424 protein-coding genes, 9 tRNA genes and 2 riboswitches (2 of these 435 only partly in view) are annotated in these 461,373 nt (G+C 58.5%); of the genes, 166 read left to right on the top strand and 267 right to left on the bottom strand.

Features of this window, described 5'->3' with window-relative positions; genetic code table 11:
• Positions 1–824: the 3' portion of a UTP--glucose-1-phosphate uridylyltransferase GalU gene (gene galU, locus Q0931_RS08205; protein WP_299259114.1), read on the top strand. It extends 67 nt beyond the left edge of the window; 824 of the gene's 891 nt are visible here — the last part of the coding sequence; the start codon falls outside the window, past its left edge; its stop codon occupies positions 822–824.
• 2 nt (positions 825–826) lie between these two features.
• On the top strand, positions 827–2,137 hold the full coding sequence (locus tag Q0931_RS08200) for a nucleotide sugar dehydrogenase (RefSeq protein WP_299259112.1): 1,311 nt from the start codon (positions 827–829) through the stop codon (positions 2,135–2,137).
• Positions 2,138–2,219: 82 nt separating this feature from the next.
• On the opposite strand, the gene Q0931_RS08195 is transcribed toward Q0931_RS08200, so the two are convergent.
• Entirely contained in the window at positions 2,220–2,840 is a 621-nt protein-coding gene (locus Q0931_RS08195; protein ID WP_299259110.1) for a superoxide dismutase, read from the bottom strand.
• Positions 2,841–3,011: 171 nt separating this feature from the next.
• Here Q0931_RS08195 and Q0931_RS08190 point away from each other — a divergent pair, with 171 nt between their 5' ends.
• From Q0931_RS08190 to msrA, 4 genes are all read left to right on the top strand, one after another.
• Positions 3,012–3,743 carry a hypothetical protein gene (locus tag Q0931_RS08190; protein WP_299259108.1) on the top strand — a complete coding sequence of 244 codons (732 nt, stop codon included), beginning with the start codon at positions 3,012–3,014 and terminating at the stop codon, positions 3,741–3,743.
• 64 nt (positions 3,744–3,807) lie between these two features.
• Complete coding sequence (locus tag Q0931_RS08185; RefSeq protein ID WP_299259105.1) at positions 3,808–5,688, top strand: autotransporter assembly complex family protein; 1,881 nt, start codon at positions 3,808–3,810, stop codon at positions 5,686–5,688.
• 74 nt (positions 5,689–5,762) lie between these two features.
• A complete protein-coding gene (locus Q0931_RS08180) occupies positions 5,763–9,782 on the top strand; it encodes a translocation/assembly module TamB domain-containing protein (RefSeq protein WP_299259103.1) in 4,020 nt (1,339 codons plus the stop codon).
• Between the two features lie 110 nt (positions 9,783–9,892).
• Positions 9,893–10,525, top strand: a complete 633-nt coding sequence (gene msrA, locus Q0931_RS08175) for a peptide-methionine (S)-S-oxide reductase MsrA (RefSeq protein WP_299259101.1) — start codon at positions 9,893–9,895, stop codon at positions 10,523–10,525.
• Between the two features lie 28 nt (positions 10,526–10,553).
• Here msrA and Q0931_RS08170 read toward each other — a convergent pair whose 3' ends face one another.
• Together Q0931_RS08170 and can are read right to left on the bottom strand one after the other, a co-directional pair.
• Positions 10,554–11,591, bottom strand: coding sequence for a hydrolase (locus Q0931_RS08170; protein ID WP_299259099.1), 1,038 nt, complete (start codon positions 11,589–11,591; stop codon positions 10,554–10,556).
• Between the two features lie 123 nt (positions 11,592–11,714).
• The gene (can, locus tag Q0931_RS08165) at positions 11,715–12,359 is read right to left on the bottom strand and encodes a carbonate dehydratase (protein ID WP_299259097.1); all 645 of its coding nucleotides are present in this window, start codon (positions 12,357–12,359) and stop codon (positions 11,715–11,717) included.
• Positions 12,360–12,520: 161 nt separating this feature from the next.
• Between can and gorA the strand changes: the two genes are divergently transcribed.
• The 4 genes from gorA (at position 12,521) to Q0931_RS08145 (ending at position 16,480) form a co-directional block, all read left to right on the top strand.
• The gene (gene gorA / locus Q0931_RS08160) at positions 12,521–13,882 is read left to right on the top strand and encodes a glutathione-disulfide reductase (RefSeq protein WP_299259095.1); all 1,362 of its coding nucleotides are present in this window, start codon (positions 12,521–12,523) and stop codon (positions 13,880–13,882) included.
• Between the two features lie 221 nt (positions 13,883–14,103).
• Positions 14,104–14,679, top strand: a complete 576-nt coding sequence (gene ectA, locus Q0931_RS08155; protein ID WP_299259093.1) for a diaminobutyrate acetyltransferase — start codon at positions 14,104–14,106, stop codon at positions 14,677–14,679.
• A 55-nt stretch (positions 14,680–14,734) separates the two neighbouring features.
• Positions 14,735–15,997 (top strand): diaminobutyrate--2-oxoglutarate transaminase, encoded by a 1,263-nt coding sequence (gene ectB, locus Q0931_RS08150; protein WP_299259091.1) that lies wholly within the window; start codon positions 14,735–14,737, stop codon positions 15,995–15,997.
• A gap of 87 nt (positions 15,998–16,084) precedes the next feature.
• A complete protein-coding gene (locus tag Q0931_RS08145) occupies positions 16,085–16,480 on the top strand; it encodes an ectoine synthase (protein WP_108843568.1) in 396 nt (131 codons plus the stop codon).
• A gap of 104 nt (positions 16,481–16,584) precedes the next feature.
• On the opposite strand, the gene Q0931_RS08140 is transcribed toward Q0931_RS08145, so the two are convergent.
• Complete coding sequence (locus Q0931_RS08140) at positions 16,585–17,073, bottom strand: DUF1161 domain-containing protein (RefSeq protein WP_299259087.1); 489 nt, start codon at positions 17,071–17,073, stop codon at positions 16,585–16,587.
• A gap of 262 nt (positions 17,074–17,335) precedes the next feature.
• Between Q0931_RS08140 and Q0931_RS08135 the strand changes: the two genes are divergently transcribed.
• The 4 genes from Q0931_RS08135 to yidD are packed head-to-tail and all read left to right on the top strand — an operon-like array spanning position 17,336 to position 19,971.
• Positions 17,336–17,779, top strand: a complete 444-nt coding sequence (locus tag Q0931_RS08135; RefSeq protein ID WP_299259084.1) for a Fur family transcriptional regulator — start codon at positions 17,336–17,338, stop codon at positions 17,777–17,779.
• A 44-nt stretch (positions 17,780–17,823) separates the two neighbouring features.
• Complete coding sequence (locus Q0931_RS08130; RefSeq protein ID WP_299259082.1) at positions 17,824–19,158, top strand: dihydroorotase; 1,335 nt, start codon at positions 17,824–17,826, stop codon at positions 19,156–19,158.
• A gap of 14 nt (positions 19,159–19,172) precedes the next feature.
• Complete coding sequence (hisI, locus tag Q0931_RS08125) at positions 19,173–19,622, top strand: phosphoribosyl-AMP cyclohydrolase (RefSeq protein ID WP_299259080.1); 450 nt, start codon at positions 19,173–19,175, stop codon at positions 19,620–19,622.
• Positions 19,609–19,971 carry a membrane protein insertion efficiency factor YidD gene (gene yidD / locus Q0931_RS08120; protein WP_299259078.1) on the top strand — a complete coding sequence of 121 codons (363 nt, stop codon included), beginning with the start codon at positions 19,609–19,611 and terminating at the stop codon, positions 19,969–19,971. The genes hisI and yidD overlap by 14 nt, the downstream gene beginning before the upstream one ends.
• On the opposite strand, the gene Q0931_RS08115 is transcribed toward yidD, so the two are convergent.
• From Q0931_RS08115 to Q0931_RS08105, 3 genes are read right to left on the bottom strand one after another with little or no spacing between them, the layout of a single operon-like run.
• Positions 19,962–20,360: a DUF2628 domain-containing protein gene (locus tag Q0931_RS08115; RefSeq protein WP_299259076.1), complete on the bottom strand. Its 399-nt coding sequence runs from the start codon at positions 20,358–20,360 to the stop codon at positions 19,962–19,964. The two genes, yidD and Q0931_RS08115, sit on opposite strands and share 10 nt — an antisense overlap.
• Before the next feature lie 48 nt (positions 20,361–20,408).
• Positions 20,409–20,819 carry a SufE family protein gene (locus tag Q0931_RS08110; protein ID WP_299259074.1) on the bottom strand — a complete coding sequence of 137 codons (411 nt, stop codon included), beginning with the start codon at positions 20,817–20,819 and terminating at the stop codon, positions 20,409–20,411.
• A 37-nt stretch (positions 20,820–20,856) separates the two neighbouring features.
• Entirely contained in the window at positions 20,857–22,035 is a 1,179-nt protein-coding gene (locus Q0931_RS08105; RefSeq protein WP_299259072.1) for a site-specific integrase, read from the bottom strand.
• Positions 22,036–22,274: 239 nt separating this feature from the next.
• On the opposite strand from Q0931_RS08105, the gene Q0931_RS08100 reads away from it, so the two are divergent.
• On the top strand, positions 22,275–23,240 hold the full coding sequence (locus Q0931_RS08100) for a DNA-binding protein (protein WP_299259070.1): 966 nt from the start codon (positions 22,275–22,277) through the stop codon (positions 23,238–23,240).
• Positions 23,241–23,342: 102 nt separating this feature from the next.
• On the opposite strand, the gene nfuA is transcribed toward Q0931_RS08100, so the two are convergent.
• Positions 23,343–23,930: a Fe-S biogenesis protein NfuA gene (gene nfuA / locus Q0931_RS08095; RefSeq protein ID WP_299259068.1), complete on the bottom strand. Its 588-nt coding sequence runs from the start codon at positions 23,928–23,930 to the stop codon at positions 23,343–23,345.
• 263 nt (positions 23,931–24,193) lie between these two features.
• On the opposite strand from nfuA, the gene metH reads away from it, so the two are divergent.
• Complete coding sequence (gene metH / locus Q0931_RS08090) at positions 24,194–27,901, top strand: methionine synthase (RefSeq protein ID WP_299259065.1); 3,708 nt, start codon at positions 24,194–24,196, stop codon at positions 27,899–27,901.
• Positions 27,902–28,047: 146 nt separating this feature from the next.
• Here the strand turns inward: metH and smrA are convergent, their stop codons facing one another.
• Entirely contained in the window at positions 28,048–28,647 is a 600-nt protein-coding gene (gene smrA / locus Q0931_RS08085; RefSeq protein ID WP_299259063.1) for a DNA endonuclease SmrA, read from the bottom strand.
• 139 nt (positions 28,648–28,786) lie between these two features.
• Positions 28,787–30,031, bottom strand: coding sequence for a YihY family inner membrane protein (locus Q0931_RS08080; protein ID WP_299259061.1), 1,245 nt, complete (start codon positions 30,029–30,031; stop codon positions 28,787–28,789).
• 172 nt (positions 30,032–30,203) lie between these two features.
• On the opposite strand from Q0931_RS08080, the gene wrbA reads away from it, so the two are divergent.
• The 7 genes from wrbA to glp all read left to right on the top strand — a co-directional run bounded on the left by wrbA (position 30,204) and on the right by glp (position 34,777).
• A complete protein-coding gene (gene wrbA / locus Q0931_RS08075) occupies positions 30,204–30,815 on the top strand; it encodes an NAD(P)H:quinone oxidoreductase (RefSeq protein WP_299259059.1) in 612 nt (203 codons plus the stop codon).
• Between the two features lie 2 nt (positions 30,816–30,817).
• Positions 30,818–31,228 carry a DUF2069 domain-containing protein gene (locus Q0931_RS08070; RefSeq protein ID WP_299259057.1) on the top strand — a complete coding sequence of 137 codons (411 nt, stop codon included), beginning with the start codon at positions 30,818–30,820 and terminating at the stop codon, positions 31,226–31,228.
• Positions 31,229–31,314: 86 nt separating this feature from the next.
• On the top strand, positions 31,315–31,959 hold the full coding sequence (gene pdxH / locus Q0931_RS08065; protein WP_299259055.1) for a pyridoxamine 5'-phosphate oxidase: 645 nt from the start codon (positions 31,315–31,317) through the stop codon (positions 31,957–31,959).
• A gap of 40 nt (positions 31,960–31,999) precedes the next feature.
• On the top strand, positions 32,000–32,635 hold the full coding sequence (locus Q0931_RS08060; RefSeq protein ID WP_299259053.1) for an XRE family transcriptional regulator: 636 nt from the start codon (positions 32,000–32,002) through the stop codon (positions 32,633–32,635).
• Positions 32,636–32,746: 111 nt separating this feature from the next.
• Positions 32,747–33,067, top strand: coding sequence for a DUF1244 domain-containing protein (locus Q0931_RS08055; RefSeq protein ID WP_299259051.1), 321 nt, complete (start codon positions 32,747–32,749; stop codon positions 33,065–33,067).
• Complete coding sequence (gene moaB / locus Q0931_RS08050; protein WP_299259049.1) at positions 33,064–33,585, top strand: molybdenum cofactor biosynthesis protein B; 522 nt, start codon at positions 33,064–33,066, stop codon at positions 33,583–33,585. Before Q0931_RS08055 ends, moaB begins: the two co-directional genes overlap by 4 nt.
• Positions 33,578–34,777: a gephyrin-like molybdotransferase Glp gene (gene glp, locus Q0931_RS08045; protein WP_299259047.1), complete on the top strand. Its 1,200-nt coding sequence runs from the start codon at positions 33,578–33,580 to the stop codon at positions 34,775–34,777. The genes moaB and glp overlap by 8 nt, the downstream gene beginning before the upstream one ends.
• Here glp and Q0931_RS08040 read toward each other — a convergent pair.
• From Q0931_RS08040 to Q0931_RS08015, 6 genes are all read right to left on the bottom strand, one after another.
• On the bottom strand, positions 34,763–35,335 hold the full coding sequence (locus Q0931_RS08040) for an ACP phosphodiesterase (protein WP_299259045.1): 573 nt from the start codon (positions 35,333–35,335) through the stop codon (positions 34,763–34,765). The two genes, glp and Q0931_RS08040, sit on opposite strands and share 15 nt — an antisense overlap.
• Positions 35,336–35,344: 9 nt before the next feature.
• Positions 35,345–35,695: a TusE/DsrC/DsvC family sulfur relay protein gene (locus Q0931_RS08035; RefSeq protein ID WP_299259043.1), complete on the bottom strand. Its 351-nt coding sequence runs from the start codon at positions 35,693–35,695 to the stop codon at positions 35,345–35,347.
• A gap of 64 nt (positions 35,696–35,759) precedes the next feature.
• Positions 35,760–36,044: a sulfurtransferase complex subunit TusB gene (tusB, locus tag Q0931_RS08030; RefSeq protein ID WP_299259041.1), complete on the bottom strand. Its 285-nt coding sequence runs from the start codon at positions 36,042–36,044 to the stop codon at positions 35,760–35,762.
• Positions 36,045–36,075: 31 nt separating this feature from the next.
• Positions 36,076–36,429 carry a sulfurtransferase complex subunit TusC gene (gene tusC, locus Q0931_RS08025; protein WP_299259039.1) on the bottom strand — a complete coding sequence of 118 codons (354 nt, stop codon included), beginning with the start codon at positions 36,427–36,429 and terminating at the stop codon, positions 36,076–36,078.
• Between the two features lie 30 nt (positions 36,430–36,459).
• Positions 36,460–36,852 carry a sulfurtransferase complex subunit TusD gene (gene tusD / locus Q0931_RS08020; RefSeq protein WP_299259192.1) on the bottom strand — a complete coding sequence of 131 codons (393 nt, stop codon included), beginning with the start codon at positions 36,850–36,852 and terminating at the stop codon, positions 36,460–36,462.
• 104 nt (positions 36,853–36,956) lie between these two features.
• Positions 36,957–37,622, bottom strand: a complete 666-nt coding sequence (locus Q0931_RS08015) for a Bax inhibitor-1/YccA family protein (RefSeq protein ID WP_299259037.1) — start codon at positions 37,620–37,622, stop codon at positions 36,957–36,959.
• Positions 37,623–37,769: 147 nt separating this feature from the next.
• On the opposite strand from Q0931_RS08015, the gene Q0931_RS08010 reads away from it, so the two are divergent.
• The 3 genes from Q0931_RS08010 (at position 37,770) to Q0931_RS08000 (ending at position 38,674) form a co-directional block, all read left to right on the top strand.
• A tRNA-Ser gene (locus Q0931_RS08010) sits at positions 37,770–37,859 on the top strand.
• Between the two features lie 209 nt (positions 37,860–38,068).
• On the top strand, positions 38,069–38,320 hold the full coding sequence (locus tag Q0931_RS08005) for a hypothetical protein (RefSeq protein ID WP_299259035.1): 252 nt from the start codon (positions 38,069–38,071) through the stop codon (positions 38,318–38,320).
• 114 nt (positions 38,321–38,434) lie between these two features.
• Entirely contained in the window at positions 38,435–38,674 is a 240-nt protein-coding gene (locus tag Q0931_RS08000) for a hypothetical protein (RefSeq protein ID WP_299259033.1), read from the top strand.
• A 59-nt stretch (positions 38,675–38,733) separates the two neighbouring features.
• On the opposite strand, the gene Q0931_RS07995 is transcribed toward Q0931_RS08000, so the two are convergent.
• Together Q0931_RS07995 and Q0931_RS07990 are read right to left on the bottom strand one after the other, a co-directional pair.
• Entirely contained in the window at positions 38,734–40,443 is a 1,710-nt protein-coding gene (locus tag Q0931_RS07995) for a potassium/proton antiporter (protein ID WP_299259031.1), read from the bottom strand.
• 112 nt (positions 40,444–40,555) lie between these two features.
• Positions 40,556–41,404, bottom strand: a complete 849-nt coding sequence (locus tag Q0931_RS07990; RefSeq protein ID WP_299259029.1) for a hypothetical protein — start codon at positions 41,402–41,404, stop codon at positions 40,556–40,558.
• Between the two features lie 162 nt (positions 41,405–41,566).
• Positions 41,567–41,695: riboswitch (TPP riboswitch) on the top strand.
• An 80-nt stretch (positions 41,696–41,775) separates the two neighbouring features.
• Here Q0931_RS07990 and Q0931_RS07985 point away from each other — a divergent pair.
• The 5 genes from Q0931_RS07985 to Q0931_RS07965 all read left to right on the top strand — a co-directional run bounded on the left by Q0931_RS07985 (position 41,776) and on the right by Q0931_RS07965 (position 46,543).
• The gene (locus Q0931_RS07985) at positions 41,776–42,489 is read left to right on the top strand and encodes an ABC transporter ATP-binding protein (protein ID WP_299259027.1); all 714 of its coding nucleotides are present in this window, start codon (positions 41,776–41,778) and stop codon (positions 42,487–42,489) included.
• Positions 42,486–43,277: an ABC transporter permease gene (locus Q0931_RS07980; RefSeq protein WP_299259023.1), complete on the top strand. Its 792-nt coding sequence runs from the start codon at positions 42,486–42,488 to the stop codon at positions 43,275–43,277. Before Q0931_RS07985 ends, Q0931_RS07980 begins: the two co-directional genes overlap by 4 nt.
• On the top strand, positions 43,274–44,287 hold the full coding sequence (locus Q0931_RS07975; RefSeq protein WP_299259020.1) for an ABC transporter substrate-binding protein: 1,014 nt from the start codon (positions 43,274–43,276) through the stop codon (positions 44,285–44,287). Before Q0931_RS07980 ends, Q0931_RS07975 begins: the two co-directional genes overlap by 4 nt.
• Before the next feature lie 242 nt (positions 44,288–44,529).
• Positions 44,530–44,982, top strand: a complete 453-nt coding sequence (gene mntR, locus Q0931_RS07970) for a manganese-binding transcriptional regulator MntR (RefSeq protein ID WP_299259018.1) — start codon at positions 44,530–44,532, stop codon at positions 44,980–44,982.
• Positions 44,983–45,121: 139 nt separating this feature from the next.
• On the top strand, positions 45,122–46,543 hold the full coding sequence (locus Q0931_RS07965; protein ID WP_299259016.1) for a 3'-5' exonuclease family protein: 1,422 nt from the start codon (positions 45,122–45,124) through the stop codon (positions 46,541–46,543).
• 29 nt (positions 46,544–46,572) lie between these two features.
• Here the strand turns inward: Q0931_RS07965 and Q0931_RS07960 are convergent, their stop codons facing one another.
• Together Q0931_RS07960 and Q0931_RS07955 are read right to left on the bottom strand one after the other, a co-directional pair.
• Positions 46,573–47,370, bottom strand: a complete 798-nt coding sequence (locus Q0931_RS07960) for an alpha/beta fold hydrolase (protein ID WP_299259014.1) — start codon at positions 47,368–47,370, stop codon at positions 46,573–46,575.
• Positions 47,371–47,431: 61 nt separating this feature from the next.
• Entirely contained in the window at positions 47,432–48,112 is a 681-nt protein-coding gene (locus Q0931_RS07955; protein WP_299259012.1) for a 7-cyano-7-deazaguanine/7-aminomethyl-7-deazaguanine transporter, read from the bottom strand.
• A 252-nt stretch (positions 48,113–48,364) separates the two neighbouring features.
• Here Q0931_RS07955 and Q0931_RS07950 point away from each other — a divergent pair, with 252 nt between their 5' ends.
• Positions 48,365–48,637, top strand: coding sequence for a metalloregulator ArsR/SmtB family transcription factor (locus Q0931_RS07950; RefSeq protein ID WP_299259190.1), 273 nt, complete (start codon positions 48,365–48,367; stop codon positions 48,635–48,637).
• An 88-nt stretch (positions 48,638–48,725) separates the two neighbouring features.
• On the opposite strand, the gene sohB is transcribed toward Q0931_RS07950, so the two are convergent.
• Positions 48,726–49,775 (bottom strand): protease SohB, encoded by a 1,050-nt coding sequence (gene sohB, locus Q0931_RS07945; protein ID WP_299259010.1) that lies wholly within the window; start codon positions 49,773–49,775, stop codon positions 48,726–48,728.
• A 133-nt stretch (positions 49,776–49,908) separates the two neighbouring features.
• Between sohB and Q0931_RS07940 the strand changes: the two genes are divergently transcribed.
• Positions 49,909–50,235, top strand: coding sequence for an SCP2 sterol-binding domain-containing protein (locus Q0931_RS07940; protein WP_299259008.1), 327 nt, complete (start codon positions 49,909–49,911; stop codon positions 50,233–50,235).
• Positions 50,236–50,280: 45 nt separating this feature from the next.
• Here the strand turns inward: Q0931_RS07940 and nudC are convergent, their stop codons facing one another.
• The 4 genes from nudC to Q0931_RS07920 form a co-directional block, all read right to left on the bottom strand.
• The gene (nudC, locus tag Q0931_RS07935) at positions 50,281–51,057 is read right to left on the bottom strand and encodes an NAD(+) diphosphatase (protein WP_299259006.1); all 777 of its coding nucleotides are present in this window, start codon (positions 51,055–51,057) and stop codon (positions 50,281–50,283) included.
• A 1-nt stretch (position 51,058) separates the two neighbouring features.
• The gene (dnaQ, locus tag Q0931_RS07930; RefSeq protein WP_299259004.1) at positions 51,059–51,790 is read right to left on the bottom strand and encodes a DNA polymerase III subunit epsilon; all 732 of its coding nucleotides are present in this window, start codon (positions 51,788–51,790) and stop codon (positions 51,059–51,061) included.
• Positions 51,787–52,242, bottom strand: coding sequence for a ribonuclease HI (gene rnhA / locus Q0931_RS07925; protein WP_299259188.1), 456 nt, complete (start codon positions 52,240–52,242; stop codon positions 51,787–51,789). The genes dnaQ and rnhA overlap by 4 nt, the downstream gene beginning before the upstream one ends.
• 61 nt (positions 52,243–52,303) lie before the next feature.
• Entirely contained in the window at positions 52,304–53,170 is an 867-nt protein-coding gene (locus Q0931_RS07920; protein WP_299259002.1) for a methyltransferase domain-containing protein, read from the bottom strand.
• A gap of 130 nt (positions 53,171–53,300) precedes the next feature.
• On the opposite strand from Q0931_RS07920, the gene gloB reads away from it, so the two are divergent.
• The 5 genes from gloB to Q0931_RS07895 are packed head-to-tail and all read left to right on the top strand — an operon-like array spanning position 53,301 to position 59,685.
• Positions 53,301–54,068 (top strand): hydroxyacylglutathione hydrolase, encoded by a 768-nt coding sequence (gene gloB, locus Q0931_RS07915; RefSeq protein ID WP_299259000.1) that lies wholly within the window; start codon positions 53,301–53,303, stop codon positions 54,066–54,068.
• 15 nt (positions 54,069–54,083) lie between these two features.
• Complete coding sequence (locus Q0931_RS07910; protein WP_366941593.1) at positions 54,084–55,931, top strand: extracellular solute-binding protein; 1,848 nt, start codon at positions 54,084–54,086, stop codon at positions 55,929–55,931.
• A gap of 5 nt (positions 55,932–55,936) precedes the next feature.
• A complete protein-coding gene (gene yejB, locus Q0931_RS07905) occupies positions 55,937–57,007 on the top strand; it encodes a microcin C ABC transporter permease YejB (protein WP_299258998.1) in 1,071 nt (356 codons plus the stop codon).
• A 3-nt stretch (positions 57,008–57,010) separates the two neighbouring features.
• Complete coding sequence (locus Q0931_RS07900; RefSeq protein ID WP_299258997.1) at positions 57,011–58,090, top strand: ABC transporter permease; 1,080 nt, start codon at positions 57,011–57,013, stop codon at positions 58,088–58,090.
• Positions 58,087–59,685 carry a dipeptide ABC transporter ATP-binding protein gene (locus tag Q0931_RS07895; protein ID WP_299258995.1) on the top strand — a complete coding sequence of 533 codons (1,599 nt, stop codon included), beginning with the start codon at positions 58,087–58,089 and terminating at the stop codon, positions 59,683–59,685. The genes Q0931_RS07900 and Q0931_RS07895 overlap by 4 nt, the downstream gene beginning before the upstream one ends.
• 126 nt (positions 59,686–59,811) lie before the next feature.
• On the opposite strand, the gene Q0931_RS07890 is transcribed toward Q0931_RS07895, so the two are convergent.
• From Q0931_RS07890 to cobT, 15 genes are all read right to left on the bottom strand, one after another.
• Positions 59,812–60,594, bottom strand: a complete 783-nt coding sequence (locus tag Q0931_RS07890; protein ID WP_299258993.1) for an amidohydrolase — start codon at positions 60,592–60,594, stop codon at positions 59,812–59,814.
• A gap of 289 nt (positions 60,595–60,883) precedes the next feature.
• On the bottom strand, positions 60,884–61,723 hold the full coding sequence (locus Q0931_RS07885) for an alpha/beta hydrolase (RefSeq protein WP_299258991.1): 840 nt from the start codon (positions 61,721–61,723) through the stop codon (positions 60,884–60,886).
• Positions 61,724–62,208: 485 nt separating this feature from the next.
• The gene (locus Q0931_RS07880; RefSeq protein ID WP_299258989.1) at positions 62,209–62,415 is read right to left on the bottom strand and encodes a hypothetical protein; all 207 of its coding nucleotides are present in this window, start codon (positions 62,413–62,415) and stop codon (positions 62,209–62,211) included.
• A gap of 293 nt (positions 62,416–62,708) precedes the next feature.
• Positions 62,709–62,849, bottom strand: coding sequence for a hypothetical protein (locus tag Q0931_RS07875; RefSeq protein WP_299258987.1), 141 nt, complete (start codon positions 62,847–62,849; stop codon positions 62,709–62,711).
• A 164-nt stretch (positions 62,850–63,013) separates the two neighbouring features.
• A tRNA-Pro gene (locus tag Q0931_RS07870) sits at positions 63,014–63,090 on the bottom strand.
• A gap of 80 nt (positions 63,091–63,170) precedes the next feature.
• Positions 63,171–63,833 (bottom strand): metallophosphoesterase, encoded by a 663-nt coding sequence (locus Q0931_RS07865; RefSeq protein ID WP_299258985.1) that lies wholly within the window; start codon positions 63,831–63,833, stop codon positions 63,171–63,173.
• 67 nt (positions 63,834–63,900) lie between these two features.
• Complete coding sequence (locus Q0931_RS07860) at positions 63,901–64,056, bottom strand: YqaE/Pmp3 family membrane protein (protein ID WP_299258983.1); 156 nt, start codon at positions 64,054–64,056, stop codon at positions 63,901–63,903.
• Positions 64,057–64,105: 49 nt separating this feature from the next.
• On the bottom strand, positions 64,106–64,630 hold the full coding sequence (locus tag Q0931_RS07855; RefSeq protein WP_299258981.1) for a hypothetical protein: 525 nt from the start codon (positions 64,628–64,630) through the stop codon (positions 64,106–64,108).
• A gap of 287 nt (positions 64,631–64,917) precedes the next feature.
• Entirely contained in the window at positions 64,918–65,562 is a 645-nt protein-coding gene (gene bluB / locus Q0931_RS07850; protein WP_299258979.1) for a 5,6-dimethylbenzimidazole synthase, read from the bottom strand.
• Positions 65,559–66,674, bottom strand: coding sequence for an aminotransferase class I/II-fold pyridoxal phosphate-dependent enzyme (locus Q0931_RS07845; protein WP_299258977.1), 1,116 nt, complete (start codon positions 66,672–66,674; stop codon positions 65,559–65,561). The genes bluB and Q0931_RS07845 overlap by 4 nt, the downstream gene beginning before the upstream one ends.
• A complete protein-coding gene (cbiB, locus tag Q0931_RS07840; protein ID WP_299258975.1) occupies positions 66,671–67,612 on the bottom strand; it encodes an adenosylcobinamide-phosphate synthase CbiB in 942 nt (313 codons plus the stop codon). The genes Q0931_RS07845 and cbiB overlap by 4 nt, the downstream gene beginning before the upstream one ends.
• Positions 67,613–67,660: 48 nt before the next feature.
• On the bottom strand, positions 67,661–68,320 hold the full coding sequence (locus tag Q0931_RS07835; RefSeq protein WP_299258973.1) for a histidine phosphatase family protein: 660 nt from the start codon (positions 68,318–68,320) through the stop codon (positions 67,661–67,663).
• Entirely contained in the window at positions 68,317–68,838 is a 522-nt protein-coding gene (cobU, locus tag Q0931_RS07830) for a bifunctional adenosylcobinamide kinase/adenosylcobinamide-phosphate guanylyltransferase (protein ID WP_299258971.1), read from the bottom strand. Before cobU ends, Q0931_RS07835 begins: the two co-directional genes overlap by 4 nt.
• Positions 68,831–69,613: an adenosylcobinamide-GDP ribazoletransferase gene (gene cobS / locus Q0931_RS07825; RefSeq protein ID WP_299258969.1), complete on the bottom strand. Its 783-nt coding sequence runs from the start codon at positions 69,611–69,613 to the stop codon at positions 68,831–68,833. The genes cobU and cobS overlap by 8 nt, the downstream gene beginning before the upstream one ends.
• Positions 69,610–70,641 carry a nicotinate-nucleotide--dimethylbenzimidazole phosphoribosyltransferase gene (gene cobT / locus Q0931_RS07820; protein WP_299258967.1) on the bottom strand — a complete coding sequence of 344 codons (1,032 nt, stop codon included), beginning with the start codon at positions 70,639–70,641 and terminating at the stop codon, positions 69,610–69,612. The genes cobS and cobT overlap by 4 nt, the downstream gene beginning before the upstream one ends.
• Positions 70,642–70,774: 133 nt before the next feature.
• Positions 70,775–70,993: riboswitch (cobalamin riboswitch) on the top strand.
• 193 nt (positions 70,994–71,186) lie between these two features.
• On the opposite strand from cobT, the gene Q0931_RS07815 reads away from it, so the two are divergent.
• The 7 genes from Q0931_RS07815 to Q0931_RS07785 are packed head-to-tail and all read left to right on the top strand — an operon-like array spanning position 71,187 to position 82,096.
• The gene (locus tag Q0931_RS07815; protein ID WP_299258964.1) at positions 71,187–73,130 is read left to right on the top strand and encodes an AAA family ATPase; all 1,944 of its coding nucleotides are present in this window, start codon (positions 71,187–71,189) and stop codon (positions 73,128–73,130) included.
• A 59-nt stretch (positions 73,131–73,189) separates the two neighbouring features.
• Positions 73,190–73,756, top strand: coding sequence for a cob(I)yrinic acid a,c-diamide adenosyltransferase (cobO, locus tag Q0931_RS07810; RefSeq protein WP_299259185.1), 567 nt, complete (start codon positions 73,190–73,192; stop codon positions 73,754–73,756).
• Entirely contained in the window at positions 73,756–75,120 is a 1,365-nt protein-coding gene (locus Q0931_RS07805; RefSeq protein WP_299258962.1) for a cobyrinate a,c-diamide synthase, read from the top strand. The genes cobO (Q0931_RS07810) and Q0931_RS07805 overlap by 1 nt, the downstream gene beginning before the upstream one ends.
• Positions 75,110–75,538 (top strand): cobalamin biosynthesis protein, encoded by a 429-nt coding sequence (locus Q0931_RS07800; RefSeq protein ID WP_299258960.1) that lies wholly within the window; start codon positions 75,110–75,112, stop codon positions 75,536–75,538. The genes Q0931_RS07805 and Q0931_RS07800 overlap by 11 nt, the downstream gene beginning before the upstream one ends.
• 22 nt (positions 75,539–75,560) lie before the next feature.
• A complete protein-coding gene (gene cobW / locus Q0931_RS07795) occupies positions 75,561–76,664 on the top strand; it encodes a cobalamin biosynthesis protein CobW (RefSeq protein ID WP_299258958.1) in 1,104 nt (367 codons plus the stop codon).
• A gap of 36 nt (positions 76,665–76,700) precedes the next feature.
• The gene (cobN, locus tag Q0931_RS07790; protein ID WP_299258956.1) at positions 76,701–80,582 is read left to right on the top strand and encodes a cobaltochelatase subunit CobN; all 3,882 of its coding nucleotides are present in this window, start codon (positions 76,701–76,703) and stop codon (positions 80,580–80,582) included.
• On the top strand, positions 80,579–82,096 hold the full coding sequence (locus Q0931_RS07785) for a cobyric acid synthase (RefSeq protein ID WP_299258954.1): 1,518 nt from the start codon (positions 80,579–80,581) through the stop codon (positions 82,094–82,096). The genes cobN and Q0931_RS07785 overlap by 4 nt, the downstream gene beginning before the upstream one ends.
• On the opposite strand, the gene eutC is transcribed toward Q0931_RS07785, so the two are convergent.
• Positions 82,083–82,922, bottom strand: coding sequence for an ethanolamine ammonia-lyase subunit EutC (eutC, locus tag Q0931_RS07780; RefSeq protein WP_299258952.1), 840 nt, complete (start codon positions 82,920–82,922; stop codon positions 82,083–82,085). The genes Q0931_RS07785 and eutC overlap by 14 nt on opposite strands.
• 13 nt (positions 82,923–82,935) lie before the next feature.
• Positions 82,936–84,327 carry an ethanolamine ammonia-lyase subunit EutB gene (locus Q0931_RS07775; RefSeq protein WP_299258950.1) on the bottom strand — a complete coding sequence of 464 codons (1,392 nt, stop codon included), beginning with the start codon at positions 84,325–84,327 and terminating at the stop codon, positions 82,936–82,938.
• Positions 84,328–84,485: 158 nt separating this feature from the next.
• On the opposite strand from Q0931_RS07775, the gene Q0931_RS07770 reads away from it, so the two are divergent.
• Positions 84,486–85,082, top strand: a complete 597-nt coding sequence (locus tag Q0931_RS07770; RefSeq protein ID WP_299258948.1) for a rhomboid family intramembrane serine protease — start codon at positions 84,486–84,488, stop codon at positions 85,080–85,082.
• Positions 85,083–85,171: 89 nt separating this feature from the next.
• On the opposite strand, the gene Q0931_RS07765 is transcribed toward Q0931_RS07770, so the two are convergent.
• Positions 85,172–85,771, bottom strand: coding sequence for a hypothetical protein (locus Q0931_RS07765; protein ID WP_299258946.1), 600 nt, complete (start codon positions 85,769–85,771; stop codon positions 85,172–85,174).
• Positions 85,772–86,007: 236 nt separating this feature from the next.
• Between Q0931_RS07765 and Q0931_RS07760 the strand changes: the two genes are divergently transcribed.
• The 6 genes from Q0931_RS07760 (at position 86,008) to Q0931_RS07735 (ending at position 89,937) form a co-directional block, all read left to right on the top strand.
• On the top strand, positions 86,008–86,508 hold the full coding sequence (locus Q0931_RS07760) for a hypothetical protein (RefSeq protein WP_299258943.1): 501 nt from the start codon (positions 86,008–86,010) through the stop codon (positions 86,506–86,508).
• 71 nt (positions 86,509–86,579) lie between these two features.
• A complete protein-coding gene (locus Q0931_RS07755; RefSeq protein ID WP_299258941.1) occupies positions 86,580–87,197 on the top strand; it encodes a CBS domain-containing protein in 618 nt (205 codons plus the stop codon).
• Positions 87,198–87,444: 247 nt separating this feature from the next.
• A complete protein-coding gene (queC, locus tag Q0931_RS07750; protein WP_299258939.1) occupies positions 87,445–88,143 on the top strand; it encodes a 7-cyano-7-deazaguanine synthase QueC in 699 nt (232 codons plus the stop codon).
• Between the two features lie 2 nt (positions 88,144–88,145).
• Complete coding sequence (gene queE, locus Q0931_RS07745; protein ID WP_299258937.1) at positions 88,146–88,790, top strand: 7-carboxy-7-deazaguanine synthase; 645 nt, start codon at positions 88,146–88,148, stop codon at positions 88,788–88,790.
• Positions 88,790–89,638, top strand: coding sequence for a 6-carboxytetrahydropterin synthase (locus Q0931_RS07740; RefSeq protein ID WP_299258935.1), 849 nt, complete (start codon positions 88,790–88,792; stop codon positions 89,636–89,638). Before queE ends, Q0931_RS07740 begins: the two co-directional genes overlap by 1 nt.
• Positions 89,635–89,937 (top strand): YkgJ family cysteine cluster protein, encoded by a 303-nt coding sequence (locus Q0931_RS07735; RefSeq protein WP_299258934.1) that lies wholly within the window; start codon positions 89,635–89,637, stop codon positions 89,935–89,937. The genes Q0931_RS07740 and Q0931_RS07735 overlap by 4 nt, the downstream gene beginning before the upstream one ends.
• 53 nt (positions 89,938–89,990) lie before the next feature.
• Here Q0931_RS07735 and Q0931_RS07730 read toward each other — a convergent pair whose 3' ends face one another.
• The 10 genes from Q0931_RS07730 to Q0931_RS07685 form a co-directional block, all read right to left on the bottom strand.
• Positions 89,991–90,995 (bottom strand): NADP-dependent oxidoreductase, encoded by a 1,005-nt coding sequence (locus Q0931_RS07730; RefSeq protein WP_299258932.1) that lies wholly within the window; start codon positions 90,993–90,995, stop codon positions 89,991–89,993.
• Positions 90,996–91,103: 108 nt separating this feature from the next.
• The gene (locus Q0931_RS07725) at positions 91,104–92,942 is read right to left on the bottom strand and encodes a SurA N-terminal domain-containing protein (RefSeq protein WP_299258930.1); all 1,839 of its coding nucleotides are present in this window, start codon (positions 92,940–92,942) and stop codon (positions 91,104–91,106) included.
• 213 nt (positions 92,943–93,155) lie between these two features.
• Positions 93,156–93,428, bottom strand: coding sequence for a nucleoid-associated protein HU-beta (hupB, locus tag Q0931_RS07720; protein ID WP_086622767.1), 273 nt, complete (start codon positions 93,426–93,428; stop codon positions 93,156–93,158).
• Between the two features lie 173 nt (positions 93,429–93,601).
• A complete protein-coding gene (gene lon, locus Q0931_RS07715; RefSeq protein WP_299258926.1) occupies positions 93,602–96,019 on the bottom strand; it encodes an endopeptidase La in 2,418 nt (805 codons plus the stop codon).
• 155 nt (positions 96,020–96,174) lie between these two features.
• Positions 96,175–97,464, bottom strand: a complete 1,290-nt coding sequence (gene clpX / locus Q0931_RS07710) for an ATP-dependent Clp protease ATP-binding subunit ClpX (RefSeq protein WP_299258924.1) — start codon at positions 97,462–97,464, stop codon at positions 96,175–96,177.
• A gap of 66 nt (positions 97,465–97,530) precedes the next feature.
• Positions 97,531–98,151, bottom strand: coding sequence for an ATP-dependent Clp endopeptidase proteolytic subunit ClpP (clpP, locus tag Q0931_RS07705; RefSeq protein WP_086899033.1), 621 nt, complete (start codon positions 98,149–98,151; stop codon positions 97,531–97,533).
• Between the two features lie 97 nt (positions 98,152–98,248).
• Positions 98,249–99,595, bottom strand: a complete 1,347-nt coding sequence (gene tig, locus Q0931_RS07700; protein ID WP_299258919.1) for a trigger factor — start codon at positions 99,593–99,595, stop codon at positions 98,249–98,251.
• A 277-nt stretch (positions 99,596–99,872) separates the two neighbouring features.
• A tRNA-His gene (locus Q0931_RS07695) sits at positions 99,873–99,947 on the bottom strand.
• Between the two features lie 33 nt (positions 99,948–99,980).
• A tRNA-Arg gene (locus tag Q0931_RS07690) sits at positions 99,981–100,057 on the bottom strand.
• A 65-nt stretch (positions 100,058–100,122) separates the two neighbouring features.
• Positions 100,123–100,199 (bottom strand) — tRNA-Pro (locus Q0931_RS07685).
• 209 nt (positions 100,200–100,408) lie between these two features.
• On the opposite strand from Q0931_RS07685, the gene folD reads away from it, so the two are divergent.
• Positions 100,409–101,266 (top strand): bifunctional methylenetetrahydrofolate dehydrogenase/methenyltetrahydrofolate cyclohydrolase FolD, encoded by an 858-nt coding sequence (gene folD, locus Q0931_RS07680; protein WP_299258917.1) that lies wholly within the window; start codon positions 100,409–100,411, stop codon positions 101,264–101,266.
• 112 nt (positions 101,267–101,378) lie between these two features.
• Here folD and cysS read toward each other — a convergent pair whose 3' ends face one another.
• Both cysS and Q0931_RS07670 read right to left on the bottom strand, forming a co-directional pair.
• A complete protein-coding gene (gene cysS / locus Q0931_RS07675; RefSeq protein WP_299258915.1) occupies positions 101,379–102,755 on the bottom strand; it encodes a cysteine--tRNA ligase in 1,377 nt (458 codons plus the stop codon).
• Positions 102,756–102,769: 14 nt separating this feature from the next.
• The gene (locus Q0931_RS07670; protein WP_299258913.1) at positions 102,770–104,449 is read right to left on the bottom strand and encodes a glutamine--tRNA ligase/YqeY domain fusion protein; all 1,680 of its coding nucleotides are present in this window, start codon (positions 104,447–104,449) and stop codon (positions 102,770–102,772) included.
• A 206-nt stretch (positions 104,450–104,655) separates the two neighbouring features.
• Here Q0931_RS07670 and Q0931_RS07665 point away from each other — a divergent pair, with 206 nt between their 5' ends.
• The gene (locus Q0931_RS07665; RefSeq protein WP_299258911.1) at positions 104,656–105,153 is read left to right on the top strand and encodes a peptidylprolyl isomerase; all 498 of its coding nucleotides are present in this window, start codon (positions 104,656–104,658) and stop codon (positions 105,151–105,153) included.
• Positions 105,154–105,218: 65 nt separating this feature from the next.
• The gene (locus Q0931_RS07660; protein WP_299258909.1) at positions 105,219–105,974 is read left to right on the top strand and encodes a UDP-2,3-diacylglucosamine diphosphatase; all 756 of its coding nucleotides are present in this window, start codon (positions 105,219–105,221) and stop codon (positions 105,972–105,974) included.
• A 60-nt stretch (positions 105,975–106,034) separates the two neighbouring features.
• On the opposite strand, the gene miaE is transcribed toward Q0931_RS07660, so the two are convergent.
• Positions 106,035–106,652 (bottom strand): tRNA isopentenyl-2-thiomethyl-A-37 hydroxylase MiaE, encoded by a 618-nt coding sequence (gene miaE / locus Q0931_RS07655; RefSeq protein ID WP_299258907.1) that lies wholly within the window; start codon positions 106,650–106,652, stop codon positions 106,035–106,037.
• A 383-nt stretch (positions 106,653–107,035) separates the two neighbouring features.
• On the opposite strand from miaE, the gene Q0931_RS07650 reads away from it, so the two are divergent.
• From Q0931_RS07650 to Q0931_RS07640, 3 genes are all read left to right on the top strand, one after another.
• On the top strand, positions 107,036–107,614 hold the full coding sequence (locus Q0931_RS07650; RefSeq protein WP_299258905.1) for an outer membrane beta-barrel protein: 579 nt from the start codon (positions 107,036–107,038) through the stop codon (positions 107,612–107,614).
• Between the two features lie 445 nt (positions 107,615–108,059).
• A complete protein-coding gene (locus Q0931_RS07645; protein WP_299258903.1) occupies positions 108,060–109,766 on the top strand; it encodes a proline--tRNA ligase in 1,707 nt (568 codons plus the stop codon).
• A 37-nt stretch (positions 109,767–109,803) separates the two neighbouring features.
• Complete coding sequence (locus tag Q0931_RS07640; protein WP_299258901.1) at positions 109,804–110,358, top strand: lytic transglycosylase domain-containing protein; 555 nt, start codon at positions 109,804–109,806, stop codon at positions 110,356–110,358.
• A gap of 24 nt (positions 110,359–110,382) precedes the next feature.
• Here Q0931_RS07640 and rfaH read toward each other — a convergent pair whose 3' ends face one another.
• The gene (gene rfaH, locus Q0931_RS07635; RefSeq protein ID WP_299258899.1) at positions 110,383–110,907 is read right to left on the bottom strand and encodes a transcription/translation regulatory transformer protein RfaH; all 525 of its coding nucleotides are present in this window, start codon (positions 110,905–110,907) and stop codon (positions 110,383–110,385) included.
• Positions 110,908–110,970: 63 nt separating this feature from the next.
• Here rfaH and Q0931_RS07630 point away from each other — a divergent pair, with 63 nt between their 5' ends.
• A complete protein-coding gene (locus Q0931_RS07630) occupies positions 110,971–112,239 on the top strand; it encodes an MFS transporter (protein WP_299258897.1) in 1,269 nt (422 codons plus the stop codon).
• 69 nt (positions 112,240–112,308) lie between these two features.
• Positions 112,309–113,442, top strand: coding sequence for an MltA domain-containing protein (locus Q0931_RS07625; RefSeq protein WP_299258895.1), 1,134 nt, complete (start codon positions 112,309–112,311; stop codon positions 113,440–113,442).
• Positions 113,443–113,483: 41 nt separating this feature from the next.
• Here the strand turns inward: Q0931_RS07625 and Q0931_RS07620 are convergent, their stop codons facing one another.
• Positions 113,484–115,316 carry an SEC-C domain-containing protein gene (locus Q0931_RS07620; RefSeq protein ID WP_299258893.1) on the bottom strand — a complete coding sequence of 611 codons (1,833 nt, stop codon included), beginning with the start codon at positions 115,314–115,316 and terminating at the stop codon, positions 113,484–113,486.
• Positions 115,317–115,488: 172 nt separating this feature from the next.
• Here Q0931_RS07620 and Q0931_RS07615 point away from each other — a divergent pair, with 172 nt between their 5' ends.
• Both Q0931_RS07615 and Q0931_RS07610 read left to right on the top strand, forming a co-directional pair.
• Positions 115,489–117,390, top strand: coding sequence for a hypothetical protein (locus Q0931_RS07615; protein ID WP_299258891.1), 1,902 nt, complete (start codon positions 115,489–115,491; stop codon positions 117,388–117,390).
• Positions 117,391–117,394: 4 nt separating this feature from the next.
• Positions 117,395–119,347 carry a DNA topoisomerase III gene (locus Q0931_RS07610; RefSeq protein WP_299258889.1) on the top strand — a complete coding sequence of 651 codons (1,953 nt, stop codon included), beginning with the start codon at positions 117,395–117,397 and terminating at the stop codon, positions 119,345–119,347.
• A 142-nt stretch (positions 119,348–119,489) separates the two neighbouring features.
• Here Q0931_RS07610 and Q0931_RS07605 read toward each other — a convergent pair whose 3' ends face one another.
• The 16 genes from Q0931_RS07605 to rpoE all read right to left on the bottom strand — a co-directional run bounded on the left by Q0931_RS07605 (position 119,490) and on the right by rpoE (position 139,003).
• Positions 119,490–120,122, bottom strand: a complete 633-nt coding sequence (locus Q0931_RS07605; RefSeq protein ID WP_108843478.1) for a superoxide dismutase — start codon at positions 120,120–120,122, stop codon at positions 119,490–119,492.
• Positions 120,123–120,325: 203 nt separating this feature from the next.
• Complete coding sequence (ppc, locus tag Q0931_RS07600) at positions 120,326–123,049, bottom strand: phosphoenolpyruvate carboxylase (protein ID WP_299258887.1); 2,724 nt, start codon at positions 123,047–123,049, stop codon at positions 120,326–120,328.
• A gap of 113 nt (positions 123,050–123,162) precedes the next feature.
• Positions 123,163–123,993 (bottom strand): nucleoside triphosphate pyrophosphohydrolase, encoded by an 831-nt coding sequence (mazG, locus tag Q0931_RS07595; RefSeq protein WP_299258885.1) that lies wholly within the window; start codon positions 123,991–123,993, stop codon positions 123,163–123,165.
• Between the two features lie 39 nt (positions 123,994–124,032).
• On the bottom strand, positions 124,033–126,303 hold the full coding sequence (gene relA / locus Q0931_RS07590) for a GTP diphosphokinase (RefSeq protein ID WP_299258883.1): 2,271 nt from the start codon (positions 126,301–126,303) through the stop codon (positions 124,033–124,035).
• Between the two features lie 24 nt (positions 126,304–126,327).
• The gene (locus tag Q0931_RS07585) at positions 126,328–127,701 is read right to left on the bottom strand and encodes an rRNA adenine N-6-methyltransferase family protein (RefSeq protein ID WP_299258881.1); all 1,374 of its coding nucleotides are present in this window, start codon (positions 127,699–127,701) and stop codon (positions 126,328–126,330) included.
• Positions 127,702–127,703: 2 nt separating this feature from the next.
• Entirely contained in the window at positions 127,704–128,600 is an 897-nt protein-coding gene (gene cysM, locus Q0931_RS07580) for a cysteine synthase CysM (RefSeq protein WP_299258879.1), read from the bottom strand.
• Between the two features lie 86 nt (positions 128,601–128,686).
• The gene (gene pdxJ, locus Q0931_RS07575; RefSeq protein WP_299259183.1) at positions 128,687–129,445 is read right to left on the bottom strand and encodes a pyridoxine 5'-phosphate synthase; all 759 of its coding nucleotides are present in this window, start codon (positions 129,443–129,445) and stop codon (positions 128,687–128,689) included.
• 32 nt (positions 129,446–129,477) lie between these two features.
• A complete protein-coding gene (recO, locus tag Q0931_RS07570; RefSeq protein ID WP_299258877.1) occupies positions 129,478–130,188 on the bottom strand; it encodes a DNA repair protein RecO in 711 nt (236 codons plus the stop codon).
• A gap of 2 nt (positions 130,189–130,190) precedes the next feature.
• The gene (era, locus tag Q0931_RS07565; protein ID WP_299258875.1) at positions 130,191–131,129 is read right to left on the bottom strand and encodes a GTPase Era; all 939 of its coding nucleotides are present in this window, start codon (positions 131,127–131,129) and stop codon (positions 130,191–130,193) included.
• A 75-nt stretch (positions 131,130–131,204) separates the two neighbouring features.
• Positions 131,205–131,888, bottom strand: coding sequence for a ribonuclease III (rnc, locus tag Q0931_RS07560; protein WP_299258873.1), 684 nt, complete (start codon positions 131,886–131,888; stop codon positions 131,205–131,207).
• 119 nt (positions 131,889–132,007) lie between these two features.
• A complete protein-coding gene (gene lepB / locus Q0931_RS07555) occupies positions 132,008–132,808 on the bottom strand; it encodes a signal peptidase I (RefSeq protein WP_299258871.1) in 801 nt (266 codons plus the stop codon).
• 42 nt (positions 132,809–132,850) lie between these two features.
• Positions 132,851–134,668, bottom strand: a complete 1,818-nt coding sequence (gene lepA / locus Q0931_RS07550) for a translation elongation factor 4 (protein ID WP_299258869.1) — start codon at positions 134,666–134,668, stop codon at positions 132,851–132,853.
• A 207-nt stretch (positions 134,669–134,875) separates the two neighbouring features.
• Entirely contained in the window at positions 134,876–136,264 is a 1,389-nt protein-coding gene (locus Q0931_RS07545; protein ID WP_299259181.1) for a DegQ family serine endoprotease, read from the bottom strand.
• Positions 136,265–136,531: 267 nt separating this feature from the next.
• On the bottom strand, positions 136,532–137,524 hold the full coding sequence (locus tag Q0931_RS07540) for a MucB/RseB C-terminal domain-containing protein (protein WP_299258867.1): 993 nt from the start codon (positions 137,522–137,524) through the stop codon (positions 136,532–136,534).
• 52 nt (positions 137,525–137,576) lie between these two features.
• Positions 137,577–138,263 (bottom strand): sigma-E factor negative regulatory protein, encoded by a 687-nt coding sequence (locus Q0931_RS07535; protein WP_299258865.1) that lies wholly within the window; start codon positions 138,261–138,263, stop codon positions 137,577–137,579.
• Between the two features lie 131 nt (positions 138,264–138,394).
• The gene (gene rpoE / locus Q0931_RS07530) at positions 138,395–139,003 is read right to left on the bottom strand and encodes an RNA polymerase sigma factor RpoE (RefSeq protein ID WP_299258863.1); all 609 of its coding nucleotides are present in this window, start codon (positions 139,001–139,003) and stop codon (positions 138,395–138,397) included.
• Positions 139,004–139,316: 313 nt separating this feature from the next.
• Between rpoE and Q0931_RS07525 the strand changes: the two genes are divergently transcribed.
• A complete protein-coding gene (locus Q0931_RS07525) occupies positions 139,317–140,390 on the top strand; it encodes a 3-deoxy-7-phosphoheptulonate synthase (protein ID WP_299258861.1) in 1,074 nt (357 codons plus the stop codon).
• Between the two features lie 88 nt (positions 140,391–140,478).
• Here the strand turns inward: Q0931_RS07525 and dinG are convergent, their stop codons facing one another.
• Together dinG and Q0931_RS07515 are read right to left on the bottom strand one after the other, a co-directional pair.
• Positions 140,479–142,623 carry an ATP-dependent DNA helicase DinG gene (dinG, locus tag Q0931_RS07520; protein ID WP_299258859.1) on the bottom strand — a complete coding sequence of 715 codons (2,145 nt, stop codon included), beginning with the start codon at positions 142,621–142,623 and terminating at the stop codon, positions 140,479–140,481.
• A 32-nt stretch (positions 142,624–142,655) separates the two neighbouring features.
• Complete coding sequence (locus tag Q0931_RS07515; RefSeq protein WP_299258857.1) at positions 142,656–144,014, bottom strand: DEAD/DEAH box helicase; 1,359 nt, start codon at positions 144,012–144,014, stop codon at positions 142,656–142,658.
• A 171-nt stretch (positions 144,015–144,185) separates the two neighbouring features.
• Between Q0931_RS07515 and Q0931_RS07510 the strand changes: the two genes are divergently transcribed.
• Together Q0931_RS07510 and xthA are read left to right on the top strand one after the other, a co-directional pair.
• The gene (locus Q0931_RS07510) at positions 144,186–144,440 is read left to right on the top strand and encodes a hypothetical protein (protein ID WP_299258855.1); all 255 of its coding nucleotides are present in this window, start codon (positions 144,186–144,188) and stop codon (positions 144,438–144,440) included.
• A gap of 1 nt (position 144,441) precedes the next feature.
• A complete protein-coding gene (xthA, locus tag Q0931_RS07505; protein ID WP_299258853.1) occupies positions 144,442–145,257 on the top strand; it encodes an exodeoxyribonuclease III in 816 nt (271 codons plus the stop codon).
• Positions 145,258–145,340: 83 nt separating this feature from the next.
• Here xthA and Q0931_RS07500 read toward each other — a convergent pair whose 3' ends face one another.
• The 8 genes from Q0931_RS07500 to Q0931_RS07465 all read right to left on the bottom strand — a co-directional run bounded on the left by Q0931_RS07500 (position 145,341) and on the right by Q0931_RS07465 (position 152,432).
• Positions 145,341–146,612: a hypothetical protein gene (locus Q0931_RS07500; RefSeq protein WP_299258851.1), complete on the bottom strand. Its 1,272-nt coding sequence runs from the start codon at positions 146,610–146,612 to the stop codon at positions 145,341–145,343.
• A gap of 4 nt (positions 146,613–146,616) precedes the next feature.
• On the bottom strand, positions 146,617–147,402 hold the full coding sequence (locus tag Q0931_RS07495; protein WP_299258849.1) for an energy transducer TonB: 786 nt from the start codon (positions 147,400–147,402) through the stop codon (positions 146,617–146,619).
• Positions 147,402–147,809: a biopolymer transporter ExbD gene (locus Q0931_RS07490; protein WP_299258847.1), complete on the bottom strand. Its 408-nt coding sequence runs from the start codon at positions 147,807–147,809 to the stop codon at positions 147,402–147,404. The genes Q0931_RS07495 and Q0931_RS07490 overlap by 1 nt, the downstream gene beginning before the upstream one ends.
• On the bottom strand, positions 147,802–148,338 hold the full coding sequence (locus tag Q0931_RS07485) for a MotA/TolQ/ExbB proton channel family protein (protein ID WP_299258845.1): 537 nt from the start codon (positions 148,336–148,338) through the stop codon (positions 147,802–147,804). The genes Q0931_RS07490 and Q0931_RS07485 overlap by 8 nt, the downstream gene beginning before the upstream one ends.
• Positions 148,335–149,732 carry a MotA/TolQ/ExbB proton channel family protein gene (locus Q0931_RS07480; protein ID WP_299258843.1) on the bottom strand — a complete coding sequence of 466 codons (1,398 nt, stop codon included), beginning with the start codon at positions 149,730–149,732 and terminating at the stop codon, positions 148,335–148,337. The genes Q0931_RS07485 and Q0931_RS07480 overlap by 4 nt, the downstream gene beginning before the upstream one ends.
• A complete protein-coding gene (locus Q0931_RS07475; protein WP_299258841.1) occupies positions 149,729–150,478 on the bottom strand; it encodes a DUF3450 domain-containing protein in 750 nt (249 codons plus the stop codon). Before Q0931_RS07475 ends, Q0931_RS07480 begins: the two co-directional genes overlap by 4 nt.
• A 269-nt stretch (positions 150,479–150,747) precedes the next feature.
• The gene (locus Q0931_RS07470) at positions 150,748–151,683 is read right to left on the bottom strand and encodes an FAD-binding protein (RefSeq protein ID WP_299258839.1); all 936 of its coding nucleotides are present in this window, start codon (positions 151,681–151,683) and stop codon (positions 150,748–150,750) included.
• The gene (locus tag Q0931_RS07465; RefSeq protein ID WP_299258837.1) at positions 151,683–152,432 is read right to left on the bottom strand and encodes an electron transfer flavoprotein subunit beta/FixA family protein; all 750 of its coding nucleotides are present in this window, start codon (positions 152,430–152,432) and stop codon (positions 151,683–151,685) included. Before Q0931_RS07465 ends, Q0931_RS07470 begins: the two co-directional genes overlap by 1 nt.
• A gap of 311 nt (positions 152,433–152,743) precedes the next feature.
• Between Q0931_RS07465 and Q0931_RS07460 the strand changes: the two genes are divergently transcribed.
• Positions 152,744–154,390, top strand: a complete 1,647-nt coding sequence (locus tag Q0931_RS07460) for an electron transfer flavoprotein-ubiquinone oxidoreductase (protein WP_299258835.1) — start codon at positions 152,744–152,746, stop codon at positions 154,388–154,390.
• A gap of 82 nt (positions 154,391–154,472) precedes the next feature.
• On the opposite strand, the gene Q0931_RS07455 is transcribed toward Q0931_RS07460, so the two are convergent.
• The 16 genes from Q0931_RS07455 to Q0931_RS07380 all read right to left on the bottom strand — a co-directional run bounded on the left by Q0931_RS07455 (position 154,473) and on the right by Q0931_RS07380 (position 168,513).
• Positions 154,473–155,318 (bottom strand): sulfurtransferase, encoded by an 846-nt coding sequence (locus tag Q0931_RS07455; RefSeq protein WP_299258833.1) that lies wholly within the window; start codon positions 155,316–155,318, stop codon positions 154,473–154,475.
• A gap of 15 nt (positions 155,319–155,333) precedes the next feature.
• Positions 155,334–157,526: an ATP-dependent helicase gene (locus Q0931_RS07450; protein WP_299258831.1), complete on the bottom strand. Its 2,193-nt coding sequence runs from the start codon at positions 157,524–157,526 to the stop codon at positions 155,334–155,336.
• Positions 157,523–158,095 (bottom strand): DUF1285 domain-containing protein, encoded by a 573-nt coding sequence (locus Q0931_RS07445; RefSeq protein ID WP_299258829.1) that lies wholly within the window; start codon positions 158,093–158,095, stop codon positions 157,523–157,525. Before Q0931_RS07445 ends, Q0931_RS07450 begins: the two co-directional genes overlap by 4 nt.
• A 10-nt stretch (positions 158,096–158,105) precedes the next feature.
• Positions 158,106–158,963 carry a TatD family hydrolase gene (locus Q0931_RS07440; RefSeq protein WP_299258827.1) on the bottom strand — a complete coding sequence of 286 codons (858 nt, stop codon included), beginning with the start codon at positions 158,961–158,963 and terminating at the stop codon, positions 158,106–158,108.
• A 163-nt stretch (positions 158,964–159,126) separates the two neighbouring features.
• Positions 159,127–159,423: a PilZ domain-containing protein gene (locus Q0931_RS07435; protein ID WP_299258825.1), complete on the bottom strand. Its 297-nt coding sequence runs from the start codon at positions 159,421–159,423 to the stop codon at positions 159,127–159,129.
• A 67-nt stretch (positions 159,424–159,490) separates the two neighbouring features.
• Positions 159,491–160,474, bottom strand: coding sequence for a DNA polymerase III subunit delta' (locus tag Q0931_RS07430; protein WP_299258823.1), 984 nt, complete (start codon positions 160,472–160,474; stop codon positions 159,491–159,493).
• A complete protein-coding gene (gene tmk / locus Q0931_RS07425; protein ID WP_299258821.1) occupies positions 160,465–161,106 on the bottom strand; it encodes a dTMP kinase in 642 nt (213 codons plus the stop codon). The genes Q0931_RS07430 and tmk overlap by 10 nt, the downstream gene beginning before the upstream one ends.
• Positions 161,107–161,114: 8 nt before the next feature.
• Entirely contained in the window at positions 161,115–162,116 is a 1,002-nt protein-coding gene (gene mltG / locus Q0931_RS07420) for an endolytic transglycosylase MltG (RefSeq protein WP_299258819.1), read from the bottom strand.
• A 14-nt stretch (positions 162,117–162,130) separates the two neighbouring features.
• Positions 162,131–162,970 carry an aminodeoxychorismate lyase gene (gene pabC / locus Q0931_RS07415; RefSeq protein WP_299258817.1) on the bottom strand — a complete coding sequence of 280 codons (840 nt, stop codon included), beginning with the start codon at positions 162,968–162,970 and terminating at the stop codon, positions 162,131–162,133.
• A gap of 17 nt (positions 162,971–162,987) precedes the next feature.
• Positions 162,988–164,226 carry a beta-ketoacyl-ACP synthase II gene (fabF, locus tag Q0931_RS07410; RefSeq protein ID WP_299258815.1) on the bottom strand — a complete coding sequence of 413 codons (1,239 nt, stop codon included), beginning with the start codon at positions 164,224–164,226 and terminating at the stop codon, positions 162,988–162,990.
• Positions 164,227–164,494: 268 nt separating this feature from the next.
• Positions 164,495–164,728 (bottom strand): acyl carrier protein, encoded by a 234-nt coding sequence (gene acpP / locus Q0931_RS07405; RefSeq protein ID WP_019951639.1) that lies wholly within the window; start codon positions 164,726–164,728, stop codon positions 164,495–164,497.
• 93 nt (positions 164,729–164,821) lie between these two features.
• Entirely contained in the window at positions 164,822–165,562 is a 741-nt protein-coding gene (fabG, locus tag Q0931_RS07400) for a 3-oxoacyl-ACP reductase FabG (RefSeq protein ID WP_108843441.1), read from the bottom strand.
• A 49-nt stretch (positions 165,563–165,611) separates the two neighbouring features.
• Positions 165,612–166,568, bottom strand: coding sequence for an ACP S-malonyltransferase (gene fabD, locus Q0931_RS07395; protein WP_299258806.1), 957 nt, complete (start codon positions 166,566–166,568; stop codon positions 165,612–165,614).
• 98 nt (positions 166,569–166,666) lie between these two features.
• The gene (gene plsX / locus Q0931_RS07390) at positions 166,667–167,677 is read right to left on the bottom strand and encodes a phosphate acyltransferase PlsX (protein ID WP_299258804.1); all 1,011 of its coding nucleotides are present in this window, start codon (positions 167,675–167,677) and stop codon (positions 166,667–166,669) included.
• Between the two features lie 12 nt (positions 167,678–167,689).
• Entirely contained in the window at positions 167,690–167,866 is a 177-nt protein-coding gene (rpmF, locus tag Q0931_RS07385) for a 50S ribosomal protein L32 (protein ID WP_086622709.1), read from the bottom strand.
• A 38-nt stretch (positions 167,867–167,904) separates the two neighbouring features.
• Complete coding sequence (locus tag Q0931_RS07380; RefSeq protein ID WP_366941591.1) at positions 167,905–168,513, bottom strand: YceD family protein; 609 nt, start codon at positions 168,511–168,513, stop codon at positions 167,905–167,907.
• Between the two features lie 54 nt (positions 168,514–168,567).
• Between Q0931_RS07380 and Q0931_RS07375 the strand changes: the two genes are divergently transcribed.
• The gene (locus Q0931_RS07375) at positions 168,568–169,152 is read left to right on the top strand and encodes a nucleoside triphosphate pyrophosphatase (protein ID WP_299258795.1); all 585 of its coding nucleotides are present in this window, start codon (positions 168,568–168,570) and stop codon (positions 169,150–169,152) included.
• Positions 169,153–169,188: 36 nt separating this feature from the next.
• Here the strand turns inward: Q0931_RS07375 and sppA are convergent, their stop codons facing one another.
• The 3 genes from sppA to Q0931_RS07360 are packed head-to-tail and all read right to left on the bottom strand — an operon-like array spanning position 169,189 to position 171,873.
• The gene (sppA, locus tag Q0931_RS07370; protein WP_299258793.1) at positions 169,189–170,199 is read right to left on the bottom strand and encodes a signal peptide peptidase SppA; all 1,011 of its coding nucleotides are present in this window, start codon (positions 170,197–170,199) and stop codon (positions 169,189–169,191) included.
• Positions 170,192–170,884: an HAD-IA family hydrolase gene (locus Q0931_RS07365; RefSeq protein WP_299258791.1), complete on the bottom strand. Its 693-nt coding sequence runs from the start codon at positions 170,882–170,884 to the stop codon at positions 170,192–170,194. The genes sppA and Q0931_RS07365 overlap by 8 nt, the downstream gene beginning before the upstream one ends.
• Positions 170,885–170,934: 50 nt before the next feature.
• Positions 170,935–171,873 (bottom strand): RluA family pseudouridine synthase, encoded by a 939-nt coding sequence (locus Q0931_RS07360; RefSeq protein ID WP_299258789.1) that lies wholly within the window; start codon positions 171,871–171,873, stop codon positions 170,935–170,937.
• 561 nt (positions 171,874–172,434) lie between these two features.
• Between Q0931_RS07360 and rne the strand changes: the two genes are divergently transcribed.
• Complete coding sequence (gene rne / locus Q0931_RS07355; protein ID WP_299258787.1) at positions 172,435–176,049, top strand: ribonuclease E; 3,615 nt, start codon at positions 172,435–172,437, stop codon at positions 176,047–176,049.
• 94 nt (positions 176,050–176,143) lie between these two features.
• Here rne and murB read toward each other — a convergent pair whose 3' ends face one another.
• From murB to Q0931_RS07320, 7 genes are all read right to left on the bottom strand, one after another.
• The gene (murB, locus tag Q0931_RS07350) at positions 176,144–177,145 is read right to left on the bottom strand and encodes a UDP-N-acetylmuramate dehydrogenase (protein ID WP_299258785.1); all 1,002 of its coding nucleotides are present in this window, start codon (positions 177,143–177,145) and stop codon (positions 176,144–176,146) included.
• A 2-nt stretch (positions 177,146–177,147) separates the two neighbouring features.
• The gene (locus Q0931_RS07345) at positions 177,148–177,627 is read right to left on the bottom strand and encodes a low molecular weight protein-tyrosine-phosphatase (RefSeq protein WP_366941590.1); all 480 of its coding nucleotides are present in this window, start codon (positions 177,625–177,627) and stop codon (positions 177,148–177,150) included.
• Positions 177,624–178,412, bottom strand: coding sequence for a 3-deoxy-manno-octulosonate cytidylyltransferase (gene kdsB / locus Q0931_RS07340; RefSeq protein WP_299258783.1), 789 nt, complete (start codon positions 178,410–178,412; stop codon positions 177,624–177,626). Before kdsB ends, Q0931_RS07345 begins: the two co-directional genes overlap by 4 nt.
• Positions 178,409–178,618 carry a Trm112 family protein gene (locus Q0931_RS07335; RefSeq protein ID WP_299258781.1) on the bottom strand — a complete coding sequence of 70 codons (210 nt, stop codon included), beginning with the start codon at positions 178,616–178,618 and terminating at the stop codon, positions 178,409–178,411. Before Q0931_RS07335 ends, kdsB begins: the two co-directional genes overlap by 4 nt.
• A gap of 15 nt (positions 178,619–178,633) precedes the next feature.
• On the bottom strand, positions 178,634–179,617 hold the full coding sequence (gene lpxK, locus Q0931_RS07330) for a tetraacyldisaccharide 4'-kinase (RefSeq protein ID WP_299258779.1): 984 nt from the start codon (positions 179,615–179,617) through the stop codon (positions 178,634–178,636).
• A 24-nt stretch (positions 179,618–179,641) separates the two neighbouring features.
• Positions 179,642–181,396, bottom strand: coding sequence for a lipid A export permease/ATP-binding protein MsbA (msbA, locus tag Q0931_RS07325; protein ID WP_299258777.1), 1,755 nt, complete (start codon positions 181,394–181,396; stop codon positions 179,642–179,644).
• Positions 181,397–181,508: 112 nt separating this feature from the next.
• Positions 181,509–183,716, bottom strand: coding sequence for a DNA internalization-related competence protein ComEC/Rec2 (locus tag Q0931_RS07320; RefSeq protein ID WP_299258775.1), 2,208 nt, complete (start codon positions 183,714–183,716; stop codon positions 181,509–181,511).
• 172 nt (positions 183,717–183,888) lie between these two features.
• On the opposite strand from Q0931_RS07320, the gene Q0931_RS07315 reads away from it, so the two are divergent.
• Together Q0931_RS07315 and Q0931_RS07310 are read left to right on the top strand one after the other, a co-directional pair.
• Positions 183,889–184,410: a DUF2062 domain-containing protein gene (locus Q0931_RS07315; RefSeq protein WP_299258773.1), complete on the top strand. Its 522-nt coding sequence runs from the start codon at positions 183,889–183,891 to the stop codon at positions 184,408–184,410.
• A 131-nt stretch (positions 184,411–184,541) separates the two neighbouring features.
• On the top strand, positions 184,542–185,339 hold the full coding sequence (locus Q0931_RS07310; RefSeq protein WP_299258771.1) for an SDR family oxidoreductase: 798 nt from the start codon (positions 184,542–184,544) through the stop codon (positions 185,337–185,339).
• A gap of 86 nt (positions 185,340–185,425) precedes the next feature.
• Here Q0931_RS07310 and Q0931_RS07305 read toward each other — a convergent pair whose 3' ends face one another.
• Together Q0931_RS07305 and Q0931_RS07300 are read right to left on the bottom strand one after the other, a co-directional pair.
• The gene (locus tag Q0931_RS07305) at positions 185,426–186,145 is read right to left on the bottom strand and encodes an ATP-binding cassette domain-containing protein (protein WP_299258769.1); all 720 of its coding nucleotides are present in this window, start codon (positions 186,143–186,145) and stop codon (positions 185,426–185,428) included.
• Positions 186,138–187,379, bottom strand: coding sequence for a lipoprotein-releasing ABC transporter permease subunit (locus Q0931_RS07300; RefSeq protein ID WP_299258767.1), 1,242 nt, complete (start codon positions 187,377–187,379; stop codon positions 186,138–186,140). The genes Q0931_RS07305 and Q0931_RS07300 overlap by 8 nt, the downstream gene beginning before the upstream one ends.
• A 164-nt stretch (positions 187,380–187,543) precedes the next feature.
• Between Q0931_RS07300 and Q0931_RS07295 the strand changes: the two genes are divergently transcribed.
• The 3 genes from Q0931_RS07295 (at position 187,544) to Q0931_RS07285 (ending at position 190,511) form a co-directional block, all read left to right on the top strand.
• The gene (locus Q0931_RS07295; RefSeq protein ID WP_299258765.1) at positions 187,544–188,608 is read left to right on the top strand and encodes an agmatine/peptidylarginine deiminase; all 1,065 of its coding nucleotides are present in this window, start codon (positions 187,544–187,546) and stop codon (positions 188,606–188,608) included.
• Positions 188,609–188,625: 17 nt separating this feature from the next.
• Entirely contained in the window at positions 188,626–189,525 is a 900-nt protein-coding gene (locus tag Q0931_RS07290; protein WP_299258763.1) for a carbon-nitrogen hydrolase, read from the top strand.
• A 125-nt stretch (positions 189,526–189,650) separates the two neighbouring features.
• Positions 189,651–190,511, top strand: coding sequence for a DNA replication terminus site-binding protein (locus Q0931_RS07285; RefSeq protein ID WP_299258762.1), 861 nt, complete (start codon positions 189,651–189,653; stop codon positions 190,509–190,511).
• A 6-nt stretch (positions 190,512–190,517) separates the two neighbouring features.
• Here the strand turns inward: Q0931_RS07285 and Q0931_RS07280 are convergent, their stop codons facing one another.
• From Q0931_RS07280 to Q0931_RS07235, 10 genes are all read right to left on the bottom strand, one after another.
• The gene (locus tag Q0931_RS07280; protein ID WP_299258760.1) at positions 190,518–190,802 is read right to left on the bottom strand and encodes a YrhK family protein; all 285 of its coding nucleotides are present in this window, start codon (positions 190,800–190,802) and stop codon (positions 190,518–190,520) included.
• Between the two features lie 87 nt (positions 190,803–190,889).
• Complete coding sequence (gene sthA / locus Q0931_RS07275) at positions 190,890–192,281, bottom strand: Si-specific NAD(P)(+) transhydrogenase (RefSeq protein WP_299259175.1); 1,392 nt, start codon at positions 192,279–192,281, stop codon at positions 190,890–190,892.
• Between the two features lie 6 nt (positions 192,282–192,287).
• Positions 192,288–192,539: a (Na+)-NQR maturation NqrM gene (nqrM, locus tag Q0931_RS07270; RefSeq protein WP_299259173.1), complete on the bottom strand. Its 252-nt coding sequence runs from the start codon at positions 192,537–192,539 to the stop codon at positions 192,288–192,290.
• A gap of 166 nt (positions 192,540–192,705) precedes the next feature.
• A complete protein-coding gene (nqrF, locus tag Q0931_RS07265; RefSeq protein ID WP_299258758.1) occupies positions 192,706–193,938 on the bottom strand; it encodes an NADH:ubiquinone reductase (Na(+)-transporting) subunit F in 1,233 nt (410 codons plus the stop codon).
• 34 nt (positions 193,939–193,972) lie between these two features.
• Positions 193,973–194,593 carry an NADH:ubiquinone reductase (Na(+)-transporting) subunit E gene (nqrE, locus tag Q0931_RS07260; RefSeq protein ID WP_108842082.1) on the bottom strand — a complete coding sequence of 207 codons (621 nt, stop codon included), beginning with the start codon at positions 194,591–194,593 and terminating at the stop codon, positions 193,973–193,975.
• Complete coding sequence (locus Q0931_RS07255) at positions 194,593–195,273, bottom strand: NADH:ubiquinone reductase (Na(+)-transporting) subunit D (protein ID WP_108842083.1); 681 nt, start codon at positions 195,271–195,273, stop codon at positions 194,593–194,595. Before Q0931_RS07255 ends, nqrE begins: the two co-directional genes overlap by 1 nt.
• A 2-nt stretch (positions 195,274–195,275) precedes the next feature.
• Positions 195,276–196,064: a Na(+)-translocating NADH-quinone reductase subunit C gene (locus tag Q0931_RS07250; protein ID WP_299259171.1), complete on the bottom strand. Its 789-nt coding sequence runs from the start codon at positions 196,062–196,064 to the stop codon at positions 195,276–195,278.
• Positions 196,061–197,290 carry an NADH:ubiquinone reductase (Na(+)-transporting) subunit B gene (locus Q0931_RS07245; RefSeq protein ID WP_299258750.1) on the bottom strand — a complete coding sequence of 410 codons (1,230 nt, stop codon included), beginning with the start codon at positions 197,288–197,290 and terminating at the stop codon, positions 196,061–196,063. Before Q0931_RS07245 ends, Q0931_RS07250 begins: the two co-directional genes overlap by 4 nt.
• Complete coding sequence (locus tag Q0931_RS07240; RefSeq protein WP_299258748.1) at positions 197,290–198,645, bottom strand: Na(+)-translocating NADH-quinone reductase subunit A; 1,356 nt, start codon at positions 198,643–198,645, stop codon at positions 197,290–197,292. The genes Q0931_RS07245 and Q0931_RS07240 overlap by 1 nt, the downstream gene beginning before the upstream one ends.
• A 285-nt stretch (positions 198,646–198,930) precedes the next feature.
• A complete protein-coding gene (locus tag Q0931_RS07235) occupies positions 198,931–200,379 on the bottom strand; it encodes a glyceraldehyde-3-phosphate dehydrogenase (RefSeq protein WP_299258746.1) in 1,449 nt (482 codons plus the stop codon).
• A gap of 396 nt (positions 200,380–200,775) precedes the next feature.
• Between Q0931_RS07235 and mfd the strand changes: the two genes are divergently transcribed.
• A complete protein-coding gene (gene mfd, locus Q0931_RS07230) occupies positions 200,776–204,225 on the top strand; it encodes a transcription-repair coupling factor (RefSeq protein ID WP_299258744.1) in 3,450 nt (1,149 codons plus the stop codon).
• A gap of 153 nt (positions 204,226–204,378) precedes the next feature.
• Here the strand turns inward: mfd and Q0931_RS07225 are convergent, their stop codons facing one another.
• Genes Q0931_RS07225 through Q0931_RS07210 form a run of 4 tightly spaced genes read right to left on the bottom strand, consistent with a single transcriptional unit; the run spans position 204,379 to position 208,059 of the window.
• Complete coding sequence (locus Q0931_RS07225) at positions 204,379–204,966, bottom strand: hypoxanthine-guanine phosphoribosyltransferase (RefSeq protein ID WP_299258742.1); 588 nt, start codon at positions 204,964–204,966, stop codon at positions 204,379–204,381.
• Positions 204,959–206,299: a mechanosensitive ion channel family protein gene (locus Q0931_RS07220; protein ID WP_299258740.1), complete on the bottom strand. Its 1,341-nt coding sequence runs from the start codon at positions 206,297–206,299 to the stop codon at positions 204,959–204,961. The genes Q0931_RS07225 and Q0931_RS07220 overlap by 8 nt, the downstream gene beginning before the upstream one ends.
• 12 nt (positions 206,300–206,311) lie before the next feature.
• Positions 206,312–207,352 carry a beta-N-acetylhexosaminidase gene (nagZ, locus tag Q0931_RS07215; protein WP_299258738.1) on the bottom strand — a complete coding sequence of 347 codons (1,041 nt, stop codon included), beginning with the start codon at positions 207,350–207,352 and terminating at the stop codon, positions 206,312–206,314.
• Positions 207,349–208,059: a TetR/AcrR family transcriptional regulator gene (locus Q0931_RS07210; RefSeq protein WP_299258736.1), complete on the bottom strand. Its 711-nt coding sequence runs from the start codon at positions 208,057–208,059 to the stop codon at positions 207,349–207,351. The genes nagZ and Q0931_RS07210 overlap by 4 nt, the downstream gene beginning before the upstream one ends.
• 165 nt (positions 208,060–208,224) lie before the next feature.
• Between Q0931_RS07210 and lexA the strand changes: the two genes are divergently transcribed.
• On the top strand, positions 208,225–208,869 hold the full coding sequence (gene lexA / locus Q0931_RS07205) for a transcriptional repressor LexA (protein ID WP_299258734.1): 645 nt from the start codon (positions 208,225–208,227) through the stop codon (positions 208,867–208,869).
• Between the two features lie 39 nt (positions 208,870–208,908).
• Here lexA and Q0931_RS07200 read toward each other — a convergent pair whose 3' ends face one another.
• From Q0931_RS07200 to topA, 4 genes are all read right to left on the bottom strand, one after another.
• Entirely contained in the window at positions 208,909–209,610 is a 702-nt protein-coding gene (locus Q0931_RS07200) for a lipopolysaccharide kinase InaA family protein (protein WP_299258732.1), read from the bottom strand.
• 94 nt (positions 209,611–209,704) lie between these two features.
• A complete protein-coding gene (locus Q0931_RS07195) occupies positions 209,705–209,950 on the bottom strand; it encodes a hypothetical protein (RefSeq protein ID WP_299258730.1) in 246 nt (81 codons plus the stop codon).
• A gap of 89 nt (positions 209,951–210,039) precedes the next feature.
• Positions 210,040–210,498: a DUF6586 family protein gene (locus tag Q0931_RS07190; RefSeq protein ID WP_299258728.1), complete on the bottom strand. Its 459-nt coding sequence runs from the start codon at positions 210,496–210,498 to the stop codon at positions 210,040–210,042.
• Positions 210,495–213,164: a type I DNA topoisomerase gene (gene topA, locus Q0931_RS07185; protein WP_299258726.1), complete on the bottom strand. Its 2,670-nt coding sequence runs from the start codon at positions 213,162–213,164 to the stop codon at positions 210,495–210,497. The genes Q0931_RS07190 and topA overlap by 4 nt, the downstream gene beginning before the upstream one ends.
• Before the next feature lie 319 nt (positions 213,165–213,483).
• On the opposite strand from topA, the gene pyk reads away from it, so the two are divergent.
• Positions 213,484–214,953, top strand: a complete 1,470-nt coding sequence (pyk, locus tag Q0931_RS07180; RefSeq protein ID WP_299258724.1) for a pyruvate kinase — start codon at positions 213,484–213,486, stop codon at positions 214,951–214,953.
• Between the two features lie 109 nt (positions 214,954–215,062).
• On the opposite strand, the gene Q0931_RS07175 is transcribed toward pyk, so the two are convergent.
• Positions 215,063–215,989, bottom strand: a complete 927-nt coding sequence (locus Q0931_RS07175) for a hypothetical protein (protein ID WP_299258722.1) — start codon at positions 215,987–215,989, stop codon at positions 215,063–215,065.
• Positions 215,989–216,612 carry an NUDIX hydrolase gene (locus tag Q0931_RS07170; protein ID WP_299258720.1) on the bottom strand — a complete coding sequence of 208 codons (624 nt, stop codon included), beginning with the start codon at positions 216,610–216,612 and terminating at the stop codon, positions 215,989–215,991. The genes Q0931_RS07175 and Q0931_RS07170 overlap by 1 nt, the downstream gene beginning before the upstream one ends.
• A gap of 142 nt (positions 216,613–216,754) precedes the next feature.
• Between Q0931_RS07170 and Q0931_RS07165 the strand changes: the two genes are divergently transcribed.
• Entirely contained in the window at positions 216,755–217,771 is a 1,017-nt protein-coding gene (locus tag Q0931_RS07165) for a zinc-binding alcohol dehydrogenase family protein (protein WP_299258718.1), read from the top strand.
• 56 nt (positions 217,772–217,827) lie between these two features.
• Here the strand turns inward: Q0931_RS07165 and msrQ are convergent, their stop codons facing one another.
• From msrQ to Q0931_RS07095, 14 genes are all read right to left on the bottom strand, one after another.
• Entirely contained in the window at positions 217,828–218,439 is a 612-nt protein-coding gene (gene msrQ / locus Q0931_RS07160) for a protein-methionine-sulfoxide reductase heme-binding subunit MsrQ (RefSeq protein ID WP_299258716.1), read from the bottom strand.
• Positions 218,439–219,449 (bottom strand): protein-methionine-sulfoxide reductase catalytic subunit MsrP, encoded by a 1,011-nt coding sequence (gene msrP / locus Q0931_RS07155; RefSeq protein ID WP_299258714.1) that lies wholly within the window; start codon positions 219,447–219,449, stop codon positions 218,439–218,441. The genes msrQ and msrP overlap by 1 nt, the downstream gene beginning before the upstream one ends.
• 155 nt (positions 219,450–219,604) lie before the next feature.
• On the bottom strand, positions 219,605–220,579 hold the full coding sequence (gene lipA, locus Q0931_RS07150) for a lipoyl synthase (protein WP_299258712.1): 975 nt from the start codon (positions 220,577–220,579) through the stop codon (positions 219,605–219,607).
• The gene (gene lipB, locus Q0931_RS07145) at positions 220,579–221,283 is read right to left on the bottom strand and encodes a lipoyl(octanoyl) transferase LipB (protein WP_299258710.1); all 705 of its coding nucleotides are present in this window, start codon (positions 221,281–221,283) and stop codon (positions 220,579–220,581) included. The genes lipA and lipB overlap by 1 nt, the downstream gene beginning before the upstream one ends.
• 50 nt (positions 221,284–221,333) lie before the next feature.
• Entirely contained in the window at positions 221,334–221,660 is a 327-nt protein-coding gene (locus Q0931_RS07140) for a DUF493 domain-containing protein (RefSeq protein WP_299258708.1), read from the bottom strand.
• A 122-nt stretch (positions 221,661–221,782) separates the two neighbouring features.
• Positions 221,783–222,976 (bottom strand): D-alanyl-D-alanine carboxypeptidase family protein, encoded by a 1,194-nt coding sequence (locus Q0931_RS07135; RefSeq protein ID WP_299258706.1) that lies wholly within the window; start codon positions 222,974–222,976, stop codon positions 221,783–221,785.
• A gap of 25 nt (positions 222,977–223,001) precedes the next feature.
• Positions 223,002–223,931 (bottom strand): septal ring lytic transglycosylase RlpA family protein, encoded by a 930-nt coding sequence (locus Q0931_RS07130; RefSeq protein ID WP_299258704.1) that lies wholly within the window; start codon positions 223,929–223,931, stop codon positions 223,002–223,004.
• A gap of 1 nt (position 223,932) precedes the next feature.
• On the bottom strand, positions 223,933–224,913 hold the full coding sequence (mltB, locus tag Q0931_RS07125) for a lytic murein transglycosylase B (protein ID WP_299258702.1): 981 nt from the start codon (positions 224,911–224,913) through the stop codon (positions 223,933–223,935).
• Between the two features lie 56 nt (positions 224,914–224,969).
• Entirely contained in the window at positions 224,970–226,106 is a 1,137-nt protein-coding gene (rodA, locus tag Q0931_RS07120; RefSeq protein ID WP_299259169.1) for a rod shape-determining protein RodA, read from the bottom strand.
• Positions 226,107–226,111: 5 nt separating this feature from the next.
• Positions 226,112–228,028, bottom strand: a complete 1,917-nt coding sequence (mrdA, locus tag Q0931_RS07115; protein WP_299258700.1) for a penicillin-binding protein 2 — start codon at positions 228,026–228,028, stop codon at positions 226,112–226,114.
• Between the two features lie 73 nt (positions 228,029–228,101).
• On the bottom strand, positions 228,102–228,569 hold the full coding sequence (rlmH, locus tag Q0931_RS07110; protein ID WP_299258698.1) for a 23S rRNA (pseudouridine(1915)-N(3))-methyltransferase RlmH: 468 nt from the start codon (positions 228,567–228,569) through the stop codon (positions 228,102–228,104).
• Positions 228,566–228,931: a ribosome silencing factor gene (gene rsfS, locus Q0931_RS07105; protein ID WP_299258696.1), complete on the bottom strand. Its 366-nt coding sequence runs from the start codon at positions 228,929–228,931 to the stop codon at positions 228,566–228,568. The genes rlmH and rsfS overlap by 4 nt, the downstream gene beginning before the upstream one ends.
• 90 nt (positions 228,932–229,021) lie before the next feature.
• Complete coding sequence (gene nadD / locus Q0931_RS07100) at positions 229,022–229,684, bottom strand: nicotinate-nucleotide adenylyltransferase (RefSeq protein WP_299258694.1); 663 nt, start codon at positions 229,682–229,684, stop codon at positions 229,022–229,024.
• Positions 229,671–230,948, bottom strand: coding sequence for a glutamate-5-semialdehyde dehydrogenase (locus Q0931_RS07095; RefSeq protein ID WP_299258692.1), 1,278 nt, complete (start codon positions 230,946–230,948; stop codon positions 229,671–229,673). Before Q0931_RS07095 ends, nadD begins: the two co-directional genes overlap by 14 nt.
• Positions 230,949–231,155: 207 nt before the next feature.
• On the opposite strand from Q0931_RS07095, the gene Q0931_RS07090 reads away from it, so the two are divergent.
• Positions 231,156–232,574 (top strand): bifunctional DedA family/phosphatase PAP2 family protein, encoded by a 1,419-nt coding sequence (locus Q0931_RS07090; RefSeq protein WP_299258690.1) that lies wholly within the window; start codon positions 231,156–231,158, stop codon positions 232,572–232,574.
• Between the two features lie 72 nt (positions 232,575–232,646).
• On the opposite strand, the gene mpl is transcribed toward Q0931_RS07090, so the two are convergent.
• On the bottom strand, positions 232,647–234,032 hold the full coding sequence (gene mpl, locus Q0931_RS07085) for a UDP-N-acetylmuramate:L-alanyl-gamma-D-glutamyl-meso-diaminopimelate ligase (protein WP_299258688.1): 1,386 nt from the start codon (positions 234,030–234,032) through the stop codon (positions 232,647–232,649).
• A gap of 276 nt (positions 234,033–234,308) precedes the next feature.
• Here mpl and Q0931_RS07080 point away from each other — a divergent pair, with 276 nt between their 5' ends.
• Positions 234,309–235,568: a 6-phosphofructokinase gene (locus tag Q0931_RS07080; RefSeq protein WP_299258686.1), complete on the top strand. Its 1,260-nt coding sequence runs from the start codon at positions 234,309–234,311 to the stop codon at positions 235,566–235,568.
• Positions 235,569–235,687: 119 nt separating this feature from the next.
• On the opposite strand, the gene Q0931_RS07075 is transcribed toward Q0931_RS07080, so the two are convergent.
• The gene (locus tag Q0931_RS07075; protein ID WP_299259167.1) at positions 235,688–237,385 is read right to left on the bottom strand and encodes a bifunctional protein-serine/threonine kinase/phosphatase; all 1,698 of its coding nucleotides are present in this window, start codon (positions 237,383–237,385) and stop codon (positions 235,688–235,690) included.
• A 228-nt stretch (positions 237,386–237,613) separates the two neighbouring features.
• Between Q0931_RS07075 and ppa the strand changes: the two genes are divergently transcribed.
• The 9 genes from ppa (at position 237,614) to Q0931_RS07030 (ending at position 246,780) form a co-directional block, all read left to right on the top strand.
• Positions 237,614–238,150 carry an inorganic diphosphatase gene (gene ppa / locus Q0931_RS07070; protein WP_299258684.1) on the top strand — a complete coding sequence of 179 codons (537 nt, stop codon included), beginning with the start codon at positions 237,614–237,616 and terminating at the stop codon, positions 238,148–238,150.
• Between the two features lie 169 nt (positions 238,151–238,319).
• On the top strand, positions 238,320–240,230 hold the full coding sequence (gene dsbD, locus Q0931_RS07065; RefSeq protein ID WP_299258682.1) for a protein-disulfide reductase DsbD: 1,911 nt from the start codon (positions 238,320–238,322) through the stop codon (positions 240,228–240,230).
• A 229-nt stretch (positions 240,231–240,459) separates the two neighbouring features.
• Complete coding sequence (accB, locus tag Q0931_RS07060) at positions 240,460–240,933, top strand: acetyl-CoA carboxylase biotin carboxyl carrier protein (protein ID WP_299258680.1); 474 nt, start codon at positions 240,460–240,462, stop codon at positions 240,931–240,933.
• Between the two features lie 13 nt (positions 240,934–240,946).
• Positions 240,947–242,290, top strand: a complete 1,344-nt coding sequence (accC, locus tag Q0931_RS07055; RefSeq protein WP_299258678.1) for an acetyl-CoA carboxylase biotin carboxylase subunit — start codon at positions 240,947–240,949, stop codon at positions 242,288–242,290.
• 110 nt (positions 242,291–242,400) lie between these two features.
• Positions 242,401–243,321 carry a 50S ribosomal protein L11 methyltransferase gene (gene prmA, locus Q0931_RS07050; protein WP_299258676.1) on the top strand — a complete coding sequence of 307 codons (921 nt, stop codon included), beginning with the start codon at positions 242,401–242,403 and terminating at the stop codon, positions 243,319–243,321.
• A gap of 94 nt (positions 243,322–243,415) precedes the next feature.
• Positions 243,416–244,429, top strand: a complete 1,014-nt coding sequence (gene dusB, locus Q0931_RS07045; protein ID WP_299258674.1) for a tRNA dihydrouridine synthase DusB — start codon at positions 243,416–243,418, stop codon at positions 244,427–244,429.
• Complete coding sequence (fis, locus tag Q0931_RS07040) at positions 244,426–244,722, top strand: DNA-binding transcriptional regulator Fis (protein ID WP_299258671.1); 297 nt, start codon at positions 244,426–244,428, stop codon at positions 244,720–244,722. Before dusB ends, fis begins: the two co-directional genes overlap by 4 nt.
• 52 nt (positions 244,723–244,774) lie before the next feature.
• On the top strand, positions 244,775–246,388 hold the full coding sequence (gene purH / locus Q0931_RS07035) for a bifunctional phosphoribosylaminoimidazolecarboxamide formyltransferase/IMP cyclohydrolase (protein WP_299258669.1): 1,614 nt from the start codon (positions 244,775–244,777) through the stop codon (positions 246,386–246,388).
• A 242-nt stretch (positions 246,389–246,630) separates the two neighbouring features.
• Positions 246,631–246,780 carry a hypothetical protein gene (locus tag Q0931_RS07030; protein WP_299258667.1) on the top strand — a complete coding sequence of 50 codons (150 nt, stop codon included), beginning with the start codon at positions 246,631–246,633 and terminating at the stop codon, positions 246,778–246,780.
• A gap of 105 nt (positions 246,781–246,885) precedes the next feature.
• On the opposite strand, the gene Q0931_RS07025 is transcribed toward Q0931_RS07030, so the two are convergent.
• The 6 genes from Q0931_RS07025 to Q0931_RS07000 all read right to left on the bottom strand — a co-directional run bounded on the left by Q0931_RS07025 (position 246,886) and on the right by Q0931_RS07000 (position 252,378).
• On the bottom strand, positions 246,886–248,343 hold the full coding sequence (locus Q0931_RS07025; RefSeq protein ID WP_299258665.1) for an NAD-dependent succinate-semialdehyde dehydrogenase: 1,458 nt from the start codon (positions 248,341–248,343) through the stop codon (positions 246,886–246,888).
• Positions 248,344–248,466: 123 nt separating this feature from the next.
• Positions 248,467–249,021 (bottom strand): GTP cyclohydrolase I FolE, encoded by a 555-nt coding sequence (gene folE / locus Q0931_RS07020; RefSeq protein ID WP_299258663.1) that lies wholly within the window; start codon positions 249,019–249,021, stop codon positions 248,467–248,469.
• 94 nt (positions 249,022–249,115) lie between these two features.
• Positions 249,116–250,093 carry a serine/threonine protein kinase gene (locus Q0931_RS07015; protein ID WP_299258661.1) on the bottom strand — a complete coding sequence of 326 codons (978 nt, stop codon included), beginning with the start codon at positions 250,091–250,093 and terminating at the stop codon, positions 249,116–249,118.
• A 33-nt stretch (positions 250,094–250,126) separates the two neighbouring features.
• Positions 250,127–250,612, bottom strand: a complete 486-nt coding sequence (locus Q0931_RS07010) for a ComF family protein (protein ID WP_299258659.1) — start codon at positions 250,610–250,612, stop codon at positions 250,127–250,129.
• 450 nt (positions 250,613–251,062) lie between these two features.
• Positions 251,063–251,497, bottom strand: a complete 435-nt coding sequence (locus Q0931_RS07005; protein WP_299258657.1) for a hypothetical protein — start codon at positions 251,495–251,497, stop codon at positions 251,063–251,065.
• Between the two features lie 796 nt (positions 251,498–252,293).
• Positions 252,294–252,378: transfer RNA gene (locus Q0931_RS07000), tRNA-Leu, on the bottom strand.
• A 415-nt stretch (positions 252,379–252,793) separates the two neighbouring features.
• Here Q0931_RS07000 and Q0931_RS06995 point away from each other — a divergent pair.
• From Q0931_RS06995 to Q0931_RS06980, 4 genes are read left to right on the top strand one after another with little or no spacing between them, the layout of a single operon-like run.
• The gene (locus tag Q0931_RS06995) at positions 252,794–253,006 is read left to right on the top strand and encodes a hypothetical protein (RefSeq protein ID WP_299258655.1); all 213 of its coding nucleotides are present in this window, start codon (positions 252,794–252,796) and stop codon (positions 253,004–253,006) included.
• Positions 253,007–253,047: 41 nt separating this feature from the next.
• On the top strand, positions 253,048–253,410 hold the full coding sequence (locus Q0931_RS06990) for a hypothetical protein (protein ID WP_299258653.1): 363 nt from the start codon (positions 253,048–253,050) through the stop codon (positions 253,408–253,410).
• Positions 253,411–253,453: 43 nt separating this feature from the next.
• Positions 253,454–253,663, top strand: a complete 210-nt coding sequence (locus Q0931_RS06985) for a hypothetical protein (RefSeq protein ID WP_299258651.1) — start codon at positions 253,454–253,456, stop codon at positions 253,661–253,663.
• Positions 253,663–253,914, top strand: a complete 252-nt coding sequence (locus Q0931_RS06980) for a hypothetical protein (protein WP_299258649.1) — start codon at positions 253,663–253,665, stop codon at positions 253,912–253,914. The genes Q0931_RS06985 and Q0931_RS06980 overlap by 1 nt, the downstream gene beginning before the upstream one ends.
• Before the next feature lie 37 nt (positions 253,915–253,951).
• On the opposite strand, the gene cobA is transcribed toward Q0931_RS06980, so the two are convergent.
• Complete coding sequence (gene cobA, locus Q0931_RS06975; protein WP_366941587.1) at positions 253,952–255,127, bottom strand: uroporphyrinogen-III C-methyltransferase; 1,176 nt, start codon at positions 255,125–255,127, stop codon at positions 253,952–253,954.
• 78 nt (positions 255,128–255,205) lie between these two features.
• Positions 255,206–256,486: a serine--tRNA ligase gene (gene serS, locus Q0931_RS06970; protein WP_299258647.1), complete on the bottom strand. Its 1,281-nt coding sequence runs from the start codon at positions 256,484–256,486 to the stop codon at positions 255,206–255,208.
• A 299-nt stretch (positions 256,487–256,785) separates the two neighbouring features.
• Between serS and Q0931_RS06965 the strand changes: the two genes are divergently transcribed.
• Together Q0931_RS06965 and Q0931_RS06960 are read left to right on the top strand one after the other, a co-directional pair.
• The gene (locus Q0931_RS06965) at positions 256,786–259,878 is read left to right on the top strand and encodes an FAD-binding and (Fe-S)-binding domain-containing protein (RefSeq protein WP_299258645.1); all 3,093 of its coding nucleotides are present in this window, start codon (positions 256,786–256,788) and stop codon (positions 259,876–259,878) included.
• Positions 259,879–259,987: 109 nt separating this feature from the next.
• Positions 259,988–261,877: a sodium:proton antiporter gene (locus Q0931_RS06960; RefSeq protein WP_299258643.1), complete on the top strand. Its 1,890-nt coding sequence runs from the start codon at positions 259,988–259,990 to the stop codon at positions 261,875–261,877.
• A 130-nt stretch (positions 261,878–262,007) separates the two neighbouring features.
• Here the strand turns inward: Q0931_RS06960 and Q0931_RS06955 are convergent, their stop codons facing one another.
• Positions 262,008–263,567 carry a BCCT family transporter gene (locus tag Q0931_RS06955; RefSeq protein WP_299258641.1) on the bottom strand — a complete coding sequence of 520 codons (1,560 nt, stop codon included), beginning with the start codon at positions 263,565–263,567 and terminating at the stop codon, positions 262,008–262,010.
• A 257-nt stretch (positions 263,568–263,824) separates the two neighbouring features.
• Between Q0931_RS06955 and Q0931_RS06950 the strand changes: the two genes are divergently transcribed.
• The gene (locus Q0931_RS06950) at positions 263,825–265,045 is read left to right on the top strand and encodes a NupC/NupG family nucleoside CNT transporter (protein ID WP_299258639.1); all 1,221 of its coding nucleotides are present in this window, start codon (positions 263,825–263,827) and stop codon (positions 265,043–265,045) included.
• A 42-nt stretch (positions 265,046–265,087) separates the two neighbouring features.
• Entirely contained in the window at positions 265,088–265,696 is a 609-nt protein-coding gene (cobO, locus tag Q0931_RS06945; RefSeq protein WP_299258637.1) for a cob(I)yrinic acid a,c-diamide adenosyltransferase, read from the top strand.
• A gap of 27 nt (positions 265,697–265,723) precedes the next feature.
• Here the strand turns inward: cobO (Q0931_RS06945) and Q0931_RS06940 are convergent, their stop codons facing one another.
• Positions 265,724–266,824, bottom strand: a complete 1,101-nt coding sequence (locus tag Q0931_RS06940; RefSeq protein WP_299258635.1) for an ABC transporter substrate-binding protein — start codon at positions 266,822–266,824, stop codon at positions 265,724–265,726.
• Between the two features lie 290 nt (positions 266,825–267,114).
• Here Q0931_RS06940 and Q0931_RS06935 point away from each other — a divergent pair, with 290 nt between their 5' ends.
• From Q0931_RS06935 to Q0931_RS06925, 3 genes are all read left to right on the top strand, one after another.
• Positions 267,115–267,882 carry an SIMPL domain-containing protein gene (locus tag Q0931_RS06935; RefSeq protein WP_299258633.1) on the top strand — a complete coding sequence of 256 codons (768 nt, stop codon included), beginning with the start codon at positions 267,115–267,117 and terminating at the stop codon, positions 267,880–267,882.
• Positions 267,883–268,130: 248 nt separating this feature from the next.
• Positions 268,131–269,045, top strand: coding sequence for a LysR family transcriptional regulator ArgP (locus tag Q0931_RS06930; RefSeq protein ID WP_299258631.1), 915 nt, complete (start codon positions 268,131–268,133; stop codon positions 269,043–269,045).
• 2 nt (positions 269,046–269,047) lie between these two features.
• A complete protein-coding gene (locus Q0931_RS06925; RefSeq protein WP_299258629.1) occupies positions 269,048–269,404 on the top strand; it encodes a hypothetical protein in 357 nt (118 codons plus the stop codon).
• Here the strand turns inward: Q0931_RS06925 and Q0931_RS06920 are convergent.
• Positions 269,379–269,717, bottom strand: coding sequence for an MTH1187 family thiamine-binding protein (locus Q0931_RS06920; protein ID WP_299258627.1), 339 nt, complete (start codon positions 269,715–269,717; stop codon positions 269,379–269,381). The two genes, Q0931_RS06925 and Q0931_RS06920, sit on opposite strands and share 26 nt — an antisense overlap.
• 201 nt (positions 269,718–269,918) lie before the next feature.
• On the opposite strand from Q0931_RS06920, the gene cfa reads away from it, so the two are divergent.
• Positions 269,919–271,064 carry a cyclopropane fatty acyl phospholipid synthase gene (gene cfa, locus Q0931_RS06915; protein ID WP_299258625.1) on the top strand — a complete coding sequence of 382 codons (1,146 nt, stop codon included), beginning with the start codon at positions 269,919–269,921 and terminating at the stop codon, positions 271,062–271,064.
• 129 nt (positions 271,065–271,193) lie between these two features.
• Positions 271,194–272,384 (top strand): amino acid aminotransferase, encoded by a 1,191-nt coding sequence (locus Q0931_RS06910; protein ID WP_299259163.1) that lies wholly within the window; start codon positions 271,194–271,196, stop codon positions 272,382–272,384.
• Positions 272,385–272,443: 59 nt separating this feature from the next.
• Here Q0931_RS06910 and Q0931_RS06905 read toward each other — a convergent pair whose 3' ends face one another.
• From Q0931_RS06905 to Q0931_RS06895, 3 genes are all read right to left on the bottom strand, one after another.
• Positions 272,444–272,947 (bottom strand): hypothetical protein, encoded by a 504-nt coding sequence (locus Q0931_RS06905; protein ID WP_299258623.1) that lies wholly within the window; start codon positions 272,945–272,947, stop codon positions 272,444–272,446.
• Positions 272,948–273,010: 63 nt separating this feature from the next.
• Positions 273,011–274,357 carry an MATE family efflux transporter gene (locus Q0931_RS06900; RefSeq protein ID WP_299259161.1) on the bottom strand — a complete coding sequence of 449 codons (1,347 nt, stop codon included), beginning with the start codon at positions 274,355–274,357 and terminating at the stop codon, positions 273,011–273,013.
• Between the two features lie 157 nt (positions 274,358–274,514).
• Positions 274,515–274,985, bottom strand: a complete 471-nt coding sequence (locus Q0931_RS06895) for a hypothetical protein (RefSeq protein ID WP_299258621.1) — start codon at positions 274,983–274,985, stop codon at positions 274,515–274,517.
• A gap of 158 nt (positions 274,986–275,143) precedes the next feature.
• Between Q0931_RS06895 and Q0931_RS06890 the strand changes: the two genes are divergently transcribed.
• The gene (locus Q0931_RS06890; RefSeq protein ID WP_299258619.1) at positions 275,144–276,100 is read left to right on the top strand and encodes a LysR family transcriptional regulator; all 957 of its coding nucleotides are present in this window, start codon (positions 275,144–275,146) and stop codon (positions 276,098–276,100) included.
• Positions 276,101–276,153: 53 nt separating this feature from the next.
• Here the strand turns inward: Q0931_RS06890 and Q0931_RS06885 are convergent, their stop codons facing one another.
• The 15 genes from Q0931_RS06885 to leuC form a co-directional block, all read right to left on the bottom strand.
• Positions 276,154–277,347 (bottom strand): O-succinylhomoserine sulfhydrylase, encoded by a 1,194-nt coding sequence (locus Q0931_RS06885; RefSeq protein WP_299258617.1) that lies wholly within the window; start codon positions 277,345–277,347, stop codon positions 276,154–276,156.
• Between the two features lie 158 nt (positions 277,348–277,505).
• Entirely contained in the window at positions 277,506–279,023 is a 1,518-nt protein-coding gene (gene purF / locus Q0931_RS06880) for an amidophosphoribosyltransferase (protein ID WP_299258615.1), read from the bottom strand.
• Positions 279,024–279,082: 59 nt separating this feature from the next.
• Positions 279,083–279,637 carry a CvpA family protein gene (locus tag Q0931_RS06875; protein WP_299258613.1) on the bottom strand — a complete coding sequence of 185 codons (555 nt, stop codon included), beginning with the start codon at positions 279,635–279,637 and terminating at the stop codon, positions 279,083–279,085.
• The gene (locus tag Q0931_RS06870; protein ID WP_299258611.1) at positions 279,634–280,410 is read right to left on the bottom strand and encodes an SPOR domain-containing protein; all 777 of its coding nucleotides are present in this window, start codon (positions 280,408–280,410) and stop codon (positions 279,634–279,636) included. The genes Q0931_RS06875 and Q0931_RS06870 overlap by 4 nt, the downstream gene beginning before the upstream one ends.
• Positions 280,411–280,425: 15 nt before the next feature.
• The gene (gene folC, locus Q0931_RS06865) at positions 280,426–281,685 is read right to left on the bottom strand and encodes a bifunctional tetrahydrofolate synthase/dihydrofolate synthase (protein WP_299258609.1); all 1,260 of its coding nucleotides are present in this window, start codon (positions 281,683–281,685) and stop codon (positions 280,426–280,428) included.
• 5 nt (positions 281,686–281,690) lie between these two features.
• Positions 281,691–282,623 carry an acetyl-CoA carboxylase, carboxyltransferase subunit beta gene (accD, locus tag Q0931_RS06860; protein ID WP_299258608.1) on the bottom strand — a complete coding sequence of 311 codons (933 nt, stop codon included), beginning with the start codon at positions 282,621–282,623 and terminating at the stop codon, positions 281,691–281,693.
• Between the two features lie 157 nt (positions 282,624–282,780).
• Positions 282,781–283,410 (bottom strand): phosphoribosylanthranilate isomerase, encoded by a 630-nt coding sequence (locus Q0931_RS06855; protein ID WP_299258606.1) that lies wholly within the window; start codon positions 283,408–283,410, stop codon positions 282,781–282,783.
• Positions 283,411–283,428: 18 nt separating this feature from the next.
• Positions 283,429–284,340 (bottom strand): tRNA pseudouridine(38-40) synthase TruA, encoded by a 912-nt coding sequence (gene truA / locus Q0931_RS06850; RefSeq protein ID WP_299258604.1) that lies wholly within the window; start codon positions 284,338–284,340, stop codon positions 283,429–283,431.
• A 101-nt stretch (positions 284,341–284,441) separates the two neighbouring features.
• A complete protein-coding gene (locus Q0931_RS06845) occupies positions 284,442–285,968 on the bottom strand; it encodes a hypothetical protein (protein WP_299258602.1) in 1,527 nt (508 codons plus the stop codon).
• 146 nt (positions 285,969–286,114) lie between these two features.
• Positions 286,115–287,230, bottom strand: a complete 1,116-nt coding sequence (gene asd, locus Q0931_RS06840; protein WP_299258600.1) for an aspartate-semialdehyde dehydrogenase — start codon at positions 287,228–287,230, stop codon at positions 286,115–286,117.
• Positions 287,224–287,844: a GNAT family N-acetyltransferase gene (locus tag Q0931_RS06835; RefSeq protein ID WP_299258598.1), complete on the bottom strand. Its 621-nt coding sequence runs from the start codon at positions 287,842–287,844 to the stop codon at positions 287,224–287,226. Before Q0931_RS06835 ends, asd begins: the two co-directional genes overlap by 7 nt.
• Before the next feature lie 191 nt (positions 287,845–288,035).
• A complete protein-coding gene (leuB, locus tag Q0931_RS06830) occupies positions 288,036–289,121 on the bottom strand; it encodes a 3-isopropylmalate dehydrogenase (protein WP_299258596.1) in 1,086 nt (361 codons plus the stop codon).
• A gap of 9 nt (positions 289,122–289,130) precedes the next feature.
• Positions 289,131–289,901, bottom strand: coding sequence for a class I SAM-dependent methyltransferase (locus Q0931_RS06825; RefSeq protein WP_299258594.1), 771 nt, complete (start codon positions 289,899–289,901; stop codon positions 289,131–289,133).
• A gap of 7 nt (positions 289,902–289,908) precedes the next feature.
• Positions 289,909–290,556, bottom strand: a complete 648-nt coding sequence (leuD, locus tag Q0931_RS06820) for a 3-isopropylmalate dehydratase small subunit (protein WP_299258592.1) — start codon at positions 290,554–290,556, stop codon at positions 289,909–289,911.
• A gap of 33 nt (positions 290,557–290,589) precedes the next feature.
• Positions 290,590–292,047 carry a 3-isopropylmalate dehydratase large subunit gene (gene leuC / locus Q0931_RS06815; protein ID WP_299258590.1) on the bottom strand — a complete coding sequence of 486 codons (1,458 nt, stop codon included), beginning with the start codon at positions 292,045–292,047 and terminating at the stop codon, positions 290,590–290,592.
• A gap of 157 nt (positions 292,048–292,204) precedes the next feature.
• Here leuC and Q0931_RS06810 point away from each other — a divergent pair, with 157 nt between their 5' ends.
• Positions 292,205–293,095, top strand: coding sequence for a LysR family transcriptional regulator (locus Q0931_RS06810; protein ID WP_299258588.1), 891 nt, complete (start codon positions 292,205–292,207; stop codon positions 293,093–293,095).
• A gap of 132 nt (positions 293,096–293,227) precedes the next feature.
• Positions 293,228–294,205, top strand: coding sequence for a nucleoside-specific channel-forming protein Tsx (locus tag Q0931_RS06805; RefSeq protein ID WP_299258586.1), 978 nt, complete (start codon positions 293,228–293,230; stop codon positions 294,203–294,205).
• 71 nt (positions 294,206–294,276) lie between these two features.
• Here Q0931_RS06805 and cysE read toward each other — a convergent pair whose 3' ends face one another.
• Positions 294,277–295,107, bottom strand: coding sequence for a serine O-acetyltransferase (cysE, locus tag Q0931_RS06800; RefSeq protein WP_299258584.1), 831 nt, complete (start codon positions 295,105–295,107; stop codon positions 294,277–294,279).
• 217 nt (positions 295,108–295,324) lie between these two features.
• On the opposite strand from cysE, the gene Q0931_RS06795 reads away from it, so the two are divergent.
• Entirely contained in the window at positions 295,325–296,584 is a 1,260-nt protein-coding gene (locus Q0931_RS06795) for a hypothetical protein (RefSeq protein WP_299258582.1), read from the top strand.
• Positions 296,585–296,596: 12 nt separating this feature from the next.
• Here the strand turns inward: Q0931_RS06795 and aroC are convergent, their stop codons facing one another.
• The gene (aroC, locus tag Q0931_RS06790) at positions 296,597–297,688 is read right to left on the bottom strand and encodes a chorismate synthase (protein WP_299258580.1); all 1,092 of its coding nucleotides are present in this window, start codon (positions 297,686–297,688) and stop codon (positions 296,597–296,599) included.
• Between the two features lie 88 nt (positions 297,689–297,776).
• Positions 297,777–298,745, bottom strand: a complete 969-nt coding sequence (gene prmB / locus Q0931_RS06785; RefSeq protein WP_299258578.1) for a 50S ribosomal protein L3 N(5)-glutamine methyltransferase — start codon at positions 298,743–298,745, stop codon at positions 297,777–297,779.
• A 185-nt stretch (positions 298,746–298,930) separates the two neighbouring features.
• Between prmB and Q0931_RS06780 the strand changes: the two genes are divergently transcribed.
• Positions 298,931–299,515, top strand: coding sequence for a Smr/MutS family protein (locus Q0931_RS06780; RefSeq protein WP_299258576.1), 585 nt, complete (start codon positions 298,931–298,933; stop codon positions 299,513–299,515).
• Here Q0931_RS06780 and Q0931_RS06775 read toward each other — a convergent pair.
• Positions 299,500–300,378 carry an alpha/beta fold hydrolase gene (locus tag Q0931_RS06775; RefSeq protein ID WP_299258574.1) on the bottom strand — a complete coding sequence of 293 codons (879 nt, stop codon included), beginning with the start codon at positions 300,376–300,378 and terminating at the stop codon, positions 299,500–299,502. The two genes, Q0931_RS06780 and Q0931_RS06775, sit on opposite strands and share 16 nt — an antisense overlap.
• A 444-nt stretch (positions 300,379–300,822) precedes the next feature.
• On the opposite strand from Q0931_RS06775, the gene Q0931_RS06770 reads away from it, so the two are divergent.
• Positions 300,823–301,773 carry an AEC family transporter gene (locus tag Q0931_RS06770; RefSeq protein WP_299258572.1) on the top strand — a complete coding sequence of 317 codons (951 nt, stop codon included), beginning with the start codon at positions 300,823–300,825 and terminating at the stop codon, positions 301,771–301,773.
• A 28-nt stretch (positions 301,774–301,801) separates the two neighbouring features.
• Here Q0931_RS06770 and sixA read toward each other — a convergent pair whose 3' ends face one another.
• Both sixA and Q0931_RS06760 read right to left on the bottom strand, forming a co-directional pair.
• A complete protein-coding gene (gene sixA / locus Q0931_RS06765; RefSeq protein ID WP_299258570.1) occupies positions 301,802–302,299 on the bottom strand; it encodes a phosphohistidine phosphatase SixA in 498 nt (165 codons plus the stop codon).
• Entirely contained in the window at positions 302,296–303,402 is a 1,107-nt protein-coding gene (locus tag Q0931_RS06760) for an NAD(P)H-dependent glycerol-3-phosphate dehydrogenase (RefSeq protein ID WP_299258568.1), read from the bottom strand. Before Q0931_RS06760 ends, sixA begins: the two co-directional genes overlap by 4 nt.
• A gap of 313 nt (positions 303,403–303,715) precedes the next feature.
• Here Q0931_RS06760 and Q0931_RS06755 point away from each other — a divergent pair, with 313 nt between their 5' ends.
• Positions 303,716–304,378, top strand: a complete 663-nt coding sequence (locus Q0931_RS06755; protein ID WP_299258566.1) for a response regulator transcription factor — start codon at positions 303,716–303,718, stop codon at positions 304,376–304,378.
• Entirely contained in the window at positions 304,375–305,802 is a 1,428-nt protein-coding gene (locus Q0931_RS06750) for an ATP-binding protein (RefSeq protein ID WP_299258564.1), read from the top strand. The genes Q0931_RS06755 and Q0931_RS06750 overlap by 4 nt, the downstream gene beginning before the upstream one ends.
• Positions 305,803–305,890: 88 nt before the next feature.
• Here Q0931_RS06750 and Q0931_RS06745 read toward each other — a convergent pair whose 3' ends face one another.
• The 3 genes from Q0931_RS06745 to Q0931_RS06735 form a co-directional block, all read right to left on the bottom strand.
• The gene (locus tag Q0931_RS06745; RefSeq protein ID WP_299258562.1) at positions 305,891–306,658 is read right to left on the bottom strand and encodes a protein bax; all 768 of its coding nucleotides are present in this window, start codon (positions 306,656–306,658) and stop codon (positions 305,891–305,893) included.
• 189 nt (positions 306,659–306,847) lie between these two features.
• Positions 306,848–308,731, bottom strand: coding sequence for a molecular chaperone HtpG (gene htpG / locus Q0931_RS06740; RefSeq protein ID WP_299258560.1), 1,884 nt, complete (start codon positions 308,729–308,731; stop codon positions 306,848–306,850).
• 175 nt (positions 308,732–308,906) lie between these two features.
• Complete coding sequence (locus tag Q0931_RS06735) at positions 308,907–309,233, bottom strand: DUF1232 domain-containing protein (protein ID WP_299258558.1); 327 nt, start codon at positions 309,231–309,233, stop codon at positions 308,907–308,909.
• 192 nt (positions 309,234–309,425) lie between these two features.
• Between Q0931_RS06735 and Q0931_RS06730 the strand changes: the two genes are divergently transcribed.
• Positions 309,426–311,360, top strand: a complete 1,935-nt coding sequence (locus Q0931_RS06730; protein ID WP_299258556.1) for a transglycosylase SLT domain-containing protein — start codon at positions 309,426–309,428, stop codon at positions 311,358–311,360.
• 113 nt (positions 311,361–311,473) lie between these two features.
• Here Q0931_RS06730 and Q0931_RS06725 read toward each other — a convergent pair whose 3' ends face one another.
• The 6 genes from Q0931_RS06725 to Q0931_RS06700 form a co-directional block, all read right to left on the bottom strand.
• Complete coding sequence (locus Q0931_RS06725) at positions 311,474–312,043, bottom strand: exopolysaccharide biosynthesis protein (RefSeq protein WP_299258554.1); 570 nt, start codon at positions 312,041–312,043, stop codon at positions 311,474–311,476.
• Positions 312,044–312,152: 109 nt separating this feature from the next.
• Positions 312,153–312,722, bottom strand: coding sequence for an exopolysaccharide biosynthesis protein (locus Q0931_RS06720; protein WP_299258552.1), 570 nt, complete (start codon positions 312,720–312,722; stop codon positions 312,153–312,155).
• Between the two features lie 38 nt (positions 312,723–312,760).
• Positions 312,761–313,699 carry a cation diffusion facilitator family transporter gene (locus Q0931_RS06715; protein WP_299258550.1) on the bottom strand — a complete coding sequence of 313 codons (939 nt, stop codon included), beginning with the start codon at positions 313,697–313,699 and terminating at the stop codon, positions 312,761–312,763.
• A gap of 22 nt (positions 313,700–313,721) precedes the next feature.
• Positions 313,722–314,153 (bottom strand): TM2 domain-containing protein, encoded by a 432-nt coding sequence (locus Q0931_RS06710; protein WP_299258548.1) that lies wholly within the window; start codon positions 314,151–314,153, stop codon positions 313,722–313,724.
• 87 nt (positions 314,154–314,240) lie between these two features.
• Positions 314,241–314,708 (bottom strand): GNAT family N-acetyltransferase, encoded by a 468-nt coding sequence (locus tag Q0931_RS06705; protein ID WP_299258546.1) that lies wholly within the window; start codon positions 314,706–314,708, stop codon positions 314,241–314,243.
• A complete protein-coding gene (locus Q0931_RS06700; RefSeq protein WP_299258544.1) occupies positions 314,705–315,544 on the bottom strand; it encodes a 2OG-Fe(II) oxygenase family protein in 840 nt (279 codons plus the stop codon). Before Q0931_RS06700 ends, Q0931_RS06705 begins: the two co-directional genes overlap by 4 nt.
• A gap of 218 nt (positions 315,545–315,762) precedes the next feature.
• Between Q0931_RS06700 and Q0931_RS06695 the strand changes: the two genes are divergently transcribed.
• Positions 315,763–315,969, top strand: coding sequence for a cold-shock protein (locus Q0931_RS06695; RefSeq protein WP_299259160.1), 207 nt, complete (start codon positions 315,763–315,765; stop codon positions 315,967–315,969).
• Positions 315,970–316,113: 144 nt separating this feature from the next.
• On the opposite strand, the gene Q0931_RS06690 is transcribed toward Q0931_RS06695, so the two are convergent.
• Positions 316,114–316,557 (bottom strand): hypothetical protein, encoded by a 444-nt coding sequence (locus Q0931_RS06690; protein WP_299258542.1) that lies wholly within the window; start codon positions 316,555–316,557, stop codon positions 316,114–316,116.
• Positions 316,558–316,834: 277 nt separating this feature from the next.
• Complete coding sequence (gene yegS / locus Q0931_RS06685; protein ID WP_299258540.1) at positions 316,835–317,764, bottom strand: lipid kinase YegS; 930 nt, start codon at positions 317,762–317,764, stop codon at positions 316,835–316,837.
• A 729-nt stretch (positions 317,765–318,493) separates the two neighbouring features.
• Here yegS and Q0931_RS06680 point away from each other — a divergent pair.
• Entirely contained in the window at positions 318,494–320,302 is a 1,809-nt protein-coding gene (locus Q0931_RS06680; protein ID WP_299258538.1) for an assimilatory sulfite reductase (NADPH) flavoprotein subunit, read from the top strand.
• A 2-nt stretch (positions 320,303–320,304) separates the two neighbouring features.
• A complete protein-coding gene (locus Q0931_RS06675; RefSeq protein WP_299258535.1) occupies positions 320,305–322,047 on the top strand; it encodes an NADPH-dependent assimilatory sulfite reductase hemoprotein subunit in 1,743 nt (580 codons plus the stop codon).
• A gap of 169 nt (positions 322,048–322,216) precedes the next feature.
• Here the strand turns inward: Q0931_RS06675 and mdoH are convergent, their stop codons facing one another.
• The 3 genes from mdoH to Q0931_RS06660 all read right to left on the bottom strand — a co-directional run bounded on the left by mdoH (position 322,217) and on the right by Q0931_RS06660 (position 327,840).
• Entirely contained in the window at positions 322,217–324,712 is a 2,496-nt protein-coding gene (mdoH, locus tag Q0931_RS06670) for a glucans biosynthesis glucosyltransferase MdoH (RefSeq protein ID WP_299258533.1), read from the bottom strand.
• Positions 324,705–326,285, bottom strand: coding sequence for a glucan biosynthesis protein G (locus Q0931_RS06665; RefSeq protein ID WP_299258531.1), 1,581 nt, complete (start codon positions 326,283–326,285; stop codon positions 324,705–324,707). The genes mdoH and Q0931_RS06665 overlap by 8 nt, the downstream gene beginning before the upstream one ends.
• A gap of 361 nt (positions 326,286–326,646) precedes the next feature.
• Positions 326,647–327,840 (bottom strand): multidrug effflux MFS transporter, encoded by a 1,194-nt coding sequence (locus Q0931_RS06660; RefSeq protein ID WP_299258528.1) that lies wholly within the window; start codon positions 327,838–327,840, stop codon positions 326,647–326,649.
• Positions 327,841–327,968: 128 nt separating this feature from the next.
• Here Q0931_RS06660 and Q0931_RS06655 point away from each other — a divergent pair, with 128 nt between their 5' ends.
• The 5 genes from Q0931_RS06655 to Q0931_RS06635 all read left to right on the top strand — a co-directional run bounded on the left by Q0931_RS06655 (position 327,969) and on the right by Q0931_RS06635 (position 331,666).
• Positions 327,969–328,946, top strand: a complete 978-nt coding sequence (locus Q0931_RS06655; RefSeq protein ID WP_299258526.1) for a formate/nitrite transporter family protein — start codon at positions 327,969–327,971, stop codon at positions 328,944–328,946.
• A 169-nt stretch (positions 328,947–329,115) separates the two neighbouring features.
• On the top strand, positions 329,116–329,970 hold the full coding sequence (gene nfo / locus Q0931_RS06650) for a deoxyribonuclease IV (protein WP_299258524.1): 855 nt from the start codon (positions 329,116–329,118) through the stop codon (positions 329,968–329,970).
• Positions 329,971–330,000: 30 nt separating this feature from the next.
• Positions 330,001–330,294: a hypothetical protein gene (locus Q0931_RS06645; RefSeq protein WP_299258522.1), complete on the top strand. Its 294-nt coding sequence runs from the start codon at positions 330,001–330,003 to the stop codon at positions 330,292–330,294.
• Positions 330,295–330,461: 167 nt separating this feature from the next.
• Positions 330,462–331,118 carry a hypothetical protein gene (locus Q0931_RS06640; protein ID WP_299258520.1) on the top strand — a complete coding sequence of 219 codons (657 nt, stop codon included), beginning with the start codon at positions 330,462–330,464 and terminating at the stop codon, positions 331,116–331,118.
• Positions 331,112–331,666 carry a FlgO family outer membrane protein gene (locus Q0931_RS06635; RefSeq protein WP_299258518.1) on the top strand — a complete coding sequence of 185 codons (555 nt, stop codon included), beginning with the start codon at positions 331,112–331,114 and terminating at the stop codon, positions 331,664–331,666. The genes Q0931_RS06640 and Q0931_RS06635 overlap by 7 nt, the downstream gene beginning before the upstream one ends.
• 87 nt (positions 331,667–331,753) lie before the next feature.
• On the opposite strand, the gene Q0931_RS06630 is transcribed toward Q0931_RS06635, so the two are convergent.
• Positions 331,754–333,451, bottom strand: coding sequence for a 2-isopropylmalate synthase (locus Q0931_RS06630; protein ID WP_299258516.1), 1,698 nt, complete (start codon positions 333,449–333,451; stop codon positions 331,754–331,756).
• A gap of 226 nt (positions 333,452–333,677) precedes the next feature.
• On the opposite strand from Q0931_RS06630, the gene Q0931_RS06625 reads away from it, so the two are divergent.
• Together Q0931_RS06625 and Q0931_RS06620 are read left to right on the top strand one after the other, a co-directional pair.
• Positions 333,678–334,175, top strand: a complete 498-nt coding sequence (locus Q0931_RS06625; protein WP_299258514.1) for an Lrp/AsnC family transcriptional regulator — start codon at positions 333,678–333,680, stop codon at positions 334,173–334,175.
• Positions 334,176–334,337: 162 nt separating this feature from the next.
• Positions 334,338–334,868, top strand: coding sequence for an invasion associated locus B family protein (locus tag Q0931_RS06620; RefSeq protein ID WP_299258512.1), 531 nt, complete (start codon positions 334,338–334,340; stop codon positions 334,866–334,868).
• A 100-nt stretch (positions 334,869–334,968) separates the two neighbouring features.
• Here the strand turns inward: Q0931_RS06620 and pepN are convergent, their stop codons facing one another.
• From pepN to Q0931_RS06600, 4 genes are all read right to left on the bottom strand, one after another.
• Entirely contained in the window at positions 334,969–337,599 is a 2,631-nt protein-coding gene (gene pepN, locus Q0931_RS06615; protein WP_299258510.1) for an aminopeptidase N, read from the bottom strand.
• An 88-nt stretch (positions 337,600–337,687) separates the two neighbouring features.
• Complete coding sequence (locus tag Q0931_RS06610) at positions 337,688–338,059, bottom strand: YbaN family protein (protein WP_299258508.1); 372 nt, start codon at positions 338,057–338,059, stop codon at positions 337,688–337,690.
• A gap of 99 nt (positions 338,060–338,158) precedes the next feature.
• On the bottom strand, positions 338,159–338,593 hold the full coding sequence (locus Q0931_RS06605) for a YbaN family protein (protein WP_299258506.1): 435 nt from the start codon (positions 338,591–338,593) through the stop codon (positions 338,159–338,161).
• Positions 338,594–338,685: 92 nt separating this feature from the next.
• Entirely contained in the window at positions 338,686–339,165 is a 480-nt protein-coding gene (locus Q0931_RS06600) for a GNAT family N-acetyltransferase (RefSeq protein WP_299258504.1), read from the bottom strand.
• 157 nt (positions 339,166–339,322) lie between these two features.
• Between Q0931_RS06600 and Q0931_RS06595 the strand changes: the two genes are divergently transcribed.
• A complete protein-coding gene (locus Q0931_RS06595; protein WP_299258502.1) occupies positions 339,323–340,567 on the top strand; it encodes a cation:proton antiporter in 1,245 nt (414 codons plus the stop codon).
• A gap of 75 nt (positions 340,568–340,642) precedes the next feature.
• On the top strand, positions 340,643–342,154 hold the full coding sequence (locus tag Q0931_RS06590) for a RimK family protein (protein ID WP_299258500.1): 1,512 nt from the start codon (positions 340,643–340,645) through the stop codon (positions 342,152–342,154).
• Here Q0931_RS06590 and Q0931_RS06585 read toward each other — a convergent pair.
• The 6 genes from Q0931_RS06585 to Q0931_RS06560 all read right to left on the bottom strand — a co-directional run bounded on the left by Q0931_RS06585 (position 342,149) and on the right by Q0931_RS06560 (position 347,200).
• Positions 342,149–343,045 (bottom strand): DUF2797 domain-containing protein, encoded by an 897-nt coding sequence (locus Q0931_RS06585; RefSeq protein ID WP_366941586.1) that lies wholly within the window; start codon positions 343,043–343,045, stop codon positions 342,149–342,151. The two genes, Q0931_RS06590 and Q0931_RS06585, sit on opposite strands and share 6 nt — an antisense overlap.
• Positions 343,033–343,299 carry a DUF1315 family protein gene (locus Q0931_RS06580; RefSeq protein WP_299258498.1) on the bottom strand — a complete coding sequence of 89 codons (267 nt, stop codon included), beginning with the start codon at positions 343,297–343,299 and terminating at the stop codon, positions 343,033–343,035. Before Q0931_RS06580 ends, Q0931_RS06585 begins: the two co-directional genes overlap by 13 nt.
• 3 nt (positions 343,300–343,302) lie before the next feature.
• Positions 343,303–344,187 carry a rhomboid family intramembrane serine protease gene (locus tag Q0931_RS06575; protein WP_299258496.1) on the bottom strand — a complete coding sequence of 295 codons (885 nt, stop codon included), beginning with the start codon at positions 344,185–344,187 and terminating at the stop codon, positions 343,303–343,305.
• Between the two features lie 212 nt (positions 344,188–344,399).
• Positions 344,400–345,374, bottom strand: a complete 975-nt coding sequence (locus Q0931_RS06570) for a metallophosphoesterase (protein ID WP_299258494.1) — start codon at positions 345,372–345,374, stop codon at positions 344,400–344,402.
• Positions 345,364–346,245, bottom strand: coding sequence for an NAD(+) kinase (locus tag Q0931_RS06565; protein ID WP_299258492.1), 882 nt, complete (start codon positions 346,243–346,245; stop codon positions 345,364–345,366). The genes Q0931_RS06570 and Q0931_RS06565 overlap by 11 nt, the downstream gene beginning before the upstream one ends.
• A 67-nt stretch (positions 346,246–346,312) precedes the next feature.
• Positions 346,313–347,200 (bottom strand): carboxylate/amino acid/amine transporter, encoded by an 888-nt coding sequence (locus Q0931_RS06560; protein WP_299259156.1) that lies wholly within the window; start codon positions 347,198–347,200, stop codon positions 346,313–346,315.
• Between Q0931_RS06560 and Q0931_RS06555 the strand changes: the two genes are divergently transcribed.
• The 4 genes from Q0931_RS06555 (at position 347,201) to Q0931_RS06540 (ending at position 350,494) form a co-directional block, all read left to right on the top strand.
• Complete coding sequence (locus Q0931_RS06555; RefSeq protein ID WP_299258490.1) at positions 347,201–347,680, top strand: DUF6314 family protein; 480 nt, start codon at positions 347,201–347,203, stop codon at positions 347,678–347,680.
• 197 nt (positions 347,681–347,877) lie between these two features.
• The gene (locus Q0931_RS06550) at positions 347,878–348,624 is read left to right on the top strand and encodes a glutathione peroxidase (RefSeq protein WP_299258488.1); all 747 of its coding nucleotides are present in this window, start codon (positions 347,878–347,880) and stop codon (positions 348,622–348,624) included.
• Positions 348,625–348,719: 95 nt separating this feature from the next.
• On the top strand, positions 348,720–350,144 hold the full coding sequence (locus Q0931_RS06545; protein ID WP_299258486.1) for a dihydrolipoyl dehydrogenase: 1,425 nt from the start codon (positions 348,720–348,722) through the stop codon (positions 350,142–350,144).
• Between the two features lie 77 nt (positions 350,145–350,221).
• Positions 350,222–350,494, top strand: a complete 273-nt coding sequence (locus Q0931_RS06540; protein WP_299258484.1) for a hypothetical protein — start codon at positions 350,222–350,224, stop codon at positions 350,492–350,494.
• Positions 350,495–350,575: 81 nt separating this feature from the next.
• On the opposite strand, the gene Q0931_RS06535 is transcribed toward Q0931_RS06540, so the two are convergent.
• Positions 350,576–350,651, bottom strand: a tRNA-Gly gene (locus tag Q0931_RS06535).
• Positions 350,652–351,157: 506 nt separating this feature from the next.
• On the bottom strand, positions 351,158–351,433 hold the full coding sequence (locus tag Q0931_RS06530) for a hypothetical protein (protein ID WP_299258482.1): 276 nt from the start codon (positions 351,431–351,433) through the stop codon (positions 351,158–351,160).
• Between the two features lie 335 nt (positions 351,434–351,768).
• On the opposite strand from Q0931_RS06530, the gene Q0931_RS06525 reads away from it, so the two are divergent.
• The 5 genes from Q0931_RS06525 to putP all read left to right on the top strand — a co-directional run bounded on the left by Q0931_RS06525 (position 351,769) and on the right by putP (position 359,161).
• Positions 351,769–352,821 (top strand): CNNM domain-containing protein, encoded by a 1,053-nt coding sequence (locus Q0931_RS06525; RefSeq protein WP_299258480.1) that lies wholly within the window; start codon positions 351,769–351,771, stop codon positions 352,819–352,821.
• Positions 352,822–352,885: 64 nt separating this feature from the next.
• Positions 352,886–353,254, top strand: coding sequence for a hypothetical protein (locus tag Q0931_RS06520; RefSeq protein WP_299258478.1), 369 nt, complete (start codon positions 352,886–352,888; stop codon positions 353,252–353,254).
• A 41-nt stretch (positions 353,255–353,295) separates the two neighbouring features.
• Positions 353,296–354,069 (top strand): AraC family transcriptional regulator, encoded by a 774-nt coding sequence (locus Q0931_RS06515; protein ID WP_299258476.1) that lies wholly within the window; start codon positions 353,296–353,298, stop codon positions 354,067–354,069.
• A 269-nt stretch (positions 354,070–354,338) separates the two neighbouring features.
• Positions 354,339–357,530: a bifunctional proline dehydrogenase/L-glutamate gamma-semialdehyde dehydrogenase PutA gene (putA, locus tag Q0931_RS06510; protein ID WP_299258474.1), complete on the top strand. Its 3,192-nt coding sequence runs from the start codon at positions 354,339–354,341 to the stop codon at positions 357,528–357,530.
• 140 nt (positions 357,531–357,670) lie between these two features.
• Positions 357,671–359,161 carry a sodium/proline symporter PutP gene (gene putP / locus Q0931_RS06505; RefSeq protein WP_299258472.1) on the top strand — a complete coding sequence of 497 codons (1,491 nt, stop codon included), beginning with the start codon at positions 357,671–357,673 and terminating at the stop codon, positions 359,159–359,161.
• Positions 359,162–359,298: 137 nt separating this feature from the next.
• On the opposite strand, the gene Q0931_RS06500 is transcribed toward putP, so the two are convergent.
• Entirely contained in the window at positions 359,299–359,583 is a 285-nt protein-coding gene (locus Q0931_RS06500) for a hypothetical protein (protein ID WP_299258470.1), read from the bottom strand.
• 288 nt (positions 359,584–359,871) lie between these two features.
• Between Q0931_RS06500 and Q0931_RS06495 the strand changes: the two genes are divergently transcribed.
• Positions 359,872–360,354, top strand: a complete 483-nt coding sequence (locus Q0931_RS06495) for a peptidylprolyl isomerase (RefSeq protein WP_299258468.1) — start codon at positions 359,872–359,874, stop codon at positions 360,352–360,354.
• 47 nt (positions 360,355–360,401) lie between these two features.
• Here the strand turns inward: Q0931_RS06495 and Q0931_RS06490 are convergent, their stop codons facing one another.
• The 7 genes from Q0931_RS06490 to Q0931_RS06460 form a co-directional block, all read right to left on the bottom strand.
• Positions 360,402–360,962 carry a hypothetical protein gene (locus Q0931_RS06490; RefSeq protein WP_299258466.1) on the bottom strand — a complete coding sequence of 187 codons (561 nt, stop codon included), beginning with the start codon at positions 360,960–360,962 and terminating at the stop codon, positions 360,402–360,404.
• A 217-nt stretch (positions 360,963–361,179) separates the two neighbouring features.
• Entirely contained in the window at positions 361,180–361,749 is a 570-nt protein-coding gene (locus Q0931_RS06485; RefSeq protein ID WP_299258464.1) for a hypothetical protein, read from the bottom strand.
• A gap of 410 nt (positions 361,750–362,159) precedes the next feature.
• Positions 362,160–362,537, bottom strand: a complete 378-nt coding sequence (locus Q0931_RS16735) for an NlpC/P60 family protein (RefSeq protein ID WP_366941585.1) — start codon at positions 362,535–362,537, stop codon at positions 362,160–362,162.
• A gap of 441 nt (positions 362,538–362,978) precedes the next feature.
• Positions 362,979–365,252: a DUF1266 domain-containing protein gene (locus tag Q0931_RS06475; protein WP_299258462.1), complete on the bottom strand. Its 2,274-nt coding sequence runs from the start codon at positions 365,250–365,252 to the stop codon at positions 362,979–362,981.
• Positions 365,253–365,330: 78 nt separating this feature from the next.
• Positions 365,331–366,623: an acyltransferase gene (locus Q0931_RS06470; protein WP_299258460.1), complete on the bottom strand. Its 1,293-nt coding sequence runs from the start codon at positions 366,621–366,623 to the stop codon at positions 365,331–365,333.
• A gap of 210 nt (positions 366,624–366,833) precedes the next feature.
• Positions 366,834–368,978: a catalase HPII gene (gene katE, locus Q0931_RS06465; RefSeq protein ID WP_299258458.1), complete on the bottom strand. Its 2,145-nt coding sequence runs from the start codon at positions 368,976–368,978 to the stop codon at positions 366,834–366,836.
• A gap of 486 nt (positions 368,979–369,464) precedes the next feature.
• Positions 369,465–369,722 carry a GlsB/YeaQ/YmgE family stress response membrane protein gene (locus Q0931_RS06460; RefSeq protein WP_090130525.1) on the bottom strand — a complete coding sequence of 86 codons (258 nt, stop codon included), beginning with the start codon at positions 369,720–369,722 and terminating at the stop codon, positions 369,465–369,467.
• 198 nt (positions 369,723–369,920) lie between these two features.
• On the opposite strand from Q0931_RS06460, the gene Q0931_RS06455 reads away from it, so the two are divergent.
• Both Q0931_RS06455 and Q0931_RS06450 read left to right on the top strand, forming a co-directional pair.
• Positions 369,921–371,321, top strand: coding sequence for a YcjX family protein (locus Q0931_RS06455; protein WP_299258451.1), 1,401 nt, complete (start codon positions 369,921–369,923; stop codon positions 371,319–371,321).
• Positions 371,318–372,415: a YcjF family protein gene (locus Q0931_RS06450; RefSeq protein WP_299258449.1), complete on the top strand. Its 1,098-nt coding sequence runs from the start codon at positions 371,318–371,320 to the stop codon at positions 372,413–372,415. The genes Q0931_RS06455 and Q0931_RS06450 overlap by 4 nt, the downstream gene beginning before the upstream one ends.
• A 91-nt stretch (positions 372,416–372,506) precedes the next feature.
• On the opposite strand, the gene Q0931_RS06445 is transcribed toward Q0931_RS06450, so the two are convergent.
• The 6 genes from Q0931_RS06445 to nagA form a co-directional block, all read right to left on the bottom strand.
• The gene (locus tag Q0931_RS06445; protein WP_299258447.1) at positions 372,507–373,304 is read right to left on the bottom strand and encodes an HAD family hydrolase; all 798 of its coding nucleotides are present in this window, start codon (positions 373,302–373,304) and stop codon (positions 372,507–372,509) included.
• Positions 373,305–373,344: 40 nt separating this feature from the next.
• Entirely contained in the window at positions 373,345–374,256 is a 912-nt protein-coding gene (locus tag Q0931_RS06440) for a BadF/BadG/BcrA/BcrD ATPase family protein (protein WP_299258445.1), read from the bottom strand.
• On the bottom strand, positions 374,246–375,952 hold the full coding sequence (nagE, locus tag Q0931_RS06435; RefSeq protein WP_299258443.1) for an N-acetylglucosamine-specific PTS transporter subunit IIBC: 1,707 nt from the start codon (positions 375,950–375,952) through the stop codon (positions 374,246–374,248). Before nagE ends, Q0931_RS06440 begins: the two co-directional genes overlap by 11 nt.
• Entirely contained in the window at positions 375,942–378,560 is a 2,619-nt protein-coding gene (ptsP, locus tag Q0931_RS06430) for a phosphoenolpyruvate--protein phosphotransferase (protein WP_299258441.1), read from the bottom strand. Before ptsP ends, nagE begins: the two co-directional genes overlap by 11 nt.
• A 68-nt stretch (positions 378,561–378,628) precedes the next feature.
• Entirely contained in the window at positions 378,629–379,648 is a 1,020-nt protein-coding gene (locus Q0931_RS06425) for an SIS domain-containing protein (protein ID WP_299258439.1), read from the bottom strand.
• A 49-nt stretch (positions 379,649–379,697) separates the two neighbouring features.
• The gene (nagA, locus tag Q0931_RS06420) at positions 379,698–380,816 is read right to left on the bottom strand and encodes an N-acetylglucosamine-6-phosphate deacetylase (protein ID WP_299258437.1); all 1,119 of its coding nucleotides are present in this window, start codon (positions 380,814–380,816) and stop codon (positions 379,698–379,700) included.
• 171 nt (positions 380,817–380,987) lie between these two features.
• Here nagA and Q0931_RS06415 point away from each other — a divergent pair, with 171 nt between their 5' ends.
• From Q0931_RS06415 to Q0931_RS06395, 5 genes are all read left to right on the top strand, one after another.
• Complete coding sequence (locus Q0931_RS06415) at positions 380,988–381,614, top strand: SDR family oxidoreductase (RefSeq protein WP_299258435.1); 627 nt, start codon at positions 380,988–380,990, stop codon at positions 381,612–381,614.
• A 100-nt stretch (positions 381,615–381,714) separates the two neighbouring features.
• A complete protein-coding gene (locus tag Q0931_RS06410) occupies positions 381,715–383,673 on the top strand; it encodes an exoribonuclease II (RefSeq protein ID WP_299258433.1) in 1,959 nt (652 codons plus the stop codon).
• Positions 383,674–383,852: 179 nt separating this feature from the next.
• The gene (locus Q0931_RS06405) at positions 383,853–384,992 is read left to right on the top strand and encodes a glycosyltransferase family 1 protein (RefSeq protein WP_299258431.1); all 1,140 of its coding nucleotides are present in this window, start codon (positions 383,853–383,855) and stop codon (positions 384,990–384,992) included.
• A complete protein-coding gene (locus Q0931_RS06400; protein ID WP_299258429.1) occupies positions 384,985–385,764 on the top strand; it encodes a polysaccharide deacetylase family protein in 780 nt (259 codons plus the stop codon). The genes Q0931_RS06405 and Q0931_RS06400 overlap by 8 nt, the downstream gene beginning before the upstream one ends.
• Positions 385,765–385,827: 63 nt before the next feature.
• A complete protein-coding gene (locus Q0931_RS06395) occupies positions 385,828–386,844 on the top strand; it encodes a lysylphosphatidylglycerol synthase transmembrane domain-containing protein (protein WP_299258426.1) in 1,017 nt (338 codons plus the stop codon).
• 72 nt (positions 386,845–386,916) lie between these two features.
• On the opposite strand, the gene sucD is transcribed toward Q0931_RS06395, so the two are convergent.
• The 9 genes from sucD to sdhC form a co-directional block, all read right to left on the bottom strand.
• On the bottom strand, positions 386,917–387,789 hold the full coding sequence (sucD, locus tag Q0931_RS06390; protein ID WP_086622520.1) for a succinate--CoA ligase subunit alpha: 873 nt from the start codon (positions 387,787–387,789) through the stop codon (positions 386,917–386,919).
• Positions 387,789–388,955, bottom strand: coding sequence for an ADP-forming succinate--CoA ligase subunit beta (sucC, locus tag Q0931_RS06385; protein WP_299258421.1), 1,167 nt, complete (start codon positions 388,953–388,955; stop codon positions 387,789–387,791). Before sucC ends, sucD begins: the two co-directional genes overlap by 1 nt.
• 119 nt (positions 388,956–389,074) lie before the next feature.
• Entirely contained in the window at positions 389,075–390,511 is a 1,437-nt protein-coding gene (gene lpdA / locus Q0931_RS06380) for a dihydrolipoyl dehydrogenase (protein ID WP_299258419.1), read from the bottom strand.
• Positions 390,512–390,609: 98 nt separating this feature from the next.
• Positions 390,610–392,238: a 2-oxoglutarate dehydrogenase complex dihydrolipoyllysine-residue succinyltransferase gene (gene odhB, locus Q0931_RS06375; protein WP_299258417.1), complete on the bottom strand. Its 1,629-nt coding sequence runs from the start codon at positions 392,236–392,238 to the stop codon at positions 390,610–390,612.
• A gap of 70 nt (positions 392,239–392,308) precedes the next feature.
• The gene (locus Q0931_RS06370; protein WP_299258415.1) at positions 392,309–395,152 is read right to left on the bottom strand and encodes a 2-oxoglutarate dehydrogenase E1 component; all 2,844 of its coding nucleotides are present in this window, start codon (positions 395,150–395,152) and stop codon (positions 392,309–392,311) included.
• Positions 395,153–395,364: 212 nt separating this feature from the next.
• Positions 395,365–396,075: a succinate dehydrogenase iron-sulfur subunit gene (locus Q0931_RS06365; RefSeq protein ID WP_108842786.1), complete on the bottom strand. Its 711-nt coding sequence runs from the start codon at positions 396,073–396,075 to the stop codon at positions 395,365–395,367.
• Positions 396,076–396,091: 16 nt separating this feature from the next.
• Complete coding sequence (gene sdhA / locus Q0931_RS06360) at positions 396,092–397,864, bottom strand: succinate dehydrogenase flavoprotein subunit (RefSeq protein WP_299258410.1); 1,773 nt, start codon at positions 397,862–397,864, stop codon at positions 396,092–396,094.
• 1 nt (position 397,865) lies between these two features.
• The gene (gene sdhD / locus Q0931_RS06355; RefSeq protein ID WP_299258408.1) at positions 397,866–398,213 is read right to left on the bottom strand and encodes a succinate dehydrogenase, hydrophobic membrane anchor protein; all 348 of its coding nucleotides are present in this window, start codon (positions 398,211–398,213) and stop codon (positions 397,866–397,868) included.
• Positions 398,207–398,587, bottom strand: a complete 381-nt coding sequence (sdhC, locus tag Q0931_RS06350) for a succinate dehydrogenase, cytochrome b556 subunit (RefSeq protein WP_299258406.1) — start codon at positions 398,585–398,587, stop codon at positions 398,207–398,209. The genes sdhD and sdhC overlap by 7 nt, the downstream gene beginning before the upstream one ends.
• A 402-nt stretch (positions 398,588–398,989) precedes the next feature.
• Between sdhC and gltA the strand changes: the two genes are divergently transcribed.
• Positions 398,990–400,279 (top strand): citrate synthase, encoded by a 1,290-nt coding sequence (gene gltA, locus Q0931_RS06345; protein WP_299258404.1) that lies wholly within the window; start codon positions 398,990–398,992, stop codon positions 400,277–400,279.
• Positions 400,280–400,729: 450 nt separating this feature from the next.
• On the opposite strand, the gene Q0931_RS06340 is transcribed toward gltA, so the two are convergent.
• The 3 genes from Q0931_RS06340 to gltX all read right to left on the bottom strand — a co-directional run bounded on the left by Q0931_RS06340 (position 400,730) and on the right by gltX (position 402,462).
• A tRNA-Glu gene (locus Q0931_RS06340) sits at positions 400,730–400,805 on the bottom strand.
• A gap of 8 nt (positions 400,806–400,813) precedes the next feature.
• Positions 400,814–400,889, bottom strand: a tRNA-Ala gene (locus tag Q0931_RS06335).
• 79 nt (positions 400,890–400,968) lie between these two features.
• Positions 400,969–402,462 carry a glutamate--tRNA ligase gene (gene gltX, locus Q0931_RS06330; RefSeq protein ID WP_299258402.1) on the bottom strand — a complete coding sequence of 498 codons (1,494 nt, stop codon included), beginning with the start codon at positions 402,460–402,462 and terminating at the stop codon, positions 400,969–400,971.
• 162 nt (positions 402,463–402,624) lie between these two features.
• Here gltX and cydD point away from each other — a divergent pair, with 162 nt between their 5' ends.
• From cydD to Q0931_RS06315, 3 genes are all read left to right on the top strand, one after another.
• The gene (gene cydD, locus Q0931_RS06325) at positions 402,625–404,415 is read left to right on the top strand and encodes a thiol reductant ABC exporter subunit CydD (protein WP_299258400.1); all 1,791 of its coding nucleotides are present in this window, start codon (positions 402,625–402,627) and stop codon (positions 404,413–404,415) included.
• Positions 404,408–406,177, top strand: a complete 1,770-nt coding sequence (cydC, locus tag Q0931_RS06320) for a thiol reductant ABC exporter subunit CydC (protein WP_299258398.1) — start codon at positions 404,408–404,410, stop codon at positions 406,175–406,177. The genes cydD and cydC overlap by 8 nt, the downstream gene beginning before the upstream one ends.
• Positions 406,178–406,253: 76 nt before the next feature.
• On the top strand, positions 406,254–407,018 hold the full coding sequence (locus Q0931_RS06315; protein WP_299258396.1) for an SDR family NAD(P)-dependent oxidoreductase: 765 nt from the start codon (positions 406,254–406,256) through the stop codon (positions 407,016–407,018).
• Positions 407,019–407,089: 71 nt separating this feature from the next.
• On the opposite strand, the gene Q0931_RS06310 is transcribed toward Q0931_RS06315, so the two are convergent.
• Entirely contained in the window at positions 407,090–408,067 is a 978-nt protein-coding gene (locus Q0931_RS06310; RefSeq protein WP_299258394.1) for an NADPH:quinone reductase, read from the bottom strand.
• 198 nt (positions 408,068–408,265) lie between these two features.
• Between Q0931_RS06310 and Q0931_RS06305 the strand changes: the two genes are divergently transcribed.
• The 4 genes from Q0931_RS06305 (at position 408,266) to vsr (ending at position 410,702) form a co-directional block, all read left to right on the top strand.
• Positions 408,266–408,634, top strand: coding sequence for a CidA/LrgA family protein (locus tag Q0931_RS06305; protein ID WP_299258392.1), 369 nt, complete (start codon positions 408,266–408,268; stop codon positions 408,632–408,634).
• Positions 408,631–409,347: an LrgB family protein gene (locus Q0931_RS06300; protein ID WP_299258390.1), complete on the top strand. Its 717-nt coding sequence runs from the start codon at positions 408,631–408,633 to the stop codon at positions 409,345–409,347. Before Q0931_RS06305 ends, Q0931_RS06300 begins: the two co-directional genes overlap by 4 nt.
• A 191-nt stretch (positions 409,348–409,538) precedes the next feature.
• Positions 409,539–410,168, top strand: coding sequence for a transcriptional regulator (locus tag Q0931_RS06295; RefSeq protein ID WP_299258388.1), 630 nt, complete (start codon positions 409,539–409,541; stop codon positions 410,166–410,168).
• A gap of 60 nt (positions 410,169–410,228) precedes the next feature.
• Positions 410,229–410,702 carry a very short patch repair endonuclease gene (vsr, locus tag Q0931_RS06290; RefSeq protein WP_299258386.1) on the top strand — a complete coding sequence of 158 codons (474 nt, stop codon included), beginning with the start codon at positions 410,229–410,231 and terminating at the stop codon, positions 410,700–410,702.
• 18 nt (positions 410,703–410,720) lie between these two features.
• Here vsr and Q0931_RS06285 read toward each other — a convergent pair whose 3' ends face one another.
• Positions 410,721–412,031, bottom strand: coding sequence for a carbohydrate porin (locus tag Q0931_RS06285; RefSeq protein ID WP_299258383.1), 1,311 nt, complete (start codon positions 412,029–412,031; stop codon positions 410,721–410,723).
• Positions 412,032–412,276: 245 nt separating this feature from the next.
• Here Q0931_RS06285 and Q0931_RS06280 point away from each other — a divergent pair, with 245 nt between their 5' ends.
• On the top strand, positions 412,277–412,747 hold the full coding sequence (locus tag Q0931_RS06280) for a copper resistance protein NlpE N-terminal domain-containing protein (RefSeq protein ID WP_299258381.1): 471 nt from the start codon (positions 412,277–412,279) through the stop codon (positions 412,745–412,747).
• A gap of 42 nt (positions 412,748–412,789) precedes the next feature.
• Here the strand turns inward: Q0931_RS06280 and Q0931_RS06275 are convergent, their stop codons facing one another.
• The gene (locus Q0931_RS06275; RefSeq protein ID WP_299258379.1) at positions 412,790–412,984 is read right to left on the bottom strand and encodes a CsbD family protein; all 195 of its coding nucleotides are present in this window, start codon (positions 412,982–412,984) and stop codon (positions 412,790–412,792) included.
• 179 nt (positions 412,985–413,163) lie between these two features.
• On the opposite strand from Q0931_RS06275, the gene Q0931_RS06270 reads away from it, so the two are divergent.
• The 4 genes from Q0931_RS06270 (at position 413,164) to Q0931_RS06255 (ending at position 416,452) form a co-directional block, all read left to right on the top strand.
• Complete coding sequence (locus Q0931_RS06270) at positions 413,164–413,478, top strand: DUF6482 family protein (RefSeq protein ID WP_299258377.1); 315 nt, start codon at positions 413,164–413,166, stop codon at positions 413,476–413,478.
• A 168-nt stretch (positions 413,479–413,646) separates the two neighbouring features.
• Positions 413,647–414,213: a DUF1415 domain-containing protein gene (locus Q0931_RS06265; protein WP_299258375.1), complete on the top strand. Its 567-nt coding sequence runs from the start codon at positions 413,647–413,649 to the stop codon at positions 414,211–414,213.
• Between the two features lie 76 nt (positions 414,214–414,289).
• Entirely contained in the window at positions 414,290–415,327 is a 1,038-nt protein-coding gene (gene dusA / locus Q0931_RS06260) for a tRNA dihydrouridine(20/20a) synthase DusA (protein WP_299258373.1), read from the top strand.
• A gap of 147 nt (positions 415,328–415,474) precedes the next feature.
• Positions 415,475–416,452 carry an aldo/keto reductase gene (locus tag Q0931_RS06255; protein WP_299258371.1) on the top strand — a complete coding sequence of 326 codons (978 nt, stop codon included), beginning with the start codon at positions 415,475–415,477 and terminating at the stop codon, positions 416,450–416,452.
• Positions 416,453–416,501: 49 nt separating this feature from the next.
• Here Q0931_RS06255 and Q0931_RS06250 read toward each other — a convergent pair whose 3' ends face one another.
• Both Q0931_RS06250 and Q0931_RS06245 read right to left on the bottom strand, forming a co-directional pair.
• Positions 416,502–417,509, bottom strand: coding sequence for a succinylglutamate desuccinylase/aspartoacylase family protein (locus tag Q0931_RS06250; RefSeq protein WP_108842316.1), 1,008 nt, complete (start codon positions 417,507–417,509; stop codon positions 416,502–416,504).
• A gap of 48 nt (positions 417,510–417,557) precedes the next feature.
• The gene (locus Q0931_RS06245; RefSeq protein WP_299258369.1) at positions 417,558–418,328 is read right to left on the bottom strand and encodes a CDP-alcohol phosphatidyltransferase family protein; all 771 of its coding nucleotides are present in this window, start codon (positions 418,326–418,328) and stop codon (positions 417,558–417,560) included.
• Positions 418,329–418,616: 288 nt separating this feature from the next.
• On the opposite strand from Q0931_RS06245, the gene Q0931_RS06240 reads away from it, so the two are divergent.
• The 5 genes from Q0931_RS06240 (at position 418,617) to Q0931_RS06220 (ending at position 423,039) form a co-directional block, all read left to right on the top strand.
• Positions 418,617–419,597 carry a zinc-binding alcohol dehydrogenase gene (locus Q0931_RS06240; protein ID WP_299258367.1) on the top strand — a complete coding sequence of 327 codons (981 nt, stop codon included), beginning with the start codon at positions 418,617–418,619 and terminating at the stop codon, positions 419,595–419,597.
• 27 nt (positions 419,598–419,624) lie between these two features.
• Positions 419,625–420,023, top strand: coding sequence for a 6-carboxytetrahydropterin synthase (locus Q0931_RS06235; RefSeq protein WP_299258365.1), 399 nt, complete (start codon positions 419,625–419,627; stop codon positions 420,021–420,023).
• On the top strand, positions 420,020–421,111 hold the full coding sequence (locus tag Q0931_RS06230; protein WP_299258363.1) for a glycosyltransferase family 4 protein: 1,092 nt from the start codon (positions 420,020–420,022) through the stop codon (positions 421,109–421,111). Before Q0931_RS06235 ends, Q0931_RS06230 begins: the two co-directional genes overlap by 4 nt.
• A 15-nt stretch (positions 421,112–421,126) precedes the next feature.
• Positions 421,127–422,038 (top strand): methyltransferase domain-containing protein, encoded by a 912-nt coding sequence (locus Q0931_RS06225; RefSeq protein WP_299258361.1) that lies wholly within the window; start codon positions 421,127–421,129, stop codon positions 422,036–422,038.
• Between the two features lie 77 nt (positions 422,039–422,115).
• Positions 422,116–423,039, top strand: coding sequence for a lysylphosphatidylglycerol synthase transmembrane domain-containing protein (locus tag Q0931_RS06220; protein WP_299258359.1), 924 nt, complete (start codon positions 422,116–422,118; stop codon positions 423,037–423,039).
• A 2-nt stretch (positions 423,040–423,041) separates the two neighbouring features.
• On the opposite strand, the gene Q0931_RS06215 is transcribed toward Q0931_RS06220, so the two are convergent.
• Entirely contained in the window at positions 423,042–423,266 is a 225-nt protein-coding gene (locus tag Q0931_RS06215; RefSeq protein WP_299258356.1) for a hypothetical protein, read from the bottom strand.
• 78 nt (positions 423,267–423,344) lie between these two features.
• The gene (locus tag Q0931_RS06210; protein WP_299258354.1) at positions 423,345–424,121 is read right to left on the bottom strand and encodes a RibD family protein; all 777 of its coding nucleotides are present in this window, start codon (positions 424,119–424,121) and stop codon (positions 423,345–423,347) included.
• Between the two features lie 491 nt (positions 424,122–424,612).
• Here Q0931_RS06210 and Q0931_RS06205 point away from each other — a divergent pair, with 491 nt between their 5' ends.
• Entirely contained in the window at positions 424,613–424,756 is a 144-nt protein-coding gene (locus Q0931_RS06205) for a hypothetical protein (RefSeq protein WP_299258352.1), read from the top strand.
• A gap of 17 nt (positions 424,757–424,773) precedes the next feature.
• Here Q0931_RS06205 and recD read toward each other — a convergent pair whose 3' ends face one another.
• Positions 424,774–426,870, bottom strand: a complete 2,097-nt coding sequence (gene recD, locus Q0931_RS06200; RefSeq protein WP_299258350.1) for an exodeoxyribonuclease V subunit alpha — start codon at positions 426,868–426,870, stop codon at positions 424,774–424,776.
• Positions 426,867–430,709 (bottom strand): exodeoxyribonuclease V subunit beta, encoded by a 3,843-nt coding sequence (gene recB, locus Q0931_RS06195; RefSeq protein WP_299258348.1) that lies wholly within the window; start codon positions 430,707–430,709, stop codon positions 426,867–426,869. The genes recD and recB overlap by 4 nt, the downstream gene beginning before the upstream one ends.
• Here recB and Q0931_RS06190 point away from each other — a divergent pair.
• On the top strand, positions 430,708–430,842 hold the full coding sequence (locus Q0931_RS06190; RefSeq protein ID WP_299258346.1) for a hypothetical protein: 135 nt from the start codon (positions 430,708–430,710) through the stop codon (positions 430,840–430,842). The genes recB and Q0931_RS06190 overlap by 2 nt on opposite strands.
• A 47-nt stretch (positions 430,843–430,889) precedes the next feature.
• Complete coding sequence (locus Q0931_RS06185; protein ID WP_299258344.1) at positions 430,890–431,945, top strand: C45 family peptidase; 1,056 nt, start codon at positions 430,890–430,892, stop codon at positions 431,943–431,945.
• A gap of 134 nt (positions 431,946–432,079) precedes the next feature.
• Here Q0931_RS06185 and Q0931_RS06180 read toward each other — a convergent pair whose 3' ends face one another.
• Positions 432,080–432,772 carry a hypothetical protein gene (locus Q0931_RS06180; RefSeq protein ID WP_299258342.1) on the bottom strand — a complete coding sequence of 231 codons (693 nt, stop codon included), beginning with the start codon at positions 432,770–432,772 and terminating at the stop codon, positions 432,080–432,082.
• Between the two features lie 266 nt (positions 432,773–433,038).
• Between Q0931_RS06180 and Q0931_RS06175 the strand changes: the two genes are divergently transcribed.
• A complete protein-coding gene (locus Q0931_RS06175) occupies positions 433,039–433,197 on the top strand; it encodes a hypothetical protein (RefSeq protein WP_299258340.1) in 159 nt (52 codons plus the stop codon).
• A gap of 132 nt (positions 433,198–433,329) precedes the next feature.
• Here Q0931_RS06175 and Q0931_RS06170 read toward each other — a convergent pair whose 3' ends face one another.
• The 6 genes from Q0931_RS06170 to Q0931_RS06145 all read right to left on the bottom strand — a co-directional run bounded on the left by Q0931_RS06170 (position 433,330) and on the right by Q0931_RS06145 (position 437,979).
• The gene (locus Q0931_RS06170; protein WP_299258338.1) at positions 433,330–434,028 is read right to left on the bottom strand and encodes an alpha/beta hydrolase; all 699 of its coding nucleotides are present in this window, start codon (positions 434,026–434,028) and stop codon (positions 433,330–433,332) included.
• A gap of 119 nt (positions 434,029–434,147) precedes the next feature.
• The gene (locus Q0931_RS06165) at positions 434,148–434,585 is read right to left on the bottom strand and encodes a group 1 truncated hemoglobin (RefSeq protein WP_299258336.1); all 438 of its coding nucleotides are present in this window, start codon (positions 434,583–434,585) and stop codon (positions 434,148–434,150) included.
• Positions 434,586–434,603: 18 nt separating this feature from the next.
• A complete protein-coding gene (locus Q0931_RS06160) occupies positions 434,604–435,455 on the bottom strand; it encodes a DUF3034 family protein (RefSeq protein ID WP_299258334.1) in 852 nt (283 codons plus the stop codon).
• On the bottom strand, positions 435,452–437,365 hold the full coding sequence (locus Q0931_RS06155; protein WP_299258332.1) for a bifunctional diguanylate cyclase/phosphodiesterase: 1,914 nt from the start codon (positions 437,363–437,365) through the stop codon (positions 435,452–435,454). The genes Q0931_RS06160 and Q0931_RS06155 overlap by 4 nt, the downstream gene beginning before the upstream one ends.
• A gap of 6 nt (positions 437,366–437,371) precedes the next feature.
• The gene (locus tag Q0931_RS06150) at positions 437,372–437,800 is read right to left on the bottom strand and encodes a cache domain-containing protein (protein ID WP_299258330.1); all 429 of its coding nucleotides are present in this window, start codon (positions 437,798–437,800) and stop codon (positions 437,372–437,374) included.
• On the bottom strand, positions 437,800–437,979 hold the full coding sequence (locus tag Q0931_RS06145; RefSeq protein WP_299258328.1) for a hypothetical protein: 180 nt from the start codon (positions 437,977–437,979) through the stop codon (positions 437,800–437,802). The genes Q0931_RS06150 and Q0931_RS06145 overlap by 1 nt, the downstream gene beginning before the upstream one ends.
• 841 nt (positions 437,980–438,820) lie before the next feature.
• Between Q0931_RS06145 and Q0931_RS06140 the strand changes: the two genes are divergently transcribed.
• Positions 438,821–440,524, top strand: a complete 1,704-nt coding sequence (locus tag Q0931_RS06140; protein ID WP_299258326.1) for a methyl-accepting chemotaxis protein — start codon at positions 438,821–438,823, stop codon at positions 440,522–440,524.
• 83 nt (positions 440,525–440,607) lie between these two features.
• Here Q0931_RS06140 and Q0931_RS06135 read toward each other — a convergent pair whose 3' ends face one another.
• The 5 genes from Q0931_RS06135 to betC all read right to left on the bottom strand — a co-directional run bounded on the left by Q0931_RS06135 (position 440,608) and on the right by betC (position 446,448).
• Positions 440,608–441,207, bottom strand: coding sequence for a DUF4202 domain-containing protein (locus Q0931_RS06135; RefSeq protein WP_299258324.1), 600 nt, complete (start codon positions 441,205–441,207; stop codon positions 440,608–440,610).
• A gap of 66 nt (positions 441,208–441,273) precedes the next feature.
• Positions 441,274–442,716: an MATE family efflux transporter gene (locus Q0931_RS06130; protein WP_299258322.1), complete on the bottom strand. Its 1,443-nt coding sequence runs from the start codon at positions 442,714–442,716 to the stop codon at positions 441,274–441,276.
• A 139-nt stretch (positions 442,717–442,855) separates the two neighbouring features.
• Positions 442,856–443,968 (bottom strand): cobalamin-independent methionine synthase II family protein, encoded by a 1,113-nt coding sequence (locus Q0931_RS06125; protein ID WP_299258320.1) that lies wholly within the window; start codon positions 443,966–443,968, stop codon positions 442,856–442,858.
• A gap of 164 nt (positions 443,969–444,132) precedes the next feature.
• Entirely contained in the window at positions 444,133–444,741 is a 609-nt protein-coding gene (locus Q0931_RS06120; RefSeq protein ID WP_299258318.1) for a LysE/ArgO family amino acid transporter, read from the bottom strand.
• 192 nt (positions 444,742–444,933) lie between these two features.
• On the bottom strand, positions 444,934–446,448 hold the full coding sequence (gene betC, locus Q0931_RS06115) for a choline-sulfatase (RefSeq protein ID WP_299258316.1): 1,515 nt from the start codon (positions 446,446–446,448) through the stop codon (positions 444,934–444,936).
• Between the two features lie 180 nt (positions 446,449–446,628).
• On the opposite strand from betC, the gene Q0931_RS06110 reads away from it, so the two are divergent.
• On the top strand, positions 446,629–447,654 hold the full coding sequence (locus Q0931_RS06110) for a serine hydrolase (protein ID WP_299258314.1): 1,026 nt from the start codon (positions 446,629–446,631) through the stop codon (positions 447,652–447,654).
• Between the two features lie 91 nt (positions 447,655–447,745).
• On the opposite strand, the gene Q0931_RS06105 is transcribed toward Q0931_RS06110, so the two are convergent.
• Complete coding sequence (locus tag Q0931_RS06105; RefSeq protein ID WP_299258312.1) at positions 447,746–447,940, bottom strand: hypothetical protein; 195 nt, start codon at positions 447,938–447,940, stop codon at positions 447,746–447,748.
• 412 nt (positions 447,941–448,352) lie between these two features.
• Between Q0931_RS06105 and Q0931_RS06100 the strand changes: the two genes are divergently transcribed.
• The gene (locus tag Q0931_RS06100; RefSeq protein ID WP_299258310.1) at positions 448,353–449,141 is read left to right on the top strand and encodes a 5'-nucleotidase, lipoprotein e(P4) family; all 789 of its coding nucleotides are present in this window, start codon (positions 448,353–448,355) and stop codon (positions 449,139–449,141) included.
• 85 nt (positions 449,142–449,226) lie between these two features.
• Here the strand turns inward: Q0931_RS06100 and Q0931_RS06095 are convergent, their stop codons facing one another.
• From Q0931_RS06095 to Q0931_RS06080, 4 genes are all read right to left on the bottom strand, one after another.
• A complete protein-coding gene (locus tag Q0931_RS06095) occupies positions 449,227–450,816 on the bottom strand; it encodes an ABC-F family ATPase (RefSeq protein ID WP_299258308.1) in 1,590 nt (529 codons plus the stop codon).
• Positions 450,817–450,936: 120 nt separating this feature from the next.
• On the bottom strand, positions 450,937–451,467 hold the full coding sequence (locus Q0931_RS06090; protein WP_299258306.1) for an ankyrin repeat domain-containing protein: 531 nt from the start codon (positions 451,465–451,467) through the stop codon (positions 450,937–450,939).
• Positions 451,468–451,602: 135 nt separating this feature from the next.
• Entirely contained in the window at positions 451,603–452,853 is a 1,251-nt protein-coding gene (locus Q0931_RS06085; protein ID WP_299258304.1) for an MFS transporter, read from the bottom strand.
• A gap of 92 nt (positions 452,854–452,945) precedes the next feature.
• Positions 452,946–454,169, bottom strand: coding sequence for a crosslink repair DNA glycosylase YcaQ family protein (locus Q0931_RS06080; protein ID WP_299258302.1), 1,224 nt, complete (start codon positions 454,167–454,169; stop codon positions 452,946–452,948).
• 84 nt (positions 454,170–454,253) lie between these two features.
• On the opposite strand from Q0931_RS06080, the gene Q0931_RS06075 reads away from it, so the two are divergent.
• On the top strand, positions 454,254–454,709 hold the full coding sequence (locus tag Q0931_RS06075; protein WP_299258300.1) for a hypothetical protein: 456 nt from the start codon (positions 454,254–454,256) through the stop codon (positions 454,707–454,709).
• A gap of 16 nt (positions 454,710–454,725) precedes the next feature.
• Here Q0931_RS06075 and Q0931_RS06070 read toward each other — a convergent pair whose 3' ends face one another.
• Genes Q0931_RS06070 through Q0931_RS06060 form a run of 3 tightly spaced genes read right to left on the bottom strand, consistent with a single transcriptional unit; the run spans position 454,726 to position 456,865 of the window.
• Positions 454,726–455,211 carry an NYN domain-containing protein gene (locus Q0931_RS06070; protein ID WP_299258298.1) on the bottom strand — a complete coding sequence of 162 codons (486 nt, stop codon included), beginning with the start codon at positions 455,209–455,211 and terminating at the stop codon, positions 454,726–454,728.
• An 11-nt stretch (positions 455,212–455,222) separates the two neighbouring features.
• The gene (locus Q0931_RS06065; RefSeq protein ID WP_299258297.1) at positions 455,223–455,804 is read right to left on the bottom strand and encodes a nucleotidyltransferase family protein; all 582 of its coding nucleotides are present in this window, start codon (positions 455,802–455,804) and stop codon (positions 455,223–455,225) included.
• Between the two features lie 41 nt (positions 455,805–455,845).
• Positions 455,846–456,865, bottom strand: a complete 1,020-nt coding sequence (locus tag Q0931_RS06060; protein WP_299258295.1) for an XdhC family protein — start codon at positions 456,863–456,865, stop codon at positions 455,846–455,848.
• A gap of 141 nt (positions 456,866–457,006) precedes the next feature.
• Here Q0931_RS06060 and Q0931_RS06055 point away from each other — a divergent pair, with 141 nt between their 5' ends.
• Complete coding sequence (locus Q0931_RS06055) at positions 457,007–457,477, top strand: nuclear transport factor 2 family protein (protein WP_299258294.1); 471 nt, start codon at positions 457,007–457,009, stop codon at positions 457,475–457,477.
• Here the strand turns inward: Q0931_RS06055 and recC are convergent.
• Positions 457,474–460,980, bottom strand: coding sequence for an exodeoxyribonuclease V subunit gamma (gene recC, locus Q0931_RS06050; protein WP_299258292.1), 3,507 nt, complete (start codon positions 460,978–460,980; stop codon positions 457,474–457,476). The two genes, Q0931_RS06055 and recC, sit on opposite strands and share 4 nt — an antisense overlap.
• Before the next feature lie 126 nt (positions 460,981–461,106).
• A protein-coding gene (locus Q0931_RS06045) for an SDR family oxidoreductase (RefSeq protein ID WP_299258290.1) crosses the window boundary here: on the bottom strand, positions 461,107–461,373 show its 3' portion. 537 nt of this gene lie beyond the right edge of the window; 267 of the gene's 804 nt are visible here — the last part of the coding sequence; its start codon lies beyond the right edge, outside the window; its stop codon occupies positions 461,107–461,109.

Genomic DNA, 461,373 nt, shown 5'->3' with positions numbered 1-461,373 from the left:
TCCCCAAGGAAATGATCACCATTGTCGACAAGCCGGTTATCCAGTATGTCGTTCAGGAAGCCGTAAAGGCCGGTATCAAGGAAATTGTACTGGTTACTCACTCTTCGAAATCAGCCATCGAAAACCATTTCGACAAGCATTTCGAGCTCGAAAACCAGCTTGAAGCGAAGGGAAAGAAAGAACTTCTTGAAGAGCTTCGCAATATTATCCCTGACGATGTTTCCATCATCAGCGTACGTCAGCCGGAAGCGCTGGGTCTTGGGCACGCCATTCTCTGCGCTCGCCCGGTCATTGGGGATAATGAACCGTTTGCCGTGCTGCTGCCTGACGTTCTGGTCGATGACGAAGGCATGACGCGCAACGATCTGGGTGGCATGATTGATGCCTATAATCAGACGGGCGCTGCTCAGATCATGGTTCAGAACGTTCCGGCTGAAGTCGCCTATAAATACGGTATCGTAGCCCTTGAAGGCGAGACGCCTGAAGCCGGCAAGAGCGAAAAGATCACGGGCATGGTAGAAAAGCCTGATCCCGGCACTGAGCCTTCTACACTGGCTGTTATTGGTCGTTATCTGCTGCCCGGAAGCATCTTCCCGGTGCTGGCCGAAACGCGTCCTGGTGCAGGTAATGAAATTCAGCTGACTGATGCCATCGATACCTTGCGCAGCAAGCAGGATGTTGCTGCCTATCGTATGGAAGGCGAAACTTTCGACTGCGGTCATCAGCTTGGTTATCTGGAAGCGACACTGTCGTTTGCACGCCGTCATCCCAAGTACGGTGAAGGATTCCGTGAGCTGCTGAAGCGCTATCAAAGCGAGGCATAATCATGCAGGTGGTAGTGCATGGAAGCGAACTGAGTGCAGCAACAGCAGCCGCTGCACTTTCAATGGTGGGTCACCAGGTATACTGGTGGCCGCATCCTGCTCAGCCATGGAATGTACTGGCCGAGACGGACTGGATCAGAAATGAACCAGGGCTTTATCACCAGCTGTCACAGAGCATCGACAATGGCTCCTTGACGCTGTGTGAAAGCTCCAAGTCCCTGCCCAGTGCCAGCGTCTACTGGCTGGCTGTTTCGGCAGACCAGCGCAATGACGCTGACCAGTGGGTTGAGCAGACGCTGGGACGCGAGCCGCACGATTTTGTACTGGTCAATAACAGTACGTTTCCGATCGGCCATACGGAAATACTTGAAAACCTGCTTCGCAAGGAGCGCCAGGTTGCTGTTGCCTTGCCGGACATGCTTGAAGAGGGTCGTGCCATGGCCACCTTCACGCGTCCTGACAGCTGGATCATGGGCAGTGAGGATGGCTGGGCCACTCGCCAGATTGGTGAGCTTCTGCGTGCCTTCAATCGTCGTGAAAACAATGTCCGTCTGATGCCAAGGCGTGCAGCCGAGCTGACCAAACTTGCCGTCATTGGCATGCTGGCGACCCGTGTCAGCTACATGAACGAGCTGGCCAGTCTGGCCGACAGTCTGGATGTGGATATCGAGCTGGTGCGTCAGGCAATGGGGTCTGATCGCCGTATCGGTCGCGAATATCTTTATCCGGGGTGTGGTTTTGGTGGCCCGAGCTTTGCTCGTAACCTTTATCGCCTCTCGAGCATTCGTGCCCGTGAAGGGCAGCATAATGGACTGCTCGAGCAGGTCGTACAGGTCAACGAGCAGAAGCAGGAAGAGCTCTTTCGCAAGCTCTGGCAGTATTACGATGGCGATCTGAAAGGACGTACGGTGGCGATCTGGGGTGCGGCCTTCAAGCCCGGCACCGCACGTATCGCACACGCCCCGGTACTTCGTTTGCTGGACGCTCTCTGGGCGCAGGGCGTGCATGTCAGACTTCACGACCCAGCCGCGCTGCCGGCCATCGAGCATTACTATGGCCAGCATCCGCTTCTGACGCTGGCAGGCACGGCACAGTCAGCCTGTGAAAATGTTGACGCGCTATTGCTGGTGACCGAGTGGAAGGAGTACTGGAATCCGGATTGGCGTCGCTTGTCGACCCTGATGACAACACCGCTGATTCTGGATGGCCGTAACATTTACGATCCGGCCTTCGTGGCGCAACACGGGTTCTGTTACCGCGGTATCGGACGCAGTGCCGATCCTCAGGAGAGAGCAGCAGACGACGACCGCTGACGCTCTAGAGGCGGGCTGGCATCGATATGCTTTCAGTCATATCGAGCCAGCCCGTTTTTTGTTGCCAAAATTCTGGTAATACTCAGGCGTGCAGTCGATTGCGCTTGCCTTCCGCAGTAGCAATGGCATCTTCGAGACACTGCTCAACGAACGGCCAGTTAATAATATCCCAGAGTTTTTGAAGATATTTGCGTCGATCGCTGCCAAAATCGACGTACCAGGCATGCTCCCACATGTCGATGGCCAGCAGTGGCGTAACGCCTTTAAGCAGCGGAGAGCTGGCGTCCACTGCATTATGAATATCCAACCGTCCCTGAGGGGTATACACCAGCCATGTCCAACCGCCCATGAAGTGGGCCATGGCACTGGCCATGAAGGCCTTCTGAAAACCTTCAAGGCTTCCCCATTGTGCCGAAAGCGCCTTCTCAATGGCTTGGCCGGGAGGATGGTACCAGGGCGTCAGGCACTGCCAGAAAAAGGTATGGTTCCATGCCTGGCAGGCGCAGGCCTGAGCCTCACCTCGGCCAGTCCTCATAATGTTTTCAAGTGAGCGTTTTGGCTGATCGTCGCCTTCCAGCAGCGTATTCAGGCGCTTCAAATAGCCTGCATGAACACCTTCGTGATGCATGCGCAGGTTATGTTCGGAAATCACGGGTGCCAATGCATCCGTTGCATAGGGCAAAGAGGGAAGTTCAAGGGGCATGATCAACGTTCCATTCTGGCCAGGGAGCCCCTGGTATTGCCGTTTGTACCTGTCTTCCGGATAGCCTGTACTGGCTTTTCACAGGCCATGCATCGTAGCATGCATGCAGTTTCATGACCTGGCTGAAAGGGTCAGGTTATATTTCCGATTGCTACATTGCTCGAGATTTTCATGCCGCCAAAAGATCATGAAGAGCCCATCATAGGCGCTGATCGCAACGCTGCGTATTCAACCCGAACAGAACCACGATCCCTTCATGCTCGGCGTGGTTCGCGCAGCTCCCCGTGGCCTGTCTATGTGCTTTTGCTGTTGCTTGCCGCTGCGGTGGTGGCCATGGGAGTACAGTACTATCAGGACCGCCGGCACTGGTCTGCCAGGATGTCAGAGCTGACGGAAAAAGCGCAGGACGTTGCAGCCAGTCGTCAGGAAATGTCGACAAACCTTGATCACATTCTTGATGGCATTCGGGGTGAACAGCAAAACCAGCGCACGCAGCTTGAAACGTTGCAACAACGCCTTGAACAACAGGCCGGCGATGATGATCAAAAAGCGCGGTTGAGTCAGCTGGAAGAGTCCGACGCATTGAGGCAGCAAACGCTGGTGTCGTTACAGCAATCCATGGATTCACTCGATGCGATTATCGAAGGTCTTAAAAGCACTTATGATGCACGTTTCAAGGATGTAGATAATACTAACGCCGAGCAGTCGGACCGGTTGCAGACAATAGAAGACAGTCTTCAACAATTGCAGACGCTTGCCGCCAGCGTGGCTGATCAGGAAGAGACCCTGGCTTCGATCAAGGCGCGCGTCGATGAACTGGCAGCCCAAAATAAACGGCTTCAACAGAGTCAGACGAGTCTGCATGCCGCCCAGGAGTCACTTCAGGATCTTTTGAATCCTTGAAGGGTGCCGCCAGCGCCGTTGGCATACGGCGTGATTCATATGATCAAGGAAGATCCTGAACGTTATGCGATTCTTTTTTCGTCACCGCATGATTGCCGGCACACCCGTTCGCAGGTTGCTGCTGCTGACGCTTATGTTGGTCAGCATTTGTCAGTCCTCTGCCGCATTGGCCATCAATGCAGACGTCAAGGGAGTGCGAGGAGAGCTTGCCACCAATATTCGCAACTACCTCCAGTCCCTGAATATTCCTGAAAATTCCGATACGCAAAGCTACAGCGCCGAGGTGACACAAAGGGTGCAGGATGCCCTGAAACCCTTTGGTTACTATGAGCCTGACATTGCAGTCAGCTTTCAAAGTCGTGAACAGGTGATTGTTGATGTTGACCACGGCACGCCTGTCCGTGTTCGTTCTGTAGTGGTTCGTGTCGAGGGTGAGGCAGAAGATGACGAGCCTTTTCAGCAGGCGCTTCAGGCCAGTCCACTGACAGGCATGGAAGGTGAACGCCTTCTTCATGCCCCTTACGATACGCTCAAGTCTCGTTTAACGGCTCTGGCGCTTGAGCGAGGCTATTTTGATGCCCGCTATCGACAAAGCCGTATCGAAGTTCATCCATGGGAACATGCTGCTTACATATCGCTGATATTTGAAAGCGGGGAGCGTTATCGCTTTGGCGACATCTTTGTTACAGGCAGCCAGATTCGCGAAGAGCGCCTGCGCAAAATGGCGCCGTTTGATCCCAATGATCGATATCTGGCCACCGACGTTGCCCGTTACAGCCAGCGTCTTGGCGATTCGGGCTGGTTTCGAAGCATTAGCGTTCGCCCTCGACTCGATGAGCGCTCCCGTCAAAGCGCTTCCCCGATGGTTACCTCTTCACCGGATGCACGCATAGAAGATGAAGGCAGGGATAGCGAGCGCAGGAATTTCCAGAACGCTATCGATGCGCAGGAAAGGCCGCAGCGCGCCACCGTACCTATCGATATCAACGTCACACCGGAAGACCGCCACAAGTTCGAAACCGGTATCGGCTATTCCACGGACGTAGGGCCGCGAATCAATTTTGGCTGGAACATGCCATGGCTCAATGACCGGGGTGATAGCCTCAATAATGATCTGGTTCTTTCAGGCCCCGAACAGACGCTGACTGGCGAATACAATGTACCGCTGGCCAACCCGGCGCGTGATAACTATTACATGCGCTACGGCTTCAAAAATACCGATCGCACTGAAAGTGATACCCGCAGTTTTGAGAGCTCGGTGGCGTTCGGTCGGGAATGGCGTTTCGAGAACGACTGGGTACAAAATGCCTATCTGCGTACCACGTACGAAGACTTCACCCAGGGAGATGAAGAAGACAAGGTGTTGCTGTTCATTCCCGGCATGAGCTGGTCCCGCACGCGTACGGACAATACCCGCTTCCCCATGTGGGGAGACCGGCAGGATATCCTGGTGGAAGGGTCAAACAATGCGTGGGGCTCGGACGCCAACTTCCTGCGTACCCGTCTGGATAGCCAGTGGATCCGAAGCCTTGGAGAAAACAATCGTTTTGTCGGTCGTGCCACGGTCGGGGCCACCAGTACGGATGACTTCAGCCAGGTGCCGCCTTCACTACGCTTTTTCACCGGTGGCGATAGCAGCGTGCGTGGTTATGAGTACGAAACCATTGCGCCTGAAAACAGCGATGGTGATCTTCTGGGGGGCAAACACCTGCTGGTCGGGTCTCTGGAGTATCAGCGCCAGGTGGCCAACAACTGGTGGGGCGCCACCTTCGTGGATACCGGCAACGCCTTCAGTGAATGGTGGCCGGATGAGCTCAAGACAAGCGCAGGCGTGGGCGTCCGATGGATTTCACCCGTTGGGCCGGTTCGTCTGGATATCGCCCATCCCTTTGATAGTGAGGAGGACTCTTGGCGTCTGCACTTCGGCATCGGCCCGGAATTTTGAGGTTATTGCCTCGCGCTGTCCTCTGGATAGTGGTGACGCTTATTGCGCTTGTCCTCCTTGTGGCAGGGGTGGCATTGTCCCCATGGGGGACCGCCAAACTGCTTGAGCAGGCGCAATCACGAGGTTTCATCGCCTACGAATACGTGGAAGGGGCGCTACTGGATGACTTCACGATCCAGGGTTTGCAGCTGGATCTGCCGGCGCTTCGACTGAACGTTGATCGGTTTGCGCTGCACTGGAGCAGTGACTGTCTGCTACGCGGCCGACTGTGCATGGATCAGCTGCAGATCAGCGGGGTTGATGTCGTGTTACGCGGTGGCGACAACGCTACGCCCGAGGCCACGAATGATGAGTCGACCATGGCACGGATCAGTACACCGTTGCCTGTAGAGCTGCGTGATCTGCGCCTGGATGATATTCATGTACGTCTGGCCAATGAAACTGATATCGCGCTGGGACACTTTCACAGCAGCGCGGTTTTTGAAGGCAGTCACCTCACTCTTGGGGAAACGAGGCTGGAAGGTACCCGCGTAATGCTTCCGTCCTCACCGGGACTTGATCAGCCGGATCTTCTTGATTCAAGCATCGACGTACGCACCGCCCAACGTGTGGTGCGCCCGGATATGGTGTCTGCGTCGGCCATTGCTGCTGCCGAGTCGGTCGCAGCGTCGGCACCGCCGGTATTATTCGACAATGATGCCGCTTTTGCGCTGTCGTCCGATGCCGTTGACAGTGCCTTGAAGGCCGTCAATCCTGAGCCGCCCACCGTGCTGGACATGCTGGCCGAACTTGGTCAGAAACCGCTGGCCAACCCTCTGGCAGAGGTCATCGGAAAGACGGATGAGCAGGGTCGCATTGTCATGCCCGACATCACGCTGCCGCTGGATATTGATGCCAAGGATGTCGCTATTAACCGACTAAGGCTTGATGGCGAAACGCCACTGATCGTTCATCAGCTGGCGCTGTCGGTACATACAAAAGACTCGGATGTTGAGCTACAGCAGCTGACGCTTGATTCTTCCATTGCACGTCTTTCCATGAGTGCACAGGCCACGCTCAGCGGCGACTATCCGCTGACACTGTCGATGAGTGCGGACGCGCTGCAGGCCCCTGTTCAGGGAGAGCATGTTGATGTCGACGTGCATGGCGCCCTTTCTGATCTGAATCTTTCCATCAACGCTGACGGGCCCGTCAAGGCTACCCTGAATGCTCATGCCGATATGCTGGCCCCCGAGCTGCCTTTCAAGCTGCAATTGACCAGTCCGCAGTTACGCTGGCCGCTCGAGAATATTTCTGGTGTGACGCCCTGGCTTGCCCGCGATATCAACCTTGACGCCGAAGGCTCGCTCGAAAGCTACCAGCTGGCCCTGGGCAGCCATGTGGAAGGCCCGAATATCGCGCCGCTGGATATCCGGCTGAAAGGTGATGGTGATATCAAGCATTTCAGCTGGGCGCCGCTGACCGTGACCACCGGGAATGGGAAGCTGGAAGCCAGAGGCACAGCGACATGGTCGCCTTCACTGGATGTCGCGTCATCGCTGGACATGAGCAATCTGCCCCTGGAGAACCTGACCAGTGCCGTAACCGGGCGACTCAACGGGAAACTGCGTGCCGGCTTCCAGCAGCAGGGCGACCAATGGCGTGTCGATGTCCCCGAGCTTGCCATCGATGGCACTCTGCAAAAACGTGCGCTTTCCCTGAAAGGCCGTTTGAATGGCAATAGCGACATGCAGTGGCATATCGAGCAGCTGGATCTACGACAGGGCAATAACCGGATATCAGCGGCAGGGGATATCAACGAGCAGCTGTCGCTCAATGCCGATATTTCGGCACCGGCGCTGGGCACGATCCTGCCGGATCTGGGCGGTAGCGCCAGCGGTCAGATCAGACTCAGAGGGACGCTGGACAACCCCAATGGCAATATTGACCTGCAGGGGCAGGGACTGCGTTATCAGGAGAACCGTATCGGTGCGCTTCGCCTGACGGCCAGAACACAGGGGCTTGATAACCCAAGCTTTGATGTGGATCTTGATGCCAGCAGCATCAATGCCGCCGGTCAGCAGGTTCGTCAGGTGACCACCACCCTGAAAGGTACACTGAAACAGCATCGATTGACGCTGGATGTGGCCGGCGGCGATGGCCTGCCCGTCAGTCGAGTGCGCATGGCACTTGATGGCAGTTTCGATCAGCCGGCGCAGCGCTACGCGGGAACGATCACGCCGCTGGAGGTCAGCGCGCATCAGGGAGGAGATATTGCCCTTGAGGGTCCGCTGAAGTTTACGGCGCTGTTGAAGCAATCCAGTGTGACCGCCTCACCGTTTTGTCTTTCCAGACGCCAGGGCGGTCGGCTGTGTTCGGTCGATACACTGCAGGCCAGTGCTGACAGCGGCCGTGCAGCGCTGCGCCTATCGGATATCGATCTGGCACTGGCCAACGATTATCTCCCCCCCCAGTGGCGTCTGGGCGGCGGGCTTGAAGGCGACATCAACGCTCAGTGGTCACAGGCGGGGCGTCGATGGAATGTCGGCACCGATTTGCAGGGTGATGTTGATGTCCGTGGCCAGAATGCCCAGGGCCAGCCTTTCTCATTGCCGCATCTGGGCGTCCGCATGAATGCCGAGGCCACTCCCGACAGGGCACAGGCCCAACTGAGCCTGAATCTGCGCGATGCCGGCAGCCTTCGTCTCAATGCCGATGTGGGTGACCCGCTGGGGCGTCGAACGCTCTCTGGCAGGCTGGTGGTTAATGGCGTCACCCTGTCACCCTATACGCCTCTGGTCGCAGCCCTGAATGAACTGACCGGCCAGCTCAATGGCGATGTATCCCTTTCAGGGACGCTGGTTGAACCACGCCTTGATGGCAACATGGTGCTCAGCGGTGTTCGTGCGCGTGGTCCTCAACTGCCGGTCAGTCTGGATGATGCGCGCATGGCCATGGCCTTTCAGGGCGATCGCGGTACGCTGGATGGCTATCTACAGGTGGGTGACGCTCGCTGGGGCCTTGACGGCAATGCCAATTGGCCGACCACCGAAAACTGGCAGGCCAACATGGCGCTTAACGGCGGCGATTCACCGCTGGAAATTCGCATGCCGGAGTTTGGCCGTTTGCGTGTGGCACCCGATATCCGGGTAGCAGCCAATCCGAAGCGTCTGGATATCAACGGCGATGTCCGCATTCCCTGGGCACGTCTGGAGGTTGGCCAGATTCCGGCATCGGCCGTCAAGCCATCTTCCGATGAAGTCATTGTGACCCGGGAAGAATATGAAGCCCGCCAGCAAAAGCAGGCGACAGTAGAGCCGACAAGTGAAATCGATCGTCAGCTGGCCTGGGCCAATACCCAGGATCTTGAGGCGGCCGGGATGGAGGTCAATGTTGGCGTCAACATCATTGTGGGCAATGATGTTCAGCTGGAAGCCTATGGTCTGAACGCCAATGTGGAAGGACGTCTCAATGTTCGCCAGAGCGCCAGTCAGCTCCAGCTGTTTGGAGATGTTGCGCTCAAGGACGGTCGCTTCCAGGCCTTCGGCCAGGATTTGATCATTCGCCGCGGTCAGGTACTGTTCAGCGGTCCACCGGGACAGCCGTATCTCAATATTGACGCCATCCGTAACCCCGATAGTACGGCCGACAATGTGACGGCCGGGCTGCAGGTGACCGGTCCTGCCGATCAGCCGGAGCTTAATGTGTTCTCCGAGCCTGCCATGAACGAATCGCGAGCGCTCTCCTATCTGCTGCGTGGTCGCGCCCCGGATGCTGATGGCGACAGCGATGGCATGCTGACCTCAGCCTTGATCGGGCTGTCGCTATCCAGAAGTGGCAAGGCCATTGGACAGCTGGGCGAAAGCTTCGGTATTGATGATCTGTCACTGGATACGTCCGGCAGTGGCGATGAAAGTCAGGTGGTGGTCAGTGGCTATCTCTTTGATGATTTTCAGGTCAGCTATGGCGTAGGGCTTTTCTCTTCGATTGCTGAATTGACCCTGCGCTACCGGTTGATTCAGAACCTGTATCTTCAGGCCGTATCGGGGGCCAATCAGGCCGTGGATCTGATTTATACCTTCAGTCTGGGGCGCACGCCCGAGAGAGCGTATTGACGAGGGAAAACCGTTCAGGGGGCGAGGGGGCTTGTGTTTTGCCCCGTCAGCCCCGATAACCTGTAGCCTGTTAACGTTTATCCTGTTTTGAGACCCGTTGAGGAGGCTCCATGTTTGGATACGACAGAACGCGTATGCCCAGTGCAGAAGAAGCATTGGCAGGCCGCGATACGCCCATGCCCATCAGCGGCGTCCATCACGTCAATGACCGTGATATTTCATCGCCACCGCCCGAGGGTTTTGACGACATCGTTCTGGGATTGGGCTGTTTCTGGGGAGCAGAGCGCCTGTTCTGGCAGCTGCCCGGTGTTTGGGTGACGGCAGTGGGCTATGCCGGTGGTTATACGCCCAATCCGACCTATGACGAAGTCTGCACCGGCAAGACCGGGCATGCCGAGGTTGTTCGGGTCGTGTTCAATCCGTCAGACATCAGCCTGGCTGAACTGCTCAAGGTATTCTGGGAAGCGCATGATCCGACCCAGGGCATGCGTCAGGGCAACGATATTGGCAATGAATACCGCTCCGTCATTCTGGTACGCAATAAACATCAGCGTGAAGAGGCGCGCAAAAGCCTTGAAGAGTATCAGCAGGCGTTAAAAGAGGGCGGCAAGGGAGAAATCACTACTCAAATCGATTCTCTCGAAGCCTTTTACTATGCCGAGGAGTATCACCAGCAGTATCTAAGCAAAAACCCCATGGGGTACTGCGGCCTCAAGGGAACCGGGGTCAGCTGCCCGATCTGAGGCTGACCCATATAGCGTTCGGGGCGCTTCAATCCTGTGGCTGATTGCGCCCCAGCGGCCGGGCCTGCAATTGTCGACCGGGTACAAAACGCCAGCTTTCAAGCTGCTGCGCCACACGCCTGGCAAGCCAGGGGCGCAGCAACCCCTGACGATATTCTATAAAGCCAACATGTCCTCCATGTTCGGCCATCTCGATACGTACACTTCTTGACGGTACCGGCAGCCGATCCAGCAGACTCCTGGGCATGAGTGGATCATCTGCCGCGTGCAATATCAGGGTGGGAAGCTCGATGCGATGCAGCATCAGCCCGGATGAGGCCCGTTGATAATAGTCCGTGGCGGAACCGAAGCCGTGCAGGGGGGCTGTGATCTCATTGTCGAAAGCCCAGAAGGTATCAAGCTCTTTGAGCTGCTGCCGATTAATCCGACCCAGACGGCCATCCTCTACATGACGCATCATCTTGCGCTTCATGGACTTCAGGATGTGTCGCTGATAGCAGCGGGCAAAGCCGATATTAATGGCATCTGCTGAAGCTGCCAGATCCAGCGGTGGGCTGATCGCGATGGCGCCGGCCAGATCAAGCCCGTCGCCCCCCTGTTCGGCGGCCAGCTTGAGCAGCACATTGGCCCCCAGTGACACGCCCACGGCAACCTTCAGGGCGTTGGGATATCGCCGGGTCAGCTGTGAGAGCATCCAGTAGGCGTCGGCTGTTTCACCGGCGTGGTAGCTTCGCACATGGCGGTTGGGCACGTGGCCGCAGCCACGGAAATGCATAAGGACCGCACGCCAGCCCATATCGGCCGCTGTTCGCATGAGCATACGGGCATAAGGGGAGTCGACAGATCCCTCCAGCCCGTGGAACAGCACCATGATGGGAGCTCGCGCATCCGTCGGGGAAGGCTGAGCCCAGCTGAGTTCCACGATATCGTTATCGGGCAGCGTTAAAAGCTCTGTCTCAAGACGTAACTTGCGACGAGGCAGAAGCAGGGGCAGCAGGGTCTGGATATGAGGATTGGCCAGCCCACGCGGGGCGCGAAAGCCGGCCTTGTAGATCATGCCCGACATGTTGACTCTTTGTGCCAGCAAACGGTGAGGCTCCGTTATCACCGAGAGCCGATGGCAGGTCAAGCGTTGTTATGTTTATTGCTGTGATGTCTGTCGGGCCAGTCCAATGAGAAGCTGGCGCTGTCAGCAGGAAATCCGGAAGGCTTCGGCCTCATCAAAGGTGGTCACAGTGCAATCCAGATCCTTGACCAGACCATTTTTCAGACTATAGCACCAGCCGTGCACCGTGACTTCCTGATCTCGCTCCCAGGCACGCTGCAGGATCTTGGTCTGACAAAGGTTGGAGACCTGCGCCCTGACGTTGAGTTCGCACATGCGATCAATCTGCTCATCCAGCGACAGGTGCGAGAGGCTTTCCTGATGCTGATGATAAAGATTTCGAACCGTGTTGAGCCAGTAGTCGACAATGCCGTTGTCGCCACCGGTGACGGCGGCCCTGATACCGCCACAGCCATAGTGGCCCACGATCATGATGTGTTTGACCTTGAGTACATCGACCGCGTACTGAATGACGGAGAGGGCGTTCATGTCATTGTGATGCAAAACGTTGGCGACATTACGATGAACGAAGACCTCGCCCGGTGGAAGATTGATGATCTGGTTGGCAGGCACCCGACTGTCTGAGCAGCCTATCCACAAAAAATCAGGATTTTGCTGATCCGACAGGCGCCTGAAAAAGTCAGGGTCGTTTTCCACCATCTGATCGGCCCAGAGCCGGTTCTGCTCGAGAAGCTGCGAGATATCCTGACAATTCTTGTGATCACACATCGTTTTTTACGGCCTTTTCAATGAACAATATAGAGAATGGTAAACACGCCAGAACGGCCATGGCGCACGCTCATGTGATAGCATCATGACCCATTATTCCCAGGGCAGGATTCCAACGGAAGCGCCTTCGTTTCAAATATTTTTCAGCTGGAGCAATAAACGTGTCGCAATATGATGTCGATCTTTTTGTTATCGGTGCAGGATCAGGTGGCGTCAGGGCTGCTCGCACCGCAGCGGGCAGGGGCGTCAGGGTAGCCATCGCCGAGGATCGATACCTGGGCGGCACCTGCGTCAACGTCGGCTGCGTTCCCAAAAAGCTCTATTCCTATGCCGCTCATTTTCATGATGCCTTCGAGGACAGCCAGGGGTTTGGCTGGCACTTCGACAGCGCACCGCGTTTTGAATGGTCAAAGCTTCGGGACAACAAGAAGGCTGAAATCTCGCGTCTTAACGGCATCTACGAAAAGCTGCTGACCAATGCAGGCGTTGAGCTGATTCAGGGGCGTGCCGAAATCGTTGATGAGCACATGATCGCCATCAATGGTCGTCATGTAAGCGCCGAAAAAATCCTGATCGCTACCGGGGGCACGCCCTGGATGCCGGAATTTGAAGGGCGCGAGCATGTGCTGTCTTCAGATCAGATTTTTGACCTGCCCGCGTTTCCTAAACGATTTCTCGTCATGGGAGGCGGCTATATTGCCGTCGAGTTTGCCAGTATCTTCAACGGGCTGGGCGCAGAAACTCATCTGGCCTATCGAGGCCCGCTTTTCCTGCGCGGGTTTGATAATGAGTTGCGCGACTTTATCCGTGACGAGATGCTGAAAAAAGGCGTCAATCTGCATTTCGAGTCCACGATCAGCCGTGTTGAAAAGCGTAATGACGTCTACGACGTGGAACTCAGCAACGGCGAAACTCTGGAAGTGGATGCCATTTTGGGCGCCACCGGGCGACGCCCGCGTTTTGAGGGTCTGGGCCTTGAAAATGTCGAGGTCGAACGCGAGTTCGATGGCAAGCTGAAAATCGACGATCGCTACCAGACCTCCGTTCCGTCGATTCTGGCCCTTGGCGATATTATTGAAGGCCCCGAGCTGACGCCTGTGGCGCTCGAGGAAGCCATGCGGCTGGTAGAGCTTCACTATGGCAGCGGCAGTGCGGACCCCATTGATTACGACAGCGTTGCGACCGCCGTATTCTGCCATCCCAATATGGGCACAGTAGGCCTTACCGAAGAGCAGGCCAGAGAAAAGCATGACAGCATTCGCGTCTACACCACGGATTTCAAGCCCATGCGCCACACGCTGTCGGGCAGTGATGAGCGCTGTCTGATGAAACTGGTGGTCGATGACAGTACCGATCGTGTGCTGGGTGCACACATGGTAGGTGAAGAGGCCGGTGAGTTGATTCAGGGCCTGGCCATCGCAGTACGTGCTGGACTGACCAAGCGTGACTTTGATGCAACGATAGGGGTGCACCCCACCAGCGCCGAAGAGTTTGTCACGCTTCGCAATGTCACAAGAACGTAATGCCTGACGAGCATCATGAATTATCAAGGCCGCCTGCAGGCGGCTTTTTCTTGTCTATAGTTAATTGAGTCGGGCAGTCACCTGCTCCGGCTCCACAGGAAAAATACCCCCTTTCCATAAAAGGGGGTTATGGATTGTTCGATAAATCATAACACCCGGATTTGATGGTTCTATAAGTTATTGTTATTATGCGTGTCTAATTCGCCAACTGCGAAATATCCATGATACCAACCAATCAAACAACGACGGCTGCAAGCGACATCTCTCATCCCGATCTGGCCGAGATGATTATTGAAGGGGAATCCCCCATTCTGGTTCGCCCACCCGGGACGGACGATGGCTGGGGTATTTATGAGCTTATCAAGGCCTGCCCGCCGTTGGATGTCAACTCTGCTTACGCCTATCTGCTCCTTGCCACACAGTTTCGTGACCGCTGCGCCGTAGCCACACTCGGTGATGGCGAAATTGTTGGTTTTGTTTCGGGCTACGTCAAAACCAACGCACCAGACACCTTCTTTTTATGGCAGGTAGCGGTGGGTGAAAAGGCCAGAGGCACAGGGCTTGCCCGCAAACTGGTAGAAACCGTTCTACGACGTGAGCATCAGGCGGGTGTGCGTCACCTTGAGACCACCATCACGCCGGACAATGAAGCATCATGGGGCCTTTTCAGGAGGCTTGCACAGCGCTGGCAGGCACCGCTCAATAGTCGTGAATACTTTTCTGAAGAACAGCTTGGCGGAGAGCACGATCCGGAAAATCTGGTACGAATAGGGCCTTTTGATCCTCAGCAGATCTAACCATGGCAGTCAGGATTTCTGACCCAACCACTACTGACACGGGGGAGTGTTGTAAATGGACACGCAGTATTTCGAACGGATGGAATCCGAAGTTCGCACTTATTCCCGCTCTTTTCCCATCGTTTTTGATCGCGCCTGTGGCGCTCATCTCTGGACCACCGACGGCACGCAGTACATCGACTTTCTCGCCGGTGCCGGAACGCTGAACTACGGGCACAATAACCCGGTGCTGAAAAAGGCATTGATGGACTATATAGAGCGCGATGGCATCGTTCACGGGCTCGATTTCTGGACCCATGGCAAACAGGATTTTTACCAGACGCTTGAAGAGCTGATCCTCAAGCCACGCGGTCTGGATTACAAGATTCAGCTTCCCGGACCGACGGGCACCAACGCTGTTGAAGCCGCTATTCGTTTGGCGCGTCGTATTACGGGCCGGTCCAATATCCTGACGTTCACCAACGGCTTTCATGGGGTCACCATGGGGGCGCTGGCGACCACCGGTAATGCAAAATTCCGCGACGCCCTGGGTGTGCCGGCAATCGGCGCTCAGTTCATGCCCTATGATGGCTACCTGGGTGAAGGCGTGGATACGCTCGATTATGTCGAAAAGGCGCTTGATGACAAATCCAGCGGGCTTGACCGTCCGGCCGCGGCCATCGTTGAGCTGGTGCAGGGCGAGGGCGGTATTAACGCCGCGTCCATCGAATGGATCAAGCGGCTGGCCGATATCTGCAAGCAGCGCGACATCCTGCTGATCGTCGACGACATTCAGGCCGGCTGCGGTCGTACCGGCAAGTTCTTCAGCTTCGAGCACGCCGGTATCAAGCCCGACATGGTGACCAATTCCAAGTCGCTGTCCGGCTATGGCCTGCCGTTTGCCATGTTGATGATGCGTCGTGATCTCGATAAATGGACACCCGGCCAGTATAACGGCACCTTCCGTGGCCATACGCTGGCCATGGTGACCGCAGCCGAGACGCTGCGTCATTACTGGAAGGACGATACCTTTGAAAAGGATGTCCAACGCAAGGGTGAGGTGATTCGCGAGCGCTTTGAAATGCTGGCCGGACTGCTCAGCGATGCTGGCCATCCGGCAAAAGAGCGTGGGCGTGGCATGATGCGCGGCATCGATGTCGGAAGCGGTGAGCTGGCCGACGAGATTACCCACGGCGCTTTTGAGCGCGGTCTTGTGATCGAAACCAGCGGCCAGGCAGGCGAAGTCGTCAAGTGTCTCTGTCCGCTGACCATTACGGATGATGAGCTCGAGCAGGGCCTGACCATTCTTGAAAGAAGCATTCGCAGCCTCATTGAATAACTGTCATTAGAGTGACTTTGGCGGGCGTCTGGCGTCCGCCGCGACAGTGATCCCTGTTCATTGTGACCAGAAAAGGCAGATAGACCGATGATCGTTCGTAACCTTGAAGAGTGCCGCAAGACCGACCGCTTTGTTGAAGCCGAAAATGGCAACTGGGACAGCACACGTCTGATGCTGGCCGAAGACAACTGTGGCTTTTCCTTTAATATCACCCGAATCCGTCCGGGCACGGAAACCCACATTCATTACAAGAACCATATTGAAGCCGTCTTTTGCTATGAGGGCGAAGGCGAGGTAGAAACCATTGCCGACGGCAAAAAGCACACCATCAAGGCCGGCGACATGTATCTGCTGGACCAGCACGATGAGCACTGGCTGCGTGGCAAGGAAAAGGGCATGACCGTTGCCTGTGTGTTCAATCCGCCGCTGACCGGCCGGGAAGTACATCGTGAAGATGGCTCCTATGCGCCGGCAGATGACTGACATACGGCATTGATTGATCCCGGCATCAGTTGATTGCATCAAAAAGCCTGCTCACATGAGCAGGCTTTTTCATTTTAGGCGCAGCGCAGAAAAGTGACCGGCCGTTACCGGGTAGAGCTTTCAGTGCTGACCGGCATATCGGACGTCTCGATCCTGCGTCTGTCTGATGAAGGATCACTGTCGGTCTGGTTTGGTGAGGATGCTTCGGGAGCCTCCACGGGTGCCGGCGAGGTAGCCGATGCTTCGGGTGAAACATTGTCTGTTTCAGGTGAAGAGGCGCCATCAATTTCATCTTCGTCGGAAGACGTGTCTTCCATTGTTTCGGCGCTGCTGGTGCGATAGTGACGCTGATAGACAATCTGGTATCGATTGTTTTCACAGTGACCCACAATCTGACCATCCGCCTGATCGGCATCGGCTGTTGGAATCACCTGGAGTGAGTAGCCCATTGGCTCAACGCCGTTGGATTCAATGTTCTGGGCAATCCGATCGCGAACATTCTGACAGGCGCCAAAAGCAAGTGTAGGGAGGCATAGCGCAGTCAGTGTCAATGCAAGCGTCGAGCAGCCTGTAAACGCACGTGGATACTTCATGGGGCGATCTCCTGAGAAACAACACAGCATCATTCGATTTGATGAATATAAACCATTATGACCCCGGTTATAGGAGGTTGCACTGATTGTGCACAATAACTTCGCATAATATATATTATGTTAAATTGAGTATGCCAGGATTTTACCATTGGCTGGTCAATGACGCCTTGTAGGTTCCTCAAGGTGCGAGCCCTGCCCGATGACGTTACCATAAGCGCATATTTCATATGCTGTCCTGCGCTTTCAACGATGAGAACATTCAATGCCTGATGTATCCAGCCTGCTGCGCATGGCCGAAGCGCGTTGTCATGACAATAACGTGCGGTTTACGCCCATCCGTCGTCGAATCTTTGAAATCATCAGTGCACACTCCAGCGGTCTCAAGGCTTATGAGCTTCTTGATCTGCTTTCCACCGAGCATGCCTCGGCGCGACCGCCCACAGTGTATCGCGCGCTGGATTTCCTGCTCGAACAGGGACTGGTGCATCGCATTGAATCGCTCAATGCCTATGTTGCCTGCCCATGCCCGGATCATGCGCGCGGCTTTCAGCTCATGATCTGCCGTCACTGCGGTCTTGTCGAAGAGATGCATGATCATGACACCATGCAGCGTCTGGAAGAGACGGCTGCCGGCCACGGGTTTGTCATTGAGCGCCAGACCATCGAGCTTTCCGGCGTTTGTCAGAAATGCCAGCCGTCACACTGATCGAGAGTAACTTTCGTTTCACACCATCACACAGGTCCCATGCCATGTTCGATCTGCTGATCGTCAATGCCCGCGTCGTCAACGAAGGCACCATTCGCGAACTGGATGTCGGCATTCTTGATGGGCGCATTGATGCCATCGCTCCCTCTCTGTCACGCGATGCCAAAAAGGTCATCGATGCGCGCGGACGCTATCTGCTCCCCGGCATGATCGATGACCAGGTGCATTTTCGTGAGCCCGGCCTGACGAGCAAGGGGGATATGGCCACTGAATCGGCCGCGGCGGTCGCCGGCGGTATCACGACCTACATGGAAATGCCCAACGTCAAGCCCCCCACGCTGGACAGTCAGGCACTGGAAGCCAAGTATGCGCTGGCGCGCGGGCGTTCCCATGCCAACTATGCCTTTTATCACGGGGCCAGCAACGACAATCTGGAAGCCATCAAGGCACTGGATCCGTCGGCGACCTGTGGCATCAAGATTTTCATGGGTGCCTCTACCGGCAACATGCTGGTCGATGCACCGCAAACGCTCGAAGACATCTTCGCCAGTGCGAAAATTCCGGTGATCACGCACTGCGAAGACACACCGATGATTCAGGAAAGCGAGCGTCAGGCGCGCGAGCGTTTCGGAGAGCAGGTGCCCTTCTCACTGCATGGTGAAATCCGCTCGCGCGAGGCCTGCTATAAAAGCTCCAGCATGGCGATCGATCTGGCGCGCAAGCACGGCACACGCCTGCATGTGCTTCACCTGACCACAGCAGAAGAAATGGCACTGTTTGAATCCGGCCCTGTGGAGGGCAAGTTGATCACCGCGGAAGCCTGTGTACATCATCTGTGGTTCTGCGATGAGGACTACGAGCGGCTGGGGTCATGGATCAAGTGCAATCCGGCCATCAAGACCGCGGCCGATCGTCAGGCCATTCGTGAGGCGGTCAACGACGGGCGAATCGACATCGTGGCCACTGACCACGCACCGCATACGCTGGAAGAAAAGAACAACCGTTATTTCAGTGCCCCTTCCGGTATGCCACTGGTGCAGCACGCCCTCTCCTCCCTGCTGGATCAGGTCAACGCCGGCCACTTCGAGCTGACCACCATCGTTGAGAAAACCAGCCATAACGTGGCACGACGTTTTGAGCTGGCAGACCGTGGCTTTATTCGCGAAGGCTATATGGCGGATCTGGTGCTGGTGGATCTTGAAAAGCGTTTCACCGTGACCCGCGATGAACTGCTCTACAAGTGCGGCTGGAGCCCTTTTGAAAATACGGCGCTGCGTGGCAGCATCGACACCACCATCGTCAATGGCGTGGTTGCCTGGGACGGCGAGAAACTCGCCGGCGCCCCGGCCGGCCAGCGCGTCACCTACCGCCGTCGATAATCCAGGGAGAAGACATGAGCGCATCATCGCCAACTTACAAGGCACTTGAGCAGACCGCCGCCGGCCACGAGGTCGATCTCGATTCGCTTCTGGAAGTGGCCGGCTGGAACGATGAAGGTTTGATGCCGGCCATTGCCCAGCAGTTTGACAGCGGTGAAGTGCTGATGATGGCGTGGATGAACCGGCAAACGCTGGAGGAGACGCTACAGACCAGACGGGTGTGCTACTGGTCACGCTCGCGCCAGAAACCGTGGCGCAAGGGCGAATCCTCCGGGCAGATACAGATGCTGCATCAGGCGTGGCTGGATTGCGACGGCGATACACTATTGCTCAAGGTGGATCAGACGGGCCCTGCCTGCCACACCGGCCGGCGTACCTGCTTTTATCTGGCCCTTGATGACAAAAGCGCGCGAGTGGATACGGCACCGCTGATGTCGGCCGAGGCCCTGTATGGGAATAGCTGATGCGCTGCGTCGGCTAAAGCGTGGGCTGTTAAAGTTACTTCGTGGCGTTTTGATTGGGCTGGTGCGTGTCTATCAATATGGCATCAGCCCACTCATTGGACCGCGATGCCGCTTCTGGCCAACCTGTTCCAACTATGCGATCGAGGCCATTCAGATTCATGGCCCCATTTGCGGCGGGTGGCTCGCGCTCAGGCGAATCCTGCGCTGCCATCCGTTTTGTGCCGGTGGCGTCGACCCGGTGCCCCCTGCAGGAGCGTCATGCCGCCACTGCAGAAATCCTGATTCAGGATCCGGCCGTGACGCCGGGCCGGATGAACAGCTTGATCAGGAGCATCGGGATCAGGCCTGAAAGGTGTGGGAAGCCATGTCAGCGCCCTGAGTCTGTTGTCTTTCAACGTGCCCGGCAATGGCCTGCTTGATACTTTTGGCCTCCAGGGTGCCGGCAGAATGGAACCCGCTGGCCATCAAATGACGCTGTTTCCAGCGATTGCCATTGAGGCCGAAAGCGACATAAAGCCCCAGGCATACAATGTTGAGCATCACATCAAGCAGGCCGCTCTCATCGAGCGCGCCTGCCATCGACACTATAAAGACGCCCACGAAGGTCAGTACGGCAATCTTCCATAGCCGGCAGTACAGTGCCCAGAGAGCACCAAAGAAGAAGGCCGGCCAGTTCCAGCCCTGCTTGACCGCCTCAAGACGACCGTCAGGGTGCTGATAAATCTCGAACTGCTTCATGCGTGCCCTGCCGCGTGCCAGACAATGACAGGTTTGATCGCCTTCATATCAGGCATGAGCATGCGCCGTCGTCCTGATGCGCTCGAGCATGGCGTGCAGCCCATTGCTACGGGTCGGAGACAAATGCTTGTCCAGATCCAGCGCGGCCAGAAAATCGGGCGGCGTATTGAGGATTTCCTGCGGCGTTCTGTCATTGTAAATGCGCAGCAATATGGCGATCAGGCCCGACACAATGGCGGCATCTGACATGGCATGAAAGTGCAGCTTCTCGCCCTGCTTTTCGCCCTGAACCCAGACGTTGGACTGGCAACCCTCAAGGCGCGTATCGTCGTTTTTCCATTCGTCAGGAAAATCGGGCAGCAGCTTGCCCAGATCAATGATGTATTGATAACGATCCATCCAGTTATCAAACATGTCGAACTCTTCGATCAATTCCTGCTGGGCCTCTTGCGGACTCATGCCGGCTCCATGTGCTGGTATAGGTGAAAGGTGGGCATTATAGCGTGTCATCCCCGCTTTCGTCTGGCAGATCGAGGGTGTGCCGATTGATCTGTCCATGCCACTCCTGTGCTTCAGCGTGAAGATAGCGGGCGGTTGTCTCAAGCCTTGAGTGACGTGCCGTGCGCGCCAGATAACGCAGCTCTACGCCCTGCTGGGCCTGATGGGTAATGGCGGTGTGACGAAGCCAGTGCGGCGTCGCCTGACGAAGGCGCTGTGCTTCATGCCGTTCCCCTTCGCCGCCCTGCCGCTCTTTCTCCGTTGCCAGAGATTCAAGGGCCCTTTTGATCATGCGATAGAGCTGGTTATCACCCACACCGCGCCTGCCATCCAGCGCCCTGATCACGGGCGTATCTTCCTCGGGTGATGGCGTTGCCGGCAGCCCGAGCACGGCGCGCCACTGCCTCAAGGCCGTCATTACGGCGTCCGGCACGGGAATGCTGGCCTGTTTGCTGCCCTTGCCCGTGACCTGCCACCACCAATGCCCTTCGCGCCTTTGAAAATCGTTCATGCGCGCTTGGCTCATTTCACTCACCCGGGGTGCCAGCAAATAGGCAAAAGCAAAAATGAATCGCCGCCGTTCAAGCTCGTACCGCATTCTGGGTGGGGCATCGACCGGAGGAGGCGTATTGAGTCGCTGCCAGCACCACTGCCACAACGGGCGCTCCAGATAGCGCTCAACCCCGGCCTGCGTATTATCCAGCCGTCGGCGCTTGTCCCGCATCAATCGAAACGGGTTCTGGCTCAGCCACCCTGCTTCTATCAGCCAGCCAAAGAGCGTTTGCAGGATCACCAGGCTCTGACGACGGCTGGCAGCAGAAAGCCCCTTTCGAAATGGGCGCCACTCTTCGCTGTACCGGGGTCTGGGTGGTCCAATCCAGTCACTGGCAGGGCTTGGATCGGCAAGAAACTGTTCAAACTCATCCAGCGCCCGTCGGTCAATATCCGTAAGGCGTTTGCCCTGCCCTTCAAGCCATAACAGCAACCGCTCGGCCTCCTTGCGGTACTGCCTGAGGGTCTGGGGACTGGCGCGATATTCCTTGAGCCATGCCGCCACAATCTCGCGATCATTAATGGCGTCGACCAATTGACCGGGCAGCGCCTGACGGTCGCGTTCTACCAGTAAGGTGTGAGGCGCCCTTTCGGTATCAGGTTCGATATTTAACGCCTTTTTCATTGTCACCCCATTCAGAGCTTCTGGTGATCCTTGTCGCGCATGATACCCATTAGGATGGGAAAAATCATGATAAGACGCGTAATCATGAATTTGTGCGTCTTATAATAAATAAAATTACGTAACTCATATTTACGTAATACTGCTTTTGACACAATAACCCGCTATAGTGATGGTCATACGCCGCCCATCTTCAATAACAAGCAACTACCGGGCGATTACAGGGAACTCAGGAGGCCGTCATGGCACGAAGTGGCGTGCAATTCGAAGATGTACAAAGGGCGATAGAAACCCTGATACAGCGCGGTGATGTTCCGAGCGTTCAGCGCATCCGTGAAGTGCTGGGCACCGGTAGCTTCACCACGATCAGTGATCACCTGCGAGAGTGGCGGGCAAGGCGTGAGGAAAATCGTGATGTGCCCCTGCCGCAGGCCATTCCGGAGCGCCTGCACGATGCGCTGGCAGGCCTCTGGCAGCAGGCTCAGGAAGAAGCCGGTGAAGCACTGGCCTTCTATCGTCAGCAGTCCGATGAGCAGGTAGAACAGGCGCAAGAGGAAACCCGGCAGGCGCAGCGCCGGGTGGAAGACACCCAGCAGCGTCTGGCCGCCCTGAGCGAGCGACTGGACAGCACGGCCGCCCGGCTTGAGGAAAAGGCCACCAACCTCGCCCGTCTGGAAAGCGAAGCGGCGCATCTGCGCGGACAGCTTGAAGAGCGGGATCAGCGGTTGGCCATGCGTGACCGACAGATCAATACGCTTAGTGAAGAGCGCGACCGTCTTGAGCGTGAGCATCACGAAAGCCTTGAGCAGCTTGATCAAACGCACAAGCGGCGCCTGGCGCAGGAAGAGTCACGCCATGAAAGCGCTGAAAACCGTCTGATGCAGCTGCTCGACAGCGCGCGTCATGAAAAGCAGGAACTCGAGAAGCAGGCGCGACGTCGCCACGAGCAGCTTGAAGAGCGTATCGAGAAGATCACGACCCAGATGGAGCAGCAGCGGCGTACCCTGCAGGAAGAAGAGCGCAAGATGCGCGATTTAAGTCAGCATGCGCGTCACAATGAGCAGCAGCTTCAGGAAAGTCGCGGACGGGAGGATCATCTCTCGGGTCTGCTGGCCGAGCGCGATCAGGAACTGGCACGGCTTCGCACCGAACTCAGGGTGTTGCAGGAGCGACTTTCCAAGGCACCCATGCCGCCGTTCGTTTATTGAAACGTGAACGGTCCGCCCGATAGCGGTGCACAAAAAACCCCGGCATGCCGGGGTTTTGACGTTCAACGTTCGATGCTGCCAGACGAACGCCTTGATCAGCGATCAATAGTAGGCGTTGGTCGTATCAGTGTGGTCCGTCACGTCGCGGATCGCCGTCAGTTCGGGAATGCGCTCGGTCAGCGTCTTCTCGACGCCCTGCTTGAGCGTGACATCCACCGCCGCGCATCCCTGACAGCCGCCGCCGAACTGCAGTACGGCCACATTGTCTTCGGTCAGCTGAATCAGGCGAATCTCGCCCCCGTGTGCGGCAAGCCCCGGGTTGATCTCGCTGTACAGGATATAGTTGACCCGGTCCTCTAGCGGACTGTCGTCGCTGACCTGGGGCATCTTGGCATTGGGTGCCTTGATGGTGAGCTGCCCACCCATGCGATCGGCGTTAAAGTCCACAACGGCATCTTCCAGAAAGGCCACGCTGTGCTTTTCAAGAAAGAGATCAAACTTTTCAAGCGGAATGCGCTCATCACTCTCTTCTTCCTCACCCGGCCTGCAGTAGGCCAGACAGGTTTCAGCGTAGGGCGTGCCCGGCTGAGTAATGAAGACACGCACACCGATGCCTTCGACGTCCTGACGCGACAGCAGGTCGGCGAGATACTCCTGCGCGCTTTCGGTAATTTCGATGCTCTGACTCATTGACGGCCTCGTGCGCAATCGCAATAAAGAAATCTATCGATATTTTATGCCAGCCAGCAGCTCGCGACAAATCCGAGTGCAATACTCGGGTAAATAAAAATGGCTGACCACCTGCTGGTGCCTTACCCGAGGAGGCAAGAATGATTCGGGCTCATGCTGGTCGTGAATGTCTTTCAGGCCACAAAACTGTCCGCCTGATGGGGGTTTGCTAGAATACGCCCTCTTTCATATACGTCTCACTATTTACCCGGAGATCTCCTTCCATGCCTCAAGCTGCCGATTCGACGGTTCTGGAGACGCTGACCCGCCTGATGTCGGATCGCATACTGATCCTTGATGGCGGTATGGGCACCATGATCCAGAACGAGCGATTGACCGAACAGGACTTTCGCGGCGACCGCTTTGCGCACTGGGAAAGTGATCTCAAGGGCAATAACGATCTGCTGGTGCTCAGCCAGCCCGAGGTGATTACGCGTCTGCACCGCGACTATCTGGAAGCCGGTGCCGACATTATTGAAACCAATACCTTTAACAGCACCCGGCTCTCCCAGGCGGATTATCACGCTGAAGAGCTGGTGGTGGAACTCAATTACGAGGCGGCACGCCTGGCGCGGGCCGTATGCGACGAGGTGGCATCCGAGACAGGACTGCCGCGTTTTGTGGCCGGCGTTCTCGGGCCAACCAGCCGCACCGCTTCGATATCGCCGGACGTCAACGACCCATCAAAGCGTAATGTCACCTTCGATGCGCTGGTCGATAACTATGTGGAAGCGGCACGCGCATTGATCGAGGGCGGCAGCGACCTGATTCTGATCGAGACCATTTTCGATACGCTCAATGCCAAGGCGGCCATCTACGCGCTCGATGTGCTGTTCGAAGAGCTTGGCTACCGTGTGCCCATCATGATTTCGGGCACCATCACCGATGCCTCCGGACGGACACTATCGGGACAGACGACCGAGGCGTTCTGGAACTCCGTACGTCATGCCCGCCCGATCAGCGTCGGGCTCAACTGCGCCCTTGGTGCCGAAGATCTGCGGCCCTATCTGGAAGAGCTTTCGCGGCGCGTCAACACCCATGTGTCAGCGCATCCCAACGCCGGTCTGCCCAATGAATTCGGCGAGTACGATCAGGAAGCCGACGAGATGGCCGAGATTGTGCGCACCTTTGGCGAGCAGCGACTGGTCAACATCATGGGCGGTTGCTGTGGGACCACGCCCGAGCATATTGCCGCGATCAAGCGGGTGATGATTGATCTTCCCCCGCGCAAGGTGCCCGATGTGGCCCCGGCCTGTCGTCTCTCGGGCCTTGAGCCGTTCAACATCAACGCGAAGTCGCTGTTCGTCAATGTCGGCGAACGCACCAACGTGACCGGTTCTGCCCGTTTCAAGCGGCTGATCAAGGAAGAGGATTTCAATACCGCGCTGGAAGTGGCGCTTGAGCAGGTTGAAAACGGCGCCCAGGTCATCGACATCAACATGGATGAGGGGATGCTCGATTCGAAGGGGGCAATGGAGCACTTTCTCAAGCTTGTTGCCTCCGAGCCAGATATCTCCCGCGTGCCGATCATGATCGACTCCTCCAAGTGGGAGATTATCGAGGCCGGCCTCAAGTGTGTTCAGGGCAAGGCGGTCGTCAACTCGATCTCGATGAAGGAAGGCGAAGACAGCTTCCGTTACCAGGCACAACAGTGCCGCCGGTTTGGTGCGGCCATCGTCGTCATGGCCTTCGACGAGCAGGGCCAGGCCGATACCATGGCGCGCAAGACCGAGATCTGCGAGCGCGCCTATCGCATTCTGGTCGACGAGATCGGCTTCCCGGCAGAAGACATTATCTTCGATCCCAACATCTTTGCCATCGCCACCGGCATTGAGGAGCATAACAACTACGCGGTCGATTTCATCGAAGCCACGCGCTGGATCAAGCAGCACCTGCCCCATGCCATGATTTCCGGCGGCGTATCCAACGTCTCCTTCTCCTTTCGCGGCAACAACACGGTTCGTGAGGCCATCCATTCGGTCTTTCTCTACCACGCTATCCATGCCGGGCTAACGATGGGCATCGTCAATGCCGGCCAGCTGGCGGTGTATGACGACCTGCCCGAAGAGCTGCGCGACGCCGTGGAAGATGTGGTGCTCAACCGCCGTGAGGATGCCACCGAGCGGCTTCTGGATATCGCCGAGCGCTACAAGGATGACGGCAGCGGCGTCCAGAAAAAGGAGGATCTCGAGTGGCGCAGCTGGGAGGTCGAAAAGCGCATCGAGCATGCGCTGGTCAAGGGCATCACCAGCTACATCGAGGAAGATACCGAGCTGGCACGCCAGCGGGCCGAGCGCCCTATTCAGGTCATCGAAGGCCCGCTCATGGACGGCATGAACGTGGTGGGCGATCTGTTCGGCGCCGGCAAGATGTTCCTGCCGCAGGTGGTGAAATCCGCACGTGTCATGAAACAGGCCGTGGCGTACCTGATTCCGCACATCGAGGCCGAAAAGAGTGACGAGGATCACAGCAAGGGCCGCATCATCATGGCCACGGTCAAGGGCGATGTGCACGATATCGGCAAGAACATCGTGGGCGTGGTGCTGCAGTGCAACAACTACGAGGTCATCGATCTGGGCGTCATGGTGCCCGCCGAGAAGATCTTTGCAGCTGCACGGGAACATAAGGCCCAGATCATCGGGCTTTCCGGCCTGATTACGCCCTCGCTGGATGAAATGGTACACGTGGCGAAGGAGATGGAGCGTCAGGGTTTTGATATCCCACTGCTGATCGGTGGCGCCACCACTTCCAAGGCCCATACGGCGGTCAAGATCGAGCCGGCCTACAGCCATCCCGTGGTCTATGTTACCGATGCTTCGCGTGCCGTAGGTGTGGCCAGCAGACTGCTCTCGCCCGGCCTCAAGGAAGCCTATGTCGGCGAGATCCGCGCCGAATATGAAAAGGTGCGCGAACGTAACAGCAAGCGACGCCCCAAATCAGCCGACCTCAACTACGCCCAGGCCTGCGAGCGGCGCTTTGATGGTGGCTGGGCCGACTATGAGCCGCCGAAGCCGGCCTTCACCGGACTGCGCGTTTTTGACGACATCGACCTGCGTACGCTGGTCAGGTACATCGACTGGACGCCCTTTTTCATGAGCTGGCAGCTGGCGGGCAAGTACCCCCAAATTCTGGAAGACCATGTGGTCGGTGAAGCCGCCCGCAATCTCTATCAGGATGCGACCGCCATGCTCGACAAGCTCATCGACGAGCGTCATCTACAGGCGCGTGGCGTGATCGGCTTCTGGCCGGCCAACACGGTCGATCACGATGTGATTGAAGTCTATGCCGATGAATCGCGCAGTGAAGTGATCCAGAACCTGCATCATATTCGTCAGCAGACCACCAAAAACCGCGATGGCCTCTGCTATAGCCTCGCGGATTTCGTGGCGCCAAGGGAAAGCGGGCGGCCTGACTGGATTGGCGGTTTTGCCGTGACGACGGGCCATGGTGCGGATGAGCTGGCAAGACACTACGAACAAAACGGCGATGACTACAATGCCATCATGGTCAAGGCGCTGGCGGATCGTCTGGCTGAAGCACTGGCCGAAAACATGCATGAACGCGTTCGGCGCGAGCACTGGGGTTATGCACCGGATGAGACGCTGGATAACGACGACCTGATCAGTGAAAAATATCGAGGCGTTCGCCCTGCCCCCGGCTACCCGGCCTGCCCGGATCATACGGAAAAGGCCGCGCTGTTCGAGATGCTGGACGCCACAACCAATACGGGGCTGACACTGACGGAAAGCTTTGCGATGTGGCCGGCGGCTGCGGTTTCCGGGTGGTACTTCTCGCATCCGCAGTCGCGCTATTTCTCGACCGGACGTATCAGTCGCGACCAGATTGATGCGCTTGCCACGCGCAAGGGCATGTCGCGCGACACCATGGAGCGCTGGCTGTCGCCGATTCTCTCCTATAACCCCGATGAATAGTCATGATTCCCTGACCGCGGCATGAACCCGGTAGCGTCAAAATAGCCTTAAAAAAAGGGCCTCTCATCGAGAGGCCCTTTTTGGTCACTGTCTTTTAGCAGCTGTCATTCCGATATGAGCCGTTCGACTGCCGGCCGCACCTGCGCTCAGGGCGCGCGGCGGCGCTGATGCAGTTCACGGTTACGCTGGCGTGCCCGGTGAGTTTTTCTCAACATGACATAGGTGGCTCCGATGCCGCCGTGACGCGGTTGAGCCGTGACATAGGCCTGCACTTCATCAAACTGGCCCAGCCATTTACTCACATAGGAGCGCACCACGTTGGCATGGCTCTCGTCGCTTTTGCCACGGCCGTGGATGATCATCACACAGCGCAGTTCATGGTGATGCGCCTGACGGATGAAGTTGAAAAGTTCTCGACGGCACTCGGTGACCGGTCGCTTGATCAGGTTAAGTTGAGAGTCGACCTGATAGCCGCCATGACGCAATTTCTCGATGACGCCGGTCTGAATACCGTCGCGTCGAAATTCGATCGGATCGTTGGCCGGCAGCAGGTCGACAAACTCATCGGACAGGAAATTGCTCTCCTGCTCGCCATCCTGAGCGCTGGCCCGGCGCGCCAGCTGGGCATCGCTGGGCGTTCGCATGCCGGTGCTTCCAGCATCAGCGCGGTTGCGCCCCTTGTTGAGCGGAATGACATCGGCCATTTCGCTGAAAAAAAGCTGCTCATCGCGTTGATTGGCATTCATCGGGCTACTCCTCGCCTATTGGCAACGTCACCAATAGGCTTGTCGTTCGAACAGGGTTTGCTGTGGTTTACGCAGCATCAATGTCAGAGCGTCGCATGGGGAATAAGATATGAAGTGCCGAGCCTCCCGGCAAATGCCGTCATGGGGTGGTAGGCGTTTTATCGCTGGCCTGGTTGGTCAGGGCTGATGCCATCGAAACATCCAGCGCATCATGATAGCGCTCGTGCGCTGCATGCATTATTTCAGCCACCTTACTATAGCCTTCCGGCGGCCGATATTGCGCCGGCATGGTCCAGGGCAGACCGGCCACGACCTCGCTGAGGGTAAGGGTATCGAGCGACCTGGCCAGTACCCATTCATCTTCATCACTGACCACGATCCAGCCCTGCTCGGACAGCACGTTCAAAAGCTTGTGGTAGCTCCCGCCCAGCCGTTTGCGCACATTGGCGGCGCTCAATGCGCCCTCGCCGCGGATCTGTCTCTCGTGCAGCAGCGTCAGCATGCCCACTGCCTGCCAGAACAGCGGCCAGCGACGCCAGTCGGCGTGCTGGGTTTCGCCCAGCCAGGCAGCCAGCTCTGCGCCCATTAAAATGATAAACCAGCTCAAGAATATCCAGAGCAGAAAAAGTGGCACGGCAGCGAAGGCGCCATACAGAATCTGATAGGAAGGGAAGTTGGTGACATAAATGGAAAAGCCCCACTTGGCCAGCTCCAGCGAGACCGATACCAGTAGCGCCCCGGCAGCAGCATGCTTGAAACGCACGCGCGCGTTGGGCACGGTGATATAAATAAACCAGAACGCCAGAAAGCTCAGAATCGGCGGTAGAAAGTGCAGGATAAAATCGCCGGCGCCCAGCCAGGACGCTGCTGAATTCAATATGCTGATGGAGGCCAGATAGGAAGACAGCAAAAAGCCACTGCCGATTAAAATGGGTCCCAGAGTCAAAACGGCCCAGTAGACCAGAAACCCCATCAGCCCGCGCCGGTTGTGACGCACCCCCCAGATTCGATTGAGCGCGCTTTCCACCGTCATCATCATCAAGATTGAGGTGATCAGCAAAAAGACGCCGCCGACCATGGTCAGCCCTCGGGCCTGCTGGGTAAAGCCACGCAGTGTATCCAGAATGGTCTGCCCGGTCTCGGGCACGAACTGCTGAAACACGAACTGCTGCATGCGATCTCCGGCATCCTGAAACTCGGGAATGGCGGCAAACAGGGCATACACCACGGTGGTCAGCGGGACCACGGCAAACAGCGTGGTGTAGGTCAGCGAGGCTGCCGTCTGCAGGCCATCATGAGCATTAAACCGCTTGACCAGCTTGATGAGCGCCCTGAACGGCATCAGCAACAGCCACAGGGGCTGGGGTATGGAAAAACGTCTCACCTTGTCCTGCTCCCGACGATAACTGTTTGATGACTCTCTGAAACATAGCGACCGCCCGGGGCTCTGACCAATCGAATCTGAAGACGGTGTGGCCTGACAACTTCGGCCTCAATGGGCACAATGGTGGCATTCCTGCCAGAATTGGTCTCTATCGTTCCCACAAGGATATGTCATGACCCGACCCTACGTACTGGTGCTTTATTATTCCCGACAGGGCGCGACACGTGATATTGCCCGCCATATTGCCGCGGGGATTGAATCGGTAGGCGGTATTGAAGCGCGCCTACGTACGGTGCCCGCGGTCTCCAGCGAATGTGAAGCGGTGGCCAGCGATATCCCCGATGAAGGTCCTGTCTATGCCAGTCATGATGATCTTCGTGACTGTGCAGGGCTTGCCATGGGGAGCCCTACGCGCTTTGGTAACATGGCGGCGGCGCTCAAGCACTTTCTGGATGGTACCAGTACGCTCTGGCTCAATGGGGCGCTGGTCGACAAGCCAGCCACGGTCTTTACCTCGACCTCCAGTATTCATGGCGGTCAGGAGAGCACCCTGCTGACAATGATGAATCCCCTTTTGCACCATGGCATGGTCATCGCAGGCATTCCCTATAGCGTGGATGAAATGTTTACCACGCGTACCGGCGGGACACCCTACGGAGCCAGTCACTTTGCCGGGCCGGACAATGATCGCAGCATCGATGAGCATGAGCGCGCGCTGGCGATGGCGCAGGGCAAGCGTCTGGCACGGCTGGCACTGGCACTTGAAACGACGCGAGGACAGTAACCGTGCTGTTTCGCACCTTTGAGCAGCGCTATGGCGCCACCGGCGCCCGGCAACGGGCGCGTCGGGTCGTGGTCATCAGCTGGATCACCCTCATGGCGGTGACACTGATTACGGGGCTGATACTGGCACAGCGAGGCGGCACCGAGACCCTGCTGCCCGTGCTGGTGCGTATCATACCGCTGGCGCTTCTGGGCATTGTGCTGCGCACCGAGCGCCGCCGTGGCTATGGTTGGCTGGCGTTTGTCAGCGTGCTTTATATTATTCAGGGAGCCGTCATGCTGCAATTGCCGGGATTATGGTGGCTGGGTCTGGTCGAGGCACTTTCTGCCCTGACCCTGCTGCTCAGCGCCGGCAGCTATGCGTTGTACATTCATCGCTGGCAGCGCAACGATAATACCCCGGGCACAGGGTGACCCCCTGCCAGGGTCTTGAATCATGCCCGGAACAATATTGTGAGGCAGGCTGAATGATGCCTCCCGAAGCTTCAAGGAAACCGCTCATGAGCACCATTTCTGATCTGCGTCGTGACTATTCCGGAGACGCGCTCGATTGCGACAACACGCCCGAAACCCCCTGGCCCCTTTTTTCCGAGTGGCTCAACGCGGCGGTGACAAGCGAGCACGATGACGCCAACGTGATGACACTGGCCACGGCGGACAATGAAGGTACGCCTCACGCGCGCATCGTTTTGCTCAAGGATTTCGATGAAAACGGCATGGTGTTCTACACCAGCTATCAAAGCCACAAGGGAAGCGAGCTGGGCACCTGCCCTCACGCAGCGCTGGTGTTCTGGTGGCCGACCCTGCAGCGTCAAGTGCGCGTTGAAGGTCACGTCGAGCAGGTGTCAGAAGAGACTTCGGATGCCTATTTCCACTCTCGGCCAAGAGCCAGTCAACTGGGGGCCTGGATCTCCCAGCAGAGCGTGGAAATCCCGAATCGACAATGGCTTGATGAGCGCACCCATCGCTTTGAGCGTGCCTATCAGGATCATGAAATCGAGCGCCCGCCGCACTGGGGCGGCTATCGGGTCGTGCCGATCATGGTCGAGTTCTGGCAGGGGCAGCCCAGCCGTCTTCATGATCGGATTCGCTATCGCTGGCGAACCTCTGATGGTCATTGGCTGAAAAGCCGGCTGGCGCCCTGACATTACAAGCGGTCGGCGCCGACAAGGATATCCGTGCAAGATGACAGATCGTGACGCAAAAGCAGAGGCCGGCATGACGGTTGCCCGCAAGCAAAAACCTTTTGTCGAGCCCCTGCGGCTGGGTGAGCGTTTGCGTGAAATTCGCCGTGCCCAGCAGTTGACACTCGAAGAGGTCAGTCGTCGCACCGGGGTGGCGCGCTCAACGCTTTCCAAGATTGAAAACGATCTGGTATCCCCCAGTTTTGTGGTCGTACAAAAGCTGATGATTGGACTCGAGCTGGATATGCCCCAGCTTTTGAAAAGTCCTCGCAGCGCGCCCTGCAATGCCGGGCGGCGTGATCTGACGCGCAGTGGTCAGGGAGAACAGCACCCAACGCCCACCTATGAGCATGAGCTCTTATCCGCGCAGCTGGCACAAAAACTCATGACGCCTTTCAAGACGATCGTTCGCGCCCGTAGCATCGAGGCATTTCCGGATTGGGTCCGTCATGGCGGTGAAGAGTTCTTATTGGTACTGGAAGGCTCGATCCTGTTGTATAGCGAATTCTATGAACCTCTTCAACTCGAGGCTGGCGACAGCCTCTATTTCGATAGCGACATGGGCCACGCCAAGGTCTCCATCAGTGAAGAGGATGCCCTGGTACTGTCGGTATGCGCCCCGGGTGATCGCGCCTGACACGCGCGTATCGTGGTAACTACTCCGAGCTTTGGTGAGGGCCTACAATATCCCTGCCCTTGCTTTATCATTCTCTTTTTTCGGCATTCAGGACGCTTACAGGAGCTGAACATGGAACAGCTGGACAAGCAGACCCAAACCGAGCTTGAGGCTGCTGCCTTTCGTCGTCTGCTCAAGCATCTCGATAACAATCGTGACGTACAAAACATTGACCTGATGATTCTGGCCGATTTCTGTCGCAACTGCCTTTCCAAGTGGCTGGTGACGGCGGCCGAAGAGCGTCATGTCGAACTGGATCTGGAAAGCGCTCGCGAGCATGTGTATGGCATGCCCTACAGCGAATGGAAGGCGCATCACCAGCCGCCGGCCACCGAGGAGCAGCTCAAGGCGCTTGAGGCACGTCAAAAAGCAAAGGAGAAAACCTCCTCGTGAATGATGATTTCGTGCCGCTTGATGTTGCCGTGTTGACCATCTCTGACACTCGCGATGAAAGCAGTGACCGCTCTGGTGCCTTGCTGATCGAGTCACTTGAGCGCGCCGGGCACCGCTGCGTTTTCCGACAGATCATCCGCGATGAGCTCTATCAGATCCGCGCAGAAGTGGCGCGACTGATTGCCGACCCGCAGGTACAGATTGTGATCACCACCGGTGGCACCGGCTTCACCGGGCGCGACTCCACGCCCGAAGCCGTTGGCGTTTTGTTCGACAGTCATATCGAAGGATTTGGCGAGATGTTTCGTCGGCTCTCGCAGGATGATGTCGGCAGTTCGACCATACAAAGCCGTGCGCTGGCAGGTTTCGCCAACCATACAGCCGTATTCTGCCTGCCCGGCTCGACCGGGGCCTGTCGTACCGGCTGGGACGGCATTCTTGCTGAACAGCTCGATAGCCGACACAAGCCCTGCAATTTTGCCAATCTGGTGATTCCTGGACGGAGGCAGCATGGCTGAAAGCGGTCGGCTGCATACCCCGCAGGAAGCACTCGACTCGCTCTCGAAGGGGCTCGCACCTCTGGCGTGCGAATGGGTAGCGCTCGAATTGGCTGGTAATCGCGTACTGGCACAGACGCTTCATGCTCGACACGATACGCCGCCCTTTGATAACAGCGCGATGGATGGCTATGCCCTGCGTGCCGCGGATAGTGGCAGGGTGCTGCCCGTTAGTCAGCGGATCATGGCCGGCCAGCAGGCCGAGCCACTGGCAGAAGGCTCTTGTGCTCGCATCTTCACCGGTGCGCCCCTGCCCGAAGGCGCCGACAGCGTCATCATGCAGGAGGAGGTGGACGTTCGTGATGACGGCGTTTTTATTCCTGCCGGCCTTGAAGCGGGCAACAGCGTCCGCCTCAAGGGGCGAGAAATCAATAGCGGTATAGAGCTGGTATCTCAGGGCACGCGGCTTAATAGTGCCGCGCTGGGATTTCTGGCAGGCCAGGGGTTTGACCGGGTGCCGGTATATCAAAAACCCAGAGTGGCCCTGCTGTTTACCGGCGATGAGTTGAAGCTGCCGGGGGAGTCGCTGGCACCCGGGCAGATCTATAACGGCAACCGGTTCATGCTGATGGATCTCCTGCCGCGCTTTGGCGCCGAGCTGGCGCTGGTCGAACAGGTGCCGGATACGCTGGAAGCCATGACGCAGGCACTTGAGCGCGCCGCACGTCAGGTGGATGTCATCGTGACAACCGGTGGCGTCTCGGTCGGGGATGCCGACCATGTCCGTTGCGCACTGGAATTGCTGGGCGAGCTGGATCTCTGGCGTCTGTCGATTCGCCCTGGCAAGCCGCTGGCGCTGGGGCACATTGATCAGTGTCGCTTTGTGGGTCTGGCGGGCAATCCGGTATCGAGCTTTGTCGGCGCGTGGCTTTTTTTGCGCCCGCTTCTGGGCGGCCTGCAGGGCTGTAAAGAGATGCACGCCCTGCCGGAGGTCACCGCTCAAGCGGATTTCGAGACCGAAACTGCCGGGCGTGATCACTACATGCGCGTCACCCTCCAGTGGGACGGCGATGGCTACCGCGCGCACGCGTTTGAAGACCAGGATTCCTCTATCCTGCGCTCCTGCGTCACCGCCAATGCACTGGCCGTGATCAAGGCCCACTCGAAAATCACGCTGGGTGAGCGCGTCAGGTGTCTTTTACTGGTCAGCTAATTTTGCGGCATGTTCGCATGCCGCACGCTGCATCCATGGCCAGATCTCGTGAAAACTGTCTTCCAGCAGCGAATATTCCCTTTCCAGCCAGGGCGTCAATTCGGCAAGCCGATTGGGGCCCGAGAGACGCGTCCCTACTCCGGCGATGGCGCGACAGGTGAAACCAAAATCCTCATAGCCCTTTAACCAGTTTTCACGGCAAAGATGCTCAAAAAGCCGCGTCTGTCGCTCGGGAATCATGGAGGCATGTCGGGTCAGGACGCCATAAACGCGCTGGTTCAAATGCTCATCGTGATACAGCCTGGCCAGAAAGTGATCCCAGACGATATCAAGCGCAATGCCGCAGACACGTCGCTGCGCGCTGGGTGATTGCTGTTTGAGCGCCAGGGTCGTTTCGTGCTGGTCGATCAGGGCATCCATTTTACGGTGAAACCGTACGCCCCTGGCCAGTTCGGTATCTGCTCTCGCCGGTCCCTTGATGCCATCGGCCACCAGATTACCCAGCATGAAAACGTCGCTGCCGTGTCGCGCCAGTTCGGCGTGGGCAAGAAAATTCAATCGATCGACCTAAAGGCAGTTGGTAGGACGTGGCAGACCGGCCAGGCGTGCTGCCACGCGTGCCGGGCTTTCGGGGAAAAGCGACATCAGATAAATCGAACTGCCCTTCTGCTCACCCAGCCGCTGGCGAGTGGCCTTGACCAGTGCTCGCATGGCCGGGGCCATCTCGAAGCGTGCGTAAAAGTCACGCAGCAGCTCGATAACTTCCCAGTGTTCGGGCGTTAGTATGCGCCCCTCGTGTTCGGCCATTTTCTCGGCCACCTCAAAAGACCAGCATTCAAGATTTTGCAGGTGGCCGTCGCTATCAAGCGCGATGATCGTGCCATCAACAAGTGTCAGGGTGTCCGTGTCCGGAGTCATGAGTTCTGGCGCTTTGAAAAATGAAAAAGATTATGGCGATAAAAAAGCGAAGCTGACCCGAGGGTCAAAACCAGCTGACGGTTCGATGCGTTGTGGCGGTCAAGGCGACAAAGCCTGCCATGTCGACCATTTTTGAGGTGTCGGAGGATGTAACCCCGCGCGACATACAGTCTTCCTCTAGTGCCCATAGCTCAATGCCTTTGGGCAGGGCGTGCAGTAGCGTACCTGATGCTGCGTAGACGCCATCCTCGACCAGAAGCACATGATCGCCCTGCGATACGGCATCAGCAAGCTCCTGCAAAATATTGGTGCTAAAGGGAGAGCGATTGATCAGATGAAGCGTGCTCATGGTGATACCCGTCAATAAAGGAAATGGCGTATTAAAAACTCATGACCACGTCGTGCCGGGCAATCATGTCAGCAATACAGGCCTGCTGACACCCTGACATCAGCTGATCGACGTCCAGGCCGCGGTCTTCAAGCGAACGCTGGTCATACCAGAGCGGTTCGATGTCATAGAATGACAGCCCTTCAAGCATGGCAGCACTGCCCTTCTGACCCAGTGCGCCTCGCTGCTGATGTGAAAGCAGCGCCAGAACACCATCTCCGCTGAAAAGAATGGTTGGCGGGTGGCTCAATGCAGCCCCGACCAGTGCTGTTTCAAGCCCTTCGCGTACCCAGCTTGAGCCATGCGGCGGGTGGCGCACGATCACCAGTATGCTTTTTGAATCCATGATGTTACTGCCCTGTCCGTAATGCCTGCTTCAAGGAGCAAAGGTAATCAAACGGTCGTGATGAAGTGCTGCCTGCATGAGCTGCCCCAGCCCCGTCAGTTCAAAGGGCGCCTCAAGGGTCGAATGTGAATGCCCATGACGGCGCGCTTCGCCTTCGTCAAGCAGGCCGCGGCGCACGGCCGAGGCCACACAGACCAGAAGCTCGCATTGCTGCGTCTGATGAAGCGCTCGCCAGCGCTCGAGAAGATGAGGTTCATCCCGCGGTGGTGTCATCATGCTGGCGGCATTATAAACACCATCGTGATAGAAAAAGACCGTTGCCACACGATGCCCCTGCGCTGGTAGCGCCTCGGCAAACCGTAGGGCGCTATGAGACGCCTGCTGGCTGTAGGGCGTCCCCTGCACCATCAGGGCATAGGTCAATCCTTGAGAGACCAAGATATATCTCCTGAAACAAGCCTCGTGGAACCAAAAAACCCTGCCCGAAGGCAGGGTTCCATGTTAACAGACCATGATGTCGCACTGGTTCAGTCGCTGGAAGTCAGACCCAGAATCGACAGCAGGCTGATAAACAGATTGTAGATGGCGACATAGAGGCTGATGGTGGCCAGTATGTAGTTGTCCTGACCGCCATGGATCACCTGACTGGTTTCAAACAGGATTACGGCCGAGGCAAAAAGGACAAAGCCTGCCGAAACCGCCAGTGCCAGACCGGAGATATTGAAGATCATCGCTACTACCATGGCCAGAATCAGCACGATAGCGCCGGCCATGATGAAATTGCTTAAAAAGCTGAAGTCCTTGCGGGTAATCAGCGCCACTGCCGACAGCCCTGCAAAGGTCACTGCGGTCATGCCCAGCGCAGTCATGATCAGCTGCGGACCGTTGGAAAGTGTCAGGTAGGCGCTAAGTATCGGCCCAAGGGTGAATCCCATAAAGCCTGTAAACGCGAAGGTCGCCAGCAGCCCGGCTGCCGAATTGGCGGTCTTGTGGACCAGAAACATCAGCCCATAGGCGCCAATGAAAAAGACAAAAATGTTCATGCGCTGGATGCCCATCGACATTGCGATCCCGGCGGTGACGGCCGAAAACAGCAGTGTCATGGCAAGCAGCATGTAGGTATTGCGCAATACCTTGTGTGACTCAACGCTTCTGGTCCCGATCTGCGAGACCCCATAGGTTCTATCGACCATGGATCACTCCCTGCCTTGTGTCTGATTATGGTGGAATTTTAACCAAGAATGAGCTTCAAACGCCGTCTCTGCAAGTCATGACCCTTTTGATTGAATTAAGCTCCTTGACCTTTGCTGACAGGCTGTTAAGATGCATCGCCGTAAGCCGGAGGGATGGCAGAGCGGTTGAATGCACCGGTCTTGAAAACCGGCAAGGGTTAACGCCCTTCCAGGGTTCGAATCCCTGTCCCTCCGCCACTATTTCAAAACCCTGTCGATCAATGATCGGCAGGGTTTTTTCGTTTTCGGCATGTTTTCTGGCAGACGGACCCCCAAGTGTCGAAATCTGATCACACGTCAGGCTCTGCGTCGCGGTAAACTTTTATCCCTCAAAAATTTACAATCAAAACACCTGCACTTACTGTTGAGCCATCAACATCCATACCGAGGCAATGGTTTTGACATTTGTGCGTTTACAACAAGCTTGTAATGCTGCCCGTGAACATTTTCCGATCAAGGTCATTCAGCAGCCCTGTGACTCGGGCGCGGCCTGTCTGGAGCTCTGGCAGAAAAATGACAAGGTAGATGAGCTTTACCTTGATCAGGACATGCTGGAAGTCTTTATCAATCTTGAAGCCTGTTATCGCCAGCAGGGAATGAAGGACAGTGCCGTGCATGCGTTTCGTCAGCTGAGCGAATCTGGAAGCACGGTCCGCTAACAAGATAGCTCTGTGCCCTTCTGCTTTCGCGATATGGCATCGGGGAACTGGTTGCAGAGTGATGCAGCCTTGCCTAGGCTCATTTCAGGTTATTGGGTGATAGGGAGGTTTCAAATGGCCGACAGTGGACGTGGTTTTACCAAGGGCAACATGGACCGGGAAGGCGAGCATCAGGGTGATAATCCTACAGGGGTTTACGATGTAGGTGATCGTCCAGGTTACGCCGGTGAATTTCAGGAGTGTACGCCGCAGGGGGATCTGCTGAGCGAGTCCACGCGAATCCAGCTTGATCATGATGATGAGCCTCTGCCGCCGACCTCGCAGAAAAACAACAAATGGCGCGTCATGAACTGAGGCGTGCTCTGAAAAGCAGGGCGCCCGCTGATCAGCGGGCGCTTTTTTGTTTCTCGTATCTAACCGTGTAGCCTCAGGCCCACACGCGTCACATTGTTACCCTCTACATCCTGCACGACCCAGTGAATGCCGTGCCAGTCGATATCATCGCCTACTACCGGGTAGCCCCCAACGCGACGCGCAATAAAGGCGCCAAGCGTTTCTTCGCGCTCCCAGCGTGACAGGGTCAGACCATAGGCATCGGCCACATCGCCCATCGAAGCTTCGCCTGACAGGGCAAAAGCACCGAAGAAGTCTCGCTCGCGCTTGAGTTCAGCATCGCCATTGAAAAGGTGGTTGATGGCGTTGAGATCATGAGTTCGGGCGATAACGCAGGCCACATCTCCTGCCTGTAGGCGCGTGCTGCCGGTCGGATGAATCATGACGTGTTCGCGGAAAACGGCGGCCACTACCGCACCGGAAGGAAAGCGCAGCATCCTCAACGGGGTATTTTCAACGCGCTTGCTGTCGACCTTGTAGACAAACATTTCGTAATCATCTTCAGGCAATACGCCCAGTAATCGACGACGAGCCGGCGCGGTTTCTGCTGGTATTTCGACCCTGAGCCAGCGGGCCATATGGCCGATCGTGGTGCCCTGCAGTATCAGAGAGATCAGCACCACGAAGAAGGCAACGTTGAAATAGAGCGAGGCGTTTTCGACCCCGGCGATGACCGGGAAAATGGCCAGAACAATCGGCACCCCTCCCCGCAGCCCTACCCATGAAATGAAGGTCAGCTCTCGCCAGCGAAAGCCGAAAAAGGGCTTGAGGCTCAGCAGTACCGACAGTGGGCGCGCTACAAAGATCAGGACTACGGCGACCATGACGCTGGACCAGGCGTAATCGACCATTTCGCTGGGGGTCACCAGCAGGCCCAGCGTCAGGAAAAGCCCGATCTGGCTCAGCCAGGCGAGGCCATCATGGACGGGCAGAATGAATTCGAGATGCTTGCCACGAATGTTGCCGATCAGGACACCGGCCAGATAAATGGCCAGAAAACCGCTGCCGCCCAGCATGTTGGTCAGGGCAAAAACGCTAAAGCCCATGGCGGCAGCCAGCAGTGAATAAAGCCCTGGCGCCAGATCCAGCCAGCGTAACAGGCGTCCCAGCAGCCAGCCGCTGACAATGCCTGCCACCGCACCAATGCCGAACTGTTCGACAAACATCAGCAATGTACCGCTGACACTGTCGATGGACCCGGCCAGGGTCTGCGACAGGATCAGGGTCAGAAAGATCGCCATCGGATCGTTGGTACCCGACTCGATCTCAAGCGTGGCACCGACACGCTCGTTGAGGCGAATGCCCTGCCCGCTGAGCATCGAAAATACGGCCGCGGCATCGGTTGATCCGACGATGGCCCCGACCAGCAGTCCTTGAAACAGATTGAGATCAAAGACCCACATCGCAAACAGCCCGGTCAGGCCGCTGGTTAAAAACACGCCCAGTGTGGCCAGCGACAGGGCCGGTCGCAGACCGACCCTGAAGGTCTTCATGCGTGTGCGAAGACCGCCGTCCAGCAGGATCATGGCCAGCGCCAGCTGTCCGATCAGATAGGCCAGGTTGTAGTCGCTGAAATTGATCAGCCCCAGGCCGTCAACGCCTGCCAGCATGCCGATGCCAAGGAACAGGGGAAGCAGCGGCAGGCCAATACGTGCGGATACCCGGCTGGCCAGAATGCTCATGGCCACCAGTAACCCGCCAATAAGGAATATGCTGTTAAAGTCTGTCACGGCGTTCCTTTAAGAACCTCATGTAATAAGCAATAGTGTGCCATGATCGCTGCTCTTTATCATCCATGCCTCTGAATGACCATGACCAAAAACGTCCTGTCCAGGGATATCCTTACAGATAATCGAGCCAGCAATAAGCGTCACGCACCTGTGGCCATGGACAGGAGCCAAAGCAGTTGAATCGCCATAAAATGGCCCGGCAGATCATTCGATGCGCCCTGATATCGATAACATCACAGAACTGCCAGTAGCGATTCAGGAAATGGCGTTGCTGCTCGGGGTCGCTGATCAAAAGCTCGATCAGCGCCCAGTCAAACTCTCGGGGCGCCCATACCAGCGCTTCCCAATCGCTCCAGCACCAGTCCGTGGCCCCCTGTATAAACTGATCGTCGCGCAGATCCGGCAGACACCAGACGGCGCTCTCCGGCACGGGTACCCGGGTCGGGAGATCCCGGCGCACCTCGGGAGGCAGATGCTGGTCCAGATAGCGCTTTACCCGCTGAGGCCAGGCAGACAGCGGCCATATTGTCGCCAGCGGGTGCCCCCAGCCCGACACCGGAACACCGTGAAGCCGGCCAATCTGCTCGCCCAGACGCGAGGTGAATGATAGGTCCATGGTGGCAGTACGCCCGGCGCGCCAGGGCAGACTCCAGATCGGGGCGCCCTGAAGCTCGCCCAGCCATGTCATGGGCAGTGGCAGCATGGGCAGATGTGCCGGCAGATTACCGGCCAGCCGTGTCAGATGCTCGCCATGTGTCCAGCGATCAAACCCGAAAAGTGCCCATAGCCCGTGCCAGAAGGGATCGTTGATACTGGTTCGCGCCATACGAATCATTTCCGGCGACAGCGCTTCGCTTTTCCAGCGCCAGTTGGAGGCATCTTCCCAGTCCAGTGGCTGGGCGATGAGCTGGCGCCCCAGAAAGAAGGAGAGCCGCTCGGTCAGTTCGCACGGTGGTGTCATGCAGAGGCAGTCCTTGTTGATGAAGTGCAGCAGAAATGATTGGCCTCCCTTTAGTATGCAAATAACGCTCTGATAAAAAAGCCCTTCATGCTGATGGCAGAAATAATGGGGCTGTCATTCATGAAACCATGGTGGGCGCTGGCGCAAGACGCTAGACTCGGCGGTGTTCGAACGGGGTGTATTGATGCAAATCGATGCTGAGAGTGGCCAGCCACAACCCGCAAGGCGTTCAAAAGCGCCCATTACCTGATCCGGTTCATGCCGGCGGAGGGATTTCGAATCACGCAAGCCGTGCCCTTCGCCCTTTAAACAGGGCTTTCATGCGACCATCAGATTCACTTTCCGACTCTCTCGTGCCTGATGGATTTCGGGTGCTCGACGCACGCCTTGCCTTCGGTACCCGCGTGCTTTTCGACGATGTCTCCCTGTCCCTTCCAGCGTCCAGCTGGAGCTGCCTGCTGGGGAAAAGCGGCTGTGGCAAGAGTTCACTGCTGCGCATGATGGCAGGGCTTGACGTCTCGAGTGACGCGCGCCTGACACTGATGGACACCTCTCACCGCCCTTTTGACAAACGTATTGCCTGGATGGGCCAACAGGACCTTCTGCTGCCATGGCGGCGCGTGATTGATAACGTTCAACTGGGGGCGGTCATGCGCGGTGAACGCCATGATACCGATCGTGCCATGGCGCTTCTTGAAAGGGTCGGGCTGGGCCAGGCTGCACGGCGCTATCCGCAAACGCTTTCCGGCGGAGAGCGTGCCCGGGTGGCGCTGGCACGTACGCTTTTTGAACAGGCGCCGCTGGTATTGATGGATGAGCCCTTTGCCGCGCTGGATGCCATGACCCGTCTCGATATTCACGCTCAGGCCTGCGAACTGCTGTCGGATCGTATCGTGTTAATGGTGACGCATGATCCTCTTGAAGCACTGCGCCTGAGCGATCAACTGCTGGTCATGCGGGACAGTCCTGCCCGTATCGAGCGTGTCCTGCCGCCGGAAGGCGCCCCACCGCGCGATCCTGCCGGCGCATCGATCAGTCACCATCACGGTCAGCTTCTAAAGGCGCTGACGGAGCAGGACGCATGACACGAGTTCCTTGTCTGGCCCTGCTGCGCCTGATATTGGCCACCGCCGTGCTGATAGCGCTCTGGCAGCTGATGGTGTTTTTGGGCGCGCCACGTTACATGCTGCCATCGCCCTTGAGCGTTCTGCACACCCTTGTCGCACAGGCGGTGCTTTTGTGGCATCACGCGCTGGTCACGCTTGGCGAAATCGTGGCCGGCTTTCTCTGCGGAACCCTTTTGGGCACGGTCACGGCACTGACGCTATCGCGTTGGGCCTTTCTGCGCTCGACCGTGCTGCCGTTGCTACTGTTGACCCAGGCGATCCCGGTGTTTGCCATCGCACCGCTGCTGGTCCTCTGGTTCGGCTACGGCCCGGGGTCGAAAATCGTCATGGCGACCCTGATCATCTATTTCCCGGTTGCCTCGACCTGCTACGACGGTCTGCGCCAGACACAACCCGGCTGGCTTGATCTGGCCACCACCATGGGGGGCAGCGCCAATCGCCAGCTCTTTTACATCCGTCTGCCGGCCGCTCTGCCGTCGCTGGCCTCGGGGCTTCGCATGGCCGCCACGGCTGCGCCCATTGGCGCCATCATCGGTGAATGGGTGGGCTCCAGCGCCGGGCTTGGATACCTCATGCTGCAAGCCAACGGACGCATGCAGACCGATCTCATGTTTGCCGCGCTGATCGTGCTGCTAATAATCACCATCACGCTTTATTTTACCGTCGATCGTTTGTGTCGTCTGGCTATGCCCTGGCAGCCGGATCGTGCCGGCAGGCATGCGTTAATCAATGGAGAGAGAGCATGAAAAGAGTATTGGATCGCTTATGGTTTACGGCACTCATGGCCTTTTTGCTGACCGGTGCTGCCAGAGCCGACGAGCGTACTGACGGGAATGCGCCGGCGCCTCTGGCCTCGCCCCCCGAGGCCTCTCTGCGTCTGATGCTGGACTGGTACGTTAATCCGAGCCACGGGCCAATCATCATTGCCGAGCAAAAGGGCTATTTTCGCGACCTTGGCCTGAAGGTCACCATCGATACACCGGCCGACCCCACTGCCCCGCCCAAGCTGGTCGCCGCCGGTCGGGAGGACCTGGCGCTGGGCTATCAGCCCCAGCTCCATCTCCAGGTCGATGAGGGGCTGCCGGTGAAGCGTGTCGGTACACTGATCGGTACACCGCTGAACGTGTTGATGGTGCGCGCCGACAGCGACATTCATCAGTTCAGCGATCTCAAGGGCAAGCGAGTGGGCTATTCGGTGGGTGGCGTTGAGGAGGTTTTGCTGGCAGCAATGCTGAATCATTCAGGCCTTGCCATGAGTGATATCGAGCCTGTTAACGTCAACTTTGCCCTGACCCCTGCCCTTTTGAGCCGACAGGTCGATGCGGTGACAGGCGCCTTTCGCAATTTCGAACCGGCACAGCTGGCGCAGGAAGGTGTCGAAGGCCGCGCCTTTTTTATCGAGGAGGAAGGCGTACCCATCTATGATGAGCTGATCTTTCTGGCCAATACTAAAACACTGGATGAAAAACGCCCGCTGGTGTCGCGCTTCATGAAAGCCATTGAGCAGGCCACGATGTGGATCGTGAATCATCCGGACGAGAGCTGGACACTGTTCAAGTCATACGATTCGTCGCTGGACAACGAGGTCAATCACAAGGCGTGGGAGGCCAGTATTGCTCGCTTTGCCTTGCGTCCGGCGGCCCTCGATACGGCCCGTTACCGGGATTTCGAAAGCTTTCTGCTGGATCGCGGCGTGATTAAAAAGCGTGTGCCTGTTGGCCGTCTGGCCGAAGACGTCAATGCCGCCGGCGGGTGATGGAAACCTCCTCATTCCCGCATGCAAGTGTCGAGAAAGCACAGACATCATGGCGACAGTCTGAGTGGAATCCAGGGGGAAATTCGAACCGGTCAAAAGGGTTACGGGCCTTTGAAACAAGGGGCCCGGGGTAGATTTAAACAGGGATTGTTGAATCCAGCGTTGTTTACAATCCTTATTATAATAGTCAACTTTTATGTGTTACTTTTATTCCCGTTTCGGCGATCGATCAAGAGAGAGTCATGCCATCAACGTCCCACCACGAACATTTTGAGCGCGTGCGCCAGGATCACCAGCGTGAACTGGTGGAGGACTATGTCGAGGAAATCGCGCATCTGCATCGTCATCTGGGAGAAGCGCGTGCCAGTGATCTTGCCGATCGTTTCGGAGTCAGCCCGGCGGCCGTATCCAAGGTGGTGACGCGTCTCAAGCGTGACGGGCTGGTCAATGCGCGTCCCTATCGGGGTATCTTTTTGACCGATCAGGGAGAAGAGCTGGCCCACAAGGTGGCTGCGCGCCACAGTGTCGTGCTGCAGGCGCTTTTGGCCCTTGGGGTTCCCGAAAGTATTGCCCGCGCCGATTCCGAAGGTATCGAGCATCACTGCAGCGATGAAACCGTCGCCGCCATGCATCGTTTTCTGGCCGACAATCCCCATCTGGTGCCGGATTCCATTTCCCGCATGACCAGCCGTTAACGCCTCCTGTTTCTCGTCCTGACGTTTCACTACCTATCCTGAATGAAGTGCTTCGCCTGCGGCCGTGATGGCTTGTCTGCAGGCGTGTTCATTTTTCCGTGTTCCAGCACGACGCTACAGGCGTCGGGAGACTCCGGTCATGTCGTTTCATCCCAGGGGGCAGACGCACCCGCCACTGGCGGATACGCCGCTGATCTTTATCGATCTTGAAACCACTGGTACGCGTGCCACCCGGGACCGTATTACCGAAATTGCAGCTCTTCGCGTATTGGATGGTCGGATCATTGATCGCTTCGAGTCGCTGGTGGACCCGGGCATTGATATCCCCGAGCGCATTGCCACGCTGACCGGCATCGATAATGCGCTGGTCACCGGTGCGCCCGGTTTCGAGGACATCGCCGACAGATTCGAACAGTGGCTGGGAGACGGCTGGCTGATTGCCCATAACGCCCGTTTTGATTACAGCTTCCTGCGCAACGAGTTTCGAAGGCTGGGACGTGAATTCCGCCGTCGCGTGGTCTGCACGCTCAAGCTGTCGCGGGCGCTGGATAAAAGCTCGCACCATCATGGTCTGGATGCTCTTTTGACCCGTTATCAGCTCGAACCGCATCCGCCGCGCCATCGGGCGATGGGGGATACCATGACGCTGTTTTCCGTCTGGCAGTACTGGTCAAGACATCACTGTACCGAACAGATCGAGACACAGGTACTTGATCAGGAGCGCCGGCGCAGTCTTCCCGCGCAGCTTGATCCCGGGCTTTTTGATGAACTGCCCTCCCGGCCCGGCGTCTATCTTTTTTATGGGCATAACCAGCTGCCCCTTTATGTCGGCAAGAGCATCAATCTACGCTCCAGGGTGTTGAGTCACTTCAACAGCGATCACCGTAACGACCGCGAAATGAAAATCTGTCAGCAGACGCGTCATCTTGAATGGCATGAAACCGCGGGCGATCTTGGCGCGCAGCTGCTTGAGGCACGTCTGATCAAGCAGCTCTCTCCCATTTATAATCGCCGGCTACGCCGTAACGCCGGGCTTCATACCTGGTACTGGCCAGAGGAGGCTCAAGCGCCGCAGCTTGCCGGGCAAAAAGCGCTGCATGACGATATGTCGGGCACACGCTACGGCATGTTTCGATCGCGAAGAGAGGCCACTCAGGCGCTGACAAGTATCGTGGAACAGCAGCGTCTATGCCCGCGTGTCATGGGGCTGGAACGGGGCAAGGGACGCTGCTTTGCCTATCAGATCGGGCGCTGTGCCGGCGCCTGCTGTGATCAGGAAAGTCTGGAGTCGCATACACAGCGTGCTCGCGAGGCGCTTGAAAGTCTGCGTATCAGACACTGGCCCTGGAAGGGCCGTGTGGCTTTCAGAGAAATGGCCAGTGATCAGGAGGTGGTTTACCATCTGGTGGACCACTGGTGCTATCTCGGCAGTGTGGAAGATCTGAATAATGCGGCGCCGGCTGCGCAGGATATTGCCTTTGATGCCGATACCTACAAGATCCTGACGCGCTTTCTTGTCAACGAACATGAGGGTATCAGCATTATCCCGCTCGAAGAATAAGGACCCGGCGTGATAATGAGCGCGCCGTGTTACCTGCTCCGGTCAGTATTCAAAAAGGCATCGATGGCCTGAATAAAGGCCTCGGGCTGTTCGGCATGGAGCCAGTGGCCGGCACCCTTGATGGTGTCGACTTTTGATGCCGGCATGATATCGGCAATCACGGGCAGCGCGTCGTCCGTAACGTAGTCGGAATTCTCCCCTCTTAATACCAGGGCCGGTCCTGTATAGGGATTCTCTCCTCCAGGCGGCGCCACAATGTCGCTATAGCCCTCTTCAATAAAGTCGAGCCCAACGCGCCAGCCAAGGATTCCCTGGTCATCGCGCACCAGATTGGTGGCCAGAAACTGCCTTGTGGTTCGATTGTCGATGGCCTCGGCCATGACGTCATCGGCTTCCTTGCGGGATTCGGGCAGCGCATCCTCGACCAGGCGATGGGCACGAAAGATATCATCGTGGCCGTGCTCATAGGCAATGGGGGCAATGTCGGCCACGATCAGGCGCGCGATGCGCTGCGGATGACGTCTTGCCAGGGTCATGGCCACCTTGCCGCCCATGGAATGGCCCAGCAAATCACACCGCTGAATATCCAGCTGGTTCATGACCTCCAGCACATCGGCGGCCATGTCCTCGTAATGCATGCCGGATGTATGGTTTGAGCGACCGTGATTACGCAGATCCACGGCCACCACGCGTCGCGTTTGACGCCAGTGCCTGATGTGGGAGCGCCAGTTGTCGGCGCTGCCGAAAAGGCCGTGCAAAACCACGAGCGGTAAAGCGTCTGTCTGTTCCGGCACGCCCGAATCCGCGTAGTGAAGCTCGATACTCATGAAGTCTCCGTTCCCCTGTCCCTATCGATGCCATGATGCCCTGCTCGTTTTTAAACAGACATCACCCGTGTTCTCTGCCATCAGCGGCCTGTGCTTCCACGCCGGAAAGTCGAAGCAGACATCGCTGCAGCCAGATCAATAACATGGCGTAGAGAGGAAGAAAAAGCAGCATGCTGATGGTGAGTTTCACACCATAGTCGACCAGTGCTATTTCGATCCAGTGCTCGGCCATGAAGGGATCGGGGCTGTGCCAGAACGCCACAAAAAAGAAGATAAAGGTGTCGAGCAGATTGCCGAGAATCGTGGAACCGACAGGCGCCAGCCACCAGGGGGATCTCCGTCTTAGCCGATCGAACACTAAAATATCCAGCGCCTGGCCCAGGGCATAAGCCATAAAGCTTGCCAGTGCGATGCGTCCGACAAAAAGATTGAAGGACCAGAGCGCTTCCAGGCCCCGCCACTGTCCCTGCTGAAACAAAACGGAGACCAGATAGGATACGACCAGTGCCGGCAGCATGACGCGGGCGATGAGACGTCTTGCCGCATGCCGTCCCATCAAACGCACGGTAAGATCAGTCGCAAGAAACAAAAAGGGAAAGCTGAAGGCGCCCCAGGTCGTATGAAAGCCCAGAAGCGTGATGGGCAGCTGGACGAGGTAATTACTGGCGGCAATAACCAGAATATGAAAACTACAGAGCACCAAAAGCGCAATACGCATTTTGGCATAGTCAAATATGAGCATTATCGGGTTTTTTAATCGATTTATGTGAACCAGAAAGGTATAAAATCATCTAACCGTGAGCGCTAATCCAGAGGCTGTTTGATGAGCGAGTTCATCAATGCCATGGCACACGGTACTGCACTGTTGAAACGCCGAGAACTGCCAGATACAACATTTGGACAATAGCGCACCAACATGCAGAGCGTTTTTTTTCACAAGGAGTTAAAAATGAGTGTATGTGCCACTGCACCGATCGCGACAGCGGGGTGCGAAATGGTCATTCTCGATTCTGCACCGCTGCTCAAGGCCATGGCCAACGAAAACCGACTACGCATTCTCTGTCTTCTCAGGGAAGGTGAAATGTCCGTTTCAGAGTTGAACAGCAAACTGGACCTGAGCCAGTCGGCGCTCTCACAGCATCTGGCTGTACTGCGCCGTGAAGAGCTCGTTAACACACGCCGTGCTTCCCAGACGATCTACTACTCCCTGCGTGGCAAGCACGCCGAGGCAGTCATTGATACGCTGGCAGGGCTTGATCAGTCCTGATCCGGGTACGTGGTTTGAATAAGCGGCCTGCTTCTCACAGGGGCAGGCCGCTTGTCTTTCAAAATTGTCTTTCAAAATCAAAAAAGCGTTACTGTTTTTCCCAACGCAGCCTTACCATGCGATCGATCGCGCGATCGATGCCGCGCTCAATGGCGCCTTCGGTTCCCTTGCCAAGACGTTCAAGCATCGAGCGCCGCGGCTTGAGACCGACTTCCAGAATCTGCCATTGATCGCTGCGCGTCTGCAACCACGACTCGCTGGTGTTGATTTCATCAATCAACCCAATATCGATGGCCTGTTGACCGTACCAGATATCCCCTTCGCTGACCTGCTCGATATCCAGTGTCGGACGCCGGTCTGCCACCCAGGACTTGAACAGATCATGGGTCTTTTCAAGATCGTCCAGAAACTTCTGACGCCCTTCTTCGGTATTTTCGCCCAGCATTGTGAGCGTTCTCTTGTGGCGCCCGGCGGTCAGAATTTCGACGTCGACATCGTTTTTCTTGAGCAGGCGATGCAGATTGGGAACCTGGGCCACCACACCAATCGAGCCGATAACAGCAAAGGGGGCGGCGATCAGACGATCGGCGCAACAGGCCATCATGTAGCCGCCGCTGGCAGCCACCTTGTCGACGCTGACTGTGAGTTTAAGGCCCGCCTCACGCAGACGATCCAGCTGAGCGCTGGCCAGACCATAGGCGTGGACCAGCCCCCCGCCTGACTGCAGACGTACGAGTACTTCGTCATTGGGCCTGGCGGCCATGAGGACACTGGTAATCTCTTCCGTGAAGGCAGGCACCCGCGATGCCCGAAGATCACCATCAAAATCCAGTACCCAGAGAGTATTGCGCCTTTCATCAGCCTGCTTTTGCTTTTTAGCCGTCTTTTGTTCTGCCTTGCGCGCCTTTAATCGAGCCTTGATGTTACGCTCGCGCGCACCTTCTTTAAGGGTGGCATCCTCAAGTGTTTCGCGATGGCGCCGAAAATATTCTCCGCGGTTACGCACATGAAGCCTGCCGCCACGTTCCTGGCGATGACCACGTGCTCGAACCACGAGCATCAGTACCACGGCAATGGCCAGGACCACCGTGACACTCTGTGCCAGAAACAGCGCGTAGCTGGATAACCATTCGCCCACGTTTTCAACCTCCCGGGTATAACGGATAGAATGCGCGCCATCATCGCACATGACGTCTGAATGTGCTGAAGACCAGACATCGCGAGCCATGAAATGGCTATCATGTTTTTTTAATCATCAACCGGATATAAAGATGGTCGATACCGCGCCTCTGATTGCAAAACTCCACGAACGCTTTGATGCACAAGCCGCAGCGGGTGTTCACGAAACCCTGCAGCTCGAGCTGGATGAAGGGCCCCGCTATTTTGTCGTGATCGATGATGGAACGCTAAATGTTCAGGAAGGCAATCATGATGCCCCTTCCGTCACGCTGATGACGGATACGCGTACCTTTGAGCGACTGATCAACAAGGAGCTCAGTGGCATGCAGGCGGTCATGTCCGGAAAGGTTCGCGCGCGGGGCGACATCATGTTGGCCTCTCGCCTGACGCGTCTTTTTCGACGCCGCAACGATACCTAGCCATCCAAAAAACAGGCATTTGGCATCGCCACTTATCCTGGGTCATTACTCTCGGGTGGCGCTGCCGCGTAAAAAGTTTTCGATCAGCGCACTTGAGATGGAATAGGACGGTGGCAGGCCTGGCAATTGATCAGCGGTAAACCAGTCAGCTGCCTCGATCTCGACCCCATCGATGTGAATGTCACGGCTGGCCGCTTCGGCGTAAAATCCCATCATGAAAGAGTGTGGCATGGGCCATGACTGGCTTTTGAAGTAGCTGACCCGCCCCACTCTGACGCCGACCTCTTCGAAAACTTCGCGACGCACGGCTTCTTCTGCCGATTCTCCCGGCTCGATAAATCCGGCCAGGGTGCTAAAGCGCCCCGTCGGGAAGCGAGGACTGCGCGCCAGCAGTAGCTGATCACGCCAGGTCACCAGCGTGATGATGCACGGCGATATTCTGGGATAGCTTCGAAAACTACAGGCGGGGCACGCCATCATGAACTCGCCGGATCGACGACGCATGCGTGTACCGCAGCGTCCGCAAAAGCGATGATCCTGCGACCAGCGCACGATCTGAAGCGCTGTGGATACCAGCCCAAAGAACTTTTCGGGCAGGGTGCCCAGCCAGTGCCGCGCCGGCAGCCACTGCTCATCGCCCTGCTCCGGCAGCACCGCGACCGGCACCTCGTTCCAGTAGCCGATCGCAATCGCACCGTCGGGCCAGCGAGCGCGTGGCTGCAGGATACCGCCCTGACCGTTGTCGGCAATACCATGCTCCCCGATACGAATCAGATAACCTTCATGGCAGTTGGCCAGCGTTCGAATATCGCGTGTCAGCATCTCATCCCTCCAGTTTGTCCCAGAGACAGACACCCTTTTCACGCAGTTTGGCCAGCTTCTGCTGGTGAGCCTGCACTTCCTCATCACTGGCGGTAATCACCCGCAACGGCGCGCGCTCTGACGTCAGTCGGCGAATGGCAAAACCGGTGTTGCCGGTGTTGCTGTCGGTGTCACGCTCTGCACCCAGCGTCAGTGCGGTCTGTCCCCCGGTCATGGCCAGATAGACATCGGCCAGAATTTCGGCATCCAGCAGGGCGCCGTGCAGCTCACGATGGCCGTTGTCGATATCGTAGCGCTTGCACAGGGCATCAAGATTGTTGCGCTGCCCCGGATGGCGATCCCGCGCCATCTTCAGCGTATCAAGGATGCTGCATTGTGATGACAGTGGCCCCAGCGCATCATTGCCGCGTGCCCGATTGACCATGGCAAACTCATGATCGATAAAGCCTACGTCAAAGGGGGCGTTATGAATGACCAGCTCTGCACCCTTGACGAAATCCCAGAACTCGTGGGCAATATCGGCAAATACCGGCTCGTTGGCCACACGCGCATCGGTAATGCCATGGACTTCAATGGCTTCCGGGTCGATGGCACGCTCGGGGTTGATGTACTGATGATAGTGGCGACCGGTCAGGCGACGATTGATGACCTCGACCCCGCCGATTTCGATCAGGCGATGCCCGTCCCTGACTTCGATACCTGTGGTTTCCGTATCGAGAATAATCTGTCTCATGACGTTTTCTCACTGGTCCTGAGTTCATCCATGGCGTCATTGGCCAGTTGATCAGCCAATTCATTGCCTTCATGGCCGGCATGGCCCTTGAGCCAGTGCCATTCGATATCGTGTCGGCGAGACTCTTCCAGCAGCATCTTCCAGAGCTCGGCATTCTTGACCGGCGCTTTTGAGGCCGTTTTCCAGTCCTTTTTGACCCAGTTATGAATCCATTGGGTAATGCCCTGACGGACGTATTGCGAATCGGTCCAGAGTTCGATGCGGCAGGGGCGGGTCAGCGCCCGCAAAGCAGATATGGCAGCCATCAGCTCCATACGGTTGTTGGTCGTATGCGCTTCGCTGCCCTTCAGACACTTTTCGTGGGGGCCACTGCGAAGGACCGCACCCCATCCGCCCGGGCCGGGATTGCCCCGACACCCACCATCAGTATGGATAATGACATGGGGACGCATGTCATCACTTACTGCCTCATCACTCACTGCGCGCCTCGTGGTATCCGGTATCAGAACACCATTATGCCATGACACCCGGAGGCGCTGCCGAGCTGCGTTTTTCGCGGTGAACATGACCGGCGGGATCGGGGAGTGGCTTTTCAGACGTTACGGCCGGCAAGGCGGTATGGAGCGGCTCGGCGGACTCATGGCTCGTGCAGGCCAGCGCAGACACCTTGCTGCCGAGCATGGCAGCGGGGTCAAAGCGCTGTTTAAGCGGGATCATGCGACACATCTGGCGTTTGGCACTGATGATCCATGCCCGGCCCAGGGGAAGATTATGACGCCGTCCCCAGCGTTCCATCAGCAGCCAGTCCGGCGTATTTTCAAAGGGCACAAAGCCGCAGTAATCGATACGTTCAATATTGAAATCGATAAACCTCAGCCAGTCGCGCAGCCGTCCCGGGGTTAGCCAGCGGCTACGCTGATAAAAGCGTTCGTGACATCGCTTGAGTCGTGCAGGCCCTGCGATGCCCAGAGGATGCCAGCCGATCAGGATCAGGCGGCCGCTGTCGCTGGTGACACGCGCGGCTTCACGCAGCATATGCGTGGGCTGAGGGGCCACTTCCAGCAGGTGATGGACGAGAACCAGCTCCAATGACTCATCGGCCAGCGGCAGGGCTTCCGGACGGCAGATAAGCGTCGAGGAATGTTCGGCCAGCTCGCGCTGCGGTGCCCAGCCGATACGATGGCGAATACTGTCGTGGGCCAGCAATGGCGGTGCAACACCAAGTTCGAGAGCATGCTGCACGCCGGATCTTGCCAGCAGTTGATGCAGGCACTGCTTTTCGGCCTGCCACTGTCGCCTGCCATGAGAGGTCTGCCAGTAACGCTGTCCGGCAAGGAACTGTTCGCTGAACGTTGCCTGGTCTGCGTGGTGATTTGACATGCAAGGCCCCTGATCGCATGGTTATCGCATTTGATGACCACCCCGGTTATCGAGGCTGGCGGTTACCCGAAACACTCGCTATATCGGGCACCTTATACTCTTTTTTCAACCCACTTTATCGAGGATTATCATGTTGACCGTCAAACCACTGCCGGCGTTCCAGGATAATTACATCTGGGTGATGGAACAGGACAACACGGGCAGCGTCGTCGTGGTCGATCCGGGCGAAGCACAGCCGGTCATCGACTATCTGGAGCGCACGGGCGCACGCCTTGAAGCCATTCTGATCACCCATCATCATCATGACCATATCGGCGGTCTCGATGAGCTGAAAACGCGCTATGGCTCCCGTGTCATCGGCCCCGACAATCCGGCCATTGCCGGTATCGATGAAACCGTCGGAGAAGGTGATCGTTTTCGACTGATGGGACGTCACTTCGAGGTCATGGCCACTCCCGGCCATACTCTGGATCACGTCTCGTTTCTCTCCAGCGGTACGCCGTCTCTGCTCTTTTGCGCCGATACCCTGTTCTGCGGTGGCTGCGGTCGTCTTTTCGAAGGCACGCCCGAGCAGATGTATCAGGCCCTGACACGCTTTGCCGAGCTTGATGATGACACGCTGGTCTTTGGTGCACATGAATATACGCTGTCCAACCTGGAATTTGCTCAGGCTGCCGAGCCGGACAACAGCGCCCGCGATGCACTGCTTGAAGAGTGTCAAAAGGCCCGCGAACTGGATCGCCCTACCCTGCCCAGCACTATCGGGCGTGAGCGTCTCATCAACCCCTTTATGCGCACCCACCTTGAAAGTGTACAGCACGGTGCAGCCAAGCAGGGAGATACCCATGACGAACTGGCCACCTTTGCCACCCTGCGGGCCTGGAAGGATCGTTTTTGAAGGCGAATCCGTGACATGGCACACATGACCCTGTGGCATGGCGTGCTCTGCGCAGCGCTCATGATGGGGCTGTCGGCTCAAGCGGGGCAGGCAGCTCCGGTCAGTAACGTACCGACCGTGCATGGCATCTCGCTGTACGATACGCCGGCCCTGGCCGAGGACTTCGATCATTTCCCTTGGGTCAATGTTGACGCGCCCAAAGGCGGCGATATGGTGCGTGCCGCTCAGGGCAGCTTCGATTCACTCAACCCCTTTATCGTGCGCGGCGACCCGGCCAGCGGACTCACGGCCATGGGTGGACTGCCCTTCGATACACTGATGGTAGAAAACCCGGATGAGCCCTTTACCCTGTACGGATTGCTGGCGGCGGGTATTCGGCTGGATCCGGACCGGCGCTGGATGGAGATTGATCTGGACTGCCGGGCGCATTTTCACGACGGCAGCCCGGTGACGGCTGAAGATGTCGTCACCACCTTCGAAACCCTGAAGACGAAGGGCTCGCCCATGTATCGGGCCTACTACGCCGACGTCACCGATGTAAAGATACTGTCTCCGTTTACCGTGCGCTTTGAGTTCAACGAACACAACTCGCGCGAACTGCCATTGATTGTGGGGCAGTTACCCGTGCTTTCGGCAAAAGACATTCAGGATCGTGATATTACACGACCCACGCTTGACCCTCTGATGGGCTCCGGCCCTTACCGAATTGCATCCATTCAGCCCGGTCAGCGTATTGTCTATCAGCGTGATCGTAACTACTGGGGCAAGGATTTACCGGTCAATCGGGGCCGTTACAATATCGATCGTCTGATTTTTGACTACTACCGCGACCCGAGCGTTGCCTTTACCGCCTTTCGGGCCGGTCGGGTTGATCTACGCGTTGAGAACATCGCGCGCAACTGGATTACCGGCTATGACTTTCCCGCCGCTCGTCAGGAGCTGATCAAGCGCGTTGAAATCGAGGATCACAACCCCGCGCCAATGCAGGGGTTTGTGATGAATCTGCGACGCGACATTTTCAAGGATCGGCGCGTTCGACAGGCACTGGGACTGGCATTCGATTTTGACTGGCTCAACCGTAATCTTTTTTACGGTCTCTATGCCCGCACCCGTGGCTTCTTTGATCAATCTTCCATGGAAGCCAGGGGATTGCCGAGTACCGCCGAACGCGCCCTTCTCGCGCCCTGGCGCGATCAACTGCCTGAAGAGATCTTCAATGCCCCTTTGCCCATTGAGGCGCCAGAGACGTTGCGGCCTCGATTGAAAGAGGCGCTGGGACTCCTGTATGAGGCTGGCTACGAGGTACGTAATAATCGCATGGTCGATCGATCAACCGGTCAGCCACTGCGCTTTGAACTGCTTTTGCGTGACTCAAGCCTTGAGCGCATGGCGCTACCGATGGTGCGCAATCTGGCCCGTCTGGGGGTTGAGGTGAATCTTCGCACCGTCGACCCGAGCCAGTATCTGGTTCGGCTGCGTCAGTTTGATTTCGACATGACCACCACCGTCATTGCCCAGAGCAACAATCCCGGCAACGAGCAGCGCGAATACTGGGGCAGCGAATACGCCAATCAACCGCAGAGCCGCAATCTCATGGGGATTGAAAGCCCGGTAGTTGATGATCTTGTTGACCACATTATCCGGGCGGATTCACGTGAGGCGCTGGACACAGCGGCCTCGGCCCTGGATCGTGTCCTGCGCTGGGGCTTTTATGTAATCCCTCAGTATCACTCGCCGGTCACGCGACTGGCCTACTGGAAAAAATTTGCCATGCCCGATCAAAGCCCCGAGTACGGTCTGGATTTCGACAGCTGGTGGGTCGACACTCAGAACGACGCCCTGATTGACGCCCGTCAGGAGTAGCGCTCATGGCACGCTATATCGTGATGCGTGTGTTGCTGATGGTGCCGACACTGCTGGCCGTACTGCTGCTCAATTTCATGATCGTGCAGGCCGCCCCCGGCGGCCCGGTCGAGCAGATGCTGTCGCGTATCGAAGGAATGAGCTCGAGTGCGACACTGGGCGGCGGCAGTGATGGGGTTGTGGCCAGCGGTGACGCTAACCGCGGTACACGCGGTATCGATCCTGTCTTCATCGAGGAGCTCAATACCCAGTTCGGGTTCGACAAGCCACTTTGGCAACGTTTTGTCACGATGGTGGGCAACTATGTTCGACTGGACTTCGGCGAGAGTTTTTTTCGGGGCCAGTCAGTCACGACGCTGATCATTGATCGACTACCGGTATCCGTCTCGCTGGGACTCTGGAGTACGCTGCTGGTCTATCTTGTTTCCGTGCCGCTGGGAATTTTCAAGGCAGTACGTCAGGGAAGCCGGTTCGATCTGTGGAGCTCGGCACTGGTCATTGTGGGCTACGCCATTCCGGGCTTTCTGTTCGCGCTGCTGTTGATCGTGGTCTTTGCCGGTGGAAGCTATCTCAACTGGTTTCCACTGCGCGGACTGACCTCGCCCGATTTTGACCAGCTCTCCTGGTGGGGGAAAATCATCGATTATTTCTGGCATATCGCTCTGCCGGTAGCCGCCCTGACCATCGGAAGTTTCGCCACCCTGACCTTTCTGACCCGCAACAGTTTTCTTGAAGAGATTCACAAGCAATACGTCATGACCGCGCGTGCCAAGGGCGCCTCCGAGAGACGTCAGCTTTATGGCCATGTATTTCGAAACGCCATGCTGATCGTGATCGCCGGTCTGCCTTCGGCACTGGTGGGAATCTTCTTTACCGGGGCGCTTTTGATCGAGGTACTTTTCTCGCTTGACGGTCTTGGCATGCTTGGATACGAGGCCGTGTTGCAGCGCGACTATCCGGTCATCTTTGGCACGCTCTTTCTCTTTACGCTCATCGGCCTGGTGCTAAAGCTGGTTTCTGATCTGATCTATGTGGCCATCGATCCGCGTATCGATTTTGAACGACGGGAGAGCTAGCGCTTGTTCATCAATGTCCCCTTGCCTGCCGGATTTCGGCTTTCTCCCATCATGCGCCGTCGGCTGGCTGCCTTCTGCGGCAACCGGCGCGCCATGGTCGCCAGTTACCTGTTTTTGGCATTGCTGGTGATCACCCTGCCTGCTGAGTTGATCGCCAATGACACACCGCTGGTGGTGCGTTTTGACGGCCAGTGGTACTGGCCCATGCTGATCGATTACCCGGAAACCGCCTTTGGCGGCTTTTTGCCTACCACGGCGCTCTATAGTGACCCGGCCGTGTTGGCACTGATTCGCGACCAGGGGTGGCTGATCCAGCCCCCCCTTCCATTTTCCTGGCAAAGTATCGACATGACGCTCAATAGCCCCGCGCCGGCGCCACCGAGTCTGACCCACTGGCTGGGTACCGACGATCAGGGGCGCGATGTGCTGGCGCGCGTGATTTACGGCTTCCGATTGTCTGTGCTGTTTGCCGGACTGGTGACACTGGGATCAGTGATTATTGGCGTTATTGTGGGTGCAGTGCAGGGCTATTTCGGCGGCCGGGTGGATCTGGTCGGTCAGCGCATCATCGAGCTATGGGCCGGCCTGCCAATGCTTTTTATCCTGATCATTCTTTCCAGTCTGGTCGTGCCCAGCGTCTGGTGGCTGGCGCTGATCATGATTGCCTTTTCGTGGCTGGGGCTGGTCGATATCGTACGCGCCGAGTTCCTGCGCGCGCGCAATCTTGATTACGTGCGCGCGGCCCGCGCCATGGGGTTACCGGCTCGACTGATCATGTGGCGTCACGTGCTCCCCAACGCCATGGTCTCTACCCTGACCTTTCTGCCCTTTATCTTTACGGGGGCCATCACCACGCTGACGGCGCTGGATTTTCTGGGATTCGGCCTGCCGCCGGGCTCGCCGTCGCTGGGGGAGCTGGTGGCGCAGGGCAAGAACAATCTCCAAGCGCCCTGGCTGGGTCTCACGGCTTTCATGACGCTGGCTGTTTTACTCTCGCTGCTGGTCTTTATTGGCGAGGGCCTGCGTGATGCCTTTGATCCGCGCCACGCCGCATTTTCCATGGAAGGGCGCGCGGCATCATGAAGAACGCCTGCGAAAAAACCGTTTTGTCGCTGGAAAAACTGCGTGTGTTCGCTGATGAAACCCCCATCGTGCACGGGATCAGCCTGAACGTTGCGGCTGGAGAAACGCTGGCCCTGGTAGGAGAATCCGGTTCCGGCAAGACCCTGACGGCGATGGCAGCGCTGGATCTCGTGCCGGCAGGCATCCGTGTCGAGGGCAGGCGCTCTCTGGGAGAGACCCGGCTTGAAACGCTGTCCCACCGTGATTGGGAAAATCTGCATGGCAGCCGGGTTGGTGTAGTGTTTCAGGAACCGATGAGTGCGCTCAACCCGCTGCATCGCATCGGTCGGCAGATCGGCGAGGCCATTACCCTGCACCAGCCGCTGCGCGGTAACGCCCTGCGTGCGCGAATCCTTGATCTGATGCAGCAGGTTCGCCTGCCGCGGCCCGAGCAGTTGATCAATGCCTGGCCCCATGAGCTTTCCGGAGGGCAGCGCCAGCGCGTGGTCATTGCCATGGCGATTGCCAATCGTCCCGAGCTTCTGGTCGCCGATGAGCCCACCACCGCGCTCGATGTCACCGTGGCACGCGAGATCCTCTCGCTGTTGCGTGAGCTGGCTGATTCGATGGGCATGGCGATGCTTTTGATTACGCATGATCTCAATCTGGTGCGTCACTGGGCTGATCGGGTATGTGTACTGCACCATGGCCGTGTGCAGGAAACCGGTATCACTCGAGAAGTACTGTCGCGCCCCACCAGTATTTATACTCAGGCCCTGATCGAGGCCGAGCCGGAAGGTCAACCGGCGCCCGTGCCGACGCAATCACCCGAGGTGTTGTCGGCGAAGAACCTGTCGGTCGCCTTTCAACGACCCCGTCGGCTCTTGCAGCCGCGGCCTGCTCCCTTTATGGCCCTGAAACCTGTCTCCCTGGTTTTGCGTCAGGGAGAAACACTTGGCATTGTCGGGGAGTCCGGCTCCGGCAAAAGTACGCTGGCGCTGGCGATGCTGCGTCTGGTGAGCTCCAGTGGCGAAATATGGCTGGGCAATAGCCGCATTGATACGCTGGGCGGCCGCGAGCTGCGCCTTGAGCGCCGGCATATGCAGATCGTGTTTCAGGATCCCTTTGGCGCGCTGTCACCTCGAATGACCATTGAGGAAATTGTCAGCGAAGGTTTGCGCTTTCACTTTCCCGAGCTGGACCGCCATATAGTGTGTGAGCGGGTGATTGAGACGCTGGTATCGGTCGGTCTGGGCGCGGAGGCGCTGGCACGCTATCCGCATGAGTTTTCAGGTGGCCAGCGCGCTCGTATTGCGCTGGCTCGCGCCTTGATTTTACACCCCCGGATTCTGGTACTTGATGAACCAACCTCATCGCTTGATCGCACGATTCAGCGCCAACTGATCGAGCTGCTGCGCATACTTCAGCACGAACGAAAGCTCAGCTATCTGTTTATTAGTCATGATCTGTCAGTGGTTCGTGCCATGGCCCATCGCCTGATGGTGCTCAAGGATGGTGAGATGCTCGAGCATGGCCCAACACATGAGGTGATCGAGCGACCACGCCATGCCTATACTCGCGAGCTTATAGAGGCAGCGTTTTATCGATCGAGTTGATCAGGGCTGAGCTGGTGCATTTAATGGATGGAGTTTGTATGAGCCTGATTCATCGGATTGGTGCATTCATGCAAAAACCCCGGATGCGGCAAGCGCCCAGGGCTTTTCATGAGGATGATAATGCCGTCACATATGCAGTGTGAAACGATCAGCATCGTGATGAGCAGGAAACTTTTCACGAAAGTCGTCAAGGCTTTGCTTGCCGATCACCCCCGTACGCACGAAGGCGCGATCAGGTGCCTCGTCAATCAGCGCATCGCCCCGATAATCGATCAGCATTGAGTCTCCGCTGTAGTTCAACCCGCGGGCATCATCACCAACGCGATTGACACCGATCACATAGCTTAAATTTTCGATGGCGCGTGCCTGCAGCAGCGTACGCCATGGCAGTCGCCTTGCCGATGGCCAGTTGGCGACACACACCAGAACATCGTATTCACAATCAACATTGCGTAACCAAACGGGAAAGCGAAGGTCGTAGCACACCGTCAGCAAAATCCTGAAACCGTTGAGCTCCACGATGGCACGCTGATTCCCCATGCCATAGTGTTCGTTTTCCTCTCCCATTCTAAAGAGATGGCGCTTGTCATAGGTCGCCATGGTGCCATCCGGCCGTGCCCAGATGAGGCGATTGAAATAGTGTCCATCTTCAGCAATGGCTACACTACCGGTAATCACGGCATGGTGGGTTTGCGCCTTTTGCTGCATCCACGCCACGGCCCGACTGTCCTGCATGGATTCGGCCATGCGCTCCGGTGCCATGGTAAAACCTGTTGCAAACATTTCAGGCAAAACGATTAGATCGCTGGTAGTAACATCCTGCAACCACTCATCAAGCAGCTGGCAGTTGGTGTCGATATCCTCCCAGCGAAGATCGGCCTGTACCAGTGTGGTTCTCAGTTCGCTCATAATAATGGCCCGGTGCCTGACATTTTAGAAACAGGAAGTGAGTGCGTTTTTCGCCAACCCGACCTTTGAGAAAAGACACGTCGTTATCATATCCCTGTCATCTTGATCGGTCATGGTGACCCTGCCGGAAAAGAGAAAAACATCGTGCAGGGAAGCACATGGACAGGGAGTCCGATGGCAACAGGAGGTTGATTGGCCTCACACGACTTCCGGTAACAGTGACACGTGTCATGTCTGACGGCCAGCCAACCCGCTGGCCGAATTTTTTAATTGGCTCTGCGTTTTTTGGTCACCGACCCTGCTTCAAGAAATCAATCAGCAGAGTGTTAAGTTCCTGAGCATGGGTGAAATTCAGGCCATGCGGACCATCCTTCACAATTTCGAGCCGGGCGTTTTTGATCATGTCTGACGAGCGTTGACCGCTGTTGGCCAGCGGCACGATCTGATCGTCATCGCCATGGATGACCAGCGTTGTTACATCGATCTTTTCCAGATCCTGACGAAAGTCTGTAAATCCGAAGGCCTTGATGCACTCCTGTGTAGCTCTGGGAGAGGCAAAATTGGCGATGCTCTGGTTATAGGCCAAAAGCTCGTCGGAAAGCGTGGGCGCCTGCCCTTCATGGTTGACGAAGAGCTTGCCAAAGCCGCCCAGAAAGCCGGGGCGATCCTTCTTGACGTTGGCCAGCATGTCATCGAAAATCGCCTGGTCCACGCCTTCAGGATTGTCATCGGTTTTAAGCATGTAAGGCGGCACTGCCCCTATCAGTACGGCACCGCGGATACGCTTGCTGCCGTGGCGGCCCAGATAGCGGGCGACTTCACCCCCACCCATTGAAAAACCGACCAGTGTGGTATCGGTAAGATCTAGATGCTCCAGCAGCCCTTCCAGATCGTCGGCCAGCGTATCGTAGTCGTAACCATCCCAGGGCTTTTCCGAGTCACCAAAGCCGCGACGGTCATATGCGATGCAGCGATAGCCCGCCTCGGTCAGGGCATTGATCTGGTACTCCCACATGCGGTGGCTTAACGGCCAGCCGTGAATCAGCACTACTGTCGGTCCCTGACCACAATCCTGATAGTAGAGGTCGATCACATTGTTGTTGCTGTCGACAATATTGGCGTAAGCCATGAATCGGTCTCCTTTTACGTGGACGTTCTCTGACTGGTGCGTACAGTGCGTCATACCCGCAGGATAGTTCAGCGTTTCAATGCCTGCATGTCATGGGATCGAACCATAAAAAGCCGCCTTCCCGGAGGAAAGGCGGCGAAAGGACCTGATGATGAGGAGAAAATTTATTTCAGCACCTGACATACCGAAATGAATCAGACACCGTGGCGTCTGAGAAACACTTTGAATCATCCTTAAAAGGAAATCAATGCAAAAGAGAATAATTTTTATTTGAGATGATGTGGCATCTGTTGAACGATGACCAAAAAAAACCGCCTCAAGGAGGCGGTGTGAGGTTCGGACAGTCAGCCGTTTAGTCAGGATAAGCCAACTGTCACTGCTCCTCATCAAGCAGTAATCATATGTCAATATTATACCGCACTTTTTGTGTGGATTTGACGTAAATCTGCCAATGGATGTCATTATCAGAATTTAAACCATTGTGTTTACCCCTGCCCTTCGCAGGGATACCACTTGTGACGCTGATCGATGATCTGACGCGGGTAACCGGTCATCTGAATGGCAGGATGCTTCATGGCTTCGGCACGCAGAATGTTGACATGCATGTTTTGCGGGGAATCAACGGAAACCACCTTGCCAATCATCAGGAAATTTCCCCAGAGCTTGTCACTGTAGGGCTGGCACATGCTCATGCCTTTATATCCGACCAGCGGAGGTGGCGGCGGCACTGCCGCAGCGCTTTCCGGTTGGTCTGAAGAAAAAAGGGAACAACCTGACAATGTCGCGAGGGCTGTCATGATGATCAGTCCTCGTGGAGCGCTTTTCAATTGACGAGCCACGCTTTTCTCCTGAGCCTGCAATGACGGAAGATTAAAAACTCTTAAGCGGCAGGCAAGTTTACCGGCCGCGCGCGTCAGCTTAACCGCGACCCGACAGCCTTGTCCCTGGTATTTTTGTAGGCTTTTCCTGTCCCATTACGGAAGATCTATGAAAATCGCTTGCGCCAGAGATCCCATGCCACACCGCAGGCGACGCCGAGCAGAATGGCAGATGCCACGCTCTGGGTCGGCCACCACGCCACCAGACCAATTATTGTGCCAACAAGCATTCCGGGAAGCTTTTTCATCGCCCTGACTCCTGATGTGCTGGCTCATTCACCATATCGGGTAGCAAATGCCAGCGACATGAAAGAAAGCCCGATTGTAAGAGAGAAATACCATGGCTCCAGCGTCCGGACACGAAAAAGCCGCCTCGGCTGTTAACCTGAAGCGGCTTGTTCATCAAACATTTTGGTCGGGGCGACAGGATTCGAACCTGCGACCTCCACAACCCCATTGTGGCGCGCTACCAAGCTGCGCTACGCCCCGACGCTGTTCCCGATATTCGCGAGAACGGGGCGTATCCTACATCACTGTTATGCAAAAGGAAAGAGATAGTTAACGAACGTTCAGGGATTCCTGTCCTTTTTCATCATGGCAGCGATGTCTTCAAGTTTCTCCAGGCACACTCGACCGCTGAAAAACGACCCAACATCAATGTAGCGTACGTTTCCAAGTGTTTTGGGCTCGGGCACCGGCGTATGCCCTACTACCACGGCGTCAATGCCGGAGACAACGTCGTCAAGGCTGGCTTCGATTCGCTGCCGCGACCAGAGGAGTGTTTCACGGGATGTTTTGCGAATGTCCGCCCAGTCCCTTGGTGGCTCGGCGTGAACGATCCCTGCAACGCCGTTTAGAGTCTCTATCTCGAAAGCCAGCGGCATTTTCATCATGGCTTCTGCAAGGCGATTTCTCAGCATGACCTTGTCATGGTCTCGAGACCACTCTCCCCCATTGCTCAACCACTGCCCCCAATGATTATCAAACAGTGCATTGCGCGCCATCATTTCGTGATTGCCGGTCACTGCGAAGCACCAGGGCTGATGCACCAGCTCCAGGCATTTCAGAGAATCAGGGCCGCGGTCGATCAAATCTCCCACGCTAAAGAGCCGGTCCTTGCCAGTATCGAATTCAACTCGGGTCAGTTCACGCTCGAGTAATGCGTAATGCCCGTGCAGATCGCCAACGACATAATCATGACCGCTGTCATTGCGCTCGAATCGCTTGAGCATTCATGGACTCCGGTGAGTATTGGGCAAAGGCCGCATCATAAACGAAATGCGCGCATTTTTTGACATGTCATGTGACAACGATGAGGGCATGAATAATACCGGGTACATAACCCATGAGGGTGAGAAGTAGATTCAGCCAAAAAGGGCCACCAATACCGACAGCCAGATAGACCGCCAGAGGAGGCAGCAGAAAGGAAAGAACAATCAGGGAGACAGGATCCATGGCAGGGTCTCGATGGCAGAGCCCCGCAGGGCTCCACCAGTATACCGGTTTACCAGCTAATGGCGCTCTGAACCTGTTCGGGTGTCAGGACATGACGAGCGTATTCCTGACCCTGTCTGGAGCCGGCATCGTAGGGATTTTGTGTGTTGATGTAGGCGACCAGCACCTGATCGTCCCTGGTAGCGATGACATGCGGCGGCGTTGAGCCACTACGATTCTTTGCCTGGCGCTGCATCTGCTCCCACTCCTGTTGCGGATAGGTCGCCAGAGCCAGCAGGGGTTCAGGGGTGTTATTAAGCTCGAAATTCTTGTAATAGAACACCGCCATGTTCTGCGCATCGATGCGTTGATCATTCCACTCGAACGTATCGCGCTGAACGACGCTGTTCTGCCAGTTTTCAGGATAAGTAAAGCTATAGCCAACCGTTGTATTGCGATAGCCCTGCTCGGATTGTTGGATCACGCTGTCAATGTTGGGATCCTGCTGTTTCGGCTCGGAGCTTGAGCAGCCTGCCACGGCAAACATGGCGCCTGCGATGGCCAGCGTGGTGGCCCCTTTTTTAATAAATGACATCCAGCATCCTCCTTAAGTCGATAAGTCCTGCACCACTCAATATAGTCCATCTCATGATTTAACAAATGATTCGACAGGAATCGAATGCTTAATTCTCGAGCATGAGAGAGAAATAACGCTCCTTGAGTGATCGGTTAATAATCGTGGTTTTTTTCGTCTGACATCCAATGGTTTGCCGGGAAGAAACAAGGAGGCAGCTTTCTGCGAGAGACATCACCGGAGAAATCAACCATGACCTCGCTAAAACAGCAATATGGCGGCAGTCGATAAGAACTCGGCGAAATGAGCTACTCGGGCCATCCATCAATACCGATCAACGCTGACAGGGAACGACGCTTGTCCCAGCCCTTTTGCTCCAGCATGGGCATGCTATAAAAGGCTTCGACATGGCCGATGCATAAAATGGCAATGGGCCATGCGCTCTCGGGAGCCTGAATCAGTGATTTAAGCGCTTCAGGGTCAAAAAGTGATACCCAGCCAACCCCGATACCTTCGGCCCGACCGGCCAGCCAGAGATTCTGGATCGCACAGCTGGCCGATGCCAGATCCATCTCATTAAGCGTGCGTCGCCCGAAAACATATTTTTCGCGCGCTTCGCAAAGTGCCACGACCCAGAGCTCCGGACATTCACGAATGCCTTCAACCTTGAGCTCCAGAAACGCCCTGCCGCGCTCATCAAGCGCCTGCGCCGTAGCGTGACGCTCATCATCGACAATCTGTGCCATGGCCTCACGCAGGGCAGGATCGCGAATACATATAAATCGCCACGGCTGCATATACCCGACGCTTGGCGCATCATGAGCAGCCTCGAGCATACGCTGTATCACATCCTGATCTACCGGATCAGGCAGAAAATGGCGCATATCACGGCGCTCACGAATGACGCGATAAATAGCCTCTCTTTGTGCTCCGCTGTATGCGTGTTGATTCATGATCGCTTTTCCATGAGCTTTTGGGCAGCTGACATTGCCTGTTCCAGATGATGAATGGCGCCTGCACTTTCATCGTGCAATCCGAAGCGCAATATGGCCCGTTGTTCATCAATCAACCACAGGCGCGTCAGTACGCCCTGAGGTAAAAACGCCTCATGCCACTGGCTGGCGCGTTCAAGCGACATCTCAAATCCGTTGAATAGCGCGCTTTGACGCCAGCGGATGATATCGCCATGAGGCCTGAACTGCCTTTCAAGCCACTGTCCCTGTTGTTGACTGGCTCGTTGTAGCCGCTCTCTCATCTGGCGCTGCCATGTATCATCTGAAAAGGCTTCCATACCGGCTTGCTGGGTAGGTGATGTCACCTGCCAGGGGCCCTGTAAAGACGATAGATGCTCCATAACGTCTGATTGTGCTTTCCCCACGACGGTGCCCAGACGCAAACCAGCCAAACCAAAAAACTTGCCCAGCGAGCGCAGTACGATGACGTTGTCAGCGATATCGGGCAGCAGGCTTTGCTCAGGCGTCGCATCAGCAAAGGCCTCATCAACGATCAGTACCGCACCCTTTTGATGAAGCCTGGCGGCCAGCTCGCGCAGCACATCGCGCGCCACATGCTGCCCCCCCGGGTTGTTGGGATTGATGACCACCATGGCTCGCAGATTAGCCGTGTCAAACCTGCTATCCATCAACGTGCCAGGCGCATCTGCATCGTAAAAGAGTGTCTGATGACCGGCCTTCTGCCAGCGCCAATGATGTTCCCGATAGCCAATATCGGGGAGCGCCACGCTTCCCGAGGCAAGGCAGTGCGGCAGCTGTTCGATCGCCCACTGTGAGCCGGGAATATTCAGCAGTGTGAGCGACTGCCACGAGCGGCTTGTCATGGTTTCGACCGATTGACCGAGATAGTACCGAACCGTCGCATCATGAAGGGCCTGATTCTGATCCGGCAGTGCCTGACAGGCCTTCGCATCGATGGGCGTGATCGGATAGGACCAGGGATTGATCCCGGTAGACAGATCCAGCCAGTCACATCGATCGATACCATAACGACGACTGATCTCGGACAGTCGACCGCCGTGCATGGGAAAAGCGTCAGATGCAACGGTCATGACCATATCCACGCGATAATGAACAGTGCTGTCAGCCAGATCAGCAACGCCTTCCAGATCAGCGTGCAGGCGCGCTCGATATCAGGAGGAGCTGCTGGGCGGCCGACACCCAGCAGCGGGCTTTCGATGTGTTGTCCATGGTAAATACCGCCCCCACCCAGCTGTATCCCCAGCGCTCCGGCACCGGCGGCCATGACCGGCCCGGCATTGGGGCTTTTCCAGCTTCTGCCCTGTTTCCACCAGCATTGCATGGCTGTGCCACAGGTGTTGTTTGAGGCCTGCCAGTGCCAGCCGGCCAGTGCGTAGGAAAGTGCGGTCAACCGAGCCGGTAGCCAGTTCATGGCATCATCTGCACGTGCGGCAACGCGTCCAAAATAGAGATAGCGCTCGTTGCGATAGCCCCACATGGCATCGAGGGTATTGATCACCCGGTAAAGCACAACCCCCGGGATTCCGGCGACGGCAAACCAGAAAATCGCGGCAAAAAGCGCGTCGCTGCCGTTTTCGAGCACGGATTCACAGGTCGCACGCGATATGTCGGAAGCATCAAGCCGATCGACATCTCTGCTGACCAGCATGGCAACCTGCTGACGTGCAGCATCAAGGTCACCTTTCAAAAGCGGCTGATAAACGCGCCGGGCATGCTCGATCAGGCTTTTGCGGCCGATGGCGAGATAAAGTGTGAAGATTGCCAGCAGGCCATGCCAGAAACCTTCAACCAGACAATCCAGCCAGATAGCAGCCATCAAAATAGGCGTGACGACCAGAAGCCACCCCAAAAAGCCGGCAATCAGGATTTTGGGGAGTTGCCTGTTGAGTGGATAAAGGCGTTTTTCAACGGTTTTGATCCACCGCCCCAATCCGACAAGCGGATGAAACCGGCGAGGTTCTCCCAATATTTGATCAACAATCAAAGAGACTGAAATAATTATCCACATAAAAGATAACGGTATAAATATGGTATGTCATGATGCTTCCCTGTCATCCTATGCTCCCAGATAACACAGCTGCTCGAACTGCTCGCCGCTTTGTTGATCAATATCTACTCGTAGCCGTGCTACGCCGGCATAAGGCAAATGCAAACGATGGAGATAACTGCCCTGAGTCAGAGGCATGCCCAAGCGCATCGCCACCCAGCTTTTAATCACCCCGGCATGGCCACAGACCAGCAGACGCACCGGACTCTCTCCTTCTTGCTGCTGTTTCTTGTCCGCCAGCGTCATGCCCTTCTCAAGAAGGTGTTGCCACCCCTGATCGATACGGGCCAGAAAATCGTCAAGGGACTCTCCCCCCGGTGGTGGAAATGCCCGAGGGTCACGCCAGAAATTTTCCAGCGCCGGCCGGGAGTGCTGCAGCAGCTCTTGCGTGGCCACCCCATCCCAGTCCCCGAAATTCATCTCCATGATTTCAGGCACGATATGCAAAGGCACGTTCCAGTCCTGTGCCAGTAACTTCCCAACGTTTTTGCAGCGAATCAACGGTGAACAGATAATGGCATGGGGCCGCGGCAACCGCTCTGCCGCCGCCAGCATGTGTTCGTGACCCTGTGCGCTCAGTGCCACATCCGTATGGCCGCGCAAACATTCCTGCGGCCCTTCACAGGCACCGTGACGCAGACAATCGATCATCAGGGTCTGGAAGGTCATGTCACGTCGCCCTTGAGGCACTGAGGCAGGCCGGCCACCACCCACCAGACACGCTGACACCGTGATGCCAATACCTGATGAAGCCGGCCGGCTTCATCCACAAAGCGTCGTGACAGGGCATTCATGGGGACCACACCCTGTCCCACCTCATTACTGACCATCACTACGCGACCCGGGGCGTGATCGAGCGCCTCCAGCAGTCGGGCACGTTCCTGGGCGAATCGCTCATCGCCATCGAGTAAAATGTTGGTCAGCCAGAGAGTCAGGCAGTCTATCAGCAGCAGACGATCTGCATGGGCATGACGTTCAATGGCATCACCCAGAGTGAGCGGCGCTTCTATCAGCCCCCAGTCATCAGGCCTTCGCGTCTGGTGGGCCTCAATGCGTGCACACATTTCGCTGTCATCATGCACCTGCGCTGTGGCGATATAGATCACCTCGCATTCACTCTGCACCGCCAGCGCTTCACCATGAGCGCTCTTGCCGCTGCGCGCGCCCCCCAGAATCAACTCATGCATGAACCATCACCAGTGCCAGATATAAAAGAAGTTCGGTGATCTGTTGCACGGCGCCCAGCGCATCGCCTGTCACGCCGCCAAGCTGTTTTTTCAACCAGCGATACATGACCAGCCCCGAGAGTGCCGTCGTCACCAGCAGCATGATGCCCGACACCACACCGGCAGAGAACACGGCAACAAACACGGCAACGCCGATCAGCCAGACACGATCCTCCGGACGCTGGTGGCCGGTCAGCGCATGTACCTTGCTGTCACCCTCGCATCGCAGATAAGGCAGCATGCCCATCATGAAGGCTGCCAATCCGCGGCTCAGGCTGTGAGATGCCATCAGGGCCATCATCACCAGCCCGGTGTCCTGCTGCGCCAGCGCACTCAGCAATAACCAGCGTCCGACCAGGCTGATGATCAGCGCCAGCACACCGTAGCTGCCGACCCGGCTGTCCTTCATGATGGCCAGCCGCTGCGCCACGGTTTGCCCGCCGCCAAGGCCGTCCATGCAGTCCGCCAGGCCATCCTCGTGCAAAGCACCGGTGAGCCAGAGGGACAGCCCCAGCGTCATGAACACCGCAATCGACACGGGCAGGAACTGCTCCAGCCCCCCGTAGACAAGCGCAAGCGCAAGCCCAATCAGCGCCCCGACCAGCGAGAACCAGCGATGACAGCGCCCCAGCGCCTGCGGCGTCACCTCACCACGAACGCGCACCGGCAGGCGAGTCAGAAAACTCACCGCCAGACAGCCCCACTGCCATTGACGGGCCAGGGCCTTGCAAGTCATAGCGTCAGACCAGCCTCTTCAAGCGAGGCCATCTCATGATAAAAGGCCAGCGCCGAGCGTAGCAGCGGAAGCGCCAGCGCAGCGCCCGAGCCCTCTCCAAGCCGCAGTCCCATGTGCAACAGCGGTGTCGCCTGGAGTTGATCCAGCAGTGGCCTGTGGCCACGTTCGTCGCCACAGTGCGAGAAAATCAGATAACCCCGTACCTCCGGCGCAATACGACAGGCGCAAAGCGCTGCCACGGTCGTAATAAAGCCATCGATCAGGATTACCATGCCCTTTTCAGCAGCGGCCAGAATCGCCCCTGCCATGCTCACGATCTCGAACCCGCCCAGTGCTGCCAGCGTCAGCCGTGGATCCTCCAGGCTTTGTGCATGACGTTGAAGCCCCAGCTGCACAATGTCCTGCTTGCGCTTCATGATGGTGGGCGTCACGCCACTGCCAGCGCCAATACACACCTCAAACGGCAAATGCGTCAACGCCGCCATCAGAGCGCTGGCACTGGTCGTGTTGCCAATACCCATCTCACCGAGTGCGATCAGATTACAGCCGTCGGCATGGAGTTCCTCGATCAGCCGTCGACTGTTATCAAAGCCTGCCTCGACCCGCTCAAGCGTCATGGCAGGCTCCCGATGGAAAGGCGCTGTCTTCTCACCCAGTCGATGGCTGACAAGCTGTGGATGCGGCTCATGCGTAGTGAGCGTCCCACAATCGATCACCTTCAACGCCAGATTGGCCTGACGGCAGAAAACGTTGATGGCGGCATTTCCTTCGAGGAAATGATGCACCATCAACTGTGTGGTTGAGGGCTCTACAATGGAGACACCCTCGAACGCCACACCGTGGTCGCCGGCAAACAGAAGCATGACCGGTGCATTAATGGTGGTACTTGAGGGCCCCAGAATACGCACCAGCGATGCCGCCGTCGCTTCCAGCGTCCCCAGTGATCCTGGCGGTTTGAGCCTTGAGTCGATATGGGCCTGAATACTGGCGGGGTTGGCACCGTCAGGGGGTGAAATGTTAAAGGTCATGACATTGACTCGGGTAAACATGCGCAGACGCTACCAGGCACCCGGCAGTGGAACAACGATAAAGTAATACAGTCCTGTACCACCGGCCCGGACACACCATCGTGCCGGACTTGACTCCATCATTGCCCCGGCTCACGATGAGCAGCGCTCGGGTGCCCGTGCAGTCTGCACGGGATAATCGGGAAAGTGATGCGAGTTCACTGCTGTCCCCGCAACGGTAATCGAGTGGCTTGAAGCAAACGTCTTTTGCGTGACCACTGACTCCAATGAGTCGGGAAGGTGCTTCAGCCCGGCAGACGTCATGTCCGCCAGCTCGTCAGCCCGGAGACCGGCCCGGCGATGATACAGGGTGATGGTGCCCACGGCATCATCAGTAATGACTGCCACGCGTACGGGTCGATACGCAGGAGCACACAAGTGACATATCTCCTTATCAGGTGGCTGCCCGCATCGACAGCCGCTGCACTTATTGGCGCCACCTCATCATGTGAGCAGGTGGCGCGCGGTCATGTTGCGTTATCACGTCTCGCGTTTGCGGAGATGACATGACCAATATCACACGCCCCCTTTTTCCGTTCGCGGCCGTCACCGGTCATGAACGCCTCAAGCTTGCCCTGATTCTGGCCGCACTGGATACCCGCCTGGGCGGGGTACTCGTCAGCGGCCCGCGGGGCACGGCCAAATCGACGCTGGCGCGCAGCCTTGCCGAACTGCTGCCCTTTTCACGATCATCGCTGGTCACACTGCCGCTGGGCGCCGATGAAGCCCAGCTGACCGGCACGCTCGATCTGGGCCGCGCCCTTGGAGAGCGCGAGGTGGCCTTCCAGCCCGGGCTGCTCGCCCGTGCCCACGAGGGGGTGCTTTATATCGACGAGGTCAATCTGCTGCCCGATGCGCTGGTCGATCTGCTGCTGGATGTGGCCGCCAGCGGCATCAACCATGTCGAGCGCGATGGCATCAGCCATCAGCATCCCGCAGACTTTCTGTTGATCGGCACCATGAACCCCGATGAAGGGGAACTGCGTCCGCAGCTGCTGGACCGCTTCGGGCTGGCCGTGCTGGATCACCCCGCACCGGATATCGAGCAGCGTCTGCAGATTGTTGAGCGCCGGCTGGCCTTTGATCACGACCCGGAGGCCTTTACGGCCGACTGGCAGGCAGAACAGGCGCTGCTGCGTGAGCGACTGGCTGCCGCCCGCCACCGCCTCCCGACCGTCACCCTGCCACCGGATCTTGCCCGAATCATTGCCACCCGCTGTGTCGAGGCCGGCGTGGAAGGCGTTCGCGCAGACCTCGCCTGGCGTCGTGGCGCGCTGGCCCATGCGGCCTGGCAGGGACGACAGACCGTGACGCCGGAAGATATCGATGCGTTGGCCACACTGGTCATGGCACATCGTGCCCCTCAGTGGACAGCGGACACCACGCCGGAAGCCGGCTCTGATGGTAATCAGGGGAATGAGGGTCACCCTCAGGAAAACACCGCTGGCTCCGAGCACGAGTCATCATCTGACCGGACGCCTCCCCCTCCAACAGGACGCTACCCGGGCCGTCGCCCCCCTCCCGATGCGCCCAATCGCCCGGATCTGACCTCCAGCCACGACGCGTCGGTCACCCGACCCGAGAGCGAGCCGGAAGAACGCCATGACGCTGATTCGGAGCGTGATGATCCGGGCAGCGGCGACTGGGGCAATCTACCGGCCCATCAGATATCGTCTGCTCTGGACACCGCCACCGGCTGGCATATTCAGCTTCCTGCTCCCCCGACTGGATCGAGACTTCGACAGCAGGGGGCACGAATGAAAGGCCGTGACGCCATTGGACGACCGCGCATCGACTGGCCCAGGAGCCTGCGCAAGACAGCAATGCCCCACGCCGGTTCGTCGCTCGATTCATTGCCGTCACTGGTCTGGCGGCGCGAACGGCGCCGCCCTGACAGGCTGACCTGCATCGTGCTCGATATTTCCGGCTCCAGCCTGAGCCGTCAGAACCACCGACAACGGACACGTCAGCTCGAGAAAGCAATGGCGCTGGTCAAGCAGATTGCCTCCGGCGTCTATCTTGCCCGCGAACAGCTGATGCTGATGACTCTGGGCGGCGACGGCGTCACCGAAGTCATGGCCCCCCGACGCGCCCCACGCACGATCGCGCCTCTGCTCGACAATCTCGTGCCGGGCGGTGGTACGCCACTGCGACGCGGGCTGGATGAAACCCGCCAGCGCCTGAGCCGCCTTCAGCACCAGACCCCCAAAGCGACCTGTCTCTGGATCCTGACCGATGCCCGCAGCCGGGATGATCTTGAACTCGCCCCGTTTGGCTGTGAGACACACGTGGTCAACTGTGAGCCGCGGGCGCACTCTCTGGGCCGGGCGCAGGAACTGGCCGCCGCGCTTGACGCTGCCTGTCACTTCCTTGACGACCTCACCGGCAGCGACCAGAGCACATCGCCACCCCATTCACGCAGGACGACATTGCCCGGGAGCACACCGTGAACCAGCAACAGGGTGACGACAACAGCAATGACCAGGACGCCACTCGCTATCAGCAGCGCATGGCGACCAAAAAGCGCATCGTTGATGAGCGTATCGCCCGTGCCGACCAGGAACGCGGCGTTCTGATCGTGCTCAAGGGTAATGGCAAGGGCAAGAGCAGCTCGGCCTTTGGCACCATGGCCCGCGCCATGGGCCATGGTCAGCGCTGCGGGGTAATCCAGTTCATCAAGGGACGACGCGCCACCGGCGAATATCTTTTTTTCAATGAGCATCCGCAGGTCGACTTTCATGTCATGGGCCACGGTTTCAGCTGGGAAGTGCGCGACCCCGAGCGTGAACGTCAGGCCGCCCGTGATGCCTGGGCACTGGCAGAGACACTGCTCGGTGATCCGCAGTACCACTTCCTGCTCTTTGACGAGCTCTCCTACATGATCAAGTACGGCTACCTCGATGCCGAGCAGGTCGCCCGTGCCCTCAAGGCGCGTCCCGAGCATCAGAACGTGATGATCACCGGGCGCACCATGGCCCGCGAGATTCAGGAGATCGCCGATACCATCAGTGTCATTCACGACGAGCGCCATGCCTTTCGGCTTGGCGTCAAGGCACAGGCGGGGATCGAATACTGATGCAGGAAACTGCCTGGTGCCCCGCCCTGTTTCTCTCCGCCATGGCCTCAGGCCAGGGCAAGACCACCGTGACCGCCGCGCTGGCGCGCTATCACCGCCGTCAGGGCCGCCGAGTGGTGGTCTTCAAGACCGGGCCGGACTATCTGGACCCACAGATTCTGGCGCTGGCCTCGGGCTCACCGGTCGAGCCCCTTGATCTGTGGATGGCAGGCGACGCCTTCTGTCGCGAGCAGCTGTATCGCGCCGCCCTCGAGGCAGATCTGATTCTGATCGAAGGCGCGATGGGACTCCATGACGGCACCCCCTCAAGCGCCGATCTGGCGGTCGCCCTAGATATCCCGGTGGCCTGTGTCATCAACGCCCGCGGCATGGCCCAGACCGTTGCCGCCATCGGGCTGGGACTGGCGCGCTATCGTCCGGAAATGACCTTTCATGGTCTGGTGGCCAATGCACTCGGCAGCGAGCGACACCGCCAGCTGATCGAAGACAGCCTGCCCGACGATGTCCAGCTGCTGGCCGCCATGCCCCGAGAAGAGCACCTTGCCCTGCCCTCGCGTCATCTGGGTCTGGTCCAGCCCGGCGAGCAGGATGATCCTGACAATCTGTCGCTGGAAGCCCGACTCGATGCCGCCGCCGATCTCCTTGAAGGACAAAAACTGACCGAACTGCCCCCGGCCGTCGCCTTCAGGCCGCAGCATATCGATACGCCTTCGCAGGCACTGGCCGGATACCGAATCGGCGTTGCAGAGGATGCCGCCTTCAGCTTTATCTACGCGGCCAATACCCGACTGCTGGAAGCCATGGGCGCCGAGCTCTGCCGGTTTTCGCCGATCCATGACACGACGCTCCCGGATCACCTTGATGCGCTGTGGCTGCCGGGCGGCTATCCGGAACTGCATGCTGCAGCGCTTGGGACCAATCATGGCATGTGCGAGGCGATTCGGGGCTTCGATGCCCGCGGCCTGCCGATTCTGGCCGAGTGCGGTGGCATGCTCTATCTACAGCAGACCCTGACCGACCAGCACGGCACCTGCCACCCCATGGCCGGCGTGCTGCCAGGCCACGGCGAAATGCGCACCAAACGCGGCTGTCAGGGTATGCAGAGCGCGCCGCTGCCGGAAGGCGAGATTCGGGGACACGCTCACCATCACTCGCGAAGCCACGACACGCTGGCGCCGATCGCGCATGGGCGGCGCGCCAGTCATCCGGCACCGGGCGAGGCCATCTTTCGCCGCGGCCGGCTGACGGCCAGCTATCTGCATCTGTTCTTTCCCTCCAATCCCGAGGCCGTCGCCGCCCTGCTGGGTGGAGAAAAAACAACACGCGCTCCGGCGCAGGCGGTTCGAGGCCGGCATGCCCGCTGAGGCCGGTCATGTCGCCATGGGGGTGGGCTGTCGACGTGACTGTCCACCTGACGCACTCATGGCGCTGGCGCTGAAAACGCTGGCCATGGCCAATTTACAGCCGGACCAGATCACGCTGCTGGCGACCCTGGCGGGCCGCCAGCATGAAACCGCCATCACCTCACTGGCGAGCGCCTGGCACTGCCCGTTAATCACCCTGCCGGCGCAGGCCCTGCGAGAGAGCGAGCCCGCCATGAGCCATGTCAGCGACACCACCCGGCGCCTCCATGGCGTGCCCGGTGTCGCCGAGGCCGCCGCACTGGCCGCCATCCGCCAGCAGATGGGTACGGCGGCCCGACTGATCGTTAACCGGCAACAGTGCGCGCAGGCCACCTGTGCGCTGGCCGTGTCAGCGTCAATGACCGTCCTTGCCGAATAATTCCTATTGTCAGGAGAACCTCATGTCCTCTATCGAATCACGCCCCGAGCTGCACAAGATCCCGGCTACCGTCGTCACCGGCTTTCTCGGCAGCGGCAAGACTACCCTGCTGTCACACCTTTTGCGCAATGCCGGCGGCAAACGCATCGCCGTGATCGTCAACGAGTTTGGCGAGCTGGATGTCGACGCCGAGCTGGTACGCAGCTGCCAGATCGAAGGCTGTGAGGAAGATGCCGTCGAACGCGAACAGGGCGTTTTCGAGCTCGCCAACGGCTGTATCTGCTGCACCGTGGAAGAGGAGTTTTTGCCGGTGATGCAAAAGCTGGTCGAGCGACGCGACCAGATTGATCACATCCTGATCGAGACCTCGGGGCTTGCGCTGCCCAAGCCGCTGGTACAGGCCTTCAACTGGCCCGACATCAAGCAGTTCTGCACGGTCGACAGTGTCATTACGGTCGTCGACGGCCCGGCATTGGCGGCCGGACGGGTGGCCCATGATCATGAGCGCATCGAGGCACAGCGTCAGGCCGATGAGAGTCTGGATCACGACCCGAGCCTGCAGGAGCTGCTCGATGACCAGCTCGCCTCGGCAGATCTTGTCATTATCAGCAAGGGCGATGCACTGGACGACGAGGCGCGCCGGGTACTGGAGCAACAGCTGCGCGGGGAGCTGCCCGAGCGGGTCAAGACGCTCTGGGCCACGCATGGCGAAGTCGATGTGGCCGCCGTCATGGGCCTGCAGCTGGCCTCGGAAGGTCGGGCCGACGACATTCACACCCATCATGATGATCATCACGCCCACGGACGCGAGCACCACCATGCTCACGATGATTTTGACTCCTGCGTCATCACGCTGGGCAGCGTGGACAGCCCCACCCTGGTCAGGGCGCTGGAACAGGCACTGGCCGAACAGACCATCTATCGGGTCAAGGGATTTGTCGATGTCGGCAAGCCCATGCGCCAAGTGCTGCACGCGGTGGGCAATCGCCTCACCCATCACTTCGACCGGCCGTGGCGCAGCGACGAGACGCGCCAGACCCGGCTGGTGGTGATCGGCAAGGGTCTGGATCGCGATCGCCTGCAGGCCGCACTGTCCGAGGCCGAGCACCACGAGCACATCCGCTGATATCAGCCCCGACAGTCCTTTAGTGGAGGGTGACGCATGCACCTTTTCGCCGCCCAGCCCGGCGGGTTCAGCGATGACAACGGCATTGTCGATCTCGGTCAGTCGCCTGCCGAACTGGTGATCCTGTCGGCTGCCGACAGTGCACTGGCCCTGCTGGCCACCGTGATCGAGGCCGATGACGCCCAGCGCGATACCAGCATCCGCCTGGCCAACTGGATGAACCTGTTAAAACCCGCCGCGTTTGATCTCTATCGCGACCGGGTGCTGGATCAACGCGGCGATGAGGCGCCAAAGGGCGCTCGCGTGGTGGTGCTCTCCCTGCTGGGGGGCGCTTCCTACTGGACCTATGGTCTCGAGCAGTTGAAGGCGTGGGCACAGCGGGATGGCCGCACGCTGATCGTGGTGCCCGGTGAAGACGTCGAGGATGAAAGCCTGCTCGAGGCCGGAACGGTGAGTTACCAGGAGGCGCATCGGGTGTGGCGCTACCTGCGCGAAGGCGGTGCCGACAACACCCGCGCCCTGCTCAACTGGCTCGAGGATCGCTTCCTGAATCGCCCCCGGCCGTGGCGCGAACCTCAGCCGCTGCCGCGGGTCGTTTTACATGCCCCGCCCAATGATCTCACCGCCACACCCGGTCACATCACCCTGAATCAATGGCGGACGCGCTGGCAGCCCGAGCAGCCGGTGGCGGCACTGGTGTTCTATCGAAGCCATCTCCAGCAGGGCAACACCAGCGTCTTTGACGCATTGATCGGCATTCTGGAAGCGGGCGGCTTCAATGTATTGCCGGTCGCCGTGGCCTCGCTCAAGGAGCGCCTGTGTCTGGACACCCTCGATGAGCTGATCGAGCAGAGCCATGCCGCCATCATGCTCAATACCACCGGCTTTGCCCTGGCCGCCACCGCGGATGTCACGCAGACCGGCTATCAGCACCCCTGGACGCGCCACATCCCCATCCTGCAGCTGATCATGGTGGGCACCACACTGGAAGACTGGCAGGCTCAGCCCATGGGGCTCAGACCGCGTGACATTGCCATGCAAGTCGCGCTGCCGGAGCTGGATGGGCGCATCATCACCCGCCCGATCGCCTTCAAGTCGGCGCACTATCACTCGACGCGCTGTCAGCACGACATCGTGATTCATGCGCTTCACGAGGAGCGGGCCCGCTTTGTCACCGAACTGGCCCGGCGCTGGGTCCGGCTTGCCGAAAAAGCCAATCAGGACAAGCGTATCGCGCTGGTGCTGGCCAACTACCCCTCAAGCGATGCGCGCATCGGCAATGGCGTGGGGCTCGATACGCCGGCCTCGACGCTCAATATTCTTCTTCAATTGCGCGAATCGGGTTATCCAGTCACCCATGCCCTGCCGCATGACCCCACCGCGCTCATCGAGTGGCTGACACAGACGATCACCAACGACGTGGCGCACCTTGACACGCGCCCGGCCGCGCAGAGTCTGTCGCTTGCCACCTACGAGCAGCACTTTGCGCGACTGCCGGAGGTGTGCCAGCAGGCAGTGTTTGATCGCTGGGGCGCACCGGAGGACGATCCTCTCTATCGCCAGGGGCGCCTGATGATTGCCGGCATGCGACTGGGCGAGACCTTTGTTGGTGTGCAGCCGGCGCGGGGCTTTGATATCGACCAGAACGCCGCCTATCACGACCCGGACCTGCCGCCGACCCACGGCTACCTGGCGTTCTATTTCTGGCTGCGCCACGTCTATGGCGTTGATGCGTTTGTGCATGTCGGCAAGCATGGCAATCTCGAGTGGCTGCCCGGCAAGGGCACGGCGCTGTCCGACACCTGCTGGCCGGATATCGTGCTGGGCCCCATGCCGCATCTCTATCCATTTATCGTCAACGACCCCGGTGAAGGCGCCCAGGCCAAGCGACGAACCCAGGCGGTGATCATCGATCACCTGATGCCGCCCATGACGCGTGCCGGCATCCATGACGACCTGGCCGAGCTCGAGCGACTCACCGATGAGTATTACCAGGCCCTCGGTCTTGATCAGCGCCGCGAGCAGTTTCTGCGCGAGGCGATCATCGAGCGGGTGCGCCATACCCATGTGCTTGAAGAGCTGCGCCTGTCACCCTCGGCCAGTGCCGGCACGCGCCCGAGCATCGATGAGGCGCTTGAAGACGATCAGACCCTGCTGGACGCGCTGGACAACTACCTCTGTGACATCAAGGAGGCCCAGATTCGTGACGGCCTGCACGTGCTCGGCGAACTGCCGGAACACGCCTCCCTGCGTGACACCCTGATGGCACTGGTGCGGCTGTCGCGCGGCAGCCAGTCCCACGAACAGAGCCTTTTGAAAGCGATGGCCATGGATCTGGAGCTTTTCGAGATTCATGACGATTTCGACCCGCTGGCCGTTGAGGCCTGGCCCTGGCAGGGGCCATGGCCTGAATGCCTCGCCGACCTGGAAGCCACCGGCTGGCGCAGTTCAGCGCATACCCGCGAGCGCCTGGAGCTGCTTGGCACGCAGCTGATCGAGCAGCACGTGCTGTCCTCGGATGCCGGGCTGCCTTGCGAGACTGACTGGCCCCGGACCCACGCCGTGCTCCACTTCATGTGCGAGACGCTGCTGCCGCTGCTGCATCAGAGCGTGGAGAACGAACTCTCGGCGCTGATGGATGGCCTTTCAGGCAAGTTCGTTCCTCCAGGCGCCAGCGGCGCGCCCAGCCGCGGTCGGCTCGACACCCTGCCCACCGGCCGCAATTTCTACAGCGTCGACAGCCGCGCCATGCCAACCAGAACGGCCTGGACGCTGGGCCAGAAATCGGCCGAGGCGCTGATCATGCGCCACCTGCAGGAGCACGGCGACTATCCCACAAGCCTGGGGCTGTCGGTATGGGGCACCGCCACCATGCGCACGGGGGGGGATGACATCGCCCAGGCCTTCGCCCTGATGGGCGTGCGTCCGATCTGGGCCTCGGGCTCACAGCGGGTGATCGATTTTGAAATCATCCCCGGCTTTCTGCTTGGCCGCCCGCGGGTGGATGTCACCCTGCGGGTGTCCGGGTTCTTTCGCGACGCCTTCCCGGGACTGATCGCGCTGTATGACAGCGCCGTTCAGAAGCTCGTCGATCTCAACGAGCCCGGCAACGGCAATACCATTGCCGCCAACGTCGAGGCCCGGCGTGAGGCGCTGCTCGCTGAAGGCGTCGATGAGGCCACGGCGCGGCGCCAGGCCGGCTTTCGCATTTTTGGCGCACGCCCGGGCACCTTCGGCGCCGGCGTGCAGAAGCTGCTGGACAATGGCCACTGGCAGGACGAGGCGGATCTGGCGCGCGCTTACATCAACTGGGGCGGTTACGCCTACGGCAAGGGGGTCGAGGGCGAGCCTGCCATGCAAGCCTTCGAAAAGCGGCTCTCGACGCTGGAAGGCATCGTCCAGAACCAGGACAACCGCGAGCATGATCTGCTCGATTCCGGCGACTACAGCCAGTTTCAGGGTGGCATGACCGCCGCCGCCCGCCAGCAGGGGGCCACGCCGGCGCTCTATTTCGGGGATCACGCCAACCCCGCCAGCCCGCGCATGCGCACCCTCAAGGAAGAGCTCAACCGGGTCATGCGCTCACGGGTGACCAATCCGAAGTGGATCAGCGCCATGCAGCGCCACGGCTACAAGGGCGCCTTCGAGATGGCGGCCAGCGTGGATTATCTCTTTGCCTGGGACGCCACCACGGCGCTGGTCAGTGACTACCAGTACGAACAGATTACCGATGCGCTGGTACTGGACCCGGACAATCAGCGATTCCTGAACGACCACAACCCGCAGGCGCTCAAGGAGATGGGCGAGACACTGATGGACGCCATCTCCCGAGGCCTGTGGCAGTCTCCCGAGCAGTATCACGAACGCCTGCGTGACCTGCTGCTGGGCATCGATGAGCAGGAGGAGCGTGCCTCATGAGCCAGACGAATCGCTTTCGGGCATCCCGCACCCTGATGGTCCAGGGCACTACCTCGGATGCCGGCAAGAGCGCGCTGGTGACCGCCCTGTGTCGGATACTGACGCGTCGCGGACTCAAGGTGGCGCCCTTCAAGCCGCAGAACATGGCACTCAACAGCGCCGTGACCGTGGATGGCGGCGAAATCGGCCGCGCCCAGGCGGTACAGGCCATGGCCGCCGAAGTGGACGCCCATGTTGATTTCAATCCGGTGCTGTTAAAGCCCACCTGCGATCAGGGTTCTCAGGTCATCGTGGCGGGCCAGGCCATCGGCCACATGAAGGCCGCCGAGTACTACGCCTACAAACCCCAACTGCTCAAGCAGGTGGTGGCCGCCCATGACCGCCTCTGTCGCGGTTATGACCGGGTGGTGGTCGAAGGCGCCGGCAGCGCCGCCGAGATCAATCTACGCGCCCATGATCTGGCTAACATGGGCTTTGCCGAGGCCGTGGACTGCCCCGTCATTTTAATCGCTGATATCGATCGCGGCGGCGTGTTTGCCCATCTGGTGGGCACGCTGGATATCATCAGCGCCTCGGAGCGCGCGCGGGTCGTGGGTCTGGTGATCAACCGCTTTCGCGGCGATATCAACCTGCTCAAGCCCGGCCTTGAATGGCTCGAGGCGCGTACCGGCAAGCCGGTGCTGGCCGTGGTGCCCTGGCTTGAGGGCCTGCACCTGGAGGCCGAGGACGGCCTGTCCCGTGCCGGGGACAGTACCGGCGCGGCGGACGGGCTCAATATTGCGGTGATCCTGTTGCCGCGTGTCAGCAACCACACCGACTTTGACGCCCTGCGTCTGCACCCTCAGGTCAACGTGCGCTTTGTGCGTTGTCCTGAAGAACTCGGTGCGGCGGATCTGATCATTCTGCCGGGGAGCAAGAACGTGCGCGCCGATCTGGACTGGCTGCGCGAGCAGGGCTGGCCGGAGGCACTCGCCCGTCACCTGCGCTACGGCGGCCGCGTGATGGGGATCTGCGGCGGCTATCAGATGCTGGGCACCCGCATTGACGACCCGGACGGCGTGGAAGGCCCGGCCGGTGACAGTGTGGGCCTGGGCTGGCTGGATCTTTCCACCACGCTCAAGGCCACCAAGCAGCTGCATCGCGTTACCGGGCACTGCCTGCTGGGTGAGGCCCATGTCCCGGTCACGGGGTATGAGATCCACGTCGGCGAAAGCCTCGGCGAAGGGCTGGCCCAGGGCGTTTTTGCGCTTGACGATGGCCGACGTGACGGTGCCCTCTCCGAGGATGGCCGAATTCTGGGCACCTACCTGCATGGGGTGTTTGATCATCCGGCCACGTTGAACGTGCTGCTGGCATGGGCCGGTCTGGCGGCGCCTGAGCCTTTTGATTACGACGCCCACCGCATGAGTGAGATCGACCGGCTGGCCGATCACGTCGAAGCGGCCATCGACTGGTCGCGCTGGCCGCTATTCGAGGATGCTCAAGGGCCGGTTGATTCGGTTATTCAGAAGTAGGCGTTTTCGGCAGCAGGAAGTTGCCCTGGCTGCCATCACCCAGTTCGGATGCCACGATCGAGTCGTCCTTGAGCTCGACCCCGGAGATCTCACGGCGACAGGCTTCATCAAGTAGATAGAGAATCAATCTTGCGGCGGCGTCAAACGCCTGCCCCCGCGGGCGAATGTTGGAGATGCAGTTGCGCTCGCTGTCGCGCCGGCCCGCTTGTGGGCCCCAGGTGAAGTAGACGCCCAGACTGTCCGGCGAGCTGAGCCCCGGACGTTCACCGATCAGCACCAGCCCCATGCGTGCCCCCAGTGCCTGGCCCACCGGATCACCAATGGCCACACGGCCCTGCTCGATCAGCGCCACCGGCCCCACCGACCAGCCGCGCTCTTCAAATGCCGGGATCAGGTGATCCAGCAGTGTGGCAGCGTGTTCGTGAACGGCGCGCGCCGACAGACCATCCACGACCGTGATCGATAGATCGCACTGTTTGACGTTCATGGCGGTGAGCTGTTCAACACTCTCATCACTGAGCTTTCGTCCCAGATCGGGGCGGCGCAGATACTCGCTGCGATCTCCGGCCTGGCTGTGCAAGCGAACGACGCTGTCAAAACGCGATTCGAGCTCGGTCATCATCTGCTCGGTATCGAGTGCCAGATGCACGGCATCGCGGGCCTGGGCATGGGCCAGCTGAAAGGCCAGGTGTGACGCGGTGGGCAGGCTGCCGCCGGCACGCCCAAGGCCGATTCGGGCATCGGTGTGCTCACGCAATGGCTGCCAGGGGTTGGCGATCACCGTTCGGGGCGTGCCTGTTTCAGGAGTCTGTGATTTGTCTATCATGGCACTTCTCCAATCAGTGCGCCCGCGTCAGGGCATGGGCAAAGGGCGCCGGCAGATTCTGATCGACGATGATCCTGCCCTGTCGGTCGGTGATGGCCATTTTCTCCAACCAGGCTTCAAACTCTGGCGCCGCGCGCAGTCCCAGCACTTCACGCACATAGAGCGCGTCGTGAAAGGAGGTGGTCTGGTAGTTGAGCATGATGTCGTCAGAGCCGGGAATGCCCATCACGTAGTTGCAGCCGGCGGCGCCCAGCAGTGTCAACAGGGCGTCCATGTCATCCTGATCGGCTTCGGCGTGATTGGTGTAACAGACGTCACACCCCATTGGGACGCCGAGCAGCTTGCCGCAGAAATGATCCTCCAGCCCGGCCCGCGTGATCTGCTTGCCGTTGAAGAGATACTCGGGCCCGATAAAGCCCACCACCGTATTGACCAGCAGCGGATTAAACCGTCGGGCCACGGCATAGGCCCGTGCCTCGAGCGTTTGCTGATCCACGCCATGGTGGGCGTTGGCCGACAGCGCGCTGCCCTGTCCCGTTTCAAAATACATGACGTTATTGCCCACCGTGCCGCGCCCCAGCGACAGGGCGGCGTCCTGACCTTCCTTTAGCAGGGCCAGATCGATCCCAAACCCCTGATTGGCGGCTTGGGTGCCGGAGATGGACTGAAAGACCAGATCGGTGGGGGCACCGCGGTTGATGGCTTCGATGGCGGTGGTGACATGCGTGAGCACACAGCTCTGGGTGGGGATCTCGTAATGGCTGAGGATATCGTCGAGCATCTTCAAAAGCGTGACGACGGCGCCGGTATTATCCGTTGCCGGGTTGATGCCAATGACCGCATCACCGTTGCCGTACAAGAGTCCATCCAGAATGCTGGCGGCGATGCCGGTCGGGTGATCGGTGGGATGATTGGGCTGTAGCCGGGTCGACAGTCGCCCTTCAAGCCCGATGGTATTGCGAAAGGCGGTGACCACCCGGCACTTTCGCCCCACCAGCACCAGATCCTGCAGACGCATGATCTTGGCCACGGCGGCGACCATTTCAGGCGTCAGGCCAGGCGACAGGACCGCCAGCACGTCACTGTCGACCTCATGAGAGAGCAGATAGTTGCGAAACTCGCCCACGCTCAGGTGTGCAATGCGGCCAAAGGCGGCCCGGTCATGGCCATCAACGATCAGGCGCGTGACCTCATCGTCTTCATAGGGCACCAGCATCTCTTCGAGAAATTGCGTGAGCGGGACTTCCGCCAGCGCCAGCTGCGCTGCAGCGCGTGTTTCGCTGTCTGCCGCAGCAATGCCTGCCAGTTGATCGCCGGAACGCTCGGGCGTGGCGCAGGCCATCAGCGTTTTCAGGTTTTCAAAGCGGTAGCGTTTGCTGCCGATATCATGGTGATAGCCGCTCATGGGCGCCTCCGGATCGTTATTGATCTTGTCGTGATGCCGGCTTTCAGCATAAACGAGACAGACAGAGACTGACCACAGGGACACTTGTTGACGACACGGGCACAGCGATGTGCTCTGCGTTATGATCAGGCGCATCTCATCCTCCAGGCGAGAAAGGCATGACGCTGACGCTTTTGCTCATTGCGGTGACCTGCGCGGTCTCCATCCCCTGCTTTACCCATCATCAATTGATCGAGAAACTGCTGTTCTGGCCGCCGGCCATAGTACGCGGTCAGATATATCGCTTCGTGACGCATGGCTTCGTGCATGCCAATAGCGCACACCTGTTTTTCAACATGTTCACACTGTTTTTCTTTGGGCGCGCCATCGAGCGCTTTTTTGTCTCCTATATTGGTGCGGCAGGATTTATCGGGTTCTATCTGGGCGGCATTGTAGCTGCCATCGTACCCAGCTATCTGGCGCATCGACATGATCCGAACTATCGAAGTCTCGGTGCCTCAGGCGCCGTGTCAGCCGTGCTTTTTGCCTTCATTCTGGCCGCACCCTGGACCACGCTCTATGTGCTGGTCATTCCGGTACCGGCCATTGTCTTTGCCATCGTTTATACCGGCTGGTCGATTTATGCCGGCCGCCGCGGGGGGGATAACGTCAATCACAGTGCGCATCTTTGGGGCGCCGCCTACGGTGTCGTGTTTGCCCTGATCATGGAGCCGGCACTGGGCCCTCGCTTTCTGGAGCAGATCGTGGCGTTCTAGACTGTTTCACTCACTCGTCCGGCATTTAAAAAGGGCCTCTTCTTTTGGAAGAGGCCCTTTTTTCAAGGGAAATCCCTCTGGCACCATGATCAGGGCTGTGGCTGCCAGCCGGTCGGGTCTTCACCCGGCGTATTACTGGCGGCCTTTTCCAGACAGGACTGAATTTGATCGGCGACGGTTTCAAACCCCTGACTTGCCTGAATGGGCGCGGCGCTGGTCCAGGCACCAATTGGAGCAAACTGATTGTCCTGCCCGGGGCTCGCTTCACCGAGCCGGTCGAAATAATAATAGTTGGCTTCCGGCAGACGCTGAATTTCCAGACGATAGGCCAGATCACGCCCTTCATAATGAGTAACGCCAGTAACGCCCGACACTTCGTTGTGGCCTTTATTAGACATGCCATTAAAGGCCATATCCTCATCCGGGCCTATCGGGTTACGCAGCTTTCCTGCCGCCAGAGTCACCTGACGCTGCTCCATGTTGGCATTCAGGCACTGTTCAAGCTGTATGGGCGTCACTTCAGTATAGGGCCTGCGTACAGCGAAGGATCCAAGGTAGTTGCCATCCTGCCCCTGCACGGGATTGATCTCCCTGCTTCCGGCCACCTGGTCATCCATGATGTATTGCCCGGAGACGCATCCTGTCATCAGGGTCAATACACCAACGCCCATCCATGTCTTTGTCATCATCTTGATTCGTTTCCCATGAGTGTCAGTCTGTCAGATGGACTGATTGTAACGGATGGTGGGCTGATCTGCCCGGTACAGAATTTTGGAAAGGGGTCTACGTCGGGACAAGTCATCACTGGCGGCACATCATTCGATTTCAGTGCCGCGACAGACCATATTTTACCGGACGGACTAGCGAGAAGCGTTGTGTATCGGCAAGATAGCCTTCGACACTATTATTGGCTGCGACGACAGGGATGGATGTGACTTCAATCTTAGAGGAATACCGGCACTGGCAGCGTTTTTCCAGACAGGAAAAACTGGATCAGGAACATCGTGGTGCCGTGCAAAAGCTTGCAAAGTCGGGTGCCATGGCGACACGAATGGCGGCTTCTTACAAAAGCATGGCCGAGCGAGCCGCGGCCGAAGGTGCCTGCTACCGTACGCTGTTCAGCCGTCGTCAGGACAACGGTGAAGAGCTTGCCTGCGAGGGCTGGCTGTTCGTACGTCGCGTTATAGCAGAAGGCGGCACCACCCGGGTCAGGGCCTCCCTGCTTGAAACCTTTACGCTGGAACATGGGGCCATCACGCCAGGATCAATGCCGCCCATCGCGGTGACACTGGAAATTTTTGATGAACTGCTGGTCAAAAACACCATGCAACTGGGCTGTCGGGTCGATCGCAGTGATTATGATCGCGATACCCGTTTCATTACCTTTGTCGATGCTGTACGGGGCGATTTGAAAGCCCATCTGTAATCGGCCATCGCCCGGTTCCGGTTTTTCATGTTTGAGTAAACTGCCTGACAAGGCATGCACAGGAGACGCTCATGAACACTACCCCTACCCCTTATAGTTCTCTGCCACTCAAGGAAATGGACAGCGTCACCAGCATCTGTCGCCCGGGCCATCATACGGCCTCTGCTTCGCTGGATATGGACAGCTCGGCGCTGGCCCTGCTGACCGATTTTCAGCAGGTTCGTGCCTTCACTGTATCGTCTGAAAGCAGCGTTGATGATGCCCTGCAGACGATGAAGCAAAACAGTATTCACATGCTGCTGGTGATCAACGACCTGGGCGAATTTACCGGCGTCATAAGTGCACGCATACTGTTTGGCGGCAGTACCGTGACGCGCGCCATGCAGGAGCGCAATATTGACCGATCGGATGTAACGGTCGATATGATCAAGCTGGCGCGTGAAGACATGCACTCCATCGATTACGAGCGTATTAAACGCGCTACGCTGGGAGACCTTGTGCAGACGCTGAAAACGTCGGGTGACCGTCATGTGCTGGTCACCGATCACGATGAAAGCGGCAGTCTTCGCATTCGCGGCGTCATTTCTGCCCGCGAAGTCAGTAACGCACTGGGGGTTAACCTGGATCATCCGCCCGAAGCCCACAGCTTTTCGGCCATTCGCTCGGTCGTACTGGGACATGACCTTTAAATGTTCTTCAAACACAGGGTCAAAAAGCGACCCTGTGTTTACTGACGGTGCTTGACCGCCCTTTTCGTCATTAACGCCACTTCCTTTAATATTTTGCTCATCCCTTCTTTATATAAGTGGTACATAAAAGATAACGGTATAAAACAGAGTGCCTGACATACCACCAATTTGGCGTTAGAATGCCGCCCCTCATTCGCCCGGACCGGATCCCGGGCGTCGATTCCCATCGGCAAAGAAATTCTCCGTCATGACATTACAGAACGCATCACGCGCCGTCGTTATCTATTCCGGCGGCATGGACTCCTACACCGTTTTGCATCGCGCACTGCGCGAGGGGTATGAAGTTCACGCCCTCTCTTTCCATTATGGCCAGCGCCACGCGCGCGAACTCGATGTTGCAAGTCAGGTCTGCCAGACCCTGGGCGTGGCTCATCAGGTCGTGGATATACGCGCCATTCATGGACTTATCGGTGCTTCGGCCCTGACCGATGCCGGCCAGCCCATGCCACGCGCCGACTACGCCGAAGACAACATGAAGGCGACCGTCGTTCCCAACCGCAACATGATCCTGCTGTCGCTGGCCATCGGTCACGCCGTCAATCTGGAAGCAGAGATCTGCTATTACGGGGCCCACGGCGGCGATCACGCCATCTACCCTGACTGCCGCCCCGAGTTTGTCGCGCGCATGAACGATGTTGCCGCGATTGCCAACTATACGCCCGTGGAAATACGAGCCCCTTATCTGCATGCCAGCAAGGACGACATCCTTGCTGAAGGTCTGCAGATGGGTCTGGATTACGCCCACACATGGACCTGCTATCTGGGTGAAGCGCTTGCCTGTGGCGAATGTGGCAGCTGTCGCGAGCGTCTTCAGGCCTTTGCATCACAAGGCATTAAAGACCCGCTGCCCTATCGCAGACAGACCAGCCACACGCGGGAGGTGTAGCCATGTACAGCGTCAAGGAAGCGTTTTACACCCTGCAGGGTGAAGGCGGTCAGGCCGGACGTGCTTCGGTGTTCTGTCGCTTCACCGGCTGCAACCTCTGGTCCGGACGCGAGAAGGACCGCGCCAGCAGTATCTGCCGCTTTTGTGATACCGATTTTATCGGCACCGATGGCCAGAACGGCGGTCGCTTTCGAACAGCCGCTGAACTGGCAGACCATATTGCGGCCCTGTGGCCTCAGCATGCCGATCACGCGCGGCCCTACGTGGTCTTTACCGGCGGAGAGCCCCTGCTTCAGCTGGACAGTGCCCTGATTGAGACCATCCACGAGTGTGGTTTTGAAATCGCGGTTGAAACCAATGGCACGCTCCCGGCACCGGAAGGTATCGACTGGCTCTGCGTCAGTCCCAAGGGGCGTGCCGAACTCAAGCAGCTGGCCGGCAATGAGCTCAAGCTGGTTTATCCGCAGGAAGACGCTTTACCCGAGCGTTTCATGGCGCTCGAGTTTGACCACTTCTTTCTGCAGCCCATGGACCTTGCCCCTCGCGGTGAGACAGGCAACACCATGGCCGACACAGTGGCCTACTGCATGGCGAACCCGCAGTGGCGCCTCTCCCTGCAGACCCACAAGATTGCAGGTATCGATTGATGATTCTTTTCGTAAATGCTCTTGGCGCACTCGATGTGTCCCTCTGGTGTCCACAACGGGGCCTGGTCGGCGCCAGCTACCATATCGATGTTGAGCTGGAAGGGCCGCTGGGTGAAGACGGCATGCTGTTTGATTTCGGGGATGTCAAACCCTGGATCAAGTCACGTATCGACAGCACCGTGGACCATACTCTGCTGGTGCCTACCAAAGCACACGATATTACGGTCGGTGAGTGCAATGATGGGCTTCGCCTGCAGACCCGTCATCCGTGGCCCATGGAGCTACGAGCGCCCCGCCAGGCCTATACCCTGCTGCCCTGGCAGCAGATCACCCCCGAACGACTGGGGGACTATCTTTCCGCGGAGCTTTCCCGACGCCCGCCAGCGCAGGTCGAAAAAATACGCGTGACCCTGCGTGAAGAGCCCCATGAGGCCGGCGGCTACACGTACAGTCACGGCCTTCGACGTCACAAGGGCAACTGCCAGCGCATTGCGCATGGTCATCGCTCCCGTCTGGCCATATGGCATAACGGGCAGCGCAGCGAAGCGCTTGAAATACAGTGGTCAAAGCGCCTTGAAGATATTTATCTGATTGATCAGGCCGATCTGATTGATACAGACAACGATATGTATCATGTCGGATATGACTCGGCACAGGGGCGTTTTTCAATACGCCTGCCACAGGAACACGCCGAAATTCTGCCGACGCCCACCACGGTCGAACAGATCGCCCACTGGATGGCAAAGGAGATCGCTTCACTACATGGGGGCAGTGTCCGGGTGCAGGCGTTTGAGGGAATCGATAAGGGGGCCGTGGCAACCGCGCATGGCGCTCGGAATTCGGCATGAGCCTAGATGATGGACAACATGATGTGATCGCGACAAGTCGGCAGACCGGGTGTCGCCCGGGCTGCGGTGCCTGCTGCATCGCGCCATCCATCAGCTCTGCCATACCCGGCATGCCGCAGGGAAAACCGGCAGGCACACGCTGTATCCAGCTTGATGAGGCCAATCTTTGCCGGCTTTTCGGGGACCCACGCCGCCCGAAGGTTTGTCACGACTTCGATTATGACCGCGAGCTTTGTGGCCACACGCGAGGTGAAGCCCTTCACAATATTGCCCTGCTTGAAGCAGGCAGTACGCCGTAAAACGGCTGAACCCGCACAGGGCGGGTTCAGTCATGACATCAAGCGTCTAAAGATCAGTCCAGCTTGACCAGCATCTTGCCCTGGTTGCTGCCTTCAAACAGGGCCAAAAAGGCATCCGGAGTTCGCTCGAGCCCTTCTTCCACGGTTTCACGATATTCGATGCGGCCATCGGCGACCAGCGGGCTCACCTGTCGGTAGAACTCCTGCTCGTGCCCCTTGACCCATTCATGCACGATAAAGCCCTGCATGCGCAGCCGTTTGGTCAGTACGGCGGCAATATTGGCCGGTCCTGCCGAAGGCGAGGCTTCGTTGTAGCGTGAAATCATGCCGCACACCGCGATACGACCGAAATCATTCATGACATCAAGGGCCGCCTCAAGCATGGGCCCCCCCACGTTTTCGTAATACACGTCAACGCCCTGCGGGGCCGCTTCCTTCAAGGCCTTCCTGATATCATCAACACTCTGGTGATGATCGACTGCCTTGATACCGCGTGCTTCAAGCCACTCACGCTTTTCCTGGCTGCCGGCACTGCCAATGACTGTACACCCCTTCTGATGCGCCAGCTGTGCTGCCAGCGAGCCTACGGCGCCGCTGGCAGCCGAAATCAGCACGGTATCCGTGGATTTGAGCTCGGCGACAAGAGTCAATCCGGCCCAGGACGTCATCCCCGGCATACCCAAAACGCCCAGAAAGGCCTGCGGTGGTACATCGATGTCCGGTAGCGGCTGCACCTGATCGCCATCAAGCTGCGCCACATCTCGCCAGCCGCCCATATGAATGACCCGATCGCCTTGCTTGAGCGTGTGGTGGCGTGACTCGATCACCTCACCGAGCGCCCCACCCTGCATGGGTTTATTCAGCTCAAAGGGCTCCACGTACGTTTTAACACCGCTCATGCGCCCGCGCATGTAAGGATCCACGGAAAGCCAGTGATTACGAACACGTACTTCACCTTCCTGCAGCTCGGGCAGCTCCTGTGTCTCAAGTTGAAAAAGAGACCGCTCGGGCAGGCCTTCGGGGTGCTCGCTGATCGTAAAATAGCGCGACTGGGTCATAAAACTCTCCTGCATACCCTGAGAGGGGTGCCAACAATAAAATGGAAAACCATCCGATATAAAAAAGGGCGCAACACAAGTTGCGCCCTGAAAAAGATAGCAGACTATTTAATTTGCCGAGATATCAGCATGGTTACGAATTGCATCTGTCATGATGCTGATCGTTTGTCCTGCCTGAGCATTCCAGAGGCTATCCGACATGGCTGATATCTGGTCATCGCTGACCTCGTCATCGACATGATCAATGGCAAAAATCACCTGCTGCTCCCCTGTTGCGGCATGACCATATCCGGGTTGGCCATCATGCGGGTGTGGCATACCGAAAGCGGCATTGACCAGATCGCCAGAGAGATCGCCCTGCCCATCACGCGTCATGCCACTGACCTTTTGCCACTCAAGTCCTTCAGGAGTGTCTCCACGGCGAAGGGCCACCAGCATTTTTTCGGCCTGTTCGGCAAGCGCCTGTCGGCGTTTTTCCTGCAGCGCTGAATCTCTGACCTGATCACGGACCTCATCCAGCGCCAGCGTGGTGGCTGGACGGTGTTCGGTGACACGCAGCACAACGCGACGATCCTGCCCCAGCTCCACTGGCTCGCTATTGTAGCCATTGCTCAGGACGTCATCAGTAAAGGCGGCATCCATGACACCGGCTTCACCCAGCACGGTATTGTCACCCTCAAACTGATCATCCCGTGACACCCAATCCGTACGCTTTAACGGAAGGTTCAGACGGCTGGCAACGCCTTCAAGATCATCGGCCGAAAAGCTCTCATCGCTGAGCTGCTGGGCAAGCTGCTGGAACCGCTCATCGCGCTGATCCTGCCGGACCTCTTTGGCAAGCTCATCACGCATGTCATCGAAGCTGTCGATGGCGATATTGTCGACACGAATAATGTGAAAGACGCCATCACTTTCCACGCCCTGAGAAACTTCCCCCGGCGCCATGGAAGCTACGGCTTCATCAAAGGGCTGTCCAAAGATGCCTTCGCTGACCGTCCCCATTCGACCACCCTTGTCGGCACTGGATGGATCATCGGAATACTGTTTTGCCAGCTCGGCAAAATCGTCACCCTTTTGTAGACGGGCTTCAATCTCATCGACGCGTTGCTGCGCCTGATCACGTGTGCGCTCATCACCAAAGGTGACCACGATGTCGGACACCTCACGAGGGGCCGTGGCACGGTGTTGCTCATAGCGCTGACGCAGCTGCTGCTCATCGACGGACTGATCATCCTCCGGCAGCTGGCGACGGTCGAGCACGATGTATTCAAGCTTGACCTCTTCAGGACGCTGATAAGCTTCCTTGTGGGCATCATACCAGGCCTGCACCTCATCATCGCTGACGTTGACCGGCTGCTCGAGCGCGCTGTCATTCAGCGTGGCATAACGAAAGTCGCGCGTCTGATAACGAAGCTTCGCCAGATACCTGACTTCAGAAGGCAGCAGGAAAGTTCCTGTAATCAGACCGTTTTGAAGCTGCTGTGTCAGCATGTCTTCCTGAAGCTGGCGTCGAAACTCCTCGGGGGTATAACCGGCGCTACCCAGTCTTCGCTGGAAAAGCTCGGCAGAAAAGTGCCCATTGCTGTCCTGAAATTCCTGTCGATTGACAAGAAGCTGATCCACCTGCTGATCCGAAAAGCTCATGCCACCGTCACGGGCGTACTGCTCCATGGCCGTACGGGTAATCAGGGAATCCAGAATGGCTCGTCGCGCTTCATTTTGCTGTTCAGGAGGCACACGTCCTGAGCGTACAGCTCGCTGAACCTCGGTATCCAGCGTCTGACGGCTGATTTTTTCACCATTGACAGAAGCAGCTTCGTCACGCTGGCTACCATTGAAATAGCTTAGTAACGACTCTGCGCCAAATAGCGTAAATGTCAGCGCGATCAGAGCCACGATTATTCTGGCGATCCAGCCCTGTGCCCGATCTCTGATCTTTTGCAGCATGCAGCAGGCCCTTGAAATTGATGGATGATGGAGAGGTTTGGCGAAGGATTATAACGACACATGACGCAAATCGACACGCTATAAGCCGGGATCTGACTGAAGGCACTGTCGGCCCGAGCCTGCCCATAAAAAAACGCATCGTTTTCACGATGCGTTTATTTCATACAGGGAAGACATTTGAAGACAAGCCTTCCATTGTAGATAACACCGCTATCAGTTGACAGCGTCCTTCAACGCCTTGCCTGCCTTGAAGCTGGGCACATTGGCAGCGCTGATTTCAATGGTCTTGCCGGTCTGCGGATTACGACCAGTACGTGCCGCCCGCTCCTTGATGCTGAATGTTCCGAAACCTACCAGTGCCACGGAATCACCCTGCTTAAGGCTATCGGTAACGGAATCGATCATGGCATCGAGAGCCCGACCGGCCGCTGCCTTGGGAATATCTGCAGAAGCAGCAATAGCCTCAATCAGCTCGGATTTATTCACTCTTCACCCCTTGACTATAACAATCGTTGCTAGGATTAAGCGCGGCAATCGAACAGCATACGCAATCATAACGAGCCGCATTTTATATCAACGACTATAAATACCGTCAAGCAATGTTGGCAACAAAGCCCGTCATTTCAGGCTTTGCTGGTCGACATTCATCAAAAATAATTCTAATGAGTATTTACAGACGCTTGCGAAGTATTTTTTTCTTCTACCCGCGTATCTTCAAAATCATCATCGCCCTTTTGTACCAGAGCAACATCGAGAACTTCGTCGATCCAGCGCATGGGTCGAATATCAAGTGCATCCTTGATGGCATCAGGGACTTCCTTGAGATCGCGGCGATTTTCTTCAGGTATCAGTGCAATCTTTATACCACCGCGTCGAGCAGCCAGCAATTTCTCCTTGAGTCCGCCTATCGGCATGACTTCACCACGTAGATTAACCTCACCTGTCATGGCAACGTCAGCGCGTACCGCTCGATTGGTATAGGCTGACACCATGGCCGTGACCATGGCGATACCGGCACTTGGACCGTCCTTGGGCGTTGCCCCTTCGGGCACGTGGATATGAAGGTCTTCCTTCTCGAACCGTTCCGGATCGATTTCAAGCTGGGCAGCGCGCGAGCGCACAACCGTGTGCGCAGCGCTGACCGACTCCTTCATAACATCGCCCAGAGACCCTGTCTTGTTGACACGCCCCTTGCCGGGAGTGACCACCGATTCAATATTAAGAATCTCCCCACCAACGGAGGTCCATGCCAGACCGGTCACTCGACCCACCTGAGGGGCCTGATCGGCCAGACCGTAGCTGAAGCGTCTCACACCAGCATAGCGTTCGATATCGGCGGCTTCCAGATGCTGGGTGTCACCCTGGACGACCTTCGATACCTCGTTACCAGTACGCTCGCGCAGCACCTTGCGTGCCACCTTGGCAATCTGGCGCTCAAGCTCACGAACACCCGCTTCACGAGTGTAGTAACGAATCAGTTCAAGCAGTGCTTCATCTGTCAGCACCAACTCGCCCTCTTTCAGGCCGTTGGCCTTGAGCTGCTTTGGTGCCAGATATCGTCTGGCGATGCCAAGCTTTTCGTCTTCCGTGTACCCCGGAATACGAATGACTTCCATACGGTCCAGAAGCGGGCCCGGGATATTCATCGAATTTGCGGTACAGATGAACATGACATCCGAGAGATCGTAATCCAGTTCCAGATAATGGTCGCTGAATTTGTCGTTCTGCTCGGGATCCAGCACCTCAAGCAGCGCTGAGGAAGGATCACCGCGGTGATCCATACCTACCTTGTCGATTTCATCCAGCAGAAAAAGTGGGTTACGAACACCGGTCGTGCTCATGCGCTGCAATATCTTGCCGGGCATGGAGCCAATATAGGTGCGCCGATGGCCACGAATCTCGGATTCATCACGGACACCACCCAATGCCAGTCGCGTGTACTTGCGATTGGTAGCACGGGCAATGGACTGACCCAGTGATGTCTTGCCCACGCCGGGAGGGCCGACCAGACACAATACCGGCCCTTTCAGCTTGCGCACGCGCTTTTGCACGGCGAGATAGTCAAGAATACGTTCCTTGACCTCTTCAAGCCCGTAGTGGTCTTCTTCCAGCACCTGTTCAGCATGAGTAATGTCATGGCGAACGCGAGTTCGCTTTTTCCAGGGAACCGCCAGAATCCAGTCAAGATAGGAACGCACCACCGTGGCTTCGGCAGACGCCGGTGCCATCATTTTGAGCTTGTTGAGCTCCTGACGGGCCTTCTCTTCAGCCTCGGCCGACATGCCGGATTCGGCAATCTTCTGCTCGTACTGATCCGCCTCATTGGGCGTATTTTCAAGCTCACCCATTTCCTTCTGGATAGCTTTCATCTGCTCATTAAGGTAGTACTCGCGCTGAGATTTCTCCATCTGCTCCTTGACCCTGGAGCGGATGCGCTTTTCTACCTGCAATAAATCAATCTCGGACTCGATCAGCGTCATCAGATGTTCGACGCGATCGCGAACCTTGTCCATCTCGAGCAGGGATTGCTTGTCGCCAATTTCAAGCGACAGATGAGCACTAATGGTGTCAACCAGTCGGCTGGCATCCTCAATGCCCTGAAGCGAACTCAGTACCTCATTGGGCACCTTGCGGGACAGCTTCACATATTGTTCAAACTGATCGAGCAGAACGCGCACCAGAGATTCCTGCTCGCGCTCATTGAGAGGCTCGCTTTCCCTCAGAGTAACGCGGGCAACTGGATAGCCATTTTCTTCATCACCGTCATCAACATCCGTGATATCGGCGCGAGAGCTGCCTTCGATAAGCACCTTCACGGTACCGTCAGGTAGACGCAGCAACTGCATCACACTGGCAATGGTACCGATGTCGAAAAGATCTTCAGCTTCGGGATTATCCTGACCGGCTTCACGCTGAGCGACCAGCAATACCTGCTTGTCCGACTCCATCGCCGCTTCCAGGGCACGAATCGATTTCTCGCGACCCACAAACAGCGGTATGACCATCTGCGGGTAAACAACAACATCTCGCAGCGGCAACAGGGGTATGTTTAACGTCTGTGCAGGGTTACGCTCCATCGCAGACAACCTCGAATCTTGTGTGTGGGCCGCACGAAGCGACTTTGATGGCATCAATATGGGGGTGACGGCAGGAATTACAACCGCTTACCGGGCAGGAGCCTGATATGAACGGGGGGCCATGGCGGCCCCCCGGTCAAGCATCGTCTTGCTGACTATCGATCGTCGCCAACGACCAGCTTGCTTTCCTGCTGGTTGGCATAGATCAGCAATGGCTTGCTGTCGCCATTGATGACAGTCTCATCGATGACCACCTTGACAACATTCTCGGCGGAGGGAATTTCATACATGGTATCCAGCAATACGGATTCCAGTATTGAACGAAGCCCACGGGCGCCCGCTCTTCTTGCCATGGCCTTGTTGGCAACGGCCTTGAGCGCATCCTCGCGAAAGTCCAGCTCCACGCCTTCCATTTCGAAAAGGCGCACATACTGACGAATGAGGGAGTTCTTGGGCTCGGTGAGGATCTGAATCAGCGCCTGCTCGTCAAGCTCATTGAGCGTTGCGATCACCGGCAAACGACCAACAAACTCCGGGATAAGCCCGTATTTGACCAAATCCTCGGGCTCAACGCTTGCCAAAATATCACCAACACCCTTGTTGGTATCCTTGCTTTTGACCACAGCGTTGAAACCGATGCCGCCACGCTCGGCACGATCACTGATGACCTTGTCCAGCCCGGCAAAGGCACCGCCAACGATAAACAGAATATTGCCGGTATCGACCTGCAAAAATTCCTGTTGCGGATGCTTTCGCCCCCCCTGAGGAGGTACGGAGGCAGCGGTGCCTTCAATCAGCTTGAGAAGTGCCTGCTGCACGCCTTCACCCGACACATCACGTGTGATGGAAGGATTATCCGACTTGCGCGAAATCTTGTCGATTTCATCGATATAGACAATGCCGCGCTGGGCCTTTTCTACATCGTAGTCGCATTTCTGCAGGAGTTTCTGAATGATGTTTTCAACATCCTCCCCTACATAGCCGGCTTCGGTCAGTGTTGTGGCATCAGCAATGGTGAAGGGAACATTCAACAGGCGAGCCATGGTTTCTGCCAGCAGCGTCTTGCCGCTACCGGTCGGGCCGATCAGCAGAATATTACTCTTGCCCAGCTCAACTCGATCATCGCCTTTTTGCTGACCTACCTTTAAACGCTTGTAGTGATTGTAAACGGCAACGGAGAGCACCATCTTGGCGCGATCCTGACCGATGACGTAATCATCAAGCGTGTTGCGAATTTCCCGCGGAGCAGGAAGACGCTCGTCGTCGGAAGACGCTTCGGACTCCACGACCTCTTCGCGAATGATGTCGTTGCATAGATCAACACATTCATCGCAGATGTAAACAGAGGGTCCAGCGATCAGCTTGCGCACTTCATTCTGGTTTTTGCCACAAAATGAACAGTAAAGCAGCTTGCCGCCTTCGTCCTTGCCTTTGCCGTCAGCCATTCGCGTACCTCTTGAAGATGGCGGCGCACTGGCACGCCATCATGGTCAGACTCTAAATCAACGCTATCAGGATACCGGTCGATGCGCCAGCGTTGCATCGATCAGACCGTACTCAACAGCCTGCTCGCCGTTCATGAAATTGTCGCGATCAGTATCACGCGCAATTTTCTCGATATCCTGCCCGGTATGATGCGCCAGAATTTCGTTAAGACGCTGTCGGATCGTCAGAATTTCACGCGTATGAATTTCAATGTCGCTGGCCTGACCCTGGAAACCACCCAGCGGCTGGTGAATCATCATGCGTGAATGCGGCAGACAGTAACGCTTGCCTTCCGCGCCACCTGCAAGCAGCAGTGCACCCATGCTGGCGGCCTGACCGATGCAGACTGTTGAAACATTGGGCTTGATAAACTGCATGGTGTCATAAATCGACATGCCCGCAGTCACTGAACCACCCGGAGAATTGATATAGAGATGAATATCCTTGTCAGGATTCTCCGACTCCAGGAAGAGCAACTGCGCCACTATCAGGTTGGCACTGTAGTCTTCGACCGGGCCAACAAGAAAAATGACACGTTCCTTGAGCAGGCGTGAGTAAATGTCGTAGGCCCGCTCGCCACGTGCGTTCTGCTCCACCACCATGGGGACCAGCCCGCCAGCATTGGTAATATCAGACTCGCTTCTCATGTAGCAACCTTACAGTGATGTGGGCCAATGCCAATGATAGAACCCGGCTTTCGCCGGGTCCTGACTGCCAGCCTGGGTATGGCTGTGACGCCAGATATCAGCCGGCCTGCTCTTCGGTTTCTTCGGCTTCGTCAGCATTTTGCTGCTGCGCGGCCTGAAGTGCTTCCTGATAACTCATGGGCGTTTCAACGACATTTGCCTTTTCCAGCAGCCTGTCGATGGCCTTGCGTTCCAGCACAGCAGATTTCACCTGATTTTTCATCTGCTCATTGCCCATGTACTGCTCGACAACCTGCTCGGGCTGTTCGAACTGACCGGCCTGCTCTTCGATGAAGGCGCGAATTTCGGCATCATCAGCATCCAGCTCAAAGTGGCTGACCACTTCTGCCAGAAGCAGACCAACTTCAACGCGACCACGAGCCTGCTCGGCAAAAAGCTCATCAGGCAGCTGAGACACGTCGAAATCATCGCCCAGACCGAACTGCTGTGCGGCCTGACGCTTTAGCCCCTCGACTTCCTGAGAAATGAGAGAGCTGGGCACCGACACTTCATTGCGTGACTTCAGAGCATCGATCAACTGCTGACGAACACGGTTGTCGATGGCGTTATCCAGCTCACGTTGCATGTTGTTGCGAATCTCGGTACGGAAGCTGTCACTATCGCCGTCTTCAACGCCAAAGCGGGACATGAATTCGCTGTCGATTTCAGGAAGTTCCTGCGCCTGAACCTTGTGCGTGGTGGTCTTGAAACGCGCTTCCTGACCCGCCAGATGTTCGGCCTGGTAGTCTTCAGGGAAGGTTACCGTCACTTCACGCTCGTCCCCTGCCTGAACACCAACAAGCTGCTCTTCAAAGCCGGGAATAAAGCTGTTGGAACCCAGCACCAGCTGATGACCTTCGGCACTACCGCCTTCAAAGGCTTCTTCACCGAGGAAGCCCTCGAAATCGATGGTCACCTGATCGCCATCGGCTGCCGCACGCTCAACGTCGTTCCACTGAGCGTTCTGCTTGCGCAGTGTCTCGATCATCTCATCGATATCGGCATCGGTAATCTCGGCTTGAGGACGCTCGATCTGCTCGTCTTCGGGCAGCGTCAGCTCAATGGAAGGATAAACTTCCAGAGTTGCGACGAACTCAAGGTCCTTGCCCGCTTCATTAACGGTTGCTTCCAGTGAAGGATAGCCCGCCGGATTAAGCTCGTTTTCGGTGATGGCGCGTACATAATGCTGACGCATGACTTCATCAACGACTTCGTTGCGCACATCACGACCAAAACGCTGGCGAACAACGCTCATGGGAACGCGTCCTGAACGGAAACCATCCAAGCGTACACGACGAGCAGTATCCTTGAGTCGCTCATCGACATTGTTGTCCACTTCTTGAGCCGGGACCTGGACGGTTACGCGACGCTCGATCGGTGAAGTCGTTTCGACTGAAACTTGCATGAATGATCCTCTACCCACTCAGGTGGCGTGTTCGAAATAAAAAACTCAAGGGCGCAGATTTTAAGAACCCCATCAGATGCTGGCAAGCTCGAAGCCTTAATTGGCACCGATTAATACGATTTCAAGGGGAAATTGGAATTTCTTTACTCACTGGAAGCCAGTAAACCATCCCTTCCCGCACAACACTTCGACAGATAATACGCAAAGCAAAAAGGGCGACCCCACAGGGCCGCCCTTTTCAATGCAAACACTGACAATTATCAGCGCTTAAAAATAATGGGGTGGATGATGGGGATCGAACCCACGACCACCGGAGCCACAATCCGGGGCTCTACCACTGAGCTACACCCACCATTACTCTTTTGCCGGCTACACACCAAAACTTTGGCGCGCCCAGCAGGACTCGAACCTGCAACCTACGGCTTAGAAGGCCGTTGCTCTATCCGATTGAGCTATGGGCGCATTCTATTGACCGTGGCTTTTGCTGTCAACCCTTGATTTCAAATTCTTTATTAAAATCAAAAGGTTGGTCGGGGTAGAGGGATTTGAACCCCCGACATCCTGCTCCCAAAGCAGGCGCGCTACCAGACTGCGCTATACCCCGATACGCCAGCACCTCTGCCGAGGCCGCTGCCAATGCGAGGCGCATTTTACCTTATAATAAAGCGGGGTCAAGCATAACTTGTCAGAGAGTGCTTTTATGTCTTTCATCGCCCCCGCAAGGAACATTCATTGACTGCATCCGGCGGGATGCGACAATTGCAGCACTAAATGAGCGAAGTTCGCTTGAATCGTCACCAGGACAGAATATTGATGAGTGCACAGTTGATTGATGGCAAGGCCACGGCACAGAAGGTGCGTGAAAGAGTGACTCAGCAGGTGGCCGAACGGCGCCGGGAAGGTAAAAGAGTGCCGGGTCTGGCTGTGGTACTGGTAGGCGATGACGCGGCATCGGAGGTTTATGTACGCAACAAGCATCGCGCCTGTGAACAGGCCGGCATCCTGTCATTTCAGCACCGGCTTCCGGCAAATACCACACAGCATGCGCTGGAAGCACTGATAGATCAGCTCAACGCGGATACCAGCGTTGATGGCATTCTGTTACAGCTGCCCCTGCCCGGCCATCTGGATGCCCGCCCCCTGCTTGAGCGCATTCATCCCCACAAGGATATTGACGGGTTTCACCCCTACAACCTTGGCCGCCTGGCACAGCGCATGCCCACCCTGCGTCCGTGTACACCCATGGGCGTCATGACACTGCTGAACGAGCACCAGCTTGATGTGCGCGGCATGACAGCCACCATTGTTGGCGCCTCCAACATTGTTGGTCGCCCAATGGCACTCGAACTGTTGCTGGCAGGCTGTACCATTACCGTGTGCCATCGCTTTACACGCAACCTGCAACAACACGTTGAGAGCGCAGAACTTCTGATCGTGGCGGTGGGCAATCCGAATCTTGTCAAGAGTGAATGGATTCGCCCGGGTGCCATCGTGATCGATGTTGGCATCAATCGCACCGCCGACGGCAAACTGACCGGCGATGTGGAATTTGAAGGCGCCAGAGCGCGGGCCTCTCATATCACACCAGTGCCGGGCGGAGTCGGTCCAATGACCGTGGCCTCACTGCTTGAAAATACGCTGATGGCGGCCGATCTACACGACAACAGCTGAGCAAGGTCGATTCTTTTATATCGGCCGGCCTATCAGATATTAAAAGGCCCCGCCATTGGCGGGGCTTTTTAATTGCACTCAAGACCCTTTCAAACCAGATCCTGCGTCGCCGCTACCGGGTCTCGCTGACCCAGGTCGTGCCTTCGCGACTGTCCTTCAGGATAATGCCCTGTGCCGCCAGGGCATCGCGGATGCGATCAGCTTCAGCAAAATCGCGCGCCCGGCGCGCTGCATTTCTCGCCTCGATCTGACGCGCAATGTCTTCGTCATCAATGCCGGGCTGTGCTCCCTGAAGAAAGTCTTCAGGCGAACGCTCAAGAAGCCCCAGCATGTTACCAAGCCGAACAAGTTCATGCGCCAGTGCTCCGGCACGGGCCGCATCGTTGCGATGGCGGTTGATTTCGCGAGCCATCTCGAACATGACCGCCAGCGCCTCGGGGGTATTGAAATCATCATCCATGGCCTGGGTAAAGCGGGTCGCAAATTCTCCACTGACCTCCCCTTCGATGACATCAATCCCTTCAAGCGCGTTGTAGAACCGCTCCAGTGACCTTCTGGCATCCCTGAGCGTGTCGGGAGCATAGTTGATGGCGCTGCGATAATGGCTGGCGACGAGAAGGTAGCGCACCACTTCCGGGTCGTGCTCCTTCAGTACATCGCGCACGGTGAAGAAGTTGCCCAGTGATTTGGACATCTTCTCGTTATCAACACGCAGCGCTCCGGCGTGCATCCAGGTGTTGACGTACTTCTGGCCGGTGGCCGCCTCGCTCTGAGCAATCTCGTTTTCATGGTGAGGGAAGGCCAGATCCGGCCCGCCACCATGAATATCAAAGGTATTGCCCAGACAGCAGGTCGACATGGCCGAGCATTCGATATGCCAGCCCGGCCGCCCGTCTCCCCACGGCGATGGCCAGCTGGCTTCACCGGGCGTGGCACTTTTCCAGAGCACGAAATCCAGCGGATCTTCCTTGGCCTGATCGATATCAACCCGCGCGCCGGAGCGCATGTCATCCGGATTGCGATTGTTGAGCGCCCCGTATTGCTCAAAACGGCGTACACGATAAAACACATCACCGTTGTCGGCGTGATAGGCATAGCCACGCTCGATCAGCGTTTTGATCATGACAATGATATCGTCAATATGCGCTGTGGCACGGGGCTCCTGATCCGGTGGCAGTACGCCGAGGCGGCGCTCGTCTTCATGCATGGCATCGATCATGCGCCCTGTCAGCGCCTCGATCGATTCATTGTTGTCTCGAGCCCGAACCAGAATCTTGTCGTCGACATCGGTAATGTTGCGCACGTAGGTCAGACCATATCCGCTGGCACGCAGCCAGCGGGTAATGACATCAAATGCCACCAGCATGCGCGCATGACCCAGATGACAGTAGTCATAAACGGTCATGCCGCAGACGTACATGCGAACATTACCCGCATCAATGGGAGTAAACACTTCCTTCTGACGCGTCAGGGTGTTGTAAATCTGCACGCGGATACTCCCCTTCAGTTTGACTTGCTCTGCGCCTTTGCCCAGCCATCCTTGAGGCTGACCGTACGATTGAAGACCAGGCGGTCGGTACCGTGATCATGGCGATCAGCGCAAAAATAGCCGACACGCTCGAACTGAAAACGCTGCTCAGGCCCGGCCTGTACCAGCGAGGGCTCGCCGATGCCGTAAACCGTTTCGAGCGACTGAGTGTTGAGGTGTTCCAGGAAATCAACATCCTTGTCACGATCCGGTGCTTCTACCTGGAACAGGTTGTCGTAGTTGCGCACTTCAACCTCGACACCGTGGCGAGCACTGACCCAGTGGATAACGCCTTTCACCTTGCGGCCTTCCGGATTCTGGCCCAGCGTCTCCAGATCAACACTGCAGTGCAGCGCCTCTATCTCGCCCTGCTCGTTTTTGATCACGTCATCGCAGCGAATGACGTAGGCATTGCGAAGACGCACCTCCTTGCCGGGCGCCAAACGGAAGAACTTCTTCGGCGGCTCCTCCATGAAATCTTCCTGATCAATCCAGATCTCACGATTGAGCGGCAATTGACGCACGCCCATGTCTTCGCGTGCCGGGTGCCCCGGCACCTCAAAGATCTCTTCATGATCTTCGGGCAAATTGGTCAACACAACCTTGAGCGGCTTCATCACACACATCGCCCTCGGTGCGTTGTCTTCCAGATCGGAGCGGATAGCATGATAAAGCATCTGAATGTCGACAACACCGGCGGCGCGGGAAACACCCACCATATCGCAGAATTTGCGGAGTGAAGCAGGCGTATAGCCACGACGGCGCATACCAGAAATGGTCGGCATACGGGGATCATCCCAACCATCGACAACGCCCTGATCCACCAGCAGCTTTAGTTTGCGTTTGGAGGTAACGGTATAATTCAGATTGAGGCGCGCAAATTCGATCTGCCGTGGACGGGTCGGCACCGGCAGATGGTCCAGAAACCAGTTGTAGAGCGGACGATGGTCTTCAAATTCCAGCGTGCAGATGGAGTGCGTAATGCCTTCGATGGCATCGGACTGTCCGTGGGTAAAGTCATAGGAAGGATAAATCTTCCACTTGTCGCCGCTCTGGTGATGCACGGCATGACGGATGCGATAAAGGGTCGGGTCGCGCAGATTGATATTGGGTGAGGCCATGTCAATTTTGGCTCGCAGCACCTTCTCGCCTTCGGCGAACTCACCGTTTTTCATCCCCTCGAACAGGGCCAGGTTCTCTTCAACGCTTCGATCACGCCACGGGCTGGGCCGACCAGGCTCTGTCAGCGTGCCACGGTATTCGCGCATCTGTTCGGCATCAAGATCATCGACATAGGCCAGACCATCGCGAATCAGCTGGCAGGCCCATTCATGAAGCTGGTTAAAATAGCTGGAGGCATACCGAACCTCGCCGCTCCACTTGAAGCCGAGCCACTCGATGTCTTCACGAATGGCATCAATATAGACCTGCTCTTCCTTTGCAGGGTTGGTGTCATCAAAGCGCAGATGGCACTGCCCTCCGAGCTGTTCGGCAAGGCCAAAATTGAGACATATCGACTTGGCATGGCCGATGTGCAAAAAGCCGTTGGGTTCGGGCGGAAAGCGCGTCACGACGGTATCAACGCGCCCCTGCTCGATCTCTTCACGAATCTGTGTACGAATGAAATTCGGTGCGCTGGTGCTTTCTGAGCTCATGAGGCGTGATCAGACCTTGTTGACAACGGATACCGGCAGACGCGGTTTCGCCTGTCCGGACAAAGCCGCTATTATAGCGTGAGCGCCCGGGACCATGCCATGCAGGTATCAGTACCGACGTCACGAGTGGCCACCCGCCTGACGCGCGTCACTCCCGCGTAGCTGCCCTGAAGCTGTCCCTTTATTGCCTTTTTAGAGAATTTTTCATGATCATTTTGTCTACCAGTGCCGGCGATATCAAAATCGAGCTTTTTCATGACAAGGCGCCCGAAACGGCGGCCAACTTCGAGCGTTACGTCCGTGAAGGCCATTATGACAACACGCTTTTTCATCGCGTCATTGACGGCTTCATGGTGCAGGGCGGCGGATTTGATACGACTTTCTCCCAAAAGCCGGTTCACGAGCCCATCAAAAATGAAGCTGACAACGGCCTCAAGAACAGCCGTGGGCATCTTGCCATGGCACGCACGGGTGACCCGCACTCGGCCACGGCCCAGTTTTTCATCAATGTGGCCGACAATGATTTCCTGAACCACACCTCTCCCACCCCCCCGGGCTGGGGCTACTGTGTCTTTGGCCAGGTGGTTGAAGGCATGGACGTCGTGGACAGCATCAAGGCCGTGGCGACCACACGCCGTCATGGTCACGCCGACGTCCCAGCAGAAGACGTTGTCATCGAATCTGCTCGTCTGGTCGATGCCTGATCTAATCGCCGGGCAATAATGTTTCAGGCGCAGCACAACACTGCGCCCTTCAAGCAGGAGAGGTCATGACGACACTGTTTATTGCCGATCTGCACTTGCAGCAGGACGCTCCGGAGCTGACCCACGCATTTCTGAATTATCTGGAATATCGTGCGCGGGATGCTCACACGCTCTATATCATGGGCGATCTCTTTGAAAGCTGGATCGGCGATGATGCCATCGGCGACTTTGAGCAACAGGTCATTGATGCCCTGCGCCGCTTCAGTGACAGCGGCAGACATCTGTATGTCATGCACGGCAATCGCGATTTTCTGCTGGGTGAGCATTTTGCCGAACTCACCGGTGCCGTACTGATCGATGATCCCGCGATCATGACCCTTGATGGCAAAACGCCCGCCCTTTTGATGCATGGCGATAGCCTTTGCACTCAGGACAGTGAGTACATGCAGTTTCGCGCCATGACGCGTGACCCGCAGTGGCAGCAGAAAACCCTGGCCCTGCCGGTGGAACAGCGCCGCCTGCTGGCCGATCGCATGCGTGAAGGGTCCGGCAGTGCCAATGGCAACAAATCCGATGACATCATGGATGTCAGCCAGGACGCCGTCGAAGACATCATGCAGCAATATGATGTTCGCACGCTGATTCACGGTCACACCCATCGCCCTGACGTGCATGATCTATCCCTGCAGGGTGATCAAAACGCCAAACGCTATGTGCTGGGTGATTGGCGTCATGGCAGGGATGAAGGCTGGGAAATTCGTCTGGACGACTCGACCCTGACGCTGACGAGCTTTCGTCTTTCACAATTGCCTCAGCGCTGACAGAAAAAAGACGCCCCATAATGGGGCGTCCTTTCATTGGCCGCCATCCTGCGAAACCCGTCAGGCAGCGACCGGAACACCGCTGTGAAAGCGAAACTCGCTATCCGGTGACTCGATCAACGATTTTTCCACCTCACCAAAAAACGCCACCCGCTCATCAATGGGTTCATCGGCATACTGCGCAGCCAGCTCAAGATAGTCTTCAAAATGCCTGCCCTCGGATTTCACCAGACTGCGATAAAACTTCGCCAGCGTGTCATCAAGATGAGGGATCAAACAGGCAAAACGCTCGCAGGAGCGTGCTTCGATATAGGCCCCCACAATCAGCACATCGATCAGCCTCCCCGGCTCCTGCTCCCGAACATGCTCACGCAGGCCCTGTGCGTAGCGTGAGGCCGACACATGTTCATAGGCAATGCCCCGCTCACGCATCAGCGTTACGACCTGTTCGAAATGAAGCAGTTCTTCACGCGCCAGCTGGGACATCTTGGTCAAAAGGTCTGCACGGCTGGTATAGCGATACATCAGGCTCATGGCCGTGGAGGCTGCCTTTTTTTCACATTGAGCGTGATCGATCATCAAAAGACGCTCATTGCCAAGCGCTGCATCCACCCACGGCTGGGGGGTTCGGCAAGGGAGAAAGTCGAGCAGTTCGGCAGGCATCAGGTCGTCAGACATATCAAAACCAGGCAAGAGCACATGAGAATAAAGGCGATACTGCGGAGGCAGAACCGCAAAGACAGACATTGTACTGATGAATTGTACCGGTGAAAGGATGGCTTCCCCACTACCGGCACGACTGAAAACGAAATACGGGCCAGCATATGTACCAGCAGAGGGCGAAAACGCAGACTGTTGCTATACTGTCAGCCCGTATCGAGTAGAGGTTTGTGCAAATGTCGTCATCGAACAGACTGATGCATTCTAGTCTTTACGTGAACCGATTCTCATGCTAAAAATGTTTTTGAAAACACTGTTCGAGTAATAACAGCTCATCGAATCGATTTTGATCATGGAGCAGGACGCTCCGGTCAACAAAGGTTTCATGCAAGGAGATCATCATGAAAAAATTCGCACTTTTCGCAGCACCGCTGTTCGCCTCTTCCCTGGTCGCCGCTCCGATGGCCATGGCTGACACCAACTCCGGCATCTATTCCGGTGTGGGTGTAGGTAGCGCGCAGGTCCACGATGCTGACGTCAACAGCTTCAGCGATGGTAACCTGTCCGGTGATCGCATCACTGACAACAATGACACTGCTCAGAGCGCCTTCGTTGGTTACAAGTTCAACGACTGGTTCTCTACCGAAATCAACTATGCCGATCTGGGCGACATTGATTACGGTACCGATCAGGGCAACGGCCGTTACCAGACCAAGGCCTACAGCCTGAGCGCCATCGGTGAGCTGCCCCTGTTCTACGGCGTATCCGGTTATGCACGCGTTGGTGCTGCCTACTGGAAGGCCAATGCTCAGGAAGGCCCGGCCAGCAACCAGTACGGCACTGATCCGGTTTACGGTCTGGGCCTCAAGTACCAGTTCGAAACCGTTCCGGTCTTCGCACGTGCTGAATACACGCGCTATGACATGGACAGCGACTACAAGATCGACGCTGCCATGGCTTCTGTTGGCGTACAGTTCTAATCGACGATTGTCGAAAGGTTCTGACAAAACGGCACCTTCGGGTGCCGTTTTTTATGGGTCACTGCTCTAACAATAAAGGCTTTAACGGTTACAGCTGCTGGGGCCGTCCGGTCCGGGCATACAGGCCCTCTGACCCGCCTGAGTGCCCTGATCATTGACCCTGGGGGGCTGCCAGACAAATTCCGTATCATCCTTGCCCGCACATCCTGTCATCATCAACATCAGCACAGTCATGACCACCCCGGAACATCGACGCTGCATGGTATCTCCTTGTCTGTTGTCATCAATGCACGCTCCATGAGCGACGCCTGCCGTCTAATTGAGCGCACAGCATGAGTGAACACATACCATCATTGCACAATACTGGAAACGCATTTTGCCGACAGGCAACGAATACTCGTACAATGCGGTTCATTTCATCCGGCCCAAGGGAAACATTCGGTTCATGCGCGCCAGTCAACTGCTGCTATCCACGCTCAAGGAAACGCCCGCCAACGCTGAGGTTGTCAGTCATCAACTGATGCTGCGTGCCGGCATGATTCGAAAACTGGCTTCCGGCCTTTATACCTGGCTGCCCCTGGGGCTGCGAACGCTGCGCAAGGTAGAGCAGATCGTACGCGAGGAAATGGACCGTGCCGGTGCCCAGGAAGTATTGATGCCGTCGGTACAGCCTGCCGAACTCTGGCAGGAGTCAGGCCGCTGGGACAAGTATGGCAATCTGCTGCTTCGCTTTCGTGACCGCCACGATCGTGAGTTCTGCTATGGCCCCACCCATGAGGAGGTCATTACCGATCTGGTACGCAACGAAGTGCGCTCCTACCGCCAGCTGCCCTGCAATTTCTATCAGATTCAAACCAAGTTTCGTGATGAGACAAGGCCTCGCTTTGGCGTCATGCGGGCGCGTGAATTCATCATGAAGGATGCCTATTCATTCGATCTCAGTCAGGAAGCGATGGCGGCCTCCTACCAGAAAATGTATGACGCCTACGTTCGCGTCTTCACTCGTCTGGGCCTTGATTTTCGTGCCGTGCAGGCTGATAACGGCGAGATCGGGGGCAGCGGCTCTCATGAGTTCCATGTACTGGCCGACTCGGGTGAAGATGCCGTGATCTTTTCCACGGGCTCCGATTACGCCGCCAATATCGAGAAGGCCGAAGCACTACCTGATCGCCAGGAGCGCGCAGCACCTCAAGAAAACATGCGCGAGGTCGATACACCGGATGCCAAAACCATCGCAGCGCTGGTGGAAAAGCATGGTCTACCGATCGAAAAGACCGTCAAGACCCTGATCGTTCACGGTGCCGAAGGCGGGCTGGTGGCTCTCATGGTGCGCGGCGATCACCAGCTCAACGAGATCAAGGCGCTGCACCTGGAACAGGTGGCGTCTCCGCTGGTCATGGCCAACGAAGAAGAGATTCGCCAGGCCGTTGGCGCAGGCCCCGGGTCACTTGGGCCGGTCGGCCTTGAAATACCGCTGATCATTGATCGCAGCGTGGCCGTCATGAGCGATTTCGGTGCCGGCGCCAACATCGATGGCAAACACTTTTTTGGCATCAACTGGGAGCGCGACCTGCCCCTGCCGATGGTGGCCGATATTCGCGATGTCGTCGCCGGTGACCCGTCACCGGACGGTCAGGGCACGCTCTCGATAGCGCGTGGTATCGAGGTCGGACATGTCTTCCAGCTCGGCACGAAGTACTCCGAGGCACTGGGTGCCACCGTCCTCGATGAAAATGGCGACAGCGTGCCACTGCAGATGGGGTGTTATGGCATCGGCGTCAGCCGTGTGGTCGCGGCTGCCATCGAGCAGAACCATGATGAGCGCGGCATTGCCCTGCCTGCCACCCTCGCCCCCTATCAGGTGGCACTGGTACCGATGAATGCGCACAAGTCACAGGCCGTTCGTGACGAGGCCGAGCGTCTTTATAACGCATTCAACGAGAGGGGCATCGAAGTCCTGTTGGATGATCGTGACGAGCGCCCTGGCGTCAAGTTTGCCGATCTCGAGCTGATTGGCATTCCGCATCGTATCGTGATCGGGGATCGCGGCCTGAAAACAGGCGAACTGGAGTACAAGGGAAGGCGTGACGACGACATTACAATGGTGGCGCAACAGGAGGCCGTCGAGTTCATTTGTCAAAAGCTGGCCTAACGCCGGTTTTCGAGCATGCCTTTGGGGCGCCTGTCTGGTGACAGGCGCCCTTTTTGCGCCCATCACCCTGGCGGCCGCAGTGCCAGAAGCGCATATATCAGCGCAATTGATTCGACAGCTTTCCAGCGCCGTAGCCAATGATCAGCACTTTGACGATCATTTTGAAGCCGAGGTCTGGATGACGGACATGAATCGGCGCCTGGCCATCTATCTTTCCGACCCGCATCAACGCCTTGAGTTACTGAAAAGCATTCAGCGGGAAGCCCTGCGCGCCTCACTGGATCTGCAGCTGGTACTTTCGGTGATTGATGTGGAAAGTCGTTTTACGCCAGGGGCACGCTCGATCGCAGGCGCGCAGGGGCTCATGCAGGTCATGCCCTTCTGGAAAAAGGAGATCGGCAGGGACAGTGATAATCTTTTCGACCCTGATACCAATCTGCGCTATGGCTGCACGATTCTGGCGTGGTATCTCAAGGTCGAAAAGGGTGACATCACCCGCGCACTGGCGCGTTATAACGGCAGTCTCGGCAAGACGCTCTATCCGGAGCAGGTCATGACAAGCTGGGATACCCGCTGGTGGATAGACAGCTAGAATATCCCTTGTACCACACTCACCTCAGCCTTTTGGCGCCCCCTGAATCTGGCTGGCCTGAAGCGTTATCCGGTGTTCCTGCTGCAAAATATTGAGCAGAACAACGACACGCTCATCTTCCTTGCCATGAACGAAAAGCCCTTCCAGTGCCTTGAAAGGCCCATCGGTAATTTCGATCCGTTCGCCCTCGCTGAAACGAGGTTCTGTTGAAACAACCGACTGATCATTGACCTGCTGGCGCAGGGTTTCAATCAGCGCATCCGGTACAGGTACCGGCTCTCGACCGAAGGCAAGCAGTTTGACCACCCCTCGTGTGGAACGAACGGGCACCCAGTTATCCTGCAGCGGATTCATCCGGATAAAAAGATACCAGGGAAACAGGGGCTCGAGTACCTGACCGATTTTGCCGCGCCGACGCTTTTCTCTTTGCATGACCGGATGAAAGACCGTGTAGCCCTGATACGTCAGGTGTTCGGCGGCACGAAAGGACTCGCCTGACTTGCATTGGACGGCATACCAGCGCAGCCCTTCAGGTCCTGTCGTCTTCATTAAAACCATCCCCGGTCAGTAGCCGTCAGCGCATCGGTCTGAGAGAATCGGCGCGCCGTTTAAATGCCCGCGACTTTCTGGATAACACCGTTGATTTCGATTGCTACAGCCCGGGCCGCCGTTGCGCGCCATGGTATCACGTTCCTCATGGGGCTGGCGTCAGGCCTGCCCCTGTTGCTGACGGGCAGTGTGCTTCAGGCCTGGATGACCGATGCCGGCGTCTCTCTGGACGCCGTCGGCCTGCTGGCGCTGATCGGCATTCCCTACACACTCAAGTTCCTCTGGGCCCCGCTACTGGATCGCTTCGAGCTGCCTTTTCTCGGCCGACGTCGTGGCTGGCTACTGCTGACCCAGCTGCTGTTGACCTCATTGATTACCGCACTGGCCTTTTCCGATCCCGGGCTTGCACCGTTGACCGTAGGCGTTGTGGCGCTGGGCATCAGCTTTTTCAGCGCCACGCAGGACATCATCATTGATGCCTATCGCCGCGAGCACCTGCCCGAGAAGGAACTCGGCATCGGCTCCAGCCTTTACACCTATGGCTATCGCACCGGGATGCTGTTTGCCTCCGGGGGTGGCCTGATGCTCGCCGACAGCATCGGCTTTCGTGCAACCTATCTGACCATGGCAGTGCTGCTGGGCGCCTGTATGCTGGTCACCCTTATGGCACCCGAGCCGAGCGCGCAGCGTTCCATGCATCCGCAAAACTGGCGGGATACCTTTCTGGATCCCATTCGCAACTTCCTGACGCGCCCGGGCGCACTCTGGCTGCTGCTGTTCATCCTGCTTTACAAGCTGGGGGATTCAGTCGCTGGCAATCTGACCACCCCCTTTTACAAATCGCTTGGATTTTCCAACGCCGAAATTGGCGCTACGGTCAAGATCTTTGGCTTCTGGCCCTTGCTGGGCGGTATCTTTCTGGGCGGTCTGGTTATCCTGCGCATCGGTATCTACCGCTCGCTGTGGTGGTTCGGGCTCTTGCAGATGGCGTCCACCGCCGGCTTCATCTGGCTCAATCATGTCGGCCACTCGATTACGGTACTGGCAACGGTGGTCAGTCTTGAAAACGCCGCGGCCGGCATGGGGACCGCTGCCTTCCTGGCCTTTATGGCCGCTCTGACCGACAAGCGGTTCACCGCAGGCCAGTATGCCCTGCTGTCTTCGATCATGGGGCTGCCCAGAGTCGTGATTTCAGCCCCCGGTGGCATCCTGTCAGACGCTGTAGGCTGGGACGGATTCTTTTTGATCTGCACACTGGCCGCTATTCCGGGGCTCATGATCCTCTGGTATTTTCGCCAATGGCGCGATATTACCGACCCGTTCACCCGGTAATGCTTTTTAACGCTTTTACTGTTCCACGGGCGAAAGGCCCTGGCCACGCCCCTAGAAGAGACCCTGATCTTGTCTTTTGTATCTGATAACACATCTTGCCCTCAGGGCCTTTTGCGGCTGACTCGTCTGGCTGGCCGAAGCACCTGCCTGATGCTGGCAGGCGTGGTGCTGGCCGCCTGCTCTACCGACCAGACCGGCTTTCAGCCCGCCAAAACGCCGCACTACGCCGACACAGCCACCCCCATGCATCCTGCCAGCTGGCAACAGCTGCCCGGCTGGCAGGACGACAATCTATTGAGTGCCTGGAGCGCCTTTCAAACCAGCTGCGAAAAGCTCTCACGCAAGCCCGACTGGGCGTCAGTCTGTAACGATGCCCGCCATGTTGACCCGCTGGATAGTCGTGCCATCCGACGCTATTTCGAACAGCGCTTTACGCCCTTCACCCTGAGCAACAGTGATGGGTCGACGGTCGGCACCATTACCGGTTATTACGAGCCGGTCCTTCGAGGCTCACGTACGCGTCATGGCCCTTATCAGGTGCCTTTGTATCGCAACATGGGAAACAGTAGTCTCATGGCTGCCAGCCGCAGCCAGCTGATCAAAAGCGGCGTGCTGCATGGCCGAGAACTGGTCTGGGTGGATGACCCGGTCGAAGCTGCCTTCTTACAGATTCAGGGGTCGGGGCGCATCAAGCTGGCAGAAGGCGGCGAAATGCGCGTCGGGTTTGCCGGCGCCACCGACCAGCCCTTTCAGTCCTTTGCTCGCTGGCTGCTGGATCACGGCGAAATTACACCGGCCCAGGCCACCCTGCCAGGCATCAAGGCATGGGCCAATGCCAATCCCGGCCGGGTTCAGGAGATGCTGAACGTTAACCCTCGATTCGTCTTTTTCAGGGAGCTCGACAGCACACACAAAAACAGCGATGGCCCGATCGGCGCACAGGGTGTGCCCCTCACCCCCGAGCGCAGCATCGCCATCGATCCCAAACAGATCCCGCTGGGGGCACCGGTCTTTCTTTCCACCACGCGCCCACTTTCCAACCAGCGCATGCAACGACTGATGCTGGCCCAGGATACGGGCAGTGCCATCAAGGGCACCGTGCGCGCTGACTTCTTCTGGGGTCATGGTGACGAGGCAAGCCTCAATGCCGGACGCATGAAGCAGCCCGGACAAATGTGGGTGTTCCTGCCCAACCGACAGTAGACAAAAAACTCGATCACGATGCGCCATGGACGACCATGGCGCTACTCGACGCTTGATCTCAGTCTGGCATCCACCCAGCGCAGAGCACCCCGGGTCGCCACCCAGTGGGGCCGCATGAGGACACGATACTGCCAGGCTTCGGCACGTGACCCCGGAGCTGGTGAATTGCCCGTCACGGGCTCTCTTCTGGGATTATCACGAACCAGCAGCTTGAGCATCCAGGGGTTGGCCTTTTCAACCATGATCAGGGCATGGCGGGCCTCTTCAAGACGTGCCAGACGATAAAGCGCCAGCGCCTTGCCCAGCAGCAGCCCCAGCCAGGGTTCGCCATCATCACAGGTACGCTCGATCTCCTCGATAAGCGTCAAAGCTCTTGAGTCCTGACCATCGCTTAAAAGCTGCTCCAGCAGCAGCTCGCGCAGCCCCATGCTGTCCTCACCGTCCAGGCGGATCAGACGCTCGGCCAGCTGTCGCGACTGCTCACGAGCACCGCGCTCCATACCGATGATCAACCCGAGCCCAAGCCGGAACAGGACATGATTATCACCATCCCCCCAGACAAAGGGGCTTTCGGCCTGCTCGACCGCGACGAGCCATTTCTCAAAGCGCTGTGCCATCGGTGAAAAAATGGATTGAAACATCCATGGCAGGTTGCCAAAACGCCCGGCCAGCGCCATGGCAAGCTCCTGAAGGATGGCCGGCGTCGACAGCCACTCCGGGTGAAGACACAGTGCATCAAGCCAGGGTCTGGCGTCACGCCAGGGATCTCCCTGAAGCCCACTGCCGGGCGCCTCTTCATTTTCGGTCGTAAAGTACTGCTGCCACATCCCATAGCGGGCATGGTCCAGATCATCCTGCTGATACTCGAGTCGGCTGTCGGCATTGATCAAAAGCGACAGCCGTGGGCCATCGGTAAACTCCTGCAAAAGCCGGGTCAGCGTCTCCAGCGGCTCAGCGAGCTCTTCGTCAGCGTAAATCATCTGCTCGGCCAGGGTAGCCTCCGGGTCTTCGGCGAGCTGTTCGAGAAACGCCTGCTGATCCTCATCAAGATCACTGCGATGCAGTAATCGACGGCGCCAGAAATCGGCACGCGCGCGAGCCTGCTCGGGCCGCCCTTCATGCAATAGCAGCATGCTTTCAAGATAGGCCAGCGCTGGCTCGTTGGGCATGGTTTCCAGGGTTCGGATAAAAGTCTCACGGGCGCTGGTCAAATCATCGCTGTCCAGATACCGCAGACATAGTCGCTTCAACGCTGCCCCACGAAGAAAGCCCGGGCCGTATTCGACCGCACTGTCCATCAAGGCCGCCTTTTTACGAGTAAAACCACGCTCCTGATAAACATCGCTTAAAAGCTCAAAGGCCGGTTCACTTTCCAGCGGTAACCTTTCCCAGTCGGCGTTGATGAAAAGCGCCTCCAGAATGGTTTGCGCTCGCCCGAGCTGTCCGCCCTCGGCGCTGACAATACCGGCTTCCAGCAACGCCTGAGCCGGCACATGATCGGACGCCAGCGCCTCGTTCAGCGCCTTGCCGCGAAGGCGTTGAAGCAGCAGCATCCACATGAGATGCGGAGGAACCTGCCCCGGCAGCATGACCCGGGCACAACAGTCGGCATATCGCCTGCCGGAGTCACACCAGCAGGGCTCCTGAGATGACGGGACCGCCAGCGTCTCGATTTGATAACCAAGGCGCTGCAGGGGCATCTGGTTCCAGAGCACCGGGGCCAGAGCCTGCGCCAGGGCCACATCTCCACCCAGCAGTTCAGCCCCCTCCTTTCTTGCCCAGCCCATCAGAGAGGGATAGCGCTCTTCACGACGTATGGCTTCAAGTGCTCCCGTCGAAAACCCAAGGAGTTGGTCCACCCAGGCTGACAGCATATTGTTCCTCTACCATGATCACGCTTATGCTATCACGCTGACTGCCAGCGTCTCATGATAACGCCACCATGTTTGCCTGGCTGACCCTCTGTCATGAGTCAGCCAGGTCTTCCATACATGTCATGAATCAGATATTGCATCACGACGCCCACCCTGTTCCGGAAATTCCCGCTTGTTTTCAGCACGCCTACTGTTTCGCCGACGCCAGAATCCCGATGAGCCCCGCGTTCGCCTGGAACGCGAAGGGCGCGACCGCATCCGCCGCATTACCCAGGCGATGAACAAGGTCCCCTGGACCAACAGCGCCATGCAGATCCTTTGGGTCAGCGGTCCGGTGACGCTGCTGGGCGCCTGGGTGGGCTATCTGCTTGGCTATGGCCGTGGCCCCTCGATGGAAAACTACGTGTTTTTCATCAGCTACGCCCTGATCACGGGTCTTGCCGGGATCATCGCCAACTTTGCCCATCACCTGACCCGGGGGCGCAAGCATGAACGGGCCGCTGCCCGGGTATCCCAGGTGCTCGACACCCTGCCTGAGCTGGTACTGATCACCCGTAACCTGATCGTTGAAAGCCTTGAAGGCGACGCCCGTCGGCGCGAGGCCGCCGCCATGCTGCTGCGCAAGCATGATCTATCCCCTGAAGGGGTGGAGCTTGCCGCCCTTGAGCTGCTTGATGATGAGGAAAGCGCCCGACGCATTGCTCAGATCGACGTTTACCGGCGTATCGGCATGCAGTCCCGGATTCGTGATCTGGTCGCCCTGTACCGTGATCATATTGACCCGCGCCTCAACGAGCTGGCTGACGTGGCACCAGAGGCCATTTCGCTGCTGCGTGACCGCTTTGCAGGACGCGCGCCGGACCTGCATCAGGGTGTTGCTCGGGATGAAAACTTTATCGAACGCGTGCTGGCGGCCATCGAGCAGGATAACGAGCTCCTCATGACGCTGCAGGATGTCGAGGAGATGATCATTCTGGCCTTTGAGCTGCTCTGCGGCCGCCGTATTCCCATGCTGACCTTTGAGTATCGAGGACGATGGCATCTGGCTCGAGCGCTCGACGCGCTTGAACAAACCCGCTCTCGCTATCGCATCCAGCAGGCCACCGGCCTTTCGCGTCTCAAGGCATTGACCGTGTATCTGGCAGAGCAGTCGGGCACTCTGGTCGAGGACGCTGCCGCCGGCCTTCGTGCCGAAACCCTCACCGCCCGCTGCCGCCAGGCCATGGACGCTCTTGCCGAACAGATCGAGCATCTGGCCAGCGGCGTACAGCAGGGCCGCAACGACCTGCGCTCGGAGCTGCGCGAGCGTGCCGAAATTTTAACCAATGCCCTGAAGCTCTTTCGCAGTGTTCAGGAAAACTATGGTCAGATCGCACGCAGCCACGCCACGCTTATTCGTCACTCACAGCGCTGGGAGGCCATTACCGAACAGATGAACGATAAGGCCACGCATCTACAGGTTGGCCCGGGCAAGCGAGGACTTCGCATTCATGAAAACCATATCGAGCTGACCGATGGCGAAAAGGCACGCGTCTGCCGTCATCTGGCGCGCTATCTCAATGACACGCGCGCGGACCGCGAGCGGTATCACCAGCAGGACCATGGCACCCAGGGACCTGCCGCCAGCGGACATATCGCCATGGCCAAGCACCTGGCCATCGAGATAGCGCTCGCCCTTGAGCCGTATATTCATCTGTCGCGCCCGGAAGTTCAGCGCGCCATCAATGCCACCAATGCGGCCTATTTCGGTCATCTCGAGCCGGATCTGTCGGCAGCGGCCAAGACAGCCCTGGGGGCCGCCATGGTTAGCGAGATCAACGACGATCTGTCTCGCAGCGCCGAATCGCTGGCGATTGCTCTGGTGCGCCATTACCGGGTGGCGCTTGAACCCGAAGCAATCGAGTTTCTGATTCGACAGTACGGGGCACGGCCCTCAACGCTGAATATTTTGTCCAATATCGACCAGGCCACCCATCGCAACATCAGTCTGCTCAGCCAGCGTCCTGCGGGCATTGGCACCGTGCCAAGGCGCTGGTACCGGGCACTGATCAAGGCCAAAAGAGCATTGAACTAACATCATGCAACTGATTATTGCCGAAAAACCCTCGCTGGGCCGCGCCATCGCCTCGGCATTACCCGGACGTTTCAGTCAATCGGAAGGCGCGCTGAGCAGCGCTGACATCACGGTCAGCTGGTGTTTTGGCCATCTGCTCGAGCAGGCCGCACCGGAAGCCTACGATGAGCGTTTGAAGCGCTGGCGACTGGATGATCTGCCTATTATCCCTTCGAAGTGGAAGCTGATTCCCCGGCCAAAGGCCCGCGGACAGCTTACCATTCTGCGCCGCCTGATCGAGTCGGCCGACCGGATCGTCCACGCCGGCGACCCCGACCGGGAAGGCCAGCTGCTCGTGCAGGAAACCATCGAGTATCTGGGCTGGAAGGGGCCGATCGAACGCCTGTTGATCAGCGACATGAATACACCCGCCGTGAAGCGGGCCTGGCAGGCGCTTGAGGACAATGCGCGTTTTCAGCCGCTCTATCAGGCCGCTTTGACCCGCTCCCGGGCCGACTGGCTATACGGCATCAACCTGACCCGGGCATGGACGGTGACCGGCCAGCAGGCCGGCATCAAGGGCGTGCTCTCCATCGGGCGGGTACAGACCCCGCTGCTCGGCCTGATCGTGCGCCGTGACAGAACCATCGAGAAGTTTCAGCCGGTCGACTTCTATCCGCTATGGGCCGATTTTGCCACGCGCAATGGCACCGTTCGCGCCTGGTGGCAGCCGGGCGAGCAGCATCGCTTTGATGATCAGGGTCGTCTTCTGGATGTAACACCCGCTCAGGCACTGGCGACGAAGCTGCCCGACCAGCCCGCCATCATCAAAAGCGTTGAGCAAAAGCATCAGCGTCAGAGCGCGCCACTGCCGTACTCGCTCTCAACGCTTCAGATCGATGCGGCGCGACGCTATAAAATGTCGGCCCAGTCAGTGCTCGACTGTGCCCAGCGTCTGTATGAAAGGCACCGTCTGATTACCTACCCGCGCTCGGATTGCCGTTACCTGCCACGAGACTATCTCAAGGGCATCAACGCCACGCTGCAAAAGGCCTGTCAGGGTGATGACACGCTCAGGCAGTGGCATGCCGGCATCGACACCACTCGCGTGTCACGTGCCTTCAACGACAAGCAGATCGGCGCCCACCACGCCATTGCGCCGACCGGGCAGACGCCGAGCTGGCAGACCCTGAGCCGAGAGGAGCAAAACGTTTATACGCTGGTGGTACGCAACGTGCTGGCCCAGTTCTATCCTCCCTTTGAATACCGGGATACCCGCGTCACGCTGGAAGCGCTTGAAGAGTCCTTCATGACGAAGGGCCGTGAAATTCTTCAGGTCGGCTGGCGCGCGCTTTTTAATACGCCCGATGACGATGCCACTCTGCCGGCCATGACGCAGGGCGATACCGCTCGAGTCACGCAGAGTGAAGTACAAACGCGCCAGACGCGCCCGCCAGAACCCTTTACCGACGCCAGCCTGATCAATGCCATGACCCATGTGGCCCGCTATGTGACCGATGACACGGTACGGGCAACACTCAGGGAAACGGACGGCCTGGGTACAGAGGCCACGCGGGCCAGCATGATAGAGACACTTTTGACACGCGAGTATGTTTACCGCCAGTCAGGCGCCATTCGCGCGACCCAACGCGGGCGTGGCCTGATCGATGCCCTGCCCGAAAGTCTTTCCGGGCCCGAGCGAACCGCGCTCTGGGAGCAGCGTCTGTCACGCGTGCGAGAAGGCAGCGATACCCTGACCTCCTTTCTCGATGACATGGCAGCCGAACTCGAAACGCTGGTTAATGCCGTCGATGCCGCACGCCTTGGCCAGGCCATGCAGCAGGCCGGGGGTGAACAGCCCGCCTCGAGCGGGCACAAAAAAACGCCGTCACGCCGCGGAAAAAGCACGCGGCGTTCGACGTCGACTTCACGCAAGAGCACCGGACGAGGCACTTCAAAAGGTCGTACCAAACAATAACGATCGGTGCAGGGTGTCGGGTCACGCTTGACCTGCCACATCATCAATGAGTGCCTCATCCAATGAATGCCCCATAAAAAACCCGCCTCAGCGATTGCCGAGGCGGGTTAAAGACAGAATCATCTGTTAGCGCGACACGTGCTTATTTGGCAGCGTTATAGCGCTTCTCGACTTCTGCCCAGTTCACAACGTTCCAGAACGCCTTGAGATAGTCCGGGCGACGGTTCTGGTAGTTCAGGTAGTAGGCGTGCTCCCACACGTCCACACCCAGAATCGGCGTGGCATCATGACCGCCGTAAGTAGCGGAGGCCAGCGGGCTGTCCTGATTGGCAGTGGAAACGATTTCCAGCTTGCCGTTTTTAACCACCAGCCATGCCCAGCCGGAACCGAAACGGCCCTTGGCAGCTGTTTCAAACTTCTCTGCAAAGGCTTCGACACTGCCGAAGGTCTTTTCGATGTCATTCATCAGCGTCGGGAATTCCTTCAGGCCCTGCGCGTTGGGCGTCAGGATTTCCCAGAACAGTGAATGGTTGGCATGGCCACCGGCATTATTGCGAAGGGCGGTGCGCTGCTCTTCGGGAACGCGATCCAGCTGCTTGAGCAGCTCGGGCGCTTCGAGTCCGGCCAGATCTTCAGGAATCTTTTCCAGCGCAGCGTTTGCATTGGTCACATAGGTGTTGTGATGCTTGCCATGGTGAATTTCCATCGTCTGCGCATCGATATGGGGCTCAAGTGCATCAAATGCATAGGGCAGTTCGGGAAGCTTATAAGCCATGGTCAAACTCCTTGTTCGCTCGCGGAGCGGATTTAAACCGACAATTGCCTGTATTGCCTGCAATCGTCATGAAGTAGAGGGCGCAGGAAATGGCGGGCCACCCCTGCGCACGTCCTATAGACATTAGGTGCCAACGCCGACTTTTCAAGGTCAATGCCACAATTCTTTATGCGCCATTCGTGTCATTGCCCCAGCAGCGATGCTTAACCTGTATTGCGAAGCCCCGCCGAAATGCCGGCCATGGTAACCATCAGAGCGCGCTGCAGATCCGGGGAAATATCGCCCTCATGCTCTCGGCTTCGGTATAAAAGTTCGGCCTGCAGGCCGTGCAGCGGATCAATATAGGGGTTTCGCACATCCACCGCCTGACGAATCAGCGGCGCATGCTCCAGCAGATGGTCCTGCTGGCGAATGCGCAGCAGTGTCGCCTCGAGCCCTTCAAGGCGTGCCCTCAGAGAAGTTCCCAGCGCCCGGGAGTTGTCATCATCAATCAGGCGCTCTTCGTAATAGGCGTTGATCTCGCCATCCGCCTTGGCCAGCAGCATCTCGAGCATGTCCAGAAAGGTCCCGAAAAAGGGCCACTCATTCATCATCTCTCGCAGCCGCGCCATGCCCTCTTCGCTGTCACTGCGCTCGGCAAAGGCGGCATCGCTGCCCAGCCACGCCGGCAGCATCAGACGCGTTTGTGTCCAGGCAAAGATCCAGGGAATGGCCCGAAGGGTTTCAACGCCGCCTGTCGCACGACGCTTGGCCGGTCGGGAGCCCAGCGGCAGTCCGGACAGTGCCGTCTCCGGTGTTACGGCACGGAAATAGGGCACAAAGGCCGGGTCTTCTCGCACGATGCCCGAGTAGACCTGATGGGCACGGCTGGCCAGCTGATCCATCTCCTCACGCCACGCCTGCTTCGGCTCGATGGGCGGCAGCAGCGTCGCTTCCAGCACGGCACTGAGATAGATCTCCATGGAGCGCACGGCAATGCGGGGCTGACCGAACTTGAAGCGAATCATCTCGCCCTGTTCGGTGACCCGCAGACTGCCCTGCACCGAGCCCGGTGGCTGGGAGAGAATGGCGGCATGCGCCGGGCCGCCCCCACGGCCGACCGTACCGCCCCGGCCGTGGAAGAGTGTGAGCGTCACACCGTGCTCATCACAGACCCTGACCAGCCGCTCCTGAGCCCGGTACTGCGCCCAGGCCGCCGCCAGCTGTCCGGCATCCTTGGCCGAATCCGAATAGCCGATCATGACTTCCTGGCGGGCATCGATCAGCGCCTGGTACTCCGGCATGCCCAGCAGGTCGTTGATGACGTGGCCGGCACGATCGAGATCATCGAGCGTTTCGAAAAGCGGCGAGATGGGCAGGCTGACCCGACCGCCCACTGCCTTCATGAGCAGTGCCACCGCGAGCACGTCGCTGGCCTGACCGGCCATGGAAATCACATAGGAGCCCAGCGCCTCGCTGTATTCCGAACCAATGACCTCAAAGGTATCGAGCACCTCGCGGACATCATCGGAACAAGGCCACTGCGCGGGAATCAGCGGACGCGGCGAATTCAGCTCGTCGAGCAGGAATTTGCGACGGGCCGGCTCATCCCATTCGGCGTAGTTGCCCAGTCCCAGATACTGGGTCAGCTCCTCGAATACCTGCGTGTGACGGGTGGACTCCTGGCGGATATCCAGGCGCGTCATGGTGGTGCCAAAGCAGGCCACCCGGCGCAGTGTATCCAGCAACGCCCCGTTGGCAATCACATCAAGGCCACAGGCCATCAGCGAGTGGTAACAGGCTTCCAGCGGCGCCTGCAGCGCTTCCCGGGTCTCCACCGTGGGCCGCTCACCACTCCAGCCCTGCCCTTCCCAGATCATCTGCGCCTTGTCGCGGGTGGCCGCCAGCCGCTGCTCGAGGTCGCTGAGTACCCTGCGATAGGGCTCGGGACAGGGCCCTCCCGCCAGTTCGATCAACTCGGGCGTGGCTTTCCACATCGACAGTTCAAGGCGCAATTGCTGAACGTCGCGACGAAAGCTTTCCGCCGCGCGATGACGCTCAAGCAGCAGCACTTCACGCGTCACGGCCGACGTCACATTGGGATTGCCGTCGCGATCGCCGCCCATCCATGATGCAAACCGAATGGGCGCGGCTTCCAGCGGCAAACGGCGGCCGGCGCGCGTCAGCAGCAGCTGATCCAGCTCACGATAGAAGGCCGGCACGGCCTGCCACAGCGACTGCTCGATAACCGCCAGCCCCCAGCGAGCTTCATCCACCGGCGTTGGCCGCTCGGCGCGAATTTCGCTGGTATGCCAGGCCTGGCTGACCAGCTCGTTCAATCGACCCTGCAATTGATCCAAACGTTCGGGATACTCTTCACTGCCGTTGATGTCACGCAGACAGGTCTCGATGGCATCGTACTTGCGAATCAGGGTGCGTCTGACGACTTCGGTCGGATGCGCGGTCATCACAAGCTCGATGCGCATTGAGGCAATCCGCTCAAGCAGCGCCTCACCGTCATGGCCGGCCTGCGTCAGACGCTCAAGCAGCTCGTCCAGGCGTGGCTGGGTGCCGGGGCGATAGTCCTCGACCCGGCGAAAGCGGCCGCGATAGTGCTGTTCGGCCAGGTTGGCGAGATTCAGAAACTGGTTGAAGGCGCGCGTAACCGGCAGCATGCGCTCTTCAGGCAGGGTTCGCAGATAGTCGATCAGCTCGGCACGCGCACCGGCATCCTTGCGGCCCTTTTTGGCCAGTGCCCGGATTTTCTCGATCTGGTCGACAAACTCGGTGCCCAGATCGTCGGCAATGGTATGTCCCAGACTGTCACCGAGCAGACGCACATGCTCACGCAGGGAGGCATGAAGCACATTGTCTTCCAGCGCATTATCGTTATTGGAAACCTCCCCTGAAGAGACACCTTCAGAGGCAGAAGAAGAAACGTGTTGCATGAAAGACTCCGCGAGGCTCATGACAGGAATCAAGAGCATGACGCGGTCGGGAAACAACAACAACACTACAACAATGACTTACGACCAAAGTCGAAGCCCCGGTATTCCGATCGCTACGACTCGCGTTCGATACGCTTGGCGTCCTGCCAGTGCCGCTCCAGGCTATCAGGATCGGTGCTGTCGATGGCCTGTCCGCTGGCTCGTACGGCGCTTTCGACATGCCGGAAGCGGCTTTCAAAACGCTTGCCGGTGCCACGCAGCGCCTGTTCCGGATCGATATCCAGGTGGCGGGCCAGGTTGACAACGGCGAAGAGAAGATCTCCAAGCTCTGCGCTCATGTTCTCCTGATGACCGGCGTCGATTTCAACCTCCAGCTCGGCCAGCTCTTCCCGAATCTTCTCCAGCGCACCACGATGGTCAGGCCAGTCGAAACCTGCCCGGGAGGCACGGCTGGAGAGTTTATTGGCACGAGACAGCGCCGGGAGCGCCAGCGGAATATCGTCGAGAAGCGAGGTCGCCGCCCGCGCTTCACGCTCATTGGCCTTGCGTGCCTCCCAGCGCTGCCCGACCTTGGAAGTGTCCACGTGGGCCGCGGCCACGCCCTGTCGGCGCGAACCGAGATGGCCATCGGGAAAGACATGCGGGTGCCGGGCGATCATCTTGGTCGTCAGCACATGGACGATGTCGTGGAAATCGAAGCGCCCCTCCTCACGGCCAAACTGGGCGTAATAGAGAATCTGAAACAGCAGATCTCCCAGTTCACCCGGCAGCTCATCAAAGGCGCGCCGCTCGATGGCATCGGCCACTTCATGAGCCTCTTCGATCGTGTGAGGCACGATAGAGTCCCAGTGCTGGGCCACATCCCACGGGCAGCCCTGCTGCGGGTCGCGCAAGACCTGCATCAGGGTGAGTAGCTCATCGAGCGTGTAGCGTGCCTCTTGCATCGAAATACCCTTTTTCACCTTTCACCGTAAAATCGCGATCTAGACCGAATCCTTCAGGCTGCCACCGCCCTGACGCAGCCGACGGATATCGGTTACGTTGGTCAACTGCCCGATCCGGTTGACCACTTTTGACAGCACATCCAGGCCTGATACCTCGAGTGTGATTTTCAGCGTGGCCATGTGATCATCGCGGTTGGTCGACGTGTTAACGCCCAGCACGTTGACCTTCTCATTGGAGAGAATACCGGTGACATCGCGCAGCAGATTGGAGCGATCCCATGCCTTGATTTCAATATCCACCGGATACTGAATCGGCTGCTGCTGGCCCCATTCTACCTGCACGATACGGGCTGGCTCCTCGCTTCGAAGCTGCAGGATATTGGGGCAGTCCTGGCGGTGCACCGTGACGCCGCGTCCCTGGGTAATAAAGCCTACGATATCGTCGCCCGGCACCGGATGGCAGCAGTTGGCCATCTGCGTCTTGAGGTTGCCGACCCCGAGCACGGTAATGGTATCGGTGCTTTCGCGCACGCCCTGGCGCCGCGGTCGCGCCAGCAGACGGTCAAGTTCATCGACGTCTTCGGTTTCACCGAAAAGATGCTGCGCCTGGGAGAGCACCTGGCCAATGCGCAGGTCGCCGGCGCCAATGGCGGCGTACATGTCTTCGGCGCTGTTGTAATTGACCGCCTGGGCCAGACGCGTTCGATCCAGACGCTCAAGGTCCAGACGACGAAACTCGCGCTCCAGCAGAACCCGCCCTTCTTCCTCGTTTTGTTCGCGTGCCTGCAGCTTGAACCAGGACTGGATCTTGGCACGCGCCCGAGAGGTACAGACATATCCCAGCGATGGATTGAGCCAGTCACGACTTGGCCCACCCTGGGTGGCATTGAGGATTTCCACCTGCTGCCCGGTCTTCAATTGGTAGGTCAGGGGTACGATGCGGCCGTCCACCTTCGCGCCACGGCAGTGGTGACCCACTTCCGTGTGCACCCGGTAGGCAAAATCGATCGGTGTGGCCACCCGCGGCAGATCAATGACATGACCATCGGGCGTAAAGACGTAGATGCGATCCGGGGCGATATCGGAGTTAAGCCCTTCGGTCAGGTCGGTAAGCTCACCGACCTCTTCCTGCCACTCAAGCACCTGACGCAGCCAGGCAATCTTTTGCTCATAACTGCGACTCTTGGAGTCGACATCGGTGCCCTTGTAGCGCCAGTGCGCGCATACACCAAGCTCGGCGTCCTCATGCATGGCAAAGGTTCGAATCTGGATTTCCAGTACCTTGCCTTCCGGGCCGAAAACCGCCGTGTGCAGGGATTGATAACCATTTTTCTTGGGGTTGGCGATATAGTCATCAAACTCGTTGGGCACGTGATGCCAGAGCGAGTGCACGATGCCCAGTACCGTGTAGCAATCGGTCACCTCGGGAACAAGCACCCGAACGGCACGCACATCATAGACCTGGGAAAAATCGATGTGCTTGCGCTTCATCTTTCGCCAGATCGAATAGATGTGCTTGGCACGTCCGGACAGGTCATAGCGTGTGATGTTTTGCGCCTCGAGAAGACGCTTCAGGGTATCCACGACATCGTGAATGTAACGGTTGCGATCCAGCCGCTTCTCCGCCAGCTGTTTGGCAATGGTCTTGTAATCGCTTTCATGCAGGTAACGAAAGGAGAGGTCTTCCAGCTCCCACTTGATCTGACCGATGCCCAATCGATGCGCCAGAGGCGCATAGATATCAAAGACCTCGCGTGCCACTCGCAGGGCCCGCTCACGTGAGCCATCCTTGACCTGACGCAACATGCTGGTGCGCTCGGCAATCTTGATCAGGGCGACTCGAACATCATCGACCATGGCCACCAGCATCTTGCGCAGATTTTCCTGCTGATTGTGCTGGGTCATGCCCTGATGATCCGGCGCCTGCAACTGCGAGATGGCCGCCATGCGCAGTACACCGTCGATCAACCTTGAGACCTCTGCTCCAAACTCGCGCTCAATGACTTCCAGGCGCGTCAGGCCCTCTCGCACACTGCGGTACAAAACCGCAGCCGTAATGGCCTGCTGATCGAGCTTGAGCTCGCTGAGGATATCGGCCATTTCAAGACCGATACGAAAGGCGGAGTAGATATCACGCCAGGCAGGCTGCTGGCTGGCCGCCTCCTGGTTGATCTTCGCTGCAAATCGACACGCACGCTCAAGCTCGGCCGGGTCCTTGAGCGCGACTTCGCTTTGAAGGTGTGTCATCCAGGTCGTGATATCGACCCGTCCATCGGCATCGAGCGGCTGATCTTCACGAACCTTGACCATGTAACGCGATTCCCATCATGTCTTTTATGTAGGCTGACGCTCGAGCAGCACCAGCGATTCCAGATGTGCCGTCTGCGGAAACATGTCAGCTACGGCTGCCCTGACCAGACGATAGCCCCCGCTGATTAAAAGATGCACATCGCGTGCCAGTGTGGCCGGCTCACAGGACACATACAGCACACGTGAGGGTCCCTTGACGGCCAGCGACTGACAGATCCCCTGAGCACCGGCGCGCGGCGGGTCAAGCACGACAAGCGCGGCATCCTCAAGGCCGGCAGGCGCACTGGCCAGATCCGCACGGCGTGCTTCAACATGATCCGACACACCTGCTGCCTCTGCATTATCGCGCAGGCGTTGCACCATTGATTCCCGACCTTCGTAGGCGATGACTCGAGCCCCTGCAGCTGCAAGCGTCAGCGAAAAGTTACCCACACCGGCAAAAAGATCCACGACCGGCATTGCCTCACTCACTTCAGCCCATGCCAGCACCTGCGCTACCAACTGATGATTAACCTCGGCGTTGGCCTGCAAAAAATCGCCACTTCGCACATGGATGTTCAAAGCCTCGTTTCCGGGATGGGCACGATAATGGGGCCACGTGTCAGGGTGATAATCCAGACGCTCCAGAACCGGCGTGTCCCCTTCACCACAAAGAACGCTCAAAAGTATTTCATGCGTTCTGGCAAAGGCCTGCCAGCGCGCCAGATCGCCGGGCACACGCCGCAGCTGGCGCAGGGTGATCATGACGTGATCGTCTCCGGCCACCAGCTCGATATGTCCCAGACGCCGCGGCACTTCAAGGGTTTCGATCAAGGCACGCAGCGGCTCGATCAGCGCTTCAAGGCGCGGATCAAGAATCGGGCACTGTTCGATGTTGAACAGTCGATCCTGCCCCCGCACCCGGTAGCCCATATGGATGCGATCGTCACTCCCAACACGCACTCCCAGACGCGCGCGACGGCGATACCCCCACGCCTGTCCGGCAAGCGTTAGCGGTTCAGGCAAGGCAATGTCGTGACGCGCCAGATGCTCACGAAGCACCTGTTGCTTGTGGCGACGCTGCCCGTCAGTGGCCTGGTGCTGCAGATCGCACCCTCCACAACGACCAAAATGCGCACATCCGGGCGTCACGCGCTCGTCCGAAGCCTTGAGGATTCGGCGCACGTGACCTTCATCATACCGACCATGCTGGGTATGGACGGCCACCTCGATGTCTTCACCGGGCAGCGCCTGATCGATAAAAAGCGTCTTGCCCTCAGGATTGTGCGCCACGCCTCGCCCATCATGGGCCAGGCGCTCGATCACGACACTGCCTTCGTCGTCACGTCTGGCGCCCGGTGATTCCAGACGCTTGCGCGTCGCGGGGCGCTGCTGACGACGCTGTCCCAACATGGCCATGATCAGTGCTGCTCCGGGGCATAAAGACCGGTGGAGAGATAGCGATCCCCGCGGTCACAGACAATAAAGGCAATCACGGCGTTATCGACTTCACGCGCGATACGAAGGGCGCCGGCCAGGGCACCGCCCGAGGAGACCCCGGCCAGAATGCCCTCTTCACGCGCCAGGCGGCGCATGTGCTCTTCGGCTTCCTGCTGGCCGATATCGATGATTCTGTCGACCCGTGACTGCTCAAAAATGCTCGGCCGATAGGCCTCGGGCCAGCGCCGTATACCGGCAATGCTGGCACCATCCTCGGGCTGAAGCCCCACAATCTGGATCGCCTCGTTTTTCGATTTCAGATAGCGCGACACCCCCATGATTGTACCGGTCGTGCCCATCGAGCTGACGAAGTGGGTGATATTGCCCCCCGTCTGCTCCCAGAGCTCGGGGCCGGTGGTTTCAAAGTGCGCCAGCGGATTGTCATGGTTGGCAAACTGATTGAGCGGCTTGCCCTCACCGCGGGCAATCATGGCATCGGCCAGATCCCGCGCCCCTTCCATGCCCTGATCCTTCGTGACCTCGATCAGTCGGGCGCCGTAGGCTGCCATGGCCTGCTTGCGCTCGCTGCTGGCGCTGTCCGGCATGATCAGAATCATCTGATAGCCGCGGATGGCAGCCGCCATGGCCAGAGCAATCCCGGTATTACCGGAGGTCGCCTCGATCAGCGTGTCGCCGGGGGCGATCTCACCGCGCGCTTCAGCCTGGGTAAGCATCGACAGCGCCGGACGGTCCTTGACCGAGCCGGCGGGGTTATTGCCTTCAAGCTTGGCCAGCAGCGTATTGCTGCCCACCTGGATGCGCTTGAGGCGCACCAGCGGAGTAAGCCCGATGGTGGATTCAATTGTGGGATAATCCATGCAGCGCTCCAGAATCAACGGGATGCCAGAAAAGAGCCAATTATAGCGCGGCCCACTTAACGCTTGTGCCTTCAGGGCCGACGTCTTCAGGTCGGCTGCTCGAACGTGCTGAAGGTGCGCGCCTGAACCATCAGACGCTTCATCTCGCGAACCGCTTCGCCAAGACCGGTCAGTGCCGCACGCGACACAATGGCATGGCCGATATTGAGTTCATGAAACCAGGGCATGGCCGCGATGGCTTCCACATTGTGATAGTGAAGCCCGTGGCCGGCGTTAACGGTCATGCCAAGGGTATGGGCCATTTCGGCCGCCGCGGCGATACGGGCAAGCTCGATGTCACTGTCCTGACGTGACGCCTCCACCCAGGCGCCGGTGTGCAGCTCGATGACAGGGGCCCCGGCATCAAAGGCGGCTCGAATCTGATCCGGCTCGGGATCGATAAACAGCGATACCTCACAGCCTGCTGCCTTGAGACGCTGGCAGGCATGGCGAATGCGATCACCACCACCGACCACATCCAGCCCGCCTTCCGTGGTCAGCTCTTCGCGCTTTTCAGGCACAAGGCAGACATTGGCGGGCTTGAGACGCTCGGCCAGCGCGATCATTTCCTCGACCACGGCCATTTCGAGATTGAGGCGCGTATTGAGCATCTGCATGGCAAGCTCGATATCGCGGTCCTGAATGTGGCGGCGGTCTTCACGCAGATGCATGGTGATACCGTCAGCGCCGGCCTCTTCACTGACAAGGGCGGCCTGCACCGGGTCGGGAAACCGTGTGCCACGCGCCTGCCTCAGCGTCGCAATATGGTCGACATTCACGCCCAGCAGAATCCGGGGCGGCAGAATGTTGGCAACCTGGTCGGACATGGGGTTCTCCTTCAGTGCACGCCGGTTCGGCGGCGACGTATCAGTTCATTCATCAGTTCACGCGACCGCAGCGCTCGACTTCCCAGCAGTGGCGCCAGCGCCTGGCGCGTCAGCACGCGCGCAGTACCGGCAAGCCCCGGGGAATCCCAGTCGCCCCGAGCCAGCCAGCCCAGCGCGCGCGCTTCAAAGGCCGGTCCGTCCGGGGGCGCCGGGTAAAATCGCTTCAGGGAAGGGTTATAAAGATAGCGCCCTTCACGCTCCAGCGGCCGGTCCTGATCATCAAGAAAGACCGGCTCACTGTCGAGCGCTTCAAGCAGCGTAATCTCAAAACGCCTGAGCGCGCCGCCCCGCCGCTCGGGAAAGGGCAAGGCCTCAAGCAGCGCGGCGTAAAAGGCAAACAGGGTATCGGCCGGCAACGATAGCGGCAAAAGACGAGTCATCAGCTCATTGGCATAAAGCCCGCAGATAAGCCCCTCCCCTGCCAGCATGGCCCCGGGCCCCTGGGATTCGATGGCTCTTAGCGTCTTCAGCTCGCCTTCCCCCTGCCAGGTCAAATGCAGCGGCGTAAAGGGCTGAAGCCGATGGCGCGTTCGACTGCCCGGACGCATGACGCCGCGTGCCACGGCACGTATACGGCCGTCACGCAGCGTCAGAATGTCTGCCAGTGCGCTGGTTTCACGCCAGGCCTGACGGTGCAGCAGATACGCCGGCTGCAGTTCCATGATCAGTCCAGGTCGTAACCAAGGCTTTTCAGGGCACGGGCATCATCGGACCAGCCACGCTTGACCTTGACCCAGAGCTTGAGCATGACCTTGCAATCGAAGGTCTTCTCCATTTCCAGGCGGGCTTCCTGACCGATCTTTTTAATGCGCTCGCCTCCCTCACCGATCAGAATCTTTTTCTGACCATCGCGCTCGACCAGCATCAGGGCATGGATATGAATGATGTGGCCTTCGTCGCGAAACTGTTCGACTTCCACGGTCATCTGGTAGGGCAGCTCGTCACCCAGCTGGCGCATGACCTTTTCACGTACCAGTTCGGCCGCCAGAAAGCGCTGGCTGCGATCGGTGATCTGATCTTCGGGGAAGAAATGGACATTTTGAGGCAGATGTTTGGCCACTTCGGCTTCAAGTGCCTCAACGTTGGTGCCATGACGCGCCGAGATCGGCACGATGGCGGCAAAGTTGCGACGCTTTTCAAGCTCGGCAAGCCATGCCATGAGCCTGGCACGGTCCTCGATCCAGTCCACCTTGTTGACGGCCACGATGACCGGTGCCTGCACGTGAGAGAGCTTCTCGAGCACGACATCATCTTCATTGGTCCATTTCGTGCGATCCACGATAAAGACCACGCAGTCGATATCCCGCAGCGCCTGAGTCGCTGCCTGATTCATGAAGGCGTTGATGGCCCGATTGCGATCCTTTTGCATGATGTGAATACCGGGTGTATCCACATAGATGGTCTGCGTGTCGGCTTCGGTCTTGACGCCCATGACCTGATGACGGGTTGTCTGCGGGCGCCGTGAGGTAATGGAAATCTTTTGACCCAGAATGCGATTCATCAGGGTTGATTTGCCCACGTTGGGGCGGCCGACGATGGCCACAAATCCACAGCGCGTGGTCGCACCGGATTCGGGAGTGTCGTCCGTGGTGATATCGTTCATGAAATGCTCCACGTTAACGTGTGTCCGGTGTTGAAAATATGATGCGTGAGGTATCAGGCGTGTCAGGGCGAGAACTCATCGCCGGGCGGACTCGATCAGTGTCAGCGCCTGTTCGGCCGCCTGCTGCTCGGCGTGACGTCGGCTGGCACCGGTGCCACTGGTTGGTGCCTTGAGCACGTCCACATGGCAGCTGACCGTAAACTGCTGGGCGTGAGCCTCCCCTTCAATATTGAGAACCTCATAACGCGGCAGAGGGATCTGGCGAGACTGTAAAAACTCCTGCAGTCGGGTCTTGGGGTCCTTCTGGGTATCCTCAAGATTGAGCGCGTTCAGCCGCGCCTCATACCAGGACAGCACACAGCGTCTGGCGATGACCATGTCACTATCAAGATAGATGGCGCCGATGATGGCTTCCACAGCGTCGGCCAGAATGGAATCGCGTCGGTGTCCGCCGCTTTTCATCTCGCCGGACCCAAGACGCAGAAACTGGCCAAGTTCGAATTCGCGGGCCAGCTCGGCCAGCGTTTCACCCTTGACCAACCGCGCTCTGAGCCTTGAGAGCTGCCCTTCGCGTGCCTGTGGAAAACGCGCATAAAGCGCCTCACCCACGACAAAGTTGACAATGGAGTCGCCCAGAAACTCGAGCCGCTCGTTATTGGCACCGCCGTAGCTACGATGCGTCAGGGCAAGTTCAAGCCGGCTCTTGTCGTCAAAACGATAGCCGAGACGGTCGCTGAGGATATTGAGGGAACTGCTCACGAGATAGTCGCTTTGTTCAATGAAACAGGCATAAATGATAACAGAAGCTGTCCTTGGACAGCTTCTGTCAGAGAAGATTTTCCATCAGAACCTTCTGACGGAAAGAAAGGGAGACCCTTTTAGTGCAGCAGCCTGGCCTTCGTAAAGTCCGGCAGGCCACCATTCCAGTGCATCCAGACACCAAAGGCGCGCCCCACTATATTCTCTTCCGGCACGAAGCCCCAGTAGCGGCTATCGTTGGAGTCATCGCGATTGTCACCCATCATGAAGTAGTGGCCGGCGGGTACGGTGACTTCACTCATCTGCGGGCCGGGCGCATCCAGATTATTGAAAATGTGATGCTCGGCACCCTTGAGATACTCCCTGTAAAGCGCCTGGGTATCATCAACGTTATTGTCATCCAGCAGGTCCTTTCGCACCGGCTGCCCGTTGATATAAAGCTGCTTGTCCTGATAGCGAATGCGATCCCCCGGCACGCCGATCACGCGCTTGATGTAGTTGACCGAGGTATCACCCGGAAAACGAAACACCATGATATCGCCACGTTCGGGCTCGCCAATATCCAGAATCTTTGTGTTGATCACCGGCAGGCGCAGGCCGTAGGAGAACTTGCTGACGGCAATGAAATCTCCCACATCAAGCGTCGGTTCCATTGAACGCGACGGAATCTGGAACGGCTCAATGACAAAGGAGCGAAGTACCAGCACTACCAGAAGCACCGGAAAAAAGGCTCTGGAATAATCCACATACCAGGGTTCCCCTGGCCCCCCGGGCACCGCAGTGTCGTGGGTCACTTCTCCCGGCGGTCGGCTGCTGCCCCCCGGGGAGGCCTTGCGCCTGCGACGCAGTACAACAATATCCAGCAGCCAGATCGCCCCGGTGACAAGGACGGCTACCACCAGCAGAAGTGAAAAATCCATTACGTGCTTTCCCGGCTCACGGGAGCGAAGCCTGCGCTACGCTCAATCATTGACTTTCAGTACGGCCAGGAAGGCATCCTGCGGGATTTCAACCTTGCCGACCTGCTTCATGCGCTTTTTACCCTGCTTTTGCTTGTCCAGCAGCTTGCGCTTTCTCGACACGTCGCCGCCATAGCACTTGGCCGTTACGTTCTTGCGCAACGCCTTGACGGTGGAGCGTGCCACGACATGACCACCCAGCGCGGCCTGTATGGCCACATCAAACATTTGACGCGGAATCATCTCCTGCATCTTGTCGACCAGAGCGCGACCGCGGTGATGGGACTGATCGCGATGCACGATGGTGGCCAGGGCATCAACACGCTCGCCGTTGATCAAAACGTCCAGGCGAGCAAGCCTTGCCGCCTCAAAGCGCTCGAAACTGTAATCCAGTGAAGCATACCCTTTCGACACCGATTTCAATCGGTCAAAGAAGTCCATCACCACGTCACTCATCGGCAGCTCATAGACGAGCTGCATCTGGCTGCCCAGTACCTGCATGTCGAGCTGGACGCCGCGACGTACCACGCATTCGTTGATGACGTTACCCACATACTCCTGCGGCACCAGAATGTTGGCCCGCACGATAGGCTCACGAATCTCGTTGACTGACGACATGTCGGGAAGCTTGGAAGGGTTGGAGACATACAGGAGCTCTCCATCTTCCATGGCAAGCTCATAGATCACCGTCGGCGCGGTCGTCAGCAGATCAAGATCGTACTCACGTTCCAGACGCTCCTGCACGATCTCCATATGAAGCGTCCCCAGAAACCCGACACGGAAACCAAAGCCCAGTGCGTCCGAGTTTTCGGGGATGTAATCCAGCGAGGCATCGTTGAGCGCCAGTTTTTCAAGCGCATCACGGAAGTCCTCGTAGTCATCGGAGCTGATCGGGAACATGCCGGCGTAAACCTGCGGCTTGACCTTTTGAAACCCTGGCAGACGCTCGACCTGAGGCGTTTTGGCATGAGTGATGGTGTCACCCACCGGCGCCCCCTGAATGTCCTTGATCCCGGCAACGATATAGCCCACCTCACCGGCACGCAGCATGCCGGTACTGGTCTGGCGCGGTGTAAAGATGCCGATATCGTTAATATCCCACTCGCGACCGGTGGACTTCATCAGGATCTTGTCACCCTTTTTGAGCGTTCCGTCAAAAAGACGAACCAGCGAGACAATGCCTTGGTAGTTATCGAACCATGAGTCGATGATCAGTGCCTGAACAGGTTTGGTGATATCTCCCCTGGGCGGCGGAATGAAACTGACCAGCTGTTCGAGCAGGCCTTCCATGCCGATGCCGGTCTTGGCCGAGACGCGCGAAGCATTGCCGGCCTCGATGCCGATGATCTCTTCGATCTCGTGGATGACCTTGTCCGGGTCTGCCTGGGGTAGATCCATTTTGTTAAGCACCGGGAGCACTTCAAGACCCTGCTCAATGGCGGTGTAGCAGTTCGCAACCGACTGCGCCTCGACACCCTGTCCGGCATCCACGACCAGCAGCGCCCCTTCACAGGCATACAGTGAGCGGGATACCTCATAGGAAAAATCGACGTGCCCGGGGGTGTCGATGAAGTTGAGCTGATAGACCGTGCCGTCGTCGGCCTTGTAATCCAGCGTCACCGACTGCGCCTTGATCGTGATGCCACGCTCACGTTCAAGATCCATGGAGTCGAGTACCTGCTCCTTGAGCTCGCGCTCGGTCAGCCCGCCGCAAATCTGAATGATACGATCGGCCAGTGTCGACTTGCCGTGGTCGATATGGGCGATGATCGAGAAGTTGCGGATGTGTTTCAGCGTCCCGTTGCTTGCGTCATTCGTCATTCGAGGTGATCACCTGTTAAAGCGTCGTGAGCCATGAAAGATCAGCGCCGCATGAAGCCTGCGCGCTGCCCATGGCCGAAAATGGGCGCATTGTAGCGTGTTGGCGAATCAGGTGATAGGCAGTGCCTTGATGGACGCCCTGAAAGGCATGCATACAAGGTAATGGAAAAGGGAGCCCGAATGGGCCCCCTTGATCAGGCAAATGAATCAACGCGAGCCCGGCCGCAGCGGAACGAAAAGCGTGGCACCATCACGGTTGATACGCATGGGTACCGCCTTTTTGTCATCCAGCTGACCGACCAGCTTGCGCAGCGTACTAACGGAATCTACCGATTTTCCCGCCAGTTCGACGATCACATCACCCGGCTGCAGTCCGGCACGTGCAGCGGCGCTGTCCGGTGCCACCTGCTGAATCAGTACTCCGGCATCGATGCCCAGCTGCTGGCGCTGCTCGGCACTTAGCCCCGAGACCGCCAGACCAATACTGTCATTGCCGGCCTGTGAGGCATCACCGGTATCGCTGTCAGCGTCGGGCCACTGCCCTACCTTGACCGTGATCGTCTGCTCCTTGCCATCACGCTGGACACGCAGATCGATACTGTCATTCGGCGAGACGCGCCCGATAAGACGCGGCAGCGCATCGGAAGTATCGATGTCGCTGTCTCCGGCCTTGAGGATGATATCTCCAGAGCGCAGGCCTGATTTTGCCGCCGGGCTGTCCGGAGCCACATCGGCAATCAGGGCCCCGCGAGCACGATCCAGACCGAAGGAGTCGGCAAGATCATCGGAAACCGGTTGAATAACCACACCCAGCCAGCCGCGATCAACGTGGCCGTTGTCCTTGAGCTGGTCGGCGATATCCATGGCGACGTTGATCGGGATGGCAAAGGACACGCCCATGAAGCCGCCGCTGCGCGTAAATATCTGGGAATTGATGCCGACGACCTCACCATCAAGATTAAACAACGGTCCACCGGAGTTGCCCGGGTTGATGGCAACATCGGTCTGGATAAAGGGAACATAGCTGTCAGTCGGCAGCGTACGGTTGATGGCGCTGACGATCCCGGCCGTCACGGAGTGATCGAAACCGAAGGGAGAGCCGATGGCGGCAACCCATTCACCGGTTTCAAGGCCGTCTGAATCGCCCATCTTGAGCGTGGGCAGACCACTGGCATCCACCTTGATCAAGGCGATGTCCGTTTTCTGATCCTGGCCTATGACTTTGGCCTTCAGCTCGCGACGATCATTAAGCCGTACCGTGACAGTATCGGCACCATCGATCACGTGAGCATTGGTCAAAATGTAGCCATCATCACTGATGATGAAGCCGGACCCCAGTGAGCTCAGCGTTCTGCTTCCCCCCTGATCGGGCATTGTGCCAAATCCGGGCGGCATCTGGTCACCAAAGAAGTGACGAAAGATATCCGGCAGCTGCTGGTTGGGCGACAGCATGCCGGACCGCGCAGCCGCCTCCCGGGTCGTTGAAATATTGACCACGGCCGGGGCAGCGCTTTTGACCAGTGCTGTAAAATCAGGCAGTCCATTTTTCTGCTCAACGGCTCTGGCCGGCAAGGACATGGCCATCAGCACTGTCATCAACAGCATCAATAAAACCAGGGCCTGCCATTGATAAACAGGAGGGCGACGGGAGGAAACATCAGTAACGGTCAGGTCATTAAATGAGAGATCGGCCATCTTTGGACTCCGGATACTCTTATTGGCTATGGCGGCAACAGACATAGTGATCAGTCACAGGGAAAGGACTTGTCCTGTGACACCCTATAGACCATTAAGGATGAGCCAAGTTTCCTGCTTCAATGGTTACCAGCTTTATTCCAGAAGGCGCAGTAATGCCTTATCCGCTCAGGGAGACGTTTCACTACTGTCTGCCTGCCCACTATTTCTGCCAGCCTCTCCCTTTTGCAGATGCACCTGAGAGACTACGCGGGTAAGCACGTTTGCCGGCATGGCACCCACGGCAATCACCTGCCATGACTGGCCATCGTGTTGTAGATGACGCGCGGCGGCGCGGAAGTTGCCCAGCTGATGAACCCCTTCACGTAGTGCCGTGTTGTCCTTGATCGGCCCTGCAAAAAGACTCAGGGTCGCCAGACCATCGCTATAGATTTCGCGCTCAAGACTTGCACCGTTCAGCGTGACATCAAGTGTTGCCGGCTGGCGATAGAACCCCTGCGGCAGCCAGTCAGGCTGCCAACCCGCCTCGGGTATGGCTGCACTATCAGGCTCCCGAAGATAGAGAGTGTCATTGGAGCGTACCAGCGAATCGATGCGCACGATCTGTACAGTATCGACGGCCTGGCCCTGGGTATTCAGCAACTGCTGTCGAAGCGGTAAACCGCTGGCAATATCCAGCCACAGCCGATGCGGGAAACGCTGATCATCCCGGGGAGTGACATCAAGTACGACGGCCTTGCGGCCAGCAACAACGTCACGCGCAATCAGCCTGAAATCGTAATAATCCTGAAGCTGCTCAACGGTGTCATCAATGGAGGCCAAATGTGCAGAGCCATTCGAGCGCTTCGTCCACCAGAGCCCGGGAGAGTGACCCTTGTGTTCAATGGTTTCAGCAGGACCATCAAGAAACTGGATGCGCTCCTGCTCCTGCCCATCATCGATACGATGCTCGAAAAGGAAGGTGCGAAGAGAGCCCATACCCAGCCGTAATGCCACCGCCTGAAAGGCATGGCAGCGCTCGGCCATCAGGCTGCGTCTGAACCACTGCGCGCCCTTGTCACCGACCTCCTGGTCCAGCTGGCTGCAGGAGATCTGTGCTCTGCCATTATCCCTTGAGTTACCGGTATCGGCCTGAACGGCAGACAAGGGAGAAAACAGCACAGCGCCTATCAAAGAAGCACAAAACCACTGTCGCATTGCTTGAAGGTCCGCCTTACTCGCCGCTGGCAGGTGCCAGCCCCTGCATGTTCGCCATCCAGACATTGCTGCGATAGCCTGCCTGTTCGACATGTCGGCTCAGATAGTTTTGAAGCACTTCAGCCTGCTGGCGATCATTGCGCGCAGCATCTTCTTCGCCCGGCGCCATGAACCAGGACGTCTGCGCACCGATGGGCATCACGCTACCACCCTCTGTACCGGTCCCGCGAAAGGCCGCCAGCGACGCCATTGCGCCGTCACCACCGACCACGGCACCGCTGCCATTGAGATTTGCTTCGCTCGAGGCCAGGCTGCTGGTGCCGCCATTGCCGGGTACACTTTCCACACCCGTATTGGCCCGATATACCTGAACACCAGTCATGACCATCAAGCTGACGGCTGCGGCAATGGCAGCACTGCCCATGAAGGAAAACGGCACCGTACGCCGATATGTTTCCTGACTCACGGCGCCATCTTCCATATGCTCCTGCTCAAGACGCGCCCGGATGGAGGCAGACAGGTCGGTCGACACATCAACGGCGCTTTCACGCTGCATGACACTGCGCATGAGATGATAGCGACGCCAGGTATCGGCCTCTTCGGACGCATCTTCAGACAGCGACTTGAGCACACGTCGAGTTTCAAACTCGCTGCACTCGCCGTCCATCAATGCCGAAAGGGATTCCCGTACTTTCTGATTCATACCCAGACACCCTCAAACCCGTCGTGACGCATCGTCACGGTATGGTAGACAGTCCAAAATCGATTAAGTTTTACCAATGGCTCACTTCTCAACAGCCATTCTCCTGTTCATGGATCCTTTCATGGCCGGCCTCATTGTTCACGTACCATGTCGTCCTGCTGCTCTGGATAAAGCAGCGGCCTGATTCGGTTGTCCACGGCCTCTCTGGCACGAAAGATACGCGAGCGCACGGTCCCCACGGGACACTGCATGATGCTGGCAATGTCCTCATAGGAAAGGCCGTCGAACTCACGAAGCGTGATGGCCGTTCGCAGATCCTCGGGCAGATTTTCGATGGCCTCGAATACAGCTTTCTCAAGCTGGTCACGCGCAATGGCCGACTCGGGTGTATCGATATCTGCCAGCCGTCCGCTCTGGTCCAGCACTTCTGCATCACTGATGTCCATGTCGCTATTGGGCGGACGACGTCCGCGAGCGACAAGGTAATTTTTCGCCGTATTGATGGCGATGCGATACATCCAGGTATAAAAGGCACTTTCGTTACGAAAACGTCCCAATGCCCGATAAGCCTTGATAAAGGCTTCCTGTGCCACATCATGCACTTCTGCCTGATCGTGCACATAGCGACCCACAAGACCGATCACCTTGTGTTGATACTTGCGTATCAAAAGATCAAAGGCCTGGTTATCCCCTTTCTGTGCCCGCTCGACCAGCTGATGATCCGTTTCCTTTAACCCCATTCGTGATCCCCCGCAACGACAGGGTTCAAACCTTTCGAACCTGTCTTTCCAGGCCCTTCAGGAAAGTAACAAACAATTAAAATCATAGTGATAACCTGAAAGCTCCGGGCCTTGATTCATGGCGTTAGTGTTCCCCTTTATCGACGCCTCATCAAGTCGACATCTCATCCACCGAACAAGAACCTCCCCCGAAACTGTAAAGTATTGAGACCACGAAAAAGTGTCATGGTTCCATGGTAGTATTCTCTGCCAGCCGCGTATCATGCAGATCACACTTCGTTTCGACTTCCAAGCACTGCCGGATTGCACGCTCATGTCACAGCAACAGGTCAACAATCTAAACGTTCTCTCCCAGGACGTGCTCATCACTCCCGAGGCGCTCAAGCGCGAGATTCCCCTGTCAGAGGAGGCTGAAAGTACCGTTATCGAGAGTCGTCGCACGATAGAACGTATTCTCAGCGGTGAGGATTCTCGCCTGCTTGTCGTCATCGGCCCCTGCTCCATTCATGACACCAAAGCCGCACAGGATTATGCCCAACGTCTCAAAGCACTGGCAGAGCGTGTCAGTGACTCGCTGTTTATCGTCATGCGTGTCTATTTTGAAAAGCCCCGCACCACGACAGGCTGGAAGGGACTGATCAACGACCCGCATCTCAATGACTCCTTCGACATCCAGAACGGATTACATCTGGCCCGTAATCTGCTCGTTGAACTCTGTGAAATGGGTCTGCCACTGGCCACCGAAGCACTGGATCCGATTTCACCGCAGTACCTGCAGGACTGCATCAGCTGGTCTGCCATCGGCGCACGCACCACCGAATCACAGACGCACCGCGAAATGGCCTCCGGGCTTTCGGGTCCGGTCGGTTTTAAAAACGGCACTGATGGCAGCCTGGATGTGGCCATGAATGCACTGTGCTCGGTTGCCTCGCCGCACAATTTCCTGGGCATTGACCAGAAGGGCCAGGTCGCCGTCATTCGTACCCGCGGTAACGCCAACGCTCACGTGGTACTGCGCGGTGGCAACGGCAAGCCCAACTATGACAGCGTCAGTGTTGCTCTTGCCGAAAAGGAGCTGGAGAAGGCAGGACTCAAGACCAATATCATGGTCGACTGTTCTCACGCCAACTCCAACAAGGACCCGGCCCTGCAGCCGCTGGTCGTTGAAAACATCACCCAGCAGATTCTGGAGGGCAACACCTCCATCATGGGTCTGATGATCGAGTCCCATCTCCACTGGGGTGCCCAGAAGCTGATCAGCGATCCGTCACAGCTCGAATATGGCGTGTCGATCACCGATGCCTGCATCGACTGGGAAGCTACCGAAAAGCTGCTGCTGGAAGTCAACGACAAGCTGAGCGAGCCGCTCAAGGCCCGCAAGCGCTAGGCAGGAACGCTCAATCGCACAGCGCACACGAAAAAACCCGGCCGTGGCCGGGTTTTTGACGTATTGCGGGTATTCAGACTGCCGGTATTCAGGAAGCAAGCGTCGCAGGGGCGCCCGCACCTTCGATCTCGCGCTGAAACGGCGGCAGGGCATCCAGAAGCGCCCGGCCATAGCGACGGGTCAGAACGCGCCGATCGAGCAGCGTGATCCGGCCGGTATCGACTTCCTTGCGAATCAATCGACCGCAGGCCTGCACCAGCTTGATCGAGGCATCGGGCACTGAAATGCGCATAAAGGGATTGCCCCCTCGGGACTCGATCCATTCTGCAAGCGTCGCCCCTACCGGGTCATCAGGCACAGCAAAGGGCAGACGCGTGATCACCACATGGGTCAGATAATCACCCGGCAGATCGATGCCTTCAGCGAAGCTGGCCAGTCCGAGAATGATGCTGCCTTTCCCTTCATCGATGCGCTTTCGATGGCGCTCGATCAACTCCCGACGTGGCATGTCATCCTGAGACAGCGTGCGACCGAGCGCCTTATCGAGTCTGGCCACTACCGCGCGAAGCTGCTTGCGTGACGAAAAGAGCACCAGCGCCGCCTCATCCTCACCCAGATTTTCGATAAAGTTGACGATGGCACTTTCGTGCGCGTCGCGATCCCCCGGGTCGACGGCCTCACGCGGCACTGACAGCACCGCACGGGAGTAATCAAACGGACTGGGCAAACTCTGATAGCGATAGCGATTGGCAAGACCGGCGCGCTCCTGAAGGCGGTCGAAGCGTCCCAGTGCCGTGAGGGTGGCCGAGGTCAACACGGCACCGTGACAGCTGCCCCACAGATAGCGGGCCAGCGTTTCGGCAGCACTCACGGGGCTGGCAGAAAAGGTCAGTTCCGCCTCGCCCGAGCGCTGCTCGAAGGTCAGCCAGCGCGCCTGCGGCGGAGCATCCTCGACTTCATCAGCCCCAAAGGCCTGCCAGAGCGCGTGCGCCTCAAGGGCGCGACCATGCACCAGCGCGATCAGCGGTAGCCAGGCCTCGGCCTGTTCGCGGGCAAGACCGGTCGACTTGTCCGGATCAAGGCTTTCACGAAGGATATCGCTGATGGTTTCCAGATGCCGTGACAGCTCGGCAAAGGGCGTGACCAGCTGCTGTGCCAGATCACGAAAGGCCGCCGGCAGCCTGCCCATGGTAAAGCGATAGTGCAGCCGCTCGTTGTCCTCCGGCGTGCGCTCGGCCAGCGGCTGCGCCAGTCGAAAGGCGTCGCCGAGCCGGGGCTCGATGCTGGCCAGAAGCTCCGGGAACTGTCCCAGCAGACGAGCAATCGTGTGCTGCGCGCCAAGCCCCGTGTTGAGGTCCGTCAGTGACTTCTTGAGCTGGCCCAGCCAGCGCATCGCCGCGTTGACGCCCTGGCGATGATAGAAGTGCTCCAGCGCCTTGTCCGGCAGATGGTGCGCCTCGTCAAAAACGTAGATCGTGTCCTTCGGATTGGGCAGCACAATGCCGCCGCCCAGCGACAGATCGGCCAGCACCAGATCGTGATTGGCGACGATTACATCGGCCTCGTCCATGCCGCGGCGGGCACGGAAGAAGGCGCAGGCGCCGAAGTGCCCGCAGCGCCGGTTGGTGCACTGGCGATGATCGACCGTCAGGCGGCGCCACTGCGGGTCAGCGATGGTCTGTGGCCAGCTGTCACGATCGCCCTGCCACTCACCGCTGCCATAGGATTCAGCCAGTTCCCGGGCCAGCTCGCCGATATCCTCCTGACTGCTCACCAGACTCTGTTCGAACAGCGACATGGTCGGATTGTCTTCTACCCCATCCATCAGCTGATCGAGTTTGGCCACGCAAACGTAACGTCCGCGCCCCTTGGCCAGCGCATACTCGAAATCGAGCCCGCTGCTGGCCTTGAGCATCGGCAGATCCTGATGGAGCACCTGCTCCTGCAGGGCGACGGTCGCTGTCGACACCACCAGCCGCTTGCCCTGCGCCTTTGCAATGGGCAGTGCCGCCAGCAGATAGGCCAGTGTCTTTCCGGTGCCGGTGCCGGCTTCCAGCACGCAGACATGCTCCTGACTGACGCGCTTGCCCTGCTCGTCGGTCTTGATGTCACCAAGCGTTCGGGCAATTTCAGCCATCATCAGGCGCTGGCCATAGCGGGGCCTGAGCGAACGCGCTTCAATCACGCGTCGATAGGCCGCCTGAATATCGCGTTTAAGCGCGTCGTCGAGCACAGTGCCCCTCCGCCTTGTGGTACACGGCGTGGTCAGTCATCAGTGAGAAGGTTGGCCGGCGGCTGCTGACAGGGGAGCCGATCCTTGATGTAGGCTTCGATTTCCGGCAGTGCATAGCCGTCTTCTTCGCCGACAAAACTGATCGAGGTCCCCTGTGCACCAGCACGACCGGTTCGTCCGATACGATGCACGTAATCTTCGGGGTCGTCGGGCAGCGTATAGTTGACCACATGACTGATGTCGTTGATGTGTATGCCACGGCCGGCGACATCGGTGGCGACCAGTACGGCCACCTTGCCTTCGCGAAAACGCTCGAGCGTGCTCACACGTGTTTTCTGCGGCACCTCGCCTGACAGCATGGCCACATTGATCCCCGCCTTGCGCAGGCGATCATCAAGCTTGCGCACCAGATCGCGCCGGTTGGCAAAGACCATCACCTTCTCCAGCTTTTCTCGCTCGATCAGGCGCCTGAGAATGGTAAATTTTTCGGCATCACTGACGAGATAGACCCGCTGATCAATGTTGGCAGCCGCGCTGGCGTCGACTTCGATCTCGACATGCGCAGGCTCATGCGTCCATTGACTGGCCAGGTTGAGAATGTCCTGGGTAAAGGTGGCCGAGAACAAAAAGGTCTGACGCTCTTCGGTCCTGGGCGTGGCCCGAATGATGCGCTTGACGTCCGGGATGAACCCCATCGACAGCATGCGATCGGCTTCATCAAGCACCAGCACTTCGACCTGAGAAAGGTCGGCGTCACGCTTTTGATGAAAGTCGAGCAGACGTCCGGGGGTGGCCACCAGAATGTCCAGCGGCTTTTCAAGCTTCTGGCGCTGTTTCTGGTAATCCATGCCGCCCACGGCGCTGGCCACCCTCAGCGAGGTATGGGTCATCAACGCCCTGGCATCCTTTTCGATCTGCAATGCCAGCTCGCGCGTCGGCGCGATAATCAGCGCTCGGGGTGCCCCGGGCTTTTGTCCATCCGGCGCCGGCTCTTCCAGGAAATAGGCCAGAATCGAGATCAGAAAGGCCGCGGTCTTGCCGGTACCCGTCTGGGCCTTGCCGACCACGTCGCCACCCAGCAGCGTATGACGCAGCGCTTCGGCCTGGATCGGGGTGCAGTAATGGAAGCCCTGCTCGGCAATGGCCTGCATCAGCGGCATCGGCAGATTGAAATCCTGAAAACGCCACTTGCCGGCCACGGCAGGGACTTCCGGCAGGGCATTCGAGCCTTCGCTGCCGGACGCCTGGTTTTCCTGCACGTTACCAGTCTGAGCGTTATTACGGGACTGGCTGCGCCGGGGCTTGCGACGGCGGCGCTTGGGCCGACGATTGGCATTGGCGGGAGCCTCCGCCGACGTCTGTGCCGGCTGAGAGTTTTCCGACTCACTCATATGCTGCGATCACTTTGGCTTGAGATGAATAGACAAGATACCGGGCCATTGTATCAGCACCGCCGACCGAGTTGTGCATCAACCGTGTCCGGGGCAAGCCAGCGCCCGCGCAAATTGTTAAACTGCCCGCCACTGCAGCACACTGCTTCAGGCGAGACACGAGAGGTTTTTATGACCCGTCGCAAGAAGACGCGCTCGCTGGCCGACAAGGTGACCATCCGTACCGGCAAGCGCAAGGATTACCGCCGCTGGCGGCATGACAATCCGGACCAGTTACAGTCCACGCCGCGATTTGCGGCCAAAAAGCGCGATCAGCGCAAGGCGCAGGCCGCCAGCAAGCTGGAGCGACAGCGCCGTGAGGCCACGACCCTGCCGCTGCACTCGCAGAACACCAACGCCTCAACCGATTCATCACAAGACAGCTGACATGCGCCTGGTTTCATTCAATATCAACGGTATTCGCGCCCGCCAGCATCAGCTTGAAGCGCTGGTCGAGGCCCACGCACCCGATGTCATCGGCCTGCAGGAGACCAAGGTTCAGGACAGCGAGTTTCCCCTCGATGCCGTGGCCGGTCTCGGCTATCACGTGCACTATCACGGTCAGAAGGGTCATTACGGCGTGGCACTGCTCACGAAGGCAGCGCCGACGCAGGTGCAGTTCGGACTGCCGGATGATGACGATGAGGCGCAGCGCCGCATGATTGCGGTGACGCTGGACACGCCTGCCGGCCCATTGATGGTCTACAACGGCTATTTTCCGCAGGGCGAGGGCCTCCATCACCCGACCAAGTTTCCCAACAAGCGTCACTTTTATGATCAGCTCTCGCGCCATCTGGAACAAAGGCACCAGCCGGAGGAACTGATCGCGGTCATGGGCGATTTCAATATCTCGCCTGCCGACATCGATATCGGCATTGGTGAGCCCGCCCGCAAGCGCTGGTTAAGAGAAGGCAAGACAAGCTTTCAGCCCGAGGAGCGCCGCTGGCTCGAGCGTTTGACCACCTGGGGATTTGAAGACAGCTACCGTCGCTGTTATCCGCAGCGCGACGATCTGTTCAGCTGGTTTGACTACCGCTCAAAGGGCTTTGAGCGCGACCCGAGACGCGGGCTTCGCATCGATTACATCCTGACCAGTACGGGGCTTTCACCCCGCGTTCAGGATGCCGGCATCGATTATGAATTGCGCGCCATGACGCGGCCTTCCGACCATGCCCCGGTCTGGACCACGCTGGCGATTGAGTAACGTCTTCGGCGTTACGTCGAAAGCAATGAGCCACCATCCGGCCCACCCTGTTGCGGGCCGGGTGTCTTTCAACGCATGAGCCTTCATGAAGGCCTGTCGTCCGCCTGCTGGTCATTATCGATCAGCGCCAGCCATTGCCCTGCCTGATCGGCACTGTCATTAAACTTCCTGGCCTGACGAAAGAGCTGCTGCGCCTGATCAAGATGGCCCTGCTCATAGACCGCAACCCCTTCCATCAGCAATAACTGCCCTGGATTGTCAGCCCCTTTTTCACGCGCCCTTGCAAATCCCTGCTCGGCCTGCGCCCAGATCCCCCAGCCATAGGCGAGATCACCCAGCATGTACCAGTCGTGGGCGTCATTGCTGCGTTCGGCAACCGCCTGCCAGACCTGCAAGGCCTTTTGATGATCGCGCGCCTGCGCCCAGGCCCGTGCCACCAGCCGACGGTGTGCATCACTGTCTTCGAGCTCCCCCTTGTCGAGCGCCTGCGAGAGCATCTCGGCGGCACGCGCTGGCGTCCCTCCGGCCATATGCAGTTTTGCCCGCGTCAGTAGCGCCTTCTCCCCCGTGAGAATACCCCGCTGCCAGCCAGCCTCCCAGAGCGCTGCAGCCCGTCCGGGCTGGCCGATGCGCTGATACAGGGCAGCCGCCTGCTGCCAGCGGGCCGGGTCACTGTCATCCTGATCAAGCTGTGCTTCGACCACCTCGGAGGCCGCCTCAAATTGCCCGGCCTGCTGATAAACACTCGCAGCCAGCGCCAGCTGGTCGCTATCGGGTGTCGAATCCTTCTCTCGCGCCAGCGAGACCCAGCGCAGCGCTTCATCCCACTGTTCAAGACGTGCGTGAATGCGTGCCCCCAGCCAGAGATCATCAGCAGTGGGCGATGTCTGGCCCTGCCAGCGATCAAACAGTGCTGCGGCCTGATCAAGCTGGCCGGCCTTCAATCGCAGCTTCGCTTCCTGCTCGAGCCATTGCAGACGCTGTGCCAGCGGCGCCGTGTCGATACCGCGCGCCTGATAAAGCAGATCGGCCGCCCGGCCGGGCTGATCCATCCGTTGTGCGGCATTGGCAGCCAGCTGTAGATACAGCGCACGCGCCCACTGATCGCTCTGACGGCTGCCGGCGCTGGCTGCACGGGAACGCGCCGTCTCCACCACCTGCTGGTAATGACCGTTTGCGAGCTCGCGTTCAAGCCCCTGCAGCCTGTCGATACTCTGCTGGGAAAGCGCGGGGCCGGCGGCCAGAGCACGCTGCTCGCCGCCCAGCAGCATGGCAAGACTGATGCCCATGGCCATCAGCGCTTTTAACCGGCCCTGACGGGGATTCACATGGCGAAGGCGATAGTGGCGAAACATGGCATTACCTCAGCTTGAAGACCAGCCGCTGACGCGTACGAGCCGGCGCATCGCGAGACGGGAACTGCCACTGCTCGATGGCATCACGGGCAGCACTGTCAAATACCCCCCCGGGCTCTGACGCCGTGACCTGAATGGAGCCTGCATCGACACTGCCATCGGCATTGATGATAAAGCTCATCTCGACGAAGCCCTCTTCACCCCGTCGCCTTGCCCGCATGGGGTATTCCGGCTGCACCCGGCTGGTAGGCTGTGCCTGTACCGTGCCGCCACCCTGGGCGGTTGCTCCCTCGGGCGTGCCACCGCTTTGCGACCCCTGCTGCTCACTTTGCTGCGTGCCCTGAGACGATGGCGTGGGCGTGGCCTGCTGTTTTGGCGGCGTCGGCGCTGGACGCGGCTCAGGTTTGGGCTCAGGTTTTGGTTCAGGCCTTGGCTCCGGTTTCTCAACCTCAAGCTCCGGCAAATCATCGTTCATCCTGACGTCCGGCGCCTGAGGTTCGCTGACCTCCTGTTCCTGCAGTTGAATATCGCTTTGTACATCCTCGGCCGGCAGGGGCGCCGGCGCAGGCCGTGCCGGTGCAGCGGGTGGCGGCGGAGGCGGTGCGGCCGCAGCGATATCGTTCGAGGCCTCGGGCGCCCTGGCAGGTGCTGCCACGTTGTCAACGATCGACATGGTCATGGTTTCCTGAGGCGTATCCCGTGGCTCGGGCGGGGCGACCATCAAGGCCAGCCCCCAGAACAGCAGCAGTGCAAGGGCCAGCGCGCCCAGCAGCGCAAGCGCCTGACGCATCAGTTCTCTCCTCGCGACGCCGCCACCGCCACGTTTTCAACGCCCGCCTGACGGATGCGATCCATGGTCTGGATCAAAAGTCCGGTCTGTGAGGCGCGATCGGCCTGGATGACCACGTTGCCGTCACTCCCCGACAACGTTTCCCGCACGCGATCGCCCACGGCGTTGCTGTCCACGGCCTGACCGTCTACCCAGACCGTGCCTTCCGAGGTGATGGCCACCAGTACCTGGGTGTCATTGCGCTGCGTGGCTTCGCTTGACTCGGGGCGATCGATGTCTACCCCGCTTTCACGCACAAAGCTGGTGGTGACAATAAAGAAGATCAGCATGATGAAGACCACGTCCAGCATCGGGGTCAGGTCGATAGCGGTCGTGTCTTCTTCCATGCGAGTTCGCCGTCTACGCATGATCGATCTCCGTGGCTCGGGTCAGTCGATCGTGAAGATACTGATCTTCACGTCGCACGATGTGTTCAAACCGACTGGTAAAGAGGATGCCCACCACGGCCACCGCCATGCCGGCCAGCGTTGGCAGCGTGGCACGTGCCACACCATCCGACATGCCGCGCGCCTGGCCCACCCCGGTAATGGAGAGCGTATCAAACACCTGGATCATGCCGGTGACGGTACCCACCAGCCCCAGCAGCGGGCACAGGGCCACCAGCAGCTTCAACCACGGCAGCGAGGCTCTCAGCGCACTGATGAGTTCACCACACCAGCATTCGCGCAGCGTACGGGCGCTCCAGCTGACATGCTCATGGCGCTGTTGCCAGCGGGTAATCAGCGCCTGGCGCTGCCGGCGATAGCGCCACTGCCAGTAGATCAGCCGCTCCAGTGCCAGCGTAAACAGCAGCACGGCGACCAGAGCAATCACCACCAGCACCGGGCCACCGGCGCTGGCCAGCCGTGCAATGGGATGCACCAGCGCCTCGATCATGAGGCACTTCCATGCAGACGGGTGTCGGCTTCAAGCCCTGAGTGCTGCTCATCCATGCGATCCGCCAGATGGGCACTGGCCTGTCGCTCCAGCAGATTCATCAGGCTGCGGCTACGGCTGTTGAGCGCGGTGTTGGCAAACAGCAGAGGGATGGCCACGACCAGCCCCAGTACAGTGGTCACCAGTGCCTGACTGATACCGCCGGCCATCATTTTGGGATCGCCACTGCCGAACACCGTGATGGCCTGAAAGGTGCCAATCATGCCGGTGACCGTGCCCAGCAGTCCCATCAGAGGAGCGATGGCAGCAATCACCTTGACAACCGCCTGCCCGCGTTCCAGCCCCGGCTGCTCGGCCAGCAGCATTTCATCCATTCGGGCCTCGAGTACTTCAGGCTCATGGTAGCGCTGCTGCTGTCCAAATCGCTTGAGTACACGCCCCAGCGGGTTATCGTTGCGCAAATCCTCGAATTGATGCATCTGGCGACGAGTACGGGCACTGACCAGCGCCAGCCATGCAAACTGGGCCAGAGCAATCAAAAGGCCAACGGCACCCAGCGCCAGCGTGATATAGCCGATCACGCCGCCCTGCCTGACGCGCTCGACGAGAGAGGGCTGCTGCGCCAGTGCTTCCAGCACTTCTCCATCGGTCGGATCAAGCGCCATGGTGTCGCCTTCACCGCTGGCCAGTGCTTTCAGCTGATCCGAGACACTGCCCGGCGTATGCGCTGCCACGGCCAGCGGGCGGTCATCTGCCGGCGCCCTCAGCAGATCGCCCTCACTGAACGCGCTCATGCCACCCAGACGCACCACGTCGCGCTGGGTGATTTCGCCATTTTTCCCGGCCACGGGCAGTTGCAGGTGTTCGCCCTGAGCGCTGCGCGCGATCAGCTGGCTCATCGACTTCGCGTACTGCTCGAGGTCCTCGGTGGAAGCAATGCTTGAATCGTCCAGCGACGGCAGGCGGATCTCGCTACCCAGCGTCAGCCAGCTGTTGTTCAGGCTGTCGCGGGTATCGTCGATCTCGTGACGCAATTGATCGAACATCGGCTGAAGATCATCGCCTTCACTGCTTCGCCGCTCATTGATGTCTGCGATGGCCTTTTCCTGGCGCTGGCGGGTGCTGTCGAGGCTATCGCGACGCGCCTGCGCCTTTTGCTGGTTTGCCTCGGCATCCGCCACGGCCTGTTTTAATTGCTCACGATCATCCAGCAGAGTATCGAGACGCGACAGGTCACGCTGCTGCGCCCGGGCAGAGCCCTGCTGATAGCTCTGGACAATATCTTCAAGCGAAGGGGCTGACTGTTCGTCGGCAGAGGCCGGCAGAGAGATACCCACCATCAGGGCCAGTGCGGCACCGGCCAGAGGCCCGGTCATATGTTTTACCACCTTCATGAGGATGCCCCCTGCGACGCGGATTCGGATGACGCCTGTTCCGGTTCAATGGAAAGCGGCAATGACAGAAGCTCGGGGGCACGCTGATCATTGGCAATGCGAATACCGCGGTTGACCTCGGCACGCTCGGCGTTGTCCAGCGGATGCCACTGATGATCCCGGTTTTTCCAGACGCCACCCTGCTCGCCATCCGGCGTGAGGTAATAAAACCCAATGCGTCCCATGCGTAAAAACTGAACGTCACGCTGCTGATTGCCCTGGGTCAGCCGGCCCTGCCAACTGTCCATGTTGCGCCCATAATCAAGCTCCGTGCGCCAGACCGAGAGAAGCTGCTCCATGCGCTTCTCATTGGAAATGGAGGGATCGACCAGCGTTTTCTCAAGGCCGTCCAGCCGGGCCACGCGTTCGTCATGGCGGAAGGGAATATCGGCTTCCACCAGTGCCCTCAGGCGGTCCAGCATGTCCTGAAGGGTGTCTGGCAGCGCATCCCGGGTCTCGCCCAGAGTTTCCAGTGCATGCTGCTGGCGCTCGATTCGCTGCTGCTGCTCCTCCAGGATTGAGGAAAGCTGATCGTTGTAGCGTTCCAGTCGCTGTGCCGACGACTGCGCGTCGCGAAGGCGGGTTAAAAGTTCGCGGGTCTCGTCATCTGCCTGATCGATACGCGTCTGAATGGCCTGCTGCTGTTGCTGCTGCTGAGCGGTTTCATCACGAAGTGACGACGCCTCTGCCAGCGTCGGTAATGCCATTATCGTCAATAGGGAAAAGGCAGCGCCTCTGAGACAACAATTACGACGGTGGGTCCTCACATGATTCTCCAGGAAGAGGCGTACAGTAAAAATGGGGACAATCCGAATATACGATACCGGACAACCAGGGCAACTTAATAGAAACAAGAACAATTATCAAATGATCATCGCTAACATCGCCATGCTGGGGCTGCTTTTGAGTGACCCGGTGCGCCATCCACAAAAAAGCCGGCACGAAGCCGGCTCATGGCCATTCTTGAGACCGCACATCAAAGCTTGCGTTCAAGCTCCGGCAGCGCCTGAAACAGATCGGCAACCAGACCGTAGTCGGCCACCTGAAAGATCGGGGCTTCCTCATCGGAGTTGATGGCCACAATCACCTTTGAATCCTTCATGCCGGCAAGATGCTGCACTGCCCCGGAAATGCCGGCGGCGATGTAGAGCTCTGGCGCGACCATCTTGCCGGTCTGGCCGACCTGAAGGTCGTTGGGGACGTAGCCGGCATCCACGGCAGCACGCGAGGCACCTACAGCCGCACCGAGCCGGTCTGCCACGCCTTCGATCAGGCGGAAGTTCTCGGCACTGCCAAGGCCCCGGCCGCCGGAGATGATCACGCGGGCACCGCCCAGCTCGGGGCGCTCGCCGCCAGCCAGCTGTTCGTCAACGAAGGTCACCAGCCCCTGATCACCGGTGCTGGTAGCGCTTGAAACGCTGGCCGCACTCTGCTCGCCGACCGGCTCAAAGGCGGTCGGACGAATGGTCATGACCTTTTTGTCATCCAGACTGCGCACGGTGGCCAGCACACTGCCGGCATAGATGGGTCTAACGAAGGTGTCAGCGGATTCAACAGCAATGACATCGGAGATTTGTCCTACGCCCAGCAGTGCTGCCACCCGCGGCATGACATTACGCCCACTGGTGGTCGAGGCGCACAGCAGATGAGTATAGGGCTCGGCCAGTGACACGATCAGCGACCCCATGTTTTCCGCCAGCATGTGATCAAATGCGCTGTCTTCCACGCTGGTCACAACGGAAACGCCGGTCAGGCGCGCTGCCTTTTGGGCCGCCTCACTGGCCTGACTGCCGGCCACCAGCACATCGATCGGGCCACCAAGCCGTGAAGCCGCGTCCATGACGCGCGCCGTCGCGCTGGAGAGATGGCCCTTTTCCTGCTCGGCGATGACCAGAATACGTGTATCGCTCATCAGATCACCTTCGCTTCGTTCTTGAGTCGATCAATCAATTCATCCACTGAATCCACGCGCACCCCGGCTTGGCGCTCTCTCGGGACATCGACCCGAATCAGCGCCTGACGTGGCGTGACGTCAACCCCCAGCGTGTCAATTTCCAGACTTTCAATCGGGCGCTTTTTGGCCTTCATGATGGCCGGCAGCTTGGCATAGCGCGGCTCGTTGAGACGCAGGTCCGTCGTGACCACGGCCGGCAGCGACATGGCAAGCGTTTCCAGCCCCCCATCAATTTCCCGGGTGACCTCCAGCCGATCACCATCGATGGTGATTTTTGAGGCAAAGGTGGCCTGCGGCAGTTGCGTCAGGGCGGCCAGCATGGGGCCGGTCTGGCTGCTGTCGCTATCGATGGACTGCTTGCCCAGCAGTACCAGCGCCGGATTTTCACGCTTGACCACTTCGGCCAGCACCCGGGCGGCACCGAGTGAGTCAACCGCAGTATCGCTGTTCACATGCAATACGCGGTCAGCCCCCAGCGCCATGGCGGTGCGAAGCTGCTCCTGCACGCTTTTGTCACCGATGGAAACAGCCACCACTTCATCAGCGATGCCCTGCTCCTTGAGGCGGACGGCTTCTTCAAGCGCAATCTCACAAAACGGATTCATGGCCATTTTGGCGTGCGTCAGGTCCACATCGCTGTGGTCTTCCCTGATGCGCACCCGGACGTTGTGATCAATCACGCGCTTGATGGCGACGAGTACTTTCATGCCTTCCTCGTGGTGTCGGATATCTCGAAATTCGTGAACATGACCGCCCATTGTCGACGCACGGGGAGCTTCGGGGCGGTTCTCGCAGGATGACTGTCAGCCTACATGGGGACCAGGGCCGCACAAGACAACAAATTGGCTCGGAAAAAAGGTTCGAATTGGGCCGGCCCCCGACTTGATGCGATAATCAGGCATTATCCAGCCCCCAGGCTGCTTCCGGAAGCGGCTGAGAATCATTGCCATCCAAAAACGTTAGTGTAACACGCCCTACGTCATCAGGATGGGGGATGAATCACGCAAGGAGTTGCTCAATGGACAGAGAGTCCATGTCATTTGATGTGGTAATTGTCGGCGCAGGCGTTGCCGGTCTTTCCGCGGCCTGTCGTCTGATACAGGCGGCCAGTGAGCAGGCGCGTGAACTGAGTGTCTGCGTGCTGGAAAAGGGTGCCGAAGTCGGCGCGCATATTCTTTCGGGCGCGGCCTTTGATCCGCGCGCCCTCGATGAGCTCTTTCCCGACTGGAAGGACCGCGGCGCCCCCCTGCATACCCCGGCGCTGCGCGATGAGGTCCTGTATTTGCGCGACAGCGAGCGGGCGGTGCGCTTTCCCGAGGCGCTGATCCCGCCTTCCATGCTCAACGAGGGCAGCTATCTGATCAGTGCCGGCGATCTGTGCCGCTGGCTGGCCGAACAGGCCGAAGCGCTGGGCGTCGATATTTTCCCGGGCTTTGCCGCCCAGTCATTGATGTTTGGTGAACATGGGGAAATCACCGGCGTCATTACCGGCGATATGGGCCTTGATCATGAGGGCAATCCCAAGCCTTCCCACGAACCGGGCATCGAGCTTTACGGGCGCTATACCCTTTTTGCCGAAGGCGCGCGCGGTCATCTTGGGCAGGAACTGATCAAGCATTTTGATCTGGCTGCCGGGCGCGATGAACAGCACTATGCCATCGGCTTCAAGGAGCTCTGGGAAGTGCCTGCCGAGCAGCATGAGCCGGGGCTGGTCGTCCACACCGCCGGCTGGCCGCTGTCCTCCAGAGCCCACGGCGGCAGTTTCCTGTATCACGGCAGCGACCGTCAGGTCATGGTCGGCCTGATCGTGGACCTGGCCTATGACAACCCCTGGCTTTCGCCTTTCGATGAATTCCAGCGCATGAAGCATCACCCGGAAATCGCGCGTCATCTCAAGGGCGGGACACGACTGGCCTTCGGTGCACGCGCCCTCACCAAGGGCGGACTCAACAGCCTGCCCAGGATGGTCTTCCCCGGAGGTCTTTTGATCGGCTGTGATGCCGGTACGCTGGATTTTGCGCGTATCAAGGGGCTTCACATGGCCATGAAGTCCGGCATGCTGGCGGCCGACACCGTCGTCGCCGCGCTTGCAGCTGGAGATGAAGGCGGCAGCACGCTCAGCGATTTTACCACCCGCTTTGAGGGCAGCTGGGCCCACGAGGCACTGGCCAAACACCGCAACTTCGGCCCGGCCATGCACCGCTTCGGGATGGTCATGGGCGGGGCGTGGAACTTCCTTGAGCAGAAACTGCGTCTGCCACTGCCCACACTGCATGACACCATCGCGGACCATACGCGTCTGAAAACCGCTGACGCCGCAGAAAGAATTGATTATCCGCGTCCCGACGGTGTGCTGTCGTTTGACAAGCCCTCCTCGGTGTATCTCTCCAATACACATCACGAGGAAGATCAGCCCTGTCATCTGCAGCTACGCGACCCGAGCATTCCAGTCAGCGTCAATCTACCCCGCTATGCCGAGCCGGCCCAGCGTTACTGCCCGGTCGGCGTCTACGAAGTGGTTGAAGACAGCGATGGCACGCCGCGCTTTCAGATCAACTTCCAGAACTGCATTCACTGCAAGACCTGCGATATCAAGGACCCGTCCCAGAATATTCACTGGGTCACGCCGGAAGGTGGCAATGGTCCCGGCTATCCCAACATGTAGCGACACGCCTGACATGCATTGATATACAAAAGGGCCCCGATGTCTGAAAACATCGGGGCCACTTGCGTAGATGGCCTGCCAATCAGACCGTCGGGGCGCTGGTATCGGTGGCGACAGGGCGCGCCGGGTCCCGGCTCCACTCGCTCCAGGAGCCCGGATAAAGTCTGGGCAGCGGCCTGCCCAGCGCTGCGTGCGCCAGGATGATCATGCAGGCGGAGATACCGGACCCGCAGTAGGCGATGCTCGACTGGCCGGTGGCCGGTATCAGTCTTTCGAGAACATCACTCTCTGCCATGCAGTTATCCCCTCCCAGAAGCGAAGCGCCCGGCACATTGACGGCGCCGGGAATATGGCCGGCCACCTGATCAATCGGCTCGCTTTCGCCGCGATAGCGCGCCGGCGGTCTGGCATCGAGCAGCAGCGCGTCGCCTTCGGCCACGTCATCGGCACTGGCCACCATCTGATGCTGGAAATCACACACCCAGTCGCTTGGCGTTGGCATCACGGGCGTGTCGCGCTCCAGCGCTCCGCCCACGGCCTGCCAGACCTGAATGCCGCCGTTGAGGACAAACACATTGTCATGACCGGCCCAGTGCAGCATCCACCATGCGCGCGCCGCGGCCAGCTGCCCGCCCAGATCGTCATAGACAACCACCCGGGTCTCGGGCGTGATGCCCCAGCCCTGAAGCGTTTTCTGCCAGGTGTCAGGGGCCGGCAGCGGATGACGGCCTCCTCTGGCGCCGCCCGGCGGTGCAGAAAGATCCTCGTCCATATCCGCCAGCAGGGCGCCGGGCAGATGACCTTCCTGATAGAGCCGCGAAGCCGCTCGGGCGTCATCCAGTCGTGCCCGACAGTCGAGAATCACCAGCGGTGTGCTGTCGCGCTGCCACATCAGAAGGGTTGTGACGTCTGTCAGTGCAGTGGTCATGAAAACTCCCTGAATTTAACCAACGCGCTCGATCGGCGCGCGTGAAGCAATTAACCGGCGACGGCCGGCCCGATGAAACATGACTTCCAGCACGCAGCGCTCGCGGTCACCTTCGACCAGCTCGATGCGCCCTTCTCCAAATACGGCGTGACGCACCTGCTCACCCGGCCGCCAGTCCTCGGTCTGCGAGAGTATCGCCGGCGTCTTCTGCCCGGCACTGGCACGAAATGAGGCATCAACGCCGACACCCTCAAGATAGCGGTTGACCAGTGCCGGGTCGCGCACCCCGGGTGCAGCCTCTGATCCTGCCTCAGGCCCTGCCGCAATGGCACGAGTCATTTTGACACTGTCTTCCCAGGCGGCTTCTTCCACAAATCGGCTGATACGATGGGGCGCCGGATCAGAGAGCAACAGCAGGCGTTCGCGGGCTCGGGTAATGCCGACATAAAAAAGCCGTCGCTCCTCTTCCAGCGCCTGAGGGGTCAGCGGATTTTCTCTGGAATAGAGCGGGAAATCCTCCTCATTGAGCCCGGCAAGCGCCACCAGCGGCCATTCGAGCCCTTTCGCACCATGAATGGTCGACAGCAACACGCCCTGCTCCTGATTAATGACCGGATTCTTGAGCAGTGCAATGAAGGCATCCGGATCATCGGCCAGCTCCCCGGCCTGCTCGATCAGAACATCCAGCAGGCGGATATCCTCTTCCCCCTTGTCGCGGCGAGCCGCAGCACGGCGCAAAAGCTTTTCGGCTTCCAGGGTATCAACCACATGAGACAGTACATCGGCGGGCGCCTGATCACGCATGGAAGGCAGTTTCTGCAGCAGCGCCCAGCGCTTTTTAAGATGTCGACGCTGAAAGGGTTTCAGGCCGTCCAGAACGATGTGCTGCTCGGGCCAGCGACCGGTGCGGGCAAGCTCTGCCGTCAGTGGCCCAAGGCGCTCCTGACTGACAAAGGCGCTGGGCTGACTATAAAGCAACAGCAGATGCTCGCTGTCCTGTAGAAGCTCCGGGCGCCGGGTCAACTCCAGATAACCTGCCAGGGCTCTTACCAGCGGCAGACGAAACACGAAACGATCCTGCTGCCCCAGATGAAAGGGAATATTGTCTCTTAGAAGACGCAGCTGCACGGGCACGCTGAGCGACCAGCTACGCACCAGCACTGCACACTCCTTCAGGTCACGCCCCTGTGCCTGCCATGCCTTTAGCGTATTGACCAGACGTGTGCCGCCACTATCGCATTCAACCTGCGTATCGGGATTGTCGGGAGCCGATAGCGTGAGCTGGTCAGCAGCCCCCTTGTTGGCGCGAATCACATGGTTGGCCATCAGCGATACGGCATGACCGTGGCGAAAGGTCCAGCTCAGAGGGTAATCGGTCGGTGCCCCGAAAAGCTCGCTAAAGCGGGCGTTCATGGCATCCGGGCGCGCCCCGCGCCACTCATAGATACACTGATTGGCATCGCCGACCGCCATGACGCTGGCACTGGTGCCCGCCAGCATCGACAGAAGGCGCAGCTGAACCTCGTTGATGTCTTGGTACTCATCGACAATGATGTGATCGAGCCGCCCCTGAATACGCCCTCGCGCCGTTTCATCGCGAATCAGCGCCCGCAGCGGTCGATACAGCAGGTCGGCATAGGTCATGACCCCCTGCGCGTGCATCTGGCGCTCCATCTCCAGAAAGGCCGGCACGAAGTGCTCCGTATCAGCACCGTAGTCACCACGCTCATGGAGTCTGGCCGGTGGCAGGCATTCCGATTTGACCAGGTCACAGAACTGCAGCAGCGCCTCGATGCGCTCCTCTTCCAGTGCCAGGGCCAGCTGCGCGGGCTCATCGACAAGCAGTTGCTGCAGCACCTGGCGCGCGAGGCGCTCTCGCTGCCACTCCCCTTCAATCAGTCGACGCGCCGGCAGCGCGCCCCAGCGCACCAGGCTCTGCCCCAGCCGATGCCCAATGGAGTGAAAGGTACGCACCTGGGGCAATCGGCTTCCGGCGGGCGCCAGCATGCGCAGTCGCGCGGCGAAATCTTCGCGCGCAGCGCGATTGAACATCAACACCATGATCCGATCTGCCGGCGTCCCGATCGCCATGAGATGCAGCACTCGCGCTACCATGGTCGATGTCTTGCCGGCACCGGCCACGGCAAAGACCCGCGCATGCCCCTGGCTGTGTTGCACCACGGCCTGCTGCTGTTCGGTCAGTCTCATGATGGCGATGTGGAAATATCGTCCGGCGAGACCGGCGCCCCGAGCGCATGCCAGTGGCCGCCGCTTTGAAGCCCCATATGCAAGCGCCCCTCAGTGTCTTCCATGCATTCGGCATGCTCGACAAGGTAATACCAGCACTGGCGCGACAGGCGGGCCGAAAGGCCATGACGCCAGATGACCCGGGGGATGTCCGTCTCGTCATCCGTGACCAGGCAACAATGACTGTCCAGCGTGGCGTGCTCCCCGGTCTGTGTGGTCAAAAGCCAGCCAGGGCCGGTGCCTGTCTCCTCCTGACGGGTAACCTCCACGATCAGCAATGGATACTCCTCGACCCGGATCCGCCATTTTTCGACCGGTGTGACCAGATAGTAGTGACCGTCAGCCTCACATCGAAGAAGACGTGACAGCGTACGCAGCACACGTGGATGCGCTACCTTCACGCCCTCGTGCCACCAGATACCCGAACGATCCACCAGGATGTCCAGCTCACCCGACAGCGCTGGATCCCACGCTTCCAGCGGCAGGGGCTGATCATTGGCTTGAACCGTCAGCAGTGTCTCCAGTGACATGGCAGGCTCCTCAGGCATGGGTAAGCGATGCAGCGGCGTCGTGTGAAGGCGCGGTCCGACGAAAAAGACGATGGAAATTGGCCGTGGTCTGCATGGCCACTTCATCAAGACTGATATTGCGCTCACGGGCGATGACCCGGGCTACTTCCAGCACACGCGCCGGCTCATTCGCTCGTCCTCTGTAAGGCACCGGCGAGAGCCACGGGCTGTCGGTTTCGAGCAGCAGTCGATCCAGAGGGAGCGCCCGGGCCAGCGCGCGCACGTTTTCGGCGCTGGCAAAGGTGACAATACCGGAAAGCGAAATCATGAAGCCATGAGCGACGGCGCGGCGTGCCATCTCAACGTCTTCGGTAAAGCAGTGCAATACGCCGCCCACATTCGGGTCGAGATATTGCTCGATCATCTCCAGCGTCTCTTCACGCGCTGAGCGGGTATGAATACTGACCGGCAGTTCGGCGTCATGGGCAGCACGCAGATGATGCTCAAAGCGGCTTAACTGGATCTCCCGAGACACGCGAAGACTCCCTTGCTCGTCGGTCTGAAAGTCCAGCCCGATTTCGCCAACGACCACCGGCTCGAATCGATCGATGCAGTCCGTAATCTCTTCAAGCGTGGGCTCGTGCTCAAGGCGCTGCATCGGGTGGACACCGACACCAAAAAAGACGTCGTCATGACGGCGTCCGATCTCGGCCAGCGCCGGCACGCCCTCAAGCGTAGTGGCAACGGCAAGAAAACCGCGCACACCGGCATCACGCGCACGCGACAGCACGTCATCCACGCTGCCGCTTTCAGCATCAAGACGATCAAGATGACAGTGAGAATCGATCAGTACCGAAGGCCACGACAATTGTTCGGTTAACTGGCTCATTGAACCTACCCGGTTAGAAGCTGTACAGACCAGGTATTATCGCAGATCATCGACTTTCAAGGGGATCAAAGATGCCGTTTCGGCGCTTTCAGGTGCAAGTAACTTTAAACAAGAGGATAACGGTATAAAAAATACGTATCAAGCACAACGCACTGGGGTGTCGTCAGGCCAGCAGCGCTTCAATATGTTCGCGCAATACCTGTTCTTCAGCATCGAGATGAACACCCACACCGCCCTCTCGCTGACCGGCCATCCCTGATGGCGATATCCAGGCAACGATTCCCGATGCCGGACGCGCATCATGCTCTTCCGGCAGTGTCAGCAGCAGATAGACCCGCTGCCCCAGCCGATGACGCACCTGGGTGGGCAGGAACAGACCACCGCGCTCAAAAAGCGGCATCCAGGCTGTTCTAAGTGCATTGGTATCGTTGAACGTAAAAGACAATGCCCTGGCGCTCACGCAAACCTCCTGATGAGAAAATTACGCTTCCCTTATCGGCCGTTTGTGCGAAAAGTTGTGTTCAGGATCAGGAACGCAACAGGGCTGACCATCGTATCAGCCAGGATTCGATCACCAGTTGCGCATTGGGATTGCCCCCCCCGGCCAGCAGACGCCGCTGCTCGTGAGCGTAATCCAGCAGGCGAAACCAGTCGCGAACGCGGGCATTCTTGAGGGCCTGACGGTATAGCGGCAAAAGATCCCGATTGCGGACACTGTCCATGTCACCGGATACGCCCAGGCGAATCAGATCCTCCAGCCACAGCACGCCGTGCCATAAAATATCGGGCAGGGCCTGCTTGTCCAGACGTGCCGCTTCTGCCACCGGATCTCCGCCACGTACCAGCGATTCAAAAAGTTCCCGCAGCTCCTGGCGCAGCTGGCGAGCCTCGGGCGCGGCCAGATCGCGCGCCAGCAGCGGGCGACCACCGGCCACCTGCCACCAGAATGCTGCCTGCTCCTGATCTTCAAGCTCATGCGCCAGCCACGCCATGGACACATCACGCGCCGGCTGGGGATGCGACCACTGCTGGCAGCGGCTGCGAATGGTCGGCAGCGTCCGGGACGGTATATCGCTTTGCAGGATAAACAGCGTATCAACACCCGGCTCTTCGAGGCTTTTCAGCAGCGCATTGGAAGCCGCCACCGTCATCGCCTCGGCAGGCGCCAGGTGGATAATGCGATATCCCCCCTGCTGCGCCGTCTGGGAGGCAAAGGCGTTAATGTCACGAATGGCATCAATGCGAATCTGCTTGCCTCGCTCGGCAGGCAGGATCTCCAGAAGATCGGGGTGGTATCCCGACATCAGCATTTGACAGGAATGACACTGGCCGCAGGCAGTGTCACCCGGTGAGTGACAGAGCTGGCGGGCGATCAGCGCCTGTGCCAGACGCTCCTTGCCCAGCCCCGACGGCCCGGTCAGCATGAGCGCATGTGGCAGACGAGATTCATCTGCCAGCGCGGTCAGGCGCTGCCAGATGGAGGCCTGCCAGGGCCAGGGCGTTAGTTCCATGTCGTAAGCTGTTGATCAAGTCGTGTGGCAATATCGCGCTGCACCTGCTCGAGCGGCTGTGCGGCATCTACCGCCACCATGCGCTCCGGGGCCTGTTCGGCGCGCGCGCGGTATCCCTGGCGCACCCGCTCAAAGAAATCGCCGCGCTCACGCTCAAAACGATCACGTTCTGCGCCTCGCGCCGCCAGACGGTCGGCGGCGTAGGTGACCGGCATGTCCAGCCAGAGCGTGAGATCCGGCGCCAGCCCTCCCTGCACAAACTGCTCAAGCATGGCAATACGCTCCCGGGCAATCCCGCGGGCACTGCCCTGATAGGCAAAGGTGGCATCGGTAAAGCGGTCACTGATGACCCAATCCCCGCGGGCAAGCGCGGGACGGATCACCTGCGCCAGATGCTGGGCGCGACCGGCAAACACCAGCAAAAGCTCTGCCAGATCATCCAGCGGCTCCTGCGCGTCATCGGCAAGCAACAGTGCGCGAATACGCTCGGCCATGGGCGTGCCACCGGGCTCACGCGTGGTGACCACACGGATACCACGGGATTGAAGATAATCGCGAACGAAGGAAAGATTGGTGCTCTTGCCGACACCTTCCCCGCCCTCCAGAGTGATAAAGCGGCCTTGCTGGGTCATTACAACTCTCAACGATTGAGGATATAGCGACGCACCGCCGCATTGTGTTCTTCAAGCGTGGCAGAAAACTGATGCTCTCCATTGCCTTTTGAAACGAAATAGAGTGCATCACCGTCTGCCGGATTGACCGCAGCTTCCAGCGAAGCACGCCCCGGCATTGCGATGGGCGTAGGCGGCAACCCATTGATGACATAAGTATTCCAGCGTGTGGATTCGGTCAGATCGGCACGCGTCAACGACCCGTTGTAGGCCTGCCCCAGCCCGTAAATCACGGTGGGGTCGGTCTGCAGACGCATCCCCTTTTCAAGGCGGCGAACGAACACACCCGCAATCCGGGTACGCTCATCGGGAGCACCGGTTTCCTTTTCAATCAGTGAGGCCAGAATCAGCGCCTGATAAGGACTGTCGAGCGGCAGATCAGGCTGGCGCTCGGCCCAGACGTCATTGAGTGTGCTGACCATTCTGTCATGAGCGCGCTTGAACAGCTCAAGATCCGTGGCCCCCTTGAGCCATTGATAGGTATCCGGGAAGAACCAGCCTTCGGGAAACTCGCCTTCCATGCCAAGCGCGGTCATGACCTCTTCATCGCTCATATCACGGGTCTTGTGCTCGAGCGGCTCGGCCTGATTCAGAATCTGGCGCATCTGGGCAAAGGTGCGTCCTTCCGGAATGGTCAATCGATGTCGGACAACATCATTACTGGACAGCTTGCCCAGTAACGCATGAGCATTCATGTCAGGCAGGATTTCAAATTCGCCGGCACGCAGGGCTCTCAAACGGGCAGGCTCGATGACGCCCAGCAGCTGATACGGCCAGCGCTCGTCAATGATGCCACGATCCTCGAGTTCATTAATGATCTGCCGGGCGCCCATGCCGGAGCGCACTTCATAAACGGTCGATGATTGCAGTGCAATCGGCTCATTCAGCTTGTGCTGCCACCAGAGCCAGCCTCCGCCAATGGCGGCCGCCATGATGACCAGCACCAGAAGCACACCCTTTAACCATCGCATACATGAAACCCGGATCAGGAGGTTGGAAAATTGGATTGATAACCCAGCAGGGTATGCGCATCACACTGAAGACGGCGAACCGGGTCACCGATGGGCCACTGACCGGGCACATGCTGGCAATCCGAATCGAAGCAACCAACGATCGGCCACAGGCCCTGTACGGAATTGAATAGACAGGCACTCTGCGAATTCAGCAACCTGGGCAGCGAGGTATCCTCTGGCCTAACAATGCTCAGCAGACCCTTATCGATCAGGACACGACGCAGCGTGCCCTCCACACCACACTCGCTCAGCTCGGGCGTCCACCACTGCCCATGATCGAACCAGGCCAGATTCATGGCCGTTGCCTCGATGGGCTGATCGCGGTCGTTGAGCAGGATACCCTCGGCAATGGCATCATCCTGCCATTCCTGCCGAGCCAGCACGTTTTCCAGTCGATTAAGATGCTTGAGACCGGCCAGCGCCGGCTGACGCGCAAGCCGCAGGCGGCAAAGTCGAACGCTCACGCCCTTCTCCCACCGCTCGGGCATGGGTTTGAAGGAGGTGAACTGCCAGTAGCAGCGCGGTTCGGCCGGCACTGGCGGACGATAGCCACGCCCACCACTGCCGCGAGTCAGCATGATCTTGAGTACATGCTCCCCCTGTGGCGCCTCGCCGGGCAATGCATCCAGCCACGCCCGCGAAGGAGCCTCAAAACCAAGACGCTGCGCGCCCCGCGACAGGCGAGCGCAGTGCTCATTCCAGAGTAGAGGCACACCATCTCTTACCAGCACGGTTTCGAAAAGACCGTCCCCGTACGCAAGCCCGCGATCTGTCATGTCCACCATGGGGTCACCGCTATCTGCGCCCCTCATGCCGATGCCCCTTGTCATCAGATGCGCGAGAACACCAGCGAACCATTGGTACCACCAAAACCGAACGAATTGGACAGCACATGCTCGATTTTCATTTCACGTGCGGTATGCGGCACGTAGTCCAGACGGCACTGCTCATCGGGATTATCCAGGTTGATGGTAGGCGGTGCGACCTGGTCACGCAGAGCCAGTATAGAGAAGGCTGCCTCGACGGCACCGGCAGCGCCCAGCAGATGTCCGATCATTGACTTGGTCGAACTGATGGCCACATCACGCGCTGAAGCACCGAGGACCTTTTCGATCGCAAGACTTTCTGCGACATCCCCTACCAGTGTGGAAGTGCCGTGGGCATTGATGTAGCCAATGCTTGAGGGATCAAGCCCGGCATCACGAATGGCGTTGCTCATGGCCATTGCAGCGCCGGCGCCATCACTGGGCGGTGCTGTCATGTGCCAGGCATCATCACTCATGCCAAAGCCTGTGCATTCCGCCAGAATGTCAGCCCCGCGCGCTTTGGCGTGCTCATACTCTTCCAGCACCAGAATTCCGGCGCCATCAGAGAGTACAAAGCCATCACGGTCACGGTCCCATGGACGGCTGGCGGCCTGCGGATCATCGTTACGGGTCGAAAGCGCACGAGCCGCGGAAAAGCCTCCTACACCCAGCGGTGTACTGGCCATCTCGGCCCCACCGCATACCATGATATCGGCATCACCATAGGCAATAGTGCGGGCGCCATACCCAATATTGTGTGTCCCGGAAGTACAGGCTGTCGTAATAGCGATGTTGGGACCACGAAAGCCAAACTGGATGGCCAGGTTGCCAGCGATCATGTTGATGATCGAACCGGGCACAAAGAAGGGAGAAATACGGCGCGCACCCGACTTCAACAGCGACTGGTGGTTGGTTTCGATCATCGGCAATCCGCCAATCCCGGAACCAATGGCAACCCCGATGCGATGAGCGTTTTCTTCGCTACAGGTAATCCCCGAGTTCTGCACCGCCTGGACGGAAGCCGCGATGCCATACTGGATGAAAAGATCCATTTTTTTGGCATCCTTGGGATTGAACCAGGGCGCTGGATCAAACCCTTTTATGGCACCGCTGAAGCGGGTGTTCAGACCACTGGCATCAAAATGCTCGATCGATCCGATACCGCTTTTGCCAGCCTTGATACTTTCCCAGGTGGCATCAGTCGTATTACCTACCGGTGTTACCAGACCGATGCCGGTCACCACGACCCTTCTGCGAGGCATCGTTTTTCCTCCAAAAAAGACAGATGAGTGCGCTCGAGAGCCTGAATTCCTGCTGGATACCCGACCGCCTGCTGCATGATATATCGTGGTCATTATACCGATAATGTCGGCTCGGTCTCTGACTGATATATCCTTGATGATTCAGCTTGAAAGGGCCGGCGCAGCGTACGCTATCCACCGGTCAGTATTATTTAAAAATAAAGCCGCTCCCAAAGGGGGCGGCTTTACGGGTCAACCCTGGCCCAAAGGGCCGGATCGCGCCAAAAACTTACTGATGGGCGACGATGTAGTCGATCGCCTCCTGCACGGTCGTGATCTTTTCGGCTTCTTCATCGGGAATTTCAGTATCGAATTCCTCTTCGAGAGCCATTACCAGTTCCACGGTGTCGAGCGAGTCGGCGCCCAGATCTTCAGTGAAGGAAGAGCTGTTCTGGATCTCTTCTTCCTTGACGTTCAAACGTTCGGCAACAACTTTTTTAACGCGCTCTTCGATGGTACTCATTTATCATCACTCCTGGTTTACGAGTCGCCAGATCAAAACTGGCGGTAGTTTATAGACCGTCTTTCTCGGACGCAACAGCGTCCTTTGCCGGTTCTAGCGCATGTTCATACCGCCATTGACATGCAGCGTTTCACCGGTGATATACCCGGCGACATCACTGGTCAGAAAACACGCGGCCGCTGCAATTTCTTCGGGTTGCCCCAGACGCGACAGCGGAATCTGATTCAGCAATGATTCCTTGTGTTTCTCTGGCAGCTCACTGGTCATGTCGGTGGCAATGAAACCGGGCGCTACTGCATTGACGGTAACATTGCGAGAGGCAAGCTCGCGAGCCAGTGAACGAGTAAAGCCCTCCATGCCGGCCTTTGCCGCAGCATAGTTACTCTGGCCCGCGTTGCCCAGTGTTGCGACAACAGAGCTTATGTTGACGATACGACCAAAGCGCGCACGCGTCATGGCCTTCAGACATGCCTTCGAGACACGATAGACCGAGGTAAGGTTGGTATCCAGAACCTCATCCCATTCGTTATCCTTCATTCGCATCAACAGGTTATCACGAGTGATACCGGCATTGTTGACCAGAATCAGGGGCGCGCCAAAACGCTCGGTGATCTCGCCGAGCACCTGATCAATGGCAGCGCTGTCGGTCACGTTGAGCACCATTCCCGCACCGGCAATGGAATGCGCGGCAAGATCATCTTCGATGCGGCGTGCGCCGTCTTCGCTGGTGGCCGTACCAATGACCGTATGGCCCTGTCGACCCAGCTCACGAGCAATGGCCTGACCAATGCCGCGTGTTGCACCGGTAACCAGTGCCACTCTTGCTTCACTCATGCTTGCTGTCCCTTTTGGGCTTGATGTCTTGTGTTGCATTGACACGCCATTAGCGGCTTTCCGGCATCTCTTTTGCCAGCTCAATGGCGGCCGCCAGTGATTCGGGGTCATTAACCGCCAGACCGCGGCTTTGACGAGCGATGCGCTTGCCCAGCCCGGTCAACACCTTGCCAGAGCCACACTCGATAAAGACGCTGGCGCCCTGCTCACACAGCGCCTCTACGCAGCGCGTCCAGAGTACCGGGCGATACAACTGCTGAATCAGGCACGCCTTGATGGTATCAAGATCATCATGCCACGCGGCATCCACATTCTGGATAACACGATAGCGTGGCTGGCGAAGGTCGATATCAGCCATGGCCTGTTCAAGACGCTCGGCGGCGGGCTTCATCAGTGCACAATGTGAAGGAACAGACACCGGCAGGGGCATGGCACGACGAGCGCCGCGCTCCTGGCAAAGGGCAATGGCCCGCTCGACTGCAGACTTTTCACCGGCGATCACGACCTGTCCGGGCGAGTTGTAATTGACGGCAGAAACAATGCTGCCCTGCGCCGCCTCGTCACAGACCGCTTCCACGACATCATCATCAAGGCCGAGTATGGCTGCCATCCCGCCGTGACCAGCCGGCACAGCGTCCTGCATGGCTTCGCCGCGCAAACGGACCAGTCGAACGCCATCAGCAAAACTCATCGCACCAGCACAGACCAGCGCGCTGTATTCGCCCAGACTATGCCCGGCCATGGCCGCCGGCCGCGGACCTTCCAGCTCCTGCCACACGCGCCAGATGGCCACGCTGGCCGTCAGTAACGCCGTCTGCGTGCAGGCCGTAGCGTTGAGCGCCGTTTCAGGGCCTTCCTGCGTTACATGCCAGAGATCATACCCCAACGCATTGGAAGCCTCCTCAAAGGTCGTTCTTACGACGCTGTAACGTTCGGCGAGCTCTCGCAGCATGCCCAGCTGCTGAGAACCCTGACCGGGAAAGACCAGGGCGAGGGCATTGCTCATCTGATTCACCTGTACTAACTCATTGAAGATTAAATAAGCGAAGCTTTATAAAAACCATGATGCCGACTCACTTCAGGCTTCGCCATACGAAAATGACCTTATAACATCAGTCTTTCCGGCAAATTCATCGCGGCTTCATCCACGGCACGGCGCACAGCATAGGCGAACCCTTCGGCTTGTGCACTGCCATGGCTTTTTACTACGGTCGCCTTGAGCCCCAGAAAGCTGGCACCATTATATCGCACAGGGTTGAGCTCCTGCATGAAACGACGCAGCACCGGCGTGGCCAGCCAACCTACCATGCGTGCATACCAGCCGGCCTGAAATTCCCCACGAAGTTGCGCACCCAACATTCGAGCCAGCCCTTCACTGCTTTTGAGCGCAACATTGCCCACCATGCCGTCACAGACGGCAACATCGGTATTACCGGTGAAAAGAGCGTCCCCTTCCACATAACCAACATATTCAAAATGTGAGCTTTCATGGGCGCGAAGCAGGGCATCCGCTTCCCGTACACGACGCTCACCCTTGCTGCTTTCCGTACCCACGTTCAAAAGCCCGACACGTGGCAATTGAATGCTGTCCACAAGCCTGACCATGGCCGCCCCCATAAAGGCAAAGTCCACGAGATGTTCTGCGCGAACATCCACATTGGCGCCAAGGTCAAGCATGTAGCAGGGTCTTTGAGAGACGGTTGGGATGGCAGCACTGATGGCAGGACGCGTCACACTGGCCAGCATGCCAACATCGCGCCGTGCCAGCGCCATGATGGCACCGGTATGTTCTGCACTGACACATGCCTGTGCTTCATCAGCACGCAAGGCTGCAAGGCATGCATGAAGACTGCCAGAAGGAGCATCGCGCAAGAGACGAGAAGGAGTCATGTCAACGGGAAGACGATCGCCGGCTTCGACGACATCGATGCGATCACGAACATGAGCAAGACTAGCGGGCAAGCGGGAGAGTTCGACATCAAGAAAATGACGTCTGCCATAAAGCGTGGCACTCGCATCAGGCCTTTGGGCCAGCGCAAGAGCGGTTCCGGGAACGGTAGCGCGGGGACCGTAATCCCCGCCCATGGCGTCGATGGCGATACGCAGGGGCGGCATCGCCCGAATCATTTATTCTTCGACGTCGATGACCTTGCGGCCACGATAGTATCCGTCCGGTGCAACATGATGACGGAGATGGGTAGTGCCGGTTTCCTTGTCCTGGGAAAGCGTCGGTGCAGTCAGTGCATCATGGGCACGACGCATACCGCGCCTGGAACGGGACTTGCGATTCTGTTGGACAGCCATTGGGTTGTCTCCGGTTGTAACGTAACGTCAAAAAAGACTCAGTGATCCTTCAGGGAGCGAAGCACACTGAACGGGTTATCGGCTCGCGCCGGCGTTTGCTCGACTTCGTCACCACTTTGCAGTGCATCACGAGAAACGGCGCAATCCGCATCATCGTGGTAAGCCACCTGCGGAAGCGTCAGAAGCAGTTCGTCCTCGACAACCGGCAGCAAAGCCAGATGCTCGTCTTCCACAAGTACCGGCTCGTAACGTGCCGGCAGCGTCGCTGCACGCTCATCACTGGTCACCATACCAAGCAGAAAAGTGCTTTCCAGATGAACCGGCATGGCCTGCAAACATCGCTGACATGGCATCTCGACATCGGCAACAAGTGAGCCTTCGATATAATGCTGACGCTGAGCATCAAGATCAAACGTCATGACAACATGACACTCGGCCTCCTGCCGACCGATGGCATCGACGATACGAGGCATGGCAGAGAGAATGATTTTCCCTTCCAGACGTTCGCCGCTGGCAGCAAGCCGATAGGGCTCGACCGTTTTGGGTAGTCGCGTGGTTGACATAGGCGCGCAATAATAGGGATTGTCTGTGAAAGTGTCAAAAGAGTTGTTGCAAATGATGTGTTTGAAGCGGCCAACAATACTCAAAATGGCGATGGTATCCTTCAGTCCATTTCACGGGCCACCCTTTCAGGAGAGATAATGTCCCTGCTTGTTCTTGCCTCCGGCTCTCATTCACGTCGTGAGCTACTGGACCGTCTCGGCCTGCCCTTTCACCATCACGCCCCCGATATCGATGAAACACCCCATGACGGCGAAACGCCCTGCATGCTGGCCGAGCGTCTATCGCGTGACAAGGCACGGGCGCTGGCAGAGCACTATCCACATCATCTGATCATCGGCAGCGACCAGGTCGCAAGCCTCGACAATGATCTTCTGGGCAAGCCGGGCAGCCTTGATGCGACCCGCCAGCAGCTGCAACGATTTTCAGGTCAACGCGTTCGCTTTCTGACGGGACTGGCGCTGCTGGACACACGTCGCGGCCACTGCACGACGCATCTCGATCTCACCACGGTCGATATCAGAACCCTGAGCCCAGAGGAAATCGAAGGCTATCTCACAAAAGAGCCGGCCATCGATAGCGCCGGCGGCTTTTATATGGAGAAACTGGGCACAGCGCTTTTCGAGCGTATCGAGACCACTGACCCAAGCGCCCTGATCGGGCTACCCCTGATAGCCCTGTGTCGATTGCTGCGTGAGGCCGGCGTCAACCCGCTGCTCGAGTAACAGGGCGCAGGTGACGCCAGTCTCCGGGGCGATGGCTCAACGCAGACGAACAGGCGATTCTCCTGCATGGAAATCGATACCGAGATACTGTGCCGCCATTCGTCCAAGGTGACGCGAGATCTGCTCCAGCGGATCGCCGCTTTGGGTATAGTCCGTCGTCTCGGCACTACCGGTCATGTCACGCGCGATATCATCAACACTTTTGAGGCCGTCCGTCAGCCCCTTGCTCACGGCCTCCTCCCCGGTCCAGACCAGCCCCGAAAAAAGCTCGGGATCGTCTGACAACCGATCCCCGCGGCCGGCCTTGACGGCATTGATGAATTGATCGTGCGTCTGATCCAGCACATGTTGCCAGAAGCGCCGCTGCGCCTCGCTGACGGGCTGAAAGGGATCCAGCATGTCCTTGTTGTCACCTGCCGTGAACACGCGACGCTCAACCCCCAGCTTGTCCATGGCGCCTTCAAGCCCGAATCCCGAGTAGATCACACCGATGGAGCCGACAAGGCTGGCCGGTGCCGCATAAATCTCGTCAGCAGCAGAGGCAACATAGTAGGCACCGCTGGCACCGATATCCTCGATGACGGCAATGATGGGCTTGTCCCCCGTACTGCGAAGACGGCGAATCTCGTCATAGATGCGCTGTGACTGCACCGGCGAGCCGCCGGGACTGTTGATATCCAGCACCACGGCCGTACTGGACCCCTGCCAGGCGTTGTTCAGACCGCGAATGACCCGCTCGGCACTGGCCGGCGACTGGCTGTCGATGACCCCCTCGATCCTGACAACGCCGACCTGCTGAGTGACCAGCGGCTCCCGTTCGCCGGTGACCATGAAGGCCACGGCGGCCGCCACCACGATCCAGAATAGCCAGAACAGCAGGCGAAAGAAGATTTTCCAGCGCCGACTGCGACGCTGCTCGCGCACCATCTCGAGCAGCCACCGCTCCATGACGGCCTCCCGGTGTTCCCCCTGGTGCACATGACCTTCAGCTCTGGTGTTCTCATCCGGCAGGTCCCGGCCTGTCCATTGATCCTTTTGATCACTCATGCCTTTCCACCTCTGCAGGCTGACAGACCGTTGTCTCCAGCCAGTCCATCAGCTCATGAAAATCATTCACCAGACATACGGGCGAAAAATCGCTTAACTGTTGCGCATTGTGAACGCCCCAGGTGACCGCGACCCGATCCATGCCCAGCGCCTGCGCCATGCCCATGTCGTGAATGCTGTCGCCAATCATGACGGCATCTTCAAGCGCCACGTCGAGCGTCTCCAGCAATTCAACCAGCATGAGAGGATCGGGTTTCGATCGGGTCAGGTCAGCCGTGCGGCTGTCATCAAACCAGTGTCCGCAGTCACGTTCGGCAAAAATGCGATCCAGCCCTCGCCGACTCTTGCCAGTGGCCACGGCCAGCTTGATACCAGAGGCTGCCTTCAGCCTGGCGACCCCTGCTTCCACACCATCAAAAAAGGGCAGAACCGGGCCTTCCCGCTCGGCGGTCACAAAGTGATGGGCATAACATTGGCGAAGATGCTCGGCCCTCGCGCCATCAATTCCCGGACATAATCGGGCAATGGCTTCAGGCAACCCAAGGCCGATGATATCGAGTACGGCCTCACGGCTCAGCGCAGGCCAGTCGATATCCAGCGCTGCCCGCTGCATGCAGTCCACGATTCGATCCGCCGAATCCATGAGCGTGCCATCCCAGTCAAAGATGATCAGACGATAACGCATCACTGTCGTGCTCCATTTATACTATTGGGGGAATACGCCTGATCAGTCTGCTAGCGAAGGCGTGCCAGTACGCCTTGCAGGTCGTCGCTCAAGGACGCATGCATCTGGACGGGCTGTCCTGATGTGGGATCGGTGAACCCAAGCATTCTGGCATGCAGGAAAAGACGAGACAGCTCACAGCATCTGGCCAGGCGCTCACCGGTCACACTGCCGTATTTGGTATCGCCGAGCAGCGAATGTCCGGCATGGTCCGCGTGCACCCTGATTTGATGGGTGCGCCCCGTGACGGGTTCAGCCTCTATCAGCGAGGCGCCCTTTAACGATTCGATCAGCGTAAAACGCGTTCTCGAAGGCTTGCCGGCAGCATCCACCCGCACGCGACGCTCACCATTGGGCAGCTCAAAACGCAGCAACGGCGCATCCACTTCCTTTTGCTCAACGGACCACGCCCCCTCGACCAGAGCGAGATAGTGCTTTTGCATTCGGTGTTCGCGCAGCTCATCGCTGAGGAAATTAAGGGCATCACGGGATTTGGCCACCAGCAGGCATCCGGAGGTATCGCGATCCAGTCGATGTACCAGCTCCAGATAAGGCAGATCATTCCGTATCTGGCGCAGGGCTTCGATCAACCCGATCTTGACGCCACTGCCACCGTGCACCGCAAGCCCTGAGGGCTTGTTGAATACCATCCAGTCCGGTGTCTCCCTTAACAGACTGCGCTCGATGACATGGCGTAGATTGTCACTGACCTCCTGCACTGCCTCCTGAGGTGTCAGCCGAAGGGGCGGTACTCTTATACGATCTCCGCTTGCCAGGCGTCGACTGGCCTTGCAACGCCCCCCGTTAATGCGTACTTCGCCACGACGAATGATGCGATAAATCAGGGTACGAGGCGCGCCCTTGAGATGGGCAAGAAGAAAATTGTCCAGTCGCTGTCCATCATGATGCTCGTCAATTTCAAGCCACTGAACTCCACGCCCCTCGGCCATGTCTGTTTCCTCTTTTACCGGCTGTAAGGGCCGGCATTGTAGCGAAATAACGCCGTGATGACCCCGATTGTGGGCACCAGGGTTTACTGTTATATTCCGGGGGCTTCCTTAAGGTTTAAAAGACCTGATGGCGCCTGCAACAGATGACACGCAGGCCGAAGCAACAGAACAGTCGTCGGGTTATCAATGCCTGACACCTGGCAGTATTGAAGCACCCGGATTTTGCATCACGGGATAAACCATTTCCGTACCGAAAGCCGGTGCTGTTGAATTGATGGTTACCAGGTGTGACCGCCCTACTGGAAGACCGGTTAAGCAACCATGCTGCCGCGACATGTCTTCAGGCGGTCACGTACTCAACATGATCATGAAGCCTTTCCAAGGCATGTCTGTATGACGCCCGTGGAATTGAAACATACTTGTAGACATGCGCTGAGCACAAACACTCTGGCCCGCGATTCGGCGTCACCGATGCCCGGCGCCACAGGCACTCAATGACAAGGTTTAACAACCCCTGTGGCACGGCATTTGTCTGACGGTACGCTCAGTCAGTGAGACAATATGAAACGCATGCTTATCAACGCGACGCAGCCCGAAGAGCTGAGAGTCGCGCTGGTCGATGGTCAAAGACTTTATGACCTCGATATCGAATCCGGTGCCCGCGAACAAAAAAAGGCCAACATCTATCGCGGACGCATTACTCGCGTTGAACCCAGCCTTGAAGCTGCCTTTGTCGATTTTGGCGCCGACCGCCATGGTTTTTTGCCGCTAAAGGAGATTTCGCGCGAATATTTCTCGAAGGAGCCTTCCGGCAACGGTCGCCCCAATATTCGTGAAGTGATCAAGGAAGGCCAGGAAGTCATCGTTCAGGTCGACAAGGAAGAGCGCGGCAACAAGGGTGCGGCTCTGACCAGCTTTGTCAGCCTGGCCGGACGTTTTCTGGTGCTGATGCCCAACAACCCGCGGGCAGGCGGCATTTCTCGTCGCATCGAAGGCGATGAGCGCGCCGAGCTGAAAGAAGCCATGAGCCAGCTCACCATGCCCGAGAAAATGGGTGTGATCGTGCGTACGGCCGGTATTGGTCGCTCCTCCGAGGAACTCCAGTGGGATCTGGACTACCTGGTACAGGTATGGGAAACCATTACCGAAGAAGCCGGCAAGCGTTCAGCCCCCTTCCTGATCTACCGGGAATCCAACGTCATCATTCGCGCCATGCGCGATTACCTGCGCCAGGACATCGGCGAGGTACTGATTGACCATACCGACGTACACGAAGAAGCCCTTAACTTCGTCAAGCAGGTCATGCCGTCGTATCAGCAGAAGATCAAGCTGTATAACGATGATGTGCCGCTGTTTTCCCGTTTTCAGATCGAATCCCAGATCGAGACGGCCTACGAGCGCGAAGTCAAACTGCCGTCGGGCGGCTCGGTGGTCATCGACCATACCGAAGCACTGGTCTCCATCGACATCAACTCCTCACGTGCCACCAAGGGTGGTGACATCGAGGAAACGGCACTGCAGACCAATCTCGAGGCGGCCGACGAAATTGCCCGTCAGCTGCGCCTGCGTGACATTGGTGGTCTGGTGGTGATCGACTTTATCGACATGACCCCTGCCCGTAACCAGCGCGAAGTCGAAAACCGCGTCCGGGATGCTCTCAAGCTCGATCGTGCTCGCGTTCAGATCGGTCGCATCTCGCGTTTCGGTCTCATGGAAATGTCACGTCAGCGCCTGCGCCCATCACTGGGCGAAACCAGCGGCGTGGTATGCCCGCGCTGTAACGGTCAGGGCACCATTCGCGATGTTCGCTCACTGTCACTCTCGATCATGCGACTGATCGAGGAAGAGGCAATGAAGGATCGCAGCTCACAGATCCGCGCCATGCTGCCGGTGCCGGTCGCAACCTACCTGCTCAACGAAAAGCGCAACGTTCTGGCCGACATCGAGCGTCGTCAGGGGGTACGCGTCATGCTGCTACCCCAGCCCGAACTTGAAACACCGCATTATGACGTCCAGCGCTACCGTGATGATCAGGTCGACCCTGAAGAGGCCGGGCGCTCGAGCTTTGAAATGTCGGACGACTTCGAAGCCCCTGAAGACGAAAGCGAAACCTATCGCAAACCCGTCAAGCGCATTGAAGCCGCCGTACGATCGGTGGCACATCGCACACCGGCGCCCGAGCCCGTGGCGGCCCCGGTCGAGGAAGAACCATCAGGCTTTTTGAGCCGTCTGATGAAAGGCTTCAATCGTCTGATGGGCAGCGACGAAAGCAGCAGCAAACAGGAAACAACCAGCGCTGAGCCCACAAGGGAAAGCACCCGGCAGGCATCAAACGCGCGAGATGAAAGGCCACAGCCGGCCACGCAGGACAATATCGCCCGTGATGAGCAGAAATCTTCATCCAGCAATGGCGAACAGCGCAACAATCGTCGTGACAACACGAAACGTGACGACAGCGCTGGAAGCAGAAACGGTCGTAATGACAACCGCAACGAAAAACGCACCGCTTCTGACAAGGGGCGTGATGACAAGAGTCGTCGCGACCGACCGTCACGCGAGTCCGACAAGGGCGATTATGCCAGCGGCCGCAATGACAAGCGCCAGCAAAACAATGCTCCGGACAAGTCGGATAACGCCGGTGCCGAGCGCAACGACAAGCGTCAGCAAAACGCCTCAACGCCCAAAAGCGATAACATCGCTCCCGAGCGTAGCGACAAGCGCCCACAGGGTACCGCAACAGACAAGAGCACTGACAAGGCGAGTGAAGAGAGCGAGCGTAAAAAGCCTGCCTCCGAGACACCTGCCAAAACGGAGAATGCGCAGGATGAACGTGCCCAGCCCTCGCCCGCTCAGTCTCAGGACAGCGGCGATGATGGCAAACCGCGTCGTACCCGCAACAACCCGCGTCAGCGCAGCCGCAAGCAGGCGTTGAATCCGGAAGCGGTCGCTGAGCAGGAACGCCTGCAGTCTGAAGCCAGCCAGTCGACTGCATCTGCTGCTCCTGAAGCCGATGCGAAAGAGGTGGCCGCGAAAGAGACGGGTAGCCTGGCAAGCCCGAGCACTGCGACTTCCAGTGAGCCCGCCAGCACCGATTCGAAGGTGGCGGCTCAAGCCGGTAACGCTTCAACCACGGCCGGCTCTGCTTCAAAAGCGTCAATGCCTGCGCCGGAGAAGACAGCCTCGGGCTCTGATGACAAAGCGCCTGCCACTGAAGACAGGACGCCGTCTTCATCAGGCAATGGTCGCAAGTCAGTCAGCGCCACCTTTGGCCGTGAACCGCTGCCTGCCGAAACCGCCTCGGACCAGAAAGGCGACAGGGCCGGTGAAACTTCCGAGACGACAGGGTCTGCCGCCGATACGGTCCAAAAGACTAATGCAGAGCAGCAGGACAAGGTCGCTGCAAAAACGTCGCCAAAGGACGCTGACACGGCCAGTGACGGCCCCTCCGGTGAAACGGCATCCGGGAAGTCGGACAAGCCCGCGGCCGCGACTGATACGAAAGCCCTCAGGGAAAGTGGCCAACAGCCGGCGGCGAACGCAGCAGCGACTGCTGCAGAAAGCGCCACGCAAAAGCCTGGCGATAGCGTCAAGGAAGCATCACCTGCCAAACCGGCCTCCAACGCCAAAAAGGAAGCGGCTGACGCAGGCAAGTCGTCTGTTGCCAATGAAGCCACTCCGCGCGAGCAGCCGCATCTGGTATCGCAGGAAAACAGGGCGCCCGTTACGGCCAGAGCTTCAAGCGAGGCGCCGGCGCGTGATATCAACAAGCAGAGTGTGACCTCACGCGAAAAGGCCGCGGAAACATCCGCACCGAAAGGCTCGACAGCACCTGAAGCCGGGCAGGTAGCAGAACAGAAGACCCGTGCTGCCACTGCCGGAGATGCTGACAAATCGGCTGAGGCCAGTGCCACCAGGCCTTCAAGCGCTGAGGTCAGCACGGCCTCGTCCAGCAGCAAGCGCAAGACGACCAGCGGCACCAGTGACACAATGGCGCCCAGTGCTGAAGAAAACGCTGACAAGGCGACAGGCTCTGACATCGCTTCAGTGAAAGACGAAGCCACTGCCAGAGAAACCGCTTCTCAGCAGCGTCAGCGTCGTCGCGCACATAATGATCCCCGTGAGCGTCGTCGTCAGCAGCAGCGCGAGCAGCGTGATAACCAGACTTCTGGTGAATAACGCCTGATTGCATCAAAAAGGCCCACTCCAATGGAGTGGGCCTTTTTTTGTTTGCAGAATTTGGATCCTGTCTGCAACACCCGGGCTTTCGACCTTATCGCCCGAGAATACCGGGTTCCATCTCGAGCATAACGCCAAAGCGCGCTTCAACAGACTCACGGATACGTTTCGCCATATCCAGTAGCTCGCTCACACTACCGTCACCATAATGCACCAGTACCAGCGCCTGCTGCTGATGAACGCCGACCCCATTGCTGCGATAGCCCTTCCAGCCACACTGATCGATTAGCCAGCCGGCCGCCAGCTTGGTGCCTTGATCGGTCGACCAGACCGGCATGGCAGGCCACTGCGTCATCAGGGCTTCAGCCTGTTCGGCGGGTACCACAGGATTTTTGAAAAAGCTTCCGGCATTGCCCAGCCTGCGGGGGTCAGGCAGCTTTTCCCGGCGTATGGCCGCCACGGCCGTGGCCACATCACTCGGACCGGAATTGTCTGGTAGACGGCGAGCAAGATCGCCATAGCCGACACGCGGCTTGCCGTCGAGATGAAGCCTAAGGACAACCCTGACGACCATGACCTTTCCAGCCAGTGTTGTCTTGAACACGCTGTGTCGATAGCCGAAATCACACTTCACCCGGTCCAGTATCTCGTAGCGGCCATCCTCAAGGTGCATGACATGCACGCTATCAATGACATCACCGATTTCGCTGCCATAGGCGCCGATATTCTGTATCGGCGCAGCGCCTACCGACCCCGGAATCAGCGCCAGGTTTTCGATTCCCCACCAGCCAGCAGATGTGGTTTTCTCAACCAGCGTATGCCAGTCAACGCCCGCTTCTATATGCCAGAGTGCCTCGCTCATGCTGACAGGCACCTGCCAGATGCGCTGCCCCGTATAGCGCACAACCAGTCCATCGATACAGGGATTCATGACGACATTGCTGCCGCCACCCAAGGGAATAATGCGACTGAACCGGTGTCGGCCGGCAGCGAGAATGCGACGAAGGGAAAGCAACGAGTCGGCTTCGGCAAGCGCCTGCGCCCGGGACTCAAAACCCAGCGTGTTGCGGGACTTCAGGGAAACGCCGTACTGCATCCTCAATCCAGTGCTTCCCGGCGTTCAATATGGTCAAGCAGACCCTGGCAGCCGGCAGCGATCTGATCGGCGACCTGTCCGAAATTATCGGTATCGCCAAAATAGGGATCGCCGATTTCCAGACCTGTACCCTCCCGGGAAAAGTCCATCAGTAATCCTACATGCGCGCGTCGCTCTCTTGGCGCCATCCTTCTCAGAGCAGACAAATTGTCCGCATCCATGCAAAGGATGTAATCAAAGCGTTCGAAATCATCCGGGCGAATGACACGACCACGCAGATCAGAGATATCGGCGTCACGCTGATGTGCTTCGCGCTGCGCTCGGGGGTCAGGCGGCTCACCCACGTGATAGTCGCCGACACCGCAGGAGTCGACCTCTATCCGGTCCTCAAGCGCCTTGCGCTGTAGCATTTGGCGGAAAAGACCTTCTGCCATGGGAGAACGACAGATATTTCCCAGGCAGACAAACAGGACTCGAATCAATCTGAGCTCCTCGTCAGCAGATCACGCACACGCACCAGATCCTCTGGCGTATCGACGCCGGCAGGATATTGCTCGGTGGCCATGGCCACCGAAATGGCATAGCCATGATAGAGCGCTCGCAGCTGCTCGAGCTGCTCACAGGCTTCAATGGGCGCAACTGGAAGATTTTGATAATCACGCAGGAACGAGGCGCGATAGGCGTAAATACCGATGTGTCGAAGCCAGCCCTGCCCCAGGTCGTGTTCTCCCTGCAGGTGAGCAGAATCCGACAGATCAAAGCGATCGCGATCCCAGGGGATTGGCGCACGTGAGAAGTAAAGGGCACGCCCCTGCTGGCTGCAGACCACCTTCACTACGCTGGAGCGCATCAGGGTAGCTCGATCGGCAATGGACTCTGCAAGCGTTGCCATCGCAGCTCCATTGTCTGCCTCGAGCGATTCGGCCACTCGATCAATCAGGCTGCTGGGCAGAAGCGGCTCGTCACCCTGCACGTTGACGACGCAATCATCATCATGAAGATCAAGCCTGTCGATGACCTCCGTCAGACGCGACGTTCCGTTGACATGATCCTCACGGGTCATGACAACGTCCGCCCCAAAGCCACGCGCAACGCCAGCAATCTGCTCGTTGTCAGTGGCGATCAGTACGCGAGAGGCGCCTGATGCCATGGCACGCTGCCAGACATGCTCGATCATGGGCCTGCCGGCAATCTCCAGCAGCGGCTTGCCGGGCAGACGCTGCGAGGCAAACCTGGCCGGAATGATGACGGTAAAGGCCTGGCTCATGATGCTGCCGGTGTTCCGGATTGTTTACCCAGCGACTCTTCAACACTCAAACGCCGTGCCCGGCTGACAAGCATGACCGGAATGCCATCTGTTACCGGGAAGGCCAGCCCGCTTTCGCGACACAGCAGCTCATTGGTCTCGCGGTTGTATTCAAGCTTTCCGCCACTTTCAGGGCATACCAGCATGGCAAGCAGTTCCTGATCCATTCTCTTTCTCCTGCATCAGAGTTTTTCAAGACGCGATGCCAGCCACTCGATCAGTGCAGGCTCCGGGCACGCTTCAATGTCCAGCGACCAGCAACGCTCGTTGGCAAAAGAGCGACACTTGACCGCATCCTTGGCCGTCATGACCACCGGGCGATTATCGGCAAAGCGCACATCGTGCGCCGAAAAACGATGATGGTCCGGCAGCGGATGCTGATCAAACGCCACGCCCAGCGTCTCGAGTGTTTTGAAAAAACGCTGTGGGTTACCAATGCCGGCAATGGCATGGACTCGCCCATCGAAAGGACGAGCGTCGATACTATAGCAAACCCCGTCATTAAGGTGACGCCAGGCACTGGGGACCAGCGACATGGAATACTGCGCCGCCGCATCCGGCGCCTGCAAATCGCCATTGGAGATGACAGCATCCACCTCCCTCAGCCGGGAAAGCGGCTCGCGCAGCGGACCTACCGGCAGACAGCGACCGTTACCGAACCCGCGCATGCCGTCGACCACGACCAGTTCGATATCCCGTCCCAGCGCATGGTGCTGCAGCCCATCGTCAGACAGCAGGATATTGCAGCCGGCAGCGATCAGTTTACGTGCCGCACGAGGGCGGTCAGGATCGACCACGACAGGCAGCTGTGTCTGTTGAGCCAGCATGACGGGTTCATCACCGGCATGGGCCACGTCACTGGTGTCGCTGACATAAAAGGGATAGCGCGGCGCATGACCACCATAACCACGCGAGATAATTCCGGGCAGCCAGCCCTGATCCTTTAGCCAACGTCCCAGCCAGGCCGTCAGCGGCGACTTGCCAGTGCCTCCTACCGTAATATTGCCGACCACAATGACCGGTACCGGCGATGCCCAGATTTCGCGTCGGCCACTCTGATAGACCTGACGCCGGCTAGCCGTGACACTCTTATACAACACTTCCAGCGGCGTCAACAGACCCGGCCAGCGGGCGCCGCTGTACCATGCCTTCTCAAGGCCTTTCATTGTGCAGGTACTCTAAAGAGCCGTTCACACCGGTACATTGGTGCGCTCCTCACTGAACTGAATGCGATGCAACGCGGCATAGGCACCGTCCTTTTTCAGCAGTGTGGCGTGATCCCCGGATTCGATAATCTCACCGTTGTCCATGACCAGAATGCGATCAGCCTGTTCGATGGTCGAGAGGCGGTGAGCAATCACGAACGTGGTGCGCCCCTGACAGACCGTTTCGAGCGCCCGCTGGATATAGCGCTCGGACTCCGTATCCAGCGCCGAGGTCGCCTCGTCCAGCACCAGAATGGGAGCATCCTTGAAAATGGCACGTGCAATGGCAATGCGCTGACGCTGTCCGCCGGACAGCATGACGCCATTGTCACCGACCAGGGTGTCATAGCCTTTTGGTAGACGCTCAATGAATTCATCGGCATAGGCGGCCTGAGCGGCAGCTACCACGGCTTCACGCGTCGCATTATCGATCCCGTAGGCGATGTTGTCGGCAATAGTGGCGTTGAATAGCGTGACATTCTGGGTTACCAGCGCAATCTGGCGTCGTAGTGCCTGAATCGAAAAATCGCGGATATCCACGCCATCGATACAGATACGACCGCCTGTTGCATCATAAAATCGTGGCAGCATATTCATCATGGTGCTTTTACCGCTGCCCGAGCGCCCGACGAGCGCAATCATCTCGCCGGCCTGAACATCGTGGCTGATTGCCTTGAGCACATCCGGCAAATCACTGCCGTAACGAAAGCGGACATCCTCGAAGCTGACCCTGCCCTGCACGCGGCCGGGGTCATGGGTGCCGTTATCCGGCTCACGCGGCCTGTCCATTAGCGCAAAAATTTCCTGTGCCGCAGCCAGCCCCTTTTGAATGATGCCGTTGATTTCCGTCAGCGACTTGATGGGCTTAATGATCATGCTGGCAGCAGTAATAAAGCCGATGAACTGGCCCGGCGTCATGTTACCCAACAGCTCAGGGTCCAGGGCCAGCCAGACCAATAGCGCCAGTGACACGGCCACCAGTGTCTGGATGACCGGCGCACTGATAGCCTTGGTCAGCGCCTCCTTGAGGCTCTGATCCCGGTTATACTGGCTCGCCTGGTTAAAGCGCTCATATTCATGCTGCTCAGCCCCATGTGTGCGTACCACGCGATAACCCGTGATGGTCTCGGATGCCACATGGGTGACCTCACCTACCGACTTCTGAATGCGCCTTGAAAGCTTGCGAAAGCGTTTGCTGCACCAGGCGACGACCAGACCGATCAGCGGCGTGACGGCAATGAAAATCAGCATCAGCTTCCAGTTGATCCAGAACAGATAAAACGTCAGCCCCAACACCAGCATGCCTTCCTGGAGCACGACATTCAGAGCCTTGGTAGCAGCACCGGTAACCTGCTCAACGTGATAGGTCACACGTGAAATCAGATGGCCTCCGCTGTTTTCATCGTAAAAGCGCCCCGGCAGATGCAGCATCTGATCGAATACCGAGACGCGCAAACGATGGACCACATTACGCGCCACATATTCCATGCCATAGGAGCCCAGGAACGTGCCAAAACCACGGGCCACGAAGATGCCGATAATCATCAGCGGCAGGGCCTGGCGAAAATCGGCATCGGGATTTTGTATACCGTCGGTCAAAAACTCCATGATTCGCGCCATGAGAGTACTGGACCCGGCATAGATGGCATTGCCAATCAGTGCGATCGCAAAGGCCTTCCAGAAAGGCTTTACATAGGTCAGCAGACGGACATACAGCGTCAGGCTGGCGTTTGACTTCACGGGCTCTCCTACCTGGCTGATGGCGATAATGGGTCAACATGTCACGGCGCTGACAGCGCCCGGCTCAATAATGACCCGTTACCGATCATGATCGAAGACTGCCCCCTGGCAATCACCGGCCGGATTCTACCCCAGGTCGGCACTGTTCGACACCGCTGACCGGATGCCGGGAAACAACGCGGATGCCGGAAGCACGACTTGTCACAGCAATGGCACCGTCAAGAGCCGTATTCCACTGACAGCTTCCGGCATGGTGAAAACGTCTGACCACACTGTCAGCAGGGTGGCCATAGGCATTGAGATAACCGGCGCTGTAGATCACACGCGCCGGTTCAAGCATGTCGACCATACGCTGTGAAGAACTGCCATGACTGCCATGATGGCCTGCCACAAGGACATCGACAGGCTCCTGATAGTGGGCAACGATCCGGGATTCAACGTCCTGACCGGCATCACCCGTAATCAGAAAACGATGACGGGGTGTTTCAATCAGCAGCACGCAGGAACGATCGTTTTCAGCCGCTGGCATGGTGGCCTTGCTACGTGGCCAGAGGAAAGTGAAATTCACGTCGTCGACCCGCCATGAGGCACCGGCACGACAGGTCGTGAGTCCTTCGACGTCAATGGTGTCCCTCAGCGGTGCCCACCAGCGATCAACCTTGTGAAGGGCCTTGAGCACGGGCACCCCACCGGCATGATCCGTGTCTCCGTGCGAAACGATAACGCCGTCAAAATGCTGTGCCTGATCCCAGAGCGTGGTAATCGCCATAAACCCCGACCGCGTGCGCGGGCCGCTGTCATAAAGCCAGCGTCCACTGGCCGTGCGAATATCGATTAGTTGGCCCTGTCCAACATCATGGACCACCAGCGACAACTCGCCACTTCGAAGGGCTGGTGCGTTGCTCCCTCCAAGACACAGGGAAAAAGCCATGAGGCTGGCCACCCATCGCCACGAACGAGCAAGCCCGGGCACCAGCCATACCAGACAGACCAATAGCGCCATGATGGCTATGGGCCACACCTGCTCGGGAACGGGCTGCCATTGTGGCTGCCACTGACGTACCTGCTCAAGCGTGGTCTCGAAAAGATGGGCTGTCTGTCCGAAAAGCCACCAGAGCAACTGACCGGCCTGCGGGACAGGTGACAGCAGCCAGCCCAACAGCGCCAGAGGTACCATGACCACGGAGACCCAGGGAATGGCAATGAGGTTGGTCAGCAGTGAAAAACTCGCCATCTGTCCAAACAGGAGCAGTGTGGCGCCGCCAGTGGCCAGACTCAAAAGCGCCTGACTTCGCAGAATGGTGTACCACCAGATGCGCTTCTCCTGCCAACGCCAGGCCACTATCAATACAGCGACAGCGCCAAAGGAAAGCCAGAACCCCGAGCTCACCAATGACAGCGGCGCGCTTATGACAACGATCAGAAACGCCAGCCACCAGGCCTGCCACACGCCGGGAGCATGGCGGCCACTGGCCGTCCAGAGAGCGATGAGGGTCATGATGGCTGCCCGCATGGCCGGCGGCGCAAATCCGGAGAGCCCGGCATAAGCCAAGGCTGCCAGACCCGCCAGAGCCCAGGGCCAGATCACCATACGCCAGCAATACGGCTGAAAAAGGCGGGCCAGAAGACGGCCAAGCAGCAGTACCCAGCCCGACACCAGTCCAACGTGTAAACCCGAAATCACCGCCAGATGTGTCGTCCCTGTGTCTCTAAGCAGTGTCCACTGCGACGTCTCAAGCGCTCCGCCATCACCCAGCGTTAGCGCCTGAAGCCAGCGCCGGGTAAAGTCATCATGTACCCGCGAAGCCAGCCAGCGCTCGGTCAACGCAGGTCCATCACCCCGCTGAAGGCGTACCGCGTTGTCTGCGTCACGCACATAACCAATGGCGCCAAAGCCCTCGTCCATAAGCCAGGCGCCGTAGTCAAAGCGACCAGGATTGCGAAAGCCGTGTGGTGGCTTCAAACGCGCCGTCAAGCGCCATCGGTCTCCTTTTTCCAGAACCGGGGGCCGATACCAGTCAAGGCGAACGTTTTTGAGATGATCACAACGTGGCAGCTCAGCTGCGCCCTGACAGCGCGCTACCGCAAAATTCAAGCGTACTCGTCCTTCAAGCCTCTCCAGCGAAACGATACGCCCGCTCAGCGCTATCTCCTGTTTAGCCAGGCCATCCGCCAGAGGCTCCGGCCACTGAGCGAGGCCGTGATAAAGCACAAGTGTCAATACAGCGGCCACGAGCAGTAGCAGCCGGTGGTACAGTGCAGCCGCCAGCAACCAGAAAAGCGCAAGCCCCCATAACCATGTCTCCGGAGGTACTCGCACGAGCAGGGCGCCAATGCAGGCCCCAAGACACAGCAGCGGAAGGCGTATACCTTTTGCACAATCAATCAGTTCACGACGAATGGGCACAAAACGCTCATGATATTGAGAAAGATTTTCCTCTCCTGTGGGGTTCAGGGATAATGGTGACACCGTTCTGTCAGGACGCTGCCTGATGCTGCGCCGATTTATTCAACGTCATCTGCCGGACCCGGAGACCATTCGGCGTCGAAAATCGCTTCGACTGATTCATCCACTGCTTGGCAACCCCGCGCTCTGGCTGGTCACACGGCGAAGCATTGCCAATGGCATGTCCGTGGGGCTTTTTTGCGCCCTTCTTCCGATTCCAGGACAAATGCTGGTGGCAGCGCTTGGCGTCCTGTGGCTGCGTGGCCATCTGCCTCTGGCACTCGCACTGGTATGGCTGACCAACCCCTTGACCATGCCAGTGGTCTTTTACGTCACCTATCGCGCGGGCGCCTGGATACTGCACACTCCTCCCCGCGCTCTGCCCGATGAGGTCAGCGTCAGCTGGTTTGCCAATCAGGTGGTCGACATGATGCCGGCCCTGATTGTCGGATCACTGGCCTGTGCACTGGTTATCGGCATTGTCGCCAACATCTTGACGCGTCTTTGCTGGCGCTGGCATATCCTGCGCGTCTGGCGCAAGCGCCGTCAGCGTCGACGTCAGCGCTGATCCTCCCCGCGAGATGCCCTGTCTCTGCTGCACTAGAGCCAGGAACATTTCTCTCTGATGGCTTTTAAACTATGTTAATGCTGCCTGCTGTCCGGGCGCATTCATCCATTATCGACACGGAAGCCGACATCATGGATCTGGGAATTGCCAATCGCGTCGCCATTATTACCGGCGCAAAGGGAGGGCTGGGATTCGCCGCAGCACGTGAACTGGCCAACGAAGGCGTAAGACTTGTACTGTCCGACATGGATCTCGAGCAGCTGGAAAAGGATGCAGCACTGATCGGCGGTGAAGTCATCTGCCACAAGGCCGATATCACCCGTCAGGAAGATGTCGATGCACTGGCTCAGGCGGCCATCGACCGTTTTGGCACCATCGATATCGTGGTACATACGGCAGGCATCACCGGCACCAAGGGCCATCCTCTCGACATGGCGGATGAGGACTTCGCGGACACCTGGCAGATCAATTTCATGTCCGCTGTGCGCATGGCGCGGGCCACATTCCCCACCATGCGTGACAAGGGCTGGGGACGCTTTATCTGTATTACTTCCGAAAACGCCGTACAGCCCTACTGGGATGAAGCCGTCTACAATGTTTCCAAGGCCGCGCTGGCGACATTCGTCAAGAATCTGGCCTATGGCGAAGCTGAAAACGGCATTCTTTGTAACACGATCTCTCCTGCATTTATCGAATCTCCCATGACCGATGGCATGATGGAAAAGCGCTCAAAAGAGAACGACTGTTCCTTTGATGATGCCGTTTCAAGTTTTTTGAGCGAATGCCGTCCCGGCATCAAACTGAAGCGTCGCGGCAAGCCTGAAGAAGTCGCTGCTGCCATTGCTCTGGCCGTCTCCGAGCGGGGCTCGTTCATAAGTGGCGCCAATATCCGTGTGGATGGTGGCGCGGTTATGTCCGTTCAAAACTGACTGTCAGCTTTAAACCGATTATCTCCAGACAAAAAAAGGCCCGCCAGCATCACTGGCGGGTCTTTTTCATGGCCATCAAACCGATATCAGGTCATGACATCAGGCGCCAGCCGCCCCTTGTCCAGACGCAGTACCCGATCCTGATGCCTGGCGATTGCCATGTCGTGGGTTACAACCACAAAGGCGCTGCGTGAACGCTCGGCCACCTCATCCATCAGGTCCAGAATCTGGCGCGCCGTCACCTGATCAAGATTACCGGTAGGCTCATCCATCAATACCAGACTGGGATCCGTGACCAGCGCTCTTGCAATGGCCACACGCTGGCGCTCACCGCCGGAAAGCTCACCCGGCTTGTGCGTGCCTCTGGGCGACATACCGACTCGCTCAAGCAGCGCATTGGCTTTTTTGGCTGCCTCTTGACGACTCTGGCCGCGAATGATGAGTGGCATGGAGACATTTTCCAGCGCCGTGAACTCTGCCAGCAGGTGGTGGAACTGATACACAAAGCCAATGTGCTGATTACGAAACCGACCGATGGCGGTCTCGGACAGCCCCTTGATAGGGCGACCGCCGATCAGGATGTCACCCTGCGTTGGGCGATCCAGCCCTCCCAGCAGATTGAGCAGCGTGGTCTTGCCACTGCCTGAACTGCCCACCACTGCAATGCGCTCCCCGGCAGCCACCGTCAGCTCCAGGTTGTCCAGCACGGTCAGATCCTGCGGTCCTTCCCGATAGACCCGACTTAGTCCTCGACACTCCAGCATCTTGTCGCGCTCTGTCATTGTCGCATCGTGTTGACTACTCATAGCGCAGCACCTCGGCCGGTTGTACCCGCGCAGCTCGCCACGCCGGATAAAGGGTCGACAGAAAACTCAATAGCAGGGCCACACCGGTCACGACCATGACATCCGAGAACTCAAGGCGCGAAGGCAAATAGCTGATGAAATAAACGCTCGGATCCAGAAACTGAATGCCAAAGACGGATTCAACCCAACTGATGATGTCAGCAATCGATAGCGCCAGCGCAATACCGGCAATCACGCCCAGCACAATACCGATAATGCCAATGGTGATGCCCTGCACCATAAAAATGCCCATGATGGAGCGCGGTGTTGCTCCCAGCGTGCGTAAAATGGCGATGTCGGCATGCTTGTCGGTCACGACCATGACCAGTGTCGACACGATATTGAACGCCGCCACGGCCACAATGACCATCAACAGCAGACCGATCATGCGCTTTTCCATCTGGATGGCCTGGAAAAGATTGCCCTGCGTATAGGTCCAGTCGATCCCACGATAGCCGGGCGGCATGCCATTGATGATGTCACGGGTCACGCTGTGTGCCTGAAACAGATCATCGAGTTTCAAACGAATGCCCTGAGCCTCACCCTGCTGCCGCGCCAGCGTTTTCATGTCGCCAAGGCTGGTGTAGGCCAGGCTACCGTCGAGCTGCGCGCCGACCTGAAAGATGCCGGAAACGGTAAAGCGCTTCAAACGCGGGAAGACACCACCGGGCGTGATCGACGCCTCCGGTACCAGAAGGGTCACGCTGTCGCCGACGCCAACGCCCAGATTTCTGGCCAGAAGGCTGCCGAGGACAACGTTCCAGCTGCCCTTTTGAAGAGAAGCCAGCTCGCCCCCCACCATGTGATCACCGATGATGGAGACCTTCTCCTCCGCCTCGGGCAGGATGCCTTCAATCATTGCCCCCTGCGTCTGGCCGCTGGAGGAGAACATGCCCTGCTGTTCGATATAAGGAGCAGCCCCCACGACATGATCGTGGCGCTGCATCTGCTCTGCCAGCGCACGCCAGTCATTGACACCGTTTTGCGCTTCAATGCGAGTGTGCGGGACCATGCCCAGCACGCGTGTTCTCAGCTCATGGTCAAAGCCATTCATGACCGAGAGCACCAGAATCAGTACTGCCACACCCAGCGTCAGGCCGAGCATGGAGGTCAGCGAGATAAAGGAGATGAAGTGGTTACGCCGCTTGGCTCGCGTATAGCGAAGCCCGATCAGGAAAGGAATTCGATCAAGCATTATTGGCCTGGGATCCAGTGACAGGAGCCGATATGGTACGGACTTTTAGGTCACCCTGCATCAGGCGTCGCCTTAATCCCTGTCGGTGGTAAAATATCGCCTCAGGCCATGCGCCAACACCTGCAGATTCCTGCCCCACCGATCGAGCGGATAACACTGTTGCCATGAATCAGGGTTTTTCACCCCGTCAGTTTCTACCCGAATGGGCCCCCCAGCAGGCCGTCATGCTCAGCTGGCCCGGTCGTGATAGTGACTGGGCATCGCTGCTGGATGCCATTGAAACCACGTTTATCACCCTGATCGAGGTGATCGCGCGCTATCAGCATGTGCTGGTGACCCTGCCGGACGACAGCACGCGTCAACGTCTGGCCATGACCCTGGCCAATCTTGGCGTGCCCGACAGCCGGCTGTCGCTGGTCATCGCCCCCAGTGATGATACCTGGGCTCGGGACCATGGCCCCTTGAGCGTCATCGAGCATGACACACTCATGCTGCTGGATTACCGATTTACGGGCTGGGGGGGTAAATTCCCGGCCGAACGTGACAACGCGCTGAATAAAGCCCTCGCAGACCAGGGTATTTTCAAACCCGGGCTACACAATCTGCAGCAGGTGATACTGGAAGGCGGCGCCGTCGAGACCGACGGCCGCGGGACACTTCTGACCACCCGCAGCTGCCTTTTAAATCCCAATCGCAATGCGCATCTTGAACAGGCGGATGTCGAGAAACTTCTGGAAGAGCAGCTGGGCATTAACCGTGTTCTGTGGCTCAAAAACGGTTATCTCGAAGGCGATGATACCGACAGCCATATTGATACGCTGGCACGCTTTTGCGATGAGCACACCATTGCCTATGTCCGCTGCGATGATAAAAGCGATCCGCACTTTGAAGCCCTGAAGGCCATGGAGTGCGAGCTCAAATCATTTCAACGCGCTGACGGCGAGCCCTACCGCCTGATTGCGCTGCCGTGGCCTCGAGCCTGCCTTGATCCGGAAGACGGCCATCGCCTGCCGGCGACCTATGCCAACTTTTTGATTATCAACGGGGCGATCCTGATGCCTTCCTATGCCGACCCGGCCGATCATGCAGCGCTCAAGGCGTTGTCAGAGGCCTTCCCGACACGCGATATCATTCCGATAGACTGCAGACAGGTGATTCGACAGCACGGCAGTCTGCATTGTCTGACCATGCAACTGCCTGCAGGGTCGCTAAACGCGATCAACCACTGAGTGTGCGGAGAGATTAAATGAAGGAAAGCATTGAAGTCGGCATCGTTCAGCAGAAAGCCTGGAACGACAAGCCCAGAAGCCTGGCGGAAAGCGAGCGAGGCATTCGTGCACTGGCCGCGCGAGGCGCGCGTCTTGTGCTTTTGCAGGAGCTGCATGCCACGCGCTACTTCTGTCAGTCTGAGGACACCGATGTCTTTGATCTGGCAGAGCCGCTGGAAGGTCCGACCACACAGTTTCTGAGTGAGCTGGCCAGCGAGCTCGATATCGTCATCGTGGGCTCCATTTTCGAGCGCCGCGCACCGGGGCTTTATCACAATACCGCCGTGGTACTGGATACCGGCCTTGGTCTGGTCGGCACCTATCGCAAGATGCACATTCCGGATGACCCGGGATTTTACGAGAAGTTCTACTTTACTCCCGGTGACGCCGGTCACAAAAAGGGCTTTACACCCATCGACACCTCAGTGGGTCGTCTAGGTGTACTGGTCTGCTGGGACCAGTGGTACCCCGAAGCCGCTCGCTTGATGGCCCTGGCCGGTGCCGACATGCTGCTTTATCCCACGGCCATTGGCTGGGACCCGCGCGATGAGCAGGACGAAAAGCAGCGTCAGAAGGATGCCTGGACGCTGATACAGCGCTCTCATGCCGTGGCCAACGGGATTCCGGTACTGGCCGCCAATCGAGTGGGCCATGAGGAGGATCCCAGCCAAGCAGGCAGCGGTATCGATTTCTGGGGAGGGAGCTTCATTGCCGGCGCCCAGGGGGAGATTCTGGCACTGGCCGGCGAAGAGACCGAAGAGCTTCTGGTCACGCTGTCACCAGCGCGCAGTGAACAGGTGCGCCGCATCTGGCCCTATCTGCGTGACCGCCGTATCGACGCTTATGGCGATATCACCGAGCGATATCTGGACCGCTAGTCGAGTGATCGGATCATCAGCAGCGTGTGAAAACCACTGCTGATGATCCACCCCACAATTGTTGCCAGTGCAGGTTCGTGCTAAAAGATAACGGTATATCCAATAGGGCAGGAATGGAGACGGCCATGTCACTGCAATATCAATTGATGGCAGAGCTGGAAAAGGCCTTTGATGAGCTTGTCGAAGCCACAGAAGCCCTGATTGCGTCGGCCAGACAGCATCCCCCCGCCATGTGGCGATTTGACGGTGAAGCCGATATTGACTGGCTGATGCGGGCACTGACCGACTATTGGTATCAGGATGGCCAGGACGGTCGCGCAACACGCGATCATATCGGCGTTGTGGTCGCCAATGATGACCTGCTGGAACATGCGCTGAAAGTGAATCGATGCAAGGATGCGTTCGCCCGGCAGCTGGGCGTGGCACGAAAACAACATCCTTCAATGATTGCCGAGCTCAAGGCGACACTACCCTTTCGCCATCCCGTTTTACATGATCACCTCAAGGGAAGTGGCATGGCACGTCTGCATCTCAAGCAGTGCTGGCGGCGCTTGCCGATTGCGGATGCGCCGGTATCGCGCATTCGACTCGCCTGGTATTCCAGCGGACGCTCGATCAAACGCATGAGTGTCGCCGAGGTAGAAGCAAAGCTTGCCAGGCTCAATAATGAAGCCGCACATGTTCAAATACAGTACCGCTTGCTGGCTTCGATTCCCGATGGCGAAATGCTGGCACAGGTACAAACGCAGGCACCGTTAATGCGCGCCAACCTGTTTTTTCGTGAACCGCTGGAAGATGGGCATACACGCCGCGCCATGAATGTGGCACTGCCATTGTTCGTACCCGCGTCGGATAACCGTCTGCCGCAGATCAATCAGCCCGCACCCACCCCTCCTGAAAAAAGAACGCGCGCTTTGCGGGGTGATTCACGACTTGAAAGTGAACCCTTCATTCCCAGTCTGCGCATCTATCGTTATCGATTCTGAGGACGCCTAAAAATCACCACTGGACTGCGGCAATCGCTTCAAGTGAAAGTGTCGGCCAAGGCGAATAACCGGTCTGATCAGCATCTGCGCGCTGCCGATCACGAACAGCCATGTACCGATCATCATCAGTGATGAATAGAAAAAGCAAATACTTCCTGCCAGAAACCAGAGTCCAATCAATACGTCATTAATGATGCTGATGACTTCATAGCGGCGGTGCACTACCAGCATGTCATGATTAAAATGCAGCGTCAGATCTCTTGTATCAGCATTGCTCGCCTTTCGAGACACAATGTCGCTCCCCTTGTCATGAATAAGTGACCTGCAAAAACGCCGACCCGAGGTCGGCGTTTTATAACGAGCCAATGAATCATACAGCTAGTGTAGACGGTTAAGCCCGTTATGTGCCGCGATACGGTAAGCTTCCGCCATGGTCGGATAGTTGAAGGTGGTGTTCACGAAATAGGCCAGTGTGTTCGACTCACCGGGCTGATTCATGATCGCCTGACCGATGTGAAGAATTTCGGAAGCCTGATCACCAAAGCAATGAATGCCATAGATCTCGAGCGTTCTCGGATTAAACAGAATCTTGAGCATACCGACCGTATCGCCGGTGATCTGCGCGCGAGCGGTATCCTTGAAAAAGGCCTGACCTACTTCATACGGCGTTCGCGCATCCGTCAGCTCTCGCTCGGTCTTGCCCAGTGAGCTGATCTCGGGAATGGTGTAAATCCCTGTGGGGATATCGTCCACGAAGCGCGAGTTTTTGCTCAGCGCATCGCCGGAAGCAGAACGCCCCTGATCATAAGCGGCACTGGCAAGGCTTGGCCAGCCAATCACATCACCGGCGGCATGAATATGCTCAACCCGTGTACGATAGTTGGTATCGACCTGGAGCTGCCCACGGGAGTTGGATTCCAGCCCTGCGTTTTCAAGCTTGAGCGTATCGGTGTTCCCTGTGCGGCCATTGGCCCACATAAAGGCATCGGCGCGCATTTTCTTGCCCGACTTGAGATGCAGGGTCACGCCCGTCTCATCTCCTTCGACGCGGGAATATTCCTCGTTATGGCGAATCTGCACCCCGTTATTGCGCAGGTGATAGGACAGCGCATCACTGATCTCATCGTCCAGAAACGACAGCAACCGATCACGGGTATCGATAAGATCCACCTTGACGCCAAGGTTGGAAAAAATCGAGGCGTACTCGCAGCCGATGACACCGGCACCGTAAATCATGATCCGTCTTGGCGTGTGCGAGAGCCCCAGAATCGTATCGGAACAATAGATGCGCGGATGCCTGAAGTTGACATCAGATGGCCGGTAGGGACGCGAGCCGGTGGCAATGACAATATTGTCAGCGACCAGTGACTCCCTGGCGCCATGCCCATCGGTTACCTGAATCGTATGGGGGTCGACAAAGGAGGCGGTGCCAAAAAAGACATCGATGCGGTTACGCGCATAAAAGCGCGTTCGCATGGCCACCTGGTCTTCAATCACACGACGGGAACGCTCCAGCATGCGTGGGAAGGACACCCAGCGGGGCTCTCCCAAATCCCGGAACATGGGGTTATTGTTGAACTGAACGACCTGCTTGACCGCGTGACGCAAGGTCTTGGAGGGAATCGTCCCCTTATGGGTGCAGTTCCCTCCTACGGCTGACTGCAGCTCGACAATGGCCACACGCTTGTCATGCTTGGCCGCGTTGACAGCGGCACTTTCGCCGGCAGGCCCTGCACCCAGCACTACGACATCATACTGATAGCTCGACATCACGCATTATGCTCCGGGCTTGCGGCTTGCATCGAAAGCCAGCTCGGGTTTGCAGGCAGCAAGCTTCAGCTTTTCCTTGCGCTGCTGCTCTTCACAGACCTCATCCTTGCCACCACAAATATCACAGCCCTGCTTGAGCCCCAGGTTATTGAGACCACCGCATGAGCCGCTGATGGGTTTGCGTCCCAGCAATACACCTACAGACATGACGCCCACGACAATCAGCATGACCGCCAGAACCATTAACCATAGCAACATGGATTGCTCCTGTTCGTTGTCGGTCATCATCGACCAGCGATTGACCGTAATCATCATTTTAACCGCCATGCCCACACAAGTACCAATGCCGGCAAAACAATCGAGTTGATAACCCTGAAACAAAAACGGCATCGGGGTTACCGATGCCGTGAAAGGAAGTGCCGGGTCAGCCGCCGAAATCATCCAGCAGAATGTTTTCCGGCTCGACCCCCATGTCGAGAAGCATCTTGACGACCGATGCGTTCATCATCGGCGGCCCGCACATGTAGTACTCGCAATCTTCAGGTGCCGGATGATCCTTCAAATAGTTTTCATACAGAACGTTATGGATAAACCCTGTCTTGCCGGTCCAGTTGTCTTCGGGCTGAGGATCCGACAGAGCCAGATGCCATTCGAAGTTGGGATTTTCTTCCTGAAGCCGGTCATATTCTTCGTTATAGAACGACTCGCGAACCGAACGGGCGCCATACCAGAAGGAGATCTTGCGATCGGTACCCAGGCGCTTGAGCTGATCAAAAATATGACTTCGCATCGGCGCCATGCCCGCACCGCCGCCAATGAAGATCATCTCGGCATCGGTATCCTTGGCAAAGAACTCACCAAAGGGACCATATACCGTGACCTTGTCGCCCGGCTTGAGGCTGAATACCCAGCTCGACATGAGGCCCGGCTGATGACTCGAGTTGGGCGGCGGCGTCGCAATACGGATATTGAACTTGAGAATGCCCTTCTCTTCCGGATAGTTGGCCATTGAGTAGGCACGAATCACCGGCTCGGTCGTTTTGGCCTTCAGATTGAAAAAGCCGAACCGGTCCCAGTCCCCCCGATACTCTTCAGCGATATCAAATTTGCTGAAGTCCACTTCATATGGCGGCGCCTCAAGCTGCATATAACCACCGGCACGAAAGGCTACGTTTTCGCCTTCAGGCAGACGCAGCGTCAGCTCCTTGATGAAGGTGGCCACGTTGTCATTATCAACAACGGTGCACTCCCACTTCTTGACGCCGAAAACGTCTTCGGGCACTTCGATTTTCATGTTCTGCTTGACCGGCACCTGACAGGAGAGACGCCATCCTTCCTTCTTTTCCCCCATGGTGAAATGGCTCTCTTCGGTGGCAAGGATCGACCCGCCACCTTCCTGCACGCGACACTTGCACTGAGCGCAGGACCCGCCGCCGCCGCAGGCGGAGGACAGGAAAATGCCCTGCCCGGCGAGGGTCTGCAAAAGCTTGCCCCCGGCCTGGGTCTTGATGGTGCTGTCGGGATCACCATTGATTTCAATGGTCACCTCACCGCTGCTGACCAATCGGCTGCGAGCAGTAAGGATAATGGCCACCAGGCCCAGAATAATCAGCGTGAACATGACCACGCCAACGATGATGACAGAAGTATCTACCATGACTCGTTTCCTTGCTCAGTCGATGATCCGCCGCTTACAGCTGAACGCCGGAAAACGACATGAAGCCCAGTGACATCAGCCCAACCGTCAGGAAGGTAATACCCAGTCCCTGAAGCCCGGCCGGTACATCGCTGTACTTGAGTTTTTCCCGAATGCCCGCCAGAGCCGCGATGGCCAGTGCCCAGCCAACGCCGGCGCCCAGCCCGTAGACGACCGACTCGCCGAAGGCATAATCCCGCTGCACCATGAAAAGGGCGGCACCCATGATGGCGCAGTTCACCGTAATCAGCGGCAGATAGATACCCAGCGTGTTGTAGAGTGCCGGCACAAACTTGTCGAGAAACATCTCAAGAATCTGAACAATGGCGGCAATCACGCCGATGTAGCTCAAAAGGCCCAGAAACGACAGATCAATGTTTTCGGCACCCTCAACGCCTGTCCATGACAGCGCTCCGGCCTTGAGCAGGTAATTGAGGATCAGGTTGTTGGCAGGCACGGTAATGGTCAGAACGACGATGACCGCCACGCCGAGTCCGATGGCAGAGGACACCTTTTTGGACACGGCCAGAAACGTACACATGCCCAGAAAGAACGCCAGCGCCATGTTTTCAACAAATACGGCCTTGATGAAAAGGCTCAGGTAATGTTCAAACATTACACGCTCCCCTGTGCAGTGTGCGGTTTGGTATTGGTCGTGATCCTGAATTCGCTGGTCTCGACCTGCTGGGGGCTAAGGCTTCTGATCGCCCAGATCAGCAGACCGATCACGAAAAAGGCCGAGGGCGGCAACAGCATGAGACCGTTGGGCACATACCAGCCACCATTGTTGATGGTCGGCATGATGGTCATGCCAAACACCGAGCCCGAGCCCAGCAGCTCACGGAAAAATCCGACCGCCAGCAGGATAAAGGTGTACCCAAGACCGTTACCGACGCCATCCAGAAAGCTGAGGACAGGGCCATTTTGCATGGCATAGGCCTCGGCACGACCCATGACGATACAGTTGGTAATGATCAGGCCAACAAACACCGACAGCTGCTTGGAGAGATCGTAGGCAAACGCCCTCAAAAGCTGATCCACCACGATGACCAGCGATGCGATGATGGTCATCTGGATGATGATACGAATCGATGACGGCATGTGATTGCGAATCAACGAGACGAACATGTTCGAAAATGCCGTGACCGCAATCACCGCCAGCCCCATGACCAGAGAGGTGCTCATGGAGTTGGTGACCGCCAGCGCACTACAGATCCCCAGGATCTGCAGCGCGATGGGGTTATTCTGAAAAATGGGAGTTATCAGCAGACCTCTGGCCGTATCAGTTTTTGCCATGATCAAGCTCCTTGTGAAGTGTCACGAAAGCGTGCCAGATAGTTGGCAAAGCCTTCGTCGCCCATCCAGAACTGCAGCAGGTTGGTGACACCTGTGCTGGTCAGGGTAGCACCGGAAAGCGCATCCACCTTGTGTTCGGCATCAGGCGTATTGCTGCCAACACCGCCCTTGACGAGTCGGATAGCAGGATCAGTACTGTCTTCAGGGTAAATTTCCTTGCCCGGCCAGAGCGATTTCCAGCGGGGGTTATCGACCTCGCCCCCCAGCCCCGGCGTCTCGCCCTGATCATAAAACGACAGACCCACCACCGTATTGCCATCGCCTTCAAGCGCCAGATACCCCAGCATCAGCGACCATAGCCCCTGCCCGCGTACCGGCAGGATAATTTCGTCAGGCTTGTCGGGGTCGCCCACCAGATACACTGTCGCGTAGTTTTCAACGCGACCACCCAGCCCGGCCCTGTCCTGAGGACCGCTAAGGGTTCTCGACATGGCAGGATCCTGAGTGGAGGCAATCTGGTCGAAGCGGTCCGGGTCAATGTCGTCGACATATTTACCGCTTCTAAGATCCACTACCCGCTGGGTGATCTCACCAAACTGCTGTTCAACGCTCTTCCCGGGCACCATCAGGTTGGCGACCTGCAAAATGTTGGTCTTGCGGTCAAGCTCCTGATTCTGCTGTTGGGTCGGCCTGAGCGCTACGGCCGCCGTGGACACCACCACGGAGCAGACCACGCACAGCGACAGCGCCACCGTCAGTGTCTTCTTGATCGAATCATTACTGGCCATCAGGCAACCTCCTTATCCCTTGACGGCATCAGACGCTTCTGCCGACGTTTGATATTGGCCTGAACGATAAAGTGGTCGATCAGCGGTGCGAACAGGTTGGCAAACAGGATGGCCAGCATGATCCCTTCAGGAAACGCCGGGTTGGCCACCCTGATCAGTACCGTCATGAAACCAATCAATGCGCCGAAGATCAGCTTGCCGGTATTGGTCATCGAGGCCGACACGGGATCGGTCGCCATGAAGATCATGCCAAAGGCAAAGCCACCGATGACCAGATGCCAGTACCAGGGCAATGCAAACATCGGGTTGGTATCGGAACCGATGAGATTAAAGAGCGTTGCCGTGGCCACCATACCCAGAAAGACGCCCAGGATGATGCGCCAGGAGGCGACTCGGGTCCAGATCATGATCAGACCACCCAAAAGGATCATGAGAGTCGACGTTTCGCCGATACTGCCCTGAATAAAGCCCAGAAACGCATTGAACCAGGGCGTTTGTGCCATTAATTGATCGATGCCGCCCTGCGCGACGGTGGAAAGCGCCGTGGCGCCCGTATAGCCATCAGCCGGCACCCACACCGAGTCACCCGACAGCTGTGCCGGATAGGCAAAGTAGAGAAAGGCTCGACCGGTCAGGGCCGGATTCAGGAAGTTCTTGCCGGTACCGCCAAACACTTCCTTGCCGATCACTACACCAAAGGTGATGCCCAGCGCGACCTGCCACAGCGGCACGGTGGCCGGCAGAATCAGGGCAAACAGCACGGAGGTGACAAAAAAGCCTTCGTTGACCTCATGGCCACGACGAATGGCAAACAGGACTTCCCAGAAGCCGCCCACGATAAAGGTAACGGCATAGATGGGAATAAACCATGTCGCCCCGAGCACGAAGTTCCCCCAGATACTTCCGGGATCATGCCCGCCAGCCAATGCCATGACGACCGCTTCACGCCAGCCGGCCAGCGCGCCATAGTTGTCAGCAATGGCCACGTTGGCCTGAAGCCCCACGTTGTACATCCCGAAGAACATGGCCGGGAAGGTACACATCCAGACCGTGATCATGATGCGCTTGAGATCAATACCGTCACGCACATGGGAGGTTGAGCCGGTAACATGCCCCGGCGCATAAAAAATGGTATCTACCGCTTCATATAGCGCGTAGAAACGCTGGTATTTACCGCCCTCATGAAAATGGGGCTCGATATTATCCAGTAAACGACGAATCCCCATCATCAGACCTCTTTCTCGATCGTTGTCAGATTGTCGCGCAGGATCGGGCCATACTCATACTTGCCAGGACAGACGTAAGTGCAAAGCGCCAGGTCTTCCTCGTCAAGTTCCAGACAACCCAGCTGCATGGCCACTTCTATATCCCCAACGATCAGCGAGCGTAAAAGCTGAGTCGGCAGAATATCCAGAGGCATGATCTGTTCGTAGGAGCCGATCGGCACCATGGCACGCTCGGAACCATTGGTATTGGTATTGGGCCGAAAGGAAGCCGGCCGTGTCAGACGCGACAGATAAATACCGGTCGCGGAATGCCGATCAAGGCCCAGTGACAGCCAGCCAAAGAGCGCCCGTTTGTGGCCCTCCTCGATCAGCGATACCTGCAGATGATAACGTCCGAGATAGGCCGTGGCGTCTTTAGCAGTGCTGCCACCGAACACCGACCCCGAGATAACGCGAACATCATTGTCGCTTTCCACTTCACCGGCCAAAAGCTCATCGAGGCTTGCCCCCAGGCGAGTACGGACCAGTCTGGGCTGTTTGGCCGCCGGGCCACCCAGAGCGACAACACGGCGGGTATCGAGCCTGCCTTCCGTAAACAGCGTGCCAATGGCCATGACATCCTGATAGTTCAGGTGCCATACCTGGCGGCTAATCCCTACCGGTGACAAAAAATGGATATGAGTGCCCACAAGGCCGGCCGGATGATCACCGGAAAAACTCTCCTGCGTGATCCCTTCAAGCTCGGCGCCGGGCACGTCGGCCGCTGGTGCAGTGCAGACATACACCTGCCCCTGCGTGAGCTTGCGAATAACCTTCAGGCCGTTGATGAAATCTTCGCTGCGCTCGGCAATGATAGGCTCGGGATCAGCACTCAGGGGATGCGTATCAATGGCGGTTACGAAAATATTGAGCGGATGCTCGGACACCGACGGCACACGCGAAAAGGGACGCTTTCGAAAGCTGGTCCACAGGCCGGCAGACACCAGCTGATCAACAACGGTCTGACGCTCCAGAGTGTCGAGACGATCAGGCGCATGACGCTCAAAGGCTGAAGCCTCGGTATCGCCGCTTTCATCAACCCGAATGACCACCGACAAAAGACGGCGCTTCTCGCCACGGTTAATGGCGATTACTTCACCAGCAGCCGGCGCCACATAGCGAACGCCTTCGGTTTTCTTGTCAGTAAAAAGTAACTGACCAAGCGATACCCGATCTCCCTCGCGGACTTCCATGGTTGGCCGCATGCCGATGTAATCAGGGCCAAGAACAGCCACATGTTTCACCGGCTGACCATTATCGATGGTCTGGGAAGGTGAACCCGCGATGGGGAGATCCAGGCCTCGTTTGACTTCGATCATAGTCTCGCCCAGTAGTCGAATCTGATGCAGTCATGCAGGGTTTGATAACCGTTTGACGCAAGCTATTGGCTATTGATAGCAACCGTTATTACCGGTGATCCCCTTGGGTGATGATCAATCAGATGAGATGTTTCGGTGATCCGCCAGAGCGGACATGATTTAACACGGTTTAAAAACCAGCCGTATTATAAGGAGCCGGAACATGAAAAACCACATGAGTTACAAGGGATTCACATGAAGGCGGGGGGACTCCTGGACCAAAGTCCAGGAGAAAATGCGCTCGTTTCAGTTTGGTGAAGGAAAGGAAGGAAGTCGCGCATGTGCCATGTGCTGTACCAGGCGAATCACCTGAGCGCTATATCCAAATTCATTGTCGTACCATACATATAGCACGATATTTTTGCCGTCAACGATAGTGGCCTTGCCATCCACGATCCCGCCATGACGATTACCCACGAAATCCGATGACACCACTTCAGGCGAATCGACAAAGTCGATCTGGCGACGCAGCTTCGAATCAATCGACATCTGGCGCAGATAGCCGTTGAGGGATGCCCTGTCGCAAGCCTTCTCAAGCGTCAGATTCAAAATGGCCATGGAAACATTGGGAATAGGGACACGAATGGCATTGCCGGTCAGTTTGCCGGCAAGCTCCGGCAGTGCGCGTGCCACCGCTTTTGCAGCACCTGTTTCGGTCAACACCATGTTCATGGGGGCACTTCGGCCACGACGCTCGGCCTTGTGGTAGTTATCAGTCAGATTCTGATCATTGGTGTAGGCATGTACCGTTTCGACATGACCACGCTCAATGCCATAACGATCCGACAGGCATTTCAACACCGGCACAATGGCGTTGGTGGTACACGACGCCGCAGACAGAATCTGCTCGCTTTCATCGGCATCATGCTCATTGATGCCGTAGACGATATTTTTGATATCGCCCTTGCCCGGCGCTGTCAGCAAAACGCGCGCCACACCCTTCGAGACCAGATGCTTCTCGAGTCCTTCCCGATCACGCCACTTGCCGGTGTTGTCCACCACGATGGCATTGTCGATACCATAAGCCGTGTAATCGATGCTTTCCGGTGATTCGGCGCGAATGAACTGGATATAGTTGCCATTGGCAATGATGGCGTCGTTGTCATGATCCAGCGTCAGCGTGCCGGGAAAAGGCCCGTGAATGGAATCACGTCGTAACAGGCTGGCACGCTTTTCCAGATCGGAGCTGTCTCCACGCACCACAACCGCTCGCAGTCGCAGCGTTCGCCCACCACCGATTCGCTCGATAAGAAGCCGGGCCAGCAAGCGACCGATACGACCAAAGCCATAAAGCACCACATCGCGTGGCGGCTCTGAAGCCCCCTTACCCTGCTGACCCACGACAGGCGCAAGCGCCTGTCGCAGAAAGCCCATCACATCGCGCTCGCCGCTGCGCTTGTACGCCACGGCAAGCTTGCCGATATCGATATGAGCAGGGCCGGGCTCAAGCTCGATCAATCGTTTGACAAGAGCGAAGGTGTCGCTGACCTCGAGCTCGACATTTTCAGCGTGTCGGGCATAGCGATGATGCTTTAATAATTGAATGACCGACTGGTTGACCATCGAACGGCCATACATCAGCGGCACCACCTGACAGGTTCGATAGAGACGCCCCAATAGTGGAATCATCTCTTCGGCCAGCGCCTCCTGTGCCTGCCACTGTTGCAGACACGTTTCTTCTTTTTCCATACTCACGTCAGGTTTCCTTGCAGTGATCGAAAACCTGCAGCGCCTGCCCTTTTTTTAATTGATATCCATTTTGGTATCGTGGGCACTCTCTCGGCAGCTGCAATCTTAAGCTGGCGGCATTATCGAAAGAGCGTCGCCTCCTCACAATGGTTGTGTAGTCGCAAATATGTAGCCTGACTACACCAAAGGATCGGTTGACAAGTGTTCCGTGCGGCACCATGACTGGTCACGAGCGTTTTATCGATACCCGAAACCACATCATGAGCGCCGCCACGACAGGACGTGATACGGCACAATAGCCAACTCAAATGTCCCGGGAATGACAGACTTCAAGGCAAACCTCTTCCATATCGACGATACTGTCCGCATTTTGTCCCTGTGCCCATCGATCTGAAGTGAACCATGCCATCGCATAGCCACATCATCAGCCCTCTCTCGCCCCCTGCGCTTGCCCCTGCCCGGGAAAACACACGCTGGCGACTGCCTGAAGGCAGCGCTGATGCCCTTGCCATGGCCCATCTGGCCAGCGCAGAGAAAACACCCCTGCTCGTGATCACGCCGGACTCGGCGAGCGCACAGCGCATGGCGCTGGCACTGCGCTTTTTCAGCCATCAGGAGGTTCTGGTCTTTCCTGACTGGGAGACCCTGCCCTATGACAGCTTCTCGCCCCATCAGGACATCGTCTCGGAACGGCTTCGCACCCTACGCCAGCTCCAGCATCAGTACCAGAGCATCATACTGGCCCCGATCAACACCCTCATGCAGCGCCTGCCGCCAACCGACTATGTGGCCGTCCAGGCACTGCATCTGGAAAAAGGCATGTCGCTGGACCGTGAGCATTTTCGCGGCCAGCTTCATCGGGCCGGTTATCGTGCCGTCGAAACCGTTTACGAACCTGGTGAGTATGCCTTTCGCGGGGCGCTGATCGATCTCTACCCGGTGGGCAGTGAACAACCGCTACGTATCGATCTTTTTGATGACGAGATCGATACGCTGCGTCATTTCGACCCGGACACCCAGCGTTCGAGTGAACGCACCGAGCGAATCGAGTTACTGCCGGCGCATGAATATCCGCTGACTCAGGACGCCATCGCCCGGTTTCGCGAAGGCTTTGAGACGCTCTTTGATGTTGATCCGCGTCATTGCCCGCTTTATCTGGATGCCCTGCAGGGCATTCCCTCTCCGGGACTTGAGCAGTATCTGCCACTGTTTTTTGAACACACCTCAACGCTTTTTGACCATATTGGCGATCAGCTGCGCTGTGCCCTGATGCCGGGCAGCTTTGAAGCCGCCGAAAGTCACTGGCAGTCCATCACAGGACGGTTTGAAAATCTGGGCGTTGATCCCACCCGGCCGCTACTCCCCCCGGCAAAGGCTTTCGTGCCGGTGGCAGAGCTTTTTGGACAGATTAACCACTACCCACGGCTTCAATGGCGCACCGATGAGGAAGGCACCCTTGTTGAGGGTGCTGCGCTGCCCGACATTGCCATCGATGCGCGCGCAGCCAGACCGCTGGCGTCGCTGGAACAATTCCTGAAAAGTCATGATGATCTTCGCGTGTTATTTGTGGCCGAATCACGGGGCCGACAGGAGGCTCTGCACGAGACTCTGGCACCGCTGAACCTTTCCATGGGTGACACAAACAGCTGGCAGAGCTTTCTCGACACTCGTCAGCCTTACGCACTCGTTGAAGGTGGCCTTGAGCGCGGGCTCTGGCTTGAAAGCGAAAAGCTGCTGGTACTGACCGAAACCGAGCTGTATGGCGAGATCGTGCGTCAGAGCCGGCGCCGCAGTCGTGCCACGGACGACAACGAGCTGGCCATACGTCATCTGTCCGAACTCAGGGAAGGCGCACCGGTCGTCCACAAGGCGCATGGTGTCGGCCGCTATCTCGGACTTGAAACCCTGCACGCCGGTGGCATGCCGGCCGAGTTCCTGACGCTGGAATACGCAAGCGGCGCACGACTCTATGTACCGGTCGACAGCCTCCACCTGATTTCACGCTATGCCGGCGCCAGTGATGAAAGTGCCCCCCTGCACAAGCTGGGCAGCGATCAGTGGGAAAAGGCACGGCGCAAGGCGGCCGAGAAGGTTCGAGACACGGCAGCCGAACTGCTGGATGTCTATGCGAGGCGTGAGGCGCGTGAAGGCTTTGCCTGTGAGCCGCCGGGGCAGGAATATGCTCGCTTTGCGGCCACTTTTCCCTTCGAGGAAACGCCGGATCAGCGCATGGCCATTGACGCCGTCATTCATGACATGACCTCAACCCAGCCGATGGACCGCGTCATCTGCGGCGATGTCGGCTTTGGCAAGACGGAAGTGGCAATGCGAGCGGCCTTTCTGGCCGTCCAGTCCGGCCGGCAGGTGGCCGTGCTGGTGCCGACGACACTGCTGGCACAGCAGCATTTTGACAACTTCCGTGACCGCTTTGCCGATTCGGCCATCAATATCGACATCCTGTCACGCTTTCAGGGCGGCAAGCTGCAGTCGCAGACGCTGGAACGTCTCAATGATGGTCGCATCGATATCGTCATTGGGACACACAAGCTGCTGGGCAAGGAGCTTGAGTTCGCCAATCTGGGGCTGGTCATCATTGATGAGGAACATCGCTTCGGTGTTCATCAAAAGGAAAAGCTCAAGACGCTTCGTGCCGAAGTCGACATTCTGACCCTGACCGCCACACCGATCCCGCGAACGCTGTCGATGGCCATGAGCGGTATGCGCGATCTCTCCATTATTGCCACACCGCCGGCGCGACGGCTGTCGGTCAAGACCTTCGTGCAGCAGCGTAATCAGGCCGTCCTCAAGGAGGCCGTACTGCGCGAACTGCTGCGAGGCGGCCAGGTCTACTACCTGCACAATGAGGTCAAATCGATCGAAGCCACGGCTGAAAAGGTGCGCGAACTGGTGCCGGATGCCCGCGTGGGTGTCGCCCATGGCCAGATGGCCGAGCGCGCCCTGGAGCGTGCGATGTCGGACTTCTATCATAAGCGCTTCAACGTGCTGGTGTGCTCGACCATCATCGAAACCGGCATCGATGTCCCCAGCGCCAACACCATCATCATCGAGCGTGCCGACAAGTTCGGCCTGGCCCAGCTCCACCAGCTGCGTGGTCGTGTGGGCCGCTCACACCATCAGGCCTACGCCTACCTGCTCACCCCGCCGCCCAAACAGATTACAGCGGATGCGACCAAGCGTCTGGAAGCCATTACTCAGGCAGAAGATCTGGGCGCAGGCTTTGCGCTTGCCAGCCACGATCTGGAAATTCGCGGTGCCGGGGAACTGCTGGGCGAAGAGCAAAGCGGTCAGATCGAGACCATCGGCTACAGCCTTTACATGGAAATGCTCGACCGCGCCGTCAATGCCATTCGCAGCGGCAAGACGCCCAATATTGAAGCGCCCATGTCGGAAGGCGTGGATATCAGTCTCGGACTGCCAGCGCTGATCCCTGAAGATTACATGCATGACGTTCAGCAGCGTCTGGTCATGTACAAGCGCATCAGCAATGCCAAAAATGATGGAGAGCTACGTGAATTGCAGGTCGAAATGATCGACCGCTTCGGGATGCTGCCGGAGCCGGTCAAGCATCTTTTCCGCCAGGCCACCCTTCGCTTCAAGGCCGAGCGCCTGGGTATTACGCGCCTGGAGGCGGGAGACAAGCGTGGACGTATACAGTTTGGTGCCGATACTTCGGTTGATCCCATGACGCTGGTCAACATGATGCAGAAAGCGCCCGACCAATACCGCCTTGATGGCGCTGACACTCTGCGCTTTGAAAAACCCATGGAGACGGCCGAGACGCGCTTTGCCGCCATTGAATCCCTGCTGGAACATTTCAACCAGAAGTCATGACGCCCTCACGGCGTCCGTCGGGCACAGAGTGTGCCTGACACAGACGACAAGGGCCGGCCTTGATGGCCGGCCCTTTGGGCCTCATTCATGCAGCGCCCTATCTCGCATGCCGGCGTCGCGGGCTCTGACCTCCAGGGGACTCGCCAGCCGTGATCAGAGTCCGCGCGGAGCAAAGATGCCCGGGGCGTTACGCCAGTAGCCCTTGTAATCCATCCCAAAACCGAACACATAGCGGTCCTCGACTTCCAGGCCGCAATAGTCCGCCTTGAGGTCAGGCACAGCCTTGCGGTCGTGCACCTTCTCGACCAGCACGGCCGATGACACACTGGCCGCACCCGCCTGATGGCAATATTCGAGAATGGCGGCAAGTGTTGCCCCCTCATCCAGAATGTCGTCCACGATGACCACGTGTCGCCCTGCCATGGGAATTTCGGGGGAGACGCGCCAGAACAGCTCACCACCGCGCAGGCCGCCGCGATAGCGCGTGGCATGCAGATAATCCACCTCAAGCGGAAAACCAAGCCGGGTTAACAAATGACCGGTCGTGATCAGCCCGCCATTCATCACACAGTAAAACACCGGCATGCTGTCAGAGAGCGACTGTGTCAATTGCTCTGCCATGTCATCCAGCGCCCTTTCAACCGCAGGAAGATCGATCAGGCAATCCGCCTCATCCATCAAAACCTTCATATCGTTGTGATACTGGGCTATCTCAAGGTGACCATCATGCTGTTCAGGCATCGCCATCTGACTCACTGTTCTGTTCGGTATCAAAGGGGGCACTCTGCCCCTTGTCCTTTTTCCGCGCTCGGCTTCTGGTGCCTGACCGGGAATTTTGAGGGTCGCTATCCTGGCGGGAATCCTCCTCGGACTCAAGATCATCCTGCCCCACCCCATTACTGAGACGCACTTCATCGGGGACATAGACCCTCGAAGCAGGCAGGGCCAGTTCTGCGCCGTGGCGATAGATGATGTCGCGCACCGAGAGCAGTATGCGCTGCCGGGTCTCGTTGTAGCGTTGCCAGTCAGTGACACTACTCAACGCGTAGATCATCAGGTTCAGCGAATAGTCACCATACCGACTAAAGGTCACCGTAATCAGCTCGTCGCTGTTGATCTCGTTATCCTGATCGAGCATCTGGCGTATGTCAGTGGTGATCGACTCGATGGCCCCGGCATCCTGATAGCGGATACCGACGTTTTCCCAGAGAAGGCGGGCCTGCATTCGTGAGGGCGTCTCGATGGTAATCCGGCTGAACGCCGCATTGGGCACATAGATGGGCGGCCCGGCAAAGGTACGGATACGGGTCAAACGCCAGCCGATATCCTCCACGACGCCTTCAATCTCGCGATCGGGGGAACGTATCCAGTGTCCGACCTGAAAGGGTTTATCCAGATGAACGACCATGCCGCCAAAGAAATTGGCCATGACATCGCGCGCGGCAAAACCGATCAGAATACCGCCGGCACCACCCACTGCCAGAAGGCTCGACACCGATACTCCCAGCATCTGAAGGCCCAGTAACAGCACCACGATCAGCGTCAGCGCACCCACAATCTTGGTGACTGCTGAAGCAGAGGTCTGATCTACTGGTTTGGCGCTTGAATGGGCCGGTGGAAACACCAGACGCTGTTCAAGGCGCTGCATGAGACGCACCTCGACCCAGAATATGATGGCCAGTGTCGAGACCCCGAAAATGAGACTGGCATAGGAAGTGATGCCAGCGATATCGAATCCCTGAGCCACCAGGGCCAGTATGGCGCACAGCCCTCCGAGCCATAACCACAACCGTAGCGGCCCACGAAGTGCATGCAACAGCGCGTCATCCCAGCGCCTCGGGCTCTTGTTCAGGCGACGCTCGAGTCGACCCAGCAGAAAAGCACAGACCAGATCAAACAGTAGCACCAGCAGCACGACCAGAATGATCGTCAGTACCCAGCCGGGCAGCCCAAAATAGCCCGTGGCCCACTCTCGGGTATTTTCCAGCAATTGCTGCCAGTAATGGGTGGCCTCCGATCCGCTGGATTGAGAGCCGCCCGATGATGAGCCACCACTGCCGGATTGCTGCGCCATTGTGTCCTCTCTTCAGGTAGGGAGATTCGCTAACCGCTCTCTGGTACGGTGCCAGCGCGGTTGTTCCTTCAGCGTCGCAAGATCAACGATGCCGCCGGCAAAGCGTAGTCGTTCCAGACGACGCTGTACCAACGGCTCCCTCATGGGCGAATGCAGCGTCTGGCGGGCCTCGGCCGCCCCTTCCGGGTCATTACACAACAGGACCAGATCACAACCTGCCTCGAGTGCTGCCATGACGCGCTCACCGGGGCCGCCCGCCATGGCCGCCCCTTTCATGGAAAGATCGTCGGACACAATGACACCTTCAAAGCCGATGTCATGGCGTAGATAGTCGAGCCATCGCCGCGAAAATCCAGCCGGTCGATCATCAATCCGGGTAAAGCGCACGTGGGCCGGCATGATGCCGGTCAGCCGGTCAGACAGCGCACGAAAGGGAATCAGGTCATGAGACTCGAGCGCTTCAAGTGTTCGGGTATCTTCCGGCATCACAAGATGTGAATCGAGCGTGACGCCACCGTGGCCCGGAAAATGCTTGCCGACGCTTGCCATACCGGCTTCCTCGAACCCTTCAATAAAGGCGCCCGCCAGCGCTGTCACATGTTGCGGATCATCGGAGAAGGCACGGTTGCCGATGGCCGGGCAGCGCGCATCGTCTAGATCCAGCACCGGTGCAAAGGAAAAGTCCGCACCACAGGCCGCCATTTCCATGGCCAGCAGCCAGCCGGTATCCCGGGCAAGCACCAGTGCTTCATCGGGCATCCGGCGATAGTACTGACCCAGCCGCGCCATGGGCGGCAGAGTGGTAACGCCATTGCGAAGACGCTGAACACGCCCTCCTTCCTGGTCAATGCCGATCACGATGTTCGAACGACATCGACGAATGTCATCACACAGCTGACGCATCTGCTCGGGGGACTCAACATTACGCGCAAAGAGGATGATACCCCCCACGCAGGGGTCGGACAGCCAGCCACGCTCCTCTTCATTCAGATGCGTGCCCTCAATGTCACACATGAGAGGCCCACCAAAGATTTCAGCCCGGGAGTCGATCATGAGTGCGTTCCTGTTCTGGGATGGGAAATCACATGGCTGCTCGGATGAGAATCCAGCATGGTACTAGAGTCGACATCACTAACCGGAGCACGCAGGGCATGCAGCGCGACCGGCTTCAATCGTTGAGCCAGCTCTCGAATCGTGACGCGCTGATGATAGTCATGCTCTGCGATATCGCGCAGCGTGTTGAGACCGGATAGCGTAAAGATGACCGACCCCAGCATGAAATGCAGCCGCCAGAAGCGTTCATCGTTGGCCAGTTCCGGGGTCGCCTGCCTGAGAAGCTTCAAAAAGCGCGAAAAGATATCGCCATAACGGCTGCGAAGCTCATCGCGAAGATGGCGCTGGGCCTGCGAATAGGCAAGCCCCAGAAGCTTCATGAAGGTTCTGAGGTCATGACTTTCGGAGGGCATTTCCAGAACGCTGCCAAAAAGCGTATCGAGCAGCCCATCAAGGTCTGATGCTTTCGCCTCGTCTGTCTCGAGCACATCCAGTCGTTGATGGAGATCCGCACTGAAAGGGTCCAGATATCGGAAAAACACCGCCTGTATCAGGGCCTGCTTGGAGCCAAAATGATAGTTGACAGCGGCCAGATTGACTTCGGCGCGACCGGTGATTCGCCGCAGCGAAGTTTCGGAAAAGCCATATTCTGCAAACAGTACTTCAGCCGCATCAAGGATTCGGGTCACGGTATCGGATGGCACCATGGAAAATATCAGTTCTCTGTCATGAAAATAAAACGTGCAGATCAGACAGCGATGGTATCACCATTGGTCGCCGCCACCTGCACCGGAGACAGTATCGAAGCGCTTGCATTGACCTGATGACTGGATACAATCACATACTGTATACATCAACAATGGCCACTGCACATGACACGACCGTTGACCGCACGCCAACAGGCCGTATTCGATTTCATTGCCAGGACCATCAGTGAACTCGGCTACCCGCCCACGCGTGCCGAAATTGCCGGCGCCCTGGGGTTTCGCTCACCCAACGCCGCTGAAGAGCATCTGCGCGCCCTGCGCAAAAAGGGTGTCATCGAGATGATCCCTGGAACATCACGCGGCATTCGTCTTTCTGCTCAGGTGCAGGTCGCTCAGGAACAGGAAAACGTCATCACAGGTCTGCCCGTCATTGGGGAAGTGGCGGCCGGCAGTCCGATCCTTGCCGCCGAACACATCTCACGCTATTGCCCGATGCCGGCCGATTTTTTCAATCCGGGCGCCGATTATCTGCTTCGAGTTCGCGGTCTTTCCATGCGTGATGCCGGTATTCTTGATGGCGATCTTCTGGCCGTCCATCGCACACATGATGCCCGTGACGGGCAGGTTGTGGTGGCACGACTGGGAGACGATGTGACGGTCAAGCGCTTCAAGCGCCAGGGCAGCATCGTTAGCCTGATTGCTGAAAACCCCGATTTCGAACCCATTACAATTGATCTAACGCGCCAGAGTCTGGACATCGAAGGCGTTGGCGTCGGTGTCATCCGGGGTGGTGACGGTAACAGCCTTTAAACCTTCCTTTTGTCCCGTGTGGTGATGCGCCAGGGGGCGTCACCGCACGCGCGGCAACATGAGCCGGGCCCTGTCCAGCGCCATTCCGGTACGCTGATAGATATCCATCATCAGATGGCACTCATCATCGCGCATCCCCATCGGACGAGCGTCTCCAAAAAGACGTGTCAGGTCACGCATGGCTGCCAGACGACTTGATGGCCGACGCTGGCATTTCTCCAGATCCACAAGGGCCGTGTGTGCCCTGCCATCATCATCAAGACTCACCAGCACTTCCTTGGGATAGAGGTGCCCATGCTTGTAGCCACTTTGATGCAGCCTGATCAAATTTTCCGCCAGCGCCTGAAAGATGGCAGCGCGCTGTTCCAGTGCGTCGCGGTTGGCCAACAGCATGGCCTGCAGACTCTCATAACCGAGTAGCGCTTCGGTCACCATCACGGCCTGCCAGCCCTGCCTGTCTTTCCGGGCCTTGAAAAAGACAGGAGCCGGCGCGTTCACGCCAAGTTTCTGACACCGCTTAAGCCCCTGCCATTCACGCACTGTCGTGGGCCGGCCCAGCGGATAGCGCAGGCTATTAAAAAGATGACCGTGCTGAATCTTGACGTAAAACGAAGGCCCCTGCGGGTCGGGGCTTACAAACCGGACGCCGCTGAGGCCGCCCTTTCGCTGATTGGGAGGCTCTACCCATTCTCCTGGTGCCTGCCACCAGAAGTCAAAATCGCCCTGCAGGCTCTGTGACACAACGCATTCATTCCGGTTTTTCAGGTACAAGGACCTGAAACGCCGATACCCGCGCATAAACGGGTATCGAGCAGATCAATATAATGATACCGGATCAGTGAATGGCAGCAGGCTCGGGCGCATCAATAGCGTCATCTTCATCGGCCAGTACAGAGCGGGAAATCAGGTGATCCAGCATCTCACGGGCAACATCAAATCGATGATGGCGCAGTAGTTCCAGCGTCTGGGATGAAAAGCGAATGCTGGCCAGAGGCTCGATCTTCTCATCGGTGTCGGCGGCTCGGAGCACAAACTGCCCGTCTTCAAGCTCAACAATTTCAAATACGGCCGCTTCAGTCATGTGCCACCCCACTGATCCGATCAGCGAACAACATTAACGCAATGTTAAGGGCACCTGACGACAATGTCACGTTTATCAAATACAAGGAATTACCATTCATAACTGGTTTCACGAAGTCTTGGGAGTAGTGCCCGAAAATCGTCAAGACACTTTTCCAGCTCCCGATGAAGGGGCTCATTCTGGCTGGAGGCAATCATGTTGTCATGGCGGCGAAGCTGTGCGGCGCCGCCTTCATCATGGAGACGATCCAGCAGCTGCAGCAGACGGGCCAGCCAGCTGTCGGGCTGCGCCACAAGTGCTCGCAACAACTCGATTTCGGCGACCGGTGCCGGTGGCTGATCCAGCACCGTACGCCAGTGCATCAAGGGCCAGCGACAGGTATGGGCGATCTCCTTGATCGCGCTTTCAAGCGCCATTTCAATCATTGAAAGCGCCCCCTCTTCGAGGGCCCGACGTCTGGCATCGGCATGCTCATCATTGCCTGCCGGCTGCTCCAGTAACAGCATGGCCTGATACAGCAGCTGATTGGTACGCCCCTGATGGCTCATGAGACCTGCTTCCCACCCTTGCTGCCCTTTTTGGCACCCGGGCTCTTTCGGTTGTCTTCGACCTGCCAGCGATCACCATCCCACAGTGCCTTCCAGCCAGTCGCCTTGCCATCCTCTTCAGTCAACACGTACTGACTTTTGGTCTTGCGGGAGAACCGAATCTGAGCCGGATGACCGTCCGGATCATGGTCCGGTGCCTGCAAAAGAAAGTGGTACTTCTCAGGCAGTGCCTCGGCATGCGGTTTGATTTCGCTGACCAGCGGCGGTCGCGTCTCACGATTTTTCGGGAACTGGCTGGCCGCCAGGAAAAGACCACTGGCACCATCACGCAGCACGTAATGGTCATCCACCTTCTGGCAAGCCAATTCCGGCATCGGAATCGGATCCATCTTCGGCGGGGCCGGTTCGCCACTTTTCAAAAGCTTGCGGGTATTCTTGCACTCGTCATTGGTGCAGGCGAAGTATTTACCAAAGCGCCCCGTACGCAGCTGCATTTCCGAGCCGCACTTGTCGCACTCGATGGTCGGGCCTTCATAACCCTTGATGCGAAAGTGACCCTCTTCGATTTCGTAGTAGCCATCATCATCGTTACTGATGTGGATCTTGCGCGTCTCATCGATGAGGTAGCTGTCCATGGCCGTGCCCGTGTTCGGGTTACGGCGCTTGGCACGCAGGGCATCGGTCTCGGCGTTTTCATCGGCGTCTGCCGGCACTGCCTCATCGCCCGGCAGCAGGTCGATGGTGGTCTTGCAGCGCTCCTTGGGCGGCAGGTTATAACCTGAGCAGCCCAGAAAGACCCCGGTCGAGGCAATACGAATCTGCATTGGTCGCCCACAGGTCGGACACTGGATATCGGTTTCGACCGGCTGGTTGGGGCGCATGCCCTCTTCGCCCTCGGCATGCTCAAGGCGCGCACGAAAATCACCGTAAAAGCTGTCCAGCAGCTCACGCCAGTCGCGCTCGCCATCCGCGACATGGTCAAGCTCATCTTCCATCCGTGCCGTGAAGCCGTAATCCAGCAGATCCTGGAAGGACTCCGTCAGTCGGTCGGTGACGATTTCACCCAGTTTCTCGGCATAGAAGCGACGGCTGTCCAGCTTGACGTAGCCACGCTCCTGGATCGTGGAGATGATCGCCGCATAGGTCGAGGGTCGACCGATGCCACGCTTTTCCAGCTCCTTGACGAGGCTGGCTTCGGTGTAGCGTGCAGTCGGCTTGGTGAAATGCTGCTTCGGTTCGAGCGTTTTGAGCTCAAGACGCTCTCCCTTGCCCAGATCCGGCAGCTGCTGATCCTCTTCCTTTCTGGACGAGGGCTTGAGCACCCGGGTGTAGCCATCAAAGCGCAGCACACGCCCCTTGGCACGCAGCTCGAAATTCTCGACTTCGATGGTCAGCGTGGTCGACAGATACTGGGCCGGCACCATCTGGCAGGCCAGAAACTGACGCCAGATCAGCTCGTAGAGACGCTCGGCATCACGCTCCATGCTGCCAAGGTCGTCGGCCCGGCGGCGAACGTCGGTCGGCCTGATTGCCTCGTGGGCTTCCTGGGCGCCGGCCTTGCTGGAATAGATGTTGGGCGATTCGGGGAGATAGTTGCTCCCCATCTCCGCTTCGACGTAGTCACGCGCCATGGTAATGGCATCGGCCGACAGGTTGGTCGAATCGGTACGCATGTAGGTAATGAAGCCTGCTTCATACAGGCGCTGCGCCAGAGTCATGGTCTTTTTGACCGAAAACCCGAGGCGGCCGCTGGCAGCCTGCTGCAAAGTAGACGTTATAAAGGGTGCACCGGGCTTGCTGGAAGTCGGGCGATCCTCCCGGCCGGTAATGACATAATCGGCCTTTTTGAGCGGTGCGATCAGTGAGGTGGTTTGCGCCTCGCTAACGGGTCGGAACGTCTGACCCTCATGGCGTGCCACTTCAAAACGCACGGTATCGCCGCTGGCGGCTTCAAGATCGGCATGCACGTCCCAGAACTCTTCGGGCGTAAAGGCGCGAATTTCGCGCTCTCGCTCAACGATCAGACGTACTGCCACGGACTGAACGCGGCCGGCGGAAAGACCCCGGGCAACCTTGTTCCACAGAAGTGGCGAGACCATGAACCCCACGACCCGGTCCAGAAAACGTCGAGCCTGCTGGGCATGCACACGATCAAGCTTGAGCTCACCGGGCGTTTCGAACGCCTGAGCGATGGCATTTTTGGTGATTTCGTTAAACACCACACGCCGATAGCGTGACTCATCGCCGCCGATGGTTTCCCGCAAATGCCAGGCGATCGCTTCCCCTTCGCGGTCAAGGTCGGTCGCGAGATAGACGGCATCGGCCTTCTCGGCGAGCTTTTTGAGCTCATCAACGACCTTTTCCTTGCCTGGCAGGATTTCGTAGTTCGCCTGCCAGTCATTTTCAGGGTCAACGCCCATGCGGCGAATCAGTTGATCATGACTCTTGCGCTTTTTATAGACCGCCTTCTCTTCGGCAGACATCTTGCGCGTGGCAGCCGCCTGTCGCGCACGCTCGGAAGGGTCAGTGGCGTTTTTGCCACTACCACTGGTCGGCAGATCGCGAATATGACCCACACTCGATTTCACGATGAAATCGTTGCCGAGGTACTTGTTGATGGTCTTGGCCTTGGCCGGCGACTCGACGATCACCAGTGACTTGCCCATAGATCTCCGTCTCTTTTGCCGGCCCTGCCGACACTGTCATGTCAGAAAAGCAGCGTGTGTGAGCGTCCGTTGATCCGGACTGGTTCAGACACCCTGAAAATGCGACTACCCTACCCTGGCCTTATCCACGGCGCCACCGGTTAAAAACGGTGCATGACAACGACTCTTTATCACTGACACCGCCCGGGCTTTTCATGACGCATCGAATGCTTCGACATTCTCCGGAGTCTCATCAAGACTTTGGCGAGTAGCCGTCGCACCCGAAGGGGTGAAGAAGGTATAGTGAATACATTCAGCCACCGCATCAGGAGAATGCTTCATGACAAAAGCGACTGCCGGTCCGATTCGCCGCACCAAGATTGTCGCCACCCTTGGCCCCGCCAGTGACAAGGAAGGCGTCCTCGATGCCATGGTGCACGCAGGCGTTGATGTTGTTCGAATCAACTTCTCCCATGGCAGCGCCGAAGACCATCGTCGCCGCGTGATGGCCGTGCGTGAAGCGGCCAAAAACCAGCAACGCAACGTCGCTATTTTGGGCGACCTGCAGGGCCCCAAGATTCGTATCGCGCGTTTCGTCAACGGCTCGGTCGAGCTTGAAAACGGCCAGAATTTTGCCCTCGATATCAATCTGGGCCGCGATGATGGCAACGAACACCAGGTCGGCTGTGACTACAGGGAACTCGCCGACGACGTCAAAAGCGGCGATGTGCTGCTGCTCGACGACGGCCGCGTGGTGCTTGAAGTCCAGCACGTCGATGGCGGACGCATTGAATGCACGGTCAAGGTGGGGGGCAAGCTCTCCAATAACAAGGGCATCAACAAGCAGGGTGGCGGCCTGTCGGCAGCGGCATTGACCGACAAGGATCGCGAGGACATGAAAACCGCGATCGATCTGGAAGTCGATTTTCTGGCGGTTTCCTTCCCCCGCTCCGGCGCCGACATGCAGCTGGCTCGCGATCTGCTCGGCGAGGCCGGCAAGAATATTGCGCTGGTCGCCAAGGTCGAACGCGCTGAAGCCGTGGCCAACGAAACCACGCTTGATGAGATCATTATTGCCTCCGATGCCGTCATGGTGGCCCGTGGCGATCTGGGCGTAGAAATCGGCGATGCGCAGCTGATCGGCGTCCAGAAACGCATGATTGCCCGTGCTCGTACGCTCAATCGCGCGGTCATCACGGCCACGCAGATGATGGAATCGATGATTGAGTCGCCGCTGCCGACGCGTGCTGAGGTCTTTGACGTCGCCAACGCGGTCCTTGATGGCACCGATGCCGTCATGTTGTCTGCCGAAACGGCCGCCGGCAGCTTCCCGGTCGAAACCATTGAAGCAATGAACCGCTGCTGCATGGGTGCCGAGCGCGAACGTGCCGCTCAGGAATCCAAGCACCGCATGGCCGATGAGTTTCATCGCATTGATGAAACCGTGGCCCTGTCGGCCATGTACGCGGCCAACCATCTCGAGGGCGTGGCAGCCATCGCCTGTCTCACCGAGACCGGCTACACCCCACTGATCGCCTCGCGTATTCGCTCCGGTCTGCCCATCGTTGCCCTGTCGTCGCATCCGCGTACGCTGCGTCGCATGGCGCTTTATCGCGGTGTCTTTGCCATTGAGTTCAATACCGATGACATGCCCAATGCCGAGGTCAACCAGCGCGCCGTCTCCGAACTTGAAAAGCGCGCCCTGGCCAACCCGGGCGACTATGTCATCCTGACCCGCGGCGACCACGTCAGCGCCCAGGGCGGCACCAACGCCATGAAGATTGTTCAGGTCGGCGAACATATCGGCTGATCGGCTTTTGCAGGATTGCTTCACAACATTGAAAAAGGCCTTCATCTGGAGGCCTTTTGTGCTTTCTGGCACCTGCACTGCGCATGACGAACCTGCACAACCTGTTATGCTAAAGGCCCAGTATCCACCCTTCGATACGACGCGCCACGCTCGACAGGCTCGATGACACCGGCAACTGCCCCTCTACCACGGCCACCATCATCAAAAGCCCCAGCATGGCATCAAAGGCATCCTCACCATCAGCCCGCTCGCCAAACCCTGACAGCAGCGATGCTTTCGCCTGCGTCTGCCATTCGATTGGCAGTTGGCTATTCAGGAGTCGTTGACAGGCATCGAGACGATCGGTTTGCCGCCGTTTGCTCTGGCGCGCTGACAACTCGGCGCCCACCCGGCGGGCAGCCAGCGTGGGCCAGGTTTCACACACAATGCAGTGACGCGTCTGCGCCAGCGTTGTCAGCTCACCATCAAAGGGCCAGAGCGCAGCCCCCTGCGCCACGGCCGGTCTGATCACGTCCTGCCAGCCGGTCTGAGCAGCCTTGCCGACCTGATTGGCCCCCAGCGTCCAGAACAGAGGACAGGGCTTGCGCCCGGGCATGGCCCGCTCACACGCTCGACGCAGTGCGTCGAAACTCTCCACATTGAGCGCCTGCGTCAGATCCGACTGTTTCACCCCCTTTCGGGCATGACGGGGATAAAAGGGTCGTGTCAGCGAGATCTCTTCCACTGCGCCTGCCGTATCAAAAAAATCCCGCCATCGTGCCGCCTCAAGCATGTCCAGCCATAATCTGAAATCGGTCACATCAACCTGTTTGGCCCACTGACCTGGTATCCCAATGGGAAAATCAAATCCGGCAAGCGTTGTTCCCTGTGAAGGCGACAGCAGGACCTTGTCGCGCCAGACCTGAAGATTGTCGATGCGCACCGGATCACGGATCTGCCACAGACCATTCATGCGCCATGCCTCGGCGTACCAACGCTTTGAAGGCGACAGGCTCCAGTCGGCATGCAGCAGTCGGTCAATCCCCGCAATGGCCATCAGTCGCTGTAGATGCCTGCGGCTCCGGACGACGCAAAGGCCCAGCACTCGTGGATGTCTACGGGCAGCGTACGCCCCTCGGACAGCGGCGGCAGATCGTCGAGGTCAAAAAAGGCCGCGGCATCTGTCTCATTATTGGGCACGAACTCACCGCCCTCATGGGTACAGACATAAAAGAGCTTGTAGATATGATCCGGTGAATAGTGCGCATAAGGATGCAGGCTGCGATCCTTGAGCATGGCCAGACGCGGCTGACTTGCCCGGTGCCCGGACTCCTCGACAATCTCCTTTAACACGTTGGCACTGGGACCTTCGTTGACATCGGCCCAGCCACCGGGCAGCGTCCAGAGTCCGTCCTTGATTTCACGCACCAGCAGCACGCGGCCGCTGTCGTCAAAGACCGCACCGCGCACATCGACCTTGGGCGTGGCATACCCTTGATCAGGAATGATCAGGTTTTCGATTTTTTCGATGGGCACATCGCCGAGCACAGCAAACATCTGGTTGGTCAACGCCTCCAGCTGATGATAGCGCTCCAGCTCATACTTGCTGTCAGTATAGGTCTGCCCGGTCTGGGCAATGGATCTAAGCGATTTTGCAAAGGCTAACCAGTCATGTGTCATGCGATATCTCTCTTGCTCTCCATCATGCCTGTACGACCATGAGCCCAGCGACTGGCATCCGCTGCCATCATGGTCCATGATTGGTGGCTGACAGTCTAGTGGATGACGCATCACCGTGCGTTCGTTAATCAAGGGAGAAACCATGAAAGCCATTGCCACACGCGGTGCCAGCGACATCAACGCACCCGGTGCCTTCGAAAAGATCGAGATCGAGCGCCCCGCGCCTGAAGGTGAGGACGTTCTGGTTCGTATCGAGGCCATTTCGGTCAATCCGGTGGATACCAAGGTGCGTGCCGGAGCACTGGGCGAGTTCGGTGAGCCGACCATCCTGGGCTGGGATGCCACCGGTATTGTGGAAGCGGTCGGCGAACGCGTCAGCGAACTGTCTGTCGGCGAGCGTATCTATTACTCGGGCGAGGTTAATCGACCCGGCTGCAACGCCCAGTACCAATTGATTGATTCTCGTCTGGTGGCCCGCGCCCCTCAAACGCTGGATATCGAGGAAATTGCTGCCATGCCGCTGACGGCGCTCACGGCCTGGGAGGCGCTTTTTGACAAGCTGCGCCTGGCGCAGGATAGCGGTGATCATGGCGACCAGACGCTTTTGATCATTAATGGCGCCGGGGGCGTGGGTTCGATCGCCATTCAGCTGGCCCGCCAGCTCACCGGCATCCGCGTGATTGCTACCGCCTCGCGCGAACAGTCGGTCCAGTGGTGCCGCGAAATGGGCGCGCATGACGTGATCGATCATCACGACCTGATCAACGAGCTCAAACGACTTGATCTGGAAGAGGTCGACTACATCTTCAACTGCCACGACATTGGCGTGCACTGGGACAATATGGTCTCCCTGATCAAACCGCTGGGTGAGATCGTGGCCATTGCCGAGACGAAACAGCACGTGGATCTCAGTGCCCTGCAGGGCAAGGCGGCCAGCTTCCACTGGGAGTTCATGTTTACCCGCCCCCTGCATGATGTGCAGCGAGAACAACAGGGTGCCGCACTGGCCACTATGGCGCGCCTGCTCGATGAAGGCAGGCTGCGCAGCACGCTGGGAGAAATCGTTGGGCCGCTTAATGTCGAGAACCTGACCCGCGCCCATCAGATGCTGGAAGAGGGTCACACCATCGGCAAGCTGGTCCTGACTGCCATGAACTAACGCCACCACCATGGATTAAAAACGCCGGCCCCGGGCCGGCGTTTTCGTGAGGCGTATCACACTCTGGACGAACTACCCTTGCGGGGTCGCACCCTGCCAAGCGCACGCGAGATCACGGGAATGCGCAATAGCATCAAAATAACACCGGCCAGCGCATAGCCACTCCACTGGGTCATATCGGCACGCACCACCCAGAAAAAGTGCAGAAGCACCAGCGCCAGGGCGATATAGACCAGCCGATGCAAAAACTTCCAGCGTTTGCCGAGGCGTTTCATCGAATACCGGTTGGAGGTCACCGCCAGCGCCAGCAGCATTAAAAGCGCGGCAAATCCGACAATGATATAGGGCCGACGCTGTAGATCCTCTCCCAGTGCCGAAAATTCAAGGCCGAGAATGAACAGCAGATAGCTGGTCAGGTGCAGAACGCCGTAGCTGAAGGTCCATAGCCCCAGCTGCCGGCGAATGAGCGCAAACCCTTTCCAGCGGGTCAGTTTCATCAGCGGCGTCAGACTCAGCGTCAACAGCAGCAGAATCAGCGCGCACTGACCGAAATTGAGCAGCAGGTATTGACCGGGTTCAGGGCCTGCCTGCCCCATCGCCACTTGCCCGGCCCACCAGAGAAAAGGCAGCAGCGCTGCCACAAATACCGCACATCGCCAGAGTCGCATCAAAAATACTTCCGCAGGTCCATGCCCTTGTAGAGAGACGCAACCTCGTCTCCATACCCATTGAACATCTGCGTATCGATCATGTTGGTACTGAACAGACTATTGGGCAGACGACGCTCTCGTGCCTGGCTCCAGCGCGGGTGATCCACGTCCGGGTTTACGTTGGAGTAAAAGCCGTATTCGTTGGCATTGATGGTCGGCCAGGCCGTGGGGGGCTGCTCCCTGACCAGCGAAATACGTACGATCGACTTGATGCTCTTGAAACCATATTTCCACGGCACCACCAGGCGCACGGGTGCACCGTTCTGATTGGGCAGCACACGCCCATACATGCCCACGCTCAGAAGGGTCAGCGGGTGCATGGCCTCATCCATGCGCAGCCCTTCCTGATAGGGCCAGTCGATGAGCCCGAAGCGTGATCGTTGCCCGGGCATCTCTTCGGGTCGCATCAGGGTCTGAAAGCGCACAAATTTCGCATCGCTGGTCGGCTCGACACGCTTGAGAAGGGCAGACAGCGGCACGCCCATCCAGGGGATAACCATCGACCAGGCCTCGACACAGCGCAGCCGATAGATACGCTCTTCAAGCTGCTGTTCGCCCAGCAGCTGATTCACATCCAGCGTACCGGGTCTGGCCACCTCGCCGTCAATCTCGATGGTCCAGGGTTCGGTGGTCATGCCACCTGCGTGCTTGTAGGGGTCATCCTTGCCGGTGCCAAATTCGAAGAAATTGTTATAGTGCGTGGCGTCATTAAACGGTGTGAGCTTGTCGTCTTCCCCTGCCGTTACCGCCTTCCATTTCGTATTTTCGATACGCGAGGCAAACCATTCGGGACGACTGCCCTGCTCGACATCGTCATATTGAGAGGCTGCCCAGGCACCGCGCGGTAGTGCCGCCGCCATGCCAAGGCCTGCCACGCCGGCCATGAAATGGCGGCGCGCATGATAGACCGATTCTGATGTGACCTCGTTTTCACCGATGTGGTGAGGCTTTCGTGTCTTGATCAGCATGACACCCTCTACTTGACGATCGTTATGGTTACTGACCGTTACATCAGGGGATAGTTTCAAACATCCAGGCAGGATACGCCACTACTGGAGACGACAACGCCCGGCAGTACCGGGCGTGACAAATGATCCATGACCAGTGTTTGACTCTTCGAGGCTCAGGACACCCTTTCACCATGTGCCTGCTTGTCGGCATGGTAGCTTGAACGGACCAGAGGACCTGACGCGACATGCTTGAAGCCCAGTTCGCGACCCTTTTCGGCAAACCAAGCAAAGGTGTCGGGATGGACCCAGCGATCCACCGGCAGGTGGTTTCGCGACGGCTGCATGTACTGACCCAGGGTCAGCATGTCGACATTATGGGCGCGAAGATCACGCATGACCTCGACCACTTCTTCGTCGGTTTCACCGACACCCAGCATCAGACCTGACTTGGTCATCACTTCCGGACGGACTTCCTTGTAGCGCTTGAGAAGATCCAGCGACCACTGATAGTCGGCACCCGGGCGGACGCGACGATACATCGACGGCACCGTTTCGAGGTTGTGGTTAAACACATCCGGCGGCTCCTGGCGCATGATGTCAATCGCCTTGTCCATGCGACCACGGAAATCAGGCACAAGCACCTCGACTTCCAGATCGGGGCTGCGCTTTCTGATCTCTTCAATACAGTTGTTGAAGTGCTGCGCGCCACCATCGCGCAGATCATCGCGATCCACGGAAGTAATCACGACATACTTCAGACGCATCTCTGCAATGGCTTCTGCCAGTTCCCGCGGCTCGTCTTCATTGAGCGCGTTGGGGCGGCCGTGCGCCACGTCACAGAACGGACAGCGGCGCGTGCAGATATCGCCCATGATCATGAACGTGGCCGTGCCGCCATTGAAGCACTCACCAAGATTGGGACAGGACGCCTCTTCGCAGACCGTTACCAGCTTGTGGCGGCGCAGGGTTTCCTTGATGCGGGTCACCTCTTTCGAGATGGGCATGCGTACCTTGAGCCAGCTCGGCTTGGTCGGCAGGGTCTCGGTCGGAATGACCTTGACCGGAATACGGGAAACCTTGTCGGCGCCACGCAGCTTGACGCCTTTTTCGGCCCGTTGTTTGGGGGTGGTAGCAGTCGTCTCGGTCATCAGTTTGATCCTGTTACTCGAGAAATGTGGGTCAGCACCCCGGGTGCGCTCACCATCTCCTGAAGCTCGGGGTTGCCGAGTTCAGCGGCAAAGGCTCCGAGCAATCCTTGTGCTTCACGCGCCATGTCCGGTGGTTGCGACAAAAGATCGCGAAGCTGTGTCATTCTCAGCCCTGCATAGCCGCAGGGATTGATATGGTCAAAGGGGGAAAGGTCCATATCGATATTAAAGGCGATACCGTGAAAGCTGCTGCCTCGCCGAATACGCAGCCCGAGTGAGGCAATCTTGGCCCCGTCGACATAGACACCCGGCGCATCCGGTTTCGAACCGGCGTGGATACCGTGTTCGCCAAGCACACGAATGACGGCATTTTCGAGGGCATTGACCATGGCACGCACCCCGATGCGTCGCCTTTTGACATCGATCAGCGGGTACATGATCAGCTGACCGGGCCCATGATAGGTGACCTGTCCACCGCGGTCACTTTGTACCAGCGGAATATGGCTGGAACTCAGCAGATGTTCAGGCTTGCCGGCACGCCCCTGAGTAAAAACGGGAAAATGCTCCACCAGCCAGATCTGATCCTGGGTTGTGGCATCCCGCTCATCGGTAAAGCGACGCATCGCCTCCCAGATGGTGGTGTACTCACATACTCCCAGACAATATACGCCAATGGGCTGATCATCCAGGCTTGTATCACTCATTAATCCTACCTCTGGGAGCGCCGGCAACAACGCCTGTCAGTCGCTGGCGATCAAAGCACCATCTGAACACGGCCGGTCGCCTTGAGCGCAACGAACAGATCGTTGAGTTGCTCTTCTCCGGTCGCGTAGATAGTGACATGCAGTGAACGATACTTGCCGTTACGACTATCGCGATGTGTTACTTTCGAACGATCAAACTCCGGAGAAAAGCGCTCCACGATATCGAGCATGTCGCGATCGAATTCCACGTCATTATTCCCCACAATCTTGATGGCATAATCACAGGGAAACTCGATTTTAGGCGCCTCCTGTGTTTTGTTGCCATCGCCGGGGGACGACAGGATAGCGGCAGGCTTTTGAGATGAAGGCCTGGACATGAGAAACCTCTTGATCATTGCAGGCTGAACGTTCGCCCGATTGCCTGACATTTTACTTAAAAAGGGGGGATTCGTCAGCCGAATCCCCCCTCATGGTCATGACTCAGTGCAATTTTCAGCCTTTAGAACAGACCCTGAACAAACTTCAAAAGACCGTCCCAGAGACGCTTGAACAGACCGCCCTGCTCGATGCTTTCAAGCGCGACCAGCGGCTGCTCGTCGATGACTTCGTCATTTTGCACGATCTGAACAGTGCCGTACTGCTGACCGGCTTCAATGGGGGCCTGCAGATCACCGTTGATATTGATGCGATTGGACAGTCCGCCTTCATCCTGCTTGGAAGCCGTCAGATAGACATCGTTGGCCACACCAAAGGCGCCCTCATCCTGCGTGCCACCCCAGACGCGCGCACGCCTGAGCTCCTGCCCGGCATCGTAGACTTTCTGGGTCTGAAAGTATCGAAAGCCATAGCTCAAAAGCTTCTGGGTTTCCTGCGAACGGGCTTCTTCCGAATTGGTACCCATGACCGCCGCGATCAGACGGGTATCGCTTTGCTGCGCCGAGGCTACCAGGCAGTAGCCGGCTTCTTCGGTATGGCCGGTTTTCAGACCATCGACCGATTTGTCACGCCACAGCAGAAGGTTGCGGTTGGGCTGCTTGATGCCGTTCCAGGTGAAATATTTCTCGGCATAAAGCGAATAGTGATCGGGGAAATCATTGATGATATGACGCGCAATGATGGCCATGTCATGCGCTGACGAGTAGTGCTCGGGATCCGGCAGGCCGGTCGGGTTCATGAAGTGCGTGTTTTGCAGACCCATTTGCCGGGCATGCTCGTTCATGAGATCGGCAAATGAGGACTGACTCCCGGCGATATGCTCTGCCATGGCCACCGTGGCATCATTGCCTGACTGCACCACAATGCCCTGCATCAGATCCTTGACCGGCACATTGCTGTTCACCTTGACGAACATGCGTGAACCGCCGGTCTGCCAGGCCTCCTTGCTAATACGAACTTCATCGGTCGGCGACATGTTGCCGCTTTCGATTTCGTTTTCGGCAATGTAGGCCGTCATCATCTTGGTCAGACTGGCCGGCGGCACGCGTTTGTCGGCATCATGCTCGACCAGTACACGACCGGATTTGGCGTCCATCAATACCCATGATGTTGCGGCAAGACCGGGCGGCGAAGGAATAAAGCTGGAGGGTGACGGACCATCGGATGCCATCGCGGGCGCTGCCGTCAGTGTCAGCGCCAGTGAGGAAAACGCGACAAGGTGGCGCCAGCGGCATACGTTTACTGCAAAAAGGGTCATATTGCCTTTCTCTGTTTGCTTGTATTCAGTCCGAGCCAGTTACCCGATGTAGCTGGTCATAGCCTGCTTCATGCAGTTCGGACCTGACTGATTCCACCATGATCGGATCATCGAGCGGGCCCACCTGTACCCGATGCATGGCGGCATGTCGTGTTACCCGAACCGGCCTTGAAAGACGCGCTTCGAGCTTGTCCCTGAGCGCCTGAGCGTGCTCATCCGATCCCAGTGCAGCGACCTGCAGATAGACGGCGCTATTCGGGTCGTTGCTGCTGGTGACAGGCGCGGATTTCTGTCCTGAAAAGGCATCGATTCCCTGCGCCCTTGACGCTCCCGGGGAGTTTTCAGTGCGCGCCGCAACCTGCTGATTATTGTTGTGTCGAGCCTGCCATTGGCGCGGGTCGATAGCGGTCACCCGTACCCGAGCAGTGCCAGCGCCGAGCATATCCAGTCGAGACGCTGCTGCATAGGAGAGATCAATTAAACGGTCGTCATGAAACGGCCCACGATCATTGACCCGAACGATGACAGAGCGGTCGTTGGCCAGATTGGTCACACGCACGAAGGTGGGAAGCGGCAGCGTGCGGTGTGCCGCCGACATGGTGTACATATCATACTGCTCACCATTGGCTGTATCGTAGCCCTGAAATTTCTGGCCGTAGAAGGAAGCGCGCCCCGTCTGACTATAGCCCTTGCTCGAAGAGAGCACGTGGTAGCGCTTGCCCAGCACCTGATAGGTGGACTGATTGCCGCTACGGGAAAGCGGCTCTACCTGCGGCACGGCATCAGGCACTTTAGAGACATCGGTGTGACGGTCAGGATAGGCGTCACTGGACATGGCGTATCGCCCGCCTGATCCACCACTGCCGCTGGCACAGCCTCCCACAAGCGTGACCATGACGATCAGCACTATCAGACGTCCGGCATTTTCGGGCAACAAGTCTTTCAAGGACGACACGCTAACTCTCCCGCTGAAGCGCGGCCTGAATCTGCTCGGCCAGTGTCGTGACGGCCATGGCATAAAGATGGCTATGATTGTAACGCGTGATGACGTAGAAATTATGCAGCCCCAACAGGTAGTCGTTGTGGCCATCGGCATAATCAAGCATCAGCGGAATCACTTCCTCGTCACCGGAAATGGCAATGTCTGGCGTAATACCCCGTGACTCGAGATCGGCCACGCGCATATAGGGCGGCTTTGCCTGATTGAAGTCGACGTCTGCAGGTTTTTCCGCCCCCTCCAGATGTGCTGCCACCGTCAGCGGCTGCCCTGAGCGCCAGCCATGCTCGGCGAAATAATTGGCCACGCTGCCAATGGCATCAACCGGCTCCTTCCAAAGGTCCTTGATGCCATCATTGTCGAAATCGACCGCATAGGCCTGGTAGCTGCTGGGCATGAACTGTGGCAGCCCCATGGCCCCGGCATAGGAACCCTTGAGCTCCATCGGGTCGAGCCCCTGCTCACCGGTCAGGGTCAAAAAGGCTTCAAGCTCACGACCGAAGAAATCACTGCGCGGGGGGTAGTCAAAGGCCAGCGTGGTCAGAGCATCGATCACGCGATAGCTACCGGTATGGCGCCCGTACCAGGTCTCCACGCCGATGATGGCGGCGATGATTTCGCGCGGCACGCCATATTCCTGCTCGGCGCGGGCCATGGCGTCACGATGGGCACGGATGAAATCGACCCCGCCGGCCACGCGTTCGGGCTTGATGAAGATATTGCGATACTGGTCCCAGCGCAGACGGTGCTCGGCGGGTTTTGAAATCGCATCGATGATCTTTTGCTGGCGACTGGCCCTTGCAAGCGTTGTGGTCAGTTCTCGTCGATCAAGCCCTGATTGTGCCAGCCTGTCGACCATGGCACGCGCCTGGTCATTGGTACTCGGGTCATACTCACCGGCTGCATTGACCAGCGGCGAAACCGCCAGCAACATGGCCATGGCCCAGCGCCATCTCCTGCCTGAATGACATCGATCCGACTTCATCCCGTCTCTCTCTAGCGTGGCGTGGTCTTGTGATGGGTAAAAACGGCCATCAGCATACCGAAGCCGGCCATCAGGGTCACGCTGGCCGTACCGCCATAACTGATCAGCGGCAAGGGCACACCAACGACCGGCAGCACACCGCTGACCATGCCGACATTGACAAACACATAGACAAAAAAGGTCAGAATCAGACTGCCGCCCAGCAATCGACCAAAGGTATCGTGTGCCTGGTTGGCCATGTAAAGGCCTCGCCATATCAACAGCAGATAGCAGCTCATCAATACGGCCATACCAATCAGCCCGAACTCTTCACCCAGCACCGCCACGATAAAATCGGTATGGCGCTCGGGCAGAAATTCGAGTTGCGACTGCGTGCCCTGCATCCAGCCCTTGCCATGAATGCCCCCCGAGCCGATGGCCGTCTTGGACTGAATAATGTTCCAGCCGGCGCCCAGCGGATCGCTTTCCGGGTTCAAAAAGGTCAGTACCCGCTGTCGCTGGTATTGATGCATGTTGAACCACAAAAGCGGCATGGCAGCGATGCCCAGCCCACCACACACCGCAATAAAGCGCCAGGAAAGCCCCGCCAGCAGAATCACGAAAACGGCAGAGGCCGTCACCAGCATGGAAGTGCCCAGATCGGGCTGATTGGCAATCAACGCCACCGGGACGCCCATCAATAACAAACAGACCAGCAGATCCAGCCATCCGGGCGGCAACACTCGCCGCGACAGATAGGCAGCAATGGTCATCGGCATGGCAAGTTTCATGAGCTCGGAAGGCTGAAACCGGATCACACCGGGAATGGTCAGCCAGCGTTGAGCCCCCATGGCATGAGTGCCGATCACATCCACGGCCACCAGCATCAGGGTGACCATGACGTAGAAAAACCAGGCAAAGCGCTGCATGGTGCGCGGTGAGAACTGCGCGATCAGCAGCATGATCAAAAAGGCGGCGCCGAATCGCAGTGCCTGGGCTTCCACCAGATAGGTGGATTCCCCGCCAGCGCTGTAGAGCACGATCAAACCGCCGGTAACGATGGTGAGCAGCGCCAGCAAAAGCCAGGGGTCAAGGTGGAGGGTACGCCAGTTCAGGCGCTGGTACTGCCGACGGCTGCGGCGATACACCCGCTGCCAGTAGTCCATCATCATCGTCAGTCTCCCGTCGCGATCTGCTGAGCGGTACTTTCATTTTTCCGGGCATGACGTTGCGCTTCCTCGCTGGATTTCATGTCCGGCAGTATCCAGGCATCGAGCATTTCGCGCGCAATGGGGGCGGCCACCCTGCTGCCACCGCCACCGTTTTCGATGATGACGGCCACCGCGATTTTGGGATCATCCACCGGCGCAAACGCCGTAAACAGGGCATGGTCATGCAAACGCTCTTCAAGTTCGGAGGCGTTGTACTTTTCCTTTTGACCCAGCGTGAAGACCTGCGCCGTACCTGACTTGCCGGCCATGCGATATTGAAGATTACGCCCTGATGCGCGCCCCGAGCCTTCACTGCCACTCATGACATTTTCCATGGCGTCATGGATCAGATCCCACCAGTGCGGGTTATCCAGCTTGATGTCATCAGGGGTATTCTTGAAAGGCGGTGCAATCTCCTGGTCGCCTACCTGCATCGCCAGATGAGGACGCACCCATTTGCCATTGTTGGCCATCACGGCCACTGCAGTGGCCATCTGCAGGGGCGTCGCCAGCCAGTAGCCCTGCCCGATACCCACCGACAGGGTTTCCCCCGGATACCAGGCCTGATTGTAGCGGCCACGCTTCCAGTCACGACTGGGCATCAGGCCACTGCCGGCGCCCCAGACATCCAGGCTGTGATCCTCCCCGAATCCATACTTGTGCATAAAGCTGGAGAGTCGATCAATGCCCATGCGATGGGCGAGCGTAAAGAAGTAGGTATCATTGGACACCGTAATGGCGCGTTTCATGTCGACCCGGCCATGCCCCCAGCGCAACCAGTTGCGATAGCGTCTGGAGTCGTTGGGCAACTGGTAGTAGCCCGGATCATAAACCGTATCGGAAGGCTGAATCAGGCCATATTCCAGACCCGCTGATGCCATATAGGGCTTGACCGTCGAGGCCGGCGGATACTGCCCACGCGAGGCCCGATTATACAGCGGCATATCTATATCATCACGAAGGGCGGCGTAGGACTTCGTATCGATGCCGGTCACGAACTTGTTATTGTCAAACCCGGGCTCTGACACCATGGCAAGTATCGCGCCGGTGGCAGGCTCAATGGCGACAATGGCGCCGCGCTTGCCTTTCAATAGATCATGCCCCAGCTTTTGCAGCCTGGAATCCAGCGTCAGTGTCAGATTCTTGCCCGGCTGCGGGGGCGTTCGGTCGATCTCGCGCAGCGCACGTCCACGGGCATTGGTTTCGACCCGCTTCACCCCGGCATGACCATGGAGCTCGTCTTCATAAAACCGTTCGATGCCGGTCTTGCCAATAAAATGTGTTCCGGCGTAATTGCTGGTATCAATGCGCTGCTGATCTTCCTGACTGATGCGCCCGACATAGCCAAGCACATGCGACATCCATTCACCGTCCGGGTAGTAACGGATGAGCTGAGCCTCAACCTCTACACCGGGAAGCCGATACCGATTGACCGCGATTTTGGCAATTTGATCTTCATTGAGATCACTAAGCAGCAGCGCCGGCTCGTAGGAGCGAAGTCGCTCACGCGAGCGCTGCGCCAGCACCTCGCGCTGATCCTCGGGGAGACCCAGAATATCGATCAGGCGCTGGAGGGTCTGACCGACATCGCCGGCCTGCTCGCGCACCAGCGTGAGGTTATAAGTCGGCCTGTTTTCGGCCAGTACCTTGTGGTTGCGGTCAAAGATCAGACCGCGATTGGGGGGCAGCGGCTCAACACGCATGCGGTTTTTATCCGAGCGTGTGATGAAAATGTCGTGTTGAACAACCTGCAGCCATACCATGCGGCCAATCAGGCCGGAAAACATGATAAGCACAAGCAACGCCGCCAGAACGCTGCGGCGTCGAAAGATGCGGGCCTGCTGTTCGGAATCCTTAAGCGTGGCGCGACGTGGGCGCATGGAGAAGATTGCCCAAAAACGATGAACGGATAGGTCGCCCGAAGGGCGCAGGACGATGCACGCTCAGACCCCGCTAGCGATGGTAGGGATGCCCGGTCATGAGCGTCCAGCCCCGGTAGAGCTGCTCGGCCAGCAATACCCGCACCAGCGGATGAGGAAGCGTCAGAGGTGACAGGGACCAGCGAAGGTCGGCCCGTACCAGGCAGCGTTGATCAAGGCCGTCCGGGCCGCCGATCAGCAGTGACACATCGCTGCCGGACATTTGCCACTCGCTCATTCGCTCGGCAAGCGTCGGCGTCGACCATGGCTTGCCTTCGACATCGAGCGCCACGACGAGTTCACTGCCCCTGACTTTTGACAGCAGGCGATCCCCTTCAACGCGTATCGCCTTCGCGGGATCAGCGCTTTTCTGACGTGGGCCGGGGGACAGCTCAACAATTTCAAGCGACATCTCCCGCGGCAGGCGCTTGCGGTACTCCTCAACGCCCTGCGTGACCCAGCCCGGCATTCGCGTGCCGACAGCAAGCATTCTCAATTTCAAGAGTGGTGCTCACCGACCGCTTCATGGCGCCCCAGATCATTGGGCAACTCGCTCCAGAGCCTTTCCAGATCGTAGAGTCTGCGGGCGTCCGGCATCATGACGTGGACCACCACATCGCCCAGGTCTACCAGCACCCAGTCGCTGCCGGCCTCACCTTCGATGCCCAGCGGGCGAACGCCTTCATTTTTGGCGCGCTCTACCACATTGTCGGCCAGTGCCTTGACGTGTCGGCTGGAAGTACCGCTGGCTACCACCATGACATCGGTCACGCTGGTCAGTCTGGAAACATCGAGCTCGGCGATATCACGCCCCTTGAGCTCTTCCAGGGCGTCAACCACCAGAGATGAAAGTACTGTCTGCATAGCTCCTCGGAGATAAATGGTTCAGCGCGCATTGTACCGCTGTCAGGCGCAGGCACCATAGACATTTGACGCTTTTGGCCTGCACCGGCCTCACTCTGACGTTTCGAGATAAAGCTCGTGACGAGCGATAAAGGCCTCAACGGCCGGTGGCATCAGATATCGCACGCTGCGCCCTGCAGCCAGTGCTTGTCGAATGGCTGTCGCGGAAATGGCCATTGCTGTCGTCTGATTGTAATCAAGTACCCGGCCACAGGGTTCAGCCATGAGGGCATCGATACTGTCGACGCGGCGCGCTTCGACCAGCGCCTCGAGCGCCGGGCACTGCACTTCATCACTCTCGGGGCGTCCGATGACCAGAATGTGGGCATGGTCAAAAAGCGCTTCGGGCTTGTGCCATTCATGAAGTTTCAAAAAGGCATCACGCCCCAGCACCATGAGAAGGCGCGCCTGATCACCGTACTGCTCACGCAAGGAGGCGAGCGTATCCAGCGACCAGGACGGCCCATCACGGTGAATCTCACGATCATCAGCCATCAGCCCCGGGGTATCCGCCAGCGCCAGCTTCAGCATGCTCAGGCGATCCTCGGAGCTGACCCCCGGCGCACTGCGATGCGGCGGCAGATGCGCCGGCACCATATGGACGACATCCAGCGACAGTGCTTCCCGAAGCTCAACGGCCGCGCGCAGATGGGCAATATGAACAGGATTAAAGGTGCCGCCAAACATGGCGACACGGGCATTATGTTCTGACATGACCATCGCCCAGCACGATATATTTACGCGTGGTCAGTCCCTCGAGCCCTACCGGGCCTCTGACGTGCAGCTTGTCGGTAGAAATACCGATTTCGGCCCCCAGGCCATACTGCGCGCCATCGGCAAAGCAGGTCGGGGCATTGACCATGACAGAGCTTGAGTCCACTTCCAGCATGAAAAGCTGAGTATGCCCAAAGTGGTCACTGACGATGGCATCGGTGTGATGGGAGCCGTAGTGGTTGATGTGCTCGATGGCAGCGTCCATGTCGTCCACGATCCGAATGGACAACACCGGCCCCAGATATTCGGTCCACCAGTCCTCTTCGGTGGCAGGCTCGACATCGGCCAGCACCTGCACCCTGTCGCAGCCACGTACCGTGACACCGGCGTCCTGAAACTTCGCGATCATGGCCGGCAGGAAAGCATGGGCAATGTCTTGATCCACCAGCAGCGTCTCCATGGCACCGCAGATGCCATAGCGAAAGCACTTGGCATTGAAGGCGATGTCAAAGGCCATATCGAGCGAGGCATGACGGTCCACAAAGACATGGCAAAGCCCTTCCAGATGCTTGATGACCGGAATGCTCGCATCCTCCGAGATACGCTTGATCAGCGACTTTCCGCCTCGCGGAATGATCACGTCCACATGGTCGCGTGCCGTGATCAGCGCGCCCACGGCGTTTCGATCCGTGGTTTCGATCAGCTGCACGGCGTGGCCTGACAACCCGGCCTTTTCAAGTCCCGAGGCGATAAAGCGGGCAATGGCACAGTTGGATTCAAAGGCTTCCGAGCCACCGCGTAAAATGACAGCGTTACCGGACTTAAGACACAGCGCAGCAGCGTCCACCGTCACGTTGGGGCGGGACTCGTAGATGATCCCGATAACACCCAGAGGCGTGCGCATGCGGCCGATGCGCAGCCCATTGTCCTGGGTGCGCAGATCATCGATACCCCCCACCGGGTCAGGCAGTGCGGCAACGGTTTCAAGCCCCGAGATCATGGCATCAATGCGCGCAGGGGTTAAAAGCAGGCGATCCATGAGCGCCTCGGACAGCCCTTCCGCGCTGCCACGTGCCACATCGCGTTCGTTGGCTGCCAGCAGCGCATTGCGCTGATGCGAAAGCTCGGCGGCCATTGCCATGAGCGCGGCGTTTCGCTGCCCGGTAGTGCTACTGCGAAGCAGGCGGGACGCCTTGCGCGCCTGCTGTCCCAGCAGTGCCACATGCGTGGCGATCTCCATATCCCTGTGCCCCTCAGACGTCATCTGCGCTGCTCTCCTGTATCCAAAATGCGCGGCCACGCTTGTCCATCGTCCTGCTCTGACGCTATCGGAGTGCACAGCGGCTGACTATACTGGCCGACGATTTTACGTTTGCCCATCCAATACTCATGAATCGCTACTATAAGCCAGTTGCCGGCAGCAGTAAAAACCGCGCCGGACGCGGCAAATCATTGCGTGGAGCCCTGTTTGATGCACCCTGTTGCCCTGATTGATCAGTGGGCACATAACCCGACGGTTCTGGTTCTGATCGTGGGTATTGTTGCCCTGCTTGAGTCCCTGGCACTGGTAGGCCTGGTCGTCCCGGGGATTGTCATGCTGACGGCCGCCGCCTCACTGGCGGGCCACGACCAGGTCTCCATTATTGTTCTCATGTTGAGTGCCTTCATTGGTGCCGTGCTGGGTGATGGCGCCAGCTACTGGCTCGGTCGCACCCAGCGCGATCGCATACGCCAATGGTGGCCGTTCAACCGCTACCCTCAGTGGGTTGACAGGGGCGAGCGCTTTTTCACTCGCCACGGCGCTCTTTCGGTCGCCTTTGGACGCTTTGTTGGGCCGGTGCGCCCCATTATTCCCATGGTGGCCGGCATGATGCACATGCCGCCGGCCCGCTTTGTGGTGGTCAACGTCATCTCGGCGCTGCTCTGGGCACCCGCGTATCTTCTGCCCGGCTACTATCTGGGGCGCAGCTGGCAGCGGTTAATACATCTGCCGCCCGGTACCGAACAGTGGCTTTCGGTACTGATGCTCATGCTCATCGTGCTCGGGTTTGCGCTATCGTGGCTGCGCCGCCGGCTGGATCGCGACAGTCGGCTCTATCACGGCCTTCTGATCAGGGCTCGACATCACAGTGTCACGCGACGGCTATGGCTGGGTTTTCGTCAGCACCGAGCCGGCGGCGAAATCCCGCTGGCCTCCGTGATACTGCTGCTGGCAGCGGCCCTGGCCTTTATTGGCTGGACATGGCTGGTGGCCGGCCTTCAACAGCCGCTTTCGCTGGATGTTGCTGCTCAAGGCTTTTTTTCACGTCCTGACAACCGGGTTTTGACATGGGCCTCGATGATTCTGGACCGCGTCGGCGACGCCATCGGCATTATCGCCATGCTGCTGCCATGGCTTGTCTGGCTCCTGTGGCGAAAACGTCTGGCCGCCCTGATTCACTGGGGCGGTGCCCTGGCCCTGCTGGCCTTCAGCAATACGACACTCAAGCAGTGGGTTGGCCGTGTCCGGCCCGATACGCCGGAGCATCTGATCGGATCGTTTTCCTATCCGAGTGCCCACGCGTCGACCGCCGTCGTGTTCTGGGGGCTGAGTGCAGCGTTTATTGCCGAGGGGCTATCGAGTCGAGCCAGACGATGGCCGTACTGGGTGGCCATCGTGGCCGCCAGCATGGTGGCCCTGTCACGACTGACCTTTGGCGTGCACTGGCTCAGCGATCTGATTGGCGGCGCGCTATTGGGCCTGATCATCTGCGCCGTCACCCGCATCAGCTATCACTTTTTTGCCCATCGCTATCTGGCCGGGACCGTTGATCGCCGCCAGCTCATCCTGCTGACGCTGGCCTCCATCGTGCTGGTGATCATGCGCGTCGTGTGGCTGCCCGCCTTCTAAACAGTCTGACATCGCTGTCAGAGACAACAGTGCCGGGGCCGTCACATCATGCTGACGGGCCCGGATAACCTGTCAGGCTTCGGTTTCGACTGGCTGACCATGGCGCTGCTCAAGGGCATTCAACAAACGCTCATGCACATTATCAAAGCCACCGTTGCTCATGATGACAATCCGGTCTCCCGGACGCGCATTTTCCACCAGCGTATCGATCAGCGCCTCGGTGGTCGTCATGGCATGAGCCGGCACCGGACAGGCCCTTGCAACCTCTTCCACTGACCATCCCAGCGTTGCCGGTTGATACCAGTAGACCTCATCGGCGCTGGCAACGCTGCCGGGTAGACGGGCCTTCATGGTGCCAAGCTTCATGGTATTGGAGCGCGGCTCAATCACGGCAATCAGTCGCCCGCGAGAGGGTACCGACCGGAGCCCTTCAAGGGTCATGGCAATGGCGGTCGGATGATGGGCGAAATCGTCGATGACCTGGATGTCGTTGACGCTGCCACGCAGCTCCTGTCGGCGCCGCGGTGAGGCAAACGTGGCCAGTGCCGCAGCGGACTGTTCAAGCGTGACACCAACGGCACTGGCTGCGGCCATCGCCGCCAGCGCATTGCGCCGATTGTGTTCGCCGCTCATTGCCCAGCGCACCACTACTTCCCCCTCGGGCGCCCTGACGACAAACTGTTGATCATCAACACCATCGCCAATCTGCCACTGCGCCTGATCCGTGCGCCCAAACCGGGCAACCGGTGACCAGGCCCCCATCTCGAGCACCCGTGACAGCGCAGGTTCACCATCCGCCACCACCAGCTGTCCATTGCCCGGCACGAGGCGCACCAGATGATGAAACTGTCGCTCAATGGCCGCCAGATCACTGAAGATATCGGCGTGGTCGAACTCCAGATTATTGAGCACGGCCACTTCCGGCAGGTAGTGAACAAACTTGGAGCGCTTATCGAAAAAGGCCGTATCGTACTCGTCGGCCTCGATCACAAAGACATCACCGGGCGACCCGGCACGCGCCGAAACGCCCAGATTGCGCGGAATACCGCCGATCAGAAAACCCGGTGCCAGCCCGGCCTGCTCAAGGATCCACACCAGCATGCTGGCCGTGGTGGTCTTGCCGTGAGTCCCGGCCACCGCCAGTACGCGGCGCTCGCGCAGCACGTTATCGGCCAGCCACTGAGGCCCTGAGGTGTAGGGGATGCGCTGATTGAGAACGGCTTCGATCTCAACATTGCCCCGGGATAGCGCGTTGCCGATGATCACCAGGTCGGGGCGAGGATCAAGATTGGCCGCATCAAAACCGTGCCCGGCATCGATACCGTGCGCGGCAAGCTGTGTGCTCATCGGGGGGTAGACCCCCTTGTCCGACCCGGTAACCCGATGCCCGAGTTCGCGTGCCAGCAGCGCCAGGCTGCCCATGAAAGTGCCACAGATGCCGAGAATATGAATATGCATGAAAAATAGGGCTCTCCGTCAAAAGCCGGATCAGCCTAGCATGGCCCGCGAATCGACGTCAGGCTCCGGTTCACCTGCAATTGATGCATCCCTGACTGGATCAGGCCTGCAGGTAATGGATATGATCGCCCCACGGGCGATGCCCGATGCCGGCCATCGATCCGCTGACCGACCAACAGCAGCGCTGCCCACAAGAGGCGCGCCACGTTGCCGAGAGACAGCTCGGTCAGCTCTCACGGCGTTGGCCGACCTTCATTCATAAGAAGCAGGAAGCTCATGACCTCCAGTAACGCCTTTTACGCACAATCAGGTGGTGTGACGGCCGTGATCAATGCCAGTGCCTGTGGTGTCATCCAGACATGCCGCAAGTACAGCGATCGCATTGGCACCCTCTATGCCGGACACAATGGCATCATCGGCGCATTGACCGAGGATCTGATTGATACCAGCCTGGAAAGTGACGAGGCCATCGCAGCACTGAGACATACCCCGGGCGGCGCCTTCGGCTCCTGTCGTTACAAGCTCAAGGATATCGAGACCCACCGAAGTCAGTACGAGCGTCTCATTGAAGTTTTCAAGGCACACGACATTCGTTATTTCTTCTACAACGGTGGCGGTGACAGTGCCGATACCTGCCTGAAGATCTCTCGTCTTTCCGAGCAGATGGGGTATCCCCTGCAGGCCATCCATGTGGCCAAGACCGTTGATAACGACCTGCCGATTACCGACAACTCACCCGGCTTTGGCTCGGTCGCCAAGTATATCGCCACCTCGACGCGTGAAGCGGCACTGGACATTGCCTCGATGTGCTCAACGTCTACCAAGGTGTTCATTCTTGAATCCATGGGACGTCATGCCGGCTGGATCGCCGCCGCTGGCGCACTGGCCAGTGAAACCAACGATGGCCCGCCGCACATGATCCTGCTGCCGGAAGTGCCCTTTGACCGCCAGCGCGTCATGAACCATATCGACGCGACAGTCAAAAAGCACGGCTACTGCGTGGTCGTGGTCTCCGAAGGCGCCCGCTATGAAGACGGCACCTTCCTGGCCGATGCCGGCAACACCGACGCCTTTGGCCACCGCCAGCTCGGCGGTGTCGCACCGACGCTGGCCGGCATGGTCAAGCAGGACCTGGGCTACAAGTATCACTGGGCCGTGGCCGATTACCTGCAGCGCGCAGCACGTCATCTGGCCTCCGCCGTCGATGTCGAGCAGGCCTACGCCGTGGGCCAGCGCGCCGTTGAATGCGCCCTTGAAGGCAAGAATGCCGTCATGCCCGCTATTCATCGTGACAGCGAAGATCCTTACAGCTGGTCGATCATTGATGCGCCGCTTGAGCAGGTCGCCAACCAGGAAAAGTTCATGCCGGCGGAATACATCCGCGAGGATGGCTTTGGCATCAACGATGCCGGCCGCCGCTATCTGCGCCCGCTGATCCAGGGAGAAGACTATCCTCCCTTCGAAAATGGTCTTCCCATGGTGGCCAATCTGCGTCTGGAGCGTATCGCCAAAAAGCTGCCTGAATACCATCTGTAGCAACATTTCCAGGGCCAGCGTTTGACGCAGCAGTTTCGGTTTTAAAAGCGCCGCCAGCAAAAACCCCCGGTCACTTGATGTGGCCGGGGGTTTTTAATGCACGCTGGCAAGAGCGCGCCCTATTTGATCAGCATGACAACGACCAGAAGCAGCATCAGTGCTGCTGCAATCCCCTGCCATAGACGCAGCGATGTCTGCCGGGACGGCATATCCGACGCCCTGTCGGGCAGTGGCGAGGACGCATCGTCGGCATCGTCGGCATCGTCGTCCTCAACAAAGGTGGTGGCATGGCGCAGCGCCTGAATCAGCTCGGACAGACGCCGAAAGCGCCGCGCTCGACGCGGTGACAGCGCGCGCTGCAGCGCGTTGTCCAGCGTCGTCGGCACCTGCGGATTGATATCGCGGGCGCGCCGATAGGTCAGCGTCGACAGTGCCTGTTCGCTTTTCAGTGTATTGGGTGCAATGGCATAGGGCATGGTGCCGGTCAGCAACCAGTAGATGGTAGACGCCAGCGAATACTGATCGCTGCGCCGACTGACCCCCAGCCCCAGGGCGTATTCCGGTGCACTGTGCATGCCAAGCCTGCCATCACGCGCCAGTGCCAGCGCGGCGTCGTTGTCGTCATCGAGGCGGCGCGCACAGGCACCGAAATCAATCAGCACGACCTGGTCATGCTCATCGATCATGATGTTTTCAGGCCGAATGGCCTGATGAAGAATGTCACGCCGATGCAGGGCATGCACGGCTCGGGCAAGCTGACGCGCAATATCAAGGCGCTGTTCGATGCCGGCCTCGGGATGCTGTTCCAGCCAGTGATCCAGCGGCTGGCCTTCGACGGGACGCATCAGATAGTAGAGATGACGCCTGGGGCGCGGGGGCGTCACGATGCGCACCACAAAAGGCGAGCGCACCCGCTCGCCAATCCACTGCTGGAGCAGAAAGTGCTCCAGATATGGATTTCTCGATGACATTTCGGGGCTGGGGACCTTCATCACCATCCGTCGCAGTGAAGTCTCATCCCTGACGCCGTATACGTGTGCTCGCGACGTTTTCGAGATAATCGATTCGATCAGAAATCCGTCGATGCGATCCCCCGCCTCAAGCTCGGCCGGAATCGGCAGCTGTCCGGGAAGCTGCTCGGGCAGGCCTGCATCTTCACTGGGCAGCCCTTCCACCCGCACCAGCTGAAAGCAGAAAGCATCGGCACCATAGCCGCGAGCGCCTGCACGCTCACGCGCCATGCCGGCCAGACGCTCGCAGGCCGCATCAAGATCGTTATCCTGCTGGCGGATGGCGTGCACATAGTCCGTGGGCGTGAGCGTCCCGCGCACGGCCTGAGAGGTAAAAAGAAACACATCCCCGGTCTTGAGCGGCAGGCTCATGTGATCGATATCGATGTTATTGTCCATGCCCAGCGCCCGGGAAGGATAGCGATACCCGCCCAGATCCGTGACATGATCACGCGAAATCTGTTCGAACTCGGCACCACGCAGGCGAAAAACCAGGGTGTCCCCCATATGAAACAGAAAACTTTCCCGGCCACGAAAGACAATAGCGGACAGTGAACTGATATAACTACCGCCCTGAACGTAGCGGCTCTGGCTGTAACACCAGCCATTGAGTGCCCGCAGCACTCGTGTTGCCGAGGTCTTGACGTCCCAGTGATCAGGGGTGGAATAGTAATCTGCCAGAAAGCCACGTACCGAAATATCGCCGGCCTGACGGGCGATGGCGTTACGCCAGGTAGAATCCGCGATGATCGCACAGGCCCCCTTGATCTCGAGTTGACGGGGGTTATCAGGGATCTGAACCGACATCGATGAACGATGACGACGTTGATCGGGCGCCACGAACGCATGTCCGAAACTTAAAGACAGGCCATTTTGCACGTCACTGGCATCCTTTTTACGAGACAACGGATTTGTCGTATTGTGCGGATCGGGAGCTGCCGATCGACCGGATTGGTAATCGTCCTGCCTGGTTCGTATAATTTTCCACGATTTTCACTCTCGAATTTTCAACCCGCAAACGCAAGGACTCGATCGATGAGTTTCGACAAGATCCCCGCCGGCAAGGATGTTCCCCACGATCTGTTCGTGGCGATTGAAATTCCTGCCAACCATACGCCGATCAAGTATGAAATCGACAAGGATCTCGACGCGCTGCTGGTCGATCGCTTCATGCCGACCCCGATGTTCTACCCGGCCAACTACGGCTTCATCCCCAACACGCTGGCCGAGGACGGGGATCCGCTGGACGCCCTGGTGGTCACGCCCTACCCGGTACAGCCTGGCTGTGTCATTCGTGCACGCCCGGTGGGCATCCTGCACATGACCGATGAAGCCGGCGAAGATGCCAAGCTCATCTGCGTACCGCACCAGAAGCTTTCTGCCGCCTACGACGATGTCGAGGAAGTCACCGACCTGCCCGAGCTGCTGCGCCAGCAGATTGCGCACTTCTTCGAGAACTACAAGGATCTCGAAAAGGGCAAGTGGGTCAAGATCGACACCTGGGGCGACAAGGCAGCTGCCATCAAGGCCATTGAAAAATCCATCGATGCCTATCAGAAGGATAGCCACTGATTACCCACACGATCGCGTGGCCTCTGAAAGACTGATCGGCGAACCCCTTCGCTGAAAAAATGTCTTCATACCTGCATGTCGCGGCGCCGTTGCGCCGCGACATGTTTTATTCAGGCACTGTTTTCTTTCACTCTCGGCATTTTGATATGCCAGCGCTGCGGAGTTCATGATGTCGCGCGCCCTGTTTTTTTTAATTGTCACTCTACTGAGCGTCGCACTGTCAGGCACAGCGCCGGCCAGTAATGTCTTTTCCACGTCCAATGATGATGTTTCTGTCGAAGGCGCCAGTCGTGTAGACAGCCCCACCACAGCTGCGCCGCCCTGGCAGACATCGTCCGATGACGCTTCCAGCAACGGCGACTTCCTGCCGGTCGATCAGGCATTTACCTACAAAGCATGGCGTGAAGGCAATACGATCAAGGTGGGATTTGATAGTGCCGAAACCTACTATCTCTATCGCCACCGCCTTGATCTCCAGAGTGAGCGTGCGGACATTGCGCTGAGCTCGCCCGACGTTCCACACGGCGAGGCCATTCATGATGAGTTTCTGGGAGATGTTGAGGTCTTTCATCACCCGTTGATTATCACGGCGACGCTGAAAGATCCCCTACCTGACAATGAGTCGGTGCCGATTCGCATCAGTTTTCAGGGCTGCGCCGAGGCAGGCCTTTGTTATTCGCCCGAAACACGCCATCTTCAGGCGGCCCCCGGCAATGCGCCTGAACGTTTTATCGGCGCTCAAATGCCGAACGATCCGCCCCCCGTCAATGCCACAACGTCCACTGATCAACAGCCCGATGCAGAGGTTTCGATACTGCCCGGTCAGTCCAGCCCCGTGATCATGATGGGCATTTTCCTGCTCGCAGGACTGGGGCTTGCCTTTACGCCCTGCGTGCTTCCCATGCTGCCCATCGTGACCACCCTGGTGGTAGGACAAAACACCAATAAACGCCGCGCCCTGATGCTGTCAGCGAACTACGTGGCCGGCATGTCGCTGACCTATGCCGCGCTGGGCACGCTGATGGGCCTTTTCGGCGCCAGCCTCAACCTGCAGGCGCGGCTGCAGTCACCCTGGGTGCTGATCCCCTTTGCCGGTCTGTTCATCATGTTTGCCCTGTGGCTGCTGGATGTCTGGCAACTTCCCTCCGGTGGGCGTCTTCAACAGCGTATCAGCGCCTGGCAGGATCGGCTGCGCCGGGCCGGCCTGCCGGGAGCTGCACTGGCAGGCGCGCTCTCGACCCTGATTGTCTCTCCCTGTATTTCTGCGCCACTGGCCGGCGTTCTGGTCTATCTCTCGGCCGGAGCAGACCCTCTGGCCGGCATGCTGGCATTGCTGGCTCTGGGCATTGGCATGGGGATCCCCCTGATGCTGGTCGCCACGCTCGGCGCCGGATGGCTGCCGCGCAGTGGCCCCTGGATGGAGAGCATTCGACGGCTGTTTGCCGTGGCGCTGGCAGGCGTTGCCCTGTGGCTGCTTGACCGCCTGGTACCTCCCACGCTGTCGCTCGCGCTGTGGGGCAGCCTGGCAGTACTGACCGGGGCAGGAATGGGGGGGCTGTCACGCACTGAACCGACGCTCTGGCCGCGTCTTCGCCAGGCGCTGGCCCTGATGGTTCTGCTCTGGGGCGGGCTATGTCTGATCGGGGCCGCCATGGGTCATGATGATCCGTGGATGCCGCTGGCAGGTAAGCGTGTTGTGTCAGGCAGCGGTGATACAGCCTCACCTGACATGACCACCGTGACGACCCGCCAGGCGTTCGACCGTGTCATCAGCAATGCCGATAGACCGATCATGGTTGATGTCTATGCTGACTGGTGTATCAGCTGTCGTCGCTTTGAACGTGATGTTCTGGGGGATCCCGATATACGCCAACAGCTACAGGAATTTGCCCTGGTTCGTCTTGATGTTACGGATAACGGCTCGGAAGTACGCGCGCTGCTCAAGCGCTATCACCTTTTCGGTCCTCCGGCGCTGCTATTTTTCAGCAAGGGACAGGAAATGCGCGCGCAGCGCACTCAGGGAGAAATTGGACGCCAGCAAATGCGCGATTTGCTCAAGCAGGTGGCAAAAAACAGCTGACCGAATTTCGCCCGGATCATCGGGTGACTTTCTGGACACCGTTCGCTTTTTTCGGCAAACTCCTCCAACACATTTGCAGCGACGTGATCGTCTGAGATCATGTCGCTATCTTGCCGGTTGGCCTTCAGGTTAACCATGAGGTGTTTGAAGGCACATTCGCTGCCTGACAACAGAGTTTACTTCCCGGGTCCCGTGCCAGACGAGATCCGATCGATCAACAGGTATTGCCATGGACATTCGCAAGGTCAAGAAGCTCATCGAGCTGCTGGAAGAATCCAACATCAGCGAAATCGAGATTCAGGAAGGCGAGGAGTCCGTCCGCATCAGTCGCAATCTGCCCGGCCAGCAGGGCCAGGTCATGATGCCTCAGGCACCGATGGGCTATTACCCTCAGCAGCCACAGCCGCAGCAGGCCGCTCCCGGCAGCGCTCCGGCCGCCACCGAAGAAGCCGCCCCTGCCGCACCCAGCGGTCATCAGGTGCTCTCGCCCATGGTGGGCACTTTCTATCGCGCCCCGGCACCCGGTGCCAAGTCGTTCGTCGAGATCGGCCAGAGCGTCAAAAAGGGTGACACCATCTGCATCGTTGAAGCCATGAAGATGATGAACCAGATCGAAGCGGACAAGGATGGTGTGATCGATGCCGTTCTTGTTGAAGATGGTGAGCCGGTCGAATTTGACCAGCCCATGATCATCATTGCCTGACAGGATTTTCAGCATGCTGGAAAAGGTACTGATCGCCAATCGCGGCGAAATCGCACTACGTATACTGCGCGCCTGCAAGGAACTCGGTATCAAGACGGTGGCGGTTCATTCCAAGGCTGACCGTGATCTGATCCATGTGCGCCTTGCCGATGAAGCCGTGTGCATTGGCCCGGCTCCCTCCCCGGCGTCCTATCTCAACATCCCGGCACTGATTTCAGCCGCCGAGGTGACAGATGCGACGGCTATCCATCCGGGTTATGGCTTTTTGTCCGAGAACGCCAATTTTGCCGAACAGGTCGAACGCTCGGGTTTTGTCTTTGTCGGGCCTACGGCGGATGTCATTCGCCTGATGGGAGACAAGGTTTCGGCCATCGAGTCCATGAAAAAGGCTGGCGTGCCCACGGTTCCGGGTTCCGATGGGCCGCTGCCCGATAACGATGCCGAAATCCTTGAAATCGGACGACGCATCGGCTTCCCGATCATGATCAAGGCCGCAGCCGGTGGCGGTGGTCGCGGCATGCGCGTGGTTCGTGAAGAGTCCCAGCTGGTCTCGGCCGTGGCGGTGACGAAATCGGAGGCCAATGCCGCCTTCGGCAGCGATGTCGTCTATATGGAGAAGTATCTGGAGCGTCCTCGACACGTTGAGGTACAGGTACTCGCCGATGGTCAGGGCAATGCCATTCACCTTTATGACCGCGACTGCTCACTGCAGCGTCGCCATCAGAAGGTGCTGGAGGAAGCCCCTGCACCGCATATCGATGAAACGGCGCGTGCCAACGTGCTCAAGGCCTGTGTCGATGCATGTATCGAGATCGGCTATCGCGGTGCGGGCACTTTCGAGTTCCTGTATGAAAACGGCGAGTTTTTCTTCATCGAGATGAACACTCGTGTTCAGGTGGAGCACCCGGTCACCGAGATGGTCACGGGCGTCGACATCGTCAAGGAACAGCTCAAGATCGCCTCCGGCATTCCCCTATCGATTCGACAGGAAGATGTGGTCATCAACGGGCACGCCTTTGAGTGTCGCATCAATGCCGAGGATTCGCGCACCTTCATGCCCTCGCCCGGCAAGATCACGTTCTATCATGCCCCGGGCGGCCTGGGTGTGCGCATGGATTCGCACCTTTATACCGGCTATACGGTTCCTCCCAATTACGACTCCCTGATTGGCAAGCTGATCACCTGGGGTGAAAACCGTGAAAGCGCACTGACACGCATGCAAAATGCGCTGGACGAGCTGCTGGTAGAAGGCATCAAGACCAATACCGATCTACAAAAGGATCTGGTCCGCGATAGCGAGTTCCAGCGCGGCGGGGTCAATATTCACTATCTGGAAAAGAAACTGGGCCTGCACTAACGCCCACGGATAGCGACGATACCCTTCAGGACCCATCAGGGGGCGATTGCATCGCCCCCTGATGCTTTTGGCAGTCATGACTGTCTCTCACCCGGCTTGCAGGAGGCTTCATGGCCTGGCTTCAACTCAAGGCGCGTATCGCGCCGGAACACGCCGAACTGCTCGAAGAGCTTCTAACCGATGAGGGTGCTCAGGCCATTACGCTTGAAGACGCCGTCGACGACCCGGTATTCGAGCCCGAACGCGGCACCACACCGCTGTGGAATCAGACCGTTCTGACCGGGCTTTATGACGATCTTGAAGGCGTCAGCGACATGATCGCACGGGTGCGCGAGCACTGGGCAAGCGTTGCCGTTGACGAGCCCTGCCCCGAGATCGAATACGAAGTGCTGGAAGACCGTGACTGGAGTCGCGAATGGATGGACGGCTTTGAACCCATGAAAATGGGGCAGCGTCTGTGGATCGTGCCCAGCTGGTTCGATCCGCCGGAGAGCGACGCGGTCAATCTGATGCTCGACCCGGGGCTTGCCTTTGGCACCGGAACTCACCCAACCACCGCGCTGTGCCTGCAATGGCTTGATGAGCTGGCCGTGGCCGGTGAACTTGATCAGAAACGCCTGATCGACATCGGCTGCGGCTCAGGCATTCTGGCTATCGCAGCGCTTAAGCTCGGCGCGGCCCACGCCGTAGGTACCGACATTGATCCGCAGGCTCTGCTGGCCAGCCGGGACAATGCCGGGCGCAACGAGATCGCCGAACAGGATTTCGATCTCTATCTGTCCGAACAGGCCCCGGACGATCGCTTTGAAGTGGTGGTCGCCAACATTCTGGCCGGGCCGCTGATGGAACTTGCCCCCATGATTGCCGGATATGTCGTGGCAGGCGGACGCCTAGCGCTCTCGGGCATTCTGTCGCACCAGGCCAACGATATTGTTGAGGCCTATCGTGACCAGGGGCTCCACATGAACGAGCCGCGCGAGCGCGAAGGCTGGGTTTGTGTGGAAGGCTATCGCCCACGTGAGGCCGGCTAAAGCCCGTTCTTTCGGCGAAGCAACGCGACCTGGCCCTTCAAGATCGGCGCTCAGGTCGCTATCATGTCTCTCCCTTTTTCGGATAAAGCTTTCAATGGTTAGCGGACTGCCCTGTATCGGCCCTCACCGGCTGGCCGGGCGCGTTATTCTTGCGCCCATGGCGGGAATCACCGATCGCCTCTTTCGCCAGCTTTGTAGAAAGCTGGGCGCAGGCCTGGTGGTGTCTGAAATGGTGACGGCCGACAAGCGACTGTGGCACACGCCCAAGTCACGCCTGCGCCTTGACCATAGTGGCGAGCCCGGCCCCCGTTCGGTCCAGATTGCCGGCGGCGATGCCGCCATGCTGGCAGACGCCGCCCGCGTCAATGCCGATAACGGTGCTGAAATCATCGACATCAATATGGGCTGCCCGGCCAAGAAGGTCTGCAACAAGGCGGCAGGCTCGGCCCTGATGCGCGATGAAGCCCTGGTGGCCGATATCCTTGAGCGCGTGGTCAGCGCCGTGGAGATTCCCGTGACGCTCAAGATTCGTACCGGCTGGTGTGATCAGACCCGCAACGCGCTCACCATCGCTCGTATGGCAGAATCCGCCGGTATTGCGGCGCTGAGCGTTCATGGCCGTACCCGCGAGCAGCGCTACCAGGGACAGGCCGAGTACGACACCATCGCCCGGATCAAATCCGAGCTCTCCATACCGGTGTTTGCCAATGGCGATATTGATGGCCCGGAAAAGGCACATCAGGTGCTGGCCTATACCGGTGCCGATGCGGTGATGGTCGGACGCGCAGCACAGGGCAACCCCTGGATCTTTCGCGAGATCGAGCACTATCTTGAAAGTGGCAACTTCCTGCCACCACCAACCGCCGTTGAGCGCGCCGATGTCATGACCGACCATCTGGAAGCCCTTTATGCGCTGTACGGCGAGTACATGGGTGTGCGTATCGCGCGCAAGCATATTGGGTGGTATCTCGCCTGCGCAGAACATGGCGAACACTGGCGTCGTGAATTCAACACCCTTGAACATTGCGATGAGCAGCAGCGCTACCTGAAAGAGCTTTTTGCCGAAAATTCTCCGTTCGCCCATATAGATGGAACGCGTGCCGCATGAGTAGTCATCCATTGTCTGATCACCCGGGTGAATCCCCCATCCAGCTTCACCAGCATCCGTCGCAGTCACGTACGCTGCGCGAGGCGGTTGATCAGGCCATGTCGCTTTATTTTTCCCATCTTGATGGCGAAAACGTAACCGACCTTTACAACATGGTCATGGCCGAGGTAGAAGCCCCGCTTTTGCGCTCGGTGATGGACCATACCCGCGGTAACCAGACCCTGGCCTCACAGATGCTGGGCCTTAACCGCGGAACACTGCGCAAGAAGCTCAAGCAGTACGATCTGATCTGAGCCCGATGTGCTGCTTGTGCACGACACGCTTACTGCCTGCCACGGAAACCTCATGACTCATCAAGACGAGACTGCAATATCCAACGCCTGCCTGCCGATTCGCCGTGCCCTGATCAGTGTCTCCAACAAGGAAGGCATTGTGGACTTCGCCCGCCGCCTTGCAGCCCTTGGCGTCGAGATCCTGTCTACCGGCGGCACCTGGCGCCTTCTTAATGAACAGGGTATTGCCGTTACCGAGGTATCCGAACACACGGGATTTCCCGAAATCATGGACGGCCGGGTCAAGACCCTGCATCCGCGCATTCACGGCGGCATTCTGGGCCGTCGCGGCCAGGATGATGCGATCATGGCAGAGCATGATATTGCCCCGATCGACATGGTGGTGGTTAATCTCTACCCCTTTGAGGAGACCGTGGCGGATCCGACCTGCACGCTGGCACGCGCCATCGAAAACATCGATATCGGCGGACCTACCATGGTGCGTGCCTGCGCCAAGAATCATGCCCACACCACCATCGTGGTAGACCCGGTCGATTACACGCGCGTGCTTGAGTCGCTGGAAGGCGCAGACCAGGGCACCGATCACGCCCTGCGCTTTGATCTGGCAGTCAAGGCCTTTGAGCATACGGCAGGCTACGACGCCGCCATTGCCAGCTATCTGGGTGGCATCGTCGAAGCCGGTGACAGCGAGACATCTGCCCTGCCCCGCACCTGGTCGACACAGTTCCACAAGCGCCAGCAGATGCGCTACGGCGAGAACCCGCATCAGCAGGCGGCCTTTTATACCGAGCGCGAACCGGCGCCGGGCAGCATCGCCAGCGCCGTTCAGCTACAGGGCAAGGCGTTGTCCTATAACAATGTGGCGGACACCGACGCCGCACTGGAATGCGTCAAGGGTTTTGACGCGCCCGCCTGTGTCATCGTCAAGCATGCCAATCCCTGCGGTGTGGGCATCAGCCGTGATGGTCAGCTTAAAAGCGCCTATGAGCTCGCCTTTGCCACCGACAGCGAATCGGCTTTTGGCGGCATCATTGCCTTTAACCGCGAACTCGACGGCGAGACGGCTGCTGCCATCGTCGAGCGCCAGTTTGTCGAAGTCATTATTGCCCCGACTGTCAGCGATGCGGCCCGTCAGGCCGTGGCCGACAAGAAAAACGTGCGTCTGCTGGAATGCGGCGCATGGCCTGAAGGCGCCGTTGAGAGCTTTGACTACAAGCGAGTGACCGGCGGCCTGCTGGTGCAATCACGCGATGATGGCATGGTCACTGCCGATGACCTTCGCACCGTCACTCAGCGCAGTCCCTCAGCCGACGAACTTGACGATCTGCTGTTTGCCTGGAAGGTGGCCAAGTTTGTGAAATCCAACGCTATTGTCTATGCCCGCAACGGTCAGACCGTGGGCGTGGGCGCCGGCCAGATGAGCCGGGTCAACTCTGCACGCATTGCAGGCATCAAGGCAGAGCACGCCGGCCTTGAGGTCAAGGGCAGCGTTATGGCATCGGATGCCTTCTTTCCGTTTCGTGACGGCATCGATAATGCTGCTGCGGCCGGCATCACGGCAGTGATTCAGCCAGGCGGCTCCATGCGCGATGAAGAAGTCATCAAGGCCGCCGATGAGGCCGGCATGGCCATGGTCTTTACCGGCATGCGTCATTTCCGGCATTAACCTCGTTTCACCTGCTTGACGAGAGGGCCGCCCTCCTGTGATGGCGGCCCTTTTTTATGCCCCATCCGCGTGGCCCGTGCGTGGCACTCATTTGAGAAAAAATTCCCTGCTGAAATCGAACTCAACCCAAACGGCACAGTGCCATCATATTTTCCCGGGCAATAATGCATGGCCCGGGCAGTGTCGGCAGCAATGACCTGCGATGGCAAAAAAACTAAAAAAATTGTCCGGAGTAAACTCGCATGTGGAAGGCACTGTCTCTCAAGGGTTTGACCATCAAGAAAATCACCTTTGCCGTGGCGATCACGATCGTGACGACAGCCGGCACCTACGCTTATGCCAGCGAACATAGCTGGTGGTTCACCCCGGCACAGGGCAGCATGTGTTCCTGAGCCTCGAATCCCTGCAGCGTTAAAGGGTGATGAGTCGTTAAATCGTCAAAAACCCCGCCGCAGCGGGGTTTTTGATAATGAGCATGACCTTTGATATGACCGCAATCAATCGATCGTCATGCACAGATACTTTGTTTCCATATACTCCTCCAGACCATAATGTGAGCCTTCACGACCCAGTCCAGACTCCTTCATGCCGCCAAACGGTGCCGCAGCGTTGGAAACAAGCCCTTCATTGACCCCCACGATGCCATATTCAAGCGCTTCACCTACACGCCAGATGCGTCCGGCATCACGCGTATAGAAATAGGCCGCCAGACCAAACTCGGTATCGTTGGCCATGCTGATCGCCTGCGCCTCATCGTCAAAGGGAAAAACGGCTGCCAATGGCCCGAAGGTTTCTTCAGAGGCTACCTTCATCGACGCATCAGCGCCGTTGATGAGGGTGGGTTGATAGAAGCGACCGCCCAGCGTGTGCTGATGGCCGCCGATCATGAGCTCACCGCCCTTGTCGATAGCGTCCTGAACATGCTCATGCACCTTGTTAACCGCGCTGTCGTCGATCATGGGGCCGATGTTGACGCCATCGTCCATCCCGTTACCCACGACCAGCTCGCCGTTCATCGCCGCCGCCAGCTTTTCGCAAAAGGCATTGATGACCCCCGACTGCACCAGAAAGCGATTGGTACAGATGCAGGTCTGCCCCGCATTACGAAACTTGGACGCCATGGCGCCGGCCACCGCCGCATCCAGATCAGCGTCATCAAACACGATAAAGGGTGCGTTACCGCCCAGCTCCAGCGACACCTTCTGAATGTGGGTCGAGGCCTGAGACATCAGCTTTCGACCGACCTCCGTGGAGCCGGTAAAGGTGATCTTGCGTACCAGTGTTGATTCGGTCATGGCCTTGCCAATATCGCTGGCGCTGCCCGGCAGGACGTTGAATACCCCGCGCGGCACACCCGCGCGCTCGGCCAGCACCGCCAGCGCAGTCGCCGACAGCGGCGTTTGTCCGGCCGGCTTGATCACGATCGGGCAGCCTGCGGCCAGCGCGGCCGCCGCCTTGCGGGTAATCATGGAAGAAGGAAAGTTCCAGGGTGTAATGGCCCCTACCACGCCCACCGGCTGTTTGAGCACCATGATGCGCTGATTGGCTTTCGTCCCGGGAATGGTATCGCCATAGACACGTCGCGCCTCTTCGGCAAACCAGCGCATGAAACTGGCGGCATAGACAATTTCGCCCTCGGCTTCTGCCACGGGCTTGCCCTGTTCAAGCGTCATGATGCGGCCGAGATCGCGCTTGTGCTCGATCATCAACTCATACCAGCGATAAAGGATATCAGCCCGTTCAATGGCAGTGCGGCCGCGCCAGTCCGGGAAAGCAGCATGTGCCGCCTCAATGGCGCGTCGTGCCTCGACGGCACCCAAGCGGGGTACTCGGGCGATGATCTCACCCGTGGCAGGGTTATCGACCTCGATCTGCTCGCCGCTATCGGCCGCGACCCAGTTACCGTCGATGTAGGCAAAGGGCCTGAAAAGGCTTTTATCGTTTAACGTATCCATGTCGTTCTCCTGTCAGCTTGAAGTCCCTGAAGCACGCGGGATAGGCCCAAGCATAGGACATGCCACTGAACAGGAGAACCGTTACCTCCATGAGTCACCTGACCGGGGGTCACGCAATGGATATCAGTTATGGACGAGCGTCAAAAACTCCTGACGTGTCGACAGGTTGTCACGAAAGTCTCCCAGCATGACCGAGGTCTTCATGCTGGAGTTCTGCTTCTGGACACCGCGCATCATCATGCACATGTGACGCGCTTCAACGATGACCCCAACACCGCGGGCATCGGTGGCATCCAGTACGGCATTGGCAATCTGACGCGTCAGCTCTTCCTGGATCTGCAAACGGCGGGCATACATGTCCACGATTCGGGCAAACTTGGAAAGCCCCAGCACCTTGCCGCGCGGGAGATAGCCAATATGGCACTTGCCGATAAAGGGCAGCATATGATGTTCGCACATCGAATAGAGCTCGATGTCCTTCACGATCACCATCTCATCGGTATCCGATGAAAACACGGCGTCGTTGACGATATCGCCAAGGCTTTGCTGATAGCCGTGCGTCAGGTACTGCATCGCCTTGGCAGCACGTGCCGGCGTGTCCTGAAGTCCTTCACGCTCGGGATCTTCACCCAGCGCCGAAAGGATCTCACGATAGTGGTTTTCCATCTCCTGACTCATGTTTCTTTCCTGCGTTTCGGGTATATCCAGCGCCCGCAAGGACACCGTGGCATGTTTCAATTCCGGTCAGGCCGGAAGCCGTATTGGCACTACATCACGCCAGCCAGCGAGGTGATGACAGAGCAACACGCTGCTGTTCGAGGGTCCTGATATGCTGATCCCAGTAGTGCTCACTGGCAAGCCAGGGAAAGGCCCGGGGGAAGGCCGGGTCGCTCCAGCGCTCCACCAGCCAGGCACTATAGCGCACCAGACGAAGCGTTCGTAGCTGTTCAATCCACTCAAGCTGGCGCCTGTCCAGCGTGCAGTGCTCTTCATACCCTTCGATCAATTCTGCCAGCTGCGCCTGCCAGGAAGGCGCATCCTCTCCGGTCAACAGCATCCAGAGATCCTGAACCGCCGGGGCCATGACACAGTCGTCAAAGTCCACCAGCGTGAAATGGCTTGCCCGCCCCAGCATATTGCCTAGATGACAGTCGCCATGAACGCGCTGAAAGGCATCATCCGGCCAGGCCTTTTCAGGCAACATATCCAGCAACGCCTGACTGATTCGCTCATGGGCACGACGCTGACGCGCAGTGAGCCATTGACTGGCGCGAATGCTTTCAAGGCTTTCTTGTGCAATGGCGTGTGGCCGCAGGATGGATCGATGCACAAAGGGTTTGCGCCGGGCAATGGCATGCATTTGCCCGATCATGCCGCCCAGGGCAAAAAGATGTTCGGGATTATCCAGCTCCGGCGCCTGCCCCGGCACGAAATAAAAGATGGCAAGCCGAAAGCCGTCATGGTGATGCAGCGTATCACCCAGATCGTTATGCCAGAGTCGATTGACCGGACACCCGGCGGCATGGAGCTCATCGACAAAGGCATGCTCTTCCAGAATGGCGGCATCCCCGAAACGATCGGGCCGGTAAAACTTGACGATAAAGCGCTGATTTTGATCATCACGCCATAAAAAGACCCGGTTCTCGTAGCTGTTGAGGGCAAAGGGCTCGCCTTCGGTACAAAAGCCCTGCGCCTCTATGGCGGCCACAATGCGCGCCGGGTCGAGCTGTTCAAAGGGATGAGCCACCATTAACCACCTCCACATACAGAAGGCGCCATGCTATCAGATTGCGCGACCCGCCGGGGTACGGGCAACCGCGCCGGCGGTGACATGGGCGGCTCCCTGTTTTCGACAGGCACTGGAGAGCGCCTCGAGTGTGGCGCCTGTGGTCATGACGTCATCAAGCAGCAAAACATGTGCCGGCAGTGGTGACGTCACCTGATAAACGTGGTGAACGTTACGTTTGCGAGCCGGGCGCGATAGTCCCCTCTGTGTTGGCGTCAGGCGACGTCGTGTTGCCTGATAAAGGGACAGGTCAAGTTCGCGGGCCATTCGTCTGCCCAGCCACAGGGTTTGATCAAACCCTCGCTCGCGTGCACGCCCGGGGTGGAGATCCGCTGTTACGATGGCCTGCACATGGCCAGGGCCATGACGCGCCCTGAAGGCCTGCACCATGAGCTGCAAAAGAATCTGACCGGCCCGCCGGTCGGCATTGAACTTGAAGCGCTGGATCAGACCTGCGATGTCGTCTTCATAAAGAAAAGGCACCCAGCTCTGGTCAAAATCAGGCCGCTGTTTCAGACAATGACCGCATGGCATGTCGGCAGGCACCGACGACGGCCGTGGCTCGCTGCACAGAGGACAGGCGCTGGTATGCCATGGTAATTCGGTAAAGCAACGCTCACACCAGGGTTGATCACCCAACGTACCGGCCAGGCAGAAACAGCAGTAGCCGGGCATTGCCCAGGCCAGAGTGCGATCCAGCCACTCAATCAGCCGCCGCCCCTTTACCGGTAATGAATTGACTGCCCTCATCTTGATGCCATGCCTTTTGATCGTATCAGGAGGCTATCGGCAAACAGGGATAGCTCTGAATACATTGATCGATCACATCTCCAACAAATTTCCAGCGTCATTAAAGCTTTGAGCAATAAAAAACCCGGCGCCATGGCCGGGCAAGGAAATCATCAATAGTCATCAGAATTACGCCAATAGCGCTTAGTTCATAACCATCTGGTCGCTACCCTGCTCGAACTCAACCTGAATGGCTGATGCAGCGTTCATCGACTGAGAAGTGCTGGCAAGAGCGTCTGTCATGGCTGGGCTATGGCCATGGTAGCCAAAGGGTGATGCATGATTGCCGTCAGCCCTGGCAACGCTTGAATGAGCATGACGATTCAGCGGCTGATGCATGCTCTCGTATGTCTCAGCCATGGCCGTACTATGACCATTGGATGCAGAAGGAAGACCTTTCAACTCTGTGTGATGCGGCATAACAGAAGTATCGAGAGACTGACTGACATTGGCATCGGTTTGCGCCATGGCGGTACTCTGACCGTTCGTCATGGGTGTAACCTGAGAGGAAGCCATAGCCGTGCCGGTCGTAGTGGCAATCACTAAAGCTGAAACGATGGAAACCAGTGAAGTACGCATAATAAACTCCTTTATATCTTCCCGATGAAAGAAAAACGGAGCTTCTCGCTGTTTCTACAGCGGGACATTTCGTCTTTCTCTCTGTGTGGGAAGCATTATGCGACTTAGGTCGAAATCCATGAATGCACGCACTGCCACAAGCTTGTTGTTGAATATGCACCAATCACATTGCAGTATCTGCTTGAAATAACTCCTCCACCGACTGTGCCGCTTCATCGCCCAACAATATGCTCGGATGCAACTGAGCGACGCCAACGAATTTTGACGAGTCAAATCTTAATGGCGTGCCTGGCGGCCGATCCATCAAAGCTGACGTCGTGCGACTTGTCGGTGACCAGACGTTTCTGGTTTAGATTCGATCTGTCGGGTAATTGGGGAGCTTTTGTATGCACAATAGCCGAGAGCATGAATGGGCTCTACCAAATCCGGTCAAGGACAGGATGATAAAGGAAAACGAAGGTCGGGGGCGTTACCTGATTGACGAAGCGCGCAGCACCTGGCGACGAACGTCTCTTTGCTCATCACTACTCCATTTCCCCTTGGATCCTGGCGACAGTGCCATGCATTAAGCAACAGGGATCAAAGCAGAGCTCGTTATCGTGTATCACGCGCTCAGGAAGAGTGAAAGCTCGCATTTACGATCACGAATATATGCCGGTATCAAGGATGACAAGCGAAGGGGTCGTATCTGGAGGTCATAGAGCAATTACAGAGGCGCTCATCAATCACCGAGCGGTATGTGTATCTGACGCCGCATTGAGCGAGGCAGGAATAGCTGTAAATCACTGATTATCAATGGTGCGGAAGGAGAGACTCGAACTCTCACGCCTTGCGGCACTGGAACCTAAATCCAGCGTGTCTACCAATTCCACCACTCCCGCGAGTGCGGCGTATTGTACGCATTGCGTCGTGGCAGTCAATCAGCAGAAGTAAACGTATGGCCGTTTCGTGAATTGTAAACAAAGAAAAGCCCCTCTAGTAAGGAGGGGCAAAGAAACCCAGAAGGATGTCTTGCACTATCTCTGACTACGATGGTCGGGATTGGTTCCATGCTTTCTGAATTAATCTCTGAAATCATGCAAGACATACCACGACCCCGCCCGCAAAAGCCTACTCACCCAGAATTCGCAAAATATTAGATCAATCTTAAATTTAAACACCACTAGCCTATTTGCCAATACAGGCAGGCCTGTACAGGTCACTACATTGTGCTAGAGTCTGCGCCGCATCGAGGGCAAGGAATGCCCTCGTGAACAGACATCATGTATTACCATCCATACCGACAAGGGAAATGTCATGAACCCAACCGGTTCCCGTAGTGACCCGCATTGCCCCGAATGCAATATCACGCTTTCCTGGCCCGGGCGCACTCCGGACCATCATGAGCTACGATGCTCCAACGGGCACTATATCTGCACCATGCAGGAATTTCGTCAGGCCGCCTTTGATCTTGCCATGGCCGAGGAATTTCAGCTTCATCGTGCCGGCATGACGCGCAAGGCAGGTTAGCGTCATCGGCCAGGATCGCGTCCGACAACAGGAGCCTCACCATGCGTCATCATCGCGTTGGTCTTCTTTCACTGTCTGCCGGCCTGGTACTGGCCATGGTCACGACACAGGGCATGGCAGCTTCACAGGAGCGCGCCGGAAGCGAGGCGCAGCAACGCTTTGAGCGCGCTCAGCAGCATTCCCGCATTCAGTCCGGCGAAGCTCGCGTTAATCGTCAAAAATCCAGTCTGCGCAACCAGCAGACCACGTCTGGTAATGAGCGTCCCCTGCAACAGCAGCAACTGCGGCAATCACAGCGTGATCTTCAGGCAGAAAAACGTCGTTATCAGCAACGCAGCACGACTTCTTCCGCGCCTCGCGCTTCCGGCACAACAGACAATGATCGTGATAGCGGCGTTCGCTGATACACTATCATGAACCAATCTGTTCTCGATGGAGTTGCCCACGATGACCCGTCCCTGCTATCCGGAACACCACACGCCCTGTCAGGCATGGGCATCACGCTGGGTGGAATCCTTTCTGGAGTGTCCTGACGAAGCGTGGAACACGTTTGAGTCTGCACATCGGACTGCCTTTATCATTTTACGAGTCACCCGCCCGGAAATGGGCGCAGACATATTGATCGACTCACTGATTCAGGCGCAGATGGTCTCGTAATGTCTCAGCAGAACAAGGATGTGATGACGGAAGAGAAAGCAGAAGAAAAGATGCCAATGGGGTATCGCTCCCTGCGTAATCCATTGCCCTCCAATCGGCGTTATCGCAACGTGCTCTGGTATGAACGGCTTAACTGGCTGATGCTGACTCTGTTTGCCCTGTTCAGTCCGATCATACTGGCCCTGGTGATTGGCCACGTGCAAAACATCCCCATGCCCTTTTCCAATGCTGGCCTTCCCTTCCTGCACTGAGAACTTTTTCAAAGCATTGCAGACGTTCGGTCACTGATCAGCGACTATCGGCCAGAGGGAGCGGCGAAGGATGCTTGCCGGTTTCCCATCCCAGACTCCTGGCCGTTTGCGTGGCGAACCAGCCCAGCGTTTCATGCAGGTTTACGACCTCACCAACAATGATCAGGGTGGGCGGTGCAGCCTTTAGATCCGCCAGCCGGCCCGGCAGATTCTCGAGTGTGCCGGTATGCAGGCGTTGTCGAGCGGTTGTGCCCTGCTCTATCAGCGCGATGGGCGTTGAGCCAGACAGACCATGCTGAATCAGCTGTTCGCACAGGGTGCCCAGCGTCCCCAGCCCCATGTAGAACACCAGCGTCTGACCGGGCGCCGCCAGTGTCTGCCAGTCAAGATCGCAGGTACCATTGCGAAGATGACCGGTCACGAACCTTACCGACTGGGCATGATCTCGATGCGTCAATGGAATACCGGTATAAGCCGAAATGCCCGTGGCCGCCGTAATACCCGGCACGACCTCAAAGGAAAGCTTTGCGGCGGCCAGCGCCTGCAGTTCCTCTCCGCCCCGACCAAAGATGAAAGGGTCGCCTCCTTTCAGTCGAACGACCTGATACCCACCGCGCGCCCAATCCACCAGCGACTGGTTGATGCCTTCCTGGGGCACGCTGTGCGCCGAGCGCGCCTTGCCAACGTAAAGACGGCGCGCCTGCGGGTTGGCAAGGGCCAGAATTTCCGGGCTGACCAGCCGATCATGAATGACAACGTCTGCCTCCCGTAGCCGCTCCAGTGCCCGCAGGGTCAAAAGCCCGGGGTCTCCAGGCCCGGCACCGACCAGAGAGACATGACCACGCCGCAGGGCATTGGGCGTCTCGGGCGTCAGCACCCGGGTTCGAACGGGCAGGCGCACGGTAGACAATTCAGGGCAGGCAGGCACATAAACGCCAATGTGGCGCTGGTGTGCCGTTTTTGCCCAGCGCGCATCCTCGGTGGCACTGCCGGTCGCCACAACCCAGAGCTGACCGGTCTGTGGCATGTCATCAACACAGCGCCAGCCCTCTTCACGCGCAAGCGTCGCCAGCGCCGGCATCATTTCACCGTGCAGGGTCAGGGCCAGGTCAAGCCCCTGGAACTGGCGGGCCATCATAAGGGCGGTCTGACCGGCACCGATCAAATGCGCATCCAGATGGCGAGGATCAAACTGAAGAGAAAGCAGTTCCATAAGCGCTCTGAGAGTTGTCGTTATCGCGTCACGATGACGTGCGCCGGGATCCACCTCCGACTACCGACGCACGCACCATCACTTCTGATTAATGCGCTCGACGCCCCCCATCCAGGGACGAAGGGCTTCGGGTACGGTGATAGAGCCATCGGCCTGCTGATGATTCTCCATCAGCGCCAGCAGACAGCGTCCGACCGCCAGCCCCGAACCGTTGAGCGTATGTACCAGTGACGGCTTTTTCTGCCCCTGGGCACGAAAGCGGGCATGCATGCGCCGTGCCTGAAAATCTTCCATGTTCGACACCGAGGAAATTTCACGGAAGGTGTTCTGGCTGGGCAGCCACACCTCAATGTCGTAGGTCTTGGCAGCGCCAAAGCCCATGTCGCCGGTGCACAGGGTCACCACACGATATGGCAGCTCCAGCGCCTGTAGGATCGCCTCGGCATGGCCGCGCATCTCTTCGAGCGCTTCATAGGAATGCCCGGGGTCGACGACCTGAACCATCTCGACCTTGTCGAACTGATGCTGACGAATCATGCCGCGAGTGTCGCGGCCGTAAGCGCCGGCCTCACTACGATAACAGGGCGTATGCGCGGTCATGCGAAGCGGCAACTGTGCGCCATCAACAATCTCGTCACGCACAATGTTGGTCAGCGGTACCTCGGCAGTCGGAATCAGGTAGTACTCCTGATCACCTTCCAGCCGAAAGAGATCATCGCCAAACTTGGGCAACTGGCCGGTACCAAACAGTGAGTCGCGGTTGACAATATAGGGTACGGCCACTTCTTCATAGCCATGCTCAAGCGTCTGCTTGTCGAGCATGAACTGCGCCAGTGCACGGTGCAGGCGCGCGATGGGACCGCGCATCACGGCAAAGCGTGAACCGGTAATCTTGGTGGCCAGTTCGAAATCAAGGTAGCCATGCATGCCGCCCAGATCGGTGTGATCACGCACGGTAAAATCGAACTCACGCGGAGTACCCCAGCGATGCAGCTCGACGTTGTCCTCCTCGTCCTGTCCGCTGGGCACGCTGTCATGCGGCAGATTGGGGATGGCTGTAGCGATGGCCTCGAATTCAGCCTGCACCTGAGCAAGCTCACGGCTGGCGCTGTCAAGTTCATCGCCCAGATTGCCGACCCTGGCCAGCAGCGGCTCGATGTCCTCGCCGCGGGACTTGGCCTGCCCGATCTCTTTTGAGCGGGTGTTGCGCTCGTTTTGAAGCTCTTCGGTACGAGTCTGAAGTTCACGGCGACGTGCCTCGAGCGTGCGAACCTGATCAACATCAAGGGCATAGCCGCGGCGTGCGAGGCTGGCGGCAACGCTGTCGGGATCGCTGCGCAGCAGTTTGGGATCGAGCATGACTATCCTGTCGGTTCGTGACAATAATGTCCGCCAATCGCGAGCACACGATGCGGAATCAAGGTAAGGAACACATTGTAAAAAATAACGCTGCCCGACACTATTGGCCGACAGCCGACAACGACACTTTATCTGCCGCAGCTACATGACTGCCAGTGCATTATGCGCATACCGAACCACAATGGCGACCGATGCCTGCCCGCGATCACTCGACAGTCCATGTACACTGCCTGTTGATCGATCCGATAGCGCAGTCCAGCCCGCATGCTTCTGACAGACCATAGCCGCAAGACGTGATCATGACCGAACAGCTTAAGACCCCAGCGCTCGAGCAGTGCTATCAGCAGTTTCTTGATACCCTTGATGCCCGCGGATTCAAGGGCGATATCGCGGCAGATGATGCCAACCGCGTTGTACTGGCCACCGACAACTCGATCTATCAGCGCCTGCCCCGGGCCGTTATCTATCCACGTGACGGCGATGACATGACTCTTTTGGCCGCTATTGCCGGCGAGTCAGCCTTCGCCGAGGTGGCACTGGCCCCGCGCGGCGGCGGCACAGGGACCAATGGTCAGTCACTGACCGACGGTCTAATGGTGGATGTCACCCGCTACATGCATCACATCATCGATATCGACGTGGACAACCGTCGAGTGCGCGTTCAGGCTGGCGTGGTCAAGGATCAGCTCAATGCCGCCCTGAAACCCTTTGGTCTTTTCTTCGCCCCCGAGCTGTCGACTTCCAACCGCGCTACCATTGGCGGCATGATCAGCACCGACGCCTGCGGCCAGGGCTCGCGGGCCTATGGCAAGACACGTCACCACGTGCTCGAACTGGATGTCGCCCTTATAGGCGGCGAGCGTTTTGTCAGCCGCCCGATTGATGGCGCCACGCTTGACGCGCAGTGCGCCCGTACCGACCGGGTCGGCGAGGTATACCGCTGCGCGCGCGAGATCATCGATACCCGTCAGGAACAGATCAAGCGCGTTTTCCCGCCGCTCAACCGCAGCCTGACCGGTTATGATCTGGCACATCTGCGCACCGAAGACGGTCTTTTCGATCTCAACAGCGTGCTGTGTGGCAGCGAAGGCTCCCTGGGCTTTCTGATCGAAGCCACGCTCAATGTGCTGCCGCTGCCGAAACATTCGGCCCTGATCAACGTACGCTACCCGGGCTTCATGGACGCTCTGCGCGACGCCCGCGCCCTGATGGGCAGTGATGACAGCATTGATGCCCCTACATCGATTGAAACCATCGACGACCGCGTGTTGATGCTCGCCATGGAAGACATCATATGGGATGGCGTGGCCGAATATTTCCCTGCCGGTGAGGAAGGCAGCGCGCCGGTCAGGGGTATCAATCTGGTGGAGTTCAACGACAACGACGAGGCGTCTCTCAAGCATCGTGTCGAGCGGTTTACCAACGCGCTGGAACAGGACCGGAATGTCAGGCGACTGGGCCATACGATTGCCTGGGGTCGCGAGCGCATTACCACGGTCTACGGTATGCGAAAGCGTGCCGTCGGGCTTTTGGGCAATGTGCGTGGCGAGAAGCGTCCCATCCCCTTTATCGAGGATACGGCCGTGCCGCCCGAGCAGCTTGCCGACTACATTGGCGAGTTCCGCGCCCTGCTCGATGGCCACGGGCTCGAATACGGCATGTTCGGCCATGTGGACGCCGGCGTTTTGCACGTTCGGCCGGCCATCGACATGAAGGACCCCGAGCAGGCCGCCCTGATTCGTCCGCTGTCCGATGAGGTGGTCGCCCTCACCCAGCGCTACGGCGGGCTGTTATGGGGAGAGCATGGCAAAGGGATCCGTTCGGAATACACCCCGGCCTTTTTTGGTGATCTTTATCCGGCGCTGCAGCAGCTCAAGGGCGCCTTTGATCCGCGCAATCAGCTTAACCCCGGCAAGATTGCCACCCCGCCACACACGAATGCCACGCTGCTGAGCGTGGATGGCGTCACGACGCGGGGTGAACTGGATCGCACCATCGATGAACGCGTGTGGCAGAGCTATCACAGCGCGGTCTACTGCAACGGCAACGGCGCCTGCTACAACTACGACCCCAATGACGCCATGTGCCCCTCATGGAAGGCCACCCGCGAGCGCATTCATTCGCCCAAGGGGCGTGCCAGCCTGATGCGGGAGTGGCTGCGCCGCGAGCAGGAGGCCGGCAGCGACGTGCTGGCCGAAGCCCATGAACTGCGCCAGGCCGGAATGTTTCAGCGACTGACAACGCTGCCGACCCGAATAAGGCGCACCTTCAGGGGCGATGATCGCTTCTCCGATGAGGTTCACGAAGCCATGGCCGGCTGTCTGGCCTGCAAGTCCTGCGCCGGGCAGTGTCCGGTACGGGTCAATGTGCCGGATTTTCGCAGCCGTTTTCTGGAGCTCTACCACGGCCGACGCATCAGGCCCCTGCGCGATCATTTGATCGCCCGCATGGAAACCCTGATGCCCCGGCTCAAACCTGTCGCGCCGCTGTACAACGCTCTGCTGCGCCAGAAGCCGGTACAGCATGTCATGGCGCGCTGGATCGGCATGGTGGACGCCCCGAGCTTTTCACACAGCGACTTTCACAAGCAGCTCAATGCCTGGGGGATCAGCGAGGCAACGCCGGTGGCGCTAGGGCTTTTAAGCGAGCAGCAAAAGGCGCGCAGCGTGGTGCTGGTACAGGATGCCTTTACCTCCTGGTTTGATGCAGACGTTGCGCGCGAAGTTGTCGAGTGCCTGAGCCTTCTGGGGATTCGTGTGTTCGTCGCACCTTACCTGCCCAACGGCAAACCCATGCACGTACAGGGCTTCATGGGCGCGTTTACCCGGGCGGCCAGACGTCAGGCCGAGCAGCTTCGAGCGCTGGCACGTTTTGAGGTTCCGCTCGTCGGGCTCGACCCGGCCATGACCCTGACCTACCGTCAGGAGTATATCGACGCGCTGGGAAAGGAAAACGTACCCGAGGTGATGCTGCCTCAGGAGTGGCTGTTGTCCATGACAGGTTCACTGGCCCCCTCGTCGGTCAGCGCTTGGGCCGGTCTGAATATTCGCTATCGGCTCCTGAGCCACTGTACCGAGAAAACCAACGCCCCCGGCAGCGCAAAAGCATGGCAGCAGGTGTTTCAAGCCTTTGGCCTAGAGCTTGAGCTGGTACCCACGGGCTGCTGCGGCATGTCCGGCACCTATGGGCATGAGGCGCGTCACCTCGAGACTTCCCGCACCATTTATCGCCAGTCCTGGCAGCCGCTGGTAGAGGCCGATCAGCCCAACACTCGATGGCTGGCCACCGGCTACTCGTGTCGAAGCCAGGTCAAACGCTTTTCCAGCGTCACGCTCGAGCATCCACTTCAGGCCCTGCTGGCCCACCTTCGCCATCATCAGGCGTCACATTAAGAATCAATGGCCGCCATCTTAAGGCGGCCGCTTTCGCTGCCCGTTGCAACGGCTATCGCCTGCGTCTAGGCTGCGCGCTCATTGTCGACCCCTATCGGAATCTTCCTGCATGGAAAACGCTGCGCTTTATCTGGCCCTGATCGGCCTGCTGTCCCTGATGTGTCAATGGGCGGCGTGGCGGGTTCATTTGCCTGCCATCCTGCCTCTTTTGATTGTCGGCCTGATTGCCGGGCCCGTGACCGGCTGGCTGGATCCTGATGCCATTCTGGGAGAGCTGCTTTTCCCGCTGGTCTCGCTGTCCGTGGCAGTGATCCTCTTTGAAGGCAGCCTCACCCTCAATTACGAAGACCTGCGCGGTCATGGCCGTACCGTGATTCGCCTGATTACCTGGGGGGTCATCATTACAGGTGTCATCGGCACGGTGGCGGCCTGGTGGCTTTTGAACATGCCGCTCGAGATTGCCGCCGTGCTGGGGGGACTTCTGGTCGTGACCGGACCGACGGTCGTGATTCCGCTGTTGCAGACGCTGCGCGCCAGGGCCAATCTTTCCCAGATCCTGCGCTGGGAAGGCATTCTGGTGGACCCGGTCGGCGCACTGCTGGCCGTTTTGATCTACGAATTCGTGGCACTGGGCCAGGAAAATGGCGCGGCATCACACACCATAGTGCTGTTTGGCCAGACCGTCGGCCTTGGCTTCGGTCTCGGCGCGCTGGGCGGCTGGCTCTGGGGGCTTATTCTGCGTCATCACTGGCTGCCGCAGCGGCTGCATAACTTCGGCACCCTGATGATCATGCTGACGCTGTTTGCCGGCTCCAACGCATTGTTTGAGGAGTCGGGGCTTTTGACCGTCACCGTCATGGGGATCTGGCTGGCCAACATGCGCGGCATTCCGGTGCGCCCGATCATCGAGTTCAAGGAAACGCTGACCGTTTTGCTGGTCTCCGGGCTTTTTATCCTGCTGGCGGCGCGCATTTCGACCGAACAGTTGATGACGCTGAACTGGCCGGCCTGGGTATTTCTGGGCGTGCTCATGTTTGTGGCCCGCCCGATTACCGTCTGGATCTGTACCATTGGCACTGAACTCCACTGGCGAGAAAAGGCGCTGCTGGCCTGGCTGTCACCCCGCGGCATTGTGGCCGCCGCCGTGGCCTCGCTGTTTGCGATCAAGCTCGAAAAGGCAGGCGTTGAAGGGGCCGAGATGCTGGTCCCCATCACCTTCCTGGTCATTATCGGCACCGTGGTGATCCAGAGCCTCTTTTCAAAGCCCATCGTCAGGGCATTGAAGGTCAATGAGCCAGAACCGACCGGCTTTCTCATCATTGGCGCCAATCCGGTCGCTCGCGCCATTGCCAGCGAACTGATGACGATGGGATGGACCGTTCGGCTGACCGATACCAGCTGGGACGCCGTGCAGGAAGCCCGCATGGCCGGCCTGCCGGTCTATTATGGCAATCCGCTGTCAGAGCACGCCACCCAGCACCTGGAGCTGACCGGCATCGGCCGCCTGCTGCCGCTATCGCCCTATCGCGAGCTCAACAATCTGGCCGCCCTGCACTTTGAACACATGCTCGGTCACGGCAATGTCTTTCGACTCGCCGAGGAGTCGAGCAAGCACGCCAAGCGCCAGCAGGACCGTGCTCTGGGCCACCTGCCGCGTCTTTTCAGCGATGATGCCACCTTTGCCAAGCTGGCCAGTCTTGTGGCCAACGGCGCCGAACTTCGAGTGGCAAAAATGACCGAGAACTTCGGGCTTGAAGAGTATCGCCGCATTCATGACGCCCGGCTGATGCCGCTGTTTTGCATTGGCGCCAACGGCCGCCTGCGCGTGGCGCATACCGATTCGCCCCTGGCGCCCAAATCGGGCGAGCGCGTGATCAGCCTGATCTATCCGGACTCCCCGGAAATGCAGCCGAACGAGCGCGAAGAGCGAGCCCGCGAGGAACAGCGCGTGACGCCCACACGCAATGACAGCGGCAATCCGGGCCGCCTGCCCTCTTGATCCAGCGCGGCGGCAGACACCCGCGCACATGGTTCAACATCCCCGTCCATCAAGCTCTGTGACACAAAAAAAGCCCCGCAATTTGCGGGGCTTTGTTCATGACGACAACACAACATTGCCGTGTATTCGATCATGCGCTCTCGGGACGTTTCTCGGTGGCTATGCCCTGCTCACGTGCCATGGCATAGGCCGCTCTCGGCCCGGTCCACAGCAGGGGCAGCAGCAGCAGCGATACCGGCACGGCCGCAATCACGATCACGGACTGCAACGCATCGATGCCGCCCTGTCCCATCATCAGCAGCAGCGCTGCCACAACGCCAAAGGAAATGGCCCAGAAAATGCGCACAAATGCCGAGGGTCTGGCATCACCGGTGACCGACATGGCAATGGCATAGGCCATCGAGTCACCGGTCGTGGCCACAAAGATTGTCGTCAGCACCAGAAACGCCGGAACGATAATGAACGCCAGCGGCAGCTGGCTGGTCACCGCCAGCAGCGCGGCAGGCAGACCGCCGGCCGTCAGGGAGTCCGATACGCTGCCCGGGTTTTGCAGCTCATAGAAAATGCCCGAACCGCCCAGCGTTGCAAACCAGATATTGGTCGCAATCGGTGCGGTAATGGCCAGCGCAATCACCAGTTCCCGCAGCGTCCTGCCCTTCGAAATACGTGCCACAAACATCGCCATGGAAGGTACGAAACTGATAAACCAGCCCCAGAAAAAGAGCGTCCACTGGCCCAGCCAGGCCTCGTTTTCACTGCCCCGCAGTAATGACATGTCGATGAAATGATCCAGATAGCTGGCAAAGCCCTCCATCATGGAGTGAACGATGAAGGTACCCGGGCCTGCCACCATGATCAGCATAAACAGCGCCAGCACGATCCAGACGTTGCAGTTGGAAAGCCACTGGATGCCGCGGGAAAGTCCAGTGGCGGCCGACAGCGTATAGATCACGACCAGCCCGCCCAGAATGGCCAGCTGCAGGACGTAGCTATCGGCCCAGCCAAACAGCGTATTGAAGGAATAGGCCAGCTGGGTGGCCAGAAACCCGATGGGACCGATGGTGCCGGCGGCGACCCCGAGAATGCAGATCACATCGGCCACGATCCCCAGCCAGTGCGTTTCCACCTTCTGCCCCAGAAAGGGGTACAAAAGCGCACGCGGGCGCAATCGAATACCGCCGTGATAGTGGGCATGGATCATGACCAGCGCTGACAGCGTGCCCAGACAGGCCCAGGCGCTGAAGCCCCAGTGGAAAAAGCCCTGCGCCAGCGCCGGGCCGATTGCCGACGGTGTGGTGCTTTCGACACCGTCAAAGGCCGGCGGCGTGGACATGAAGTGATAGATGGGTTCGGCCGTCGACCAGAACACGCCGCCACCACCCAATAGAGCGCAAAGAATGACCGCATGCCAGTTAAAGGTCGACATGGTGACTTCGCTGTCGTTGCCACCCAAACGCACATCGCCATAGCGTGTCAGCGCCAGTGCCAGAGCGATCACCAGATTGAGCAGCATCCACAGCTGCCAGTAGGCACCAAACCAGTAGGTTGACCAGCCAAAGGCGGTATCAATCAAACTACTGACCTTATCGATATCAATGAGTGCTGCGACCACAAACAGCACAAGCAGGCCGCCACTAAGTGCAAATACGATACGTTGACCGCGCACTCGAGCGGAGTCGGAGGAGGACATGAAGGAGGGTCACCATTGGAATCAAAGGTGCTCACCCTACCAATCCGTGATCTTCAGGTATATTCAAATTTTAAATCCGGCCATAATTCCATGCCGTTATGCGGCTCTGCTTTTCCTGGCGATGACGGCCCGTGCGCTCGGGCTTCAATCTGGTAAGGTGTGCGCCAAAGCGTCCGGACAATACGCAAGCGCCCGGGCGACACGGGAGCGCGTTGTTTCCTGGAACAATCAACAATACATACCGGGAGTTGCTGAACATGCAAATTCTGATGGGACTGATCGGCATCGTGTTCGTGCTGACCGTCGCCTTTATCTTTTCCGAAAATCGCCGCGCCATTCGTTTTCGCACCGTTTTCTGGGCCTTTGTCCTGCAGGCGGGCTTTGCCCTGTTTGTTCTTTATGTTCCGGTAGGCCAGAGCATTCTACTGGGCATGTCGGGCGGCGTTCAGGCGGTCATTGACAGCGCCGGCGATGGCATCGAGTTTCTGTTCGGCTCGCTGGCCGGTGGCAACAATGGCTTTATCTTTGCCATACAGGTGCTTTCGGTCATTGTCTTTTTCTCCTCGCTGGTCTCCGTGCTTTATTACGTGGGCATCATGCGCTGGGTGGTCAACATACTCGGCGGCGGCATCCAAAAGCTGATGGGTACCAGCCGACCGGAATCCCTGTCCGCGGCGGCCAACATCTTTGTCGGTCAGACAGAGGCACCGCTGGTGATTCGGCCCTTCATCGCCAACATGACCCGTTCGGAGCTTTTCGCCGTCATGGTCGGCGGCCTTGCCAGTGTGGCCGGGGGCGTGCTGGCCGGTTATGCCGCCATGGGGGTCAACCTTCAATATCTGATTGCCGCCTCTTTCATGTCGGCGCCCGGCGGGCTTTTGATGGCCAAGATGATGCTGCCGGAAACCGACACGCCACAGCATGACACCAACGTTTCCACCGCTGAAAACGATGAAAAGCTGGCCAACGTGATTGATGCCGCGGCGACCGGTGCCAGCACCGGGGTACAGCTGGCCCTCAATGTGGGCGGCATGCTGCTGGCCTTTGTCAGCCTGATTGCGCTGGCCAATGCCATTTTGACCGGCATTGGCGGCCTGTTCGGTTTTGAAGATCTTACCCTTCAGCTGATTCTGGGCTATATCTTCTCCCCCGTGGCCTGGCTGATCGGCGTGCCGTGGTCGGAGGCCGTGGCGGCCGGCAATTTCATTGGTCAGAAAACGATTCTCAATGAATTTGTCGCCTTTGCCTCATTTACAGGCTTTGAAGGCACCCTCAGCGAGCATACGCAGGCCATTATCACCTTTGCGCTGTGCGGCTTTGCCAACATCTCCTCGATCGCCATTTTGATGGGCGGACTGGCCGTCATGGCGCCCTCCCGTCGTGGTGATGTAGCCCGGCTCGGCCCAAAAGCGATTCTGGCCGGCACGCTTTCCAATCTGATGAGCGCCTCGCTTGCGGGCCTGTTTCTGTCACTGTAGGAACATGACCGCCAACACGTTTTCACGACAGGACGCTATGACATGAGCAACGACGACCAACGCCAGGCGCGCCATCAGCGCGCCATGGAAAAACTGAAAAACCACGTGGATGAGCGGGTCGCCAGTGCCAGCGAGGAACGCGGGCAGCTGCTGATCTTCACCGGTAACGGCAAGGGCAAGACCACCGCGGCCTGGGGCACGGTGACCCGGGCACTGGGCTATGGCTATGGCGTGGGAGTCATTCAGTTTATCAAGGGTGAATGGGAGTGCGGCGAGCGTGAACGCCTGCAGGAAGATCCGAACCTGCAGGTCGCCACCATGGGCACCGGTTTCACGTGGGAGACCCAAAACCGCGAGACCGATCGCCAGGCCTGTGAAGCAGTCTGGCAGCACGCCTGTCAAATGCTGAACGACCCGACGATCTATCTGGTCGTGCTCGACGAGATCACCTATATGCTGAAATTCGGCTATCTCGATATCGAGTCGGTGAAGACTGCCCTGCATGACCGCCCGACCGAGCAGAGTGTCATCATTACCGGTCGCAATGCCCATCGCGGGCTGATGGCCATGGCCGACACCATCACCGAAATGCAGGAGACCCGCCATGCCTTCAACAACGGGCTGAAGGCACGACGCGGCCTCGATTACTAACACCATGCCCCCATGCAGCGGGCCGCTCTATCCTTTCAGATCAACCCAGAGCAAGCCCGTGAACGGGTCACTGATGTAATGCTCGTTGATATCTTCAAGCGTTTGATGGGCATCAATATTTTGAAAGCGCTCTGGATAGCTCCATTTGGCCATCTCTTCGAGCACCAGAATATTGAGCGGCGTGTTGATGAGATGATGATACAAACCGTGCACCCGGCCGTTTTCAACAGCGCTTAAATGGCCGATCAGGGGGCGCTCAAGGATGTGCTTCAGGGATTGTCTGGCGTCGCTTTCACTCACATCCGGCCCCAGTACCAGACCGTTGACGCGGCGCAGATAGCCTCCCCCAGTAGCAATATAGACATCGGGGTCACGCGTCAGGACATATTCGGGGTCGATCCGCCCGCTTTTGCCCTTGAGCACGTCAGCGCCAATATTGTCCACGTTCAGTCGTTTGGCGAAATAATCAAAGCTGCCCTGTCCGGGAGAGTTACAGCACTCGTTCATGCCGGCATGGGCTTCGATCATGACCGTGGGCCTGTCGGCTTCCGATACCTTCCCTACTCGATCCAGTACGGCCTGACGCTTTTTCTCATAGAAGCTGATATAGCGCTCTGCCTGATCCTCGCGACCAAGCAGCGTCCCCAGCGCCCGCAGGCTGGGCACGGTGTCATCCAGCGGATCGGTTGCGAAATCGATAAACACGACCGGAATACCTGCCGCATCCAATTGATGCATGAGCTCCTGCCCCTGAGAGACCGGGATTTGCGAGCGGCTCAGCACAACAGCGTCAGGATTCATCGAGATGATCTTTTCTACCGAGATGCTGCCCGGGCCGGGGCCGTCTCCCACAATGGGCAAATCATCAAGCTCCGGTGCACGCTGGTGATAGATCTCATAGAGTTCGGGGGAGCGTTTCATATCACTGCCCCAGCCCAGCAGCCAGTGCACTGGATCCTTGTCCAATAGCGACAATGCGATCAGCTGACGCCCTTCGGCCAGCACAATATTCTCCGCCGGCTTCTCAAGGGTGACCTCCCTGCCTTCGATATCATGTACCGTAATGTCCGCCTGCGCCGACAGTGAAAAGACACCCAGTGCGAGGCCGGCAAGCCATTGTTTACTCAAATGCATCCTGATGGTTTGTCCTGACTGATCAAAAAAGGGAGCGTGGTATGGGGCGGTGTCCGCCGTGTTCATCATGATCCTGCTTCCTTGATGAGGCAAATATTACGCCGGCTCGACAGGGCCTTTTTCTGGTTACATTAAGGCATGCTGTATAAAGAGCGTTGTACTTCACGCTACAGCCTCTTTACTATCCCACGCAGTATTGTCCTCCAGGGTCATTTCAGATCACTTTTGACACCGTCATCGCCCTTTAGTCGCGATGACGGCGCCTTTTATGGAGTCTCAACCCAATGTCTATTTCACTGCGCCTCCCGACGCTCCTGGCCCTGCTTGCCCTGAGTCTTCCCGCGCTTCCGGTCACGGCGGCAGAGACCCCCTCTTCCAGACAGATTGAAGTACAGGCTAGTGCCAGCATCGATGTATTGCCTGATCGCGCCACGCTCAATGCGGTACTGGTTGAAGCAACACCTCTGGTCGAGATGGGCAGCGAGCGCAACGGTGATGATACGGCCAAAGCGCGCGAGAAGCTGGAAAAACGCAGCACCGCGGTCATCAATGCCCTTCGCAAGATGGGCATCGATAGTGACCATCTTCATGCCGGCAACCTGAGCGTATACAACGAACAGCAGCTACAGGGCGATGATCAGGCCGCCCCCTTGCGTGAGCGGGTGATTGTCCAGCGCAATCTCGATATTGACATCAATGACCTGACAGCGCTGCCCGGGATCATTGATGCGCTGTTTGCCAACGGAATTGATCGCCTGGAAGGCATTCGTTACGACGTCAGCGACCGGGAAGGCGTTGAGGACAAGGCGCTGAAACAGGCGCTGGCACGGGCTCACCAGAAGGCAGAGCTGATGGCCGGAGCCCTGTCCGTGACACTGGGCGATGTCGAGCGTATCCAGGAAACCCGCTCACCAGTGTTTCGCCCGATGATGATGGCCACGGCACGCAGTGAGCAAGCCGACAGCGCCACTTATACGCCGGGCACTATCAGCGTGGATGCCGGCGTGCTGGTCAACTGGTCGATTGACGCGTCATCGGCAAAAACAAACTGATACCTCGGTCACTTGTTGCCCTAGATGCCCCCGACCTGCTCGGACCAAAGGCCTGTCTCTGTCGACTGACATGCCCATGGCAATATGTCATGTGCTCACGCACATCCCTGCCGCTTCCCGCGTTGCTCTCCATGAGGAGGCTATGGGATAGCGTTTTTGGGCTGTGCTCATGAGCAGCTACATATTGCATGCTCTACTCTATAGAGCTGTTGGATGAAAACACTATATAAAGCGGCTTGGCAGGCGTTATGCTCGACTATAAACTTCTTGAGGCGCTTGGCGCCGTTGTAGACCAGGCTGGATTTGAACGCGGTGCACAGGTATTGGGCCTGACCCAATCCGCCGTATCGCAGAGAATCAAGCTGTTGGAGGCTCGCCTGGGTCAGCCGGTCCTGATTCGCGCTCCCCGCATTGCCCCCACCGGTCTAGGGAAACGGCTTCTTAATCATATTCAGCAGGTTCGACTGCTGGAGCATGATCTGCTCGATTACGTGCCTTCGCTGGGTGATCGCGAACAGCGGCTTCGTATTGCCCTTAATGCGGATAGTCTGGCCACCTGGTGGGCTGAAGCCGTCGAAGATTTCTTTCGTGACCACCGGGTCATGTTCGATCTGGTTGTCGAGGATCAGGAAACAGCGCTCAAGCGCATGCGCGACGGTGAAGTGGCTGCCTGCCTGTGCATGACGCCACGCTCGATTCAGGGCGCCCGCGCGCGTCCGCTGGGCGGCATGCGCTACCGACCACTGGCTACCCCTGATTTCATGAAACGCTATTTCCCCAACGGGCTGGATCGCATCGCGCTGGCAGAAGCACCGGCCGTGGTCTTTGGCCCCGACGATCGGCTACAGCAACGCTACATTGCCAACCACGGCGTGACCGTACCTTTCCCGCATCACCTGTGCCCTTCTTCAGAAGGTTTCTATCAGATGATTCGATCCGGCATCGGCTATGGCCTAGTGCCCGAAATTCAGGCACAGACCGCCATCGAGAGAGGCGAACTGGTCGATCTTGAAACCAGTTCTGACGTTATCGTGCCGCTCTACTGGCATTACTGGCGCCAGGGTGGGAATATTCTGGAATTGTTGACCCAGCATTTGACCCAGCATTCGCAGCGCTGGCTAACCGACCTTGAGGGTTTTGAAAACCCCTCGGGAGTGCTCTGACCATGCGTTTTTCTCCCGTACTGAAATCTGCAGGCACCTGCGCCAGTATGCTACTACTGTCCGGCCTGCTGACAGCCTGCGGCACTGTTTTGCAGGACAGTCAGGAAAAAGATACGCTGGTCGTTACCGCCGGCGCCACGGATGAGCCCACTGCTCGGGCCAATGCCATGGAGACCGGGCAACATTTGTGTCTGTCACGCGGCGGCCGACAGGCCAGCATGGTGGACATGCAGACCACGCCACCGGCCATGGCCACCCTGGATGACGCCCCGATTGCACGCTCCACCACGGATGCCCTTGAAGCGGCCACATTGGAAGGCGACATCTGGCGCACTACGCTGACCCTGCGCTGTCACTGATCCCGCTTTTCCCGCGTTGTCGAATCGCCTGCACACTTTCGATCTTGTCGGACATGCTCTGCTCACGATCCGTTCGAGTGCCGATGCGCATGGAGGTCGTAATCCTGGGCGCCCCCAGGTCATGCACGACTTCGTGACAGCGCCTGACCGCCTCGAAAACAGCCTCCCACTCCCCTTCGATGTTGGTGCCATAGGCATGCATCTGATGCGAAAGACCCGCCTGCTCGATCACCTCCTGGCAGGCCGACACGTAAGTCCCTACCGAAACACCTACCCCGAGTGGCACCACACATAGATCTACCATAACCTTCATGACACTTCCCTCCAGAAAGATGCTGGCAACGTAAACATCGTTTATAAAAATACGGCTGCAAAATCAGCAATTGTCGCTTAAATTTTTAAGGTCCGGACAAGAAAATATCTCCAAACATCCTTGATATCACCAGATGTGTCACCCGCTCATGGTACAGAGAAACATCGTGGGGGTAATAAACCATTACTAGGGGAGAATGGCATGACCAGCAATACTTTCGATAACTCAACGACCCATACTGATAGTCGATCACGCCGCTTGATCGAAAGATGGCTTGAACCCACAGGGGTGATACTCAATGGCAATAATCCCTGGGATCTACAGATTCATCATCCTGACTTCTATAGCCGAGTCGTGCGTCAGGGCTCGCTGGGGCTAGGCGAGTCCTATATGGATCACTGGTGGTCATGCGAGCGCATTGATCAGTTTATCGAGCGCGTTTTGCTGGCCAACCTGGGTGAACGCGCCCATACCCGCCGTGAAAAACTGCTCTACCGGCTTCAGACCAGCCTGACCAATCTGCAGAGCAAAACACGCGCCTTCATGGTGGGCAAGCAGCATTATGATTTCGGCAACGATCTGTTCGAAGCCATGCTGGACAGCACCATGTGCTACTCATGTGGCTACTGGAAAGAAGCAACGACCCTGCATGAAGCGCAGGTTGCCAAACTTGATCTGGCCGCACGCAAGCTACAGCTCGAACCCGACATGAGGGTGCTCGATATCGGCTGCGGCTGGGGCAGCTTTGCCGAGCACGCCGCCCGTCATTACGGGGTTCACGTGACAGGCATCACCATTTCCAGAGAGCAGGCCGAGCTTGCCAGAAAACGCTGTGAAGGGCTTGATGTCGAGATTTTGCTCGAGGACTATCGCGACCTGCTGGGAAGCTTCGATCGCATCGTCTCCATCGGCATGTTCGAGCATGTCGGGCAGAAAAACTATCAGACCTACTTTGACACCGTGGAGCGACTGCTAACACCGGATGGCCTTTTCGTACTACATACCATCGGCTCCAATAACTCGACCATCGGCGCCGACCCCTTCATCAACAAGTACATTTTTCCCAATGGTGTACTGCCCTCGGTGGCCCAGATCATCACCCCTACCGAGAACAAAATGGTGATGGAGGACTGGCAGAATTTCGGAGCAGATTACGATCGGACCCTGATGGCCTGGCTCGAGAACATCGAAGCCGCATGGCCCTCTCTACCCTATGATGAGCGTACCCAGCGCATGTTCCGTTACTATCTGGCCAGCTGTGCCGGCGCCTTTCGAGCGCGGGATCTTCAACTCTGGCAGGTCGTCTTTTCCAAAAGTCGCCCCGGACGTTACGACGCCCCTCGCTGAGCCCTTTCTCTCTGGTCACGGGTCGCCAGGCATCTACGGTAGCCGTGGCGGCCCCGCGATGGCATTATTTCCCGGGTACCACCCATATGCCCATTCAGGACCGTCAACCCGACGAGGTAGTCATTGAAGATGTTCGAGCGTATCGAGCGAGTTCCCGGGGACGCTATCCTCGGCCTGATCGAAGCCTATCAACAGGACACCAACCCCCAGAAGGTCGATCTTGGGGTTGGTGTCTATCGTGATGACCAGGGCCGCACGCCGGTACTTGCGACTGTCAAGAAGGCGGAAGAGCAGCTTTGTCAAAGCGAGGTCACCAAAAGCTATATTGGCTCTCATGGCGATTCGCGCTATACCGAGGCGGTCACCAGAATGGTGGTGGGTGAAGACTCTGCAGCATTGAAAGCCCGGCGCATCAGCACGACCCAGACACCAGGAGGTACCGGTGCCCTGCGTCTGGCCGCCGACTTTTTGAAGGCCCATTTGCCGAATCGCGCCATCTGGCTAAGTGACCCGACCTGGCCCAATCATCCGGCCATCTTTGACGCTGCCGGCATCGAGGTCAAACACTACCCGTACGTCAATGCCGATAACCGTCTGGATTTCGAGGCGATGCTGGCCGCTCTAAAGGAAGTTCCGGAAGGCGACATCGTGCTGCTGCACGCCTGCTGCCATAATCCGACCGGCTTTGATCTGTCCGAGGATCAATGGCGCAAGATTCTGGACGTGGTCCAATCGCGTGGACTGCTGCCGCTGATCGATTTTGCCTACCAGGGTTTTGGCGACGGACTTGATCAGGATGCCTTTGGCGTACGCCTGTTTGTCGAAACACTCGATGAAATGTTGATCACAACATCCTGCTCAAAAAACTTCGGTCTCTATCGCGAGCGTACCGGCTCGCTAATGGTGCTGGCTGCCGATGAAGAGCAGATGCAAAATGTGCGCACCCAGGTCGCCATTGCCGCTCGCGAAAACTACTCCACGCCCCCCTCTCACGGGGCCGCCGTGGTGGCCGAGATCCTGAGCTCGCAGACACTGACCGAGCAGTGGAAGCAGGAGCTTGCGGACATGCGCGGACGCATCAATGGTCTGCGCAGCGATTTCGTGGCGGCTTTTCGTCCCCACGGCCTTGAAGAACGCTTCGCCTTTATTGCAGACCAGCGCGGCATGTTCTCCTATACCGGGCTGACTCAGAAACAGGTCAAGCGGCTGCGCGATGAGTTCAGCATCTACATGGTGGGCTCCGGTCGTGCCAACATTGCCGGGCTTTCCGAAGCGTCGCTGGACTACGTGGCCAGTGCCATTGCCACGGTTGTGAAATAACGACCCCGCGTCAGCATAAAAAAGCGAGCCTGAAGGCTCGCTTTTTTTATCCGGACGTTTCAGGGAGATTCTGAATTCCCGGTATTGTCTGCCGATGTGGCAGGCTCAACCGGCGCACTCAGGGTCGCCGGGGCTGACGCTGAATCGGAGCGCCGCCACCCCTGAGCGGGCGATGCGGGCGGCAGATGCCAAGAGGAGGAAACGGCCTGTTCCGAGGTGGCCTCTTCTGATCCCGGCCCTCTGTTGTAAAGCCGGCGCTGGAGGGCCGGATCATCGAAACGTTTGCGAAACTCCTTACGCGAGACCTGAGCGTCGCCGTTTGCATCCAGCGTATTCCAGTAATTTCCCAGACCGAGGCGCTCAAGATCCAGGGCGCTCAGACCACTGCGCCCATCAGTATTGGCCTGATCAAAAAGCGCATCGGCCCCTGGAATATCATCGGATGACATGCCTGCCTGTGTGACATCGCTATCCTGTGCCGAGTGCTGCGTGCAACCGGCCAGCATTGCCACGATGACAAGCCCTGACAGCCTGTCACGATATCCAGTTGGCCTACTGCGCATCACCATTTCCGCCCTATCGATCATGAAAGAGTACTAATACTATAAACGCAACGCTGCTCCTCTTCACGAAAGACGTTCATGCTGCTGGTCGGATACGACATCATCTGACTTGCGCCCCTTGTCTCCCAGTATACGGCGATAACTCCACCAGGCCAGTACGCCAGCCAGCACATTGCCAATGGCAGCGCCAATACCCAGCCCCATGAAGCCGCCCAGCCAGGCGCCCAGGCTCAGACAGGGCAAATAGCATGCAAAAAGCCGCATAAAGGAGACAGTGACGGCCCGACGTGGCCAGCCAAGCGCATTGCACGCTGAAACCACCAGCATGCAGATACCCAAAAAAGCGTAGCTTGGCAGCATGAAATGCAAAAGCATGGCCAGCATACCTCGCACTTCTTCATTGCCCGCCAGCAGCCCTGCCAACGGCATGGCGGCAGCACTGAGCACAATGCCAAGCACCAGCTGCCAGACAAGCACCACTCGAGCTGCCAGATTCATCAGCGCACGAATTTCCTGCCAGCGCCCCGCCCCAAAACTGCGGCCAAGCCAGGGGGGCAGAGACATGGTCAACCCCAGAACCACCAGAATGACGAAGGTTTCCAGACGCGCCGCAAGCCCCCAGGCCGCGACAGCCGCCTCGCCGAGCCTTGCCACAATACCGGTCGCGGCCAGTGCCGATACTGCCGGCAGCAGCTGTGAGGCCATGGCCGGTAACGCAATGCTCATAAAGCGCGTGAGCGAGACACCGGCTTCCTGACGAAGGCCGGAAGCGCTGAGCCAGTCGCGCCGGGCAAGGCTTTGTGCCAGCACCAGAAGACCGATGACAAAGGCAATCAATGTTGCCCATGCCGCACCCGCCAGCCCCCAGCCATCGAAGGGCCCCATGCCAAAGATCAGTACAGGGTCCAGCACCAGGTTGATCAGGCTGGTCAGCACCATCATGCGACCTGGAAGACGCGTTTCCCCATGAGCGCGAAAGAGGCTATAGCCCAGATACAGCAGCGCACCGACCCAGCTGGCCAGCAGCCAGGGGCCCCAGTACTGATGAATCAGCACCATTGTTGCTTCATTGGCACCCAGCAGGCGGAAAATGATCGGCTCCAAAAGCCAGAGTAGCAGCAGTAACACAAGCATGGCAGCACTGCCGCCCAGCAGTACAAGACTGCCCAGCCGGCGAGCGCGAGCCTCCTCATCGGCCCCCAGCGCGCGGGAGATCAAAGCCGCAATGGCAATGCCGAAGCCGACCTGTACTCCAATGATGACCGTCGCCACCGGAAACGTGAACGACTGTGCCGCCAGTGGCTGGGTGCCCAGGCGCGCGATAAAGATACTATCAATCAGATTGAAGCCCAGAAGCGCCATCACGCCCACGGCCATCGGCAGTGTCTGGTGCCAGAGAGTTTTACCCATTTCTCGGGTTTGAGGCGATGCCACAGCACCTCCAGAGTTTATGGGATGAAAGGGAATGCGGCGCGCAGTCTAACCTTATGCACAAAAAAAAGCAGGCGATGCCTGCTTTTTCGGATCACGTTTTCTGACGGTTTAAAGCCCGCCAGACTCACCCGGGTTACATTGAAGTGAGAATCTCGTAGCTGCTGTCCGAGCTTGAAGGGCTCTGAGTGGTATTACCATCCACTACCAGCGTGTACTGCCCGGCCGTCAGGTTGCTATCGATGTTGAAATTGCCCTGGGCATCGCTGGCGCTGCTGGCTACTACCTGCCCCTGCTGATCAAGCACCATGGCATTCAGGCGATAGGCAGTATTGTGAGCCCCTGCCGGATGGCGGCTGGCCAGCTGGACCTGACCGTCATTTTCGACATTGAATTGAAAGCGATGCGGGGCACCCTGAGCGGCATAATAGGTGCCGGTCAGTCCTTCAGCAGTAGCGACGGCTGAAGGCGACAGTGTGTTGCTGGTGGTATTCAACGCAGCGCCGTTGTTAGCCTTCATGAACTGGCCTTCGGTGGTGGAAGCCATGCTTTGCTGTGCCATCAGGGTGGTCAGTGAAAGAGCAGCGATCAGAAATGTGCGTGTCATGTCATGTCCCTTTTCAGTGTGGTATATCTCGGAGCTGCTTTTGTCAGCGTCCGTACCGATAGGTATATTCTCCACCTGAAAGCACTTCTAATCGATGCACTCTATAACAACTTTATGTTGCAAAAAGCGCAACATCCAGCCGGGAGAGGCAAGCATTCATGGATCTGTCCAGCCGTCTTTTACTCCTTGCCGAGGTTGTCGAGGCCGGAAGCTTCACCCGCGCAGCTGATCTGCGTCATGTCGACCGCTCTGTCATTTCTCGCCAGATCCGGCAGCTGGAAAAGGAACTGGAAGTGCGCCTTTTCAACCGTTCGACCCGTGTGGTGCATCTAACGGACGTCGGTCGAGAGATCTATCATCGTGCCCTGCGCCTGCGCACCGCCCTTGAAGATGCGCGTCACGTGGCAGAGGCTTACCAGAGCGAACCGCGGGGCGTATTGCGCATTAATGCCCCAACGGATTTTGGCCGACGCTACGTGGGGCCGGCCATGGGCATTTTCATGAGGCGCTTTAAGGACATGCACGTCGAGCTACAGCTCGATAATGCCTATGTCGATGTCATCGCCGGTGGTTACGATCTTGTCATTCGCATCAGTGAACCGCAGGATTCATCGCTGATTGCCCGGTCGCTGGCACACAATCATCGGGTCATCTGCGCCAGTCCCGAATTCATTCAAAGACATGGCCTGCCTGAAAGTGTCGAAGAACTGTTGCGATTACCGGCCGTGACCTACTCGCGCGACGATCTGACGCTGGACTATCTTCATTACTATAATGAACATGACACCATTGTCCGCGGCGCTTTCAATTCACACTTTCGCACCAATGAACCCGAGGTCATGGTCAGGGCCATGCTGGTGGGACTGTGTTATGGGGTGATGTCGGCCTTTATGCTTGAAGACGCCTTTCGTGACGGCAAACTGTTCCCGATCCTGCCCGAGCTGCGGCTGGCGCCAAGCCCGGATATTTATATGGTCTACCCCCATCGTGAGTTTCTATCCCTCAAGACCCGGCGCTTTATCGAGTGTTTGCAGGAGGTCGTGGGAGAGCCCCCGATATGGGAGCGCAACATGCCGCGAGTCGGCATTTTGCAGGGCTATGACCCGATGGCCTGAACATGGACCCATCAGGGCCTCAGGCATTTCCTGAAGCCCTGATAAAAGCTGGGTTAAAGCGCGTCCAGCCCGCGTGACAGATCCCTTTTGATATCCTCAAGATGCTCAAGCCCGACCGCAATGCGGATCAACCCTTCCGTGATGCCAGCCGTGGCCCGCTGCTCATCGCTGAGGCGTCCGTGGGTCGTGGTGGCCGGATGGGTGATGGTGGTTTTGAGATCGCCCAGATTGCCGGTAATCGACAAGAGTTGTGTGGCGTCAATCACCGACCACGCGCCCTCACGCCCGCCCTTCACTTCCACGCCCAGCACGGCGCCGAAGCCGCTTTGCTGACGCGCAGCCAGCGCATGCTGTGGATGGGACGTCAGGCCACTGTAGTGCACTCTTTCCACACCGGGATGCGCCTCAAGCCACTTCGCCAGTGCCAGCGCATTGTCACAGTGTGCGCGCATGCGTAGCCCCAGCGTTTCCAGACCCTTGGTAAAAATCCAGGCATTGAAAGGGCTCATGCTCGGGCCACAGGTACGCACCACCCCGTGCACTTCCTTGATCAGGTCGGCGCGACCGGCCACGGCACCGCCGATGGCACGCCCCTGCCCGTCGAGATACTTGGTTGCCGAGTGAATGATCAGATCCGCCCCATGCTCGATCGGGCGCAAGAGCACCGGCGTGCAAAAGCAGTTATCGATGGCAAGCCAGGCGCCGTGGTCATGCGCGATATCCGCCAGCGCACGAATATCGGCAATCTCGGACAAGGGGTTGGAAGGCGTCTCGGCAAACAACAATTTCGTACGTGGCGTTATGGCCGCCTTCCAGCTCTCCAGATCGGAAAGCTCCACGAAATGGGTCACCACCCCGAACTTGCCAAAATATTTGGCAAACAGGCTGACCGTGGAGCCAAAAAGCGCCCGTGAGGCGACAATCTCGTCACCGGATTCCAGAAGCCCGAGCACGGTCGACATGATGGCAGCCATGCCTGATGATGTGGCCACACAGGCCTGAGCCCCTTCCATCGCTGCAAGCCGAGCTTCAAATGTCTGCACGCTGGGGTTGGTAAAGCGTGAGTAAACGTTGCCCGGCTCCTCGCCGGAAAACTTGCGCGCGGCTTCAGCGGCGCTTTCATAGACAAAGCTTGAGGTGGGAAAGATCGGCTCGCTGTGTTCCTGCTCATGAGTGCGCTGATGACCGGCACGAATGGCCAGCGTATCCGGATGCAGGCTCTCGCCCCGGGCGTCTTTTTCGAACATGGTGGCTTTCCCTGTAACGGGTCAAGGGCCGTGACGTCATTCAGAAAACACACGGCCAACGTTGACCCTGATCGTCATGAACAAAATGACCGGGCGCATGGCCCGGTCATTCAATGAATACCCTTCAGCGAGTCCTTACCCTGCCGCGGGCGCGAGGATCAGTCAACTTCCTCGACATCGTTGTGAAGATCCACCTGCGCATGACCGCCGCTGGACTGCTGTTTGGCAGCATCGCTACGGGCAATTTCAAGGCGGGCCAGGTAATCCGGGTCGATATCGCCGGTCACATAGCAACCATCAAAGACCGAGCAATCAAATTCAGTTAGCGTGGGGTTGACCTCCCTGACCGCCTCCTTGAGATCGTCGAGATCCTGATAGACCAGCCGATCCGCCCCGATCAGCTCAGCCACATCATCGGTCGTGCGATCGAAGGCAATCAGCTCCATGGCCACCGGCATGTCGATCCCGTAGACATTGGGATAGCGTACCGCGGGTGCTGCGGAAGCAAAATAGACGTTTTTGGCTCCGGCCTCGCGGGCCATCTGAATGATCTCGTTGCAGGTGGTACCCCGCACAATGGAATCATCTACCAGCAGCACATTCTTGCCGGAAAACTCGATATCGATGGCATTGAGCTTTTGACGAACCGACTTCTGACGCTGGGTCTGCCCCGGCATGATGAAGGTGCGCCCGATATAACGGTTTTTCATGAAGCCTTCTCGATACGGCACGTTCAGATGCAGGGCCAGCTCCAGGGCCGCCGTACGACTGGTATCGGGAATGGGGATCACGACATCGATATCGTGCCCGGGCCAGTCGCGCTTGATCTTCTCGGCGAGCTTTTGCCCCATGCGCATGCGCGTGGCGTAAACGTTGGCGCCATCGATGATCGAATCCGGCCGGGATAGATAGACATACTCGAAAATGCAGGGCGTTAGCCGAGCGTTTTCCACGCACTGCTGTGTATGCAGATGGCGTTCCATATCGATATAAAGCGCCTCGCCCGGGGCCAGATCGCGGATCAGCTCAAAGCCTGCCACATCGAGTGCCACCGATTCGGACGCAATCATGTATTCCGGCCCTTCGGGCGTGTCGCGTCGACCAAATACCACAGGGCGAATGCCGTGTGGGTCACGGAAGGCAACCAGCCCCTTGCCGTTGATGATCGACACCGCCGCATAGCCACCCTTGCAGCGACGATGCACTCGGCGAATGGCATCAAAGATATCCTCTGCTTCCAGCTGATGCCCCTGCTTGCCAAGCTCATGAGCAAACACATTGAGCAGCACCTCGGAATCGGAGCTGGTGTTAATATGGCGCAGATCGGCATTGAACAGCTCGGCCACGAGCTGCTCGGAATTGGTCAGATTCCCGTTGTGAACCAGCGCAATCCCATAGGGAGAATTGACGTAGAAGGGCTGGGACTCCGACTCGCTGGCAGAGCCGGCGGTCGGATAGCGCACATGACCGATGCCGATATTGCCCTTGAGTCTTTGCATGTGACGCGTATGAAAAACATCTCGCACCAGGCCATTGCTTTTGCGCAGCAAAAAGCGCCCGTTGTCCCAGGTCATCATGCCGGCAGCATCCTGGCCCCGGTGCTGCTGCACCGTCAGCGCATCATAAACTGCCTGGTTTACCATCGAGTTGGCCATCAGGCCCACGATACCGCACATGCGTTACATCCTCGCTGTCGGTGATTGCCGGCGTATTGCCGGCCGTACTGATCGCTTGATCATTGCGGCATCTGCCGTGGCAGATGCCCCTGCAGTTCACGAGCGCGCTGCGATGCTTCATCCATGAGGGACTGATCCCTGTCGAGCTGCTGATACTGGCGAAGAGCCAGATCACGCCCCTGCTCGACCCAAGGTAAAAATGTCGACTGCTGCCAGTCGGCGGTCTGGCTCAACGGGGTCAACCCGACCACGGCCACGATCATCACCAGCACAAAACCACCTCGCAGCAGCCCGAATGCAGCGCCCATGAGACGATTGAAAAACCCCATGCCCACCCATTCAATCATGGCGTGCAGTAGCCTGATCACCAGGTTGGCCAGTAGCAGCACGACAAATACCACCAGTACAAAGCCGACCACCAATCGAATCTGTTGACTGTCGATATAGTCGGCAAAAAGACCAGCGGCAGGTTCTGCAAAGGCCCGGGCCGTCAGCAGTGCAGCAATCCACGCGGCCAGCCCCAGCCCTTCACGAATGAAGCCGCGCGCAAATCCCGACAGGACTGAAAACCCCAGAATGATAACGAACGCCCAGTCAATCCAGGTCCAGCTCACTGACCACCTTCGCGGCGAACGATCAGCCCCTTGATATTGGCCTTTTCCTGCAGTTCGGCACGTGCGCGCTCACTCTCTTCGGTCGAGCCAAAAGGACCGACGTACACCGTATTGAGCTCACCGCGCGGCTGCTTGTAGGCCGAAAAACCCTGTGCCTTGAGCTGCTCGATCAGGCGGTCGGCGTTGCCGGGCTGCCCAAAGCTACCGGCCTGCACGGCCCAGCCACCGCTGCCGGAAGCCTGCGAGGCACTGTGGCTGTTGCGATTGGCGGCAGCCATGATCGGGTCTCCCGAGGAATCATCACTGCGTGCCGGCGTCTGACGCTGAGTGTTGCCGACATTGCTGTCTCGGGCAGGGGTTGCAGGCTTGCTGGTACTGGCTGACCCAGTGTTGGCTGAAGAGGTAGCGCCATTGCCCGCACGTGTCGTGGCGCTGTCGCGCGAATCGGTTCGTGAAGAGGACGGCTCGCTGGATGCCGGCGTCTGTGCCGATGCTGACTCACGCTCGCGGTCCGGGAAAAGCTGATTGTTTTGACTGGCCTGCCCGAATTGGTCACTGGCGTTATCAGCATTGCCATCATCTTCAGGCAGAGGTGACTGTGGAGCGGCCACATCAGGTTGTGACATCTCGATGGGCTGCTCGATAACCACCGACGAGTCATTACTGCTCTCGTCCTCGTCGCTTGAGCCACCAAACAGGATAGGCAGCAGGATCAGAGCCAGTGCCACGATAATGACGATACCGCTGATGCGCTCACGCATGCCGTATTTCATGCGACTCTCTCCTTGTTACGCGGTTCCCTCGCCCCTTTCGAGCCGAGCCAAAGCTTCTGCCACGGTAAAAAAGGAGCCGCAAACCAGTACGTCATCATGTTGTGAATGTTGTTCCAGCCAATCGATGCCCGCGACCGAGCCATCAGCCACGGCAATCACCTGCCCGCCGCGGGACTGGATAATTTCTGCCAGCGTCTCGCCATGGCGCGCCCGAGCCCCCGACAGGGTGACCGGCAGCCAGTCATCGACCACCGGCCAGAGGGCATCGATGACGCCCTCGGCATCCTTGTCACCCAGCATGCCCAGTAGTGCTACGCGCCGTGTCACGGTTTTTTGCACCAGCTGGTTGGCCACATAGCCGGCCGCATGCGGATTGTGAGCCACATCCAGACAGTAGCGCCCAATGCGCTGCATGCGTCCGGCCAGTCGAATACCGGAAAACGCCTGTTCAAGCCTTTCAGCCTCAAGCGGCAGGTTCAGGGTTTCGAGCGCTGTCAGCGCACTGACAGCGTTGTCCAATGGCAGTCCCGGATCGGGAAGCGATGGCAGTGCAGCCCCGCCGGCCGGCCGCTGCCATCGCCAGCGACCGTCCTCTTCGCGCTGCCAGTCAAAGTCCTGTCCCAGCACCAGACAGCGGGACACCGGCAGAGCCGCGGCATGTGCTGCCACGCTTGAGACCATCCGGCGACTGCCCAGGATGGCCGGTCGGCCGGCGCGCAGAATGCCGGCTTTTTCGGCGCCGATGTTTTCGATATCCGTGCCGAGAAAATCGGCATGATCCAGCGCTACGCTGGTCACTATGCCGACATCGGCATCGATGATGTTGGTGGCATCAAGCCGACCGCCCAGCCCGACTTCAAGAATGGCCATGTCCGGGGCACGGTCACGAATGATGACCAGCGCTGCGAGCGTGCCCATTTCAAAATAGGTCAGACCGGTATCACCACGTGCGGCCTCGATGCGCTCGAAAGCGTCGATCAGCGATTCATCACTGACCTCATCACCATCCAGGTGGAGGCGTTCGTTATAACGAAGCAGATGAGGCGAGGTATAGCTGGCCGTTCTCAGCCCATGAGCACGCGCTACGGCTTCCAGCATGGCCACGGTCGAGCCCTTGCCATTGGTACCGGCGACAGTCACCACCTGGCGTGCGATGGGGCCGGACAGCAGCCCCAGATGTTCGGCCACGATACGAATGCGATCAAGCCCCAGATCAATGGCGACCGGATGAAGCTTTTCCAGGTGGGCCAGCCACTGTGTCAAGGTGCGAGACATGATGATCAGCGCGCAGCCTCGGCGCTGTACGGTGTCCCATCATCCCCTTCCACATCTTCCAGCATGGTCACGGCAGGCTCGGAGGGACGATCGGTCAGCGTGCGCAGAATACGACCCAGCCGGGTGCGCATTTCGCTGCGGTGGATGATCATGTCAACCGTGCCGTGCTCCAGCAGGAACTCGCTGCGCTGAAAGCCCTCGGGGAGCTTTTCACGCACGGTCTGCTCGATAACGCGCGGTCCGGCAAAGCCGATCAGGGCATTGGGCTCGGCCACGTTCAGATCTCCGAGCATGGCCAGCGATGCCGATACGCCGCCAAAGACCGGATCCGTGAGCACGGAGATATAGGGGACACCAGCGCCACTGAGACGCTCCAGCGCCGCCGAGGTCTTGGCCATCTGCATCAGCGAGAACAGCGCTTCCTGCATGCGCGCACCACCGGAGGCGGCAAAGCAGACCAGCGGACGCTTCTCTTCCCGAGCGATCGTTGCGGCGCGCACGAATTTCTCGCCCACGACGCTGCCCATGGAGCCGCCCATGAATTCGAACTCGAACGCCACGGCCACGACCGGCAGGCCGTCCAGGGTCCCTTTCATGACGACCAGTGCATCCTTTTCCTCGGTCGCCTTCTGCGCACCGGCCAGTCGGTCCTTGTACTTCTTGGAGTCACGAAACTTGAGTCGGTCTACCGGCTCGAGCTGAGCGGCGATCTCTTCGCGGCCCTCGCTGTCGAGAAACCAGGACAGACGGCGACGTGCGTTCAAACGCAGGTGGTGATCACACTTGGGACAGACATTGTGATGCCGTTCAAGCTCGGGTCGATAAAGGACAGCCTCGCAATTGGGACATTTACGCCACAGGCCGTCGGGAATGTTGTTGCGACGATCGGTACGGGCAGTACGCCCCATTGAAGGAACAATCTTGTCGAGCCAGCTCATCGAGAAAGGGCTTCCATATCGTTGATGGTCAGTCTTTTAAATGGGCGCGCCGAAAACAACACATGACGCATGGCCCCATTATCAATCATCGACGGCAGTGAGGGCCAGCCCGGCGTGCATGTACACCCTCACAACCTTTTTCTACCGTCTGTCAGTGTCAGCGCGCCGGAGCGGCATCCGCTTCCCATACCCGATCAATAAAGTTCTTGATCAGGTCATGGTCCTTCAGACCCGCAGCGGCCTCCACCCCACCCGAGACGTCCACCCCGTGAGGTGCGACCTGATGGACGGCCCGGGCGATGTTATCCGGTGTCAGGCCACCGGCCAGTATGATCGGCAGCGCCAGATCACCAGGGACACGCGACCAGTCAAAGGTGTCGCCGGTTCCTCCCGGCACGCCGGGACGGTAGGCATCCAGCAGCAGGCCGCGCGAGCGATGATAGCGCTCGGCCTGCTCATGAAGATCAATATCATCGCGCATGCGCAGAGCCTTGAGCCAGCTCATGCCATAAAGCTCGCAGGCCTCGGGAGGTTCTTCACCATGAAACTGAAGCATGTCAAGCCAGGGGGCACAGTTCGCAACCAGATCCGGCTCCTGATCGACAAACAGCCCCACCCGGGTCACAAAAGGTGGCACCCGAGCACTGAGTTGTTCAAGGCGCTCGGGCGTCAGTGCCCGCTTGCTGCCGGGCCACATGACAAAGCCCAGTGCATCGGCGCCGGCCTGTACGGCAGCATCGATATCCGCTTCACGCGTCAGTCCACAGATCTTGATTCGGGTTCGCATCTACAGATGTCCTGGTGATTACAGATGTTCTGCCGGTTCACCGCGATAGACCGGACGCTGATAGTTCGAGGCGGGCAGCGTACGCTGACCGGTCCATTCACCGCTGAAATAAAGCTCGGCCGGCCCCAGCGGCTCGGCCGGCAGTTCGAATCGTGGATCATAGTACACATCGACGAAGTGCAGCCCCTGCGCCGGCGCAGTCGCCTCGGAAAGCGTACGATCCCTGCTTTCCAGAATGTCACGCGTGCGAGAAACCTCACGCCGTCCATCGCCAACGGTGAGCAAAACGCCGGCGATATTGCGCACCATGTGATGTAAAAAGGCGTTGGCCTGAATATCGATAATAACCAGGGGGCCCACTCGCGTCACCTCGACAAAGTGGACATGGCGCCAGGGCGTACTGGATTGACAGCCGGCCGCGCGGTAGCCGGAAAAATCGTGCTCGCCGACCAGCGTCTGCGCCGCCTCGTGCATGCGCGTTTCATCCAGTGGTGTCCGGTGCCAGGTCATGTGCTCGGCATCGAGCGCCGGCGGCACGGGCTGGTTGAGAATCACATAGCGATAGCGGCGGGCCAGGCTTGAAAATCGGGCGTGAAAGTCGTGCGGCATGAGACGCGCCCAGCGCACCGACATATCGCGCGGCAGGTTGACGTTGGTCCCCATGACCCAGGCCTTCAGCGTGCGGGCGCTGGTGGTATCAAAATGCACGATCTGCCGGGTGGCATGCACACCGCTATCGGTACGTCCGCTGCACATGACTTCGATGGGAGACTGTGCAATGCGGGAAAGCGCCGCCTCGAGAGAAGCCTGAAGAGAAGGGCCATGGTTCAGACGCTGCCAGCCCTGATAAGCCGTACCACGATACTCCAGGCCCAGCGCAATACGGCCGCTGACGCGCTCGTTTTCATCCAGTCGTGTAAAAAGAGACATGTGACTCGGTAATGCAGGGAAACCCGGCAAGAAAAGCATGCGCTCTCCCGCCGGCCGTCCTCATGTAAGAGACTGCCAGACCAACCTTGCCTCATGCCCTTTCAGGCACGACGAGAAAGTCGATCTGCATCGGGGTACTCATTATCCGTATCAGCGCCCTCAAACGCCACCTCTTCAAGTGCCCAGTCACGAGGAAATCCGGCAGTCGATGCCGTGGAAAAATCCATACGCTGGCCAGTCATGCTATCGGGGGCTGCCCACTGAACGGTATCGACGGCTTCTTCCTGTGACGGGAAAGACTGTAGTGACCAGACTGGAGCCAGTGCTGGCGAATCCTCGAGTACGGAAATCGGAGCCGTCGACCGGAGTTGATCGTCATGGCCATCATGCGCCTCATCGTTGTCAGAGGCGGATTCCAGTGCGGCCAGCGCCTGTATCAGCTGAACATCGCCCGGATAATGCGCAAGTCCTTCTTTCAACATGGTGATGGCATGTTCGCGCCGGCCATGGCGATGAAACACCTCAGCTTCAACGCAGATCGCCTCGACCTGAGCGCGATGGGCCGTCCATGCTTCATTTTGCTCGGTGCCGATAATGCCCGTCTCATGAGCGTTGCTACCTTCTTCGTCGGCAGAGGACACGCCCCTGATGGAAGAGGCCGACCCCATCAGCGGCGAAAGCTCTGCGGCGCTGACCAGACGATAGCGTCGCTGCCGCCAGCGGCGTATCCCTGCCCATGTGCCCGCCAGCATCAATAAAAGCGCGGCCAGTGCCCAGGTCCAGATAAAATCACCATTGCGACCGGCGCCATGATCAAGTGCGGGTGCCAGCGATTGTGACGAGGTTTGCTGCAGCGGAGCATCAGACCGGGAAACGCCAGAAGAAGCCTCAACGCCGGCCGAAAGCCTCTGCTGACCCAGCTGATCCAGCCGGCTTTCCAGAACCTGCTGACGCTGTGCCAGCGCCTGCATTTCAGCATCATCATTCGGCGCCTGGTTGACCAGTGACTGCGCCCTGACGGACTCGAGATCCGTCGTCAGCGCCGCCTGGGTCTCCAAGCTGGCGCGCAACTGCTGCTCCAGTCGATCAAGCCTTTCTTCAAGCACTGCCATGCGCCGGCTGTCCTGTGCAGACGTCTCTGGCACGCGTGTCTGGCGATCAACGCTCTGGCCACGGCTTGTGTCACTGGGCACGTCACTGGGCACAGGCGCATTGCTGCGCGCTGTCGGCTCGAGGGCAGGTGTAACGGCAGACACAGTCGTTTTTTCACCGGTAACGGCATCGGCCGATGGCAAAAGCGTTAGCTGAGGTGTCAGCTCACCCTCCGGCCAGCTCAGAGTGAGCACCACATCCAGCCAGGGCGTCTCCAACGCCCGGCTGCCCTGAATATCCAGATAGAGATGGCCGGGCGTGCCGTTGACTGCCAATCGCAGGGTATCGGTATCGGCACTTCTCGCAATCTTCATGGCCTGCCAGCGTGCACTGTCGGCCAGCGCGACCCGAAGGTCATCGGCGCGCAGCGCGCCGGTATCCAGCAGCGCCACGCGCGCCTTCAACGGTTCGTTGAACCCGGACATGACCTGCGGCGCGGCGATGCCCACGGCATGGGCCATCATTGAACCCGACATCAGCAGCGCGCCCAATAGGCAACTTCGTAAACGCAAACGACAGGGCCGGTCGGCCATCACACTCTCCCGTCACTCTTTCAAGAGCCATCAACAAAAAGGGCGCCTCAATGAGGCGCCCTGTTACGGCATAACGATGGCGGGTGGCGTCAGTGGCGCTCGACCAGCAGTGCCAGCATGCGACGCAGCGGCTCGGCCGCGCCCCACAGCAGCTGATCGCCGACCGTGAAGGCCGAGAGATACTCGCTGCCCATGGCCATCTTGCGCAGACGACCCACCGGCACATCGAGCGTCCCGGTCACGGCCGCAGGCGTCAGGCGTGCAAGCGTGGCGTCCTTGTCGTTGGGCACCACGCTGACCCAGTCGTTATGACGTGCAATTCGATCCTCGATCTCGTCTATCGGCACATCGCGGGTCAACTTGATCGTGAAGGCCTGCGCATGGGAGCGCATGGAGCCGATACGAACGCAGAGGCCGTCGACCGGGACCGTGTTGGGTGCCAGCCCGAGAATCTTGTTGCTCTCGACACCGGCCTTCCATTCTTCCTTGCTCTGACCGTTATCCAGCTTCTTGTCGATCCATGGCAGCAGGCTGCCACCCAGCGGCGCGCCAAAATGCTCCGTGGGGAAGTCGCTGCCACGCATGGCCTCAATGACCTTGCGATCAATGTCCAGAATCGCGGACGCCGGGTCATCCAGCTCGGCGCGGGCTGCATTGCCTACCAAAGACATCTGGTTGAGCAGCTCGCGCATGTTCTGCGCGCCGGCCCCCGAGGCCGCCTGATAACTCATCGACGTCATCCATTCGATGAGCCCGGCCTCATACAGACCGCCCAGCCCCATCAACATCAGGCTGACCGTGCAGTTGCCGCCGGCAAAGGTTTTAAAGCCATCGTCCAGGCGCTGATCGATGACCTGACGATTGACCGGATCCAGTACAATGACCGTGTCGTCGTTCATGCGCAGGGTGCTGGCCGCATCGATCCAGTAGCCCTTCCAGCCGGATTCGCGCAGCTTCGAATATACTTCGCTGGTGTAGTCGCCGCCCTGACAGGTCACGATCACGTCCAGTTCGGCCAGCGCCTGAATATCAAAGGCATCCTTGAGTGGCGGTACATCGACACCCACATTCGGGCCGGGCCTGCCTGCTTGAGAAGTGGTAAAAAAGACCGGCTCAATGTTTTTAAAGCCGTCCTCTTCCAGCATCCGCTGCAGCAGTACGGAACCCACCATACCGCGCCAGCCAACAAATCCGGTTCTCAACATCTTGTGTTCCCCTGTTGTGATAAATGATGGGCATGCCTGTCTTCAAGCCTGTATTCAAAACCGCCCTGTGCTTCAAGCGCCTGTTCAAGACGCGGATGCAGGCGTGCCATTTCAAGACTGTCCAGATAGCGGCCATGCCCAAAGGAGAGCCCGCGACACAGACCCTCTCGTACGAAGCCATGGCGTTGATAAAGCTCGATCGCCCGCTGGTTGTGGCTGTACACCCCAAGGCTTAGACGGGTTACGTTCAACCAGTTGTCCGCCAGATCAATGGCCGCCTTTAAAAGTTGACTGCCGATCCCCTGCCCCGCGTAGTCGGGATGCACGGAAAGGCCAATCGTTCGGACATGGGCCACACGCGGCGAATCTGCCACCGGATGCAGTCCGATCAACCCCAGCAGCACATCGGGCGTTTCAGGATGACAGGCTGCCAGCAGATGGTGGCCCTGCTCGGCCTTCTCAAGAAATCTTTCCCAGCGCGAAAGCAAACTGAAAGGCAGCTGCATCGTAGTGGGATAGACCTCCTCATGATTGAAGATGCGCCGGACGGCCTCGGCATCCTCCATGCGGGCCTGACGAATCAACCAGCGCTGCCCTTCCTGTTTCCACGACATGCCCTCTCCTTTACCAACGCACCACCGGGTTTTAAGTCTACCATTCGCGATGCGCATGACCAGCCACGTCAGCCTGCAGTGGATGCCGTGGCAGGCGCCAGACAGCAAAACGGCAGCGAACTATCACGTTCGCTGCCGTAGTCGGGGGCATGTCACGCCTGTCATGGAGTGTGCGCGACCGTCTGCCCTCATCAGGCGTTCGATTCGAACGCGGCCACCACGGCGTCCCCCATCTCTTCGGTGGTCACCTGGCGGGTACCGGCATAGGCGATATCGGCGGTGCGCAGGTTCTGATCCAGCACGGTCCCGACGGCGCGCTCGATGCGCTCGGCCATGTCAGGCTCGTTGAGGGAGTAGCGCAGCATCATGGCGACCGACAGGATGGTGGCCAACGGATTGGCCAGCCCCTGGCCTGCGATATCCGGCGCGCTGCCGTGGCAGGGCTCGAACATGCCCTGACCGCTTTCGTTAAGCGAAGCCGATGGCAGCATACCGATCGAGCCGGTCAGCATGGCGGCAGCATCAGAGAGGATATCGCCGAACATGTTGCCGGTGACGATCACATCAAACTGTTTGGGTGCGCGCACCAGCTGCATGGCGGCGTTATCCACGTACATGTGCGACAGCTCGACATCCGGGTATTCGGGTGCCAGCTCGTTCATGATGTCACGCCACAAAATGGTGACTTCCAGCACGTTGGCCTTGTCGACGCTGCAGAGCTTTTTGCCCCGCTTTTGCGCCATCTCGAACGCCACCCGACCGATACGACGAATTTCGTTCTCGTCATAGATATAGGTGTTATAGCCATAGCGTGTGCCATCTTCGCGGGTCTCGCGCCCGCGCGGCTGACCGAAGTAGATACCGCCGGTCAGCTCGCGCACGATCATGATATCAAGGCCTGACACCACTTCCGGCTTGAGGCTCGAGGCCTCGACCAGCTGCAGATAGAGCAGCGCCGGGCGCAGGTTGCCAAAGAGATTCAACTCCTTGCGCAGGGACAGCAGTCCCTTCTCCGGACGGTTGGCAATATCGGGCATGGTGTCCCACTTTGGCCCACCTACCGCGCCCAGCAGGATGGCATCCGCCGCCCTGGCCTTCTCCAGCGTTTCGGGTGCCAGTGGCACACCGGAGCGGTCGATTTCGGCGCCGCCGACCGGTGCCTCATCAATCTCGATATCAAGTCCCGCCTCGCGGCAGGCTTCAAGTACGCGGCGCGCCTGACGGGTAATTTCCGGCCCGATACCATCGCCTGGCAGCACCAGAATCTTCTTGCTCATGTCTTTTCCTTAAAACGGTTCTTTTATCGCCCACAGCACCAGCATATCGGTCGTGAACGAGCCGTCTGCGGTAACCTCGAAGGTGTCGCGCACTTCCTGACCGACCTGACTCTGGAGATGGCGAATCGCATCGCGCATCACATCCGGCGTGCGCATGCGCGCCATCCATGTCTCGAAATCCAGTCGCAGGCGCTGGCGCGAACTGGCGGTCACGACAAGTCCCGCTTCGCCGACCATTTGCGCCCATTCGCTCGGTGTGTAATCGCGAACATGACTGGTGTCGCGCAACATTTCGATGGTTTGCAGGAAACTATCGAAAAGCGGCTGCTCGGACGATGCGACATCGATAAACGCCGCCAGCCCTCCGGGTTTCAGGACACGTCTCGCTTCACGCAGCGCCAGACCAACATCGCGCCAGTGATGGGCGGAGAAGCGACTGCAGACCACATCGAAACTGTTGTCGACGAACGGCAATGACTCGGCAACGCCCTGCACCGTGCGGATGTTATTCAGCTGGCGCCTGGATGCTTCAGCCGCCACGACCTCAAGCATCCGCGGCGATAAATCATAGGCGACGACCTCGTCGGCCAGATCAGCCACCTTGAAGCTGACGTGGCCGGCGCCGCAGCCGAGATCCAGCACACGGGCAGCGGCCATCCCCTCGACACGTTCACGCAACTGATCGAATTCCTGCCCGTCAGCGTGCACGCTGCTGCTCAGGTAGGCGGCCGCCTGGCCACCGAACTGACGCTCGACAACGGTGTCGTGGTCGTTTTTCACACTCGACTCAGGCACCCCGGAACAGCCAGGGCTGCGCGGCGCGGTGACGCGTTTCGAACTCGCGAATTGCGTGACTGTTATCGGTCAGCGTCAGACCGATATCATCCAGCCCGTTTTCGAGGCAGTACTTGCGAAACGCATCCACCTCAAACCCGATCGTCTCTCCTTCCGGCGTCATGATCTTCTGCTCGATCAGATCCACGTCCAGACGATAGCCCGGCGTTTGCTCGACGGCATCGAACAGTCGATCCACCGTGGCCTCATCAAGCTGGATCAACAGGAGTCCGTTCTTGAAGGCATTATTGAAAAAGATGTCGGCAAAGCTCGGTGCGATGATGACGCGAAAGCCGAAGTCTTCCAGCGCCCACGGCGCGTGCTCGCGAGAGCTGCCGCAGCCAAAGTTCTTGCGCGCCAGCAGAACGCTTGCGCCTTCATAGCGTGGCTGATTGAGCACGAAATCCGGATTGATCGGCCGGTTCGAGCAGTCCTGCCCCGGATAGCCTTCATCGAGATAGCGCAGCTCATCAAAGAGATTGGGGCCAAAGCCGGTGCGCTTGATCGACTTGAGAAACTGCTTGGGAATGATCAGGTCGGTATCGACATTGGCACGATCCAGCGGCGCAACCAGACCCTTTTGACGTACAAAGGCTTTCATGATGGTTTCCTTGAAAATGGCGTGGACGAGCACTTAAAGCCCGGCAACGCGCCGGGCCGGCGCCGGCGTGTCGACAAACTCGCGAACATCGACGAAATGGCCGGCAATCGCGGCCGCCGCGGCCATCGCCGGGCTAACCAGGTGCGTACGCCCGCCATAGCCCTGACGCCCCTCGAAATTGCGATTCGAGGTCGAGGCACAGTGCTCACCAGCACCCAGCTTGTCGGCGTTCATGGCCAGACACATCGAGCAGCCCGCCTCACGCCATTCAAAACCGGCGTCACGAAATACCTGATCAAGGCCTTCCTGTTCGGCCTGGCGCTTCACCAGTCCGGAACCCGGCACCACCATCGCCTGCTTGATACTGCCAGCCACCTGGCGACCTTCCACCACGGCCGCCGCGGCACGCAGATCCTCGATGCGCGCGTTGGTGCACGAGCCGATAAACACGCGATCCAGCTGAATGTCGGTAATCTTCTGACCGGCGTGCAGCCCCATGTATTCCAATGCCCGCGTAATCCCGCGCTGCGTGGTGTCATCCGTGGCCTGCGACGGGTCGGGCACACTGTCATGAATACCCACGACCATCTCGGGGCTGGTCCCCCAGCTGACCTGCGGCTCGATGGTGGCGGCGTCCAGGGTGACGACCTTGTCAAAGACGGCGTCATCGTCGGAAACCAGCGAACGCCAGCTCTCGACGGCGGCATCCCACTGCTCCGGTGTCGGCGCAAAGGGACGGCCCTTGACGTAATTGATGGTGGTGTCATCGACGGCCACCAACCCCACACGAGCGCCCGCCTCGATCGCCATGTTGCAGATCGTCATGCGGCCTTCCATGGAGAGATCGCGGATGGCGCTGCCGGCAAATTCAATGGCACAGCCAGTGCCGCCAGCCGTGCCGATCTCGCCAATGATGGCCAGCACGATATCCTTGGCAGTGACGTGAGGGCCCAACTGCCCTTCCACGCGCACCTGCATGTTCTTCATCTTGCGCTGGATCAGACACTGCGTGGCCAGGACATGCTCGACCTCGGAAGTGCCGATACCGTGGGCCAGCGCGCCAAAAGCGCCATGGGTGGCGGTATGGGAATCGCCGCATACCACGGTCATGCCCGGCAGTGTCGCGCCCTGTTCGGGGCCGATGATATGCACGATGCCCTGACGCACATCGTTGATGCCGAAGGTCTCGATGCCAAAGCTTGTGGTGTTGTCATCCAGCGTCTGCACCTGAATGCGTGAGACGTTGTCCTCGATCCCGGCAATCCCTGCGCTGCGCTCCTTTAATGAGGTCGGCACGTTATGATCGGCCGTGGCGATGTTGGCATCGATACGCCAAGGGCGACGGTCAGCCAGACGCAGTCCTTCAAAGGCCTGCGGTGAGGTCACCTCATGCAGCAGATGACGGTCGATATAGATCAGTGACGTGCCGTCATCGCGGCTGGACACCAGATGCGATGCCCAGAGCTTGTCATAAAGCGTCTGTCCTGCCATGTCGTCTCTCCTTGCGCACGAGGCGCGTTCACGGTCCGTGATGTTTTGAGGCTCTTGTGATGTGGCCCATTCACACCTGTCTAGCTTCTACACTACGCCGCGATATACCATGAAAGCAATTCATCCTATTCATGGCATGCATTCCTGAGAGGAATTAATGGAAACCGAAAGCCTGCGCGCTTTTGTGGCCGTGGCCGAATGCGGTTCATTCTCGCTGGCCGCCGAGCAGATCCACCTGACCCAGTCTGCCGTCAGCAAACGCATCGCCACGCTTGAACATCAAACGGATGCGCGTTTGTTTGATCGCATCGGCCGGCGCATTGCCCTGACCGAAGCGGGTCATCTGCTGTTGCCCCGTGCCCGCGAGATTCTGGGCCTATTCGAGGACACCCAGCGCGCACTGACCAGCCTGAGCGGTACGGTGCGCGGCCGACTGAGTCTGGCCACCAGTCACCATATCGGGCTGCATCGCCTGCCGCCGGTACTGCGACGCTATACACAGCGCTGGCCCAATGTGCGACTGGACATGCAGTTTCTGGATTCCGAGCAGGCCTATCAGGGCGTGCTGGATGGCTCGCTTGAGCTTGCCCTGGCAACACTGGCACCGCACACGGCGAAGCCCCTTGTGGCCACGCCCTTATGGATGGATCAGCTTCATTTTGTCTGCGCGCCGGATCATCCACTCACACACCAGCGTTCTTCGCTCACCCTTGACGCTCTCAGCCAGGTAGATGCCGTGCTGCCCGGCGAGCAGACCTTCACCCGGGCCATGGTCATGAGCGCCTTTAATCAGGCGGGACTGGATGTCGGCGTGTCCATGTCCACCAATTACATGGAAACACTCAAGATGATGGTCAGCATCGGGCTTGGCTGGAGCGTGCTGCCTGAAACCCTGCTCGATGAGAGTGTTCACAGACTCGATATCGACCACCCGCCGATCGAACGCCCGCTGGGCTATCTCTTTCACGAAAACCGCACGCTTTCCAATGCTGCACGCGCCATGATCGATCTGCTCGAAGACTCTCGCCAGCTACCTCCTGGCGTTTGAGCCGTGATCATGAAACCACGCAAGAGTTGCATCACAAGGCCCGGCATGGTGCCATCTTCGCCTGCAGGGGGCACCTGCCATACACAATGATAATCCGACCAATAACAACACAACGTCTTGCAAGGAATGACCATGTCCAACCCTCTACGCATGCCCATCACATGCCGGGCGAGCCTGCGCACGTCTTTTGGCGCGTCTCACGCTCTGATCGCAACCGCCCTGCTGCTGCCGCTGTCGGCTCATGCCGGGCCACAGGACACCGAGACGCAGGCGGCCTCGGGTGAAACCGCCAGTTATGAGACCACCGACGAGGCACCACGCAGCGCCTATCTGTCGGACTGGTACAACCAGAATGTCACCGTCATTGGCAGCAAGGACATTCGCTTCGGCCCACAAAAAATCGATGACATCTATCTGGAATATGAGTTTTTCGGCCGCAAGGGACCGCTGGATCTCTACGGCTATATCGACATGCCCAAATTCTTCGGCATTGGCAATGCCGCCGACAGCGGCATTTTCGACGACGGCTCGCCAATCTTTGCCGAGATCAAGCCACGACTGTCCCTCAATGAGCTGAGCGGTCGTGACCTGAGCCTTGGGCCCATCAGGGAATGGTATCTGGCCGCCAACTGGATCTATGACTGGGGGCACAACAGCGACAATCGCCAGAACACGCTTTATAGCGGTCTGGGCACGGACATCGATACCGGATCACCGCTGGATGTGTCCTTCAACTTCTACGGCCGCTATCAGTGGGAGAACTACGGGGCGGACAACGAAAACAGCTGGGATGGCTATCGCGCGCAACTCGAGTACAGCTACCCGCTGGCAAGCTTTGATAATGGCGCCAATCTGTTTTATGCCGGCTTCACCAACTATGACTTTGGCTCGGATCTGGGCGACGATGATCCGGCGCGCACCAACGAGTCGGTCGTGGCCACCAACGCCTTTGTCTACTCCTTCACACATCTGCGCTTTCTGGCCGTGGCCCGCTATTTCCATAACGGCGGCCAGTGGAACGATGGCAGTGAGCTGAATTTCGGCGACGGCGATTTTCGTGTGCGCAGCACCGGCTGGGGCTACTACTTCGGCGTTGGCTGGCAGTTTTAACCCTTTCAGACGTGCAAAAATCAAAAGGGCCGGTCACATGACCGGCCCTTTTTATTTCGCCTTCGATTCAATTACGAGCCCTGCTGATACCGCTGCCCCCTGGGGACGTGCTGAAAACTGCCATGTTCCATGGTGACCGACGGGCTCGGGCAGCGTGGCCTTCCGGCCTGGCGCGCAGGGATACCCACCACGGTGGTGTGCGCCTCCACACCAGCCAGCACGACGCTACCGGCACCAATCTGGGCACCAAAACCGATTTCGATATTGCCCAACACGGTCGCACCGGCACCAATCAATACGCCGCTGCGTACCTTGGGATGGCGATCACCGCTTTCCTTGCCGGTGCCCCCAAGCGTGACGCCCTGCATGATTGAGACGTTGTCGCCGATCTCGGCGGTCTCACCGATCACGATGCCCGTGCCATGATCCAGCATGACGCCACGGCCCACCCGACAGGCCGGATGAATATCGATACCAAAGGCCTGTGTGGTGCGATGATGCAGGGCACGCGCCAGCATGTGCCGCCCGGCACACCAAAGGGCATGCGCCAGGCGATGCGCCTGCAGCGCCTGAAAGCCCTTGAGATACAGCAAAATGGGCAGGTACTCGCTACTAGCGGCGTCGCGCTCAAAAACCGCCATCATGTCACATGCTGCATTCTCGACCAGTGACGGGTTCGCCTGATAAAGCCCCTGAAAACATTCAGCCAGAGCCTCGGTCGAAAGCGTTTTATCCGTCAGGGTCGACGCCATGACCGCCGTCAGGGCCCCTTCAAGGTGGGACCTTGACACTACATAGGTATCGAGCATGTCCGCCAGCAGGGGTTCAACCTGCGCGGCCACGAGTGCTTCCTGATGCAGCAGGCTGAAAACTCTGGCCTGTGCGCTGATCTCATGCAGCATATTGCGTCTCATCGAAGATATCGTATTCGCCGGAGACATACCCGCCGTGTCCCCATCCTGAACCCTGTTGACGGCGGCTAGAGTAACGCAGCGTAATTTTTTGTGCTCGCAGCGTTTACGGTGACGCGCGTTTCAACACAATCACGTGATGAAGCCGCCCTTTTGCACCAGACTCTGGATTCTGCCCACTGCCCTTCACCAGAAGAGGACGGATCTCATGTCATCCGATCAAAACCGCCACGGCAAACGCCAACCCCAGGATGTATCAGAGGCTCACGAGCTCTCTGCCGAGACCACGCTGACTGTGGGGCTGGTCCCGGCCCCGGAACTGCCCGAAATACTGGTGTCGCTGATCATCGAAGCGCTGGCGGATCAGCTCGCCAGCGAGGTCGATGACACCTGCCAGTGGCAGCTGGATCGCGTCACCGACCCGCTGATCGGTGCCAAAGACAATACCCGTGACATTCTTTCCAAGGCGCAGGAGCTCAGCGAGTCGCGACACTGGGACTACATCATCTGCATTACCGATCTGCCCATTTTTCGCCACCGACAGCTGGTGGTGGCCGAAGCCTGTGAGGCGCGGGGCGTGGCCATCCTTTCACAACCGGCCCTGGGCGCCTCGCCGCTGCGGCGTCGACTGGCCGAATCCATTGTGCAGCTGGTCAGTGAACTCCACCATGGCAGCTCGGAGGCCGAGCGCGATCGACAGCAGGCACGCCATGACCGCCGGGGCCGCAGCTTTCTGAAATGGTGGCGTCGACACAATGCCCGCGACCTGATGGGTCTGCGCCTTTCCGAGCGCATCGCGCCCATCAGGCGGGTGAGTGTTAACGACGACCAGCAGGGCATTGACGTGCGGTTCGTGGCCGCCAAGCGCCTGCCCGGCACCTGCAAGCTGCTGGGCGGCATGGTCAGAGCCAACCGTCCCTGGACCATTTTCCCCACCTTTCGAAAGATTATCGCCGTGGCCTTTGCCACCGGCGCCTACGGCCTGATCTTCCCGACCCTGTGGCGCTTGAGCGATGCCTACGATCCGCTGCGATTTGTCGCCCTCATGATCGCGGCCATGGCGGCCATGATTGGCTGGATCATCCTTGATCATGGCCTGTGGGAGCCACAGCAGCATCCGCAGGCCTTTCCCATGGCACGTCTTTACAACCTCACCACCCTGATGACCCTAAGCATGGGCGTGGTGTTTTATTATGTGTCACTGCTGGTGCTGTTTCTGGGGGCGGTGGCACTGTTTGTGCCCTCAAGCCTTTTGCAGAGCACGCTGGAACACGACATCGGGCTTTCCGACTATCTGTCGCTGGCCTGGCTTGCCACCTCGGTGGCGACCATTGCCGGCGCGCTGGGTGCTGGACTTGAAAGCGATGAGACGGTACGCACTGCCACCTATGGCTATCGGCAAAAGGCCCGCCAGAAGCGGGCCCATGAACGTGCAGAACAGGCGGAGGAGGCCCGGGAAAAGCAGTAGCCTCCCCGGGCGCTAGCGCTGCCCGAGCCGCGGGGTATCGACGCTGACCTCACCGTTCTGGCCGCGCTGACGCAGCAGGTGATCCATCAGGGTCAGCGCCATCATGGCCTCGGCAATCGGCGTGGCCCGAATGCCGACACAGGGATCGTGACGCCCCTTGGTGATCACCTCGACCGGCTCGCCATGCACGTCGATCGACCGACCGGGCGTGGTAATGCTGGAGGTCGGCTTGAGCGCCAGATGCGCCACGACCGGCTGGCCGGTCGAAATGCCGCCCAGCACGCCGCCGGCATGATTGGAAAGAAAGCCCTCGGGCGTCATCTCGTCGCGATGCTGGCTGCCGCGCTGGGCAATGCTGTCAAAGCCCGCGCCGATTTCCACGCCCTTGACCGCGTTGATGCTCATCAGCCCATGCGCCAGCTCGGCGTCGAGGCGATCAAATACCGGCTCGCCCAGGCCGACCGGCACCCCTTCGGCAATCACGGTAATGCGAGCCCCGACGCTGTCCTGGTCACGTCTGAGCTGATCCATGTAGGCCTCAAGCTCCGGCACGCGTGCCGGGTCCGGGCAGAAAAAGGGATTGTCATCGACGCCGTCCCAGCTCTTGAAGTCGATGCTGATCGGGCCGAGCTGACTCATGTAGCCACGTACGGTAATGCCCCTGGCCGCCAGATACTTCTTGGCAATGGCACCGGCGGCCACGCGCATGGCCGTTTCACGCGCGCTGGAGCGTCCGCCGCCACGATAGTCGCGAATGCCGTACTTGTGGTGATAGGTGTAGTCGGCGTGCGCCGGACGGAACTGATCCTTGATCTTTGAGTAATCCTTCGAGCGCTGATCGGTGTTTTCGATCATGAGTCCGATCGGCGTGCCGGTAGTGACCCCTTCGAACACGCCCGAGAGAATGCGCACCTCATCGGCCTCGCGCCGCTGCGTGGTGTGGCGCGAGCTGCCGGGACGACGACGATCCAGATCGCCCTGCAGGTCCGCCTCACAAAGCGGCAGACCCGGTGGGCAGCCGTCGACGATGGCGCCCAGCGCCTCGCCGTGGCTCTCTCCGAAGGTGGTCAGCGTAAAGAGTTTGCCGAAGGTATTACCGGACATGTTGTGTTCCTGATAGTGCGACGTACCGGCCCGTCACCCGGGCGTACGACAGATCAAAATTCAAATCAGCGCCTGCCGGCCTCGTTGCTCAGCGCGACAGCACCGTCGCCCATTCCTCGAGCTGGGCGGAGGTCAGCGCAAACACGCCGTGGCCGCCGCGGGCGAATTCGAGCCATAAAAACGGCACTTCCGGCCAGGTCTCGATCACATGGCGCTCGGAATTGCCGACCTCAACGATCAGCACGCCGTCGTCGGTGAGATACTCCCGGGCCTCGCGCAGCATGCGCCGCACCAGATCCAGCCCGTCATGACCGGCGCCCAGCGCCAGCGTCGGCTCGTGGTTGAATTCGGCAGGCATGCCGCTCAGATCACCGGCGTCCACATAGGGCGGGTTGCTGACGATCAGATCAAAACGCTGCCCGGCCACCGGTGCGAAAAGATCGCCGGCCACCGCCTTTACGCGATCACCCACGTCATGACGGGTAATGTTGCTGCGCGCCACGTCGATGGCGTCTTCGCTCAGATCAGAGAGCATGACATGGGTGGTCGGCATCATCAGCGCGGCGGCGATACCGATACAGCCCGAACCGGTACACAGATCCAGCATGTGTGCCGGATCGCGCTCTTCAAACCACAGATCAAAGCCCGATTCGATCAGCTCGGCAATCGGTGAGCGCGGAATGAGCACACGCTCGTCGACATTGAACGCCACGCCGGCATAGAACGATTCCCCGAGCAGATAGGGCAGCGGACGACGCTCGACGGTGCGTGCACGCAAAAGTGTGATGATGCGCGCACGCTCTATACGCAGGACCCGGGCATCGATAATGGCCGGATCGACATCATGCGGCAGGCGCAGTGCGCCCAGCACCAGCGCCACGGCCTCGTCCCAGGCACTATCCGTGCCATGGCCGTAATAGAGATCATGGGCATTGAAGACACTGACCGCCAGACGCAGATAATCACGCACGGTGACCAGCTCATCGATCAGGGTGTCATCATCCAGAGAGAGTGGCGCGGCGGCGGGTACAGGCATGCGGGCAGAAACGTCGCTCATGAATGCGGCGGCCTTGTCGAGTTTGGGTAAAATGAAGAAAGGTCGAAAGTGTACCCGTTATCCCGTACCGGCGCATCGGTACAGGCCTGCACATCGGCACTCGATTCTCTATAATTACCGGCTGAACTCATGGCGCCAGCGCCACCGTCAGTGTGACGGTCACCATTACCCAGCGGAGAAAAGGCATGACCGGTAACCGCCTGCCTGACGATGACGACCGGACAGCCTTTCGCGAGGCCATGCAGGGCAGCGACATTCGCCCCGTTCACCATGACCGTGCCGACCCCGGCCGGCCGACCCAACGCAGCGAGCTGCGCCATCGCCGTGAAGCAGCGGCCAGTAATGGCAATGCGGTAACGGCCACCTCTTCTCGCACCTCCGATGGCCGCGTTGATCCGGTACGGCCCTCGGAAGCACTGATGTTTGCCCTGAGTGACCTGCCGCATCGAACGCTTGCCCAGCTCAAGCGCGGCGCGATCGCCTGGCAGGCGGGCCTGGACCTACATGGCCACGATCTGGAGCAGGCTCGCATGGAGCTCGAAGCTTTTTTATATGAATCCCGGGCCAATAGGGCGCGCTGTGTACTGGTTATTCATGGCAAGGCGTGGTCGGGCGCGGCCCGTTACCCGGTCATCAAAAGCCACGTCAATGCCTGGCTGAGAGAACTTCCCGAAGTGCTGGCTTTTTGCTCGGCACAGGACAGGGACGGCGGCACCGGTGCCGTCTATGTCCTGCTGCGCCGCACGCGCGAGGATTACGCCGCGCCATAGGCCTGGAGGATCACTTCGGCCACACCCGCCACGCTATGCGGCTCAAGGTGAAGATGATGCCCACCGGGCACGCGATGAGTCGTCAGGGTGGTCATTTCATGGCGCACGCCCTCACGATCCAGATGATCGCCAATAATGCCATCGTTTGCCTCGATCAGATCCACCGGTGCCTGAATGGACAGCAGCATGTCGCGTGACTGCTCGGGCGTCAGCTTGACCTGTGAGGGACGCAGCAGTCGCGGATCGGTGCGATAGCGCACCCGCGCGTCATCCTGCATCAGACTGCGCGCGATTAAAGGCTCGGCGGTATCGTGATCCAGCGGCGTGATGGCCCCAGCTACGCGCGCGTTGAGCGCCGCCTCAAGACTTGCATAGGACGGCGGCGGCGAGAGCGGCCGGCGCACGCCAAGCACGCCATTGCGCAGCTGCCGGGTCGATTGGTCGACCGGTGTCGTCAGCGCACCGATGCCGTCGATCAGCCAGAGCCGTTCGATGCGCTCGGGCAGCGCCGCTGCCAGCAGACAGGAGACGCAGGCACCCAGCGAATGAGCCAGCAGCGTGGCACGCTCGATCCCCAGATCATCAAGGGCATCCAGTACATCATGCAGGTAATCCCACAGCGCATAATCCGTGCCCTTGCCCAGCCATTGCGACTTGCCATGCCCGGCAAGGTCGATCGCCACGATGCGAATATCGAGCTTTTCCACCAGCAGCGGCGCCAGCCGTGTGAAGGTCGCCGCGTTATCCAGCCAGCCGTGCAGGGCCACCCAGGTCGGCGCCTCCATCGACAGTCCTTCCCGTTCCCATACCAGACCGGCCAGACGATTATCGGCCAAATGGCACTCTCGCGGTCTTGCGCTCATCCTGCTCGCTCCATGTCTTCAAACTGAAGACAATACGACGACCGCCGCCGCGATGCACTCCCTGTAAGGCATTGAACCCTTTAAACAGGGCCGAGGATTTTTCAGAGGCCTGTCATGCCAACGCCTCGCGACCGAGCGTCACAGGGTGCTGGCTCGCCGCTTGCGCCCTCAAGGCGTATGATGTCGCGGTCCTTACGCCATCTGCCCCGGAGCCGCGAATGTCTGTTTCTTCCCGTCGCCTGCGAAACCGCCTCTTTTTCATCGTTGTGCTGGCCGGTCTGGTGACCGGGTTTGTCATGCTCTAAATCCCGGACGACATCACTTCCTTGAAACACTTTTCGACACGACGTCCTTCACTGGTCTTTCCATGAACGTGTCCAAACGGGCCTGATTCGTCAAAGACATCATAATGTCATGGCCTCTGTCGCCATACGGTATTTCCGCATGAACCCCTCAGACCTTTTTGCTGAAACGCTCGGCGTGACGTTTCCCGTTTTTGCCATGGTCCTTTTAGGCATCGTGCTCAAGCGTCTCAAATGGATCGACACCGCGTTTATCAATACCAGCTCGGCGCTGGTATTTCGTGGCGCCATGCCCACCCTGCTCTTTCTTTCCCTGATCGATGCCGACATGTCACAGGCGCTGATGCCGAGCCTTATGGCCTATCTGGCGCTGGCAACAGTGGCAAGCTTTTTGCTCATCTGGTGGTGGGCAACCCGGCGGGTCGCTTTTGAAGATCGCGGCGTCTATGTGCAGGCCGCCTTTCGCGGTAATGGTGGCATTGTCGGGCTGGCACTGGCAGGCAGCATGTATGGGCAGTTCGGCTTGTCCGCCGGCAGCGTACTTGTGGCAACCATCATCCCGCTCTATAACGTGCTGGCCGTGATCGTGCTGGCCTGGTATCAGCCGCAGGCAAAAATCAGCTGGCGCAGCATTGCGCTCAAGATCCTGAGAAATCCGCTGATTCTTTCGGTAGTGGCAGGGCTTTCCTTTGCCGCCAGCGGTCTTTCCCTGCCGGATTGGTTGCACACCTCGGGGGAATATTTTGCCAACATGACGCTGCCGCTGGCCTTGATTAGCATTGGCGGCACCATGTCGATGGCCGCCATACGCGAAGCCAGTGGTGTGGCGCTGGGCGCCAGTGTGATCAAGATGGTATCCATGCCCGCGGTGGCGGTGTTCTTCGCCTGGCTTGCTGGATTCGAAGGACGGGAGCTGGTACTGCTCTTTTTGTTTCTGGGCAGCCCTACAGCGGCTGCCAGCTTCGTGATGGCCAGAGCGATGGGCGGCAATGCAAGACTTGCCGCGAACACGGTGGCCATGACGACACTGGCCAGCAGCGTCACCATCACACTGGGCATTTTCATTATGCAGATCACCGGGATGGCGAGCTGAACGCCCGCCATCACGCTGGTTTGAGCATCTAGGCGATTGCGGCGGTCGCAGGCGTGACATGACGCACCAGCGTCGCACACCCTGCCGCCCAGACCTGAGCTTCCAGTTCGACCACGTCGGCAGTGCCCATGGGGAGTCGAGCATTGGGGCTGCCATCTACCAGCTGGCCTACCAGTTCGGCCACCAGCGGCATATGACTGACAAGCAGCCAGGGCGCATCATCCTCACGGGGATCGACGTTATGCGTGAGCCATTCGATCAGGGTTTCCGGCGGTGCATCGGGCGTCATGATGGGCAGGGTCATGATGTCATCCACCTGCAGCGCCTGACCGATAATACGAGCACTTTGCTGGGCGCGATCGTAGGGGCTGGCCACCACCTTCAACTGATGTCTCCTGTCACCCAGAACCGAGGCAAACCAGTCAGCGATCCGGGCAACCTCCTGCTGGCCGGTGAGATCCAGCGGGCGATGGGCGTCAGGCGTTCCGGAGGCGGCTTCACCATGGCGCATTACATAGATTTTCATGATGGGATATCCCTGGCTGCGGTTTGCTGCTGTGCACGCCGCGTATCCTCTCGCGGCAGCGTGAATTCAACGTCACTGCTCTGTTCACTGCGCATGAGCGCCGTGGCCATGTCCCGCGGCGCAACGCCTTCAAACATGACCCGATAAAGCCCGGTCGCCAGCGGCATATAGATGTTCTCCTCACTGGCCCGATTGACAATCAGTGACACCGTATTGACCCCTTCGGCCACCTGTCCGAGCGCTGCGATGGCCTCATCCAGCGTGCGCCCTTCTCCCATCGCATAACCGACCCGGTAATTGCGTGACAGGTTGGAAGAGCAGGTGACGATCAGATCGCCTACCCCTGCCAGCCCCAGAAAGGTCATGGGACTGGCGCCCTGCGCCACCGCAAAACGACTCATTTCGGCAAGCGCCCGGGTCATCAGCATGCTGCGCGTGTTTTCGCCCATGCCCAGGGCGGCCGCCATGCCCACGGCAATGGCATAGATGTTCTTGAGCGCGCCGCCCATCTCAACACCATAGCGGTCATTGCTGGCATAGACACGAAAATGATCACATGACAGCGCTGCCTGCACGCGTGACCGGGTCTGTTCGTCGTTGCTGGCAATCACGCTGGCACTGAGATGCCCCTGCGCGATTTCAGCGGCCAGGTTAGGACCCGAGAGCACACCAATATGGGCACTTTGAGTTTCCTGCTCCAGAATCTGGCTCATCAGCAGGAAACTGTCGGTTTCGATACCCTTGGTCGTACTGACCAGGATGGCATCGGCAGCAAAATGAGGGGCGGCCTGACGCACGACCTGACGAAACCCGCCCGAAGGAATGGCAATCAACACCAGTCGCGCCTCTTCAAGCACCCATGCCAGATCGGTAGAAGCCACGGCATCGGGATGAATTCTGAAATCGGGCAGATAGCGATCGTTGATACGATGGGTATTCATATGATCGACCAGGGTTGCATCGCGCATCCACTGCCGCACCCTGGCGCCACCGCTGGCAGCAATACTGGCCAGTGCCGTACCAAAGCTGCCGCCTCCAAGCACGGCGACCGGAGGCACACGAATATCATCTGTACTGACCTGAGGCTGATGCTCGACTGCCATGGAGAATCCTTGTTGATCGACGATGGTCAGCCTTTAGTGTAACGCCTGTCGGCGACACAGGTAACGCATGGTCCTGCCTGCTGCGCAGAATATCGGAGACCTCCCAAAGCAAACCATGGTGCTGATTGAACAGAGAGACCTTCCACCATGCCGGCGCGGGCACCTATCATGACTTTCAGGGTCAGAAGGTTGGCATCAATGACCTGCACCATTACACGGCCCCAGGATCATGAGAGCATGACACCATCATTCATCATTGCATTCGGAGTACACCGTGCCGTCCATGCAACGTTCTGACCGGGAACCCAATAACATGAAGGTATTATTCGTCGAAGATGATTTGTTGCTGGGCGATGGCGTCGAGACAGCGCTGCGCCGTGAAGGCCATCAGGTCACCTGGCTGACCGAGGGCGAAAGCGTGCTCGAGCACGTTGAGCAGGACCAGGTAGAAGCCGTCATCCTTGATCTTGGGCTACCCGGCATTGATGGCATGGAAGTGCTGCGCCGCATTCGCGCCGCCCACAATATTCCGGTATTGATTTTGACCGCGCGGGACAGCCTGGAGGATCGTATTCAGGGTCTTGATGCCGGCGCCGATGATTACGTTTTAAAGCCCTTCGATGTCGATGAACTTCAGGCCCGGCTGCGCGCCATCAGTCGCCGTCTGGGCGGGCGCACCCAGCAAAATATCCGGATCGGTCCGCTGCATATCGATCATGCCCGCCATGAGGTCAGCTGGAAGGATCGTCTGGTCAAACTCAGCCGGCGTGAATATACCCTGCTGCACGAGTTGGCCCAGCATCCCGGGCAGGTCTTTACCCGCCCCCATCTGGAAAAGCTGCTTTATGGCTGCTGTGACGAGATCGAATCCAATGCCCTGGAGGTACACATTCACCACCTGCGCAAGAAACTCGACAGCAACCTGATCGTGACCCTGCGCGGCATCGGCTACCGTCTGGACGATACGATCGAATGATGTCGATTCGCCGCTACCTGACGCAGGCCGTCATGGGATTGGTACTGATGAGCGCCCTCCTCTCGGGCCTGGCAGCGTGGCTGATCACCAAACACGAGCTTGAGGAAATGTTTGACGCGCAGCTGTCCCAGTTCGGGCGCATCGTCACCGGCATGATCGATATCAACATGGATTCGCAGGATTATCAGGCGCTGGCGGATCGCCTGACGCAGCCCGGCCATGCGGCGCGCTTTTACAACATGGAAGGCAGCGATAATTCGAGCCTTGTCATGGACACACACTCCATGACAGCGCCGCGGCGCTTTCGGGAAGAGGAACGACTTCTATCACTGGGCTTTTGGAACACTGATCGCACGCCACGCATGCTCAGTGCCGAGTGGAACGACAAGGGGCCATTTCCGCCGCCTCAAAAAACAGGCTATCGCTGGGTTAGTTATGATAAAGAAGAGTGGCGCGTTTTCAGTATCTACGACAAGGAACATGGTGTCTGGGTCTCCACGGGGCTGCGTGATGACTTTCAGCAGGAACTGGTCGACAAGATCCTTTTGGGCAACAGCATTCCGTTTTTGTTGATACTGCCGCTATTGGGCATCGCCCTTTGGTGGGTCATTCGTCGCGGCCTGCGCCCCATCGACAATCTCTCTGCCGAAGTTTCACGGCGCTATCACCAGGATCTCACCCCAATTGAACAGGCGCCACCCCGTGAACTGAAGGGGCTTCGCGATTCGCTCAACGCTTTCATCGAGCGGCTGCGGATGGCACTGGATCGGGAAAGACGCTTTACGGCCGATGCCGCGCATGAGCTTCGCACACCGCTGGCGGCACTCAAGATACATCTTGATAACGCCCGCACCAGCCAACAGGATCATCAGAGTTCGCTGGACAAGGCCCGTCAGGGTATTGAGCGTCTACAGCGTGTGGTCGATCAATTGTTGACGCTGGCACGCGTCGAACGGACGCCGCAGCGCCAGCTTGATCGGGTAGATCTCTACCCCATCGCTTCAGAGCTGGCCGGCGAGATGTGGCCATTGGCCGGTCGTCGGCACCAGCAGCTGGAGATGAGCGGCCTGTCCTCGCTGGAGCTACGCGCAGACCCCACCGAGCTGGGTGTACTGCTGCGCAATCTTCTGGACAACGCGCTGCGCTACACCCCTGATGGCGGCACCGTCATGCTGCACCTGGACCGGGCCAACGGACAGCCGATGATTCAGGTCATTGACAATGGTCCCGGCGTGCCTGATGAATCGCTTGAAAAGATTACCGAGCGTTTTCATCGTGCCAATCAGCGCATGACCGGCAGCGGCCTGGGGCTTTCGATCGTCAAACAGCTGACCCAGCGTCAGAAGGCCTCGCTGGTTATTGACAATCGACAGCCACACGGGCTTATCGTGACCGTCATCTGGCCGGCGCTGCAGCCGTCCTGACCCTTTGTCCGTTGTACGGAAATGAAAAAGTCGCCTCTCGGGGCGACTTTTTCATGCACGGTAACAGCGATGAAACCACAAACAACAGCTACGCGGGATCGTCACTGTCCTGCACGCGCATTTCTTCGATCAGCGGAGCATTGGTACTTAAAAGCGACTGAAGGGCCGCCAGATAGGCGTCGCCACGGATGGAATAATTCTGCAGCGAAGGAATCAGCGCCAGCGCGTTAACATTTTTGCCCTTGGCACGCAGCGCGGCACGGCGCTCACGCAAATGCTCATAGGCGCGATGGGTATTGAGATTGCGCATATAGGCTTCAATACCGTCATAAACGGTGGCAAAACTCTGGTAGCCACTGCCGGTGCCGATCTGTTCGAGACCGCAGCTATCGCCAAAGCAGCGCATACCAAAAAGGTTGTTGCCTTCACGGGCAAAACGCGACGTTCCCCAGCCGGACTCTTCCACGGCCTGAATCAGCACCAGCTGAATCGGCACGGTATCGACACGAGCAAACAGTGTGGGCCAGTCGGCATCCTTTTCGTTTTTGCAGCTCAGGCCATAATCCTTGCAGATAGAGGCGAGGCGTCGACGTGAATCAGAGGTCCAGCGCTTTTGATCACGCATGTGCTCAAGCCATACGCGATCGTTTTGAATCTCATCGTTGGCTTTCTCGATGAGCGGAATCATCAAATTGAAAAAGGCAATCTTGCGATCACTGCCGGCCGGGTGTTCTCGCAGGTCCGGCATCTGGAAACTGGGCTTGCTGGTATCGGCGTGAGAGGGTGTGAACACGCTGAAAACGGAGAGTGCAAGCACGAGCGTCAACGTCGTCAACGGGCGATGCGTTCGTGTCATGTTACAGGGCTCGGTATCAGGACAAGGCGGCAGACTAACATGATTTGCCTGCCGTGTCGTCATAAGCGACGACCTGAGGCTAAAATCCGTCATCTTGCATAATCATGCAAAAGACATGTTCGGGGAAAAATCCATATACAAGAAGGGAATGACGACCAGCGGCCGTCACTCCCCGATGGCCAACACCCGTTAGTGGGTCAGCATCGCATTGAGGCGACGCACATAGGCGGCGGGATCATCCAGCTGACCACCCTCGGCGATCACGGCCTGATCAAACAGCACATGGGCCAGATCCGTAAAGGCATCCCCTTCACTGCTTTCCAGTCGCGACACCAGCGGATGGTCGGGATTGAACTCGAGAATCGGCTTGACCTCGGGTACCGGCTGGCCGGCAGCTTCCATCAGCCGACGCATCTGATAGCCCATCTCGTTTTCAGGCAGTACCACGCAGGCCGGTGACTCGGTCAGGCGATGGGTGACCCGGACCTCCTGAACCTGATCGCCCAGCGCCTCGCGGAAACGCTCGGCCAGTCCTTCCTTGGCCTTCGCACTTTCCTGCTGTGCCTGCTTCTCCTCTTCGCTGTCGATGTCACCCAGATCCAGATCACCACGAGTGATGTCGATCAGCGACTTGCCATCAAACTCGGTGAAATGGGTCATCAGCCACTCATCGATGCGATCGGACAGCAGCAGAACTTCAATGCCCTTCTTGCGGAAGATTTCGAGATGCGGGCTGTGCCGCGCGGCATTGAAGCTGTCAGCGATGATGTAGTAGATCCCCTGCTGTCCTTCCTTCATGCGGGAGATGTAATCCGCCAGCGACTGATTCTGGGTCGAGCTGTCCGTGTGGGTGCTTGCAAAACGCAGCAGACCGCCAATCTTTTCACGATTGCTGTGGTCTTCTGCCGGCCCTTCCTTGAGCACGCCACCGAACTGGTTCCAGAAGTTCTGATAGGTGCCACTGTCCTTTGAAAGCTTGCTCAGCATATCGAGCGCGCGCTTGGTCAATGCCCCTTTCATCTTCTCGACCTGCGGGTCCTGCTGCAGGATTTCACGCGAGACATTGAGCGACAGATCGTTGGAGTCGACCACGCCCTTCACAAAGCGCAGGTACAGCGGCAGGAACTGCTCGGCATCATCAATGATAAATACCCGCTGCACGTAGAGCTTGAGCCCGCGAGCGCCTTCGCGCTGATAGAGGTCAAACGGTGCACGGGACGGCACGTAGAGAAGGCTGGTGTACTCGAGCTTGCCTTCGACCTTGTTGTGGCTCCAGGTCAGCGGATCACTGAAGTCATGTGCCACATGCTTGTAAAACGCCTTGTACTCGTCGTCGCTGACCTCGGTACGCGGACGTACCCAGAGCGCCTGGGCCTCGTTGACCGTTTCCCAGGTGACGGTCACATCGGTCTCGTCATCGCCTTCCTGAACGGTTGGCATGCGCACCGGCACTTCGATGTGATCGGAATACTTGCGCACCAGGCCCTTGAGGCGATGCTCGTCGGCAAACTCGAGGGCATCTTCCTTGAGGTGCAAAACGATTTCAGTGCCATGTGCGGCGCGCTCGATATCGACGATGGTGAACTCCCCCTCGCCCTTCGAGCGCCACTCCACGCCCTGCTCCTGCGGCGTACCAGCCAGACGCGTACGTACAATCACCTCATCGGCGACGATAAAGCCCGAGTAGAAGCCAACGCCGAACTGGCCGATCAGTCGGGCATCCTTTTGCTGTTCGCCGGACATCTGCTTGAGAAACTCGGCCGTCCCCGAACGCGCAATCGTGCCGAGGTTGGCGATCACGTCTTCGCGATTCATGCCAATGCCGTTGTCACGAACGGTGACGGTTTTGGCATCCCGATCAAACTCGATCTCAACGCGAAGCTCGGGATCCCCCTCATACAGGGCATCGCTTTCCAGAGCACGATAACGCAGCTTGTCGCAGGCATCGGCGCTGTTGGAAATCAGCTCACGCAAAAAGATTTCCCGGTTGGAGTACAGGGAATTGATCATCAGGTGAAGAAGCTGTTTGACTTCGGTCTGGAAACCGAGCGTCTGCTCTTGCGCACTCGTCATGGCAACATTTCTCTTCTGACAATAATCAACAGGGTGAAACACACGGCGTGATCTGACATTTGATCAGTCCACGCCGTGCTGTGTGTTACCCGTTATGGGGGGAGTTGCCGGTTTTTCAAGAGAAACGGCGTTATATCCATCAACGCCGTGCTGCTCACTCGAGAGGGATTACACCTTACGCGGCGGGTGTGTTGGCGCTTGCACGCCAGCGCCGATAGCCGTCAAGCTCCTCATCGAGCTTGGCCAGAAGCCAGCCGCCGATGACGAGATCATCCAGCAGCCCCCAGAAGGGAATGAAGTCCGGGACCAGATCGATGGGACTGACCACATAGACAATGGTCAGCGCCATCAGTCCCAGTGCCTTTTTGGGTAGCGGGCGATAGCGGCCCTTGCGCCAGTCGTTCATCATGGGAAAGAAGGTGCGTAATGCCTTGAAAATTCGCCAGTAGACGCGACCACGGCCGCGAATCAGCCCGATGGGATTGAGTCGACCTTTTGCCATGGATGGATACTCCGCATAAAAGGATGTTGTTTCAATAAGGCCGTTTGCTGCCTGCATCTGTTCAACGCCGCAGGAACTCGATAACGTCCTGTCGGGATCGTTAATTTCGAACGTCTGGATTAGTCTAGGCCTCAAACACGCAGTATGCCTGTCCCGCGCAGGTTCATATCGATGGCTGACAGGAGTTTTCGGGTGAGGGTTACGTACAGATTATCCAGGCACTGGCTGGGCGTTATGCTGGCTGCAGGCATTGCCGCACCGGCGCTGGCCAGCGATCAGGGCTTTACTCAGGCCTTTGAGGCCGCTCGTGCCCACCAGTGGGATCAGATTGATCATGATGCGATTGAAGGCCATGTGCTGGAAGGCTATGTCGAGTATCACGAACTCAAGTCACGTCTGCCGGGGGTATCCCCGTCCGTCATCAATGACTACCTAAAGCGCCATCAGAACTCGGTGCTGTCCGAGTGGATGCGCGGTGTGGCTCAGGACGCATGGGGTGCCCGCCAGCAGTTCGATGATTTTCTGGCCATCAGCGATGGGGTCCCGCAGGGCACCACGCGTCAGTGCTGGTACTATCGAGCGCTGTTGAGCCAGCAGCCTCAGCGCGCCGCCATTGGTGGCCGCGAGCTGTGGCTGGTCGGCCACTCCCAGCCTTCGGCCTGCGATCCCTTGTTTGAGCAGCTTCGTGCCAACGGCACCATCACCGGCGCCGATATCTGGTCGCGGCTAATGCTCGCCTGGCGTGCCGGGGAAGACACCATGGCACGCTATCTGCCCAATGAGCTGCCCCCGAGCTGGCAGCCTCAACGCGCCCTATTCGAGCGCCTGCAAAACAACCCGGGCCGCATTACCGAACTGCCCGCTCTGGTCCGCCACGATACGCCGGGCGTGTCCTCGCTCTATAGCGCCGCCATGGCACGCCTCATCCGCCAGGACACGGCCCGGGCGCTCACGACCTGGAGCGAGATCAAATCCCGCGCACCGCTGACCGACGAGCAGCGCCACGACATCGAGCATGACCTGGCCTTCTATTCACTGGTACGCGATATCGACGCCAATGCTTCATGGGCCGATGCCGCCGCGGCACAGCTGGGCGATCAGGACCTGCTGGAGCTTCGTACGCGCAAGGCACTCGAGCACCGCCAGTGGCACGAGGTAGCGGCATGGATCGAGCGCATGAAGGAAAACGACCGCCGGGACGCCCACTGGCAGTACTGGCTGGGCCGCGCACGCGAGCAACTGGGCAATGAGACCGGCGCCCGTCAGGCGTGGCAGATCGCGGCCGGCCAGCGCAGCTTTTTCGGCTTTGCCGCTGCCGATCGCCTTCATCTGCCCTATGCGCTTGAAAACGAGCGGGTCACGATCGCCGAGCATGATCTGAAAGACGCCGCCAGCCTGCCATCGATGCGCCGCATTGCCGCGTTGTATCGCATCAACGAGCCGGGACTTGCTCGCGCCGAGTGGTACTACCTGATGCGCCATCTCCCCAGGGCGCAGCATCCGACGCTGACACAATACGCGCTCAGCCAAAGATGGTATGACCTGACCATTTACGCCGCCATTCGAGGCGATCACTGGGACGCTCTCGACTGGCGCTTCCCGCAGGGCTATATCGACCTTTTCCAGAAGTGGGGGCAGGCACGTAATGTCGATCCATGGCTTCTCATGGCACTGGCAAGGCGAGAGAGTTCCTTTAACCCACAGGCGCAGTCACCGGTGGGCGCTCGCGGTCTCATGCAGTTGATGCCCGGGACGGGGCAGCATGTCAGCCAGCAACTGGGCGTGGCCTGGCAGGGGGTGGCAAGTCTTGAAGACCCCGAGACCAATGTCATGCTGGGCAGCGCCTATATTCGCGATATGGCGGCACGCTATAGCGGCAATCGCGTGGCAGCGGCAGCCGCCTATAATGCGGGGCCGGGTCGTGTAGACCGCTGGCTGGCCAACAGCGACGAGCCCTTTGATCTCTTTATTGAGGAGATTCCGTTTCGTGAAACACGCGAGTATGTTCAGGCCGTGCTGACCTATCGGGCCATCTTTGAAGGACTGGCAAAAGGCACGACCCAGGGCGTTCACATGATGAGCGAACATGAGCGCACGATACGATATAACAGTGGTCTTCAGCGCTGAAGATTCACCGCACGCACACCTGAAGGGGCCCTGTTGCAGGGCCCCTTTCTTATAACACTCACTTTTTTATAACCGCCGCCTTGATAAAAGCCATGTTAATGGCAATAACCGCCCTATAGCAGCAGTACCAGTGACGCCATTCCCGTCACGGCAACCATCAGGCCAATCAAAACGGCCAGCCCATCACGCATCAACATGCCCAGCGCCACCAGCATCAGCGTGGCACAGGGTAACGCCGGCCCCATCGGCAGAGGCTCGACAAAGGGAATGGACAGGCTGATCAATACGATAAACATCGCCACGATGCGATGAATGACCTCATTGTCCATGAAAGCCAGACGAGGCCTGAAAAGCCGCTCCAGCCGCTTTACCCATGGATTGACCTTCTCCACTGTTCGATGAAAGCGCTGGCCGTTGATCGAAAACTGACGCAGACGTCGAGGCAACCAGGGTGTACTGCGACCCATGACCTGCTGAATAGCCACCAGCGCCGTCACCACGCCACACAGGGTCGGCAGCCCGAAAATGGGCAGTGCCAGCGTAATCAATGGCGGCGTGACCAGCAAGGGACCGAAGCTGCGCGAATGAAAGATCGTCATGAGATCATCAAGGCTGACCTCGCTGCCCTCGTGCTGCTTATCCAGCGATATCATCAGCTCGCTGAGTCTGGTGGTTTCTGTCATGAATATCCGTACCGCCTTGTCATGAAGCTGGTGCCGATGCACGCCATTCGGAGCGCATCAATGACATCATGGGTGCCCTTGTTGTCATGCTGATCGCGGGACATTTCCCTTAAATCAGCATGGCAAGCCATCCTGCTCCAAGGATGGCGATTACCAGGCCCGCCAGTACGACGAGACCATCACGCGCGATCATGCCCAGCGCAATCAGCAGCAGCATTCCGGCAGGCAAGGCGGCCGCAAAGGGCAAAAGCTCCAGCGGTGCCATCGACAGACTCAGCAGTGTGATCAAAACGGCGACAACGCGCCGAGCGGCGTTGGTATCCATGAATACCAGCCGCGGTTTGAACAGATACTCGAAGCGTCTGGCCCAGGGCTTGATGCGAACCACCATGCGATGGAAACGATCGGCGCCGATGGACACCTCTCGCAGGCGCGATGGAAGCCAGGGATGGGTGCGCCCAAACACCTGCTGAATCGCGATCAGTGCCATGAACAGTCCGCAGGCTGTCGGAATACCGGGCACCGGACACACCAGTGCCAGAAGCGAGGGGATGACCAGCAGCGGCCCGAAACCACGGGATTCAAAGGTCTTCAGAATATCATTGATACTGACATCGTTGCCCTCGTGCTCATCGTCCAGCGACGTCATCAGCTCGCTGAGTCTGGTAGTTTCTGTCATGACTATCCGTATTGCCGTGGTGAGTGAGAAAACAGGGGTCAGGCCTTTTCATTTTGAGCCGACGCGCTGCCTTCAAGGCTTGATTCGGCCTCGATAAAGATCCGTTTGATTTCGTCATGCTGTTGCTTGAGGCTTTTATCCAGCTCGGCAATTACCCGCTCGAGCCTTTCCGCCGGCATGCTGCGATTAAAGCGCACGCTTAAATTGACCAGAATGAAATCCGGCCCCATATGCATGGTCAGCACTTCATTGACGGCCTCGACCTGGGGGTGGCGGCCGACAATATCGCGAATGTCATTCACAACACGACGATTGGCGCTTTCACCGATCAAAAGGCCCTTGGTTTCGATGGCAAGCCATACCGCCGTACCCGCCAGTATCAGACCGATGACGATGGAAGCCACGCCATCAAATACCGGATTACCGGTGATCTGACTCAGCCAGACACCACCCAGCGCGACCACAAGTCCCAGCATGGCCGCTGAATCCTCGAACAGCACCATGAAAAGCGACGGGTCCTTGCCGCGCTGTACCGCCTCGACATAGCCCCATTTGCCCTTGGCCTTGCGAAAACCGTGAAGGGCAAAAAGCCACGATGCGCCTTCGAAAAGAATGGCCAGACCCAGCACAATATAGTTGATCAAGGGCGATGACATGGGCTCGGGCGACATGACATGAACCACGCCTTCGTAAAACGACACGCCTGCCCCGATGGCAAAAATCAGGATGGCGACCACGAAACTCCAGAAGTACACCTCCTTGCCATAGCCAAATGGAAAATCCCGGTCCGGGGGCCTGCGAGCACGGTGCATCCCAAATAGCAGCAGCACCTGATTGCCGGTATCCACTACTGAATGGATGCCTTCGGAAAGCATGGCCGAGCTGCCTGTCATGGCAGCGGCCACAAACTTGGTCACGGCCACGGCCAGGTTGCCGGCCATTGCCGCGTAAATAACGGCTTTTGATTCAGAAGCCATGAAAGAATTCCTTGACTGGAGACTAGCGCTCGCGTTCGTGCCTGGTCGACAGCTGATCGTTAAGCGTCCAGAAATCATAGAGCACACCCAGCAGAAAGAGCCCGCCGGTCAGCATATAAATGACGCCCGTGATCCATTTGCCCATGTACATGCGATGAATACCCAGAACCCCAAGAAAGGTCAGCAGTATCCAGCTGATGGTGTAACTTCTGCTGCCGCGCTGAAAACGAAAATCGGCCTGACGGTCCATGAGCGGAATAAGAAAGAGATCGACAATCCAGCCAATCAGAAAAAGACCAAAGGTAAAGAACCAGATCGTTCCTGTAATGGGTTTGCCGTAATAAAAGCGGTGCGCACCGGTAAAACCGAAAAGCCATAGCAGGTATCCCATCAACATATTATGGGTGCCCTGCGTGGCAGGGGTGGCGTGCGTTGCGTATTCAGGTGCAGACATGGCATTGCCTTTTAAGAGGTTGGAACTGCACCCGATATGGTGGCAGGAGATGAAACAGTCAATGCCGGAAAGTGCGACAGCACAATGTCATGTGCGACGTTCCATGTTCAAAAGCCCTGATATATCGCTTGAATTTGGCATGGCTTGAAAGCCCATGCGTTCATAGAGTCGACGCGCCGGATTTTCGGCAAAGACCTTGAGACGCATCTTCCTGGCCCCCAGCGCTTCCTGTCGCGCAATCCAGTGGGTCAGCACCTCCGCACCAATGCCCTGACCTCGCCAGGGCGCTGTCAGGTGCAGTTCGCGAAGATGATGAATACCATCCTCCACATCCCAGGCGATCAACCCGGCCTTTTGCTCATCGCGCATGATGATGGCCGTCTCCAGCCGCACCCATTGTTCCCTGAAAAGCTGCCGGCTAAAGACCATGCGTCGCTTTTGCCAGTAGGGAGACATGGTCTCCTCTACCAGCTGCTGGGCAAAACGCAGATCATCCGTGTGATTGCCGGGTCGCCAGTCCATCGGCCACTGCGGCTGTGAAGTGACGGCACTCATGACACGCCCAGCTCCTTGAGCCTTTGCTTGAGATAACCATCGGCGCTGTAGCGCTCGGAAAGCACTACCTCGGGACGAGGATGCAGAAACAGCGGCAGGGAAAGCCGCGCGCGATGGCGCGATGCCCCTTCGGGATTGACCACCCGATGGGTGGTGGACGGGAAATACCCGTCGGAGGCTTCCTGCAGCATGTCACCCACGTTGATGATCAGCTGGCCCGGATCACAGGGCACCGGCAGCCACTGACCGTCACGCCCCTTGACCTCGAGACCGGCTTCATTGGAGGCCGGCAGCACGGTGATCAGATTGATGTCTTCATGGGCGCCCGCGCGCACGGCCCCTTCCCCTTCGTTGCCTTCAAAGGGCGGATAATAAAGCACGCGCAGCAAGGTCTGCTGGCTGTCGGCAATCATGCTGGACAGCGCTTCACTAAAGCGATTTGAGACCTCTTCAGGCAAGTTGGCTTCAATCCAGCCCAGAAGCGTTGTCGCCACGCCCTGCGCGATCCGGTAATACTCATCAATATCGGCCTGCAGGCTCTCGGGCACGCGGGTTCCCGGATAGATGTGAAAGTATTCCTTGAGATCCTTTTGCGTTTGCCCCTTGGCCGTTTCAGAGATGCTCGCCGGGAAAAAACCGGCATGCGTTTCGGGATCAAACCGCCATTGCTGCTTGCCCTGACCTTCAAAAAAGGCAGCCCACCCGGCATAGATTCGTTCAACAAGTGCCTGTGGCACGGGGTGGTTACGCACCACGCCAAAACCGGTCTCGCGCAGCGATTGCGTAAACTGTTGTGCTGCCTGTGCATTCTGATAATCGACGTTCTGGACGTTCATCAATCCTGTCTCCAATGCTGATCGCTCCAATGCATGATGGCATGCACCTGAAGATTGGCAAATTGAACTTGACCTTTCTCAGGATCCTGAATCATGCTTCAGAAGTGGCTTTACAGTCGGATTCCCTGATCGCTTTTGTGATCATTATCCTTTTGAAAGCCCAAAGCATAAACGGGCTGCGGCTCGGTATCACTGCAAATAGAGCAAGGACATCAAAGATGGCAACCGGTACTGTCAAATGGTTTAACGACACAAAGGGATACGGCTTTATTTCTCCCGATGACGGTGGCGATGATCTCTTCGCACACTTCTCCGAGGTCCAGGCTGAAGGCTTCAAGTCTCTTCAGGACGGTCAGAAGGTCTCCTTTGAAGTGACTCAGGGCAAGAAAGGCCTCCAGGCCGCTAACATCAAGGCCATTGACTGATCACTGAATCAGCATGTTCGCCTTGCAAAAAGCCCGCGCCATGGCGCGGGCTTTTTCATGTCCGATATCCAATATTTGGCAGAGGGATAAAATGGACCCTTGCCGGTCGAACCGGCAGACCGCATGACGGCCTGCCCGGCTGATTTACTGCGTGTTGCTTGAGGAATTGTTGATCTGCTCGGCTTCTTCGGCCTGACTCATGGTGCCCGATGAACCGGCATTGGTTGCCGTGTGACCGGTACCGCCCTCACGAGCACCGGTACTTTCATCCGTGCTATCCTGGGATTCATTCATGCCCTGCATGGTGCCCGAATCTTCAGTAGATTCTTCATCTTCCGGCATGGCGCTCGTACCACCACTTTCAGGATCCATGGTGCTATTGTCGATACCCTCATTTTCAGTATCGGCCTGCGCCTCAGCACCCTCGGAGGTGGCATTGGCACCCTCGCCATCCATGTACTGACTGCTTTGATTGGCTTCCTGAGCCTGTTCACCTGCCTCCTCGGCCGGATCATCCTGACCGCAGGCACTCAGACCAAGCGCCATGGTAAAGGCAAGGCTTGCTGCCGCGATTGTTTTCCCTTTCATGAATATCTCCCTGACTACTTTGGATTGACGGCTTCAGATAAAAATTACGTCGATAGAGAATAACGCCAGGACAACAGGGACTACTGCCCATGAAATCGCCTGGCCCGCATGTCCATGATCCAGAACCTGTAGTCCGATTCATGACTGCGCACCTCTCCATACCGACGCGCTACATTAAAGAGCCTACTATTTATAGTCATGCATCGACTGTCATACCGTCGTCATTTTGTAACGTTCAGGTTAATACCAGCAACTGTCAGGGTCGGCTGAAATCATGCTAGCGGCCGCGTCCATGCCGATCTGCTGGTTTGCCCTCATACATGAGCCGGCATTCATCAGGGAGAATGATCGACAGGGCCCCCGGGCAGACCTTGATTGTTGCCTGAGTGAACTCATGAAACTCGCCATCCAGATTGATAGGCAGCGGTGTTTCGCTCTGAAAGTCCATGGACGTTAGCTGATGGTAGCGCACCAGTTCTCCATCGGTGGGCAGCTCACGCAGTTCATGAATGGCATTGCCTATTCTGCTCAGAGAAAAGGATTCAACCGTCAGTACATCCAGCAGACCATCATTAAGCAGCGCGCGCGGCGTCAGCTCCTGCCCACCGCCCGCCTGACGGCCGTTGCCAATCGCCAGCACGATCAGATCACGCTCGTAATTGCCATCGCGAGTCTGCAAATGGCAGCGAAAGGGCTCAAAGCGCCAGGCCTGCATGATCCCTACCAGTGAATATGCTCCCCCACCCAACAGCTTTTTCAGGGCCGGCGGTGTATCACTGGTCACCTTGGCTCCGAAACCGCCGGAAGCCATGTTCAGGAAATAAAGGTCGTTGATACGGGCGACATCGATGGCACGCGGCGTACCGTGAACCGCCAGAGAGAGAGCATCGAGCGGCGGATTGGGAATGCCCGTTGCGGTGGCAAAGTCATTTGCCGTACCCATGGGAATAATGCCAAGCGCGGGACGTCTCGAGGACTCGATGCCCATCAGCGCATTGGTGGCCTCATGAAGCGTACCATCACCACCGGCTACAATGATGCGATCGAGGTTCTGATCCCCCGCCTCTTCAAGAAAGCGCGCAATATCGCCGCTTTCCCAAGTGACCCGAACCGAAAGATTCACGCCCTCATTTCGAATGCGATCCACTGCCTCGCGCAGCTCAGGATTCCCGACCCCCTTGCCATTCACAATCAGCCAGAAATTCAATCTCGCACTCCTGTTTTATCGAATTGAGAGACGCCAATGCCATGGCGGGATAAATGCTATCGTAGCAGGCCCCCGTCGAGGTGACGTATATCCGGTCATGACCATATCGTCATGGCCCGATGTCATACGCCATGGCATGTGCTGACAGCGCGCCACCTGCCAAAGCGGCCGTGAACGCTACCATGCCGTTTAGCGCACTTCATCCTTACGATCATGCGCCTGGAAATGCATCGCCGAAAAGGCCGGTACCGCATGGTTTTTAACGGCCTGTATTGATTTGTCGCTGTCGCGTCGAGGGCCGACAGCAACCAATAGTCAATGAAGTTTGATGCTCATTAATGCACATGGTTCGTACGTGCTGCTCGATGCAGGTATACTCCGTCGTTTTTATTGTCCGGACGAACAGTCGGCATTTTCGATCGCAACGGCCTGATGTCAAAGGCCGAAGGCATGCTACATTCACCACCGTTTTTGCCTGCCCCTGCCTGCGAAATGCCGGTTTCAAGCTCATGCCGGGCATCATCATGCAGTTCGGATACGTTGACAGGCGATTTCAGCACTGTCGGGCCGGTCATGACATGAAGTAATGGCGAAACGAAATACCCGGCAGTCCTGACCTGCCTTTAATTCCTTTAAATTATAAAAGCATTATAATTTATACCTTTTAATTCATTGGGGAGGTCGCTAGCATTCGCCTTCCTCCCACGGGGACAGATGAGGATATCCACGATGTCACAAGGCCCCCTGCTCGACACCAACAGTCCTCTGAATGGCGATCAGGCCCAGCGTCTCAATGACGTATTGAGCGGCATGGATCGCGACCAGATGACCTGGCTGAGTGGGTATCTCGCCGGACTCAACGCGTCCGGCGGCCAGCCGAGCGCTGCGTCACCTGCAGGTGCACCACAGACCGCCTCCGCACTACCCGAAATTACCGTATTGTATGGCAGCCAGACCGGCAACGCTGAAGGCGTGGCCGAACAGGCCCGTGATCGCGCCAAAGCTCATGGTTTCAATGTTCGCCTGCTCGATATGGCCGACGTCACCAAAAAGGATCTCAAGGATCCCACCAACCTGGTGGTCGTGGTCAGCACTCAGGGCGAAGGTGACCCGCCGGATACAGCCATCGGCTTTTATGAGCTGATCAATGGCCGCAAGGCGCCCAAACTCGACGGCCATCGCTTTGCCGTTCTGGGTCTGGGCGACTCAAGCTATGACCAGTTCTGTCAGATGGGCAAGGAATTCGATGCCCGCCTGGCCGAACTCGGTGCCGAGCGCATCAGCGACCGGGTCGACTGCGATGTTGATTATGAAGAGCCGGCAGAAGTCTGGATTGAAACCGTCCTTGGTCGCTACGCCGAGCTCTCGGGTGCCACCACGGCTGCAGCCGAACAGGGTCCATCTGCAGCGTCGGCCGGTGAAAGCCAGTGGTCAAAGAAAAACCCCTTTTATGCCGAGATTCTCGACACGGTAATACTCAATGACGAAGGTTCCAGCAAGGAAACCCGTCATATCGAGCTGTCCCTGGAGGATTCCGGCCTCGTCTATGAGCCCGGCGACGCACTGGGCGTCGTGCCGCAAAACGATCCAGCCTACGTGGATGAGCTTTTAGAGAAGCTCAGAATCAGTCATGACACCGAACTGGACACCGGTAGCAAGGTACGTGATGCGCTGCTGGCCGAGTTTGAAGTCACCACGCTGACGCGACCGTTTCTCGAGAAATGGGCTGAACTCAGCGATGACGCCGAACTGCGCCGTATTCTGAGCGACGAAGCACGTGATGAGTTCAAGGACTGGGTCTACGGCCGTCATATCATCGATGTGATTGAACAGTTCCCGGTCGACAATCTGGATGCGGCCACCTTCACTCAGGCACTGCGCAAGCTACCGCCGCGCCTTTACTCGATCGCCTCGAGCTACAATGCCGAGCCCGATGAAGTGCACCTGACCGTGGGTGTCGTTCGCTACGAAGCGCATGGACGAGCACGCAATGGGGTTACCACCGGTTATCTGTCCGACCATGTCCAGCCTGGCGACAAGATCCCGATCTATGTCGATCGCAACAAGAATTTCAAGCTGCCGCACGACAACAGCACACCGATCATCATGGTAGGTCCGGGCACAGGGGTAGCTCCTTTCCGCGCCTTTATGCAGGAGCGTGATGATGCCGGGGCCGAAGGCGACAACTGGCTTTTCTTTGGCGATCAGCATTTTCACACCGACTTTCTTTATCAGGCCGAATGGCTGAACTGGCGAGAGAAAGGTCTGCTGACTCGTCTGGACGTTGCCTTTTCGCGCGACCAGACTGAAAAGGTCTACGTGCAGGATCGCATGCGGGAAAAGGGGGCGGAACTCTACGCCTGGCTTGAGCGTGGCGCCCATTTTTATGTCTGTGGTGATGGCGAGCGTATGGCAGCCGACGTCCATCAGGCACTGCTGGACATTGCCAGAGAGCACGGTGGTCTTGATGAGGACGCCGCTGCCCAGTATGTCCGCGATCTTCAGCAGTCCAAACGCTACCAGCGAGACGTATACTGAACATGACCGATATTATTGCCAAACTCCGTGACGAGTCGCTTGATGACTATGCCGCCAACGAAAGCCTCAAGGTCAATAGTGACTTTCTGCGCGGGCGGTTAATGGAAGACATGGCGGATAACGCCACCGGCGCCGTCAGCCCTGATGATACCCAGCTGACCAAGTTCCACGGCTTCTATATGCAGGATGATCGCGACGTTCGCGATCAGCGCCGCAAGAAAAAGCTCGAACCGCTCTACTCCTTCATGGTCCGTCTGCGCATCGCCGGCGGTCGCATGAGCAGCCAGCAGTGGCTGACACTGGATGACGTGGCGCAGCGCTATGCCAATGGCACGCTGCGCATTACCACGCGTCAGACCTTTCAGTATCATGGCGTGTTCAAGAGCAATCTGCGCGCCCACCTGAAAACGGTCAATGACGCCATGATTGATACCATCGCCGCCTGTGGCGATGTCAATCGTAATGTCACCTCTACTGCCAACCCGCATCGCTCCGCGATTCATCGGCAGGTCTATGATCTGGCGGCCGCGATCAGCGATCATCTGCTGCCGCGCACCCGCGCCTATCACGAGATCTTTCTGGGCGAAGAACGTGTCGCCGGTGGCCCCGATGAAGTCACCGAGCCGCTCTATACCCAGCACTATCTGCCGCGCAAGTTCAAGATCGGCCTGGCCATACCGCCGGATAATGAGACCGACGTATTGACCAACGATCTGGCCTTTATCGCCATTGTTGAAAACGGTGAACTCAAGGGCTTCAACGTGGCGGTCGGCGGCGGCATGGGCTCGACCCATGGCGAGCCGGATACCTATCCGCGCCGTGGCTCCATCATCGGTTACTGCAACGTCGATCAGACCATTGATGTGGCTGAAAAGGTCATGCTGGTCCAGCGTGACAACGGTGACCGTAAAAACCGCAAGCATGCCCGTCTCAAGTACACCGTGGATACCATGGGCACGGAAGGCTTCAGAGCCGAGCTCGAAAAGTATCTCGGCTACGCACTGGAAGAAGCACGTGATTTCGAATTCACCACGACCGGCGACATTCTCGGCTGGTATCAGGGTGAAGATGGCCAGTGGCACTACGGGCTTTTCGTCGAAAACGGTCGTATCCGCGACTATGCTGATGACAACCCCATCCATGCCGGCATGCAGATCATGAGCGGGATGCGTGAAATCGCACAAATTCACGATGGCGATATCGTGCTGAGCTGTAACCAGAACCTGATCATTACCAACGTGAAGCCCGAGCTTCGTGAGCAGATCGATGCCATTATCGATCGCTACCGCATGCTCAAGGACGTCACGCCGCTGCGTCAGCATTCGATCGCCTGCGTGGCCTTCCCCACCTGCGGTCTGGCGATGGCAGAAAGCGAACGCTATCTGCCAACGTTGCTCGACAAGTTCGATGCCATCATGAAGGACGCAGGTCTTGAAAACGATCCGATCATCGTGCGCATGACCGGCTGTCCCAACGGTTGTGGCCGGCCCTTCATGGCCGAAATCGGCTTCGTGGGCAAGGCCATCGGCCGTTACAACCTCTATCTGGGAGGCGACTTCACCGGCACACGGCTCAACAAGATGTATCGTGAGAACATCGATGAGAAGACCATTCTCGAAGAGCTGACACCGATGATTCATCGCTACGCCAAAGAGCGTGAGGCCGGCGAACACTTCGGTGACTTTGTTGTTCGCGTCGGTATCATCAAGGCGACCGAAAACGGGCTGGATTTCCATACCGCCTGATCCATGCCTTTTTTTGTTCCCGGGGCCCGACCATGTGTCGAGCCCCTTTTTTATGGCTGCTTTTTATGGTTGCCCTGTTCACACAATCACTAACGCGCCACCATCATCAAGTGCCAACATAAAAAAGGCCCTGCCATTGGCAGGGCCTTTTATCCGACCGAACGACTCACTAGATAAAGCGCGGCGGTGGATCATCCGCGTAGACCTCATCAATCCAGGCCGGATACTGATGGCTTCGATCCCAGACCTGATAATGCAGCCTGGAGAGCATGACCGGATCATCCAGCACCAGCAGCTTTTCCTTGTTGGGCATCCTGTCAGGGCCGCCTACCAGCGCCTGGCGAACCATTGACTGACGCTGAGACTCAATCGCTTCAGACTTGTTGTGTCGCGCCACACCCATGGCACAGCCCAGCGCGTTATCGATGGGATCGACCACGGTCTGCACAAAGGTCGGTGCCGGCGGCTGATGACGCGCATTGCGCACAAACCGCCAGGTTGCCCGCAGCTCTCGCGGGGGATTGGACTCTTCAGGGATCAGGAACATGCGTCCCCTGAAGGCAGCGCGACCCAGTCCAACCTTGCTGGTGATCACCGATACCGGAATCGACAGCATCAGCGCCCCGACAATGGGCCACAGCCAGAGCAGAAACAGCGGGTCCAGCCAAAGCACAAACAGTGTCCAGATGATCCCGAACACGGTCTGACCACCATGACGCATGAAGGCATCCTTCCAGGTCGTCTCGCTGAAATCACGCTGGGGCGATTTCCACTTGACCTCGATACCCATCAGGGCCGCCAGAACAAAGCGGGTATGAAACAGCATGCGCACCGGTGCCAGCAGCATTGAAATCAGCGACTCGATGACCATCGAAAGCCCCAGACGCACGGCCCCACCGTAATAGCGCGGCCCCTTGGCCCAGATCACGATCACACTCAGGATCTTGGGTAAAAACAGCAGGGTCAGGGTGGTGGAAAAGAGCGCGACCGCCCTGCCCGGATGCCACTCGGGCCAGCGCGGAAACAGCTGCATGGGCTCGGTGAAATACTCGGGCGTGGTCAGGGTATGCACGGCCAGAAGCGCCGTGGACAGCATCAAAAACAAAAACCAGAGCGGTGCCGACAGATAGGACATGACACCGGTCAGAAAGACCGCGCGGTGTACCGGGTGCATGCCCCGCACCAGAAACAGGCGGAAGTTCATGATGTTGCCCTGGCACCAGCGACGATCCCGCTGAAGCTCATCAATCAGGTTGGGCGGCATCTCTTCATAGCTGCCCGGCATATCATAGGCAATCCAGACGCCCCAGCCGGCACGACGCATCAGCGCCGCTTCGACAAAATCATGAGACAGGATTTCACCTGAAAGCGCGCCCTTGCCCGGCAGCGGCGCCAGCGAGCAGTAATACATGAAGGGTTCAACGCGAATAATGGCGTTATGCCCCCAGTAGTGGGATTCCCCCAGCTGCCAGAAGTGCAGGCCTGCCGTGAAAAGCGGCCCATACACCCTCGTGGCAAACTGCTGCAGGCGTGCATAAAGATTGTTGCTGCCCGCGGCCAGTGGTGCCGACTGGATAATACCGGCGTCCGGATTGGCTTCCATCAGCTGTACCAGTCGGGTCAGGCAGCGACCACTCATGACGCTATCGGCATCCATGACCAGCATGTAGCGATACTTGGCGCCAAAGCGACGGCAGAAGTCATCGATGTTGCCGCTCTTTTTCTTGACCCGACGAGAACGACGACGATAGAAGATCCGACCGAACCCGCCGACTTCACGGCACAGCCTCAGCCAGGCATGATTCTCTGCCACGCAGGTGTCAGGATCATAGCTGTCACTGAGCACGTAGAAATCGAAGTGCTCGATATTGCCACTGCGTTGGACGGACTCGTAGGTTGCCTTGAGCCCGGCAAATACACGATTGACGTCCTCGTTACAGATCGGCATGACAATGGCGGTTCTGGCCGAAGGATCAATTGGCTCATCACCAGTACTGGTCGCCGAGATGCTGTATTTGTCCCGCCCCTTCAAGAGCTGGAAGAATCCCATCAGCGCCGTCCAGAAACCGGCCGACACCCAGCAGAACAATAGCGCAAAAAGCACAAGTTCCAGCACTTCAAGCAACTGCGCGCCCTGATACGGCAGTACGGTACTCATGTACCAGACCGCCACGGCGCTTTGCACCATGACCAGCAGCAGAAGCGTCCAGCGACGCATGGTCCCCACCATCTTCCAGCGCGGTGCCGTGGGGGCTTCAGGCGCCTGGGTCTTGCGCACACGCGGCTTCAGATTGCCGCGACGCAGGTGATATCCCTTCCTCAAGCGCTTGATCGGACTGGTTGTCCAGGGATGAGGAGCAATCGAGGTACGCTCGATAGGCGGCATGGTCTTGAGACAAATACGTCCTACCTTGTCTGTACCGAGCACCTCCGGTGGCGCCAGAGGCGCTGTCCCATAGGCGAGCTCCAGACGACGGAGCACAGAGGCACTGGCCGGGTCGTCCTGCAAAAGACGTTGCCCGCCGATTTCATCGTGAACCCTGAACAGGGGCGTATCCTGAGAAGCCAGTTCCAGCAGCTCTCGTCGATGACCCAGATCCCGGGTCCCGAGCGCCAGGCGCTCGAGATACGCCCGGGCCGGGCTTGAGTAGGCATCATCACTCATTGGCAGGCAGCACGTAGTTCCAGGTTTCCGTCAGGCGTGAGTCACCGTTTTCAAGAAAAGCCTTCATGTTGACCGGCTTTGAGGTGTCATTGGCCTTGACGCTCAGCTTCAGGCGATATCCGTCCATGGCGGGATTACGAGTCACTTCGCTACGCACGATCTGGCCGTTGTCACCGACATTGACGTCCGCCTGAATATTGGCATTGCTGCCCGGCGACTTGAGGTTCGGACCCACGAAATCGATCACGTAGAGCGTGCTGTCGTCGCTTTTACGCACCAGATTGTCCTGGATTGTTTCACCGCGGGCACGACGAGTCTGAGCCACCCAGCCCAGATCAGGCGTATGGTAACGCGATTCGTCAAGCGTCCAGTTGATGGTGTAGTTGAAATCCAGCGGCTGATTGGTGGGCAGTTCCTGCGTCGGTCGCCAGAAACTGACAATGTTATCGTTGGTTTCATCCGGGGTCGGAATCTGCACCAGCTCTACCTGGCCGTCACCCCAGCTGTTTTGCGGCTCGATCCAGGCACTGGGGCGCAGCTCGTAGCGATTTTCGAGATCCTGATAGTTGTCAAACTCGTGATCACGCTGCAAAAGCCCCATCCCGCGCGGGTTATTGGCCGGGAAGGTATCCACGGAGAGACGCTTCGGGTTGGCCAGCGGGCGCCACAGCCACTGGCCGTCACCGGTGGCCAGCTGCAGACCGTTGGAGTCATGAATCGCCGGACGATAATTGTTGTCGCCGGAAGGCTGCTCGGGGCCGAACAGATACATGCTGGTCAGCGGCGCGATGCCCAGCTTGGTGACCTGACGACGCAGGAACAGACGCGACTGCACGTCGACCACGCTGTCCTGTCCCGGACGCAGGATAAATCGATAGGCACCGGTCGCACTGGGCGAATCCAGCAGCGCGTAGATGGTCAGGTAGCGGTCATCGCCCTGCGGCTTGACGACCCAGAACTCCTTGAAGCGCGGGAACTCTTCCCCCGAGTTGAGCCCGGTATCCACGGCCAGTCCACGGCTTGAAAGCCCATAGCGCTGGTTCTTGCCGGCCACCCGGAAGTAGCTGGCCCCCAGAAACACCATCGACTCGTTTTTCTTGTCAGGGTTGTCGCCATAGTTGATCTTGAAACCGGCAAAACCAAGATCCTTGAACTTTGACTTGTCGACATCAAGATTGCCGTAGTTGAAATTGTCCGGAGAGAACTTCAGCTCCTGCACATCGTCGCCGTTGACTTCATTGATGGTCACGGGCGTGTTGTAGTGCATGCCTTCGTGAAAAAACCCCAGATCAAATCGCAGATTGTCGCTACGCCAGTGCGACTGGGCAGGCTTGTATTGAATCTGTTGATACTGCTGAAAGTTTAGCCCCGAAAGGGATCCGGGGAGATTGCCTTGAGGCGAAGTGTATCCATGCTGTGCAAGCTCCTGGGCCTCCTGACTGACATCATTGAAGTCAAATGCGAGCACGGCCTGAGCGGAGAACAGCGAGGCCACCCCGAACGCCAGCATGGCACTTTTTTTCAGAGTAGCGTAAGCCGCGAAACTACCGGAAGTTTTCAGATAAGACGTCACAGCAACATTCCTCATAAGCATCCTTGAAGTGCCCTGATATATAAAAAGGTATGGTTCATACGGTTGCCGTCATGCAGGAAAAAAGTCAGGGCAGCCATGCATGGCAGCGTATGCTTTATTGAATTTAGCAGGCCTGTTTACCATGGCCCTGCACCTTTATACCAGTCGTCCAGACGCAGCATTTTACGTCAACTCCTGGCGCACGATATGACTCAGAATGCCACAGCGATACAAAACATGTTCGTGATTATATGAGCGGTTGGACGCCATTCTAGCGTCAGCGAGCCTTTTTCTCAGTAGTCATAATGAAACGCTGTCTTTTTTTACCTTTCGGTGACATGTCGACAATAGAGTTAACCCGTCATGCCAGCACCTGTTCCCGATGAAAGATCACCAGCGCCATCAATAAAAGACCACCCGCGCCCACAATGCCGATCAATGCCAGTATCCATTGAGGCGCCAACGGCAGCATCGTCAGAATCGATGCCAAAAGCGCCCCACCACCCATCTGACAACATCCCGCCAGCGATGAGGCAAGCCCGGCCCTGTCCGCATACGGCTCAAGGGCCAGACTCAGTGCGGCGCCAAGCGTCAATGAAAAACCGGTCACCATGACGGCGTTGGGCAGCATGAAGGAAGCTACCCCGGGGCCGGAAAAACCATACAAAAGGGCATGCAGACATCCACCGATTACCATGACGGCAAGCCCCGCATGAATGGCACGGTGCTGCCCAAGACGCGCAATCAGCCGGGGCGCCAGAAAGTAGGCCACCACATTGATGGCAGCCACGGCACCAAACCAGCTGCCAAAGGCCAGCTCGCTCAGGCCGGCCCGGTCCATCAACAATATGGGCGCCGTGGTGACATAAATCAGAATGACCGTCATGCCGGTCATGGCAATCAGTACGTGAAAGACAAACTGCCCGTTGCGCAAAATGGCGAGCACATCACGGCCATAATGAGAAAGACGGCTCCTGTGCTCACCGTAAGGCCGGGTTTCCTCCAGTCCCCAAAGACAGAACAGGGTCACGCCCAGCGCAAACACCACCATGAAGACAAAGCTGGCACGCCAGTGCCAGAAGGCGGCCAGCAGGCTGCCCAGCAGCGGTGCCAGAGCCGGCACTACACAGACGGCGGCATTCAGGAAACTGTAAATGCCGGCGCGACGCTCACCCTCAAAGCGATCCCGCACACAGGAAAATGCCACCACGGTCGCAAGAGAAGCGCCAAATCCCTGTAGCAACCGCCCGATATAAAAAAGTGTGATCTGATCAGTAATCAGACACAGCGCCGCGGCCAGTCCATAAACGAGCGCCCCCATGATCGCCATGGGCCGTCGTCCCAGACCATCAACCAGCGGACCGGCCACCAGCTGTCCTGCGCCCATGCTGATCAGATACAGCGTAATGGACCATTTGATGCCCGCGGTATCCAGCGCAAAATCCTGCGCCAGCATTGGCAGCGATGGCAGAAAGATATCGACACCCATGGGGGTCAGCACGATCAGCGCCATCATCATGACGATCAGACGGCGGTTGCCGGAAAAGGTGCCCATGATCAGACTCTTTGAAAAGATGAGCCGGCACTGTACAGACTGGCTACGGTCCGGCCAACTCCTGTCAGTTTAAGGGACATCCGGCTACGCTAGGCTCATTGACCATGTTGACAACAGGCAGGCCCCCCATGAGCCAGGATCAGAACAGACAGGCAGAAGATGACTTTGAAGGTGGTCTCGACGCCGAATCCTCGGAGCAGGAAGATCAGGCGTCGGCATCAGAAAGCCCTGCCGAAAAACGCCGTCAGGCTGAAAAGCAGGAGGACCGAAAACTGCCCTCTCAGGCAGCCGCTGTCCACCAGCACCTTCGCAAGGATGGCCAAAAGGAGCTGTCGCGGGACTCCATGGCGCTGTTGTGGTCAGCTATCGCCGCCGGCATCTCGATGAGCTTCTCCATGGTGGCGCGCGGTCTCATGCACGCCCAGCTGCCGGAAAACGGTACCGGTTTCATGATCGAATGTCTGGGCTACACGGTAGGGTTTATCGTCGTCATCCTGGCCCGCCAGCAGCTGTTTACCGAAAATACCGTGACCGCCGTTTTACCGGTCATGAGTCACCCGACAATGGTCAATTTTGGCGCACTGGGACGTCTGTGGGGCGTCGTGCTGTTTGGCAACATGGTCGGTGCTGCCCTTTCAGCGGCCACATTCCTGAACATGCCGATGTTTGATCCAGCCACACACGAGGCCTTTATTACGCTGGGCCATCATCTCATGGAAAAGTCGCCATTTGAGATGTTTTCAAGTGCCGTCCTGGCCGGCTGGATGATTGCCACACTGGTGTGGCTGATTCCGGCAGCCGATCAGGCCAAGGTCTGGATCATCCTGATTATTACCTACGTCATGGCGATCGGCGGCTTTGCGCATATCGTCGTCGGGGCCAGTGAAATGTTTTACATGGTGTTTTCAGGCAATGCCGACTGGAGTGACTTCCTTCTACGCTTTGGCCTGCCGACCCTTGCCGGCAACGTGGTCGGAGGCACATTCATTTTTGCCCTGATCAGTCACGCACAGATTCGTGGCGATCTGGAAGCGCAGAAGGAGCGCAAGCAGGGACTGATCCAGCGCCGTCACAAGAAAAATCACGACCGGAAAGCTCAGGAGTAATCCTGATTCGGGTGACGACATGCACAGGCACAGCAAACAGGCGGCCCCGGCTCGCTTGTTTTTTTGTCTGTAAGGACGAGCGGGGCTATCAGCGCCATTCATGCACTCACAAACAGGATTGCGTACCATGACGCCTTTCCAGAAACAGCAAGGTTGTGTCAGGTAGCACATGAAATATATCGGAGCACACGTCAGCGCCGCCGGCGGCGTTGATCAGGCCGTAGGACGCGCGGTAGACATTGGCGCCAACGCCTTTGCCCTGTTTACCAAAAACCAGCGTCAGTGGAAGGCCAAACCACTGGATGAAAACGTCATTGCCGCCTTCAAAAAGGCGTGTCAGCACCACGGCTTCAAACCCGAGCAGATTCTTCCCCACGACAGCTATCTGATCAATCTGGGCCATCCGGAAGCAGAAGCCCTGGCCAAATCACGTGCCGCCTTTCTCGATGAAATGCAGCGCTGCGAACAGCTCGGCCTGACCCTGCTCAATTTCCATCCGGGCAGCCATCTGCGCAAAATCAGTGAAAGTGAGTGCCTGAAAATCATTGCCGATTCAATCAACGAGGCACTCGCCCAAACCCGAGGGGTGACCGCCGTGATCGAGAATACCGCCGGTCAGGGCAGCAACCTGGGCTATCGTTTCGAGCAGCTGGCCGACATCATTGAGCAGGTGGAAGACAAGTCACGCGTCGGCGTGTGTATCGATACCTGCCACGCCTTTGCCGGCGGCTATGATCTGCGCACCGAAGCCTCCACCCGGGCCGTTCTGGATGAGCTGGACGCCGTGGTCGGTATGAAGTATCTGCGCGGCATGCATCTCAACGATGCCAAAAGCACCCTGGGCAGTCGCGTGGATCGTCACCACAGTCTGGGGCAGGGCAATATCGGCAGTGACGCCTTCCGGGCCATCATGCAGGATGCGCGAATTGACGGTATTCCCATGATTCTGGAAACCATTGAGCCGGCCATCTGGGATCAGGAAATTGCCTGGCTGCGCGCGCAGGCCGGCGCCACCAGCGCCTGACGCTCTCTTATCTTTAGCGGGAACTTCAATATGCAGTCAGACGGTTTTTTCAGCTGGGTCGGTGAAACGCTGGGCAATATCATTCGCGCCATCGTTGAATTTCTGGCCTCCATTTTTGCCAATCTTTTTGGCGCCATGGACGGCTTCATTGATGGACTCACCCGTTCGCTGGGCATCAGCCCCTCCATGTTCAGTCTGGCCATTCTGGTCATCGGGCTGCTGCTTCTGGTCAACGGCGTCCGCGCCCTGCTGCGAGGCGGCATCATTGGCGGCCTGATCTGGCTGGTGCTGGGGCTTTTGGTCCTCTCCTGGCTGATCCCCTGATACGACCGGTCATCCCTCTCCCACCCTGTCCCTGACCAACGCAGGGCCATGACCTCGGCTGATCCGTCATGGCCGGACTCAAGCCGGACCCGACGTTGCCGATAAGACCTTCCTGATCAACCATGGCGCAGGCCGACCAGACCTGCGCCGTCAAGGGAAGGGAACCGATGTCGTTAAGGATCTGGGGAGTCATCTGCCTGGCTGCCACATTAAGTGGCTGCTTCAAAGTCAATACGTCCCAGGCCCCCATGGCGACCACCTGGGAGATGAGTGAGCAGCAGCGCATGCAGGCCGCCCACCACTGGGAAGTACTGGCGCAAAATGAAGCTCGCGGCATCATGGCCAATCAGCGCCTTCGCAGCAGGCCTCTGTACGTTTTCTCGCCGCAGCCGGCCACCCCTTTTGAGCGCGGCTACCATTCACTGCTCGAAAGCCAGCTGGTTCAGCAGGGGGCACTGGTCAGCACCCAGCCCGAAGGTTCCGTCATCATCGACCCTGAGGTTCAGGTCATCACCCACAGCGACCGAGGCAGCATCCGTCGTCCGCCGGGGACCTTTACCTTCCTCGCCGCCGGTGTCGCATGGGCCTTCCAGCCCCTCAAGCACTGGTCGGAACCCGCTCTGGCACTGATCCCGGGTGCTGCACTGCTTGACGCTTTCAGCGGCAACATCACCGAGGTCGGCAATACGGAAGTCATCATCACGACCCGGGCGAGAGAATTCGACACGCTGCTGTATTCGTCTTCCAACATCTATTACATCAATGCCGGTGACAGCAATCACTATGAAAACCGGAACGGGCTGAGGGTCTCATCGCAATGGTAAGCCAACGACTTTCGCGTTTTTCCCTGACGATGATATTACTGCTCTCCATGCTGGTCACAGGCTGCTCCGCCCTGCCGGGCCACAATACCGTACCCGAGCGGCCGACGCTGCTCTCTCGGGTCGATATCGCCGCCGACCGCCTGGTCAGGAACGCCCATGGCCGACTCTCACCCAGCGACACCATCATTGCGACCACCTTCGTTGATGTGGACCAGCTGGGACGCTCCTCCACGCTGGGCCGCACGCTCACGGAAGCCATGACCTCCAAACTGGTTGAACATGGCCTCAATGTCATTGAGGTCAAACTGCGCGACAGTCTCTATATCGAGGAGTACGCCGGCGAGATGATCTTGTCTCGCAACGTGCAGCGTCTGGGGAACAACTACAACGCCAGCGCCGTCCTGCTGGGCACCTATGCAGTGGCCCGTGGCGAAGTTTTCGTCAATGCCAGACTCGTGCGTCTTGCCGATCAGCTTGTCCTCGGCGCCAGCAGCTTCCGGATTCCCATGGATGCCGACGTCCAGATGCTGCTGACGTCGCCCTACTGATGCCATAAAGCCACACGGGCCCAAAACGCAAAAGGCCTGTTGCCACTGTGGCAACAGGTCTTTTTTAGTGCATGAGGCCCGGGCCTGTCAGACGCTGGCGCTATTGGCGATGGCCGTCAGGCCATCCCTGGCATGGGTGGCTTCATTGCACAGGTTGATGCCCGCAATCACGGCCTTGAGCGAGGCGCTGACGGTATCACTGTCTTCGGCCACGGCGCAGATACGCTGGCCATCCACATTGAGCTGCACAAAGGCAATGGCATTGGCGTCACTGTCCTCGCCCAGCGAATGCTCGTTGTAGTCAAGAATGCCGACCTGCTGGCCACTGTAACGCTGCCAGGCATTCATGAAGGCCGACATGGCACCGTTACCGCTGCCTTCCAGCGTCAGGCGCTCGCCGTCCTGTTCAAGCGTAATGGACAGGCCCTCTTCACTGGCCCGCGACAGGCGATAGTCGACCAGTGACAGCGGCCCCTCCCGCATGAACGTGGCAAACAGCAGGCGACGGATGGACTCGCTGGAGAGCTCACCGCTCAGACGCTCGCTTTCCTTTTGCACATGGGGCGCCAGCGCCAGCATCATCCAGCGCGGCAGGCTGATGCCATAATCGCGCTCCAGCAAAAAGGCCATGCCGCCCTTGCCCGACTGACTGTTGACGCGAATCACGGCCTGATAGTCGCGGCCGATATCCCGCGGGTCGATCGGCAGGTAGGCCACCTGCCAGGGCTCGTCATCACCCTGCTTTTTGAGTGACTTGCGAATGGCATCCTGATGGCTGCCGGAAAAGGCGGTGTACACCATTTCCCCCACCCAGGGGTGGCGCGGGTGCATGGTAATGCCGGTGCACTCGGTCACCACCTGAATGATTTCATCAGGGCGCGACAGATCAAGCTCCGGATCAATGCCCTGACTGTAGAGATTCATCGCCAGCGTGACGATATCCATGTTGCCGGTACGTTCACCGTTGCCAAGCAGCGTCCCTTCGACGCGTTCGGCACCGGCCAGCAGCGCCAGCTCGGCGGCTGCCACCGCGCCGCCACGGTCATTGTGCGTATGCACCGAGATGATGACGCTATCGCGGCGGCTGATGTTCTGACAGAAATATTCGATCTGATCGGCGTGATGATGCGGACCGGCCACTTCCACCGTGTTGGGCAGATTCAGGATGCAGCGGTTGTCCGGTGTGGGCTGCCAGACATCCATGACGGCTTCACAGATGGCCAGCGAAAAGTCGATCTCGGTGCTGGAAAAGCTTTCCGGGGAATACTGAAAACGCCAGTCGACCTGCGGGTAGCGGTCGGCGTGCTCCTTGACCCACTGCGCGCCGCTGACGGCAATATTGATAATGCCATCACGATCCATCTCGAACACGCGCTCGCGCTGGGTGGTCGAGGTGGAGTTGTAAAGATGGATAATAGCGCGCTTGACGCCCACCAATGCCTCAAAGCTCTTCTCGATCAGGTGCTCACGACACTGCACCAGTACGGCAATGGTGACATCGTCGGGAATCTGGTCCTCCTCGATCAGCCAGCGCACGAAGTCATAGTCGGGCTGACTGGCAGACGGAAACCCGACCATGACTTCCTTGATGCCGACTCGAATGATCTGCTTCCAGAAACGTTTCTTCTGCTCCACGCTCATCGGTTCCAGTAGCGCCTGATTGCCATCGCGAAGGTCTTCGCTGACCCAGATCGGCGCGGATTCAATATCACGATCGGGCCACTGGCGATGGAAGGCGGGCACCCGCGGCGCGGGACTGTACTTGCGATGATTGAAAGCCGTCATGTTGACCTCTGATAAGCGCTGAAGGGATGTTTCATGCCTGAGCAGGGGCATCATTGATGTCTACTCTCGTGAAGCGGACTCATGAGCCGAATCGGCACTGCTTGTGACAGTGGGATCAGTATAGCGCCGTCATCCTGACAGGTCCTTGCGATTATCGTGGTAAATCGTCCCCTTAAAGCAATATAATTCCAGTATTGAATAACTTTTTAGCAGAAGGCACCAATAAATGTTTGAGAGGCAACCGACTATTGCGATCGACCGCCATGATCGACATATCCTTGAAATACTGCAGACGGACGGTCGTATCAGCAACCAGGCGCTGGCCGATCGCGTTGGCCTGTCACCGTCGCCCTGTCTGAGACGAGTGCGTGCACTTGAAGAGAGCGGCTTGATTACCGGCTATCAGGCGCAGGTGGATGCCCGAAGGCTGGGCTATCGCCTGATGGCGCTGGTCCACATCTCCATGGATCGCCATACGCCCGAACGCTTTGCCAATTTTGAGCAGCGCGTCGCGGCCCTGCCTGAAGTGATCGAATGCCTGATGATCACCGGTCAGGAAGTCGACTATCAACTCAAGATTCGCGTCGAGGACATGGATGACTACCAGCGCCTGTTGCTGGAGCACATCACCCCGATCGAAGGCGTCACCGGCGTCCACTCCAATTTTGTGCTGCGTCCTGTCTTTGGCAATCGCCCCATCTCCACGGATCTGGTGGCACGCTGATAGCCTGCATCGGCCAGCGCCCGTCTCGTCAGACAGGGCGTTAAAGCTCCTTCGCCGGCGCAGGACTTTATAAAACAGGCGTCAGGGCTTAGTGTGTAGCGCTTCGGGTTGGGCGCCATGCGTGGTCATACCCGTACCCGTCATTTACAGGAGAGACTGCACATGCTGTTACGCCGCATGTCGGCTTCAGGGCTTATGGCCCTGATGGCGACGCTATTTTCCCTCTACATGGTGCCCGCTGCCCAGGCGCAGCCGCAAAACGCACCGGATGCCGATATCAAGCAATTCAGGGACTGGGAAGTCCGCTGCCCGAAGGGTGGTGGCAATGACGCACGCTGCACCATGACACAGCTGGTCAACAGCCCCAGCAGTGACCGCCCCGTCATGCGGGTCGTCGTGGCCTATCCGCCGCAGAGCAGTGACCCGGTCATGGTCTTTCTGCTGCCGCTGGGCGTGCGCCTTGCTCCCGGCATGCAGCTCCAGGTCGATAACGGCAAGGAAATCCCCTTCCCGTATCAGGTCTGCATGGATGACGCCTGCCGCGCCGACCTGCCCCTGCAGGGTCAGCTGCTCAGCCAGCTGCGTGGCGGCACGAAGGCCACGGTCAGCCTGTTTGATCCCAACGGCAAGCGTCTGGACACCAATATCTCACTGCTGGGCTTTACCGACGCCACTCGCGCCATCGCGCCCTGAGCAGAGTCCAGACCCTGACAGCGCCCGACACAACTCGTCCGCTGGCATCAAAAAAACGGCGCCCCATAGGGCGCCGTTTTGCATGGCCATCAGGACAACCTCAGGCCAGCGCCTTCTCCACCACCTCAAACACATTGCGCGAAAGATTTTCACTGCGAATGCGCTCAAGCTCGCCACGCATCAATGCCTGACGCTTCTCATCCAGGCGATGGTAACGCGTCAGCGGCACGATCATGCGCGCGGCAATTTCCGGATTGAGCCGGTTGAGCTCGATGACCACATCCGCCAGCAGCCGATACCCCTCTGCATCGAGGCGATGGAAGTTGACCCGGTTCTGCTGGGTAAAGGCACCGATCAGTGCCCGTACCCGGTTGGGATTTTTGATCGAAAACGCCGGATGCTTCATCAGAAAGCGTACGCGTTCCAGCGCATCCGCCTGTGGACGTGTCACCTGGGTGGCAAACCACTGATCCATCACCAGCGAATCATGGGCCCAGCGCTCGCCAAAGGCGCGAATCGCCGGGTCGCCCAGATCAGTGCGATCCGAGTGCGCCAGCAATGTCAGTGCCGCGCGCACGTCGGTCATGTTGTCGTCGGCCTCATACTGGGCACGCGCCATGTTGAGCGCCTCAACCTCACCGCTGGCGACCAGATAGGAGAGTGCCACGTTCTTGAGACTGCGTGAGGCGATCTGCTCGGGCGTGGGCGCGTACGCTTCCACCTGCTGATTGGCGTGATAGACGCTTTCGAACTCGGGAAAAAGATTATCCGCCAGCTGTTCGATCGCCGCGCGGCGGGCGCCGTGGATGGCGTCGATATCCACTCGATCTTGCTGCTCGGCAATCCACGCCTCGCTGGGCAGACGCAGCATTTCGGCCAGCACCGCCTTGTCATCGGTCGGTTCGCACAGCAGATGTCGGAAAGCTTCGATCAGCCGACTGTCCAGTGTCATCAGCTCACCGCGCTGATGGGCGGCCATCATCTCTTCGATCGCCATCAACGCCAGTCGCTGTGTGGCATCCCAGCGATTAAAACCATCCTCGTCAAAGCGCATCAGATGCGAGAGCGCATCACGCGACCAGGGATATTCCAGGCGAACCGGCGCCGAAAAGCCGCGCAGCAGCGAGGGCACGGCACCCTCATCGACATTGTCAAATACCCACTGCTGCTCGGCCTCACGCAGATGCAGTACGGTATCGGTGCCGTGCGACTCACCATTGATGATCAGCTCGACCGGCTGGCCATCGGCCGCGATCAGCCCCATGCGTACCGGCACATGCAGAGGCTGCTTGTCGTCCTGACCCGGCGTGGGCGGTGTCTGCTGGCTGATGCTCAAAGTAAGCTGACGCTGGCCGGCGTCGTAATCGCTGCGCGCCGTGAGCTGCGGGGTCCCCGCCTGAGCATACCAACGCATGAACCGGGTCAGATCTTCGCCCGACACCTCAGCCATGGTCTCGACAAAGTCCTCGACCCGCACTGCCTGACCGTCAAAGCGATCAAAGTAGAGGTCGCTGCCGCGGCGAAAGGTCTCTTCTCCCAGCAGATTGCTGAGCATGCGCACGATCTCGGCACCCTTTTCATAAATGGTCAGGGTGTAGAAGTTCGAGATCTCGATGAAATGATCGGGACGCACCGGATGCGCGGTGGGGCCGGCATCCTCTGCAAACTGCAGCGTGCGCATCAGCGCGGCATCCTCGATGCGCTTGACCGGTGCCGAGTTGATGTCGGAAGAAAAGCTCTGATCACGAAAGACGGTAAAGCCTTCCTTGAGCGCCAGCTGGAACCAGTCGCGGCAGGTAACTCGGTTGCCCGACCAGTTATGGAAGTACTCATGCGCCACGATCCCTTCAATACGCTGGAAGGTGGCATCCGTCGTGGTCTGCGGATTGGCCAGCACCGCGGCACTGTTGAAGATATTGAGCCCCTTGTTCTCCATGGCGCCCATGTTGAAGTCGTCCACGGCGACGATCATGAAAAGATCCAGATCGTATTCGCGTCCGTAGGCCTGCTCATCCCATTTCATGGCGCGCTTGAGCGAGGCCATGGCCCAGTCGGTCTTTTCCAGATTCTGCGCCTCGACCCACAGCTCGAGGGCCACTTCGCGCCCGCTCATGGTGGTGAAGCTGTCGCGCACGCACTCGAGCGAGCCGGCCACCAGCGCAAAGAGATAGGAAGGCTTGGGGTGCGGGTCCTCCCAGGTGACGAAATGACGACCATTGGGCAGCTCGCCGCGCTCGACGGGATTACCGTTGGAGAGCAGCACCGGCTGGCGCTTTTGATCACCGATGACCGTGGTGGTGAACACGGCCATCACATCGGGCCGGTCGGGATACCAGGTGATGCGACGAAAGCCTTCGGGCTCACACTGAGTGCAAAATATCGGTCCGGAAACGTAAAGCCCTTCCAGCGCCGTATTATTGGCCGGATCGATGACCACTTCCGTATCCAGCACAAACGCACCCGGCACTCGATCGATCACCAGCTGCTCGCCGTCAATGCGATATTCATTGTCCAGCAGCACCTGGCCATCAATGGCAATGCGCTCGGTGGTCAGCCCATGGCCGTACAGCGTCAACGCCGTGTCTTCGCCGTATTCGGTGTGACGCTGCATATGAAGACGCGCCCTGACTCGTGTCGCACTCGGATCAAGGTCGAAGGTCAGCTCTGTTTTGTCGACGCAGTAGGCCGGAGGACGGTAATCGCTTAGATAAATGGCTTGCGGCTCGGCCATGAAGGGCTCCTGAAATGGGTCGATCGTGGGTCTAGTGTACGCTGCAAGCCCTTGCCGGCTCAAAGCGCATGCGCTCGGAAAAGCGGACTTATGGTTTATGACGCTGCGAGGGGGTGGCCCGTGTGATGAGCCAGCTGCCAATACCAGCCAGCAGCAGGGTCACACCGATACGCACGGCCAGAGAAGGGATGGTGATCCAGATCACTACGGCGCTGAAGACCAGGGTCGCGACTGCCAACGCCTTGGCACGTAATGAGATGGCGCGCTCATGCTCCCAGTGCCTTATCGCAGGGCCTGCCAGCCGGTGCTGTCGAATCCAGCGGGCAAATTGCGGCGAGCCTTTTGATGCCAGCGCCACGGCGGCCAGCATGAAGGGTGTGGTCGGCAGCAGCGGCACGATGACGCCTGCCGCGCCCAGCGCAAAGCAGAGTCCGGCAAGGCCTATCCAGAGATAGCGCATGGCACCTTCCTGCAGGACGGCCTGCTCGGCGAGACGACAACTGTCAGCCCGACAGGAGAGCCGGCGATGGCCAGGAAGACACGCAGGGCATCTGAATAATCAGTCATTGGAAACACGGGGCTTTCCGGAAGGCAGTGGCCGGGTTGCCACGAACGCCCCCACGACCGTCAGCACCATCAAAAGCAGCCAGAAAACCCAGTTGAAACCGGTATGAATCCAGATGACCCAGGCACTGAAAAACATCATGGCGATCGACACGAGCTTGGCCGGCAGGGGAATGGCGCGCTCCTCCTCCCATGCCCGGATCAATGGCCCCGCGAAACGATTGCGCCGAATCCAGCGTTCAAAGCGTTTTGAGCCCTTTGATGCACAGATCACCGCCAGCAGCATGAAATCAGTGGCCGGCAGCAGCGGCAAAAAGATACCAACTATCCCGATCCCGAAACAAAGCGCTGCCAGCGAGATCCAGATGGCACGATTGATCGGAGAGCGCGCGCGATGATCCGCGGCGGGATCCGGAGGAAGACCTGACATGCCACACTCCCGCGAAAACGTGAACCGCCGATCATAGCGTTCAAGGCGCCTGTCACCAACCCTGCGTCTACTGCCTGCAAAGCTGCAGGAAGCTAGGAGGACGCACTGTTGCCTTCACCCAGGCAGCGCAGCATTTTCCAGGCCGCACAGCCATCGTGATAATAATCTTCCATCCAGTGCAGTACCTCATAGCCCATGCGCCGATACAGCGAGATGGCCGAGCGGTTATCGGCACGCACTTCCAGATAGATGCTGTCACAGCCACGCGCCAGGGCCACCGCCTCCAGCGCCAGCAGCAGACGCTGCCCCAGCCCCTGCCCGCGAACGTCCGGATGCAGGCAAAAGGAGTAAAGGCGCGCCTTTTTTTCGTTGCGTCGAAAAAGCAGCGTCCCGTATCCCATCAGGACTCCATCGTCATCGATGACCAGACGCGTCTGTGCGTTGGCCTTCGTGACCAGATACTTCAGCTGTGAGGGGCTGAAGCTGTCCTCATCGTCGCCAAAGCAGGTGCGCTCCAGGGCATTGAGTGCCGCCGCATCCCTACCGTCCGCTGCACGCAGCGTGAAAGCCATGCGATCTTCTCCAGGTCAGGATCCAAAAGGCCGCAATCCTACCATTTCTCTCTTCTCAAGACCCTGCCGGGTAGCGCATCGACCACAACAATAGTTTGTGGCGACTACACTGGGAGGACTTTTTCTATCCGTGAACAACCCGGCCGGTATTGCTTGCATGACCCACACTATTTTGCTCATTGCCGTTTCCATCTCATGCCTGTGGCTTGTCAATGGCCTGATGATCAAGAAAATCCGGAAGTGGTATGCCACGGAAGTACAGTTTGCCCTTCTGGCCGGCATCCTCATGGGGCCTGTCACCCAGGTGGTGCCGCTCTCCTCGCTGGGAGACGTCACGATTCTCATGGAATGGGCCTGTCGCATCACGATGGCCATGGCACTGAGTTCGGCCGCCCTGCAGATGGAGCGACACTTTCTTGAAACCTGCTGGCGACCACTTGCCGTCATCGTCATCGGTGGCATGGTTTTGATGGCGGCGTTCACGACCGTACTGATACAGATCACCATGGCCACCGGCTGGGCGCTGGCATTTCTGCTGGGCTGGATACTGACCCCCACCGACCCGGTCGTCACAGCGACCGTCGTACAGGGCGAACAGGCACAGAAGCTGATTCCGGCGCCCATGCGCCATGCCATTACCTACGAATCCGGCATCAATGACGGGCTGGCCTCTCCCATGGTTATGCTCGCCATGGCGCTCTGGTCAAGCGTGACGCAGGGACAGCCCCTGGAGGGCATGCACTGGCTTTTAATGACGGTCGGGTATGAAAACGTGCTGTGCGCAGCACTGGCCTATGTGCTCGGGCTGGCAGCCGGCCGGGTGCTGCAGAGGGCCCATCAGGCCGGCTGGATGTCGCAAAGCACCCTGCTGCCCTTTTCACTGGCCTTTACCCTGCTACTGCTCTTCGGTCTTCACATGGTGGGCATGAATGCCATCATCGGGGTCTTTATCGGCAATCTGGGCCTGTCGCATACCGTGACCGAAAACGAGGATCTACAGCAGGAGGAGATGCAATCAACGCTCGAGCGTCTTTTCACCATTCCAGTGTTTTTCCTGCTGGGAATTGTCCTGCCCTGGCAGGGCTGGCTATCGCTGGGCTGGATGGCCCTGGTTGCCGCCATCCTGATCGTGCTGCTGCGTCGCCTGCCGGCCCTTTTACTGCTGTCGCCACTGCTGGGGCCACTCAAGGGCATCAGAACCGCCGCCTGGCTTGGATGGATCGGACCATTGGGTGTGGCCGCTCTGCTCTATGCGCTGGAAGTGCGTGAGAAAACAGACCTTGACCTTGCCTGGCCGCTCGTCACGCTGGTCGTGGTGGCCTCGGTCGTCATTCATGGCAGCTCCAGCATCGTGTCGGCGCGCGCCTATGCCCGCCATCATGATCAGGACAGCCGCTCCTGAGTGCCTGCCACTATTCCACGACAGGCTGCGGCGTCCTATGATGCGCCTGTTTCCCCTCACACCGCGGAGCGCGTCATGTCACGTTTGCGTATTGTTGTGGATCACCCCAGCGACTGGCGCCCCTACTACCCCAGCGATGATCTGGTCAGCGCCGATGACTTTCTGGCGCTGGAAGAAACCCCTGATCAGGACCGGGCCACCCACGTCATCAACCTGTGCAGCGGGCTGGATTATCTGGAAACCGGCTACTACGTCTCGCTGCTGGCCCAGGCGCGCGGGCAGCGCGTGCAGCCTGACGTGGAAACGCTCAATCAGCTCAAGCGCAAGGCACTGATCGATCTGCAGCTTGACGGGCTCAATGACATGATGGCCGAGCTGGACCGCCGCGGCGCCCTGCAGGGCGAGCGGCTGGATCTGCGGCTTTTCTTTGGCGATACCGGCAGTGAGGTGCTGGCACGACTCGGACGCCGGCTCTTTTCGCATTTACCCTGTCCGATCATGGAAGCACGGTTTACCAAACGCCACGGTGACTGGCGACTGGCGCGACTGAAAGCGCTTTCGCTGAGAGACATTGCCCCGGACGAAGAAGATCGCTTTGCGCGTGCCCTCAACGGCCACTCCCGCCAGGTCTGGCGTACGCCTGCCGCCAAACGACGCTACCGTTTCGATCTGGCCATTCTGGTGGACCCTGCCGAAGCCATGCCGCCCAGCAACAAGAGTGCGATCAAGCAGTTCATCCGTGCCGGGCGCTCGATGGGTATCGATGTCAGCCTGATCACCCGTCGCGATGAAGGCCGACTGGCTGAATTCGATGCCCTGTTCATTCGCGAAACCACACGTCTTGATCACCACACCTGGCGCATGGCCCGTCGCGCCGAACACGAAGGGCTGGTGGTGATCGATGATCCCCAGTCGATTCTTCGCTGTACCAACAAGGTCTATCTGCATGCCCTGCTACGCGCCAAAGGCATTCCCGCGCCCGAGGGACATCTGCTCAACCGCAGCGACCTTGATCGCCTGGACACGCTGGCCGACACCCTCGACTTCCCACAGGTGTTGAAAATACCGGACGGTGCCTTTTCCCGCGGCGTGGTCAAGATCAGTTCCAAAACTCAGTTGATCGAGGAGGCCCGGCGACTTTTCGAGGATTCGGCCCTGCTGCTCCTGCAGGAATGGATGCCCACCGAATATGACTGGCGCATCGGTATTCTGGACGGGCAGGTGCTGTTTGCCAGCCGCTACTACATGGCCCGCGGCCACTGGCAGATCTATGACCACAGCGGCGGACGGGTACGTAGCGGTGGATTTGAAACGATGGACCCGGCCAGAGCGCCCGAGAAGGTGATTAAAACCGCCCTCAAGGCCACGCGTCTGATTGGCAACGGTCTTTACGGGGTCGATCTCAAGCAAAGCGGTGATCGGGTCGTGGTCATCGAGGTCAACGACAACCCCAATCTGGATGTTGGCGTCGAAGATGTCGTACTGGGACCAGAGCTTTACCGGCGCATCATGGCGTGGTTTCTGGAGCAGATGGAACGCAAGCGCCAGCCCAGGCAGGTGACGGGCCGCCAGCTACCGACATCATGAACGTGACGAGAGCGTCACGCTGACCTGATAGCCGGTGTACTTGCGCAGATTGATCACACCGGTATCAAGAATCAGATACTGGCCCTTCATGCCCATCAGACGCCCTTCAACCTGCGGCGTGCGATCCAGATTGAAGGCGCTGACGCGGTCGGGCCAGGCCAGCACCGGATAATCAAATCGAGCGACGGACGGCTCGGCATGCGCCTGGATATTGTCTTCACCAAATTGCGCCCTGAGCGCAGCCATTCCCGGGGCCAGCCGGGTCATCAGATCATCTCTCAAGGCGAGGAGATCGACATTGGCGACTTCGCCCTTGAGCATGCGCTGCCAGTGAGTGCGATCACTGATTTCGCTTCGAAACAGCGCCTCGACCATGCCCGACTGACGACGCGACGCCACTGATAGAATCGGCAGGGCCTGAACCGCCCCCTGATCGAGCCAGCGCGTGGGCATTTGAGAAGGTTTGGTAATGCCGACCTTGGCCCCCGAGCTGCTGGCCAGATACACCACATGAGGGGCAAAGCAGTGTCGCTCTCCCCATTCGGGTTCGCGGCAGGTGCCCTGAAAATAATGACAGCGCTCGGGGGCCATCATGCAGGTATCACAGCGCGCCAGACGCCGAAAGCAGCGATAGCAATGGCCCTGACCAAAACTCTTGCGGGTGGACTGCTGGCAGTTAACGCAGACAATACGCCCGGCAAAGCGCAGTGTAATGTCATGCCCCAGCCAGGCGTTGAGCGGCTGACTGTGCTCACCGACGCGCAGCCGATAGTGCGCTCGGCCTGCGGCGTCCACCGTGATGGCCATTCGGGACAGCTCCCCGGCGCATTCAGACCGCGCCTCGGGCGGCGTCTGGAGACACCAGAGCGGCTCGAGGTCTAATTGACCCATTTAATGCTGTCACCCTGAGCCTCGCCGTGCTGGTCACTGCCGCAGCCATGACGATCGATGTGCCCGGTGCGCTGCTCGGGCGCCACGTTGTGTTTCGCTTCAAAGCGCAGAATCGCCTCGAGACACAACTCGCGCTGCTCACTGCTCAGGGTACGGCCGTCAGGCCACTTGCCCAGCTCCACACCCCGCTTGAGCCCTTCATACATTTGCGGCGTCAGCTGTTCGATCATGCGCTCGAAATTCATGTCGCTCATGGTTTATCCGTCAATATCCTTGTGTTTGTCTCCGGGCACTACCTGACGCGGATGAAAGCGCGAGCCCAGAAGCCCGGCTGCCAGCCCCAGCAATAGCCCACCAAGATGGGCCTCGTTGGCCACGTTCCCAAAGCCGAGCCAGTCGGCGGCCGGCGTCATGCACAGCACCAGCCATCCCACCATGAACACCATCAGCATGGCCGGGAACTGGAAGCCACTGTCAGGCACCAGACGCGAATAGAGCCAGACGAATCCGACCAGTGCATAGACCACACCGGACATGCCGCCAAAAAGCACCGTGCCGGTGGCGTACTGGGCAAGATTGGACACCAGCATGGCGGAAACCAGCAGTGCCAGCAGCCGCCAGCGACCCTGCAGGGCTTCCACCTGCCGGCCAAAATACCAGAGCCAGAGCAGGTTGAAGACAAGATGCATCAGGCTGAAATGCAAAAAGGCCGGCGAAAACAGCCGCCAGATTTCTGCCTGTGACAGGGCGTAACCCAGAGTGGAGGCATAAAGCTGCTGTCCTTCGATGGCAATGGGCGCAATGGCCAGCGCCGTCAGCGCCTGAATATTATCGATTCCCTGCCATGCAAAGACGGCCAGACACATCACGATCACAAGCGTTGTCATTGGTGCCGAGCGCAGCGCCCCCATGACCGAGCCTGCGCGAGCGACCGGCTCATGAGGCTCATCGAGTGTCATGGAGACACCCTGATGCCACTTGTTGATCAGCTCACGAGCCTGGTCGAGCTGGGCATCCTCGATCAGCCAGAGTACCTGCCCACTCTGGTCACGGGAATAGTGGTGGCCGATGCGATGCTTCCAGAGTGCGTGACGCAGCCCGTCAATATCGGCATCAAGAGGAAAACGCAGCGCCTGAGGCATGCTGACTCCATTTGAGGCTGGAACCTGCCAGCCGGTCATGCTCATGGATTCGGACGTTAAATGACAAACACAAAAAGAAGTCCGGCGGAGAGGGTCCGCCGGACAAGAGCAAGGGATCATTCAAGGGAACACTTACTCTGACGACAGAGTGACTCAAAAGTTCCGGATGCATTTAAAAAATCCGAGTTTTATTTAATGACCGTCTTTATATCTCAGGCACTGACCCAGCAAAACCGCCCGGCATCCAGCGCTGACTCGCCGTTAAAGCGGTAGGCGACCAGACGCCCGCCCCTGACAGCACTATAATCCAGACAGGCAATATTGGGCGTTGCCAGGCTGGGAATACCTTCACACCAGTAATGACCGACAAAAAGCGGACGCTGTGAAGGATCATAATGTACCAGCCTGCGGCGCTCGTCGTCGCGAAGCAGCTGGTCCTCGAATTCGGGCGGCAGCGGGTCGGGCTGAAAGACCACATCGCCATAGGTCTGCGGGGAGCGTGCCCAGAAATGCGTGCGAAACAGGCCGCGACGGGTACCATCCAGCGAGCGAATCATCTGCCCGTTGGGCAGACGCAGCTGTGTGCCGCGCGTCGTGCGATCCAGTACACGATGTTCAGGGCTGCCCGTCTCACTTGCCGCCAACAGAAAGCGTCGATCAATCCGGCCGTCCGGGTGCTCTGCCAGAAAGGGCCGCAGTAGCGTCTCGTCCCAGCAGGCATGCGCCACGCGAAAATGCTCGAACTCAAGACACAGCGGCATCTCGAGAAACCACTCAAGATATGAAGCCCAAAGCCCTGGTGCCCGCTCGAACTGCTTGAGCGTTTCATGCATGACCCGTTCACTGCGGCCCCCGACACGCGGCAGGATGAAATCGCGCCCCCCTTCTCTCAGGCACTGCTTCAGGGCATGGGCTTCATGATTGCCCATGACTACCAGGGCGGTGCCCGCATCCACCATACGACGTACGATGTCGAGCGCCTTCTGGACATGGGGGCCGCGATCGATCAGGTCGCCCAGAAAGATGGCGCGCCGGGAGGCGTGTGTGTATACCTCGCCCTGTCTTTGATAGCCCATCCGCTCCAACAGACATTCGAGCAGATCACCGCAGCCATGGACATCACCGATCAGGTCAAATCCTTGATCGGTCTCCGAGGCAGACACTTTGGGAGCAGGCTCAACCAGCAAGGCCACTACTCCAGCCCAGCTTGCTGCGACAGGCTTCGAAATAGCTGTATCCCGGCGGATGAAGCAGCTTGAGGTATTCAGGCTTGCGCCGAATGGAAACCATGTCACCAGGCTGTACCACCACTTTCATCTGCCCGTCACAGCTGACCTGAAGCTCGGCATCGTGGCTGTCCACGACCTCCAGCAGGATGTCACTGGCAGCGTCGACCACGATCGGCCGACTCGACAGGGTATGCGGGAACATCGGCACCAGCACAATCGCCTCGAGCCGGGGATGCAAAATGGGGCCACCCCCCGAGAGCGCATAGGCCGTCGAACCGGTCGGGGTTGCCACGATCAAACCATCGGAGCGCTGGCGGTAGACAAACTGGCGATCGATATAAAGCTCGAACTCGATCATGCGTACGGCAGCGGCCGGATGGAGCACGACATCGTTGAGACTGCAGGCCGACCCGATGACAACGCCATCACGATTGACCTCGGTATCCAGCAGAAACCGCCTTTCCACTTCATACTGGCCGTTGAGCACCTCATCGATGCGATGCTCGACCTCATCGGGGTTGATGTCGGTCAAAAACCCCAACCGACCTCGATTGACCCCCAGTATGGGCGTATTGAAGCGACACAGCATACGCCCGGCGCCCAGCAGACTGCCGTCACCGCCGACCACAATGGCCAGATCACACTGCCGACCGATCTCTTCGAGCGAAAGACTGATGCCCTGTTGAAGCGAGCAGGTCCTCGCGGTATCCGTTTCCAGATACACTTCAAGCCCGCGCGACTTCAGAAACACCGTCAGACGCTCAAGTGTTTCAACGACCTTGTCACTGTCAGGCCGCCCCACCAACCCCACCCGGTTGAACTGTGTCATGCCGTGTCCAGACTGTTTCATCGAGCCGGCATTATGCGTTCCGCCCTGGACGGGGGCAAATCGCGGCTCAGGAAAATTCAGTCGATGGCGATGACGGCGATATCATGCGCCGGCGCCACCATTCACTGCCCAAAAGGGCCAGTAGCATGACAGCGCCACCCAACGCGATCCGGGAAAGGTCCGCCTCGCGATTCCAGATCAACAGATTGACCAGAAGTCCTGCGGGAATCAGCAGATTGTTCATGACAGCAAGCGTTGCGGCATCGACGCGCCGAGCGCCCTGATTCCAGAAGAAATAGCCGGCGCCCGAGGCCACCATGCCCAGCCAAATCAGCACGCCCCACTGAACCGATGTCGTCGGCAGATGGGTGGCGTCGCCCAGCCACCACCAGGCCGGCACAGCGACCAGCAGCGCTCCGATGTAGAACCAGCCGAACACATTGAGGGCCGGAAACGTCCCTTCAACACCGCGCATGAGATGTCGGTAGCCGACCTGGCCGAAGGCAAAGCACAGGTTGGCACCCTGCACCATGAGGAAACCGGTCCAGTAGTCCTCGCCCACCCCCTGGTAGCGAATCAGCGCCGCGCCCAGTACGGCAAGCCCGGCCATTGCCAGCTGAAAGATATCCAGTCGACGGCAAAGAAGGTTATCCAGCAGCGCAATGTAAATCGGCGTAAAAATGGTAAACAGCAGAATTTCGGGCACGCCAAGCAACACAAAGGACTGGTAGTAGCACACATACATCAGCCCCAGCTGAATGGCCCCCACGCCCATCAGCCCCAGTGTTCGGCGCCGGTCCAGCAGGCGGGGCCGAACACTGGGCAAAAATACCAGACAGGCAAGCGAGATACGCGTTAATACGGCAAAATAGCTGTCCACCTGACCGGCCAGATACACACCGATCAGACTGAACGAGAAGGACCACAACAGTGTGACCCCGAGTAGATAGCCCATATGCTTTGTCAACCAGATAGATTTTCAAGGTTAACAACAATTATACGCCTGACCGAATGCCTCAAGGCAACCCGGCAGCTCACCTTTACGGCTTCACCCGGACCACAATCTTCCAGTGACTGGTCGGGCCATGGCACCGGAGACGTCCTTGTCAGCGGTGACGACGCCACTTTCCGCTTTCATGAACAGGGCCATTTCACTCATGCCAACGGCCGCAGGATGGCCTTTAGCAACGTTTATCGCTTTGAAGTCATCGAGGATCGCGTGGAGCTTTATCACGAACGCCGCGGCCAGCAGGAGGCAGTGTTTCTGTTTCCGCTGATCGTGGTGGAGGAAAATCGCTTGATGAGCCTCTCCCCGCATCTGTGCGTGCGGGATCTCTATAGCGGCGAACTGATCATGAAAGACGGCGGTTTTGATCTGACCTGGACGGTTGAAGGACCACGCAAGCAGGAGCACATCCACTACTGCTATCGATAGCAGCCCGATCATGGATGAATGGAAAGAGGGTCATTTGGCTCGAACCATAACACTAGCCAAATCCTTTCAATTATCCTTTCCTATTACGACCTTTGTCTTATTCAAATATCATGATGAGACTCGAGCCCATACACTGCAGGATGTTTTCTGGCAGCGGTGTTTTCACCGCAGTATTTCAATAATACATGGAGCAAATGATGGAATTGCAAAATCGTGAAGGACAGCATGTTCCGGAAGTGACCCTCAAACAGCGCAAGGGCGGCAACCTGGTCGATGTCCAGACCAAGGATATCTTTGCCAACCGTACTGTCGCCGTTTTCTCCCTTCCGGGCGCTTACACCCCGACCTGTTCCTCCACGCATCTGCCGCGCTACAACGAGCTGGCAGAGCAGCTTTTCGCCAGCGGCGTCGATGAAATCCTCTGCCTGTCTGTTAACGACGCTTTCGTCATGGAAGCCTGGGGCGAGCATCAGGAAGCCGAGCATCTGACCCTGCTGGCCGACGGTAACGGCGAGTTCACCGAAGGCATGGGCATGCTGGTGGACAAGACCGATCTGGGCTTTGGCAAGCGTAGCTGGCGCTATTCAATGGTCGTTCGCGACGGCAAAATCGAGAAGATGTTCATCGAGCCGCAAAAGCCGGGCGACCCCTTCGAGGTTTCCGACGCTGATACCATGCTCGATTACCTCAATCCTGAAGCAGAGCGTCCCAGCTTTGCTACCATTATCAGCAAGCCCGGCTGCCCGCACTGTGCCCGCGCCAAGCAGGCGCTGGCCGATAACCGTATTGCCTATGAAGACATCACCATCGGCAATCGTGACATCACCAGCCGCTCGCTGCGTGCCATGACCGGTCATGCCACCGTACCGCAGGTATGGATCGATGGTCGCCACATCGGCGGTGCCGAGGATCTGAAGGCGCATCTCGAGCAGGCTGTTGCCTGATCGATTGATTGCCTCCTGATCATGACGGCCACCTTCGGGTGGCCGTTTTTATATGTACAGTCCCCTACTGTTTGGTCAGGCAATGGAGTCTCGGCATGCAGGAAAGACGCGTAGACGTTGCGATCATTGGCGCAGGAAGCGCCGGCCTGGAGGCCTATCATGCGGCCTGCGCTCACACTGACAGCGTTCTCATGATCGAAGGAGGCCCTTACGGCACCACTTGTGCCAGAGTGGGCTGCATGCCCAGCAAGCTTTTGATTGCAGCTGCCGATGCCGCGCATCACGCTCGTGACGCGGGTGCCTTTGGCGTTCACATTGACGGGAACATTCGCATCAATGGTCGTGATGTCATGGCGCGCGTCCAGCGCGAGCGCGACCATTTTGTCGATGGTGTCATCGACTCAATAGAAGGTATTGATGCCGATCAGCGCCTTCGCGGTCATGCGACATTTGAAAGCCACAACACCCTGATCATCGATGACCATACTCGTCTTCATGCCGGGCGCATCGTGATTGCCACCGGTTCCAGCCCCGATTATCCAGACTTTCTCAAGGCTGCCGGCAATCGCCTGATTACCAACAACGATCTTTTTGATCTGGACGATCTGCCTGAATCCGTGGCTGTATTCGGTCCGGGCGTGGTTGGCCTCGAGCTGGGGCAGGCGCTGTCGCGACTGGGGGTTCGAGTACGGATGTTCGGGGTGGGCGGCGCCATCGGACCGATCGGCGACCCTGTCATCCGTAACCGTGCCGATCAGCAGTTCAACAGGGAGTTCTATCTCGACCCTGAAGCCGAGACACGCAACGTGGCACTCGTCGACGGCCGGGTGGAAATCACCTTTATTGAGCGCGGCGGAGGGCGCGAGGTGACCGAGCAGTTTGACTATCTGCTGGCTGCCACGGGACGCCCACCCAATCTCGAAGGACTCGAGATCGCCCGTGCGGATCTGCGCATGCATGAGGGACTGCCGGTATTTGATCGCGACACACTGCAGTGTCAGCGCAGGGATGGCACGCTTTCCTCCATCTTTATCGCAGGCGATGCCAATGCCGAGCTACCCCTGCTGCATGAAGCCTCCGATGAAGGCCGTATTGCCGGTGACAATGCCGGGCGCTATCCGGACATTCGTGCCGGGCGCCAACGTTCGATGCTGATGGTGGTCTTTACCGATCCGCAGATTGCCATCGTCGGGCTTTCATGGAGCGAGATCGAAAAACGTGCCCGCGACAGTTACGCCATCGGGGAAGTCAACCTTGAACATCAGGGCCGTGCCCGCATCATGCACCAGAACCACGGCCTGCTGCGCGTTTATGGCGAACAGGGTTCCGGGCTGTTTCTGGGCGCCGAGATGTTCGGCCCGCAGGCAGAGCACCTGGGCCATTTGCTGGCCTGGTGTCATCAGCAGCGCATGAGCGTGGCGCAGATATTGGAGATGCCCTTTTATCACCCCTGCCTTGAAGAAGGGCTGCGCAGTGCCCTGCGCGATCTTGAGGCGAACCTCGGGCCTGGCCGGCATTAAGGGACGACGGTGCGCACCAGACGCCATACCATACCGGGGGCCGGATGGTGTTTCCGGCAACCTCTCAGGAGCCAGACATGGCCGACTATATGATTACCTGCGATTTAAAACGTCCCGGCCAGGAGTATCACCACCTGATCGGGGCGCTGTCGCGCTACCCGGATAGCCTGCAGGTGCTCGAGAGCACCTGGCTTGTCCGAATCAATGCCACGCCTGACCTTGTCCTTGCCGATCTTGAGCAATATGTGGACGTTGAAGATCAGATGTTCATTGCCGTCATTCAGACACCGGCGGCCTGGTCGGACAGTCTGGGCGTGGACCGGGTTCTGAATTTTTTCAGCAGACGATAATCAGTGACATGCAAAAGTGAAAACATTGTCACGAGTGACTGTAGACTTCTGAACAGCAAGAGGGGAAATACAAAAAGGAATTGGAGCGGGCAATGGGACTCGAACCCACGACATTCAGCTTGGGAAGCTGACGCTCTACCAACTGAGCTATACCCGCATGGTGCTCATCATAAAAGCCCGCGTCGGCAAACACAAGCAGCGTGCCGCAAACTGCTGTTTCCAGGGCAAAAAATCTCCGGGTAAAAAAAATTTCGATTTTGGGGATCAAACCGCGAACGCGATGGTCATAGTAAGCAAGACGTTCTTCTTCAGTCGCTGAGGAATGCGTTTTGGACTAACTGTTCCTTGCATGGCCGCCACCTCGTTGTGGCGGTTTTTTTATGCCTGATCAAAGCCCGGACAAAAAACCACCGATCGGCCTGACCTACCGCCAGCCCCCTGCTCTCCAGGGTCACTCCTTCATGGCGGGTGTGTTGCTCTGCCACCCTCCTCGCACCGGTCGGAATGCACGTCACTTTCTGTGCCATCAGCGTTTTCGCGGGCCTTTCGGGCGTGGTCATACAGACGACCCGTGCCCTGCCGTTCAAGGGCAGATTCACTGATGTGACAAGGGCATCAGGACTGCCCCAGCGCGGAGGATAAGGAAGAGGGCAATGACAGGCTTTAGCCGGTCATGACGACATGCATGCCGTGCGCGGTAATACGCCCACAACACTGGTCAAAACAGGAGCGGCGAAAAAAACGCCACCACCGCTGAGGGGATGGCTGATCCTGCCAGACCGCGTCAATAAGTCCTCTTCGGGTGAGGTAGCGCACGGCACGAGCAAATTCGATATCCGTGACACCAAATTCGAATGCCTTGACATGGACACGTTGGTATCGGCCTGTATTGAGCAGACGGGTCAGGATGGCCAGCTCGAGCGAGTCAAGGGATTGCATACCGAACGCGTAAGCCTTTTAACATTACATGGGTTAATAATTTGGTACCACTCGAATTATACCCATCAGACATCAAGGCTAAAGTATTAAAAGAAACACATTTTGTGATCAATTTATTTAATTTCGAAAAGCTTATATTAATATACTTCACAAATGTCTCAAAATAGCGACATCTCTACGAGAAAACACCGCTTTAATCCATCCGGGCACAAGTCAGAAACCAACCTTAATATTTACATAGATTTACACAATCCTTGAGGATTTTAATATTCCCTTAATCCATTGCTCTGCCAGAAATGGCATTAATGACCGTCTGGTTACCACATTGAGCCCCCATGATTCTTCTGATCGTTTTTGCCCTCTCTGCAATTACCATTTCCTTTATATGTTCGGTACTTGAAGCAGCACTGCTCTCTCTGACCCCCAGCCATATCGCGCGCCTGCAGGAATCAAGACCGGCGCTGCATCACTCGCTGCGCAAGCTCAAGGACAACGTTGACCGGCCGCTGGCTGCTATCCTCACGCTCAATACCATTGCTCACACGGCCGGCGCCACCGGTGTGGGCGCACAGGTTTCAGCGCTTTTCGGTGAAACGTGGATCGGTGTGGCCTCGGCGGTCATGACACTGTTGATTCTTGTGCTGTCGGAAATCCTGCCAAAGACCATCGGTGCGCGTTACTGGCGCCAGCTGGCCCCGATCATGGCCCCCACCCTCAAGGGCATGATCTGGACACTGCTGCCCTTTATCTGGCTATCGGAACAGATCACGCACCGAATCGGTGGCAACGGAGAAGACGACGTTGATGTTCGCGAAGAGATCAAGGCCCTTGCAAAACTGGGCCAGGAGCGAGGCGTCGTGGATGCCGATGAAGGCAGAACCATCATTAACATTCTGAATTTGCACAATATTCCGGTGCGCGATGTCATGACGCCACGAACGGTATGCACCACCGTAACGCCCGGGATGACGGTCACCGAATTTGATGCCGGCTACGGCAATCTGCCCTTTACCCGCTACCCCGTCATGACGCCGCCGGAACAGACCATGGGTTATGTTCACAAGATGGATACCTATCACGCCGACGATAACGCCACACTCGAATCGATCATGCATCCCATCGATTCAGTGGACAGCGAGGATAGCGTCGAGCAGGTGTTCATTCGCATGCTTAATGACCACCATCACATGTGTGTGGTGTACGACGACCACGGTAATTGGGTGGGCGTGCTGACGATGGAAGACATTCTCGAAACCATTCTGGGTCAGGACATCGTGGATGAAACCGACGATGTTTCCAATCTTCGGCATCACGCCAGGCAGCTCTGGCTCAAGCGCATTCGGCGCAGTCGCGAAGGGGCCGTCAACGATAAACTGCCCAAACGCTGACCCTCTCGGTTGAGGATCGGGACATGCTAGAATGACGTCTCGATCCGGCAACCGATGACCCTCCATGGCTACCTTTTTGCTGACCTTTGTCGTCTGTCTGCTGATCTGCGGCTTCATGGTCGCGGCGTTGCTATTGTCGCGAACGCCGCGATATCGCACCAGCGCCGACGACCTGCTGACCCTGCTCGATGAAACGCTGGAAAATCGCGTCTCAGAAGCACGCTGGCATACCATTGTCGGCTACCCGATTCGCCATGATCCCTATCTGGAAAATGTGCGCCGGCGCTGCCAGGTCATCATGGATGAATATGGCCAGCCCTGGCGCTTTGAGCAGGGAGGCGCACTGTTTTCAGTCACCGGGCTCGAGGAGATTCGCGCCTTGCGCGAGCACCTGACGGCGCGACTGTCACTCAATGACCGACGCGCCTTTTAATACAGGCCGATGAGCGTCTTCTGTCCGGATAGTGAACTGCCATGGCCATCGCGCTGACCAGCACCAACGTCATTCGCCGCGCGCCGCTCGAGGAAATTTCCCTGGCGCATTCCCATCCCTTTCACCAGATCGTGATCGGGCTGGAAGGTGAAGCGGAAATCATCATTGACGGTCGCCCGCTGCATATCTCACCGTTTCACGGCTGTACCATTCCAGGGGATCGGGAGCACTGCTATCGCGGCATCGGCGATAACTCCCAGCTGCTACTGGATCTTTTTGATGACGCACCGGGGCTGTCAGGCGCCTATCGACATCACTTTCAGCTTTTTTCTCACCCTCTGCATTTCGAGCTCGACAGCGCAGCCTGTGCCTATATCACCTTTATGGTGGAGGAGATCACGCATCAGCCGGACGTCGATCGCGATCTGTTGGTGACCACCCTGCTCTCGATACTCTCCCATCGCCTGCTCGACCGTCAGGCGACGCCCCAGTCGCGGCTCGATCTGGTCATGCTGGACCATTACATCGACCGACATCTGGCCCGCGGTATTCGCGTTGAAGACCTGGCCGGACTGGCGCATCTCTCCAGCGCCCACTTTACCGAGCTTTTTCGTATACGCACGGGGCTTCCCCCCTATCAGTACATCCTGCGCAAACGCCTTAATGCCGCCCGCAAGCTGCTGCTGGAAACCCGGCTGCCCCTGATTGATATTGCCGAGCGCTCGGGCTTTGCCAATCAAAGCGCCCTGTCACATGCCTTTAGACGCCATTTCGGGCACTCCCCGGGCGCACTGCGCCAGACGGCCGGCTCATAGGTAAATCGATACAGCACCAATCATTACGCTCCTGTCGTTTAAGACCAAAGATGTATTGCTGAAAAGCCTGCTTTTTTGCCTTGACGGCCTGCGTGCGCAACTCCCGCCAATCTGACAATCCTTCCCGGCAAATCGACAAGACGGCGCCGCATGAGGCGGCCTAAAGTCAAAAAACTCATCATCCTCTCGTAACCGCCAGCCATCGGCGCGCCGCCTGTCTGCGCGCTTGAAATCCAGGCTGGCTGCCCGTCGCGGCAAGGAACTTCACTATGCTCAACAGCCAACAAATACTGGATGCCAATACCTGGCAGCAGACGCCTGAAGCCCTTTTTGACCGCATCAGCGATCACTACATCGTCAATGAAAATGATCTGGTGCAGCAGTTCATCGAACTTCTGCAAACCGATGAAAGGGATTTCAAGCGGATTGCTGACAGTACGGCGGCGCTGGTGCGCGAAGTTCGCGCCATGGATACCGCGGTGGATTCCATTGATGAGCTTTTGCAGCAATACAGCCTGGGCACCCAGGAAGGCCTGATGCTCATGTGCCTGGCAGAAGCCCTGCTGCGGGTGCCCGATACCGCCACGACCGATGCCCTGATCGAGGATCGTCTCAGTGTCGGTGACTGGGAAAAATACGCCGGCCAGAGCGAATCATGGTTCGTAAACGCCTCAACCTGGGGGCTTTTGACTACCGGTCGTGTGATCAAGCTGGACCATCCGCAGGATGGGCGCCCGGCTGGCTTCATCAACCGCATGGTCAACCGCATGGGCGAGCCGGTTATTCGTCAGGCCATGCGCCAGGCGATGAAGGTCATGGGCCGCCAGTTCGTGCTGGGTCGCGATATTGACGAAGCGCTCAAGCGCTCCAGACCGCAGTTTGACAAGGGCTACACCTATTCATACGACATGCTGGGGGAAGCCGCGCTGACCCGTCAGGATGCCAAACGCTATTTCGATGACTACACCAACGCCATTCGCGCCGTCGGCAAGACCAGCCAGAAGCTTTCTTCGAGCACACCGGCACCATCAATCTCCATCAAACTCTCGGCGTTGCATCCCCGCTATGAAGCCGGACGGCGCGAGCAGGTCCTTGAAGAACTGGTCGGGACCGTTCAACAACTGGTCGAGCTGGCGCGCGGGCTGGATGTCGCCCTGACCATTGATGCCGAAGAGGTGGATCGACTCGAACTGTCCTTCGATGTCTTCAAGGCGGTCTATACCTCCAGTGCCTGCCGGGGCTGGGGCAAATTTGGTCTGGTCATTCAGGCCTACTCCAAGCGCGCCCTGCCGGCCCTGCAATGGCTGACACGCGTGGCCAGTGATCAGGGAGATGAAATTCCGGTGCGCCTGGTCAAGGGCGCCTACTGGGACAGCGAGATCAAGGAATCCCAGCAGCTTGGCGTTGATGGGTACCCGGTCTTTACCCGCAAGGCCTGCACGGATGTCTCCTACCTGGCCTGCGCCACCTATCTGCTGTCCGACAATACCCGTGGCCGTCTTTTTCCCCAGTTTGCCACCCATAACGCGCACACCATCTCGACCATTATCGACCTGGCCCGTCAGGGGGATCGCGCCTTTGAGTTCCAGCGTCTGCACGGCATGGGCGAGGCCCTTTATGAGGCGGCCCTCAAGCAGGCGCCCAAGGGCACCTGGTGTCGCATTTACGCCCCGGTCGGTGCCCATAAGGACCTGCTCCCCTACCTGGTACGCCGCCTGCTGGAAAACGGCGCCAACTCCTCCTTCGTCCATCAGCTGGTCGACCCGCGCGTGCCAGTGGACTCCCTGTGCGTTCATCCGGTCGAAAATCTGACCGGTGTGGGCCAGTACTTCAATGCCAACATCCCGATGCCCGCTGCGATCTATCCGGACGGCCGCCGCAACGCTCGAGGCATCAATCTCAACGTCAACAGTCAGTTCAAGCCGTTGATGGAGGACATGTCGTCCTTTTTCCAGCGTAACTACAGTGCCGGCCCGCTGGTAGGGTTCGATCTGAAGGACAGTGACGGTGAGCACCACGACGTTATCTGCCCCTGGAATCATGGCCGCACCGTCGGCCGGGTGCGCTGGACCAGTGCCGAGGAAACCTCGCACGCCATTGAGGTGGCCTGGAAGGCTTTCCCCGACTGGAATGACACGCCGGTCGAGGAGCGCGCCGCTATTCTGGAGCGTTTCGCCGATCTGATGGAAAAGCACATGGCAGAGCTGATGGCCCTGTGCTGCATGGAAGGCGGCAAGCTTTTGCCCGACGGGGTGGCCGAAGTGCGCGAAGCGGTGGATTTCTGTCGCTACTACGCCGCCCGTGCCCGGGAAATCTTTGAAGCGCCCACGGTTTTGCCCGGCCCAACGGGAGAGTCCAACGAGCTCATCATGCAGGGCAAGGGGGTCTTTGCCACCATCAGTCCGTGGAATTTCCCGATCGCGATCTTCTGCGGTCAGACTGTGGCGGCGGCCGTGACCGGTAATACCGTGCTGGCCAAGCCGGCCGAACAGACCTCGCTGATCGCTCATCGCGTCATTGAGCTGTTGTATGAAGCCGGCATGCCGCGCGAGGTTGTCCAGCTGCTGCCGGGGGATGGCGCCACGGTAGGCGCCGTGCTCTCTAGCGATCGTCGCATTACCGGTGTGGCCTTCACCGGCTCCACCCAGACGGCACAGCTGATCAATCGCTCGCTGGCTGCCCGGGAAAACGCCCCCCTGCCCACACTGGTGGCAGAAACCGGCGGCCTGAATGCCATGATCGTGGACTCCACTGCCCTGCCCGAGCAGGTGGTCAAGGATGTGGTGGCTTCGAGCTATCAGAGCGCCGGCCAGCGCTGTTCGGCGCTGCGAGTGCTGTACGTTCAGGAAGACATCGCCGAGCGCGTCATCGATACCCTCAAGGGGGCCATGGCCGAGCTCAACATCGGCGATCCGACAAGGCTCTCCACGGATGTCGGCCCGGTCATCGATGAGGACGCCCGCAAGGGGCTTCAGGCCCATATCGATCGCCTCAAGGGCGAAGGCCGCCTGATTGCCGAGACCGAAATTGATCCGGCCATTGCGGCCAACGGCACCTTCATTGCCCCGACGGCGTTCAGGATCGATGGCATTGATGCGCTGGAGACCGAGCAGTTCGGGCCCATTCTGCATGTGGCGACGTTCAAGGCCAGCGAGATTGATCAGGTCATCGATACCATCAATGAACGTGGCTACGGTCTGACCTTTGGCGTGCACAGCCGCAACGAAACCTTTGCCAATCGCGTGGCAAGTCGTATCCGGGTCGGCAATGTCTATGTCAACCGTAATATCATAGGTGCCGTGGTAGGCGTACAGCCCTTTGGCGGGCAAGGCTTCTCTGGCACCGGGCCCAAGGCCGGCGGCCCCCACTATTTACTGCGTTTTGCCAATGAAAAAACGCGTACGATCAATACAGCAGCTCTGGGGGGCAATGCATCCCTTCTGGCCATGGGCGACGGTTGATACAGCACTCATGACGCAAGCGATGGGAAACCGTTTGTGGTTGAAAACAACATTAAAAAGGGTTTCTCATTCGCGCGCGCCCTGCTCATGACCCTTGCAGGAAACATTCCGGCCTAATAATCAGAACACAGGAGAAATTTATGGCTATCGGCGTCTGGATCAGCCTTTTTGTTTATTTTGCGCTCATGATCGGTATCGGCTTGTATGCCATGCGCACCTCTACCTCCACCTCCGAGGATTATATGCTCGGCGGACGAACCCTCAGCCCGCAGGTAGCCGCACTGTCGGCCGGCGCATCGGACATGAGCGGCTGGTTGCTGCTGGGCCTTCCCGGCGCCATGTTCGCCTCCGGCCTTGGATCGGCATGGATCGGTATCGGTCTGCTGGTAGGGGCCTTTTTCAACTGGCTGCTGGTGGCACCGCGTCTTCGTGAACAGACAGTCCACTATGGCAATGCCATCACCATCCCGGCCTTTCTGGCCAACCGTTTTCCTACCCGCGCCATGTCCTTGCGGGTGGTGTCTGCCATCGTCATCGTGATCTTCTTTGCCATTTATACGGCCTCGGGCCTTGTCGCCGGCGGCAAACTGTTCCAGAGCGCCTTTTCGGGCCTGATCAACATTGGCGGGCTGGGCGATTACGGCACGGGCATCGTCATTACCCTGGGGGTAGTGCTGGTCTATACGGTCGTCGGGGGCTTTCTGGCCGTCAGCCTGACGGATTTCGTACAGGGCTGCATCATGATGCTGGCGCTGGTCATCATGCCGGCCGTGGTGCTTTTCGGCGAAGGCGGCGGCGGTTTCGCTCAGGCATCACAGACCCTTAATGAGATTGATCCCACATTATTATCCTGGACAGATGGTCTGACCTTCATCGGCTGGCTTTCTGCCGTCACCTGGGGGCTGGGCTATTTCGGACAGCCGCACATCATCGTGCGTTTCATGGCCATTCGGTCCCTGAAGGACGTTCCCGTAGCGCGCAATATCGGCATGAGCTGGATGCTCATTTCCATGATTGGCGCCGTGTCGCTGGGGATATTCGGCCGGGCCTATGCCGTTCGCAATGGCATGCAGGTCGATGACCCGGAAACGATCTTTATCATTCTGGCAAACCTGCTGTTCCATCCGCTGGTCACCGGTTTCCTTTATGCCGCACTGCTGGCAGCGATCATGAGCACCATCTCCAGTCAGTTGCTGGTGGCCTCTTCCTCGTTGACCGAAGACTTCTATCGTCTTTTCCTGCGCAAGGAAGCCTCCGAGAAGGAAGCGGTCACGGTCGGTCGAGTCAGCGTCCTGCTGGTGGGCATCGTCGCCGCCATCATTGCCTCCGACCCGAACTCTCAGGTGCTGGGACTGGTGAGCAACGCCTGGGCAGGCTTTGGTGCAGCATTCGGTCCGCTGATCCTGCTGTCGCTGATGTGGTCACGCACCAACGGCGCCGGCGCCATCGCAGGCATGATCGTAGGGGCCGTTACGGTCATGGTCTGGATCACGCTGGGCTGGAACGCGTCATTCATGGGTGGTCCCGGTATTTATGAAATCATTCCGGGCTTCATTGCCTCACTGATCGCCATTGTGATCGTCAGCAGAGCCACCAGTGATTCCGGCGAGTACAAGCAAATCTCTCGCTGATCGCGCCTTTACAGTGCATCGAACGTTAAAAAGGGCTCCCGAGGGAGCCCTTTTTGATGGCGTTCAATCAGGGGCGTTTCCAGAGCCTGGGGCCGATCGATCAGCCTGCGGGCGTCAGAAGGCTACCCCAAGCTCTCTCAATGCACCTTGCTCAACGCAAAGCGAATGACTGCCCGTACGATCAAGGCGATCAGAGCAATCAGCAGCAGGGTCAACAGCATCGAAGCAGGGTTGGTCATCAGCGTGGCCAATAGTACACCTGCCACGATCGACCAGGTCATGCGATTGACCTGATCGTCATCAAGACGAAGAATGGCAGGCACCCACCGATTGACCATTTTGCCAAAACCACTCTCCCAGCCCTTCCAGGCCAGTGCGGTAGCAATGGCAAAAATAACGATCCAGATGACAGCAATGGTCATAAGCTCTCCTGCGCGAATGTTTAAATGTCTATAATTCAGTGTGACCCTGGGCACAATGCCTGTGCCGCTGGGCCCTCATGACGCCGGCCTGCACACAGGTAAGCACCATGCTGGCATGATATCGCAAAAAAAGCGCGATTGATGAACCTCTCGGGGTTGAAAATTATATGGCCGTCGCCATCTTGGTGGATAAGCACGTCGGCACGCATTCATGGAGACCATCCTTGAAAACAATGCCCCGACAGTTTTAGAGCAACCAACACGTACCGACGCAAAAGGACCCTTATCATGCAGATCGCAGAGAACACGGTAGTAGCGTTTCATTACACCCTGAAAAACGACGCTGGAGAAGTCCTCGACAGCTCCGAAGGTCGTGATCCGCTTTCCTATCTGCACGGTTCAGGCAACATCATTCCTGGCCTCGAGAAGGAACTATCGGGCAAGACGACAGGCGATACCCTTCAGGCGCGCGTTGAACCCGGCGAAGGCTATGGCGAAGTCCAGCCCTCTCTGGTGCAGGAAGTACCGCGCGATGCCTTTCAGGGTGTTGAAGACATCCAGCCGGGCATGCAGTTTCAGGCTCAGACCGAAGGCGGCCCGCTGCTGGTCACCGTCACCAAGCTTGAAGGTGACACCGTGACTGTTGACGGTAACCATCCGCTGGCAGGTGAGACCCTGAATTTTGACGTGAGCGTTGAATCCGTACGCGAAGCCAGTGCCGAAGAGCTCGAGCACGGCCATGTACATGGCGAAGGCGGTCATCAGCACTGATTGCCAGCGCCCAGCGTTTAAAAAGGCAGCCCATGGGCTGCCTTTTTTTATGCCTGCTCTTGCCGTTTCGTACCTTGCGAGACCGTGGCGTTTGGCACGTCAGCAGAGGCGAATGTAGCGGCATTTGAATGCCTGCCAAGTGCTCGATAGTTGAAAATTAGCCGCCAGATCAGCACCACCAGACAGCTACCTGCAAATCCGAATCCGCTCCAGAAAAAGGTCTGCGGCCAGTAGCAGGCAGCAATCAAGAGCAGCGTTCGTCCGACACTTCCTGTAGCAACATCGACCAGACGCTCGACTCCGCCGACCCTGACCACGATCATTTGCGCTTCCTGAAGCAGCGCTGCCAGTCGCCTTTCAAGATCAAATACGAGTATGACAATGACCAGCACAAGCGCAGGCTGGAAAAGTCGCTCAGGCTGGTAAAGTGAAAGCCCACCCATGACCGACAAAATCAAAACGATTTCCATGAAGGGGCGCAGGTAGCGCTGCCTGGCATCAAAGTGCCCGAGTGCCATGGATACCCAGCCCGACAACATGCTCAGCAGACGATATAAAACAACGAACAGTGCAGCTAACAAAGGCTGGCGTGCATACAGCAGAGGCATTGTGGCAATGCCAAGCGCGATGGCTGAAAGGGCAAGCCCCGCCGGCGAGACGCGCCAGGCCACAAGCTGATGCGCCGCCCATGCCATAAAGGTGTGACGAAAACGATGCAAACGAAACATCAGGTGAGACATTCTCGGTACCGGCAGGTAAAAGAGGCGTCATTGTAGTGATGGGCTGCAACGACGTCGATGCCGGCTGCGTCAGACGCTCCTGGACTCAGGCGCGACTGCACTCAAGTACGGCCAGGAAACGATTATCGCTGCCCGTTTCACTGTCCACATAGAGGGTTCTGGCAACCCTTGCATCCAGCTGCTGGCCGCCACAGAAAGTACTGCCCGAGCTGCCGGCGAATGCAATGTTGTTCAGGGCAATACCCTTGTGGGCATCATTGATCACCTGGTCGACCACCATCTCATTGTTCTGTTTCAGATGACCGTGCGTTACATACACGACGCGCCCACCCTCGCGACATAGTGCGATGGCACGCAACAGCAATGACACAAGACGCTCTGAACGCTGACGTGAAGACAGGTGTCGCCCCATCAGGACCGGGATATCCAGCAGGACACGATCAAAGGTGCCCACCTCTTCCAGTGATAGACGCTCATCATCAAGGCGGGTCATGATCACATTGTCCGGAACATGGCAAAGCTCAGCGCTTTCAAGCGACAGTGCGCCCGTGATATTGGCGACCAGTTCACCTCGCTCATCGAGCTTTCGGCCAATCAGGTGCATGCGCTGTCGACTGGAGCCATACATGTCCAGTACGCGATGATGGGGCGCCATGTCCAGCAGCGATATCCCATGATGGTTCGAGCGCTCACATGCAGTCCGAGGCGCTAATGTTCCATCGAGTCCGGATGATGTCAAAGAAGCGGGTATCGCTTCGGCCGCTGGGGCTGAAAGCCCTGAGCATCGGGTATCCATACCTGAGAAATCCTGAAATCAATATTCAGGCCGGCATCCTGCCAGCCGCTTGCCACCATCACTGTACAATATTTTTATACATCTTGTACAACAAATGCCGGTTTATAAAGCATTAGTACTGGAGACACCTGGAAAGCTTGATTGACGGGCTCAAAAACCAGCGACATGGAAAAGAACCCGTACAGATCAGCTCACTCTCATTACCGTCAGCACACAAAAAAGTGGGCCGATACTGTCACAGTACCGGCCCACTTTGACATTTCAGAAAATCAGGGCGTGCGCATGGCCAGCGCATTGGCATCCAGAGTTCGGCGTGACTGCCAGTAATGTCGGCTCCAGTAGGGATTATCCAGCCGAGAAATCTTGACGCCTCGCGAGCTTGAAGCATGCATGAAGCGGCCATCACCAAGATAGATTCCGACATGGCGATCACCGCGCCATGGCCTGAAAAAAACCAGATCACCGGCCTTGAGCGCCGTTTTCTCGATGCGGCGGCCGGTCAGCACCTGTCCGGCCGTGGTCCGGGGAAGGTCAAAGTTGAAGCTGTCACGAAAGACCTGCTGCACCAGTGCCGAACAATCAATGCCACTGCTGCTTTCGCCCCCGAATCTATAGGGTGTCCCCTCCCAGGTATCGTATTCAGCCAACAACGCGGCCTCTATATCGACCGGGTAAGCATCCTCGGGCGACGTATAATCATATCGGGGCGCCTGGCCGGCATTTCTTCCCGCTTTCGCTTTCGACGTTTTCACCGTCGAAAGCGAAAGCATTGCCGTATCCTTTAAACCATCCTGTGAACCGGGCTGCGAGGCCGCACACCCTCCTAAAGCAAGACAAACCAGACCACTCATGATTATTCGCCGCATGTATACGGCCCTTTTTGTTGATCGAGCACTGGAAGCATCCTGAAAATATCGCGTGACAGATAGGAAAAAGGCGTCGAACAAAACGCTTTCAGGATGTTAAGGAATTTGGCCTTGTCTGACGAGTATTAAAAATTAATCAAACCACCCTTGTTGTGACCAAAGTATTAATCGAAAGCCATACGAAAGTAACCAAACCACACCATCCAGTTACCTTTGGTGATCCTAGTGCAGAATGCGCGCATCCCCTGGCAGCGTATCTGCGTGCAAAGGCGGCCAGCGTCGGGGCTGAGTGCCCGGAAAATCAAGACTGGCCCAGCAACCCGCCAGCGGTGGCAGCCCTGTCTGCCAGGCGGTCATGGCATGATTGAACTCCGCCAGGAAATAATCGCGTTCGGGCGTGACCACCATGAAGAAACTGTACCCTGCCAGCATCCCCTTTCCATAGGCCCACCAGTCGCTATAGTGACGGGATGCCAGCTGCAGCGCCTGGTCCAGATAGTGATGAAACTTGTCTGAACTCAGCCAGCCAAGCTGCCGCCCGGCAGCCGCAAGGTCTACCAGCTGCGCGATGTCCCACGCGGCCATATCGATATCGTTGCAGTGATGATCGTTTTTCAGCACGCGACGCAGCCTCTCCAGATGCACGCCCTCGTCTTCACTGCGCTCGGCAGATTCAAGCACGGCAATTTCCTGACGCAGGCGACGCTGGTTGAGCGTGTAGGGGCCGTAGTTAATCAGGTATTCCTGGCGATCCCCCGCCTCGACCAGAAAGTCGAGAAATCGAATCAACGGCGCGGTGCCCCCGAGACCATAATGACTGTCGAGCCAGTCCCGGATTTCGCTGGCCTGAACGCCGTATTGTCTGTCAGGTTCACCCCAGAGCGCGGCATTGAGCGGTCCTGACAGCGAGAGTGCGGTAAATCGCGACAGTGACGGGCGCCTGCCCGGCTCCTTTTGGAAGCCGGTCGGCGCGGTCAGCCAGTGAAAGGGGCTGCCGGGGTCATGGCGATGCCATTCGATGTCCTCGATCAGAGACTCCTGAGTGCTGTCCTCGGGCAGGGCCTGCTCCCATCGCGCCCAGGCCTCCAGCATGGCATCCACACAGAGATAGTGACGATCCAGCATGGCGGCAAGCCTTGTGTAATAGCGCGTCAGCAGTTCGTCTTCACCATAGTCGGCGCTTTCAAACATCTGAAGATGAAAGGCATATTTCTCTGCCATGATGATCGTGGCCGAGACCGACGCGCAGGCCGCCAGTTCCTGGCGATAGGCCAGCAGTTCGGGAGATGGCGTACCAAAGGGGGTGTCGACCTCCGGCATTCTGTCATGCAGCGCATCGGAGGCCAGCTGATTGAGATGATGTACCTGTCCCGGCATCCAGAAGCGCGAAAGCCCTGCCACCCCCTCTTCCGGACGCCAGTCCAGCACCTCATGAAGATACTCCCGGCTCTGTCGGCGTTGCTCATCGTTGACAGCCGGAGCCGTTGACTGACGATACAGCAGATCCGATTCTCTGACCGAGGCTACCGCGAGCGCCCAATGGCGTGCACTGCTGCGCAGTCCGCGGATCATGGCTCGCGAGCGATCGCGAAGATCATCGTCGAGCAACTGATGCAGCGGCCTTTGCCATGGGCTGTCGCTCGCGTCCAGCAGCAACTGCCAGTCATCAGTGAAGTTCTCCATCAAATCGAGCCCTTCATGCAGACTGCGGCCGCGCTGCCAGGCCAGCGCCACGGCATGCCAGTTGTCATAGCGGCGCGTCAGAAGATCCACTCCATGCGCGGCAAAGCCTCTGGCCTCATCCTGATCCAGCCATCCCATGGCCATCCCGGCCCAGGCCAGATCCACCAGACGCAACCAGTCCCAGGCGGCCACATCCCGAGGCTGTCCCTGCACGACAAAGGCCTCCATTGTGGCGGCATAAGTCGCCTGTGGTGCCATGCGTACGTGCCATTGCAGGCGCTGGGCCGTGGTCATGGCCCCAAACCGCTGATGATCCAGCTCCCAGCCATGGCGATGACCCTGCCCTGCCAGCCAGAGCAGCATACGGATCAACTCATCACGCTCATGAATCGACCAGACCCGGCCCAGGAAATGTCCGGTGTGATCACGCTCCAGTCCAGCTGCCGCCATGCTATCGATCATGATGGGCGCAAAGGGCGCGCGGGCCCGCCATATGGCGCTGTCGCCGTCATCGGGCCAGGGGGCCTGTGAAGCAGCACCTTCCTTGAGCCAGGTCAGCCATTGCGAGAGCGCCTGCTCATCCAGCCAATGCGCGTTAAAAGCCAGCACCAGCATGGTGACGGCTTCATCACGCTGCGCCTGATCAAGACGCCCTATCATTTGCCACCCCAGTGCGCCCGGCTCCTCGATCTCCATGCTGCGCAGGCGTGCAAGGGCACGGGACATACTCATGCCACGCTCGGGCGGCACCTCACGATGCCAGCCGTGGCTGGCCAGACGCTGGGCACACCAGATCTGCAGGCTTTCTTTCAAAAAATACCTCATGAGACAAATATTCGGTCCCGCTGTTGCGGGAGCAGCCCTCATTGTAACCTGGACCGCCCCCTTGTCTCAGCGGGGTTCCTGCGGATCGGCCATTCGCTCGGCATGCGTCTTGTTTCGCACAGGTGCTGTGGGCAGCATCCAGCTCAGAATCCAGCGGCGTATACGAACGACAAACTGCTCCTGAAAGAGAATGCAAAGGATGATGGTGATCAGCAGGTAGACCGGGTAGAGCCATATGGAACTGGTGCCGGCCGCCGCCAGACACAGGCGCAGGTTGTCAGCACACAGGGAAGGCTCACCCTTCAGAATCTGCTCGCTTCTGGTGAAGATGACATAAAGCGGTACATGCAGGGCAAACATGGGCAGGGATGCCCCACCCAGACGTCCGGCAAATTTGGTCAGTCGCTTACTGTCGGGGGTGGGAATGTGCACGCACAGATAGATCAGTGCCATTTCAGCCGTGAGCAATAATCCGTTATGGAGCAAGTAGTACCAGGCGCGTCCATGCTCGAGCAGCCAGGTCGCGACCAGACAGCACACCGCGATATACAGCGCCAGAGCCAGTTTTCCTTGCCGCTTGAGCAGTTGCCCGGCATTTTTTTGCTGCATATAAAAGGCGCACAGCAAAATCCCTGCAATGAACTCGGGCAGCCGAATAATCGGATTGCGGTGCAGGATACCTGTTTCCGGCATGTCATAAGGGGTAAAGGCCACAACCAGCAATGGCGGTACCAGATAGACCAGGTTGGTAAGCAGGATCGCCAGCCGCGTCCTTTTGATCTTCATGAGCCTGGGGGCAATAAAGGGAAAGGTCAGATAGAAGAAAAACAGTGCCGAGATGGACCAGGACGGCGGATTGAATGTCAGGTAATAGGGGTTCCAGGCGTGCAGCATGAACACGTTGAGCACGACGTTAAACCAGAGCTCAAAGTCGCCCATGGTGTGGCGAAGGGCCTCGGGATTAACGATACCGGTGTCGTTGTTGACGTCATAGAGCACAAAGCGCAGTGACGTCCCGGCATCCTGAGCCGTCAGTGCCAGATAGCCCACACCTGCCGAAACCGCCATGGCCAGAAGGCACGAACCGATATGAATCGGATAGAGGTTGGCAAACCGCTTGGTCATGAAGCTTCTGGCTGGCTCGCGCATTTCGTGCTTGTCATTGAGATACACATGCGCCAGCAAAAAGCCGGACAGGATAAAAAAGGTACTGGTCGAGAAAAACCCGAGATCCGTGACATAGCCCGACCAGCTTCTGATGGACGGGTAGTTATGCAGGGTATGAAAGATGACGATGTAGAGACCGAGAAAGAATCTCAGCCACTCAAGTCCAATAAATCGCTCTTTGGAAGAGGCCATGATATCCACTCAAAGCACTGACGTAAGCGGGGCAAATCCGCCATGCCCTTTGGCATATGACTGACAGATGCCGGTTTGGCAAGCAACATACGCAGCTCTCGTGCCAACGTCCACTCCGAAGGGTCATAATATGTTAATCCGCCGACACATAAAAAACCCCGGCCAGGCCGGGGTTTTTTATTAGAGGATAGATGCGATCCGTCAGTCTCCTTAGGCGGGCTGAGTATTGGCTTCCGGATTACGGCTCCAGACACGATGCTGGCCCAGCGCCTTTTTGAAGTCATCAAAAATGGCATCCACGCTGTCACCGGTCAGGACACCCTCATCCAGCTTGATATTGGCAGCTTCCAGCAGCGCCTTGCCCTCACCTACCGCCGCAATCACCTTCAGGTGCTTCCAGGCCTCCTGCGGATAGTAGCGACCCTGACCGCTGGCCTTGAGCGTTTCAACGCTTTTGGCGCCACCGGCGATCAGTACCGCATCCATGGTGACTGACGGCAGACCATTGAGCATCGCATCCGGCGTAATAGTGTTGCCATTGCTGGCCTTCACCGGCGCCATGGTTGGCGCAATGATCATGCCCTTCGCGCCTTCGGCCTTGAGCTTCGACTGCAGTGCCGTGACCTGATCAAGATCAACACCGTCCGCGACCAGAATGGCCACCTTGCGGTATTTGATGTTGCCGGGCAGACGTGCCATCAGGCTCAGCGCTGGCGACTCGGTCAGCGTGCTCCTGCCCAGCTCTTCCGCCGAGGCCGGCTTTTCCGTGGGTGCCTCGATACCATGAATCTCGCCCACGCGACGGGCCAGGTCCAGATCGATATTGGGCAGGATCTGCTGGATCACACGCTCACGAATCCAGGGACGCTCGACCTTGGAAAGCTCGAAGCCGTAGGCCTGAACGATGTGCTCCTTTTCCACGTCTGTCTGGCTGTTCCAGAACAGGGTGGCCTGCGAATAGTGATCGGCAAAGGAGGCACTGCGCCCGCGAATCTTGTGGGCATCAACACGCTCGTTGACCGATTCAAACCCGCCGTTTTCTGCCGCCGGCGGCGTTTCACGCGGCCAGCCGTCATCGATCGAGTTGGGCTCGTAGGACGCCTGCCCCTTGTTGATCGTCATGCGGTGGAAGCTGTCACGCTGGTTGTTATGCACCGGCGTGACGGGACGGTTGATCGGGATTTCCTTGAAGTTCGGCCCACCCAGACGCAGCATCTGGGTATCGAGATAGGAAAACAGACGTCCCTGCAGGAGCGGATCGTTGGTGAAGTCGATGCCCGGCACGATATGGCCCGGATTGAAGGCCACCTGTTCGGTTTCGGCAAAATAGTTGTCCGGGTTGCGGTTGAGCGTCATCTTGCCCAGCGGCGTCACCGGCACCTGTTCCTCGGGAATCAGCTTGGTCGCATCCAGAATATCGAAGTCGAACTTGTGCTCGTCCTCTTCCTCGATGATCTGCGCACACAGTTCCCATTCGAGGTAGTCGCCGTTGCTGATATCGGTGGCCATCTCGCGGCGGTTGAAATCCGGATCACGACCCCACAGCAGCTGCGCCTCGTCCCAGATGAAGGAATAGGTACCCGCCAGCGGCTTCCAGTGAAACTTCACAAAGCGCGATTTGCCCTGCTTGTCGACCAGCCGGAAGGTATGAACGCCAAAGCCTTCCATGGAGCGATAGCTGCGTGGGAGGGCACGGTCCGACATGGTCCACAGCACCATGTGCGCCGACTCCGGCATCAGGGAGACAAAATCCCAGAAGGTGTCATGCGCTGATTGGCCCTGCGGAATTTCGTTGTGCGGCTCGGGTTTGACGGCGTGCACGAAGTCGGGGAACTTGATCGCATCCTGGATAAAAAAGACCGGCATGTCGTTGCCGACCAGATCCCAGTTGCCCTCTTCGGTGTAAAACTTGGTCGCGAAACCGCGCACGTCACGGACAGTGTCGTTGGAGCCGCGCGAGCCCTGAACGGTGGAGAAGCGTACAAAGGTCGGGGTTTGCTGGCCGGCCCTGAAAACCGCCGCCTTTGAATACTTCTCGGCCTCCGGATAGGCCTCGAAAACACCGTGTGCAGCAGCACCACGAGCATGCACGATGCGCTCGGGAATACGCTCATGGTCGAAATGATTCATCTTCTCGCGGAAGATAAAGTCTTCCATCAGCGTCGGACCACGCTCACCGGCCTTCAGGGAGTTGTGGTTATCGGCAATGCGTACGCCATTGTTAGTACGCAGGTCATGACCTTCGGCATCGTTGCGAAACTGCTCGAGATTCTCGTTCTTGCTCTGATCACTGGTTTTGAAATCAGTATCGTGCGGACCGTCAGTGTTGGACGCGCTATAGGGATTGTTGGCCACGGTATTCTCTCCTCATCGAATTCGGCAATAAAACATTACCGGTCTGCCTGTCCATCGGCGGCGCTTCAGGGAAGCGCTCGATTACCCACTACCCAGTGTGTCAGGACACTGGGCAAGCAATTCATGGCATCTTGCAGATAATCAGCGTAGGTGTCTTTCTTCTTCCATGCCAAAACTGAATCACTGATCAGCATGACAATCATTTTCTTTTAAATAACTGACACAAAAGAATTTATTGATATAACACCGGTTTCCTGTCGAACAGCTGATAAAAAAGCTGCCGGGCAATACCCGTCAGCCTTTGATGTTGCCTGATAAAAAGCGATTACCTGTCAGGCAATGCCTTGAGACGTTTCTCGACACATTCATCGCTATCATGACACGGCAGATGGGTTCAACGCTGAATGGGGCCTGCGATCATGCCATGTTCAGATACAACGACGCCCGGCTTGACCGGGCGTCGAAGGGAGAAAGCGTTCGGCAGGATCAGACCTTGCCGTTCCCCTTGCCCTTGATCAGAGAGACCAGCCACAAAAGAATCACTGAACCGATAATGGCTACCACCAGTGATCCAATGATGTTATTGGAGCCAATGCCCAGCATGCTGAAGATGGCACCACCCAGTACGGCACCCACGATACCCACGACAATATTGCCCAGGATACCGAAGCCGCCACCACGCATGATCTTGCCGGCAATCCAGCCAGCCAGACCGCCAATGATCAGCCAAAGAATAATGCTCATGGTCTTCTCCCTGATAACCACCCTGCTTGAATGTTTTGCCCTTGCCCCGGCCGGGGAGCCTGCAGGTAACCTGCAGTACTGCCTAGACTATAGACGTTGTGTGCCATGTTACCAATCACATTGCTTTCAGGCGGTGTGACCTGCAATTCGCTACAATCGAGACCATTCATCCGACAACGACCGTGAACAAGGACAACCATGCCGCTATCGCTGCCCGGTTATGCCGGTGACTGGCTTGAACGCAGCCTTGACCGGCAGGTGCGCCTGGCAGTTACCGGGCTGTCGCGCGCCGGCAAGACCGCCTTTCTGACCTCGCTGGTCAACCAGCTGCGCCATGCAGGTCTTGATGCCCGTCTGGACATGATGAACTGCGCCCGTGAAGGCCGGCTGCTGGGGGCACAGCGCCAGACCCAGCCGGACCTTTCCGTCCCCCGCTTTCCCTATGATCAGGCGCTGGCTGCACTTGAGGCCATGCCCCCCGACTGGCCCTCACCGACCCGCGGCATCAGCGAACTTCGTTTGCTCATCCGCTACAAGAGTCGTACCGGCAGCCGCCATTTTCTGGGCGAGCAGCGCACGCTTACTCTGGATCTGATCGATTATCCCGGAGAGTGGCTGCTGGATCTGCCCATGCTGCGCCAGAGCTATCAGCAGTGGTGTGAAGCGCTTGGAACCCAGCTCACTGGACGCCGGCGCCGCTTTGCCGAAGGCTTTTTAAACCGGGTCAGTGACCTTGATCCCTCGGCCACGGCCGACGAACAACAGCTGGCCGATATCAGTGCGGAATACGCTCGTTCGCTCAACAGTGCGCGCAACGAAGGCGGCTATACCTGGGTGCAACCGGGGCGCTTTCTGCTGCCCGGCGAGCTTGATGGTGCGCCGGTGTTGCAGTTTTTTCCGCTGCCCATGGAACAGCTCGGCGACCCGGCGGCGCTGGCCGAACTACCGGCCGACAGCAATTACCAGACGCTGGCACGGCGTTTTGAACACTACAAGCGCACCGTCATCGGCCCCTTTTACCGCCAGCACTTTCGCCGCTTTGACCGCCAGATTGTGCTGGTGGATGTGCTCTCGGCGCTCAATGCCGGGCCGGATGTCTTCGATGATCTGCGCCACGCCATCGCAACACTGATGCAAAGCTTTGACTACGGCAGCCGCAGCCTTCTATCGCGGCTTTTCAATCCGCGTATCGATCGACTGGCGATCGCGGCGACCAAGGCCGATCACGTCACACCCGAGCAGCATGACAATCTGCTGTCACTGGTGCAGGCGCTGATGGCCGAACCGCTGAGGGATTTGCGCTACGCCGATGTCCCGGTCAAGTCGCTGTCGCTGGCCGCCATTCGCGCCACTCAGGCCCGCACGGTCGAGCATGACGGCAAGCGTCATCCGGCGCTCAAGGGCACTACCGAATCAGGCGAGGAGGTGCTGATGTTCCCGGGCGAGGTGCCCTCGCGTCTGCCGGATGCCGATTTCTGGCAGCGTCAGGGATTTGACTTTACGGCCTTCAAGCCGGCACCGCAGGGCGCGGGAGAAGCCCTGCCCCACATTCGCATGGACAGTGCACTGGACTGGTTACTGGGAGACAAGCTGCGATGAGTGATCCACGTCCGGGCAGGCGCTTTGATGTTCAAAACGAGGCCAGGAGCACCACCGCTCCCGAAGCGCAGGCCTTCGAGCAGCACTTTGTGCCAGTGGACCCGGCCCCCGGCGCGCGTTACCAGCTCGACAGCCTTCATCACCCACTGGAAGAGGAAGCACCGCCCGAGCAGATCGACAGCGCCCTTGACCACGCACTGGCCAGACCCAAAAAGCGGCGCTGGGGGCTTTTGAGCGTACTGGCGGGCACGCTGGTCATGGGCGGCGTTCAGGCCGTCGACACCTTCCAGAACGCCTGGTTTGGCGGTGACTGGGTCAGTGGGGCCTGGAGTGTGCTGGGTCTGGGCGTCGTCACGCTGGCCGGCACCTCGCTGACACGTGAACTGGTGCGTCTCAAGCGGCTGCGCCGACACGCGCGGCTGCGCGAGGACATCGACGCGCACATCATGGATACGCAGATGGACGGCGATCGGATGCAGGGCTTGTGCAACCGCCTGCGCCTTCAGATGGGTCTGGGCCATCGTGACCCGCACTGGCAGGACTTTCTGCGCGCTCGACAGGCGCATCACAATGCCCGCGAAACCCGCGACCTTTTCAACTACTACGTGCTGGCGCCACGTGATGCCAGCGCTCGCAGACTGATCACCCGCATGTCGAGCGAAACGGCTCTGCTGGTGGCCATCAGCCCTGTCACGCTGATCGACATGGGGCTGATGGCCTGGCGCAATCTGCGCATGATCGATCGTCTGGCGGCGCTCTACGGGCTGGAGCTGGGCTATGCCAGCCGTCTGCGCCTGTTCCGGGCGGTGCTGGCCAACATGGCGTTTGCCGGTGCCAGTGAACTTGCCACCGAGGTCAGCATGGACCTTCTATCGATGAATCTGGCCAGCCGCCTGTCCGGTCGCGCCGGACAGGGCATGGCCAGTGGCCTTTTGACCGCACGTCTGGGCATTCGCACTTTGAAAATGCTGCGCCCGCTGCCGTTTGAGGATGACCGCGCGCCGAAGCTCGCCGATCTGCGCCGCCAGCTCTGGCAGCAGATGAGGCGTGTCGATGACGGCAAGGCTGATCGGAAAAAGGCCAAGGATGTCTGATGCCAGCCATTCGGCGTCATCTGTGGTCGCAAGGCCTGGGCGTCAGGACGGTAGATCCTGACGCAGAAGCGCTAAAGCACAGGCGTGGCACCTAGAGGGCAAACAGCTCGCGCAGCTTCACGGCCACACCGGCTTCGGTGTGCGCCTTGATCAGCTCGGCATCGGGCGCCCGGATCAAAAGCTCGGGGTGCGCGTTGCCCATCGCAAAGGCACGGCCGGCATTTTGCAGCATGTCGGTATCGTTGAGGTTGTCCCCAAAGGCGACGGTATGCGATACCGGAATATCAAGCTGCGCCGCCAGGCGATTGAGCATCTTTCCCTTGGAGGCTTCCTGGTCCATCACTTCCAGTGAGTTCTCCAGCGAATAGGTAATGTGGGTGCGCTCCTCGAAATGAGCACGAATGCGCGTTTCGATCGCCTTGAGCAACACGGGATCGCCGATAAAGAGCACCTTGCCCACCTGCTGCCCGTCAACGCCGGCCATATCCACCACGTTGTAGGTAAACCCGGTACTTTCGTGAAAGGCCAGCAGCTTCGGCTCGGGCGCATCGATCAACCAGCGATCGCTGGTGTAGAGATTGATACGCACCTCTTTGGGTACGTCCATCTCCAGCACCGTGCGCACGATGTCCTGTGGCACCAGAATTTCATGGATCAATTGATCGTCAGGGCCGTGCAGATGTGCCCCGTTGGCCGAAATGATATGCGCGTTGACCCCGAGCTGGCGCCGAACCTCGCGGATATCCTGATAATGGCGCCCCGAGGCGATGGCCAGTGAATGGCCCTGTCGCTCGAGCGTCTGAAAGGTCTCAATGGTGATGTCATCAAGGCCATGATCGGCGTTGAGCAGCGTTCGATCCAGATCGGTCACGATCAGATGAGGCGTCATGCAATCTCCTGTACGTGGTAAAAGCCGGCATGGCAGACCTTCATTGTAACGTCTGCCTGCCCTGTGATGATGGGCACAGCTCACCTGCCAGCCGTAACGCTCCTTCGACGCTGCTGCCCTTCGGACGAACCAGCTGCGTTGCAAGCGCCTGCGGCACCCACGGTTCAAGCGCGTCGGCCAGCCCGCCACAAAGCGCCAGCGGCAGCTGCCCGCGCGGGTCGAGCGCCTGATACATCAGCGCGATATCCTCACCGGCCTGATGCAACAGTGCCTGAGCGACCGGATGATCACCGTGTCGGATAACCACCGGGGCAAGCGCGGCGAACCGGGTCTGATCGGCGCTGGAAAGCCAGTGTGTCAGTGTGGCCGCACAGGTGGCGGGGGCGCTGGCCAGCATCGACATCGTCTCGCACAGCGCGCGGGAAAAATCATCCGGCGCGACACGCCCATCAAGTGCGTGCTGTGCATGGCGACTGGCCCGAAGCCCCAGCCAGGCACCGCTCGCCTCATCCCCCGAGGGAAACCCGTAGCCACCCACGCTGACACGCCGGCCATCGCCATGCAGCGCCTCACCGACACTGCCGGTCCCCAGCGCCACAATGGCGCCGTGCAGCCCCTGATGCGCCCCCACCAGTGTGGTGAAGGCATCGCTTTCAAGTCTCAGGCCTGCAAGGTCTGGCGCCGCCTGAAAAAAGGCATCGCGCCACGACCACTGATTGGCACCAGCCAGCCCCAGCGCCAGATGGCACTGCTCAACGGGCAACGTGGCGCCCAGTGCCTGCCGAGCCTCTTCCAGCAGCGCAAGGATGGTGCGCCAGGCCCGCGCCACCCCCAGGGCAAGCCCCGACGGGCCACCCGTGACCTCAACGCAACGGCCCTGCCACTGCGCCATCAGTCGAGTGCCGCTGCCGCCGCCGTCTATCCCCACCAAAAGCGCATCTTCAGCGGCCATCGCGCTGAATCTCCGCCTGGAGCTGCTGCGCCACAATCCAGGCCTGCTCGCCCAGAATCAGATGCAGGCAATGATCACCGATGCGCTGTACGCCCGCGGCACCCAGCGATGACAGGGCGTCGTGGTCAAGATGTGACGGTTCGCTGATCTCAAGACGCACGCGCGACAGCGCCACCAGCTCGCTGCGGCGAAGATTATTAACGCCCCCGAGCGCTTCGAGCCAGCGGGACAGGTCTGCATCCTTCAGGGCGCTCTGTCCGGACCTTTCCTGCTCGGCCGCCGGCGCCATGGTTCGTGCGATATCCGGCGTTTGCACCGGCTTGCCGCGCGCTTTCAGTGCCGTACGGATATCCTCGGCCACGCCATCGGCAATCGGTCCCATGACCACCTGCAGGTGCCCCCCCTTGAGCCTGAGCACGCCTCGGGCACCCAGCCCCTTGAGCGCGGCCTCATCAATCTGCTCAACGTCCTGAACCACCAGTCTCAGTCGCGTGGTACAGGCCCCGACCGAGGTCAGATTGTCACCGCCGCCCAGTGCCGTGACGAAGGCCGGGCCGCGTGCCTGCACTTCCCCTTCTTCAGGCGCTGCCGTCTGGCTCATGGGTTCACGCCCCGGCGTTTTGAGATCAAAGCGCACGATGGCCCAGCGAAAGATCATGTAATAGAGCACTGCGTACAAAAGCCCGACCGGGATCAGCAGCCAACCGCGACTGGAAAGACCATAGGAGAGCAGATAGTCAAAGGTGCCGGCCGAGAAGGTAAAGCCCAGCTTTACCCCCAGCCAGCTCATCAGCGCCATCGACACGCCGGTGAGCAGCGCATGCACGGCATATAGCGCAGGCGCAAGGAAGATAAAGGTAAATTCCAGCGGCTCGGTGATACCGGTCAGAAAGGCGGTCAGGGCCAGCGAAAAGAGCATGCCACCCACCCGGGCGCGCTGATCCCTTGCAGCGGTGTGATACATCGCCAGTGCTGCCGCCGGCAGGCCGAACATCATCACCGGAAAAAATCCGGTCATGAAGCTGCCGGCGTTCGGGTCGCCGGCAAAGAACCGGTGAAGATCACCGGTGGCGCCTTCATAGTTGCCAAAGACAAACCACACCAGCGAGTTGAGCACGTGATGCAGCCCGGTCACGATCAAAAGCCGGTTGAGCGTGCCATAGACAAAAAGCCCCAGTTCGCCGGAATCGATCATCCACTGCCCGCTCTGATCGATGGCGTTTTGAACCGGCGGCCAGACCCAGCCAAGTCCCCACCCCAGCGCCAGCGCCGTCAGCCCGGTCACGATCGGAATAAAGCGCCGCCCGGCAAAAAAGGCCAGATAATCGGGCAGCGCAATGTTCTTGCAGCGGTTGTACCAGAGCCCGGCCACCACACCTGCGATAATGCCGGCCAGCACCCCCATATTGATGTCGGGATTGAGCGCTTCAAGTACCGCGGTAATGACCAGGTAGCCGATCGCCCCCGCCAGGCCCGCAGCCCCATTGCTGTCATCGGCAATCCCTACCGCCACACCAATGGCAAAGATCAACGGCAGATGTTCAAAGATGGCATTGCCGGCCTGGGCAATGAAGGCAATGTCCAGCAGATCGGGCTGGCCCATGCGCAACAAAAGCCCGGCAATGGGCAATACCGCAATCGGCAGCATCAGGGAACGTCCGAGCTGCTGAAGCGCCCCCATGGGATCAAATCGCATTGCGTGGTGCTCCCTGATGGATTGTTGTAGAGGTCGATGCCTGCTCGCTCAACCACTGTTCCAGGCGCTGTCGCAGAGTGACACTGTCAATGGCGTCATCGAGCCATTCGCGCAGCCGGCGGGCCAGGGCCGCGCGGTCCAGCCATCGAATACCGGCCTTGATGGCAGCCACACGCGCCGGCTCCACTGAAAGCTCGTCCACGCCGAGCGCCACCAGCGCCGCCCAGGCCTGCGGGTCGCCCGCTGCGGCACCGCACACCCCCACCGGACAACGGTGACCGGAGGCGCCCTTCACGGTCATGTCGATCAATCGCAGAACCGCGGGGTGCAGTACATCGGCGCGACCGGCCAGGTCAGGGTCCTCCCGGTCCATGGCCAGGGTGTACTGGGTCAGGTCATTGGTGCCAATGGAGAGAAAATCCGCCACGCGCGCGATCCGGTCAGCACACAGGGCGGCGGCAGGGACCTCGATCATCGCCCCCAGTTCGGGCCGCTCCTCAAGATTCATTTCACGGGCCAGGGCCTCGATACGCTCGCGCACGGCCACCAGTTCAGCGGCCTCGGTCACCATGGGCACCATGATACGCAGGCGGTCCAACGGCCTGACCGATAACAGCGCACGGAGCTGAACGTCCAGCAGCGCCTGATGGCGCGTCATTAAACGTACGCCGCGCGTGCCCAGCGCCGGATTGGGCACACGGGGCAGCGAGAGATAATCGAGCTGCTTGTCGGCGCCGATATCCAGCGTGCGGATAATGACCGAATGGGACCCCATACTGTCCAGCGCCTGCTGGTAGATCTCGCGCTGTGTTTCCTGATCCGGCGCCTGCTTGCGTGCCATGAACAGGAACTCGCTGCGCATCAGCCCGATTCCATCGGCGCCGGCCTCATGGGCCAGGCGGGCTTCTTCGGGGTCTGCAACGTTGGCACAGACCTCGATCATTGCGTTGTCCTGCGTGCGAGCTGACTCATGGGCGACCGCGCGCTCGGCCATGGCCCTCGTCTGTGCCTGCTCGACCTGCTCGCGTGCGTCATCCAGCTGATCCGGCGTTGGCCTGAAGGTCAACGACCCCTTTTGCGCATCCAGAATGGCGGTGGCCCCTTCATGGTGGCCCAGGGCCGCCATGAGCCCGGCGCCCATGGCGGCCAGACAGGGCAGGCCGCGAGCCCGCGCCAGCAGTGCCACGTGCGAGGTCGTGCCCCCACCGGCCAGACAGAGGCCGGCAGGTGCCACGCGATCCAGCGCCAGCAACTGCGAAGGCGTGATCTCCTCGGCCACCACGATGGCACCCGGTGCCATCTCGACATGACTGGCTGCTGCGGCGTGCGGCACCAGCAGCGCGACCAGCCGCTCCTGTAAATCACGCAGGTCATCGGCACGCGCGGCCAGCAGTCGGTTCTCACTCTGACGAAGCGTCCTGGCGCGGCTTTCCAGCACCTCTCGCCAGGCAAAGGCAGCGCTGCGCCCGGCCTGGATATGCGCCAGGCTCTCCTCCCGCAGGGCCGGGTCATCCAGCCAGGCCTGATGCGCTTCCAGAATATCGGCCTCTTCGCGACGCCCGTGCTCCCGTGCCTGCTTGATGTCGTTGATCAGTGTGTCGTTGAGCGCATTGATGGCTTCCGCCAGCTGTCGCTCGGCGGCCTCGGCACTTTCTTCACGCTCAGCATTGATCTCAATGCGGGAACGCTCAAGGCGCACCAGCGGACCCACGGCGAGGCCCGGACTGGCCATCAGCCCATAGGCGGTAGTGTCATTGCCGGTGGGCACTGCCGCTGGCGCCTCATCAGTCTGCCCGCCATGAACGGGATCATTCTCGACGGCTTCCGGCGTGGTCAAGAGCGCGGCGGCCTCACCCAGAGCGGCGGCAGCATTGGAGCCACGCGCAATGATGGCCAGCGTATCGCCATGACGCAGGGAGAGCCCCATCAACGCTGTCAGACTGGCGGCGTCGGCCTGATGCTCGCCGCGCTCAAGCACGAGGGTACAATCATACTGTCGGGCAATGCCGCGCAGACGCGCTGCCGGACGCGCGTGCAACCCGGCGGCCAGCGCCAGCGTGACCTGCTCGCGGTATTCATTGTTGGCGCCCTCCGCCATACCGGAAGATGCGCTTGCAGACAGCGCCACAAGCGTCATCAGCGGTGCGCCGCGCTCGATCACACTGCCGGGTGTTGCCTTCTCAAGCTCACAGCGCCATTGATCATTGCTGGTCACGACCAGCGGCGTGATCAGGCTCAATGCCCGGCAGGCCAGAAGATCCGCATCGAAATCCCACAACAGATCGCCACGCTGGACGCGATCGCCCGGGGCTACATGTACGGTGATGCCCTCACCTTCCAGGTCCACGGTATCCAGCCCAAGGTGAATCAGAATATCGCAACCCTGATCGGTCTTGAGCGTCAGGGCATGGCGCGTGCGTGCCAGATGCACCACCTCGCCGTCACAGGGGGCGAACAGCTGCGACTCCAGCGGTTCCATCGCAATGCCCGGTCCCATGGTCTGCTGGGCAAACACGGGATCGGGGACCTGATCAAGCGGCACCAGCACCGCTTTCAGGGGCGCATGCAGCAGCGTCTGCGCAGGCGTCGGATCAGCAGTCTCGGACATGAGAGGGTCCTGTTGTCATTGTCATGGCGTCATGGCCGTCCTGTCAGTTGGTTCACACCGACACGCCTTCAGCGCGTCTGAGTGACCTTGTCAAGAAATTCGGGGCGGTCGGGATCATGCCCTGTTACCCGCGACAGTGCCTCAATCATTAAATAAAAGCTCTGAATGGCACAAAGGGGCGCCAGGGCCTCGTGCGGCGCGTCGGCCACGGTGAGGTCTCGCGAGGCTACCGAGGCATCGGCCGCCAGCAGCACTCGCGCCCCGCGCGCGCGAAAGGTGTCGGCAAGCGCCACAAGTCCCTTCTGCGCATTACCCTTTGGCGCCAGAATCAGCACGGAATAGTCGCGCCCCACCAGCGCCATCGGCCCGTGCTGCACCTCGGCACCGCTGAAGGCTTCGGCCTGAATCACGCAGGTTTCCTTGAACTTGAGCGCCGCTTCCTGAGCGATCGGCAGACCGGCGCCGCGGCCGATGACCAAAAGCTTGTCCACATCACGCAACGCCTCTACGCCGAAGTCCCACTCATGGCGACAGGCCTGTGCCAGTGACTCGGGCAGCGCGGCCAGCCCTTCCAGCAGAGCGTGGTCCTGCTGCCAGTGCGCCATTACCGAGGCACTGGCCGAGAGCGTGGCCAGAAAGCTTTTGGTGGCGGCCACGCTTTTTTCTTCCCCGGCCTGTAGGTCGATCACATGATCGGCGCCGTGGGCCAGCGGCGAATCCATGGCATTGACCATGGCAAGGCTCAGGGCTCCACCACTTTTCAGGGCCTTTTGCGCCTCGATCAGATCAGGGCTGCGCCCCGACTGTGACACGGCCAGCGCCAGGGTATGTTCGACCTGCCAGACGGTATCATCCAGCGTGCACAGCGACAGCGGCAAAGACGCACAGGGCCGGCCGGTCATCTGCATCATCAGTCGGGCAAAATAGGCGGCCGCGTGATCGGAGCTGCCGCGCGCCACGGTCATGGCGTCATGCAGGGGTCGATGACGCAGTACCTCGCCCAGCTGCGCCATGGTGTCGCGATTGACACGCCACTGCTCGGCAATGCGTTGTGGTGCACTCAGCGCCTCGTCGCGCATCAGGGACATGATCACTCTCCGGTTTCAGGGTCGCAAAAAGGATAAACCGCCGGGCAGGTCATTCGATCACCGGACACCCGGCAACCCACACCTGTTCGACATCAAGGTTTGAAGAGAGCGTTACAATATCGGCGCGACAGCCCGGCGCGAGCATCCCGCGATCATTTAACCCCAGATAGCGCGCCGGCCACAGCGACAGGCGCTGGGAGGCTTCTGCAAGCGTGAGCCCGAGCCCGGTCAGATTGCGCAGCGCCACATCCATGGTCAGGGCGCTGCCGGCCAGCCCGCCATCGGCCAGACGTACGCTGTCACCGTGCTTGAAGACCCGGTGCTCGCCCAGGCGATATTCGCCATCGGGCATGCCTGCCGCTGCCGTGGCGTCGGTGACCACATAAAGATGCGGTATGGCACGGCGCGCGGCCAGCAGAGCGCCGGGCTCGACATGAATCAGATCCCCGATCAGTTCGGCGTAGTCGGCGTGTGCCAGTGCCGCGCCCACGACGCCGGGCGCGCGATGATGCAGCCCGCCCATGGCGTTATAAAGGTGGGTAAAGCCCCTGGCACCGAGATGAAGCGCCTCGACACACTGATCATGCGTGGCGGCCGTGTGCCCCAGCTGGACCCTGACGCCGCGGGCGGCCAGCGCCTCGATCAAGGCCATGTGCCCCTCGATTTCCGACGCCATGGTAATGACACGAATGGGCGCCAGCGCATCAAGCTCGTCAAACGCTTCAAGCGTTCCCGGGCGGGCGTGAGGTGGCTGGGCACCCAGCATGTCTGGACTGATGAAGGGTCCTTCAAGGTGAATACCCAGAATGTCGGCTGCCCGAGCAGGCGGCGTGGCCATGACACTTCCGGCATCACGAAAGGCCTGTAAAAGTGCCTCCCGGGAGGCCGTCATGCTGGTGCCCAGAAGGCTTGTGGTGCCAAATCGGGCATGCGTGCGGGCCAGCACGGCCAGCGCGTCGCCACCTTCCATCAGATCCGCTCCACCGCCACCATGAACGTGCAGATCGATAAACCCCGGGATGATTCGCGGCGCATCATTGTCTTCAGGATCCACCGGGTCTTCAGGATCCACCGGTGTCCCGCTGATCCCGGCGATCCGGCCTTGCCGGAACGTCAGCTCGCCCTTGAACCACCCTTCCGGCGTCAGTATGTTGCCTTCCAGTGTCATCGCCCGTTTCCCTGTCTGCCCATGCGTGGCCCGCCTCATTGAAAGTGTCCTGATTGATATTCCTTCACGACACCCCAATTCAATACCGTCATATCTTCAGCGCTGCATTGTCTTCAATCAAGCAGCGCTGCACTGTCTTCAATCAAGGTCTTCAGACAAGAGGTATTGGTAATGACCACATTGATCATTGGCGCCAACGGCAAGATTGGTCGTCGTCTTTGCGAGCAGGCCGCCCGCCGCGGTCACCCGGTTCGCGCCATGGTGCGCGATGAGCAGCAAAAGGCGTTTTTTGAGTCGCTCGGCGTTGACACCATCACGGGCGATTTGACCGGCGAAATGGCCCATGCGTTTGAAGACTGCGACCAGGTGGTCTTTACTGCCGGCTCCGGCGCCTCGACCGGCCTGGACCATACGCTGATGGTGGATCTCAATGGCGCGATGCGTGCCATCGACCTTGCAAGAGAACACGGAATCCGGCGCTTTTTCATGGTCAGCACCCTGCATGTCGACCCGCTTGAAGGTCCGGAAAAGCTCAAACCCTATCTGGTTGCCAAGCGCGCCGCCGATGCCTATCTGCAGTCTTCAGGCCTTGAGCATGTCATTTTGCGTCCGGGCCGACTCAGCGACGACACCGGCAGCGATCACATCGAAACCGATGCAGAACAGGCCGCTACCGGAGACGTCTCACGAGACAACGTCGCCACGGCGCTTTTGACCCTGCTGGAACGCCATACGCCCGCCCCCACCGAGATCGTTTTGCTCGATGGCAATCGGCCCATCGAACAGGTGCTGGGATAATCCGTGCCTCCCCTGCCACCACCCGGTGGTCAGGGTGCCTCTTTCACCGGGTCGTATGAGGCCTTATAGTGGGCCCCCGATTCCCCAACCGATTAACGAGATGCTCTCGAACAACAGCCAGCTCGCCCAGCTCAAGCAAAATATCCGTGAAAAAACACCCCGTGTGACCGGTGTGATCAAGGCCACCGACAAGGGTTACGGTTTTTTGGAAACCGACGACGGCCAGTCCTTTTTCGTGCCGCCCCCCGCCATGAAGCAGGTCGTACACGGTGATCGTGTCGAAGCCGTGCTCAACGAGGAGAAAGAACGCAAGAGTGTCGAGCCGGAAAGCCTGATTGAAGCCGGCCTCGGCCGCTTCATCGGTCGCGTCAAAAAGCGTGACGGGCGTCTTTCTGTCGTTCCTGATCATCCCTCCATCAATATAGCGCTGCGTGCCCGCACTCATCGCAGTATCGAGGAGAACACGCTCAATGAAGGCGACTGGGTAGTGGCCCACCTGCTGCGTCATCCGCTGCGTGAAAACGATCGCGGTTTTTTTGTCCAGATCGATGACGTCATTGCAGAAGGCTCACATCCGTCAGTGCCATGGCGCGTGACCCTGGCACGTCATGCGCTGGAGCAGGCTTCGCCGGAAGCCGGTAATGACTGGCCCCTGCGCGAAGAAGGTCTGGAACGTCGTGATCTGACCGATGTGGCTTTTTTTACCATCGACAATGCCACCACGACCGACATGGACGACGCACTCAGCGTTGAGGCGCTGGACGACGGCCGCTTCCGCATGAAGGTCGCCATTGCCGACCCCACGGCCTATGTCGAGCAGGGCGACAGGGTCGACCAGGAAGCACGTCAGCGTGCCTTCACCGTCTATCTGCCGGGCCAGAACGTGACCATGCTGCCCGAGCCGCTGGCCGATGACCTGTGTTCGCTCAAACAGGACGAAAACCGTCCTGCGCTGGTCTGCACGCTTGAAGTCGGTGCTGATGGCGTGATCGGTGAGTATCACTTTGAGGCCGCCACCGTGAGCTCAAAGGCCCGTCTGAACTACGAGCAGGTCTCTGATTATATCGAGGCGCTCGAAGCCGGTACGACGCCGTCATGGACGCCGGACTTTGAACAGGGCGAGGCGCAGATCAAGGCTTTGGCCGGATTGACCAAAGCACGCCAGACCTGGCGTCAGCAGCATGCGCTGGTCTTTGGTGACCGTCCCGACTATGTCTTCAAGCTTGATGAGACCGGCAACGTGCTGGATATCGTCACGGAAGAGCGTCGTATCGGTCATCGCATGGTGGAAGAAGCCATGATTGCCGCCAATGTCTGCTGCGCCAACCTGCTCAGCAAGCACGTCGGCCACGGCATCTTCAATGTGCATCAGGGCATTGCCACTGAAAAGGCCGAACAGGCCCAGGCATTTCTGGCCAGCCAGTCGGTCGAGGCCACTCCGGAGCAGTTCAACGATATTGCGGCCTGGCGCGCACTTCGTCATCAGCTCGATGAGCGCAAGGATGCCTGGCTTGATGCCCGCCTTCGCCGCTTCCAGGGCTACAGCGTCATGCAGAGTGAACCGGGACCGCACTTCGGCATGGGTCTGCCGGCCTATGCCACCTGGACCTCCCCGATCCGTAAATACGGCGACATGATCAATCACCGCCTGATCAAGCAGGTACTGCGCGGCGACGCCGAGCATGACAAGGCGACCGATGTGTCGGTGACTGATCACCTGAGCGAGCGCCGACGCCTGAACCGCATGGCAGAACGCGACGTCAAGGACTGGCTCTACGTTCGCTACCTGACCGATGCCGTCGCCAGCGAGACCACCTTTGAAGGCGAAATCGTTGATATCCGCCGCGGTGGTCTTCGCGTTCGTCTGTCAGCCAATGGCGCCTCGGCCTTTGTGCCCGCCTCCATGCTGCATACCGATCGTGACGCTGTGGCCATTGATGACAAGGAAGGTTTGATCAACATTGGCGGCGAACTGCGCTATCGACTGGGTGACGTCCTGAACGTCGTGCTGATCGAAGCTCGTGAAGAGACGCGTTCGCTGGTGGCACGCCCTGCCTGAACCGCATGCTCGCCCTGATGATCAGGGCGAGCTGCTCGTTGGCCTGCAGGCTACAGTCTGTTACCCGTTACAGCAGCAGTCATCCGATTGACACATTATACTGGAGCGCTTGCTGGCGACCTGTGCCTTGCAATGAGTTGTCCGATTAAATACGTGCGGTTCGAGGAGGGTTCGGCGCAGTGCATATTGCCGACATGACCATGTTTTATGCGCCATCCAGCGGTGGTGTGCGCACCTATCTCGATGCCAAACGCCGTCGCTTGAACGCTACCGCCGATATTCGACATACGTTGCTGGTGCCGGGAGAGGCGTATACGCATCAGCCAGATGACCACCGTGTCAATGTGCCTGCCGCGCCCCTGCCGTTCAGCAATGGCTATCGCTTTCCTCTGACCCGCGGCCCGTGGCGGCGTGCCCTGCGCGATGTCGGGCCGGATCTGATCGAGGCAGGCGATCCCTATACGGTTGGATGGGCGGCCGTTGCCGGTGCACGCGAGCTTGATATCCCTCTGGTGGCCTTTTATCACTCTGACCTGCCCACCATGATCAGCAACCGACTGGGCAACTGGTCTCGTCCGCTGATCAATACCTACATCAAAAAACTTTACGCGCACTATGACCGGGTGCTGGCACCCAGTAACGTCATGGCGCAGCGCCTTGAAGGCCTCGGCATTCAGCACGTTCGAGTACAGCCACTGGGGGTGGATCTGACCACCTTTCACCCCTCATTGCGCGATGACAGCGTCAAGATCGAGCTGGGGCTTTCCGAGGATACCCGCCTGCTGGTATTTGCCGGACGTGGCTCCCAGGAAAAGAACCTTCATATCCTGCTGGAGACGATGCAAAAGCTTGCCGCCAGGGGCTCGCAGCCCTTTCATCTGCTGCTGGTCGGCTCCTCCATGCCGACTCAGGTAACGGACAACGTGACGGTGATCAACCACTTCTGTCCGACCGCCGAGATCGCGCGCTATTTCGCCAGCAGCGATGCCCTGCTGCATGCCGGTACGCAGGAAACCTTCGGCCTCGTCGTGCTTGAAGCCATGGCCTGTGGCATACCGGTCGTCGCCACGCGCGCCGGTGCGCTGGCTGAAAACGTGCCGGAAGGGTGTGGCATGCTGTGTCAGCCGCTGAACAGCGATGACATGGTACAAAGCATTCTCGCGCTGTTTGAAAACGACGCAAGAGCAATGGGTCAGAAGGCGCGCGCGCACGTCGAGCGCCATCATGACTGGAATATCGTGGTGCAGGGCGTGACGCATCATTATCAGGAACTGCTGGGGATCAGCACGACGGCAGAAGTGAGCGTACAACATGGCTGACCGGGAATTTGCACTGGTACTGCATGATATTGCACCGGCGACCTGGCCCGACTATCGCTCCTTTGTCGAGCAGATTGACGGTATGGGACAGATTCCCATGACCTGGCTGGTCGTACCGGACTTTCATCATCGCAGCAACACCTTCGAAGATGCCGGCATGCTGCGCCTTTTGCATCAGCGCATGGCACGAGGTGACGAGCTGGCGTTGCACGGCTTCTATCACTGTGATGATGCGCCGCCGCCTCGTACGCCGCGCGACTATTTCATGCGCAGGCTCTATACCTATGAAGGCGAGTTCTATCCCATCGGTTACGATGAGGCACTTCAACGGTTGGAACGTGGTGCCGAGCTCTTTCGTCAGCAGGACTGGCCACTGGATGGCTTTGTAGCGCCGGCGTGGCTGCTGGGCGATGGCGCGCGCCGCGCGCTCAGGACCCAGGGATTTACCTACACCAGCGACCCGGACCATCTGTATCGACTGCCGGACTACACCGCCATCAAGGCGCCCTCACTGGTCTGGAGCGCCCGTAGCCGCTGGCGACGCGGCATGTCCTGGGTGGTCAATGAGCGCGCCCGGCGACGCCATCGGCATGAACCGCTGATTCGACTGGGGTTGCATCCGGTCGATATGCGCCATGACATTTCACGCCGCTACTGGATTGATACGATCCGGCGCCTGCTTGATGAAGGGTATCAGCCCACTACCAAGATCAGCTGGCTGCATCGTCAATCCAACTCGACGCCAGAATCCATGGCAATGTCATCATCCTGAACGGTTCGGCGCACGGTGCGACGCCCCGTTTGGATATGAACCACTTCCTGATCAGTTAACGTCATGAAAAGAACACTCTGGCTGCTGGTAGCAGGCCTCTTTGCCGTCATGGCCATCCCTGTCATGCTCGGCGGCCGCGATCTACTGCACCTGCTCCCCGGCTTTCCCCCCGGCATTTTTGCCCTGATGCTGGGCATGGTCCTGCTGTGCTGGCTGCTTAACGGCGCCAAGTTGAGGGTTTTGCTGGCCGGACGTGCCGGTGAAATGGGGCTCATGCGCGCCACCGGCACGGTGATTGCCACGGAATTTGCCATCTGTGCCACCCCCGGTGGCAGCGGCGGCCCGCTGACGCTGATCGCCCTGCTGACCCGGCGCGGCGTTCGCCCGGCACAGACCACGGCGATCTTCGCCGTGGACCAGATCATCGATCTGCTGTTTTTCCTGTGCTCAATGATCGCGATGATGATCTATGTCATTACCCGCTCCATTGATGCCCGCCTGGGATGGATGCTCGTGCTGCCGATGACCCTGTTGTGCCTGGCACTGCTGGGCGTGGTACTGATGAGTCGCTATCACCGTCGCTTTCTGGTGGTGTCCGGCAGGTTGCTCAACAAAATGAAGGTCAGTCCGCGACTTCAGCAGACCATGGTCCGGCGTATCCTGATCTTCAAGAAGGCCTTTACCGAAACCCTGCAACTGCCTCGCTCGGCACTGGCACTGGCTTTCGGGCTGGGGATCGTGCACTGGATCGTGCGCTACAGCATTTTGTTCGTCACGCTTTATGGCCTGAATCAGCACCTGGACTGGGCATGGACCTTTCTGGTGCAGATGCTGTCCATGGCTGCTGGGCAGTTGACGCTACTGCCGGGCGGCGCCGGTGGTGCCGAGCTGTCGTCATCGGCGCTACTGGCACCCATGGTGGGACAGAGCACTGCAGCAGCGGCCATTCTGATCTGGCGCGCCGTCACCTACTATTTTTATCTGGTCGCAGGCGCTCCGGTCTTCATGCTGATGGCCGGACGCCCTCTGCTGAAAAAGGTATTCGAAGGGCGCAAAGCCGAAAAACCCTCGGATGTCTGATGTTCGGGGCTTCAGTCACGTACAAAAAAAGGGGCCGTATGGCCCCTTTTTTGCTCAATTGCTACCGCTATTTTACCAGCCGGTCGCTTCCTTGAGCTTGTCACCGATCTCTGCCAGCGAACGCACCGTGCGAACACCTGCGGCTTCAAGGGCCTGGAACTTGTCGTCCGCAGTACCCTTGCCGCCGGCAATGATGGCGCCTGCATGGCCCATGCGCTTGCCAGGAGGTGCGGTTACGCCTGCAATGTAGGCAACTACCGGCTTGGTGACGTGCTCCTTGATGTACTGAGCCGCTTCCTCTTCGGCCGTACCGCCGATCTCACCGATCATGACGATGGCTTCAGTCGCCGGGTCCTTCTCGAACATCTCGAGGATGTCGATGAAGTTGGAGCCCGGGATCGGATCGCCACCGATGCCGACACAGGTGGACTGACCAAAACCGTGATCGGTCGTCTGCTTGACCGCTTCATAGGTCAGGGTACCGGAGCGCGAGACGATGCCGACACGCCCGGGCTTGTGAATGTGGCCGGGCATGATGCCGATCTTCGACTGACCGGGAGTAATCACGCCCGGGCAGTTGGGACCGATCAGACGAACACCCAGCTCGTCACACTTGACCTTCACATCCAGCATGTCCAGCGTCGGGATGCCTTCAGTGATGCAGATGATCAGCTTGATGCCCGCATTGGCCGCTTCAAGGATGGAATCCTTGCAAAAGGCGGCCGGCACGTAGATGACGGTCGCTTCTGCGCCCGTCTGCTCGACGGCCTCGGAAACGGTATTGAACACCGGCAGGCCAAGGTGGGTCTGACCGCCCTTGCCCGGCGTGACACCGCCGACCATGTTGGTGCCGTACTCAATGGCCTGTTCCGAATGGAACGTGCCCTGACCACCGGTAAATCCCTGGCAGATTACCTTGGTGTTCTTGTCAATCAGGATACTCATTATTTGCCCTCCGCTGCTTTAACCACCTGTTGCGCCGCATCGGTCAGGCTGGTTGCTGCAATGATGTTGAGGCCGCTTTCGGCAAGCTTTTGCGTGCCCAGCTCGGCATTGTTGCCTTCAAGACGAACCACCACGGGCACGTTGACGCCAACCTGTTCTACCGCACCCATGATGCCCTCGGCGATCATGTCGCAGCGCACGATACCGCCGAAGATGTTGACCAGAACAGCCTTCACCGAGGTATCGGACAGGATGATCTTGAACGCTTCCGCCACGCGCTCTTTGGTCGCCCCGCCTCCGACATCAAGGAAGTTGGCCGGCTGACCGCCGGAGAGCTTGATGATATCCATCGTGCCCATGGCAAGGCCTGCGCCGTTCACCATGCAGCCGATGTTGCCATCAAGCGCGACATAGTTGAGCTCCCACTTCTGGGCATTGGCTTCACGCTCGTCTTCCTGGCTGGGATCGCGCATCTCTTCGAGATCGGGATGACGATACAGCGCATTGCTGTCCAGGTTGATCTTGGCATCCAGGCAGTGCAGATCGCCGCTTTCAGTGATGACCAGCGGGTTGATCTCCAGCAGCGCAAAATCCTTGTCGGCAAACATCTTGGCCAGACCCAGAAAGATTTTGGTGAACTGCTTGATCTGTTCCTTGTTCAGGCCCAGCTTGAACGCCAGCTCACGCGCCTGATAGGGCTGCGGGCCGACCAGCGGATCGATTTCGGCCTTGAGAATCTTTTCCGGTGTCTCTTCAGCCACCTTCTCGATCTCGACACCGCCTTCGGTGGAGGCCATGAACACGATACGACGTGAACCGCGATCCACGACGGCGCCCAGATACAGCTCGGTGGCAATATCGGTGCAGTTTTCGACCAGAATCTTCGTGACAGGCTGGCCCTTTTCATCCGTCTGATAGGTGACCAGATTCTTGCCCAGCCACTGCTCGGCAAAGGCACTGGCGGCCTCCGGGCTTTCTACCAGCTTGACACCGCCTGCCTTGCCGCGACCACCGGCATGCACCTGCGCCTTGACGACCCAGCGGTCCCCGCCAATTTTCTGGCATGCCTTGGCTGCTTCTTCGGGGGTATCTACCGCGTACCCTTTGGAGACCGGCAGACCATAATCAGCAAATAACTGTTTTGACTGATACTCGTGAAGATTCATCGTCTCATGCCATTGGTTGCATTGGACTCGATCGATGGGGCGGCAGCCATTGGCATGTCACCCCATCCCGATTCACTTCAGCCACGGCCGAAGTGAGGTTCAACGTCAATGTCGATGCATTAACGCTTTTTGCGGTTTGCCATATGAATGGCGTGACCTTCCACTGCCAGCGCCGCTTCGTGAACGGCTTCGGACAGTGTCGGGTGGGCAAAGCAGGTCAGCGCCAGATCTTCGGCGCTTGAGCCAAACTCCATGGCAATCACACCCTGTGCGATCAGCTCACCGGCATGCTGGCCAATAATATGGACACCCAGAATACGGTCAGTGCTGGCGTCGGTGACCACCTTGGCCATGCCTTCAGTGGCATTGTTGGCCATGGCGCGGCCACTGGCTGAGAACGGGAAGACGCCAGACTTGACCTCAAAGCCTTCCTTTTTCGCCTGCTGCTCGCTCATGCCAGCCCAGGCCACTTCGGGGGCGGTATAGATGACGCTGGGGATAGCGTCGTAATTCATCTGGGCCTTTTCGCCGTGGATGATGTCGGCAACCATCATGCCCTCTTCCGAGCCCTTGTGAGCCAGCATCGGCCCGCGAACCACATCACCAATGGCAAAAACGCCCGGTGCATTGGTCTGGCAGGTATCATCGACCTGAATAAAGCCACGCTCATCCAGCTCAACGCCGGTGCCGTCAGCCAGCAGGTTCTGGGTATAGGGACGACGGCCGACACAGACGATCAGCTTGTCGAACGTCTGCTCCTGCTCGCCGTTGCTGTCGGTGTACTTCACGACAACTTCGTTGTCCTTGATATCGGTCCCGGTAACGCGTGCGCCCAGGCGAATGTCGAGGCCCTGCTTGCCGAGCAGCTTCTTGGTTTCCTTGGCGATCTGCTCATCGACCACCGGCAGGAAGCTGTCCATGGCTTCAAGAACCGTGACCTCACTGCCCAGACGGTTCCATACACTGCCCAGTTCCAGACCGATGACGCCGGCACCAATCACGCCGAGACGCTTGGGCACTTCCTGAAACTCAAGCGCGCCGGAAGAGTCAACGATCAGACCCTCGGTCAGCGGTGCCGGCGGAATTTCGACCGGTACGCTGCCGGAGGCGATGACCACATTTTCGGCTTCATACGTCTCACTGTTGCCGTCGTTGCCGGTCACTTCGACCTTCTTGCCGGGCAGCAGCTTGCCGGTACCTTCAAGGGCGGTAACCCCGTTGGCCTTGAACAGGGCACTAATGCCGCCGGTCAAATTGGCAACGGTCTTTTCCTTGCGGGCCATCATTTTTTTGACGTCCATCTGAACGTCATTGACTTCGATGCCCAGCTCGCTGTACTCGTCGCGAGCTTCGACATACTTGTGAGATGTTTCCAGCAGCGCCTTGGAGGGAATGCAGCCCACGTTCAGACAGGTGCCACCGTGTACGGTCTTGCCACTTTTGTTGACCCACTTTTCAACGCAGGCCACTTTCATGCCCAGCTGGGCAGCACGAATTGCGGCAACATAGCCTCCGGGGCCAGCGCCGATCACGATGACATCAAATTTGTCAGCCATGTGTATCCCTGTTCGGTTCATTGTCGATCATCCGACACGCAGCCGGTGATCGTTATAAAACAACCCGCCCGGTACGAGACCGGGCGGGGTTAACAAGCTCAAACGTCAAGCAGGAAACGCGCAGGATCCTCAAGCAGGCTCTTGATGGCCACGAGGAACTGAACGGCGTCCTTTCCATCGATCATGCGGTGATCGTAGGAAAGCGCCAGATACATCATCGGGCGAATCTCGACCTTGCCGTTGATCGCCATTGGACGTTCCTGGATCTTGTGCATCCCCAGAATGGCCGTCTGCGGCGGGTTAAGAATGGGCGTCGAGAGCAGCGAGCCGAAGATACCGCCATTGGTAATGGTAAAGGTACCGCCCTGCATGTCCTCGATGCCAAGCTTGCCATCGCGACCACGCTTGCCAAAGTCACCGATGCCCTTCTCGACATCGGCCAGCTTCATGGAGTCCGTGTCACGCAGAACCGGCACGACCAGACCACGCGGCGTGGAAACGGCAACGCCAATATCCTGATAGCCATGGTAGACAATATCAGTGCCGTCAATGGAGGCATTGACATCCGGGAAGCGCTTGAGCGCCTCGGTGGCCGCCTTGACGAAAAAGCCCATGAAGCCAAGCTTCACGTCATGTGCCTTCTGGAAATCATCCTTGTACTGACTGCGCAGCGCCATCACGGCGCTCATGTCCACCTCGTTATAGGTGGTGAGCATCGCGGCGGTCTGCTGAGCCTGTACCAGACGCTTGGCGATGGTCTGACGCAGACGGCTCATCGGCACCCGCTGTTCGGGACGTTCACCCTGAATGGCAGCGGTTGCAGGCGCGGCTGCCTTCTGGCTGACACCGCCACTGTTTGACGTGCTCTGCTTGTCGCCACCGCCCTTTTTGGCACTGCCGGCGTCGATGGCCTTTTGCACGTCTTCCTTCAAAATGCGGCCACCCTTGCCGGTGCCCTCGATTCTGTTTACGTCAAGGTCATGCTCGGCTACCAGCTTGCGTGCCGCCGGTGCCAGCACCTTGTCACCGACCTTCTCATCCTGCTCGGCGTTGGCATCGCCCGATTCGGCCTGACTGTCATCGCCGCGGGATTCAGCAGAGGCACCTGCCGCATCGCCACTGCCTTCACCGAAGCGCGCCAGTACCTGCTCGGAGGTTACCTGGCTGCCTTCATCGGCAAGAATCTCGGTCAGGGCACCATCGGAAGGCGCCACAACTTCCAGCACGACCTTGTCGGTTTCGATCTCTGCGAGCACTTCATCGCGCTTGACCGAATCACCGACCTTCTTGTTCCAGCTGGCCACGGTGCCTTCCTGAACGGACTCGGGGAAGGAAGGTGCCTTGACGTCGACAGAAGCACCTGATGTCGAGGGCTTTTCGTCGCCACTTTCACGAGCCTCGGCAGGCTTGTCAGAAGACGCCTTGCTTTCGGCGGCCTTCTCTTCCTTGTCCTGGTCGGCCTTTTTGTCATCCTGTTTCGCGGACTGGCCACCCTCGCCCAAACGGCCCAGCACCTGCTCGGAATCACAGGTCTCGCCTTCCTGAACGGTAATTTCTTCCAACGTGCCATCGGCCGGTGCCACGACCTCGAGCACCACCTTGTCAGTTTCGATTTCAACGATCAGCTCGTCACGCGAGACACTGTCTCCCGGCTTCTTGTGCCAGGTAGCCACGGTCCCTTCCGCAACGGATTCGGGAAAGCTTGGCGCCTTGATGTCTGTTGCCATGATTATTCCTTAATATCCTCTTCTCGGTAGCCGGCAATCGCGGCACTCATGTTCCTGAGCTTTCAGGCGCTCAACCGTTGAACGCCTTGTCTACCAGCGATCGCTGCTGCTCACTGTGTACTGCCATGTATCCAGCCGCCGGCGCTGCCGACTCGGCACGACCCGCAAAGCCGAGTTCACCGCCCAGTCCGGGCTTCACCTGATCCGCCACCTTGCGCATGTGATGCTGACTTTGATACCAGGCGCCCTGATTCTTGGGCTCTTCCTGACACCAGACCACACGTTCGAGGTTGGTATAGCTTTCGATGGCAGCCAAAAGTGACTCTTCCGGGAACGGATAGAGCTGCTCGATACGAATGATGGCCGTATCGGAACGCTCATTTTCAACACGCCACGTGGCAAGGTCATAGTAAACCTTGCCGGAGCAGAAGATCACACGCTTGACCTGCTCGGCCTCGAGCCTGCCCTGGTCGGGAATGACCATCTGGAAGCGACCATCAGACAGGTCTTCCAGCGAGGACGTCGCATCCTTGTGACGCAAAAGGCTCTTGGGTGACAGAATGATCAGAGGCTTGCGCAGCCCACGGATGACCTGACGACGCAGTAGATGGAAGATTTGCGCCGGCGTGGTCGGCACGCAGACCTGCATGTTCTCTTCAGCACACAGCTGCAGGAAACGCTCCAGACGCGCCGAGGAGTGCTCCGGCCCCTGTCCTTCATAGCCATGAGGCAGCAACAGGGTGAGACCGCATAGGCGTCCCCACTTGGTTTCGCCCGAGGAAATGAACTGATCGATGACCACCTGAGCGCCGTTGGCAAAATCACCAAACTGCGCTTCCCAGGCAATCAGGGCATTGGGCGTGGTCGTGGCGTAACCGTATTCAAAGGCCATAGCCCCTTCCTCGGACAGGAAGGAGTCATAGATCGTGAAGTCCGGCTGATTGGGCTTGAGATGGCAAAGCGGTGTCCATATCGAGCCGTCCTTCTGGTTATGCACGACCGCATGACGGTGAGAGAAGGTTCCTCGCCCGGTGTCCTGACCCGTCAGGCGTACCGGATGCCCCTGATCAATCAGGGTTGCATAGGCAAGAGTTTCAGCAAAACCCCAGTTGATGCCCAGGCTGCCGGCCACCATCTTGCGGCGATCCTCATAGACCTTTGCCACCTGACGCTGCGTATCGACATCATCGGGGATGTCGCACATTTTGGTCGCCAGTTCCTGCATACGCTTGAGGTCGAAGGAGGTATCGGCTTCTCCGGTCCAGCGATGCCCCAAGTAAGGCGTCCAATCAACAAAGAGATTGCTGTTGGGCTCCTGAACCAGTGCATTGGCAACGTGATTGCCGTTATCGAGATCTTCTCGATAACCGTCGATCAGACCTTTTACCTCGTCTTCATCCAGCACGCCTTCCTCAACCAGACGACGGGCATAGATCGTTCGCGAGCTGTCATGGCTCTTGATCTTTTGATACATGAGCGGCTGGGTGCCGGAAGGCTCATCCGCTTCGTTGTGACCACGCCGGCGGTAGCAGATGAGGTCAATGACCACATCCTTTTTGAACTGTTGACGATAGTCGATGGCCACCTGGGTGGCATGCAGGACGGCGTCGGGATCATCACCGTTGACGTGGAAGATCGGCGACTGAACCATCTTGGCGATATCGGTGCAATACTCGGTAGAGCGGGCATCATCCTGTCGGGATGTCGTAAATCCGACCTGGTTATTGATGACAATGTGAACCGTGCCACCCGTCTTGTAACCACGCAGCTGCGACATCTGGAAGGTTTCCATGACGACGCCCTGACCCGCCACTGCCGCATCACCATGCACTACCAGGGGTAGTACCTGATCGCCTTCGCTGTCTTCACGACGGTCCTGACGAGCCCGCACCGAGCCTTCAACGACCGGCATGACGATTTCGAGGTGTGACGGGTTGAAGGCCAGCGCCAGATGCACTTCGCCGCCCGGTGTCATGACATTTGAGCTGAAGCCCTGGTGATATTTCACGTCACCTGAACCATGCTCGATCATCTTCTTGCCATCGAACTCGTCAATGAGTTCACTCGGGCTCTTGCCCAGGATATTGACCAGAAGATTGAGGCGACCACGGTGCGCCATGCCGATAACGACTTCGCGCACGCCGTAATTACCCGAGCGCTGAATCAGCTCATCCACCATGGGGATAAAGCTCTCACCGCCTTCCAGACCAAAGCGTTTGGTCCCCGGGTACCGGCTGGCAAGGTAGTTTTCCAGACCTTCAGCCGCCGTCAGACGCTCCAGTACGTGCTTGCGCACATCCGCCGAGTAATCGGGTTTGGAGCGCACCGATTCAAACCGCTGCTCGAGCCAGCGCTTTTCTTCAGTGTTGACGATGTGCATGAACTCGCAACCGATCGAGCGACAATAGGTCTGCTCGAGCGCCTGAATGATCTCCTTCAGCGGCGCGCTGTCCTTGCCAATGAACAGGGAACCGGTCTGAAACTCGGTATCCATGTCGGCATCGGAAAGCTGATGAAAGGAGAGTTCAAGGTCGGGGACGGTTTCTGCAACGCGCAGTCCCAACGGATCAATATTGGCCTTTTGATGGCCTCTGAAACGGTAGGCGTTGATCAGCTGAAGAACGCGAACCTGTTTGCGGTTGGTTTCTTCATTTTCCGTGTTACCTGACGCCACCGGAGCCAATGAACGACGCTCACGGGCGAGGTGATAGAACTGATCGCGAATCGGGGCAAGGGGAACGTCCCGGGAGGGGCCACCATCATAGCCGGGGAGGCTGTCGAAGTACTGTCGCCACTCATCGGGGACAGACTGAGGATCGGAAAGGTACTGTTCGTAAAGCTCTTCTACGTAATGGGCGTTGCTCCCGCTCATGTGCGAGGTACGCCACATCAACTCCATTATGCCTTCTTGCATCGCTCGATCACCCTGGGTCTGGGGTGGGGTCAGTGATCGCAGTCGGTGCGACCACCTTGATGTAAGTCACGAGTCTCGCCGTATCACCATTAACCCGATCTACCGGGCCATTGTCGAAGCTCGGACTCGAAAGACTGCCGCCGCCCCGCGAGGAGACGGCAGACTGTCAATGATAACAAGCAAGGCCTGTCATATTAAGCAAAAACCGTGCATCAGGCGGTATTGCGCACCAGCATCTCACGGATCTTGCCGATGGCTCGAGTCGGGTTGAGCCCTTTCGGACAAACGTTGACACAGTTCATGATTCCGCGACACCTGAACACGCTGAACGGATCATCAAGTTCTGACAAACGCTCCTGTGTATGCGTATCGCGCGAGTCCGCCAGAAAGCGATAGGCCTGCAAAAGACCGGCAGGCCCCACGAACTTGTCGGGATTCCACCAGAATGATGGGCACGACGTCGAACAACAGGCGCACAGAATGCATTCATAGAGACCGTCGAGCTTGTCGCGATCTTCCGGCGACTGCAGCCGCTCGATGGACGGCGGGCGCTCATCATTTTGCAAATAGGGCTGAATGCGCTCGTATTGCTTGTAGAAGAGCGACATGTCGATGATCAGATCACGAATGACGGGCAGACCCGGAAGGGGGCGCAGCACCAGTCGATTATTCTTGACGACCTCCGACAGCGGTGTCACGCATGACAGACCGTTCTTGCCATTCATGTTCATGCCATCGGAGCCGCAGACACCTTCGCGACAGCTGGCACGGTACACCAGCGAGCTGTCCTGCTCCTTGATCATCTGCAGGACGTTGAGCACCATCAGATCGCGCCCCTGAGTATCGATCTGGAAATCCTGCATCCAGGGCGCATCATCGTTTTCAGGGTTATAACGGTAAACGGAGACCTGTAATGTCGACATTTGGGTCATCCCCTCATCAATAGGTACGAATTTTAGGCTGGAACGTATCGACAGTCTTCGGAGAGAAGTTGACATCACGCTTGGTCAGCATTTTTTCCGTCGGATGATAGATCGAATGCTTCAGCCAGTTTTCATCGTCACGATCGGGGTAGTCCTCACGCGAGTGAGCACCACGACTTTCGCGTCGCTCAAGGGCCGCAATAGCGGTCGCCTCGGCAACTTCCATCAGGTTATCCAGCTCGAGTGCCTCGATACGGGCGGTATTGAACATGTCTGACTTGTCAGGCAGCCAGGCATTGGCAATACGCTCACGCAGCTCTTCGAGCTTTTTCACGCCTTCCTGCATGTTGTCTTCCTTGCGGAAAACACCAAAGTTGTTTTGCATGATGGTCTGCAGATCCCGCTTGAGCTCGGGCACCGTCTCGCCACTGCCCGACTCGTTCCAGCGATTCAGGCGAGCCATGGCGCCATCAATGTCCGACTGCGAGGCTTCCAGATACTCGATGCCCTTGTTAAGCGTCTCCTCGATGTGCATACCTGCTGCACGCCCGAAGACCACCAGATCCAGCAGCGAGTTGCCGCCCAGACGGTTACTGCCATGTACAGAGACACAGGCCACTTCACCGCAGGCGAACAGGCCGTTGATGACCTTGTCGTTGCCATCGGCGTCGACCGTCAGCGCCTGTCCGTTCACGTTGGTCGGAATCCCCCCCATCATGTAGTGACAGGTCGGCACGACCGGAATCGGCTCCTTGACCGGATCCACGTGGGCAAAGGTGCGGGAAAGCTCAACGATGCCGGGCAGACGCTTCATGAGAACGTCTTCGCCCAGATGATCCAGCTTGAGCATGACGTGATCGCCGTGTTCACCACAGCCACGGCCTTCCAGCACCTCAAGCACCATCGAACGGGCGACTACATCACGGCCGGCCAGATCCTTGGCGTTGGGCGCATAGCGCTCCATGAAACGCTCACCATCCTTGTTGATCAGATAGCCGCCTTCACCACGACAGCCTTCCGTGACCAGAGTACCAGCACCATAAATGCCAGTCGGATGGAACTGCCACATCTCGATGTCCTGCACCGGGAAGCCGGCACGCAGAGCCATACCGATACCATCACCGGTGTTGATCAGGGCATTGGTGGTGGAAGCGTAGATACGGCCGGCACCGCCCGTGGCCAGGACGGTGGCCTTGGCCTTGATCATGACCGTCTCGCCGGTTTCCATGCAGATGGCAATGACGCCGACCACATCGTTGTTGGCATTGCGCACCAGATCAACGGCATACCACTCGTTGAGAAAGACCGTATTGTTTTTCAGGTTGTTCTGATAAAGGGTATGCAGAAGCGCGTGCCCTGTGCGGTCAGCGGCCGCACAGGTTCTGGCCGCCTGACCGCCCTTGCCATAGTCCTTGGACTGGCCACCGAACGGACGCTGATAGATACGTCCATTGTCAAAGCGGGAGAACGGCAGACCCATGTGCTCAAGCTCGAAAACGGCCTTGGGGCCTTCGTTGCACATGTATTCGATGGCGTCCTGATCACCGATATAATCGGAACCCTTGACGGTGTCATACATGTGCCAGCGCCAGTCGTCATTCGGGTCGGCACTGCCGATGGCACAGGTGATCCCGCCCTGAGCGGAAACGGTGTGGGAGCGTGTGGGAAAGACCTTCGACAGCACCGCTGTCTGTTTGCCGGACTGCGCCAGCTGCAGCGCAGCCCGCAGACCGGAACCGCCGCCACCGATGATGATGGCATCAAAGGTCAGGGTACGTAACTGTGTCATGTCAAACTCCCCAGATAACCTGCACACCCCAGACCACAAACACGAACAGGGCCAGGATGACGAATAGCAGCGCGCCAAAGCGAATGGCGGCGGGCTTGATGTAGTCGGTCGCCACGATCCAGAGACCAACCCAGGCGTGGGCTGCCACGGAAAGCAGCGCCAGCAGCGTGAACACCTTCATCCAGATGTGGCTGAAAAGCCCTGACCAGGCGGCATAATCCAGATCGGGGTTGAACAGCAAATACGCCACCATAAAGATGGTATAAAGGCCCAGGATCACGGCTGAAGCACGCTGGATCATCCAGTCGGCTACCCCATTGCGCCCCGGATTCAAAATATTGATTACCATACCCAGACTCCTGCCATAACAACCAGTAATGCACTGATGATGATGGTCAGCTGTGCTCCGCGCTGACCGCCTTCCAGTGTTTCGCCATGCCCCATGTCCATGATGAGGTGACGCACGCCTGCCACGAAGTGAAAGCCCAGCGCAGACAAGAGCCCCCACAGAACCAGCCTGGCGAAAAAGCCGTGGGCCATGGCCTCGCGGACGGTATCGAACCCGGCAGGAGAGGACAGGGAAACCTGAAAGGCCCACATCAGGAAGATCAGACCGATAAACAGCAAAATGCCTGACACTCTGTGCGAAATGGATACAAGGGCAGGCAGGGGAAACTGGATACTTGAAAGGTCCAGATTCACCGGACGCTTGGCAGTCGACAAGGGTCGTTGACTCTTCACGGCGCTTTTCTCTCCCGGCCCGCATGAATAGACCACGGGCAGTTTTTGGTAGGATTCGATTATCATCAGGTCAGGTCGCCTGGACAGGCGATGAATCGCCCGTCGCGCGGCCATTGATTATATGTCCCCGACGTTCGGATGACAAATTGACGCACATTTTTGTAAACGTTTGGGAAGTTCAAAAAACGAGGGAAAACAGGCTACAGTCATGGCCTATAGACATTAAAAAAAGCTTTTTGTTACGCGCTGATGGAATGAATGCACTACGCCCGGGCCCCGGCATGCATGGAATTGACAAACTGTCGCACCCGCTCAATAGTGGGCCCCAACGATTTGGCGGACATACCTGATATAGCAGTATTTTATATAATTTGAGGAGGCCTCATGGCTGACAGAAAGGCGCAACTGACGATCGACGGTCTGGATGCTCCCGTCGAGCTGCCTATCTATTCGGGCACAACCGGCCCCGATGTGATCGATGTCCGCGGCCTGATAGACCACGGTTATTTCACCTATGATCCCGGCTTTGTTTCCACCGCATCATGCGAGTCCGAAATTACCTACATTGATGGTGCCAACAGCGTTCTGCTGCACCGCGGCTATCCCATCGAGCAGCTGGCGACCCACTCCAATATCACCGAAATGAGTTATTTGCTGCTCAATGGCGAACTCCCGGACAAGGAGGCCTATGAGGCATTTCGCAGCAGCGTCTCGCGCCACACCATGGTGCATGAGCAGATCGTCAACTTCTTCAAGGGCTTTCGACGCGACGCCCATCCAATGGCCGTGCTGTGTGGCGTTGCAGGCGCCCTGTCGGCCTTCTATCACGACAATCTGGACATCACTCAGGAACATGATCGTCAGGTCTCTGCCATACGCCTGATCGCCAAGATGCCGACGCTTGCGGCCATGTGCTACAAGTACAATATCGGCCAGCCCTTCGTCTACCCGCGCAACGATCTCGATTACGCTGAAAACTTCCTCTACATGATGTTCAGCAATCCTTGCGAGCCGTACGAAATCAATCCGGTGGCTGCCAAGGCGATGGACCGAATCTTCATGCTCCATGCCGACCATGAGCAGAATGCTTCGACCTCCACGGTACGGCTGGCAGGCTCTACCGGCGCCAATCCGTTTGCCTGCATCAGTGCCGGCATCGTAGCACTCTGGGGACCGGCACACGGTGGCGCCAACGAAGCGGTTCTCAACATGCTGGCCGAAATTGGCGACGAGTCCGAAGAGAATATTCAGCGCTTTGTCGATCGTGCCAAGGACAAGCAGGACGCCTTCCGCCTCATGGGCTTTGGCCACCGCGTGTATCGAAACTTCGACCCGCGCGCCAAGGTCATGAAGGAAACCTGCGACGAAGTACTCGAAGAGCTTGGCATGGGCGACGACCCGCAGCTCAAGATCGCCAAGCGACTTGAGCAGATCGCACTCGAGGATGACTACTTCATTGAGCGCAAGCTGTATCCCAACGTCGACTTTTACTCCGGCATCATCCTACGCGCCCTAGGCATTCCGAAGAACATGTTCACCGTCATTTTTGCGGTGGCACGTACCACAGGCTGGATTTCTCACTGGAACGAGATGATTACCAACGGCAGTCGCATTGGCCGCCCGAGACAGCTTTACAAGGGATATACGCAAAGGGACTATCCCGAACAGTCATGAGCGATTGCACAAACCTTGAAAAGGCCGTCAACAACGGCCTTTTTTGTATCCGTTGAACCTCCTTTCGGTACTGCTCCCCACCCTCTCTTATGCTTTTTATTGCTTGACAACAATCGCAACATCACCGTTTCGAAGCAGGGTTTTTATTGTCCACACAATCTGTGGATAAGCCTGTTCATAACGTATGAAGAAGGTCTCAAAATCGCCATATTCAGGGCGCTTCAGACAAATTGGATATTTTTTGATCAGCCCCAAGTAATTGAATATAAAGAGTTTTTTATAAAAACAATAAGATAGCCATCGCATCTGAGCCTGTATTGAAGACAGATCAGCGAAAGCCGGAATCGGTGGACAATTAGAGAAGGTGTCAAGACCCTGGTGCAGAAAATTCTGGACGCATCGGGAAATGAGCAAGCGCAGCGCAATGACTGAAATGGATCAGGCAGGAAGTGGCGTCCCATAGGGGGTTCGAACCCCTGTTACCGCCGTGAAAGGGCGGTGTCCTGGACCACTAGACGAATGGGACGCAAAAGGTGGTGGAGCCTAGCGGGATCGAACCGCTGACCTCGACACTGCCAGTGTCGCGCTCTCCCAGCTGAGCTAAGGCCCCATTGCCCCGACCTGTGCAGGTTGACTGCGGTCAGGAACGGGGCGCATCTTACTGATTGTACTGGGAAGCGTCAAGCCTCTTATGCATCAGCGGTGGGCAAATCCCGATATTCCTTTTCCAAGGATTTGGTCTGCTTTTTGGAAACGCCCCCGAGAATGGCAATGGCATGGCGCAGGCGCGCTCGGGTCATGTCCGAGCCCAGAATCACCATGGCGTCCATGACCGAGGTCGAGGTCTGGCTGCCAGTGACAGCAATGAATACCGGGGCCAAAAAGGCCTTCATCTTGAGCTCGAGATAATCTGACAGCAGCTTGACCTCGCAAAGCAGCGCCTCCTTGTCCCAGCTGCGCACGCTTTCCAATCGCCATAGCAGAAACTGCAGGAGTCGAACCGTCTGCTCGCGTGCCATGCCGGTATCATCAAACTGAACGGCCTGCAGGTTCGGCAGTCCCGAGAAGAAATGACCGGCAAGCGGCATCACTTCAGCAAGCGTCTGCACGCGGGGCCTGACCTGGGGCAGAATCTGGCCGACGTACTCTTCGTTAAAGGCCCACTGCATCAGCTTGCGCATCAGGGCTCCATCGTCGAGGTCTTCACGGATATAGACCCCGTTGAGCCACGTCAGCTTTTCGAGATCAAACACCGGCCCACCCAGCGATACGCGCTGGATATCAAAACTTGCCATCATCTCGTCGAGCGTAAACTTCTCGCGCTCATCGGGCATCGACCAGCCCATGCGCCCCAGATAGTTGGTCACGGCCTGGGGCAGATAGCCCATACGCTTGTAGTAGTTGATTGAGGTCGGATTCTTTCGCTTGGAAAGCTTGGACTTGTCCGGATTACGCAGCAATGGCAGATGACACAGCACCGGCATTTCCCAGCCAAAGTACTCATAGAGCAGGATGTGCTTGGGCGCAGAATTAATCCACTCCTCACCACGCAGCACATGGGTAATGCCCATCAGGTGATCGTCGACCACGTTGGCCAGGTGATAGGTCGGCATGCCATCCGACTTCATCAGAATCTGGGCATCCACCTGGGCCCAGTCCACCTCGATCTCACCGCGCAATAGATCGTTGAAGCGACAGCTGCCCTCCCCGGGCACCTTCATGCGCACGACATGCGGCCAGCCTTCCTGCTCGCGTCGGGCGTGCTCGGCCTCATCAAGATAAAGGTCCTCGGGCTTGAGGGCGGCAAAAAGCCCTTGGGCCTTGCGCGCCTCACGCATCTCATCAAGCTCTTCACTGGTGCGATAGCACTTGAAGGCATGGCCACTATCCAGAAGCCTTTGAGCATGCATGGCGTAAATGTCACCGCGCTCGCTCTGACGATAGGGGCCGTGCGGCCCACCCACGTCAGGCCCCTCGGACCACTCAATACCCAGCCAGCGCAGCGAATCCAGAATCATCTGCTCTGATTCGGACGTGGACCGCACCCGGTCGGTGTCCTCGATACGAAGGATGAATTCGCCGCCGTGCTGTTTTGCAAAGCAAAGATTGAAAAGCGCCACATAGGCAGTACCGACATGGGGGTCCCCGGTCGGCGAAGGGGCAATACGCGTGCGTACAGTCATGAAAACGGCCATTGGCTGGAAAACGTGCCACTATTATACGCCAACTGAGGCCCGCACTTAAGGTGGCACACGGTGCTGTTCCGGCACGGCTGCGACGAAGTACCGCTGTGCGTGCAGGCGCATTTTTGTTGATATTGTATGCCCGCTCTCGATGGAGCCGTCATGACCTCGAATGAAACACCGCGTCAGTGGCTGAAGCGCACTGCCAGTCGAGGCGCTCGCTGGAGCCGACTTTCAGTCATTGCAGGCACCCTTTCAACGCTGGTTCTACTGGTGCAGGCATGGTGCATTGCCACCATTGCCCAGCGCATGGTGATCGACAGCACCGACTTCTCCGCTCTTGTAACGCCACTGCTGTTGCTGCCGCCGGCGTTTATCGCTCGAGGACTACTGGTGCGAGCCCGCACCATTTGTGGCGCCCGCTGCGGTATCGAAATACGTCAGTCCGTGCGTCGGGAACTACTTGAGCGTATCGCCGTTCTTGGCCCGCTGTGGGCGCGACGTCAGCACAGCGCCACGCTGAGCAACCGCATCTGGGATCAGGTCGATGCCCTGCAGGGCTTTTACGCCGACTATCGTCCTCAGATGCTGCTGTGCGGGATTATCCCGATCATTATTTTAATTGCTGTCGCTCCCCTGAGCTGGGCGGCTGCCCTGATTCTGATCGCCACCGGCCCGTTGATTCCGATCAACATGGCCATGGTAGGCATCGGCGCCAAAAAGCGTCAGGAAGATCAGTTTCTGGAGATGGGTCGCATGAGCCGGCACTTTCTGGATACGCTCCAGGGCCTTTCCACACTCAAGCTTTTCGGGATCAGCAAGCGTCAGGCCGGCGAAGTCCATACGGCGTCCGAAAGCTTTCGACGTCGCACCATGCGCGTCCTGCGCCTGGCATTTTTGTCCTCGGCCGTACTGGAGTTTTTTGCCTCGGTCTCCATTGCCCTTCTGGCGCTCTATCTGGGCTTTGTCTATCTGGGCCAGTTTCATTTCGGCATGTATGACCATGGCATCAATCTTTTCATGGGCCTGTTTATTCTGATTCTGGCCCCCGAATTCTATCAGCCCCTGCGCGATCTGGGCGTTCACTATCACGCCAAAGCCGAAGCCGAAGCCGCCGCCGAAGATCTGATGCCCATTCTCAACCGGCGCGTATTCGAACGCGATACCCATCAGACCGCATGGCAGCCGGAAGGCAGCCTCGCCCTCTCTCTTGAAGGACTGACGGCGCGTTACGCCGGGCGCGCATCTGCAGCGCTGGATGACGTTTCCATCGAGATTCGGGCTCAGGAGATGCTGGCCGTTATCGGACCAAGCGGTGCGGGCAAATCGACGCTGCTCAATGTGCTGATGGGGTTTATGCACCCTGAAGCCGGGACGCTGAGCGTCGTGGAGAGCGGCCAGCCACCACGCGCGCTGATCGATATCCGCTCTGATGACTGGCAGCGCCAGATCGCCTGGGTCGGCCAGACGGCGGTCATTGTCTCCGGGACGCTGGCCGAGAACCTGCGACTGGCCAACGCTCAGGCAAGTGACCAGAACCTGCTTGACGCCCTGGAACAGGCTGCGCTCCATCACTGGCTTGCCGAGCTGCCCGATGGGCTTGAAACACGACTGGGAGAAGGCGGCCGGGCCGTCTCTGGTGGTCAGGCACGACGCATCGCCCTGGCACGTGCCTTTCTACGCGATGCGCGTCTGGTGCTGCTTGATGAGCCGACTGCCAGCCTTGACCAGGCCAGTGAACGGCTCGTCATGGAATCTCTGGCGCGACTTTGCCAGGGGCGCACGGTGGTCCTGTTGACGCACCGTATGGAGCTTCTGGCACTGGCGGATCGGGTCCTGATGCTGGATCAGGGTAACGTTCAGGCGCTGGAGACACTTGACGACCTGCGCGCGCCGGGCGGGCCGCTGGCGCGCTCAGTGACAGCCCATCCTTCGGAGACGCGCGATGTTTAGACAGCTGTTGCCCTACCTGCGCCTCATGACACCCTGGACCTGGCTGCTGGGCATTGGCATTTCCCTGCAGCTGATGGCGCTGGCCTCCAGCATTGGTTTGATGGCGCTTTCCGGCTGGTTTTTGTCCGCCTCGGCACTGGCAGGGCTGAGCATTGCCACGGCACATACCTTCAACTATCTACTGCCATCAGCCGGCGTCCGTTTTTTTGCCCTGTCGCGTACCGGCGCCCGCTATGGCGAGCGACTCGTCACCCATGACGCGACCTTTCGTTTACTGTCGCGGCTACGCAAGCATGTCTATGAAAGACTTGAGCCGCTCTCACCCGCCCAGCTGCAACGGCACGGGGAAAGCGAGCTCATGACGCGTCTGACGGCCGACGTGGACGCGCTTGACGGCCTCTATCTACGGGTACTGGCGCCTTCCGTTGTGGCGCTTATGGGCATCGTAATCTGTGGCGTGGTCATCGGCGTCTTTGCCCCAGCCATCGGGCTTTTTGCCGCACTGGCCCTGCTGGTGTCGGGCCTTTTGGGACCCTGGCTTGCCTGGCGCGCCGGTCAGGCCCATTCCGATGCCTGGCATCAGGACAACACCCGGCTGAGGGCGCGCCTGCTGGAGCGCCTGAATGGCCTTTCGGAACTGATGATTTATAATCGCTGGCATGGTGAGGTCGACAACCTCATCGAAGGACAGCAGACCCGGGACGCCCATGAATACCAGCTTGCCCGCCAGTGGGGCAGCTCGCAGCTGCTGTCCCAGACGCTGCTGGGCCTGACGCTGACCGGAGTGCTGGGCATGGCTGGCTGGGCGGTGACCCAGCACGGCATGAATGCCACCCTGGTCGCACTCATGGGCCTTGCCATCATGGGCGCCTTCGAGGCCATCGCCCTGCTCCCACAGGCCTGGCAGAATCTGGGTCGCATTCAGCGTGCCGCAACACGCCTTGATGAGATCCGACAGCGCGTACCGGAAACCGATTTCCCTGCAGATAGCGAACAGTGCCTGCCGAAAGATCATCGCCTGTCCATCAATCAGCTCAGCGTGCGACTTGATGCGAGTATCGCCGCCCTCTCCTCGGTCAGCCTGGAGGTCGAAGAAGGCGAGCACCTGCTGATTCTCGGCCCTTCCGGTAGTGGCAAGACGACCCTGTTCAACAGCCTGATCCGATTCGTTTCGCCCAGTGAAGGCACCATTATGCTGGGAGGCGCGCCTCTGAATCAGCTGAGCGAGGCGACCCTGCGCGCTCAATTTGCCGTGGCCCAGCAGGAAACGCATCTGTTTACGGCCAGCTACCGCGACAACCTGACCATGGGTCAGCCCATCGATGATGAGACCATCATGGGGGTACTCGATACCCTGGCGTTGCGCGACTGGCTGGAACAACAGCCTGACGGATTATCGGGCTTTCCGGACGAGCGCGGCAGCTCGCTGTCCGGCGGGCAGCTCCGACGCTTTGGCATTGCTCGCGCCCTGCTGCGCAAGGCCCCCATTGTCCTGCTGGATGAGCCCACTGAAGGGCTTGATGAAGCCACCGAGCAGCAGGTATGGCATGCGATTCGCAACCGTTGCCAGGGGCGTACGCTGATCGTCATCACGCATCGTCTGACCCGGATTGAGGATTTTGATCGGATCGCCATGCTCGATGAGGGGCATCTGGTCGAATACGACACCCCCCAGCGCCTTCTGGCAGATCCCGGCAGCCGGCTTTCAGCCCTGTGTCGGCGCATCGATCCCGAACTTGCCGGTCTCATGCGCTCCGCCTGATATTGCTGAACCCGCTACGCTGGTGAAAAACCTTCATCCTCTGACGACCGTTTCTCATCGACCAAGCGAGCCAGACATGCCTGACCATCTTCCCGAGCAGTACACCGCCGTCATCACCGGCGGCGGGGGCATCGGCCGCGCCCTGCTGACAAGGCTTTGCCGTGATCCGCGCGCCGGTCGGCTGATTGTCGTCACCCGCCATCGCGCGCACCTGGAGCAGGATACGCAGCTCGAGATCGAACGCCTCGAGATCGTTGAGGCCGACGTCACCACCGAGTCGGGGCTTCAGACGCTCAGTGATTACCTCGACCAGACACCGGTCCACCTGCTGCTCAATACCATTGGTGTCCTGCACGATGGACAAAGTGATCAGTCCGTGGCCATTGCGCCTGAAAAACGAATTGAAAGACTCTCCTTTGACACTCTGCATCACGCCTTTCACGTCAACGCAGCGACAGCCGCCATGCTGGTCAGTACGCTGATCGATCGCATGACACGTCATCCGGTCATTATTGCCACGCTATCGGCACGGGTAGGGTCAATCGGGGATAATGAACTGGGGGGCTGGTACGCCTATCGCGCCAGCAAGGCAGCGCTCAACATGCTGATGAAAACGGCATCGGTCGAGTTTAAACGGCGTAATCCGCAGGCCATTGTGCTCTGCCTGCACCCGGGTACGACGGACACCGAACTATCAAGACCCTTTCAGGCCAGAGTGCCGCAGGAGAAACTGTTCACCCCGGACTTTGTCGCCGAGCGGCTGCTGGAGGTGATCAATCGACGCACTCCTGAGGACAGCGGTGCGTTTTACGACTGGAACGATATGCTCATTGAGTGGTAGACAGGCATGCGCTGGCAATCAATCATCCTTTCAAAAGCCGCCAGCGCAGGCCCTATCTCTGGAAATCCTGATCAGGGAATCAGAATGGTCGAGCCGGAGGTGCGGCGTGAGGCAAGGTTTTGCTGCGCCTCGCCTGCCTCATCAAGCCGGAAGCGACAACCAATATTGACGTGCACGCTGTCATTGGCCATGACCTGGAAAAGCTCCTGGCTCATCGCTTCCAGTCGTTCGCGGGTATCGGCGTAGCCGGCAAGGCTGGGGCGCGTCACAAACAGCGATCCTTTCTTGTTCAGCGTGGCCAGGTTGACCCCTTCGACCGGGCCGGACGCATTTCCAAAGCTCACCATCAGTCCGCGCGGCGCCAGGCAGTCCAGTGAGGTTTCCCAGGTGTCCCGACCCACCGAATCATAAACCACCGGGCACATCTCCCCGTCGGTCAGTTCCCGAACGCGCTCTACCACGTTCTCTTCGCTGTAGTTGATGGTCGCCCAGGCGCCGTTTTTGCGGGCAAACTCTGCCTTTTCCGGTGTGGACACGGTGCCGATCAGGCGTGCTCCCAGGCTTCTGGCCCACTGACAGGCGATCAGCCCCACACCACCAGCGGCGGCATGAAAGAGAAAGGTATCGCCGCTTTTGATCGGATAGACCTGACGCAGCAAATACTGCACCGTCAGCCCTTTCAGCATGGCCGCCGCTGCCTGATCAAAGCCAATGCTGTCCGGCAGCATCACCACCTTGTCGGCCGGCAGGGTGTGATGGGTGGCATAGGCGCCCAGAGGGCCCGTCGCGTAGGCCACGCGGTCGCCTTCCCGGAATTCCTTGACCTCTTCCCCCACAGCCTCGATGACGCCTGCTCCTTCGGTGCCCAGACCAGAGGGCAGCTCACTGACCGGGTAAAGGCCGGTACGTACATAGATATCGATAAAATTAAGGCCAATGGCCCAGTTGGTCACACGAACGTCTCGCGGACCGAGCGCCTCAGGCTCAAACTCATGCATCCTGAGCACTTCCGGCCCGCCGGTTTCTGCAAATTCAATGCGTTTTGCCATGAACCATTGCCTCAATCGAAGGTATGTATAAAGCGTCGTCAATATCAGTCAGACAGGCGAGCTGATGTCAGAGAGCATTCACGATTTATCACTGCACTCCCTTATATCATTAGCGTATCATGAGCTGAAGCCCAGGCCTGTCAGAGCGGTACTGTCTGTCAGCAAAAGGGAATTGATCCGCTTATTCCAGAGGCCGTAATGTTAAAGGGGTTCATGTGGCTGATGATCTTTCTGGTCATCGGCAATCTTTTACAGACCATGTTGTCGCTACCCGTGGTCGGGAGCGTACTGGGCATGCTGATACTTTTTACGGTGCTGATTGTACGCCGGCGCTCTTCACGCTCGATGGCCGTCGCCGCCAGCCACCTGATCCATTATTTCACCCTGTTGATCCTGCCCAGCGCTGCCGGCCTTTTCTTTCTGGGCACCACGTTGACCGATAACTGGCTCAGGCTTCTGGTTGCCATCGTGCTGGGCACCCTGATCAGCAGCGTGGTCACGCTTTTGACCATGCAGGCCATGGTGCGTTGGCAGCAGCGGCGCGACGAGGCAGCAGGCACCCCATGAATCTTCAGGCACTGGCCCATGAAATGATGGCCACCCCGGCACTGGCCGTGGTAATTACCCTGGCCGCCTATATGCTGGCCCTGTCGCTGCATCAATTGATGCGCTATCCCAGCTGGGCACCACCAATGCTGACCGGCAGTCTGATGCTGGCGTTTTTCATTGTGGTACTGCCAATCAATTACGACACCTACTATCTCGATGCCCATTGGCTGACGCTGCTGCTGGGGCCGGCCACGGTGGGTCTGGCGATTCCCCTTTACGAGCAGTTTCAACATATCAAGCGTCTGCTGATTCCCGTCACGGTGAGCCTTGTCATCGGCTCGATCACCGCCTGCGCTGCGACCCTTTCCATCGCCTGGGCACTGGGGCTTTCGCCTGCCATTCTGGCCTCACTGGCGCCCAAGTCGCTCACAACACCCATCGCCATCGGTGTCTCCGAAGGGCTGGGAGGTTACCCCGGCCTGACGGCAGGCATTGTCACCGTGACCGGAATTCTGGCCGCCTCTACCATCCCGCCACTGGCTGCCCTCCTGCGCTGTCAGGATCCTCGTGTCATCGGCCTGGCGCTGGGTCTCAACGGGCATGGTCTGGGCACCGCACGCGGGTTTGGTATCGATCCCCAAACCGGCGCCTTTGCCAGCCTTGCGATGGGACTTAACGGAGCCCTCAGCGCCATCGTCCTTCCGCTGCTGGCCGGCTGGCTGAATCACTGACAACGCATCAGGTTTAACTGATGTCTTTTTTGAAAAAGGCTTCCATCTTTTTCGCTTTTACGAATAAACAGGCTAACACTAAAAAATTAAATCTACTGATCGCTCTTGTGTTCAATTGGTGACAAACTACTAAACATACTTAACACTTGGATCGCTATGCTGGCTCGCTTATGAGACATGTGAGGCCACGCATGAACGAGTTGGGCGAGCGCATTCGCAAATTGCGAGAACAGTGTGGATTAAGCAAGGCGGAGCTGGCCCGTCGCGTAGGCGTTTCAGATGTCACCATTTCCTACTGGGAAAATGGCACCATCAAACGCGTCGGACACTCGCGCCTTGAGCCGTTGGCCAAAGCACTGCGCTGCAGCATCGGACATCTGCTGGGCAATGACCGGGATGCCCATGGCAGCAGCCATGCCATATTGTCGTCACTACCCCTTTATCCACTAACAACATCTCCCGAAGCGATCGGCATCAGTGCCATGCCGATCTCGCATTTTCCCATGGGCTTTATCGATAATGAGCTGATCAAAAAGGACGACTATTTGCTGACGCCTCAGCATCCCGGACACTTCGATTTCTGTCCTCCGGGCACCTTGATGCTGGCAAGAAAGTGCCCCCGATTTGATGGCAATGGCCTCTATCTCGTTGAAAAAAATGCCCGCCTGATGGTCAAGAGAGTCGAGCAGGATTTCAACATGATTCTGAACGTTTTCGGCGACATTGACACGTGCAATCCCGAAGAGAGAACGCACGGCGACACGCTCGTCTTTCATGCCACCATCCCTGCCATCTGGTCGATGAAAATCATGAACTTTTGACGTTACGCTCAGAAATGATCTCCTACACTAAACGCTTTAATCTTTGTGAATCGGGAGATCATGACCTTGGTCGATATGGTCGACGCTGCGACGCGCTCTCGCATGATGGCAGGTATTCGGGGCAAAAATACGAAACCCGAGCTTCTGGTCAGGCGCTATCTACATGCCTGTGGTTATCGATTCCGGCTGCATCGACGTGATTTGCCGGGTACGCCTGATATTACCCTGCCACGTCATCATTGCGTTGTGTTTGTGCACGGCTGCTTCTGGCATCGCCACGAGCACTGCTTCTATGCCACCTCACCGGCGACGCGAAAAGCCTTCTGGCAGGAAAAGCTGGCAGGTAATGTCACGCGCGACTGGCGCCAGCTGGAACAGCTTAACGCTCTGGGGTGGCGAGCAGTCGTTGTGTGGGAGTGCGGACTTCGTCACATGCCCGAGCAGCTTCACGAGGTCGTGCCGCTGATCGAGCAAGGATCATGGGTTGAGGAATGGCCTGCTCAGCCACCACGAACCCGCAGGACGCCGCAATAGCAGCGCCCTGCATGGGGCCTAGAAAGTGGCCAGTACCGAAAGACCTGCTATCCAGGCATTGTCCACGTCGCTGTCTGCTCCGGGATGACGCACGAACTGCAGGTTGGGACGAAAGGCCAGCCAGTTTGTCGTTTGCAGGGAGTAGTAAACTTCGGCGTTGTACTCTTCGCCCTGATGGGGAACGTAGTTTAACGAGGAAGACCCGCCCACGAGCGACGCATTCCCGGAACGTGACCAGTCATTGTAGTCATCGTTGACATGGACATAGGCCAGGCCCAGCCCGACTTCATCCTGCTCACGACCATCAAAGGGTCCGGTATAGGTCACACCGGCCGACAGGTAGCGATCAAAGGTGGCCGTATCGCCATCGTTCCACGTCCCCATGCTGAACACGCCAAGACCGCGGTTGCGATCGTTGTCATGACTGGTGACCTGCTGGTCGATGACGTAGTAAAGACCGTAGCGATGCCCCTTTTCGGCATCCGAGTTCTTGTCACGCGATGAGTAATCGTCGGCATCAGCGCTGCTGTAGTAGTACCCCAGACGGTAATGACCGGGCAGGTCGTTGAACCCGTGCTCCGGTTCAAAGCCATATTCAACCGGAATAAGCGTGCCGCTGGTGCCACTGTGCTTCAGATCCAGCCCATGATCGCGATCAAGGTTGGACTCATTGAGATTGAAAAACCCGATCTGCGCATACTGATCACTGGTGATGTTCCACTTGCCGACCATCGCCCACTGGGAGATCGGCCAGTTGTACCAGATACCGCCATTCTGGTTACCGGGCTCGCCACTGCCCAGGTAGAGATTCTGAAAATTGCTGTCGATGACGGCAAAATCATCCCCTACCGGCACTCGTCCTGCCTTGATCTCGAAGGTGTCATCCATATAGGACTGGCCGTACCACAGCTGGGTAATACGGGTAACGCTACCGCGTCCGTAGACCTCCTGACTGGAAGAGCCACCGACGCTATTGGGATTGTTGATGACGTCGTTGGTCAGGCTTTCACCATTACGATCGGTCAGGGTGAGCTGAAACCGGGCATTGGGCACGCCAAACAGGCGGTCAAGGTCGAAATTGGCACCGGCGGTCCACTGGTCGGCATAGCGGCCGGTGTGCTTGTCGCGAAAACCGCCATCGACGGAATAGGCCATCTCGGAGATGTATTCAAAACGAAAATTCACGCCCTGATCGGCCAGATCAGTACGCGCACCACCCCAGTCACCGAACATGAAATCGCCATCGGGATCGAAGGCACCCGCGGCCCAGCCCGATGATGAGAGGCTCATGCCCATGAGCGCCAGCGTGCAACACAATCCCTTTTTCATGTCCCATCCCTTTACAATGTCATATTCGAATTAAGTTAAAGAAAAGAGATTTTCGCCTTGAACGTAGTGAACAACAATAGTTCCTGGACCATAGTCGAGAAGCAATAGACATTATGTTGGCCCGGCCAGGCGACGAATTCCTCACAAGAGACATGACAGAGCGGATCGTTTAGGCTTCACGACAGAGCCATGGCATGGGTTCATGGTCGCCTGCGCAGGACAAAAGGTTTCATAACAGTGAGGGCATGACTTTGACACGTTTTAGCGCACTGGCGCTGACAGCAACGCTTCTAGGGTTTTTGGTGACGGGCTGTGATACAGGCGATGAAAACCCGGCGACCAGTTCGTCACAGCGCAGTTCCGGCACCAATCAGATCTATGGTGGCTCCCTGCCGTGTGACAACTGCGACGGCATCGATACCGAGGTGGCCCTGAACTTCAGCACGGACAGTGCCGGTGGTGTCTACACCCTGACAGAGACGCCGCAGGGTGGCCCCGCAGATGGCCAGACACAAAAGCGCAAGGGGAACTGGAAGGTCATCAGTGGCAATGCCGTGCCCGGCGGCGGCACAGTCTATGTGTTACACCCTGCTCGCGGCGACGAAGAGCATGAGCCCATCTATCTGCTGATGGAAAGCAACACCACGCTGCAGCTGGTGGATGAGCATTTCAAACCACTGGATACGTCACACAATGACGAGCTTCACAGGCTTTGATATGTGAACAGGCTCTGAGGCGTTAAAAAATATCCTGACATCTCAGCGTTGGCCGTGCAGCGTCTTTTCGGCCTGACGCTGGGCCTCTTTTGCAGAGAGCCCCTGCTCTTTCTCGAGTCGGGCAGCCAGCTGCTGGATCTCGCCCTCATCGCTGAGTTTCTCATCACCACCCAGCGTTCCCCACGCCTCCTTGACCTTGCCCTTTAAATCTTCCAATGGCGGACTCTTGTCACTCATTTAAATGTCTCCCGGTCATCAGGCATATGAATATGACATCGATCATAGCGTCTGGGGCTGCAGTGCGGTATCGGCCTCTAGCGCCTCATGACAATTTTTAACCCTGGATCAACGTGGCTTTCCGCATAGACAGGCTACATTGAAAAGGCTTATTGATGATGGAGGCCATGGAGAGGCAGATGAAACTCAACGAACTGACTGAAAAGGCACACGCCGGCCAGCTTGATGAAATTGTCATCGAGTCGATGGAGGGCGATATCTTTACCCTGCATATCACGACTCAGGGCGAGGTCGACACGCTGCTTAATGAAGACGGCACCATCCTGACGCCTCAGTCTCTCAACGCCGCCAAGACCCTGCTGCGTGATATCGGCGGCATGAAAGACGTTCCGATCTACTTCAAGCACAGCGTCGCACATGATGAAATGATGGGCTCTGAAGCTGAAACCGCCGATGACCGCATGCCCATTACGCTTGAAGGCCAGGTTCAATAGCCTGATGGCTGGCAGTATGTGCCCGTCATGCGATCTGGTGTGTTGCATCATGCTCATCGTGGCCGATGCTTATAGAGATTGATTCGGTGCCTGTCGAGACTGGTGACTGGTATAGTGTTACGGGGCCGACACACTGTTGGCCCTTTTCCTTTTTAAAAAGAGCCTATCGTGACAACACATCCCCTGGAGACCACCCGACGCTGGGTCAGAGACTGGGTCATGGCGCAGGACCTGTGCCCGTTTGCCGCTGCCGAGTTTGAACGAGAGCGTATTCGCTACCGCCAGCTGGACGGCGCTGATGATGCTGCCCTGCTCATGGCCGTGATCGAAGAATGCGAATATCTTGATGATCATCAGGACATGGAAACCACGCTGCTGGTGCTCACGCCCGGCGCCGAGGATTTCTTCACCTTCCTGGACAAGCTCGACATGGCCGAGCGACTCATGATCAGCGAAGGTTATGAAGGCGTCTATCAGCTGGCAAGCTTCCACCCTGACTATCTGTTTGGGGACAGTCAGGCCTCGCCCGGCCAGGAAGACCCCGCGGATTACACCAACCGCTCCCCCTTCCCGCTGTTTCATCTGTTGCGCGAAACCAGCCTCGAAGCCGCACTGGCGCGTTTCCCGCATCCCGAACGTATCCCCGAGCGCAATCAGGCGCATTTGAGACAACAGGGCATAGCATGGTGTCGACAGATCCAGGACGCCATTTCCAGTGAGACGCCATCGTCCTGATTGGGCGAATGGCCGGGGCTGTGAGAAAATAACGTCCTGTCTCCAGACCGACCCGTAACGCCGGAAAACATCTGTCATGCCTGCCACCACTTCGTTTCACGCCGCTGACGCCGCGCGTCGTTTTTCCATTGCCCCAATGATGGATTGGACGCCCCGTGATCAGCGAGCATTCGCACGCACCCTGACCAAACGCGCCCTGCTCTATACCGAGATGGTCACCACCGGTGCCATTTTGCACGGCACGCCGCGCGAGCGCTTTCTCGGCCATGACGCTCTGGAATATCCGCTGGCCCTGCAGCTGGGCGGCAGTGACCCGGCAGCGCTGGCCGAATGTGCCGCCATTGCCGAAAGCTGGGGTTATCAGGAGGTCAACCTGAACGTCGGCTGCCCGAGTGATCGCGTGCAAAACAACATGATCGGTGCCTGCCTGATGGGGCATCCCGAGCTGGTGGCACGCTGTGTGTCAGCCATGCAGGCAGCCGTCTCGATTCCGGTCACGGTCAAGTGTCGTATCGGCATCGACGATCAGGACGAGGATGAGGATCTGGCGCGCTTTATTGATACCGTCGCTGCCGCCGGCTGTACGACCTTCACCGTGCATGCCCGCAAGGCCTGGCTCGAGGGACTCTCTCCCAAACAGAACCGTGACGTGCCGCCGCTGAACTATCCACGCGTGCATCGTCTCAAAACGGCTCATCCCGAACTGCATATCGGTCTCAATGGTGGCCTCAAGACCATCAGCGACTGTCAGCGCGAGCTTGAGCATGTCGACAGCGTCATGGTCGGTCGTGAGGCCTATCAGAATCCGTTTTTACTGGCGCATGTCGACCGCGATATCTTCGGTGAGGAGACCACGCCACCGACCAGGCACGACGCCATGCAGGCCTTTCGACCCTACCTGATATCGCGTCTTGAATCGGGCGTAAGGCTCAATCACATCACGCGTCACCTGCTCGGTCTCTTTACCGGTTGCCGCGGGGGTCGCCGTTTTCGTCGCTATCTATCCGAAACCGCTCACCGTCCGGATGCCGGCATCGACGTTTTCGATCAGGCACTCGCCCTGGTGAACGATATCGACGCCGAACGCGAACTGCCGGCGCACATGCCGGACTGACTGACACATCAATCACGGCCCTGCCTCTTTTCGCCCCGGCACCGAGCTACTGGCAGCCTTTCCGATTTGTCCTTTCAGCCACCCTGGCCATACTTGATCTACCGCCCGGGACAGTCCCGGGCACATCATGACCGTCAAGGAGGCGCCATGCGTTTTGAACTGCCAGGCAAAATGGGACTGGGCACAGCACCTCTGGGCAACATGTTTGAGGAAGTGCCGGATACGCGTGCCATCGAGACGCTTCGCACGGCATGGGACGCCGGTATTCGCTATTTCGATACCGCGCCGCAGTACGGTGCCGGCCTTTCGGAGATGCGTCTGGGGGAAGCCCTGGCCGACGAACCCCGGGGGACGTATGTGGTGTCTACCAAGGTGGGGCGACTGATTCTTGATGAGCAGGAGCCCAAGCAGGGCATCTTTGCTCACGGGCGCACCAACAAGGTGGCGTATGACTATTCAGAATCCGGGACTCTGCGCTCCATTGAAGAAAGCCTTGAACGCCTGAACATGGATCGCATCGATATTGCCTGGATCCATGACTGCGCGGCTGATGCCCATGGTGAGCACTGGGAAGAAGTGCATGATCAGGCCATGAACGGTGCCGCACGTGCGCTAACGCGACTGCGCGAGGAAGGCGTGATTCGCGCCTGGGGGCTGGGGGTCAACCGTGTGGAAGCCTGTACGCGCGCGCTTGAAAGGGCCGACCCCGACGGCTTTTTGCTCGCCGGGCGCTATTCGCTGCTCGACCATGAAGGCGCACTGGACACCCTGCTGCCGGAATGCGACCACCGCGGCGCACGTCTGGTCATCGGTGGGGCCTATAATTCGGGCATTCTGGCCGGCGGTGATCACTATGACTACAAAAAAGCCTCCGATGAGGTGCGTGAGCGCACCCGACGGCTGCGCGACATCTGCGAGCGTTTCGGGGTCGATATTCGCGCCGTGGCGCTGCAGTTCAGTGCTGCACCGCGTGCCGTGGCCGCCGTGATTCCAGGCACCACCCGACCCGAGCGCATTGCCGAAAATCAGGCGCTGATGACCACTGCCATTCCCAATGCCCTGTGGCAAACCCTCTGGAACGAGGGACTGGTATCAATGGATGCGCCCATCCCCGGTGCGGCCTGAGGCTGTGTCGGCAGCATATCCTGACGCTTCGGCGTCAGGATCCATGCGACTACTCGACTCGCGCCTGCCAGGCTTCAACAGCCTGCTCTGCATCCTCGATTTCGTGAAAACGGGCGATATGAAAGACTGCTTCGCCTTCATTGACCAGTGGCAGATTGCTCATGCCGATGACAATGCCGTCACTGGATGCCAGCACATCCCCCTCCTCGTTACCAAATGGGCCGGCCACGATCCCCAGCCGTTCGCCCTTGACCACACGCGCCCCGAGTCGAACGCGTGGACGCAGCACGCCATCGATGGGTGCACGCGCCCAGCTCGAACTGCGTGCCACTTCAGAGGCCGGTACCTTGCTGCCGCGACCGGCCGGCAGCATGTCCAGCAGCCGCATGACGCGTAATACGCCGCGCACACCGGCACTGATGGCCCAGTCATCAAAACGCAGCGCCTCTCCTGCCTCATAGGTCAGCACCGGAATACCGCGACGCTCGGCGTATTCACGCAGACTGCCACCGCGCAATTCAGCATTGAGAATTACCGGAGCACCGAAGGCATCGGCCATGTCGCGGGTCTGTTCGTTGCGCTCCAGCTGAGCGCGAATCTGGGGCAGGTTGGTGCGATGAATGGCACCGGTATGCAGATCCAGAATATGCGTGGCCAGATCCACGACCTGTTCGCGAAAAAGCGCCGCAATACGGGACCCCAGAGACCCGGATTCACTGCCGGGAAAGCAGCGATTCAGGTCCCGGCGATCCGGCAGATAACGACTGTGCTGTACAAAACCGAATACATTCACGATCGGTACGGCAATCAACGTGCCGCGCAGCCGTGACAGGGAACGCGTCTTGAGCACCCGACGGACGATCTCCACGCCGTTGATCTCGTCGCCATGAATGGCACCGCAGACCAGCATGACAGGCCCTTCCCGGCGGCCGTGAACCACCTCGACCGGGATATTGAGTGGCGTGTGGGTATAAAGGCGGGCGACCGGTACATCGATCTGGCGACGCTGGCCGGGAAGCACCTTCTCTCCCGCCAGTACAAAGGCATCACGAGCCATACGAATACTCATCAAAGCGTTTCAGGAAAGTCATGGCTAACCAGATCGTTATCGGCGGCCCCTGTCAAAAGTACAGCCTTGTCGAGAAGCAGCCCACCTGTAAAGGTAAACGATGTCCATGGCAAAGGAGATCACCAGAAGCAGCAGCGCCAGTGCCAGTGCCAGGTTCGACCATGGCGTGGTCACCCAGGGCAGCAGGCACGTCATCAGGGTACTGACCTGCCAGACACAGATCGTCTTGCGTCGATAGCTGACCGGCAGCTCGCTCTTGAGCCAGGGCCACACCCGGGCGGCAGCCACGAACAGATAGCGCATGGCACCGATGGCCATGATCCACAGGCCCGCCTTGCCCTGAATGACCAGCATCAGGCACAGCATCAGGATAAAAAAGGCATCGAGTTCCATATCCAGACGTGCACCGAAACGGCTTTCGGTGCGTGTGTGTCGTGCCACCCAGCCGTCCACGCCGTCAAGCGCCAGTGCGGTCAGGGCCACGGAAAACACCATCATGTGGTGTTCATTGATGAACGCCGGCAACGGCAGCATGGCCGTTAACAGCACAATCAACACCGCCCGCATCAGCGTGATGCGATTGGCCCAGCCCAGACGTTGCTGACCTGTGGGCCAGCTATACATCATGATCCCGATCAGTATCAGATATACGCCACCAGCGCCGGGATACAGTAACGCCGGGGCCATGTACAAGGTATGCAACAGGGCCACCAGCAGCATCAGGCCGATGCCTCCGACCAGAAGCTCCCTGAGCACGCTGGATGCTGGCAACGCAGGCGGGTGCATGACGATCCGTTGTTCACTCATGTCAGAACCCTCACTGTCAGCCGGCATCCCTGATGAATCGCTTCCAATACGACCTCAAAAAAGCATTAAAACTTCATCAGAATGTCATCATACGGCAGGAAAACCGCACACCGGTATGATAAACCATGTTATCAGAATAGCGTCTGATGACCGGTTGTAACGCAGACCGCTCGACAAAAACGGACAGGCTTAAGGTTTGCATGACACGGCGAATCCATGGACAGGGTCTATACTATCCGGCGCGCTTTTGGCGACACGGTGTCTTTTTCACAACGCACAAGGTCATGAATGAGCTCGGAAAACACAGCCCGCGCCTTCTGGGTCGAAGCACCCGGTCAGGGCGCCATTCGAACACAGCCGCTGGCGACGCCCGGACCTGATGACGTCAGGGTTCGAACCTGTTACAGCGCCATTAGCCGGGGTACCGAAACACTGGTCTTTCATGGCAGAGTGCCCGAAAGCGAACATGCACGCATGCGCGCCCCTTTCCAGCAAGGGGAATTTCCGGCCCCGGTTCAATATGGTTATTCCAGTGTGGGCATGGTTGAAGAAGGCCCGAGCAACCTCAAGGGCCACTACGTATTTTGCCTGCATCCCCATCAGGATCACTACGTCGTCCCGGCCTCCATGGCCATGCCCCTGCCTGACGCCCTGCCGCCCGAGCGCGCCGTGCTGGCCGCCAATATGGAGACGGCGCTTAATGGTCTGTGGGACGCCGCGCCCCGCATTGGCGATCGCATCGCCGTCATCGGGGCCGGCGTTGTTGGCTCGCTCATGGCCTGGCTGTGCTGCAATATTCCGGGCACCCGGGTCGAGCTGATCGATATCGACGACTCGCGCGAGACGCTGGCCCGGGCACTGGATATCGATTTTTCGACACCTGAACGGGCGCAGGGGGAATGCGATCTCGTCATTCATGCCAGCGGCAGCCAAAATGGGCTGCAGCAGGCGTTGTCTCTGGCCGGTCAGGAAGCGACCATTATTGAAATGAGCTGGTTTGGTGCGCAGGCGGTCAGCCTGCCGCTGGGTGAGGCCTTTCACTCCCGACGGCTGACGCTGCGCGCAAGCCAGGTTGGCACCGTTTCCCCTGCACGTTCAGCGCGGCGCACCCATGGTGAGCGCATGATGCAGGCGCTGTCATTGCTTGAAGATGACCGGCTCGACGTCCTTATCGATGCAGAAAGCGCCTTTGAAGACCTGCCCGACACCATGGCCCGAATTACCACTCGGCCCGGCGCCCTGTGTCACCGCATTCGCTACCGTTTTTGAAGTCGTTACCCTTTCCGGAGTATTGCCATGTACAGCCTTACCGTTCGCGATCACGTCATGATCGCCCACAGCTTTAACGGCCAGATCTTTGGCCCGGCCCAGAAACTTCATGGCGCCACCTACATCGTGGATGTCACCTTCAAGCGTCCGGATCTGGATCAGGATGACCTGATCGTCGATATCGGCCTGGCCAGCCAGACGCTGTCGGATGTCCTGAGCGATATCAACATGCAAAATCTTGATGAGATCGAGGAGTTCAAGGGGCGCAATACCACCACCGAATTCATGGCCCGCGTCATTTTTGACCGCATGGCTGCCTCGATTGAAGCCGATCAGCTCGGCGAGACCGGCAAGGGGCTGACGGCGCTCAGCGTGACCCTGCACGAATCCCATATCGCCTGGGCCAGCTACGAAGGGACACTATGACCGTTGAGAGCTCCCTTCGCCGCCTGACCCTGATCGTGGCCGGTCGACCGGATCAGCTGACCGGCGGCTATATCTACGACAGGCGTATCGTTGAGGCACTGCGCAAGCTCGGCATTGCCGTCGAGGTCATCGGGCTGGACGGGCGTTTTCCCTGGCCGGATGATATCGCCCGCGAGTCGCTGCAGCGTGCCCTGGGCAGCTGTACCGATCGCAGTCTGGTCGTGGTCGACGGTCTGGCCGCCAGCGCCATGCCCGAAGTACTGGAAGTGCATGCGCATCGCCTGACGCTGGTGGCCCTTGTTCATCATCCGCTGGGCGATGAAACCGGTCTTGAAGACCACCAGCGAGAAACACTTTTGAAGCTTGAATGCCGGGCGTTGCAGTCCCCCGCCGGCATCATCGTCACCAGCGCCTTCACCCGGCGGCGTCTGATCGAGCTGGGCATCGAGGCGTCACGCATCAGCGTGATCGAACCCGGCATTACGCCGGTGCCGGTGGCTGCTGCAGACAACGACACGCCACAACTGCTCTGTATTGCCACCCTGATCCCGCGCAAGGGACAGCATCTGCTGCTCGAGGCACTGGCGGATCTCAAGGCACACGACTGGCACTGTCACCTGATCGGTGATGATTCGCGCGACGAGTGCTATACCGCAAGGCTTCGCGATTTGATGGTCGAGCATCAGCTCGAACAGCGCGTGACCCTCCATGGTGCGCTGCCTCCCGAGGCACTTGAAACGTACTGGCAGCAAAGCGATCTGTTTGTTCTTCCCTCCTTCTACGAAGGCTATGGCATGGTGATTACCGAGGCGCTGGCCCATGGTCTGCCGGTACTGACGACTACTGGCGGTGCCCTGGCCGACACCCTGCCGGCCAGTGCCGGCCTTCATGTTCCACCCGGTGATGCACCGGCCCTGCGTGATGCGCTGCGCGCGATGCTGTTTGAAGATGGCACCACGCGAAGCGCGCAATATCAGACGCTGCACCAGGGAGCACTCGAGGCACGCCAGACCCTCAATGACTGGCCAGGGGCCGCCGAGCACTTTCTGGCCTGCCTGAAGCGCCTGCATGCCACCCCTACCTTTTGATCGGAGTCACCGTCGATGACCCACCCATCGCCTCCCAACGGTATGGCCGCGCACAGTGATTTCAGCTCATCGTGGCTGGCCCTGCGCGAGACAGCCGATCATAGGGCCCGCGACGTTCAGCCGCTAAGTACAGCATGTCGTCACTGGCTGACATCGCGTGCGCATCAGGGCCCCTTGACGCTTCTGGATCTGGGCTGTGGCAGCGGCAACAATCTGCGCTATCTCGCGCCCCGTTTGCCACCGCATCAGCACTGGAGTCTGATCGATCAGGATGCCAGCCTGCTGGCCCATGTCGGCGGCGATGGCAGCCCCCGTCATGATCATATTGATGAGCTGACATGCCTGCAGCGTGATCTCTCCCGTCTGGATCAGGCCCTGACCGGGGACATGCTGGCAGGGGCAGACATCGTGACGGCCTCTGCCCTGCTCGACCTGGTCTCCGAGCCGTGGCTTGCAACACTGATTAAACAGTGCGCTTCGCATCAGTGCGCTGTCTGGCTGGCCATGAGCATCAACGGGGACAACGCGCTGATTGACCATGACGATGGCAATACCGCACTGCTCGAGATGGATCGACACGTACAGCAGCTGATCAAGGCCCACCAACAGCGCGACAAGGGGTTCAACGGCGCGCTGGGTACGCACGCACCAGGGGTGGCAAGGACGCTGCTGGAAAACGCCGGCTATCAGGCCACAACGGCAGATGCCCCCTGGCAGTTGGACTGTCGTCATCCCGAAGAGGCACTGCTGGCGCAGGCACTGGTTCAGGGCTGGCTTGACGCCGCGCTGGAGCAGGCCCCCGACCAGCGAAAGGCCTTGATGCAGTGGCATGAAAGCCGCCAGCAGCATATTGCCCATGGACGTCTCAAGGTCAGGGTGGGACACACCGATCTTCTCGCCATTCCCGACTCGCCCGGGATGACATGAAGGCCCAAAAGCCTTCTCAACCGTCGGCCAACAGACGCGGCTATCGGCAGGTGTTGACGTCTTCGCTGGTGCGATGGATGCTCACCCTGGTCATTCTGGCCAGTGTGGTATGGCTGGTAGATATTAGCGCGCTGCTGACGCGAATGGAGGATCTTTCTCCGGGATGGCTGACTCTGGCCCTGCTGATTTCGATTCCCCAGATCATGCTGTCTGCCTGGCGATGGCAACTGACCGCCCGTCACATGGGGATGTCACTCTCCCTGCCCACCGCCATCAGCGAATATTATCTATCGACCTTTCTCAATCAGATCCTGCCAGGTGGCGTAACAGGGGATCTGGGCCGCGCCTGGCGACACGGTATCCGGGACGTGTCCTATGGCGCCGCTCTGCGGGCAGTCATTATTGAACGCGCCTCAGGGCAGGCGGCACTATTACTGGTGGCCGTTATCACATTGCTTGTCTTTACGCCGCTGCGTCATGGCCTGATCGAGCGATTCAGTCAGGCCAATCTAATGCTGGATGCGCACACCAACGTGCCTTATGCCCTGCTCTACATCACACTACCGACTTTATTGCTGATGGGCGTGTGGGTCTATCGGCACCCGCCGAAATGGCTGGGTACCCTGCGGCGGGATTTACGGCGCGGGCTTTGGAATCGACGTCTGTGGCTGCGTCAGTTGCTCGGTTCGCTGGCCATTGTCCTGAGCTACATGCTGGTCTTTGTCTGCTGTGCCAGAGCGCTGGGAGAGCCATTACCAACGACAACTCTGCTGGCACTGACACCGCCGGTGCTGATGGCCATGGCCATTCCATTATCGGTGGCCGGCTGGGGAATCAGGGAAAGTGCCGCGGCGCTAATCTGGATACTGGCGGGGTTTTCTGCTCAGCAGGGGGTGGCCATTTCAATGACCTATGGTGCCGTCATACTGATATCCAGTCTGCCGGGCGCCGTGGTTCTTCTGGCAGGACGACACACAATACAAAGGCAGCCCCCCAAATAGGCTCAGGGCAACATGTTGACGATGCCGCTGTTGTCGTCTTCGCTGCTCTGCTCGCCGGTGCCGGCAGTGGCTTCATCACCGGGAAGCTCTCCGGGAATGACGCCGTTGGCGGCATCCTTTTGAAGGTTCCACTGTCGTTCCTGCTGTGCCTGATCAAGCGTCAGCCAGATGCCTGACGCCACCAGCAACACACAGAACAGCACCGATACCAACCCTTTCACACTCATTTTCAGGCTCCATTCAATGGCGGGGGGACTTTAGCATTTTCCCAGAGAACTAGTCATTGAAGGCCAGAAAAAGAAAGGTTAATTAATGCCTGTTTCTGCAACAGTTGTAAAATCCAGATCAAAAAGCACATCATCACCCAGCGTGTAGTGGCGCGCGGACGGTCGCATCGCCTGACTCAGGCACTCAATCACCGGCAGTGTCAGCGTGGGCCTGCCAGAACCGATAATCATCGGGGTGACCATGCTGTGCAGACGGTCCAGACACCCCCTTTGTAAAAACCGGGAAATGGTCATGCCACCGCCTTCCACCAGCACGCGGGCCAGCCCTTGACGGCCCAGAAGATCGATCACCGCGCGGGGGTCGACGCCATCCTCTGCCACTTCAAGTCCGCAGACGCTGACATCATGCCCATGGCGCTCGTGACAGTCCTGCCAGCGCGCCACATGCGCATGCCCCACCAGATGCAGTGTGGGGGCGCTGTCATCTTCAAAAACAAAGCGATGCTCAGGGACTCGACCCCTCGGGTCCAGCACGACCCGAACAGGATGATCACCGGTGACATGTCGCACGGTCAGTCGTGGATCGTCCATGGCCACGGTACCGGCGCCGGCCACCACCGCATCAACCACCGCCCGCAGAGCATGCAGATGGACAAGCCCTTCCTGCCCCGTGACGTAATAGGACGCCCCGCATTCCGTGGCAATACGACCGTCAAGGCTTTGCCCCAGCTGTGCCATGACCAGAGGCGTGGCGTGGGCAACCAACGGCAGCATGATATCCAGCAGCTGTGAGGCGGCATCCTCAACCTCAACGCCTTCACTGCAGTGCCACTCTCCGCCGACCGTTATTGACATCGGACCGTCCTGATACGATAAGCCACGCTGCCAGTCAAACCGACGAGCACGCAATACATGTTCCCAGGCCTGCGCTCTGGAAAGTGTCGCTGCTGCCATAAATCCCCTGTCATCCCGGTACGTTGCTGATCAAAATTCTGGCAATAGTGACCCTGCAGTCAGCCTTGCCTCTCGAAAGCGGTGTCATGCATTTATGGCACGCCTTTATAAGCACAGCATTGTACAAGTTTTTCAGACACACTGCCGAGTTCTGAAAAGCCGCATGAAATGATGGACCTGCGGCCTGAACCCCTTTACAAGCGGGCTTTAAAAAAAGTGTGCAGAAATCCGGCGCTTTGTGATTGTGAAAATTCATGACCATTGACTGGCGAGCCACAGAGTCTTGTACCGATAATGTACAAGATTTTAAACCATCGCATGGTCGCTCAAACCGCCACATGGCGGCGTACCGCCATCAGCACATGCCGATCATCCAGAGAGGAGATGTTGTCATGTCAGCAAGTGATTATCTGCGTGTTCACAATACCCGGCTGGCCGACATGAACGCCCTGCCCCGAGATCTGCTTTGTCGCTATCTGACGACCTGTCCGGCCGTGGTGCGCGACCGGCTTCTGGTTCGCCTTTGTCATCACTGACAGCGTCGACAGTCTCGTTACCCTGTGGACGCTGGCACACCAAGGCGCTTGCCCACGCCGGAGGCTCGCCATGTCTGCCGCAGGGCGGCACTTTCAATGGCACCGGCAAAGGCCGTCATGATCAGACAGTGTGATTTCGCTCGCGTAATACCGGTATACACCAGTTCCCGGGTCATGATCGGATTGGGTCGATCAGGCAATACCAGCAGGATTCGATCAAATTCGGACCCTTGAGACTTGTGAACGGTCATGGCAAAGGCCGTTTCGACACCACCCAGTCTCCCGGGCAATACCGCACGAACGCCCTGCCCCGAAGGATGCGGAAAGAAGACGCGCAGTCGCCCCGACGCCCGGTCATGCTGGATGTCTTCTTCGGGTACAAACATCGCAATGCCAATGTCGCCATTATACAGCCCAAGCTGTGGATCGTTGCGGGTGACCATCACCGGGCGTCCGGCGTACCAGCCGCGCGTACCGCCCACCAGCTTCTCTCGAAACAGCGCCTCAACGATGGCGTCATTGAGCCCTTCAACGCCCCATGGCCCACGGCGCAGGGCACAAAGCACCTGAAAGCGCGAGAAAAGACCCAACACTTCTTCCGGCCCTGCGCCATTGCCGATGGCCCTGAGGGCTTCGCGATAGCCACTGACGGCTCGCCTTAGCAGTGTGCCGCCATGTTCCTTGACCGGCTGGAAATCGATGTCCTTGAAGCCGGCCTGCCAGCAGTGCCGAATCTCTTCCAGACTGCCGCGATTAACGGCGCGGGCAAGGGCACCAATGCCGGAATGCTCATGAAAGCGGTAGCTCTTTTTGAGCACGACCACGTGATCGGCCAGTACGGAGGGGGCCGCGCCTGACAGCGGCAAGGGCTGCCCGGCCGCCCGTTCCATCAGCCTGCGTACCGTGTCGCTGCATTGCCCCTGCTCAGCGCCTTCACAAAGATCCCCCAATACGGCGCCGGCTTCCACCGAGGCCAGCTGATCACGATCCCCCAGCAGGATCAGCCGCGCATGGGAAGGCAGCGCCGCCAACAGTGAGGCCATCAGCTCCAGATCCACCATGGACGCCTCATCGACGACCAGCACATCCAGCGCCAGCGGATGATCGCCATGGTGGCGAAAATGTCGGCTGTCCCGCTGAACCCCCAGCAGGCGATGAAGCGTGGTGGCCTCACGCGGCAGGGAGGCGCGAACCGTCTCGGAAACCGCCAGCGCCGCCACGGCACTCCCCAGTGACTGTGACAGTCGAGCGGCCGCCTTGCCGGTCGGCGCGGCCAGATGCACGATCAGCGCACGCCCCTGTTCGTTCAGAGCGCTTTCCTGCAGCAATGCCAGAAGCCGTGTCACGGTGGTGGTCTTGCCGGTACCGGGCCCACCGGAAATGACGGTCAGACGGTTGCGCAGGGCCATGGCGCAGGCCACTTTCTGCCAGTCAGGCGCAGAGGCTGCCTCCGGATTACCAAAGAGGGTGTCCAGACGCGCCATCATCTCGTCGCTGACGCTGCCGGTGCGTGCCATCAAGCGTTGAAGGCGCGCCACAACGCTGCATTCATGCTGCCAGAAGCGGCGCAGGTAAAGCCTTTGATCCTCCAGCACCAGCGGCCGGGAATGCTCATCCCCTTCTCCCTGGCCCAACACACCGGACGTACGAAGGCGCGAGCGCCAGAGGTCGACGTGGTGAACGCCCATGCTCGAGAGCAGTGTGCCGGGCGTGACAATCTCTGCCGCCTCATTGGATACCTGCATGTCATGGGGCGGCAGGGAAAGCACCGCATCAGGCTCACGCAGGGCATGCTCGAGATCCAGGAAGATATGCCCGCGACCCAGCTGGTGGCTGACCAGGGCCGCGCTTAACATTACCAGCGGATCGCCCTGCGGATCGCGGTCGCTCACAAAGCGGGCCAGATGGGCATCCAGTGCGCGCAGCCAACCTGTTTCGACCCAGCGTTCCAGCTGATCTGCGATAAAGTGCGCATCACCCCCCCTTTCCAGGGATATCTGCGGAGCCTCAAATGAAGAGGGTTCTTCCAGCGGACCGTCGGCTTCCGGCGTCTGTGAGGGGTCATCAAAAAGGGAGAACTGCCCACTATCGAGGCTTTTGTCCCGGCGCGTCATGATATCTCTCCTGCAGCACCAGCCGCCCGGGTGTCAAAAGACGCGCTATCCCGTACCTGCTCGCCCTGTGCCAGCAGGTCATCGAGCTGCTCGATCAGCTCGCGGGCCGGCTTGCGATATAACACGCCTCGGCCGCCTTCCGCCGTCATGCCGCGCAAAAAGAGATAGAGCACGCCGCCAAGGTGTTGATCGTAATCATAGTCCGGCAGTCGACTTCGCAGGTGGCGGTGGAGAGCCAGGGTATAGATAACGTACTGCACGTCATAACGATGCGAGACCACCGAAGCCATCATGGCGGCCTGATCATAGGCCTCAAGGGTGTCGCCCAGATGATTGGACTTCCAGTCGATCACGTAAAAGCGCCCATCGTGCTCGATCACCAGATCGATGTAGCCCTTGAGCATCCCGGCAAGCGTTCTGGGTGCCAGCTCTGCGCGCATTCCCGGCAGCGACTCGTACTGGCAAATCAGGGTATCCAGCCGCCGACTGCCGATGCCGCGGGCCGGCAGCCAGAATTCGAGCTCGGTGCGCCAGCCCGCCAGCCTCTCCAGAGACAGCCCCGGCAGGGCCGGATGCAGCGGCGCTGTCAGTACCGCGCAGCACCAGTCATGCAGCACTTCCACCCAGTGTGGGTCCAGGTTGGCGCGCTGCACGCGCTGGCGAATCAGGCGATAAAGCTCTTCACGATAGCCTGACCCCGGCACTGCCAGTTCGCTCAGGCGATCAGGGTCGATATTTTCCAGCAGCGCATGCAAAAAGGTGCCCGCGCGCGGGCCGCGTGGAAAATCGAGCAGACGTCGTACCGGCGGCAGCGGGATGGGACTGGTTTCCGTCAGCACTTCCAGATCAAGCCCCGCCCCCTGGGCATCCAGCATCGTCTCACGTGCCTGAGTGGTCATGTCGCCGGGCTGGCGCGCGCCTTCGACCAGCGCCGTATAGGAAGCCACCCACCAGTCGCGATCGATTCGTCCTTCAAACCGGCGCGCACGGCCCACCTTCGATGGATCATGCGGCGCCAGCATCTGCTGCCCGGTCATGGTTGGCGGCGCACTCAAAGCGATACTGCCCGGCGTTACCAGAGACTCAAGCACTTCGCGCAATGCCGTGGCATCCAGTGACGCAACCCCACCGTGCTGGCACAGTAGTACCCCGAGCGCCGCACCGGCCAGAGTCGTGGCACCGCTTGGCGTATCCTTGCGTGGGGTGCCCTTGTAAATGGGCCCTATCCCCAACCGGCACAGATAACGGGCGCGGGTCAACGCCACGTACAACAGGCGCAGATCCTCCTGAAGGCGTACCCGGTCGGCACGCGCCCGTTGCTCATCATTGACCTGCATGATCAGCGATGCGCCGTGAACCTCATCGCTCAACATCAGCGTCCTGCTCTTGCTATCCACCTCGCGGTGGTCGGCAATAAAGGGCAGATACACCAGCGGATATTCAAGCCCCTTGGACTTGTGAATGGTGATGACCCGCACCAGGGTATCGTCGCTTTCCAGGCGCAGAATCAGTGACTGCGGGTCCATACCGCTGTCATGGCGCCCGGCTAGCGACTGATGCCACCAGCGCAGCAGTGCCTGCTCGCCATCAAGCCGGGCACTGGCCGTCTGCGCCAGCTCGCCCAGATGCAACACATCGGTCAGCGCCCGCTCGCCGTCGGACTGCGCCAGAAGCCTTGCCGGCACGTCAAAATCGCGCATGATCGCGCGCAGCATTGGCAGCACGCCCTGACGCTGCCAGAGGCGATGGTAACCGTCAAAGCGCTCTACCATGGCTTCCCAGGCCAGCTCATCGGCTTCCAGACGCGCCACTTCCGCAAGTGAATCACTCATTAGCCGGGTGGCCAGTGCCGCTCGCAGGGAGCGGTCATTGCGTGGGTGGGCACAGGCTTCCAACAGCTGGAGCAGGTGAAAGGCCTCGCGCGACTCGAACACCGAGGTCTTCTGGCTCAGATAGACCGAGCGGACGCCGCCTTCCAGCAGCTTCTGGCGCACCCGGATGGCCTCACTACCGGTACGCACCAGAATGGCGATATCGGCTGGCTTGAGTGCCCTGAACGCCCCTTCAGCACTGCGAAAACCGGTCTCTCCACGATGCGCACCGGCCAGCAGCCGGGTGATATCGGCGCAGGTGGCCCTCGCCATGGTCTCGAGATAATCATCACGCCTGACCGACTCGTTACCGCCCATATGCCAACAGGTCAGCGCCTCGACCGGCTCCCCGGCCTCGACGAACACCTCATCACGTCCCTGAGCCGTGACCGCTTCATAGGGAATCTCTTCCAGCTGAAAAGGGGCCTGGATGGCGAACAGCTGATTGACGGCGCTGACCATCGCCTGAGTCGAGCGAAAATTGCGATCCAGCGTGTAGCGCTGATCCACATGACGCCGCGCCTGCAGATAGGTCTCGATATCGGCGCCCCGAAATCCATAAATGGCCTGGCGCGGGTCGCCGATCATTAAAAGCGCGATAGGCACGTCAGAGGTATCCAGCGCCGCCGTACCTGTTTCAAGCGCCTCATTATCTCCCGGGGCCAGCCCCGTCATCTGCTGCGGCGAAGTATAGATGGTAGAGAAAATGCGGTACTGAACCGGGTCGGTATCCTGAAACTCATCAATCATCGCCACCGGTAGATTGCGGCGAATGCGCTCGGCCAGTCTTGGGCCGGCCGGCCCCGACAGCGCGTCATCCAGACTGTTGAGTAGATCGTCAAAATCCCACATGCCACGCCGACGCTTTTCCTGGCTTAACGCCTGCGCCAGCGCATCGCGTGCGTGAGCCAGTACCTGCGCGCGCACGGTGCTCTGCTGATCGCGCTGACCCTCCATCAGCGTCTCGAACTGCGACAGCGCTTCAAAAAAAACGTGTTCAGGCGGTGCATGATTTTTTTTGACGCCGTCTTCCAGACGCGCACGCGAACACCACAGTCGTCCTTTTGAGTCCCGAAGCGTCTCGTCGGGCGTGTCGTGCTCGCCCGTCATCCACTGCTCCAAGGCGCCAAGACGGGCTTCCAGCTCTGCCGGCCGGAACATGTTGGCCTTGAGAGAACCACCCTCGATGGCCTCTCGCAGCAGCGACGTAATATTGCCGCTTTCGGTTTGCCACAGTTCACGCAGTCGGGCCAGTTGGGCATCGCTCTGCGCCAGGCTCCGATCCAGCCGGCCCAGCGCGTCATCCAGCGTCGCTGGCGCATCAATCGGTGTTTCTCCCAGCATGAGGGCTCGAGGGCGCCCACCGTGCAGCAGCAGACTGATCTCCTGTTGCAGCTTATCGGGGGTTTCCCACCACTGGGCCAGCAATCGCTGGCGCGTCGTGGACTGTCGATAGAACTGACGGCGCCAGTAGTCCTCTACCAGTGACTTGAACAAGGCACTGCTGTCAGGCACCAGCTCGCTGGCAAAGAGCGCCCCGCTGTCAAAGGCATGACGCTTGAGCATGCGCTGGCAAAACCCATGAATGGTAAAGATGGCCGCGTCATCCATCACTCGCGCGGCAGCATCAAGTCGCGATGCCGCCCGTTCGCGGTGATCCACCTCGATATCGTCGAGCAACCGATCCAGCACGGCATCGCTGTCGGCCCGACCCAGCAATACCTCGCGGGCCTGGCGCAATCGCGCGCGAATACGATCGCGCAGCTCCTCGGTGGCGGCCTCGGTGAAGGTCACCACCAGAATCTCCGGCGGCATCAGAGGGCGCGGATAGGCAGCGTCACCGCCGTGGCCGAGCACCAGACGCACATAGAGGGCGGCCAGGGTAAAGGTCTTGCCGGTGCCAGCGCCGGCTTCGATCAGGCGGCGCCCGTTCAGCGGCAGCGTCGGGATATCAAGGGATGTGGTCATGAGCGCATTACACCATCGCCGCGCCCTGTGTGCCATGGGTCACTTTCAGCGTCCCACGGATCCCACCATCCCTTCCCTGCCATACGGTGTCGCGCATCAACCCTTGCCTGATACTCGACGGATCGACTTCTGAGGCTCATGCTGGAAGTGAAACAGGTCGGATAACAACAGGAGCGCGACGTGGTCAAACATATCGATGTTCGAGGCACCCATTTCGAAATCGGTGAGGCACATGGGCGACAGGCGGCGTCAGAAATTGCCATCAGTCTTGCCACCTATCGTCAGATGTTTCAGGACATGGCCGGGCTTGACTGGGATACGGCGCGCTATGAAGCCGAACGCTTCAAGGCAGCCATCGAGCATGTCTGCCCCGAATTGCTGGAGGAAATGGCAGGGATCGCCCAGGGCGCCGACATCGACCCACTGGATGTGCTGGTGCTCAATGCGCGCAGCGAAATCGCCCTCACCCATGCCGGCGGCCCCATTCAGCCTGACGGCTGCTCGGCGCTCTCCCAGCGTGATACCGGGACCGGTGCCCAGTGGCTGGCCCAGAACTGGGACTGGAAGGCCTCGCAGCGCGACGCCCTGATCTGCCTGACCCTGCGAGCGCCGGACAAGCCGGCCATTACGATGGTCACCGAGGCCGGCATCATCGGCAAGATCGGCTTCAATGAGCACGGCGTAGGCGTGTGCCTCAATGCGCTGCGCTCGCAGATCTGCAAACCAAAACTGCCCGTGCACGTCATGCTGCGCCGAGTACTGGAAAGCGATGGTGTTGAACATGCGCTCGACATGATCGATGAGGTCGGCGTGGCCTCACCGGCGCACTTTCTGATTGCCGATGGCAGCGGGCAGGCCGCCGGTGTGGAAGTGTCACCGATGGGCGATAGCGCCATGACCCCGCGCCACGGCAGGCTCTGTCATACCAATCATCTGATCGCCAAACATTTGCCGCCAGGGCTGGAGGACTTTCCGCGTGAGGACTCGTTCACCCGACTCGAACGCCTGCGCGCGCTGGTGGCAGACAGTGAACCATCGTTTGAATCACTGCGGGCGCACTTAAGCGATGAACAGGGCGCGCCGGATGCCATCAACCGCCGTGAAAACCCGGATACCCCTGCAGGCGAGCGTATGGAAACGCTTTTTACGATTGTCATGAACCTGTCGGAAAAACGCGCCGAGCTGAGTCTGGGCAAGCCTGCCGATCATCCCGAGGTCATGGCGCTGACGCTTTAAAAGCTTTTGACATCCTGTTGGTTGCGTCGAACCGGGCGCAGCCTTTCGTCAATATGTCACTTGTTCATAACAACATAAAATGTAACGACTGATTCTGACCCGTTAGTGCAAAAAACCACAGTCATACAGATTCATCATACCGCGTTGTCGGGATTTCCCAATGACGCCTTCCATTGTTCAATATTTTGGCGCTCACGACGGGAAAGAAGCTGCTTTGTCATGGGTCTTTCAGGGGACAGAAAATAACCGCCCTGTTGATCCCGGGTAATTCTGAACGAGCGACAGGCGCCGACCGGATGACGCTGACGACCGTAAATATTGACGGTCAGCACTTCGATCTGAGTAAAGGGTTCCCCATCACATGGCTGAAGCGTGTCATCAAGTGCCAGTTCGTTAAGGTCCGCAACCCGCTGAATCAAAAGGCCAAACCTGCCGGCATCCAGACACTCCCCCTGATTGATGGGTCCCTGACGCGTGACATAGCGCAGGTTTTCCTGCTCGATAACGTCCTTGTCGGCACCACTCAGATTGCTCCCCAGGTCAGTAACCTCGCCATAGTATAGATGCTCGCCGCGTCGCAGCCGGACAATCACGCTTTCGATAAAGGCAGTGCCGGTACTCATGTTGCTGAGCAGACAGTGGGCATTAAAATCATGCCCCTTGAAGCGATTGATAATGAGCTCGGGCTTTTTTGCCTGACGAAAATTATGAAGAATCAACTGCAAATAGACTGCCCAGATCAGGGCCATCGACACAGTACCTACACCGCTGAAGACCGCCGCATTGGCTACCAGCCATTCCCATGACGTTCCCACCCATTGAAACATTGTAATGGCCCTCCTCGATGTTAAAGGTAACTATTCAGGCTTCTGATATGGGTATCGCATCAATACAGCAAAAGAAAAACAACATTTAACATCAAGCTTTCATGAACATGATAATTGGATATGCCATTAAAAAGAGGCTGCACTCATGAAACCCGTCCTGATCTTCAATCTTCAGCCGCTTTTCAGATGCAGACATTGAATATTTTCGGCAATGACTGCATATACTTGTAAAGGGAGACATCCCGATAACCACGGAGGGACCCGTCATGAAAAGAGCGATAGGGGCATTGATTGCCAACTGGTTTCGCAAGCCGGAAAACCGTCGCAAGGCCAAACAAACCGCTCAACAGGTATGGAACCGCTTTCAGCAAAACAAGGGCACGGCGACCAAAAATGGCCGTACACCACCGCGTCAGCAGCGCTGATCTCGTAGTACTGGCATTTAAACACTGAACCGTCAGCCCATCCCTTTTCCTCGCGTGGTGAACCATCAAGTCATCACGCGATCGTGTTTCTGCAGGGTGCCTCGCCGCTCAACCGGGCCTTTCCCACGCGCATTACGGTAGCCAGGAAGCAGCCTTCATGAAGGCAACGATGGCCTGTGCCGTTTGCTCCGCCTGATCGATCACAAAACCATGTCCTGCGTCAGGGATCATCTGTATTTGTCCGGCAGGTGACAGATGCTCTGCCACGACCTGCCTCGACGGTACCGGAATCAGCATGTCGTGTTCGCCAAAAAGATGCAGTTGCGGCATGGTCAGTCGTGACAGTGTCTGACGCAAATCCATGGCACCCAGCAATGCCAGTTCCATGGCCGACTGCCTCGTGCCGGCACGAGGCAGTGTCTTTAACAGGCGTTTGCCCAGATGCCAGGCGTCGTGTCGGCCCTGATCGAGCCACGCGGGCCAGGCGTCCGACCGCGGCAGGCGCCAACCCACCTGCTCCAGTGGCATCGCTCGCGCCGCTGCCCCCATCGTGATCAACCCCGGAGTACGCGTGCCGCGCCGCTCGGCCAGCGCCGTCGCCAGCATGCCGCCCATCGACCACCCTCCCAGCCAGACGTTATCGGGCAGCTGTGCATCCAGTGCTTCGAGCCACTCATCAAGACGATGGCTTTTTATTCGAGGATAGCTTGCGCAGTGCACAGCTATACCGTCATCGCAGCGTTCAATGGCCTGGGCCAGTGGCATTAGCGGGCGAGGCCCCAATACCCAGCCGGGCAGCAGTACCAGTGTGGTTTTTTCTGTCGCGCTCATGGCCGATTCTTTTCAAAAAATGAAGCCGTATTGTTGAGCGCGAAACGCCGGCTGTCACTGTAAAACCTGGTTCTCTGAAACTCGGGGCCATGAAATCACAAGCCATGAAAAAGGGGGCCCTACTGATCGCGCATGACGTCGCTGTATTTTGGCGCCAGTCGCCCCAGCAGCGCATTGCGCGCGCCGATGTCGATATTCTGCGCCATCATGGCGTTTTGCAGATTGTCGACCAGCGCATTGAAGCTGGCATCGGTCAGTCCCATATGCTGATGCGCTCGCGCCATGGAAGGCCCCTGGTAGGTGCAGGGTCCATCGCTGATATCACAGAGATACTGCTCAAGCGAACCCGCCAGGTAATCGATGTTGGTATGGGCGAAATAGCCCACGATACGAGGATCATCAGCCACGTTGATCAAAAAATCCGTGACGATGTCATGCACGCCCGCCTCGCCGCCCAGGCGCTGATAGAGCGATGGCGACGCGCCCGGCTGGCCGGCGCAGCCTGCAATCCCGCCGATCAGTATCGCAATGGCAGCAATCCTGTAAAATCTACGCATGTTGCCCCCGGAAACGGATTACAGCGACAGCTGAAGGGAGAGATAACCGCCACGCTGTTGCTCAAGGCCTGCAATACTGCCCAGATCCAGCAAGGCCCCGGTCAGCGACACGTGCCTGTTGAACAGCCACGCGACATAGAGATCGCGCCAGTCATCCTCGCCGGCAAAGTCCAGGTTATCCGGTTTCTGGCGATACTCGACGCCCACGATCCAGTCCGGATTCAGAAAAATCCCGACCGAGGTTTCGATCATCAGCTTGCGGTGATCATGCCGGTCGCCGCCAAACCCCAAAAGGCCGCCCTGATTGGCCCTGGTTGAACGCAGCGTGGTATTGACCAGCAGATTGCGCCCGGCCAGGGCATCGAAAAAAAGCTTGCTGCCGGCCAGATAGACATCGTTGCCCTGTGTATCGCGCGCACCCACGGCACGGGCCAGCGTCTGGCCCTCAACCAGCTGCTTGTGCTGGATACCCAGACTCCAGACGCCCCAGGGTCGATAGAGCACATCGCCAAACAAGCGCAGCTTGGCCCCGTAAATGTCCTGAGCCTGATGCCCGCCAATGGTATCCAGCGCCAGGCGCTGATGGGCAAGGGAAAGCTCGACGCGATCATAAAGGTTGGCGGCCACGCCGCTGACCATCAGATGGTAGTCGTCCACATCGGCGCGCGTGGCCCCCAGCGTTACTCCCACTTCGCTGTCACTGGCGGTACCTGCCAGCACGCCCCAGGGAGAAAGACCACCACCGCTGGCCCCTTCGATCTGCATGACACCGCCGGTGCCCGGCAGGCGGCTACCGGCCCGGGCCTGGTCTTCAACCAGTAACCCGCAGCCCCCTGTCAGCAGCAGTATCGCTATTTGATAGAACTTCATCCCCGCGCGCTCCGGGTCGTGCTATCACCTTCGCGATACTGTGTGATCCAGTCGTTCACCTGATCGGATGGCAGCGGCCGTGAAATGAGATAGCCCTGCAACACATCGCATCCCAGGGTCATCAGCAGTATTCGCGAGGCCTCGGTTTCGACACCCTCTGCCACCACGCTCAGCCCCAGGCTGTGAGCCAGCTCAATGGTGGAGCGCACAATAATGCGATCTTCCGAATCGTGATCGAGCTTCAGGATGAAGGACTTGTCGATCTTGAGCTCCTGCACCGGGAGGCGTTTGAGCTGGGAAAGCGATGAATAGCCGGTGCCATAATCATCTACCGCAATATGCAGACCGGCATTGCGCAGTGCGATCAGATTGCCCTGGGCCAGGGCGGGATCCTGAATCAGCGCGCTCTCCGTCACCTCGAGTCGCAGCCGTTCAGGGCCAAGCTGATAATCCTGCAGCAGCAAATGAATGCGCTCGGGCAAGGTGGTATCCATGACATCATGGGCCGACAGGTTGACTGCCACACACAGCGATACCCCCTGCTGTGCCCACAAATCAATCTGGCGGCAAACCGTGCGCAGCATCCACTGGGTCAGCTGCGTCATCCGACCCGACTGCTCGGCCAGCGCAATAAATTCATCCGGCGGCACAAACCCGAAGCTCGGATGACGCCAGCGCATCAGGGCTTCAAATCCCATGATCTCGCCGCTGGCCGCCACGATCTTGGGCTGATACACCATGATGAGCTGATCCTGCTCGACGGCCGTACCCAGATCACGGGCCAGCGCCAGTCGACGCTGGTGCTGCTCGTCCTGCCCCATTTCATAGCGCACGTGGCGGATATGCCCATGGCGGGCACGGTCCATGGCGATTTCAGCGCAGCGCAGCAAGAGACCCGCGCTCTCGCCGTGCTCCGGGTAGCTGACCTCACCGACGATAAGCGTCAATGCGATCGGCGAGTGCTCATGCTCAACGGGGCGGGACAGGTGCTCGTGCAGTGTGATAATGCCCTGCGGTGCGATGCCCTCTCCCGGCAACATCAGCAAAAACTCGTCGCCGCTCAGCCGATAGGTCCGCTGGCACGGCAGCGAAAGCTTCTCGAGGCGTTGCGCCAGCATGCGCAGCACTTCATCGCCCACGGTGTAGCCAAAGGTGTCGTTGATCTGGCGAAAACCCACAATGGAAAGTCGCAGCAGTGTAAAAGGCATGCCCTGTTCGAGGGTATCGGCAATATCCTGCTGGGCGCTGTCGCGATTGGAAAGTCCGGTCAGCCGGTCATGACGGGCCTGATACAACAGGCTCTGTTCACGCTGATCGATATCGGCCTGCATCCCCATCAGGGTATCGGCCAGCAGACCAATTTCGCGATGGCGCCCATGAGCCAGCGCCGACAAACGCTCACCGCGACCAATGCGACGTGCCGAGGTCACCAGCCGCAGCAGAGGACGGGTCATGCTGCGAGCAATCACTGCCGCCACAATGGCGGTCAGCATCAGCATGACGGCGAAGATACACAGCAGCTGCCAGCTCAGAGCATGGTAAACGGCCAGCAGATCACCGCGGTCATGCTGAATGATGACCCAAGTGCGGCCGGAATCGTCACCTTGTAATTGCATGGCCCGGGCCAGCGTATCCGTCATTTCCTCCATGTCGCTGTGATCGATAAAACGCCCTTGCATCAGCGCATCTCGAAAAGCGTTGAGAACCGACACGGACGCAGGCTGGAGGGCGCCGACCACAAAGGTCGGCCGCGTGTCGTTACGCCCGGGCTCATCCACCAGGAAACTGACCGATAGGCGCGTCAGCGCGCCAAGCTCGCGCGCCAGCTGGTCATTCAGCATGAAGCCCATGCCTACCCACCCAATCAGCCCCGGCGCACGCACCGGCATCAGGACCATCTGATAGGGCACGCCCTCCTAGAGAACAACGCCCACGGCACTCTCATGATTGCCGGCCTTTTGCCACAGCGCCTTAAAAGGCATCTCGGAGCCTACGGCCTGATGACTGCCGGCCAGAATACGGCCCTCGGGATCGGCCAGCAGCACCATGTCGGCGCCGGCACGCTCTCCGTGGTTGAGCAGCACACTGTTCAGGGTATTGGTATCCTGAGTGGCCACTGCGGCCCTGAAACCGAAATCGGAGGCCAGCACCGCCACGTTATCGCGCAGATGGTGACCTCTCTCGATCAGAAGCTGTCGGGTGACATCCAGGGCCACATTAATTTCGCGACTGCCCTTGTGCAGGACATCGCGACGAATGGTGTCGAGCGTGGCCACGGCCGTTCCCAGCTGTGCTACCACCAGCACCGCCAGCATGACCAGCAAAAGCCGGCGTCGAAAGGACATTACGGATGCTCCTGGCGCGAAAGTCCGTGCTGAAAGCGCTGCTGCAAAAGAGAAGGCACAGCCGGAGGCGTCGGCGTGGCTTCCAGCGTCAGCGCCACGTGAGTTTCGAGCCGGGTATCAATCTCGCCTTCCCACCACTGCTGATGGGTATCTTCAAGACGCGGGTGCCATATCCGCATCGGATAGCGTCCCGGCGGCAGCTGATCCGGCCACTGCTGTCGGTCATGGCAAAAAATGGTGCCTCACTGATCACAATGAAGGCCTGCATCGGGTCATGAATGTTACAGCCCAGTACTTCAACACCGGGCACCTCGAAACGAACCGGTGGCGGCGTTTCCCGGAGATAGAGATCAAGGCTGAACACTTTTGGGGGTGAGAAGGAGAAGACCTGATGGCGGGTCGTATCCTGATTGGGAAAGCTGACACTGGCCCCGGCAGGAATCACGGTCACCAGCGGTGCGAACTGTGCCTGACGCTGGATGATTTCGTAATGATCCTGCAGCCCGGCAGGCCTTTCAAACTCCGGAACGTCGATTTCGATCACTGTGTGATCAAGGAGCACACCGCTGCCCGCCTGCGTAACCTGCAGCGTTCCCCCCCGCCCTTGCGGTCAATGACAACAGCAAAAGCAGTGCCAGTAAACACCACTTCAGGGAGTACGCCATCCCGGTTTCTCCACCCGTATCGGGCCCTGAATTCACGCGACACCTTCACATCGCATGGATATGGCCTTATGCCATGAATGATCAGCCAGGTACTCATCATCGGCGCAAAACCGGGAAACTTTATGTCTTCAAGACGGCAGCACAGAAGACGCCATCTCCCCTAAACGAGATTTAAATAATGCACGTTTATCGCCTCGCCAGGCTTCGTAATACTCGAGTAAAAAACGAAGCGGTCGATATAGGCTCACAAGAATACTGGTGATCCTGTAAACCGTGCGTAGCGTCACGACCTTCGCTACCCGTCACTGATGAGCAATCAAAAGCGGCGTGAATCATTCTTTCGAGGAAGCATAGAATGCTGAACCCCAAAAAGAGCGTCAGACTCAGACTGTCGGGTAGTCTGGCGGTATGTATCGTGCTGTTGGTAGTGGTGGGCGCGCTGGGCATTTATAGCGCGCACAAGTCTCAACAGGCACTGGAAGCCACCTATAAATACAACGTGACGGCCATCGAAAAGCTGGGAACAGTACGCACAGCGTTACTGAACAACCGCGTCAAGATGGTGGCCGAGCAGCGCGACCGCGATGCCGCAGCGGCCCTGACCACAAAGGCTGAAATGGCCCGGAATGATGCAATCACCAATGCTGCCATGGCCGCCTATCTTGGCGTCATCACGGATGCCAGCGAGCGCCAGCAGGCGTTGCAGTTACAGCAATCCGTTGCGACGTTGCAGTCCAATTTGCAAAACATGATGGACATCATGGCCACCGGCGATTTTGACGCCGCAGAAGCCTTCAATGAATCTGCCATTCGTCAGGACTACAAGGTGGTCACTCCGGGTATCGATGCGTTGCTTGAGCATGAAGTGACCAATGCCGGCCTTCATTATCAGCAAAGTGATACGGCCTATCACGCCCTCAAGAACACCGCACTCGGTGTAATTGCAATGGCTATCGCACTGGCACTGGCGCTCTCTGTCTGGCTGGTACGCGGCATCATGGCGCCGCTGAGCAAGGCAAGGCATTTCGCCAATGAGCTGGCGCAGGGCAACCTTGCCGTCGAGACCGACATTAGCTGCAGGGATGAGTTCGGCGATATGTTGCGCGCGCTGACCGCCATGCAGCACAGGATGGCGGAGGTCATCCGCTCGGTCGGTCACAATGCCGTCGCCGTCAATGACGCCGCGCAAAACATTAACCGCGGAAATGAAGATCTCAACCGCCGCACCCAGGAGCAGGCAGCAAGCCTTGAAGAGACTGCCGCCTCGATGGAGGAGATCACTACCACGGTGCGCCACAACGCCGATAATGCCGCTCAGGCCGACCGACTGGTCCGTGACGTCAGCCAGCAGGCTCAGACAGGAGGCAACGTGGTACAAAATGCCGTCTCTGCCATGGGTGAGATCAGCGCTTCGAGTCACAAGATCGCCACCATTGTCACCCTGATCGATGAGATCGCCTTTCAGACCAATCTACTGGCCCTCAATGCTTCGGTAGAAGCCGCCCGCGCCGGTGAACAGGGCCGTGGTTTCGCGGTAGTGGCCAATGAAGTGCGAAATCTCGCCGGACGCAGCGCCAACGCCGCTCGTGAGATCAAGCAGCTGGTAGAAGAAAGTGTCAAACGCGTGGATACCGGTGCCGAGCTGGTCAATCGCTCGGGCCAGACGCTGACCGAGATCGTCTCGAGCGTAAAACGCGTGACCGATCTGGTCAGTGAAATCGCCGTGGCCAGCCGCGAGCAGGCCACGGGTATCGATCAGGTCAATGTGGCGGTTTCCCAGATGGACGCTGTCACCCAGCAAAACGCCGCGCTGGTAGAAGAGTCGAGCATCGCCAGCCGTGCCCTGCGCACCCGCGCCGCCGAGCTTCAGCAGGAGATCTCGTTTTTCAGGGTCGACTCGGGTGCCGCTGTCAGTGCCTCGACAGCAAGCGCCAGACCCGTCAGTGCGACGCCCTCCTCGCCCACACGGCCGGACAGGGCGCCGTCAGCACCGGCCCGCACCGAGCTCAAACGATCCAGCGTACAGCGCCACGATGTCGAAGAGTGGGCTGAATTCTGATTCTCTCCTGACTCGTGAAAAAACCCTGCCACCTGGCGGGGTTTTTCATGTCACAAGAGTCGGCACTTCATCATGCCCTGGCTTCAGGACGTCTCCATGGTCACTGCCCTTTCAAGCAGCACCCTGGCGCGGCCTTCCAGCGGAATCTCTTCTGCCAGTCGGTGACCGTCGGGAGACATCTTGCGCAGGGTCTTGCGCAGAATGCCAATGACCTTGTCATCGTCATGTTCGGCGGCAAAAGGCGCGTAATAGTCCTGCAAAAAGACCAGGCAAGCCGCATCCTCAAGCGCACGCGTTTCCTCGTCGTTTGTCAGATCTTCCTTTCTCACCAGTGCCGCTACCCGCGTGCAATCCGCCTCGTCATAGCCTGACTGACGCAAAACTTCCGCGGCCATATCGGCCTGCCGTATCTTGAGACCGGTACGCCAGGCATGATAGCCGGGGCGGTCCATCGGGTAGCTATCACGCGGCACTTCCCAGCGTTTCAGGTGCTGGGCCCGCACCGCCAGCTGCAGCATCTCGCTGGCATCAGGCCTGAGCCTTTCAAGCCACTCACTCATGCGCTGGGCATACAAGAGCTCATAGGGCACCTCTTCACCGTCGACCGTCTCCATCCGCGGGTCTTCAGCGTGAAGTGCATCCAGCTGCGCCATTGCTGCATCAAACCGATCACTGTCTGCCATGTATCGCTCTCCTCTTTTATGGGATGTACTGTCCGAAAACCGCAAGTGCTGTTTAAAGGCATGTCCTCATGAGGTCGAGCCATGGCCCTTGCTGATCATCTCGCCGGAGACCTGCGCGGTCAGCGGGTCTTCCCGTTCGGCCAGACGCCCTTTCTGCCAGTCGCCTCGCATGAAAAGAATCAGCGCGATCAATGCCGTGATCATATTGGTGACCGGAAAGGCCCACCAGATGCCATCCACGCCCATGACGGTATCGCGAGAAAGAATAAAGGCCAGCGGGAACTGCAATACCCACTGTGATACCAGCGCCAGCAGCATTGCCACCACGGTATGTCCTGCCGCTCGGAAGACACCGGTCAGCGCCATCTGGGCACCGATAAATCCGAACGTCAGCGATGTGATGTGCAGAAAATGGCTGCCTGCCTCGATAATGGCCTCATCTCCCGGCACGAAAAAGGCCACCAGTTGGCGGGCGAACGTAAAGACCACAAGACCGATGACGCTCAGGGACACCAGCGCGATCAGGGCAGACAGGCGTGCAATCCGCCCGGCGCGCTCGATCTGTCCGGCACCGATGTTCTGCCCTACCAGCGCTGCCGTGGACATGGAAAGCCCCAGCGCCGGAATGATCACAAAGGCCATGATATTGGTGCCCACACCATAGGCGGCGATGGTAACGGTGCCAAAGCCCGTCACCAGAAAAACCATCACGTTCATGCCCAGCGCCCGGGCCGAGAGCTCGACCGACGCCGGCAGCCCCAGCGACAGCGCACGGCGAATGAAGACCGGATCAGGGCGCAGATCATGGCCCTTGAGCACGATGCCATGCCGCCCGCGAACCAGCAGCCATAACCCGGTTCCCAGCGCCAGCGCCTGGGTGACCAGCGTGGCCAGCGCCGCACCGCCCACGCCCAGGTTGAAACCGAAGATGAACAGTGGGTCCAGCACCACATTCAAAAGTACCGTGCCGGTCACGATATACAGCGGCAGACGCACCTCGCCGACCCCACGCATCAGCGCCTGGAACATGGAAAATCCGAAGGTAAAGACCATCGCCGCCATCGAAATGCGCAAAAAGACCAGCGCCGCGTCATACACCGCCTCTTCGACCCCCAAAAGCCCCAGAAGTCCCGGCGCCAGCAATATGCCAATCACGGAGAGCACCAGCGACGTGACCACCACCAGTAAAATGGTCTGTCCCGCCACCTGGTTGACCCGGTGATGATTGCCTGCACCCATGTGCTGCGCCACCAGCGTTGAACCGGCCATGCTGAACCCGGAACCCAGCGCAATCAGCAAAAAGGTCACCGGAAAACTGACCGAGACGGCGGCCACCGCGTGTCCGCCCAATCGCCCGACCCAGAAGGCATCGATGAGCTGATAGCCGGACTGCAGGATATTGGCCAGCACAATGGGGACAGACAGTTTTAAAAGGGAGCCCAGAACCGGGCCTTCCAGCAATGACGCCTGATAGCGTGAGGCGCCGCTCGCGCCGTTTGGTCGTACCAAGGGAGACACCTTCCTGTGGGAAAACATGCGCCAACGATAACGGCCCACGCCCACGCCTGCAGCCCTCACGATGAAAAAGCCCACAAAAAACGCCTGACCGGAAACCGGTCAGGCGTTGATATGCGGCTCGGGGCCCTGGTCAGTAGCCCCAGAGCTCCTCGGCAAGATTAACGATTAAATCCAGTTTCTCCCACTGCTGCTCCTCGGTGAGATTGTTGCCTTCATGAGTCGAGGCAAAGCCGCACTGCGGACTCAGACAGATCTGATCCATCGGCACGTATTCACAGGCCTCGTTCAAACGCGCCTGAATCTGCTCGGCGGATTCAAGCTCCCCGGTCTTGGTGGTGACCAGACCCAGCACGACCTGCCGAGTACCCCGCGGCAAAAAGCGCAGCGGTCTAAAGTCACCGGCCCGGTCCGTGTCGTACTCCAGAAAGAAGGCATCGACATTGACGCTGCCCAAAAGCGTTTTGGCGACCGGTTCATAGCCACCTTCGCTGATCCAGGTCGAACGAAAGTTGCCGCGGCAAACGTGCAGGCTGATGTGCATGTCGGCCGGACGACCCTCCAGTGCCCGATTGAGCACGTCGGCATAAACGTACTGAAGGTTCTCGGGCGATTCGATGCCGCGCTCACGTGCCGCTTCAATTTCGCTGTCGGAACAGAGATAGGCCCAGACCGTGTCATCGAGCTGCAGGTAGCGACAACCCGCCGCATAAAAGGCGGCAATGGCTTCACGCCAGGTATCGGCCAGATCGTTGAAGTAGCTGCCCCATTCAGGATAGACACTGCGATCGACCTGACCGGCGCCGCGAAAATGCAGCACGCTGGGGCTTGGAATCGTCATCTTGGCGACAGAACCGGTTGTCTGCGCATTGAGATAACGAAAATGCTCAAGCATCGGATGATCCGGGTTGAACCCGACACGATCCACCACGCGCACGCCATGGGAGGGGGTTTGGCGACCCTGAAACTGGATGCCCTGCTCGGATTCGAACCCTTCAACGCCTGTCAGGTGTTCAAGAAAATCAAAATGCCACCAGGCTCGTCGCAGTTCGCCATCGGTGACGGCCTTGAGCCCCAGAGACTCCTGCTTTTTGACCAGCCGTGTAATTTCCTCATCTTCAACGGCCTTGAGCGCCGCCTGGTCAATGGTGCCCTGAGCCAGCTGCTCCCGGGCGGTCTTGATGTTATCGCTGCGCAGCAGACTGCCAACCGTGTCGGCGCGGTAGGGAGGCATGGGTAAAGACATGATCATTCCTTAATCAACAAGTGCTGCATAACAGCGTTTTCGTCACGCAATATGCCGTGGCGACGGTGTGAATACCACCGAGGGTTATTCACCCGCAAGATGAGCGATATTCAACCATAGTCGGGCAGACGCCAATTGAGGGCTTTTTTGATGACATCGACTCCTCATTCAAACGCCATGGGCCACACCAGTGACACCGCCACGCTCCACAGCAAAAGCGCCATCGCCCCATCAAGCATCTGCCAGGCCTGCGGTTTGGCTAAAATCCGACGCAGGCGCACTGCGGCGTATCCCAGTCCAAAAAAGAAGGTGAAGGAGGCAACGATGGCGCCCGCCAGAAAGGCGTTTTTTGATGTCTGCTGGGCCGATACCGCCCCCACCAGCACTACCGTATCCAGATAGGCATGCGGATTGAACCAGGTCAGTGCCAGACATACCGCCAGCGTTTTCCCTTTTGAGACGGGTATCTGACCCGCCGGCGCCAGCGCCTGACCGCCGCGAAAAGCCCCAATCAGGCTTCGGGCACCGTAGAGCATTAAAAAAAGCGCGCCGGCAAGGCGCATGATGACATCAAGGTTCGGAAAACGCCCTGACAGGATCACAGCGCCATGAACCCCGAACGTCAACAGCAGCGCATCGCAGAGCGCGCAGGTCAGACATACCATAAAGAGATGCTCGCCGCGGATGCCCTGACGCAGCACAAACGCATTCTGGGCACCGATCGCCATGATCAATGACAGCCCAAGCCCCAGCCCGGTCCAGAATGCCTGCATGGCGCGCCCCCTCGCTGCTGATCCAGCCCTTGAGGGTACGCGCCCGGCAAAATCCTGCCATGAAACCTCCTGATGCCCCATTCATACAGCTGATGCATGACCCGCTGCCCGCCTTCAGTACCCAGGCACCGGAGCAAAAAAAGGCCCCCGCATGTTCAACCATGCGAGGGCCTGTCCACTAAAGGGTTTTTGCTATTCGCCGCGGGGGAAGCGCTGCGACTCCTCCAGAATATTAAGGTCCATGTGGTTACGCATGTAACGCTCGGAAGCCACCTGTAGCGGCTGGTGATCCCACGGGAAGTAGTGACCGTTACGCAGGGCTTCATAGACAATCAGCCGCCGTGCCTGACTTTCGCGTACATCAGCATCGAATCGGGCCATGTCCCAGCGATCCTTCACCTTGCGGGTAAATTCGGTGAGCACCGAATTGTATTCGGGATTTTCCGCCAGATTGTGCTGCTCGTCCGGGTCATCTTCCAGATTGAAAAGCTGCGGCGGATCGATCTCGCAATGGTTGAACTTCCATTTCCCTTCGCGAATGGTCACCAGCGGCGCATAGGTGCCTTCGGCGGCATATTCCATATAGACCGGCGTATCACGCGTGCCGCCTTTCATCAGCGGTACCAGCGACTCTCCGTCGGTCCAGGGGGCAATGGCACTGAGATCCACACCAACAAGATCAGCCACGGTGGGATTGACATCAATGGCCGACACCGGCGTCTCCACGACCCTGGGCTCAACACCCGGCGCACTGATCATCAGCGGCACGCGCGAGGAGCCTTCAAACGGGCTCATCTTGAACCAAAGGCCGCGCTCGCCCAGCATGTCGCCGTGGTCGGAAACAAACATGACGATGGTGTTCTCATCCATCCGGGTACGCTTGAGCACATCCAGAATGCCGCCGACCTTGTCATCCACATACGACAGGTTGGCGAAATAGCCCTGACGTGCGCGCCGTACGTTCTCCGGCTGGATATCAAATTTGGTGTAGTCGTTGGCTTCATAAAGACGCTGGGAATGCGGATCCTGCTGCGCGTAGGGCACCTCGGCCAGCTTCGGCTCCAGATGCTCACAGTCATTGTAGAGATCCCAGAATTTGCGCCGGGCCACGTAAGGATCGTGCGGATGCGTGAAGCTTACACACATCGCCCAGGGGCGTTCGTCATGGCCACGCGAGAGATCAAAAAGCTTCTGCTCGGCATGAAAGGCAACCTCGTCGTCATACTCCATCTGATTGGAGATTTCGGCCACGCCTGCCCCGGTCACCGAGCCCAGGTTGTGATACCACCAGTCGATGCGCTCGCCGGGCCGGCGATAGTCCGGTGTCCAGCCGAAATCGGGCGGATAGACATCGGTGGTCAGCCGACTTTCAAACCCATGCAGCTGATCGGGACCCACAAAGTGCATCTTGCCGGACAGGCAGGTCTGGTAGCCGGCGCGCCGGAGGTGATGCGCCCAGGTCGGGACGCTGGAAGGAAATTCGGCAGCATTGTCATACACGCCCGTGCGCGAGGGAAGCTGACCGGACATGAAGGCTGCCCTTCCCGGCGCACAGAGATAGCTGGGCGTGTAGGCATTTTTAAACCGCACACTGCGCTGTGCCAGTGCCTTTAGATGGGGCATATGCAGAAAGTCGGCCGGCCCATCCTCGAACAGGGTGCCGTTTACCTGATCAGCCATCAATATCAGTATGTTGGGTCGTTTCATAAGCTTTCGCCCCCCTTTGAAAAGTACCTTACAGGATGGACATGCCAGCTTCTTTCGACCAATGATTTATCTGGCCCCTGAGGCCAGGCTCAGCTGGGGCCAGGCTTATGGTGGAGCAGGCACTGCCCTAATACACCACAATAATCATCAGGAATTCGCCACTGCTTCCAGGGCCTGCGTATGAAATATCGTGGAATATCCGGCTGCACCAGGGCCTGCTACCTGGCGCTCGCACTGAGCCTCGTCTCCTGTCCGGCCAGCGCCGTTCCCAGTGATGACGGTAAGCGTACGTTGTCGCGCGTTGCCGAACAGGCCAGCGACCTGGCCCGCACCCATACCCTGATGGTGGCCATCGATGGCGACGTCGTCATCGACCAGGGCTATCGTGGATACCGCACTGATCAGACGGCTAATATCAAGTCGCTGTCCAAAACGCTGATGTCAGCGCTGGTGGGCGCTGCCATTGAGCGGGATGTGTTCAAAAGCGTCGATCAGCCCGTGGTCGAGCTTCTGGCGCCCGACCAGATTCCCGATAATGCCGACCCGCGAATACGTGAGATTACCGTGGGGCAGCTGCTGTCGATGCAGGCGGGCCTTGAACGAACCTCGGGACAGCACTACGGCGCCTGGGTGGCCAGCAACAACTGGGTGCGCAATGCGCTCTCACGTCCTTTTGTGGATACGCCTGGCGGACAGATGCTCTACTCCACCGGCAATACCCATCTACTCTCTGCTGCACTGACGCATACCACCGGTCGCTCGACGCTTGCCTTGATGCGTGACTGGCTGGGCGCACCGCTGGGCATCAATATTCCCCCCTGGACACAAGACCCACAGGGCATCTACTTCGGCGGCAACGAGATGGGTCTGACGCCGCAGGCACTGCTGGCATTTGGAGAGATGTATCGCACCCATGGGCGCTATCGCGGCCGGCAGGTGATACCGGAGACCTGGATCAGCGCGTCCTGGCAGCCGCGCACCCACTCGTTTTATAACGGTGATGATTATGGCTATGGCTGGTTTCACAGTGAGATTGAAGGCGAGCCGGTGCATTACGGCTGGGGTTACGGCGGGCAGGTACTGTTTGTGGTGCCGGGGCGCGACATGACCATCGTATTGACCTCTGACCCTTCCCCGCCCTCGAATGGCAGCTATCTGGATAGACTCAAGGCTCTGGTGGGTACGTTGATCACGGCAACCGAATAAGTGAAGCCCGGCGCCATGAAGGCGCCGAGCATGATGAGCGGGGTGTCAGTCACGATCCATATCGATCATGTCGCCGCTTCCTCGGCGGCTATTATTCGTTACGAAGCTGTCGGGCGGCTTCCTTTTCCGCCTCATCCTGCGTCAGCCCCTTTGTTTCCATCAGGCGTACCATCAGACGCTGTTTTTCCGCGTCCTCATAGAGGCGATCACTGTTGGTCGCCACAGCCACCTGTGTCTTGATGCCACTCTTGAACTTTTCAAACTGCTCACTGCCGTGCTTGCTCATGATGTGCCCTCCTGGTTGGCATGATAGCCCTTGGGCTTTAAATACTGCCGAATAGTTCCCGGCATGACGGGCATCGAGGGCCGGATCAGGCGCGCTGACTGCCTGGCATGGTTACATGCCATTACAGCGCTCAAACGCTCAGCCCAACCACCATCTTCTGGATCGCGCGATGCGCTAACACTGGTTATGAAACCCCGGGCACTGCGTTATTAAAAAACATCCATTGCGTAACCCGGGATGATCGAGTGCAACCAGAAGGTGATCATCAAAAAAGGTCATCACAGCATAAAAATGCTTAACGTCCAGTGGTTTTTATGAAGACTCAGCGCCTGCATTTTTATTGTATGAGCGTTCAAAATAAAATAACGTCGTTGCTGACGTTATTTAAAACCACAACAACCCAGGGGTGTTCATGAAACGTCTAAATGATCCGTATTGGCCTGTCTCTGCTCTGGTGGCCGCCTGTATCACTCTGTCGGCGACGGCACAGGCCGGCGAGCCGGCCACGCCTGCAAAGGCGCTCGCGGACTGCCCGATCGCGGCCTATGCGATGGGGCTTCGCTATCAGCAGCAATCGGCAGAAATTCGCGCCCTGCAGCGCCAGTCCTGGGCACTGGCCACCTACCGGCTCAAGGATATTCTGGACAGGGCTCATGAAGGCAAAAGCCTTGCCATCATTACCGATCTGGATGAGACCGTGATCGACAACAGCGCCCTGCTGGTACGTGATTTCAAGGCCTGTCATGACTACACCAGCTGGGATACCTGGGGAGACTGGGAGAAGCAGGGCCAGCCTACCCTGATTCCGGGGGCAAAGGCGTTTCTGGACTACGCCAGCGATCATGACGTGGCGATCTACTACATCTCTGACCGTCTGGAAGAAAACCACTCCTACACCATGGAAACGCTGAAGGCATTGGGCCTGCCACAGGTCGACAAGGAGCATGTCCTGCTACTGGGTCCGCCCAAGCAGCAACGACGCGCCAGCGTCGAGAAGGACCATCAGGTCGTCATGCAACTGGGCGATACCCTGCATGACTTCTCGGAAGATTTTGCCAAAAAGTCACTCAACGACGAATATCAGGCGGTGGAGGACAATGCCGAGCGCTTTGGCAACGACTGGATCGTGCTACCCAATGCGACCTACGGCAGCTGGAGTGATGCCACGCTGGAAGGCTGGGACAAACCGCTCAGGCCGTGATGGCCTTTTTCCAGAATCAAAAAGCGCCTCCCTACAGAACCCAAAAGCCCCGCCAATAGCGGGGCTTTACTGTATCGATCGCGTCTTAGCCGTAGATCCCCTGACTGCGCAGGTAGTCTTCGTAACTGCCGCTGAAGTCGACGATACCGTCATCCTTCATTTCGATAATCCGCGTGGCGAGCGAGCTGACGAACTCACGATCGTGGCTGACGAAGATCAGCGTGCCGGGATAGTTCTCCAGCGCCAGGTTGAGCGCCTCGATCGATTCCATGTCCAGGTGGTTGGTGGGCTCATCCATCACCAGCACATTGGGTTTTTGCAGTGCCAGCTTGCCAAAGAGCATGCGGCCCTGCTCACCACCGGAAATCACCCGCACCGACTTGCCAATATCGTCATTGGAAAAGAGCATGCGCCCGAGCGCCGAGCGCACCTGCTGCTCGCCCTGGGTGGTCCACTGCCCCATCCAGTCAAAGAGCGTCTCACCGCCTTCAAAATCCGCGGCATGATCCTGGGCGAAATAACCAACCTCCGCGGCATCGGTCCACTTCACCTCGCCGCTGTCCACGGCCATGTCACCGGTCAGGCAGTTGAGCAGTGTGGTCTTGCCGATGCCGTTGGGACCGATAATGGCAACGCGCTCGCCGGCCTCGATCTGCAGGCCGAAGCGCTTGAACAGGACATTGTCGCCCCAGGCCTTGCTGATGTTTTCCACCGTCAGTGCCTGGCGATGAATCTTTTTGTTCTGCTCAAAGCGGATAAAGGGACTGACGCGCGAGGAGGGCTTGACCTCCTCGAGCTGAATCTTGTCGATCTTGCGCTGGCGCGAGGTCGCCTGCTTGGCCTTGGAGGCGTTGGCCGAAAAGCGGCTGACGAACTGCTGCAGCTCGGCAATCTCGGCCTTTTTCTTGGCGTTATCGGCATGCAGACGTTCGCGCGCCTGAGTGGCGGCAATCATGTACTCGTCGTAATTGCCCGGAAACAGGCGCAGCTCGCCGTAGTCCAGATCCGCCATGTGCGTGCAGACACTGTTCAGGAAGTGGCGGTCGTGCGAAATGATGATCATCGTCGCGCGCCGCGCCTTGAGGATGTCTTCCAGCCAGCGGATGGTATTGATATCCAGATGGTTGGTCGGCTCATCGAGCAGCAGCACGTCCGGGTCGGCAAACAGTGCCTGCGCCAGCAGCACACGCAGTTTCCAGCCGGGTGCCACGGTGCTCATCAGATCCTGATGCTGATCATCATGAATGCCCAGCCCCTGCAGGAGCTCACCGGCGCGAGCTTCAGCGGTATAACCGTCGAGTTCGGCATAGCGCACTTCAAGATCGGCAACCTTCATGCCATCTTCCTCGGACATCTCGGCCTGGGAGTAGATGCGCTCGCGCTCGGCCGCCACGTGCCAGAGCTCTTCATGGCCCATGATGACGGTGTCGATGACCCGCTCGCTCTCGAAGGCAAACTGATCCTGGCGCAGCTTGCCCAGCCGTGTAGTTGCATCCTTCATGACCTGCCCTCCGGAAGGCTCCAGATCGCCCCCCAGAATTTTCATGAAGGTCGATTTACCACAGCCGTTGGCGCCGATCAGACCATAGCGATGGCCGTTGCCAAATTTGACCGAGACGTTTTCAAACAGCGGCTTCGGGCCAAACTGCATGGTGATATTGGCAGTAGAGAGCAAGGGAAATATCCGAAAAGGCGCCCGAGCCGGAAAACCGGCTCGGGCGTGAATGATAACGTTTGGCGGGCGATTGTACGCGCATGGCGGGATACTTTACAGACAGCACTCCGAATCAGACGCTCAATCGGCGCGGGTTTCACCCAGTAGTGCCGGGGTTTTCTCGGCACCCATGCCAACGGCCAGCTGCCCGGCCGTCATGCCACGGCTCTCACGTCGCTGCGGGTCAGCGCCCTGTGCCAGCAGGTATTCAACGATTTCAGCGTTATCAAACATCGCCGCGAACATGAGCGCCGTCTTGCCGTCCGGAGCAGAGCCGTTGACGTCGGCGCCGTTTTCCATCAGCAGTTTGACCATGGCCAGATCGTTTTTAAACGCGGCGCCGGCCAGCGGGTTCTGCCCGTTGTCATTGCGCATTTCGGGATCGGCGCCATGCTCGAGCAGTACCTTGACGGTCTCGAACTGGCCGTGATAGCTGGCCAGCATCAAAAGGCTGTCGCCCTTGTGATTGCAGAGATTGGGGGGCAGACCATGGGCAAGCCAGTCACCAAACAGCTCGGCCTTGCCGGCCCGGGCAGCATCAAAAATTTCACCCGCCAGGCGGATCGTCTCTTCATCGATCTCGCGGGGCTGCTGGGGATCGTTCTCGCTCATTGTCTACTCCGGTAAGCCGATAGGTCAGACCATAATGGCCATTTTCATACGTAACAAATCGCCAATAATAGTAGCTGGCAATTAAAAATTAAATTGTATTGCTTAATAACTATTAAAGCGCGTATGGCATGTCCTTCATGCCTTTTGTTGGACAACATCCCTGCTGTCTTCACGAGCGAGACGCTCGGCGCGCGCACGCCGTCTGATCGAAATGGTATAGAGCACAGCGCAGAGCCCGAAGCCTGCCAGGCTACAAAGCGCCGCCACCAGAAAAATGGCCGAGTAACCGGCCCGGTTGGCGATAAAGCCCGCCAGCGGCCCGGTCAGGCCCACGGCCGCATCCAGAAAGACCGAGTAGGCACCCAGCGCGGCGCTGCGGCTGGTCGCCGCGATCTTGGCCACCGCCACCACGCCCAGCGCCGGATAGATCAGTGACACGCCAAGCCCTGCCAGTACAGCCCCCAGCAGGGCAACAGCCGGATGGCTGGCCTGCCAGAGGGCCAGAAGGCCTGCCAGTTCGACCGTAAAACACACCAGCGTTACACGGTAGCCGCCAAAGCGATGGATGGCGCCGGCAAACAGCACGCGCGCCGTGATAAAGGCCATCCCGAAGGCACTGAGCCCCCAGGCCGCATGCGCCCAATGCTGCTCGGCGTAATAAAGCGTAATAAAGGTGGCAATCACGCCGTAACCGACCGAACTCAGAGCCAGCGCGCCACCATAGGGCGCCATGACCCGAAAAACGCGTGCAAACGGCACCCGCTTGCCGCTGACAATCGGTGAGGCCGGTCGCCGCCAGGCCAGCGCCAGTGCCAGCGCTCCGATCAACATGATAAAAATTCCCACGCTGATCACGCCGAAACCCTGTGACAGCACGGCGCCCAGCGGGGCACCGATGGCCAGTGCGCCAAATCCGGCAATACCGTTCCAGGAGATCACCTTGCTCATCAGCGCCGGCCCGACCAGCCCGATCCCCCAGCTCAGCGATCCTGTCCCGATCATGCCCTGAGAGATGCCCAGCATCAGCCGGCTCACGATCAGAAAGACCAGACTCGCAAGCGGCCACTGAACACTCAGCGCTGCCATCAGGATCAGCGCCCCGTTGAGTACGCAGCCTGTCATACCCAGCAGCACCACGCGTTTGGCACCCAGCCGGTCGGCCATCTGACTGGAGAAGGGACGCGACAGCAGGGTCGCCACAAACTGCAGACTGATGACGGCGCCGACCGTGACGGCATCAAAGCCCAGCGGGCCGTACATCCAGGGCGGCAGCACCGTCAGCGTCATGCCGATACAGAGCATGCTGACGAAGGTCGAGCTGACAATGGCGATGATGCGAAGATTGGTACCGGCGGGGGTGGCGCCCGCTAATGGATCAGAGGACATGGTCTTGTTCGGTGGTGGTCACGGGGTAAGGTTGTATGACATTTACCATACGCCTGACGAGGCACTTGCAACAGTCCCGGCGATCGATCCTTTCAGACCTCGGCATGCATCGCCTCAAGGGCCCTATCAAGAAGACCGCTCCCCATCATCTGCACCCGTGAAAGCTCCAGAAAGCGCGCCAGCCGGGCAAGCTCCTCAAACAGCGCCGGGGCCAGTGTCTCCACGGCCACGTCAGTTTCCGGGTGGGCTGCCATCACCTGTAGCACACCAGAGATGCGCTCGGCCTTGAGATCGACCCGGGCGACCATCTGCCCGGCCAGCATGAAGGGCAGCACGTAGTAGCCATACTGACGCAGATGTGACGGCGTATAGATCTCGATGCGATAGTGAAAACCAAACAACCGGACGGCACGCTCGCGGTCCCACATCAGCGGATCAAAGGGTGACAACAGTGCGCTCGCTTCACTCGCCCGGCGGCTGGCCCCCGCCTTGACATGCTGCCAGGCCGGCATCGACCAGCCCTCCACCTCAACGGGCACCAGCTCACCGGTGTCGACCAGTTCATTGATACGCGCTCGCGTCTCGCGGCCATCAAGGCGAAAATAACGCTGCATATCGCGGGCACTGGCTACCCCCATGGCCCTGGCCGCCCGCGCGACCAGCGCACGCTGGGCCTGTTCCGGTGACAGCATCGGCGCCTCGACGGCGTCGCGCCCGACCACGCGCTCGGGTAGATCATAGACCCGTTCGAAATTGCCGCGCCGATGGGACACCAGCACCTGACCGCTCCAGAAGAGATACTCAAGCGCTGACTTGCCGTGGCTCCAGCCCCACCAGCTGCCCTGCCCGCGCCCGCCATCGGTCAGATCGGACGCCGCCAGTGCCCCGCGATGGCGAATTTCCTCGAGCGCCTGATCGATGAACGCAGGATGTTCCCGGGAAAAGCGCGCAAGTCGCCTGTAAAGCCCGCCACCGCCCTCCCGGGCGCGCTGCATGCGAAATCGATAGAGCGGATAGTCTTCCAGAGGGATCAGCGAGGCTTCGTGCCCCCAGTATTCAAAAAGCCGGCGCCTCGATGCCGGGCCCTGATTGAAGTGCTCGAGCCAGCCTCGATCATAGGGTCCCAGCCGCGAATAAAGCGGCATGTAGTGGGCCCGACACAGCACATTGACGCTGTCGATCTGCAAAAGTCCAAGCCTTCGCACAAGGCTCAGGATTGTCCGACTGCCCGGCTCAGGGCCATCGCGGTCAGCCCCGAACCCCTGAGCGGCAAGCGTTATGGCGCGAACGCGCGATGCTGATAGATAACGGGTCATGGCGCTGCGTGCTCCTGTCGTATACCCTGGCATAACCTCAAAGGGCACCTGCTGCGGTGCCTCCACATGTCATGGAGCCCCTTCATGGTCAAGCCCCTTGCCCTGCCTCACTGTCTGACCCGCGCACTGCTGCCCGCCCTGTTTCTGGTGGCCCCATGGGCTCAGGCGGCGCCGTCTGCTGCCGAACGTGCCGGGCTGCCCGACGATGCCCGGCCGGTCTGGGTCGGGGATCAGCGCTACTATCTCGCGCGCGATACCTGGTTTCTGGCGTCCGGCAGTGACGCGCGCTACACACCGGTACCCGCGCCACGCGAGATCCAGATGGCCGGTGTCGACATGTTTGACGTCATCGCCTATCCGATCAATAACCAAACGTTTCGCCAGCAGCAGCAGGACCACGGCCTGTGTCATCGCTGGGCCATTGATCAAAGCGGCTTCAATCCCACCAACACGCTGGAGCCCCCCTCCAGAGTGCAGGTCGGCACCTATCGACGGGCGCTGGCTGCCTGTCTGGCGGGCCATCACTACAGCGTGAAATAAAACGAACGGCTCCGGCTCAGCGTCGGGTCTTCTGTAAGAGTGCTCCGTCAATGGGCACAAAATGGTCGGCTGCCTGTATCAACGCCTGGGCGGTCAGTGCCTGGACGCCGTAAACGTCGGTCCTGACGCCAAATCGCTGTCGCACGCGCGTGAGCAGTTCGGAAAAATCGCCGTCCCCGGACATCAGCACGACCCGATCAACGCCCTGCGCGGTCTCGAAAACATCCAGCGTGATGCCCACATCCCAGTCGCCCTTGGCGCTACCATCGCGGCGCTGAATGAAGGGCTTGAGACGCACGTTAAAGCCGATATCACGCAGGGCATGCTGAAACTGCTGCTGGCGCGGGTCATGGCGTTCAATGGCATAGGCATGGGCAGCCACGACCGTATCCTCCCCCACGGCGTGGCGCCAGAGTGCGGCGTAGTTGACCTGACAGCCAAAGGTTTCGCGGGCGGTGTAATAGATGTTTTGTACATCGGCAAAAAGCGCAACTCGAGCCATGGGATCTCAAATCATTGAAGGGAAGGCAGGTCATCGGGCGTATCGATATCGGTGAGGATACCCGGGTCGTTCACGTCCAGCATCACGACATGCGACGGATACCGCCTCAACAGTTCCCGAGCCCCCTCATCACCCTCAAGCTCGGTCAGCGCCGGCCAGTACGCCCGTCCAAAGATCACTGGGTGGCCTGCGCGGCCCTGATGATACGGCCGTACAATCATGTCGTGGCGGGCCTGCTCTGCTAGTGCCTGAAGGGTCTCGGCACGCACCGCGGGCATATCCCCCAGCATGAGCGCCAGCGCCTCGCACCGTTGATGGCGGGAATCAGACGAGGCCAGCAGTGCGGAAACCGCGGCAGCCAGACTTGTCCCCATGCCGATGGGTGACGAAGGCGCCTGCAGAATGTGTGTTTCTTCCGGCAACCCGAAGGCTTTGGCGTGTTCGCCATGACGCAACATGACGACAATGGACGATACATGCGGTGCCAGCCTCGCTGTCGTGGCGGCCAGCAGCGTCTGCCCGCCAAGCGCCGCCAGACGCTTGTCGCTGCCAAAGCGGCGGCTGTGACCCGCGGCCAGAATCAGGCCCAACACGTCGGGCGCGTCCTGTGAGGGGTTGTGTCGAGAGGGTGCCATCAGACCGCAGTGGCAACCGGTGCGGCGGCGATATGCGTCTCGCCCGCCTTGCCGTTGAACACGCGCATGACATCAGCGACCACGGACAGGGCGATTTCAGCCGGTGCCTTGCTGCCAAGATCCATACCGATCGGCATGTGAAGACGTGCGATCTGATCATCATCCAGCCCACCGGAACGCTTGAGCCGCTCGGCGCGCTTTTGCGAGGTTCTCCGGGACCCCATCACGCCGATATAAAACGCCGGCGTTTTGACCGCCTCGACCATGGCCGGGTCATCGATGCGCGGGTCATGGGTCAGGGCCACGACCGCCGTGGCCTCGTGACAGGCGCCCGAGGCAATGAACAGGGCCGGCAGCACGGCCTGCACTTCAACGCCCTCAGCGTGACCGGCGGCGATGAAATCACGTCGCACGTCGTCACGCGGATCACAGACGATCACCTCATAGCCCAACGCGCGGGCAAACTGGGCGCAGAAACCAGCCACCGGCGAAATGCCGGCCAAAATCAGACGCAGGGCTGGCCCGACGCGAATCTGCACCAGCCCTTGTTCATCGCGGGAAACACTCGGCCCGTTGGGTGACTCATCGAGTACGACCCGGTAGCGTCCGGTTTGCGGGTCTACCCGGCGAATCAGGCGCTTGCGGCCCAAAAGCGTGGCCTCCAGCACTTCAAGGTGTACCTTCAGTTCATCGGTGACCTCAAGACGCTCGATGAGCACTTCCAGCACGCCGCCGCAGGGCAGTTGAAGCCGCTGGCTCTCTTCCTGACTTTCGCCGTAGCGCACGATGGTAGCCGGTTGTGAAAAAGCACCATCCTGCAGGCTTTCGATAAAGGCTTCTTCGACGCAGCCACCGGACAGCGAGCCAACATGCTCGCCTTCGTGGGTGGCCACCAGCATCGAGCCGGGCGCACGGGGTGAGGAACCGTAGGTGCCCAAAACGGTACACAGCCAGAGCGTGGAATGGGTGCTGGCCCATTCACGAGCCTGCTGAATGACCTGAAGATCAAGATGACGCATGCCGGGAGACTCCGAGAGGAGAAAAGGGGAATAATGTCCACAAGGATAGCAGCCTCATGATCACCCCGCCGCGTCAGACGATGCCTTGATGAACATGCTAGCCTGAGAGGCCTTTTCCCTTTCATGTGATGGAGTGCCTGCATGGAAAGCCGTCCGCCGCTTCCCCCCTTTGACATGGACAGCGCCCGCCAGAAGGTTCGGGCCGCCGAAGATGCCTGGAATACCCGCCAGCCCGAAAAAGTCGCTGGCGCCTACAGCGAGGATTCACGCTGGCGTAACCGCACCGAATTCTTTCAGGGCCGTGAGGCCATCATCGAATTCTTGCGCCGCAAGTGGCAGCGCGAAAACGACTATCGCCTGTGCAAGGAGCTCTGGGCCTGGACGGACAACACCATCGGCGTGCGCTTTCAGTACGAGTGGCGCGACCGCTCGGATCAGTGGTATCGCGCCTACGGCAACGAGATGTGGGAATTCAATGAACACGGGCTGATGGTACGCCGCGAAGCCAGCATCAACGAGATGCCCATCGAGGACGGCGAGCGCCGTTTCCGCTGGCCCGCCCCCGGACCGCGCCCGCAGGATCATCCCGGGCTCAACCAGCTGGGGCTTTAAGCCGCCGGCTCGCTGGCAGCGCTGGTACCACCCTCCACCAGCGTTGTCATCATCGCCATAAACGGTGCATACAGCGTCCGGGTAGCAGGCTCGAACCCGGCACTGCAAAGCGCCTCAAGGGTAGGCCACAGCTCGCCCATCATGGGTTCCCGCTCGCGCAGCGGCGCCGGCCCGTTGAAGCGAGCCTCTTCATAGCAGGCCCGTGCCCGGGAAAGGCCCGCCTCTCGATAATCGCTCTCCTGCGTGTCGTCCACCTGTCGGGGCCAGCCGGCAAAGTACTCCATGGCTGGCTCCAGTGCCGTGGGCAGCGGTGCATCAGCGGCTTCTCGCCACTGCTGACACAGTGACGAGAGCGTGGCACGCGCCTCATCGGCCGAGATTGCCGGCAGCGTGAGTTCACGATCCTCGAACAACACCGTGACCATCACATGCTCGTCCATGGCGGCGAGCGCCAGTTGCTCAAGCCAGGCGCGAATCAGTCGATGCGGCTTGCCGTACTGCGTCAGCCGCCCGCTGCGATCGCGGCGCAGGTGCCCAAAGTGGGCCGGGGCCAGCACACAGCGATAAAGCACACCGTCCTCACCACGCCATAGCCCATCGATGCGATCCGACAGCACGACCATGCCGCCCTCCTTGACGATTTCGACCCGCATGGCCTCGACCGGTGTCAGGCCGTCCGTCAGCTCCTGCCACTGACCGAGCTGCTGTCTCAAAGGCTTGATCAGATCTTCTGCCAGTCGCTCACCAAACCCCAGCGCCGGCAGCATGCCCTTGCGGCGCGCCTCGTCTGCCATCTCGCTTAAGTCGCGCTCGCGACAGGCGCCTTCCAAAAGATGTCTTTTAAAGGCAAAACGCTCAAGCCCGTCCATGGCAAAGGGCTCGGCGTCCTCTTCCTGCACGGCGACAGGATGAAAATGAATCCCCAGACGCCCGGCCGTACAGATCGACCATGGGCGTCTCAACAGTCGCTCCAGATCATCGAGGCTGGCAGCCTCCTGCGGCGGAGAGGCTGCTCCCAGCGGCTCGACGTCAGACGGAGACGAAGGATGATGGACGCTTTCCCAGCTGCGCTCGAAGGTAAAGAGTCGCTCGGAAGGGCCTGATGCCTGCCCCCGCGTAAAATAGGCTCGTGCAAAGGGTTGTAACGGATGGGTGGTGATCAGGCGCTCGAATAGCGCGGCCTCGGTGTCATCGTCTCCTGCCTGCCAGCCCATCGACAGGGTATCAAGCAGTTCGCTGATCAGAATCGAAGGCGCGCGTTCGCTGTTGTCGCGCTGGTCCCGCCCGACCCAGGAGATTATCAGCGCCTCGCGACTGGCCAGCATCGCCTCGAGCATCAGATAGCGGTCATCATCGCGGCGCGAGCGGTCACCACTGCGATGGCGCGTGGCCATCAGGTCAAAGTCCTGCGGCAGTCGTACCCGCGGGTAGTCGCCGTCGTTCATGCCCAAAAGCCAGGTATGGCGAAACGGAATGGCGCGCATGGGCATCAGCGTTGCGAAGTTGACCCGCCCGGCCAGAAAGCGCTGGGCCAGCCCCCCCTCATCCAGCCGATCGGTCAGTGCCTCGCGAAATACCGACAGCGGCAGCCTCTCGCCAAAGTCGGCACACTCGCCTTCCTCGGCCAGGGTGCGGGCCGCTTTGGAAAGGCGCTCAAGAATATCGAAATCACTCTGCTCGACGGGGGCAAACAGCGCACTCAGCATCGCCTCCAGGCGCGCGACCCAATCATCGACCACGGCCGGGGTATTCAGATACTGATACCAGTGCCGCAGGCGGGTCATCAGCTCGGCCAGACGGCCGGCCAGATCCGCCTCCAGCCCGCCAATTTCGTCGTAGGCCTGAATACCATCAAAGCTGCCCTCACCGATGGCAAACCCCAGTAGCATCCGATCCAGCCCGAACTGCCAGGTGTTTTCGGCAAGCCCGGGCAGGTCCAGCGTGTCGCGATGCTCGCCATCAAGCCCCCAGCGAACGCCGCTGCCGGCCAGCCAGTGCGACAGCTTTTCGAGCTCCTCCTCCTCGATGCCAAAGCGCCGACGAAAGGCCGGCACTTCCAGCCAGTCAAGCACCTCGCTAACGCCCAGACGCCGCTCGGGCAGCTCCAGCAGCGACAGCGCCGCACTCATCAAGGGGCTCGCCCCCGAAGCAATGCGATCGGATACCGTATAGGGAATGTAGCGGGCATCGTCGCGGGGAATTTGCCCGAACACGGCATCGATCAGTGGGGCGTAGCGTTCAATATCAGGCACCAGTACGACCATGTCCCGCGGGCGCAGACTCGGATCGCGGTCAAAGGCATCCAGCATCTGGTCATGCAGGATCTCTACCTCGCGCAGCGGTGAATGGGCCCGGGTAAAGGCCAGTGAGCGATCATCCGCCTTGATGTGGCGCTTGCCGCCCTCCTCTTCGGCCCGCCTTGCCGGGTGCACCAGATCCAGCACCTCCTGTTGAAGCTGATGCAACAGGCTGGCGCCCGCTTCCGGCTGCGGGTCACGAAAGATGTCGTGCTCCATGTCAAAGGCGTTGTCGGCCTCGAAGTCATAGAGTGCTTCGATGAAATCGCGCCCCTGCGCGCCCCAGCCGGCCAGCAGCGGGTTGGCACTGAGATGCAGCGTCTCAACGTCCAGCCCTTCAAGCGTGGGCGCCTTTTGATGACGCTGACGATGACTGTCGCGCTTGAGGCGGGCCCGCAGCGCCTCACGGTCCGCCACGATATCCCCCCAGTAAAAGCGACACGGGTTGGCCACCATCAACACCACATCCATCACGCCGGACAGGGCATGCAGGGCTTCAAGCAGCTGAAACGGCAGCGCCGAAATACCAAAGACAAACAGCCGCCGCGGCAGCCCTTTCGGCACCGATTCAAGAGCGCGGGCCTCGGTCAGAAAACGATCATGCAGCGCTGCACGATGGTGACGCTGCGCCTGACCGGAGGCGTCTTCCAATAACGCGCGCCAGAGCACCGGCTGCCAGTGATCCACCGGCGCGATATCGGCAGGCGCCGTTTCTCCCCGTGCCCAGGCCGCCATCCAGTCGGGCCGATAGACCAGATACTGGTCAAAGAGATCCGCCAGCCGGGAAGCCAGCTGATAGCTCTTGCGCTCGCCACAGGGCGCCACACCATCGGGCTGCTCCGGGCCGGACATTTCGTCATCGAGATAATGGGCCAGCGGCGCAAACTCGCTTTGGCGCAGCAGTCGCGGCAACAGACGCATGAGCCGCCAGGTCATCGGCCCCTTGTCAAAGGGCGAGCGTTTGGGAATGTCATCGCCCAGCACGGCACGATAGGCCCGCCAGACAAAGCTCGAAGGCAGGGGAAAATCCAGCGAGGCCGCCACACCATGGTGCTGAGCCAGGCACAGCTGCAGCCACTGCGCCATGCCGTTGGACTGCACCAGAAAGGTTTCATTTTCAAGGGGCGCCAACGGATCGCGCTCGGACAGCGCTGTGGCCAGATCGCGCAGATCTTCGAGATGGTTGGCATGAAGGACGGTAAACATCACGCTCCCGGTGGCACAGCAGTCGGAGGGGGCTGACTATCCTACCTGTACCGCCGGGAGCTGCGAAGCCTTCACGTCATGGCGCGAGAATGTCGTGCGCTTCGCGTGTCAAGGATCGACCCCGGGCTAGACGCCCAGGTCATGGTCCGGGCGCATGTCGTAGCGCATGACGTTGTGCATGAAGGCGCCATCGACATAAAGCGTGGTGCCGGTGATATAACGCGCCTGCTCCGAGCACAGAAAGACCGTGACGCCGGCCACATCCCTTGTCTCGCCAATAAAGCCCAGCGGTATCCAGCGGTTCATGTTGTCGATGCCAAGCCGCTCGTTGTCTTCCTGGTTGATATCGGTGCTGATGGCACCCGGCGACAGTCCGACCACGCGAACACCGTA

Origin of the sequence: uncultured Kushneria sp., assembly GCF_947497025.1 — a bacterium.
GTDB lineage: Bacteria > Pseudomonadota > Gammaproteobacteria > Pseudomonadales > Halomonadaceae > Kushneria.
Note: the sequence above shows the minus strand (reverse complement) of the source record. Positions and strands in the feature narration are given on the sequence as shown.

Excerpts from the sequence above, each read along its gene's own strand:
- Q0931_RS06705 (WP_299258546.1), bottom strand. The coding sequence starts at position 314,708 with ATGAGTGCCGTCACTTCACAGCCGCAGTGGCCGATGGACTGGCGACCC.
- lexA (WP_299258734.1), top strand. The coding sequence starts at position 208,225 with ATGACACGACCGTTGACCGCACGCCAACAGGCCGTATTCGATTTCATT.
- Q0931_RS06445 (WP_299258447.1), bottom strand. The coding sequence starts at position 373,304 with ATGACGCCTCATCTGATCGTGACCGATCTGGATCGAACGCTGCTCAAC.
- folE (WP_299258663.1), bottom strand. The coding sequence starts at position 249,021 with ATGAGTCAGGAGATGGAAAACCACTATCGTGAGATCCTTTCGGCGCTG.
- lpxK (WP_299258779.1), bottom strand. The coding sequence starts at position 179,617 with ATGAAAGGCCTTGAGAAGGCATGGTACAGCGGCGCCCGCTGGCCGGGT.
- era (WP_299258875.1), bottom strand. The coding sequence starts at position 131,129 with ATGAACGATATCACCACGGACGACACTCCCGAATCCGGTGCGACCACG.
- Q0931_RS07025 (WP_299258665.1), bottom strand. The coding sequence starts at position 248,343 with ATGGATACGTTAAACGATAAAAGCCTTTTCAGGCCCTTTGCCTACATC.
- accD (WP_299258608.1), bottom strand. The coding sequence starts at position 282,623 with ATGAGCTGGCTCGACAAGATTGTTCCTTCAATGGGGCGTACTGCCCGT.
- Q0931_RS06525 (WP_299258480.1), top strand. The coding sequence starts at position 351,769 with ATGATTCTTCTGATCGTTTTTGCCCTCTCTGCAATTACCATTTCCTTT.
- Q0931_RS06135 (WP_299258324.1), bottom strand. The coding sequence starts at position 441,207 with ATGGCAGACAGTGATCGGTTTGATGCAGCAATGGCGCAGCTGGATGCA.
- htpG (WP_299258560.1), bottom strand. The coding sequence starts at position 308,731 with ATGACGAGTGCGCAAGAGCAGACGCTCGGTTTCCAGACCGAAGTCAAA.
- mdoH (WP_299258533.1), bottom strand. The coding sequence starts at position 324,712 with ATGAGTGATGATGCCTACTCAAGCCCGGCCCGGGCGTATCTCGAGCGC.
- Q0931_RS07500 (WP_299258851.1), bottom strand. The coding sequence starts at position 146,612 with ATGTTTCGCCACTATCGCCTTCGCCATGTGAATCCCCGTCAGGGCCGG.
- rnhA (WP_299259188.1), bottom strand. The coding sequence starts at position 52,242 with ATGCGTCCCCATGTCATTATCCATACTGATGGTGGGTGTCGGGGCAAT.
- Q0931_RS07005 (WP_299258657.1), bottom strand. The coding sequence starts at position 251,497 with ATGCGTACTTCACTGGTTTCCATCGTTTCAGCTTTAGTGATTGCCACT.
- Q0931_RS06620 (WP_299258512.1), top strand. The coding sequence starts at position 334,338 with ATGCTGTTACGCCGCATGTCGGCTTCAGGGCTTATGGCCCTGATGGCG.
- Q0931_RS06300 (WP_299258390.1), top strand. The coding sequence starts at position 408,631 with ATGAATCTTCAGGCACTGGCCCATGAAATGATGGCCACCCCGGCACTG.
- Q0931_RS06175 (WP_299258340.1), top strand. The coding sequence starts at position 433,039 with ATGAAAAGAGCGATAGGGGCATTGATTGCCAACTGGTTTCGCAAGCCG.
- Q0931_RS08170 (WP_299259099.1), bottom strand. The coding sequence starts at position 11,591 with ATGTCGGGCATGATCTACAAGGCCGGCTTTCGCGCCCCGCGTGGGCTG.
- Q0931_RS06100 (WP_299258310.1), top strand. The coding sequence starts at position 448,353 with ATGAAACGTCTAAATGATCCGTATTGGCCTGTCTCTGCTCTGGTGGCC.
- Q0931_RS06870 (WP_299258611.1), bottom strand. The coding sequence starts at position 280,410 with ATGAAATACGGCATGCGTGAGCGCATCAGCGGTATCGTCATTATCGTG.
- Q0931_RS06635 (WP_299258518.1), top strand. The coding sequence starts at position 331,112 with ATGGTAAGCCAACGACTTTCGCGTTTTTCCCTGACGATGATATTACTG.
- Q0931_RS06985 (WP_299258651.1), top strand. The coding sequence starts at position 253,454 with ATGACCCGTCCCTGCTATCCGGAACACCACACGCCCTGTCAGGCATGG.
- Q0931_RS06750 (WP_299258564.1), top strand. The coding sequence starts at position 304,375 with ATGATGTCGATTCGCCGCTACCTGACGCAGGCCGTCATGGGATTGGTA.
- cobU (WP_299258971.1), bottom strand. The coding sequence starts at position 68,838 with ATGCATGAGTTGATTCTGGGGGGCGCGCGCAGCGGCAAGAGCGCTCAT.
- accB (WP_299258680.1), top strand. The coding sequence starts at position 240,460 with ATGGACATTCGCAAGGTCAAGAAGCTCATCGAGCTGCTGGAAGAATCC.
- rpmF (WP_086622709.1), bottom strand. The coding sequence starts at position 167,866 with ATGGCTGTCCAACAGAATCGCAAGTCCCGTTCCAGGCGCGGTATGCGT.
- nagE (WP_299258443.1), bottom strand. The coding sequence starts at position 375,952 with ATGCGATTTGATCCCATGGGGGCGCTTCAGCAGCTCGGACGTTCCCTG.
- Q0931_RS07990 (WP_299259029.1), bottom strand. The coding sequence starts at position 41,404 with ATGACACCACCGTGCGAACTGACCGAGCGGCTCTCCTTCTTTCTGGGG.
- Q0931_RS07255 (WP_108842083.1), bottom strand. The coding sequence starts at position 195,273 with ATGGCAAAAACTGATACGGCCAGAGGTCTGCTGATAACTCCCATTTTT.
- clpX (WP_299258924.1), bottom strand. The coding sequence starts at position 97,464 with ATGGCTGACGGCAAAGGCAAGGACGAAGGCGGCAAGCTGCTTTACTGT.
- Q0931_RS06920 (WP_299258627.1), bottom strand. The coding sequence starts at position 269,717 with ATGAAGGTTATGGTAGATCTATGTGTGGTGCCACTCGGGGTAGGTGTT.
- dusA (WP_299258373.1), top strand. The coding sequence starts at position 414,290 with ATGCCTGCCACCACTTCGTTTCACGCCGCTGACGCCGCGCGTCGTTTT.
- can (WP_299259097.1), bottom strand. The coding sequence starts at position 12,359 with ATGTGTGATCACAAGAATTGTCAGGATATCTCGCAGCTTCTCGAGCAG.
- smrA (WP_299259063.1), bottom strand. The coding sequence starts at position 28,647 with ATGAATGCCAATCAACGCGATGAGCAGCTTTTTTTCAGCGAAATGGCC.
- Q0931_RS07845 (WP_299258977.1), bottom strand. The coding sequence starts at position 66,674 with ATGACCGTTGCATCTGACGCTTTTCCCATGCACGGCGGTCGACTGTCC.
- nqrF (WP_299258758.1), bottom strand. The coding sequence starts at position 193,938 with ATGGTAGATACTTCTGTCATCATCGTTGGCGTGGTCATGTTCACGCTG.
- sixA (WP_299258570.1), bottom strand. The coding sequence starts at position 302,299 with ATGAAAATCTATGTAATGCGCCATGGTGAAGCCGCCTCCGGAACGCCT.
- Q0931_RS06450 (WP_299258449.1), top strand. The coding sequence starts at position 371,318 with ATGAGTGATCCACGTCCGGGCAGGCGCTTTGATGTTCAAAACGAGGCC.
- Q0931_RS06690 (WP_299258542.1), bottom strand. The coding sequence starts at position 316,557 with ATGAAAGGGAAAACAATCGCGGCAGCAAGCCTTGCCTTTACCATGGCG.
- Q0931_RS08110 (WP_299259074.1), bottom strand. The coding sequence starts at position 20,819 with ATGAGTCCGCAAGAGGCCCAGCAGGAATTGATCGAAGAGTTCGACATG.
- putP (WP_299258472.1), top strand. The coding sequence starts at position 357,671 with ATGGCTATCGGCGTCTGGATCAGCCTTTTTGTTTATTTTGCGCTCATG.
- Q0931_RS07895 (WP_299258995.1), top strand. The coding sequence starts at position 58,087 with ATGAAGAACGCCTGCGAAAAAACCGTTTTGTCGCTGGAAAAACTGCGT.
- Q0931_RS07960 (WP_299259014.1), bottom strand. The coding sequence starts at position 47,370 with ATGAGTATCGAGCTTCACTACGCGGATTCGGGCGTGCCGGAACAGACA.
- Q0931_RS06245 (WP_299258369.1), bottom strand. The coding sequence starts at position 418,328 with ATGAGTGAACAACGGATCGTCATGCACCCGCCTGCGTTGCCAGCATCC.
- Q0931_RS08195 (WP_299259110.1), bottom strand. The coding sequence starts at position 2,840 with ATGCCCCTTGAACTTCCCTCTTTGCCCTATGCAACGGATGCATTGGCA.
- Q0931_RS07880 (WP_299258989.1), bottom strand. The coding sequence starts at position 62,415 with ATGAGCATGTGCCAGCCCTACAGTGACAAGCTCTGGGGAAATTTCCTG.
- yejB (WP_299258998.1), top strand. The coding sequence starts at position 55,937 with ATGGCACGCTATATCGTGATGCGTGTGTTGCTGATGGTGCCGACACTG.
- Q0931_RS07285 (WP_299258762.1), top strand. The coding sequence starts at position 189,651 with ATGTCACTGCAATATCAATTGATGGCAGAGCTGGAAAAGGCCTTTGAT.
- Q0931_RS06530 (WP_299258482.1), bottom strand. The coding sequence starts at position 351,433 with ATGCAATCCCTTGACTCGCTCGAGCTGGCCATCCTGACCCGTCTGCTC.
- Q0931_RS07455 (WP_299258833.1), bottom strand. The coding sequence starts at position 155,318 with ATGACCACTGCACTGACAGACGTCACAACCCTTCTGATGTGGCAGCGC.
- Q0931_RS07140 (WP_299258708.1), bottom strand. The coding sequence starts at position 221,660 with ATGTCCAGGCCTTCATCTCAAAAGCCTGCCGCTATCCTGTCGTCCCCC.
- Q0931_RS07450 (WP_299258831.1), bottom strand. The coding sequence starts at position 157,526 with ATGAGACTGACCGAACAGCAGCAGGCCGTGGTGCAACACAGCCAGGGG.
- Q0931_RS07665 (WP_299258911.1), top strand. The coding sequence starts at position 104,656 with ATGATCATTTTGTCTACCAGTGCCGGCGATATCAAAATCGAGCTTTTT.
- mfd (WP_299258744.1), top strand. The coding sequence starts at position 200,776 with ATGCCATCGCATAGCCACATCATCAGCCCTCTCTCGCCCCCTGCGCTT.
- Q0931_RS07730 (WP_299258932.1), bottom strand. The coding sequence starts at position 90,995 with ATGACCCAGTCGCGCTATTTTACGATCAGCGAGCACCCCGAAGGCCTG.
- odhB (WP_299258417.1), bottom strand. The coding sequence starts at position 392,238 with ATGGCAACAGACATCAAGGCGCCAAGCTTTCCCGAATCCGTTGCGGAA.
- Q0931_RS06235 (WP_299258365.1), top strand. The coding sequence starts at position 419,625 with ATGTACAGCCTTACCGTTCGCGATCACGTCATGATCGCCCACAGCTTT.
- pabC (WP_299258817.1), bottom strand. The coding sequence starts at position 162,970 with ATGAGGGGCGCAGATAGCGGTGACCCCATGGTGGACATGACAGATCGC.
- cysM (WP_299258879.1), bottom strand. The coding sequence starts at position 128,600 with ATGGATTATCCCACAATTGAATCCACCATCGGGCTTACTCCGCTGGTG.
- Q0931_RS06240 (WP_299258367.1), top strand. The coding sequence starts at position 418,617 with ATGAGCTCGGAAAACACAGCCCGCGCCTTCTGGGTCGAAGCACCCGGT.
- Q0931_RS07855 (WP_299258981.1), bottom strand. The coding sequence starts at position 64,630 with ATGTCATTTATTAAAAAAGGGGCCACCACGCTGGCCATCGCAGGCGCC.
- mltG (WP_299258819.1), bottom strand. The coding sequence starts at position 162,116 with ATGCGATGGTTAAAGGGTGTGCTTCTGGTGCTGGTCATCATGGCGGCC.
- rsfS (WP_299258696.1), bottom strand. The coding sequence starts at position 228,931 with ATGCAGACAGTACTTTCATCTCTGGTGGTTGACGCCCTGGAAGAGCTC.
- Q0931_RS06485 (WP_299258464.1), bottom strand. The coding sequence starts at position 361,749 with ATGGCGCCCCATCATCGCGTACTGGACATGTATGGCTCCAGTCGACAG.
- Q0931_RS06220 (WP_299258359.1), top strand. The coding sequence starts at position 422,116 with ATGCTCACCCTGGTCATTCTGGCCAGTGTGGTATGGCTGGTAGATATT.
- putA (WP_299258474.1), top strand. The coding sequence starts at position 354,339 with ATGCTCAACAGCCAACAAATACTGGATGCCAATACCTGGCAGCAGACG.
- Q0931_RS06255 (WP_299258371.1), top strand. The coding sequence starts at position 415,475 with ATGCGTTTTGAACTGCCAGGCAAAATGGGACTGGGCACAGCACCTCTG.
- wrbA (WP_299259059.1), top strand. The coding sequence starts at position 30,204 with ATGACCCGACCCTACGTACTGGTGCTTTATTATTCCCGACAGGGCGCG.
- Q0931_RS06610 (WP_299258508.1), bottom strand. The coding sequence starts at position 338,059 with ATGCGCTATCTCTGGATAGGCCTTGCCGGACTCTGCTTTGCGCTGGGC.
- Q0931_RS06645 (WP_299258522.1), top strand. The coding sequence starts at position 330,001 with ATGCAGTCAGACGGTTTTTTCAGCTGGGTCGGTGAAACGCTGGGCAAT.
- Q0931_RS08140 (WP_299259087.1), bottom strand. The coding sequence starts at position 17,073 with ATGAAGTATCCACGTGCGTTTACAGGCTGCTCGACGCTTGCATTGACA.
- Q0931_RS06150 (WP_299258330.1), bottom strand. The coding sequence starts at position 437,800 with ATGTCCTTTCGACGCCGGCTTTTGCTGGTCATGCTGGCGGTGCTGGTG.
- Q0931_RS06605 (WP_299258506.1), bottom strand. The coding sequence starts at position 338,593 with ATGTCAGGTCTTCCTCCGGATCCCGCCGCGGATCATCGCGCGCGCTCT.
- Q0931_RS06760 (WP_299258568.1), bottom strand. The coding sequence starts at position 303,402 with ATGGCAGTCGAGCATCAGCCTCAGGTCAGTACAGATGATATTCGTGTG.
- Q0931_RS06585 (WP_366941586.1), bottom strand. The coding sequence starts at position 343,045 with ATGGGTCAATTAGACCTCGAGCCGCTCTGGTGTCTCCAGACGCCGCCC.
- Q0931_RS07605 (WP_108843478.1), bottom strand. The coding sequence starts at position 120,122 with ATGGCTTATAAGCTTCCCGAACTGCCCTATGCATTTGATGCACTTGAG.
- Q0931_RS06780 (WP_299258576.1), top strand. The coding sequence starts at position 298,931 with ATGACCGGTAACCGCCTGCCTGACGATGACGACCGGACAGCCTTTCGC.
- Q0931_RS07300 (WP_299258767.1), bottom strand. The coding sequence starts at position 187,379 with ATGCTTGATCGAATTCCTTTCCTGATCGGGCTTCGCTATACGCGAGCC.
- Q0931_RS06145 (WP_299258328.1), bottom strand. The coding sequence starts at position 437,979 with ATGCGGATATGGCACCCGCGTCTTGAAGATACCCATCAGCAGTGGTGG.
- lipA (WP_299258712.1), bottom strand. The coding sequence starts at position 220,579 with ATGACCGAGACGACTGCTACCACCCCCAAACAACGGGCCGAAAAAGGC.
- Q0931_RS08145 (WP_108843568.1), top strand. The coding sequence starts at position 16,085 with ATGATCGTTCGTAACCTTGAAGAGTGCCGCAAGACCGACCGCTTTGTT.
- Q0931_RS07585 (WP_299258881.1), bottom strand. The coding sequence starts at position 127,701 with ATGGCCATGTTGGGACAGCGTCGTCAGCAGCGCCCCGCGACGCGCAAG.
- Q0931_RS06560 (WP_299259156.1), bottom strand. The coding sequence starts at position 347,200 with ATGGGCTATCTACTCGGGGTCACACTGTTGTGGTCCTTCTCGTTCAGT.
- Q0931_RS06085 (WP_299258304.1), bottom strand. The coding sequence starts at position 452,853 with ATGTCCTCTGATCCATTAGCGGGCGCCACCCCCGCCGGTACCAATCTT.
- Q0931_RS06935 (WP_299258633.1), top strand. The coding sequence starts at position 267,115 with ATGTCTATTTCACTGCGCCTCCCGACGCTCCTGGCCCTGCTTGCCCTG.
- prmB (WP_299258578.1), bottom strand. The coding sequence starts at position 298,745 with ATGAGCGACGTTTCTGCCCGCATGCCTGTACCCGCCGCCGCGCCACTC.
- nagA (WP_299258437.1), bottom strand. The coding sequence starts at position 380,816 with ATGACACTGGAAGGCAACATACTGACGCCGGAAGGGTGGTTCAAGGGC.
- Q0931_RS06710 (WP_299258548.1), bottom strand. The coding sequence starts at position 314,153 with ATGTCTGCACCTGAATACGCAACGCACGCCACCCCTGCCACGCAGGGC.
- Q0931_RS06230 (WP_299258363.1), top strand. The coding sequence starts at position 420,020 with ATGACCGTTGAGAGCTCCCTTCGCCGCCTGACCCTGATCGTGGCCGGT.
- recC (WP_299258292.1), bottom strand. The coding sequence starts at position 460,980 with ATGTTTACCGTCCTTCATGCCAACCATCTCGAAGATCTGCGCGATCTG.
- Q0931_RS07090 (WP_299258690.1), top strand. The coding sequence starts at position 231,156 with ATGCACCCTGTTGCCCTGATTGATCAGTGGGCACATAACCCGACGGTT.
- Q0931_RS06910 (WP_299259163.1), top strand. The coding sequence starts at position 271,194 with ATGTTCGAGCGTATCGAGCGAGTTCCCGGGGACGCTATCCTCGGCCTG.
- Q0931_RS06305 (WP_299258392.1), top strand. The coding sequence starts at position 408,266 with ATGTTAAAGGGGTTCATGTGGCTGATGATCTTTCTGGTCATCGGCAAT.
- Q0931_RS07465 (WP_299258837.1), bottom strand. The coding sequence starts at position 152,432 with ATGAAAGTACTCGTCGCCATCAAGCGCGTGATTGATCACAACGTCCGG.
- tig (WP_299258919.1), bottom strand. The coding sequence starts at position 99,595 with ATGCAAGTTTCAGTCGAAACGACTTCACCGATCGAGCGTCGCGTAACC.
- betC (WP_299258316.1), bottom strand. The coding sequence starts at position 446,448 with ATGAAACGACCCAACATACTGATATTGATGGCTGATCAGGTAAACGGC.
- Q0931_RS07860 (WP_299258983.1), bottom strand. The coding sequence starts at position 64,056 with ATGGATCCTGTCTCCCTGATTGTTCTTTCCTTTCTGCTGCCTCCTCTG.
- recD (WP_299258350.1), bottom strand. The coding sequence starts at position 426,870 with ATGACGCGCCGGGACAAAAGCCTCGATAGTGGGCAGTTCTCCCTTTTT.
- Q0931_RS06090 (WP_299258306.1), bottom strand. The coding sequence starts at position 451,467 with ATGAGCGAGAACGATCCCCAGCAGCCCCGCGAGATCGATGAAGAGACG.
- Q0931_RS07835 (WP_299258973.1), bottom strand. The coding sequence starts at position 68,320 with ATGACCTTCCAGACCCTGATGATCGATTGTCTGCGTCACGGTGCCTGT.
- relA (WP_299258883.1), bottom strand. The coding sequence starts at position 126,303 with ATGGTCAAGGTTCGTGAAGATCAGCCGCTCGATGCCGATGGACGGGTC.
- Q0931_RS06440 (WP_299258445.1), bottom strand. The coding sequence starts at position 374,256 with ATGGCCGCTGAAGATGCGCTTTTGGTGGGGATAGACGGCGGCGGCAGC.
- Q0931_RS06595 (WP_299258502.1), top strand. The coding sequence starts at position 339,323 with ATGACCCACACTATTTTGCTCATTGCCGTTTCCATCTCATGCCTGTGG.
- Q0931_RS06900 (WP_299259161.1), bottom strand. The coding sequence starts at position 274,357 with ATGGGTAAAACTCTCTGGCACCAGACACTGCCGATGGCCGTGGGCGTG.
- Q0931_RS07430 (WP_299258823.1), bottom strand. The coding sequence starts at position 160,474 with ATGGAACTAACGCCCTGGCCCTGGCAGGCCTCCATCTGGCAGCGCCTG.
- Q0931_RS06795 (WP_299258582.1), top strand. The coding sequence starts at position 295,325 with ATGTCATCCGATCAAAACCGCCACGGCAAACGCCAACCCCAGGATGTA.
- Q0931_RS06075 (WP_299258300.1), top strand. The coding sequence starts at position 454,254 with ATGGTCAAGCCCCTTGCCCTGCCTCACTGTCTGACCCGCGCACTGCTG.
- folD (WP_299258917.1), top strand. The coding sequence starts at position 100,409 with ATGAGTGCACAGTTGATTGATGGCAAGGCCACGGCACAGAAGGTGCGT.
- Q0931_RS06805 (WP_299258586.1), top strand. The coding sequence starts at position 293,228 with ATGTCCAACCCTCTACGCATGCCCATCACATGCCGGGCGAGCCTGCGC.
- ppa (WP_299258684.1), top strand. The coding sequence starts at position 237,614 with ATGAGTTTCGACAAGATCCCCGCCGGCAAGGATGTTCCCCACGATCTG.
- Q0931_RS06070 (WP_299258298.1), bottom strand. The coding sequence starts at position 455,211 with ATGGCTCGAGTTGCGCTTTTTGCCGATGTACAAAACATCTATTACACC.
- Q0931_RS06295 (WP_299258388.1), top strand. The coding sequence starts at position 409,539 with ATGAACGAGTTGGGCGAGCGCATTCGCAAATTGCGAGAACAGTGTGGA.
- Q0931_RS06725 (WP_299258554.1), bottom strand. The coding sequence starts at position 312,043 with ATGACAGAAACCACCAGACTCAGCGAGCTGATGATATCGCTGGATAAG.
- Q0931_RS07460 (WP_299258835.1), top strand. The coding sequence starts at position 152,744 with ATGGACAGAGAGTCCATGTCATTTGATGTGGTAATTGTCGGCGCAGGC.
- Q0931_RS06625 (WP_299258514.1), top strand. The coding sequence starts at position 333,678 with ATGTTTGAGAGGCAACCGACTATTGCGATCGACCGCCATGATCGACAT.
- acpP (WP_019951639.1), bottom strand. The coding sequence starts at position 164,728 with ATGAGTACCATCGAAGAGCGCGTTAAAAAAGTTGTTGCCGAACGTTTG.
- bluB (WP_299258979.1), bottom strand. The coding sequence starts at position 65,562 with ATGAATCAACACGCATACAGCGGAGCACAAAGAGAGGCTATTTATCGC.
- recO (WP_299258877.1), bottom strand. The coding sequence starts at position 130,188 with ATGGAACTGCAGCCGGCGTATCTGCTGCACCGTCAGGCCTGGCGTGAA.
- Q0931_RS07910 (WP_366941593.1), top strand. The coding sequence starts at position 54,084 with ATGGCACACATGACCCTGTGGCATGGCGTGCTCTGCGCAGCGCTCATG.
- pyk (WP_299258724.1), top strand. The coding sequence starts at position 213,484 with ATGACAAAAGCGACTGCCGGTCCGATTCGCCGCACCAAGATTGTCGCC.
- Q0931_RS06885 (WP_299258617.1), bottom strand. The coding sequence starts at position 277,347 with ATGTTCGAAAAAGACGCCCGGGGCGAGAGCCTGCATCCGGATACGCTG.
- Q0931_RS07170 (WP_299258720.1), bottom strand. The coding sequence starts at position 216,612 with ATGACACATGACTGGTTAGCCTTTGCAAAATCGCTTAGATCCATTGCC.
- cobO (WP_299258637.1), top strand. The coding sequence starts at position 265,088 with ATGAGCAACGACGACCAACGCCAGGCGCGCCATCAGCGCGCCATGGAA.
- Q0931_RS07620 (WP_299258893.1), bottom strand. The coding sequence starts at position 115,316 with ATGCTGTCAGCCTGGGTGGACCAACTCCTTGGGTTTTCGACGGGAGCA.
- Q0931_RS07725 (WP_299258930.1), bottom strand. The coding sequence starts at position 92,942 with ATGCTGCAAAAGATCAGAGATCGGGCACAGGGCTGGATCGCCAGAATA.
- Q0931_RS06960 (WP_299258643.1), top strand. The coding sequence starts at position 259,988 with ATGGAAAACGCTGCGCTTTATCTGGCCCTGATCGGCCTGCTGTCCCTG.
- Q0931_RS08105 (WP_299259072.1), bottom strand. The coding sequence starts at position 22,035 with ATGAAAAAGGCGTTAAATATCGAACCTGATACCGAAAGGGCGCCTCAC.
- Q0931_RS06190 (WP_299258346.1), top strand. The coding sequence starts at position 430,708 with ATGAGCGCATTACACCATCGCCGCGCCCTGTGTGCCATGGGTCACTTT.
- Q0931_RS07815 (WP_299258964.1), top strand. The coding sequence starts at position 71,187 with ATGACCAATATCACACGCCCCCTTTTTCCGTTCGCGGCCGTCACCGGT.
- Q0931_RS07440 (WP_299258827.1), bottom strand. The coding sequence starts at position 158,963 with ATGAGCCAGTTAACCGAACAATTGTCGTGGCCTTCGGTACTGATCGAT.
- Q0931_RS07785 (WP_299258954.1), top strand. The coding sequence starts at position 80,579 with ATGAGCCAGACGAATCGCTTTCGGGCATCCCGCACCCTGATGGTCCAG.
- rfaH (WP_299258899.1), bottom strand. The coding sequence starts at position 110,907 with ATGAAGACGACAGGACCTGAAGGGCTGCGCTGGTATGCCGTCCAATGC.
- purF (WP_299258615.1), bottom strand. The coding sequence starts at position 279,023 with ATGTGCGGTATCGTGGGCCTGATGGCCAACTCGATGGTAAACCAGGCA.
- Q0931_RS07315 (WP_299258773.1), top strand. The coding sequence starts at position 183,889 with ATGCTGCGCCGATTTATTCAACGTCATCTGCCGGACCCGGAGACCATT.
- Q0931_RS06695 (WP_299259160.1), top strand. The coding sequence starts at position 315,763 with ATGGCAACCGGTACTGTCAAATGGTTTAACGACACAAAGGGATACGGC.
- Q0931_RS07295 (WP_299258765.1), top strand. The coding sequence starts at position 187,544 with ATGAATCAGGGTTTTTCACCCCGTCAGTTTCTACCCGAATGGGCCCCC.
- Q0931_RS07485 (WP_299258845.1), bottom strand. The coding sequence starts at position 148,338 with ATGATCGAGGCGCTGGTGCATCCCATTGCACGGCTGGCCAGCGCCGGT.
- mntR (WP_299259018.1), top strand. The coding sequence starts at position 44,530 with ATGCCATCAACGTCCCACCACGAACATTTTGAGCGCGTGCGCCAGGAT.
- Q0931_RS06770 (WP_299258572.1), top strand. The coding sequence starts at position 300,823 with ATGAACCCCTCAGACCTTTTTGCTGAAACGCTCGGCGTGACGTTTCCC.
- cobN (WP_299258956.1), top strand. The coding sequence starts at position 76,701 with ATGCACCTTTTCGCCGCCCAGCCCGGCGGGTTCAGCGATGACAACGGC.
- Q0931_RS06280 (WP_299258381.1), top strand. The coding sequence starts at position 412,277 with ATGACTTTGACACGTTTTAGCGCACTGGCGCTGACAGCAACGCTTCTA.
- Q0931_RS06140 (WP_299258326.1), top strand. The coding sequence starts at position 438,821 with ATGCTGAACCCCAAAAAGAGCGTCAGACTCAGACTGTCGGGTAGTCTG.
- Q0931_RS07980 (WP_299259023.1), top strand. The coding sequence starts at position 42,486 with ATGACACGAGTTCCTTGTCTGGCCCTGCTGCGCCTGATATTGGCCACC.
- nqrM (WP_299259173.1), bottom strand. The coding sequence starts at position 192,539 with ATGTTGCTATGGTTAATGGTTCTGGCGGTCATGCTGATTGTCGTGGGC.
- Q0931_RS08000 (WP_299259033.1), top strand. The coding sequence starts at position 38,435 with ATGGCCGACAGTGGACGTGGTTTTACCAAGGGCAACATGGACCGGGAA.
- Q0931_RS08060 (WP_299259053.1), top strand. The coding sequence starts at position 32,000 with ATGACAGATCGTGACGCAAAAGCAGAGGCCGGCATGACGGTTGCCCGC.
- Q0931_RS06165 (WP_299258336.1), bottom strand. The coding sequence starts at position 434,585 with ATGCGTAGATTTTACAGGATTGCTGCCATTGCGATACTGATCGGCGGG.
- Q0931_RS07445 (WP_299258829.1), bottom strand. The coding sequence starts at position 158,095 with ATGTCACTGGAGACACTGCTGACGGTTCAAGCCAATGATCAGCCCCTG.
- rodA (WP_299259169.1), bottom strand. The coding sequence starts at position 226,106 with ATGATGGACTACTGGCAGCGGGTGTATCGCCGCAGCCGTCGGCAGTAC.
- Q0931_RS06675 (WP_299258535.1), top strand. The coding sequence starts at position 320,305 with ATGACCGATATTATTGCCAAACTCCGTGACGAGTCGCTTGATGACTAT.
- miaE (WP_299258907.1), bottom strand. The coding sequence starts at position 106,652 with ATGTCTGACGACCTGATGCCTGCCGAACTGCTCGACTTTCTCCCTTGC.
- Q0931_RS06225 (WP_299258361.1), top strand. The coding sequence starts at position 421,127 with ATGACCCACCCATCGCCTCCCAACGGTATGGCCGCGCACAGTGATTTC.
- Q0931_RS06835 (WP_299258598.1), bottom strand. The coding sequence starts at position 287,844 with ATGTCGTGGAAACAGGAAGGGCAGCGCTGGTTGATTCGTCAGGCCCGC.
- ppc (WP_299258887.1), bottom strand. The coding sequence starts at position 123,049 with ATGCAACACGTTTCTTCTTCTGCCTCTGAAGGTGTCTCTTCAGGGGAG.
- Q0931_RS06415 (WP_299258435.1), top strand. The coding sequence starts at position 380,988 with ATGACCACATTGATCATTGGCGCCAACGGCAAGATTGGTCGTCGTCTT.
- queC (WP_299258939.1), top strand. The coding sequence starts at position 87,445 with ATGACATTACAGAACGCATCACGCGCCGTCGTTATCTATTCCGGCGGC.
- Q0931_RS06285 (WP_299258383.1), bottom strand. The coding sequence starts at position 412,031 with ATGAAAAAGGGATTGTGTTGCACGCTGGCGCTCATGGGCATGAGCCTC.
- murB (WP_299258785.1), bottom strand. The coding sequence starts at position 177,145 with ATGCAGTACGGCGTTTCCCTGAAGTCCCGCAACACGCTGGGTTTTGAG.
- dnaQ (WP_299259004.1), bottom strand. The coding sequence starts at position 51,790 with ATGAGACAGATTATTCTCGATACGGAAACCACAGGTATCGAAGTCAGG.
- Q0931_RS06495 (WP_299258468.1), top strand. The coding sequence starts at position 359,872 with ATGCAGATCGCAGAGAACACGGTAGTAGCGTTTCATTACACCCTGAAA.
- gloB (WP_299259000.1), top strand. The coding sequence starts at position 53,301 with ATGTTGACCGTCAAACCACTGCCGGCGTTCCAGGATAATTACATCTGG.
- Q0931_RS06490 (WP_299258466.1), bottom strand. The coding sequence starts at position 360,962 with ATGCCTCTGCTGTATGCACGCCAGCCTTTGTTAGCTGCACTGTTCGTT.
- Q0931_RS06680 (WP_299258538.1), top strand. The coding sequence starts at position 318,494 with ATGTCACAAGGCCCCCTGCTCGACACCAACAGTCCTCTGAATGGCGAT.
- fabD (WP_299258806.1), bottom strand. The coding sequence starts at position 166,568 with ATGAGCAATGCCCTCGCCCTGGTCTTTCCCGGTCAGGGTTCTCAGCAG.
- prmA (WP_299258676.1), top strand. The coding sequence starts at position 242,401 with ATGGCCTGGCTTCAACTCAAGGCGCGTATCGCGCCGGAACACGCCGAA.
- lpdA (WP_299258419.1), bottom strand. The coding sequence starts at position 390,511 with ATGGCTGACAAATTTGATGTCATCGTGATCGGCGCTGGCCCCGGAGGC.
- accC (WP_299258678.1), top strand. The coding sequence starts at position 240,947 with ATGCTGGAAAAGGTACTGATCGCCAATCGCGGCGAAATCGCACTACGT.
- nfo (WP_299258524.1), top strand. The coding sequence starts at position 329,116 with ATGAAATATATCGGAGCACACGTCAGCGCCGCCGGCGGCGTTGATCAG.
- Q0931_RS06060 (WP_299258295.1), bottom strand. The coding sequence starts at position 456,865 with ATGCGTCATCTTGATCTTCAGGTCATTCAGCAGGCTCGTGAATGGGCC.
- Q0931_RS08115 (WP_299259076.1), bottom strand. The coding sequence starts at position 20,360 with ATGAAGCAGTTCGAGATTTATCAGCACCCTGACGGTCGTCTTGAGGCG.
- Q0931_RS06400 (WP_299258429.1), top strand. The coding sequence starts at position 384,985 with ATGGCTGACCGGGAATTTGCACTGGTACTGCATGATATTGCACCGGCG.
- vsr (WP_299258386.1), top strand. The coding sequence starts at position 410,229 with ATGACCTTGGTCGATATGGTCGACGCTGCGACGCGCTCTCGCATGATG.
- Q0931_RS08135 (WP_299259084.1), top strand. The coding sequence starts at position 17,336 with ATGCCTGATGTATCCAGCCTGCTGCGCATGGCCGAAGCGCGTTGTCAT.
- Q0931_RS06905 (WP_299258623.1), bottom strand. The coding sequence starts at position 272,947 with ATGCGCAGTAGGCCAACTGGATATCGTGACAGGCTGTCAGGGCTTGTC.
- cobA (WP_366941587.1), bottom strand. The coding sequence starts at position 255,127 with ATGGAACTGCTTTCTCTTCAGTTTGATCCTCGCCATCTGGATGCGCAT.
- Q0931_RS06890 (WP_299258619.1), top strand. The coding sequence starts at position 275,144 with ATGGATCTGTCCAGCCGTCTTTTACTCCTTGCCGAGGTTGTCGAGGCC.
- Q0931_RS06500 (WP_299258470.1), bottom strand. The coding sequence starts at position 359,583 with ATGACCATTGCTGTCATCTGGATCGTTATTTTTGCCATTGCTACCGCA.
- Q0931_RS07135 (WP_299258706.1), bottom strand. The coding sequence starts at position 222,976 with ATGACCCTTTTTGCAGTAAACGTATGCCGCTGGCGCCACCTTGTCGCG.
- Q0931_RS07975 (WP_299259020.1), top strand. The coding sequence starts at position 43,274 with ATGAAAAGAGTATTGGATCGCTTATGGTTTACGGCACTCATGGCCTTT.
- yidD (WP_299259078.1), top strand. The coding sequence starts at position 19,609 with ATGGGAATAGCTGATGCGCTGCGTCGGCTAAAGCGTGGGCTGTTAAAG.
- Q0931_RS07030 (WP_299258667.1), top strand. The coding sequence starts at position 246,631 with ATGTGGAAGGCACTGTCTCTCAAGGGTTTGACCATCAAGAAAATCACC.
- Q0931_RS07375 (WP_299258795.1), top strand. The coding sequence starts at position 168,568 with ATGTCCCTGCTTGTTCTTGCCTCCGGCTCTCATTCACGTCGTGAGCTA.
- xthA (WP_299258853.1), top strand. The coding sequence starts at position 144,442 with ATGCGCCTGGTTTCATTCAATATCAACGGTATTCGCGCCCGCCAGCAT.
- fis (WP_299258671.1), top strand. The coding sequence starts at position 244,426 with ATGAGTAGTCATCCATTGTCTGATCACCCGGGTGAATCCCCCATCCAG.
- Q0931_RS06930 (WP_299258631.1), top strand. The coding sequence starts at position 268,131 with ATGCTCGACTATAAACTTCTTGAGGCGCTTGGCGCCGTTGTAGACCAG.
- Q0931_RS07885 (WP_299258991.1), bottom strand. The coding sequence starts at position 61,723 with ATGGCTTACGCCAATATTGTCGACAGCAACAACAATGTGATCGACCTC.
- mltB (WP_299258702.1), bottom strand. The coding sequence starts at position 224,913 with ATGGCCATGTTGCTGGCGGTTTCGCCGCTGGTCAATGCAGCCGGTGAG.
- Q0931_RS06755 (WP_299258566.1), top strand. The coding sequence starts at position 303,716 with ATGAAGGTATTATTCGTCGAAGATGATTTGTTGCTGGGCGATGGCGTC.
- Q0931_RS06540 (WP_299258484.1), top strand. The coding sequence starts at position 350,222 with ATGGCCGACTATATGATTACCTGCGATTTAAAACGTCCCGGCCAGGAG.
- Q0931_RS06515 (WP_299258476.1), top strand. The coding sequence starts at position 353,296 with ATGGCCATCGCGCTGACCAGCACCAACGTCATTCGCCGCGCGCCGCTC.
- Q0931_RS07755 (WP_299258941.1), top strand. The coding sequence starts at position 86,580 with ATGAACACTACCCCTACCCCTTATAGTTCTCTGCCACTCAAGGAAATG.
- Q0931_RS08185 (WP_299259105.1), top strand. The coding sequence starts at position 3,808 with ATGCGATTCTTTTTTCGTCACCGCATGATTGCCGGCACACCCGTTCGC.
- aroC (WP_299258580.1), bottom strand. The coding sequence starts at position 297,688 with ATGTCCGGTAATACCTTCGGCAAACTCTTTACGCTGACCACCTTCGGA.
- hisI (WP_299259080.1), top strand. The coding sequence starts at position 19,173 with ATGAGCGCATCATCGCCAACTTACAAGGCACTTGAGCAGACCGCCGCC.
- Q0931_RS06775 (WP_299258574.1), bottom strand. The coding sequence starts at position 300,378 with ATGAGCGCAAGACCGCGAGAGTGCCATTTGGCCGATAATCGTCTGGCC.
- Q0931_RS06735 (WP_299258558.1), bottom strand. The coding sequence starts at position 309,233 with ATGGCAAAAGGTCGACTCAATCCCATCGGGCTGATTCGCGGCCGTGGT.
- Q0931_RS07670 (WP_299258913.1), bottom strand. The coding sequence starts at position 104,449 with ATGAGCTCAGAAAGCACCAGCGCACCGAATTTCATTCGTACACAGATT.
- Q0931_RS06170 (WP_299258338.1), bottom strand. The coding sequence starts at position 434,028 with ATGAGCGCGACAGAAAAAACCACACTGGTACTGCTGCCCGGCTGGGTA.
- Q0931_RS06845 (WP_299258602.1), bottom strand. The coding sequence starts at position 285,968 with ATGTCGGGTTCAATGATGGCCCATGCCGTGGGCATCGCCGCGCCGCAG.
- Q0931_RS06565 (WP_299258492.1), bottom strand. The coding sequence starts at position 346,245 with ATGACACAGTTCAACCGGGTGGGGTTGGTGGGGCGGCCTGACAGTGAC.
- Q0931_RS07490 (WP_299258847.1), bottom strand. The coding sequence starts at position 147,809 with ATGCGTAGACGGCGAACTCGCATGGAAGAAGACACGACCGCTATCGAC.
- Q0931_RS06125 (WP_299258320.1), bottom strand. The coding sequence starts at position 443,968 with ATGTCTTTACCCATGCCTCCCTACCGCGCCGACACGGTTGGCAGTCTG.
- kdsB (WP_299258783.1), bottom strand. The coding sequence starts at position 178,412 with ATGAGCCAGGCCTTTACCGTCATCATTCCGGCCAGGTTTGCCTCGCAG.
- lon (WP_299258926.1), bottom strand. The coding sequence starts at position 96,019 with ATGGAGCGTAACCCTGCACAGACGTTAAACATACCCCTGTTGCCGCTG.
- leuC (WP_299258590.1), bottom strand. The coding sequence starts at position 292,047 with ATGGCAGGACAGACGCTTTATGACAAGCTCTGGGCATCGCATCTGGTG.
- cysE (WP_299258584.1), bottom strand. The coding sequence starts at position 295,107 with ATGCTGCATGAGATCAGCGCACAGGCCAGAGTTTTCAGCCTGCTGCAT.
- Q0931_RS07310 (WP_299258771.1), top strand. The coding sequence starts at position 184,542 with ATGGATCTGGGAATTGCCAATCGCGTCGCCATTATTACCGGCGCAAAG.
- Q0931_RS08200 (WP_299259112.1), top strand. The coding sequence starts at position 827 with ATGCAGGTGGTAGTGCATGGAAGCGAACTGAGTGCAGCAACAGCAGCC.
- Q0931_RS06425 (WP_299258439.1), bottom strand. The coding sequence starts at position 379,648 with ATGTCCCTGATGCGCGACGAGGCGCTGAGTGCACCACAACGCATTGCC.
- gltA (WP_299258404.1), top strand. The coding sequence starts at position 398,990 with ATGGCTGACAGAAAGGCGCAACTGACGATCGACGGTCTGGATGCTCCC.
- Q0931_RS06715 (WP_299258550.1), bottom strand. The coding sequence starts at position 313,699 with ATGGCTTCTGAATCAAAAGCCGTTATTTACGCGGCAATGGCCGGCAAC.
- Q0931_RS07240 (WP_299258748.1), bottom strand. The coding sequence starts at position 198,645 with ATGATCGAAGTCAAACGAGGCCTGGATCTCCCCATCGCGGGTTCACCT.
- Q0931_RS06545 (WP_299258486.1), top strand. The coding sequence starts at position 348,720 with ATGCAGGAAAGACGCGTAGACGTTGCGATCATTGGCGCAGGAAGCGCC.
- Q0931_RS06120 (WP_299258318.1), bottom strand. The coding sequence starts at position 444,741 with ATGCAGGCATTCTGGACCGGGCTGGGGCTTGGGCTGTCATTGATCATG.
- leuD (WP_299258592.1), bottom strand. The coding sequence starts at position 290,556 with ATGAAAGCCTTTGTACGTCAAAAGGGTCTGGTTGCGCCGCTGGATCGT.
- Q0931_RS07525 (WP_299258861.1), top strand. The coding sequence starts at position 139,317 with ATGTCACAGCAACAGGTCAACAATCTAAACGTTCTCTCCCAGGACGTG.
- Q0931_RS07245 (WP_299258750.1), bottom strand. The coding sequence starts at position 197,290 with ATGATGGGGATTCGTCGTTTACTGGATAATATCGAGCCCCATTTTCAT.
- Q0931_RS06700 (WP_299258544.1), bottom strand. The coding sequence starts at position 315,544 with ATGAACGTCCAGAACGTCGATTATCAGAATGCACAGGCAGCACAACAG.
- recB (WP_299258348.1), bottom strand. The coding sequence starts at position 430,709 with ATGACCACATCCCTTGATATCCCGACGCTGCCGCTGAACGGGCGCCGC.
- Q0931_RS06550 (WP_299258488.1), top strand. The coding sequence starts at position 347,878 with ATGGAATTGCAAAATCGTGAAGGACAGCATGTTCCGGAAGTGACCCTC.
- Q0931_RS07955 (WP_299259012.1), bottom strand. The coding sequence starts at position 48,112 with ATGCTCATATTTGACTATGCCAAAATGCGTATTGCGCTTTTGGTGCTC.
- plsX (WP_299258804.1), bottom strand. The coding sequence starts at position 167,677 with ATGCCGCCCCTGCGTATCGCCATCGACGCCATGGGCGGGGATTACGGT.
- glp (WP_299259047.1), top strand. The coding sequence starts at position 33,578 with ATGGCTGAAAGCGGTCGGCTGCATACCCCGCAGGAAGCACTCGACTCG.
- Q0931_RS07195 (WP_299258730.1), bottom strand. The coding sequence starts at position 209,950 with ATGACTGAAGCGGCCGTATTTGAAATTGTTGAGCTTGAAGACGGGCAG.
- Q0931_RS07515 (WP_299258857.1), bottom strand. The coding sequence starts at position 144,014 with ATGAGTGAGTCGGAAAACTCTCAGCCGGCACAGACGTCGGCGGAGGCT.
- ptsP (WP_299258441.1), bottom strand. The coding sequence starts at position 378,560 with ATGTCCGAGACTGCTGATCCGACGCCTGCGCAGACGCTGCTGCATGCG.
- lipB (WP_299258710.1), bottom strand. The coding sequence starts at position 221,283 with ATGAGTGATACAAGCCTGGATGATCAGCCCATTGGCGTATATTGTCTG.
- nadD (WP_299258694.1), bottom strand. The coding sequence starts at position 229,684 with ATGTCAGAACATAATGCCCGTGTCGCCATGTTTGGCGGCACCTTTAAT.
- Q0931_RS08130 (WP_299259082.1), top strand. The coding sequence starts at position 17,824 with ATGTTCGATCTGCTGATCGTCAATGCCCGCGTCGTCAACGAAGGCACC.
- Q0931_RS06460 (WP_090130525.1), bottom strand. The coding sequence starts at position 369,722 with ATGAGCATTATTCTTTGGCTGATCATTGGCGGTCTGGCTGGCTGGATT.
- nfuA (WP_299259068.1), bottom strand. The coding sequence starts at position 23,930 with ATGAGTCAGAGCATCGAAATTACCGAAAGCGCGCAGGAGTATCTCGCC.
- Q0931_RS07095 (WP_299258692.1), bottom strand. The coding sequence starts at position 230,948 with ATGACGTCTGAGGGGCACAGGGATATGGAGATCGCCACGCATGTGGCA.
- Q0931_RS07645 (WP_299258903.1), top strand. The coding sequence starts at position 108,060 with ATGCGCGCCAGTCAACTGCTGCTATCCACGCTCAAGGAAACGCCCGCC.
- Q0931_RS07805 (WP_299258962.1), top strand. The coding sequence starts at position 73,756 with ATGCAGGAAACTGCCTGGTGCCCCGCCCTGTTTCTCTCCGCCATGGCC.
- sthA (WP_299259175.1), bottom strand. The coding sequence starts at position 192,281 with ATGTCGAGCTATCAGTATGATGTCGTAGTGCTGGGTGCAGGGCCTGCC.
- gltX (WP_299258402.1), bottom strand. The coding sequence starts at position 402,462 with ATGACTGTACGCACGCGTATTGCCCCTTCGCCGACCGGGGACCCCCAT.
- asd (WP_299258600.1), bottom strand. The coding sequence starts at position 287,230 with ATGTTGAGAACCGGATTTGTTGGCTGGCGCGGTATGGTGGGTTCCGTA.
- Q0931_RS07650 (WP_299258905.1), top strand. The coding sequence starts at position 107,036 with ATGAAAAAATTCGCACTTTTCGCAGCACCGCTGTTCGCCTCTTCCCTG.
- Q0931_RS06855 (WP_299258606.1), bottom strand. The coding sequence starts at position 283,410 with ATGCGAACCCGAATCAAGATCTGTGGACTGACGCGTGAAGCGGATATC.
- rpoE (WP_299258863.1), bottom strand. The coding sequence starts at position 139,003 with ATGGGGTTAAAGGAAACGGATCATCAGCTGGTCGAGCGGGCACAGAAA.
- Q0931_RS08035 (WP_299259043.1), bottom strand. The coding sequence starts at position 35,695 with ATGACTCCGGACACGGACACCCTGACACTTGTTGATGGCACGATCATC.
- Q0931_RS06455 (WP_299258451.1), top strand. The coding sequence starts at position 369,921 with ATGCCGCTATCGCTGCCCGGTTATGCCGGTGACTGGCTTGAACGCAGC.
- Q0931_RS08015 (WP_299259037.1), bottom strand. The coding sequence starts at position 37,622 with ATGGTCGATAGAACCTATGGGGTCTCGCAGATCGGGACCAGAAGCGTT.
- Q0931_RS06520 (WP_299258478.1), top strand. The coding sequence starts at position 352,886 with ATGGCTACCTTTTTGCTGACCTTTGTCGTCTGTCTGCTGATCTGCGGC.
- sdhA (WP_299258410.1), bottom strand. The coding sequence starts at position 397,864 with ATGACACAGTTACGTACCCTGACCTTTGATGCCATCATCATCGGTGGC.
- Q0931_RS06555 (WP_299258490.1), top strand. The coding sequence starts at position 347,201 with ATGCTTTGTCAACCAGATAGATTTTCAAGGTTAACAACAATTATACGC.
- Q0931_RS06990 (WP_299258653.1), top strand. The coding sequence starts at position 253,048 with ATGCGTCATCATCGCGTTGGTCTTCTTTCACTGTCTGCCGGCCTGGTA.
- Q0931_RS07740 (WP_299258935.1), top strand. The coding sequence starts at position 88,790 with ATGATTCTTTTCGTAAATGCTCTTGGCGCACTCGATGTGTCCCTCTGG.
- Q0931_RS07770 (WP_299258948.1), top strand. The coding sequence starts at position 84,486 with ATGACGCTGACGCTTTTGCTCATTGCGGTGACCTGCGCGGTCTCCATC.
- Q0931_RS06470 (WP_299258460.1), bottom strand. The coding sequence starts at position 366,623 with ATGGCCTCTTCCAAAGAGCGATTTATTGGACTTGAGTGGCTGAGATTC.
- Q0931_RS06955 (WP_299258641.1), bottom strand. The coding sequence starts at position 263,567 with ATGTCCTCCTCCGACTCCGCTCGAGTGCGCGGTCAACGTATCGTATTT.
- ectA (WP_299259093.1), top strand. The coding sequence starts at position 14,104 with ATGATACCAACCAATCAAACAACGACGGCTGCAAGCGACATCTCTCAT.
- Q0931_RS07865 (WP_299258985.1), bottom strand. The coding sequence starts at position 63,833 with ATGCTCAAGCGATTCGAGCGCAATGACAGCGGTCATGATTATGTCGTT.
- Q0931_RS06270 (WP_299258377.1), top strand. The coding sequence starts at position 413,164 with ATGAAACTCAACGAACTGACTGAAAAGGCACACGCCGGCCAGCTTGAT.
- Q0931_RS07335 (WP_299258781.1), bottom strand. The coding sequence starts at position 178,618 with ATGGATCAGGAACTGCTTGCCATGCTGGTATGCCCTGAAAGTGGCGGA.
- mazG (WP_299258885.1), bottom strand. The coding sequence starts at position 123,993 with ATGCAAGAGGCACGCTACACGCTCGATGAGCTACTCACCCTGATGCAG.
- Q0931_RS07210 (WP_299258736.1), bottom strand. The coding sequence starts at position 208,059 with ATGGTGCCATCCGATACCGTGACCCGAATCCTTGATGCGGCTGAAGTA.
- Q0931_RS06370 (WP_299258415.1), bottom strand. The coding sequence starts at position 395,152 with ATGCAAGAAGGCATAATGGAGTTGATGTGGCGTACCTCGCACATGAGC.
- Q0931_RS06395 (WP_299258426.1), top strand. The coding sequence starts at position 385,828 with ATGAAAAGAACACTCTGGCTGCTGGTAGCAGGCCTCTTTGCCGTCATG.
- Q0931_RS06055 (WP_299258294.1), top strand. The coding sequence starts at position 457,007 with ATGGAAAGCCGTCCGCCGCTTCCCCCCTTTGACATGGACAGCGCCCGC.
- Q0931_RS06410 (WP_299258433.1), top strand. The coding sequence starts at position 381,715 with ATGCTCTCGAACAACAGCCAGCTCGCCCAGCTCAAGCAAAATATCCGT.
- Q0931_RS06310 (WP_299258394.1), bottom strand. The coding sequence starts at position 408,067 with ATGGCAAAACGCATTGAATTTGCAGAAACCGGCGGGCCGGAAGTGCTC.
- Q0931_RS06950 (WP_299258639.1), top strand. The coding sequence starts at position 263,825 with ATGCAAATTCTGATGGGACTGATCGGCATCGTGTTCGTGCTGACCGTC.
- fabG (WP_108843441.1), bottom strand. The coding sequence starts at position 165,562 with ATGAGTGAAGCAAGAGTGGCACTGGTTACCGGTGCAACACGCGGCATT.
- truA (WP_299258604.1), bottom strand. The coding sequence starts at position 284,340 with ATGTCTCTTTTTACACGACTGGATGAAAACGAGCGCGTCAGCGGCCGT.
- Q0931_RS07015 (WP_299258661.1), bottom strand. The coding sequence starts at position 250,093 with ATGGTGGCTCATCCCTTTGAACAGCTCGACCCGGCGCGCATTGTGGCC.
- sucC (WP_299258421.1), bottom strand. The coding sequence starts at position 388,955 with ATGAATCTTCACGAGTATCAGTCAAAACAGTTATTTGCTGATTATGGT.
- cobW (WP_299258958.1), top strand. The coding sequence starts at position 75,561 with ATGTCCTCTATCGAATCACGCCCCGAGCTGCACAAGATCCCGGCTACC.
- sppA (WP_299258793.1), bottom strand. The coding sequence starts at position 170,199 with ATGAGTGATCAAAAGGATCAATGGACAGGCCGGGACCTGCCGGATGAG.
- Q0931_RS07920 (WP_299259002.1), bottom strand. The coding sequence starts at position 53,170 with ATGTCAAATCACCACGCAGACCAGGCAACGTTCAGCGAACAGTTCCTT.
- Q0931_RS06980 (WP_299258649.1), top strand. The coding sequence starts at position 253,663 with ATGTCTCAGCAGAACAAGGATGTGATGACGGAAGAGAAAGCAGAAGAA.
- Q0931_RS07305 (WP_299258769.1), bottom strand. The coding sequence starts at position 186,145 with ATGAGTAGTCAACACGATGCGACAATGACAGAGCGCGACAAGATGCTG.
- Q0931_RS07940 (WP_299259008.1), top strand. The coding sequence starts at position 49,909 with ATGGTCGATACCGCGCCTCTGATTGCAAAACTCCACGAACGCTTTGAT.
- Q0931_RS07760 (WP_299258943.1), top strand. The coding sequence starts at position 86,008 with ATGGATGTGACTTCAATCTTAGAGGAATACCGGCACTGGCAGCGTTTT.
- Q0931_RS07360 (WP_299258789.1), bottom strand. The coding sequence starts at position 171,873 with ATGGCCGAGGGGCGTGGAGTTCAGTGGCTTGAAATTGACGAGCATCAT.
- Q0931_RS07365 (WP_299258791.1), bottom strand. The coding sequence starts at position 170,884 with ATGCGTTATCGTCTGATCATCTTTGACTGGGATGGCACGCTCATGGAT.
- Q0931_RS07800 (WP_299258960.1), top strand. The coding sequence starts at position 75,110 with ATGCCCGCTGAGGCCGGTCATGTCGCCATGGGGGTGGGCTGTCGACGT.
- tusB (WP_299259041.1), bottom strand. The coding sequence starts at position 36,044 with ATGAGCACGCTTCATCTGATCAATCGCTCTCCCTTTAGCACCAATATT.
- Q0931_RS07545 (WP_299259181.1), bottom strand. The coding sequence starts at position 136,264 with ATGACAGTGCTGATGGCCATGTCCTTGCCGGCCAGAGCCGTTGAGCAG.
- Q0931_RS07190 (WP_299258728.1), bottom strand. The coding sequence starts at position 210,498 with ATGAGCCATCAGGGGCGTACCAATCAGCTGCTGTATCAGGCCATGCTG.
- nudC (WP_299259006.1), bottom strand. The coding sequence starts at position 51,057 with ATGCTGACACGCGATATTCGAACGCTGGCCAACTGCCATGAAGGTTAT.
- Q0931_RS07890 (WP_299258993.1), bottom strand. The coding sequence starts at position 60,594 with ATGAGCGAACTGAGAACCACACTGGTACAGGCCGATCTTCGCTGGGAG.
- Q0931_RS06080 (WP_299258302.1), bottom strand. The coding sequence starts at position 454,169 with ATGACCCGTTATCTATCAGCATCGCGCGTTCGCGCCATAACGCTTGCC.
- Q0931_RS07510 (WP_299258855.1), top strand. The coding sequence starts at position 144,186 with ATGACCCGTCGCAAGAAGACGCGCTCGCTGGCCGACAAGGTGACCATC.
- lepB (WP_299258871.1), bottom strand. The coding sequence starts at position 132,808 with ATGGATTTTTCACTTCTGCTGGTGGTAGCCGTCCTTGTCACCGGGGCG.
- cobS (WP_299258969.1), bottom strand. The coding sequence starts at position 69,613 with ATGACTTGCAAGGCCCTGGCCCGTCAATGGCAGTGGGGCTGTCTGGCG.
- serS (WP_299258647.1), bottom strand. The coding sequence starts at position 256,486 with ATGCTCGATCCCAAACTGCTGCGCAGCGATCCCGACAGCGTTGCCGCC.
- pepN (WP_299258510.1), bottom strand. The coding sequence starts at position 337,599 with ATGGCCGAGCCGCAAGCCATTTATCTAAGCGATTACCGTCCTCCGGCC.
- Q0931_RS07950 (WP_299259190.1), top strand. The coding sequence starts at position 48,365 with ATGGTCATTCTCGATTCTGCACCGCTGCTCAAGGCCATGGCCAACGAA.
- Q0931_RS06810 (WP_299258588.1), top strand. The coding sequence starts at position 292,205 with ATGGAAACCGAAAGCCTGCGCGCTTTTGTGGCCGTGGCCGAATGCGGT.
- Q0931_RS07875 (WP_299258987.1), bottom strand. The coding sequence starts at position 62,849 with ATGAAAAAGCTTCCCGGAATGCTTGTTGGCACAATAATTGGTCTGGTG.
- Q0931_RS06655 (WP_299258526.1), top strand. The coding sequence starts at position 327,969 with ATGAGCCAGGATCAGAACAGACAGGCAGAAGATGACTTTGAAGGTGGT.
- Q0931_RS08055 (WP_299259051.1), top strand. The coding sequence starts at position 32,747 with ATGGAACAGCTGGACAAGCAGACCCAAACCGAGCTTGAGGCTGCTGCC.
- cydD (WP_299258400.1), top strand. The coding sequence starts at position 402,625 with ATGACCTCGAATGAAACACCGCGTCAGTGGCTGAAGCGCACTGCCAGT.
- folC (WP_299258609.1), bottom strand. The coding sequence starts at position 281,685 with ATGTCTCGCACCTTGACACAGTGGCTGGCCCACCTGGAAAAGCTTCAT.
- eutC (WP_299258952.1), bottom strand. The coding sequence starts at position 82,922 with ATGATAGACAAATCACAGACTCCTGAAACAGGCACGCCCCGAACGGTG.
- Q0931_RS07165 (WP_299258718.1), top strand. The coding sequence starts at position 216,755 with ATGAAAGCCATTGCCACACGCGGTGCCAGCGACATCAACGCACCCGGT.
- mpl (WP_299258688.1), bottom strand. The coding sequence starts at position 234,032 with ATGCATATTCATATTCTCGGCATCTGTGGCACTTTCATGGGCAGCCTG.
- Q0931_RS07470 (WP_299258839.1), bottom strand. The coding sequence starts at position 151,683 with ATGAGCGATACACGTATTCTGGTCATCGCCGAGCAGGAAAAGGGCCAT.
- purH (WP_299258669.1), top strand. The coding sequence starts at position 244,775 with ATGACTCATCAAGACGAGACTGCAATATCCAACGCCTGCCTGCCGATT.
- Q0931_RS06215 (WP_299258356.1), bottom strand. The coding sequence starts at position 423,266 with ATGAGTGTGAAAGGGTTGGTATCGGTGCTGTTCTGTGTGTTGCTGGTG.
- Q0931_RS07480 (WP_299258843.1), bottom strand. The coding sequence starts at position 149,732 with ATGAAGGTGGTAAAACATATGACCGGGCCTCTGGCCGGTGCCGCACTG.
- Q0931_RS06110 (WP_299258314.1), top strand. The coding sequence starts at position 446,629 with ATGAAATATCGTGGAATATCCGGCTGCACCAGGGCCTGCTACCTGGCG.
- Q0931_RS06275 (WP_299258379.1), bottom strand. The coding sequence starts at position 412,984 with ATGAGTGACAAGAGTCCGCCATTGGAAGATTTAAAGGGCAAGGTCAAG.
- leuB (WP_299258596.1), bottom strand. The coding sequence starts at position 289,121 with ATGAGCAAGAAGATTCTGGTGCTGCCAGGCGATGGTATCGGGCCGGAA.
- Q0931_RS07630 (WP_299258897.1), top strand. The coding sequence starts at position 110,971 with ATGCCCGCGACTTTCTGGATAACACCGTTGATTTCGATTGCTACAGCC.
- Q0931_RS06600 (WP_299258504.1), bottom strand. The coding sequence starts at position 339,165 with ATGGCTTTCACGCTGCGTGCAGCGGACGGTAGGGATGCGGCGGCACTC.
- msrQ (WP_299258716.1), bottom strand. The coding sequence starts at position 218,439 with ATGCGACTCTGGCGATGTGCGGTATTTGTGGCAGCGCTGCTGCCTTTT.
- lepA (WP_299258869.1), bottom strand. The coding sequence starts at position 134,668 with ATGACGAATGACGCAAGCAACGGGACGCTGAAACACATCCGCAACTTC.
- cbiB (WP_299258975.1), bottom strand. The coding sequence starts at position 67,612 with ATGTGGATAATTATTTCAGTCTCTTTGATTGTTGATCAAATATTGGGA.
- Q0931_RS07775 (WP_299258950.1), bottom strand. The coding sequence starts at position 84,327 with ATGAGCGGCTATCACCATGATATCGGCAGCAAACGCTACCGCTTTGAA.
- clpP (WP_086899033.1), bottom strand. The coding sequence starts at position 98,151 with ATGAGAAGCGAGTCTGATATTACCAATGCTGGCGGGCTGGTCCCCATG.
- rne (WP_299258787.1), top strand. The coding sequence starts at position 172,435 with ATGAAACGCATGCTTATCAACGCGACGCAGCCCGAAGAGCTGAGAGTC.
- Q0931_RS06895 (WP_299258621.1), bottom strand. The coding sequence starts at position 274,985 with ATGACACGCACATTTCTGATCGCTGCTCTTTCACTGACCACCCTGATG.
- cobO (WP_299259185.1), top strand. The coding sequence starts at position 73,190 with ATGGCGACCAAAAAGCGCATCGTTGATGAGCGTATCGCCCGTGCCGAC.
- nagZ (WP_299258738.1), bottom strand. The coding sequence starts at position 207,352 with ATGATCGACTCCCGGGCTGAAATCTTTGGTGGGCCTCTCATGTGTGAC.
- Q0931_RS07080 (WP_299258686.1), top strand. The coding sequence starts at position 234,309 with ATGACCTCCAGTAACGCCTTTTACGCACAATCAGGTGGTGTGACGGCC.
- msrA (WP_299259101.1), top strand. The coding sequence starts at position 9,893 with ATGTTTGGATACGACAGAACGCGTATGCCCAGTGCAGAAGAAGCATTG.
- Q0931_RS07765 (WP_299258946.1), bottom strand. The coding sequence starts at position 85,771 with ATGATGACAAAGACATGGATGGGCGTTGGTGTATTGACCCTGATGACA.
- Q0931_RS07075 (WP_299259167.1), bottom strand. The coding sequence starts at position 237,385 with ATGTCGGTTCAGATCCCTGATAACCCCCGTCAACTCGAGATCAAGGGG.
- Q0931_RS06630 (WP_299258516.1), bottom strand. The coding sequence starts at position 333,451 with ATGACGGCTTTCAATCATCGCAAGTACAGTCCCGCGCCGCGGGTGCCC.
- Q0931_RS07535 (WP_299258865.1), bottom strand. The coding sequence starts at position 138,263 with ATGAATCAGAAAGTACGGGAATCCCTTTCGGCATTGATGGACGGCGAG.
- Q0931_RS07495 (WP_299258849.1), bottom strand. The coding sequence starts at position 147,402 with ATGCGTCAGGCGCTTGCGCTGCTGGGCGCGCTGGCCCTTGCACTGCTG.
- metH (WP_299259065.1), top strand. The coding sequence starts at position 24,194 with ATGCCTCAAGCTGCCGATTCGACGGTTCTGGAGACGCTGACCCGCCTG.
- Q0931_RS06580 (WP_299258498.1), bottom strand. The coding sequence starts at position 343,299 with ATGAGCGACATGAATTTCGAGCGCATGATCGAACAGCTGACGCCGCAA.
- Q0931_RS07225 (WP_299258742.1), bottom strand. The coding sequence starts at position 204,966 with ATGCCTGAACAGCATGATGGTCACCTTGAGATAGCCCAGTATCACAAC.
- dusB (WP_299258674.1), top strand. The coding sequence starts at position 243,416 with ATGGTTAGCGGACTGCCCTGTATCGGCCCTCACCGGCTGGCCGGGCGC.
- cydC (WP_299258398.1), top strand. The coding sequence starts at position 404,408 with ATGTTTAGACAGCTGTTGCCCTACCTGCGCCTCATGACACCCTGGACC.
- Q0931_RS06105 (WP_299258312.1), bottom strand. The coding sequence starts at position 447,940 with ATGAGCAAGCACGGCAGTGAGCAGTTTGAAAAGTTCAAGAGTGGCATC.
- Q0931_RS06160 (WP_299258334.1), bottom strand. The coding sequence starts at position 435,455 with ATGAAGTTCTATCAAATAGCGATACTGCTGCTGACAGGGGGCTGCGGG.
- Q0931_RS06315 (WP_299258396.1), top strand. The coding sequence starts at position 406,254 with ATGCCTGACCATCTTCCCGAGCAGTACACCGCCGTCATCACCGGCGGC.
- fabF (WP_299258815.1), bottom strand. The coding sequence starts at position 164,226 with ATGCCTCGCAGAAGGGTCGTGGTGACCGGCATCGGTCTGGTAACACCG.
- Q0931_RS06995 (WP_299258655.1), top strand. The coding sequence starts at position 252,794 with ATGAACCCAACCGGTTCCCGTAGTGACCCGCATTGCCCCGAATGCAAT.
- Q0931_RS07220 (WP_299258740.1), bottom strand. The coding sequence starts at position 206,299 with ATGGCGCAGCAATCCGGCAGTGGTGGCTCATCATCGGGCGGCTCTCAA.
- sdhD (WP_299258408.1), bottom strand. The coding sequence starts at position 398,213 with ATGGTAATCAATATTTTGAATCCGGGGCGCAATGGGGTAGCCGACTGG.
- Q0931_RS07475 (WP_299258841.1), bottom strand. The coding sequence starts at position 150,478 with ATGGCATTACCGACGCTGGCAGAGGCGTCGTCACTTCGTGATGAAACC.
- Q0931_RS07735 (WP_299258934.1), top strand. The coding sequence starts at position 89,635 with ATGAGCCTAGATGATGGACAACATGATGTGATCGCGACAAGTCGGCAG.
- cfa (WP_299258625.1), top strand. The coding sequence starts at position 269,919 with ATGACCAGCAATACTTTCGATAACTCAACGACCCATACTGATAGTCGA.
- tmk (WP_299258821.1), bottom strand. The coding sequence starts at position 161,106 with ATGACCCAGCAAGGCCGCTTTATCACTCTGGAGGGCGGGGAAGGTGTC.
- mrdA (WP_299258700.1), bottom strand. The coding sequence starts at position 228,028 with ATGCGCCCACGTCGCGCCACGCTTAAGGATTCCGAACAGCAGGCCCGC.
- nqrE (WP_108842082.1), bottom strand. The coding sequence starts at position 194,593 with ATGTTTGAACATTACCTGAGCCTTTTCATCAAGGCCGTATTTGTTGAA.
- Q0931_RS06365 (WP_108842786.1), bottom strand. The coding sequence starts at position 396,075 with ATGTCGACATTACAGGTCTCCGTTTACCGTTATAACCCTGAAAACGAT.
- Q0931_RS08190 (WP_299259108.1), top strand. The coding sequence starts at position 3,012 with ATGCCGCCAAAAGATCATGAAGAGCCCATCATAGGCGCTGATCGCAAC.
- Q0931_RS08100 (WP_299259070.1), top strand. The coding sequence starts at position 22,275 with ATGGCACGAAGTGGCGTGCAATTCGAAGATGTACAAAGGGCGATAGAA.
- Q0931_RS06210 (WP_299258354.1), bottom strand. The coding sequence starts at position 424,121 with ATGTCAATAACGGTCGGCGGAGAGTGGCACTGCAGTGAAGGCGTTGAG.
- Q0931_RS06590 (WP_299258500.1), top strand. The coding sequence starts at position 340,643 with ATGTCACGTTTGCGTATTGTTGTGGATCACCCCAGCGACTGGCGCCCC.
- tusC (WP_299259039.1), bottom strand. The coding sequence starts at position 36,429 with ATGGATTCAAAAAGCATACTGGTGATCGTGCGCCACCCGCCGCATGGC.
- Q0931_RS07175 (WP_299258722.1), bottom strand. The coding sequence starts at position 215,989 with ATGGCCATTGCGGGGATTGACCGACTGCTGCATGCCGACTGGAGCCTG.
- topA (WP_299258726.1), bottom strand. The coding sequence starts at position 213,164 with ATGGGCAAGTCACTGGTGATCGTCGAGTCGCCGGCCAAGGCCAAGACC.
- Q0931_RS06180 (WP_299258342.1), bottom strand. The coding sequence starts at position 432,772 with ATGTTTCAATGGGTGGGAACGTCATGGGAATGGCTGGTAGCCAATGCG.
- Q0931_RS06250 (WP_108842316.1), bottom strand. The coding sequence starts at position 417,509 with ATGGCTCGTGATGCCTTTGTACTGGCGGGAGAGAAGGTGCTTCCCGGC.
- Q0931_RS06660 (WP_299258528.1), bottom strand. The coding sequence starts at position 327,840 with ATGGGCACCTTTTCCGGCAACCGCCGTCTGATCGTCATGATGATGGCG.
- cobT (WP_299258967.1), bottom strand. The coding sequence starts at position 70,641 with ATGACCTTTAACATTTCACCCCCTGACGGTGCCAACCCCGCCAGTATT.
- ectB (WP_299259091.1), top strand. The coding sequence starts at position 14,735 with ATGGACACGCAGTATTTCGAACGGATGGAATCCGAAGTTCGCACTTAT.
- dsbD (WP_299258682.1), top strand. The coding sequence starts at position 238,320 with ATGTCGCGCGCCCTGTTTTTTTTAATTGTCACTCTACTGAGCGTCGCA.
- Q0931_RS06575 (WP_299258496.1), bottom strand. The coding sequence starts at position 344,187 with ATGCCTCAGGCGCTGCGTTTTCCTCTTGATGCCGATATTGACGGGCTG.
- Q0931_RS06965 (WP_299258645.1), top strand. The coding sequence starts at position 256,786 with ATGACCGAACAGCTTAAGACCCCAGCGCTCGAGCAGTGCTATCAGCAG.
- Q0931_RS06640 (WP_299258520.1), top strand. The coding sequence starts at position 330,462 with ATGTCGTTAAGGATCTGGGGAGTCATCTGCCTGGCTGCCACATTAAGT.
- pdxH (WP_299259055.1), top strand. The coding sequence starts at position 31,315 with ATGAGCACCATTTCTGATCTGCGTCGTGACTATTCCGGAGACGCGCTC.
- Q0931_RS07610 (WP_299258889.1), top strand. The coding sequence starts at position 117,395 with ATGCAACTGATTATTGCCGAAAAACCCTCGCTGGGCCGCGCCATCGCC.
- queE (WP_299258937.1), top strand. The coding sequence starts at position 88,146 with ATGTACAGCGTCAAGGAAGCGTTTTACACCCTGCAGGGTGAAGGCGGT.
- Q0931_RS07965 (WP_299259016.1), top strand. The coding sequence starts at position 45,122 with ATGTCGTTTCATCCCAGGGGGCAGACGCACCCGCCACTGGCGGATACG.
- Q0931_RS06745 (WP_299258562.1), bottom strand. The coding sequence starts at position 306,658 with ATGACACGAACGCATCGCCCGTTGACGACGTTGACGCTCGTGCTTGCA.
- Q0931_RS06205 (WP_299258352.1), top strand. The coding sequence starts at position 424,613 with ATGTCAGCAAGTGATTATCTGCGTGTTCACAATACCCGGCTGGCCGAC.
- Q0931_RS06720 (WP_299258552.1), bottom strand. The coding sequence starts at position 312,722 with ATGACAGAAACTACCAGACTCAGCGAGCTGATGACGTCGCTGGACGAT.
- sucD (WP_086622520.1), bottom strand. The coding sequence starts at position 387,789 with ATGAGTATCCTGATTGACAAGAACACCAAGGTAATCTGCCAGGGATTT.
- Q0931_RS07660 (WP_299258909.1), top strand. The coding sequence starts at position 105,219 with ATGACGACACTGTTTATTGCCGATCTGCACTTGCAGCAGGACGCTCCG.
- Q0931_RS06925 (WP_299258629.1), top strand. The coding sequence starts at position 269,048 with ATGCGTTTTTCTCCCGTACTGAAATCTGCAGGCACCTGCGCCAGTATG.
- Q0931_RS07290 (WP_299258763.1), top strand. The coding sequence starts at position 188,626 with ATGAAGGAAAGCATTGAAGTCGGCATCGTTCAGCAGAAAGCCTGGAAC.
- msrP (WP_299258714.1), bottom strand. The coding sequence starts at position 219,449 with ATGCTGATCAAGACACGAAAGCCTCACCACATCGGTGAAAACGAGGTC.